The 461,373-nt window shown below is 58.9% G+C and carries 384 protein-coding genes, 1 tRNA gene, 1 other RNA gene and 11 pseudogenes (2 of these 397 only partly in view); 184 read left to right on the plus strand and 213 right to left on the minus strand.

From position 1 onward, the window contains the following. On the minus strand, positions 1 to 2,780 hold the 5' end (the start) of the coding sequence (locus ACYZT2_RS21665; protein ID WP_461967199.1) for a hemagglutinin repeat-containing protein. The gene continues 10,027 nt to the left of window position 1, outside the view; only the first 2,780 of its 12,807 coding nucleotides appear in the window; it begins with the start codon at positions 2,778 to 2,780; its stop codon lies beyond the left edge, outside the window. A 383-nt stretch (positions 2,781 to 3,163) separates the two neighbouring features. On the opposite strand from ACYZT2_RS21665, the gene ACYZT2_RS21670 reads away from it, so the two are divergent. After that, positions 3,164 to 3,442: a hypothetical protein gene (locus tag ACYZT2_RS21670; protein ID WP_461967201.1), complete on the plus strand. Its 279-nt coding sequence runs from the start codon at positions 3,164 to 3,166 to the stop codon at positions 3,440 to 3,442. A gap of 136 nt (positions 3,443 to 3,578) precedes the next feature. On the opposite strand, the gene ACYZT2_RS21675 is transcribed toward ACYZT2_RS21670, so the two are convergent. Next, a complete protein-coding gene (locus ACYZT2_RS21675) occupies positions 3,579 to 4,925 on the minus strand; it encodes a DEAD/DEAH box helicase (protein WP_008153197.1) in 1,347 nt (448 codons plus the stop codon). Positions 4,926 to 5,116: 191 nt separating this feature from the next. Between ACYZT2_RS21675 and ACYZT2_RS21680 the strand changes: the two genes are divergently transcribed. Further along, the gene (locus ACYZT2_RS21680) at positions 5,117 to 6,415 is read left to right on the plus strand and encodes a mechanosensitive ion channel family protein (RefSeq protein ID WP_461967203.1); all 1,299 of its coding nucleotides are present in this window, start codon (positions 5,117 to 5,119) and stop codon (positions 6,413 to 6,415) included. 63 nt (positions 6,416 to 6,478) lie between these two features. On the opposite strand, the gene ACYZT2_RS21685 is transcribed toward ACYZT2_RS21680, so the two are convergent. The 3 genes from ACYZT2_RS21685 to ACYZT2_RS21695 form a co-directional block, all read right to left on the minus strand. Continuing rightward, positions 6,479 to 7,384 (minus strand): carboxylate/amino acid/amine transporter, encoded by a 906-nt coding sequence (locus ACYZT2_RS21685; RefSeq protein ID WP_461967205.1) that lies wholly within the window; start codon positions 7,382 to 7,384, stop codon positions 6,479 to 6,481. Between the two features lie 347 nt (positions 7,385 to 7,731). Beyond that, positions 7,732 to 8,331, minus strand: coding sequence for an FMN-dependent NADH-azoreductase (locus ACYZT2_RS21690; RefSeq protein WP_461967207.1), 600 nt, complete (start codon positions 8,329 to 8,331; stop codon positions 7,732 to 7,734). Positions 8,332 to 8,601: 270 nt separating this feature from the next. Continuing rightward, positions 8,602 to 8,931 (minus strand): 3-phosphoglycerate kinase, encoded by a 330-nt coding sequence (locus ACYZT2_RS21695; protein WP_461967209.1) that lies wholly within the window; start codon positions 8,929 to 8,931, stop codon positions 8,602 to 8,604. 49 nt (positions 8,932 to 8,980) lie between these two features. Here ACYZT2_RS21695 and ACYZT2_RS21700 point away from each other — a divergent pair, with 49 nt between their 5' ends. The 4 genes from ACYZT2_RS21700 (at position 8,981) to ACYZT2_RS21715 (ending at position 13,209) form a co-directional block, all read left to right on the plus strand. Continuing rightward, complete coding sequence (locus ACYZT2_RS21700) at positions 8,981 to 9,904, plus strand: LysR family transcriptional regulator (protein ID WP_461967211.1); 924 nt, start codon at positions 8,981 to 8,983, stop codon at positions 9,902 to 9,904. A 14-nt stretch (positions 9,905 to 9,918) separates the two neighbouring features. Next, positions 9,919 to 10,722: an alpha/beta fold hydrolase gene (locus ACYZT2_RS21705; protein ID WP_461967213.1), complete on the plus strand. Its 804-nt coding sequence runs from the start codon at positions 9,919 to 9,921 to the stop codon at positions 10,720 to 10,722. A 3-nt stretch (positions 10,723 to 10,725) separates the two neighbouring features. After that, positions 10,726 to 11,283 carry a peptidylprolyl isomerase gene (locus ACYZT2_RS21710; protein WP_461967215.1) on the plus strand — a complete coding sequence of 186 codons (558 nt, stop codon included), beginning with the start codon at positions 10,726 to 10,728 and terminating at the stop codon, positions 11,281 to 11,283. Positions 11,284 to 11,376: 93 nt separating this feature from the next. Continuing rightward, positions 11,377 to 13,209, plus strand: coding sequence for an ABC transporter ATP-binding protein (locus ACYZT2_RS21715; protein WP_461967217.1), 1,833 nt, complete (start codon positions 11,377 to 11,379; stop codon positions 13,207 to 13,209). 186 nt (positions 13,210 to 13,395) lie between these two features. On the opposite strand, the gene ACYZT2_RS21720 is transcribed toward ACYZT2_RS21715, so the two are convergent. The 3 genes and pseudogenes from ACYZT2_RS21720 to ACYZT2_RS21730 all read right to left on the minus strand — a co-directional run bounded on the left by ACYZT2_RS21720 (position 13,396) and on the right by ACYZT2_RS21730 (position 15,298). Further along, positions 13,396 to 13,884, minus strand: a complete 489-nt coding sequence (locus ACYZT2_RS21720; RefSeq protein WP_461967219.1) for a GNAT family N-acetyltransferase — start codon at positions 13,882 to 13,884, stop codon at positions 13,396 to 13,398. Positions 13,885 to 14,209: 325 nt separating this feature from the next. Further along, entirely contained in the window at positions 14,210 to 14,695 is a 486-nt protein-coding gene (locus ACYZT2_RS21725; RefSeq protein WP_461967221.1) for a GyrI-like domain-containing protein, read from the minus strand. Positions 14,696 to 14,763: 68 nt separating this feature from the next. Continuing rightward, positions 14,764 to 15,298, minus strand: a pseudogene (locus tag ACYZT2_RS21730) (LysE family transporter). Positions 15,299 to 15,435: 137 nt separating this feature from the next. Here ACYZT2_RS21730 and alaC point away from each other — a divergent pair. After that, entirely contained in the window at positions 15,436 to 16,647 is a 1,212-nt protein-coding gene (gene alaC / locus ACYZT2_RS21735) for an alanine transaminase (RefSeq protein ID WP_461967223.1), read from the plus strand. A gap of 125 nt (positions 16,648 to 16,772) precedes the next feature. Here the strand turns inward: alaC and ACYZT2_RS21740 are convergent, their stop codons facing one another. Both ACYZT2_RS21740 and ACYZT2_RS21745 read right to left on the minus strand, forming a co-directional pair. Continuing rightward, positions 16,773 to 18,125, minus strand: a complete 1,353-nt coding sequence (locus ACYZT2_RS21740; RefSeq protein WP_461967225.1) for a GntP family permease — start codon at positions 18,123 to 18,125, stop codon at positions 16,773 to 16,775. Between the two features lie 83 nt (positions 18,126 to 18,208). Beyond that, positions 18,209 to 18,742: a gluconokinase gene (locus ACYZT2_RS21745; RefSeq protein ID WP_461967227.1), complete on the minus strand. Its 534-nt coding sequence runs from the start codon at positions 18,740 to 18,742 to the stop codon at positions 18,209 to 18,211. Positions 18,743 to 18,958: 216 nt separating this feature from the next. Here ACYZT2_RS21745 and gntR point away from each other — a divergent pair, with 216 nt between their 5' ends. The 3 genes from gntR (at position 18,959) to ACYZT2_RS21760 (ending at position 21,476) form a co-directional block, all read left to right on the plus strand. Beyond that, positions 18,959 to 19,990: an HTH-type transcriptional regulator GntR gene (gene gntR / locus ACYZT2_RS21750; RefSeq protein ID WP_429378350.1), complete on the plus strand. Its 1,032-nt coding sequence runs from the start codon at positions 18,959 to 18,961 to the stop codon at positions 19,988 to 19,990. 66 nt (positions 19,991 to 20,056) lie between these two features. Beyond that, complete coding sequence (locus ACYZT2_RS21755; protein ID WP_461967230.1) at positions 20,057 to 20,689, plus strand: glutathione S-transferase family protein; 633 nt, start codon at positions 20,057 to 20,059, stop codon at positions 20,687 to 20,689. 43 nt (positions 20,690 to 20,732) lie between these two features. Continuing rightward, positions 20,733 to 21,476: an NAD-dependent epimerase/dehydratase family protein gene (locus ACYZT2_RS21760; protein WP_461967232.1), complete on the plus strand. Its 744-nt coding sequence runs from the start codon at positions 20,733 to 20,735 to the stop codon at positions 21,474 to 21,476. A 215-nt stretch (positions 21,477 to 21,691) separates the two neighbouring features. Here the strand turns inward: ACYZT2_RS21760 and ACYZT2_RS21765 are convergent, their stop codons facing one another. After that, on the minus strand, positions 21,692 to 22,579 hold the full coding sequence (locus ACYZT2_RS21765) for a LysR family transcriptional regulator (RefSeq protein ID WP_461967234.1): 888 nt from the start codon (positions 22,577 to 22,579) through the stop codon (positions 21,692 to 21,694). A gap of 99 nt (positions 22,580 to 22,678) precedes the next feature. Between ACYZT2_RS21765 and gstA the strand changes: the two genes are divergently transcribed. Continuing rightward, positions 22,679 to 23,281, plus strand: coding sequence for a glutathione transferase GstA (gene gstA / locus ACYZT2_RS21770; protein WP_461967236.1), 603 nt, complete (start codon positions 22,679 to 22,681; stop codon positions 23,279 to 23,281). Positions 23,282 to 23,423: 142 nt separating this feature from the next. Here the strand turns inward: gstA and ACYZT2_RS21775 are convergent, their stop codons facing one another. The 4 genes from ACYZT2_RS21775 to ACYZT2_RS21790 form a co-directional block, all read right to left on the minus strand. Beyond that, positions 23,424 to 24,437 (minus strand): ABC transporter substrate-binding protein, encoded by a 1,014-nt coding sequence (locus tag ACYZT2_RS21775; protein WP_461967238.1) that lies wholly within the window; start codon positions 24,435 to 24,437, stop codon positions 23,424 to 23,426. After that, on the minus strand, positions 24,434 to 24,997 hold the full coding sequence (locus ACYZT2_RS21780; protein WP_461967240.1) for a sigma-70 family RNA polymerase sigma factor: 564 nt from the start codon (positions 24,995 to 24,997) through the stop codon (positions 24,434 to 24,436). Before ACYZT2_RS21780 ends, ACYZT2_RS21775 begins: the two co-directional genes overlap by 4 nt. Before the next feature lie 199 nt (positions 24,998 to 25,196). Continuing rightward, positions 25,197 to 25,988 carry a phosphate/phosphite/phosphonate ABC transporter substrate-binding protein gene (locus tag ACYZT2_RS21785; protein WP_461967242.1) on the minus strand — a complete coding sequence of 264 codons (792 nt, stop codon included), beginning with the start codon at positions 25,986 to 25,988 and terminating at the stop codon, positions 25,197 to 25,199. A 138-nt stretch (positions 25,989 to 26,126) separates the two neighbouring features. Continuing rightward, the gene (locus ACYZT2_RS21790) at positions 26,127 to 27,068 is read right to left on the minus strand and encodes a fatty acid desaturase (protein WP_461967244.1); all 942 of its coding nucleotides are present in this window, start codon (positions 27,066 to 27,068) and stop codon (positions 26,127 to 26,129) included. A gap of 418 nt (positions 27,069 to 27,486) precedes the next feature. On the opposite strand from ACYZT2_RS21790, the gene ACYZT2_RS21795 reads away from it, so the two are divergent. After that, complete coding sequence (locus ACYZT2_RS21795) at positions 27,487 to 27,903, plus strand: GNAT family N-acetyltransferase (RefSeq protein WP_461967246.1); 417 nt, start codon at positions 27,487 to 27,489, stop codon at positions 27,901 to 27,903. Between the two features lie 137 nt (positions 27,904 to 28,040). Here ACYZT2_RS21795 and def read toward each other — a convergent pair whose 3' ends face one another. The 3 genes from def to ACYZT2_RS21810 all read right to left on the minus strand — a co-directional run bounded on the left by def (position 28,041) and on the right by ACYZT2_RS21810 (position 29,901). Then, entirely contained in the window at positions 28,041 to 28,580 is a 540-nt protein-coding gene (def, locus tag ACYZT2_RS21800; protein ID WP_461967248.1) for a peptide deformylase, read from the minus strand. After that, positions 28,577 to 29,536, minus strand: coding sequence for a YihY/virulence factor BrkB family protein (locus ACYZT2_RS21805; RefSeq protein WP_461967250.1), 960 nt, complete (start codon positions 29,534 to 29,536; stop codon positions 28,577 to 28,579). The genes def and ACYZT2_RS21805 overlap by 4 nt, the downstream gene beginning before the upstream one ends. A gap of 173 nt (positions 29,537 to 29,709) precedes the next feature. Continuing rightward, positions 29,710 to 29,901, minus strand: coding sequence for a CsbD family protein (locus ACYZT2_RS21810; protein WP_461967252.1), 192 nt, complete (start codon positions 29,899 to 29,901; stop codon positions 29,710 to 29,712). A gap of 190 nt (positions 29,902 to 30,091) precedes the next feature. Here ACYZT2_RS21810 and ACYZT2_RS21815 point away from each other — a divergent pair, with 190 nt between their 5' ends. Next, complete coding sequence (locus ACYZT2_RS21815; RefSeq protein WP_461967254.1) at positions 30,092 to 30,469, plus strand: hypothetical protein; 378 nt, start codon at positions 30,092 to 30,094, stop codon at positions 30,467 to 30,469. A 163-nt stretch (positions 30,470 to 30,632) separates the two neighbouring features. On the opposite strand, the gene fadD1 is transcribed toward ACYZT2_RS21815, so the two are convergent. Both fadD1 and fadD2 read right to left on the minus strand, forming a co-directional pair. Continuing rightward, a complete protein-coding gene (gene fadD1, locus ACYZT2_RS21820) occupies positions 30,633 to 32,333 on the minus strand; it encodes a long-chain-fatty-acid--CoA ligase FadD1 (RefSeq protein ID WP_461967256.1) in 1,701 nt (566 codons plus the stop codon). Between the two features lie 352 nt (positions 32,334 to 32,685). After that, the gene (gene fadD2 / locus ACYZT2_RS21825; RefSeq protein WP_461967258.1) at positions 32,686 to 34,374 is read right to left on the minus strand and encodes a long-chain-fatty-acid--CoA ligase FadD2; all 1,689 of its coding nucleotides are present in this window, start codon (positions 34,372 to 34,374) and stop codon (positions 32,686 to 32,688) included. Positions 34,375 to 34,642: 268 nt separating this feature from the next. On the opposite strand from fadD2, the gene ACYZT2_RS21830 reads away from it, so the two are divergent. Both ACYZT2_RS21830 and ACYZT2_RS21835 read left to right on the plus strand, forming a co-directional pair. After that, the gene (locus ACYZT2_RS21830) at positions 34,643 to 35,587 is read left to right on the plus strand and encodes a lysophospholipase (RefSeq protein WP_461967260.1); all 945 of its coding nucleotides are present in this window, start codon (positions 34,643 to 34,645) and stop codon (positions 35,585 to 35,587) included. A gap of 43 nt (positions 35,588 to 35,630) precedes the next feature. After that, entirely contained in the window at positions 35,631 to 36,101 is a 471-nt protein-coding gene (locus tag ACYZT2_RS21835) for a MaoC family dehydratase (RefSeq protein WP_007934748.1), read from the plus strand. Between the two features lie 75 nt (positions 36,102 to 36,176). Here the strand turns inward: ACYZT2_RS21835 and ACYZT2_RS21840 are convergent, their stop codons facing one another. From ACYZT2_RS21840 to ACYZT2_RS21855, 4 genes are all read right to left on the minus strand, one after another. Further along, positions 36,177 to 37,037, minus strand: a complete 861-nt coding sequence (locus ACYZT2_RS21840; protein WP_461967262.1) for an efflux RND transporter periplasmic adaptor subunit — start codon at positions 37,035 to 37,037, stop codon at positions 36,177 to 36,179. Between the two features lie 11 nt (positions 37,038 to 37,048). After that, positions 37,049 to 37,255 (minus strand): DUF1656 domain-containing protein, encoded by a 207-nt coding sequence (locus tag ACYZT2_RS21845; RefSeq protein WP_253550795.1) that lies wholly within the window; start codon positions 37,253 to 37,255, stop codon positions 37,049 to 37,051. Beyond that, entirely contained in the window at positions 37,242 to 39,230 is a 1,989-nt protein-coding gene (locus ACYZT2_RS21850; RefSeq protein WP_461967265.1) for an FUSC family protein, read from the minus strand. Before ACYZT2_RS21850 ends, ACYZT2_RS21845 begins: the two co-directional genes overlap by 14 nt. Positions 39,231 to 39,387: 157 nt before the next feature. Then, positions 39,388 to 39,855: a ferritin-like domain-containing protein gene (locus tag ACYZT2_RS21855; protein WP_461967267.1), complete on the minus strand. Its 468-nt coding sequence runs from the start codon at positions 39,853 to 39,855 to the stop codon at positions 39,388 to 39,390. A 202-nt stretch (positions 39,856 to 40,057) separates the two neighbouring features. Between ACYZT2_RS21855 and ACYZT2_RS21860 the strand changes: the two genes are divergently transcribed. Then, entirely contained in the window at positions 40,058 to 40,294 is a 237-nt protein-coding gene (locus ACYZT2_RS21860; RefSeq protein ID WP_007949456.1) for a DUF3820 family protein, read from the plus strand. Positions 40,295 to 40,319: 25 nt separating this feature from the next. Beyond that, entirely contained in the window at positions 40,320 to 41,117 is a 798-nt protein-coding gene (locus ACYZT2_RS21865) for an aminotransferase class V-fold PLP-dependent enzyme (protein WP_461967269.1), read from the plus strand. 5 nt (positions 41,118 to 41,122) lie between these two features. Here ACYZT2_RS21865 and ACYZT2_RS21870 read toward each other — a convergent pair whose 3' ends face one another. The 4 genes from ACYZT2_RS21870 to zwf form a co-directional block, all read right to left on the minus strand. Further along, complete coding sequence (locus ACYZT2_RS21870) at positions 41,123 to 41,848, minus strand: intradiol ring-cleavage dioxygenase (RefSeq protein ID WP_461967271.1); 726 nt, start codon at positions 41,846 to 41,848, stop codon at positions 41,123 to 41,125. 348 nt (positions 41,849 to 42,196) lie between these two features. Next, positions 42,197 to 42,862 carry a bifunctional 4-hydroxy-2-oxoglutarate aldolase/2-dehydro-3-deoxy-phosphogluconate aldolase gene (locus ACYZT2_RS21875; RefSeq protein WP_123357909.1) on the minus strand — a complete coding sequence of 222 codons (666 nt, stop codon included), beginning with the start codon at positions 42,860 to 42,862 and terminating at the stop codon, positions 42,197 to 42,199. 17 nt (positions 42,863 to 42,879) lie between these two features. Next, on the minus strand, positions 42,880 to 43,593 hold the full coding sequence (pgl, locus tag ACYZT2_RS21880; protein ID WP_461967273.1) for a 6-phosphogluconolactonase: 714 nt from the start codon (positions 43,591 to 43,593) through the stop codon (positions 42,880 to 42,882). After that, on the minus strand, positions 43,580 to 45,049 hold the full coding sequence (gene zwf, locus ACYZT2_RS21885; protein ID WP_461967275.1) for a glucose-6-phosphate dehydrogenase: 1,470 nt from the start codon (positions 45,047 to 45,049) through the stop codon (positions 43,580 to 43,582). The genes pgl and zwf overlap by 14 nt, the downstream gene beginning before the upstream one ends. Positions 45,050 to 45,277: 228 nt before the next feature. On the opposite strand from zwf, the gene ACYZT2_RS21890 reads away from it, so the two are divergent. After that, on the plus strand, positions 45,278 to 46,138 hold the full coding sequence (locus ACYZT2_RS21890; protein WP_177318169.1) for a MurR/RpiR family transcriptional regulator: 861 nt from the start codon (positions 45,278 to 45,280) through the stop codon (positions 46,136 to 46,138). An 87-nt stretch (positions 46,139 to 46,225) separates the two neighbouring features. On the opposite strand, the gene ACYZT2_RS21895 is transcribed toward ACYZT2_RS21890, so the two are convergent. The 11 genes from ACYZT2_RS21895 to edd form a co-directional block, all read right to left on the minus strand. Beyond that, positions 46,226 to 47,080 (minus strand): D-hexose-6-phosphate mutarotase, encoded by an 855-nt coding sequence (locus ACYZT2_RS21895; RefSeq protein ID WP_461967277.1) that lies wholly within the window; start codon positions 47,078 to 47,080, stop codon positions 46,226 to 46,228. A 116-nt stretch (positions 47,081 to 47,196) separates the two neighbouring features. Continuing rightward, complete coding sequence (locus ACYZT2_RS21900; RefSeq protein WP_461967279.1) at positions 47,197 to 48,543, minus strand: carbohydrate porin; 1,347 nt, start codon at positions 48,541 to 48,543, stop codon at positions 47,197 to 47,199. A gap of 198 nt (positions 48,544 to 48,741) precedes the next feature. Then, positions 48,742 to 49,902, minus strand: coding sequence for an ABC transporter ATP-binding protein (locus ACYZT2_RS21905; protein ID WP_123719264.1), 1,161 nt, complete (start codon positions 49,900 to 49,902; stop codon positions 48,742 to 48,744). A gap of 3 nt (positions 49,903 to 49,905) precedes the next feature. Beyond that, positions 49,906 to 50,751, minus strand: a complete 846-nt coding sequence (locus ACYZT2_RS21910; RefSeq protein ID WP_030131859.1) for a carbohydrate ABC transporter permease — start codon at positions 50,749 to 50,751, stop codon at positions 49,906 to 49,908. Next, positions 50,744 to 51,652: a carbohydrate ABC transporter permease gene (locus ACYZT2_RS21915; protein ID WP_007902369.1), complete on the minus strand. Its 909-nt coding sequence runs from the start codon at positions 51,650 to 51,652 to the stop codon at positions 50,744 to 50,746. The genes ACYZT2_RS21910 and ACYZT2_RS21915 overlap by 8 nt, the downstream gene beginning before the upstream one ends. A 166-nt stretch (positions 51,653 to 51,818) precedes the next feature. Next, on the minus strand, positions 51,819 to 53,126 hold the full coding sequence (locus ACYZT2_RS21920) for an ABC transporter substrate-binding protein (protein ID WP_429378317.1): 1,308 nt from the start codon (positions 53,124 to 53,126) through the stop codon (positions 51,819 to 51,821). Between the two features lie 117 nt (positions 53,127 to 53,243). After that, positions 53,244 to 54,503 carry a D-mannose isomerase gene (locus tag ACYZT2_RS21925; RefSeq protein ID WP_461967285.1) on the minus strand — a complete coding sequence of 420 codons (1,260 nt, stop codon included), beginning with the start codon at positions 54,501 to 54,503 and terminating at the stop codon, positions 53,244 to 53,246. 225 nt (positions 54,504 to 54,728) lie between these two features. Continuing rightward, positions 54,729 to 56,198 (minus strand): ATP-binding protein, encoded by a 1,470-nt coding sequence (locus ACYZT2_RS21930; protein ID WP_461967287.1) that lies wholly within the window; start codon positions 56,196 to 56,198, stop codon positions 54,729 to 54,731. After that, entirely contained in the window at positions 56,188 to 56,919 is a 732-nt protein-coding gene (locus ACYZT2_RS21935) for a response regulator (protein WP_008006907.1), read from the minus strand. The genes ACYZT2_RS21930 and ACYZT2_RS21935 overlap by 11 nt, the downstream gene beginning before the upstream one ends. Before the next feature lie 189 nt (positions 56,920 to 57,108). Continuing rightward, complete coding sequence (locus ACYZT2_RS21940) at positions 57,109 to 58,068, minus strand: glucokinase (RefSeq protein WP_461967290.1); 960 nt, start codon at positions 58,066 to 58,068, stop codon at positions 57,109 to 57,111. After that, complete coding sequence (edd, locus tag ACYZT2_RS21945; RefSeq protein ID WP_461967292.1) at positions 58,065 to 59,891, minus strand: phosphogluconate dehydratase; 1,827 nt, start codon at positions 59,889 to 59,891, stop codon at positions 58,065 to 58,067. Before edd ends, ACYZT2_RS21940 begins: the two co-directional genes overlap by 4 nt. A gap of 219 nt (positions 59,892 to 60,110) precedes the next feature. Between edd and gap the strand changes: the two genes are divergently transcribed. The 5 genes and pseudogenes from gap to ACYZT2_RS21970 all read left to right on the plus strand — a co-directional run bounded on the left by gap (position 60,111) and on the right by ACYZT2_RS21970 (position 65,709). Beyond that, a complete protein-coding gene (gene gap / locus ACYZT2_RS21950) occupies positions 60,111 to 61,112 on the plus strand; it encodes a type I glyceraldehyde-3-phosphate dehydrogenase (RefSeq protein ID WP_008013978.1) in 1,002 nt (333 codons plus the stop codon). Positions 61,113 to 61,293: 181 nt separating this feature from the next. Next, the gene (locus ACYZT2_RS21955; protein WP_461967294.1) at positions 61,294 to 61,758 is read left to right on the plus strand and encodes a methylglyoxal synthase; all 465 of its coding nucleotides are present in this window, start codon (positions 61,294 to 61,296) and stop codon (positions 61,756 to 61,758) included. 571 nt (positions 61,759 to 62,329) lie between these two features. After that, positions 62,330 to 63,289, plus strand: a pseudogene (locus ACYZT2_RS21960) (methyl-accepting chemotaxis protein); the annotation flags it as partial. Positions 63,290 to 63,664: 375 nt separating this feature from the next. Beyond that, positions 63,665 to 64,195 (plus strand): annotated as a pseudogene (locus ACYZT2_RS21965) (methyl-accepting chemotaxis protein); the annotation flags it as partial. 164 nt (positions 64,196 to 64,359) lie between these two features. Then, the gene (locus ACYZT2_RS21970; protein ID WP_461967296.1) at positions 64,360 to 65,709 is read left to right on the plus strand and encodes a CoA transferase; all 1,350 of its coding nucleotides are present in this window, start codon (positions 64,360 to 64,362) and stop codon (positions 65,707 to 65,709) included. A 132-nt stretch (positions 65,710 to 65,841) separates the two neighbouring features. On the opposite strand, the pseudogene ACYZT2_RS21975 reads toward ACYZT2_RS21970, so the two are convergent. After that, positions 65,842 to 66,063: pseudogene (locus tag ACYZT2_RS21975) on the minus strand (DNA-3-methyladenine glycosylase 2 family protein); the annotation flags it as partial. A gap of 351 nt (positions 66,064 to 66,414) precedes the next feature. Here ACYZT2_RS21975 and arcD point away from each other — a divergent pair. The 12 genes from arcD to ACYZT2_RS22035 all read left to right on the plus strand — a co-directional run bounded on the left by arcD (position 66,415) and on the right by ACYZT2_RS22035 (position 81,055). After that, positions 66,415 to 67,842 (plus strand): arginine-ornithine antiporter, encoded by a 1,428-nt coding sequence (gene arcD, locus ACYZT2_RS21980; protein ID WP_461967299.1) that lies wholly within the window; start codon positions 66,415 to 66,417, stop codon positions 67,840 to 67,842. 35 nt (positions 67,843 to 67,877) lie between these two features. Continuing rightward, on the plus strand, positions 67,878 to 69,134 hold the full coding sequence (gene arcA, locus ACYZT2_RS21985) for an arginine deiminase (protein WP_461967301.1): 1,257 nt from the start codon (positions 67,878 to 67,880) through the stop codon (positions 69,132 to 69,134). Positions 69,135 to 69,203: 69 nt separating this feature from the next. Next, positions 69,204 to 70,214, plus strand: coding sequence for an ornithine carbamoyltransferase (locus ACYZT2_RS21990; RefSeq protein WP_461967303.1), 1,011 nt, complete (start codon positions 69,204 to 69,206; stop codon positions 70,212 to 70,214). Between the two features lie 159 nt (positions 70,215 to 70,373). After that, complete coding sequence (gene arcC / locus ACYZT2_RS21995) at positions 70,374 to 71,303, plus strand: carbamate kinase (RefSeq protein WP_461967305.1); 930 nt, start codon at positions 70,374 to 70,376, stop codon at positions 71,301 to 71,303. A 12-nt stretch (positions 71,304 to 71,315) separates the two neighbouring features. Next, on the plus strand, positions 71,316 to 71,678 hold the full coding sequence (locus tag ACYZT2_RS22000; RefSeq protein ID WP_461967307.1) for a DUF5064 family protein: 363 nt from the start codon (positions 71,316 to 71,318) through the stop codon (positions 71,676 to 71,678). A 232-nt stretch (positions 71,679 to 71,910) separates the two neighbouring features. Continuing rightward, a complete protein-coding gene (locus tag ACYZT2_RS22005; RefSeq protein WP_461967309.1) occupies positions 71,911 to 73,419 on the plus strand; it encodes a sigma-54-dependent transcriptional regulator in 1,509 nt (502 codons plus the stop codon). A 463-nt stretch (positions 73,420 to 73,882) separates the two neighbouring features. Further along, on the plus strand, positions 73,883 to 74,266 hold the full coding sequence (gene gcvH, locus ACYZT2_RS22010; protein WP_461967311.1) for a glycine cleavage system protein GcvH: 384 nt from the start codon (positions 73,883 to 73,885) through the stop codon (positions 74,264 to 74,266). Positions 74,267 to 74,278: 12 nt separating this feature from the next. Beyond that, positions 74,279 to 77,131 carry an aminomethyl-transferring glycine dehydrogenase gene (gcvP, locus tag ACYZT2_RS22015; RefSeq protein WP_461967313.1) on the plus strand — a complete coding sequence of 951 codons (2,853 nt, stop codon included), beginning with the start codon at positions 74,279 to 74,281 and terminating at the stop codon, positions 77,129 to 77,131. Between the two features lie 202 nt (positions 77,132 to 77,333). Continuing rightward, entirely contained in the window at positions 77,334 to 78,710 is a 1,377-nt protein-coding gene (locus ACYZT2_RS22020) for an L-serine ammonia-lyase (protein ID WP_461967315.1), read from the plus strand. Positions 78,711 to 78,743: 33 nt separating this feature from the next. Then, positions 78,744 to 79,868: a glycine cleavage system aminomethyltransferase GcvT gene (gcvT, locus tag ACYZT2_RS22025; RefSeq protein ID WP_461967317.1), complete on the plus strand. Its 1,125-nt coding sequence runs from the start codon at positions 78,744 to 78,746 to the stop codon at positions 79,866 to 79,868. A gap of 390 nt (positions 79,869 to 80,258) precedes the next feature. Next, complete coding sequence (locus tag ACYZT2_RS22030) at positions 80,259 to 80,471, plus strand: cold-shock protein (RefSeq protein WP_003175786.1); 213 nt, start codon at positions 80,259 to 80,261, stop codon at positions 80,469 to 80,471. A 95-nt stretch (positions 80,472 to 80,566) separates the two neighbouring features. Then, entirely contained in the window at positions 80,567 to 81,055 is a 489-nt protein-coding gene (locus ACYZT2_RS22035; RefSeq protein WP_007903319.1) for an RDD family protein, read from the plus strand. 134 nt (positions 81,056 to 81,189) lie between these two features. Here the strand turns inward: ACYZT2_RS22035 and nadA are convergent, their stop codons facing one another. The 18 genes from nadA to ACYZT2_RS22125 form a co-directional block, all read right to left on the minus strand. Continuing rightward, the gene (nadA, locus tag ACYZT2_RS22040) at positions 81,190 to 82,248 is read right to left on the minus strand and encodes a quinolinate synthase NadA (protein ID WP_461967321.1); all 1,059 of its coding nucleotides are present in this window, start codon (positions 82,246 to 82,248) and stop codon (positions 81,190 to 81,192) included. 251 nt (positions 82,249 to 82,499) lie between these two features. Beyond that, positions 82,500 to 82,575 (minus strand) — tRNA-Lys (locus ACYZT2_RS22045). Positions 82,576 to 82,638: 63 nt separating this feature from the next. Beyond that, a complete protein-coding gene (gene queC, locus ACYZT2_RS22050; protein ID WP_461967323.1) occupies positions 82,639 to 83,331 on the minus strand; it encodes a 7-cyano-7-deazaguanine synthase QueC in 693 nt (230 codons plus the stop codon). 1 nt (position 83,332) lies between these two features. After that, positions 83,333 to 83,980: a 7-carboxy-7-deazaguanine synthase QueE gene (gene queE / locus ACYZT2_RS22055; protein WP_007903309.1), complete on the minus strand. Its 648-nt coding sequence runs from the start codon at positions 83,978 to 83,980 to the stop codon at positions 83,333 to 83,335. Between the two features lie 179 nt (positions 83,981 to 84,159). Beyond that, entirely contained in the window at positions 84,160 to 85,011 is an 852-nt protein-coding gene (ybgF, locus tag ACYZT2_RS22060) for a tol-pal system protein YbgF (protein WP_461967325.1), read from the minus strand. 6 nt (positions 85,012 to 85,017) lie between these two features. Further along, positions 85,018 to 85,515 carry a peptidoglycan-associated lipoprotein Pal gene (gene pal, locus ACYZT2_RS22065; RefSeq protein ID WP_095632173.1) on the minus strand — a complete coding sequence of 166 codons (498 nt, stop codon included), beginning with the start codon at positions 85,513 to 85,515 and terminating at the stop codon, positions 85,018 to 85,020. A 52-nt stretch (positions 85,516 to 85,567) separates the two neighbouring features. Next, positions 85,568 to 86,869, minus strand: a complete 1,302-nt coding sequence (tolB, locus tag ACYZT2_RS22070) for a Tol-Pal system beta propeller repeat protein TolB (protein WP_461967328.1) — start codon at positions 86,867 to 86,869, stop codon at positions 85,568 to 85,570. Next, a complete protein-coding gene (gene tolA, locus ACYZT2_RS22075; protein WP_461967330.1) occupies positions 86,866 to 87,945 on the minus strand; it encodes a cell envelope integrity protein TolA in 1,080 nt (359 codons plus the stop codon). Before tolA ends, tolB begins: the two co-directional genes overlap by 4 nt. Continuing rightward, the gene (tolR, locus tag ACYZT2_RS22080; protein WP_461973213.1) at positions 87,945 to 88,397 is read right to left on the minus strand and encodes a protein TolR; all 453 of its coding nucleotides are present in this window, start codon (positions 88,395 to 88,397) and stop codon (positions 87,945 to 87,947) included. Before tolR ends, tolA begins: the two co-directional genes overlap by 1 nt. A 23-nt stretch (positions 88,398 to 88,420) precedes the next feature. Continuing rightward, a complete protein-coding gene (gene tolQ / locus ACYZT2_RS22085; RefSeq protein ID WP_253550912.1) occupies positions 88,421 to 89,116 on the minus strand; it encodes a protein TolQ in 696 nt (231 codons plus the stop codon). Continuing rightward, positions 89,106 to 89,573 (minus strand): tol-pal system-associated acyl-CoA thioesterase, encoded by a 468-nt coding sequence (gene ybgC / locus ACYZT2_RS22090; RefSeq protein ID WP_007933231.1) that lies wholly within the window; start codon positions 89,571 to 89,573, stop codon positions 89,106 to 89,108. Before ybgC ends, tolQ begins: the two co-directional genes overlap by 11 nt. A gap of 127 nt (positions 89,574 to 89,700) precedes the next feature. Continuing rightward, a complete protein-coding gene (ruvB, locus tag ACYZT2_RS22095) occupies positions 89,701 to 90,762 on the minus strand; it encodes a Holliday junction branch migration DNA helicase RuvB (RefSeq protein ID WP_461967333.1) in 1,062 nt (353 codons plus the stop codon). Then, the gene (gene ruvA, locus ACYZT2_RS22100) at positions 90,763 to 91,380 is read right to left on the minus strand and encodes a Holliday junction branch migration protein RuvA (protein WP_007897033.1); all 618 of its coding nucleotides are present in this window, start codon (positions 91,378 to 91,380) and stop codon (positions 90,763 to 90,765) included. It abuts the gene before it with no gap. Between the two features lie 115 nt (positions 91,381 to 91,495). Next, positions 91,496 to 92,020 carry a crossover junction endodeoxyribonuclease RuvC gene (gene ruvC, locus ACYZT2_RS22105; RefSeq protein ID WP_461967335.1) on the minus strand — a complete coding sequence of 175 codons (525 nt, stop codon included), beginning with the start codon at positions 92,018 to 92,020 and terminating at the stop codon, positions 91,496 to 91,498. A 156-nt stretch (positions 92,021 to 92,176) separates the two neighbouring features. After that, positions 92,177 to 92,923 carry a YebC/PmpR family DNA-binding transcriptional regulator gene (locus ACYZT2_RS22110; RefSeq protein ID WP_253550918.1) on the minus strand — a complete coding sequence of 249 codons (747 nt, stop codon included), beginning with the start codon at positions 92,921 to 92,923 and terminating at the stop codon, positions 92,177 to 92,179. A 125-nt stretch (positions 92,924 to 93,048) separates the two neighbouring features. After that, the gene (gene aspS / locus ACYZT2_RS22115; RefSeq protein ID WP_461967338.1) at positions 93,049 to 94,824 is read right to left on the minus strand and encodes an aspartate--tRNA ligase; all 1,776 of its coding nucleotides are present in this window, start codon (positions 94,822 to 94,824) and stop codon (positions 93,049 to 93,051) included. 121 nt (positions 94,825 to 94,945) lie between these two features. Further along, positions 94,946 to 95,167 carry an FmdB family zinc ribbon protein gene (locus ACYZT2_RS22120; RefSeq protein WP_010457489.1) on the minus strand — a complete coding sequence of 74 codons (222 nt, stop codon included), beginning with the start codon at positions 95,165 to 95,167 and terminating at the stop codon, positions 94,946 to 94,948. A 137-nt stretch (positions 95,168 to 95,304) separates the two neighbouring features. Beyond that, on the minus strand, positions 95,305 to 95,643 hold the full coding sequence (locus tag ACYZT2_RS22125; protein WP_305446615.1) for a ribbon-helix-helix domain-containing protein: 339 nt from the start codon (positions 95,641 to 95,643) through the stop codon (positions 95,305 to 95,307). 463 nt (positions 95,644 to 96,106) lie between these two features. Here ACYZT2_RS22125 and ACYZT2_RS22130 point away from each other — a divergent pair, with 463 nt between their 5' ends. Beyond that, positions 96,107 to 96,709: a cold-shock protein gene (locus tag ACYZT2_RS22130; protein WP_048395645.1), complete on the plus strand. Its 603-nt coding sequence runs from the start codon at positions 96,107 to 96,109 to the stop codon at positions 96,707 to 96,709. A 55-nt stretch (positions 96,710 to 96,764) separates the two neighbouring features. Here the strand turns inward: ACYZT2_RS22130 and ACYZT2_RS22135 are convergent, their stop codons facing one another. Next, on the minus strand, positions 96,765 to 96,971 hold the full coding sequence (locus ACYZT2_RS22135) for a SlyX family protein (protein ID WP_253550924.1): 207 nt from the start codon (positions 96,969 to 96,971) through the stop codon (positions 96,765 to 96,767). 3 nt (positions 96,972 to 96,974) lie between these two features. Beyond that, complete coding sequence (locus tag ACYZT2_RS22140) at positions 96,975 to 97,400, minus strand: HIT family protein (protein ID WP_461973215.1); 426 nt, start codon at positions 97,398 to 97,400, stop codon at positions 96,975 to 96,977. A 368-nt stretch (positions 97,401 to 97,768) separates the two neighbouring features. Here ACYZT2_RS22140 and ACYZT2_RS22145 point away from each other — a divergent pair, with 368 nt between their 5' ends. Together ACYZT2_RS22145 and ACYZT2_RS22150 are read left to right on the plus strand one after the other, a co-directional pair. Then, complete coding sequence (locus ACYZT2_RS22145) at positions 97,769 to 98,113, plus strand: hypothetical protein (RefSeq protein WP_461967341.1); 345 nt, start codon at positions 97,769 to 97,771, stop codon at positions 98,111 to 98,113. 184 nt (positions 98,114 to 98,297) lie between these two features. Then, a complete protein-coding gene (locus tag ACYZT2_RS22150) occupies positions 98,298 to 99,653 on the plus strand; it encodes an OprD family porin (RefSeq protein WP_461967343.1) in 1,356 nt (451 codons plus the stop codon). 146 nt (positions 99,654 to 99,799) lie between these two features. On the opposite strand, the gene ACYZT2_RS22155 is transcribed toward ACYZT2_RS22150, so the two are convergent. Continuing rightward, positions 99,800 to 100,642, minus strand: a complete 843-nt coding sequence (locus ACYZT2_RS22155; protein ID WP_253550932.1) for a mechanosensitive ion channel family protein — start codon at positions 100,640 to 100,642, stop codon at positions 99,800 to 99,802. A gap of 201 nt (positions 100,643 to 100,843) precedes the next feature. After that, positions 100,844 to 101,329, minus strand: coding sequence for a YajQ family cyclic di-GMP-binding protein (locus ACYZT2_RS22160; protein WP_007906601.1), 486 nt, complete (start codon positions 101,327 to 101,329; stop codon positions 100,844 to 100,846). Between the two features lie 140 nt (positions 101,330 to 101,469). On the opposite strand from ACYZT2_RS22160, the gene ACYZT2_RS22165 reads away from it, so the two are divergent. From ACYZT2_RS22165 to ACYZT2_RS22175, 3 genes are read left to right on the plus strand one after another with little or no spacing between them, the layout of a single operon-like run. Further along, positions 101,470 to 102,387 carry a putative 2-dehydropantoate 2-reductase gene (locus ACYZT2_RS22165; protein WP_461967345.1) on the plus strand — a complete coding sequence of 306 codons (918 nt, stop codon included), beginning with the start codon at positions 101,470 to 101,472 and terminating at the stop codon, positions 102,385 to 102,387. A 45-nt stretch (positions 102,388 to 102,432) separates the two neighbouring features. Continuing rightward, positions 102,433 to 104,469 (plus strand): sensor histidine kinase, encoded by a 2,037-nt coding sequence (locus tag ACYZT2_RS22170; RefSeq protein WP_461967347.1) that lies wholly within the window; start codon positions 102,433 to 102,435, stop codon positions 104,467 to 104,469. A gap of 2 nt (positions 104,470 to 104,471) precedes the next feature. Beyond that, complete coding sequence (locus ACYZT2_RS22175) at positions 104,472 to 105,053, plus strand: cob(I)yrinic acid a,c-diamide adenosyltransferase (RefSeq protein WP_461967349.1); 582 nt, start codon at positions 104,472 to 104,474, stop codon at positions 105,051 to 105,053. A gap of 118 nt (positions 105,054 to 105,171) precedes the next feature. Here the strand turns inward: ACYZT2_RS22175 and ACYZT2_RS22180 are convergent, their stop codons facing one another. From ACYZT2_RS22180 to secA, 3 genes are all read right to left on the minus strand, one after another. Then, positions 105,172 to 106,116: a Nudix family hydrolase gene (locus tag ACYZT2_RS22180; protein ID WP_461967351.1), complete on the minus strand. Its 945-nt coding sequence runs from the start codon at positions 106,114 to 106,116 to the stop codon at positions 105,172 to 105,174. A 192-nt stretch (positions 106,117 to 106,308) separates the two neighbouring features. Further along, positions 106,309 to 107,526, minus strand: coding sequence for a bifunctional glutamate N-acetyltransferase/amino-acid acetyltransferase ArgJ (gene argJ / locus ACYZT2_RS22185; protein ID WP_461967353.1), 1,218 nt, complete (start codon positions 107,524 to 107,526; stop codon positions 106,309 to 106,311). Between the two features lie 135 nt (positions 107,527 to 107,661). Next, positions 107,662 to 110,397 (minus strand): preprotein translocase subunit SecA, encoded by a 2,736-nt coding sequence (secA, locus tag ACYZT2_RS22190; protein ID WP_461967355.1) that lies wholly within the window; start codon positions 110,395 to 110,397, stop codon positions 107,662 to 107,664. Between the two features lie 307 nt (positions 110,398 to 110,704). Between secA and ACYZT2_RS22195 the strand changes: the two genes are divergently transcribed. Continuing rightward, positions 110,705 to 111,160, plus strand: a complete 456-nt coding sequence (locus tag ACYZT2_RS22195) for a DUF721 domain-containing protein (RefSeq protein WP_315867047.1) — start codon at positions 110,705 to 110,707, stop codon at positions 111,158 to 111,160. 118 nt (positions 111,161 to 111,278) lie between these two features. Here the strand turns inward: ACYZT2_RS22195 and ACYZT2_RS22200 are convergent, their stop codons facing one another. Continuing rightward, positions 111,279 to 112,766 carry a helicase HerA-like domain-containing protein gene (locus ACYZT2_RS22200; protein ID WP_461973217.1) on the minus strand — a complete coding sequence of 496 codons (1,488 nt, stop codon included), beginning with the start codon at positions 112,764 to 112,766 and terminating at the stop codon, positions 111,279 to 111,281. Positions 112,767 to 112,949: 183 nt separating this feature from the next. On the opposite strand from ACYZT2_RS22200, the pseudogene ACYZT2_RS22205 reads away from it, so the two are divergent. The 5 genes and pseudogenes from ACYZT2_RS22205 to ACYZT2_RS22225 all read left to right on the plus strand — a co-directional run. Beyond that, positions 112,950 to 113,981: pseudogene (locus tag ACYZT2_RS22205) on the plus strand (HAMP domain-containing protein); the annotation flags it as partial. A gap of 93 nt (positions 113,982 to 114,074) precedes the next feature. Beyond that, the gene (locus ACYZT2_RS22210) at positions 114,075 to 114,839 is read left to right on the plus strand and encodes a methyl-accepting chemotaxis protein (RefSeq protein ID WP_437180779.1); all 765 of its coding nucleotides are present in this window, start codon (positions 114,075 to 114,077) and stop codon (positions 114,837 to 114,839) included. Between the two features lie 212 nt (positions 114,840 to 115,051). Further along, positions 115,052 to 116,173: a glycosyltransferase family 4 protein gene (locus ACYZT2_RS22215; protein WP_461967358.1), complete on the plus strand. Its 1,122-nt coding sequence runs from the start codon at positions 115,052 to 115,054 to the stop codon at positions 116,171 to 116,173. Next, positions 116,166 to 116,942 carry a DUF2334 domain-containing protein gene (locus ACYZT2_RS22220; RefSeq protein WP_461967360.1) on the plus strand — a complete coding sequence of 259 codons (777 nt, stop codon included), beginning with the start codon at positions 116,166 to 116,168 and terminating at the stop codon, positions 116,940 to 116,942. Before ACYZT2_RS22215 ends, ACYZT2_RS22220 begins: the two co-directional genes overlap by 8 nt. Further along, the gene (locus tag ACYZT2_RS22225; RefSeq protein ID WP_461967362.1) at positions 116,939 to 117,934 is read left to right on the plus strand and encodes a lysylphosphatidylglycerol synthase transmembrane domain-containing protein; all 996 of its coding nucleotides are present in this window, start codon (positions 116,939 to 116,941) and stop codon (positions 117,932 to 117,934) included. Before ACYZT2_RS22220 ends, ACYZT2_RS22225 begins: the two co-directional genes overlap by 4 nt. Before the next feature lie 80 nt (positions 117,935 to 118,014). Here ACYZT2_RS22225 and ACYZT2_RS22230 read toward each other — a convergent pair whose 3' ends face one another. Both ACYZT2_RS22230 and purU read right to left on the minus strand, forming a co-directional pair. Continuing rightward, positions 118,015 to 118,191, minus strand: coding sequence for a hypothetical protein (locus ACYZT2_RS22230; RefSeq protein ID WP_461967364.1), 177 nt, complete (start codon positions 118,189 to 118,191; stop codon positions 118,015 to 118,017). Positions 118,192 to 118,272: 81 nt separating this feature from the next. Then, positions 118,273 to 119,121, minus strand: coding sequence for a formyltetrahydrofolate deformylase (gene purU, locus ACYZT2_RS22235; protein ID WP_007903852.1), 849 nt, complete (start codon positions 119,119 to 119,121; stop codon positions 118,273 to 118,275). 326 nt (positions 119,122 to 119,447) lie between these two features. On the opposite strand from purU, the gene mvaT reads away from it, so the two are divergent. Then, positions 119,448 to 119,825: a histone-like nucleoid-structuring protein MvaT gene (gene mvaT / locus ACYZT2_RS22240; protein WP_253550961.1), complete on the plus strand. Its 378-nt coding sequence runs from the start codon at positions 119,448 to 119,450 to the stop codon at positions 119,823 to 119,825. A gap of 97 nt (positions 119,826 to 119,922) precedes the next feature. Here mvaT and sbcB read toward each other — a convergent pair whose 3' ends face one another. Then, positions 119,923 to 121,353 (minus strand): exodeoxyribonuclease I, encoded by a 1,431-nt coding sequence (sbcB, locus tag ACYZT2_RS22245; protein WP_461967367.1) that lies wholly within the window; start codon positions 121,351 to 121,353, stop codon positions 119,923 to 119,925. 170 nt (positions 121,354 to 121,523) lie between these two features. Here sbcB and ACYZT2_RS22250 point away from each other — a divergent pair, with 170 nt between their 5' ends. The 6 genes from ACYZT2_RS22250 to ACYZT2_RS22275 all read left to right on the plus strand — a co-directional run bounded on the left by ACYZT2_RS22250 (position 121,524) and on the right by ACYZT2_RS22275 (position 128,359). Beyond that, positions 121,524 to 122,249, plus strand: a complete 726-nt coding sequence (locus ACYZT2_RS22250; protein WP_461967369.1) for an RDD family protein — start codon at positions 121,524 to 121,526, stop codon at positions 122,247 to 122,249. Beyond that, positions 122,246 to 123,223 carry a stage II sporulation protein M gene (locus tag ACYZT2_RS22255; RefSeq protein ID WP_461967371.1) on the plus strand — a complete coding sequence of 326 codons (978 nt, stop codon included), beginning with the start codon at positions 122,246 to 122,248 and terminating at the stop codon, positions 123,221 to 123,223. The genes ACYZT2_RS22250 and ACYZT2_RS22255 overlap by 4 nt, the downstream gene beginning before the upstream one ends. Continuing rightward, entirely contained in the window at positions 123,210 to 124,754 is a 1,545-nt protein-coding gene (locus ACYZT2_RS22260) for a DUF4129 domain-containing protein (RefSeq protein ID WP_461967373.1), read from the plus strand. Before ACYZT2_RS22255 ends, ACYZT2_RS22260 begins: the two co-directional genes overlap by 14 nt. Next, entirely contained in the window at positions 124,751 to 125,914 is a 1,164-nt protein-coding gene (locus ACYZT2_RS22265; RefSeq protein ID WP_461967375.1) for a DUF4350 domain-containing protein, read from the plus strand. The genes ACYZT2_RS22260 and ACYZT2_RS22265 overlap by 4 nt, the downstream gene beginning before the upstream one ends. Next, complete coding sequence (locus ACYZT2_RS22270; RefSeq protein ID WP_461967377.1) at positions 125,911 to 126,912, plus strand: AAA family ATPase; 1,002 nt, start codon at positions 125,911 to 125,913, stop codon at positions 126,910 to 126,912. The genes ACYZT2_RS22265 and ACYZT2_RS22270 overlap by 4 nt, the downstream gene beginning before the upstream one ends. 115 nt (positions 126,913 to 127,027) lie before the next feature. Further along, entirely contained in the window at positions 127,028 to 128,359 is a 1,332-nt protein-coding gene (locus ACYZT2_RS22275; RefSeq protein WP_461967379.1) for a DUF58 domain-containing protein, read from the plus strand. A gap of 8 nt (positions 128,360 to 128,367) precedes the next feature. On the opposite strand, the gene ACYZT2_RS22280 is transcribed toward ACYZT2_RS22275, so the two are convergent. From ACYZT2_RS22280 to ACYZT2_RS22295, 4 genes are all read right to left on the minus strand, one after another. Beyond that, on the minus strand, positions 128,368 to 132,432 hold the full coding sequence (locus tag ACYZT2_RS22280) for a hypothetical protein (protein WP_461967381.1): 4,065 nt from the start codon (positions 132,430 to 132,432) through the stop codon (positions 128,368 to 128,370). Continuing rightward, a complete protein-coding gene (locus ACYZT2_RS22285) occupies positions 132,425 to 136,525 on the minus strand; it encodes a Tc toxin subunit A-related protein (RefSeq protein ID WP_461967383.1) in 4,101 nt (1,366 codons plus the stop codon). Before ACYZT2_RS22285 ends, ACYZT2_RS22280 begins: the two co-directional genes overlap by 8 nt. Before the next feature lie 66 nt (positions 136,526 to 136,591). Then, positions 136,592 to 140,239 carry a Tc toxin subunit A gene (locus tag ACYZT2_RS22290; RefSeq protein WP_461967385.1) on the minus strand — a complete coding sequence of 1,216 codons (3,648 nt, stop codon included), beginning with the start codon at positions 140,237 to 140,239 and terminating at the stop codon, positions 136,592 to 136,594. 150 nt (positions 140,240 to 140,389) lie between these two features. Continuing rightward, positions 140,390 to 143,539 carry a hypothetical protein gene (locus ACYZT2_RS22295; protein ID WP_461967387.1) on the minus strand — a complete coding sequence of 1,050 codons (3,150 nt, stop codon included), beginning with the start codon at positions 143,537 to 143,539 and terminating at the stop codon, positions 140,390 to 140,392. 464 nt (positions 143,540 to 144,003) lie between these two features. Between ACYZT2_RS22295 and ACYZT2_RS22300 the strand changes: the two genes are divergently transcribed. Continuing rightward, entirely contained in the window at positions 144,004 to 144,375 is a 372-nt protein-coding gene (locus ACYZT2_RS22300) for a DUF6124 family protein (protein WP_461967389.1), read from the plus strand. Positions 144,376 to 144,523: 148 nt separating this feature from the next. On the opposite strand, the gene ACYZT2_RS22305 is transcribed toward ACYZT2_RS22300, so the two are convergent. Beyond that, positions 144,524 to 144,883 carry a PilZ domain-containing protein gene (locus tag ACYZT2_RS22305; protein WP_461967391.1) on the minus strand — a complete coding sequence of 120 codons (360 nt, stop codon included), beginning with the start codon at positions 144,881 to 144,883 and terminating at the stop codon, positions 144,524 to 144,526. A 231-nt stretch (positions 144,884 to 145,114) separates the two neighbouring features. Continuing rightward, complete coding sequence (locus tag ACYZT2_RS22310; protein WP_461967393.1) at positions 145,115 to 145,489, minus strand: tetratricopeptide repeat protein; 375 nt, start codon at positions 145,487 to 145,489, stop codon at positions 145,115 to 145,117. Between the two features lie 171 nt (positions 145,490 to 145,660). Between ACYZT2_RS22310 and pyk the strand changes: the two genes are divergently transcribed. Continuing rightward, positions 145,661 to 147,112, plus strand: a complete 1,452-nt coding sequence (gene pyk / locus ACYZT2_RS22315) for a pyruvate kinase (RefSeq protein WP_461967395.1) — start codon at positions 145,661 to 145,663, stop codon at positions 147,110 to 147,112. A 207-nt stretch (positions 147,113 to 147,319) separates the two neighbouring features. Here pyk and ACYZT2_RS22320 read toward each other — a convergent pair. The 3 genes and pseudogenes from ACYZT2_RS22320 to ACYZT2_RS22330 all read right to left on the minus strand — a co-directional run. After that, positions 147,320 to 147,526, minus strand: a pseudogene (locus ACYZT2_RS22320) (enoyl-CoA hydratase); the annotation flags it as partial. 27 nt (positions 147,527 to 147,553) lie between these two features. Then, on the minus strand, positions 147,554 to 148,489 hold the full coding sequence (locus ACYZT2_RS22325; protein ID WP_461967397.1) for an iron-sulfur-binding ferredoxin reductase: 936 nt from the start codon (positions 148,487 to 148,489) through the stop codon (positions 147,554 to 147,556). After that, positions 148,482 to 149,588 (minus strand): GGDEF domain-containing protein, encoded by a 1,107-nt coding sequence (locus tag ACYZT2_RS22330; protein WP_461967399.1) that lies wholly within the window; start codon positions 149,586 to 149,588, stop codon positions 148,482 to 148,484. The genes ACYZT2_RS22325 and ACYZT2_RS22330 overlap by 8 nt, the downstream gene beginning before the upstream one ends. Before the next feature lie 459 nt (positions 149,589 to 150,047). Here ACYZT2_RS22330 and ACYZT2_RS22335 point away from each other — a divergent pair, with 459 nt between their 5' ends. The 7 genes from ACYZT2_RS22335 (at position 150,048) to ACYZT2_RS22365 (ending at position 164,739) form a co-directional block, all read left to right on the plus strand. Next, positions 150,048 to 151,571, plus strand: a complete 1,524-nt coding sequence (locus ACYZT2_RS22335) for a fumarate hydratase (RefSeq protein ID WP_461967401.1) — start codon at positions 150,048 to 150,050, stop codon at positions 151,569 to 151,571. A 218-nt stretch (positions 151,572 to 151,789) separates the two neighbouring features. Next, the gene (locus ACYZT2_RS22340; protein WP_461967403.1) at positions 151,790 to 156,295 is read left to right on the plus strand and encodes a SpvB/TcaC N-terminal domain-containing protein; all 4,506 of its coding nucleotides are present in this window, start codon (positions 151,790 to 151,792) and stop codon (positions 156,293 to 156,295) included. Beyond that, positions 156,292 to 159,033 (plus strand): RHS repeat-associated core domain-containing protein, encoded by a 2,742-nt coding sequence (locus tag ACYZT2_RS22345; RefSeq protein WP_461967405.1) that lies wholly within the window; start codon positions 156,292 to 156,294, stop codon positions 159,031 to 159,033. Before ACYZT2_RS22340 ends, ACYZT2_RS22345 begins: the two co-directional genes overlap by 4 nt. A 77-nt stretch (positions 159,034 to 159,110) precedes the next feature. Next, a complete protein-coding gene (locus tag ACYZT2_RS22350; RefSeq protein WP_461967407.1) occupies positions 159,111 to 160,871 on the plus strand; it encodes a sensor histidine kinase in 1,761 nt (586 codons plus the stop codon). Next, positions 160,871 to 162,205 carry a sigma-54-dependent transcriptional regulator gene (locus ACYZT2_RS22355; protein ID WP_052967295.1) on the plus strand — a complete coding sequence of 445 codons (1,335 nt, stop codon included), beginning with the start codon at positions 160,871 to 160,873 and terminating at the stop codon, positions 162,203 to 162,205. Before ACYZT2_RS22350 ends, ACYZT2_RS22355 begins: the two co-directional genes overlap by 1 nt. Before the next feature lie 300 nt (positions 162,206 to 162,505). Continuing rightward, positions 162,506 to 163,825 (plus strand): MFS transporter, encoded by a 1,320-nt coding sequence (locus tag ACYZT2_RS22360; protein WP_461967410.1) that lies wholly within the window; start codon positions 162,506 to 162,508, stop codon positions 163,823 to 163,825. Positions 163,826 to 164,109: 284 nt separating this feature from the next. Continuing rightward, complete coding sequence (locus ACYZT2_RS22365; protein ID WP_461967412.1) at positions 164,110 to 164,739, plus strand: flavin reductase family protein; 630 nt, start codon at positions 164,110 to 164,112, stop codon at positions 164,737 to 164,739. On the opposite strand, the gene ACYZT2_RS22370 is transcribed toward ACYZT2_RS22365, so the two are convergent. Continuing rightward, on the minus strand, positions 164,740 to 164,970 hold the full coding sequence (locus ACYZT2_RS22370; RefSeq protein ID WP_052967297.1) for a hypothetical protein: 231 nt from the start codon (positions 164,968 to 164,970) through the stop codon (positions 164,740 to 164,742). Between the two features lie 41 nt (positions 164,971 to 165,011). Next, a complete protein-coding gene (locus ACYZT2_RS22375) occupies positions 165,012 to 165,365 on the minus strand; it encodes a putative quinol monooxygenase (protein WP_461967414.1) in 354 nt (117 codons plus the stop codon). 395 nt (positions 165,366 to 165,760) lie between these two features. Here ACYZT2_RS22375 and ACYZT2_RS22380 point away from each other — a divergent pair, with 395 nt between their 5' ends. Beyond that, entirely contained in the window at positions 165,761 to 166,690 is a 930-nt protein-coding gene (locus ACYZT2_RS22380) for an AraC family transcriptional regulator (protein WP_461967416.1), read from the plus strand. 112 nt (positions 166,691 to 166,802) lie between these two features. On the opposite strand, the gene ACYZT2_RS22385 is transcribed toward ACYZT2_RS22380, so the two are convergent. From ACYZT2_RS22385 to ACYZT2_RS22410, 6 genes are all read right to left on the minus strand, one after another. Then, the gene (locus ACYZT2_RS22385; RefSeq protein ID WP_461967418.1) at positions 166,803 to 167,858 is read right to left on the minus strand and encodes an ABC transporter ATP-binding protein; all 1,056 of its coding nucleotides are present in this window, start codon (positions 167,856 to 167,858) and stop codon (positions 166,803 to 166,805) included. A gap of 13 nt (positions 167,859 to 167,871) precedes the next feature. Continuing rightward, on the minus strand, positions 167,872 to 168,720 hold the full coding sequence (locus ACYZT2_RS22390) for an ABC transporter permease (protein ID WP_461967420.1): 849 nt from the start codon (positions 168,718 to 168,720) through the stop codon (positions 167,872 to 167,874). Continuing rightward, on the minus strand, positions 168,717 to 169,625 hold the full coding sequence (locus tag ACYZT2_RS22395) for an ABC transporter permease (RefSeq protein ID WP_030128156.1): 909 nt from the start codon (positions 169,623 to 169,625) through the stop codon (positions 168,717 to 168,719). Before ACYZT2_RS22395 ends, ACYZT2_RS22390 begins: the two co-directional genes overlap by 4 nt. A gap of 195 nt (positions 169,626 to 169,820) precedes the next feature. Then, positions 169,821 to 170,924, minus strand: a complete 1,104-nt coding sequence (locus ACYZT2_RS22400; RefSeq protein WP_461967423.1) for an ABC transporter substrate-binding protein — start codon at positions 170,922 to 170,924, stop codon at positions 169,821 to 169,823. A gap of 218 nt (positions 170,925 to 171,142) precedes the next feature. Beyond that, entirely contained in the window at positions 171,143 to 172,603 is a 1,461-nt protein-coding gene (locus ACYZT2_RS22405; RefSeq protein ID WP_461967425.1) for an aldehyde dehydrogenase family protein, read from the minus strand. Continuing rightward, positions 172,600 to 174,237, minus strand: a complete 1,638-nt coding sequence (locus tag ACYZT2_RS22410) for a 5-guanidino-2-oxopentanoate decarboxylase (RefSeq protein WP_461967427.1) — start codon at positions 174,235 to 174,237, stop codon at positions 172,600 to 172,602. The genes ACYZT2_RS22405 and ACYZT2_RS22410 overlap by 4 nt, the downstream gene beginning before the upstream one ends. A 159-nt stretch (positions 174,238 to 174,396) precedes the next feature. On the opposite strand from ACYZT2_RS22410, the gene ACYZT2_RS22415 reads away from it, so the two are divergent. Next, positions 174,397 to 175,278, plus strand: a complete 882-nt coding sequence (locus tag ACYZT2_RS22415; protein WP_461967429.1) for a LysR substrate-binding domain-containing protein — start codon at positions 174,397 to 174,399, stop codon at positions 175,276 to 175,278. Between the two features lie 125 nt (positions 175,279 to 175,403). On the opposite strand, the gene ACYZT2_RS22420 is transcribed toward ACYZT2_RS22415, so the two are convergent. Then, a complete protein-coding gene (locus tag ACYZT2_RS22420; RefSeq protein ID WP_461967431.1) occupies positions 175,404 to 176,018 on the minus strand; it encodes an NAD(P)-dependent oxidoreductase in 615 nt (204 codons plus the stop codon). Positions 176,019 to 176,202: 184 nt separating this feature from the next. Next, positions 176,203 to 177,084, minus strand: coding sequence for an MBL fold metallo-hydrolase (locus ACYZT2_RS22425; RefSeq protein WP_461967433.1), 882 nt, complete (start codon positions 177,082 to 177,084; stop codon positions 176,203 to 176,205). Between the two features lie 114 nt (positions 177,085 to 177,198). Here ACYZT2_RS22425 and ACYZT2_RS22430 point away from each other — a divergent pair, with 114 nt between their 5' ends. From ACYZT2_RS22430 to ACYZT2_RS22450, 5 genes are all read left to right on the plus strand, one after another. Continuing rightward, entirely contained in the window at positions 177,199 to 178,104 is a 906-nt protein-coding gene (locus ACYZT2_RS22430; RefSeq protein WP_461967435.1) for a LysR family transcriptional regulator, read from the plus strand. A 350-nt stretch (positions 178,105 to 178,454) separates the two neighbouring features. Then, entirely contained in the window at positions 178,455 to 179,225 is a 771-nt protein-coding gene (locus tag ACYZT2_RS22435) for an NHL repeat-containing protein (protein ID WP_461967437.1), read from the plus strand. Between the two features lie 32 nt (positions 179,226 to 179,257). Then, positions 179,258 to 180,810 (plus strand): IS3 family transposase gene (locus tag ACYZT2_RS22440; protein ID WP_461966318.1). Its coding sequence is split into 2 segments (ribosomal slippage): positions 179,258 to 179,720 and positions 179,720 to 180,810, totalling 1,554 coding nucleotides; the frame shifts between segments, so codons are not numbered across the junction. A 25-nt stretch (positions 180,811 to 180,835) separates the two neighbouring features. Beyond that, positions 180,836 to 181,423 (plus strand): NHL repeat-containing protein, encoded by a 588-nt coding sequence (locus ACYZT2_RS22445; protein WP_461967439.1) that lies wholly within the window; start codon positions 180,836 to 180,838, stop codon positions 181,421 to 181,423. A gap of 238 nt (positions 181,424 to 181,661) precedes the next feature. Further along, positions 181,662 to 181,838: a hypothetical protein gene (locus ACYZT2_RS22450; protein WP_448093858.1), complete on the plus strand. Its 177-nt coding sequence runs from the start codon at positions 181,662 to 181,664 to the stop codon at positions 181,836 to 181,838. Between the two features lie 9 nt (positions 181,839 to 181,847). Here the strand turns inward: ACYZT2_RS22450 and ACYZT2_RS22455 are convergent, their stop codons facing one another. Continuing rightward, positions 181,848 to 182,759, minus strand: coding sequence for a helix-turn-helix domain-containing protein (locus ACYZT2_RS22455; RefSeq protein ID WP_461967442.1), 912 nt, complete (start codon positions 182,757 to 182,759; stop codon positions 181,848 to 181,850). A gap of 179 nt (positions 182,760 to 182,938) precedes the next feature. On the opposite strand from ACYZT2_RS22455, the gene pobA reads away from it, so the two are divergent. Together pobA and ACYZT2_RS22465 are read left to right on the plus strand one after the other, a co-directional pair. Then, positions 182,939 to 184,141, plus strand: a complete 1,203-nt coding sequence (gene pobA, locus ACYZT2_RS22460) for a 4-hydroxybenzoate 3-monooxygenase (RefSeq protein WP_461967444.1) — start codon at positions 182,939 to 182,941, stop codon at positions 184,139 to 184,141. Positions 184,142 to 184,220: 79 nt separating this feature from the next. Continuing rightward, on the plus strand, positions 184,221 to 185,738 hold the full coding sequence (locus tag ACYZT2_RS22465) for an MDR family MFS transporter (protein WP_461967446.1): 1,518 nt from the start codon (positions 184,221 to 184,223) through the stop codon (positions 185,736 to 185,738). A 370-nt stretch (positions 185,739 to 186,108) separates the two neighbouring features. Here the strand turns inward: ACYZT2_RS22465 and ACYZT2_RS22470 are convergent, their stop codons facing one another. The 3 genes from ACYZT2_RS22470 to ACYZT2_RS22480 all read right to left on the minus strand — a co-directional run bounded on the left by ACYZT2_RS22470 (position 186,109) and on the right by ACYZT2_RS22480 (position 189,077). Then, positions 186,109 to 186,978: an ATPase gene (locus tag ACYZT2_RS22470; protein WP_461967448.1), complete on the minus strand. Its 870-nt coding sequence runs from the start codon at positions 186,976 to 186,978 to the stop codon at positions 186,109 to 186,111. Between the two features lie 116 nt (positions 186,979 to 187,094). Next, the gene (locus ACYZT2_RS22475; protein WP_460144845.1) at positions 187,095 to 188,087 is read right to left on the minus strand and encodes an NAD-dependent epimerase/dehydratase family protein; all 993 of its coding nucleotides are present in this window, start codon (positions 188,085 to 188,087) and stop codon (positions 187,095 to 187,097) included. Between the two features lie 96 nt (positions 188,088 to 188,183). Further along, complete coding sequence (locus ACYZT2_RS22480) at positions 188,184 to 189,077, minus strand: LysR family transcriptional regulator ArgP (RefSeq protein ID WP_305446693.1); 894 nt, start codon at positions 189,075 to 189,077, stop codon at positions 188,184 to 188,186. A gap of 96 nt (positions 189,078 to 189,173) precedes the next feature. On the opposite strand from ACYZT2_RS22480, the gene ACYZT2_RS22485 reads away from it, so the two are divergent. The 3 genes from ACYZT2_RS22485 (at position 189,174) to ACYZT2_RS22495 (ending at position 190,956) form a co-directional block, all read left to right on the plus strand. After that, on the plus strand, positions 189,174 to 189,575 hold the full coding sequence (locus ACYZT2_RS22485; protein WP_461967451.1) for an ACT domain-containing protein: 402 nt from the start codon (positions 189,174 to 189,176) through the stop codon (positions 189,573 to 189,575). Between the two features lie 5 nt (positions 189,576 to 189,580). Next, positions 189,581 to 190,183 (plus strand): LysE/ArgO family amino acid transporter, encoded by a 603-nt coding sequence (locus ACYZT2_RS22490; RefSeq protein WP_461967453.1) that lies wholly within the window; start codon positions 189,581 to 189,583, stop codon positions 190,181 to 190,183. Between the two features lie 176 nt (positions 190,184 to 190,359). Further along, the gene (locus tag ACYZT2_RS22495) at positions 190,360 to 190,956 is read left to right on the plus strand and encodes a superoxide dismutase (RefSeq protein WP_007898423.1); all 597 of its coding nucleotides are present in this window, start codon (positions 190,360 to 190,362) and stop codon (positions 190,954 to 190,956) included. Between the two features lie 195 nt (positions 190,957 to 191,151). Here ACYZT2_RS22495 and ACYZT2_RS22500 read toward each other — a convergent pair whose 3' ends face one another. Beyond that, positions 191,152 to 191,520, minus strand: a complete 369-nt coding sequence (locus tag ACYZT2_RS22500; RefSeq protein WP_461967455.1) for a DUF6124 family protein — start codon at positions 191,518 to 191,520, stop codon at positions 191,152 to 191,154. Between the two features lie 628 nt (positions 191,521 to 192,148). Here ACYZT2_RS22500 and ACYZT2_RS22505 point away from each other — a divergent pair. From ACYZT2_RS22505 to ACYZT2_RS22535, 7 genes are all read left to right on the plus strand, one after another. Continuing rightward, a complete protein-coding gene (locus ACYZT2_RS22505; RefSeq protein WP_461967457.1) occupies positions 192,149 to 194,197 on the plus strand; it encodes a putative bifunctional diguanylate cyclase/phosphodiesterase in 2,049 nt (682 codons plus the stop codon). Positions 194,198 to 194,416: 219 nt separating this feature from the next. Then, entirely contained in the window at positions 194,417 to 195,751 is a 1,335-nt protein-coding gene (locus ACYZT2_RS22510) for an imelysin family protein (RefSeq protein ID WP_461967459.1), read from the plus strand. A gap of 290 nt (positions 195,752 to 196,041) precedes the next feature. Further along, positions 196,042 to 197,469, plus strand: coding sequence for a di-heme oxidoreductase family protein (locus ACYZT2_RS22515; protein ID WP_461967461.1), 1,428 nt, complete (start codon positions 196,042 to 196,044; stop codon positions 197,467 to 197,469). A gap of 27 nt (positions 197,470 to 197,496) precedes the next feature. Beyond that, positions 197,497 to 198,561 (plus strand): imelysin family protein, encoded by a 1,065-nt coding sequence (locus ACYZT2_RS22520; protein ID WP_461967463.1) that lies wholly within the window; start codon positions 197,497 to 197,499, stop codon positions 198,559 to 198,561. 14 nt (positions 198,562 to 198,575) lie between these two features. Further along, on the plus strand, positions 198,576 to 199,676 hold the full coding sequence (locus ACYZT2_RS22525; protein WP_461967465.1) for a DUF1513 domain-containing protein: 1,101 nt from the start codon (positions 198,576 to 198,578) through the stop codon (positions 199,674 to 199,676). 225 nt (positions 199,677 to 199,901) lie between these two features. After that, complete coding sequence (locus ACYZT2_RS22530) at positions 199,902 to 201,050, plus strand: efflux RND transporter periplasmic adaptor subunit (RefSeq protein ID WP_461967467.1); 1,149 nt, start codon at positions 199,902 to 199,904, stop codon at positions 201,048 to 201,050. 13 nt (positions 201,051 to 201,063) lie between these two features. Further along, entirely contained in the window at positions 201,064 to 204,090 is a 3,027-nt protein-coding gene (locus tag ACYZT2_RS22535; RefSeq protein WP_461967469.1) for a multidrug efflux RND transporter permease subunit, read from the plus strand. A gap of 161 nt (positions 204,091 to 204,251) precedes the next feature. Here ACYZT2_RS22535 and ACYZT2_RS22540 read toward each other — a convergent pair whose 3' ends face one another. The 5 genes from ACYZT2_RS22540 to colR form a co-directional block, all read right to left on the minus strand. Continuing rightward, positions 204,252 to 204,479: a hypothetical protein gene (locus tag ACYZT2_RS22540; protein WP_461967471.1), complete on the minus strand. Its 228-nt coding sequence runs from the start codon at positions 204,477 to 204,479 to the stop codon at positions 204,252 to 204,254. Between the two features lie 2 nt (positions 204,480 to 204,481). After that, positions 204,482 to 205,198, minus strand: a complete 717-nt coding sequence (locus ACYZT2_RS22545; RefSeq protein WP_461967473.1) for a lipopolysaccharide kinase InaA family protein — start codon at positions 205,196 to 205,198, stop codon at positions 204,482 to 204,484. A gap of 4 nt (positions 205,199 to 205,202) precedes the next feature. Further along, positions 205,203 to 205,871 (minus strand): class I SAM-dependent methyltransferase, encoded by a 669-nt coding sequence (locus ACYZT2_RS22550; protein ID WP_461967475.1) that lies wholly within the window; start codon positions 205,869 to 205,871, stop codon positions 205,203 to 205,205. Between the two features lie 156 nt (positions 205,872 to 206,027). Next, positions 206,028 to 207,302: a sensor histidine kinase gene (locus tag ACYZT2_RS22555; RefSeq protein ID WP_461967477.1), complete on the minus strand. Its 1,275-nt coding sequence runs from the start codon at positions 207,300 to 207,302 to the stop codon at positions 206,028 to 206,030. Continuing rightward, on the minus strand, positions 207,292 to 207,975 hold the full coding sequence (gene colR / locus ACYZT2_RS22560; RefSeq protein ID WP_008069526.1) for a two-component system response regulator ColR: 684 nt from the start codon (positions 207,973 to 207,975) through the stop codon (positions 207,292 to 207,294). The genes ACYZT2_RS22555 and colR overlap by 11 nt, the downstream gene beginning before the upstream one ends. A 218-nt stretch (positions 207,976 to 208,193) precedes the next feature. On the opposite strand from colR, the gene ACYZT2_RS22565 reads away from it, so the two are divergent. Continuing rightward, positions 208,194 to 208,979 carry a phosphatase PAP2 family protein gene (locus ACYZT2_RS22565; RefSeq protein ID WP_461967479.1) on the plus strand — a complete coding sequence of 262 codons (786 nt, stop codon included), beginning with the start codon at positions 208,194 to 208,196 and terminating at the stop codon, positions 208,977 to 208,979. Positions 208,980 to 209,123: 144 nt separating this feature from the next. Here the strand turns inward: ACYZT2_RS22565 and groL are convergent, their stop codons facing one another. The 4 genes from groL to ACYZT2_RS22585 form a co-directional block, all read right to left on the minus strand. Further along, positions 209,124 to 210,767, minus strand: a complete 1,644-nt coding sequence (gene groL, locus ACYZT2_RS22570) for a chaperonin GroEL (RefSeq protein ID WP_162439429.1) — start codon at positions 210,765 to 210,767, stop codon at positions 209,124 to 209,126. A 49-nt stretch (positions 210,768 to 210,816) separates the two neighbouring features. Next, positions 210,817 to 211,110: a co-chaperone GroES gene (locus ACYZT2_RS22575; RefSeq protein ID WP_007948593.1), complete on the minus strand. Its 294-nt coding sequence runs from the start codon at positions 211,108 to 211,110 to the stop codon at positions 210,817 to 210,819. A 247-nt stretch (positions 211,111 to 211,357) separates the two neighbouring features. Then, a complete protein-coding gene (locus ACYZT2_RS22580) occupies positions 211,358 to 211,834 on the minus strand; it encodes an FxsA family protein (RefSeq protein WP_461967481.1) in 477 nt (158 codons plus the stop codon). A 66-nt stretch (positions 211,835 to 211,900) separates the two neighbouring features. Then, the gene (locus ACYZT2_RS22585; RefSeq protein ID WP_461967483.1) at positions 211,901 to 212,632 is read right to left on the minus strand and encodes a HugZ family pyridoxamine 5'-phosphate oxidase; all 732 of its coding nucleotides are present in this window, start codon (positions 212,630 to 212,632) and stop codon (positions 211,901 to 211,903) included. Between the two features lie 166 nt (positions 212,633 to 212,798). Between ACYZT2_RS22585 and ACYZT2_RS22590 the strand changes: the two genes are divergently transcribed. After that, on the plus strand, positions 212,799 to 213,557 hold the full coding sequence (locus ACYZT2_RS22590; protein WP_461967485.1) for an SDR family oxidoreductase: 759 nt from the start codon (positions 212,799 to 212,801) through the stop codon (positions 213,555 to 213,557). Between the two features lie 130 nt (positions 213,558 to 213,687). Here ACYZT2_RS22590 and apbC read toward each other — a convergent pair whose 3' ends face one another. Continuing rightward, positions 213,688 to 214,782 (minus strand): iron-sulfur cluster carrier protein ApbC, encoded by a 1,095-nt coding sequence (gene apbC / locus ACYZT2_RS22595; protein ID WP_461967487.1) that lies wholly within the window; start codon positions 214,780 to 214,782, stop codon positions 213,688 to 213,690. Between the two features lie 264 nt (positions 214,783 to 215,046). On the opposite strand from apbC, the gene metG reads away from it, so the two are divergent. From metG to ACYZT2_RS22635, 8 genes are all read left to right on the plus strand, one after another. Continuing rightward, positions 215,047 to 217,098, plus strand: a complete 2,052-nt coding sequence (metG, locus tag ACYZT2_RS22600; RefSeq protein WP_461967489.1) for a methionine--tRNA ligase — start codon at positions 215,047 to 215,049, stop codon at positions 217,096 to 217,098. A gap of 129 nt (positions 217,099 to 217,227) precedes the next feature. Next, a complete protein-coding gene (locus ACYZT2_RS22605) occupies positions 217,228 to 217,797 on the plus strand; it encodes an Rnf-Nqr domain containing protein (protein ID WP_461967491.1) in 570 nt (189 codons plus the stop codon). Next, complete coding sequence (gene rsxB / locus ACYZT2_RS22610) at positions 217,794 to 218,801, plus strand: electron transport complex subunit RsxB (protein WP_461967493.1); 1,008 nt, start codon at positions 217,794 to 217,796, stop codon at positions 218,799 to 218,801. Before ACYZT2_RS22605 ends, rsxB begins: the two co-directional genes overlap by 4 nt. Further along, positions 218,788 to 219,780 carry an RnfABCDGE type electron transport complex subunit D gene (locus tag ACYZT2_RS22615; protein ID WP_461967495.1) on the plus strand — a complete coding sequence of 331 codons (993 nt, stop codon included), beginning with the start codon at positions 218,788 to 218,790 and terminating at the stop codon, positions 219,778 to 219,780. Before rsxB ends, ACYZT2_RS22615 begins: the two co-directional genes overlap by 14 nt. Next, positions 219,777 to 220,388: an RnfABCDGE type electron transport complex subunit G gene (locus tag ACYZT2_RS22620; protein WP_461967497.1), complete on the plus strand. Its 612-nt coding sequence runs from the start codon at positions 219,777 to 219,779 to the stop codon at positions 220,386 to 220,388. The genes ACYZT2_RS22615 and ACYZT2_RS22620 overlap by 4 nt, the downstream gene beginning before the upstream one ends. After that, complete coding sequence (locus ACYZT2_RS22625; protein WP_461967499.1) at positions 220,381 to 220,971, plus strand: Rnf-Nqr domain containing protein; 591 nt, start codon at positions 220,381 to 220,383, stop codon at positions 220,969 to 220,971. The genes ACYZT2_RS22620 and ACYZT2_RS22625 overlap by 8 nt, the downstream gene beginning before the upstream one ends. A 25-nt stretch (positions 220,972 to 220,996) precedes the next feature. Beyond that, positions 220,997 to 221,635: an endonuclease III gene (gene nth / locus ACYZT2_RS22630; protein WP_253553524.1), complete on the plus strand. Its 639-nt coding sequence runs from the start codon at positions 220,997 to 220,999 to the stop codon at positions 221,633 to 221,635. A gap of 107 nt (positions 221,636 to 221,742) precedes the next feature. Then, on the plus strand, positions 221,743 to 221,922 hold the full coding sequence (locus ACYZT2_RS22635; protein ID WP_461967501.1) for a PA3496 family putative envelope integrity protein: 180 nt from the start codon (positions 221,743 to 221,745) through the stop codon (positions 221,920 to 221,922). A 91-nt stretch (positions 221,923 to 222,013) separates the two neighbouring features. Here the strand turns inward: ACYZT2_RS22635 and ACYZT2_RS22640 are convergent, their stop codons facing one another. Beyond that, positions 222,014 to 222,640 carry a response regulator transcription factor gene (locus ACYZT2_RS22640; protein ID WP_253553530.1) on the minus strand — a complete coding sequence of 209 codons (627 nt, stop codon included), beginning with the start codon at positions 222,638 to 222,640 and terminating at the stop codon, positions 222,014 to 222,016. 549 nt (positions 222,641 to 223,189) lie between these two features. Between ACYZT2_RS22640 and ACYZT2_RS22645 the strand changes: the two genes are divergently transcribed. Continuing rightward, the gene (locus ACYZT2_RS22645; protein WP_461967503.1) at positions 223,190 to 223,771 is read left to right on the plus strand and encodes a hypothetical protein; all 582 of its coding nucleotides are present in this window, start codon (positions 223,190 to 223,192) and stop codon (positions 223,769 to 223,771) included. Between the two features lie 175 nt (positions 223,772 to 223,946). On the opposite strand, the gene ACYZT2_RS22650 is transcribed toward ACYZT2_RS22645, so the two are convergent. After that, a complete protein-coding gene (locus ACYZT2_RS22650) occupies positions 223,947 to 225,164 on the minus strand; it encodes an argininosuccinate synthase (protein ID WP_027922848.1) in 1,218 nt (405 codons plus the stop codon). A 129-nt stretch (positions 225,165 to 225,293) separates the two neighbouring features. After that, entirely contained in the window at positions 225,294 to 226,202 is a 909-nt protein-coding gene (locus ACYZT2_RS22655; RefSeq protein WP_461967506.1) for a flagellar protein MotY, read from the minus strand. A 157-nt stretch (positions 226,203 to 226,359) separates the two neighbouring features. On the opposite strand from ACYZT2_RS22655, the gene pyrC reads away from it, so the two are divergent. Continuing rightward, complete coding sequence (gene pyrC, locus ACYZT2_RS22660) at positions 226,360 to 227,406, plus strand: dihydroorotase (RefSeq protein ID WP_461967508.1); 1,047 nt, start codon at positions 226,360 to 226,362, stop codon at positions 227,404 to 227,406. Beyond that, positions 227,403 to 228,080 carry a ribonuclease T gene (gene rnt / locus ACYZT2_RS22665; RefSeq protein WP_007898509.1) on the plus strand — a complete coding sequence of 226 codons (678 nt, stop codon included), beginning with the start codon at positions 227,403 to 227,405 and terminating at the stop codon, positions 228,078 to 228,080. The genes pyrC and rnt overlap by 4 nt, the downstream gene beginning before the upstream one ends. A 119-nt stretch (positions 228,081 to 228,199) precedes the next feature. On the opposite strand, the gene ACYZT2_RS22670 is transcribed toward rnt, so the two are convergent. Next, the gene (locus tag ACYZT2_RS22670; protein WP_038981872.1) at positions 228,200 to 228,802 is read right to left on the minus strand and encodes a peroxiredoxin; all 603 of its coding nucleotides are present in this window, start codon (positions 228,800 to 228,802) and stop codon (positions 228,200 to 228,202) included. Between the two features lie 316 nt (positions 228,803 to 229,118). Between ACYZT2_RS22670 and ACYZT2_RS22675 the strand changes: the two genes are divergently transcribed. Next, on the plus strand, positions 229,119 to 229,337 hold the full coding sequence (locus ACYZT2_RS22675; RefSeq protein ID WP_007898511.1) for a bacterioferritin-associated ferredoxin: 219 nt from the start codon (positions 229,119 to 229,121) through the stop codon (positions 229,335 to 229,337). A gap of 199 nt (positions 229,338 to 229,536) precedes the next feature. Continuing rightward, entirely contained in the window at positions 229,537 to 230,010 is a 474-nt protein-coding gene (bfr, locus tag ACYZT2_RS22680) for a bacterioferritin (protein WP_019651359.1), read from the plus strand. Between the two features lie 238 nt (positions 230,011 to 230,248). Here the strand turns inward: bfr and grxD are convergent, their stop codons facing one another. From grxD to ACYZT2_RS22695, 3 genes are all read right to left on the minus strand, one after another. Then, on the minus strand, positions 230,249 to 230,590 hold the full coding sequence (gene grxD, locus ACYZT2_RS22685; RefSeq protein ID WP_046047090.1) for a Grx4 family monothiol glutaredoxin: 342 nt from the start codon (positions 230,588 to 230,590) through the stop codon (positions 230,249 to 230,251). 97 nt (positions 230,591 to 230,687) lie between these two features. Continuing rightward, positions 230,688 to 232,796: a molybdopterin oxidoreductase family protein gene (locus ACYZT2_RS22690; RefSeq protein WP_461967512.1), complete on the minus strand. Its 2,109-nt coding sequence runs from the start codon at positions 232,794 to 232,796 to the stop codon at positions 230,688 to 230,690. 134 nt (positions 232,797 to 232,930) lie between these two features. Beyond that, entirely contained in the window at positions 232,931 to 233,209 is a 279-nt protein-coding gene (locus ACYZT2_RS22695) for a hypothetical protein (protein WP_007938924.1), read from the minus strand. A gap of 406 nt (positions 233,210 to 233,615) precedes the next feature. On the opposite strand from ACYZT2_RS22695, the gene argF reads away from it, so the two are divergent. Both argF and ACYZT2_RS22705 read left to right on the plus strand, forming a co-directional pair. Then, the gene (gene argF / locus ACYZT2_RS22700) at positions 233,616 to 234,536 is read left to right on the plus strand and encodes an ornithine carbamoyltransferase (protein WP_461967515.1); all 921 of its coding nucleotides are present in this window, start codon (positions 233,616 to 233,618) and stop codon (positions 234,534 to 234,536) included. Next, positions 234,533 to 235,642, plus strand: a complete 1,110-nt coding sequence (locus ACYZT2_RS22705; protein ID WP_460144822.1) for an ABC transporter ATP-binding protein — start codon at positions 234,533 to 234,535, stop codon at positions 235,640 to 235,642. The genes argF and ACYZT2_RS22705 overlap by 4 nt, the downstream gene beginning before the upstream one ends. A 195-nt stretch (positions 235,643 to 235,837) precedes the next feature. On the opposite strand, the gene ybaK is transcribed toward ACYZT2_RS22705, so the two are convergent. Next, on the minus strand, positions 235,838 to 236,308 hold the full coding sequence (ybaK, locus tag ACYZT2_RS22710; protein ID WP_461967518.1) for a Cys-tRNA(Pro) deacylase: 471 nt from the start codon (positions 236,306 to 236,308) through the stop codon (positions 235,838 to 235,840). A gap of 370 nt (positions 236,309 to 236,678) precedes the next feature. Here ybaK and ACYZT2_RS22715 point away from each other — a divergent pair, with 370 nt between their 5' ends. The 4 genes from ACYZT2_RS22715 to glpD all read left to right on the plus strand — a co-directional run bounded on the left by ACYZT2_RS22715 (position 236,679) and on the right by glpD (position 241,832). Further along, the gene (locus ACYZT2_RS22715; protein WP_461973220.1) at positions 236,679 to 237,530 is read left to right on the plus strand and encodes an MIP/aquaporin family protein; all 852 of its coding nucleotides are present in this window, start codon (positions 236,679 to 236,681) and stop codon (positions 237,528 to 237,530) included. Positions 237,531 to 237,604: 74 nt separating this feature from the next. Then, positions 237,605 to 239,110 carry a glycerol kinase GlpK gene (gene glpK, locus ACYZT2_RS22720; RefSeq protein WP_305503092.1) on the plus strand — a complete coding sequence of 502 codons (1,506 nt, stop codon included), beginning with the start codon at positions 237,605 to 237,607 and terminating at the stop codon, positions 239,108 to 239,110. Positions 239,111 to 239,205: 95 nt separating this feature from the next. Then, a complete protein-coding gene (locus ACYZT2_RS22725) occupies positions 239,206 to 239,961 on the plus strand; it encodes a DeoR/GlpR family transcriptional regulator (RefSeq protein ID WP_461967521.1) in 756 nt (251 codons plus the stop codon). A 332-nt stretch (positions 239,962 to 240,293) separates the two neighbouring features. After that, complete coding sequence (gene glpD / locus ACYZT2_RS22730) at positions 240,294 to 241,832, plus strand: glycerol-3-phosphate dehydrogenase (RefSeq protein ID WP_461967523.1); 1,539 nt, start codon at positions 240,294 to 240,296, stop codon at positions 241,830 to 241,832. 61 nt (positions 241,833 to 241,893) lie between these two features. Here the strand turns inward: glpD and ACYZT2_RS22735 are convergent, their stop codons facing one another. Then, complete coding sequence (locus ACYZT2_RS22735; RefSeq protein WP_461973222.1) at positions 241,894 to 242,781, minus strand: LysR family transcriptional regulator; 888 nt, start codon at positions 242,779 to 242,781, stop codon at positions 241,894 to 241,896. A gap of 105 nt (positions 242,782 to 242,886) precedes the next feature. On the opposite strand from ACYZT2_RS22735, the gene ACYZT2_RS22740 reads away from it, so the two are divergent. The 15 genes from ACYZT2_RS22740 to ACYZT2_RS22810 all read left to right on the plus strand — a co-directional run bounded on the left by ACYZT2_RS22740 (position 242,887) and on the right by ACYZT2_RS22810 (position 259,136). Further along, complete coding sequence (locus ACYZT2_RS22740; protein WP_461967525.1) at positions 242,887 to 244,254, plus strand: MFS transporter; 1,368 nt, start codon at positions 242,887 to 242,889, stop codon at positions 244,252 to 244,254. After that, positions 244,235 to 244,645 carry a DUF4440 domain-containing protein gene (locus ACYZT2_RS22745; protein WP_461967527.1) on the plus strand — a complete coding sequence of 137 codons (411 nt, stop codon included), beginning with the start codon at positions 244,235 to 244,237 and terminating at the stop codon, positions 244,643 to 244,645. Before ACYZT2_RS22740 ends, ACYZT2_RS22745 begins: the two co-directional genes overlap by 20 nt. 7 nt (positions 244,646 to 244,652) lie before the next feature. Beyond that, positions 244,653 to 245,600: a flavin reductase family protein gene (locus ACYZT2_RS22750; RefSeq protein WP_461967529.1), complete on the plus strand. Its 948-nt coding sequence runs from the start codon at positions 244,653 to 244,655 to the stop codon at positions 245,598 to 245,600. 40 nt (positions 245,601 to 245,640) lie between these two features. Beyond that, positions 245,641 to 246,906 (plus strand): aromatic ring-hydroxylating dioxygenase subunit alpha, encoded by a 1,266-nt coding sequence (locus tag ACYZT2_RS22755; RefSeq protein ID WP_461967531.1) that lies wholly within the window; start codon positions 245,641 to 245,643, stop codon positions 246,904 to 246,906. After that, positions 246,896 to 247,381: an aromatic-ring-hydroxylating dioxygenase subunit beta gene (locus ACYZT2_RS22760; protein WP_461967533.1), complete on the plus strand. Its 486-nt coding sequence runs from the start codon at positions 246,896 to 246,898 to the stop codon at positions 247,379 to 247,381. Before ACYZT2_RS22755 ends, ACYZT2_RS22760 begins: the two co-directional genes overlap by 11 nt. Positions 247,382 to 247,398: 17 nt before the next feature. After that, positions 247,399 to 249,108: an NAD(P)/FAD-dependent oxidoreductase gene (locus ACYZT2_RS22765; protein ID WP_461967535.1), complete on the plus strand. Its 1,710-nt coding sequence runs from the start codon at positions 247,399 to 247,401 to the stop codon at positions 249,106 to 249,108. A gap of 45 nt (positions 249,109 to 249,153) precedes the next feature. Then, positions 249,154 to 250,491 carry an amidase family protein gene (locus tag ACYZT2_RS22770; protein WP_461967537.1) on the plus strand — a complete coding sequence of 446 codons (1,338 nt, stop codon included), beginning with the start codon at positions 249,154 to 249,156 and terminating at the stop codon, positions 250,489 to 250,491. 118 nt (positions 250,492 to 250,609) lie between these two features. Further along, positions 250,610 to 251,887, plus strand: coding sequence for a tryptophan permease (mtr, locus tag ACYZT2_RS22775; RefSeq protein ID WP_461967539.1), 1,278 nt, complete (start codon positions 250,610 to 250,612; stop codon positions 251,885 to 251,887). 266 nt (positions 251,888 to 252,153) lie between these two features. Continuing rightward, positions 252,154 to 253,068 (plus strand): glutamate/aspartate ABC transporter substrate-binding protein, encoded by a 915-nt coding sequence (locus ACYZT2_RS22780; protein WP_461967541.1) that lies wholly within the window; start codon positions 252,154 to 252,156, stop codon positions 253,066 to 253,068. Between the two features lie 194 nt (positions 253,069 to 253,262). Continuing rightward, on the plus strand, positions 253,263 to 254,009 hold the full coding sequence (locus ACYZT2_RS22785; RefSeq protein ID WP_461967543.1) for an amino acid ABC transporter permease: 747 nt from the start codon (positions 253,263 to 253,265) through the stop codon (positions 254,007 to 254,009). Continuing rightward, positions 254,009 to 254,680, plus strand: a complete 672-nt coding sequence (locus ACYZT2_RS22790; RefSeq protein WP_461973224.1) for an amino acid ABC transporter permease — start codon at positions 254,009 to 254,011, stop codon at positions 254,678 to 254,680. The genes ACYZT2_RS22785 and ACYZT2_RS22790 overlap by 1 nt, the downstream gene beginning before the upstream one ends. Next, positions 254,677 to 255,411 carry an amino acid ABC transporter ATP-binding protein gene (locus tag ACYZT2_RS22795; RefSeq protein ID WP_461967545.1) on the plus strand — a complete coding sequence of 245 codons (735 nt, stop codon included), beginning with the start codon at positions 254,677 to 254,679 and terminating at the stop codon, positions 255,409 to 255,411. The genes ACYZT2_RS22790 and ACYZT2_RS22795 overlap by 4 nt, the downstream gene beginning before the upstream one ends. A 160-nt stretch (positions 255,412 to 255,571) precedes the next feature. Further along, on the plus strand, positions 255,572 to 257,473 hold the full coding sequence (gene aauS, locus ACYZT2_RS22800) for a two-component sensor histidine kinase AauS (RefSeq protein ID WP_461967547.1): 1,902 nt from the start codon (positions 255,572 to 255,574) through the stop codon (positions 257,471 to 257,473). Between the two features lie 44 nt (positions 257,474 to 257,517). Continuing rightward, complete coding sequence (gene aauR / locus ACYZT2_RS22805) at positions 257,518 to 258,798, plus strand: two-component response regulator AauR (protein WP_461973225.1); 1,281 nt, start codon at positions 257,518 to 257,520, stop codon at positions 258,796 to 258,798. A gap of 8 nt (positions 258,799 to 258,806) precedes the next feature. After that, positions 258,807 to 259,136 carry a GlpM family protein gene (locus tag ACYZT2_RS22810; protein WP_461973227.1) on the plus strand — a complete coding sequence of 110 codons (330 nt, stop codon included), beginning with the start codon at positions 258,807 to 258,809 and terminating at the stop codon, positions 259,134 to 259,136. Positions 259,137 to 259,267: 131 nt separating this feature from the next. Here ACYZT2_RS22810 and ACYZT2_RS22815 read toward each other — a convergent pair whose 3' ends face one another. Continuing rightward, a complete protein-coding gene (locus tag ACYZT2_RS22815; protein ID WP_461967549.1) occupies positions 259,268 to 259,936 on the minus strand; it encodes a DsbA family oxidoreductase in 669 nt (222 codons plus the stop codon). Positions 259,937 to 260,473: 537 nt separating this feature from the next. Between ACYZT2_RS22815 and ACYZT2_RS22820 the strand changes: the two genes are divergently transcribed. Next, complete coding sequence (locus tag ACYZT2_RS22820) at positions 260,474 to 260,830, plus strand: DUF6124 family protein (RefSeq protein ID WP_461967551.1); 357 nt, start codon at positions 260,474 to 260,476, stop codon at positions 260,828 to 260,830. A gap of 129 nt (positions 260,831 to 260,959) precedes the next feature. On the opposite strand, the gene ACYZT2_RS22825 is transcribed toward ACYZT2_RS22820, so the two are convergent. Further along, positions 260,960 to 261,994, minus strand: a complete 1,035-nt coding sequence (locus ACYZT2_RS22825) for an alpha/beta fold hydrolase (protein WP_461967553.1) — start codon at positions 261,992 to 261,994, stop codon at positions 260,960 to 260,962. Positions 261,995 to 262,259: 265 nt separating this feature from the next. Here ACYZT2_RS22825 and ACYZT2_RS22830 point away from each other — a divergent pair, with 265 nt between their 5' ends. Then, on the plus strand, positions 262,260 to 267,833 hold the full coding sequence (locus ACYZT2_RS22830; RefSeq protein ID WP_461967555.1) for a dermonecrotic toxin domain-containing protein: 5,574 nt from the start codon (positions 262,260 to 262,262) through the stop codon (positions 267,831 to 267,833). Between the two features lie 258 nt (positions 267,834 to 268,091). Next, complete coding sequence (locus ACYZT2_RS22835; RefSeq protein ID WP_461967557.1) at positions 268,092 to 268,604, plus strand: hypothetical protein; 513 nt, start codon at positions 268,092 to 268,094, stop codon at positions 268,602 to 268,604. 67 nt (positions 268,605 to 268,671) lie between these two features. Here ACYZT2_RS22835 and metE read toward each other — a convergent pair whose 3' ends face one another. Further along, positions 268,672 to 270,984: a 5-methyltetrahydropteroyltriglutamate--homocysteine S-methyltransferase gene (gene metE / locus ACYZT2_RS22840; protein WP_461967559.1), complete on the minus strand. Its 2,313-nt coding sequence runs from the start codon at positions 270,982 to 270,984 to the stop codon at positions 268,672 to 268,674. Positions 270,985 to 271,104: 120 nt separating this feature from the next. On the opposite strand from metE, the gene metR reads away from it, so the two are divergent. Beyond that, the gene (gene metR, locus ACYZT2_RS22845; RefSeq protein WP_461967561.1) at positions 271,105 to 272,022 is read left to right on the plus strand and encodes a transcriptional regulator MetR; all 918 of its coding nucleotides are present in this window, start codon (positions 271,105 to 271,107) and stop codon (positions 272,020 to 272,022) included. A 433-nt stretch (positions 272,023 to 272,455) separates the two neighbouring features. Here metR and ACYZT2_RS22850 read toward each other — a convergent pair whose 3' ends face one another. The 4 genes from ACYZT2_RS22850 to ACYZT2_RS22865 all read right to left on the minus strand — a co-directional run bounded on the left by ACYZT2_RS22850 (position 272,456) and on the right by ACYZT2_RS22865 (position 275,617). Then, complete coding sequence (locus tag ACYZT2_RS22850; protein ID WP_461967563.1) at positions 272,456 to 272,953, minus strand: GNAT family N-acetyltransferase; 498 nt, start codon at positions 272,951 to 272,953, stop codon at positions 272,456 to 272,458. 2 nt (positions 272,954 to 272,955) lie between these two features. Further along, complete coding sequence (locus ACYZT2_RS22855; RefSeq protein ID WP_461967565.1) at positions 272,956 to 273,594, minus strand: LysE family translocator; 639 nt, start codon at positions 273,592 to 273,594, stop codon at positions 272,956 to 272,958. Between the two features lie 36 nt (positions 273,595 to 273,630). Further along, positions 273,631 to 274,065 (minus strand): NUDIX hydrolase, encoded by a 435-nt coding sequence (locus tag ACYZT2_RS22860; protein ID WP_461967567.1) that lies wholly within the window; start codon positions 274,063 to 274,065, stop codon positions 273,631 to 273,633. Positions 274,066 to 274,264: 199 nt separating this feature from the next. Further along, entirely contained in the window at positions 274,265 to 275,617 is a 1,353-nt protein-coding gene (locus ACYZT2_RS22865; RefSeq protein ID WP_461967569.1) for an HD domain-containing phosphohydrolase, read from the minus strand. 256 nt (positions 275,618 to 275,873) lie between these two features. Here ACYZT2_RS22865 and ACYZT2_RS22870 point away from each other — a divergent pair, with 256 nt between their 5' ends. The 6 genes from ACYZT2_RS22870 to ACYZT2_RS22895 all read left to right on the plus strand — a co-directional run bounded on the left by ACYZT2_RS22870 (position 275,874) and on the right by ACYZT2_RS22895 (position 286,116). Continuing rightward, positions 275,874 to 278,180, plus strand: a complete 2,307-nt coding sequence (locus tag ACYZT2_RS22870; protein WP_461967571.1) for an EAL domain-containing protein — start codon at positions 275,874 to 275,876, stop codon at positions 278,178 to 278,180. Beyond that, positions 278,177 to 280,051, plus strand: coding sequence for a putative bifunctional diguanylate cyclase/phosphodiesterase (locus tag ACYZT2_RS22875; protein ID WP_461967573.1), 1,875 nt, complete (start codon positions 278,177 to 278,179; stop codon positions 280,049 to 280,051). Before ACYZT2_RS22870 ends, ACYZT2_RS22875 begins: the two co-directional genes overlap by 4 nt. Before the next feature lie 46 nt (positions 280,052 to 280,097). Beyond that, entirely contained in the window at positions 280,098 to 281,057 is a 960-nt protein-coding gene (locus ACYZT2_RS22880) for a cytochrome-c peroxidase (protein WP_461967575.1), read from the plus strand. Next, positions 281,054 to 282,865, plus strand: a complete 1,812-nt coding sequence (locus tag ACYZT2_RS22885; RefSeq protein ID WP_461967577.1) for a DAHL domain-containing protein — start codon at positions 281,054 to 281,056, stop codon at positions 282,863 to 282,865. The genes ACYZT2_RS22880 and ACYZT2_RS22885 overlap by 4 nt, the downstream gene beginning before the upstream one ends. Continuing rightward, positions 282,862 to 284,268, plus strand: a complete 1,407-nt coding sequence (locus ACYZT2_RS22890) for an ATP-binding protein (protein ID WP_461967579.1) — start codon at positions 282,862 to 282,864, stop codon at positions 284,266 to 284,268. The genes ACYZT2_RS22885 and ACYZT2_RS22890 overlap by 4 nt, the downstream gene beginning before the upstream one ends. Positions 284,269 to 284,496: 228 nt before the next feature. Further along, positions 284,497 to 286,116 (plus strand): FMN-binding glutamate synthase family protein, encoded by a 1,620-nt coding sequence (locus ACYZT2_RS22895; protein WP_461967581.1) that lies wholly within the window; start codon positions 284,497 to 284,499, stop codon positions 286,114 to 286,116. Here ACYZT2_RS22895 and ACYZT2_RS22900 read toward each other — a convergent pair. Genes ACYZT2_RS22900 through ACYZT2_RS22910 form a run of 3 tightly spaced genes read right to left on the minus strand, consistent with a single transcriptional unit; the run spans position 286,094 to position 290,158 of the window. After that, the gene (locus tag ACYZT2_RS22900; protein WP_461967583.1) at positions 286,094 to 287,674 is read right to left on the minus strand and encodes a glycosyltransferase family 39 protein; all 1,581 of its coding nucleotides are present in this window, start codon (positions 287,672 to 287,674) and stop codon (positions 286,094 to 286,096) included. The two genes, ACYZT2_RS22895 and ACYZT2_RS22900, sit on opposite strands and share 23 nt — an antisense overlap. 32 nt (positions 287,675 to 287,706) lie before the next feature. Further along, positions 287,707 to 289,215, minus strand: a complete 1,509-nt coding sequence (locus ACYZT2_RS22905) for a glucosyltransferase domain-containing protein (RefSeq protein WP_461967585.1) — start codon at positions 289,213 to 289,215, stop codon at positions 287,707 to 287,709. A 1-nt stretch (position 289,216) separates the two neighbouring features. After that, positions 289,217 to 290,158 (minus strand): glycosyltransferase family 2 protein, encoded by a 942-nt coding sequence (locus ACYZT2_RS22910; RefSeq protein WP_461967587.1) that lies wholly within the window; start codon positions 290,156 to 290,158, stop codon positions 289,217 to 289,219. A 473-nt stretch (positions 290,159 to 290,631) separates the two neighbouring features. Between ACYZT2_RS22910 and ACYZT2_RS22915 the strand changes: the two genes are divergently transcribed. Continuing rightward, on the plus strand, positions 290,632 to 291,756 hold the full coding sequence (locus tag ACYZT2_RS22915; RefSeq protein WP_461967589.1) for an OpgC family protein: 1,125 nt from the start codon (positions 290,632 to 290,634) through the stop codon (positions 291,754 to 291,756). Positions 291,757 to 291,886: 130 nt separating this feature from the next. Beyond that, positions 291,887 to 292,147: pseudogene (locus ACYZT2_RS22920) on the plus strand (SDR family oxidoreductase); the annotation flags it as partial. Positions 292,148 to 292,318: 171 nt separating this feature from the next. On the opposite strand, the gene ACYZT2_RS22925 reads toward ACYZT2_RS22920, so the two are convergent. Beyond that, complete coding sequence (locus tag ACYZT2_RS22925; protein ID WP_461967591.1) at positions 292,319 to 293,425, minus strand: sensor histidine kinase; 1,107 nt, start codon at positions 293,423 to 293,425, stop codon at positions 292,319 to 292,321. Positions 293,426 to 294,246: 821 nt separating this feature from the next. After that, positions 294,247 to 295,668 carry an amino acid permease gene (locus ACYZT2_RS22930; RefSeq protein ID WP_461967593.1) on the minus strand — a complete coding sequence of 474 codons (1,422 nt, stop codon included), beginning with the start codon at positions 295,666 to 295,668 and terminating at the stop codon, positions 294,247 to 294,249. A gap of 668 nt (positions 295,669 to 296,336) precedes the next feature. Between ACYZT2_RS22930 and ACYZT2_RS22935 the strand changes: the two genes are divergently transcribed. Further along, positions 296,337 to 299,444, plus strand: a complete 3,108-nt coding sequence (locus ACYZT2_RS22935) for a transglycosylase domain-containing protein (RefSeq protein ID WP_461967595.1) — start codon at positions 296,337 to 296,339, stop codon at positions 299,442 to 299,444. A 154-nt stretch (positions 299,445 to 299,598) separates the two neighbouring features. Next, entirely contained in the window at positions 299,599 to 304,731 is a 5,133-nt protein-coding gene (locus ACYZT2_RS22940; RefSeq protein WP_461967597.1) for a dermonecrotic toxin domain-containing protein, read from the plus strand. Positions 304,732 to 304,823: 92 nt separating this feature from the next. On the opposite strand, the pseudogene ACYZT2_RS22945 reads toward ACYZT2_RS22940, so the two are convergent. The 6 genes and pseudogenes from ACYZT2_RS22945 to ACYZT2_RS22970 all read right to left on the minus strand — a co-directional run bounded on the left by ACYZT2_RS22945 (position 304,824) and on the right by ACYZT2_RS22970 (position 311,739). Beyond that, positions 304,824 to 306,054, minus strand: a pseudogene (locus ACYZT2_RS22945) (hypothetical protein). Between the two features lie 35 nt (positions 306,055 to 306,089). Continuing rightward, positions 306,090 to 306,593, minus strand: coding sequence for a fimbrial assembly protein (locus ACYZT2_RS22950; RefSeq protein WP_461967599.1), 504 nt, complete (start codon positions 306,591 to 306,593; stop codon positions 306,090 to 306,092). Between the two features lie 32 nt (positions 306,594 to 306,625). Further along, positions 306,626 to 307,369, minus strand: a complete 744-nt coding sequence (locus tag ACYZT2_RS22955; RefSeq protein WP_461973229.1) for a molecular chaperone — start codon at positions 307,367 to 307,369, stop codon at positions 306,626 to 306,628. Between the two features lie 44 nt (positions 307,370 to 307,413). Further along, positions 307,414 to 308,622 carry a hypothetical protein gene (locus ACYZT2_RS22960; protein WP_461967601.1) on the minus strand — a complete coding sequence of 403 codons (1,209 nt, stop codon included), beginning with the start codon at positions 308,620 to 308,622 and terminating at the stop codon, positions 307,414 to 307,416. 4 nt (positions 308,623 to 308,626) lie between these two features. Next, on the minus strand, positions 308,627 to 311,149 hold the full coding sequence (locus ACYZT2_RS22965) for a CS1-pili formation C-terminal domain-containing protein (RefSeq protein ID WP_461967603.1): 2,523 nt from the start codon (positions 311,147 to 311,149) through the stop codon (positions 308,627 to 308,629). Positions 311,150 to 311,253: 104 nt separating this feature from the next. Then, positions 311,254 to 311,739, minus strand: a complete 486-nt coding sequence (locus ACYZT2_RS22970) for a CS1 type fimbrial major subunit (RefSeq protein WP_461967605.1) — start codon at positions 311,737 to 311,739, stop codon at positions 311,254 to 311,256. A gap of 499 nt (positions 311,740 to 312,238) precedes the next feature. Between ACYZT2_RS22970 and ACYZT2_RS22975 the strand changes: the two genes are divergently transcribed. Both ACYZT2_RS22975 and ACYZT2_RS22980 read left to right on the plus strand, forming a co-directional pair. Beyond that, complete coding sequence (locus ACYZT2_RS22975; protein ID WP_461967607.1) at positions 312,239 to 312,814, plus strand: PadR family transcriptional regulator; 576 nt, start codon at positions 312,239 to 312,241, stop codon at positions 312,812 to 312,814. Further along, entirely contained in the window at positions 312,811 to 313,602 is a 792-nt protein-coding gene (locus ACYZT2_RS22980) for a siderophore-interacting protein (RefSeq protein ID WP_461967609.1), read from the plus strand. The genes ACYZT2_RS22975 and ACYZT2_RS22980 overlap by 4 nt, the downstream gene beginning before the upstream one ends. A gap of 101 nt (positions 313,603 to 313,703) precedes the next feature. Here ACYZT2_RS22980 and ACYZT2_RS22985 read toward each other — a convergent pair whose 3' ends face one another. Further along, positions 313,704 to 314,363 carry a Pr6Pr family membrane protein gene (locus tag ACYZT2_RS22985; RefSeq protein ID WP_461967611.1) on the minus strand — a complete coding sequence of 220 codons (660 nt, stop codon included), beginning with the start codon at positions 314,361 to 314,363 and terminating at the stop codon, positions 313,704 to 313,706. Between the two features lie 2 nt (positions 314,364 to 314,365). Next, complete coding sequence (locus ACYZT2_RS22990; protein WP_007941719.1) at positions 314,366 to 314,596, minus strand: VF530 family protein; 231 nt, start codon at positions 314,594 to 314,596, stop codon at positions 314,366 to 314,368. A 350-nt stretch (positions 314,597 to 314,946) separates the two neighbouring features. On the opposite strand from ACYZT2_RS22990, the gene ACYZT2_RS22995 reads away from it, so the two are divergent. The 11 genes from ACYZT2_RS22995 (at position 314,947) to cmoB (ending at position 330,759) form a co-directional block, all read left to right on the plus strand. Further along, complete coding sequence (locus ACYZT2_RS22995) at positions 314,947 to 316,329, plus strand: carbohydrate porin (RefSeq protein ID WP_461967613.1); 1,383 nt, start codon at positions 314,947 to 314,949, stop codon at positions 316,327 to 316,329. Between the two features lie 247 nt (positions 316,330 to 316,576). Further along, positions 316,577 to 318,985, plus strand: coding sequence for a glucose/quinate/shikimate family membrane-bound PQQ-dependent dehydrogenase (locus ACYZT2_RS23000; protein ID WP_461967615.1), 2,409 nt, complete (start codon positions 316,577 to 316,579; stop codon positions 318,983 to 318,985). A 480-nt stretch (positions 318,986 to 319,465) separates the two neighbouring features. Then, positions 319,466 to 319,843, plus strand: coding sequence for a DUF6124 family protein (locus ACYZT2_RS23005; protein WP_461967617.1), 378 nt, complete (start codon positions 319,466 to 319,468; stop codon positions 319,841 to 319,843). 257 nt (positions 319,844 to 320,100) lie between these two features. After that, the gene (gene tssI / locus ACYZT2_RS23010; protein ID WP_461967619.1) at positions 320,101 to 323,568 is read left to right on the plus strand and encodes a type VI secretion system tip protein TssI/VgrG; all 3,468 of its coding nucleotides are present in this window, start codon (positions 320,101 to 320,103) and stop codon (positions 323,566 to 323,568) included. Beyond that, positions 323,561 to 324,214: a DUF2931 family protein gene (locus tag ACYZT2_RS23015; RefSeq protein ID WP_461967621.1), complete on the plus strand. Its 654-nt coding sequence runs from the start codon at positions 323,561 to 323,563 to the stop codon at positions 324,212 to 324,214. Before tssI ends, ACYZT2_RS23015 begins: the two co-directional genes overlap by 8 nt. 373 nt (positions 324,215 to 324,587) lie before the next feature. Continuing rightward, on the plus strand, positions 324,588 to 327,005 hold the full coding sequence (lon, locus tag ACYZT2_RS23020; protein WP_461967623.1) for an endopeptidase La: 2,418 nt from the start codon (positions 324,588 to 324,590) through the stop codon (positions 327,003 to 327,005). A gap of 204 nt (positions 327,006 to 327,209) precedes the next feature. Further along, a complete protein-coding gene (locus tag ACYZT2_RS23025) occupies positions 327,210 to 327,602 on the plus strand; it encodes a protease inhibitor I42 family protein (RefSeq protein ID WP_461967625.1) in 393 nt (130 codons plus the stop codon). A 2-nt stretch (positions 327,603 to 327,604) separates the two neighbouring features. Next, positions 327,605 to 328,252, plus strand: coding sequence for a lysoplasmalogenase (locus ACYZT2_RS23030; RefSeq protein ID WP_461967627.1), 648 nt, complete (start codon positions 327,605 to 327,607; stop codon positions 328,250 to 328,252). 130 nt (positions 328,253 to 328,382) lie between these two features. Next, positions 328,383 to 328,868, plus strand: a complete 486-nt coding sequence (locus tag ACYZT2_RS23035; protein WP_461967629.1) for a hypothetical protein — start codon at positions 328,383 to 328,385, stop codon at positions 328,866 to 328,868. A 158-nt stretch (positions 328,869 to 329,026) separates the two neighbouring features. Further along, positions 329,027 to 329,806 carry a carboxy-S-adenosyl-L-methionine synthase CmoA gene (gene cmoA / locus ACYZT2_RS23040; protein WP_177409423.1) on the plus strand — a complete coding sequence of 260 codons (780 nt, stop codon included), beginning with the start codon at positions 329,027 to 329,029 and terminating at the stop codon, positions 329,804 to 329,806. Then, positions 329,803 to 330,759: a tRNA 5-methoxyuridine(34)/uridine 5-oxyacetic acid(34) synthase CmoB gene (gene cmoB, locus ACYZT2_RS23045; protein WP_461967631.1), complete on the plus strand. Its 957-nt coding sequence runs from the start codon at positions 329,803 to 329,805 to the stop codon at positions 330,757 to 330,759. Before cmoA ends, cmoB begins: the two co-directional genes overlap by 4 nt. Positions 330,760 to 330,891: 132 nt before the next feature. Here cmoB and tadA read toward each other — a convergent pair whose 3' ends face one another. Together tadA and ACYZT2_RS23055 are read right to left on the minus strand one after the other, a co-directional pair. Beyond that, entirely contained in the window at positions 330,892 to 331,389 is a 498-nt protein-coding gene (gene tadA, locus ACYZT2_RS23050; protein WP_253549767.1) for a tRNA adenosine(34) deaminase TadA, read from the minus strand. Beyond that, positions 331,389 to 332,765, minus strand: coding sequence for a multicopper oxidase family protein (locus ACYZT2_RS23055; protein WP_305425370.1), 1,377 nt, complete (start codon positions 332,763 to 332,765; stop codon positions 331,389 to 331,391). The genes tadA and ACYZT2_RS23055 overlap by 1 nt, the downstream gene beginning before the upstream one ends. A gap of 431 nt (positions 332,766 to 333,196) precedes the next feature. Here ACYZT2_RS23055 and ACYZT2_RS23060 point away from each other — a divergent pair, with 431 nt between their 5' ends. The 5 genes from ACYZT2_RS23060 to ACYZT2_RS23080 all read left to right on the plus strand — a co-directional run bounded on the left by ACYZT2_RS23060 (position 333,197) and on the right by ACYZT2_RS23080 (position 340,203). Next, a complete protein-coding gene (locus ACYZT2_RS23060; RefSeq protein ID WP_461967634.1) occupies positions 333,197 to 337,852 on the plus strand; it encodes an RHS repeat-associated core domain-containing protein in 4,656 nt (1,551 codons plus the stop codon). Beyond that, positions 337,849 to 338,166: a hypothetical protein gene (locus tag ACYZT2_RS23065; RefSeq protein WP_461967636.1), complete on the plus strand. Its 318-nt coding sequence runs from the start codon at positions 337,849 to 337,851 to the stop codon at positions 338,164 to 338,166. Before ACYZT2_RS23060 ends, ACYZT2_RS23065 begins: the two co-directional genes overlap by 4 nt. A 40-nt stretch (positions 338,167 to 338,206) precedes the next feature. Then, positions 338,207 to 338,590 (plus strand): hypothetical protein, encoded by a 384-nt coding sequence (locus ACYZT2_RS23070; protein WP_461967638.1) that lies wholly within the window; start codon positions 338,207 to 338,209, stop codon positions 338,588 to 338,590. Positions 338,591 to 339,002: 412 nt separating this feature from the next. Next, positions 339,003 to 339,401, plus strand: coding sequence for a hypothetical protein (locus ACYZT2_RS23075; RefSeq protein WP_461967640.1), 399 nt, complete (start codon positions 339,003 to 339,005; stop codon positions 339,399 to 339,401). A 478-nt stretch (positions 339,402 to 339,879) separates the two neighbouring features. Continuing rightward, positions 339,880 to 340,203, plus strand: coding sequence for a hypothetical protein (locus ACYZT2_RS23080; protein ID WP_461967642.1), 324 nt, complete (start codon positions 339,880 to 339,882; stop codon positions 340,201 to 340,203). Between the two features lie 183 nt (positions 340,204 to 340,386). On the opposite strand, the gene ACYZT2_RS23085 is transcribed toward ACYZT2_RS23080, so the two are convergent. The 5 genes from ACYZT2_RS23085 to treP form a co-directional block, all read right to left on the minus strand. After that, entirely contained in the window at positions 340,387 to 340,677 is a 291-nt protein-coding gene (locus tag ACYZT2_RS23085; protein WP_461967644.1) for a PTS transporter subunit EIIB, read from the minus strand. A gap of 2 nt (positions 340,678 to 340,679) precedes the next feature. Further along, entirely contained in the window at positions 340,680 to 343,214 is a 2,535-nt protein-coding gene (ptsP, locus tag ACYZT2_RS23090; RefSeq protein WP_461967646.1) for a phosphoenolpyruvate--protein phosphotransferase, read from the minus strand. Positions 343,215 to 343,276: 62 nt separating this feature from the next. Continuing rightward, positions 343,277 to 344,500, minus strand: a complete 1,224-nt coding sequence (locus tag ACYZT2_RS23095) for a carbohydrate porin (RefSeq protein WP_461967648.1) — start codon at positions 344,498 to 344,500, stop codon at positions 343,277 to 343,279. A 107-nt stretch (positions 344,501 to 344,607) separates the two neighbouring features. Beyond that, a complete protein-coding gene (treC, locus tag ACYZT2_RS23100; protein WP_461967650.1) occupies positions 344,608 to 346,257 on the minus strand; it encodes an alpha,alpha-phosphotrehalase in 1,650 nt (549 codons plus the stop codon). 116 nt (positions 346,258 to 346,373) lie between these two features. Beyond that, positions 346,374 to 347,816, minus strand: a complete 1,443-nt coding sequence (gene treP, locus ACYZT2_RS23105) for a PTS system trehalose-specific EIIBC component (protein ID WP_461967652.1) — start codon at positions 347,814 to 347,816, stop codon at positions 346,374 to 346,376. Between the two features lie 237 nt (positions 347,817 to 348,053). Here treP and treR point away from each other — a divergent pair, with 237 nt between their 5' ends. Continuing rightward, complete coding sequence (gene treR / locus ACYZT2_RS23110) at positions 348,054 to 348,758, plus strand: trehalose operon repressor (protein ID WP_461967654.1); 705 nt, start codon at positions 348,054 to 348,056, stop codon at positions 348,756 to 348,758. Between the two features lie 96 nt (positions 348,759 to 348,854). Here the strand turns inward: treR and ACYZT2_RS23115 are convergent, their stop codons facing one another. The 5 genes from ACYZT2_RS23115 to ACYZT2_RS23135 form a co-directional block, all read right to left on the minus strand. Then, a complete protein-coding gene (locus tag ACYZT2_RS23115) occupies positions 348,855 to 351,581 on the minus strand; it encodes an AAA domain-containing protein (RefSeq protein WP_461967656.1) in 2,727 nt (908 codons plus the stop codon). A 200-nt stretch (positions 351,582 to 351,781) separates the two neighbouring features. Then, positions 351,782 to 353,359 (minus strand): glutamine-hydrolyzing GMP synthase, encoded by a 1,578-nt coding sequence (gene guaA / locus ACYZT2_RS23120; protein WP_461967658.1) that lies wholly within the window; start codon positions 353,357 to 353,359, stop codon positions 351,782 to 351,784. Between the two features lie 93 nt (positions 353,360 to 353,452). Then, positions 353,453 to 354,922 (minus strand): IMP dehydrogenase, encoded by a 1,470-nt coding sequence (guaB, locus tag ACYZT2_RS23125; RefSeq protein ID WP_123358100.1) that lies wholly within the window; start codon positions 354,920 to 354,922, stop codon positions 353,453 to 353,455. A 210-nt stretch (positions 354,923 to 355,132) separates the two neighbouring features. Continuing rightward, on the minus strand, positions 355,133 to 355,681 hold the full coding sequence (locus ACYZT2_RS23130; protein ID WP_461967661.1) for a sugar ABC transporter ATPase: 549 nt from the start codon (positions 355,679 to 355,681) through the stop codon (positions 355,133 to 355,135). A 177-nt stretch (positions 355,682 to 355,858) separates the two neighbouring features. After that, positions 355,859 to 356,626 carry a sulfite exporter TauE/SafE family protein gene (locus ACYZT2_RS23135; protein ID WP_461967663.1) on the minus strand — a complete coding sequence of 256 codons (768 nt, stop codon included), beginning with the start codon at positions 356,624 to 356,626 and terminating at the stop codon, positions 355,859 to 355,861. Between the two features lie 100 nt (positions 356,627 to 356,726). Here ACYZT2_RS23135 and ACYZT2_RS23140 point away from each other — a divergent pair, with 100 nt between their 5' ends. The 4 genes from ACYZT2_RS23140 to leuA all read left to right on the plus strand — a co-directional run bounded on the left by ACYZT2_RS23140 (position 356,727) and on the right by leuA (position 362,115). Next, positions 356,727 to 357,674 carry a LysR family transcriptional regulator gene (locus tag ACYZT2_RS23140; RefSeq protein ID WP_461967665.1) on the plus strand — a complete coding sequence of 316 codons (948 nt, stop codon included), beginning with the start codon at positions 356,727 to 356,729 and terminating at the stop codon, positions 357,672 to 357,674. An 89-nt stretch (positions 357,675 to 357,763) separates the two neighbouring features. Then, the gene (gene xseA / locus ACYZT2_RS23145) at positions 357,764 to 359,143 is read left to right on the plus strand and encodes an exodeoxyribonuclease VII large subunit (RefSeq protein WP_461967667.1); all 1,380 of its coding nucleotides are present in this window, start codon (positions 357,764 to 357,766) and stop codon (positions 359,141 to 359,143) included. Between the two features lie 3 nt (positions 359,144 to 359,146). Continuing rightward, complete coding sequence (locus tag ACYZT2_RS23150; RefSeq protein ID WP_461967669.1) at positions 359,147 to 359,968, plus strand: peptidoglycan DD-metalloendopeptidase family protein; 822 nt, start codon at positions 359,147 to 359,149, stop codon at positions 359,966 to 359,968. 467 nt (positions 359,969 to 360,435) lie between these two features. After that, positions 360,436 to 362,115 (plus strand): 2-isopropylmalate synthase, encoded by a 1,680-nt coding sequence (leuA, locus tag ACYZT2_RS23155; protein WP_461967671.1) that lies wholly within the window; start codon positions 360,436 to 360,438, stop codon positions 362,113 to 362,115. Positions 362,116 to 362,320: 205 nt separating this feature from the next. On the opposite strand, the gene ACYZT2_RS23160 is transcribed toward leuA, so the two are convergent. The 21 genes from ACYZT2_RS23160 to trmJ all read right to left on the minus strand — a co-directional run bounded on the left by ACYZT2_RS23160 (position 362,321) and on the right by trmJ (position 381,322). Beyond that, on the minus strand, positions 362,321 to 363,112 hold the full coding sequence (locus ACYZT2_RS23160; RefSeq protein ID WP_461967673.1) for an amidohydrolase: 792 nt from the start codon (positions 363,110 to 363,112) through the stop codon (positions 362,321 to 362,323). Beyond that, positions 363,100 to 364,248: a pyridoxal phosphate-dependent aminotransferase gene (locus tag ACYZT2_RS23165; protein WP_461967675.1), complete on the minus strand. Its 1,149-nt coding sequence runs from the start codon at positions 364,246 to 364,248 to the stop codon at positions 363,100 to 363,102. Before ACYZT2_RS23165 ends, ACYZT2_RS23160 begins: the two co-directional genes overlap by 13 nt. A gap of 223 nt (positions 364,249 to 364,471) precedes the next feature. Then, positions 364,472 to 365,941 (minus strand): ribosome biogenesis GTPase Der, encoded by a 1,470-nt coding sequence (der, locus tag ACYZT2_RS23170; protein WP_461967677.1) that lies wholly within the window; start codon positions 365,939 to 365,941, stop codon positions 364,472 to 364,474. Between the two features lie 212 nt (positions 365,942 to 366,153). Beyond that, a complete protein-coding gene (gene bamB, locus ACYZT2_RS23175; protein WP_038981745.1) occupies positions 366,154 to 367,305 on the minus strand; it encodes an outer membrane protein assembly factor BamB in 1,152 nt (383 codons plus the stop codon). Continuing rightward, positions 367,298 to 367,939: a tetratricopeptide repeat protein gene (locus ACYZT2_RS23180; RefSeq protein ID WP_253549704.1), complete on the minus strand. Its 642-nt coding sequence runs from the start codon at positions 367,937 to 367,939 to the stop codon at positions 367,298 to 367,300. The genes bamB and ACYZT2_RS23180 overlap by 8 nt, the downstream gene beginning before the upstream one ends. A gap of 40 nt (positions 367,940 to 367,979) precedes the next feature. Beyond that, the gene (gene hisS / locus ACYZT2_RS23185; protein ID WP_460144759.1) at positions 367,980 to 369,269 is read right to left on the minus strand and encodes a histidine--tRNA ligase; all 1,290 of its coding nucleotides are present in this window, start codon (positions 369,267 to 369,269) and stop codon (positions 367,980 to 367,982) included. A gap of 37 nt (positions 369,270 to 369,306) precedes the next feature. Beyond that, the gene (gene ispG, locus ACYZT2_RS23190) at positions 369,307 to 370,416 is read right to left on the minus strand and encodes a flavodoxin-dependent (E)-4-hydroxy-3-methylbut-2-enyl-diphosphate synthase (RefSeq protein WP_461967680.1); all 1,110 of its coding nucleotides are present in this window, start codon (positions 370,414 to 370,416) and stop codon (positions 369,307 to 369,309) included. A 3-nt stretch (positions 370,417 to 370,419) separates the two neighbouring features. Then, positions 370,420 to 371,469 (minus strand): RodZ domain-containing protein, encoded by a 1,050-nt coding sequence (locus tag ACYZT2_RS23195; protein ID WP_461967682.1) that lies wholly within the window; start codon positions 371,467 to 371,469, stop codon positions 370,420 to 370,422. Continuing rightward, positions 371,469 to 372,227, minus strand: coding sequence for a type IV pilus biogenesis/stability protein PilW (gene pilW, locus ACYZT2_RS23200; protein WP_007903601.1), 759 nt, complete (start codon positions 372,225 to 372,227; stop codon positions 371,469 to 371,471). Before pilW ends, ACYZT2_RS23195 begins: the two co-directional genes overlap by 1 nt. Positions 372,228 to 372,239: 12 nt before the next feature. After that, entirely contained in the window at positions 372,240 to 373,388 is a 1,149-nt protein-coding gene (gene rlmN / locus ACYZT2_RS23205; RefSeq protein WP_123368319.1) for a dual-specificity RNA methyltransferase RlmN, read from the minus strand. A 28-nt stretch (positions 373,389 to 373,416) separates the two neighbouring features. Then, positions 373,417 to 373,842 carry a nucleoside-diphosphate kinase gene (ndk, locus tag ACYZT2_RS23210; RefSeq protein WP_007916882.1) on the minus strand — a complete coding sequence of 142 codons (426 nt, stop codon included), beginning with the start codon at positions 373,840 to 373,842 and terminating at the stop codon, positions 373,417 to 373,419. Between the two features lie 92 nt (positions 373,843 to 373,934). After that, a complete protein-coding gene (gene iscX, locus ACYZT2_RS23215) occupies positions 373,935 to 374,135 on the minus strand; it encodes a Fe-S cluster assembly protein IscX (RefSeq protein ID WP_461967685.1) in 201 nt (66 codons plus the stop codon). A 14-nt stretch (positions 374,136 to 374,149) separates the two neighbouring features. Beyond that, the gene (gene fdx, locus ACYZT2_RS23220; RefSeq protein WP_008014719.1) at positions 374,150 to 374,491 is read right to left on the minus strand and encodes an ISC system 2Fe-2S type ferredoxin; all 342 of its coding nucleotides are present in this window, start codon (positions 374,489 to 374,491) and stop codon (positions 374,150 to 374,152) included. Then, positions 374,491 to 376,356 carry a Fe-S protein assembly chaperone HscA gene (hscA, locus tag ACYZT2_RS23225; RefSeq protein ID WP_461967688.1) on the minus strand — a complete coding sequence of 622 codons (1,866 nt, stop codon included), beginning with the start codon at positions 376,354 to 376,356 and terminating at the stop codon, positions 374,491 to 374,493. Before hscA ends, fdx begins: the two co-directional genes overlap by 1 nt. 51 nt (positions 376,357 to 376,407) lie before the next feature. Then, positions 376,408 to 376,929 carry a co-chaperone HscB gene (hscB, locus tag ACYZT2_RS23230; RefSeq protein ID WP_461967690.1) on the minus strand — a complete coding sequence of 174 codons (522 nt, stop codon included), beginning with the start codon at positions 376,927 to 376,929 and terminating at the stop codon, positions 376,408 to 376,410. A gap of 8 nt (positions 376,930 to 376,937) precedes the next feature. After that, a complete protein-coding gene (gene iscA, locus ACYZT2_RS23235) occupies positions 376,938 to 377,261 on the minus strand; it encodes an iron-sulfur cluster assembly protein IscA (RefSeq protein ID WP_093426158.1) in 324 nt (107 codons plus the stop codon). A gap of 34 nt (positions 377,262 to 377,295) precedes the next feature. Next, positions 377,296 to 377,682: a Fe-S cluster assembly scaffold IscU gene (iscU, locus tag ACYZT2_RS23240; protein ID WP_003443374.1), complete on the minus strand. Its 387-nt coding sequence runs from the start codon at positions 377,680 to 377,682 to the stop codon at positions 377,296 to 377,298. Between the two features lie 85 nt (positions 377,683 to 377,767). Further along, entirely contained in the window at positions 377,768 to 378,982 is a 1,215-nt protein-coding gene (locus ACYZT2_RS23245) for an IscS subfamily cysteine desulfurase (RefSeq protein WP_461967692.1), read from the minus strand. A 50-nt stretch (positions 378,983 to 379,032) separates the two neighbouring features. Further along, the gene (gene iscR, locus ACYZT2_RS23250; protein WP_007903581.1) at positions 379,033 to 379,524 is read right to left on the minus strand and encodes a Fe-S cluster assembly transcriptional regulator IscR; all 492 of its coding nucleotides are present in this window, start codon (positions 379,522 to 379,524) and stop codon (positions 379,033 to 379,035) included. Positions 379,525 to 379,772: 248 nt separating this feature from the next. After that, positions 379,773 to 380,549, minus strand: a complete 777-nt coding sequence (cysE, locus tag ACYZT2_RS23255; RefSeq protein ID WP_461967694.1) for a serine O-acetyltransferase — start codon at positions 380,547 to 380,549, stop codon at positions 379,773 to 379,775. A gap of 2 nt (positions 380,550 to 380,551) precedes the next feature. Next, positions 380,552 to 381,322 carry a tRNA (cytosine(32)/uridine(32)-2'-O)-methyltransferase TrmJ gene (trmJ, locus tag ACYZT2_RS23260; protein WP_461967696.1) on the minus strand — a complete coding sequence of 257 codons (771 nt, stop codon included), beginning with the start codon at positions 381,320 to 381,322 and terminating at the stop codon, positions 380,552 to 380,554. Between the two features lie 306 nt (positions 381,323 to 381,628). On the opposite strand from trmJ, the gene suhB reads away from it, so the two are divergent. Then, positions 381,629 to 382,447, plus strand: coding sequence for a type III secretion system regulator SuhB (gene suhB, locus ACYZT2_RS23265; protein ID WP_052967503.1), 819 nt, complete (start codon positions 381,629 to 381,631; stop codon positions 382,445 to 382,447). 369 nt (positions 382,448 to 382,816) lie between these two features. On the opposite strand, the gene rplS is transcribed toward suhB, so the two are convergent. The 5 genes from rplS to ffh all read right to left on the minus strand — a co-directional run bounded on the left by rplS (position 382,817) and on the right by ffh (position 386,388). Next, positions 382,817 to 383,167 carry a 50S ribosomal protein L19 gene (gene rplS / locus ACYZT2_RS23270; protein ID WP_003175895.1) on the minus strand — a complete coding sequence of 117 codons (351 nt, stop codon included), beginning with the start codon at positions 383,165 to 383,167 and terminating at the stop codon, positions 382,817 to 382,819. Positions 383,168 to 383,212: 45 nt separating this feature from the next. Then, a complete protein-coding gene (gene trmD, locus ACYZT2_RS23275; protein WP_461967699.1) occupies positions 383,213 to 383,986 on the minus strand; it encodes a tRNA (guanosine(37)-N1)-methyltransferase TrmD in 774 nt (257 codons plus the stop codon). Then, positions 383,968 to 384,504, minus strand: a complete 537-nt coding sequence (gene rimM / locus ACYZT2_RS23280) for a ribosome maturation factor RimM (RefSeq protein WP_253549674.1) — start codon at positions 384,502 to 384,504, stop codon at positions 383,968 to 383,970. Before rimM ends, trmD begins: the two co-directional genes overlap by 19 nt. A gap of 5 nt (positions 384,505 to 384,509) precedes the next feature. After that, complete coding sequence (rpsP, locus tag ACYZT2_RS23285; protein WP_003198088.1) at positions 384,510 to 384,761, minus strand: 30S ribosomal protein S16; 252 nt, start codon at positions 384,759 to 384,761, stop codon at positions 384,510 to 384,512. Between the two features lie 250 nt (positions 384,762 to 385,011). Further along, positions 385,012 to 386,388 (minus strand): signal recognition particle protein, encoded by a 1,377-nt coding sequence (gene ffh / locus ACYZT2_RS23290; protein WP_008014733.1) that lies wholly within the window; start codon positions 386,386 to 386,388, stop codon positions 385,012 to 385,014. 210 nt (positions 386,389 to 386,598) lie between these two features. Here ffh and ACYZT2_RS23295 point away from each other — a divergent pair, with 210 nt between their 5' ends. From ACYZT2_RS23295 to ACYZT2_RS23305, 3 genes are all read left to right on the plus strand, one after another. Next, entirely contained in the window at positions 386,599 to 387,411 is an 813-nt protein-coding gene (locus ACYZT2_RS23295; protein ID WP_461967705.1) for a cytochrome C assembly family protein, read from the plus strand. Between the two features lie 12 nt (positions 387,412 to 387,423). Continuing rightward, a complete protein-coding gene (locus ACYZT2_RS23300; RefSeq protein WP_461967707.1) occupies positions 387,424 to 388,662 on the plus strand; it encodes a transporter associated domain-containing protein in 1,239 nt (412 codons plus the stop codon). A gap of 343 nt (positions 388,663 to 389,005) precedes the next feature. Then, positions 389,006 to 390,322, plus strand: coding sequence for an MFS transporter (locus ACYZT2_RS23305; protein ID WP_461967709.1), 1,317 nt, complete (start codon positions 389,006 to 389,008; stop codon positions 390,320 to 390,322). Between the two features lie 115 nt (positions 390,323 to 390,437). On the opposite strand, the gene purT is transcribed toward ACYZT2_RS23305, so the two are convergent. From purT to ACYZT2_RS23330, 5 genes are all read right to left on the minus strand, one after another. Continuing rightward, entirely contained in the window at positions 390,438 to 391,619 is a 1,182-nt protein-coding gene (purT, locus tag ACYZT2_RS23310; RefSeq protein WP_461967711.1) for a formate-dependent phosphoribosylglycinamide formyltransferase, read from the minus strand. Between the two features lie 89 nt (positions 391,620 to 391,708). After that, entirely contained in the window at positions 391,709 to 392,176 is a 468-nt protein-coding gene (locus ACYZT2_RS23315) for a preQ0 transporter (RefSeq protein ID WP_461967713.1), read from the minus strand. Between the two features lie 135 nt (positions 392,177 to 392,311). Continuing rightward, positions 392,312 to 392,527, minus strand: coding sequence for a DUF1289 domain-containing protein (locus ACYZT2_RS23320; protein WP_461967715.1), 216 nt, complete (start codon positions 392,525 to 392,527; stop codon positions 392,312 to 392,314). Next, complete coding sequence (locus ACYZT2_RS23325; RefSeq protein ID WP_007954617.1) at positions 392,524 to 393,048, minus strand: gamma carbonic anhydrase family protein; 525 nt, start codon at positions 393,046 to 393,048, stop codon at positions 392,524 to 392,526. Before ACYZT2_RS23325 ends, ACYZT2_RS23320 begins: the two co-directional genes overlap by 4 nt. Positions 393,049 to 393,111: 63 nt before the next feature. Further along, positions 393,112 to 393,711, minus strand: a complete 600-nt coding sequence (locus tag ACYZT2_RS23330; protein ID WP_038981702.1) for a CoA pyrophosphatase — start codon at positions 393,709 to 393,711, stop codon at positions 393,112 to 393,114. A 146-nt stretch (positions 393,712 to 393,857) separates the two neighbouring features. On the opposite strand from ACYZT2_RS23330, the gene ACYZT2_RS23335 reads away from it, so the two are divergent. From ACYZT2_RS23335 to ACYZT2_RS23385, 11 genes and pseudogenes are all read left to right on the plus strand, one after another. Beyond that, entirely contained in the window at positions 393,858 to 394,409 is a 552-nt protein-coding gene (locus ACYZT2_RS23335) for an NUDIX hydrolase (protein WP_253549617.1), read from the plus strand. Between the two features lie 65 nt (positions 394,410 to 394,474). Further along, positions 394,475 to 394,978 (plus strand): L,D-transpeptidase family protein, encoded by a 504-nt coding sequence (locus ACYZT2_RS23340; protein ID WP_461967718.1) that lies wholly within the window; start codon positions 394,475 to 394,477, stop codon positions 394,976 to 394,978. 294 nt (positions 394,979 to 395,272) lie between these two features. Further along, positions 395,273 to 396,004, plus strand: coding sequence for a GntR family transcriptional regulator (locus tag ACYZT2_RS23345; RefSeq protein WP_008014749.1), 732 nt, complete (start codon positions 395,273 to 395,275; stop codon positions 396,002 to 396,004). Between the two features lie 84 nt (positions 396,005 to 396,088). After that, the gene (gene nagA, locus ACYZT2_RS23350) at positions 396,089 to 397,195 is read left to right on the plus strand and encodes an N-acetylglucosamine-6-phosphate deacetylase (RefSeq protein ID WP_461967721.1); all 1,107 of its coding nucleotides are present in this window, start codon (positions 396,089 to 396,091) and stop codon (positions 397,193 to 397,195) included. Beyond that, a complete protein-coding gene (locus ACYZT2_RS23355) occupies positions 397,176 to 398,198 on the plus strand; it encodes an SIS domain-containing protein (RefSeq protein WP_461967723.1) in 1,023 nt (340 codons plus the stop codon). Before nagA ends, ACYZT2_RS23355 begins: the two co-directional genes overlap by 20 nt. Before the next feature lie 173 nt (positions 398,199 to 398,371). Further along, positions 398,372 to 400,888 carry a phosphoenolpyruvate--protein phosphotransferase gene (ptsP, locus tag ACYZT2_RS23360; protein ID WP_461967725.1) on the plus strand — a complete coding sequence of 839 codons (2,517 nt, stop codon included), beginning with the start codon at positions 398,372 to 398,374 and terminating at the stop codon, positions 400,886 to 400,888. A 66-nt stretch (positions 400,889 to 400,954) separates the two neighbouring features. Further along, complete coding sequence (nagE, locus tag ACYZT2_RS23365) at positions 400,955 to 402,670, plus strand: N-acetylglucosamine-specific PTS transporter subunit IIBC (RefSeq protein ID WP_461967727.1); 1,716 nt, start codon at positions 400,955 to 400,957, stop codon at positions 402,668 to 402,670. Between the two features lie 168 nt (positions 402,671 to 402,838). Beyond that, positions 402,839 to 403,447: pseudogene (locus tag ACYZT2_RS23370) on the plus strand (efflux RND transporter permease subunit); the annotation flags it as partial. Between the two features lie 4 nt (positions 403,448 to 403,451). Then, positions 403,452 to 403,652, plus strand: a pseudogene (locus ACYZT2_RS23375) (winged helix-turn-helix domain-containing protein); the annotation flags it as partial. Between the two features lie 12 nt (positions 403,653 to 403,664). Then, positions 403,665 to 403,853, plus strand: a pseudogene (locus ACYZT2_RS23380) (ATP-binding protein); the annotation flags it as partial. 350 nt (positions 403,854 to 404,203) lie between these two features. After that, positions 404,204 to 405,700, plus strand: coding sequence for a sensor domain-containing diguanylate cyclase (locus ACYZT2_RS23385; RefSeq protein ID WP_461967729.1), 1,497 nt, complete (start codon positions 404,204 to 404,206; stop codon positions 405,698 to 405,700). Between the two features lie 142 nt (positions 405,701 to 405,842). Here the strand turns inward: ACYZT2_RS23385 and lpxC are convergent, their stop codons facing one another. The 18 genes from lpxC to rsmI form a co-directional block, all read right to left on the minus strand. Further along, the gene (gene lpxC / locus ACYZT2_RS23390) at positions 405,843 to 406,754 is read right to left on the minus strand and encodes a UDP-3-O-acyl-N-acetylglucosamine deacetylase (RefSeq protein WP_007939852.1); all 912 of its coding nucleotides are present in this window, start codon (positions 406,752 to 406,754) and stop codon (positions 405,843 to 405,845) included. Positions 406,755 to 406,866: 112 nt separating this feature from the next. Continuing rightward, positions 406,867 to 408,060: a cell division protein FtsZ gene (gene ftsZ, locus ACYZT2_RS23395; protein WP_007904318.1), complete on the minus strand. Its 1,194-nt coding sequence runs from the start codon at positions 408,058 to 408,060 to the stop codon at positions 406,867 to 406,869. 67 nt (positions 408,061 to 408,127) lie between these two features. Then, complete coding sequence (ftsA, locus tag ACYZT2_RS23400) at positions 408,128 to 409,387, minus strand: cell division protein FtsA (protein ID WP_007904319.1); 1,260 nt, start codon at positions 409,385 to 409,387, stop codon at positions 408,128 to 408,130. A 15-nt stretch (positions 409,388 to 409,402) separates the two neighbouring features. After that, positions 409,403 to 410,269 (minus strand): cell division protein FtsQ/DivIB, encoded by an 867-nt coding sequence (locus ACYZT2_RS23405; protein WP_461967733.1) that lies wholly within the window; start codon positions 410,267 to 410,269, stop codon positions 409,403 to 409,405. Between the two features lie 4 nt (positions 410,270 to 410,273). Further along, positions 410,274 to 411,233: a D-alanine--D-alanine ligase gene (locus ACYZT2_RS23410; RefSeq protein WP_461967735.1), complete on the minus strand. Its 960-nt coding sequence runs from the start codon at positions 411,231 to 411,233 to the stop codon at positions 410,274 to 410,276. After that, positions 411,230 to 412,690, minus strand: a complete 1,461-nt coding sequence (murC, locus tag ACYZT2_RS23415) for a UDP-N-acetylmuramate--L-alanine ligase (RefSeq protein WP_461967737.1) — start codon at positions 412,688 to 412,690, stop codon at positions 411,230 to 411,232. Before murC ends, ACYZT2_RS23410 begins: the two co-directional genes overlap by 4 nt. Then, on the minus strand, positions 412,683 to 413,753 hold the full coding sequence (murG, locus tag ACYZT2_RS23420; RefSeq protein ID WP_461967739.1) for an undecaprenyldiphospho-muramoylpentapeptide beta-N-acetylglucosaminyltransferase: 1,071 nt from the start codon (positions 413,751 to 413,753) through the stop codon (positions 412,683 to 412,685). The genes murC and murG overlap by 8 nt, the downstream gene beginning before the upstream one ends. Then, a complete protein-coding gene (gene ftsW / locus ACYZT2_RS23425) occupies positions 413,743 to 414,960 on the minus strand; it encodes a putative lipid II flippase FtsW (RefSeq protein WP_253552665.1) in 1,218 nt (405 codons plus the stop codon). Before ftsW ends, murG begins: the two co-directional genes overlap by 11 nt. After that, positions 414,957 to 416,303, minus strand: a complete 1,347-nt coding sequence (gene murD / locus ACYZT2_RS23430; protein ID WP_461967741.1) for a UDP-N-acetylmuramoyl-L-alanine--D-glutamate ligase — start codon at positions 416,301 to 416,303, stop codon at positions 414,957 to 414,959. The genes ftsW and murD overlap by 4 nt, the downstream gene beginning before the upstream one ends. Positions 416,304 to 416,308: 5 nt before the next feature. Further along, the gene (mraY, locus tag ACYZT2_RS23435; RefSeq protein ID WP_283189080.1) at positions 416,309 to 417,391 is read right to left on the minus strand and encodes a phospho-N-acetylmuramoyl-pentapeptide-transferase; all 1,083 of its coding nucleotides are present in this window, start codon (positions 417,389 to 417,391) and stop codon (positions 416,309 to 416,311) included. Continuing rightward, complete coding sequence (locus tag ACYZT2_RS23440) at positions 417,391 to 418,758, minus strand: UDP-N-acetylmuramoyl-tripeptide--D-alanyl-D-alanine ligase (protein WP_461967743.1); 1,368 nt, start codon at positions 418,756 to 418,758, stop codon at positions 417,391 to 417,393. The genes mraY and ACYZT2_RS23440 overlap by 1 nt, the downstream gene beginning before the upstream one ends. Next, positions 418,751 to 420,214 (minus strand): UDP-N-acetylmuramoyl-L-alanyl-D-glutamate--2,6-diaminopimelate ligase, encoded by a 1,464-nt coding sequence (locus ACYZT2_RS23445; RefSeq protein WP_461967745.1) that lies wholly within the window; start codon positions 420,212 to 420,214, stop codon positions 418,751 to 418,753. The genes ACYZT2_RS23440 and ACYZT2_RS23445 overlap by 8 nt, the downstream gene beginning before the upstream one ends. Beyond that, complete coding sequence (locus ACYZT2_RS23450; RefSeq protein ID WP_461973231.1) at positions 420,214 to 421,953, minus strand: peptidoglycan D,D-transpeptidase FtsI family protein; 1,740 nt, start codon at positions 421,951 to 421,953, stop codon at positions 420,214 to 420,216. Before ACYZT2_RS23450 ends, ACYZT2_RS23445 begins: the two co-directional genes overlap by 1 nt. Then, entirely contained in the window at positions 421,953 to 422,246 is a 294-nt protein-coding gene (gene ftsL, locus ACYZT2_RS23455; RefSeq protein ID WP_038981628.1) for a cell division protein FtsL, read from the minus strand. Before ftsL ends, ACYZT2_RS23450 begins: the two co-directional genes overlap by 1 nt. Beyond that, positions 422,243 to 423,190 carry a 16S rRNA (cytosine(1402)-N(4))-methyltransferase RsmH gene (gene rsmH, locus ACYZT2_RS23460; RefSeq protein ID WP_370694677.1) on the minus strand — a complete coding sequence of 316 codons (948 nt, stop codon included), beginning with the start codon at positions 423,188 to 423,190 and terminating at the stop codon, positions 422,243 to 422,245. The genes ftsL and rsmH overlap by 4 nt, the downstream gene beginning before the upstream one ends. Continuing rightward, positions 423,187 to 423,642, minus strand: a complete 456-nt coding sequence (mraZ, locus tag ACYZT2_RS23465) for a division/cell wall cluster transcriptional repressor MraZ (protein WP_003205355.1) — start codon at positions 423,640 to 423,642, stop codon at positions 423,187 to 423,189. Before mraZ ends, rsmH begins: the two co-directional genes overlap by 4 nt. A 353-nt stretch (positions 423,643 to 423,995) precedes the next feature. Next, positions 423,996 to 424,349: RNase P RNA component class A (rnpB, locus tag ACYZT2_RS23470), an RNA gene on the minus strand. A gap of 74 nt (positions 424,350 to 424,423) precedes the next feature. Continuing rightward, complete coding sequence (rsmI, locus tag ACYZT2_RS23475) at positions 424,424 to 425,329, minus strand: 16S rRNA (cytidine(1402)-2'-O)-methyltransferase (RefSeq protein ID WP_162130595.1); 906 nt, start codon at positions 425,327 to 425,329, stop codon at positions 424,424 to 424,426. 176 nt (positions 425,330 to 425,505) lie between these two features. On the opposite strand from rsmI, the gene ACYZT2_RS23480 reads away from it, so the two are divergent. The 4 genes from ACYZT2_RS23480 (at position 425,506) to ACYZT2_RS23495 (ending at position 428,952) form a co-directional block, all read left to right on the plus strand. After that, on the plus strand, positions 425,506 to 427,317 hold the full coding sequence (locus ACYZT2_RS23480; protein WP_461967753.1) for a penicillin-binding protein activator: 1,812 nt from the start codon (positions 425,506 to 425,508) through the stop codon (positions 427,315 to 427,317). Further along, entirely contained in the window at positions 427,317 to 427,679 is a 363-nt protein-coding gene (locus ACYZT2_RS23485; protein ID WP_007904371.1) for a YraN family protein, read from the plus strand. The genes ACYZT2_RS23480 and ACYZT2_RS23485 overlap by 1 nt, the downstream gene beginning before the upstream one ends. A 104-nt stretch (positions 427,680 to 427,783) precedes the next feature. Next, the gene (locus ACYZT2_RS23490; RefSeq protein ID WP_007904374.1) at positions 427,784 to 428,377 is read left to right on the plus strand and encodes a phosphoheptose isomerase; all 594 of its coding nucleotides are present in this window, start codon (positions 427,784 to 427,786) and stop codon (positions 428,375 to 428,377) included. Further along, positions 428,374 to 428,952 carry a BON domain-containing protein gene (locus ACYZT2_RS23495; RefSeq protein WP_429429536.1) on the plus strand — a complete coding sequence of 193 codons (579 nt, stop codon included), beginning with the start codon at positions 428,374 to 428,376 and terminating at the stop codon, positions 428,950 to 428,952. The genes ACYZT2_RS23490 and ACYZT2_RS23495 overlap by 4 nt, the downstream gene beginning before the upstream one ends. Before the next feature lie 93 nt (positions 428,953 to 429,045). Here the strand turns inward: ACYZT2_RS23495 and ACYZT2_RS23500 are convergent, their stop codons facing one another. Next, the gene (locus ACYZT2_RS23500; RefSeq protein WP_461967762.1) at positions 429,046 to 429,357 is read right to left on the minus strand and encodes an NGG1p interacting factor NIF3; all 312 of its coding nucleotides are present in this window, start codon (positions 429,355 to 429,357) and stop codon (positions 429,046 to 429,048) included. A 20-nt stretch (positions 429,358 to 429,377) separates the two neighbouring features. Beyond that, positions 429,378 to 433,274 carry a phosphoribosylformylglycinamidine synthase gene (purL, locus tag ACYZT2_RS23505; RefSeq protein WP_461967764.1) on the minus strand — a complete coding sequence of 1,299 codons (3,897 nt, stop codon included), beginning with the start codon at positions 433,272 to 433,274 and terminating at the stop codon, positions 429,378 to 429,380. A 274-nt stretch (positions 433,275 to 433,548) separates the two neighbouring features. On the opposite strand from purL, the gene mltF reads away from it, so the two are divergent. Beyond that, positions 433,549 to 435,009, plus strand: a complete 1,461-nt coding sequence (gene mltF / locus ACYZT2_RS23510; protein ID WP_461967766.1) for a membrane-bound lytic murein transglycosylase MltF — start codon at positions 433,549 to 433,551, stop codon at positions 435,007 to 435,009. An 84-nt stretch (positions 435,010 to 435,093) separates the two neighbouring features. Here the strand turns inward: mltF and pdxJ are convergent, their stop codons facing one another. The 8 genes from pdxJ to lptF form a co-directional block, all read right to left on the minus strand. Continuing rightward, a complete protein-coding gene (pdxJ, locus tag ACYZT2_RS23515) occupies positions 435,094 to 435,840 on the minus strand; it encodes a pyridoxine 5'-phosphate synthase (RefSeq protein WP_461967768.1) in 747 nt (248 codons plus the stop codon). Between the two features lie 97 nt (positions 435,841 to 435,937). Next, positions 435,938 to 436,627 carry a DNA repair protein RecO gene (gene recO / locus ACYZT2_RS23520; RefSeq protein ID WP_461967770.1) on the minus strand — a complete coding sequence of 230 codons (690 nt, stop codon included), beginning with the start codon at positions 436,625 to 436,627 and terminating at the stop codon, positions 435,938 to 435,940. Between the two features lie 162 nt (positions 436,628 to 436,789). Beyond that, positions 436,790 to 437,692, minus strand: coding sequence for a GTPase Era (gene era, locus ACYZT2_RS23525; protein WP_008073130.1), 903 nt, complete (start codon positions 437,690 to 437,692; stop codon positions 436,790 to 436,792). Beyond that, positions 437,685 to 438,374, minus strand: coding sequence for a ribonuclease III (rnc, locus tag ACYZT2_RS23530; protein ID WP_461967772.1), 690 nt, complete (start codon positions 438,372 to 438,374; stop codon positions 437,685 to 437,687). Before rnc ends, era begins: the two co-directional genes overlap by 8 nt. A gap of 184 nt (positions 438,375 to 438,558) precedes the next feature. Next, on the minus strand, positions 438,559 to 439,413 hold the full coding sequence (gene lepB, locus ACYZT2_RS23535; RefSeq protein WP_461967774.1) for a signal peptidase I: 855 nt from the start codon (positions 439,411 to 439,413) through the stop codon (positions 438,559 to 438,561). A gap of 5 nt (positions 439,414 to 439,418) precedes the next feature. Next, positions 439,419 to 441,218 (minus strand): translation elongation factor 4, encoded by a 1,800-nt coding sequence (gene lepA / locus ACYZT2_RS23540; RefSeq protein WP_461967776.1) that lies wholly within the window; start codon positions 441,216 to 441,218, stop codon positions 439,419 to 439,421. A gap of 171 nt (positions 441,219 to 441,389) precedes the next feature. After that, positions 441,390 to 442,451 carry an LPS export ABC transporter permease LptG gene (gene lptG, locus ACYZT2_RS23545; RefSeq protein WP_461967778.1) on the minus strand — a complete coding sequence of 354 codons (1,062 nt, stop codon included), beginning with the start codon at positions 442,449 to 442,451 and terminating at the stop codon, positions 441,390 to 441,392. After that, positions 442,444 to 443,562 (minus strand): LPS export ABC transporter permease LptF, encoded by a 1,119-nt coding sequence (gene lptF / locus ACYZT2_RS23550; protein WP_461967780.1) that lies wholly within the window; start codon positions 443,560 to 443,562, stop codon positions 442,444 to 442,446. The genes lptG and lptF overlap by 8 nt, the downstream gene beginning before the upstream one ends. 297 nt (positions 443,563 to 443,859) lie before the next feature. Between lptF and ACYZT2_RS23555 the strand changes: the two genes are divergently transcribed. From ACYZT2_RS23555 to rlmF, 5 genes are all read left to right on the plus strand, one after another. Next, on the plus strand, positions 443,860 to 445,350 hold the full coding sequence (locus tag ACYZT2_RS23555) for a leucyl aminopeptidase (RefSeq protein WP_461967782.1): 1,491 nt from the start codon (positions 443,860 to 443,862) through the stop codon (positions 445,348 to 445,350). A 60-nt stretch (positions 445,351 to 445,410) separates the two neighbouring features. Then, positions 445,411 to 445,839: a DNA polymerase III subunit chi gene (locus ACYZT2_RS23560; RefSeq protein ID WP_461967784.1), complete on the plus strand. Its 429-nt coding sequence runs from the start codon at positions 445,411 to 445,413 to the stop codon at positions 445,837 to 445,839. Positions 445,840 to 445,847: 8 nt separating this feature from the next. Further along, positions 445,848 to 446,237, plus strand: a complete 390-nt coding sequence (locus ACYZT2_RS23565) for a DNA polymerase III subunit chi (protein WP_461967786.1) — start codon at positions 445,848 to 445,850, stop codon at positions 446,235 to 446,237. Positions 446,238 to 446,453: 216 nt separating this feature from the next. Then, positions 446,454 to 449,300 carry a valine--tRNA ligase gene (locus ACYZT2_RS23570; protein WP_461967788.1) on the plus strand — a complete coding sequence of 949 codons (2,847 nt, stop codon included), beginning with the start codon at positions 446,454 to 446,456 and terminating at the stop codon, positions 449,298 to 449,300. Between the two features lie 269 nt (positions 449,301 to 449,569). After that, complete coding sequence (rlmF, locus tag ACYZT2_RS23575; protein ID WP_461967790.1) at positions 449,570 to 450,592, plus strand: 23S rRNA (adenine(1618)-N(6))-methyltransferase RlmF; 1,023 nt, start codon at positions 449,570 to 449,572, stop codon at positions 450,590 to 450,592. 216 nt (positions 450,593 to 450,808) lie between these two features. Here rlmF and ACYZT2_RS23580 read toward each other — a convergent pair whose 3' ends face one another. Continuing rightward, positions 450,809 to 451,090: an HU family DNA-binding protein gene (locus ACYZT2_RS23580; protein ID WP_007905514.1), complete on the minus strand. Its 282-nt coding sequence runs from the start codon at positions 451,088 to 451,090 to the stop codon at positions 450,809 to 450,811. Positions 451,091 to 451,486: 396 nt separating this feature from the next. On the opposite strand from ACYZT2_RS23580, the gene yejK reads away from it, so the two are divergent. Both yejK and ACYZT2_RS23590 read left to right on the plus strand, forming a co-directional pair. Next, positions 451,487 to 452,491: a nucleoid-associated protein YejK gene (yejK, locus tag ACYZT2_RS23585; RefSeq protein ID WP_007905511.1), complete on the plus strand. Its 1,005-nt coding sequence runs from the start codon at positions 451,487 to 451,489 to the stop codon at positions 452,489 to 452,491. Beyond that, entirely contained in the window at positions 452,491 to 452,841 is a 351-nt protein-coding gene (locus ACYZT2_RS23590) for a glutaredoxin family protein (RefSeq protein WP_461967792.1), read from the plus strand. Before yejK ends, ACYZT2_RS23590 begins: the two co-directional genes overlap by 1 nt. A gap of 122 nt (positions 452,842 to 452,963) precedes the next feature. Here the strand turns inward: ACYZT2_RS23590 and ACYZT2_RS23595 are convergent, their stop codons facing one another. The 5 genes from ACYZT2_RS23595 to ACYZT2_RS23615 all read right to left on the minus strand — a co-directional run bounded on the left by ACYZT2_RS23595 (position 452,964) and on the right by ACYZT2_RS23615 (position 456,897). Then, positions 452,964 to 453,899 carry a glutathione S-transferase family protein gene (locus ACYZT2_RS23595; RefSeq protein ID WP_461967794.1) on the minus strand — a complete coding sequence of 312 codons (936 nt, stop codon included), beginning with the start codon at positions 453,897 to 453,899 and terminating at the stop codon, positions 452,964 to 452,966. Positions 453,900 to 453,987: 88 nt separating this feature from the next. Then, a complete protein-coding gene (locus tag ACYZT2_RS23600; RefSeq protein WP_461967796.1) occupies positions 453,988 to 454,308 on the minus strand; it encodes a GIY-YIG nuclease family protein in 321 nt (106 codons plus the stop codon). A 39-nt stretch (positions 454,309 to 454,347) separates the two neighbouring features. Beyond that, positions 454,348 to 454,818 (minus strand): nuclear transport factor 2 family protein, encoded by a 471-nt coding sequence (locus tag ACYZT2_RS23605; RefSeq protein WP_461967798.1) that lies wholly within the window; start codon positions 454,816 to 454,818, stop codon positions 454,348 to 454,350. Between the two features lie 113 nt (positions 454,819 to 454,931). Continuing rightward, the gene (locus ACYZT2_RS23610; protein ID WP_461967800.1) at positions 454,932 to 456,248 is read right to left on the minus strand and encodes a CynX/NimT family MFS transporter; all 1,317 of its coding nucleotides are present in this window, start codon (positions 456,246 to 456,248) and stop codon (positions 454,932 to 454,934) included. Continuing rightward, a complete protein-coding gene (locus tag ACYZT2_RS23615; RefSeq protein WP_461967802.1) occupies positions 456,238 to 456,897 on the minus strand; it encodes a FadR/GntR family transcriptional regulator in 660 nt (219 codons plus the stop codon). The genes ACYZT2_RS23610 and ACYZT2_RS23615 overlap by 11 nt, the downstream gene beginning before the upstream one ends. 164 nt (positions 456,898 to 457,061) lie before the next feature. On the opposite strand from ACYZT2_RS23615, the gene ACYZT2_RS23620 reads away from it, so the two are divergent. Continuing rightward, positions 457,062 to 457,373, plus strand: coding sequence for a type II toxin-antitoxin system MqsR family toxin (locus ACYZT2_RS23620; protein WP_461967804.1), 312 nt, complete (start codon positions 457,062 to 457,064; stop codon positions 457,371 to 457,373). Next, complete coding sequence (locus ACYZT2_RS23625) at positions 457,370 to 457,858, plus strand: type II toxin-antitoxin system MqsA family antitoxin (RefSeq protein WP_461967806.1); 489 nt, start codon at positions 457,370 to 457,372, stop codon at positions 457,856 to 457,858. Before ACYZT2_RS23620 ends, ACYZT2_RS23625 begins: the two co-directional genes overlap by 4 nt. A gap of 58 nt (positions 457,859 to 457,916) precedes the next feature. Here the strand turns inward: ACYZT2_RS23625 and ACYZT2_RS23630 are convergent, their stop codons facing one another. The 4 genes from ACYZT2_RS23630 to ACYZT2_RS23645 form a co-directional block, all read right to left on the minus strand. Next, positions 457,917 to 458,681, minus strand: coding sequence for an amino acid ABC transporter ATP-binding protein (locus ACYZT2_RS23630; protein WP_045062117.1), 765 nt, complete (start codon positions 458,679 to 458,681; stop codon positions 457,917 to 457,919). A gap of 11 nt (positions 458,682 to 458,692) precedes the next feature. Beyond that, on the minus strand, positions 458,693 to 459,790 hold the full coding sequence (locus ACYZT2_RS23635) for an amino acid ABC transporter permease (RefSeq protein ID WP_461967809.1): 1,098 nt from the start codon (positions 459,788 to 459,790) through the stop codon (positions 458,693 to 458,695). Between the two features lie 10 nt (positions 459,791 to 459,800). Then, complete coding sequence (locus ACYZT2_RS23640; RefSeq protein WP_461967811.1) at positions 459,801 to 460,982, minus strand: amino acid ABC transporter permease; 1,182 nt, start codon at positions 460,980 to 460,982, stop codon at positions 459,801 to 459,803. Between the two features lie 65 nt (positions 460,983 to 461,047). Next, a protein-coding gene (locus ACYZT2_RS23645; protein WP_461967813.1) for an amino acid ABC transporter substrate-binding protein crosses the window boundary here: on the minus strand, positions 461,048 to 461,373 show its final stretch. It continues 703 nt past the right edge of the window; the window shows 326 of its 1,029 coding nt (coding positions 704-1,029); its start codon lies beyond the right edge, outside the window; the stop codon is at positions 461,048 to 461,050.

Raw genomic sequence — 461,373 nt, forward strand, 5'->3', positions numbered from 1 at the left:
ACCGAGACGTTCAACTGTTGCTGACTGCCAATCTGGCCGGCGCTGTTATCCAAATGTTTGGCGGTGAGATCGAGCGTACCGTCAGTCGCCAGACTGCCGCCTTTGCTGTTGTTGAATTCGCCAGTGGTGACGGTGGATGCAGCCTTGGCGCTGATGACGCCCTTATCACCGTTGTCGAGGCTGCCGCTGACCAGCGTCAGGCCTTTTTGCGAGGCGATCAAACCGCCCTGGTTTTGCAGCGCAGCCGTCGTGGTGAGTTCCATGGCCTCGAGGCTGGACAGTTTGCCCAGTCGGTTGTCCAGAATGCCGGCGTTTAGCGTCAGCGTCCCTTCGCTGCTGATCAGGCCTTGCTGGTTGTCCATTACGTTGTCGAAGGTCAACACCAGGCTGTTCTGGCTGACAATTTTGCCGGCGACGTTGTTGAGCCCGATGCCGTTGAGCGTGCTCGCGCCTTTGCTGAAGATCAGACCTGCGGTCTGGTTGATGATCTGATCGACCTTCAGTGCCAGGGTCATGTCGGACAGCACTTTGCCGCCGTCGCTATTGTTCAGGCTCTTGCCGTTGACATGCATGTCGGTCTGACTGGACAACGAACCGCCGCGGTTGTCGACCTGATCGACGTTGACCGTCAGTGACTTGAGGGACGCGACGAGGCCGCCTTTCTGGTTGTCCAGGGTTTTGCCGGTGAGCTTCAGATTACCTTCGGCTACCAGTTCACCGCCCTGCTGACTGAGGGCGTCGATGTTCGCCTCGACATCGCCCTTGCCGGAGATCCGGCCGGCATCGTTAGCGACCTCCTTGGCCTTGAGGCTGATCAGGCCGCTGGCCGTCAGCAGACCACCGTTGCGGTTGTCCACCTTGTTGCCGTCAAAGGTCAGTGCAGCCTTGCTTTCGAGGCGTCCTTTGGCGCTGTTATCCAGCTCGGTGACCAGCAGCTTCAACGTCTGATCGGCACGAATCACGCCGTTGCGGTTGTCTGCGTTGTTGCTGCTGACCGTCAGTGTGTTGATCCCGGAAATCTTGCCTTCACGGTTGTCCAGGCGCGTGGCTTGCACATCCATCGCGCCGTTGGCCTGGATCAGCCCTTTGCTCTGGTTGTTTAGCAGACCACTGACGCGGGTCGTCAGTTGGCCTTCGCTGTTCAGTTTTCCTTGCTGACTGTTGTCGAGGTTTTGCGCACGGACTGTCAGAGCTTGTTTCGCCCCCAGGGTGCCGCCGATGTTATTGATGCCGCCACTGGCGGTGATGTCCAGCAGGCGACCGGCTGTCACAAGGCCGGCAACGTTATCCAGTGAGGTCAGGGTCAGGACAACGTCGGCGAGGCTGCTCAGTTCGCCGCTGGTGTTGTTCAGCCGGCCGATGTTGCCGGTGAGATGGCCGGTGCTGTTGATCACCCCCTTGGTGTTGAAAACCTGATTGGCCGTCACGCTCAGCGCGCCACTACTCAACACCCGACCGTTGTTCTGGTTATCCAACGTCCCGGCGGTGATGTTGGCGGTTTGTGCGGCGCTCAGCGTGCCGTTCTGGTTGCTCAGGGTCTGGCTGGTATTGACCGTCAGATTACGGCTGGCCACCACGCTCTTGCCGGTGTTGTTGAGGTTCTGCGCGCTGAGGCTCACATCCCCCGTGGCGTTGCGGCTGGTGTCGGCGTTGACCCCGGCTTCGATGATGCCGTTGTTGGTCAGCACTCCGCCGGCGCTCAGGGTGATGCTGTCCCGGGCGGCAAAGGTTTGCTGATTGGTCAGGTTGCCCTGGGTCTGCACGTTCAGCGCCGTGCCGGCGTAGACCGGGCCGCGCGCATCGAGGCTGACGGCTTTGATGTTGACTGCGCCGTTCGTGGCCGATGTCTGCGCCAGGCTGAGATGCCCATTGGCATCGAGCTGGATGTCGCCACCGCTGGCGATCAGTTTGCCATCGAGTTTCACCCCGACGCCGGCCTCGGTGCCCACCAGTTTGATCGCCCCGGCGTACATGCCGCCCAACGCCGAGGAATCGATGGCCAACCCTGGTTTGCCGCTGCCGTCATCGGCGCGGGCAGTGGCGTTGAGGCTGTCGGCGTTGACGTCGTTACGGCCGGCGACGATGGTCAGGTTCCTGGCCTGAATCTCGGCGTTGATCTTCGCGCTGCGGGTGATGATTTCGAAGCGGTCGACGTTGTTGGCATTCAGCCCGGCGCCGTCGATGGAAACGCTGCCCTGATCGACCTGAAAACGATCCAGACGACCGTTGTCCAGCACCGGTTTGCCGGTGGTCAACGTCACGCGTGGGGTGTTGATAAATCCACAACCGTTACAGCTGATGCCATAAGGGTTGGCCACGATCACCCGCGCCGACTGCCCCGCCACTTCGGTGTAACCGCGCAACTGGCTGGGGCTGCCGCCGACCACTTCGTTGAGGATGGTTTGTGCGGAGACTCGGTTGGTGAGGTTCGGGTTGCCGACGATGATGCCGCCCAGCTGCGTCGCGCCGGTCTGGTTGGCGACGTTGTTGAGGATCACGCCCTGAGTGCCGACGTTGTAATCGTGAAACTGGTTATGCGACAGGCCGCTGCCGTTGGGCGTGGCGATCTGGACGATCGGCACACCGTTGCCTGCCTGCCCGAGACTGGTGCCCGGCGAGGCCACCACAATCCCGTCGGCCTGCGCCCACATCGGCTGCCAGAACATGACGTTGGCCAACAGGAACGCCAAACCACGCTTGGGCATGCCCCAGAAGTGCTCGCGATTTTTGACCGCAGCAGAGGGCTGGCCAGCGAGGAAGGCGTAGTGGCGAACGTCCATGTCAAAAGGTCTCGTTTCGATCGGCAACAATGGAAGGGGCAATTCACAGACACGGCCGTCCCGACACGGCAAACGCTGGGGGCGTTTGCAGAGCGAATACGTCATAAGGGGGGTAAGTGCGCGCTTGGGTCAGAAGGTCCAAAGCGTGGCGTAAACGACCATTGCATCAGCGTGCAATTGGTCTGTTCGGTCCCTCGAAACGGCGAAGTGATATCAATGTGATGGCGCGATGTTAAGTTGCCATCATTCTGGCGTCAATAAGCCGTTCAGGATGTTTTTCGGCAAACGCTCTAGCTCGCGGGTTTGGGTCCACAGCCTGAACTTTCCGGGTGGAAAAACCCTCCACTCAATAACGCCGTGACATTGATCAATGAGGCCCACTCATGAAAACCACCCTGCTGAAACTGACCCTCGCCGCCACTCTCGCCTGTGCCCTCCCCGTTTGGGCCTGCCCGCCCGACGAAGCCACCGCCAAGCGCGAACAATTGGCCAGGGAAGTCGCCAAGATCACTGAGCAGAACCCGGCCAAGGCCAAGGAGATCAATGATGAGTTGCAGAAGATGGACCTGGAGACGGCCAGCAAGGATTTGCCGGACAAGTGCCAGTTGATTGATCAGCGTCTCAAGGAGTTGCAGTCGGCGGAGAAGAAAGCCGAGGGTTAAACGGCAAGATCAAAAGATCGCAGCCTTCGGCAGCTCCTACACGGGTTTGCGCGTGCAGCTGTAGGAGCTGCTGCGATTTTCAGACGTAAAAAAACCCGGACACTGTCCGGGTTTTTTATGGGAGCGCTACCGCGCTTTATTCAGCAGCCGGTGCTTCCGGCTTGCGGCGCTTGAGCGGGGCCATGCCGTCCTTGCTGACCAGCGATAGGGCGTCGGTCTTCGGGCGGTTGGCGATCTTGCGCTTGGTCGGAGCCTTGGCACCGGTTTTCTTCTTGTCGCCTTTGGCGTCGACTTTTTTCTTCTTCACGCCAACGGCTTTGCCCGAGGCCTTGACCTTTTTCGGTCCGCCGTAGGTGCCTTTGACTTCCTTGATGGTGCGGCGCTCGAAGCTCTGCTTGAGGTAGCGCTCGACGCTCGACATCAGGTTCCAGTCGCCATGGCAGATCAGCGAGATGGCCAGGCCATCATTGCCGGCGCGACCGGTGCGACCGATGCGGTGAACGTATTCGTCGCCGCTGCGCGGCATGTCGAAGTTGATCACCAGGTCCAGGCCTTCCACGTCCAGGCCACGGGCAGCGACGTCGGTGGCAACCAGGATTTTCACGCCGCCCTGCTTCAGGCGATCGATGGCCAGCTTGCGATCCTTCTGGTCTTTGTCACCGTGCAGCACGAACGCTTTGTATTCCTGCGCTACCAGGCGGCCGTAAATACGGTCGGCCATGGCCCGGGTGTTGGTGAACACGATGGCCTTCTGATAGGTCTCGTTGGCCAGCAGCCAGTTCACGATCTGTTCTTTGTGCTGATTGTGGTCGGCGGTGATGATCTGTTGACGAGTGGTGGCGTTCAGATCGCTGACGTTGTTCAGCTGCAAGTGTTCAGGGTTGTTCAGCACCTTGGCGACCATCTCGCGCAGGCCCGAACCGCCGGTGGTGGCGGAGAACAGCATGGTCTGCTGACGGTTGGTGCACTCTTCCACCAGACGCTGCACGTCTTCGGCAAAGCCCATGTCGAGCATGCGGTCGGCTTCGTCGAGCACCAGCACTTCGACTTCTTTGAGGTCGAGGTTGCCGGCGTTCAATTGCTCGATCATCCGGCCCGGCGTACCGATCAGGATGTCCGGCACCTTGCGCAGCATGGCGGCCTGGACCTTGAAGTCTTCACCGCCGGTGATCAGGCCGGACTTGATGAAGGTGAACTGAGCGAAGCGCTCGACTTCCTTGATGGTCTGCTGGGCCAGCTCGCGGGTCGGCAGCAGGATCAGGGTCTTGATGCTGACGCGGACTTTGGCCGGGCCGATCAAGCGGTTGAGGATCGGCAAAACGAATGCAGCGGTTTTGCCGCTACCGGTTTGCGCTGTCACCCGCAGGTCACGCCCCTGGAGCGCGAGCGGGATAGCCGCTGCTTGCACAGGCGTTGGCTCGACAAATTTAAGCTCGGCCACGGCTTTGAGCAGGCGTTCGTGCAGGGCGAATTGGGAAAACACGGGTGCTACCTCGAAGATATACAAAAAAACAGCTGCATAGGGTAACGGTTTCGAGCGCGAAGGCCGAGTTTCTTTATACAAACGGCTGCAAACAGTGGTTTTTTTGTTGCCTGTTTTGTCTCAAAACGTCATCCGGAACGTCTTAAATGCTCTAATCGCCCCGTCGCGTCCAACAGAAGAACCGTTTTTCCATGGATATCAAACAGCTCTGGCTCAACGCCCAAGACCTCTGGGGTGCCCTCGATCAGCACCCGCTCCTGCATTCCACGCTCGCGCTGATGTTGCTGCTGGTAGTGGCACTGGTGCTCGGACGAGTGGCGCGTTACCTAATTCTTCACACGACCAAAATGCTCGGTCGCCAGCCGTCGTTGCACTGGCTCACCGATTTTCGCCACAACAAGGTGTTTCATCGCCTGGCGCAGATGACGCCCTCGCTGGTGATCCAGTTCGGCCTGCACCTGGTGCCGGAGTTGGGCAAGACCAGTCTGAACTTCCTCGGCAACGTAGCGCTGGCGTTCACCATTCTGTTCCTGGTGCTAGCCGTCAGCGCATTGCTCAATGCCCTGCTGGACATCTACGCCCGCACCGAACACGCCCGCACCCGTTCGATCAAAGGCTACGTGCAACTGGCGAAAATGGTGTTGTTCGTGTTTGGCGCGATCATCATCGTCGCCACGTTGATCGACCGTTCGCCGCTGTTGCTGCTCTCGGGTCTGGGCGCCATGTCGGCGGTGATTCTGTTGGTCTACAAAGACACCCTGCTGTCGTTCGTCGCCAGTGTGCAACTGACCAGCAACGACATGCTGCGGGTCGGTGACTGGATCGAGATGCCACAAGTGGGTGCCGACGGTGACGTGGTGGACATCACCTTGCACACGGTCAAGGTGCAGAATTTCGACAAAACGATTGTGTCGATCCCGACCTGGCGCCTGATGTCCGAGTCGTTCAAGAACTGGCGCGGCATGCAACAGTCCGGTGGGCGCCGGATAAAGCGCAGCCTGTTCATCGACGCCAGCGGCGTACGGTTTATTCGCGATGATGAAGAGCTGAAACTGTCCCAGGTGCATCTGCTGACCGACTACATGAGCCGCAAGAAAGCCGAGCTCAAGGCCTGGAACGAAGCTCAGGGCAACGTCGCGGCGATGTCGGCCAACCGCCGGCGGATGACCAACATCGGCACCTTCCGCGCCTATGCGCTGGCGTATCTGAAGAGTCACCCGGAGATTCAGCCGAACATGACCTGCATGGTTCGCCAGATGCAGACCACCGCTCAGGGCATCCCGCTGGAAATCTACTGCTTCACCCGCACCACCGTGTGGGCCGATTACGAGCGGATTCAGGGGGATATTTTCGATTACCTGCTGGCGGTATTGCCGGAGTTTGGCTTGAGCCTTTATCAGCAGCCGAGCGGTGGGGATCTGCGGTCGGGATTGCTCCCGGCGGTGTTGGGCGCGAGCCACATTCCCGAGCCCGAAAAACACGTCATGTAACACCGCCTCCCCCTGTAGGAGCGAGGCTTGCCCGCGAAAGCGGTGTGTCAGGCAACATTGATGTCAGCTGATACACCGCCTTCGCGGGCAAGCCTCGCTCCTACGAAGAGCGGATTGCGGTCGGCCTGAACCCAACCGACTAATCCACACCGCCATCAGAATCACCATCCCGCCAAACAACAACCGTCCCAGTTCTTCATGCTGATTCCAGATCAGCAAGTTGATCAGCAACCCCACTGGCACATGCAGGTTGTTCATCACCGCCAGCGTCCCGCCGTTCACCAGGCACGCGCCCTTGTTCCACCAGTACAAACCCAGCGCGGTCGAGACCAGGCCGAGGAACAGCAGCACGCCCCATTGCAGCGGCGCTTCAGGCAGGAAGTTCTGTTTGCCGAACAGCAGAAACGCCGGCAACGCCACCGCCAACGCGCCCAGGTAGAAGTAGCCGAAGCGCCGGTAATGCGGCAGATCGCTCGGATGACGGGCCACCAGATGTTTGTAGAGCACCTGCCCGGCGGCGTAGGTGAAGTTGGCCAGTTGCAGCAATAGAAAGCCCATGAAGAAGTCCGGGTTGATCCGGTCAAAGCGAATCACTGCCGCGCCCGCCACTGCCACCAGTGCAGCAATCAAGGCCCACGGATTGAAGCGCCGGTTCAGCGCGTCTTCGATCAGGGTCACATGCAGCGGCGTGAGGATGGTGAACAGCAACACCTCCGGCACCGTCAGTACCCGGAAGCTCAAATACAAACAAACGTAAGTCACGCCGAACTGCAAGGCGCCGATCAACAACATGCCACGCATGAACGCCGGCTCGACCTGACGCCAGCGCGTCAGCGGAATGAACACCAGCCCCGCCAGCAACACCCGCACCAGCACCGCGAAGTAACTGTCGACATGCCCGGCCAGGTATTCGCCGATCAAGCTGAAGGAAAACGCCTGGATCAGCGTGACAAAAAGTAGATAGCCCATGCTCGCCTCATTTCGAATGGCGGCGACGATAGCGTTTTTTGCCCGTCATCGCGAATCGCCAGGCAACACACAACCCCCTGTGGGAGCGAGCCTGCTCGCGATGACGGCGTTACATTCAACATTGATGTTGGCTGACACACCGCTATCGCGAGCAGCCTCGCTCCCACAGGGGGTTGTGTGCTCATTCACTAAATCGCAGGCAAAAAAAAGCCCGATCTCGCTAATGCGTTCAATCGGGCTAGAGCACTCAGGAGCAACAAGTGCAAAGGGAGGTTCGATGCGCGTACAGGCTTGAAGGGTTGCGCCAGGTCACTAGACCCTCCAGCGATTATCTGGCGATTAACGTGTCAGGCGACCTGGGAAAGCTTGGCGTTGGCCTGGTTCAAGCCTTTCTCCTGGAAGCCGCCGCCCAGGTTCATGCCTTCGGCGTGAATAAACGTTACGTCGTGGATGCCGACGAAAGCCATGACCTGACGCAGGTACGGTTCCTGGTGATCCGAGGTGGCTCCGGCATGGATACCACCGCGAGCGGTCAGCACATAAGCACGCTTGCCGTTGAGCAAACCTTGCGGGCCGGTTTCGGTGTACTTGAACGTCACGCCGGCACGCAGCACGTGGTCGAGCCAGGCTTTGAGGGTGCTCGGAATGGCGAAGTTGTACATCGGCGCGGCCATTACCAGTACGTCGGCGGCCAGCAGTTCATCGGTCAGCAGGTTGGAGCGTTCCAGCGAGGCTTGTTCGATGTCATTGCGTTGTTCGGCAGGTTTCATCCAGCCGCCCAGCAAGTTGATGTCCAGGTGCGGCACCGGGGTGGTGGCCAGGTCACGGACGGTGATCTGGTCGGCCGGGTGTGCGGCTTTCCATTGGCTGATGAAGGTCTGGGTCAGCTGGCGGGAAACCGAGTCTTGCTGACGGGCGCTGCTTTCGATGATCAGAACGCGGGACATGGGATGTAGCCTCCATCTGAGAATGCTGTAGGTCGATGGAGTGAAGGTTAAACAGAGTCATATCGATGAAAAAGCGCAAATAACTGCTATAAAGCATCGATAAATTCGTTTATAAGCGGAGCATGTCCTGTGGGAGCTAGTGTGGTGAGGGGGCTTGCCCCCGTTTGAGTGCATAACACTCACAAGATCTTTGGTATCAGAGTTTGGGGCTGCTTCGCCGCCCAACGGGGGCAAGCCCCCTCGCCACAGTGCTCCCACAGCCGCTCGAGGTCATTTCGGGGTGCAGGTCAATTTGATACGCATCTTGATGATGGTCCGGGTGAACTTGGCGGTGGCGTTTTTGTGCTTGCCGGCGGGCACTTCGATTGTGCGGTTACGCGGCGCTTCCGGACCATTGTTGAAAACCACCTTGCAGATCGCATCGGTGCTGCCGTAGTTGTTCACCTGAATGGAGGCGATATCGGCATCTGTATCAAAGGCGTTGTAGTCGATGCTCAAGCCGTTCAATTGCTTTTGAACGTCGATCGGATAAGCAAACGCAGTCAGCGGCAGCATTGCCAACACCGCACAACCCGCTATCACACAACAAAGTTTTTTCATTCAGCAGCCTCCAATAAGGACTGCCAGCTTAGGACAAGAGGAGCTCAACATGAAAGCGCCCCGCGTGACCCTTGATCAATGGCGAACATTGCAGGCCGTGGTCGATCACGGCGGTTTCGCCCAGGCCGCCGAAGTGCTGCACCGCTCGCAATCGTCGGTCAGCTACACCGTAGCGCGCATGCAGGACCAGCTCGGTGTGCCGCTGTTACGCATCGACGGCCGCAAAGCGGTGCTTACCGAGGCTGGCGGCGTGCTGCTGCGCCGTTCCCGGCAACTGGTGAAACAGGCCAGTCAACTGGAAGACCTGGCCCATCACATGGAGCAAGGCTGGGAAGCGGAAGTGCGGTTGGTGGTCGACGCTGCCTACCCCAGCGCCCGCCTCGTTCGCGCACTGACTGCGTTCATGCCACAAAGCCGTGGCTGCAGGGTGCGTCTGCGCGAAGAAGTGTTGTCGGGTGTCGAAGAAGTGCTGCTCGAAGGCGTGGCGGATCTGGCCATCACCGGATTCAGTATTCCCGGGTATCTGGGCGCGGAATTGAGCGATGTCGAGTTCATCGCGGTCGCCCACCCCGAGCATCCCTTGCATCGCCTGAGCCGCGAACTGAACTTCCAGGACCTGGAAAGCCAGATGCAAGTGGTGATCCGCGACTCCGGCCGTCAGCAACCGCGAGACGTCGGCTGGCTCGGCGCCGAACAACGCTGGACCGTCGGCAGCCTGGCCACCGCCGCGACTTTCGTCAGCAGCGGCCTGGGCTTCGCCTGGCTGCCCCGGCACATGATCGAGCGCGAACTCAAGGAAGGTACGCTCAAAGTGCTACCGTTGGATCAGGGTGGCAGCCGCAACCCGAGCTTCTATCTGTATTCGAACAAGGACAAACCCTTGGGCCCGGCCACGCAGATTCTCATCGAACTGCTGCGCACCTTCGATACTGCGCCGCTGGATGCGCCCTTCGCCGCCCCTGAGCAAGCCTGACACGGAGTGTACCCATGGCTTATTTCGAACATGAAGGTTGCAACCTGCACTATGAGGAATATGGCCAAGGCACGCCGTTGCTGCTGGTTCACGGGTTGGGTTCCAGCACCCTGGACTGGGAAATGCAGATCCCCGCGCTCGCAGCCCATCATCGGGTGATCGTGGCGGATGTGCGCGGCCACGGGCGCTCCGACAAACCCCGAGAGCGCTACAGCATCGCCGGATTCAGCGCCGACCTGATAGAGCTGATCGAACATTTGAAACTCGGCCCTGTTCACTACGTGGGCTTGTCCATGGGCGGGATGATCGGTTTTCAATTGGCCGTCGATCAGCCACAACTGCTCAAGAGTCTGTGCATCGTCAACAGTGCCCCCGAGGTCAAACTGCGCAGCCGTAACGATTACTGGCAGTGGTTCAAGCGCTGGAGCCTGATGCGCGCGCTGAGCATGGGCACCATCGGCAAGGCCTTGGGCGCCAAACTGTTTCCCAAGCCCGAACAAGCTTCGCTACGACAAAAAATGGCGGCGCGCTGGGCAAAAAACGACAAACGTGCTTATCTCGCCAGCTTCGATGCCATCGTTGGCTGGGGGGTTCAGGAACGACTTTCCAAGGTCTCCTGTCCAACCCTCATCGTCAGCGCCGACCGTGACTACTCCCCGGTCGCGTTGAAAGAAACCTATGTAAAACTGCTGCCCGATGCGCGGCTGGTGGTGATCGCCGACTCGCGCCACGCCACCCCGCTGGATCAACCCGAACGTTTCAACCAAACGCTGCTCGAATTTCTCACCGCAGTCGACACCACCACTCAGGATCACTGACTTATGCTGAAAAAAATCGCCCTCGTCGCCGGCTCCGTTCTGTTTGCCGCCAACCTGATGGCCGCCACGCCCGCCAAGGCGCCGCACGTGCTGCTGGAAACCACCAACGGCCAGATCGAAATCGAACTGGACCCGGTCAAGGCGCCGATCAGTACCAAGAACTTCCTTGAGTACGTCGACAGCGGCTTCTACAACAACACGATTTTTCACCGTGTGATTCCTGGGTTCATGGTCCAGGGCGGCGGTTTTACTCAACAGATGCAGCAAAAAGAAACCAAGGCGCCGATCAAGAACGAATCCAAAAACGGCCTGCATAACGTGCGTGGCACGCTTTCCATGGCCCGCACCTCAGTGCCGGACTCAGCCACCAGCCAGTTCTTCATCAACGTCAAAGACAACGATTTCCTGGACCAGGGCGACGGCTATGCCGTGTTCGGTAAGGTCGTTAAAGGCATGGACATCGTCGATGTCATCGTCAACTCCCAGACCACCACCAAAAGCGGCATGAAAGACGTGCCTGCCGATCCCGTGTTCATCAAGTCGGCCAAGCGCATCGACTGAGACTAAGCTGAACAGGGAGTTTTGAGCGGCCGTCGGTTCTTCCGGCGCCGCTCATATCGTTTAAAGGAGAGCCCGTGCGCGGGCGAAGAACTGATGCTTTATCGCCGTTTTGAAAAACTGATCGACATTTTCCGCGATGCACCGACGGCGGCTCCGCCGGATCGGGTTCTCCCCTTCTACACCTACTACTTGAAGCAGGTCTGGCCGAGTTTCGCCGTCCTGCTGATCGTCGGCCTGTTCGGCGCGCTGATCGAAGTGGCGCTGTTCAGCTACCTGAGCCGCATCATCGACCTCGCGCAAGGCACGCCCAACGTCAATTTTTTCAAGGAACACGGCATCGAACTGGCCTGGATGGCGGTGGTTGCGCTGGTCCTGCGCCCCATATTCGTCGGCCTGCATGACTTGCTGGTGCACCAGACCTTGAGCCCCAGCCTGACCAGCCTGATCCGCTGGCAAAACCACAGTTACGTGCTCAAACAGAGCCTCAATTTCTTCCAGAACGACTTCGCCGGGCGCATCGCCCAACGCATCATGCAGACCGGCAACTCGTTGCGCGATTCGGCTGTGCAAGCGGTGGACGCGTTATGGCATGTGCTGATCTACGCGATCAGTTCGCTGGTGCTGTTCGCCGAAGCCGACTGGCGCCTGATGATCCCGCTGCTGACCTGGATCGCCGCCTTCATCGGCGCCCTCTACTACTTCGTGCCACGGGTCAAGGAACGCTCGGTGGTGTCGTCCGATGCGCGCTCCAAACTCATGGGGCGGATCGTCGATGGCTACACCAACATCACCACCCTGAAGCTGTTCGCCCACACCAACTTCGAGCAGCAATACGCCCGCGAAGCGATCAAGGAGCAAACCGAAAAAGCCCAACTGGCCGGCCGTGTGGTGACCAGCATGGACGTGGCCATCACCAGCATGAACGGCCTGCTGATCGTCAGTACCACTGGCCTCGCGCTGTGGCTGTGGACGCAGTCGCTGATCTCAGTGGGTGCAATTGCCTTGGCCACAGGCTTGGTGATCCGCATCGTCAACATGTCTGGCTGGATCATGTGGGTGGTCACTGGCATTTTCGAAAACATCGGCATGGTTCAGGACGGTTTGCAGACCATTTCCCAGCCAGTCAGCATCACCGACCGCGAGCAGGCCAAGCCTTTGAATGTGGCGCGTGGCGAGGTGCGTTTCGATCACGTCGATTTTCACTACGGCAAGAAAAGCGGGATCATCGGCGACCTCAACCTGACCATCAAACCCGGCGAGAAAATCGGCCTGATCGGCCCGTCCGGTGCCGGCAAATCGACGTTGGTCAATCTGCTGCTGCGTCTCTATGACGTGCAGGGCGGGCGGATTCTCATCGATGGCCAGAACATCGCCGAAGTCGGCCAGGAAAGCCTGCGCGAACGCATCGGCATGATCACCCAGGACACCTCGCTGCTGCACCGTTCGATCCGCGACAATTTGCTGTACGGCAAACCCGACGCCACCGACGCCGAACTCTGGGAAGCAGTGCACAAGGCCCGTGCCGACGGATTCATCCCGCTGCTATCGGACTCTGAAGGCCGCACCGGTTTCGATGCTCACGTCGGTGAACGCGGGGTGAAACTCTCCGGTGGCCAGCGTCAGCGGATCGCCATCGCTCGTGTGCTGCTCAAGGACGCGCCGATCCTGATCATGGACGAAGCCACCTCGGCACTGGACTCGGAAGTCGAAGCGGCGATTCAGGAGAGCCTCGAAACTCTGATGCAGGGCAAGACCGTGATCGCCATCGCCCACCGCCTCTCGACCATCGCGCGGATGGATCGGTTGGTGGTGCTGGAAAACGGCAAGATCGCCGAAACCGGCAGCCACGCCGAACTGCTGGCCCATGGCGGTTTGTATGCGCGGTTGTGGCAGCACCAGACTGGTGGGTTTGTCGGAATCGATTGAGGCTTGTGATCAACGCCGAACCTGTGGGGCTTGCACCAATGCCGATCAGTTAAGGACTTGAACACCGCAGTTCCTGTGGGAGCGAGCCTGCTCGCGATAGCGGCGGGTCAGCCAACATTGATGTTGAATGTACCGCCGTCATCGCGAGCAGGCTCGCTCCCACACTGGATCTACGCCGTCCTCTGGTCAGAGCGTCAATAACATCTCATGCCATGCCATCCCGCCATGGTCCGACGCCGAAGGCTTGATGTAGGCAAAACCAAACCCGGCATAGAGTGGAATGTGCCGCTCTTTGCACATCAGATGGATGCTGGCCTTGTTCAGTGCGCGCATGCGCTGGATAAACTCACCGAGCAAGCGTTTCGCCAAGCCCTGCCCTTGGTAGTCCGGATGCACCACCACCGACATGATCACTACGTACGGGCCGGCCGGGTCGTGGCCGATCAGTTCCTTGAACGCCTCGTCCGACATTTCCACCTCAAACGCCGCGCCGGAATTGATGAAGCCGGCGACAACGCCATCCACCTCAGCAACGATGAAGCCCTCGTGCCAGGTGGCGATGCGGGTGGCGATTTTCTCGCGGGTGGCGGCTTCATCGCCTTCGTAGGCAACGGTTTCGATGGCGTAACAGCGGTCCAGGTCAGCGGGAATGACGTGGCGGATGACGGTGTTCATGGCAGCTCGGAATCGGCGTGGGAAGGCTGGGAATCATAAATTAATAAGGTGTTCATATCGATCACGACGGGCGTCGTAAAGCCTTCGTATAGTCGCTGTCATTGCGCATCGCCCGGGGGTATTTGTGTTCCCTGTCTCTAGTCACCATTAGGGGAACACACCATGAGCAGCGTTCAGATCGGTCTTCTTGTGCTGTTGGGCATCAGCACTTTCGGCTTCGTCACCTTATCGATCGACCTGTTGCGGGCGCGACGGATGAACAAGGGCAAATAGCATCAGTGCCGTATCGAGAGGCGGCCAGTTGAGCCGCCTCTCGATGGCGTAATCAGGCTTTGAGCGGCAGCCAGATTTCCAGCACGCCGGTATTGAGCTTCGGGTTGAAGTCGTCGCTGTAGCGTTCGAACTCTGGAGCGTCCGCCGCTTCATGGCCGGACTTCGGCAACCAGGTTTTCCAGATGTATTGAAAGGTCTGGGGCAAGGCATCCAGAGAGCCCTTGTGCTCGAAGACTGCATACTTCTGAGGCTGAACTTCGATCCAGCGGTACTTATCGGGCAGGTCGTCGAGCTTGCTGATTTCGACACCGGCGATGTATTCGAAACCACCCTTGCCATCCGGATTACAGCAGATGCCGTAGGTTACTTCGCTTTTCTGGCCGGGAATTTTTCCAATCTCGGGAATGAATTTCTCCCACAAGTCGGGGATCGCTTTGGTGGTATCCGCAGTAAATCGTCCACCAAGCCCCGCTATGAGCATGAAGTGCCCGTTTTCAAAGCGTGGCTCGGCCGTTTCGACGCCTGTTTGCTCATCCATGACTCAACTCCTGGTACTGAAAAGGTGGGTTCGGCTGGGAGTATAGAAGCCAAACCTGATTCGCCCAATTACAGTGCGTGCAACTGTTCGATGGCGCTTGGACCGATAAACTCGTTATAACCCGACAGGATCACGTAGGCCGCGAAATAGCAGAAGATCGCGGCCGATGCCATGTAGGAATAACGCAGCAGTTTGTCACCGAGCAATTTGCCGCCGTGGCTCGCAGCGAAGCACAGACCGACACACCAAAGCACCCCGGCGCACAAGAAACCACCGAGAAACAGCGCCGAGCTGAGCGCATCACCGCCACCGGAACGGGCGATCAGCGTGCCGCCCACCGCGGCGAACCAGAGAATGGCGCTGGGTGATGACATGGCGAGAAAAATCCCGCGAAAGAACTCCTTGCGGTGGGAGTTGTGGCCGACTTCAGCGGTCTGTGCCAACAGCGCTTCATGGTGGATCGCCGAATAAATCATCTTTGCCGCGAAGTACAGCAGCAGCGCCGACCCGCCGATCCACAACACCCGTGATCATCGCGATATTGGCCACGCCGATGTCCAGGCACAGCGAAAGGCTCAACAAGAAGCCACTGGTAAATTCCATCGACCATATCCTTGGGAAAATTTATTGATGCGCAGGCTAGACAGTTTGCCACGACTGCCCTTACATTCCGCCACAGGCCACCGCAGTGGCCAGCGTCGCTCGGACGGTTCCGGGCGCTTACGTTATCCGAGGCAACAATGGCCGAACAAGGTTCGCCGCGCCGCTTTGCGCGCATAGATCGACTCCCCCCTTACGTTTTCAACATCACTGCCGAGCTGAAGATGGCCGCCCGTCGTCGTGGCGAAGACATCATCGACTTGAGCATGGGCAACCCCGACGGCGCCACGCCGCCGCACATCGTCGAAAAACTCGTCACCGTTGCCCAGCGTGAAGACACCCACGGCTATTCCACGTCCAAAGGGATTCCGCGCCTGCGCCGGGCGATTTCCAACTGGTACAAGGATCGCTACGAAGTTGACATCGACCCGGAAACCGAAGCCATCGTCACCATCGGTTCGAAGGAAGGTCTGGCGCATTTGATGCTGGCCACCCTCGATCAGGGTGACACCGTGCTGGTGCCGAACCCCAGCTACCCGATTCACATCTACGGTGCCGTGATTGCTGGCGCCCAGGTGCGGTCGGTGCCGCTGATCCCTGGCGTGGATTTCTTCGCCGAGCTGGAACGGGCGATTCGCGGCTCGATCCCGAAACCGAAAATGATGATCCTCGGTTTCCCGTCCAACCCCACCGCCCAGTGTGTGGAGCTGGACTTCTTCGAGCGGGTGATTGCCCTCGCCAAACAGTACGACGTTTTGGTGGTGCACGACCTGGCCTACGCCGACATTGTCTACGACGGCTGGAAAGCCCCGTCGATCATGCAAGTACCCGGCGCCAAGGACATCGCGGTGGAGTTTTTCACCCTGTCCAAGAGCTACAACATGGCAGGCTGGCGCATCGGTTTCATGGTCGGCAACCCGGAGCTGGTCAACGCTTTGGCGCGGATCAAGAGCTACCACGACTACGGCACGTTTACTCCGCTGCAAGTCGCTGCCATCGCGGCACTGGAAGGCGATCAGCAATGCGTCAAAGACATTGCCGATCAGTATCGGCAGCGGCGCAACGTGCTGGTCAAAGGCCTGCATGAACTGGGCTGGATGGTCGAAAACCCGAAAGCCTCGATGTATGTCTGGGCCAAGATTCCCGAGGCTTATGCACACATGGGCTCGCTGGAATTCGCCAAGAAACTGCTGGCTGAGGCCAAGGTTTGCGTCTCGCCGGGTGTGGGATTTGGCGAGTATGGGGATGATCATGTGCGCTTCGCGCTGATCGAAAACCAGGACCGGATTCGTCAGGCCGTGCGCGGGATTCGCGGGATGTTCCGGGCGGATGGGCTTGTCAGCAAATCCTGAGACCTGACACATAACACTGTGGGAGCGAGCCTGCTCGCGATAGCGGACTTACATTCAACATCTTCGCTGAATGTTAAGCCCTCATCGCGAGCAGGCTCGCTCCCACATTTGGTTTTGCGGTGTGCTTAGACGAACAACGACAACAGCAGGATGAAGCCCAGGCCCACCACGGACAGGATGGTTTCCATCGCGGTCCAGGTCTTGAAGGTTTCCGCCACGGTCATGTTGAAGTACTGCTTCACCAGCCAGAAACCGGCGTCGTTGACGTGGGACAGGATCAACGAACCGGCACCGGTGGCCAACACCAGCAGCTCACGGTTCACACCCGGAATCATCCCCACCACCGGCACCACGATGCCCGCGCCAGTAATGGTCGCCACGGTCGCCGAACCGGTCGCGATACGAATTACCGCCGCCACCAGCCAGGCCAGCAAAATCGGCGAGATTTGTGCAGCCACCGCCATGTTGCCGATGACATTACCAACGCCGCTGGTCACCAGCATCTGCTTGAAGCCACCACCGGCACCGATGATCAGGATGATGGCGGCGGTTGGCGCAAGGCTGGCATCCAACCATTTGAGCATCTGGTTGGAGCTAATGCCCTGCTTGTAACCGAAGGTGTACAGCGACAGCAGCAACGCCAGCAACAGTGCCGAGATCGGATGACCGATCAGGTCCATGAAAGTGCGAAAGAAGTTGCCGTCCGGCAGCGCCACATCGGCAAAAGTCTTGAGCAGCATCAGGAACACCGGCGACAGCACGGTGATCAAGGTGATGGCGAAGCTCGGGAGATCGGCAGAATCGTTATCACGCGCCAGTTGATCGACCAGTTCCTGGTTAGGATGACCCGGAATGTACTTGGCAATGAACGTGCCGTAGATCGGGCCGGCGATGATGGCCGTCGGCAGGGCAACGATCAGGCCGTAGAGAATGGTTTTACCAATGTCGGCACCGAACACGCCGATCGCCAGCAACGGACCCGGATGCGGCGGAACCAGGCCGTGCACGGCGGACAGACCGGCCAGCAACGGGATACCGATCTTGATGATCGACACGCCAGTACGCCGGGCAACGATGAACACCAGCGGGATCAACAGCACAAAGCCGATTTCGAAGAACAGCGGGATGCCGACCAGGAAGGCCGCGAACATCATGGCCCACTGCACCTTGTCCTTGCCGAACGCGCGAATCAGGGTCTGGGCGATCTGGTCCGCCCCGCCCGACTCGGCCATCATTTTGCCGAGCATCGTGCCCAGCGCCAGGATGATCCCGACGAAACCGAGCACCCCGCCGAAGCCGTCCTGGAACGCCTTGATGATGGTGCCGATCGGCATGCCGGAGGTCAGCCCGAGAAAAGCTGCGGCAATGATCAGGGCGATGAAGGGGTGAAACTTGAACTTGGTGATCAGGACGATAAGTCCGATCACCGTGACCACTGCATCGAGCAGCAGAAAGGTCTCGTGGGACATGCCAAACATAAGGGGGTGTCTCCTGTTTGTTGTTGTTATAAAAAGCGGTTATTCAAAAGCCGTCAGGACAGCGCTATCTTTCGCAGCAAAACTCAACTGGCGAGTTTCAAGCCATGATCGAGCCACCAACGGTGGGCCAGAGCGGCCAATTCATCGACACTGTGACTTGAAGCATCCAGAGCCAGGGTCAGGGGCTCACCAACGGGCGATTCAAGTGTGGCGAACTGGCTGTCGATCAAGGTCGACGGCATGAAGTGGCCCGGCCGATGAGACACACGATCAGCGGCGACTTCGGGGGTCAGCTCAAGGAAAACGAAGCCCAGGCCCGGCAAGGCACAGCGCAAGCGTTCGCGGTAACTGTGTTTGAGGGCCGAGCAAGTCAGCACCGGGCGCTCGCCCTTGGCATCGACGCGGCGCAGTTCATCGCACAGGCTGTCGAGCCAGCCGGCACGGTCTTCATCGTTCAGCGGGATACCCGCGCTCATCTTTTCGATATTGGCGGCAGGGTGGAAAGTGTCGCCTTCAATGGCGGTCGCGCCGCTAAGCTGGCACAGGGACTGGCTGACGCAGGTCTTGCCGCAACCGGCAACGCCCATGATGACCAGGGCGGTGATGGGATGATTCATGTAACACCTCAGCACGCAGACAGCGCTACCTTTGCTACGTAAGACTCAAGTGCAAAAGCAGAAGTTGCCGACGCCTTCTTGTCATTTTTGTGGGTTGCAGCATGTTCGTTCTCGAAGCCAAAAAAGCGAGGATCAGGCAAACCTCGTTCACGCATTTGCAGCTGCATCGAGACAGCGCTACCTTAGTGCCTTGAATTTTGTTTGGCAAGCCGTCCGATGAATACCCCTAAAAACGATAAAAATACTCGCACCACTGGCCGCCCTACCCTCAACGAAGTCGCGCGCCTGGCGGGTGTCAGCCCGATTACCGCGTCCCGCGCCCTGCGCGGCGTCAGCACGGTGGCCACCGAATTGGTGGAAAAAGTCCAGAAGGCCGCCCTCGACCTGAACTACGTGGTCAACCCCGCCGCCCGCGCATTAGCCTCGGCCCAGAGCCATTCCGTGGTGGTTTTGGTGCCGTCATTGTCCAACCTGCTGTTCATCGACACGCTGGAAGCCATTCATCAGGTTTTACGACCAAAGGGCTTCGAAGTGCTGATCGGCAACTTCCATTACTCGCGTGATGAAGAAGAAAACCTGCTGCGCAATTACATGGCTTATCAGCCTCGCGGCTTGTTGCTGACCGGTTTCGACCGCACCGAAAGTTCGCGGCGGATGATCGAGGCCAGCAACATTCCCTGCGTGTACATGATGGAACTGGACAGCGCGGCGGGGCTCAATTGTGTCGGCTTTTCGCAAGTCGCCGCCGGCGAAACCGCTGCCGAGCATTTGCTCTCCCGCGGTCGCAAACGCCTGGCCTATATCGGCGCACAACTGGATCAACGCACGCTGCTACGCGGCGAAGGCTTCCGTCGCGCGCTGCAAAAGGCCGGTTTGTATGATCCGGCCCTGGAAGTGCTGACACCGCGAGCCTCCTCGGTGGGTCTGGGCGGCGAACTGTTCCTGCAACTGCTCGCTGCCCATCCAGACGTCGATGCGATCTTCTTCGGCAACGACGACCTGGCCCAGGGCGCGTTGCTCGAGGCGTTGCGCAATGGCATCAAGATCCCCGAGCGCGTGGCGATCCTCGGCTTCAATGACTTGCCGGCGTCTGAGCACATGGTCCCGCGCCTGAGCAGTATCAGCACCCCACGAGAAGCCATTGGCCGTCGCTCCGCGGAGCTGATGCTGACCTTGCTGGCCGGCAATTCAGTGACCAAACCGGTGCAGGATATGGGGTTTGAATTGAAGGTGCGCGAGAGCACCTGACGCACGACCATTCCCACGCTCCGCGTGCTAGATTCCGATACCTGGAACAGCAAACGGAGAAGCTCAATGGGACATACGCTGAAGATTTTGGGTCGGGCCTCGTCAATCAACGTCAGAAAAGTCCTGTGGACCTGCGACGAACTGGGCGTTTCCTACGAACGCGAAGACTGGGGCAGCGGCTTCGCATCGACCCAGAGCCCGGAGTTTCTCCAGCTCAACCCTAACGCACAAGTGCCGGTTCTCATCGATGAAGCCGGCGTGCTGTGGGAGTCCAATACCATTTGCCGGTACCTGGCCGGCAAACACCAAAACACTGACCTGTTGCCCATTGAACCGGCGGCCCGCGCTCGCGTAGAGCAATGGATGGATTGGCAAGCCACCGAACTCAACCCGTCGTGGGGCTACGCATTTTTTGCGCTGGTCCGGCAACTGCCGAACTTCCAGGACTCGCAACGGATTGCTGATGGCGTTCGCGGCTGGAACGCGAAAATGGGCATCCTCGAACAGCAACTCGCGGCGACCGGTGCGTATGTCGCCGGGTCACACTTCACACTGGCCGATATCCTCATCGGGCTCTCGGTCAACCGCTGGCGGATGACACCGATGGAGCGCCCGGACTACCCCGCCGTCGACGCCTATTGCCAACGACTGGCACTGCGGCCGGGGTTCATGGAACACGCCTGCAACGGCGTGCCATAACGCCAAACCCGCCCCCTCTACCCTTCCATAAAAAGAGAAAGCCATGAATGGACTCAACGTACTGCTGACCGGCGCCTGCGGCAGAATTGGCAGAACCTTTTTCGAAGCTTCGCAGGACCGCTACACCTTCGTGCTGACAGATCGCATCAAGCCCGACTTCAATGTCGATGCACCGCATCGCTTTGTACGCCTGGACCTGTCCGACCTCACCGCCATAAGCGAAGTGCTGCAAGGCATCGACGTCATCGTGCATCTGGCCGGCATCCCTCACGCCACCGCCTCTTTCGATGAGTTACTGCCCAACAATATTCTGGCCACCACTTACCTGTTCGAAGCCGCCGTGGCGGCGGGTTGTAAGCGGTTGGTGTTCGCCAGCAGCGCGCAGACCATCGAGGGCTATCCGGTGGACCGGCAGATCACACCGGGCATGCAGGTGATGCCGGCCAATCTGTATGGCGTCAGCAAGTGTTATGGCGAAGCGTTGTGTGCGTTCTACGCTGCCAAACACAACCTCTCGACCATCGCCATACGCATCGGCGCTTTCGAGTTTGCGGACCATCACGAATTGACCAACGCTCGCGACCTGAGCGCATGGCTCAGCCCTCGTGATGCAGTGCAGTTGCTGCAACTCTCGGTAGAGGTCAAAGGTGTGCAACACCTGATCGCCCACGGTATTTCCAATAACCGTTTCAAACGCCTGGACCTCAGTGAAACTACCCGGGTGTTGGGTTATAGGCCAGTGGATGATGCGTTTCAGGAGTTCGACATTCCCATTGGGCTTCCTTGACGGTGCGTCTCCAGAATCCGGGCAACGTGGTTCTTGCGCTGTAACCCGAGGGTGGGCGGTCGACCTCTGCCGCTCGGCGGCGTTCCGACGACAGAGGTGTATCAGACGACATCGATGTTGATTGTGCCGCCGTCTTCGCGAGCAAGCCCGCTCCCACATAGATTGCTCTGAACTGACTGGCATTACCCGTCAAAGGGCCTCTTTCGGTTCCCTGGCTAGCCAGCCGAAAACTGATGATCTGCGAGCATTCCCAACAACGCCCGCACCGCCGCTGAAGGTTCTTTGTTCGGCGCGATCACCAAGGCAAATTCGCGATCGATACGCGGCATCACAGGCACTACGCGCAAGCCTTGACGATTACTCGGCAAGGTCATTTCCGGCACCAGGGTCACGCCGATGTTTTCCCTCACGAGGGTGAATGCACTGCTCCACTCTCGCACCTCGGCCCGCACATCGAGCAGCTGCAACCCCGCATCGGTGGCCAGGCTGCGGGCATTGGTCGAACAACCGCCCGTGGCCAGCACAAAGGGTTGCTCCGCCAGTTCCGCCAGTGAGACGCCCTCTTCATTCGAGCGTCGCGCCAAGGGATGGCCACCGGGCAAAACCGCCACCCAGGCATCACGCCCCAAACGACCGGCATTGCGCGCGGGCGCCGGGTTCAACACCACGCCGACATCCACCAGTCCGTCACTGAGCAACGTTTCCACTTCATCGTCGCTGACTTCCAGCGCCACCACTTGAATGCCGGGGTACAGCCGATTGAACTGGCGCAGCAGCGGCGGCAGAAAGGTCGCCAGCACCAACGGGAAACTGGTCAGGCGAATCGTCCCGCGCTGGATATCTTTAGTGGCGTCGACGGTACTGCGAATGTTCTCCAGAGCACCGAGCATGGTTCGCGCCTGTTCGATCACAGACAAGCCGATGGCGGTCGGCAAGGTCTGACGGTTTTCCCGGCTGAACAGCTGAACGCCCAGGGTTTCTTCGATCAGTGCCAGCGCCTGACTGGCACCGGACTGGGTCATTCCGATCCGCTCGGCGGCCCGGGTGATGTTGCCGGTATCGGCCACCGCCACCACCATTCGCCAGTGCATCAGGTTCATCATGGCAGTAGCTTTCCTAATGGCAGTTTTCTGAAAAATTAATTTTACCGAGCGTGCCGCGCACTATGACACTGGCGCAAATCCGCAACCAGAGCCCTGCCCATGAAGTTGTATTACGCCCCGCAAGCCTGCTCATTGGCGCCGCACATTGTGCTGCGCGAACTGGATTTGCCGTTCGAGTTGGTCCGCGTCGACAACAGCACCAAGCAAACCGTCACCGGCGAAAACTTCCTGGCCATTAACCCAAAAGGCTACGTTGCGGCATTGCAGCTGGATAACGCTGAGGTGCTGACCGAAGGCCCGGCGATTCTGCAATACCTGGCAGACCTACGGCCCGAGGCGAACCTGGCACCGGCGAATGGGACGTTCGAGCGGGTGCGTTTGCAGGAATGGCTGAATTTCGTTTCTACCGAGATTCATGGCGGGCTGGGTTGGCTGTTCAATTCGCAGTTTCCGGATGATGTGAAAGCGCTCATCAAAGAGAAGCTGTTCAAGCGTTTTGTCGTGTTGAGTCAGACGTTGGAGAGGCAGGATTATCTGATGGCTGGCGGATTCAGTATTGCTGATGCGTATCTGTTTACGGTGTTGCGCTGGACGCAGGTGTTTGGCATCGATTTGAATCAATGGCCGGCGTTGGTGCGGTTTCAGGCCAGGGTTGATTCGCGGCCGGCCGTGAAGGCGGCGTTGGCTGCGGAATTGGTGTAAGGCGTTAGATCAATCGCGAGCAGGCTCGCTCCCACAGGCAATTTATGTCGGCCCACCCATATGTGACCGACATTTACCCAATGTGGGAGCGAGCCTGCTCGCGATAGCGGTGGTTCATGCAGCATAGAAACACCAGGCGAATTTACAAACTCGCACTCACCTTCGTGGCCACCTCCCCCGGCACCCAGGCCTTCCACATCTGCGGTTGATCCCGCAAAAATGCTTCAGCGACCTGCCGCGGTGGCTGGCGTTTTTCGCTCATCTGCCCGATGGTCTGGTTCAGCAGATCGATCGGCAAATCGACCTTTTCGAAGAACGCCACCAAGTCCGGGTACTGCGCCTTGAACGGTGCCGACACACCGATGGCCAGGCTGGCCGGCATCGAACGTGTGCCCTTGGGGTTCGGGTTGTTGGCATCGGCCAGTGTCTTCCAGGCTTCAGCATCGAACGGCGGTTCCTCGAGTTTCACCAGTTTGAAGCGACCCAATAATGGCGTCGGCGACCAGTAGTAAAACAGCACCGGTTTGCCACGGCGGATCGATGAAGCGACCTCGGCATCCAGCGCCGCGCCGGAACCGGTGCGGAAGTTGACGTAGCTGGCGGTCAGGTCATAGGCCTTGAGTTTCTGGCTGTTGACGATCTCCGACGTCCAGCCAGTCGGGCTGTTGAGGAAGCGTCCGCGGCTTGGGTCTTCCGGGTCGCGGAACACGTCCTTGTAGCGCGCCAGGTCGGCGACGGATTTCAGCTCCGGCGCCAGCGGTTTAATGCCGCGTTCCGGGTCTCCCTTGATCACGTATTCCGGCACCCACCAACCTTCGGTGGCGCCTTTGACCGTGTCGCCCAAACCAAACACTTTGCCCTCCGATGCTGCCTTGACCCAGGCCGGACTGCGCCCGGCCCACTCTTCGCCAATCACTTGAATATCGTTCTTCGCCAATGCTGCTTCGAGGCTGACGGTGCTGCCCGGCAAGGTATCAGTCGGGTAGCCGTAACCTTTCTCGACAATCAAGCGCAGGATTTCGGTGATCAGGCTGCCGCTTTCCCAGGTGATGTCACCGAAGTGGATGGGCGTGGTTTTTTCTGCGGCTGGAGCGTGTCCAGCCACAAGGCTCAGGACCAGCAGCGAACTGCCGAGCAGGGTTTTGATCGATCTCATGCGGACCTCTGGTTCAGTGGGAATCGGCTCAGGGGTGTTCGGTTCAAGGGTTCGTTGGCGCTGTGCTGGGCGCACAGTGCCCGGGAGCGGGTCATGTAGACGCTGACCGAGCGCTGGGAAATGCCCAGTTCGGCGGCGATTTGTGGGTAGGTCAGGCCGTCGATTCGCGACAGCAGGAAGGTCGCCCTGACCTTGCCCGGCAGGCGCTCGAGGGTTTGATCAAGGCGTGTCAGGGCCTGGGAAAACTGCGCCAGATCTTCAGGCGATGGTCCGCCGAGCGGGTCAATCGGCGGTAGTTGATTGAGGTGCTGGCGTTCCAGATCACGACGGCGCCACAGCTGATAAATCAACCGATGGGCAATGGTGGTGAGCAAGGCGCGAGGTTCGCGAATTGGCGTCAGGCCTGGCGATTCGAGCAACTGCACGAAGGTTTCGGCGGCGATGTCTTCGACGCTGGGGCTGGCCCCCAAATATCGGCGCAGGCGTGCGCACAGCCAGGCGTAGTGGGCGCGGAACAATCCGCCCACGTCGTTGCGATGGGAATGGTCGGCGCCGGACATAGAGGCTCCATGGGTTAGGGCTCGCTGAATGTCCGGTGATCCGGTGGCGCGATCCTAGCAAGGAGCTTTATTCATTAATAATACTTAAAACGAATTTTTATATTCTATTTAGGAATTTAAAATCGCTTTCGCGGGCAAGCCTCGCCCTACAAGGTTCGCGTCTCGTAAGAGCGAGGCTTGCCCGCGAACAATCCTTCAGTCAACGCAATCGCCCATACCCCAGCGCTTCGGCCTCCTGCTGATAATCGAGAATGACTTGATAGTCGCTTTCGGTGGCTGGCAGCACTTCTTGCAGGCCCAAAGTCTCAGCGACGTCGGGTAGCTCCTTCAACGCCTGATTCATCACCCGTCGAAGCTGTTCAGCCTGCTCATCGGTGGTGTCTGCGGCCGCGATGTAGGGCAGCGTCGGACTGAACGCCGTGCGCGCCAACACGCGCAGGCCTTCGACCTCTGCCTGGGCATATTGCGCGAGATAAGCGAAGGTCACGCTGTCGATGGCGGCCAGGTCCGCCCGGTCATCACGCAGCCAACGCAGACTTTCGCGGTGGCTACCGCTGATGGCGACGGCAGCAAAAAATTCCCCATCGCGCTGCAACGGTGCCAATCGGTGGCGCAACAGGTTCATGCCACTGTTGGAGTCTTCGCCGTTGATCACACCGCGACTGCCCCGAAAGGCCGACAAGGTCCTTCGAGGATCATCGGCGCGAGTCAATAACAGGCTGCAATGGTTACCGCCGTTGCTGTCTGGAAGTTCGTAACGAGGACGACCAATGACCCGGACGCGACCACGCAAGGCCGTCATCAAGGGATAGCCGCAGGTCTGGGTCAGCAGCAGGTGCGGGGACAGCCATAGGTCCATCAGCGATAGCCCTTCGGCATCGAGGCGAGTGCTGCCGAGCCGTTCGACGATCTGCGCCAGCCAACGCTCGTTGGCTTGGCGGAGCGGCTCGGGAGCGACGTACATCAGTAATTCCGCGAGGTGTTGTGTCATCGAAAATTTCTTCACCCTTTAAAGTCAAAAGATCGCAGCCTTCGGCAGCTCCTACAGAGGAATGCGATCTATGTAGGAGCTGCCGAAGGCTGCGATCTTGGCAATATTTGCCATACCAACATTCGCGACTTACGCCAGTTAGTGAAACGGATGCCGTGGACTGTCAATCGCCCTCACCCCATGCTGACGCATCAACTGAGCATAACCCTGCACCACAAACCCGTCACTGCGCGCCAGCCATTGCTCGCGGCGCGCTCGATAGACCCGTGGCAGGTCGTACCAGGGCAGGCCCGGCAAATCGTGATGCACCAAATGCAGATTGAGGTTCAGGAACAGCCAACGCCACGGCCATGCCGCTTCATTGATGACGGTGCGTTGCTCGGGTGCGGCGCGCGGACGGTGTTCATAGTAAGAGCGAATCATCGCGATCGACAGCGCCGGCACGCTGATCAACAGCAGGTAATGCCAGACCGGCAACACGCTGTAGCGCGCGATGAACGTCAGCATCAGCAGCGTCAGCGCACCGTGGGTCAGCCACATCAACCAGGCGTGGCGCTCACCCGTTTTTAGCCGTTGCAGCTCTTCACGGGCCAGCGCCAGCAAGGCCAGTGGTGCACCGAGGATGAAGCGACCCAGTACAGTTTTGTTCAGCCAGTGCAGGCCTTGTTCGAACAGCGAACTGCGCTGCCACTGTTCAGCGCTCAGGTAACGGCTTTCCGGATCGAGACCGGGGAGGGTCAGGTCTTCGTCGCGGTGATGCCGCAAATGACTGTCGCGGTACAGGGTGTAGGGATACCAGACCGCGAACGGCGCATAACCGAGGACTTTGTTCAGCGTTTGCCAACGGGTGGGATGGCCGTGCAGCAATTCGTGCTGCACCGACAACCACAACACCAGCAGTGGAATCAGCGACAACGTGCTCCACCACAAACCCAGCCGGTCACTGCCCAGGACAATGCTGAACCAGCCGACGTACACGCCGATCAACAGCAGCCAGGTCGGCCACTCGGTGCGAGCGGTGAAGCGTTGGCGCAGGGTTTCGATTTCTTCACGGTGGGCAGCATCGAAGTAATGGGGCATGGCTTTGCTCAGATCGGGAACCAGTCCCCCTCTGTGCAATGGCGCAGGGATTTCTTGCAGATTATCTGGTTATTTCAACACCCTCCTGTAGGAGATGCCGAAGGCTGCGATCTTTTGACTTTGATCTTTTGGGGACCGCTGAAAATCAAGATCAAAAGATCGCAGCCTTCGGCAGCTCCTACGGGGGCCGGTGTGATCTACATCTCAATGGCCGAACACGCCCACCTTCTTGGCCTTCTTGTCCGCACGTTTTTCATCGGCGGTTTTAGCCGGTTTCTTCTTTGCCGCTTTCTTTGAATCCATGCCTTTGGCCATGATACATACTCCACTCATACGGGACGTGAGATCAGGTATACACCTATCGCGGCGCCCGCGTTCTTTTATAATCACCCGCTTTGCGCACTGACAGTCCAGGCCCATGCCCAACACCCAGTACACCTTGCTCGACGAGCCCTTATGGCCGTTGATGAACAAGTTTTACCGCGCCCACCAATCGTCGATGAAAGCGGTCCGCGACGCTCGGCTGTGGGTCGCAAAACGCGATGAGATCATTGCGGCGTTAAGTTTGCGGCCAGTGGCCGGCGGGCATTGGCTGACCGGGCTGTTCGTCGACCCACGCTGTCGCGAACAAGGGATCGCCGCGACGTTGATCGCCCACGCCATCAAGCATCTCGAAGAACCGGTCTGGTTGTTCTGCCATCCGGATTTGCGCGGCTTTTATGAACGCCGCGGTTTTACGTTCGACCCGCCCCTGCCCTACGCCATGGCTGAGCGGTTGAGCCGTTATGCGCGTAGCAAACCGATGATTGCCATGGGGTTGGAACCGAAGCAGTAGAGACCTGTGAAGATCGAATGTGGGAGCGAGCCTGCTCGCGATAGCGGTGTGACAGTCACCATCAATATTGACTGTCAGGGTCTCATCGCGAGCAGGCTCGCTCCCACATTGGTTTTGCGGTGGATTCAGGGGCGGTATCAGTCGTCTGCCGCTGGGTCCAGATCCGGGAACATCACCTCGGTAAACCCGAACTTGCTGAAATCACTGATTCGCGACGGGTATAACCGGCCGATCAGGTGATCGCATTCATGCTGCACCACCCGCGCATGAAATCCCGAGGCAACGCGCACGATCGGCTCGCCCTTGGGATCGAAACCTTCATAACGAATCTGCTGATAACGATCCACCGCACCACGCAGGCCCGGCACCGACAGGCAGCCTTCGAAACCTTCTTCGAGGGTCGGGCTCAATGGCGTGATCAACGGATTGATCAGAATGGTCTGCGGCACCGCCTCGGCGTCCGGATAGCGTTCGCTGTGTTCGACACCAAAGATCACCAGTTGCAGGTCGACACCGATCTGCGGTGCGGCCAGGCCAACTCCGCCGACGCTTTCCATGGTCTGGAACATGTCGTCGATCAGTTGCCACAACTCAGGGCTGTCGAACATTTCTGCCGGCACCGGTGGGGCAATGCGCAGCAGGCGCTCATCGCCCATTTTCAGAATTTCACGGATCATTTTATGGCTTCGTCAGTGGTCGGCTTTGAGTGGTCGCGCCCCAGTCCCGAAACGTGCTGTTTTTCTTCATGGCCGGGGCCATGCTCGCCAGGGACCTTCTCGCCAGGGTCTTTGCCTTCGCGCGACATGTGCTCGATCACCGCGTTCATTTCTGCACCGAGCAACATCACCGCAGCGGAAATATAGAAGTACAGCAGTAACACGATGATCGCGCCGATACTGCCATACATGGCGTTGTAGTTGGCGAAGGTTTTAACGTAAAAAGCAAAGCCCAGCGAAGCGATGATCCAGACCACCACGGACAACACCGCCCCCGGAGTGATGAAGCGAAACTCTTGTTTGACGTCAGGCATGACGTAGTAAATCAGCGCCACCGCCATCATCAGCAAAATCACGATCACCGGCCAGCGGACGATGGTCCAGACGGTCACGATAAAATCTTCGAGGCCCACTTGCGAGGCAATCCACCCCATCACCTGAGGCCCGAGCACCATTAGCGCTGCGGCGATCAGCAACATGCCGGCGATGCCGATGGTGTAGAAAATCGACAGCGGAAAACGTTTCCAGGCCGGACGGCTTTCGACCACGTCATACGCGGCGTTCATCGCGCTCATCATCAACCGCACACCGGCAGACGCGGTCCACAGGGCAATCACGATACCTACCGAGAGCAATCCCCCCGTGGACTGCTGAAGCTGGTCGATCACCGGGTTCACCTGCTCCAGCGCCTGCGGCGGCAGAACCAGTTCCGATTGCAGGCGCAACCAGGAGAAGAAGTCCGGCAAATGCAGAAAACCGATCAGGGCGATCAGGAACAGGATGAAAGGGAACAGCGAGAACAGCATTTGATAGGCCAGCGCCGAGGCATAGGTCGACATCTCGTCGTCGACGAACTCGGTGACCGTACGCATCATCACCCGATGCAAGGGCAAACCTTTCATGGTTGGAAAAAACATTAGCGTCTCCTTCGCCGCAAAAAGGTTGAAGTCATGGCGACTCAGGGGCCGTTTTCTACAACAAAGTAGCCTACTTGACGACTTTGAAACAATCTCAGGTTATATCTCGCCTATCCAACACAAAAACGGCCATCCGGGGGATGGCCGTCCTCTTGCACTCGTCAAAGGCTGAATCAAGCCTTGTCGACGCCTTTTTTAATGGCGTCCTTGGCTTTGCCGATATTTTGCTGGGCTTCGCCTTTCTTCTCCTGCACCACGCCTTCAGCGCGCATCTTGTCATTACCGGTGGCCTTGCCGACGCCTTGCTTGACGTTGCCGGCGGCTTCGTTGGCCATGCCTTTTACTTTATCGCCAGTGCTGCTCATGGTGTTTCTCCTGTGAACATTTCAACGGGGAAAGTAGTTACACAAGGATTGACCGGGGGCCTTTGCGCGGAGTTTCATTTATTTATTAACCGGACATTTCGCAGGTTAGGCTTTATGTTTGCAGCCTTTGCCCCGAGAATGCGCAACGATTCAGGCCATGGCGCTGAAGATCCAACCCCGTAGGAACGTTATGAAACTCGATAAAAAGCAGGCCATTGCCCGCAGAAACCAGGAACTCGGCGGTGCTGTGCTTGGCGTCAACAACTGCCATTTCACCGAATTGAACCGCAACCGCAACATTTTCTGGTTCGATATTCCGGTCGCACGCCTGGCCGTTGGTCAGTACGAGTGGGTTCACCTGCTGATGCACACCCCGGATACCGACGAACTGCTGCACTTGAAAGTGCCGACGGTGTTCCTGCGCGAGAAACTCGAAGGCCTGGTGGTGCGCAACCAGGGCAAGCGCAAGGCAGCATTGAGCCTGGAACTGAGCGCCGACAAGGACTCCTACCTGCAGGACATGCGCCCGGCGGGTACCAACGTTGATTTCACGCAGTTCCGGCAATAACCCAAAAGCATCGCGAGCAGGCTCGCTCCCACATTCAACCGAGTTCCTTCAGAAAGAAAGCGATCAAATGTGGGAGCGAGCCTGCTCGCGAAGGCGGCCTGACAGGCGCTGAAAAGATCCTGGCCAGAAACAAAAGCCCCGCATCTGCGGGGCTTTTGTTTGACTAGGCGCTGACTTTCTTCACGCCCAGTTTCTTCAGCTCTTCGTCGCGCAGTTCGCGGCGCAGGATCTTGCCGACGTTGGTGGTCGGCAGTGCGTCGCGGAACTCCACGGCTTTTGGCACTTTGTAGCCGGTGACGTTGGCGCGCATGTGCTCCATCACCTGATCCTTGGTCAGGGTCACACCCGGTTTGGCGACGATGAAAATCTTGATCGCCTCCCCCGACTTCTCGTCCGGTACACCGATGGCCGCGCATTGCAGCACGCCCGGCAGGGTCGCGAGCACGTCTTCCAGTTCGTTGGGGTACACGTTGAAACCGGAGACCAGGATCATGTCTTTCTTGCGATCGACAATACGCATGTAACCGTCAGGCTGGATCAGCGCAATGTCACCGGTCTTCAACCAGCCTTCGCTGTCGAGGATTTCATCGGTGGCGTCCTGACGCTGCCAGTAGCCCTTCATGACTTGCGGACCTTTCACACACAGTTCACCGATGGCGCCCAACGGCTGTTCAACGCCGGCATCGTCGATGATTTTGCACAAGGTCGATGGCACCGGAATACCGATGGTGCCGATCTGGATGTTCTGGTTCGGGTTCACCGTCGCCACTGGGCTGGTTTCGGTCATGCCGTAACCTTCACAGATCGGGCAACCGGTGACCGCTTTCCAGCGCTCGGCGGCGGCCAGTTGCAAGGCCATGCCGCCGGACAGGGTGATTTTCAGATTCGAGAAATCCAGCTTGCGGAACGCTTCGTTGCTGCACAACGCGACGAACAGCGTGTTCAGGCCGACGAAACCGCTGAACTTCCACTTCGACAGTTCCTTGACCATCGCCGTCAGGTCGCGCGGGTTGCTGATCAGAATGTTGTGGTTGCCGATCAGCATCATCGCCATGCAATGAAAGGTGAACGCATAGATGTGGTACAGCGGCAGCGGGGTGATCAGGATCTCACAACCTTCGTTGAGGTTGGAGCCCATCAGCGCCTTGCACTGCAGCATGTTCGCCACCAGGTTGCGGTGGGTCAACATCGCGCCCTTGGCCACGCCGGTGGTGCCGCCGGTGTATTGCAGCACGGCAACGTCGCTGCTCGCCGGGTTGGCTTCAGCCACTGGCTGGCCATGACCCTTGCTCAGCACGTCATTGAATTTGATGGCCTTGGGCAAGTGATACGCCGGGACCATCTTCTTCACGTACTTGATGACGCTGTTGACCAGCAGGCGTTTGAGCGGCGGCAGCAGGTCGGCCACTTCAGTGACGATCACGTGCTTGACGCCAGTCTTCGGCACCACGAGCTCGGCCAGATGCGCCATGTTGGCCAGGCAGACCAGGGCTTTGGCGCCGGAGTCGTTGAATTGGTGTTCCATTTCCCGTGCGGTGTACAGCGGGTTGGTATTGACCACGATCAGCCCGGCGCGGATGGCACCGAAAACGGCGACCGGGTACTGCAACACGTTGGGGAGTTGCACGGCGATTCGATCGCCTGGCTGCAAATCGGTATGCTGTTGCAGGTAAGCGGCAAAGGCACCGGACAATTCATACAGTTCACCGTAGGTGATTGTCTTGCCCAGGTTGCTGAATGCCGGTTTGTCAGCGAAGCGTTGGCAGGATTGCTTCAACACTGCCTGAATATTCGGATACTCGTCTGGATTGATCTCGGCAGCAATTCCAGCTGGGTACTTATCCTTCCAAAAGTCTTCGATCATGGAAGCCCACTCCTCAGCAACGCGAATTCAAATACCGCATTTGATGCGATTATTATTGGTGTTTGATTATTGGTGAGTCTGGCTTTTTTCAAGGCCGAGAAGTCACAAAGCGCGCCGAGAGTAGCAGCTTTGCCAAGGGGCTACTAGAGCCAAAATCAGCCTCTACGGTCACGTTTATGACTCTTGAATATTCAATAGTCACTTTTAGAGCAAAAATTCTATAGAGCCTCGAAAGCCCCTGAAACCGGGGCTTTATCCAAAAAAAATCGCGAGCAGGCTCGCTCCCACAGATCACTGACAACCTTGTGGGAGCGAGCCTGCTCGCGATCGCGCGAAGCGCGGCTTTCAACGGTTACGCGATATCCCGCAACTCCCGTCGCAGAATCTTGCCCACCGGCGTCATCGGCAACGACTCACGCAAGACGATGTGCTTGGGTACTTTGTATGCAGTGAAGTTTTCCTTGCAGTAAGCCTTCAGCTCTTCAAGGCTGACCCCGGATTCACGGGCCACCACAAACAACTTCACCGCCTCCCCCGAACGCTCGTCCGGCACGCCGATCACCGCGCAGTTGGCGACTTTCGGGTGGGCCATCACCACGTCTTCGATCTCGTTGGGGTACACGTTGAAACCCGAGACGATGATCATGTCTTTCTTGCGATCGACGATACGCACGAAACCGTCCGGGTCGATCACCGCGATGTCACCCGACTTGAACCAACCGTCGGCGTCCAGCACTTCGGCGGTGGCTTCGGGGTTCTGCCAGTAGCCCTTCATGATCTGCGGGCCCTTGATGCACAGTTCGCCGCGCTCGCCCAACGGCAGCTCGACGCCCTCATCGTTGATGATCTTAAGCATCGTGCCCGGCACTGGCAGGCCGACCGTGCCGATGCGCGACTTGTCGCCGTAGGGGTTGGTGCAAGCCACCGGCGAGGTTTCGGTCAGGCCGTAACCCTCGGTGATCCGGCAACCGGTGAGCTGTTCCCAGCGCTCGGCCGTGGCCTTGACCAGCGCGGTGCCGCCGGAGTTGGTGAGTTTGAGGCTGGAGAAATCCAGGGTCTTGAAGTCGGGATGGTCCATCAGCGCAACGAACAACGTGTTGAGCCCCAGCAGCGCCGAAAACCGCCAGTTCTTCAGCTCCTTGATGAAGGCGCCAATGTCCCGTGGATTGGTGATCAGCACGTTGTGGTTGCCGGTCACCATCATGCACATGCAGTTCGCCGTGAAGGCATAGATGTGGTACAGCGGCAGCGGCGCGATCATCACTTCCTGGCCTTCGCGCAGCAGCGGCTGACCGTCAGCGCCGAATTGCCCCAGACACGCGCGCGCCTGCTGCATGTTCGCCACCAGGTTGCCGTGGGTCAGCATCGCGCCCTTGGCCAACCCGGTAGTGCCGCCGGTGTATTGCAACACGGCGATGTCGTCGAGGCCGACGTTCAGCGGTTTGATGCCCAAACCTCGGCCCAGACGCAACGCACTCTTGAAGGAAATGGCCTGTGGCAATGAATAGTCCGGGACCATTTTCTTGACCTTGGCGACCATGGTATTGACCAGCCAGCCCTTGGCCGTGGGCATCAGGTCGCCCATCTTCGCTTCGATCAGGTACTGGATGTCGGTGTCGGGCAGCACTTCCTGGACCTTCTGTCCGAACACGTTCAGGTAGACCAGCGCCCGGGCACCGGAGTCCTTGAACTGGTGACGCATCTCCCGCGCGGTGTACAACGGGTTGGTATTGACCACGATCAGCCCGGCGCGCAAGGCGCCGAACACGGCAATCGGGTAATGCAGGATGTTGGGCATCTGCACCGCGATGCGATCTCCCGGCACCAGGTCGGTGTGGGCTTGCAGGTAACCGGCGAACGCAGCGCTGTAGCGTTCCAGTTCCGCGTAGGTCAGGGTCACGCCCATGTTGCTGAATGCCGGGCGGTCGGCAAATTTCTTGCAGGAACGCTCGAACACCTCGATCACCGACTTATAGGCCCCAAGGTCAATATCCAGGGGCACGCCGGCCGGGCGTTTGTCATTCCAGAAATCAGGTTGCATTGTTTTTGTCCTCTTTACCTGAGCCTATCCGGGGCCGCTTTTCTGTCCTTTCTCTCTTTTCTCAAAAAGCGGAAAGCGAAAAACGGTGCTTCCCGGACACTAGCAGCTATGGTGAAACAGGCAAATATGCGCACGGTCGTCATTGATCGCGTGAATCTTGCTGCCCCGGCGTGGCCTGATCAGACGGTAGGCGCTGGATGCGCTATACAATGCAGCGGGGCTGTTTCCCACCCAGCAGTCTCATACAGCCCAACGCAAAGGAATCGCCATGATCCACGACACTTTCTGGCTGACCGCGAGTGACCGCAGCCGCCTTTTCGTCAACCAGTGGTTGCCGGCCGCGCCGCTCAAGGCGGTGATCCTGCTGGCCCACGGCATGGCGGAACACAGCGGTCGCTACGCCCGTCTGGCGCAAGCCTGCTGTGATCAGGATTATGGCGTTTATGCGCCGGACCTGCGTGGACATGGCAAAACTGCCGAAAACGGTACGTTGGGCCATTTCGCCGATGACGATGGCTGGTGCAAAGTCGTCGGCGACCTGGCCAGCCTCAACCAACAGATCGGCCAACAGCATCCCGGCGTGCCGATTGTGTTGCTCGGCCACAGCATGGGCAGTTACATCGCCCAGGCTTATTTGCTGCACCACAGCGCCAGCCTGCACGGGGCGATTCTCAGCGGCTCTAACTTCCAGCCTATAGCGCTCTATCGCGCAGCGCGACAGATTGCTCGCCTCGAACGCCTGCGCCAAGGCCCCAAGGGGCGCAGTGCGCTGATCGAGTGGCTGTCGTTCGGTTCATTCAACAAGAAATTCAAACCGGCGCGCACGCCATTCGACTGGCTGAGCCGCGACCCGGCCGAAGTCGACAAATACGCCAATGACCCGCTCTGCGGCTTTCGTTGCACCAATCAACTGTGGGTCGATTTGCTCAGCGGCTTGCAGCAAATCAGCAAAGCGTCCAATCTCGCCCAGATCGATCCGGGCCTGCCGCTGCTGGTGATTGGCGGCGAATGTGATCCGGTGAGCGAAGGCAAGCGTCTGAAAGATCTGGCCCTCGCCCTGCGCGACGCTGGCTGCCAGAGCCTGCAGCTGACCATTTACCCGCAGGCCCGGCATGAACTGTTTAACGAGAGCAACCGCGACGAAGTGACGGCCGACGTGCTGAACTGGATCGCCCAAGCCTTGAGCAATCGCCGGCCCCCCAGAGCCGAATAGTTTTTTTGTGGATTTTTTTAATTCGTCACAGGAATCGAGACAGATGACCCAGGTTACCAACACCCCTTATGAAGCCCTCGAAATCGGCCAGACCGCCAGCTACAGCAAGACCGTCGAAGAGCGCGACATTCAGTTGTTCGCCGCGATGTCCGGCGATCACAATCCGGTGCACCTGGACGCCGAATTCGCCGCCGCCAGCATGTTCAAGGAGCGTATCGCCCACGGCATGTTCAGCGGCGCGTTGATCAGCGCGGCGGTGGCTTGCGAGTTGCCTGGGCCGGGGACTATTTATATCGGTCAGACGATGAGCTTTCAGAAGCCGGTGAAAATTGGCGACACGCTGACTGTGCGCCTGGAGATTCTCGAGAAACTGCCGAAGTTTCGTGTGCGTATCGCCACTCGAGTATTCAACCAGCGCGATGAGTTGGTGGTGGATGGCGAGGCGGAAATTCTGGCACCGCGCAAGCAACAGACCGTGACATTGCCTACCCTGCCGGCGATCAGCATCGGTTGATATTCCTAAAAGATCGCAGCCTTCGGCAGCTCCTACCCGCCTGTGGGCGCTGCCGAAGGCTGCGATCTTTTGATCTTATCGCCCCTCCTGCACCTGCACACTCGCCGTCATCCCCGCGCTCAAACTGATCCCTTCAGGCAACTTGTCGAGCTTGATCCGCACCGGAATCCGCTGCGCCAGGCGCACCCAGTTAAACGTCGGTTCCACCTCGGCCAGCAACTGCCCATCGGGCGTGGTATTGCGGTCGGTAATCCCGCGGCTGATGCTCTCGACGTGCCCCTGCAACGCCTCCCCCGCGCTCATCAGCCAGACCTTGACCGGATCGCCGACGCGAATTCGCGGCAGTTTGGTTTCCTCAAAGTACGCCTGCACGTAAAAGGTCGAATCGTCGATTAACGCCATCACCGGTTGCCCGGCATTCACGTAATTACCCTGGGCCAAACGCAAGTTGGTGACGTGGCCGCTGCGCGGCGCATGCACTTCGCTGCGGGTCAGGTTGAGTTGCGCGACTTTGGCTTCAGCCTGAGCTTCGCGCAGTTCGCCCCGGGCGATGCTGGCATTGATTTGCGCGTTCTCGCGCAATTCGGCGCTGATCGCCTGTGGCCCGAGACTGGCGCGGCGGCTGGCTTCGTGTTCACGCAAACTGAGTTGCTGCTGACGGGTCTGCACCACCGCTTGCGCCTTATCCAGCGCGGCTTCGAAACGATCGCGGTCGATGCTCAGCAACACATCGCCAGCCTTGACCTGTTGGTTATCGAAAGCCTTGAGCTCACGCACCCAGCCAGAAACGTCCGGGGCGATGACCACCACGTCGGCGCGGATCCGAGCGTCGCGAGTCCAGGGCGTCAACATGTAGTACTGCCACAGATGGAAACCGGCAAAAATCGCCAGCGCCGTCAGGCTCAGGGTTATCGCGACACGTACGGGTGTACGCATATTCAACTCCTTTATAAAGGCCCGAGGACGACGGTGATCAGGGTCAATACACAGACGTACAAGGCGCAATCAAACAATGCTTCGTGCCAGATCCAGCGACCGACGGGGGTCAGGCGCAATACCATGCGCAACGCTCCGGTGACCAGCAACGCCAGCAACACATCAATCAGAAACGGACTGAGCAGCACGCCGCCCATCGACCACTCACGCAAGCCCATGGCTTTGCTCCTGTTGGTGACACCAGGCACGCCAGCTGCTTTGCAATTGCAGCACCGCGCCTTGGGCGAGTTTCACCGCATCGCTGGGCGGCAACGCGTACAAGGTTTTCAATAACGCCTCACTCGGTTGCGCCAGCGCCTCGGCGCGATTGCCGGCCGGGCCTTGCTCGAGGACTTTTTCCAGTTGTTCGAGATAACGTCGCTGGGGCTCTTTGACCGGTACCTGCGCCACCGCCAGGCTCAAGCGTAAATGCAGCAGTTCGTCGCCGATGTCCAGGCCGAGCAAGCCATCATCCCAGCGGCTGCGCGCCGGCTCCGGCAACTCGGGATAATGCCGCGCCAATTGCAGCAAACGGTCGGCCATACGCCCACCGAACCAGCTTTCGGCGCCGCGCAGATTGCGTCGGGTCAGGCGCACCAGATCGGCGAGGGTCGCCGCCAGCAACCGTCGGCCATGCCATGTCGGGTTGCGCAAGATCAGCAACTGAAACGCCAGCACGGCGGCGCCGACACCGATCAGCATGGCCTGAGCGCTGTTGAAGAAATTCGCGACATCGAACTTCATCATGTTCAGCGGCGATACCAACACAATAAAGTGCAGACAAAACGAAGTAGCCGTCGCGCCGATCTGCGGTTTGGCCATGCCCAGCGCCCCGAGAAACAGCGGCACACCCATGCCCATGCACAGCAGCGCAAACCCGCTCCATTGCGGCAGCAGAATCTGCCCGACAATAAACGCCGACGGAATCGCCAGTAGTATGCCGCGCAGAAAACTCATGCCGATTTGCGCCCCATTCTCGCGGCTGGCAAACAGACTGCACACCACACACGTCAGCACCAGAGCGCCCGACGCCGCCGGCCATGCCGTCGCCAGCCAGAAACCCGATACCACCAGAAACGCCAGCGCACTGCGCGCGCCAAAGACCAGCGCCAATGACAGGTCGCGATGCGGCGTCAGGGTTCTCGGCGGATCGACCGTTTCACGCCCCTCCTGCACCGCTTTCAACGCGGCACAGGCTGCCATGGCGGTATCGAGCAACAAGGTGAAACGGGCCAGGCAGTAACTTTGCGCGCAACTGATGTGTGCATCGTGAGAGGCGTCGAGCAACCTCGGGCGCAAGGCTTGCAACTGGGCGGTATCACAAGCGCCAAGCGCTTCTTGAACCTCGGTCATCCATGGCATCAGTTGCTCGGCTTCCTGCTGCTCCAACTGATTCCATTGGCGGCGCACCGAACGGGCGATGCGCAACAGCATCAACAGCTTCTGGCTCAAACCGCTGATGGCGCGCGCTCGTTGCCGACCGAGACTGCCTTCAAACCAGGCATGTTCGCGCTGGGCATCGACCGCGACGATTTTCCCGAGGATTTCCAGCAAGCCTTTACGCGCCTGACCGTCGCCAGCCAGGGTCGCACGCGCGGCATTCATGCCGCTTTGCCAGGCTGCCCGGGCTTGATCCGCCAGTTGCCGTTCGACCCGCAACGGCCAGAGCAACGCACTGGCGGCAGTAGCACAGAGAATGCCCAGGCAGATTTCCGTACAGCGAGCCACGGCTTGATCGAACACCGTCAGCGGATGAGTAATGGCTGGCAATGCGATGATCGCCACCGTGTAACCGGCCAACACAAAGGAATAGGACCAGGCACTGCGCAGCAAGGTCGAGCTCGCCGTACACAGCCCGAGCCAAAACGCCAATGCCAGCAAAAACAGCCAGGGCGTCTGGGCGAACAGGCCCATGAACACCACCGACATGATCGTCCCAACCAGCGTACCCAGCAGCCGTGCCAAACCCTTCTGCACCACCATCCCGGACAGCGGTTGGGCGACGATAAACGCCGTCATCAACGCCCACGACGGTTGCTCCAGCCCCCAGCGCAACGCCAGCCACAGCGCCAGGCCGCCGCCGATCAAAGTCTTGATCGCGAACTGCAAGGCGCGGCGGTCAGGCGCGAACAAGGCCTGCAAAGTAATGGGCACGTAAGGCACTCTTGAAAGGACGGTTTAACGATAGCCGGGTTGGGCGAAATGATTTGAAGAACAAATTATTAGCTAGCTATCTATATCCCGTCCAGCGTTAAATCCCGAATACAAAAAAACGCCAGACTGGCTGGCGTTTTTGACGGATAACGAACGCTTATGAGCGTGCGCGAGCCTGGTTACGCAGGGCTTTCACCTGATCGTGGTTGCGTTGCACGCCGTGATACTGGCGTTCAACGATGTCACGAATGCTCACCAGGTTGTTCTTGTTGATTTTTTCCAGTGCATCCTTGTAAGCCTTCAGCGCATGGTCTTCACCGCGTTCGGCTTCGTTCAGCACCGCCTCTTCGTCCTTGCCGGTGAACATCGCCTTCACGTCGACCCAGCGACGGTGCATATCGCCACTGACACTGGTGGAGGTTTCCGGATCACCGCCCAGGGAACGCACAGTGGCCTGCAGCTCGGCAGCGGCAGCCGCGCAGTCGGCGGAGCGCTGAATGAACAGGTTTTTGAGTTCTGGATTTTTTATGTCTTCAGCGCAAGTCTTGAACCCTTCCTGACCGTCTTTACTGGTTTCAATCAGGTCGTTGAGTACAGAGATCGCTTCTTTGTTGATGTCGGTCATTTTTCAATTCCTTGCGGTTGATGAAAGATGCAATAAGTAGTTGCACCCTGCATGCCAGCTTTGAATTGACGACTTTTACTTATATTTCAATCGGTTAGATTTTAAGGCGAAATCTGTATCCGCTTTTTTTGCATGATCTGTCATTTGGCCTGCATGCAGAATGCCTGTATTTTCCAGACTGTTTGAATCAAGACGACTGATGATGAATCCCGAAAAGCTCGAACTGCTGATTACCCGCGAAATGCCCTTCGGCAAATACAAGGGCCGCATCATCGCTGACCTGCCCGGCCAGTACCTGAACTGGTTCGCTCGCGAAGGTTTCCCCCACGGTGAACTGGGTGGTTTGCTGGCCTTGATGCAGGAAATCGACCACAACGGCTTGTCGGAGCTGCTCGAACCGCTGCGCGCCAAACACGGCAAACCCGCCCCTCGCCACTGACCCGCCCTACCTCACCGAGTAGCTCATGCCCGATAACACCCGCCGTTCCCGCGATGAAGCCTTTTGGCTGACCTTTGCCGACCGCTATGCTGTCGAACCCGGCCCCCTTAACCTGGAGAACGGTTACTTCGGGCGCATGTCACGCACCGTGGTCGAGGAGTATCAGCGCAACATCGAGCTCATCAACCGCGGCAACTCGGTGCATGCGCGCCAGCGCTTCGAACAGGGCGAAAGCGTCGACATTCGTGCGCAACTGGCCGAGTTGATCGGCGCACCGGCCGAAGCCGTCGCCCTCACCCGCAACGCCTCGGATGGCCTGCAATCGCTGATCCGCAACTACAACCGCCTGGAACCGGGCGATCAGGTGCTGATAGGCGATCTGGAGTACGACACGGTCAAGGGCGAGATGCATTTCCCGGTCACCGACATTCGCGCCCGCACGCCCTACAGCACGCCCAATATTCCGGCCCTGCTAACCCTGCCGCTGGTGCTTGAAGAACATCATTCCATGGGCGGTTCCGTCGCCAAGGGCATGCGGCTCAATTACCTGCGCAACCGCTGGGTCAATGCCGTTCGGGGGTTACCGGGGATCGAAGTCATGACCCCGGATGACCCGCGCCTGTATTGCGGCATCACCTCGATGCGTTTTACCTGGCATGCCGATCAGCAGGCAATGGTCGAGCGCCTGCTCAACGACTACAACCTGTTTACCGTGGCGCGCAGCGGTGCGGCGTGTGGCCCGTGCATCCGCATTACGCCGGGGCTCACCACCACCGCCGCCGATATGGATCTGCTAGCCCGGGCGCTAACTGAATTGCGCTGACGTCGTCACACGGTGTATTTGTCGAAGTCTTCGGGCTTGATTTGCGATGACAGCGCAAACGTGTCGACACCGATGGTCATGTGCCCGAAAAAGCCGTCTTCGTTCGAGTCTCGACCGATGGTGTGAACATTCAGGGTCGAGGCTTCACCACCCATGGTTTCATAGAAAAAATCTTGATTGTTGGTCAGCGGTGACACGGCTCGACCTCTGTACTCACGGGCGTTAAGCACCGACCTTGATGCGGCCTCGGGAAAATAAAGCTGCCCGACCCAGGCGACATGCCGCTCTTCCAGATAGTTGTTGCCAGCAGTGATGCGGACAGCGACGTGGATGTGCAGGGCGCGTCCGGCGTAATACCCCGGATAAATGGTGGTAAACCGCACGATGCCTTTTTTGTCGGTGAACTGCCCGCCACGCAGGTAAGTGTCGTCATCGGTACGCGGGATCGAGCCGATATCACCGACGTCAACCTCCTTGTCCGGGTCGACCTTGCTCCAGCCCGAATATGCCCCGCGCGCGTTGCAATGCCAGATATCGACTACCGCCCCCGTGACCGGTTGACCGGTCATCGCATCGACGATCGTCAGCCGCAGCACCAGGGGGACGCCATCCATGTCTTCGCTGATGTTTCGTCTGATCAGTTTCGGGTTTCGAAAATACGGGCCGGCGATCTGTTCGGGTGACAGTTGGTAAACCGCTGGAGGGGATGTAATTGCAGTGTGGTCGTCCATGACGTTCTCTCTTCCATAAGATGAACGCAGGTTAACGCTGGACGAGCGGCGAGATGCGGTAACTATGTATCGCATGATGTCGATCTGTAGCAGCTGCCGAGCCTGCGAGGCTGCGTTCGGCTGCGTAGCAGTCGTTAAAACCAGAGATTGCGGTAGGGTCAGGCAGACCGCGTCAGCCGGATTCACGACTGCTACGCAGCCGAACGCAGCCTCGCAGGCTCGGCAGCTGCTACAAAGAGCGTTTCGACGGTCACAGGAATTTTCATCAGGCAAAAAAAAACGGTGCACCGACCAAGTGCACCGTAAAGCCGTAGAACACACAACGAAGTGTTTGGTAAATCCGGTTAATCAGTCCAGCAGGGCCAACGCCTCGGCGGTGCACTCCTGGATGCGGGCCCAGTCGCCGTTCTTGATCCACTCTGGGTCAAGCATCCAGCTACCACCCACGCACATCACGTTTTTCAACGCCATGTAGCTCTTGATGTTGGCCGGGCTGACGCCACCGGTCGGGCAGAATTTTACTTCGCCGAACGGGCCGCCCAGGGCCTTGATGGCCGCGACGCCGCCGCTGACTTCCGCCGGGAACAGCTTGAAGCGGCGATAACCCAGGCTATAGCCTTCCATGATGCCGGAAGCGTTGCTGATGCCCGGCAACAGCGGGATCGGGCTGCCGACACTGGCTTCAAGCAGGTCACGGGTGATACCCGGCGTGACGATGAATTGCGAACCGGCCGCTTCGGCAGCGGCCAGCATGCTGCGATCCAGCACGGTACCGGCACCGGTCACCAGTTCCGGACGCTTCTCTCGCAGGATCTGGATCGCCTTGAGGCCGAACTGCGAACGCAGGGTCACTTCCAGCGCCGTCAGGCCACCGGCCGCCAGGGCGTCGGCCAACGGCAACACGTCCTGTTCACGCGCGATGGTGATCACCGGCAGAATCCGCGCCTTGGCGCAGAGGCTGTCGATCAGGGCAACTTTGTCCGCCATGGAAACGGTCGGGGATGTGTTTGTCATAGCGGCTGATCCTTGGTTCATGGGCACCAGTAAATCTCTAACGTAGGTTGCAGAAACGCCCGAATCGGCATGGCGGCGACATCGTCACCGGCCAGTGCGGCATTCAGGGTGGTCAGCTTGGACTGACCGGAAATCGATAGAACGGTATTTTTGGCAGATGCCAGCAGCGCGCGACTCATGGTCAGGCGTTGATGGGGCACGGTCGGCGCCAGCATCGGCCAGCAGCGACGGGCGCCGTCGACTTTCAAGGCGTCGGCCAGGTTCGGGCTGTTGGGGAACAGCGACGCGGTATGACCGTCGTCGCCCATGCCCAGCACCAGCACATCGATCGGCGGCAATTCGGCGAGCAAGCGATCAGCCTGCTCGGCGGCCTGTTCCAGGTTGGCGGTGGCACGGTAGAGGCTCAGGAACTGAGCCTTGGCCGCCGGGCCTTGCAACAGGTAACGCTTGAGCAGACCGGCATTGCTGTCGGCATGTTCCACCGGCACCCAGCGCTCGTCAGCCAGGCTGACCACCACGTTCGACCAGTCCAGCGCCTGCTTGGCCAGGTGCTGGAAAAACGCCACCGGGCTGCGTCCACCAGACACCACCAGCGTCGCGGCGCCTTGTGCGTCAATCGCGTCGCTCAGTTGCTTGGCCACCGTCAATGCCAGGCCTTCGGCCAGCAGCACCGGGCTTTTGAACTCATGGGCGCTGACGCCCTGAGGCAGTTTCAATTCAGATATCGCCATACCACGACCTCCCGTCCCGCGTAATCAGTGCAATGGAGCTCATCGGCCCCCACGACCCGGCCGCGTACGGCTTGGGCGCATCACCGGATTTTTTCCACCCGGCGATCAACTGGTCACACCACTTCCACGCGGCTTCGATTTCATCTTTACGGACAAACAAATTCTGATTGCCGCGCATCACTTCCAGCAACAACCGCTCGTAGGCGTCGGGAATCCGCGCGCTGCGATAGGTATCGGAAAAATTCAGCTGCAACGGACCGCTGCGCAGCTGCATGCCCTTGTCCAGGCCTTGTTCTTTAGTCATCACGCGCAAGGAAATGCCTTCGTCCGGTTGCAGGCGAATGATCAGTTTGTTGCTGATCTGCAGGCGCTGCTCGGGGGCGAAAATGTAGTGCGACGGTTCCTTGAAGTGGATGACGATCTGCGACAGCTTCTGCGGCATGCGCTTGCCGGTCCGCAGGTAAAACGGCACGCCGGCCCAGCGCCAGTTACGAATATCGGCACGCAGGGCGACGAAGGTTTCGGTGTCGCTCTGGGTGTTGGAGTTAGGCTCCTCCAGATACCCGGGCACCGATTTGCCTTCGCTGTGGCCGGCGATGTACTGGCCGCGCACCACTTGAGTGGTCAGGCCTTCCGGGCTGATCGGCGCCAGCGCCTTGAGGACTTTGACTTTCTCGTCGCGGATGCTGTCGGCGGACAGGTCAGCCGGCGGGTCCATGGCGATCAGACAGAGCAATTGCAGCAGGTGATTCTGGATCATGTCCCGCAGTTGCCCGGCCTTGTCGAAATAGCCCCAACGGCCTTCGATCCCGACCTTCTCGGCCACGGTGATTTCCACGTGGGAGATGTAATTCTGGTTCCACTGGGTTTCGAACAGGCTGTTGGCGAAACGCAGGGCGATCAGGTTTTGTACGGTCTCTTTGCCCAGGTAGTGGTCGATGCGGTAAGTGCGGTTCTCCGGGAAGAACTGCGCCACGGCGTCGTTGACCTTGCGTGAGGATTCCAGGTCCGAACCGATGGGTTTTTCCAGCACCACTCGGGTGTTTTCGGTCAGGCCAACCTTCGACAGGTTCTCGCAAATAGCGCCATAAACCGCCGCCGGGGTGGCGAAGTAGGCAATCACCCGCTGGGCGCTGCCAGCCTGCTCGGCCAGGGCGACATAATCGTCAGTCTTGAGGAAGTCGACGTGCAGGTAGCTCAAACGGGCCAGGAAGCGCTCGACCACCGCTTCATCCAGCTCTTTGGCACCCACGTAACGGCGTAGCTCAGTGGCGATGAATGCCAGGTGCTGCTGCTCGCTGCCGGGCTCACGGGCCAGCGCGATAATGCGCGTATCCTCATGAAGCAGGCCGGCGCCATCGAGTTGATAAAGGGCAGGAAACAGCTTGCGCAGGGCCAGATCGCCGAGAGCGCCGAACAAGGCAAAGGTGCAAGGTTCAACCGTAATCGAAGGCATGATGTTTGTTCTTTTATCAAGTTAAGCTACAAATACCTTTTTTCAAGGCATCACTCAAGGGAAAATGTAGTAATAACCACAACATTTTCGCAAAATACAGATTCCGAGTGGTGGTCGGTCGGAGCCATCAGTAGGATAGGCCACCGTTATGGGCCGTATCAAAGGCCCAATTTGCATTAGCCGAACGCTTATTTGCGCTGCTGACCTAAGGAACATGAAATGGACCGCGTGCGAAATCTACTGGAACAGATCCAGAATCGCCTTGAAGACCTGAACAAGGCTGAACGCAAAGTCGCCGAAGTGATCTTGCTCAACCCGCAGCAGGCCACCCGGTTCAGCATCGCCGCCCTCGCCCAGGCCTCAAAGGTCAGCGAGCCGACGGTCAACCGTTTTTGCCGCTCGTTCGGCGTCAGCGGTTATCCAGAACTCAAACTTCAGTTGGCCCAGAGCCTGGCCAGTGGCGCGGCGTATGTCAGCCGGGCGGTTGAAGCCGATGACAATCCGGAAGCCTATACGAAAAAGATTTTCGGCAGCGCCATCGCGTCTTTGGACAGTGCGTTGCAGGCGCTTGACCCGAACCTGATCAGCCGTGCCGTCGACCTGTTGATCCAGGCCCGGCAGATCCATTTCTTCGGCCTCGGTGCCTCGGCCCCGGTGGCGCTGGATGCGCAGCACAAGTTCTTCCGCTTCAACCTGGCGGTGACCGCCCATGCCGACGTGCTGATGCAACGCATGATTGCCTCGGTGGCCCACACCGGTGAGTTGTTCGTGATCATTTCCTACACCGGCCGCACCCGCGAACTGGTGGAAGTGGCGCGCATCGCCCGGGAAAACGGCGCTTCGGTGCTGGGCCTGACGGCTGAGGGTTCGCCGCTGGCCAAGGCGAGCACCTTGAGCCTGAACATCCCGTTGCCGGAAGACACCGACATCTATATGCCGATGACGTCGCGGATCATTCAGCTGACCGTGCTCGATGTGCTCGCCACCGGCATGACCCTGCGCCGGGGCGTGGATTTCCAGCCGCATCTGCGCAAGATCAAGGAAAGCCTGAATGCCAGTCGGTATCCGATTGGGGATGAGTTTAATTAACCCACCTTAAAAGATCGCAGCCTCGCTGCGCCTTGTAGGAGCTGTCGAGCGAAGCGAGGCTGCGATCTTTTGATCTTTCGATCTTTTTCACGCCCCAACCCGCGCCTGCAAACTCAAATGCGCCCGCTCCCCCGGTGCCAGGCACAGGCTGTCGGTCCCGCCGCTGGCCGCTTCCACACAGACAAACTCTAAAACCTCGTTCCAGCTCACGCCCAGCAACGGCCGCGAGCCGGGATGCCAGACCACCGTGTCTGCATGGTCACCGGTGTCGATGCACAACTCGCGCTGCCAGGCGTGATCCTTGAGCTGCAATTCGCCGTCATGCTGGAACACGCGCTGACAACCGCCGTCGACCCGCAACTCGCCTTCCTGCTGACAAACCTGGCGGCTCAACTGGTCGTAACCTTGCGCGCCGTCGAGCCCAGACAGCGCTACCTCACCCACGTCACCAATACGCCAATAGGCGTGCAACGCCTGGCTCAACTGGCACGGCATGTCGTCCTGATGCTCGGTGCTCAGGTGCAAATCCATGCGTTCGCCCAAGTGTGCGTGCAGGTCCACTTGCCAGTCGCACAGCTGCAACTGCCAATGCAGGTGCACGCCATCGTCATCACCGCTGCTGTCGAGCAGTTTCCAGTCGAGCAAACGCGCCCAGCCATGGGACGGCCAGGCGTTTTCGCTCGGATGACGGCCGTACCACGGCCAGCACACCGGCACACCGCCGCGAATCGCACCGACATGCGGCCACTTCGCCGCGCACCACAACCAGGGTTTCTGACCCTTGGGCTGGAAGTGCAGCAACTGCGCGCCCTGCCGACTGAACACCGCCTGACACAGCGGATGGTCGATCACCAGCACATCGCGCATCTGATAGCGCTCCCACGCAAACACCGGACGTTCGCGCAAGGATTTGAAGAAGCGTTGTAGCGGATGCTCAAGCATGTGCCACGGTCCTGAAAATCATCTGTCACCCGAGGGTGTGCTGCCCCCAAAAAAAAGCGGACAGCCATGGCCGTCCGCAAAAATGCGCACATAGAGAGGAGCTTATCGCAACAGCGTTAGAACACCGACTGAATTTTCAGACCGGCCACCAGAGCATTGTCGACTTCATCCACACCGCCCGGGTGAGTGATGTATTGCAGGTTGGGACGTACGGTCAGCCAGTTGGTAACGTGGAAGCCGTAGTTGATCTCGTAGTTGTACTCGGTGGAACGCAACGGCGAGAACAGCGGATCGTTGTAGTCGCTGACACCATTGGCGGCGTTGACCAACTCGGCGTTTTTCTTCACGTCTTCGTTGACATGGATACGGGCAAAACCGATCCCGACGTCATCTTTTGGACGTGCGTCGAATGGGCCCTTGTACACAAACATCAGCGACTGGTAGTTGTCGACGATGTTGGTGTCCTTGTCGTGGAAGGTGGCGTTGGCCGCGATGTTCAGACCGCGCGAAGCGTCACCGTTGTGGGTGGTGAGTTGTTGCTGCGCCACGAACCAGTAGCCGGACTTGCTGCTGTGGCTGCGATAGGCGTTGCCGCTGGTTGCCGCATCATCGCCGTTTTCGTCTTCACGAACGTCATCGGCCTTGGCCGTACTCTTGTAGTAACCCACACGGTATTCGCCCGGCAGGTTGTTGACCTTCGGTGACCAGACCAGTTCGACCGGCAATACGGTGCCCTTGGTACCACTGCCGCTGAGCTTGAAGCCGTTACCGTGCTCCAGTTGCGACGGATTTTGGTTGTACGCGCCGATCTGCGCATAGAACTCAGGCGTGATGTTGTACTTCACGCGAACCGCTGCCTGCATGACCGGCCAGTTATACCAGATGTTGGTCGCCCAGTTACCCACTTGAGAACCGCAGAACGCCAGGTTCTGGAATTCGCATGGGAAGGTGTTGAAGTCTTCGCCTTCGCCGAAGTAACCGGCCTTGACGTCCAGTTTATTGTCGAGGAATTGGTGCTTGATCCACAATTGGGTCAGACGGACCATGTGGCCACGGCCGTAGACTTCCTGTGAGGAACTCAAGGTGCCGGCACGCGGGTCGCCGATACGGTCATTGGAGATGTTCTCACCGTTACGGTTGGTGAGCTGGATCTTGGCCTGGGTGTTATCCCAGCCCCACAGCTTTTCCAGGTCCAGCGCCACGCCCAAGCCAAACTGGTCGGCGTAACGCGCCGTCTTGTCGTCGTTATAGCCGCCATGCAGGTTGGCGCCCACTTCACCGACGTAGTCGGCCTTGATGTCGATACCTTGTTCGATCAGCCTGGTCCGCTCCCCGCCCCAATCCCCGGTCATCCACTGCGAGTCGGCACTGAACGCGTCAGCCGCGTGTGCGCTACCGGCCAGCATCATTGCCGCAATCGCTGACAACTGGCAGATAAGCTGAGCGTTGTTCTTCTTCTTCATCCCTACATCCTCGTCTTTATTGTTATTAACTGTTTTTATCTAACGCGGTTTACATCAAGTGCGGCGCACGACAGTCCGGGCGCCACGGATTCCCCCCTGTGGGAGCGAGCCTGCTCGCGATCGCGGTCTATCAGTCGACATCGATGTTGAATGTCAGTCCGCTATCGCGAGCAGGCTCGCTCCCACATTTTTTGATCTTTATCTGCCTTTGAATTGGGCTACGTTGGCGCTGTGAGCTTCAGCTTTCGGCAGGCCGGCCACCCCCAGGCGTTCACCGGTCTTGGCATCGAACAACAGCACTTTCGATGGATCGAATTGCAGGGTCAGGGTCTCGCCCACGGCCGGTGCGACGTCCGGTGCCAGGCGGCAGCAGACTTTGGTGTCGTTGAGATTGACGAACACCAGCGTGTCGGGACCGGTCGGTTCGGTGACTTGCACTTCGGCACGAATGGTCGGCAAACCATTCGGCTCGCCGTTCGCCAGCACGATCTGCTCCGGGCGCATACCGAGGATCACTTCGCGGTCTTCGAGCCCGGCGTCCTGCATGCCCAATGGCAATTCGCAACGCGCCTGACCGCTGTCGAGCAGCGCCACCAGACGACCTTCCTTACGCTGCAAACGCAGAGGGATGAAGTTCATCGGCGGCGAACCGATGAAGCTCGCCACGAACAGGTTGGCCGGGTTGTTGTAGATGTCTTTGGGCGTACCGAACTGCTGAATGATCCCGTCCTTCATCACCGCCACTTTGTCGCCCAGAGTCATGGCTTCGATCTGGTCGTGAGTCACGTAGACCGTGGTGGTTTTCAGGCGCTGGTGCATCAGTTTCATTTCGGTGCGCATCTCGACCCGCAGCTTGGCGTCGAGGTTGGACAACGGTTCGTCGAACAGGTAAATCTTCGGCCGCCGCGCCAGCGCCCGGCCCATGGCCACGCGCTGTTGCTGACCACCCGAGAGCTGGCCGGGTTTGCGGCTGAGCAGGTGTTCGATTTGCAGCAGCTTGGCGACGCGAGCGACTTCTTCGTCGATTTCGGCGGTGGGCATTTTGCGAATCTTCAGGCCGAACGCGATGTTGTCGCGCACGCTCATGGTCGGGTACAGCGCGTAAGACTGGAACACCATGGCGATGTCGCGATCTTTCGGGCTCATGCCGCTGATGTCGGCGTCGTCCACCAGGATCGCACCGCCGCTGATGTTTTCAAGCCCCGCGATGCAGTTCATCAAGGTAGATTTGCCACAGCCCGATGGGCCGACCAGGATCAGGAACTCACCGTCATCGATCTTCAGTTCGATGTTTTTCAGGGTGTCCGGCAAACCGGCACCGTAGGTCTTGTTGACGTTGCGTAATTCGAGAGTTGCCATGTTCTACCCCTTGACCGCGCCGGACGTCAGCCCACGCAGGAAATACTTGCCAGCGAATATGTAGACCAGCAGTGTCGGCAGCCCGGCGATCATCGCGGCGGCCATATCAACGTTGTATTCCTTGGCCCCGGTGCTGGTGTTGACCAGGTTGTTCAGGGCCACGGTAATCGGCTGGGCATCGCCACTGGCGAAGACCACGCCGAACAGGAAGTCATTCCAGATTTGCGTGAACTGCCAGATCAGGCAGACCATCACGATCGGGATCGACATCGGCAGCAGGATCTTCCAGAAAATCGTGAAGAAGCCCGCGCCATCCAGCCGCGCCGCCTTGACCAGCGCATCCGGAATGCTCACGTAGTAGTTGCGGAAGAACAGCGTGGTGAACGCCAGGCCGTAGACCACATGCACCAGCACCAGGCCGGTGGTGGTGTTGGCCAGGCCGATCTTGCCGAGGGTGAACGAGGCTGGCAGCAGCACGGTCTGGAACGGCAGGAAGCAGCCGAACAACAACAGGCCGAAGAACAGTTGCGAACCACGGAAGCGCCACATCGACAGCACGTAGCCGTTCATTGCACCGATGAAAGTCGAGATCAGGACCGCCGGCACGGTGATTTTCACCGAGTTCCAGAAGTAGCTGCCGACACTGTCCCAGGCCTTGATCCAGCCGATGCCATCAATCACTTGCGGCCAGCTCAACAGGTTGCCGGTGCGGATATCTTCCGGGGATTTAAAACTGGTCAGCAGCATCACCACCAGCGGGACCAAATAGATCGCCGCGGCCAGCAACAGGGTTGCGTAAATGGCGATGCGGCTGAAGCTTATCGCCGGTTTTCCGAGTTGATTACTCATGGCGTTTGCCTCGCAATTCGGAGTACAGGTACGGCACCAGAATCGCCAGGATCGCGCCGAGCATCATCATGGCGCTCGCCGAACCAATGCCCATCTGGCCACGGCTGAACGTGAAGGAGTACATGAACATCGCCGGCAGGTCGGACGAGTAGCCCGGGCCACCCGCCGTCATCGCCGCCACCAGGTCGAAGCTCTTGATCGCGATGTGCGCCAGGATCATGAAGGCGCTGAAGAACACCGGGCGCAGGCTCGGCAATACGATCTTCAAATAAATGGTCGGTAGGCTCGCCCCGTCGACTTGCGCCGCGCGGATGATCGATTGATCAACGCCACGCAGACCCGCCAGGAACATCGCCATCACAAACCCGGAGGCTTGCCACACGGCGGCGATCACCAGGCAATACACCACGCGATCCTGATCCACCAGCCAGTCGAGACGGAAGCCTTCCCAGCCCCAGTCGCGCAGCATTTTGTCCAGACCCAAGCCTGGGTTGAGCAACCATTTCCATGCGGTACCGGTGACGATCATCGAGAGCGCCATCGGGTACAGGTAAACGGTGCGGATGAAGCCTTCCTTGCGAATGCGCTGATCCAGCAACACCGCGAGGAACACACCCAGCACAAGGCTGATGCCGATGAACATGCCGCCGAACACCGCAAGGTTCTTGCTCGCGACCCACCAGCGATCGTTGTCCATCAGGCGGATGTATTGCTGCAAACCGACCCACTTGTAGCTCGGCATGAAGCTGGAATTGGTGAAGGACAGAACAAATGTCCAGATGATGTAACCGTAAAAACCAACCAGGACGATCAGCATGCTTGGCGCCAAAACCAGTTTGGGGAGCCAGCGCTGCAGTGCGTCGAACGGTGAGGCTTTGCTGAAAACCGCCACAGAGCTCATCGGGATAATCCAGGTGAAGAAGTGAGAATCACAGAGCGATCCTTTGTAGGAGCGAGGCTTGCCCGCGAAGGCGGTGTAACGGGTGACAAATGTGTTGAATGTCAGACTGCTTTCGCGGGCAAGCCTCGCTCCTACAAGGGGAACGCTCTCAGATATGTGCCGCAGATTACTGGGCAGCTTTGACAGCCGATGCCAGTTGCGCGCTGGCCTTGGCCGGATCAGCGTTCTTGTCGTTCATGAAGTTGGTCACCACATCAAAGATCGCGCCCTGCACGGCCAGGGACGTGGCCATGTTGTGCGCCATGCTCGGTTGCAGGCCGCCCGTCTTCTCGTCAGCCAGAAAATCCTTGGCCGCCGCTTGAGCGCAAGAATCGAAGCCCAGCGCGCTCATGTCGTTAAGCATGTCGGTACGCACCGGGATCGAGCCTTTGTTGATGCTGAAGACTTTCTGGAAGTCTTTGCCCAGAGCGACTTTGGCCAGGTCTTGCTGGGCGGCGATGTCGCCTTTGCGATCGGCTTTGAGCTTGAACACAGCCATCGAGTCGATGTTGTAGGTGAAGGCTTTTTCGGTGCCCGGGAATGGCACGCACTGGTAGTCCTTGCCCGCGACTTTCTTCGCGGCGGTCCATTCGCTCTTGGCCCAGTCGCCCATCATCTGCATGCCGGCCTTGCCGTTGATGACGTCGGCGGCAGCGATGTTCCAGTCACGACCGGCACGGTTCGGGTCCATGTAGCCGGTGATTTTTTTCAGCTCGGTGAAGGCCTTGGCCATCTCCGGCCCGGAAAGGGTTTTCTGATCCAGGTCGACCAGGGCTTTCTTGTAACCGTCTGCGCCCATGACCGAGAGCACCACGTCTTCAAACACGGTGCTGTCCTGCCAAGGCTGGCCACCGTGAGCGAGCGCGATGAAGCCGGCGGCTTTGAGCTTGTCGCCAGCGGCATAGAATTCTTCGAGGGTGGTCGGCGCTTTTTCGATCCCGGCTTTCTTGAAGACTTCCGGGTTGATCCACAGCCAGTTGACGCGGTGGATGTTCACCGGTACGGCGACGTAATCGCCTTCGTATTTCACGGTGTCGGAGACTTTCTTGATCAGCAGGTTATCCCAGCCTTCGGACTTGGAAACCTCTTTGAGGGTGTCGGTGCTGAGCAGGCCAGTGCTGCCCCACTCCTGGATGTCCGGCCCCTTGATCTGGGCAACGCCCGGCGGGTTACCGGCCACGGCGCGGCTTTTGAGTACGGTCATGGCCGTGGAGCCGCCACCGCCGGCGACTGCGCCGTCTTTCCAGGTGAAGCCGTCTTTTTCGACTTGGGCCTTGAGCACATCGACGGCCGCTTTTTCACCACCAGACGTCCACCAGTGAACGACTTCCACCGAACCTTTGGCATCGGCGGCAAGGGCACTGACGGGGAATGCAGCAACGGGAAGCAACGAAGCGAGAGAAATGACAGTAGCGAGGCGAGAAATCGCATTCATCTAGTAGTACCTTTCTTGTTGTTATGCATGCAAGTCTGGTGCTTGCGCTACATAGGATTCTAAACAGGGGATGCCCCTTCGCAGGTAACGAAGGGACGCGCGAATGTCACCACATGGTTACACGGGAGCGCTCCGGGACAATTGCGCCAGCGCAGTGGCCATGCTCGGCGCCAGCGGCAGGCGCGGGATCAAAACGGCTTGCCAGGCGTGATACAGATCGGGTTTGCCGGCCCAGATATCGGCGCTCGGACGGTTCAGCGGATCGAGTTCATGGTGCCAACTGCCATCGCAACGGTCGATGAAATGACTGTCACAGAATTCCCAGAACAGTCGGTACCAGTGCTCGTATTGCTCATCACCGGTGCGTTTGAGCAGCGCACTGGCGGCGGCGCCGGCTTCGGCGTGCGTCCAGTGCAGGCGATGGCGAACCACCGCGCGATTGTCCCAGTCGAGGGTGTAGACAATGCCCGGCGCACCGTCGACGTCCCAGCCGTGACGGCAATTGTTCTCGAAGAGTTTTTGCGCATCGGTGGCGAGCCAGCCCGGCGTGAGTATCCCGGCCTGCACCCGCGCCGCTTCAAGATGCAGCAACAGCCGCGCCCATTCGAAACCATGGCCCGGCGTGGTGCCGTAAGGGCGGAAACCGTCGGCCGGGTTGTCGTGGTTGTAGTCGCGTAGCGGCTGCCAGTCGCGGTCGAAATGCTCGACCACCAGGTAATCGTTGGCCGCGGCGTGATCGTGAATGACGCGCTCGACGATGCGCTGGGCGCGAATCAGCCAGCGGTTATCCTCGGTCACATCGGCCAGGGCGAGGAAGGCTTCGGTGGCGTGCATGTTGCTGTTGGCGCCGCGATAGGCTTCTTCGCAACTGAAGTCGCGGTTGAAGGATTCGCGCATGGCGCCCTCCTCCTCACTCCAGAAATGCGTGTCGATGATATGGATCGCATCGTCAAGCAAGGCTTGTGCGCCGGGACGCTGAGCGACCACAGCAGAACTCGCGGCCAACGCCACGAAAGCATGCAGGTAAGCGGCTTTGCCGGTATTGCCATCGCGGTGTTCGGGCGTGGCGAACCAGCCTCCGTGTTCAGCATCGCGCAGTGGCCCACTGAGGGCTTGGATGCCGTGATCCACCAGCTCGGCGAAACCCGGCAGGCCCTGGATGTGGGCCAGGGCGAAACTGTGGGTCATGCGCGCGGTGTTCATGGTTTCGGCTTGTGCGTTGGCCGGCAGGCGACCCTTTTCATCGAGATTGCCGAAACCTTCGGCAAGCTTTGAAGCCTTGGCAAATGCCAGCAGACGCAGGCCTTCGGCGGCGAGCCATTGCTGATGGGCAGGCGCGTTCAGCCAACTGCTGAAGGCAGGTTGGAAGGTGTCCATGGGAGTACCTTTTTTGTTGTTATGACTGGGGGCAGTCTAAACAACGGGCGGTGGCGGGCAGGTAACGAAGGGGGCGAGTTATGTCACTGGTTTGTGACATTTACCTTGGGAGATGTGTTGAGTCTTCTGACGCCATCGCGAGCAGGCTCGCTCCCACAGTGGATTTGTGTACGACTCAGACCCCCTGTGGGAGCGAGCCTGCTCGCGATGAACGACGCGGTCCCGCTAATCAATACTGCGCGGCAACTGCAATGTCACCCGCAACCCGCCTTCACGCAGGTTTTGCAGGCTGACTTCACCGCCATGGCTATGGGCAATATTGCGTGCAATCCCCAGCCCCAAACCATAACCCTGCTGCTGCCCGGCCAAGCGGAAGTGCGGCTCGAACACCTGCTCCAACCGCTGCTCCGGCACGCCTGGCCCTTCATCGTCGACATGCAGGACAAACGCGCTTTCGTCGTCATCGATGTGCAGATGCGCGTTCTGCCCATACTTCAAGGCGTTGTCGATCAGGTTGCCGATGCAACGCTTGAGCGCCAATGGCTTACCGGGATACGGCGCCAGCGCCCGGCCATATTGAGTCACGCGACCATTGCCGTTGGGCGCCAGATACGGTTCCACCAGGCAGTCGAGCACATGATTGAGGTCCACCGGCTCGATGTTTTCGTGGATGTCGGTGTCTTTCACGCATTGCAATGCGCCCTTGACCAACAACTCCAGCTCATCCAGATCGCGACCGAATTTGGCTTGCAGCTTTTCGTCTTCAAGCAATTCCACCCGCAATCGCAACCGGGTAATCGGCGTGCGCAAGTCATGGGAGATCGCGCTGAACAATTGGCTGCGTTCGGTCAGGTAACGGCTGATACGTTCGCGCATCGCATTGAAGGCGCGGCCCACTTCCACCACTTCACTGCCGCCGCCCTCGGCCACCGGTTCGACTTCGGCACCCAGAGACATGTCCCGAGCCGCCCGCGCCAATTGCTTGAGCGGCCGGCTCTGCCAGTGCACCAGCAGGCCGATGAACAGCAGCAAAAAACCGCTGGTGAGCACGATAAACCAGACCTGCTGCGCCGGCAGGCCTTGTTCTTCAAGACTGGTGTAGGGCTCGGGCAACAGGGAGGCGATGTACAGCCATTCTCCCGGCGCCATCTGGATTTGCGTGACCAGCACCGGCGGGTTCACCGGTTCCAGGGTCAAGGCGTAATGCGCCCAGGAGCGCGGCAATTCATCGAGCTTCAAGCCGCCGTTGAAAATCCGCAGGTCTTCGGGGCTGACGAACGTCACCGAGATGTCGATGTCCTGGCCCAGCGACTGGCGCAACACTTCGTCCACCGCTTTGAGCACCGCTTCCTTGCGCGGGGTGATCGGCAGCACTTCCATGCCCAGCGGTTTATCGTTGAGCGTCACCACGAATCGGGTGCCACCCATGCTGCGCAATTGATCGAGTACCAGCGGTCGAAATGCCACCGGTAACGAGCGGAAATAACTGACGCTGGCCGTCATCGAATGAGCCAGGCTGCGAGCGCTGGTGACCAGGCCTTCAAGCTGCGTGGCGCGCAATTGCGAGACCCAGATCACGCTCGACAGCGCCTGGGCGAACAACACCGCCAGCAGGGTCAGCAACAACATGCGCCCGAGCAGCGAGCGCGGCACCGGCACCCGCCCGGCGAGCTTGCGCAGGAACTCAGTGACCATTACTGGCAACCACGTTGGCTGCCAGTTGGTAGCCACTGCCTCGCACGGTACGGATCAGCCGTGGCGGTTTTTCGGTGTCGCGCAGGCGCTGGCGCAAACGGCTGACCGCCATGTCGACGATGCGATCCAGCGGCATCAGGTCACGGCCACGGGTGGCGTTGCCGATAGTGTCGCGGTCGAGGATTTCCTGGGGGTGATCGAGGAACAGTTTCAGCAGCGCGAAATCGGCGCCCGAGAGAATCACTTCCTCGCCGTCGATGTGGAACAGTCGATGGCTGACCATGTCCAGCCGCCAATCATCGAAGGCCAGCACTTCGCTGCCAGAACGCTCCTGACCGAACTGCGCGCGGCGCAACAAGGCTTTGATGCGCGCCTGCAATTCACGCGGGCTGAAGGGTTTGCCGAGGTAATCGTCGGCGCCCAATTCCAGGCCGATGACGCGGTCGGCCTCGTCGGAACTGGCGGTGAGCATGATGATCGGCACATGGGCCTGACGCGGGTGCTGGCGGATCCAGCGGCAGAGGCTGAAACCGTCTTCGTCCGGTAGCATCACGTCGAGAATCACCAGATCGCTCGGTGCCTCGTTCAAGGCCTGACGAAACCCTGCACCATCAGGCGTGGTGCGGACCTGGAAACCGGCGCGGGTCAGGTAGGTGTCCAGCAACTCGCGTATCTCTTGATCGTCATCGACCAACAAAATCGACTTGTTGACTGAGCTCACGGGGCGGCGTCCTTATTGTTTGAATTGGGTGGATTATGCCTTAAGCACGAAATCTACAAACACCGCAGAAGCAACTGTGGAAAAACCACTGTGGGAGCGAGCCTGCTCGCGATAGCAGTTTTACATTCAACACATTGGTTGACTGACAGACCGCCATCGCGAGCAGGCTCGCTCCCACAGGGTCGCATTTCAGGCGGGGTTGGATTGGTCGAGTGCCACACCCGCGCCAACCAGGCCGGAATACGGCGCCGTCACCAGCCACACCGGAATGCCTTTGAAGTAATCACTCATGCAGCCTTTGTCGGCGAAGCAACGGGCGAAACCGCTTTTGATGAAGAAATCGGCAAACCGTGGAATCACCCCGCCCACGATGTACACGCCACCGCGTCCGCCCGTGGTCAGCACGTTGTTGCCGGCCACACGCCCCAGCCAGCAGCAGAACTGCTCAAGTACTTCCAGGGCAATCGGATCGCCGGCCAGACCGGCAGCGGTAATCGACTCGGGGGAATTCAGCACGGGTTCATGACCGTCCACCGCACAAATCGCCCGATAAACCCGAGGCAAGCCGCTGCCGCTCAAGGCTGTTTCAGCGCTGACATGGCCGATCTCATTGAAGATGTGTTGCCACAGTTGGGTTTCTCGCGGGCTGCTCAGCGGCAAATCGACGTGACCGCCCTCCCCAGGCAGCGGGGCAAAACGGCCCTCGCCCAGATCGAGCAACGTGCCCACGCCCAGACCAGTGCCCGGGCCGATCACCACCGCCGGCCGCAACGGTTCCGGCGTGCCTTCGCAGACCACCCGAAACTCGCCCGGTTGCAAACGGGTCATGCCCAGGGCCATCGCCGAAAAATCGTTGACCAGCAGCAGTTGATCCACCTGCAAAGTCTTGCAGAAACCCTTGCGACTGAGCCGCCAGTGATTGTTGGTGAACTTGAATTCATCGCCGCTCACGGGGCCTGCCACCGACAGGCACACCGAACCGATCGAACCCGACGCCAGACCGAGCCCGCTCAGGTAGACCGCAATGGCCTCCTCCGGGCTGGCGTGGTCTGCCGTCGCCAGCACCTGGACCGATTCCAGTTGCTGGTTTTTCCACAACGCGAAACGTGCGTTGGTGCCACCGATGTCACCGACCAGAGCCAGTTTCAATTAAGCGTCTCCAGGGCAGAAGTAAAGGCGCTGGCGCCTTGCTCTGCGGAGCTGAAGGCCATGCGCATGAAACCAAACAGTTCGCGACCGCTGCCAATGTTGTTGCCCAACAGACCCTTGGCAGGTTCGCGCGCTGCGAATTCTTCGGCGTCCACCTTAAGCTCCAGAGTGCCTTTGACGCCATCGACGCGGATGATATCGCCCTCTTGCACTCGCGCCAAAGCGCCGCCCACATAAGCTTCCGGGCTGACGTGGATCGCCGCCGGAATTTTCCCCGACGCGCCGGACATGCGTCCGTCAGTTACCAACGCGACTTTGAAACCGCGATCCTGCAGCACGCCGAGGAATGGCGTCATCTTGTGCAGTTCCGGCATGCCATTGGAGCGCGGGCCCTGGAAGCGCATCACGGCGACAAAATCCTTCTCCAGCAGACCGGCCTTGAATGCATCGGCCAAATCCTGCTGATCCTGGAATACCATGGCCGGTGCTTCGACGACCTGATTTTCCAGCGCGACCGCCGAGACCTTCATCACGCCACGGCCGAGGTTGCCTTCCATCACCCGCAAGCCACCCTCTGGCGAGAATGCGCGAGCGACCGGACGCAGGATGGTTTCGTCGAGGCTTTCGATCGGGCCTTCGCGCCAGACCAGTTCGCCGTTATCGAGGAACGGTTCCTTGGTGTAGCGGCTCAGGCCGTGGCCAAGCACGGTGTTGACGTTTTCATGAAGCAGGCCGGCTTCCAGCAGTTCGCGGATCAGGAACGACATGCCGCCTGCTGCCTGGAAGTGGTTGATGTCGGCTTTGCCGTTCGGGTACACGTGGCTCAGGGTCGGCACCACCTCGGAGAGGTCGGCCATGTCCTGCCAGGTCAACTGAATGCCCGCAGCCATGGCGATGGCCGGCATGTGCAGGGTGTGGTTGGTCGAACCGCCCGTGGCGTGCAGGGCCACGATGGAGTTGACCAGCGAACGCTCGTCGACGATTTCGCCGATCGGCATGAAGTCGCCGTTCTGCTTGGTCAGGCGGGTGACCTGGTGCGCCGCTTCGCGGGTCAGCGCATCGCGCAACGGCGTGTTCGGGTTGACGAAAGAGGCGCCCGGCAAGTGCAGGCCCATGACTTCCATCAGCAACTGGTTGGTGTTGGCGGTGCCGTAGAAAGTGCAGGTGCCAGGGCTGTGATAGGACTTCATCTCCGATTCCAGCAGCTCTTCGCGCGTCGCCTTGCCTTCGGCGTAGCGCTGACGCACATCGGCTTTCTGCTTGTTGGAAATGCCCGACACCATCGGCCCGCCCGGCACGAAAATCGTCGGCAGATGACCGAACCGCAACGCGCCCATCATCAGGCCCGGCACGATCTTGTCGCAGATGCCGAGCATCAGCGCGCCGTCGAACATGTTGTGGGACAGCGCCACAGCGGTGGACAGCGCGATCACTTCGCGGCTCGGCAGGCTCAGTTCCATGCCCGGCTCGCCCTGGGTCACGCCATCGCACATCGCGGGGGTGCCGCCGGCGAACTGGCCGACGGAGCCGATTTCGCGCAAGGCTTTTTTGATCTGTTCCGGGAAGACTTCGTACGGCTGGTGCGCCGAGAGCATGTCGTTATATGACGAAACTATGGCGATGTTGGCGGAGTTCATCATCCGCAGGCTGTGCTTGTCGTCGCTGCCACACCCGGCCACGCCATGGGCGAAGTTGGCGCATTGCAGCTTGCCGCGCATCGGGCCGTCGCTGGCGGCGCCGCGGATCAATGCAAGGTAAGCCTCACGCGTGGTGCGGCTGCGGGCGATAAGCCGTTCGGTGACCTCAAGGACGCGGGGATGCATGTGTAGAACTCCAGGCTAACGGATGTGGCGACCTGATTGTCTATGCTGATCAAGCACCGCTGTGATTGGGATGACAGACGGTTTTTTTGATCATTCGGACCAGTTGATTCAGGTCACTAGTTGTAGATAAAACAAAATATTGCCACTAAAAAGGCTTGTTTTCTATTTTTTTGCGAATAATCTTGTAATTCCAACAACAAAACGACGGCGGCGCTGTAAATGACTCTTCGAATCGCAATCAATGGTTTTGGCCGTATCGGCCGTAATGTCCTGCGCGCACTGTATACCCAAGGTTATCGTCAGGATCTGCAGATCGTAGCGATCAACGATCTGGGCGACAGCTCGATGAATGCTCACCTGCTCAAGTACGACACCGTCCACGGTACATTCGATGCCGATGTCCAGCACGATCAGGAAAGCCTGACCGTCAACGGCGACCGTATTTCGGTCAGCGCCATTCGCAACCCGGCCGAACTGCCTTGGGCTGCGGAAAAGGTAGACGTCGTGTTCGAATGCACCGGTCTGTTCACCGACCGTGCCAAAGCCGCCGCACATATTACGGCCGGCGCGCGCAAAGTGATTATCTCGGCCCCGGCCAAAGGCGCCGACGCCACCGTGGTTTATGGGGTTAACCACGACATTCTGCGCCAATCGCACCAGATCATTTCCAACGCCTCGTGCACCACCAACTGCCTGGCCCCGGTGGCCCAGGTGCTGCACCGCGAGCTGGGCATCGAAAGCGGTCTGATGACCACCATTCATGCCTACACCAACGATCAGAACCTGACCGACGTCTATCACACCGACCCATACCGCGCCCGTTCCGCCACCCAGAACATGATCCCGAGCAAGACCGGCGCCGCTGAAGCGGTGGGCCTGGTGCTGCCGGAACTGGCGGGCAAGCTGACCGGCATGGCGGTGCGTGTTCCAGTGATCAACGTGTCGCTGGTGGACCTGACCGTGCAGCTCAAGCGTGAAGCGTCGGCCGATGAAGTCAACGCGATGCTCAAACAAGCCAGCCAGCACTCGAAGATTCTCGGTTACAACACCCTGCCGCTGGTTTCCAGCGACTTCAACCACAACCCGCTGTCCTCGATCTTCGACGCCAACCACACCAAGTCCAGCGGCAAGCTGCTCAAAGTGCTGGCCTGGTACGACAACGAATGGGGCTTCTCCAACCGCATGCTCGATAACTGCCTGGCGCTCTGCAACGCAGAATAAACAGCTGTGTCGACGCGGCCCCTGTAGGAGCTGCCGAAGGCTGCGATCTTTTGATCCTGATTTTTTGTCGGCCTCACAGCCGCCAAGGTCAAAAGATCGCAGCCTTCGGCAGCTCCTACCGGTATGTGAAACGCCGAAAAATGCGTCGTCGCAGGCGCATTCTCGTCTGGAGAAGCAAGCGATGATCGGTATCAGCTTTACGCAAAAAACCCTGGCAGCGCGCAAGCGTATCGCCCTGGTTGCCCACGACCACTGCAAAGTATTTTTGCTGGATTGGGCCGAGCGGCAGAAAGACAAACTCGCGCAACATGAACTGGTCGCCACCGGCACGACGGGGTTGTTGTTGCAACAACGTCTCGACCTGCCGGTGGAAAGCATGATCAGCGGTCCGCTGGGCGGCGATCAGCAACTGGGCGCGCAAATCGCCGAGCAGCGGGTCGATCTGCTGGTGTTTTTCTGGGACCCGTTCGAACCGCAACCCCACGACCCGGACATCAAGGCGCTGCTGCGGGTCGCGGCGGTGTGGAACATCCCGGTGGCCTGCAACGAGTGCAGCGCCGATTACCTGCTCAGCAGCCCGTTGATGGATCAGGCTCACGAGCACCGCATCCCGGATTACGCGACCTATCTGCTGGGGCGCGGGTAAAGCGTCACAAATCAGCACTTGACCCTTCGGGCGGATGACAAGCATTACATTTGCTCGAAATGGATCAGGTTCTGCCGTGAGTCAACTGCTGATCGCGACCGGAATCGTTGCCGAAAATCTCCTGAATTCTTGTCCTTTTCAGGGCATTTTCCTGCGCAAACGTTTACCTGCTGCCGTTCGTCGGCTTGCATTCATGCAACCCGTGCCCACGCCGATGCGCATTGGCGCTGAATGGATTTGGCGACTCGGGTCGACTTCGGCTCACAGCCAACATCTCATCCATTCACGAGATCGCTCTATGTTCGACTCTCTCTCCATCCGCCTGAAAATCGTTTTGCTGTCCGGTCTGTGCCTGCTTGGCGTGGTCGCTTTGATCGTCGGCATGAACATCTACCAGACCAACCGGAACGATGAACTGGTCAGCGCCTCCAGCAGCAAAATGCTCACTGCCAGCGTGCAAAACCTGCTCCAGGCCAAGGCCGCCGAGCAAGCGGTGCGGGTACAGAAGACGTTTGGCGAAAGCCTGCTGGTGGTGACCGCCCTGGCCGATCAGATCAAGGACATGCGGGCCATGGCCAGCAAACGCTCCCTTGAGGCCGGTGCCCTGCGTGAAGAGTTGAACCAGAGCCTGAAAACCGCCTTCGAGCGCAACAGCAAGGTGCTGGGGATCTGGCTGGCGTTCGAGCCCAACGGGCTTGACGGCAAGGACAGTGAGTTCGCCAATGATGCGGCTCGCCAGTCCAACGAAGCCGGGCGTTTCGCCAGTTACTGGAGCCGTGCCGGCGGTGCCGGGATGAACACGATCATGGTCGAAGACGACATGACCAAAACCACCCTGAGCCTCAGCGGTACGCCTTACAACAGCTGGTACACCTGCCCCCGCGACAGCAAACGCACCTGCCTGCTGGATCCGTATGCCGATACCGTCGGCGGCAAAGAAATGCTGATGACCACCATTTCCGTACCGCTGCTGGTGGACGGAAAATCCATCGGCGTGGTCGGTGTGGACATCGCGCTCGACGCCCTGCAAGCCGCCGCGGTCGATTCCCAACGTGACCTGTTCAACAGCGCCGGGCACATGCTGATCGTCTCCGGCAGCGGCGTACTGGCCGGCTACAGTGTCGACGCGAGCAAGGTCGGCGAAAGCATCGGCGAAACCCTGGGCGCAGACGGCAAGGACATCCTGCAACTGCTCAGCGCCGGCACGCCAAAAATCCTCGAACAGGGCGACCTGATCCGTGCGGTTTATCCGGTCAGCCCGATCAGCGATTCCAAAGCCTGGGGTGTGGTGATCGACCTGCCGAAACACGTGCTGCTGGCCGATTCGGTGAAGCTGCAAACGGTGCTCGACGATGCCCAGCAAAGTGGCACGATCAAAGCGATGCTGGTGGCTGTCGCTGCCGGCCTGTTCGGTCTGTTGCTGATCTGGCTCACCGCGTCCGGCGTGACCCGGCCGATCAACAGCGTGGCCGAAATGCTCAAGGCGATTGCCAGTGGCGACGGTGACCTGACCCAACGCCTGCACTACAGCAAGAACGATGAACTGGGCGAACTGGTCAGCTGGTTCAACCGCTTTCTCGACAAGCTGCAACCGACCATCGCGCAGATCAAGCAAAGCATCACCGATGCCCGTGGCACCGCCGACCAGTCCTCGGAAATTGCCCGTCAGACCAGCGAAGGCATGCAAGTGCAGTTCCGCGAAATCGACCAGGTCGCCACCGCTTCCAACGAAATGAGCGCCACCGCTCACGACGTCGCCAACAGTGCGTCGAACGCGGCCAATGCCGCCAAAGGTGCCGACCAGTCGGCTCGCGATGGCATGTCGATCATCGAGCGCAGCACCCGTGACATCAATCAGCTGGCCGAAGAAGTCAGCAAGGCCGTGACCGAAGTCGAAGCGCTGGCGGTCAACAGCGAGCAGATCGGTTCGGTACTGGAAGTCATCCGCAGCATCGCCGAGCAGACCAACCTGCTGGCGCTCAACGCGGCAATTGAAGCGGCGCGTGCTGGTGAGAGCGGTCGCGGTTTTGCGGTGGTGGCCGATGAAGTGCGCAACCTGGCCAAACGGACTCAGGATTCGGTGGAAGAAATCCGCATCGTCATCGAACGCATCCAGACCGGCACCCGCGGCGTGGTCGCCACCATGCATTCGAGCCAGACCCAGGCCCACAGCAACGCCGGGCAGATCCAGCAAGCGGTTCAGGCGTTGAGCAAAATCAGTGACGCGGTCACGGTGATCAGCGACATGAACCTGCAAATCGCCAGCGCCGCCGAACAGCAAAGCGCCGTGGCCGAAGAGGTCAATCGCAATGTCTCGGCCATCCGCACCGTCACCGAAACCCTCACCGGCCAAGCCACCGAATCGGCACAGATCAGCAGCCAGCTCAACTCCCTGACGACGCACCAGATGAAATTGATGGACCAGTTCCGGGTGTAGCTGTTTGCTCCTGTAGGAGCGAGGCTTGCCCGCGAAAAGCGCTACGGTTTTTCAGACAGACCGCGTTATCGTTCTTCGCGGGCAAGCCTCGCTCCTACAGGGGATTTCATCCGGCTTGGAAGATTTTTGATCTATGCTCGGGCTCTCGCTTCGGAGGGCCTTCGATGACTGATTTACTCACGTCCATTCAAGCCGCACTCGGCTTGCCGCACACACCAATTCCATTCACCTCGAGTGGCGCCCTGCCCTCGGCGTTTGCCGTCACCGACCTTGCCTGCGCCAGCATTGCCGCTGCCGGTCAGGCCGTCAGTGAATTGCTGCAACAACACACCGGCCGTTTGCCTACTCTTGAAGTCGACCGCCGTCTGGCGTCGTTCTGGTTCGCGACGTCGATCCGTCCCGTGGGCTGGAGCGTTCCACCGTTGTGGGACCCGGTTGCTGGTGACTATGCGACCAAGGACGGCTGGATCCGCCTGCACACCAACGCGCCTCATCATCGTGCCGCCGCTGAAAGCGTGCTCGGCGCCTGTGCCGACCGCGTCGCGATGGCGAGCAAGGTTGCGCAATGGGCGAAAAGCGATCTGGAACAGGTCGTAGTTGATGCCGGTGGTTGCGCGGCCGAAATGCGCAGTTTGGCGCAATGGCAAGCGCATCCCCAAGGTTTGGCGGTGAACGCCGAGCCGTTGATTCAGTTCAGCGCCGACGACAGCCAAAATCCCAAACCGTGGAGGGGTTCGGTGGCGCAACCGCTGGCCGGGATCAAGGTGCTGGACCTCACGCGCGTGCTCGCGGGGCCCATCGCCAGCCGTTTTCTCGCCGGCCTCGGCGCCGATGTTTTGCGCATCGACCCACCAACCTGGAACGAACCGGGTGTGGTGCCGGAAGTCACTTTGGGCAAACGCTGTGCGCGTCTGGATCTGCACGACAAGACTGATCGCGCGATGTTCGAAAGCCTGCTCAAGGACGCCGATATCTTGCTCCACGGCTACCGCGCCGATGCACTGGAAAGGTTGGGGTACGGTGTCGCCGCGCGGCAAAAACTGGCGCCGGGTATGATTGATGTGTGCCTCAACGCCTACGGTTGGAGCGGCCCCTGGCAGAACCGTCGAGGGTTCGACAGTTTGGTACAGATGAGCAGCGGGATTGCTGAAGCGGGGATGCAATGGAAGAAAGCGAACCAGCCGACGCCGCTGCCGGTGCAGGCCCTTGATCACGCCACCGGGTATTTGATGGCGGCCAGTGCGATCAAGCTATTGGCTGAGCGATTGAGTAGCGGGGGTTGTGGATCGGCGCGCTTGTCGCTGGCACGGACGGCGAAGTTGTTGATTGAAAATGACGCGGGGACAAATGAGCCGTTGCGGGCAGAGGATGACAACGATCAAGGGATGCTGGTTGAGCAGACACCCTGGGGGCCGGCCCATCGGCTGCAAGTGCCGCTGAAAATCACCGGAACACCGCTGCAGTGGGCGCTGCCAGCCGGGGAGTTGGGTTCCCATCGCGCACAATGGTGGTGACCATCAGATAGCTTTCGCGAGCAGGCTCGCTCCCACAGGTGATCTCATTTCTCCAATACGGCTCGGTGAACTGTGGGAGCGAGCCTGCTCGCGATAGGGCCGAAAAACTCAACACAATTGCTGGATCTGTATTCAGTCCGGTCGGCTCAACGATGTCCAAAGCACCTGCGCCGCATACCCTCGATAAGGCCGCCAAGCCTCCGCCCTCACCCACAACTCCCGAGCCGTCACCGCCCCACCCTCCAGCGCCCCCAGCGAATTGATCAACCCCACATCCCCACTCGGAAACGCATCCATTTCCCGCAACTGCCGCAAGGCAATGTATTGCGCCGTCCAGTCACCAATTCCGTGCAACTCAAATTTCTGTTTTTTTTATTTATAACTGATCACGCTATAGCACCGTCCGTAAATAGCGGTTTTGTCGGTAGATCCTAATAAATCAATATCACTGAAAAACCCAATGACCAATACTTTTCAAAACAAAAAAACAAACTAGCGTCTAAACTTCAACTGATACGCCTTATTTCTTTCAATTTTATCCGAGGCCTCTGCACAGGGCTTTCCGGGCATTAGCCTTATGCCTGCCAAAGACCCATAAGTCTTTAATTAACAATGGAATGTGACTATGCATTGATCCAAGTCAGATGATTGAACAGCGAACGAAACTACCCTGTTTTCTCTCTTCTCCTGCACTGGAGTCATGCAATGTCTGAATCCCCCGGAAAACTGAAACTCGGCGCCCTGGTTGCATTGGTTGTCGGTTCAATGATTGGTGGCGGGATCTTCTCTTTGCCGCAGAACATGGCCGCCAGTGCCGACGTCGGTGCCGTTCTTATCGGTTGGGCAATTACCGCGGTGGGAATGTTGACCCTGGCCTTCGTGTTCCAGACCCTCGCTAATCGAAAACCTGATCTGGACGGCGGTGTCTACGCCTACGCCAAGGCCGGTTTCGGCGACTACATGGGTTTCTCGTCCGCCTGGGGTTACTGGATCAGTGCTTGGCTGGGCAACGTGGGTTACTTCGTACTTTTGTTCAGCACCCTCGGCTACTTCTTCCCCATCTTTGGAGAGGGGAATACTGTCGCGGCCGTGATCGGTGCGTCGGTGCTGCTCTGGGGTGTGCATTTCCTGGTATTGCGCGGAATCAAGGAAGCGGCGTTCATCAACCTGGTGACCACCGTCGCCAAGGTCGTACCGTTGCTGCTGTTCGTGTTGATCGCTGTGTTCGCGTTCAAACTGGACATTTTCACCGCCGACATCTGGGGCGTGAAAACCCCTGACCTGGGCAGCGTGATGAACCAGGTGCGCAACATGATGCTGGTCACCGTCTGGGTGTTCATCGGTATCGAAGGCGCGAGCATCTTCTCGGCCCGTGCGGAAAAACGCAGCGACGTGGGTAAAGCCACCGTCATCGGTTTCATCACCGTGCTGCTGTTCCTGGTGCTCGTGAACGTGCTGTCGCTGGGGATCATGACCCAGCCGGAATTGGCAAAACTGCAGAATCCGTCGATGGCCGCGGTGCTGGAACACGTGGTCGGGCATTGGGGCGCGGTGCTGATCAGCGTCGGCCTGATCATCTCGTTGCTCGGTGCGCTGCTGTCGTGGGTGTTGCTGTGTGCGGAGATCATGTTCGCTGCAGCCAAAGACCACACCATGCCGGCCTTCCTGCGCAAGGAAAACGCCAACCATGTACCGGTCAACGCGCTGTGGCTGACCAACGCCATGGTCCAGTTGTTCCTGATCATCACGCTGTTCTCGGCCAGCACTTATCTGTCGCTGATCTACCTCGCCACTTCGATGATTCTGGTGCCGTATCTGTGGTCGGCGGCTTATGCACTGCTGCTGGCGGTGCGCGGCGAGAGTTATGAAAACGCTATAGCCGAGCGCAGGAAAGACCTGTTCATCGGCGCCGTTGCGTTGATCTACGCGGTCTGGTTGATCTATGCCGGTGGCGTCAAATACCTGCTGCTCTCCGCCCTGCTCTATGCGCCCGGCGCGATCCTGTTCGCCAAAGCCAAGCTTGAAGTCAACAAACCGGTTTTCACCAACGTCGAGAAACTGATTTTCGCAGCGGTTGTCGTGGGCGCCCTGGTGGCGGCTTACGGGCTGTATGACGGCTTCCTGACTCTGTAGCACCCGACCCATTTGTCATCTGGAGGATCACTGTAATGACCACCGAAAAAGTTAAGTACGGCGTCCATTCCGAAGCCGGCAAACTGCGCAAAGTCATGGTTTGCTCCCCCGGCCTGGCCCACCAGCGGCTGACCCCGAACAACTGCGATGAACTGCTTTTCGACGATGTGCTGTGGGTTGCTCAAGCCAAGCGTGACCATTTCGACTTCGTCACCAAAATGCGCGAGCGCAACGTCGACGTGCTGGAAATGCACAACCTGCTGACCGACATCGTTGCGATTCCTGAAGCCCTCGACTGGATCCTGGAGCGCAAGATCACCGCCAATTCGGTGGGTTTGGGTCTGGTCAATGAAACCGCTTCCTGGCTGCGTAGCCTGGAGCCGAGAAAGATTGCCGAATTCCTGATTGGCGGCGTCTCCGCCGATGACCTGCCGGACAGCTTCGGCGGCAAGACCATTCAGATGTTCCGCGAGTTTCTCGGTCACTCCAGCTTCATTCTGCCGCCGCTGCCCAACACCCAGTTCACCCGCGACACCACCTGCTGGATCTACGGCGGCGTGACGTTGAACCCGATGTACTGGCCGGCACGGCGTCAGGAAACGTTGCTGACCACCGCTATCTACAAGTTTCACCCGCAATTCACCAATGCCGACTTCCAGATCTGGTACGGCGATCCGGATCAGGACCATGGCAACGCCACGCTTGAGGGCGGCGACGTGATGCCGATCGGCAACGGTGTGGTGTTGATCGGCATGGGCGAGCGCTCGTCCCGCCAGGCCATTGGTCAATTGGCGGTCAGCCTGTTCAAGAACAAAGCGGTCGAACGGGTGATCGTCGCCGGCCTGCCGAAGTCCCGCGCAGCGATGCACCTGGACACCGTGTTCAGCTTCTGCGACCGCGACCTTGTAACCATTTTCCCGGAAGTGGTGAACCAGATCGTCGCCTTCAGCGTGCGCCCTGATGAAAGCAAACCGGGCGGCGTCGACATTCGCCGCGAAGAAACCAGCTTCCTCGACACCGTGGCCAAGGCCCTCAACCTGCCGGCGTTGCGCGTGGTGGAAACCGGCGGCAATAGCTTCGCGGCCGAACGCGAGCAATGGGATGACGGCAACAACGTGGTGGCGATGGAACCCGGCGTGGTGATCGGTTACGACCGCAACACCTACACCAACACCCTGCTGCGCAAGGCCGGTGTGGAGGTCATCACCATCAGCGCCGGTGAACTCGGTCGCGGGCGTGGCGGCGGCCATTGCATGACCTGCCCGATCATTCGTGACCCTATCGACTATTAACTTTCAAACCCTGGCCGCCGCTTATCCAGCGCGGCCCGGGGGATAACCGATACCAAAGGAGATCCAATCATGGCTTTTAATATGCGCAACCGCAGCCTGCTGAGTTTGATGCACCACACCACTCGCGAGCTGAATTACCTGCTGGACCTGTCCCGCGACCTCAAACGCGCCAAATACACCGGCACCGAGCGTCCACACCTGCAAGGCAAGAACATCGCGCTGATCTTCGAAAAAACCTCGACCCGCACCCGTTGCGCCTTCGAAGTCGCGGCCCATGACCAAGGCGCGCACGTCACTTATATTGACCCGGTGTCGTCGCAAATCGGCCACAAGGAAAGCATGAAGGACACCGCCCGTGTGCTGGGGCGGATGTTCGATGCCATCGAATACCGTGGCTTCGAACAGGAAATCGTCGAAGAGCTGGCGAAGTTCGCCGGCGTGCCGGTGTTCAACGGCCTGACCGCTGAATTCCACCCGACGCAAATGATCGCCGACACCCTGACCATGCGTGAACACAGCGACAAACCGCTGCACGACATCAGCTACGCCTACCTCGGCGATGCCCGCTACAACATGGGCAATTCACTGTTGATGATCGGCGCAAAACTCGGCATGGACGTGCGCATCGCCGCACCGAAAGCGCTGTGGCCACATCAGGACTTCATCGATCAGTGCAAAGGCTTCGCCGAGGAAAGCGGCGCGCGCATCACCATCACCGAAGACCCGAAAGAAGCGGTCAAGGGCGTGGACTTCATCCATACCGACATCTGGGTGTCGATGGGCGAGCCGGTTGAGGCGTGGGACGAGCGCATCGAACAACTGCTGCCCTACCAGGTCAACGCCGACATGATGAAGGCCTCGGGCAACCCGCGCGTGAAATTCATGCACTGCCTGCCGGCGTTCCACAACAGCGAAACCAAGGTCGGCAAAGACATCGCCGCGCGCTATCCGCACCTGGCCAACGGCGTCGAAGTGACTGAAGAAGTCTTCGAGTCGCCGGCCAACATCGCCTTCGAGCAAGCGGAAAACCGCATGCACACCATCAAGGCGATCCTGGTGTCGGCGCTGGCGGATATCTAACGGCTCCCTCGGTTTGCTCTTTGTGGGAGCGAGCCTGCTCGCGATGACGGACTGACATTCACCATGGATGTTGACTGATACACCGCTATCGCGAGCAGGCTCACTCCCACAGGAGACCGAGTTACCTGCAACCTCCTCTCTGTTTAGAAGGACTGCATTATGCGTATCGTCGTTGCTCTGGGCGGTAACGCCCTGCTCCGCCGGGGTGAACCCATGACCGCGGACAACCAGCGCGCCAACATCCGGATCGCCACCGAGCAGATCGCCAAAGTTTATCCCGGCAACCAACTGGTGATCGCTCACGGCAATGGCCCGCAGGTCGGCCTGTTGTCGCTGCAAGCCGCGGCCTACACCCAGGTTTCCGCTTACCCGCTGGACGTGCTGGGTGCCGAAACCGAAGGCATGATCGGCTACATCATCGAACAGGAACTGGGCAACTTGCTCGATTTCGAAGTCCCGTTCGCCACCCTGTTGACCCAGGTCGAAGTCGATGCCAATGACCCGGCGTTCCAGAACCCCAGCAAACCCATCGGCCCGGTCTACACCAAGGCCGAAGCGGAAAAACTCGCTGCCGAAAAAGGCTGGGCGATTGCTCCGGATGGCGACAAATTCCGTCGCGTGGTGGCCAGCCCGAGACCGAAACGCATCTTCGAAATCCGCCCGATCAAATGGCTGCTGGAAAAAGGCAGCATCGTGATTTGTGCGGGCGGTGGCGGCATCCCGACGATGTACGGCGCCAGCGGCAAACTGCAAGGCGTAGAAGCCGTGATCGACAAGGACCTGTGCTCGGCCATGCTGGCCGAACAGCTTGAAAGCGATCTATTGGTGATCGCCACCGACGTCAGCGCGGCGTTCATCGACTTCGGCACACCCACCCAGAAAGCCATCGCCCAAGCCCACCCGGATGACATGGAAAAACTCGGCTTCGCGGCCGGTTCCATGGGACCAAAGGTCCAGGCAGCCTGCGAGTTCGCCCGCCATACTGGAAAAACCGCGGTGATCGGCTCACTCTCGGACATCGAAGCGATCGTCCAGGGCAAGGCCGGCACGCGTATCAGTACGGCGAAATCTGGCATTACTTATTTATAAGGAGAAACGTCAATGGCAACGTTCGAGCCAGGCCACCTGCACATCGAGCGCCACGCGCTGACCAAGGATGATGTCAGCTACAACGTGCATCTCGACTATGAGGTCACGCAGGATCCCAAGAAAGGCAAAGGGGTGCTGTTCACCATGCACGGCAGCATGCAGGGAAAGGACATGACGGAGACCTTCTTTCTGCCCAAGGAGGAGGCTTACAACTTCGCCAACAACGTGACGAAAATCGCCGAGAAGTACGGAATCCCGAAGACACACAGCCAGATCGGCTCGATTCACAAGCATTACGATTTAATGTTTGAAGACATCCGGAAGCAGTTGGATATGAAATCCGGCGACCCGGTAAACCTCGAGAACTTCGAATAGCCCTATTCCCCCTGGATGAACGCTGTACCTGTGGGAGCGAGCCTGCTCGCGATGACGGTCTGACCATCAACATGGACGGTGATTACATGGACGGTGATTGATAGACCGCATTCGCGAGCAGGCTCGCTCCCACATGGGTTGTTTGGTGACGTGAAGTCCTGCGCAGGATTTCACCATTGGCCCGCCCCAAGGCATACTTGCCACCCTCCGCACTCCAGAACCCAACCGCCCCATGCGCATCCACGTCAGTTTCATCGACCGCGTCGGAATCACCCAGGAAGTCCTGGCCCTGCTCGGTGGGCGCAATCTCAATCTGGATGCGGTGGAAATGGTCCCGCCCAACGTCTACATCGACGCCCCGACCTTGAGCCCGGCCGTGCTCGAAGAGCTGCGCGACGCGCTGTTCAGTGTGCATGGCGTGCAAGCGGTGACGGTGGTCGACATCCTTCCCGGCCAGCGCCGTCACTTGCAGCTCGATGCGTTGCTCGCGGCGATGACCGACCCGGTGCTGGCTCTGGACAGTGCTGGCAAGGTGCTTCTGGCCAACCCGGCGCTGATTGCCCTGTACGGCCGCGAACCGGCGGGTGAAAGCATCAGCGAGCTGTTTGCCGACCCGGCGCTGCTCGACGCGTTACTGGAAAACGGCTTCCGCCTGCCGCTGCGCGAGATCACCGTCAACGGTCAGACCCTTCTGCTGGACGCCACGCCGATCACCGACGCCGGCGCGCTGCTGACCCTGTATCAACCGAACCGCATCGGTGAACGCCTCTCGGCGCTGCACCACGACCATGCCGAAGGTTTCGATGCCCTGCTCGGCGAATCCCCGGCGATTCGTACGCTCAAGGCTCGCGCTCAACGCGTCGCGGCCCTCGATGCACCGTTGCTGATCCAGGGCGAAACCGGCACCGGCAAAGAACTGGTGGCCCGCGCCTGCCACGCGATCAGCGCCCGCCACAGTTCGCCGTTCCTGGCCTTGAACTGCGCGGCATTGCCGGAAAACCTCGCCGAAAGCGAGCTGTTCGGCTATGCCCCCGGCGCCTTCACCGGCGCGCAACGGGGCGGCAAACCGGGGCTGATGGAACTGGCCAACCAGGGCACGGTGTTTCTCGACGAGATCGGTGAAATGTCGCCGTACTTGCAGGCGAAATTACTGCGTTTTCTCAACGACGGCAGCTTCCGCAGGGTCGGTGGCGATCGCGAAGTGAAGGTCAATGTGCGGATCCTCAGCGCGACCCATCGCGATCTGGAAAAAATGGTCAGCGAAGGCGCCTTCCGCGAAGACCTGTTCTATCGCCTCAACGTGCTGAATGTCGAAGTCCCGCCCCTGCGCGAGCGCGGCCAGGACATTCTGCTGCTGGCGCGCTACTTCATGCAGCAGGCCTGTGCGCAGATCCAGCGCCCGGTCTGTCGCCTGGCGCCGGGCACTTATCCGGCGCTGCTGGGCAACCGCTGGCCGGGCAATGTGCGGCAATTGCAGAACGTGATCTTCCGCGCCGCAGCGATTTGCGAAAGCAGCCTGGTGGACATCGGCGACCTCGACATCGCCGGCACCTCCGTGGCGCGCCAGAGCGACAGCGAGGTCGACAGCCTTGAACAGGCCATGGAAGAGTTCGAGAAAACCCTGCTGGAAAAGCTCTACGTCAGCTACCCCTCGACCCGCCAACTGGCCAGCCGCCTGCAAACCTCCCACACCGCGATTGCCCATCGGTTGCGTAAGTACGGCATACCCAACAAGCCGTAATGCTGGAAATACGAATCTCGTTACCGACACAAAACCACTGTGGGAGCGAGCCTGCTCGCGAAGGCGGACTGACATTCACTATGGATGTCGACTGATACACCCTCTTCGCGAGCAGGCTCGCTCCCACAGGTTTATGCGCGGTCTGAAAATCTCCTCAAAACGACCTCCATCTGTACTGAAAGCGCTACAGTGGAACGATATCGCTACACTCTCTCCTGATCACCGCTGTGCAAGGCTTTGATCCACCTCAGCTTTTTTCTCCCGTCCGCGCTGTAGCGATTTCGCTACAGCCAGCCTTTCTCAGCCCCCCATAAAAACCAATAACTCATTGATTTATAAAGAATAAATAACATTGGCCGCGATTTTGCTTAGCTTCTATAAAAAAGCAGCCCTCATAAATCAGGGCATTGCCCGAGCATTCAATCGCGTCCACCAGACGAGTCTGGCCCCCTTAGGAGTTTCCATGAGCGAGTTGCGTTTTACTGAAGATCACGAATGGCTGCGCACCGAAGCTGACGGCACGGTCACAGTCGGCATCACCGCTTTCGCGCAGAACGCACTGGGCGACGTGGTTTTCGTACAACTGCCTGAGCTGCAGTCCTACGACAAAGGCGCAGAAGCCGCCACCGTAGAATCGGTAAAAGCCGCCAGCGGCGTGTACATGCCACTCGACGGCGAAGTGCAGGAAGTGAACCCGGCGCTGGACAGCAGCCCTGAACTGGTCAACGAAGATCCGCTGGGCGAAGGCTGGTTCTTCCGCTTCCAGCCAACCGACGCCTCGGCTGTCGGCCAACTGCTGGATCAGGACGCTTACGACCGTCTGATCAAAGCCAACGCCGAAGCCTGAGGAGCGCCCTACATGACTCAAGTAAACCTAAGCACCGCCAACGAATTCATCGCGCGCCACATCGGCCCGCGTGCCGGCGATGAGCAAGCCATGCTCAACAGCCTGGGCTTTGATTCGCTGGAAGCCCTGAGCGCCAGCGTCATCCCGGACAGCATCAAGGGCACCAGCGTCCTCGGTCTGGAAGACGGCCTGAGCGAAGCGGATGCCTTGGCGCTGATCAAATCCATCGCCGGCAAAAACCAACTGTTCAAGACCTACATCGGCCAGGGTTACTACGGCACTCACACGCCGTCGCCGATCCTGCGCAACCTGCTGGAAAACCCGGCCTGGTACACCGCTTACACCCCGTACCAACCAGAAATTTCCCAAGGCCGTCTCGAAGCGCTGCTGAACTTCCAGACCCTGATCAGCGACCTGACCGGCCTGCCGATCGCCAACGCCTCCCTGCTCGATGAAGCCACCGCCGCTGCCGAAGCCATGACCTTCTGCAAACGCCTGAGCAAGAACAAAGGCAGCCACGCGTTCTTCGCCTCGGTTCATTGCCACCCGCAGACCCTCGACGTGCTGCGCACCCGTGCCGAGCCGTTGGGCATTGACGTAGTGGTCGGCGACGAGCGTGAACTGACTGACGTGACGCCGTTCTTCGGCGCCCTGCTGCAATACCCGGCCAGCAACGGTGACGTGTTCGACTACCGCGAACTGACCGAGCGCTTCCACGCTGCTAATGCGCTGGTCGCGGTCGCGGCTGATCTGCTGGCCCTGACCGTGCTGACCCCGCCGGGCGAGTTCGGCGCCGACGTGGCCATCGGCAGCGCGCAACGCTTCGGCGTGCCGCTGGGGTTCGGTGGTCCGCACGCGGCCTACTTCTCCACCAAGGACGCGTTCAAGCGTGACATGCCGGGCCGTCTGGTCGGCGTGTCCGTGGACCGTTTCGGCAAGCCGGCCCTGCGCCTGGCCATGCAGACCCGCGAGCAACATATCCGCCGCGAGAAAGCCACCAGCAACATCTGCACCGCCCAGGTTCTGCTGGCCAACATCGCCAGCATGTACGCCGTGTACCACGGCCCGAAAGGCCTGACGCAGATCGCCCAGCGCATTCATCACCTGACCGCGATCCTCGCCAAAGGCTTGAGCGCACTCGGTCTGAACGTCGAGCAAACCAGCTTCTTCGACACGCTGACGGTCAAGACCGGCGCGCAAACGGCGGCGTTGCACGACAAGGCGCGTGCCCAGCAGATCAACCTGCGCGTGGTCGATGGCGAGCGCCTGGGTCTGTCCCTGGACGAAACCACTTCGCAAGCCGATGTGGAAACCCTGTGGGCCCTGCTGGCCGACGGCAAAACCCTGCCAGACTTCGCCGCATTGGCCGCAAGCGTTGCAAGCACGATCCCGGCCGCGTTGGTTCGCCAATCGCCGATCCTCAGCCACCCAGTGTTCAACCGCTATCACTCGGAAACCGAGCTGATGCGCTACCTGCGCAAGCTCGCCGACAAGGACCTGGCCCTGGATCGCACCATGATCCCGCTGGGTTCCTGCACCATGAAACTCAACGCCGCCAGCGAAATGATCCCGGTCACCTGGGCCGAATTCGGTGCCCTGCACCCGTTCGCCCCGGCCGAGCAAAGCGCCGGTTATCAGCAACTGACCGATGAACTGGAAGCGATGCTCTGCGCCGCGACTGGTTACGACTCGATCTCCCTGCAACCGAACGCTGGTTCGCAAGGCGAATACGCCGGCCTGCTGGCGATTCGTGCGTACCACCAGAGCCGTGGCGAAGACCGTCGCGACATCTGCCTGATCCCGTCGTCTGCCCACGGCACCAACCCGGCTACCGCCAATATGGCTGGCATGCGTGTAGTCGTGACCGCCTGCGATGCTCGCGGCAACGTCGACATCGAAGACCTGCGCGCCAAGGCCATCGAGCACCGCGAACACCTCGCTGCGCTGATGATTACCTACCCGTCGACCCATGGCGTGTTCGAAGAAGGCATCCGCGAAATCTGCGGCATCATTCACGACAACGGCGGCCAGGTGTACATCGACGGCGCCAACATGAACGCCATGGTCGGCCTCTGCGCACCGGGCAAGTTCGGCGGCGACGTGTCCCACCTGAACCTGCACAAAACCTTCTGCATTCCACACGGCGGTGGCGGACCGGGCGTCGGCCCGATTGGCGTCAAGTCGCACCTGACCCCATTCCTGCCGGGCCACGCCCAGATGGAACGCAAGGAAGGCGCAGTCTGCGCGGCACCGTTCGGCAGCGCGAGCATTCTGCCGATCACTTGGATGTACATTCGAATGATGGGTGGCGCGGGTCTCAAGCGTGCTTCGCAACTGGCGATCCTGAATGCCAACTACATTTCCCGTCGCCTCGAAGAGCATTACCCAGTGTTGTACACCGGCAGCAATGGTCTGGTGGCGCACGAATGCATCCTCGACCTGCGTCCGTTGAAAGACAGCAGCGGCATCAGTGTCGATGACGTCGCCAAGCGCCTGATCGACTTCGGCTTCCACGCCCCGACCATGTCGTTCCCGGTGGCCGGCACGTTGATGATCGAGCCGACCGAAAGCGAATCCAAGGAAGAACTGGACCGCTTCTGCGACGCCATGATCCGCATCCGCGAAGAAATCCGCGCAGTGGAAAACGGCACGCTGGACAAGGACGACAACCCGCTGAAAAACGCACCGCACACCGCCGCGGAACTCGTCGGCGAGTGGACTCACCCGTACAGCCGTGAGCAAGCGGTATATCCGGTTGCGTCGCTGATCGAAGGCAAGTACTGGCCACCGGTCGGTCGCGTCGACAACGTCTTCGGCGATCGCAACCTGGTCTGCGCCTGCCCGTCGATCGAAAGCTACGCTTGATCTATAGGGGGCGGGTTCGCTCGCCCCCCTTTTCAAGAACACCACAAAACCCTGTGGGAGCTGGCTTGCCTGCGATGGCGGTGGATCAGGCAACTGAGATGCTGACTGACCCACCGCCATCGCAGGCAAGCCAGCTCCCACAGGATCGTATTTAGTCAAAAGATTTCCGCCAATTCCTATAACAAGAAACCGGAGAACAACCATGTCGTTAAGCGTGTTCGACCTGTTCAAGATTGGCATCGGTCCCTCCAGCTCCCACACCGTCGGCCCGATGCGTGCTGCTGCGCGTTTCGCCGAAGGTCTGCGCCGTGAAGGGCTGCTGGCGGCAACCACCCGCGTCAAAGTCGAGCTCTACGGCTCGCTCGGCGCCACCGGCAAAGGCCACGGCAGCGACAAGGCTGTGTTGCTGGGCCTGGAAGGCGAACACCCGGACACCTTAGACACCGAAACCGTCGCCGCTCGCCTGCAAGAGATTCGCGGCAGCGGTCGCTTGAACCTGCTCGGCGAACACAGCATTGCGTTCAACGAGAAAGAACACCTGGCGATGATTCGCAAACCGTTGGCCTATCACCCCAACGGCATGATCTTTCGCGCGTTCGATGCTGCTGGCCTGCAGATCCGCAGCCGCGAGTACTACTCGGTCGGTGGCGGATTCGTCGTCGATGAAGACGCCGCCGGTGCCGACCGCATCGTCGAAGACGCCACGCCGCTGACCTTTCCGTTCAAAAGCGCCAAGGACCTGCTCGGTCATTGCAGCACCTACGGCCTGTCGATCAGTCAGGTGATGCTGACCAACGAAAGTGCCTGGCGTCCGGAAGCAGAAACCCGTGCCGGTTTGCTGAAGATCTGGCAAGTGATGCAAGACTGCGTCGCCGCCGGTTGCCGCAACGAAGGCATCCTGCCCGGCGGACTGAAGGTCAAACGTCGGGCCGCGGCGCTGCATCGGCAATTGTGCAACAACCCGGAATCCTCGCTGCGCGATCCGCTGTCGGTGCTGGACTGGGTCAACCTGTACGCCTTGGCGGTCAACGAAGAAAACGCCAACGGCGGACGCGTGGTCACGGCGCCCACCAACGGTGCAGCCGGGATCATTCCGGCGGTGCTGCATTACTACATGCGCTTCATCCCCGGCGCCAACGAAGACGGCGTGGTGCGCTTTCTACTGACGGCCGCTGCGATCGGCATTCTGTATAAGGAAAACGCCTCGATCTCCGGCGCCGAAGTCGGCTGTCAGGGCGAAGTCGGCGTCGCCTGCTCGATGGCCGCCGGAGCTTTGTGTGAAGTGCTGGGCGGTACGGTGCAGCAGGTGGAAAACGCGGCCGAAATCGGCATGGAACACAACCTCGGCCTCACCTGCGACCCGATTGGCGGGCTGGTGCAAGTGCCTTGCATCGAGCGCAACGCCATGGGTTCGGTCAAGGCCATCAATGCGGTGCGCATGGCCCTGCGCGGCGACGGTCAGCACTTCGTCTCCCTCGACAAAGTCATCCGTACCATGCGCCAGACCGGCGCCGACATGAAAAGCAAATACAAGGAAACCGCCCGTGGCGGTTTGGCGGTCAACATTATCGAGTGCTGATGCAAGCATCCGCACTATTTTCAGGAGCTGGATATGTCCACCGAACAACTGTTGAAAACCCCGTTGCACGCACTGCACCTCGAACTCGGCGCCCGCATGGTGCCGTTTGCCGGCTACGACATGCCGGTGCAATACCCGTTGGGCGTGATGAAAGAACACCAGCACACCCGTGAGCAGGCCGGACTGTTCGATGTCTCGCACATGGGCCAGATCCGCCTGACCGGCGCCAACGCGGCCAAAGCCCTGGAAACCCTGGTACCGGTGGACATCATCGACTTGCCAGTGGGCATGCAGCGTTACGCGATGTTCACCAACGAGACCGGCGGCATCCTCGACGATCTGATGGTCGCCAACCTCGGTAACGACGAACTGTTCCTGGTGGTCAACGCGGCCTGCAAGGATCAGGACCTGGCGCACCTGCGCAAGCATATTGGCGACCAGTGCACCATCGAGCCGCTATTCGAAGAGCGCGCGTTGCTGGCTCTGCAAGGTCCGGCCGCCGTCACCGTGCTCGCACGCCTGGCGCCTGAAGTGGCGAAGATGACCTTTATGCAATACGCTCGCGTGAAGCTGGTGGGCGTCGATTGTTTTGTCAGCCGTTCGGGCTACACCGGTGAAGACGGTTTCGAAATCTCCGTACCAGCGGCCAACGCCGAAGCCCTGGCTCGCGCCCTGCTGGCCGAACCGGAAGTAGCGGCTATCGGCCTCGGCGCTCGCGACTCCCTGCGCCTGGAAGCCGGCCTGTGCCTCTATGGCCACGACATGAACACCGAAACCACCCCAATCGAAGCGAGCCTGTTGTGGGCCATCTCCAAGCCTCGTCGTGCCGATGGCGCGCGGTCCGGTGGCTTCCCCGGCGCTGAAACCGTGTTCGCCCAGCAGCAAGCCGGTGTCAGCCGCAAACGCGTTGGGCTGCTGCCACAGGAACGTACGCCAGTGCGTGAAGGTGCGGAAATCGTCAACGAAGCCGGCGAAATCATCGGCAGCGTGTGCAGCGGCGGTTTCGGTCCGACCCTTGGCGGTCCTTTGGCCATGGGTTACCTCGACAGCGCTTACATCGGTCTGGATACGCCAGTCTGGGCAATTGTTCGTGGGAAAAAGGTGCCTTTGCTTGTAAGCAAAATGCCATTTGTTCCACAACGCTACTATCGCGGTTGATTGACTGTTTCTATAAGTAACGCGGTTGCGTTAACAGTGCACTAATCTGTAACGCAGCCGCCATAAAACAGTGCGAACGTTTCGTTTATGAACGTTACTTATAACGATCGAAAACAACTGAACAACGCTATCGAAAAAGCCTGCGCTAGTGCCCCTCAGATTGTCACCAACCCGAGGAAATCCGGGCCTTCGCAGGGCTTGTTTTTTCTCCCGTAGTTGGCGTAGAGTTTGTTCACTGTGTTTGCATGGGTCGCTTGGAATCGTGACCTGGGCAGTAGCCTACAAAGTTAGCTACATCCCGTTCGACGTCTTCTTACTCTCCTGCAACCAGCCCCAGTACTCTTTCATCAGAAGGAGACTGTCATTCATTTGCGTCAAAGGAAATAAGAAATGTCCCAACGTCAGAGCGGTACCGTCAAGTGGTTTAACGACGAGAAAGGTTTTGGTTTTATCACTCCAGAAAGCGGTCCGGATCTGTTCGTACATTTCCGCGCTATTCAGGGCAACGGCTTCAAGAGCCTGAAAGAAGGCCAGAAAGTGACTTTCGTTGCTGTGCAAGGCCAGAAAGGCATGCAGGCTGACGAAGTACAAGCAGAAGCCTGATCTTCTGTAACGAAAAAGCCCCTGATACTGATATCAGGGGCTTTTTTGTGCGCGTAAATCCGTAAAATGGCTTCTTTTTCCGTTCAGAGGCTGCCATGTCGAAACACCTGCTCTACCCACAGGGCGACTTCCCCGCCGTCGGCCTGGGGCGTCGCCTGGCAGCGATGTTCTACGACTTTCTGTTATGCACCGCCCTGCTGATCGTCACCAGCGGCATTTACAAGATGATCCAGATGGCGATCATCGGCGAAGGCCAAATGCGCGCCTTGACTGAAGCTGGCGCGCTGGACGGTGATCCGCTGCTATCGACGGTGTTGTTATTCGTGCTGTTCGGCTTCTTCGCCAAGTTCTGGACCTGGTCGGGGCAGACGCTAGGCATGCAGGTCTGGGGCATCCGCGTGCAAAACGCCGATGGCTCATCCATCAGCCTGTGGCAGGCGCTGTTGCGCTTTGTGGTGTCGATCGCGTCCTGGCTATGCCTCGGGCTGGGGTTCTTCTGGTCGCTGTTCGACAAGCAGAAGCGCAGCTGGCATGACATCTATTCCAATACCCAGCTCGTACGCATTCCGAAGAAGACCAAGTAATTGCACAGAGTACAAATCATTGTGGGAGCGAGCCTGCTCGCGATGGCGGCGTATCAGTCAACATGGATATGACGGACAGAACGCTATCGCGAGCAGGCTCGCTCCCACAGTTTTTGCGGCTTAACTGACAACTCTCAAGCGTTACCGGCCAACTTCATCCGCGCCGCCTGCGTGAAATCAAGCATCCGCTTCAACGGCCGCACTGCCTGCGGAATCAACGCCGGATCAACGAAGATCTCGTTGGTCCCTTCACGCAAGCTCTTCAGCGTGCGCTCAAGGGTGTTCATCGCCATCCACGGGCAATGCGCGCAACTGCGGCAGGCTGCGCCGTTACCGGCCGTTGGCGCTTCGATAAAGACCTTGTCCGGGCACATCTGCTGCATCTTGTAGAAGATGCCGCGGTCGGTCGCGACGATCAGGGTCTTGTTTGGCAGACTTTGCGCAGCAGCGATCAGCTGACTGGTGGAACCCACCGCGTCGGCCAAGTCGATGACTGCGGTCGGCGACTCCGGGTGCACCAGAATGGCCGCATCCGGGTACAACGCTTTCATGTCTTCGAGTTGCTTGGCCTTGAACTCTTCGTGGACGATGCAGGCACCGTCCCACAGCAGCATGTCGGCACCGGTCTTGCGCTGGATGTAAGTGCCCAAGTGCTTGTCCGGGGCCCAGATGATGGTTTCGCCGTTATCCATCAAGCTTTCGACGATTTCCAGCGCACAGCTGGAAGTCACCACCCAGTCCGCCCGCGCCTTGACCGCCGCCGAGGTGTTGGCATACACCACCACCGTGCGCTCCGGATGCTGATCGCAGAACGCCGAGAACTCGTCCACCGGGCAACCCAGGTCCAGCGAGCAAGTCGCTTCCAGGGTCGGCATCAGCACGCGCTTTTCAGGGTTGAGGATTTTCGCGGTTTCGCCCATGAACTTTACGCCGGCGACCACCACGGTCTTGGCCGGGTGAGCATTGCCAAAGCGGGCCATCTCCAGGGAGTCGGAGACGCAGCCACCGGTTTCTTCGGCCAGGGCCTGAATGACCGGATCGCAATAGAAGTGAGCAACCAGCACCGCGTCCTGAGCCCTGAGCTCGGCAGCGATGGCAGTACGGTAATAAGCCTCTTCCTCGGCGGTCAGCGGTTTGGGCTGCTTGGCGTCGAGATGGGCTTGAACCAGAAGGCGTTCGGAAATCTGCGTCATGTTCGCAAGACCTGCAGGCGCTTTCGCGCGAAAGTCGAGTATACACCCGGCTCCGGACCCTTCAGGGTACCGCCGGGAGAGTGAGTATTCATCAGGCGTGGACAGCGTTGAAGCTGCGCAAGGCTACAGAATATCCCTTGGATGCAAAAGATGATTCTGACCTGCGTCACCCGGACTGAGCCGAGCTCAAATCGCGGGCAAAAAAAAACCCGGAAATCCTCACTTACGTGGGCCTTCCAGATTTTTTAAAATGGTGGGTCGTGTGGGATTCGAACCTACGACCAATTGGTTAAAAGCCAACTGCTCTACCAACTGAGCTAACGACCCGCTGTGTGGTGGCGCGTATAATACTGATTTTTAAGGACTATTCAACACCTAATTTGAAATAAATCAAAAATAAGGTGTTGGGTCAGTCACACCGGCTGCTGCGAAGCCTTCTGCACGCAGACGGCAGCTGTCGCATTTACCGCAGGCGCGGCCACTATCGTCCGCCTGATAGCAGGAAACGGTCAGCCCGTAATCGACGCCCAGCTTCACGCCAGCCTGAACGATCTGCGCCTTGCTCAGGTTCTGCAGTGGCGCCTGGATACGGAAGCCCTGCCCTTCTACTCCGGCCTTGGTCGCCAGGTTGGCCATGCGCTCGAAGGCTTCGATGAACTCGGGACGGCAATCCGGGTAACCGGAGTAATCCACCGCGTTAACGCCGATAAAGATGTCACGCGCGCCCAACACTTCGGCCCAGCCCAGCGCCAGGGACAGAAACACGGTGTTGCGCGCCGGTACGTAAGTCACCGGGATACCTTCACCCGGCGTTTCCGGCACATCGATACTAGTGTCGGTCAACGCCGAGCCGCCGATACCGTTCAGGTTCAGGCCGATCACCTTGTGCTCGACCACACCCAAGTCTTGGGCGACACGTGCGGCGGCGTGCAATTCGGCGTGAGACCGCTGACCGTAATCGAAGCTCATGGTGTAGCAGCTGTAGCCTTCAGCACGGGCCATGGCCACGACGGTTGCCGAGTCGAGGCCGCCGGACAGCAAGATGACCGCACGTTTTTCTGTAGTGTTCGTTTGTTCAGTCATTTCAGCGCCCCGGCTCGTCATTCCAAAGATATTTATGCAGCTGCAATTGCAGACGCACAGGCAGATTGTCCGCCACCACCCAGTCCGCCAGATCACGCGCGCTCAGGTCATGGTGGCTCGGCGAGAACAGGACTTCGCCGGCACGCTGATCCAGACCGTATTGAATCAGCTTGGACACGGCCCAGTCGTAGTCTTCCCGCGAACAGATGACAAACTTCACCTGATCGTTAGGCGTGAGCAGCTCGATGTTCTCGTAGCGGTTGCGGTGTGCTTCTTTCGAACCCGGGGTTTTCAGGTCGACGACGCGACTGACCCGTGGATCGACCGCCGAGATATCCAGCGCGCCACTGGTTTCCAGCGACACTTCATAGCCGGCGTCACACAACTGCTTGAGCAAGGGAATGGCATTCGGTTGCGCCAGGGGTTCGCCGCCCGTGACACAAACATAACGCGGGCGAAAACCGGCCACTTGCTCGAGGATGTCATCGAGCGTGCGAATGGTGCCGCCAGTGAACGCGTAGGCGCTGTCGCAGTATTGGCAACGCAATGGGCAACCGGTCAAGCGCACAAATACAGTGGGCAGCCCGGCAGTCCGCGTTTCACCCTGCAACGAGTAGAAAACTTCGGTAATTCTCAATGTGTCTTGCATAGTCGCCACGGGCGTAACAGCTAAACAGGCTGTCCGCCTCCGTCAGGCACTTCAAGGAACCTCGCCAACGCGCAGATCCCAAAAAGCGTGTTTCGTAAAAAGGGCATGAATTCTAACGAAAAAACCCGCGATAGGCGCGGGTTTCTTCAAAACGGAGCTATTTCTACAAGCTTACAGGCTTACATGCGCTGCAAATCCCGTTGCGCCAGCTGAGCGGCGGAAGTGCCCGGATATTGGGACACAACCTGCTGCAGAATGCCTTTGACCCTGTCGGTATGACCGAGGCGGCGTTCTACATCAGCGAGCTTGTACAGCGAATCAGGCACTTTGGGGTGCTTGGGGTACAGCTGCGAAACCTTGGCAAAAGCCTGACCTGCACCTTGCAGATCGCCCTTGGCCAGGTTCACTTCCCCCAACCAGTACTGGGCGTTGCCCGCGTATTGGCTGTTCGGGTATTTGCGCAGGAATGCGGCGAAAGCCTGGCTGGCCTTGTCGAAATCCTTGGCTTTGATCAGGTCGAAGGCTGCATCGTAATACAGTTTTTCCTTCGCCGGATCAGCCGGTTCGCCACCTGCGGCAGGCGCTTGTGTGGAAGTGGCAGCGGCTGCCGCTCCCGCACCTGCGCCGGCTGCTGCACCGGGGGCATTCAAACTGCCACCGGCGGAAGAATTATCAGGAGTCGCGGCTGGTGCAACGCCGGTCCCTATGCGCCGATCAAGATCCTGATATCGCTCCAGGTTCTCTTGCTTCATGCGCGCTACATCATTTTGCAGTTCTTCGATCACACCCTGTTGGCGCGAGATCTGATCCTGCATTTGTTGCAGTTGGTTAAACAGCTGGCCCTGTGCCGAGACAGGGGTCGAAACCCCTCCCCCGGCATAGGCGCCGTTCGTACCGTAACCCGCAGGCGGATAACTACTCCCGCTATTGTTATAGCCGGAGTTGTCCTCGACTACAGGAACCGCAGCCCACACCGCAAGCGGCGCGAGGCTGAGAGCCAAAACAGTTACAGCACGACGGCACGTTCGCATGACGAATTACTTACGCAGTTCGACGCGACGGTTTTGAGCCCAGGACTGCTCGTCGTTGCCGGTAGCAACTGGACGCTCTTCGCCGTAGGAAACCAGTTCCGCCTGAGCTGGGGAAACACCTTGCAGTACCAGGTAGCGCTGAACGGCTTTCGCACGACGCTCGCCCAGTGCCATGTTGTACTCACGAGTACCACGTTCGTCGGTGTTGCCTTCCAGAACAACGCGAGCGCCGTTTGCTTTCAGGTCTTTGGCGTGAACGTCCAGAGCGCGCATGGCTTCTGGCTTCAGGTCCGAGCTGTCGTATTCGAAGTAGAAGGTGGTGATTGCGCGCAGAGCAGCTTCTTCGCTCAGGGAGCCGTCAACAGCACCAGTGTTAGCGCCGTAACCAGCGTTTGGATCAACAGCGCCTTCACCGGCGTTGTCGCCGCCTTTGGACGAGCAACCTACAGCTACAGCCATGGCCAGAGCCAGCGCAGCAAATTTACCAAACTTCAGCATTTCCATCGTGAAACTCCTAATGAACCCCAGTGTGTTAAGTACAACGTGTAGCGCCGCGTCAGTTCAGGTAAGGGGACCAGGACGGTTCTCTGACTTCGCCTTGTGCGGTAGGAAGCGGGAGCCTCACGCGCCCATTAATGGACACGAGCATCAAGACTCCCCGGCCCTGCTGGCGGGTGGCGTAGATTACCATGGTGCCGTTGGGCGCAACAGTAGGCGACTCGTCCAGAGTGCTATCAGTGAGGATCTTTACACTACCGCGCTGCAAATCCTGGGCCGCCACCTTGAAATTGGTGAAGCCTTCCTGACGATGGATCATCACCAGGGTCTTTTCATCGGCCGACAGTTTAGGGTTGGCGTTGTAGTTACCAATAAAGGTCACACGTTCCGCACCACCACCGCTTGCGCTGGTTTTGTAGATCTGCGGCTTGCCGCCACGGTCGGAGGTGAAGTAGATGGTCGAACCATCTTTACCCCAGAACGGTTCGGTGTTGATGCCTTGACCGTTGGTGACGCGACTGATCTGACGCGAACCCAGGTTCATCACATAAATGTCCGGGTTGCCATCTTTTGACAGTACGAACGCCAAGCGCTGACCATCCGGAGACCATGCTGGCGCACCATTCAGGCCTTCGAAGTTGGTGATCTGCTCACGGCGACCGGTGTCGATGTTCTGCATGAAAATGCGCGGGCGTCTCTGCTCGAACGAAACATAGGCAATGCGCTTGCCATCCGGTGCAAAACGCGGCGACAGGATCGGCTCGCGCGATTGCAGCAGCGTCACGGCACGGGCACCGTCATAGTCCGAACGTTGCAGCGTGTAGCGAGTGTTCTTCTCGGAGAACCGCTCGGCCGTCACGTACAGCAGACGAGTCGAGAACGCGCCTTTGATACCGGTGAGTTTTTCGAACGACTGGTCGGCGATGTAGTGCGACATGTCGCGCAATTGATCGACGCTGCCCGACACGCTGCCGGTCAGCACTTGCTGCTCGGTGGCGACGTTGAACAGTGCGTATTGAACCTGCAGGCGACCGCCCGCTGGAACAATGCTGCCGACCATAACGTACTGGGCACCCAGCGCCTTGAAGTCACGGAAGATGATTTCGCTGGCCTGGCTTGGCTGGCTGATCATGTTCTGTTTCGGAAGCGGCGAGTAGTAACCCGAGTTGCGCAGGTCGTTACCGATGATTTCGGCCATGTCGTCCGGCAGCACGCTGCCGCCCTGGTTGCCGAACGGAACGACTGCGATCGGGGTGGCCCGATCACTGCCGCTGGTGACCAGAATGTTTTTTTCATCAGCTGCCGCTATCCCTGCCAGGCAGCAGATAACGACAAGCATTCCTCGAAGAAGGTTTCTCACAAGGCTAGATCCTCAGGTGTGAATGTCATCTTGAATGAACGATAGGGAGCGAAATCGCTCGGTTTCATTCCCTGCATTTCTGTCAAACGTCCAATGTTCTTGACCGCTGCTACAGCAGAAGCGTCAAACGGACCATCGCCGCTGGACTTGGCCACGCCAACCGAAGTCAACGTACCATCGGGCAACATGCCGATTTGCAACACGACCGTCATGCCTTTGCGTGCCGAAGGTGGACGAGCCCAGCCTTCCGCTGCACGAGCACGAATCAGATCATCGAAACTGCCGGCGACTTCGTCACCCTGCTCATCGGCCAAGGCCTGCTGACGCTCTGGCGTATCGGAAAGCAAATCTGCCAGGGCCTGGGCCTTTTTGTCTTCGGCGGATTTACGTGCCGCTTCCTGCGATTTTTTCTTCGCGGCATCGGCGGCAGCTTTCTTCTTCGCGTCTTCGGCGACTTTCTTCTTCGCCTCTTCAGCTTCAGATTTCTTCTTGGCGTCTTCGGCGGCTTTCTTCTTCGCGTCTTCGACGATCTTTTTCTTCGCTTCTTCAGCGGCCGCTTTCCTGGCCTCTTCTTCAGCAGCTTTCTTGGCTTCTTCTTCAGATTTCTTCTTGGCTATATCAGCCAATTGTTTCTCTTCGGCCTTTTTGGCTTCGGCGGTCTTCTTCGCTTCATCGGCTTTCTTGGCTTCATCAGCCTTTTTTGCCTCTTCCGCTTTCTTCGTCTCGTCGGCCTTCTTGGATTCTTCGGCCTTTTGAGCCGCATCTTCCTTCTTTTGTTCCGCGGCCTTGATCGCTTCCTGTTCGATCTTCTTCTGTTCCATCTGTTCGACTTCGGTCTGACGCGCGGCGGATTTCTTCGCCTCACCCGCAATCTTCTGATTGGTCTGGGTGGTCGCCTGACTTTTCGATTTCAGCTGGTACAAGGTCGCCTGGACAATCGGCTTGGCCGGCGGCAGCTCCGGTGTGAAGGCGAAACTGACAAACAGCATGCCAAAAACCAGCACGTGCAAGACAAGCGCCCAGACACTAGGCCAGAAGTAGCTTTCCGAGGCGGACGGCTCTCGCATTTGCTGCATCAGGGTGCCTCGGTAATCAAGCCAACATTACCGACCCCGGCTTTCTGCAACCCGCCCATGGCGCCCATGACGGAACCGTAATCGACGGTCTTGTCGCCGCGGATGAATACCTGGGTACGCTTGCCGCCTTCAGTACCGGCGCGAACGATCTTGGTCACAGCGTCGGTCATTTGCGCCAAGGTCATGGCCTTGTCCTGCTGCTTTTCGGTGTCGACTTCGCTGCCAAGGTTCCAGTAGTAGGTCTTGTCAGACTTGATCGAAATGGTCAGGACCTGAGTGTTGTTGTCCTGCGGCAAGGCTTCGCTGGAAACCTTGGGCAGATCAACTTTCACGCCCTGATTGAGCATCGGCGCGGTCACCATGAAGATGACCAGCAGTACCAGCATCACGTCGATGTAAGGCACCACGTTCATCTCGGCAACCGGCTTGCGCTTTTTGCGAGCTCGAGCGATTAAAGCCATTGGAAATTACCTGCTTATTCTTCGCTGGTGTGCACTTTGCGGTGCAGGATCGCCTGGAATTCATCGGCGAAGGTGTAGTAACGGCCCAGCAGGGTTTCGCTGCGAGCAGCAAAACGGTTGTACGCAATAACGGCCGGGATGGCGGCGAACAGACCGATCGCGGTAGCGATCAGTGCTTCAGCAATGCCCGGGGCCACGGTGGCCAGGGTCGCTTGCTGGGCAGTTGCCAGACCACGGAAGGAGTTCATGATGCCCCAGACCGTACCGAACAGACCGATGTACGGGCTGACGGAACCGACGGTGGCGAGGAATGGCAGGCTCTGCTCGAGCTTTTCTTCTTCGCGGGAAATGGCCACGCGCATGGCACGGGCCACGCCTTCCATGACCGCTTCCGGATCAACGCCTGACTGCTGACGCAGACGGGAGAATTCCTTGAAGCCGGCACGGAAGATCTGCTCGACGCCCGAATCCGGATCAGGGTTGCTGCCGGCCTGACGGTAGAGTTTGGACAGGTCGATACCCGACCAGAAGCGCTCTTCAAAGCTCTCCAGGGCACGTCGACCGGCGCGCAGCAAGTTGCTGCGCTGAAAGATCATGATCCATGAGGTCACCGATGCGGCTACCAGGATCAGCATTACCAGTTGCACCACGATACTGGCATTGCTGATCAGGCTCCACATGGAGGAATGGTCGACGACGTTAGCTTCCACGCTTTATCTCCTGCTTTGAGTGTGTACCCGCGCCGCTCACGTCGGCAAAGGCCGCACGTAGAGCTTCGGGAATGGCCCGGGGTTTCAAACTGTTGGTGCGCACACAGGCCACCAGAAACTGCCCTTCGCAGAGCAGCACATTATCCGTAGCCCGCCTGACCTGCTGTTTGAAGCGCAGGCTGACCCGGTTCAATTCGATTACTTCAGCGCTTACCAGCAGTTCGTCGTCCAGTCGCGCCGGCGCGTGGTAACGCGCTTCGCTGGAATGCACGACAAACAACAGGTCCTCCCCTGCCAGCGCCGACTGGGCAAAGCCCAGCTCCCGGAGCCGCTCGGTTCGAGCCCGTTCCATAAACTTGAGGTAATTGACGTAATACACGATGCCGCCCGCATCGGTGTCCTCGTAATAAACGCGACAACGATGTGCGAACGGCTCAAGCCCGTTTTGCGCGCGCATACTCTAGTGCTTACTCCTCAGGTTGCCAATCCGGCCAGGCAACTGTTTTTCATTGATTCGCGGCTTTCTGGCGAAAGTACCGTCCTGGGACAGCACAAACCCCGAATAAATCAGCGCGCAAAGGTGATTAATCGTCCACGGCATCGCGGAACTCGTCTACCACGGGCATTTCGCCTAATCGTGACGGGATGTTTAAACCGAAGTGCAGGTACGCATGCCGAGTGACCACCCGCCCCCGCGGGGTGCGCATGATGTAGCCCTGCTGGATCAGGTACGGCTCCAGCACATCTTCAATGGTGTGACGCTCTTCACTGATGGCGGCCGCCAGGTTATCGACCCCCACCGGTCCACCGTCGAACTTCTCGATCATGGTCAGCAGCAGGCGTCGATCCTGATGGTCGAAGCCACGCTCGTCGACATCCAGCAGGTTCAGCGCCAGGTCGGCGATCGGTTTGGTGATATGGCCTTTGGCACGAACCTCGGCGAAATCCCGTACCCGGCGCAGCAAGCGGTTGGCGATCCGCGGCGTGCCACGGGCACGGCGGGCAATTTCGAAGGCGCCTTCCGGGTCCAGCGGCAAGCCGAGAATATTCGCCGAACGGCTGACAATCGTCGACAGGTCAGCAGTGTTGTAGAACTCAAGACGCTGGACGATCCCGAAACGGTCGCGCAACGGGTTGGTCAGCATGCCGGCACGAGTGGTTGCGCCTACCAGGGTGAATGGCGGCAGATCGAGTTTGATCGAGCGCGCGGCCGGCCCTTCGCCGATCATGATGTCGAGCTGGAAATCCTCCATGGCCGGGTACAGCACTTCTTCGACGATCGGCGACAACCGATGGATTTCGTCGATGAACAGCACATCATGGGGCTCAAGGTTAGTCAGCAACGCCGCAAGATCACCCGGACGCTCAAGGACCGGGCCCGAGGTGCTTTTGATCGACACGCCCATTTCCTGGGCAATGATGTTGGCCAGGGTGGTTTTACCCAGGCCCGGCGGGCCGAAAATCAGCGTGTGATCCAGAGATTCATTGCGCCCACGCGCGGCCTGGATGAACAACTCCATTTGCTCGCGAACAGTTGGCTGGCCAATGTACTCGGCCAGGCTGACGGGACGAATCGCCCGGTCCTGGACTTCCTCGCGGTCACGGGGACCACCCGTGGCAGCGATCAGACGATCAGCTTCAATCACTTAGATCATTCCCTTCAGGGCACGACGAATCATGTCTTCACTGCTCAAACCTTTCTCCTTGATCGCGGAAATCGCCTTGCTGGCCTCCTGCGGCTTGTAGCCCAGGGAAATCAGCGCGCTGACCGCGTCATTTTCGGCGGTGGCGACCGGAGCTGGCGCATCTGGCCCACCCGGCTGGTTTGGCACCAACGCGAACATCGCCGGCACGGTTTCCCAGGCCTTGAAGCGATCCTTGAGCTCCACCAGCAAACGCTCGGCCGTCTTCTTGCCCACACCCGGCACCTTGGTCAGCGCCGACGTGTCCTGGGATTGCACGCAACGAACCAGCTCGTCGACCTCCAGGCTCGACATCAAGGCCAGCGCCAGTTTCGGCCCCACACCATTGAGACGGATCAGCTCGCGAAAAAAATCTCGCTCGCGCTTGCCGAAGAAGCCATAGAGTAACTGCGCGTCTTCGCGCACGACCAAATGGGTGTGCAAGGTCAGCGGTTCACCGACCGACGGCAAGCGATAAAGCGTGGTCATGGGCACTTCCAGCTCATACCCCAGACCGTTTACATCCAGAATCAGGTGCGGCGGCTGTTTCTCAGCCAAAGTGCCGCGCAAGCGTCCAATCACGTTTCAGATCCTTGAGCCTTGGCCAGATCAGTGCTGGCGACTGACAGAACAAGGGTTTTGCGCCGACAACACAGGCGCAAAACCCTCATTCCATAAAAAATGATTGCTGATGCTATCAGAGACGCAGGCGCCCGCCACGACTGCGTGCTGTACCCAGACCATGAGGCAACAGGCTGGAACGGGTGTGAGCGTGGCAAATCGCGATGGCCAGGGCATCCGAAGCATCGATTTGCGGCTTGCTGGTCAGCTTCAGCATGTGCATGACCATCATTTGCACCTGCTCCTTGTTCGCCGCGCCGGTGCCGGTCACTGCCTGTTTGACTTGGGTCGCGGTGTATTCGGCGATTTCCAGGCTTTCCTCGGCACCGGCCACGATGGCTGCGCCGCGAGCCTGGCCGAGTTTGAGGGCGGAATCGGCATTGCGGGCCATGAAGACTTTTTCGATGCCCATGGTCACCGGGCTGTAGGTCTGGATCACTTCACGCACGCCGCGATAGACGATTTGCAGGCGTTCATGCAGCTCGCCGGAGCCCGTGCGAATGCAGCCCGACGCCACGTACACGCAGCCACGCCCGGTATCACGTACCACGCCATAACCGGTGATACGCGAACCGGGGTCGATACCAAGAATTAAAGTCATAACGCCTGCAGCTTCAGTAAAAGCACGATATTCATTACAGCGAAAAAACTGTGGGAGCGAGCCTGCTCGCGAAAACGGTTTCATATTCAGCAACAATGTTGCCTGAAATTCCGCATTCGCGAGCAGGCTCGCTCCCACATTGAATCTTAGTCGCCCTTAACCGAGCTGTGCGGCCACCGACTCCGGAATGTCGGCGTTGGAATAAACGTTCTGCACGTCATCCAGGTCTTCGAGCATGTCGATCAGCTTCAGAACCTTCTCGGCGCCTTCCAGGTCCAGTTCGGCGCTGGTGGTCGGCAGCATGACGATTTCCGCGTCATCGCCCTTGAAGCCGGCGGCCTCCAAAGCGTTGCGCACGGAATAGAAGCCGGCGAACGAGGTGAACACGTCGATGGAGCCGTCTTCGTGGGTCACCACGTCATCGGCGTCGGCTTCCATGGCCGCTTCCATCAATGCATCTTCATCAACGCCTGGCGCAAAGGAAATCTGCCCCTTGCGCTCGAACAGATAAGCCACTGAACCGTCGGTGCCAAGGTTGCCGCCGCATTTGCTGAATGCATGGCGAACCGCCGCTGCGGTGCGATTGCGGTTGTCGGTCATGCATTCGACCATCACCGCCACACCGCCCGGGCCGTAACCTTCGTAGGTCAGTTCGACCATGTCATCGGTATCGGCAGCACCGGCGCCGCGAGCAACTGCGCGGTCGATGATGTCGCGGCTCATGTTCGCACCCAACGCTTTATCCAGTGCCAGACGCAGGCGCGGGTTGGAGCCTGGATCAGCGCCGCCCTGACGAGCAGCAACCGTCAGTTCACGAATCCACTTGGTGAAAATCTTGCCCTTCTTGGCATCCTGACGTTCTTTGCGGTGCTTGATGTTCGCCCACTTGGAATGACCCGCCATAACTCGCTCCGAATTATCTTTGAAACATTGCCCGCCACGCCATGATGCGCCAGCCAGCAAAAAAAAATCTCGACCTTATCTATAAAAGAAGGGGCACATCCGCAGATGCGCCCCTCAGGTCAGTCTTACTCTGCCTTCGGCGTTTCGCGCAGACGAATATGCAGTTCGCGCAATGCCTTGGCATCCACCAGCCCCGGTGCCTGAGTCATGACGCAGGCAGCACTCTGGGTTTTCGGGAAGGCGATCACTTCACGGATCGACTGGGCGCCGGTCATCAGCATCACCAGACGGTCCAGACCGAAGGCCAAGCCACCGTGCGGCGGCGCGCCGTATTTCAGGGCGTCGAGCAGGAAGCCGAATTTCTCTTCCTGTTCTGCTTCGCTGATACCCAACAGACGGAACACCGACTGTTGCATTTCCTTACGGTGGATACGGATCGAACCGCCACCCAGTTCGGTGCCGTTCAGGACCATGTCGTAGGCACGGGACAGCGCGGTTGCCGGGTTGGCTTCCAGTTCTTCCGGCGAGCACTTCGGTGCGGTAAACGGGTGGTGCAACGCGGTTAGGCTGCCGTCGTCGTTCTCTTCGAACATCGGGAAGTCGACGACCCACAGCGGGGCCCATTCGCAGGTCAGCAGGTTCAGATCATGACCGACCTTGATCCGCAGCGCGCCCAAGGCTTCGCTGACGATCTTGGCTTTGTCGGCGCCGAAGAACACGATGTCGCCATCGACTGCACCGACGCGATCGAGGATCACGTTGAGGTTGGCCTCAGGGATGTTTTTCACGATCGGCGACTGCAGACCTTCAACACCGGCAGCGCGCTCGTTAACTTTGATGTACGCCAAGCCCTTGGCACCATAGATGCCGACGAACTTGGTGTAATCGTCGATCTGCTTGCGCGGCATGCTCGCCCCGCCTGGAACGCGCAAGGCGGCGATACGGCATTTCGGGTCATTGGCCGGGCCGCTGAACACCTTGAAGTCGACTTCCTTGAGCTGGTCGGCAACGTCTACCAGTTCCAGCGGGTTACGCAGGTCCGGCTTGTCGGAACCGTAACGACGCATGGCCTCGTCCCAGGTCATGTGCGGGAAATCACCGAATTCCAGACCCAGCACTTCCTTGAACAGGTTGCGGATCATGCCTTCGGTGAGGCCGATGATGTCTTTTTCATCGAGGAAGCTGGTTTCGATGTCGATCTGGGTGAATTCAGGTTGACGGTCGGCACGCAGGTCTTCATCGCGGAAGCACTTGGCGATCTGATAGTAACGATCGAAGCCGGCGACCATCAGCAGTTGCTTGAACAGCTGCGGCGATTGCGGCAAGGCGAAGAAGGAACCGGCGTGGGTACGGCTCGGCACCAGATAGTCGCGCGCGCCTTCCGGGGTCGCACGGGTCAGGATCGGCGTCTCGACGTCGAGGAAGCCGTTCTCGTCCAGGTAACGACGGATGCTGGTGGTCATGCGCGAACGCAGACGCAGCTTTTCGAGCATTTCCGGGCGACGCAGGTCGATGAAGCGATAACGCAGGCGGGTTTCTTCGCCGACGTCGGAAAACTCGTTCAGCGGGAACGGCGGGGTTTCCGCTTCGTTCAACACTTCCAGCTCATAGCCCAGCACTTCGATCATGCCCGACGCCATGTTGGCGTTGCCGGCACCGGCCGGACGCAGGCGCACCTTACCGGTGACCTTGACCACGTATTCGCTGCGCACACGATCGGCGGCGGCGAAGGTTTCAGCGCGGTCCGGGTCGAACACCACCTGGGCCAGACCGTCACGATCACGGATATCGAGGAAAATCACCCCACCGTGGTCACGGCGACGGTGAACCCATCCGCAAAGGGTAATTTCCTGGCCTTCCAGGCTTTCGTTCAGTTGGCCGCAATAATGGCTGCGCATCATGGTAGTGGTTTCGCTTCTCGTAATTCGAAATTCGGTTGGAGGTCTTGCCGCCCCCCGCACTTGAATAAGGTGCCGGATGATGCAAGAGCTCGCGCGTGTCATTCAGCCCGGGCGCTAGACCCTAGTCAGCTTTGTCGCCACCGGCCAGATTTTTCTTGGAACCGGTCTTGAAGTCGGTTTCGTACCAGCCGGTGCCGCTGAGGCGGAAGCCCGGCATGGACAGCATCTTTTTAAGCTCTGGCGCCTGGCAGGCAGGGCAGTCGACCAGCGGTGCTGCGCTGATCTTTTGAATGGCTTCCAACTGATGACCACAGGAAGCACATTGATAGTCGTACATCGGCATGGGGGTTGTCTCGGCGATCAGATTGCTACCGCGCATGCTGGGCTTTGCGGCAAAGGGCGGGATTATATCCATTAAATGCAGCCTGTGCAGCCGTAAGACTGCACAGACCGACACTCGACCCGATCAACCGCCAACCGCTAGGCCATGACGAGGCAACTTCCCTCCTTCAGGCTGTGCACGACGCAGACAACCCGCACCAGCCCGGTGAAGTTTTTCACCCCGCCATGGCGCAAATGCACTTCGCGGTCCACATGGGACAACAGCGCACTGATCGAGCAGCAATTGACCTTGGCCATATCACTCAAAATATCCCAATAAACCTGCTCCAGTCGCAAACAGGTCGCAAAGCCATTCAAACGCACTGACCGGGATAATGGCTGGGCCAGGCCCATATCGAATTCGCTGACAAATGAATCAATCCTTACTTCCTTGAGTGGACCGACCCTCCCCTCGCTTCGTCTCTCTTGATAAACCATACCGTTGACACTCCTTTGCCATCCTTGCTGCTTATAAGAGTCATATTCCGTTTCCTTATAAAAGCGCAGGCGTACAGGGATATCCAGATGACTTTATGACCATCGACGTAGGATAAGCCAACAACAAAGGGGAGATCATGGAGCACGTCCTAGGCCGGACGATTTCCTACGAAAACTGACGCAACATCACTCAATGAAAGGCAAAAGATCCGAGGAACACAGCGCGCAAACAACACTCAGCAAGCGTTATCTGCTCAGCGGCCAGAAGCAGCACCGCCGGACTGCCTGATTTGAGTAGCTGCGGGCTTTGCTGTTAAATAGGCAGTGTGTCGCTACCGCCTATTTTTCCGGGGGCTGCGCATAGGCTGATAGCGGGTACGTGTCCAACGCCTCTTATTGTTCTGAAGCGAACCGTGCTCCATCAGCTCTTCCTTGTGATCCGTCTTAACGTGAGTTAATCAAAATGTTGAAAATCGTCCACCTGCTAATGGGCGCAGCAGCCCTGCTGCTGTCCTTCATCCCTAGCCTGCGATCCGAAGCAGTACCTTACCTGCAACAACCCGATGCGCTGTACCTGGCCTTTTTCGGCCTGCTCAACCTCACCCTTGCACCTGTTATCCCTTACTGGAACAAAGGCCCGCGTCATCAACTGCAAAACCTGGTCAGCGCCTTGCTGGTTCTGGCTGTCGTGCTGCAAACCCTGACGCTGATCGCCCCGATGCCTGTCATCGCCGGTCAACCTGCCGTTCTGTTCAGTCTGGTCGTTGCCCTGATCGCCATTCTTTTGCACCTGGCCGTCAGCTTCTACAAATCTTCACCGGCCGCCGCCTCGCCAAGCTATGACATGAGCAACCGCGATACTGGCACCGTCAAATGGTTCAACACCTCCAAAGGCTTCGGCTTTATTTCCCGTGATTCCGGCGATGATATTTTCGTGCACTTCCGGGCAATTCGCGGCGAAGGCCACCGTGTTCTGGTCGAAGGCCAGCGCGTGGAGTTCTCTGTCATGAACCGTGACAAAGGCCTGCAAGCCGAAGATGTGATCGCCGCCCTGCCGCGTCGCTGATTCCAAGGCTAAAAAAAACCGCGAATAATCGTTCGCGGTTTTTTTTGCCTGCATTTCAGTAATGCGGCGGTGGCGCTTCTTCTTCGAAAGACTCGAACTGACCGACCATTTCCTCCTGCCGCTTGAGCAGCGCCATCATTTGCAGTTGCAAGCGCTCAACCGCGTGCTGCTGCGCCGCCAGCACATCATTCAATGTCTGGATGGTGTCATCCTGAAACGCCAACTGGCTTTCCAGATCGGTAACGCGTTCTTCCAGGCTCATGACTCAACCCTCCAGAAACGTGAAGTCATCGGTCAACACCAGACGCAACCGTTCGCGAATCGTCGCGATCTGCTCTGGACTGTAGGGTTTGGCTTGCTGATTGCCCCAGACCGGGGCTGGCCAGGCGGCGTCCTCACGCTTGCGCACAATCACATGCATGTGCAACTGACTGACGACATTACCCAAGGCCGCGACGTTCAACTTGTCCGCATCGAACGAGTCCTTGAGCATTTCCGCCAGCGCGGTCGTTTCCTGCCACAGCTGCTGTTGATCTGCGACATCTAACTGAAATATCTCACTGATATCCTCGCGGCGGGGCACGAGGATGAACCACGGGTAATTCGAATCATTGGACAACAGCAACCGACAGAGCGGGAAATCGCCGATAGGCAATGTGTCTTGTTGAAGTCGTGGATCTAAAGCGAACACAGCGCGCACTCCCCTCTGGTGATCTTTTTTCAGCTTAGCGCCCATGCCAAAAGACGGCGCGCCAAGCGACAGGACGGCAGCATACCTGCGAACGCCACGCGCTTCACGACGAACTGCCACCTCCATCGTTTCCGAGCGCCCCGACATGAGCCATTTTGAGCCGGGGCGCACCACGACAGAACCAGCAGCCACATAAAAAATGCCGAAATGACCGAAAAACAACGCGCCGTCCGGATCCACCACACAGCGGCGTTGTGTGAATTCAGTACAGCAATTGAAATTTTTTGCACCAAAACCGCACAACGCGTCTACGCTCAGTGCGTCAGCATCCGCCAACTACTCACTGGCGGGGTGAACCGGTAACGTTTTTGGTTGTCTCCCCGCAGATTCGACGGGATAACCACGATGCAAAGCATGGCGTCAAGCCCAAGAAAAAAGAGCTTGAACCCCCCGGTTTTATGAGGTTTTTTCAGCAGCAGGCACGCCTTCGAAAAAAAACAGCAACAGAATTCCGATTTGTGCACGCTTGTTGCATTCACACCCGTATCGTCTATAAGCGCTCCGCTGGAAGTGGAAGCCTTAAGGCCAATAAAAACAGTGGCAGGGTTGCCCGAATGGAGATTCAAGTGCAGGACCAGGGACTCTTTTTTACCGATGCTCAAGTCATGGAAAACAACGTTGAAGTTGTCAGTCCGATTGCGTCGGGATTGTGAATTTGCGACATCTACCCCGCCATTTGCGACAGGGTCGTAAAGAAGCTGAAAGGTTAGATCCGCAAGTATCGCCAACATGGTCGGCGTGATATAAGTTTGCGCCGACACAAAAAGAAAGAGCCGCCCGGATAATAAAACAGGCGGGACGGCAGTACTCTTCTAAAAACCAAAGGAGCAAATCACGATGCGCGTGATGAAGTGGAGCATGATCGCACTGGCAGTTGCAGCAGCAGCCAGTACTCAAATGGCTACGGCCGCACCTTTCGTAAGTGACCAGGCTGAAGCCAAAGGTTTTGTTGAAGACGCCAAGTTCGACTTGCTGCTTCGCAACTATTACTTCAACCGTGATAACAAAGATCGCAACCGCGACCAAAAAGACTGGACCCAGGGCATTTGGGGCAACTTCAGCTCCGGTTACACCCAAGGTACCGTTGGCGTTGGCATTGATGCGTTCGGTTACCTGGCCGTCAAACTGGATGGCGGCGATGGCACTTCCGGCACGGGTAACATGAGCCGTAGCGACACCCGCAAGGCCAACGGTTATGCCCGTGAAGTCAACGACAGCCAGGGCAAAGCCGGCGGAGCCATTAAATTCCGCGTTTCCAAAACCGAGTTGAAATTCGGTGACATGCAGCCAAGCACTGCTCCAGTGTTCGCTGTTGGCGGCTCCCGGACCCTTCCGCAAACTGCCCGCGGCTTCCAACTGCAGAGCAGCGAAGTCAAAGACCTTGACCTTGAAGCCGGTCACTTTTACTCGGCGTCCAGTCAAGACAAAAACGCACTTGACGGCGATCTGTGGTCACAATATGCCGACAATATTAAAGCCAACTCCATCGACTACTTTGGTGGTAAGTACGGCATCACTGACAACCTGTCCGCATCGCTGTATGGCGCAAAACTGGAAGACGTTTGGAACCAGTACTACGCCAACCTGAACTACACCATCCCGATGGGTGGCGATCAGTCGCTCAACCTGGACGGTAACATCTACAACACCAAAGATACCGGTGACGCCAAAGCTGGCGAGATCAGCAATACCACGTTCTCCCTGGCAGCCGCTTTCTCGTTCCTGAGAGCGCACACGATCACCGTCGCCTTCCAGAAGGTCAACGGTGACACTCCGTTCGACTACATCGGGGTAGGCAAGAACAACCGCGGCGGCGACTCGATCTTTCTCGCCAACTCCATCCAGTACTCTGACTTCAACGCTCCTAACGAGAAGTCCGCCCAGGTTCGTTACGACCTGAAGATGGCTGAGTACGGCGTACCTGGTTTGAGCTTCATGACCCGTTACGCTAAAGGCTGGGATATCGACGGCACCAAAATGGACGCCGACGGCCCATACGCTGCCTATGGTTATGGCGAAGATGGCAAGCACCACGAAACCAACCTCGAAGCCAAATACGTAGTTCAGGCAGGCCCGGCTAAAGATCTTTCCTTCCGCATTCGTCAGGCGTGGCACCGCGCCAATACCGACCAGGCTGAAGGCGATATCAACGAGTTCCGTCTGATCGTCGACTACCCGATTTCGGTTCTGTAATTGCCGAAAGCCAGTTCGCGGTAATCAAAAAAAGGCCCATCTTCGGATGGGCCTTTTTTATTGCCTACAACACTGCGTTTAACAGATCGGGCCTCTTGCAGAACTTGCCTGACCGAAAGGTCAGACATTAGCTGAAAGACCAATCATTACACCGTTGCCGATTCCTGAACCACTCGAATAACCCGCTGCGGAAACGGAATATCAATACCCGCTGCCTTCAAACGATCTCGGGCGTGCTCGTTAAACATGAACAGCACATTCCAGTAATCAGCGGTCTTGACCCACACTCGCAGCGAAACAGTGATCGAGCTTTCGCCCAGCATTGAAATGACCGCTTCCGGTGCCGGATCAGTCAACACCCGCTCATCCCTGGCCAATTCCATTAACACTTCACGGGCCTTTTGCAGATCCGCGTGGTGATCCACACCGATATCAAACACTACTTTGCGTGTCGTTTGACGATTGGTGTTGGTGATGATGCCGTTCGACAGATTACCGTTAGGCACAATGATGGTTTTGTTATCGCCAGTACGCAGTACGGTGTGGAAGATCTGAATGCTGTCGACAGTACCGGCAACACCTTGAGCTTCGATCCAGTCACCGATACGGAACGGGCGGAACAACAGAATCAGCACGCCACCGGCGAAGTTCGCCAGGCTGCCCTGCAACGCCAGACCGATTGCCAGGCCGGCTGCACCGATGGCGGCGACGAACGAGGTGGTTTCCACACCGATCATCGACGCCACGCTGACGATCAGCAGAACCTTGAGGATGATGTTCGCCAGGCTGCTGATGAAACCCTGCAGCGCCAGATCGGCGTTACGCAACGCCAGCAGGCCACCGAGTTTTTGCGTGACCTTGTTGATCAGCCACCAACCGATGGCCAGGGTAATCACCGCCAGTAGCACGCGGCTGCCGTATTCCATGATCATCGGAACCCAAGCTTGGGATGCCTTGACCAGGTTGTCCACTTCAGCATTCAAATCCATCTTCTTTCTCCTGATTTCCGGCTACCCGGCACGCAAAAAATGAGCGGCAGAAAGACCCGCCGGGTTAAACACAATCGAGGTGGGAGCGGCGGTGCGACGATTCGACTTGCTCGCGAAAGCGGTGTGTCATTCAACAGTGATGTCGACTGATACGCCCAATTCGCGAGCAAACTCGCTCCCACAAGGTTCCCGCCTGAAAAGTCAGTCGCGGAAGTTATTGAACTGCAGCGGCATGTCGAACGTCTTGGCGCGCAGGGCGGCAATCGCTTCCTGCAAATCGTCACGCTTTTTGCCGGTGATGCGCACTTGCTCGCCCTGAATGGCGGCCTGGACCTTGAGCTTGGCGTCTTTGACGTGAGCGACGATTTTCTTCGCCAACTCTTTGTCGATGCCTTCCTTGAGGACCGCTTCCTGCTTCATCAACTTGCCCGACGCGTAGGCGTCCTTGACCTCAAGGCACTGCACGTCGATCTTGCGCTTGACCAAGGCCAGCTTGAGGATCTCGATCATCGCTTCGAGCTGGAAATCGGCTTCCGCGGTCAGGTTGACGGTCAGGTCCTTTTCCTTGAACTCGAAGGTGCCTTTGCCTTTCAGGTCATAACGACGATCGAGTTCCTTGACGGCGTTCTCGACCGCGTTGGTGACTTCGTGTTTGTCCAGTTCGGATACCACGTCGAACGACGGCATGTAATCTCTCCAATAAAAAGGCACGCTCGATAACGATGGAGCGCGCTTGGCTTGCGGTTAAAATCGGGCTCATTATAACGGGTCTTTTCCAACCGATACTGCGAGCCTCACATGCCAGCGTCAAACCGAGCAAAAAGCTGATGTCCACCCCTTGGCATATTCTGGGTGCCGGCAGCCTCGGCACCCTTTGGGCCACACGTCTGGCACGGGCGGATGTGCCGGTCAGGCTGATCGTGCGCGACGCGACACGCTTGCAGGCCTATCAGGCGGCGGGCGGGCTGACGCTGGTCGAACACGGCGAAGCGCAGCTGTATCCGGTGCCCGCCGAGACACCTGACAGCGGCGTCCCTATCAGCCGTCTGCTGGTGGCCTGCAAAGCCTATGACGCCGAAAACGCCGTGGCCCGGCTCGCCCATCGCCTGACACCCGACGCCGAGCTGATCCTGTTGCAGAATGGTCTCGGCAGTCAGGACGCGGTTGCCGCGCAGGTGCCTCAGGCGCGCTGCATCTTAGCCTCCAGCACCGAAGGCGCGTTTCGCGATGGCGACTGGCGTGTTGTGTTCGCCGGCCACGGCTACACCTGGCTGGGGGATGTCGGCCATCCGGTAGCGCCGATCTGGCTGGAGGACTTGAGCGCCGCCGGTATTCCCCATGAGTGGAGCACGGACATCTTCACAAGGCTGTGGCGAAAACTGGCGCTCAATTGTGCGATCAACCCACTGACCGTGCTGCACGACTGCCGCAACGGCGGTTTGCAGCAACATCATTGCGAAGTCGCCACTTTGTGCACCGAACTCACCGATCTGCTGGAGCGTTGCGGCCAGCCGGCAGCGGCGCAAAATCTTCAGGAGGAAGTCGAACGGGTGATCCAGGCCACCGCGGCCAACTTCTCCTCGATGTACCAGGACGTCGCAAATCGGCGGCGCACCGAAATCAGCTACCTGTTGGGCCATGCCTGCAAAGTCGCGTCGCGGCATCAGTTGAACCTGCCCCACCTCAGTCAATTGCAGCAGCGCTTGATCACTCATCTGCACAGCCTTGGATTGCCCAGCGACTGAGCAGCGGCTACGCTGGCCACTTGTTCCTTTTCAGCGATGAACCTGATGCCATTGCGCCAGCGCCTTGAAAACCTCCCAGTCGGCCAGAAATTGCTGGCCGCCCTGCTGGTGCTGTTGACCACCGTTTTGCTGGTCGCCAACCTGACCTTTATCAGCGCCGCCTATTACATCTCCCAGGAAAGCATGGCCCCCCAGGCCTTGCAGACCATCGGCCGACTGGTGTCCAACCCGAGCCTGATCTCCGACGCCTTGAAGTCGCCACAAACCGCCGAACGCCTGCTTAACGAACTCAACAGCTATACACCGCTGCGCGCGGCAGCGCTCTATGACGGTAAAGGTGTGCGTCTGGCGCAGTTGCAGCAGGGCGACACGTTGAGCCTGCCGGAGCATTACCGGCACCTCGAAGCCTGGCAAGCCACGGAGTTTCGCAGCAATCAAGTGATTACCCTGCCTCGTCCCGGCGTTGCGCCGGGGCACTTGCTGCTGGTGGCCAGCAGCGAATTGCCGATGGCGTTCTACACCGGGACCCTGACCGCCAGCCTGGGGATTCTGATCTTCAGCGTGCTGTTGTGGCTGGTGATCGCCCGGCAGATCAAACGCCTGATTACCCGGCCGATCCATCAGCTCGAAGAGTTGTCCCGGCAAGTGACCCGGGAAGAGAACTACGCTCTGCGCGCCTCTCGCGGCAACCACGACGAAATCGGCAGCCTCGCCGAAGCGTTCAACACCATGCTCTCGCGCATCGAGGCCCGGGAGCAGCAACTCAAGCGCGCTCGCGACGACTCCCAGGCCGCTTACGATCAGGCCCAGGGGCTGGCCGAAGAAACCCGTCACACCAACCGTAAGTTGGAGCTGGAAGTTCAGGTGCGCAGCAAGATCGAAAAGAAACTCACCGGGTTCCAGAACTACCTCAACAGCATCATCGACTCCATGCCGTCGGCACTGATCGCCCTCGACGAGCAGCTCTACGTGACCCAGTGGAATCAGGAAGCCAGCGCCCTATCCGGCACGCGCCTCGCCGAAGCCTTGAACCAGCCGATCTTCCTCGCCTTCGAACCGCTCAAGCCGTTCCTGCCGCAGCTCAGGCAAACCGTCGAGCAGCACACGGTGGCGAAAATCGAGCGTGTTACCTGGCTCAAGGACGACGAGCCACGGCATTACGCCCTGACGTTCTACCCGTTGATGGGCGGTGCCGGGCGCGGCGTGGTGATCCGGATCGACGACATCACTCAGCGTCTGTCCCTGGAAGAAATGATGGTGCAGTCGGAAAAAATGCTCTCGGTCGGTGGCCTCGCGGCCGGCATGGCCCATGAGATCAATAATCCGTTGGGCGCAATCCTGCACAACGTGCAGAACATTCGTCGGCGCCTGTCACCCGATCTGCCGAAAAACCTCGAACAGGCCGAGCAACTGGGCATTGAGCTGGAAACGGTCAACCAGTATTTGAAAGCTCGCGAAGTGCCGCAGTTACTCGATGGCATTCAACAGGCCGGCGCCCGGGCGGCAAAAATCGTGACGCACATGCTCAGCTTCAGCCGCCGCAGTACCCGGCAAATGGCTCCCTGCGATTTGCCGGCGTTGATTGATCAAGCGGTGGAAATTGCCGGCAACGACTTCGACCTCGCTATCGGCTTCGACTTCAAGGGCCAAGCGATCATTCGGCAGTTCGATCCGGCATTGGGCCCGGTGCCCGGCACCGCCAACGAACTGGAACAGGTACTGCTCAATCTGCTGAAAAACGCCGCGCAAGCCATTCACCAGCGCACAGATGATCGCGAACCGGGGCGGATCATTCTGCGTACAAAACTGAACCCGCCATGGGCAGAAATCCAGGTCGAGGATAACGGCATCGGCATGAGCGAGAGCGTGCGCAAACGCACGTTCGAGCCGTTCTTCACCACCAAGGAAATCGGTCAGGGCACCGGCCTTGGGCTCTCGGTCTCGTACTTCATCATCACCAATAACCACAAAGGCCAGATGGAAGTGCAATCGACGCCGGGCCAAGGCACCTGTTTCACCTTGCGCCTGCCGTTGTCGGGCACTGCGGTGGTCTCTCAAGAACTCAATCAGCTGTCGAGGTAACCATGGGCTTTCGTTTGTCGAAGATTTACACCCGCACTGGCGACAAAGGCGAAACCGGTCTCGGCGATGGCCGCCGGGTGCCCAAGGACCATCCGCGCATCGAGGCCATTGGCGAAGTCGATACGCTGAACAGCCAGGTGGGTGTGTTGTTGGCCGGGTTAACGGCGCACAGTGATACGTATCCGGGGCTGAACGAAGTGATCGAGGTATTGGCGCCCTGCCAGCATCGGTTGTTCGACTTGGGCGGCGAACTGGCGATGCCGGTGTATCAGGCACTGAACACGGCAGAAATCGAGCGCCTGGAAGCGGCGATTGATGTGTGGAATGAAGAGTTGGGGCCGCTGGAGAATTTCATCCTGCCCGGCGGTTCGGCACTGATCGCCCAGGCTCATGTATGCCGCTGCCTGGCACGCAGTGCCGAGCGTCGGTGTCAGCAGTTGAATGCGATCGAGCCGTTGGCCGGGGTTGGGCTGGCGTATATCAATCGGTTGTCGGATTTGTTGTTTGTGGCGGCGAGGCTGATTGCCAAGCGTCAGGGGATTGCCGAGATTTTGTGGCAAGCGGCGGCGAAACCCCAAGTTTAGTCGGCGCGTCCGAAGACGCCATCGCGAGCAGGCTCGCTCCCACATTGGATTTGTGTGCACCTCGATCCACTGTGGGAGCGAGCCTGCTCGCGATGAGGCCAGTGGCTACACCGCAGAATCAGGCTTCAGGCCAAAACGCCCGAATCCCCGCCACACCCTGCGCCCCTGCTTCCCAAGCTTTTTGCCGCTCTGCCGGGCCAACCCCACCAAGCAAAAACACCGGCTTGCTGAAGCCCTCGATCAAGGTCGAAGCCTGCTCCCAGCCCAGTGGCAGCGCATCCGGATGAGTCTGCGTCGGCTGCACCGGAGACAGGGTCACGAAGTCCACGCCCATCTGCTCGGCCAGCGCCAGTTCCTCAGCATTGTGGCAAGACGCCGCCAACCAGCGCGACGCCGGTAGCGGACGCCCCGCTGCCGCGTACTTGCGCAACTGCGCCGAAGTAATGTGCCAACCGGCGGACGGGAAGTCCCCCAGCCATTCAAACGGCCCCTTGATCATCAACTGCGCCTTGCCGGCACACAGCCCCGCCGCGTCCACCGCCAAATCGCGGTATTGCGGGTCGTAGCCGTTAGGCGCGCGCAATTGAATCAGCTTGATGCCGCCAGCAATGGCTTTCTGGATACCGCGCAGCAAGGCCGGGGTTTCCAGGCCCTCCGGGGTGATCAGGTAGTCGCCGGGCAAACGGGCAGCGGCGACGATCGGCTGGTTGGCGACCGGAAATTCGTAATCCACCAATTCCCGCGCGGTCACCCAGGCCAAGGGCTGACCTTCGGCGCCATGGGGTTCACCGGTAAATGCCGAGACTTCCCAGACATCCAGCAACACCTGCTTGTCCGGGTAGTCGTGGCGGACTTTGATCATCGGTCGCGCGGTATTGACCACGATGCCCAACTCTTCGTGAAGCTCGCGAGCCAAGGCTGTCTCGACGGATTCGTCTTCCTCGACCTTTCCACCGGGGAACTCCCACAAACCGCCCTGATGCTGGGTGTCGGCACGGCGGGCAATAAGGATCTTGCCGCTGCCATCGCGGATAACCGCGGCTGCTACATGGACTCGTTTCACCGCTCTATTTCCTCCATGTTCGGGACCTTTTGATAAGGGGCACACGCCAGACTTTTTAGCGTCTGGTCGTCCGTCATCGCGAGCAGGCTCGCTCCCACACTTGATCCTGCCGAACACAAATATTGTATTCACTGGAGATCTACTGTGGGAGCGAGCCTGCTCGCGATTGCAGCGACTCGGTCTAACGAGTGATCAAGTACGGTACTCAGCGTTGATCTTCACGTATTCGTGGGACAGGTCAGTGGTCCAGATGGTTTCGCTGCAATCGCCGCGACCCAGCTCGATGCGGATGGTGATTTCTTCCTGCTGCATCACCGCCGCGCCCTGGGCTTCGGTGTAAGTGGCAGAGCGAGCACCACGGCTGGCGATGCACACGTCACCGAGGAATACGTCGATCTTGCTCACGTCCAGGTTCGGTACGCCGGCACGGCCCACGGCGGCCAGAATACGGCCCCAGTTCGGGTCGGAGGCGAACAGCGCGGTCTTGATCAGCGGCGAGTGGGCCACGGTGTAACCGACGTCCAGGCATTCCTGGTGATTGCCACCGCCGTTGACTTCCACGGTGACGAACTTGGTCGCGCCTTCGCCGTCACGCACGATGGCCTGGGCCACGTCCATGCAGACTTCGAACACCGCTTGTTTCAGCGAAGCGAACAGCGGGCCGCTGGCCTCGGTGATTTCGGGCAGTGCTGCCTGACCGGTGGCGATCAGCATGCAGCAGTCGTTGGTCGAGGTGTCGCCGTCGATGGTGATGCGGTTGAACGACTTGTTGGCGCCGTCCAGCAGCAGGTTTTGCAGTACATCGCGCGAGACTTTGGCGTCGGTGGCGATGTAGCCAAGCATGGTCGCCATGTTCGGGCGGATCATGCCCGCGCCTTTGCTGATGCCGGTGACGGTGATGGTCACGCCGTCATGCTGGAACTGGCGGCTGGCACCCTTGGGCAGGGTGTCGGTGGTCATGATGCCGGTGGCGGCCGCTTCCCAGTTATTCACCGACAGATCGTCGAGGGCGGCTTGCAGTGCGCCTTCGATTTTTTCGACCGGCAGCGGCTCACCGATCACACCGGTGGAGTACGGCAGCACCAGGCTTGCATCGACACCGGTCAACTCAGCCAGTTTGGCGCAGGTGCGCTCGGCAGCTGCCAGGCCTGGTTCGCCGGTACCGGCGTTGGCATTGCCGGTGTTGGTCAGCAGGTAACGTACCGGGCCTTGCACGCGTTGCTTGGCCAGGATCACGGGAGCGGCGCAAAAGGCGTTCAGGGTGAACACGCCCGCCACTGTGGAACCTTCGGCACAGCGCATGACCACGACATCCTTGCGCCCCGGGCGCTTGATGCCGGCCGAGGCGATACCGAGTTCAAAACCGGCAACCGGGTGCAACGTTGGCAAAGGACCAAGACCAACAGCCATGAATGCGCTCCTTAAAAAGTAGTGTCTGCACCGTCATTACCCCGTTCTTTTAACGTGGCGCGGTGGTTTAAATGGCAAAACGCCGCGACGGCATAAGCCGGTCGCGGCGCGGGTATTTCAGCGTATGAAACGGGTTTACTGGATCTGCCCGTGGCAATGCTTGTACTTCTTGCCCGAACCGCAGTAGCACAGCTCGTTACGGCCCAGCTTCTGCTCGTTGCGCACCGGCGCGGTGGCGAGGGCTACATCGACCTCTTCACCCAACACTTCCGGATGCTCCAGGCCAGGTGCTTCGTCGTGCTGGAACTGCATGCGCGCAGCCAGCGCTTCGGCTTCCTGACGCAGGCGAGCTTCTTCTTCGATCGGGTCTTCGCGGCGAACCTGAACGTGCGACAGCACGCGGATCGAATCGCGCTTGATCGAATCCAGCAACTCGGAGAACAAGGTGAAGGACTCGCGCTTGTATTCCTGCTTCGGGTTCTTCTGCGCATAACCACGCAAGTGGATGCCGTGACGCAGGTGATCCATGGTCGACAGGTGGTCTTTCCACAGGTCGTCCAGTACGCGCAGAACGATTTGCTTCTCGAAGGTGCGCAGTGCTTCGGCACCGGCCTGGTCTTCTTTCTCGTTGTAGGCTGCGATCAGCTCGTTCATCAGCTTCTCGCGCAGGGTCTCTTCGTAGAGGTGATCGTCTTCGTCCAGCCATTGCTGGATCGGCAGCGCCACACCGAAGTCGCTCTGCAACGCCGCTTCCAGACCGGCCACGTCCCACTGCTCTGGCAGCGATTGCGGTGGAATGTGTGCGCTGACGGTTGCGTTGAGCACGTCCTGACGGAAATCGGCGATGGTTTCGCCAATGTTGTCAGCGGCCAACAAACTGTTACGCATGTGATAGATCACTTTACGTTGTTCGTTGTTGACGTCGTCGAACTCGAGCAGTTGTTTACGAATGTCGAAGTTACGGCCTTCAACCTTGCGCTGAGCCTTCTCGATGGCGTTGGTCACCATGCGGTGCTCGATCGCTTCCCCGGACTGCATGCCCAGCGCCTTCATGAAGTTCTTCACCCGGTCAGAGGCGAAGATGCGCATCAGGCTGTCTTCCAGCGACAGGTAGAAACGGCTGGAACCGGCGTCGCCCTGACGACCGGCGCGACCACGCAACTGGTTGTCGATACGGCGCGATTCGTGACGCTCGGAAGCGATCACCTGCAAACCGCCCGACTCCAGCACTTGCTGATGACGTTTCTGCCAGTCGGCCTTGATCTGGGCAATCTGCTCAGGGGTCGGGTTTTCCAGCGAAGCGACTTCCACTTCCCAGTTACCGCCCAACAGGATGTCAGTACCACGACCGGCCATGTTGGTGGCGATGGTCAGTGCGCCAGGGCGACCGGCCTGTGCAATGATTTCGGCTTCTTTTTCGTGGAACTTGGCGTTCAGAACCTTGTGTTCGATGCCTTCCTTCACGAGCAGATTGGACATGTGCTCGGACGTTTCGATGGTGGCGGTACCCACCAGCACCGGACGGCCCTGAGTCATGCATTCCTTGATGTCGTTGATGATCGCCGCGTATTTCTCTTCGGCGGTCAGGAACACCAGGTCGTTGTAGTCTTTACGCGCCAAAGGTTTGTTCGGCGGAATCACCATGACCTGCAGGCCATAGATCTGGTGGAATTCGAACGCTTCGGTGTCCGCGGTACCGGTCATGCCGGACAGCTTGTTGTACAGACGGAAGTAGTTCTGGAACGTGGTCGATGCCAGGGTCTGGCTCTCGGCCTGAATGTTCAGGTGTTCCTTGGCTTCGATGGCCTGGTGCAAGCCTTCGGACAAACGGCGACCCGGCATGGTACGGCCGGTGTGTTCGTCGACCAGCACGACCTGACCGTCCTGCACGATGTATTCAACGTTGCGATTGAACAGTTTGTGCGCGCGCAGGCCGGCATAAACATGGGTCAGCAGACCGAGGTTATGCGCCGAATACAGGCTCTCGCCTTCAGCCAGCAGGCCGACGCTGGTCAGCATGTCTTCGATGAACTGGTGACCGGCTTCGTTGAGTTCGACCTGACGGGTTTTCTCGTCGACGGTGTAGTGGCCAGCCTTGGTGACTTCGCCTTCGACTTCTTCGACGTGCAATTCCAGCTGCGGGATCAGTTTGTTGATCTCGATGTACAGCTTGGAGCTGTCCTCGGCCTGACCGGAGATGATCAGCGGGGTACGCGCTTCGTCGATGAGGATGGAGTCGACTTCGTCGATCACGGCAAAATTGAGTTCGCGCTGGAATTTTTCTTCCATGCTGAACGCCATGTTGTCGCGCAGGTAATCGAAACCGAATTCGTTGTTGGTGCCGTAAGTGATGTCGGCGGCGTAAGCGGCGCGCTTCTCTTCCGGCGGCTGGAATGGGGTGACCACGCCGACCGACATGCCGAGGAATTCGTAGAGCGGACGCATCCAGTTGGCGTCGCGGCGGGCCAGGTAGTCGTTCACCGTCACAACGTGCACGCCCTTGCCGGACAGCGCGTTGAGGTAAACGCCCAGTGTTGCCACCAGGGTCTTGCCTTCACCGGTACGCATTTCCGCGATCATGCCTTCATGCAAGGTCATGCCGCCGATCAGCTGGACATCGAAGTGGCGCATACCCATGACGCGCTTGCCGGCTTCGCGGGCGACCGCAAAGGCTTCGGGCAGCAGCTTGTCGAGGGTTTCCCCTTTGGCGAGGCGGGCCTTGAACTCGTCGGTCTTGGCACGCAATTGATCGTCCGAAAGGGCCACCATTTGCTCTTCGAAGGCATTGACGAGCTGCACCGTCTTGAGCATGCGTTTGACTTCACGCTCGTTCTTGCTTCCAAAAAGTTTCTTTAACAAAGGCGCAAACATATCGGCAGGATCTTCCACACTAAAGGGATGGAGGGCGGCCCCGTGAGTCGCCCGTGCAGCCCTCATGGCCGCATGCGAACGAGTATTCTACCCGGAAACGATGGTGAGGAAAGTGGCGTTATTCCACGATGCATGCACTGCGCTGTGACGGGGCTCACTTAAAATAAGGGCATTTTGCTGAACTTCAACCCATCGAGGGCACAAGTTACTTGTTGATTTAATGGGTAAAGCGCTCGCAAAGCAATGGGTCGGGGGCAGCGGGTGCTTTCTGTTACCATGGCCGCTCTGTTACTTCAGGTGTCTGATCATGGCATTTCGCCCTCTCACGGCCAGAGCACCCGCCGTTCTGCTTCGCGAAGCCAAACCGCTAAAAGCCATTTTTGGCCACGCTCAACGCCTGGGTCATTTACAACGTCTGGTGGAAAGTCAGTTGCAGCCAGCTGCCCGCGAGCATTGCCATGTGGCGTCGTGGCGTGAAGGCAGCTTATTGCTGATTGTCACCGACGGCCACTGGGCCACCCGCCTGCGTTATCAACAAAAGCGTCTGCAACGGCAGTTACAGCTGTTCGACGAGTTCGCCAGCCTGACGCGGATTCTGTTCAAGGTTCAACCGCCTACCGTTCAGCAAGGGGCTGCGGGGCATACGATAAATTTGTCGACTGATGCGGCGGCGACCATACAGGCGACGGCTGACGGCATTACCGACCCGAACCTGCGGGCGGCCCTCGAACGCCTGGCGGCGCACGCCAAACCAAAGGCATGACATAGAACCCATGTGGGAGCGAGCCTGCTCGCGATAGCGGTGTATCAGTCGACATATGTGTTGAATTTCAGGCCGCAATCGCGAGCAGGCTCGCTCCCACATTTTGATTGCCCACTTGTCAGCGGCGTTTGCTGCCACCGAGCAATGAGCCCATCAACCCGCGTACCAATTGCCGGCCCAATTGATTGGCCGCCTGTCGCATCGCTGATTTCAACGCCTGGCCTGCCGCCGTGCCGAGGAATTCCCCGGCCTGTTCGGTGAAACTTGGCTCTTCAGGTGCAGGTTTGCCCGGCACTACTTCAGGATTCGGTGCCAGCCCTTTACGCCCCATCAGCACTTCATAAGCCGATTCACGATCGACCGGTTTGTCGTAACGCCCCTTGAACGGCGAACCGGCGATCAGCACGGTGCGTTCGGTCTCGGTCAGCGGCCCGATCCGCGATTGCGGCGGTGCAACCAGAACACGCTGGACCATCCCCGGCGTGCCCTTGTCTTGCAGGGTGCCGACCAGCGCCTCGCCGATCCCCAACTCCGTCAACACCGACAAGGCTTCAAATGCCGGATTCGGCCGGAAACCGTCGGCCACCGCGCGCAGGGATTTCTGTTCTTTGGCGGTAAATGCACGCAAACCATGCTGAATGCGCAGGCCCAGTTGAGCCAACACATCATCCGGCAAGTCGCCCGGCGATTGGGTGACGAAATACACGCCCACGCCTTTCGAGCGGATCAGTCGCACCACTTGTTCCAGACGTTCCTGCAACGCCTTGGGCGTGCCGGCGAACAACAAGTGCGCTTCGTCGAAAAACAGCGCCAGCAGCGGTTTCTCGGCGTCACCGCGTTCCGGCAACTGCTCGAACAGTTCGGCCAGCAGCCAGAGCAGGAACGTTGCATAGACCTTCGGCGCTTCGTGCACCAGACGACTGGCATCGAGCAAATGAATGCGCCCGCGACCATCCACGGCCGGTTGCAACATGTCTTCCAGTTGCAGCGCCGGTTCGCCGAACAACGCTTCGGCGCCTTGCTGTTCCAGCGTCGCCAAGCGGCGCAACAGCGCCTGGCTGGAACCGGTGGTCATCAACGCGGCGTCATCCCCAAGCAATTCGGGGCTGTCACGCAGGTGGTTGAGCAGTGCCTTCAAATCCTTCAAATCCAGCAGCAACAACCCTTCGCGATCGGCCACCTTGAACGCGGCGTAAAGTGCCGACTGCTGACTGTCGGTCAGTTCCAGCAGGCTGCCGAGCAGCAACGGGCCCATTTCGCTCAAGGTGGTGCGCAGTGGATGACCGGACTGACCGTTAATGTCCCACAGGGTCACCGGATACGCCTGAGGCTTATGGTTCAGCCAAGGCATCCCGGCGATCCGCTCCGCGACCTTGCCTTGAGGGTTGCCGGCAGCGCCCAGGCCGCACAGGTCGCCTTTGATGTCCGCGGCGAACACCGCAACGCCGGCATCGCTGAAGGCTTCGGCCAGGCGCTGCAAGGTGACGGTTTTGCCGGTCCCGGTAGCGCCCGCTACCAAGCCGTGACGGTTGGCGAGGCGCATGGCCTGGGCGATGGACTGGCCCGCGAGGTCGGCGCCGATAACGAGTTGCGATGAGTCAGGCATTTTGTCACCCATGGTTAATCTTTGATCCTTCATGGCCGATAACAAGCCAGAGACCAGACTGAAAATAGCGTCGGTAATTCCCTAAGGAGAGGTGGAAATATCAGCTTACTTTCAACACTGCCCATTTTGCGCGCCTTTATAAAAGCACGCCCTGGACATTAAGACTTTAGCGGACCCCAAGCCATGAATAAAAATCTGCGCTTCAGCCATAAAATACTGCTTGCCGCCGCCCTCATCGTTATAGCTGCCTTTGCCTCGTTTACGCTGTACAACGACTATTTGCAGCGCAACGCCATTCGCAAAGACCTGGACAACTATCTCAATGAGATGGGAGACGTTACTGCCAACAACATTCAAAGCTGGCTGGCTGGCCGAATCCTGCTGATCGATAACCTCGCCCAGAACATCGCTATCAACCCCGAACAGGCCACCGTCGCCAGTCTGCTTGAGCAGAAAGCGCTGACATCGACGTTCATGGCGTCCTACCTGGGCGATGCCACTGGCAGCTTCACGATTCGCCCCGACGCGAAAATGCCCGCCGGTTTCGACCCACGGGTGCGCCCTTGGTACAAAGGCGCCGAAAGCAGCAGCACCGCAACCCTGACCGAACCCTACATCGACGCAGCCACCGGCCAGACCATCATCTCTATCGCCACAGCCTCGAAACAGGCCGGTAAAAGCGTGGGTGTGGTGGGCGGCGATCTAAGCCTGCAAACCCTGATCGACACCCTCAGCGCCCGCGACTTTGGCGGCATGGGATACGCCTTTCTGGTCAGTGCCGATGGCAAGATTCTGGTCCACCCGGACAAAGCCCTGGTCATGAAGTCCCTGAGCGAGGCGTACCCGAAAAACACTCCGCGCATCAGCAGCAACTTCACAGAAGTGGACGTCGACGGCAAAACCCGCATCGTCACCTTCACCCCGATCAAAGGCCTGCCATCGGTGAACTGGTACATCGGTCTGTCGGTGGATAAAGACAAAGCCTTCTCGATGCTCACCGAGTTCCGCGCCTCGGCGGTCGTCGCCACTCTAATTGCCGTGGCGATCATCATCGCCCTGCTTGGCATGCTGATCCGCATCCTGATCCAGCCGCTGCACGTCATGACCCGCGCCATGGAAGACATCGCCGACGGTGAAGGCGACCTGACCAAGCGCCTGACCATCCAGAATCAGGACGAATTCGGTATCCTCGGCACGGCGTTCAACCGTTTCGTGGAGCGGATTCATACGTCGATCCGCGAAGTGTCCTCGGCCACCGGCCAAGTCAATGAAGTGGCCCTGCGTGTGGTAGCCGCCTCGAACTCCTCGATGTTCAATTCTGACCAGCAAGCCTCGCGCACCAGCAGCGTGGCCGCGGCGATCAACCAGCTCGGTGCCGCCGCCCAGGAAATCGCCCGTAACGCCGCGCAAGCGTCGAATCAGGCCAGCGACGCGCGCAGCCTGGCCGAAGACGGCCAGCAAGTGGTGGATCGCAGCATTGCCGCGATGAATCAGCTGTCGAGCATGCTCAGCGCCTCGAGTACCAACATCGAATCGCTGAACAGCAAAACCGTGAACATCGGGCAGATTCTCGAAGTGATCACCAGCATCTCCCAGCAAACCAACCTGCTGGCGCTCAACGCCGCCATTGAAGCGGCGCGGGCCGGTGAAGCCGGGCGCGGTTTTGCCGTGGTGGCCGATGAGGTGCGCAACCTGGCGCACCGCACGCAAGAGTCGGCGCAACAGGTGCAAACCATGATCGAGGAACTGCAAGTCGGCGCCCGCGAATCGGTCAGCACCATGAGCGAAAGCCAGCGCCACAGCCAGGACAGCGTGGAAATCGCCAACCTGGCGGGCGAACGCTTGAACAGCGTGACGCTGCGCATCGGCGAAATCGACGGCATGAACCAGTCGGTGGCCACCGCGACCGAGGAACAGACGGCGGTGGTTGAGTCGATCAACGTGGACATCACCGAGATCAACACGTTGAACCAGGAAGGCGTGGAAAACCTGCAATCGACGTTGCGCGCGTGCTCGGACCTTGAGCAACAGGCTTCGCGATTGAAGCAATTGGTGGGCAGTTTCCGGATTTAGCGTCTGATAGACCCCAATCGCGAGCAGGCTCGCTCCCACACTGGATCTATTGTGAACACATTATTTGTGAACAACGCAGATCAAATGTGGGAGCGAGCCTGCTCGCGATAACGATCTGCAAAGCCCCCCACTGCCACCCTCCGCCGCACAACCCCAATCGAACATCTATCCTTCATATAGGTCAACCAAGGGAGAACAAACGGACCGGAGGAATGTTCATCGTGCATATCGCTGACATAACCATGTTCTACGCCCCTGCCAGCGGTGGCGTGCGCACTTATCTGGATGCCAAACACCGTCGTCTGGGCATTAAACCGGGCATTCGCCACAGTCTGTTGATTCCCGGGGCTCATTTCAGTGAACAGGACGGTGTCTACACGGTTCCGGCCCCTGCCCTTCCGTTTGGCAAGGGTTATCGCTTCCCCCTCCGTCTCGCGCCCTGGCGCAACGTCCTGCAAGATCTGCAGCCCGATCTGATCGAAGTCGGCGATCCTTACCTGACTGCCTGGGCTGCGTTGGACGCCAAGCGGCAACTCGATGTGCCGGTGATCGGTTTTTATCATTCAGACCTGCCGCTGCTGGTCAGCAATCGCATGGGCAACTGGGTTACACCCAATGTCGAAGCTTATGTCAGCAAGCTCTATGGCAACTTCGACCGGGTTCTGGCCCCGAGTCAAATCATGGCCGATAAACTGATCGGGTTGGGCGTGAAAAACGTTTTCGTACAACCGCTGGGCGTCGACCTGCAAACGTTCAACCCCGGTGCACGGGATCCCGGTTTGCGGGCCGAATTGGGCATCGATGAAAATACGCATCTGTTGATCTTCGCCGGCCGTGGGTCCAAGGAAAAAAACCTGCCGGTGCTGCTCAAATGCATGAAACGCCTGGGCCGTCGCTATCACCTGTTACTGGTGGGCTCGTCGATGCCGACCCTGGTACCGCGCAATGTCACCGTCCTCAATGAGTTCTACCCGGCGGCGCAAGTCGCGCGCTTGATGGCCAGTGCCGATGCGCTGGTACATGCCGGTGATCAGGAAACCTTTGGCCTGGTGGTCCTCGAAGCCATGGCCAGTGGCATTCCGGTGGTGGCCGTGGCGGCCGGGGCTTTTCAGGAGATTGTCACCGATCAATGCGGCCTGCTTTGCACGCCGAACAATCCAGCGGCGATGGCCAACGCTGTGCGCGAACTGTTCAGCCAGGGCAGCGCCGCGCTGGGCAAACAAGCCCGCAGCCATGTCGAGCAGCATTACGCCTGGGACATCGTGGTCGACAACCTGCTGGGCCACTATCACGCCGTAATCGGTACTCAATGGCCCCTAATCGCCAATGGTTGAGCCCATGAACGCGCCCAGCCTGTTACTGGTATTACACGACGTTGCGCCGCAAACCTGGCCCGATTACCAAGCCTTCGTCGAAGCCGTCGACGCGTTGGGAGAGGTGCCGATCACCTGGCTGGTGGTGCCGAATTTCCACAAACATAACGACCTGGCCGCGTATCCGGCGTTTCGACGTTTGCTGGCCCGCCGCGTCGCTCGCGGCGACGAACTGGCACTGCACGGTTACTTTCATTGCGATGAAGGACCAATCCCCCTCACTCCCCGAGACTGGTTCATGCGCCGGATCTACACCCATGAAGGCGAGTTCTACGACCTGCCTCTGGAAGCCGCCCTCTCCCGCCTGCGTGCCGGAATCGAGGTGTTCCACCGTTACAACTGGCCACTGGAAGGTTTCGTCGCGCCGGCCTGGCTGATGAGTGAAGGCACCCGCCAGGCGTTGCGCCAGTTACCTCTGAGCTACACCAGCGACTCGCAGCATCTGTATCGATTGCCGGATTTCACCGCGATCGATGCTCCGTGCCTGGTCTGGAGCGCGCGCAGCGCCTGGCGTCGCGGCCTGTCGAAAATCGTCAGCGATCAGCGCGAACGACGCTGGCAGCAAGCGCCGGTGATCCGTCTCGGCCTGCACCCGGTGGACATGCGCCATGAGTTCTCGCGTCACTACTGGCTGCAAACCCTCAAGCGCTTGCTCGACGAGGGTCGTGTGCCGATGACCAAGGCCAACTGGCTGGCACAGCAACGCGACGCCGTCGGTCGCGCCGCATGAGCCGCGGGATTCTGCTGGTCGTTGCCCTGCTCGCTGCGGTGCTCATCCCGTCGTTGCTGGGTGGCGGCGAGACATGGTCGCGGTTGCAAAGCTTTCCGCTGAAATGGTTGCTGATCATGTTCGGCATGATCCTGCTGTGCTGGATGCTCAACACCCAGCGCTTGCGCCTGCTGCTGGGGGATCAGCGCGACAAGATCAGTCGCTTCAAAAGCCTTGGGGTGGTGATGTCCGCCGAATTCGCCTACTGCGCCACCCCCGGCGGCAGTGGCGGACCGCTGACCATCATGGCGCTGCTGGCACGCCACGGCGTACGACCGGCCAGGGGCAGCGCCGTGTTCGCCATGGATCAGTTGAGCGATCTGCTGTTTTTTCTCTGCGCGCTGAGTGGGATTCTGATTTATGCACTGTTCCAGCACCTCAGCCAGCGCATGGAATGGCTGCTGACCGTCAGTGCCATCTCGATGTTCGGCGGGCTGTTCAGCTGCGTATTGGCGGCTCGCTACCACCGCTCGCTGATTCGTCTGAGTGGTCGGTTGCTCGCTCGCCTCAATGTCAAAGGCACCACCCGAATGCGCTGGGCGCGAAAGCTCCTGCACTTCCTGGCGGCGTTCACTGACACGCTGAAGCTGCCCTTTCAGACATTGATTACGGTGTTTGCACTGACCTGCCTGCATTGGCTCTTGCGCTATAGCGTGCTGTATCTGGCATTACGTGGGCTGGGCGTGGATTTGCAGTGGGCCTGGTGTTTTCTGATCCAGATGCTGTCGCTGAGTGCGGGGCAGTTCAGCCTGTTGCCGGGCGGTGCCGGGGCGGCGGAACTGACATCGGCGGCGCTGCTGGCGCCCATGGTCGGGAAATCCACCGCGGCGGCGGCGATTCTGATCTGGCGGACAGTGACCTATTACTTCTATCTGGTGGTCGGTGGCCCGGTGTTTTTGCTGATGCTTGGGCGGCCATTGCTCAGGAAGTTGATGAAGTTCAAGCAGGCTTAAAAGAAAGATCGCAGCCTTCGGCAGCTCCTACAGGGTGTACGCCAAGCCCTTGTAGGAGCTGCCGAAGGCTGTGATCTTTTTCAGGAGTCCCCGGACTCATCCTTGGAATCGTCTTGTAACTGCTCCCACAACTCGGCGGCGCCGGGAAACTCCGTGCCGTCTTCGGCCCTCAGGTCATCCGGGTCATAGCGACTCAAACAGCCCTCACCCAATGTGGCGGGCGCCTTGGAAGTGGCTTTGTCCAATGGATTGGCCATGGTTATGTTCTCAATGCAGAAACGGCGAAGGGCCTGAAGCGATTGAACGCCCAGGCCCTTCGAGTTTCAACCGTATGGCTATCAGAACACCACGGTTTTGTTGCCATGCACCAGCACCCGGTCTTCCAGGTGATAACGCAGACCACGGGCCAGCACCATTTTCTCGACGTCACGGCCGAAGCGCACCATGTCTTCAATGCTGTCGCTGTGACTCACGCGCACCACGTCTTGCTCGATGATCGGACCGGCGTCCAGCTCTTCGGTGACGTAGTGGCAAGTGGCGCCGATCAACTTCACACCGCGCATCGAAGCCTGGTGATACGGCTTGGCACCGACGAATGACGGCAAGAAGCTGTGGTGAATATTGATGACTTTATGGGCATATTCGCTGCACAACTCAGGCGGCAGAATCTGCATGTAACGGGCAAGTACCACCACTTCGGCTTCGTGCTGTTTGACCAGGCGCGAGACTTCGGCGAAGGCCGGCTCCTTGTTCTGTGGGTTGACCGGGACATGGTAGTAAGGAATACCGTGCCACTCGACCATGCTGCGCAAATCATCATGGTTGGAAATCACGCAGGCGATTTCACAGTCCAGTTCGTCGCTGTGCCAGCGGTGCAGCAAGTCGGCCAGGCAGTGGGATTCGCGGCTGGCCATCAACACCACGCGTTTTTTCTGCTCGGTGTCGGTGATGCGCCAGTCCATCGAGAACTCTTCGGCAATCGGTGCAAACGCTTCGCGAAAGGCTTCGATACCGAAAGGCAGCGAATCGGCACGAATTTCGTGACGCATGAAGAACCAGCCACTGAGATTATCCGAGTGATGGCTCGCTTCAGTGATCCAGCCATTATGTGACGCCAGAAAGTTACTGACTTTAGCAACGATGCCGACGCGGTCCGGGCAAGCAATCACCAGCCGAAAAGTGCGCATGAGGGGGAAACTCCAGAACTTCGCAAAGGCCGCCATTCTAGCGATTGCGCAGCAAAACTGCAGTATTGATGACGTATGGCCTTGCCCGCAGGTGCGGTACAGGTTCTGCAAGCACCACGCTGCCCCACGCGATGGTGTTCTTGTGGGCAATCTTCAAGAGGTCAACTGTGAATATTTGTGACGCTATTTAACTGTCACTCCACTGTGTGTCCTATTCCGCAACTAATTTAAATAAAACTCCGGTTAAATGTTTACTTGATGAAACACCCTGACTATTATTGTCGCACTGTCACCCTGCATCCAGCGCCCAACATAAGGTAGTCCTCATGTCCTTGATCAACGAATATCGCGCCACCGAAGAAGCTATCAAAGAGCTGCAAGCCCGTTTGAAGAACCTGTCCCAAGACGACAAACTGCAAACCGAGCTGGAATTCGAAGGCAAACTGCGCACCCTGATGGGCGAATACTCCAAATCCCTGCGCGACATCATCGCGCTGTTGGATCCAGAGTCCAAAACCAAGGCTCCACGTGGCGGCGCAGTAAAAACTACCGGCACCAAGCGCGCTCGCAAAGTTAAACAATACAAAAACCCGCACAACGGCGAAGTCATCGAAACCAAAGGTGGCAACCACAAGACTCTGAAAGAGTGGAAAGCCAAGTGGGGCGGTGACGTGGTTGAAAGCTGGGTTACCCTGCTGGGCTAAGCCCCAAGCGTATCGCAGACTGATTCGCGACCAAAAGAACGCCAGCAAATGCTGGCGTTTTTTATGCCTGGAATTCAAGCGCAGATTATTTTCGTTTTCATAGATTCAAACGTTTGCGTAATGCCTGGACATGATTCTGCCATTCATCCAGAACCTCTCGCTGAAACGATGTAGCTCTAGTTTTCAATTGGGCGGCAGCCTCCAGAAAACTATCCAGCGTATTTGGCGCGCCCCACTCGGGTGCACACAAACGTTTCTGACAGAATATTCGCCAGCGTTCTTGCTCTTCCAGGCTCAACGTATCGGGAAAGTTGCGTGCGCGATAACGAAACAATAACTCAGGCAAACGTTCATCATCGAAAGGCCACTGTTCTTGTGCTAATTGCGCAGGGTCTGCGGCTCTGACTTGCTCACATAGACGCCGGTCCCGATCGCCGATAAAACCGTCGTATAACTGTTGCTCGGGGTCCAGGCTCGGTGAGAAATCGTCGCTGGCGTAAATGTTTGCCACTTTATCTCGCCAAACTTGTTGTGCGTCACTTAGCCGCAGCGCCCGTTCCTGATAGAGCCCCATATCCAGCCCCAAACGTTGCTGATCTACAGGACGAAGTACCGATAAGGGCGCCACTACCGGGCACTTGTTTATGTGTATGAGCTTGAGCGGCACCGGCAGCTCGCCTTCGGCCAAGTCATCGCGGCGGGTATAAAGCCGCTGACGCAAGGTTTCGGCATCCAGATCGAGCAGCCCCTGAGGGTCCAGATGCAGGTCACAGACAATCAGCGCGTTGCGATTACGTGGATGCCAGGCCAACGGCAGCACCACCCCCACATAGTTGCGGGCCGCCGAAAAGCGCCCGGAAATATGCACCATCGGCTGCAACAGCCGAATTTGATCCATCACCTTTTGTTTGCTGCGCAGTTGAAACAGCCAGTCATACAACTTCGGCTGTTTCTCCCGAATCAGGCGCGCCAAGGCGATGGTGGCGCGAACATCCGACAGCGCCTCGTGTGCATGCCCGTGATCGATGCCATTGGCGGCGGTCAGACGTTCGAGCTTGAGCGTGACTCGCCCTTCGTCGTCCTTGGGCCAGACGAGGCCATCAGGACGCAAGGCATAAGCCGCGCGCACCACATCGATCAAGTCCCAGCGGCTGTTGCCGCCCTGCCACTCCCGTGCGTAGGGGTCGAAAAAGTTTCGATACAGGCTGTAACGGGTCATCTCGTCATCAAAACGCAGCGTGTTGTACCCGGCCCCACAGGTGCCGGGCGCCGCCAGCTGGGCATGCACCCGGGTCATGAAATCGGCTTCGCTCAAACCTCGTTCAGCCAGACAGCCAGGCGTAATACCGGTGATCGCGCACGCCGCCGGATGCGGCAGAATGTCGTCACTGGGCTGGCAATAAAGGTTGACCGGTTCGTCTATTTCATTGAGATCGAAGTCGGTGCGAATCCCCGCCACTTGCAGCGGACGGTCGCAACGGGGGTTGATGCCAGTGGTTTCATAGTCGTACCAGAAGATCGAGGTCACGGGTTGTTCCTGAACTGAAGACCGGCGAAGTCTAGGCGCACAGATGCTGCCTCGACCAGCAATCTTGTCATTCAATCATCTGTGACCACGCACCGTGCAATACATAGTTATGTCGTTTTCCCCCGAGAGGCTGCTAGCATCCGACGGACCAGGCCACATCAAGGTTGCCCATGCTCGAGACCACAGCACTGCCAGGGAAAGCGACGCTGGCCCCGCCACTGGATACACGGCATCACGTCGAAACGCCCGAAGGCATCGACTTGCCGCTGCGCCCGGCCGGGTTGATGGTACGTGCGCTGGCGTTCGCCATTGACCTGGGTCTGCGCGGTTTGATCCTGGGCCTGCTGTTTATGGTGTTGGCGTTTCTTGGAAAACTCGGTGCCGGGCTGGGTTCGATTCTGCTGTTCGTGGTGAGCTGGTGGTACATGGTGCTGTTCGAGGTGCTCAATCAGGGCCGCTCGCCGGGTAAGCAGTGGATGGGGTTGCGCGTGGTACATGACGATGGCACACCGATTGGCTGGTCCGCGTCCTTGCTGCGCAACCTGCTGCGATTTGTCGACATGTTGCCGTTTGGCTACTTTCTCGGGGCGATCAGTTGCCTGCAACATCCCACCTTCAAACGCCTCGGTGACCTGGCCGCCGGTACGCTGGTGATCTACCGCGAACAACCGCTCACCCGACCGCAGTCGCCTGATGTCCCGCCGCAGCGCGCAGCCTTCGCGCTGACGCTGACCGAGCAACGCGCCATCCTCGGGTTTGCCGAACGTCAAGGCGAGCTCTCCGAGGCGCGGGCCAACGAGCTCGCCGCGATACTCGCGCAACCGTTGCAGGTATCGAAGCCTCAGGCGAAGGCCGAACTCAACGGCATCGCTCGCGGACTGTTGGGCCCCACATGAAGCAAAGCCTGTTCGAAAGTCGCCACAGCGCCGAATGGGAGCAGTTTGCACTCATGCTTGAACGGCTGGAACGAGGCAAGGACGCCTCTGGAGTCGCCAGTTTCCCCAGCGATTATCGACGGCTCTGCCAACACTTGGCGCTGGCTCAGGAACGCGGCTACAGCAGTTTCCTGATCGATTCACTGCAGCAACAGGTCCTGCGCGGGCATCAGCAGCTTTATCGGCATCGCAGTCGACTGGGTGCCAACGCGTTGAGTTTCATCCTTGCCGATTTCCCGAGACTGGTGCGCGAACAGTGGCGCTTCGTTTTTGCCGCCAGCCTGATGTTTTTTGGCAGCCTGATCGGCTTCGCGTTGCTGGTGTATCTGTTCCCGGAGCTGGTCTACAACCTGATCCCGGCCGAGCAGGTCAGTGAGATGCAAAGCATGTACGACCCCGTCGCTGGCCACTTGGGACGTTCGGCCGAACGGGCAGCCAGTGAAAACTGGGTAATGTTCGGTTACTACATCATGCACAACATTGGCATCGCTTTTCAGACCTTCGCCAGTGGTTTGCTGTTTGGCTTGGGCAGCGCATTTTTCCTGTTCTTCAACGGGTTGATGATCGGCGCGGTGGCCGGACACCTGACGCACATTGGCTATGGGCAAACGTTCTGGTCGTTCGTGATCGGCCATGGCGCCTTCGAACTGAGTGCCATTGCCCTGGCCGGTGCCGCAGGCCTGCGACTGGGCTGGGCCTTGATCGCGCCGGGGCGTTTACCCCGCGCCGAGGCCCTGCGACTGGCGGCGCGCAAAAGCGTGTTGCTGATTTGCGGGGTCATGCTGTTTCTGGTGATTGCGGCGTTTATCGAAGCCTACTGGTCTTCGCGGACCGGCGTCACGCCGCTGACCAAATACCTGGTCGGCGCGGCGCTCTGGTGCCTGGTGGCGACTTATCTGTTGTTCGCCGGACGGACCCGCCATGCGCCTGAGTGATGCCAGTGTGGTGATCCGCCCGCGCACGACTTGGGAAGCCATGGATCTTGGGGTGCTGCTGAGCCAGCGCCATCGACGCTTGCTGATGACCAGTTGGGCGATCGTGACCTTGCCGATCTTCGCCCTGCTCACCTTGCTGCTGTGGGATTCACCCTCCCTCGCCGTGTTCCTGTTCTGGTGGCTCAAACCGGCGTTCGATCGGCTGCCGTTGTACATCCTGTCCAAAGCCATGTTCGGCGAAACGCCCACACTGCAACAGGCCCTGCGCCAATGGCCGCGCCTGCTCATGCCGCAATTGCTGGCCAGCCTGACCTGGCGCCGCCTGAGCCTGAGCCGCAGTTTTCTGATGCCGGTGGTGCAACTCGAAGGTCTGGCGGGCGAAGAACGCCAACAACGTTTGCGCGTGTTGCTGCAGCGCAACGCGGGCGCCGCCCAGTGGCTGACGATCATCGGCGTGCATCTGGAAACTGCGCTGTGGATCGGTTTGATGGTGCTGTTCTATATGTTCTTGCCGCAACAGGTCGAACTCGACTGGAGCTGGCAGACCTTGATTACCGCCGCCACACAAGACTGGCGCTGGCTGGAACACCTGACCAATACCTTTTACGTTCTGGTGCTGATTGTCTGGGAACCGATCTATGTGGCCTGCGGATTCAGCCTCTATCTGAACCGGCGCACGCGGCTGGAAGCCTGGGACATCGAGCTGGTGTTCCGTCGGTTGCGCCAACGCTTGACCAGCACGGTCGTCACGCTGCTGCTGGCCGCGATCCTGCTCGTGCCGACGGCGCCAAACGTCTGGGCCGCCGAACCGGTTATCTCACCGGACTCTGCGCGTCTGCTGGAGCAACCACTGACCAGCCAGGCATCCCGCGACAGCATCAAATTCATCCTCGATCGGCCCCCCTTCAAGAATAAGGAAACGATCACGCGCTATCGTTTTGGCGAAGACAAACCCGCCTCCGAGACGGCCGACGATAGTCAAACGCCCGTCTGGCTGAAGGCGCTGTTCAGCTTGCTGGACAGCCAACGCTTTGGCGTATTGGCCAGCCTGATCGAAGTGTTGCTGTGGGGCACGGTGATCGGCGCCATTGGGCTGTTGATCTGGCGTTACCGCGATTGGCTGCAGGCGTTCGTCAGCCGTCGACCCACGTTAAATCGCAAAGTTGCGCGATCATTACCGCAACAGGCGTTCGGCCTGGACCTCAACCGCGAAACCCTGCCTGCCGACATCGCGGCCAGCGCCGAAAGCCTCTGGCAGACCCATCCCCGTGAAGCCCTCGGGTTGCTCTATCGCGCCCTGCTCAGCCACTTGCTGCACGACTTCAACATGGCGCTCAAACCCGCCGACACCGAAGGCGAAGTTCTGCAGCGCGTCGAACAACTGCACCAACCTGCCTTGCTGGCCTTCAGTAAAAGCCTGACCTGGCATTGGCAGAACATGGCCTACGGGCATCGATTGCCCCCGGCGCATTTGCAACAGGAACTCTGTGACGGTTGGCGCGCGTTGTTCGGCCCGGGAGCGGTCCGTTGAACCGGCGTTTGTGGCTTTCGGTCGGTGCGTTCATCGCCCTGCTGGTGGGCGTGCTGAGTGTTTATCTGTACCTGAAAGCCACACCCTATCCAGCAGAAATCGATCACGGCCCATCCCCCGAAGCCCAGGCTAACCCCTACCTGGCGGCCGAGCATTTTCTGCGCAAACAGGGCCTGACCGTCAGCCATGCCAACAGCCTCGACATCCTGCCGACCCTCGAGCCTCATCAGCGCAGTTTGTTGTTGCTCGGCGATCGATCGAACATGTCGCCGCGACAAGTGGATCAAGTGTTGAACTGGACCCGGGCCGGTGGACGTCTTTTATTCGTCGCCCAAGCCCTGTGGGATGAGAAGACCGGTCAGAGCAATGACCTGCTGCTCGATCGTGTGCAGTTGCACCAGTCCCTGAGCAAAGACCTCAAGGAACCGCCGCCCGATCCTGTCGACGACCCCTACCCGAAACTGACCAAGCTCTACCTGGAAAACGAAGAGGCGCCGGCCTACGTCAGCTTTGATACCGCATTCCATCTCGACGACCCGAAAAACATCGCCCAGGCCTGGGCCAACAGCGGCAAGGCCACGCACATGATGCAACTGACTCACGGGCTGGGTTCGATCACCGTGGTCACCGACGCCGACCTCTGGAAAACCCCGGCCATCGATCAATACGACAACGCCTGGCTGCTGTGGTACCTGACGGCCGACACCGACGTGACCCTGCTGTTCAATACCGATCACGACAGCTTGCTGACCTTGCTGTGGCGTTACTTTCCACAAGCCTTGATGGCCCTGATCGCCTTGATCGTTTTCGGGTTCTGGCACGTTGGCGTGCGTAACGGCCCGTTGCTGGAACCGGCCACGAGAGCCCGCCGCCAGCTTCAGGAACACCTGCGTGCCAGCGCCGATTTCATGCTCCGTCACAACGGTCAGCACAGCCTGTTACAAGCCTTGCAACAAGACATCCTGCGGCGTGTCCGTCACCGTCATCCCGGCTTTGAACAACTCGGCGTTGCCGAACAATGGCTGGTGCTCGCACGCCTGACTGGCCAACCCACACGCGCCATCAGCCAGGCCATGAGCCCGCGACCGAAGCAGCGGCTGTCCAGCGCTGAATTCAGCCGTCAGGTCGCCCACCTGCAAACCTTGAGGAACGCCTTATGAGTGAACAGATCGAGCCCGGCACCCAGACCCACGCCGCCCAGCAGCGCCAGCGCGCCAGCCAGTTGGCCCAAGCGGTAAGGACGGAACTGCAAAAAGCCGTGATCGGCCAGAACATCGTGATCGACGATGTGCTCACCGCCCTGATCGCCGGCGGCCATGTGCTGCTCGAAGGCGTGCCGGGGTTGGGCAAGACGTTGTTGGTGCGCGCCCTCGCTCGCTGCTTCGGCGGTGAATTCGCACGCATCCAGTTCACCCCGGACCTGATGCCCAGCGACGTCACCGGGCACGCGGTGTACGACTTGCAAACCGAGCAATTCAAACTGCGCAAAGGCCCGTTGTTTACCAATCTGCTGCTTGCGGACGAGATCAACCGCGCCCCGGCGAAAACCCAGGCGGCACTGCTCGAAGCGATGCAGGAACGCCAAGTGACACTCGAAGGTCGCGCTCTGCCGATCGCGCAACCGTTCATGGTCTTGGCCACACAAAACCCGATCGAACAGGAAGGCACGTATCCGCTGCCGGAAGCCGAACTCGACCGCTTCATGCTCAAGGTGCGCATGGACTATCCCGATGCCGATCAGGAGTTGGACATGGTGCGCCAAGTCAGTCGTTCGACTCGCGCCGACATGCTCGATGTACAACCGTTGCGCACCGTGTTGCAGGCCAAGGATGTGCAGGTCTTGCAGCGTATCGCCAGTGACTTGCCGCTGGACGACCAGGTGCTCGATTACGCCGTGCGTCTGGCGCGCAGCACTCGCACCTGGCCGGGGCTGACCCTTGGCGCCGGGCCGCGTGCCTCGATTGCCCTGGTGCGTTGCGCCCGTGCCCGCGCCTTGCTGCGTGGCGGCGAGTTCGTGATTCCCGATGACATCAAGGGTTGCGCACTGGCCGTTCTGCGCCATCGCGTACGCATCGCCCCGGAGCTGGACATCGAAGGGCTGGAAGTCGATCAGGTGCTCAAGCAACTGCTCGATCAAGTCCCGGCGCCGCGCCTGTGAAAATCCCGAAACATGCAAAAGATCGCAGCCTTCGGCAGCTCCTACCCCGAACGCGATCCCCTGTAGGAACTGCCGAAGGCTGCGATCTTTTCAGCAGGCAACACGGTGTCACGACATGAAACCGTCCCGAGTGCTGCTGATCTGGCTCGTTGCTCTGCTGCTCTTCGGCATTGTTCTGGGCACATTACAGGCGCTGGAGATCGACATCCCGCCCAGTCTGCTTTCGATCAACTGGGGTTTGCTGCTGGCCTTGTTGGCGTTGGCGGTGCTCGATGCGCTGCGTCTCAGACGACTGCCCTCGCCACGCATCAATCGGCACATGCCCGGCAGCCTCGCCCTCGGGCGTTGGAGTGAAGTGCGCCTGGAAGTTGAACATGATTTCGCCGAGCCATTGAACATCGAGATTTTCGACCACGTTCCCGACGGCTTGAACTTTGAAAACCTGCCGTTGACCCTCCAATTGCAACCCGGTCGTACCAGCCGCATCGGTTATCGATTGCGCCCGCTCAAACGCGGTCATTTCAGCTTCGCACACTGCGAAGTCAACCTGCCCAGTCCGTTGAGATTATGGTCTGGCAAACGCCTGCTGAATGTCGCCGATCAAACCCGCGTCTACCCCGACTTCGCCCGTCTCTACGGCGGTGAACTGCTGGCGGTGGACAACTGGCTCAGTCAACTCGGCGTACGCCAACGGCAACGTCGCGGTCAGGGCCTGGAGTTCCATCAACTGCGCGAGTTCCGTGAAGGCGACAGCTTGCGCCAGATCGACTGGAAAGCCACGGCTCGCCAACGCACGCCGATTGCCCGCGAGTATCAGGACGAGCGCGATCAGCAGATCATCTTCATGCTCGACTGCGGCCGGCGCATGCGCAGCCAGGACGATGAACTGTCGCACTTCGACCACGCGCTCAATGCCTGTCTGTTGCTCAGTTACGTGGCGTTGCGCCAGGGCGATGCGGTGGGCTTGAGTACTTTTGCCTGTGAACAGCCGCGCCATCTCACGCCGGTCAAAGGCACCGGGCAACTGAACGTGCTGCTCAACGCGGTTTATGACCTCGACAGCAGCCAGCGCCCCGCCGATTTTCAGGCCGCCGCCAATCAAGTACTGACTCGACAGAAACGCCGGGCGCTGGTGGTGCTGGTGACCAACCTGCGCGATGAGGACGACGATGAACTGCTGAACGCGGTCAAACGCCTGAGCGCACAACACCGGGTGTTGGTCGCCAGTCTGCGCGAAGAAGCACTGGATACGTTGCGCCAGGCCCCGGTGCAAACCCTGCCCGAAGCGCTGGCTTACTGTGGCACGGTGAATTATCTGAATGAGCGGGCAGAACTCCATGAGCGTTTGAGCGCTCATGGCGTTCCGGTGGTGGATGCTCGGCCCACAGAGCTGGGGGTCGAACTGGTAACGCAATATCTCAGTTGGAAAAGGAGCGCCGCGTTTTAACGTGTCGGTCAACTCACGACCGTGACCTGTACGGCGCCACCGTCCGAAGTACCGTCAGGATTGTTGACTTGAACGGCAAGGGACACGATGTCCGATATGTCCATCACACTCCAATAGGCCACGTATTGCCCCTTGTTATCTGTACTGGCTTCAATGAATGACGCTCCATTATTGGAGACCAGGATTTTTCTGGTGGGCATCGGCTCTCGGGACTCCTTGTCCACGATCAACGCAGTCATGATTACGACGCTCTGCACGGGCGCCGGATTTGGCGACGCGACAACGGACGCCACTGCCGCTGGACGTTCATTGACGGTCAACCACAGCGTTTTCACATCCCAGCCTGCCAAACCGCCCTTTACCGACGCCCATAACGAAGCCTCACCTGATGCCCCCAAGGTAAAGCGAACCGTTGCCCTGCCATCGTCGCCCGTCAGTGTTGCCGGCAATGATGTGTTGTCGTATTCCCACATCACTTCGACATTGGCCAAAGGCTCCCCGGTGCTAGCTGAAACCACCAACGCCTGCGCTGTAATCTCTTGCCCCGGATAACCGCTCGGATCATTGCTGACCAGCTCTTTTATCTCCCGAGGCTCATTCAGGAAAAACGGCATTGAAATCGATTCCGAATAACGCTCATCCCCCACCGTGGCCGTCAGTTGCGCCGGCCCGGGTGTCGTCGGTACAAATCGGATCCGTGCCTCGCCGTAGTAATTGGTGGTCGTTGTCACCTCACCAAGATCCGGACTGCGCCAGGTCACAGTCACCCCGACCATCGGCTTGCCGCTGATAACCGACACCACGGTGATCTGCTCCGACACCTCTGTGCCCCAGAACAGTGTCTGGTTGACCCGCTGGCGCTCCGCGATTTTCACCACCTGTTCGCCCCGCCCCAGCGACATCGCATTCACGGGGGACAAACTGGCCAACCGAGCGGACGAAAAGCGCAACGCAAAACTTCCATCCTTGAGGTCGCCCGCCTTGAACTCATAGGTCAGTCCGGATTCTGAAAACAACCTGGGCTCACCAAGCCTTGGCTCCTCAAAGCGTATGCCCAGTGCCGCCGGCCCGGTCCCCGTCATTCCCAGTGTCAGGTTCTGATCGAGCAAGGCACTGCCCTCCAGCGCTCTCACGTGCAATTGATGTTGACCATTGCGCCGCGGGAAAAACGTTTGTTTACCCAAGGGCTGTTCCGGTTGAAGGTCGAAACCGACCATCAGCTCTTCCCAGGGATCGCTTGCCAGTGATGTAACCGTCATCGGACGACGATCTACATAGTCGTCAAAGCGACTGAGCACGGACGCCGTTATCGAGTGCTCAGCGGCAACGCCCGGCTTGAAGTCGAAGCCGCTCCAGCCATCCGCCGTGGTGTTGATGTCTCGCTTTCCGGCGTCGATGGTCCAGCTCACAGGCGCCTGATCCACGGGGCCATTGGTGTGTTGCGAATAAACCTGCACCCACATCCATGCAGGCTCCTGGCCAATGACCGGATCCACCGCCGATTCACGCCACGCCTCGATCCTGACTTTGTTATGTGCCAGCTCCATCGGCTTGGCGACCGCCTCGAATTGCAACTGAGGCAAGGCCAGGGTCAGGGCAAACTCGCCCGGCACCTCGCTGTCCTTAAAGCACAGCGTCCAGATCGCACCGCCGTCGCTCAATGTTTGCGGACGATCCAGAAGGGGGTCAACCGTCGCCCTTAACGAATCGGCCGGTGTGCCCGACCAGGTCAACAACGCCTCAAGCCCCACCAGCGGACTCAGCGCATGGGGCAAAACGTTGAAACGGTGAATAGCCTTCAGACATGGGTAAAGCTTGCGTTCATCCAGCGTCGACGCTACCTGATCGAGCATCAACGCCAATTCTTCTGTCAGATCCTCGGAGATCAGGCGTCCCGACAACTCGCGAACGCTTTGCAGATTTTCAAGGCGCAGTTCCAGCTCAAACAGACTGCTGCGACTGTCCTTGTCTGAGACAAGTTGCCACCGCACCCCTTCCACTGTCAGTCGCTTGGGCATTGTCAGATCTGCCGGCTTCAAGCCGATTTCAGGATCATCCCCGCGCCAGTGCAAACTGATATTGCGGTCAATCCATTCAGCGGTATCAGGTACGACCTTCAGGGTGTGGGTCTTACCATGTCGACAAAGTACGCCAAGCGTATTGCGTTGTACTTCGACGTCGTCGAGCCAGATTCTGACCTGACTTTTCCACGGGCTCTCGCCAATGGCCGTGACGGTGAAGGGCTGCTCAACCGATACCGCGTCCATGTGCGCCTTGAGGCGAGCCGTGATGGGCTTTTCCCCATCAGTTTTCGGCGTATACAGCAAACTGGCCCAGCCGCCCGCCCCGGTCACACCGTGTACCGGGTCCCCGTCGGGAATCAGCCATTCGACCAACGCATTACTGACCGGATCACCGTTGCCGCTGTCCCGCTCATGCACCGCCTGTACCCGCAGCAGCACACTCTCTGCCTCTTCCACGATCGGGAATTTGTTGGCCTCACGCACTCCCCCCACCCTGATCCGATTGCGCGCCAGCGACATGGGTTTGGGCGGCGATGGCAACAACAACTTCGAGCAGACCAACAACAGTCTGAACTTACCATCGAGCTTATCCTCACTGGTCAGCGTCCAGATCATATCCTGCCCTGTGACGGGCATCGGGCGCTCTAATACCGGGTTGACAGCCACACCGAGCTGCTCATGACCATCGCCACTCCAGTGCAGCGACAGATCAGTTCCCTTCAAAGGACTGTCGGCGGGCAAGCGCACAATGACGGGATGGTCGGTGCCGCGATTGGGATAGCCGGTCACATCCCAGAGGGTTACTTGCTCCTCGACAACGCAACGCAAATCCTTCCAGGGATCGGTCGCCAGCACCTTCACTGGAAATTCGCGAGTCACCTCGCCACTGGCGTAATAAGGGCTGTCGACCGACGCCTTGATGACAAAATCGCCCGCTTGCGAAGGCTTGAAATCGAAGTAGACCCAGCCTTGCTCATTCGTGGTGTCGATGCCCAGTACACCCTGCCCGGCACTCGTCCACGTGACTGTCCGGCCATCAAGCGCCTGGCTGGTGTAAAACGAAATGACTTGCACGCCCAGCCGGACACTTTGCTCATGTTCAAGTACCGGGTAATAAGCCGCTTCCTGCACGTTGCGAATATCCAGGCGATGATGTCCCAACGACACGTCAATCGCATAAGGTTCAGCGTTGTACTGGTTGACCAGATTGATCGAGAAATCGTAGCTTTTCTCTTCACCGATAGCAGGGCAGTCGAGCGACCACGGTATGAGCAACGGCTGATCGACTCCCCAGTCAGGGTCCGCCTTGACCGCCTCCATCGGGTTGCCGTGATTGATCAATGCGATTTTTGTATCCGCCCAGGCGCTGCCGTCCACCGGTGCAAAAGACAGCCTGTGGGGAATGTAGAGGGGGTTGCCCGGATTATTGCCAAGGGACGCCCCCAGGCACAGATACAATGTCTGGCCTGGTACCAGGAGCTCTTGATCCAGAAGCAACGACTGTAGTTCTAATCGCTCCAGCTTCAGTTGAAGGTTGATTCGAGTGATACAGATTGTCGAGCGGTTGTCTGAAGGATTGGTCGGGATACCGCTGACCACGAAGCTCAACTCGTCGCCACTGTCGAATGCCAGTTCGTCCAGCGATGCCTGATAGGCAATCGGTTTGAACTCCAACGGCTGCCCCGCCCCCAGGCGGGCTTGAGCCTGCTCAAGGCCGCGATCTGCCCCCGCCGTGAGCTCGATGCTCATCACCTCATCGCTTCCCTTGAGGATGCGCAACCAGCCTGAATCGCCCGACCATGACACCCCGGGCCGCAGTTCGCAAAGAAACGTCAATTCGTAACTGGCGTTGGCAGCGGGGGTTTTAGGGGCTGTAACCACCTGTGTAGCCGAGGCCCCTACACCGACTTCCATAAAACGAATGAACTCGCCTTGATAAAACTCCCCCGTTACACCCACGGCCCCCTTACGGCTCCACTCCTTGAGCCGGTCGTTGAAATCACCATTGCGCACCAGGCTTTCATTCGCTCGGATAACTGGCTCATTCATGATCGCCTGCTCCTTTGACCTGTGTGTTCAGCCTGGCGTTTTCAGCCTCGGTGACCATGTCTTCGACTTTTTGGGTGAACGTCGGCTCACCGGCCTTGGCGGAGTAGCGGATGCGCACAATGATGTTGGTCACCGACTTGAGCATGGCTGCTTGTGGTTGTTTTCCCGGCCACGGAAAACTCAATTTCCACTGGGAAATCGTGCCAGTGTTTTCAAATGGATTGAGCAATCCTTCATCGGGCTTCATGTTTGTCAGGCCATTGTCGGAAAGCCCGACCGACAAAGCGATTTGTTGAGCGCTGCGCAGGTTGATCACCACATCCGAAGGTGCTACCCCGCCCGGATTGTGCAAGTACTGCACAGACTGCGTGGTTGACCGGGTTGCCGTCATACTGCTGATCTGCAGCAAAGTCGCCCGCACATCCTCGTAGGGACCGGTCAGGACAGGCAGATCGACCTCCACAGAACTGATCTGCCGGCAGAAATGGCCCGGATGATCCCGATCGAACAGCAATTGGGTCAGCTTGAACTCCAGTGCCCCCGTGTCCTGCAATTGCTGCAATGCATCCGCCCAGTTCGCCAGGCCCACCTGAGGGTCGACTTTGTCTTCGAACAACTGTCGCAGGGAGATGGTTTTTACCAACTCCAGGCGCCGCTCGTGGCGTTGCAGGTATTCGCGTTCCAGACGCAGCAGATGCCCGCGCAACTGCTCACCGGCGGTCATACCATGACGGTGATCAAGCCAGACCTGGGGCAAGGGGATTTGCGCATCGTAATCGCCGGTTTCGGCGGCCAGCGAAGCCTGGGCGCTGAGGCACAGACTGATGACGGCATCGTAGGCCTGATAGTGCAGCGCCTTGAGCTGGCCGAGCATCCAGCCGAACAACTCGGCATTGCTCGCGCGTTTTTTCAAGTAGTTGTACACCGTCAATGCCTGCCGGTTGGCCCTGAGGGTCTGCTCAAGATTGGTTCGTGCCGCGGTGACCGCGTGGCTCTGCGCCTCGATCTGCGCATTGATGGTGCTCACCTCCGCCAATGCCTGATCGCGTTGCAGCGCCCATTCGCCACGTCGACGACGGTAACCTTCGGTGGTGGCCTGCCTGTCGGCATCGATTTGCAGCAGTGAAGAATAAACCTCCAGACCGAACGCAGCTGCATCCAACGCATGTTCGGGTTTGAAGCCACCATTGGCCACGCCAAATATTTTCGGCAACGCCGCGATGACTCCCCCGGCGGTCTTGATGACTTTGGCTTGCAAGGCAGCGGTTTTCGACTGATTCAGGCTCGACATGACCTGATACTCGATCGCCGACACGTTTTCGTTGTAACGCGCTGCATAAGCATTGGCCCGTTCCTGCGCCATTGCCTGGCTTTGCTGCAGCGCTGTCACATTCGCCTCCAATTGGGCGATGGACTGTTCCTGCACCGTTTCGGCGTAGCTACCCAATTCCAGCAAATGGTTTTGCTGCAATTCTTCCTGCTCGGCGCGATCACGCCGTTCCAGCAGATTGAGCACCTGACTGCCATAATCCTGCAGCGCCTGTACCGCACGCAACGCGACTTCGAACGTCACGCGCCAGCGGAACGCATTGACCACCAGCCGCCCACCCATCGGTCGCGGCCCGGCCACGCCTCCGGCCGCCAGATCGCGCAGCAATTGATTCGGGTCCGTCATCGGGCTGAACAGCGGGATATCCAGGGGTTTGCCATTGAGGGTGAGATTGTTGCGCAGGTTATGCAGCCGTTGTTCAGGCGCTGCAAACAGGTCGAGCAGCGACTGATTGATCGGAATTTCAAAAGGCTCGCACGCCAACAGCCCGAGCATCGGTGGGGTGTCGGAAGCGGTCGGGTAATCCGCCAGGCTGAAATCCAGCGTCCTTTCAAGCTCTTCGAGTCTGGGTCGCGAGGCGCTCTTGGCCAAAAGGCTTGCAACGGTATCGGTCTGCCAACGAGTCGCCGTGTCGGCGGTGGGCGCCTTGCCCATCAGAAACCCGGCCTGGACGTAGCAAAGTTTGGCGGCCACCAGACTGTCACGGGTCAATTGCCGGTAATACCAATCACCCCACGCCATCAGGTTTTTTACGTAGTCGGTGAACATCAGTATCTGGAAATGCGCGGGTGCCGCGTAGCCAATGGCATCTGGATCCGTGGGGTTTTGAGTTTCACAACCTGGATCACCCGGCGCCTTGACGATATCCAAAGGCCGGCAACGCCAGTACGCCGGTTTTGGGTTTTCAATGGTTGGCTCTGTTTCAGGATCGGCCGATGCCTGTGGATCGAACACGTAATGCAGCCAGTTTTGCGCCTCACTGAAGCGCTCTTCGTCGCGCAAGCGCGTGGCCATCAAATGCGGCAAATGAAAAAACAGCTCCCAGAAAAACAGACCATTGGCACCATTGAAAGCGCCATTGGGCTCAACGAACACCACACCCATCGGCGGCGGCTCCGGAATAAACTGGGTGTCCCAGTCCAGCACGGCGTCCACGGAAATATTCGAGCGTTGCACCAGTTCCGGGCCAAACAATGAATTGAGCCGGACGAATTTCAACGCCAGTCCGGATTGATTGAATGAGAGAAACTGCGCCGCATCGGCGGTGTTTTTGTGCAGAGTCGGTGGGACGAAGTCCAGGAGGTCGACAATCGTCAGGTCAAACTGCTTGGTACCCGCCGCAGAAGAGGACGAGCCGAGTGAAAAAGTGGCCGGGTTCGGCCATGTGCCTTCGCCTCGACTGGATGTCCACGACTGAGTGAGCCAGTCACCCGCTTGGGCCAGGTCTTGTGTTACCGGGCCAGGATCCGTGCCTGAAGCAGTCAAAAGCTCCAGCGTCATTTTCACCGTACCGCCGGCAAGTCCGGTGGGCCTGCAAAAACCCTGCACCGTCAGCACATCAAGGTCACCCACCCGCAAAGCCGCGACATGCAGATCCAGGTGCGGCGTAAGGGAACCTTCCGTCGTCACACGGGGAACAACCGTCACCTGACTGCTCAGTGGGTGCTGCACTGTTTCGTTACTGACAAATCGATCTTCAAGCGCCAGATCAAGCCAGGCCCCACCATCACCGGTGACGGGGCGCATCAGCACATCGTAAACCGCATGCACCCTCAGACGTGCAGGTGCAGGAGTTGCAGGCGAATAATCGCCCGTCAGTAAAATTCCCAACTTGCCCTTGGGATCCAGATAGTCGGTGCGCACACTCGCAACCAATCGGGTACCCGGCAAAAGAATGCGATCATGTTCCGAACTGTGTACACACAGCGGTGCCGACCACTGCCCGTTCTGCGTCATGAACGCCAGGTTGATATCCAGCTTGTTCGGGATGAATTCGCCCGCTGTTTTACCAACGATTTTATCGCGCCATTCGGCCCAGACCAGACATAGCCGGCCATTCCAGAACACCGGGCGAATGTCCAGCACCTGATTGGCGGTCGGGATTTCCACGGCTTGCCATTCACTCCAGGCCGCCGGGTTGACAGCGACACTCGTTGTACCCAGTTCAATCTCGGCCTTGCGCCAGAAGTATTGGAACGGCTGCACCCGCTGCCGCCCGACAAAGTAATAATCAGCTCTGGCAGGTGTTATGCCGTCCATAAAACAACTGATCACGTCCAGATCGCAGGTTTGCTCGAATGACTGCAGGTAGTCCTGCAGCGCCGCCTGCACGGAGTCGTTGTTCAAGCGTGCCTGGTTAAGGTTGTTTTCCAGGTTTTTGAACAGACTGGTCTTGCGCAGACGCACAAAGGGATTGATGAAGTTTTCCGGGTAGCACGAAATCAACTGCACCGCGGCCCAGTCGGGGTAGTTGTTGTAGAGCGCCCATTCGAGTAGATGACGCTTGTCGAACTGGTGCGTTTGAAAGCCTGGTTCAAGCTTGCGATACACCGCATGGATGTATTGCTGCGCACAACTTGTCGCTTCGGCTACCCAGGAACTCTGTACCTGGTAGGTGTCCAGCGGATCCATGCGCAGCAGTTCGAATAGATCTGCCGGTGTTTTCAGAAACGGGTATTTCGTATTGGCAACCTGACCGATGCAGTACTCGAGCAGTGCCGAGCGACGCATTTCCAGCAGCCCGCCAATATTACTCAGTGCCATGATCTTGCTCCTTGGGGTATGACCCGGGGACAAACGTTCGACAAGCAATACCGCTCGCCCCGGTAGCTACTCACGGGCAAATTTGATGGGGTCGACAAAAACTCTTTCGCCCTCGCCAGACTGAGTGCGAACACCGAAAAGGAAGGTGCCGCCCGTCTTGCTGGACACAAAGACCCGCGTGAGCCCCTGCTGATCGGTGAACCCTTGCGCTGGCCGGATAGTGGCGTCATCGAGTTTTGCGGGGGGGACGGTCTCCCAATGCCACTCCACAAGCGAGTTTTGTCCACGGTTCCCATAGCGGTCCTCCAGCACTGCGTAGAGTTCGACTTCCTGCCCTTTCGGCACTTCCCCCAAGGGCGTTGGTGACAGTTCTGCAAGCGGGAAAGACAGCGAAGCGAAATCGGCGTCGATCTGGACAGCAGGGGCGTACTGCGGCTCAAACAAGTCCAGCCATAACAGTGGCGTGTCGCGGCCCATGACCTTGCCGGGGGTAAACGTGGCCAGAAGCGTTCCGTCTATCTCGGTCGCGCCTGTTTCAATCGTGCCCAGAGTGGCGCGCCAATAAACGTTGACACCACTAAGCGCCGCTCCTTCGGTGTTATTGAGGGTCACTTTATAGGTGACTTTTTCCCCTGGCTTGTTGGCCACGACGGTGCTGTCACCCTCCACTACGCACGTGATCGTGACCAGCCCCTGGAGGTCGCCCGGCACATGCACCATTGGCGCCCGCACACGGGATGCGTCCAGCTGGGCACGTTCGGCGGCTTCGGTATAGGCTGGTTTATCGAAGGTTTCGGGCAGATTGCCGATCAGGAAAATCGTCAACGCATCCATACCGCTCTCGGTGGACAGCACCCGGACGCGCATCAACAGATCGAGTTGACTGAGATTTTTCAGCACTTTGAGGTCGGTGGGGTCGATGCGACTGACACACTCGCGCACTTCCTGCACGCTCCAGCCAAAAAAATCGGCCAGCTTGATGGCGGCGGCCTGTTGCGCCAGCCACCTTGCATCACCCGTGACATCCGGCAACGCGTTGACTTGACGCAGGTAGTCCAACAGTTTCTGCGCCGGCTGTTCACCCAAGGCGAAGGCGCGGGTGAGTGTCGTCAGGTAATAAAGTGTGCGCATCGTCAACGCATACTTGTCGTCCTGACTGAGCCAGGCCTTGTAGCCGTAATCCAGATAGTCCTGCAACAGCGTGGCACTCAACCCCAGCGTCGACACCACCTCACTGCGCCGTCTCACTTCAGCCAACAGATCGAGCAGCGCATTGGCATTGCGGTTATGTCCCCGGCCTGGCGTCTCGGAACCCGTACCGGTTCGTTCAAGCACTTGCTGCAGCAATTGATGAACCGTGGCGTTTGCCCAGTTCAGAATCGGTATTGCCTGCTCCACGCCGACTCCGGCATACACCGCCAGCGTTTCTTTCAACAGCGACGCCTGAGCATCGCGTACCTGCAAAAACACACTGACCATGTTGTCGATGATGTTCTGGCGCAATGACGGCTCGATCACACCCAAGGCACTGTCGACCGCCCAGGTGATTTTCGCGCGGACAACGGCGAGGTACTGCTCGCCTGTTCCCTCATGGGGCAATACCAGACCATAGGTGTCGACTATCGGATCCAGGTTATCGGCGGATGTCGCCAGGAACTCGAGCCAGTCGGCAGCCCCGGCAGACGGCACGCCCGCCATCAAAAAAACGCTATTGGACAACAATGCGGTCGGCAGCAAATTGCGAATCTGCTCGAAAAACTGCAGATCCTGTTCGGACGGTTCCTGCGCCGGTAGCGCATCGACCGCGTGCTGCAGCGCCCACAACACCGGCAGATTGTTTTGCGCACACCACTGCACACAACTTTGCATGGCTTCGATCAGTTCCAGCACATCCGGTAAACCGTCCGGCACGTTGTGAATAGCAGGAATGCCTGCGAAGCGATCAACCCAGTCATCCCCGCCCAGCACCGACAGCATCAACACACCTTCGACCGGTGTGATGTCCAACAGCCGGGGTAGTCTCACCAAGCGGTAAAAACTTGAGATGATCGCCGGACTGCGGGTTAGTGCGTCAGTAAGACCATGAGCCCTGGCCACCGTCATTGCCAGAAAGTAATAAGTCTGCGGATCGATCGCCAAGCCGCTGCACAGCTGGCTGATCGTCAAATCAACCTCGCCCGGCGTCGGTGTCACCGCAAACGTACCGTTGTCGAGCCTCAAGGGCTCGCGATAATCCGTTTGAAAATTGAAGACCTGATCGAACTTTGAGAGCGTTTCGCCGCGACCGTAAACCGACAGCTCACCGATAAACACCGCAAAGTCCGCGGCGGTGCATTCGTAGCGCTCGCGCAACGTCTGAAATAGCCCAAGTGCATGCACGGCGCCGCTCGTTATATCCATCTCGTACGGAACGAATTTCGGCGAATTGCCGAGCGCTGTTGCCCTGATGGCGGCCACCAACACTGCATCCACCTGGTCGAACGGCAATCCGGTCCAGTTGGCCAGGCGCACCATCTGGTTTATCCGGTCATAGCGTTTGAAACCGATGAGGTCGTCGGTGCTTGCCGTCAATCGATGGCGAGGCTCTGATGCAGGATCGATACGCACCGCTGGTGCAGTATTGTTGTTGATGTAGATCGACCCCGAATGTTCGCTTTCCGGATGCTCGGGTTTCTTTTCCGGATAGGTCACATTGGCTGAGCGCACCGGGGCAAAGTCGCCAACCGACAGCAAGGCTTCGATCTGCCGGCTGTCCAGCTTCGTGCGCTCACCAAAAAAAACCACCTGGTTAAGATTTTGATACTTATCGAGATTATTGGTACCGAAGTGGCGGGCAAAAAAATCTTCACGCTCCTCAAAGTCCGCACGCGCCTCTGTCAGCAACAGGCGCTGATAAGGGCCAAGCCGCGAAGCATGGGCAAAACCCCGGCCGGTATTGGCACCTCGAGCATTGGCTTGCAGAAAATAGGGGTAAGCCAGGTCAACCCGGTGCTCGAAATCCCCCACCGACAGGCCATGAGACTGGGCGATGCCATCAATCGTGACCCAATGCTGGTAATACGGCAGGCCATTGGGGTAGCGGGCCTGGATCAACGCGTCTTCAATCGACTCAGCTGTTTCGGCCTGCGTGTTCGCCGCAATGAACCCCTCTAGTACCGTGACGATGATGTCTACCGACGATACCGTCTGATAGACCGCGTTGAAGTCGACATCCAGCGACAGCAAATCCGTACGGCGCTGATGCAACTGATATTTTTCTTCCTGGTTCTCATGCTCGATACGGTCACGAATCCAGCGCAACAACTCGATCAGGTACGCCACCGGCGACGTGATGGACTCCAGAGCATCTGACGGGCAGAGGGCCGCAAAATCGGTACCGATCAGACCGTGATAATTTGGACCATCAACGATCGATAACAAACCGCTCGAGCTGCGTGTGGCTGCGAGCTTGTTGCCTGTCAGCGTCTGCTCGATAAACTGGCGACGCAGATACGTGGCCATGCTGTTGGCCCCGCGTAAAAATCGTTGCGCGTCATCCGGGCCAAGCCGCTGCTCCCGGACCAGGCCTTGAACCCCCTTCTCCACCAATGGAAAAATCGACCCACCTTTTTCCAGGTAAGTCTGGAGGTTCTTCAATCCGATGTTTTGTACTTGTTGTTCCTCGCTGAACAACTGATCGACCAGTTGCAGGGCGGGACGGCGCGAATCAACCATGATCAGGTTCCTTTAGGCGACAACTGGCCCGCACAACCTGACGTCCTTCGTCAGGCTGCGCATTCAGTGAGTACGATTTAGCGCTTCGGCAGCGGGGACGTCGACTGTCAGATCTGACAGTTCTGATGACCGTTCGTCGGAAGCGTGCTCTCAGGTTTTTTCCGAAGGCAGGCGTGCGGGCTCTACTTCAAAACGCGCGCTGTCGGCCCAATCGGAAATCGTCGCGTCATCCGCACCGTCGGTGAGGGTTTGCCTGAATCGGTACCAGTTACCCGCTTCGGGCAGTGCCTGCGTCGACTCACCGCGCCACTGTCCATTGGTCACGGGCAACTGCGGCACCCACTGCACATCCGGGTTGTACCAGCTCACGGCGGCCCCAACGCCCTGACGGCCTCGGCCGGCAAACTGAACCGGATAACTGACCCACTGGCCCGCAGCGGGCTCGTCAAGGGTGGGCAAAAAAGTACCCAACACGACTGGGTGTTGTGTCTCAAACGATTCGAACTCTCCCAATGACGCTACCGCCTCCAACCGGTAACGCCCCCCAGCGAGTAAACCGGCATCGAGCATCACCGACCAGGTGCGATCTTCCTGCACGATTGCGCTTGCCGGCTCTGAGCGCGTGGCACCGACCAGCGTCACCGTGACGGTATCGCCCGGCACACCAAAACCGGACACCACCACCTGCCGCCCGATGGCATCGCCCTCAACCGGGGTTTCGATGAAGGGAGCGGCCGGGACCACGTCATATTGCAACGGCTCGCTGTCTTTCGACTCTTGCAGCTTGCCGTTTTCATCCATGAACGTTTGCCGGGCCCAAATGGTTTTGCTGCCCACCGGCAATGTCACTTCGGCTTGCCAATTGCCGTCCGGGTCCACAATGACATTCGTGAGCAGTGGTTCGGCAAGGCCCTCCAGACAGACCTCGACAAGCCCGTCCTTCATCCCCGTCCCCTTGAGCATTGCGGTACGTGGCAACTTGCCGTTTTTCGATGGTTGGATAATTTGGGGGGGCAGCAGCACCACCTCGAACGTGCGCTGTTCGCTATAAGCCGATGGCCGCCCCTTCAATGTCTGCCGTGCATCGAGGGTGTAGAGCCTGAAATCCTGAAGGCTCAGGTCAATCGACCAGTCGCCGTCCTGGCTCAATACTTTCGGATCCCCCAACGGACGATCGAAACGTTTATCACGCAACTGCAGAGTGGCCCCGGCCATACCCTGCGTGCCCTCGACCTTCACAACGCTGCCGACTTTCGAGCCGTTTATTGGCTGGGTGATCACTGGTGCGAGCATCGGCGCCGAAACCGTGAAGTTTCTGCGTTCAGGTTCTGATGTCTGGGGAGCCACTGTCTGGGTCACGATGATGGTGTAGGGTTCGCCCTCGGTGAATTCGTCAAGTCGCTGGAAGCTCCAGGTCTCACCGTCGACTAAGCCTGGATAGGTCTTGTTTTCGTCATCGCTGAATCGGATGGTCACCGAGGCGTTTGCCCAGCAGGTGCCGCGAAACAAGGGCGAAAGCCCCTCTTTGGGCGGTTCCTCCACCGTTGGTTTGCGTGGAAGTATCGTGACTTTGAGAACGAGCCAGTCTGATTCGTGTTCCTTGAAAACCTGCCTGATACGGACTTGCCGTTCGAACGAGGGTCCCCATTGTTCAAACGCCTGGGTTGACCATTGGCCACCGGCAACAGGTTTCTCGGGCGCAACCAGGTCATCGCTATGGGGTTTGCGAACCTCTACCCTTGCTCCGTTAAAACCTTTGCCACTGAAGGTCGGCCGATAGTCCGGGGTGTATTTCAGGTCACTGACATCAGGAAACACATTGTTGACTGTAAATTCATAAGGCAGCGAATCGATCCAGCCGCCGGCGTTGTCTCTGATCCTCTGAACGGCCCTTAATTTGTAGGTGCCAAATTCCCAGCCCGTGGCGGTGGTTTGCCAAGTGCCGTTGCTCTGCACCTCGACATTTTGAGGCGCAGCCGGCGGTGGTTGGACTGGACTTGCGACGATGGTGAACTGGATTTCGGTTTTGAGTTTCTCGTCGAAATGGCCGGTGCCGGAAAATGTGATCGTTTCATTGGCTTGCGTGTATGTGACCGTCGGTTTGCCCGTGCGTACCCGTATGCCGAAGGGTTGGCTGTTTGTCGATGTCAACCCCAAATAGGTGTGTGTGCCAACAATCGAATGCGGGCCAGGGGTCAGCGTAAAAGGTGCAGACCATGCGCCCGTGGCGGCATTGACTGAAGTGCTGATTTGAGCCTGGGTGTTTTCCGAACGCACAGCAACAGCGCTGGAGATGCCAGCAGCGACAGTGCCTGTGAACGTCGACGTCATATCCACCGTTTGCATTGATCCCGGAGACGTTATTCGGGGCCAGTCAATGACGTAAAAATTGCGGTGGACGGATGGCTCAGATGTTGCGCCCTCGTATCTTTGACGGGCGACCAGCGAATAATTTTTCCCGAACGCAAACGTGTGGGTGCTGGTACCACCCCATGTCCCATCAATTTCGATCTTTGCGTCCGCCAATACCTTGGTCGACGTGTCTTTGATGTAAACATCCACTCTCGTCATCGCATGGTGTAGACCACCTGTGCCCGCAATTTGCGGCGTTTGTGTACTGATAACTTGGGGCAACGGCGTGAGCGTTACAGGCTTGAGTACAGTGAGTGACGCTGTACCCGCGTAGCGCCCCTGCGTATTTCCATACTCCTCGCGGATGATGAAACCCTGCAAACCCTGGGGGACGTTACCAAGAAGCGTGACAGTCCAATGCCCGTAGCCGTCAGTGATGGTCGTTGTGCTCAGCACAGTGCCTGAATTGGGACGTACAAGCGTGATTTTGCTGCCTTTGCCGGCGAGGCCTGGCACTGTGGTCGTTACAGTACGATTGCTAGCGATGCGAGCAGCCTTTCTGACCAGTAATGTCCGCGGTGTCCACCTTGACCATTGATCGATGTAATCCCATCTTCCATCAACTCTGACTTGCAGATCACTCTCAGGGAGGTTTTCGACCCGAATACTGTGCCAGACGCCACCCAACCATGCACTTGCAGTGATACGCCGGTAGTAATTATCGGGTCCATGAAAATCCAGATGAACATTGTGGTAATGGCCATCGTTCACCGGGATGCGAAACTTGAAATCCATCGTGGTATCCACTAACAGTGGACCTCTGCCGGCCTCATACTCCAGGTCCGCGACTAACATACCCGGCTCATCGGGATTCAGGAAAGGGTGTTGGTCCTCCGGAAACTGGCCATCTTCTGGAGGGTTGGAGCCTGGGTTCTTTTGCTCGGACATGATTGAGCTTCCTTCTACATACCGTCGGCGCGTGGGTGCTTCATTTAAGAACCGTAAAACACGAACTGACACCTGTAAGATCTGACAGTCCCGACAAGCGGTAACTTTTCCCACGCCGCAATATGCTGACGTCCTTCAGTCGTGAACACGCGGCTACAGCGGCTTGCGCCGTTGCCTACACATCACTCAGAATCCGCCGGCTTGTGCGCTTTGGTATTGCCCCGTAACTTGATCCGCGTCGCTGCCAATCAGCGGCCGGGTTTAGTCGCCCGGAGGTGATATGAATGTGCATAAGGCGTCATCCAGTCGGGTAATCCCTATCCCCGCACTTGATGGTGGCTGTGCGCAGGGCGCCCTCGGGCGCGCCGGTTTTTCATATCTCCTCCCGGTCGACTAACCTGCGTACAGCCGCCACCCCCTCGTTTAGTCGCGAGCCGGTGGTAGCTCCAACAAGGAGATTTACCATGTTCAAAGCCACACCCAACCCCCCCGAAACCGACCCGGTTTCTCCCTACGCCACCCTCGATTCAAAAAAGCTCCACGCCGCCGCCGAAAAGGCCCTCGACCATTACCTCAAACCCGACATCGAATCGCTGCGCTCATCCCAGGACCGTGCCATGAAAATGTTCACCGTGGTACCTGATGCAAACCCCGAAGCCCTGATCATCCAGACCTATGAAACCTTTTCCTCGGTAAGCATTTTGCTGCTGGATCTGGCGGACAGCCTGGAAGACAAACAGCGGCATCTGGCGATGGCGATTTATCAGATGAGTGAGATGGGGTTGATGCTGGCGGAGCGGTCGCTGGATATCGAGCGGGCGATTAAGCCGGCCTGACCTTTAGACGTCGGGCGTCTGTACTGACGCCATCGCGAGCAGGCTCGCTCCCACAGTGATAGGCGCTGATCACAACTTTTGTGTTCAACGCAAATCTCCTGTGGGAGCGAGCCTGCTCGCGATGGCAATAGTGAAAGCGCCGCAGCCTTCAGGCAGAAGCCGGCAACGGCTGAAAGCTGAAGTACTGCTGTAACGCCGTTAACAATTGCCCATACTCCGGCGGTGCCCGTTGCAGGCTGAACCCGGCGTCATAGTGGTGGGGGGTTGCGTCTTCGTGGCACCACAGGCAGCAGGCGCTGAGGTCGATAACCTGCTGACAATGGCCGTCCATGGGGATTTTCAGGCGCAGATCAAAATCGGCGCCCACCATCATCGGCAACTGGCTGATCAACATCAGCCCGTCCTGGGACAGATTGCCCAGAAAGCCAATGGGCTTGTCGGTGACGCTGTTGAACACTTTGAGAAAATACGGCAGTTGATGCCGCTCGATCCGGCGGTCAGTGAACATGCTGATTTCGCTACGCAAGGCCCTTAAGCAGGGCCGCACTAATGCTTCGGAACGGGCCTGCTCTATGACTTGATAGGCATAAGCCGCGCTCTCCCCGATCCTGGTGCGACAGTCCATTCATCCGCTGTCGCTTACTGCTGCCGATCACAGGTGTTACCTCGATTAGAAGCAAGGCTCTAAATCGATTTATTCGACTATAGCTCACCGCCGCCGGTCAGCCAGCCGCTTCAATCAGAACCGGGTCGGGCGCACGGCCGCCGCGCTGCGGGTCGGGTAGTGCCCCAGGCTCTGCAAGGTTTCCAGACGGGCACGGGCGCGGTAGGCGTATTCGCTTTGCGGGTAGGACGCGATGATGAATTCGTATGTCTGGGCCGCATCGATAAACAGCTTTTGTCGTTCCAGGCACTGGCCGCGCATCATCGACACTTCCGGCCACACATACGGCCGCGCGCGACTGGCGCGCTCGACCTTGGACAGTTCGAGCATCACTTGCTCGCAGTTGCCACGGTCATAGGCGCTGTAGGCATTATTCAAATGATGGTTCATCGACCAACGGGTGCAGCCCACAACACTGAGGGCAAGAACGGCAATGAGCACGAATCGCATGGGGGATCTCCTGTCTTGCGCTCTGTATCGACCCGTGGCCAGAAATCTTCAGGAGCATTTGCACCAAGCTGTACCGTTCAATAAAGAAAACAATAAGTAGTGCAAACGAACAATGACTACACCTACGGACCATAGTAGCCTCTGCTAGCGCTTGAACTCAGGAGTCTTTGCATGTCCGTCCGTCGTACCAAAATCGTCGCTACCCTTGGCCCGGCCAGTAACTCGCCGGAAGTTCTCGAACAGCTGATTCTGGCTGGCCTGGACGTCGCCCGTCTGAATTTCTCCCACGGCACCCCCGACGAGCACAAGGCTCGCGCGAAGCTGGTGCGTGACCTCGCTGCCAAGCACGGCCGCTTCGTTGCCCTGCTGGGTGACCTGCAAGGCCCGAAAATCCGTATTGCCAAATTCGCCAACAAGAAGATCGAGCTGAAGATCGGTGATCAATTCACCTTCTCTACCAGCCATCCGTTGACCGAAGGCAACCAGCAAGTGGTCGGCATCGACTACCCCGACCTGGTGAAAGACTGCGGCGTGGGCGACGAGCTGCTGCTCGACGACGGTCGCGTGGTCATGCGCGTCGATACCGCCACCGCCACCGAACTGCACTGCACCGTGACCATCGGCGGCCCGCTGTCGGACCACAAAGGCATCAACCGTCGCGGTGGCGGCCTGACCGCACCGGCCCTGACCGAGAAAGACAAGGCCGACATCAAGCTCGCTGCGGAAATGGAAGTCGACTACCTCGCGGTGTCCTTCCCGCGTGACGCCGCCGACATGGAATACGCTCGTCAACTGCGCGACGAAGCCGGCGGTACTGCCTGGCTGGTGGCGAAGATCGAACGCGCCGAAGCCGTGGCCGACGACGAAACCCTCGACGGCCTGATCAAAGCCTCCGACGCGGTGATGGTGGCCCGTGGTGACTTGGGTGTGGAAATCGGCGACGCCGAGCTGGTGGGCATTCAGAAGAAAATCATTCTGCACGCACGCCGCCACAACAAGGCGGTGATTGTCGCGACCCAGATGATGGAGTCGATGATCCAGAACCCGATGCCGACCCGCGCCGAAGTGTCCGACGTCGCCAACGCCGTGCTCGACTACACCGACGCCGTAATGCTCTCGGCTGAATCCGCTGCGGGCCTGTATCCGCTGGAAGCCGTGCAAGCCATGGCGCGCATCTGCATCGGCGCTGAAAAGCACCCGACCAGCAAGTCCTCCAGTCACCGCATCGGCAAAACGTTCGAACGTTGCGACGAGAGCATCGCACTGGCAACGATGTACACCGCCAACCACTTCCCGGGTGTGAAAGCGATCATCGCATTGACCGAAAGTGGCTACACGCCGTTGATCATGTCGCGCATCCGTTCTTCGGTGCCGATCTACGCGTTCTCTCCGCACCGCGAAACCCAGGCCCGCGCGTCGATGTTCCGTGGCGTCTACACCGTACCGTTTGACCCGGCATCGCTGCCGCCTGAGCAAGTCAGCCAGGCCGCGATCGACGAGTTGCTCAAACGCGGTGTTGTGGAGAAAGGCGACTGGGTCATCCTGACCAAGGGCGACAGCTACCACACCACCGGCGGCACCAACGGGATGAAAATCCTGCACGTTGGCGACAAGATGGTCTGAGTACCGCAGCGCTGTAAAACAAAAGCCCCGCCATGTGAATGGCGGGGCTTTTTGGTTTTTGATCCTGAAAAATTGTTGTCTTGGCTGACGCCTTCGCGGGCAAGCCTCGCTCCTACAGGATGGCGGGTGTCCACAAAATCGAATTTCAACACAAAACCTGTAGGAGCGAGGCTTGCCCGCGAAGAGGCCCGCCCTGTCACCGCAAATTCAATGCCTGTTGAGAAACCCTGACAACGCCGCCATCGCTTCCGGCGAACGCAGCCGCTGGGTGAACAATGCGCCCTCTTCTTCTATTACCTTGCGCAACTGTTCCCGATCCGGGGCTTTCATCAATTGCTTGCTGATGCGCACCGCCTCCGCTGGCAACGATTCAAATCGCAACGCCATCTCCCGCGCCTTGGCCAACACCGCTTCAAGCTCGCTCGCCACAAAAATCAGCGCTCAACCGCGGGGTAGAAACACATCCGCCAGCAGTTGATTGCGCGGCAAACCGGCCAGGTACAGGCGCCTGGCAAAGGCGTCGACACTGTCGGGGGCCCCGCAGACTAAGGCCAGGGTTTGCCGCGAAACAAGGCGCAGTTGCGCCAAAGCCGCGGGCAACTCGGCCGCGGTCCAGAGCTCGACGTTTAGGTTTTCACGGCCATCGGCCATGGCTTGCAGGGGTTTGGCCAGATAATGCTCCTCTGCGTCATGGGCCAGGTGAATGACACGGATGGCGCCTTGGTGGTCCTGACGCAACGCTTCACGCAAAATACCGAACAATGGCCCCAGACCGGTGCCGGCCGCCAACAACCACAGCGGTCGGGTATGCCAGTCCGGGTCGTAATGCAGTGCCCCGCCGCGCAACTCGCCGAGGCGAATCGGATCGCCGATTTTCAAGCAACGCGCCGCATCACTGAATTCCCCCGGCTGACGGCAATCGAGATGGAACTCCAGAAAACGGTCTTCTTCCGGCAGACTGGCCAGGGAATACGGCCGCGCAATCTGACCCGCCCACAACACCAGGTGCTGCCCCGCCTGATAGCGCAACGGTCGCTCACTGGTCAGACGCAAACGCAAAACGCTGGGGCTCAGCCAATCGCTGGCGGCTACCTGCGCAGCAAGCCCATCACGCAACGGGTCAAAGGTTTCGATTTGCAGGTCATCGACCACCTGGCACTGACAGGCCAACCGCCAACCCTGCTGACGCTGCTCATTGCTCAAGGCATCGGGACGGCTGTCGCTGGGCAAGCCCTCGACACATTTGACCAGGCACGCATGGCAACTGCCGGCGCGACAGCTGTAGGGCACCGACACGCCGTTCTGATTCAAGGCATCGAGCAGGTTGCTCCCCGCCGCCACGGTCCATTGGCGTTCGCCGACCCGTAATTCAGGCATCGACATTCTCCCAGGCCGCCGCGCAACGGTTACGGCCGTCACGCTTGGCGCGATAGAGCGCCTGATCGGCGCGGTGCAAGGCGTCGTCCAGGTCATCGCCCAATTGCAGCAGGGTCATGCCCGCCGACAGGCTGAGGTTGCGCACATTCAGGCCGACCAACTCGACATCCATAAAGGCAATACGCAACCGCTCGCAACATGCCGTCAGGCGCTCGGCGTCGCAATCGGGCACCAGCACCACGAACTCTTCGCCGCCGTAGCGGGCCAGAATATCGCCATCGCGCAGGCAGGCGGTGGCCACTGCGGCAAACGCTTGCAGCACCTGATCGCCGGCGGCATGGCCGTGAACATCGTTAATGCGTTTGAAGTGGTCGAGGTCGATCAACGCCAGGCCATGCACCACGTCGGCTTCCATGGCATTCAACTCGCGGGAGGCCAGGCGCAGGAAGTGCCGGCGGTTGAACAGCCCGGTGAGTTCGTCGGTCGCCACCAGGCCTTCGAGCTGGCGCATCATGCCGCGCAGGGTGTCTTGGTGCGCCTGCAAGGCGAACCGCCGCTGACGTATACGCTGGCGCGACATCTGCACGTAACGGGCGTAAAGCACCAGCCACGCGAGCACCACAAACAGCACACACACCTGCAACAGCGCCAACGTCGGGTCGGGCAGCTGAAAGTGGTAGCCCTCCCACAAGGTGAGGGCGCTGAAACTGAAAAACACCAGAAACGCGCAACGGGCGAAAGCCGTGCGCGAAAGATGAAACAACCCGAACAACAGAATCAACAGGTAAAACACCAGAAACGCGCCGCGCGCCTCGTCCAGATGGGCGATCAGCCAGGTTTGCCAACCCAGCCCCAGCAGTATTTGCGCTTCGGTCAGGCTCGGGTCGGAAAACCGCAGGTTGCAGCCGCTGGAGAATACCGCGAACAACACCGCCTGGCTGAGCACCACCAACGCGCTGCCGATCGCCATGCCGCTGACGGATTCCTGGTAGTGACCGGTGAAAAACGCCAGCCACAGCAGCAGCAAAGCCAGGGCGTAGGTGCCAGCTGCGAGGGCAAAGCGTTTGAGCAAAAGCCGCTGGATGGCGTTATGGGTCAATCGTTGATTCACCGTGGGAAAGGAGGCTGATCGAGTGTCCTACTCTACAGGCCGGATGCCACTTTAGTGGCGAGTCTGATAAATGACCATTCAATTTTCGGGGCAGAAAACTGGCGTCAGAACGATGACTGACTTGCCTCTGTAGGAGCTGCCGAAGGCTGCGATCTTTTGATCTTGCTCTTCGGCACTTCAAAAAGAGCAAAGTCAAAAGATCGCAGCCTTCGGCAGCTCCTACGGGTTCGCGTCGTGCGATAACTGGCGATCAGAACCTCCCGACCTATGCGACCAACGTTTGACTGTTGGCGGGTGTGTACCGAACCGAGGCGCGCTATACTGCCGCGCCTTTTTAGCGTCGCGCCAGCATGCCCGGCGTGCCTTGAAAGGTGCTTGCAACCGACCGATGCACCCAAGCTGCAAGCACCTTATTGAATGTTCCCGTCTTTTAGAGGAGCGCGACTCATGACCGTGATCAAGCAAGACGACCTGATTCAGAGCGTTGCCGACGCCCTGCAATTCATTTCCTACTACCACCCCGTGGATTTCATCCAGGCGATGCACGAGGCCTACCTGCGTGAAGAATCGCCGGCAGCCCGCGATTCCATGGCGCAGATCCTGATCAACTCGCGCATGTGCGCCACCGGCCACCGCCCGATCTGCCAGGACACCGGTATCGTTACCGTGTTCGTGCGCGTGGGCATGGACGTTCGTTGGGATGGCGCCACCATGGGCTTGGACGACATGATCAACGAAGGCGTGCGCCGGGCTTACAACCTGCCGGAAAACGTCCTGCGTGCCTCGATCCTCGCCGACCCGGCGGGCGCTCGCAAAAACACCAAGGACAACACCCCGGCCGTGATTCACTACTCCATCGTTCCCGGTAACACCGTGGAAGTGGACGTGGCGGCCAAGGGTGGCGGTTCCGAGAACAAGTCGAAAATGGCCATGCTCAACCCGTCCGACTCGATCGTCGACTGGGTACTGAAGACCGTTCCGACCATGGGCGCCGGCTGGTGCCCACCGGGCATGCTGGGTATTGGCATCGGCGGCACCGCCGAGAAAGCCGCCGTCATGGCCAAGGAAGTGTTGATGGAATCCATCGACATTCACGAGCTGAAGAAGCGCGGCCCGTCCAACCGTATCGAAGAGATGCGCCTGGAGCTGTTCGAGAAGGTCAACCAACTGGGCATCGGCGCCCAGGGCCTGGGTGGCCTGACCACCGTGCTCGACGTGAAGATCATGGATTACCCGACCCACGCCGCTTCGTTGCCGGTGTGCATGATCCCGAACTGCGCCGCCACCCGTCACGCGCACTTCGTGCTCGACGGTTCCGGCCCGGCCTCGCTGGAAGCGCCACCGCTGGACGCCTACCCGGAAATCGTCTGGGAAGCCGGCCCGTCGGCCCGTCGCGTCAACCTTGATACCCTGACCCCGGAAGACGTGCAGAGCTGGAAGCCGGGCGAAACCGTCCTGCTCAACGGCAAAATGCTCACCGGTCGCGACGCGGCGCACAAGCGCATGGTCGAGATGCTGAACAAGGGTGAAACCCTGCCGGTGGACCTGAAAGGTCGCTTCATCTACTACGTCGGCCCGGTTGATCCGGTCGGTGACGAAGTGGTTGGCCCTGCCGGTCCTACCACTGCCACGCGGATGGACAAGTTCACCCGTCAGATCCTCGAGCAAACCGGCCTGTTGGGCATGATCGGCAAATCCGAGCGCGGCCCGACCGCCATCGAAGCGATCAAAGACCACAAAGCCGTTTACCTGATGGCTGTCGGCGGCGCGGCTTACCTGGTGGCACAAGCCATCAAGAAATCCCGCGTGGTGGCTTTCGCCGAACTGGGCATGGAAGCGATCTACGAGTTCGACGTCAAAGACATGCCTGTGACCGTTGCGGTCGATAGCAAGGGCGAGTCGGTACACATCACCGGTCCTGCGATCTGGCAGCAAAAGATCAGTGAAAGCCTGGCGGTGGAAGTGCAGTAAGCACCTCCCTCACTGCTGAAAAGGCCGGGCCGTCTCCCCAGACGACCCGGCCTTTTTTTGGATAACGATTTAGTCCTTCGATCTAAGCAGCCACTTCGACCAATCCATTCGGTCTAGAAAAAACGGTTCTACCTGTCAGATCTGACAGGTTACGTTTCGCCTCTATCTTGATAGCGTTGATCCACCCACGTCCTACCGCGTGCGCACTGGATGAAACCATGGCAGATCAAGACCTCAGCATCACGACGCCGTCCATCGCGAAAAGCTCATCGATCGCCACGATCGGCAAGAGTTGGGGCGCCGTGGGCCCGACGGGAGCTTCGGGGTTCGAGCTGCCGATACCGAATTCCTCAGGGCGGGGTTGGGATCCGCAACTGTCACTGACTTACAGCAGTCAGACCGGGAACGGGGTGTTCGGCATTGGCTGGAATCTGGGGCTCGGCCAGATCAGCCGCCGCACCAACAAGGGCGTGCCGCGTTATACCGACCATGACGAGATCATCGGCCACGATGGCGAAGTCTGGATGCCCGAGCTCGACGACGAGGGCGAGATCGAATCCCGCACCGAAAGCAGCTACAACAGAGTGGGCGTCGGCGAGCACACGGTGGTGCGTTACTGGCCACGAGTCGAAAGCGACTTTGCCCTGCGCGAACGCTGGCAACCCCAAGGTGATGTTCCGCCATTCTGGCTGGTGCATGGCAGTGACGGCTCGTTGCATGTCTATGGCAAAACCGCGGCTTCGCGCCGCTCGGATCCCGACAATCCGTTACGCGTCGGCTCCTGGCGGCTTTGCGAAAGCATGAACGCTCACGGCGAGCACATCTGCTTCGATTACAAAATCGATGACCAGGATCCCGACCCCATCCATGACTACCGCGCCCAGCGTTACCTGCACCGGGTGTTCTACGGCAACTTCACGGCCAGCCAGAAACTATACGCCTGGACAGTGGAAAACCCCGCTGAGCTGGACTGGCATTTTCATTTGCTGTTCGACTATGGCGAACGCAGCACGTCGCTGACAGAAAAACCCGTGTATGAAGGCGACACACTGCAACCCTGGTTGACTCGCCCGGACCCGTTTTCGACCTACGGGCAGGGCTTTGAGCTAGGTACACGCCGGCTCTGCCGGCAGGTGTTGATGTTTCACTGTTTTCCTGACGAGCCGGGCACCGCGCCGGTGCTGGTTCGGCGTCTGTTGCTGGAATATGCGAAGAGCACACCAGAATGGACTTACAGCCAGATAACGGCGGCACACTATCAGGCCTACGACGCCAGCGGCGCCGTGGAAAACACCCCGCCTGTGGAGTTCGACTATTCGCCCTTCGAGATCAATAAAACCCCTGCCCGTTTACTCGAATCAGACACCCAACCGGGTGTTGAAGACGGTGGCTTTTACCAGTGTGTCGACCTCTACGGTGAAGGCCTGCCGGGATTTCTCTGCCGCTATGACCAATGCTGGTACTACCGCGAACCGCTGCGCGCAGTCTCGGGAACCGACGATATCGGTTACGGGCCATGGACGGCGCTGGACAAGGTCCCGGTGGCCGATCGCAGCCGTCCGGTACAACAACTGCTCACTGACCTGACCGGTGATGGACGCCTTGATTGGATCACTGCCCAGCCGGGTATCAGCGGTTTCCGCACGCTGAATGAGCAGCGTGATTTCGCTGACTTCATACCGTTCAACGCGTTCCCGCTGGAGTTTTTCAACACGCTGTCGACGCTGGGCGACCTGAGTGGTGACGGCCTCAGCTCTGTAGCATTGATTGGCCCGAACTCGGTGCGCCTGTACGCCAACCGACGTGAACAAGGCTTCGCGGCGGCCCAAGAGGTTCCCCATGAGACCGGCGATGACCGGTTGCCATTGTTCAGCAACTCGCCCAGTGAACTGGTGCTGCTGGGTAATCTGCTGGGCAGCGACATGCCCGAGCTGTGCCGCATCCGCCATGATGAAATCAAATGCTGGCCCAACCTGGGCCACGGCAGGTTTGGCGAAGGTCGCAAGATCAGTGACCTGCCCTTCACCTACGAGCAATTCGATTCGTCGCGGGTACGCCTCGCCGACCTGGACGGCTCTGGCGCGCCGGCACTGATCTATCTGAAATCCGAGGCGTTCGAGATCTATCTGAACCGGGGCGGCAATGGCCTGGAGCAGCTACCGGTGACTGTGCCCTGGCCCGAAGGCGTGCGTTATGACCGCTTGAGTCAGGTGAGCTTCGCCGATCTTCAAGGTTTGGGTTGTGCCAGCCTGATCCTGACCGTGCCGCACATCCAGCCGCAGCATTGGCGCTACGATTTCGTCGCGGCAAAACCCTATTTGTTGACGGCCAGCAACAACAACATGGGTTGCAGCACCAGCGTGGTCTATCGCAGCTCCGCGCAGGAATGGCTGGATGAAAAGCAGCGGATGCTCAAGCTCAAGCGCCTGCCGGTGTCGTACTTGCCGTTCCCGGTGGCAGTGATCAAAAAACAGCAGCAACTGGATGAAGTCACCGGTAACTGTCTGACCCAGGCTTTTACCTGGCGTGAAGGTGTTTACGACAGCAAAGAGCGCGAGTTCCGCGGTTTCGGTCTGTTGCAGCAAACTGACAGCGAGAGCGCCACCGGCGATGACGACGTCGGCTTCAGCGAACCGGTGCGGGTCTACACCTGGTTTCATACCGGGCAATCGATGGATCGACCACGTGACGCTTATTTCAATGAGGATGCGCACGCTGTTGCACTGGGCAAGACGTTGTTCAGCCGTTATCACGCCGCAGACGAAATCGACGAACCCATCGAGCCACACGACGCCGACAGCCAGTACCAGATTTCCCGGGCGCTGGTCGGTTCGGTCACCCGCATAGAAACCTATGCCGATGCAGAGGTAGACGAACCGGGCATTGCCACACCTTATGCGGTGGAGGAACTGCGCTATCTTGTGCGCGAAGTTCGGCCCCAAGGCCAATACGCGGCAGCTGTGTTGCTACCGTTTGTGCTGGAAAAAATCAGCTATCAGTACGACCGGTTCATCGACGATCCGCTGTGCCGTCACAACGTCAACCTGCGCTGGAGCGATTACGGTCTGCCGACCCACGCCCTGGCGGTGAGCTACGCACGCAGGCTTACCGCCTCGGACACGCCGCCGTTTACCGATCCCGATGAGCAGCAGTGGTGGCGCGACGCCCATGACGAGGCTCAGCAGTCGTACTACCTGAGCGAAACCCGTTCGAAGTTCATTGACCTGGACAAGGATCCCCAGCACTGGCGGCTGGGCTTGCCGTTTCAACAGCGCGGCAACGCGCTGGTCTTGTCCAAAGGGACGCTGCCAACCGGCCTCTCCCCGAATCAGGTGTCTTTTGACCAACTGAGGGCGCATCAGGATTCAGCGCACTGGAATGCCCAGCGCGTATTAACGACGCAGTCCGTGCAGCGTTACCTCAAGACCGCAGATCAGTCGCTGATGCCCGATTGCAAGGCCGAATTCGAAGCCCTGGCCGGCCCACTCGAAGTGGCGCAACTGGACAAGACCGCGCTGGACGCTTACAGCATCCTGCCGCCGCCCTTCGACATCCGGGCCGAACTGGCGAAAATCGGTTACACGCCGATGCCTTTGCTATTCGAAAAGCTGCCCCAGGCCGACGACAAAGAAAATCTGTGGTCGTCCCGCTACGGGTTCGCCAAGTACGACAATCTCAACGGTTTTTACAAAGTGCTGGAGCACCACGAGACGCCCAGCCACGGCGTGACGAAAGCCGAATACGACACCTACCGTCTGGCGATCAAAAGTGTCGAACTGCCAGATGGCTGTACGACCCGGATCGAATACGACTATCACGCGCTGCAACCGGTACGCATCATCGATGCCAACGACAATATTCAGGAAGCCATTTACGAACCGTCCGGGCAGCCCTTGACCATCAGTTTTTACGGCACCGAAAACGGTAGCGCCGCAGGCTTCAGACCGCTGAGCGAATTCGTCCGTCCGGTGGATCATCGTCCGGATCCGGCCATCGAGAACCCGGTGGATGCCATTCAAAAAGCCGCCAGTACCTTGCGCAAAGATCTGTTCAGCTGGATGGGGCAGCTGCCGCCGGCGGTCAGCCCCGAATTGCTCGCCGAATGGATCGCCAACGGTGATGTCCTGCCCTGCGGACATATTTGCGCCAGCGCCCGTCAACGCTTGCAGCAAGGCACCGCGATGACCGTATCGGAACAAGCGTTGAGCGAACTCATCGCGACGGTTCGCCGCGAGCCGGTGCACAGCGTCATCCTCAGTACCGACCGTTACCCCGACGATCCGGTTCCGGCACAGATCCAGATCGTCAAAGCCTGTGTGGACGGCTTTGGCCGGGCACTGCAAACCCAGCAATTGGTCGAACCCGGCATGGCGTACGCGGTGGATGAAGATTGCTCGCTCATTATCGTGGGTGGCCAGTTCGTTGAGGTGTTCGCCGATCCGCGCTGGCGCATCAGCGAGCGCATCGAATACAACAACAAGGGCCTGGCGGTGCGCCAGTTCCGGCCGTTCTTTGCCAATACCCATTGCTATGTCAACGACCAGTCACTGCGCGATCTCGGCTTCTTCGATCAACTGTTCTATGACCCGATGGGCCGTGCGATCAAACTGATCAACGCCAAAAAGGACTTCTCCCGCGAGACCTATCACCCTTGGTACCACATCAGCGAAGACTTCAACGACACCGCTGAACCGTCGCCGGAACCACGTGCGGCGCGCTCATGACAACCGCGATCCATCGGCGCACGCCCTCGCTCACGGTGAGTGACGGCCGCGGCCTGCCGATCCGCCAGATCGCTTATCTGCGCACGGTCGTCGGTGATGACACGGCTACCGCCCTGGTGACCCGCCAGCGCCACGATGCGGCCGGACGCCTGGTGGCGCAATGGGATCCGCGCTTGTCCAGCCCCAACCTCACCACGGTTTACGGGTTGGGCGGCGCAGTGCTGAAGTCCGACAGCACCGACGCCGGCTGGCGCCTGAGCCTGCCGGGGCTGGCCGGTCAGCCGCTGGAGCGTTGGGACGAGCGCGGCAATCATTGGCGCACGACCTTCGATGATCAGTTGCGCGTGGCGGCGGTCGAGGAAAACGCTGAGGCCGATGTCGACACGTTCACCTACGCCGATGCTTCGGCCGATGCCGGGCACAACCTGCGCGGTCGATTGCTGGAACAGAAAGACCGCTCAGGCACGCTGCGCACGGACAGCTATGCCCTGCCCGGCCAGCCGCTGCAGGAAACCCGCATTTTTCACGATGACGAAGTATTCACCAGCCGCCGCACGTTCAGTCCGCTGGGCACGGTGCTGGAGCAGACCGATGCCGGCGGCCATCGGCAGCAATCGCGCTACGGCCTCGCCGGGCAACTCAGGCAGGTGCAACTGCTGGTCAATGGTCAAACCGATTGGCAATCGGTCTTGCTCGATACGCAATACAACGCCGCCAACCAGATCATCCAACAGCAGGCCGGCAATCAGGTGTTGAGCCGCTGGGCTTACGATCCGGCCGATGGCCGCCTGCACACCCAATCCAGCCAGAAAGACGCCGGGCCCGTGCTGCAAAGTTACGAGTATTTCTACGACCGTGTCGGCAACATCACCCGCATCGAGGATCACGCCTTCCAGCCGGTTCATTTCGCCAACCAGCTCATCGACGGCCACCGCGATTTCACCTATGACTCGCTGTACCGGCTGACCAGTGCCACCGGTTACGACGACGCCCCGCCGTCGGACATTCCCGGCCTGCCACAGCCGACCGATCCGAAAAACCGCCTCAACTACACCCAGACTTACCAGTACGACCCCGGTGGCAACCTGATCGAGCTGTGCCATGTGCGGGCCGGCGCCAGCTATACCCGTCAGATGCGCATTGATCCGCACAGCAACCGCGGGGTGCGCTGGAAACCGGGTGATCCCGCCCCGGTGTTCGACACCCTGTTCGACCGCCACGGCAACCAGCAGACCGTGCAGCCGGGGCAAGACCTGCACTGGAACCCGCGCGACGAGCTGGAAGGCGTGACCCTGATCCCCCGCGACGACGGCCGTCACGACGCCGAACATTACGGCTACAGCCAGGGTGTGCGGGTGTTCAAGCGCCACGAGACATTCACCCCCAGCACCCGGCATTTCCACCAGGTGCGCTACTTGCCGGGGCTTGAGATCCGTACTAAAGACAACGGCGAGGAACTGCACGTCATCAGCCTCGGCGTCGGCAACGCGCGCTGCCTGCATTGGGCGCAGAAAAACCCTCGGGACACCGACGCGCATCAACTGCGCTACAGCCTCAATGATCATTTAGGTTCCTGCGTGATGGAGCTGGATCAGCAAGCGCAACTGATCAGCCACGAAGGCTATTACCCGTTCGGCGCCACCGCGTGGATGGCCGCCCGCTCGGCGATTGATGTCAGTTACACGTTCATCCGCTATTCGGGCAAGGAAATGGACGTCAGCGGTTTGTACTACTACGGGGCGCGGTATTACGCGCCGTGGTTGCAGCGCTGGCTCAGCGCCGATCCGGCGGGAGATGTGGACGGGCTGAATCTGTACGGGTTTGTGCGCAACAACCCCATGACTTATGTCGACCCGACAGGCAGTGTCTCAAAGGAAGCCCAACCGGAGAGCGGAGGAGCTCTGGCCTTTATAGCCGGAAATACTCCCAGAGAGCGAATGCTGAATAAAATAGCCTTCCATTCCGAGCTCCTTTCAGCCGTTGATCTGGCTGTCAGGGATATCACAACGCAAATACTCAATCATCGATCTGAGAAAAACAGCAGAATATCAACCGCGAAACGAACCGGTTTTTTCCTTGCGGAAAAAGGCGCATCTAATGGGGTTGGCATAGGATTAAGCGCAGCCGGGGCAGCATTGGGAATCCCCGCTGGCCCGCTAGGAATGCTGATCGGCGGGGCTCTTGGTTTCGTGGTCGGAAAAGCCGTGAGCAGAACGACGAAAGCGATCGGCACAAAAACCGGTTTGAGCACTTCCATTAGCCTGCAACCGGATCGACTGAAAGCGTCCAAGCTGGTAAAGCAAATACAGGTTAAACGAGATCCCCTGTCTGACGCGAAAGGCATCGCTGATTACAATCCGTCTACTTCCGAAGGACGCAAAAAGATCAAACAGGGCGGCATCTTCGTTGGCAAGGAGGCGGCGCTGGCCGGGGCAGGCAAGATCCCCTACGTCGGACCGGCAATCAAGGCGATTCCAGACACCATTGATATCTTGAAGGAAGTAAATAAAATCGGAAATGATCTTACCGAAGATGAGGTGACCGCACTGGATGCCGACATTACCGGCACGATAAATATGCTGCAGCGTGGCTCGGAACGTTTAATCGAAATGGTCAAGACCACCAGTCATTCTGAAACCGTGGAACGTATTGAACGCAAAACCGCAAAGCGAATTAATCTGCTGCGAGACTTGCGAACAGTCCTTCATTCCAATTCGTCCACTTTCACTGCTGTGTAAAAAGGGGGTGACACAGCTCTTGGCCCGAACAGCGGGCATGGTAATGTGCCTGCCCGTCCCTCATTTCTGCGCCCAGCATGCTGCCGACTTCCCGTACCCTGCGTCTGTCGTTGTATACCCTGCTGATCATCGCCGGCGCGGTGTTCGCCGCAACGCTTGCGATTCGCCACGCCGAACGTCAGGCGCTGGAGGAAGACGCCGCCCGGGCCAACCAGCAACTGGCGCTGTACGCCAATTCACTGCACACCCTGATCGAACGTTACCGCGCCCTGCCCGTCGTATTGGCGCTGGACCCGGAATTGCGCGCCGCGCTAAACGGTGAAGTGAGCCCCGAAGAGCAGCTTGCGTTGAACCGCAAACTGGAAAAAATCAACGGCGCCGCGCAGTCCTCGACCCTGGAATTGCTCGACCGCACCGGCCTGGCCGTGGCCGCCAGCAACTGGCGCCTGCCCAGCAGTTACGTCGGCCACAACTATGGCTTTCGCCCCTACTTCAGCCAGACCCGAACCCAAGGCACGGGACGCTTTTATGCGGTGGGTGTGACCAGCGGCATTCCCGGCTACTTTCTGTCCAGCGCGGTGACCAGCGACAGTGGTGAGTTCCTCGGCGCCATGGTGGTGAAACTCGAATTTCCGGAACTGGAACGCGAATGGCGTCAGGGTACTGACACGTTGCTGGTCAGCGATGCACGCGGGATTATCTTTATCGCCAACCAACCGGGCTGGCGCTATCGCCTATTGAAACCGCTGAGCGACAACGATCACGCCGAACTCAAAGCCACGCGCCAATACGACAAACAACCGCTGACACCGCTTGACTATCAACCGGTGCGACGCTTTGACGACAACAGTGCGCTGACCCGGGTCGTTGGCCCCGACGGGACGGCGGATTATCTCTGGGAATCGCTGCCGCTGGCCGCCGAAGGCTGGACGCTACACCTGTTGCGTCGTCCGCAGGTGGCGTTTGAAGACCTGCGTAACGCCGGGCTCGCCGCCGCCGGGGTGTGGCTGGCAGTGGTGTTTTTGCTGCTGTTCCTCAATCAGCGCTGGCGTCTGGCAAAATTACGCCAGCGCAGCCGTGAAGAACTCGAGCGACTGGTGGAAGAACGCACCCGCGATTTGCGCACCGCGCAGGACGGTCTGGTGCAATCGGCCAAACTCGCCGCCCTCGGCCAGATGTCTGCCGCGCTGGCCCATGAAATCAACCAGCCGCTGACCGCCCAGCGCATGCAGTTAGCGACCTTGCGCCTGCTGCTCGATCACGGTCGGGTCGAAGACGCCTACAAGGCGCTCAAACCGGTGGACGACATGCTCACGCGCATGGCCGCCCTCACCGGCCACCTGAAAACCTTCGCCCGCAAAAGCCCCAGCGGTCTGCGCGAACGGTTGGACCTGGCGGCGGTGGTCGATCAATCCTTGCAGTTGCTCGATGCGCGCCTGCGTGACGAGCACATCAGCACCGTGCTACATCTGACTCGCCCGGCCTGGGTGCGTGGCGATGCGATTCGTCTGGAACAGGTGCTGATTAACTTGCTGCGCAATGCCCTGGATGCAATGCACGACAAACCCTGCAAGCGTCTGGAAATCCGCCTCGAAGCCGATGAACAATTGTGGCGCCTGACCGTCGCCGATAACGGTGGCGGCATTGCCGAAGAAAATCTGGGCAAGGTGTTCGATCCGTTCTTCACCACTAAACCGGTGGGTGATGGCCTGGGCCTCGGGCTGGCCGTCTCCTTCGCTATCGCTCACGAAGCGGGCGGACGCCTGAGTGTCGAAAATGGTGAAAACGGCGCGGTGTTCACCCTGACATTGCCCATTGATCTGGAGATGCCTGACTGATGCTCAATTCGGTGATGGTGGTCGATGACGAAAGCAGCATCCGCAGCGCCGTCGAACAGTGGCTGAGCCTGTCCGGGTTCGAAGTGCAGCTGTTCAGTCGCGCCGATGAGTGCCTCGCGCAGCTGCCGAAGCATTTCCCCGGGGTGATTCTCAGCGACGTGCGCATGCCCGGCATGACGGGGCTGGAGCTGCTGGCCGAAGTTCAGCGCCGTGATGCCGACTTGCCGGTGATCCTGCTGACCGGTCACGGCGATGTGCCGATGGCTGTCGAAGCGATGCGCGATGGCGCTTATGATTTCCTCGAAAAACCGTTTAGCCCGGAAACCCTGTTGAGCAGCCTGCGCCGCGCTCTGGACAAGCGTCGGCTGGTGCTGGAAAACCGTGCCCTGCACGAGCAGGCGGACAATCGCGCGAAACTCGATGCCACCCTGCTGGGGGTTTCCCGTGGTTTGCAGACGTTGCGTCGGCAGGTGCTGGACCTGGCGACGTTGCCGGTCAATGTGCTGATCCGGGGCGAAACCGGTAGCGGCAAGGAATTGGTTGCCCGTTGCCTGCACGACTTCGGTCCCCGTGCCGACAAGCCCTTTGTGGCGCTGAACTGCGCGGCGATTCCCGAGCAATTGTTCGAGGCCGAACTGTTCGGCCATGAGAGCGGCGCGTTCACGGGCGCCCAGGGCAAACGCATCGGCAAGCTCGAATACGCCGACGGCGGCACGTTGTTTCTCGATGAAATCGAAAGCATGCCGCTGGCCCAGCAGGTGAAATTGCTGCGGGTGTTGCAGGAACAGAAACTTGAGCGATTGGGTTCCAACCAGAGCATCCACGTGGACTTGCGGATCATCGCCGCGACCAAACCCGACTTGCTGGATGAAGCCCGGGCCGGACGTTTTCGCGAAGATTTGGCCTATCGATTGAACGTTGCCGAATTGCGTCTGCCGCCGTTGCGTGACCGGCGTGAAGACATTCCACTGTTGTTCGAATTCTTCGCCCAGAGTGCCGCCGAGCGTTTGGGTCGCACCTTTGCGCCCTTGAGCGGGCCGCAACTGAGCCATCTGCTGAGCCACGACTGGCCGGGTAATGTGCGGGAACTGGCGAACGTCGCCGAGCGACAAGTGCTGGGCCTGGGCGAGCCGGAACCGGCGGGGATCGACCCCGGCCAGTCACTGGCGGCGCAGCAGGAAGCCTTCGAAGCGCATTGCTTGCGCGCGGCGTTGACCCGGCATAAAGGTGATGTGAAAGCGGTGCTTGAAGAGTTACAACTGCCGCGCCGTACCTTTAATGAAAAGATGCAGCGGCATGGGTTGAGCCGGGAGATGTTTTTGCAGGACAGCTGATTTTTGGCGTGCCTGAACTGGCCTCATCGCGAGCAGGCTCGCTCCCACAATGGTCCTGCATACACCAATCTACTGTGGGAGCGAGCCTGCTCGCGATGAGGCCGGCACAGGCAAAGAACCCCCATAACTCTATAAGCGGTTTTCCGCTCGCGCCCGTTCCTGAATAAGCGGATTTCCGCTCAATAAATCCCGCTACCCCCTCTAAACCGGCCCTCCTCTCCTTGGCACAGCTCCTGCTATAGCCCTGGCAGGCTGCGTTTTAACGCGCTCCACAAAAACAATTAAACGAAGGATCCTTCAATGGATAACTCCAACGCCCTGCCCCTTGGGTCGGCTGCCCTGCCGGCCAAAGAAAGAACCACCGCTAGCCGGATCAAATCGATCTTCAGCGGCTCTGTCGGCAACATGGTCGAGTGGTACGACTGGTACGTCTACGCCGCCTTCTCTCTGTACTTCGCCAAAGCCTTTTTCCCCAAAGGCGACACCACCGCACAACTGCTCAACACCGCCGCGATCTTCGCCGTGGGCTTTTTGATGCGCCCGATCGGTGGCTGGCTGATGGGTCTCTACGCCGACAAGGCCGGTCGCAAACGTGCGCTGATGGCTTCGGTGTACTTGATGTGCTTCGGCTCGCTGCTGATCGCCCTGAGCCCGGGTTATGAAACCATCGGCATCGGCGCGCCGATCCTGCTGGTGTTCGCCCGCCTGCTGCAAGGTTTGTCGGTCGGGGGCGAGTACGGCACCTCGGCGACTTACCTCAGTGAGATGGCCACCAAGGAACGTCGCGGCTTCTACTCCAGCTTTCAGTACGTGACCCTGATCTCTGGCCAGCTCATCGCCCTGGCAGTGTTGATCGTGCTGCAACAGACCCTGACCACCGAAGAGCTGTACGCCTGGGGCTGGCGCATTCCGTTCGCCATCGGCGCGCTGTGTGCCGTGGTCGCGCTCTACCTGCGTCGTGGCATGGAAGAAACCGAGTCATTCACCAAGAAAGAGAAAGCCAAGGAAAGCGCGATGCGCACCTTGATGCGCCATCCGAAGGAACTGATGACCGTGGTCGGCCTGACCATGGGCGGCACACTGGCGTTCTACACCTACACCACGTACATGCAGAAATACCTGGTGAACACCGTCGGCATGAGCATTTCCGACTCCACCACGATTTCCGCGGCCACGCTGTTCCTGTTCATGTGCCTGCAACCGATCATCGGCGGGTTGTCGGATAAAGTCGGTCGTCGGCCAATCCTGATCGCCTTCGGTATTCTCGGGACACTGTTCACCGTGCCGATCCTGACCACCCTGCACACCGTCCAGACTTGGTGGGGCGCGTTCTTCCTGATCATGGCGGCGCTGATCATCGTCAGCGGCTACACCTCGATCAACGCGGTGGTCAAAGCCGAACTGTTCCCGACCGAGATCCGCGCCCTGGGTGTTGGTTTGCCGTACGCACTGACCGTGTCGATTTTCGGCGGTACCGCTGAATACATCGCGCTGTGGTTCAAGAGCATTGGCATGGAAACCGGTTACTACTGGTATGTCACGGCGTGCATCGCGGTGTCGTTGCTGGTGTACATCACCATGAAAGACACCCGCAAGCATTCGCGGATCGAGACGGACTGAGTCCACTCATACAAAAAAGGGGCAGATCCGGCAACGGTCTGCCCCTTTTCATTTGGCGCCAGCCCCCGTAGAAGCGATCGGCTGCGAGCACAAATAGCGGAATCAACACAAAACCCTGTGGGAGCGAGCCTGCTCGCGATGGCGGTGTAACAGTCGAAATCTTTATCGAATGTTAAGCAGTCATCGCGAGCAGGCTCGCTCCCACATTGATCGAAGATCGACTGGAGTTATGTCGCAGGCCCTTGCACCATGGCCCTCTCCCGAAATCCCCAGGAATTCACTGTATGCCCGACGACATCCATTTCTACGAACCCGCCAACGGCCACGGCCTGCCGCATGACCCGTTCAACGCCATCGTCGGCCCGCGCCCTATCGGCTGGATTTCCTCCCAGGACGCCAACGGTCGCTTGAACCTGGCGCCCTACAGTTTTTTCAACGCCTTCAACTACATTCCGCCGATCATTGGTTTTTCCAGCGTCGGGCGCAAAGACAGTCTGAATAACATCGAGCAGACCGGCGAATTCGCCTGGAACCTGGCGACCCGCCCACTGGCCGAGCAGATGAATCAGAGCTGCGCCATGGTCGGGCCGCAGGTCAATGAGTTCGAACTGTCCGGGCTGACCACCGCGGCGTCGAAAATCATTCAGGTGCCACGGGTTGCCGAAAGCCCGGTGTCCTTTGAGTGCAAGGTCACGCAGATCATTCAGTTGCAGCGCGCAAACAAGGAAGTGGTGCCGAGCTGGCTGATTCTCGGCGAAGTGGTCGCCGTGCATATCGCCAAATGGCTGTTGAAGGAAGGGGTGTACGACACCGCCGCGGCAGAACCGATTCTGCGCGGCGGCGGGCCGGCGGATTACTTTCAGCTGGGGCCTGAGGCATTGTTCAAGATGTTCCGCCCGGGGGCAGTCAAGTAATTACCAGAGCAGGTCGGTGTCTTCTTTAACGTCTTTGAGGCGGGTCAGCTCTTTGGCCGCGGCCTCGTCGGCTTCATGAGCGGTCTTGAAGGTCTGGCTTTCCAGCACTTTGTGAAAACGCGGGGCACCGGAACCGCCGAGGGCTTTGACGGCAATCGCGGCGTGGTAACCGCCCTCGCCCGGTACTACTGCTGAAACGGCTTCGAAATGTTCAAAGGCTTTGCGTGCCATGTCGCGGATCCTGGCTAATGGAGAATGGCGCCATTAAACCCTCAACCGACGAGTTTGTGTACCGCTACCTGGGACTGGCCAAGGGCCTGGGCCGCCGAGACATCCTTGAAGGTATGGAAATCCAGGCTGTTGACCACCAGTTCCTGCACCAGCTCGGCAAAAATCTGCATCGCCGGGCTGCCGAAGTAAGCGGTCATGGCCTGTTGGTTGGCCCAGAAACCAGACACCAGCCACAACTCCGGATCACATTGCGAGTGCTGCAGGGCGAAGCTCAGGCAACCCGGCGCGTTGCGCGATGGCTCGATCAGGGCGCTCAGGCGCGCACCGAGTTCTGCCGATCGCCCGGCGCGGGCGCGGACGAAGGCCATATGACTGACGGGGATCTGCGTAGACATGTTCAACCCTCCCAGGTCATCCAGTGGCAGCCGGGACGGGCTGCGACAGGATCCAAGATTAGGCGGCGTGTCGCAGTTATCGTTAGTCGATTCCTGCCGACGCATTGCACAATCCTGCGAGACTGCACACTGGACCTGTAACAACCTGTAAAACAGCGTCACACGGTTGTCATACGCGTTTTGTGTAGGAGCTGCCGAAGGCTGCGATCTTTTGATTTTGCCTTGAAGATCAACAGATCGCAGCCTTCGGCAGCTCCTACAAGGTTGAGTGGCGACAGGCAGTGAAAACACCCCCGGCAGAATCAGGCAAGCATTTCGCAGAATGTGTCTACCGCTGTCGCTTGCACAAACTTATGCTCTGCTCCATTCCACCTCCCTTGCCGAGGATGCCGTGCATGACGTCATTCGATCGTTTTCAAGCCGAACCCACCGCTGACATGGAAAAGCAGCGCGCGGAACTGGCGGCGATCATCCGCCGCAACACCATCGACGATGGCAGCTACGAGACCGCCATCGGCTCGCTGTTCATGTCGCGCCACACCAAATCCCACGACTTCGCCCCAGTGCTCGCGCAACCGGCGCTGTGCATCATGGCGCAAGGTCGCAAAGAGGTACGGTTGGCCGATGAGTTCTTCAATTACGACCCGCTGAATTATCTGGTGGTGTCGGTTTCGATGCCGCTGAGCGGGCGCGTGGTCAATGTTTCGCCGCAAGAGCCGATCCTCGCCGTGCGCCTGGATATCGATCCCACAGAAATCACCGCGCTGATCGCTGACGCGGGTCCCATGGGCGTGCCAACCCGGCCGACCGGGCGGGGTTTGTATGTCGAGCAGATCGACAGCTCCATGCTCGATGCCGTGTTGCGTCTGGCGCGTTTGCTGGACACACCGAAAGACATCACCATGCTTGCGCCGCTGATTCGCCGGGAGATTCTGTATCGGCTGTTACGCAGCCAGCAGGGTCATCGGCTGTATGAGATTGCTATCGCCAACAGCCAGAGCCATCGCATCAGCCAGGCGATCAAATGGCTCAACGGCAATTATGAGCAACCGCTGCGCATTGATGATCTGGCGCGGGAAGTGAACCTGAGCGTGTCGACATTGCATCACCGTTTCAAGGCGATGACGGCGATGAGCCCGCTGCAGTATCAGAAGCAGTTGCGCCTGCAAGAGGCGCGGCGCTTGATGCTGGCTGAAGGGCTGGAGGCATCGGCGGCGGGTTATCGGGTCGGGTATGAAAGCCCTTCGCAATTCAGCCGGGAGTACAGCCGATTGTTCGGGGCGCCGCCGCTCCGGGATTTGGCGCGGTTGCGGTTGAGTGTTTAGCCAAGTTTGATGTTGATTGTTCCGGCCTCATCGCGAGCAGGCTCGCTCCCACATTGGATCGGTGTACACCGGACCCTGTGGGAGCGAGCCTGCTCGCGATGGGGCCAGTAAGTCAGGCGCTTAGTACTCGGCAAGCCTCAGCCGGCAATGTCACCGACACCGGATTGCCAATGCTCAACCCAATCCCCTGACACGGCGTGCTCAACGCGGTAAACGACACCCCGGAACATTCGACGGTGGTTTCAATCGTCGCACCGATATCCCGCACAAACGTCACCTTCCCGAGCAAGCGATTCCCCGCCGTCGCCAGAGGTTGCGACAGTTGCAGGTCTTCCGGGCGGATCAGCATTTTTACCTTCTCCCCCACCACAATGCTGCTGCAGATCGGCACTTGCAGCGCATCGCCACCGGGCAAGCTGACCTTGCCGTTGCCCAGCGCCGTGGCCGGGAAAATGTTGCCCGAACCAATAAAGTCCGCAACGAACTCATTGGCCGGATGCCGATAGATTTCAATCGGCGTACCGACCTGCTGCACCCGATGCTCACCCAGCACCACCACGATGTCTGCCATGGTCATGGCTTCGCGCTGGTCGTGAGTGACCATGATGGTGGTGATGTTCAAACGCTGTTGCAACTGACGGATTTCCACCTGCATCGACTCACGCAACTTGGCGTCCAGCGCCGACAGCGGTTCATCGAGCAGAAGGATTTTCGGCCGCGCGGCAATCGCCCGGGCAATCGCCACGCGCTGACGCTGACCACCGGAGAGTTTCGCCACCGGGCGATCAATCATTTCCTGCAGCTGAATCAGCTCCAGCAACTCCACCACCCGCGCCTGTTGATCAGCCTTGCTGACCCCGCGCAGTTTCAGCGGATAGGCAATGTTCTCCCCCACCGTCATGTGCGGAAACAGCGCCAGCGATTGAAACACCATGCCGAAATTGCGTTGGTGCGCCGGCGTCTGGCCGATGTCTTCACCGTCCAGGCGAATCTCGCCACCGGTCAGGGTTTCAAGCCCGGCGATCATCCGCAACAAGGTGGTTTTGCCGCAGCCCGAAGGGCCGAGAAAACACACCAGTTTGCCCTCGGGCAAATGCAGGTTCACATCCTTTACCGCGCAGGCCGAGCCGTAATGTTTCTCGACGTTTTCCAGAATCAGACCAGTCATGTTGCACCTCAAATCAAAAGGAAACGCCACCTTCGCCGACCAGCTTCTCCAACGCCCAGATCAGGACGAAGTCGATCAGCACAATCAGCACGGCAAACGAGAAAACGGTAGGGTCGAGCGAAGACACGGTGCGGCTGTACATCCAGATCGGCACGGTCATGACGTCGATGGTGTAGAGGAAATAGGTCACGGTGAATTCGTTGAACGAGACGATGAACGCCAGCAGCATGCCCGCCAGAATCCCCGACTTCATCAGCGGCACCACCACATCGACAATCGCCCGAGTCGGTGAAGCGCCGAGCATTTGCGCGGCCTCTTCGACTTCGCTGCCGATGGAGAGCATCGCCGCGGTGCAGTTTTTCACCACGAACGGCAGCGCCAGAATCACATGGGCAATCACCAACCGCGAGGTAGTGATGTGGAACGGCAGGCTGTCGAACACCAGCAGCAAGGCCAGGCCCAATACCACCATCGGAAATACCAGCGGCAGCGACATCAATTGCAACGCCACGGCCTTGCCGCGGAACTCGCAACGGGTCAGGGCATAGGCTGCCGGCACCGCGATAATCGTGGCGAAAATCATGGTCAGGCAGGCCACCATCAGGCTGGTGGTCATGGCTTTGCCGAGGCTCAGCACATCGCTGGAGTCTGGCGACACGAAGGTGTCCCAGGCGGCTTTGTACCATTGCAGGCTATAGCTGCTGGGCGGGAAGTCGAGGTTCGACGCACCGCTGAACGACATGACGATCATGGTCAAAATCGGCAGCACTGCCAGCAGCAAAATGAAGCCCGACAGGATGCCGGCGAACTTTCCGGTATCGCCTGGCAGCAGCGAGTGGCGCTTCTTGGTCAGGGAACTCATTGCGAAGCCTCCAGCATGCGCCGACGACGGCCAGTGATGTATTCGGACAAGGTCATGATCGCCAGGGTGGTAACGATCAGCACCACACCGGCAGCCGACGCGGCGGGCCAGTTCATCAGCGGAGCGATCTGGTCATGCACCATCACCGCCAGCATCGGCACGCGCCGACCACCGAGTAGCAGCGGCACCACGAAGCTGCTGGCGTTGTAGGCAAACACCAACGTCGCGCCGGTGATGATCCCCGGCAAACTCATCGGCAACACCACCTGGCGAAACACCTGCAAGCGACTGGCGCCGAGGGTGGCAGCGGCTTCTTCGTAAGTACGGGCAACGCCGCGCATGGCGCTGGCAATCGGCAGCACGGCCAACGGGAACGCGGTTTGCACCAGCCCCATCAATACGCCGTTCTGGTTGTAGAGCAGCATGATCGGCCGCTTGATCAGGCCCAGGCCCATCAGTGCCTGATTGAGCATGCCGCCGGGGCCGAGAATCACCAGCCAGCCGTAGCTTTGCAGCAGCAGGTTGACCAGCAAGGGCAGCAGCACCGCCGCGAGGAAGATCCGCCGCACAAACGGTGAGGTCAGCCGCGACATGGTGTAGGCGACAGGGATTGCCAGCAGCACCGCAATCACCGCGCTGATCAGCGCCAGGCGCAAGGTCAGCAGCAACGATTTGAGGTAATACGGTTCCAGCAATTGGGCGTAACTGGCCAGGCTGAACCCGGTCCACTCCGCGCCTTTGGTGCCGACGCTCATGCGCAGCACCAAGAGGCTCGCGGCAATCAGCACGCCGAGAAACAGCATCGACGGCGAGAGGAAAAGCCAGGCACGCGCCGTCGGTGAGACACCCCGATTGATGCGCACGGGTGCGGCGCTTACCGGATGGGTCAGAGGTTGGTGTTCCATAGCAAGGGTCTCGTCAATGGAAAGTAGCTGAGCGAGCACAGGCCTCGAAATCACATTGGCCCCTTGTGGGAGCGAGCCTGCTCGCGATAGCGATTTGTCAGTCGACATCAATGCTGAATGTCAGTCCGCAATCGCGAGCAGGCTCGCTCCCACAGGGGATCTACAGAGTTTTCAGAACCTGCGTTCGCCACTCGATCAGGAAGAAAAGATTTCCGTGTAACGACGAATCCATTGGTCATGCACGGTGGCCAGGAAGGCGTTGTCGTGCATGATCGCCTTCTCGGCAATCTGCTCCGGCGTGAGGATGTACGGGCTCTTGCGTGCTTCGGCGGAGATGATCGCCTTGGCGTTGACCGGGCCGTTGTAGATGTCTTCGGCCATCTTGCCCTGCACCAGCGGGTCCAGAGAGTGGTTGATGAAGGCGTAGGCCAGGTCGGTATCGCCCGGACGATTCTTCGGCATCACCGACAACATCAGGTCGGTGTAGAAGCCTTCCTTCATGCCGAACGTGGCGCCCAGGCCGTAGGCCGGATCGCGAATTTGTTTCGGGAAAAACGCCGGCGCGTACAAGCCGCCCATGTCCAGGGAGCCGGTGCGGAACAGCTCGGCGATCTGGTTCGGGTTTTCGCCCAAGGTCACGACGCGATCTTTCAGCTCGGCGAGCTTCTTGAAGCCTGGCTCGATGTTGTGTTCGTCACCGCCGGCCAGTTTGGCGGCGATGATGATCAGGTCCATGGCCTCGGTCCAGTTCGGCGGCGGCAGGAAGATGTTCGGCGACAGCTCTGCGTCCCACAGCGCGGCGTAGCTGTCCGGCGCTTCTTTGATGGTGCGGGTGCTGTAGACCAGGCTGTTGCACCACAACAGGTAACCGATGCCGTGACCGTTGGCGCCAGTGCGGTATTGCTCCGGTACGTCGATCAGGTTAGGGATGCGGTTGAGATCGGGTTTTTCCAGCAGGTTGGCGGCGGCCAGACCTTCGGCGCCGACGCCGGCCAGAGTGATGATGTCGTACTGCGGACGATCACCGCCGGCCTTGAGTTTGGCGACCATTTCCGAGGTGCTGCCGGTACGGTCGGCGATGACCTTGCAGCCGTACTTGGCTTCAAAGGTTGCCGCGATGTTGCGCAGTGCGGCCAGACCCGTGTCATCGGACCAGGTCAGCAGGCGCAGGGTCTTGCCCTGGAAGCGTGTGTCGCTGGCATTGGCCTTGACGAAGGGCAAACTCATGGCCGCCGCGGCTACGGACGCCACGCCCACGGTTTTAATGAATTGACGTCTGTTTAAATCATGCTCGCCCATGAAGGACTCCCTTTGTTTTTGTAAGTATGAGGTTGGTCGCAACCCTTGCATCCGCGCGGTCAGATCCGCTGCAAGCCCCCGGTTTCAAAGGGCTTGAGTTGAGCCGACCGCTTCATCCTGAGGTCGTGCAAAACACCTGACTATCGATAAAAACTCATTGAAGCCATGACGCTGGCGCATGCCTCATCGAGAGGCATGCGCTCACCTTTTTCGTGCTGTCAGAGGGCCCGAATCACGTGTTTGATTTCCTGGAAAGCCTGCAAGCCCCACGGCCCCAATTCGCGGCCGATACTGCTCTGCTTGTAGCCACCCCAAGCGGTCTGCGGGAAGATCACTTGCGGCGCGTTGATCCATACAAGCCCCGCCTGCAAAGCGTTGGCGACCCGATCCGCGGCCTCGCTGTTGCGAGTGACCACGCTGGCCACCAGGCCGAACTGGCTGTCGTTGGCCAGGGCAATTGCCTCGGCTTCAGAGGTAAAACTGCGCACGCAGATCACCGGGCCGAAAATCTCTTCGCACCACAGCGCACTGTCGAGGGGCACGTCAATGAAAATGGTCGGCTGCAAAAAATAGCCGCGTGCCAGGTCCGCCGGACGATTACCGCCGCAGATCAACTTCGCGCCAGCGCTCAAACCGCGATCGATGTGACCCAGCACACGTTGGTATTGCGCCTGATTGACCAGTGCGCCCATTTCCACGTTCGGGTCGAACGGGTCGGCCACGCGAATGGCTTCGGCGCGGGCCTTCAATCGCGCTACAAATTTTTCCGCCAGCTCATCGGCAACCAGCACGCGGCTGGTGGCGGAACACATCTGCCCGGCGTTGAAGAAACCTCCGCCACAGGCCACTTCCACGGCCAGCTCGATGTCGGCATCTGCGAGTACCAGCAGCGAAGATTTTCCGCCCAGTTCGAGGCTCACGCCTTTCACGGTTTCCGCCGCCCGCTGCATCACCTGCACGCCCACCGCATTGCTGCCGGTGAAGGAAATCTTGGCGATGCGTGGGTCAGCCGACAGCGGTGCGCCGACGGCCAGGCCAGTACCGCAGACCAGATTGAACACGCCCTTTGGCAAACCGGCCTCAGCGATGATCGCTGCCAGTTCCAGCTCCGGCAGCGGCGTCACTTCAGACGGTTTGAGCACCACGCAGCAACCGGCGGCCAGGGCCGGGGCGAGTTTCCAGGCGGTGGTGACCATCGGGAAATTCCACGGCACGATCAGCCCCACCACACCGCATGGCTCGCGGCGCAAACGGGCGCTGAAATCGTCGCTCGGCAACGCCACGGCGCTATCCTGTTTCGCGTCCAGGCCTTCGGCCAGATCGGCGTAATACTCGAACGTGGCGATTACATCGTCGACATCGATGGCCGCTTCGAACAGCGGTTTACCGTTGTTGCTCGACTGCAATTTCATCAACTGTTCGCGACCGGCCTGCACGCCAGCGGCGATTCTGCGCAAGATCGCCCCGCGCTCGCCGCCGGTGGTTTTCGACCACGCTTTGAACGCATGGGTCGCCGCCGTGACGGCCTGATCGACAGCGTGTTCATCGCCACCGTTGACGGTTGTCAGCAGCGCTTCCGTCGCCGGGTTGATCACGCGCAAATGTTCGTTGCCAGCCGACCATTTGCCGTCGATGTACAGGCCATCAAGCGTGGTCGGGAACGTCGCAGAAAAACTCATTTCGACACCGCCTTCATCCACTGGGTCTGATCGATTTCAATCAGGGTCGGGCCCTGGCGATCGGTGGCGAGGCGCAATGCACTGCGCAGTTCTTCGACACCGCTGACCGCCTCGGCCGCACAGCCCAGCGCCTTGGCCACACCAATGAAGTCCGGGGTGTAGATGTCCACGCCAATCGGCTCGATGGCGCGGTTGACCATGTATTTCTTGATCTCTTCGTAGCCCTGGTTATTCCACAGCAGCACGATCACCGGGGTGCGTGCTTCCACCGCACTGGCCAGTTCCGGCAGGGTGAATTGCAGACCGCCGTCGCCGATCAGGCACACCACCGGAGGCCGTGCGCCGCCTTCGACATTGCCACCGAGCCAGGCGCCAATCGCTGCCGGCAAGGCGTAACCGAGGGTGCCGTAACCGGTAGACGAGTTGAACCAGCGGCGCGGGCGTTCCGGGTTGAACGTGAGATTGCCGGTGTACACCGGTTGGGTCGAATCGCCGACGAACACCGCGTTCGGCAATTCGTGCAAAACGGTCTCCAGGAAGCGGGTCTGGGCCAGCGTCGGGGCATCCCAGGACGCGGCCAATTCATCGCGCAAACGCGCGGCACGCACCTGGCCCCAATCGTTGCGACGCTCGGCCAGCGACTTGTGGGACAGCGCACTCAGCAAGGCCTGAGCGGCGTTGCGCGAGTCGGCGACCAACGCGACTTTCGGCGGGTAATTACGCACGGTCTGGTCGGGGTCGATGTCTACGCGCAGCAATACACCAGGAATTTCGAAGCCGCCGGCGAAGGTGACGTCGTAATCGGTTTCGGCCAGTTCGGTGCCGATGGCCAGCACCACGTCGGCCTCGGCGACCAGCGCGCGAGTGGCTACCAGGCTTTGGGTCGAGCCGATCAGCAGCGGGTGACTGGATTCGAGCATGCCTTTGGCATTGATGGTCAGGGCTACTGGCGCATCCAGCAGTTCCGCCAGCTCGGTCAATTCAGCCGCGGCATCGATGGCGCCGCCACCGGCGAGAATCAACGGGCGCCTGGCACCGGCCAACAAGTCGGTCATGCGGCTGATCGCGCTTGGCGAAGCACCGGCGCGGTCGATGTTCACCGGCACGCTGGCGAGCAAGTCATCGGCCTCTTCGACCAATACGTCCAACGGGATTTCGATGTGCACCGGACGCGGACGGCCTGCCTGGAACAGCGCGAAGGCGCGGGCCAACACGCCCGGCAATTCAGCCGCCGACATCAAGGTGTGGGAGAACGCTGCGACACCACCGACCAGTGCGCTTTGATTCGGCAGCTCATGCAGCTTGCCGCGACCACCGCCCAATTGGCTGCGCGATTGCACGCTGGAGATCACCAGCATCGGGATCGAGTCGGCGTAAGCCTGGCCCATGGCGGTGGTGATGTTGGTCATGCCAGGGCCGGTGATGATGAAGCACACACCCGGTTTGCCGCTGGTGCGCGCATAACCGTCGGCCATGAAACCGGCGCCCTGTTCGTGACGCGGAGTGACGTGGTTGATGCTCGAACGGGCCAGCCCGCGATACAGCTCCACGGTGTGAACCCCGGGAATGCCGAACACCTGCTCGACCCCGTAACCTTCGAGTAACTTGACCAATACTTCGCCGCACGTCGCCATGTCTTTGCCCTTTTTGTTCGTTTGAGACGCCGGGCCTGCGCAGTGTTTATGATGGGTTGGCAGGTCCAGGGATGGCCTCATTGGAACGGGCGACACGTAGCCGCAACAATGGATAAAAAGTCATACTAGCCATGTCCTCACGTCATACCTTGGATCCCAATGAAACGATTGCCTCCCCTGCCGGCGCTGCACACTTTTCTGATCACCGCGCAGTGCTGCAACTTCACCCGGGCCGCCGAACAGCTGCACATCACCCAAGGCGCGGTGAGCCGGCAGATCGCCGGGCTGGAAGATCATCTGGGTTATGAGCTGTTCATTCGCCAGGCGCGGGGCTTGAACCTGACCGCCGCAGGACGGGAGTGGTTGCCACGGGTGCAGCAGATTTTCGGCCTGATCGACGAGGCCGTGGAGCAGATCGGCGAGAAGCGCGAAACCCTGCAACTGAAAGCCCCGACCTGCGTGATGCGCTGGCTGTTGCCGCGCCTGTTGCAGTGGCAGAAGGAGCGCCCGGATGTGCCGGTGGAATTGACCACCACGGTGAAACACGGCGTGGACTTTCATCGCGAGCAGTTCGATGCGGCGGTGATGTATGGCCCAACGCCGGACAGTTCACTGGCTTCCCAACATCTGTTTGATGAGCAACTGACGCCCGTGTGTTCCCGACCGATGCTTGAAGGGCCCATGGCTTTGCAGACACCGGCCGATCTGCAACAGCACTTGTTGCTGCACCCCACCCGCGATGAACGGGACTGGAACGCCTGGTTGAAAGCCGCGGATATTCGGCTGAGCAATGTCGGCAAGGGGCAGCATTTCGAAACCCTGGATTTGGCGATGTCGATGGCGTCTCAGGGGACAGGTGTAGCGATTGGCGATTGGTCGTTGATCGGCGATGACCTGAGTGCCGGGCGGCTGGTCATGCCCTTTGACTTGAAGGTGAAAACCGGGTTGGCGTATTACCTGGTGTTCCCCGAAAAACCGGAACCTTCGCCGAAACTGCGCGAATTGATGGGGTGGTTGGTGGAGCAGGCTCAAAGCCGCTGATCCCCCTGTAGGAGCTGCCGAAGGCTGCGATCTTTTGATCTTTAACGCCTTCAAAGTCGCCGAAAATCGAAGATCAAAAGATCGCAGCCTTCGGCAGCTCCTACAAGTTTGCGGTGTGGCGGGGATCAATACCCGACAGTAAACCGCTGACGTGAATACTTCGGTGCTTCCACTTCATCAAGCAGCGCAATCGCGAAGTCAGCAAAGGTAATCCAGCTGCGGCCCTCTGCACTCACCAGCAAGTCATCCTTGCCGACCCGAAACAAGCTGGTGCGCTCACCTTCGACAAACTCTGCCGACGGCGACAGGAAGGTCCAGTCCAGCTCCTTTTCCTGATGCAAGGTATTCAGGAACGCGGCACCGGCGCTGGCCTCGGCCTTGTATTCCTCAGGGAAGCCTTCGCTGTTGATCACCCGAGAGCCGTCCGGCAGCAACAGCGAACCGGCACCGCCGACCACCAGCAGACGCTTGACCCCGGCCTTCTTCACCGGCTCGATGATCGCGCTGGCCGGGATGGTGGCGAAATGTGCAGCGCTGATCACCGCATCATGCCCGGCCACGGCAGCTTGCAATGCAGCAGCGTCGAGCACGTCCACGTTTTTGCTCACGACCCCGGCACGCGGGGCGATTTTCGAGGTGTCGCGGGCGATGGCCGTGACGCTGTGACCGCGACGCAGGGCTTCTTCCAACAGTTGGCCACCGGCACGACCGGTGGCACCGATGATTGCGATATTGCTCATGACGTTTCTCCAGTTGGTTTGGGTGAATCTGTACAGGTGTGACAGACGCAGAACCAAGGAGCGAGGCTTGCCCGCGAAGAACGATAACGCGGTGTACTTGATGCACCGCGTTATCGTTCTTCGCGGGCAAGCCTCGCTCCTACAGGTTCTGCGTCGTCCCCCCTCGCCACAAAATCTCAGCGGATCACCACTTCATCTCGCCCTTGGCGACTTTGGCGCTCAGCTCGAGCGAGCTTTCTTCACCCAGGGACGGGTAGCGTTTTTTCATTGCGGCGATCAGTTCGACAGCGTCTTTCGCCTTGGCGGTTTCTTCGTCGAACGCCTTGATGTAATCGGCGGTGAACTGCACCGCCGCCAGCGAGCGAGCGCTGTCACCGAGGTAGTGACCCGGCACGATAGTGTTCGGCTTCAGCGTTTCGATCGCATGCAGGGTCGTCAGCCAATCGGCATGGGACTGCGGAGTCTGGGTGTCAGCCATCCACACGTGAATGTTTTCGGCGACAACCACGCCACCGACCACAGCCTTGATCGACGGGATCCATACAAAGCTGCGATCTGGCTGCTTGCCGTCCAGGCCGATCACCTGCAATTTCTGCCCTTCCAGCATCAGGCTATCGCCCTTGAGCACCTGCGGCACGATGGTTTTGTTCGGCACGTCAGCGCCCATTTTCGGGCCCCAGAATGCCAGTTTGCCGTCGACGGTTTTTTTGATGTGATCAACAGTCGGTTGCGAAGCCAACACTTTGGCTTTCGGAAATGCTTTGGTCACAGTGTCGAGACCGAAGTAGTAATCCGGGTCACCGTGACTGATGTAGATAGTGGTCAGTTGCTTGCCGCTGGCGCGGATTTTTTCCACCACTTGTTCGGCTTGGGCTTTGCCGAATTGCGCGTCCACCAGAATCGCTTCTTTCTCGCCACTGACCAGCACCGAGGTCACCGGGAAGATCGCGTTGGTTCCAGGGTTGTAGACGTCCAGCGTCAGGGTGGACGCCGCAGCGGCATGGGCCGCGAAGCCGAGCGTGGCGGTTGCCAGAAGAATGCGTTTGATTGAAGTGAAGCCGATCATCTGTTGCTCCGTTGTCCAAATGCCGTGTTTGGCGATGGGACAGAGCTTAGTTGCCTGGTTCGATACAAAAAATGCGATGCTTGAACATAGTTTGTTTCTGAAAGCGGGCAAATCATGGATCGTCTACAAGCAATGCGGGTGTTCGTCACGGTGGTGGACCTGGGCAGCCAATCGGCTGCAGCCGATCACCTGGACCTGTCACGGCCGGTGGTTTCACGTTATCTGGCGGAGTTGGAGGATTGGGTCGGCGCGCGCCTGATGCACCGCACCACACGCAAATTGAGCCTGACCGCGGCCGGTGCGGAAATTCTGCCTCGCTGTCGGCAGATGCTCGATTTGTCCACCGACATGCAGGCCGCCGTCAGCGAACCGGACGACGCACCGCGAGGCCTGCTGCGGATCAGCGTCAGCACCTCGTTTGGCCAGGCGCAACTGGCGGACGCCATGGCGGCTTACGTCAAGCGTTACCCCGGCGTCAGCATCGATATGCAAATGCTCGACCGCACAGTGAACCTGGTGGATGAACGCATCGACCTGGCCATCCGCACCAGCAACGACCTGGACCCGAACCTGATCGCCCGACGGCTGACAGTCTGCCGTTCAGTGATCTGCGCTTCCCCCGCTTACCTGCGCGAGCATCCGACACCGCAACGCGTCGAGGACCTGAGCCTGCACAACTGCCTGACCCACTCCTACTTCGGCAAAAGCCTCTGGCATTTCGAACAGGATGGCGAGCCTGTCTCGGTGCCGGTGCAGGGCAACATCAGCGCCAACGAAGCCAGCACGCTGTTGCGCGCGGCCATGGCCGGTGCCGGCGTGGCGATGCTGCCCAGCTATCAGGCGGGTGTGCATATTCACAGCGGCGAACTGATCCGCCTGCTGCCCCAGGCCGAACCGCGGCAGATGAACATCTACGCGGTGTATGCCTCACGCAAGCACATGCCGGCGGCGTTGCGCAGCATGCTGGATTTTTTGGTGTTGAGGTTTCCGCAAGAACCGGCGTGGGATATCGGCCTGTAGATACGGTCATCCTGTAGGAGGGGCCATCACGTCAGCAACTCTGTTGGCAGACCGTCCGATTTCTGGCAAGCCAGTTCCTACAGGGCTCATCAGTACCCTGAATTGGTAACTCACCGGCCCTGACCTATGCAAAAGGTAATACCTAAGGGTATTGGTTCAGAGGTCTGCGCCATGAACATCAAAACAAGAAGGTACCTCGCCATTTTCATCAACTTCGCGGTCACGCCGTTGGTCAATACTGACAGATCTGACAGTAGGCACCCCTCCTTCTTTCCTGTTTGATCTCAATACATCTGATTGGCGTCGGGTGTTCATTTCAATGTAACTGCTCGCCGAAAAAGGAAAGGGATATGAAATCTACAGCACTCGATCCGTCGTTTGGTGCCAAGGGGCTGACTGATCTGGTTTTTCCGCAAGCTATCAGCAGCCAAGTCAAAGATATCGTGGTAACACCAGACCATCACATACTCTTGGCCAGTCGGTTGATACTTGAGGTAGGGGAGCACCTGTCCCATCCTGCCTACGGTCTCTGCCTTCTGAACGAACATGGCACTGTTGACCACGCATTTGGCCATGAAGGCTATCTGAGGGGATATTTCTTACCCGCTGAACCTGCTTCAGTTTTGGGCATGGAGGTTCTCAATGACGGAAAGTTTTTGCTTTATGGTATTTCCGACACTTGGTCAGACACATCTGATCGTATGAAGTCGTGCCTGGCCCGCTTTTTACCCAATGGAGCGGTCGACAGCAGTTTTGGAAACTCCGGAACGGTGACGATTCCTCCATTTGGACATACCGCCCAGCCAGTCTTCGCCTCTGCGGAACCCTTCTCCGGCCAAGGCACCTCTGGACAGATCGCAGTATTGTCGGACAACAATATTCTTGTTCTTCTTGGTTACCCTTTTACACCCGAAGGAGAGCGCTGGATTCTACGGTTGATGCCTGACGGAAAAATCGACCCTGATTTCAATAATGGCTTGGGACGTTTGGTCATCGAAAACGCTCCGTGGTCGTCATCAATACAAGTCGGAGGATTTGTTATACAGCCCGATCAAAAGATCGTGGTGTATGGAACTACCCCCCGGTGTCAGGATAGTTGTCGCCTCTCCGGTTTTTCCTGAAAAAGCATATCGGGGGCGGAAAGAGACTGTTCGTGCCGTACTATTCATCTGAACGCAAAGCCGCATTACTCAAGATGCTGCTTCCCCCGCTGAACCTATCGATGGCCGAGGTTTCCCGCCGCGAAGGAGTCAGCGAAATGTCTTTGTCCAACTGGCGCAAGAAGGTCAGTTCTGAAGGAAGCACAGTGCCTGAAGACAAGTCACTCCCGCAGACCTGGTCTGCTGAAGCCCGGTTCGCTGTAGTCCTCGAAACCGCCGGTCTGTCGCAGCTCGAACTGGGTGAGTATTGCCGACGAAAAGGTCTGTACCCCGAACACGTCAGCGCTTGGCGTCAAGCCTGTATCACGGGGCAGCAGGGCGTTCAGAACCAACAAAAGGTTGACCGCGAACAGTCTCGAAAGGACAAGAAACGTATCCAGGAACTTGAGCGAGAACTACGCCGCAAAGACAAGGCGCTGGCTGAAACCGCCGCGTTGTTGGTGCTGCGAAAAAAGCTCAACGACTACTGGGGGATCGACAACGAGGACAGCTAACCTCTTTGCCGCAACGGCAGTTACTGGTGGCCTGGTTGATCGAAGCGATCATGGCCGGGGCCCGAAAAAACAGGGCGTGTCAGGAAATCGGGCTCTCGCTCAGGACCTTGCAGCGCTGGACCGAGACTGAAGATGTTCAAGCCGATGCCCGCACGACTACCGTGCGGCCTACGCCGCGTAATGCCTTGAGCGAGATCGAACGGCAAGCCATCGTGACGCTGTGCAATAGCCCGGCATACGCCCATCTGCCGCCGAGTCAGATCGTTCCGCGTCTGGCTGACGAGGCGCGTTATCTGGCGTCGGAGTCCACGTTTTATCGCGTCCTGCGTGCGGCAGGCCAGCAGCAGCACCGTGGCCGTAGCCAGCGGCCCAGACGGCACGCGGCTCCGACGACGCATGCCGCCAACGCGCCCAACCAGGTGTGGTCCTGGGACATCACGTATATGGCGTCGCCGATACGCGGCAAGTATTACTACCTGTATTTGATCGAAGACATTTATAGCCGCAAGGCGGTGGGGTGGGAGGTTTACGAAGAAGAAAGCGGCGAAAAGGCGGCGGCCCTGCTGCAGCACAGCGTGATCAGCGAGCAGTGTTTACGCGAGCCGCTGGTACTGCACTCGGACAACGGAGCGCCGATGAAATCGGTGACGCTGTTGAGCAAGATGTACGACCTGGGCATCACGCCGTCCCGCGGTCGCCCGCGTGTGAGCAATGATAATCCCTACTCGGAGTCGCTGTTTAGAACGCTGAAATATTGCCCGCAATGGCCAGTGAATGGTTTTGCCAGTTTGGACGCCGCACGGGCCTGGGTGAGGGATTTCATGCGTTGGTACAACAACGAGCACCGGCATAGCCGCATCCGCTTCGTCACACCGGCTGAGCGGCATCGAGGACTGGACCATCAGATCCTGGCGCAGCGCCATGAGCTGTACAAACGAGCCAAGGAGAAAACCCCGGAGCGCTGGTCAGGTCGGACGCGTAACTGGGAACCGATCGGCACGGTGATGCTGAACCCGGATCGGGAGCAGCAGGCCGAGAAAAGAGCGGCATAGTAGGACGGTTGACGCGACAAGTACCTTGAAAAACGCCGCTACCGTCGACCAAGGCAGGGCTAATGCAGTTTTGGTCCGCTATCAGCAGGACGGCTCACTTGACCCCACCTTTGGAGCAGAGGGGTACTCTCACCCCTTGGAAGGAACCTCCCTCCTCGGCCTGGCAGTTCAGCCCGACGGACATCTGATCGCCGCAGGCCGCCGTCACAATGCCATCGAACCAGTGAGTGGCACGTTGATGAAATTCACAGCAGACGGCCAACCTGACTTCAGCTTTAATGGCGGACAACCCATTATTGATCGACTGATAACAGATCCCTATTTCTGGCTGAACTGTAAGATATTGAAGAATGGCGACGTAATGGTGGCGGGCACAGCACTGGCGACAGCCAACGAGAAAAGTAAACTGATGGTCGCCCGCTACCTCAAGTCAGGACAACTGGATTCAAGGTTCGGCAACGAGGGCGGTTGGGAGACGACGCCCTTACCGGATAAATCTTTTCCATTCGCGTGTGCTGACATGCAAGGTGATACCCGCTTGATATGTGCCGGGAAAACGACGCTGGAGAATCTGACGTTCAGTCACTCTTCTGTAGTGGCTTTTCTCGTATAGGTCGAACGCCCCGCTGACTGAACCAATCAATATATTCCTGCCTTACCGTGGGCTTGCTCGCGGTGGGTCAATCACCCGATGCGCTGGATGGATAACCGCATTCGCGAGCAAACCCGCACAGGGGCCCATCAATGTTCTGAATACCGTGTTACATGCGTAACCCGTGTTGCTGGCAACTCACCGGCCCTGACCTATGCTCAAAGCAGTACCGAAAGGTATTCGTTCAGAGGTCAACGCCATGAACATCAAAACAAAAAGATACCTCGCCATTTTTGTCACTTGCGCGGCGACGCTGGCGCTGTATGGCACAGCCGCCTGGCGTGTCGAGCAGTTGCGCCAAGTGCCCCGTGAATACGCGAGCTGCAACTTCGAACGCTGCATTCCCCACAATGCGACCCTCAACGCCCTCCGATGACGAAGGGGTTCAGGCCTCGTTGTCCTGATCGCCATGGTCCTGATCGGCCTTCAAGCGGTCGCGAAAGGCCTTGGGCGAAATCCCCACGCGACGCCTGAACAGGCGTGTGAAGTTGGTCGGATCGGAAAACCCCAACACGTCGGACATTTCATAAATGGTCATGCTGGTGTAGGTCAGCAAGCGCTTGGCCTCCAGCAATTGACGCTCATGCATGATCTGCAACGCCGGTTGCCCCGCCAGTTCACGGCATGTGCCGTTGAGGTGGGACACGGAAATCCCCAGCCGATGAGCCAGGTCCTCGACCTTGACGTGCTGGCGATAGGTTTCTTCCACCAGCTGAATAAAGCCGTTGAGGTATTCCCGAGCCCGTTGCGGACGCTGAGTGGCGGTTTGGCGCTGAATCACCTGACGGCTGATCCACACCATAATCACGCTGACCAGCGAATGCATGAGCATTTCCCGCGCCGGTTGATGACCGGTGTATTCGCTTTGCAGCGCTGAAAACAGGCTGTTGAGGTACTCGCTGTTCTTGCCCGCCGGGTAGCTTTCGGCTTGTGCCAGAGCATTCACCGAATGGCCCAGTTGTGCTTGCAGATGGGCGATCAGCGGCGCGGCAAGGGTGACGACAAAACCTTCGACGTCCTCGGAAAACCGATAACCATGCACCGATAACGGCGGCAAAATCAGGATCGCCGGCTCGGTCAATTGTGAGTGTTTGCCTTCGATCTCAAGCTCTGCCTGACCTTTGAAGACGAAGAGTAACTGACACAAATCGGCGTGGCGATGGGGTTTGATTTCCCATTGATGTTCGCGGCTGCGTTTGGAAATGGTTTCACAGTGCAACAAGTCAGGGGTCGGCCAGTCCAGGCTTTCACCGTAGAGTTTGAACACCGGAATCGATGGCAGGTCAGGCTTGTTCATCACTTCAATCCAGGCCTCGAGGGTAACGGGGCGATAATCGCACCGATTGGCAGAATGTACAGGTATCGGCTCAGTTTTCCCCTTCAATTGACAGACTCGCAAGTGAAAAATGCAAGTACTCGATCCATAAAAATCATTCACCGGCCTTGGTCGTGTGGAGCTTGCGAGTCATAAAAACAATGAAAACGCTAAAAACACTGAAAACCCAAGTCGCGATCATCGGTGGCGGCCCCTCTGGTTTGCTACTCGGCCAATTGCTGCATAACGCCGGCATCGACACCCTGATCCTCGAACGCCAGACCCCGGATTATGTGCTCGGACGCATCCGCGCCGGTGTCCTCGAACAAGGCATGGTAGAGCTGTTGCGTCAGGCCGAAGTGGGTCAGCGCATGGATGTTGAAGGACTGGTCCATGCAGGCTTCGAACTGGCCCTCGACGGGCGCCGGGTACACATCGATTTGCAGGCGCTGACTGGCGGCAAAACCGTGATGATCTATGGCCAGACCGAGGTCACCCGCGACCTGATGGCCGCCCGTCGGGACGCCGGCGCACAGACGATTTATGAAGCCGGCAATGTCGTCCCCCACGGCATGAAAACCGCTGAACCCTTTGTCACCTTCGACAAGGACGGCGAAACGTATCGACTCGATTGTGACTACATCGCTGGTTGCGACGGTTTTCATGGCGTGGCGCGACAGTCGATTCCTGTGGACTGCCTGAAAGTGTTCGAGCGGATTTACCCATTCGGCTGGCTGGGGATTCTCGCCGACACGCCGCCGGTGCACGAAGAGTTGGTCTACGCGCGGCATGAGCGGGGTTTTGCGCTGTGCAGCATGCGCTCACCGACACGTACCCGTTACTACCTCCAGGTTCCGGCACAGGACAAGGTCGAAGACTGGTCCGATCAGCGTTTCTGGGATGAGCTCAAATCCCGTTTGCCAGCCACCCTCGCCGACGCGCTGGTGACCGGCCCGTCGATTGAAAAAAGCATCGCGCCGCTGCGCAGTTTCGTGGTCGAGCCAATGCAGTACGGGCGGATGTTTCTGGTCGGCGACGCCGCGCACATCGTTCCGCCCACCGGCGCCAAGGGCCTGAACCTGGCGGCCAGCGATGTCAGTACGTTGTTCAATATTCTGCTGAAGGTTTACCGCGAAGGCCGTGTGGATTTTCTGGAGAAGTATTCCGAGGTCTGCTTGCGGCGGGTGTGGAAAGCCGAACGGTTTTCCTGGTGGATGACTTCGATGTTGCATCGCTTCGACGAGCACGACGCGTTCAGCCAGCGCATCAGCGAATCGGAACTGGCCTATTTCGTGGACTCCGAGGCGGGTCGAAAAACCATTGCCGAAAATTACGTCGGCCTTCCATATGAGGCTATCGAATAGCCTGCTATCGACCTACACTGGCGAGCATCCCGCTCGCCTTGCCTGCTGCGGGTCCAAATACTGCCCGCAGGTTTTACCCGTGACCGATCTCAACCAGCCTGAAATGCCCAAACCGGCCATTCGCAGCGTGCTGATCGCCCTGATGCTGGCGATCTTTCTGGGTGCGCTGGATCAGACCATCGTCGCCGTGTCGATGCCGGCCATCTCCGCGCAGTTCAAGGATGTCAGCCTGCTGGCCTGGGTGATTTCCGGCTACATGGTGGCGATGACCGTGGCGGTGCCGATCTACGGCAAACTCGGCGATCTGTATGGCCGCCGCAAGTTGATGCTGTTCGGCATGGGGGTGTTCACCCTGGCATCGTTGTTCTGCGGCATGGCGCAAAGCATGGAGCAACTGGTGCTGGCGCGGATCCTTCAGGGCATCGGCGCCGGCGGGATGATTTCGGTGAGCCAGGCGATCATCGGCGACATCGTTCCACCCCGCGAACGCGGTCGCTATCAGGGTTACTTCAGCAGCATGTACGCGGTGGCCAGTGTGGCCGGCCCGGTTCTCGGTGGCTACATGACCGAATACCTGTCCTGGCGCTGGGTGTTTTTGATCAACCTTCCACTGGGCCTGGGTGCCTGGCTGGTGGCCCACCGCACGCTGGTGGGGCTGCCAGTGCCGCAGCGCAAGCCGATCATCGACTACTTCGGCACGTTGCTGATGATCATCGGCCTGACGGCGTTGCTGCTGGGTATTACTCAGGTTGGCCAGGGACATTTGTTACGCAGCACCGAAGTGTCGGGTTTGCTCGGTTGTGCGGTGGTGGTGCTGGCGGTATTCGTCTGGCATGAACGGCGGGCGCGGGAACCGTTGCTGCCGATGCACTTGTTTGCCAACCGCAGTGCGATTCTTTGCTGGTGCACGATTTTCTTCACCAGTTTCCAGGCGATTTCCCTGATTGTGCTGATGCCGCTGCGCTTCCAGAGCGTCACCGGCGCCGGGGCCGATAGCGCCGCGCTGCACCTGTTGCCGCTGGCCATGGGCTTGCCGATAGGCGCGTACTTTGCTGGACGCCAGACCTCAGTGAGCGGTCGTTACAAACCGATGATCCTGACCGGCGCCCTGCTCATGCCGTTCTCGATTCTCGGCATGGCGTTGAGTGCGCCTCAGGCGTTTGTGCTGAGCAGCCTGTTCATGTTGCTCAGCGGCATCGCCAGCGGTATGCAGTTCCCGACATCGTTGGTGGGTACGCAAAACTCGGTGGAACCACGGGACATCGGCGTCGCCACCAGCACCACCAATCTGTTCCGCTCTCTGGGCGGTGCAGTGGGCGTGGCGTTGATGTCGGCGCTGCTGCTGGCGTTGTTACAGGATTCGAGTTTCGCTCACCTGGCCGGCTCGTCGCTGATTGCCGAGGGCCATTCGGGGAATGTCTTGCTCGATGGTTTGAACGCCGCGCCGGGTGATGCGCAAAACGCACTGCGCGCCGAGCTGCTGCTGACCTTCCGGCATTTGTTGATGGTCAGTGCCGCGGTGTCGCTGCTGGGGCTGGCGGCGGCGATTGCCATGCCGAACCGGGTGTTGCGTGGGCGGGAGCACACGGTTCGGTAGAAAGACCGAGTCGCCTGCAATCGCGAGCAGGCTCGCTCCCACATTGGATCTCGGCCGTATGCAACATCTGTGACCAATGGAGATTTACTGTGGGAGCGAGCCTACTCGCGATAGCGGTCTTTCAGTCCCCTCGCCACAGCAAACCCTAGCCAAAAAAAACCACTCCACAGGCCGAATGCCAGTCAGTTAAGCAATTTCAGCCGCGACGCACTCTTTTTGTAATTGGATGGACTCGCCCAAGCCGAGGCGTCAATGCGCCACGGAGGCAGTCTAAACAGCCAACGACAGCGAGGGCGAGTCCATCCAATTACAGATCGTATTACGGCTTAACTGACTGGCATTACTCCACAGGCCCCATCACTGCATCGGACTACTGAGGCCGGGTGCGCAGTTGCTGTTGCAGATTCTGAATCTGCGCCTGCAGGGTGTTGATGTTGCGGGTGACCTGACCGCGGAAGGCGTCGAACTCGGCGGTGTTGGTGCCACCTGGTGTGGCGGCCGGGCGGTTGTCCTGTTGGCTTTTGAGCACAATCATGTCTTGCTCCAGGCGCTCGATGGCGGCGCTTGGATTGCCTTGTTTCTTCAGCGCGACGATGTCAGCGCCCAGGCTTTTGAGTTGGGCGTCGAATTGGCTGGTATCGTCCGACGCGTTCTTCAACGCGGCCAGTTCGCCGCTCAAGGCTTTGACCTGAGCCTGCAACTGAGCATTGGCGGTTTGTTGTTCGGTGGCTTGCGCGGTCATTTGCGCCAGGCGTTTGTCCAGATCGGAGGTCTGGCCCAGTACGCCTTGCTGCTGTTTACTCTGGTCCTGAAGCTTGCTTTCCAGCTGTTTGCTCTGCTCCTGGAGTTTGCCTTCCAACTGTTTGATTTGCAGCTTCAACGCTTCACTGCCAGTGCTGACGTTGGACTGACTGGCCACGACCTTGCCGGAAATATCCTGCAAGCGCCCCGCCGCTTCCTCACTGATGCGCGCGAAACTTTCCTGGGTCGCCACCAGCTGCTGTTCCATCAGCGAGATCTGCTGAAAGCTCCACCAGGCAAGGCCGGCGAAGGCAAAGAACAACGCGCCGACCAATGCCCACAGAGGGCCGGTGCTCGGGCCATTGACCTTGACCACCGGTGTGGTGCGCGAATGCACGGAAGTGCGAGCGGTGGTCGGAAAATCATCGTCATCGAGGCTGCTGGCGCGCAGGCTCGGGACATCGTCGAAGTCGTCGTTGGCATCGTTACGCATGGGCATTAGGGTCAACCTTTGTAAAACGCGGTGATGGCTTGATGCGGCGAAGTATAACCCCCGCTGCCGCACCGGTTGACCCTGAACCCCGAACTCGGTTCAGTAAGGGTCGCCCTTGTGTGTCAGCGAATGTCCTGAGCCTTCCACCAGCCGCAGAATTCATCGAGGGCGGTCCAGAGACTGACTTTCGGATCGTAGTCCAGATAATGCCGTGCGCGGCTGATGTCCAGGGTGAAGTTTTTGTTCATGACCTGCATGCCCAACCGCGATAGCGTCGGCTCGGGACGACCGGGCCACAGCTTGCACACACCCTCGTTGAGCGCGGCAAGGCTGTAGGCCAAACCGTAGGAACGGTAACGGGTAACCTGTGGGACATCCATTTGGCGCATCACGTAATTGACCACATCCCACAACGGAACCGGCGCTCCGTTGCTGATGTTGTAGGCTTTGCCCAAGGCCGAACCGCTGGCCAGCAAGCTGCTGAGCAACGCTTCATTGAGGTTTTGCACGCTGGTGAAATCGACCTTGTTCAGGCCATTGCCGATAATCGCCAACCGCCCTTTGCGCTGCATCTTCAGCAGTCTCGGGAAAATGCTCATATCGCCTGCGCCCGTCACGAAACGCGGGCGCAGGGCCAGGGTTTCGAGGCCGAATTCCTGCGCACCGAAGACTTTTTGCTCGGCCAGGTATTTGGTCGCGGCGTAGGGATGTTTGAAGCGCTTGGGCACCTGCTCTTCGGTCAACCCCAGATGATCACGGCCATCGAAGTAGATCGACGGCGACGACAAGTGCACCAGACGCCGAACCCGCTGTTTCAGACAGGCTTCGACCACGTTCTCGGTGACTTCGACGTTGCCTTGATAAAAGTCCTGATACCGCCCCCACAAACCCACTGCACCGGCGCAATGGACCACGGCTTCGACGTCTGAACACAGGTCGCGCGCCAGTTGCGGGTCACTCAAGTCGCCCTGAATGAACTCGGCGCCACGGCGCACCAGATGCTCGACGCTCTCGGCCCGGCGACCGTTGACCCGCACGTCCAGGCCCTGCTCCAGGGCAAAACGCGCAAAGCGTCCGCCAATGAAGCCGCTTGCGCCGGTGACCAGAATCTTCATGAATTGCTCCGAATATTTCGTTTTGCGTTTTGCGCTTTGCGCTTTGCATATTGTGTAGGGTGTAGGGCGTAGGGCGTGAGGTCTTGACGCTGCCCGTCAGTCCAACGGCACCAGCCATTGCTTCGACGAGCGCACCAATTGATCAGTGAGTAACCCCAACAGCTGACCGCCATTGCGCCAATGATGCCAGTACAGCGGCACATCGATCGGCTTATCTGGCAAAAGCTCCTGCAATTGACCGCGCTCAAGTTGCTCGCGCACCTGTAATTCAGGCACCAGGCCCCAGCCAAGCCCTGCTTCCGTGAGGCGAAGAAAGCCTTCGGACGATGGGCATAAATGGTGTTCGAAACCGCCGTCCACACCGAGGGACGCAAGGTAGCGATGCTGTAGGAAATCGTCCGGGCCAAACACCAGGGCCGGGGTTTTGGCCAACTGATCGGCGCGCACACCTTCGGGAAAATGCCGGGCAATGAACGCCGGGCTCGCCATCGCACGGTAACGCATCGCCCCCAACAGAACGCTGCGCGCACCGGCCACTGGCCGTTCACTGGCGCAGACACACCCCGCCACTTCGCCTGCGCGCATGCGTTTGAGGCCGACGGTCTGGTCTTCTACCACCAAGTCGAGCAACAGATGTTGTTCCGCGCAAAAGTCCCCCACCGCCTCGGCCCACCAAGTCGCAAGACTGTCGGCATTCAAAGCGATACGCAGGCGTTCCGGCAGGCCTTCTTCATCCAGCGCCGGCACCAGGGTTTGCAGATCGCGCTCAAGCAATCGCACCTGCTGCACATGGTTGAGCAATCGCCGGCCAATCTCCGTCGGCGCCGGGGGTGTGACCCGCACCAGCACCGGTTGGCCGACCCGTGCCTCGAGCAGTTTGATCCGTTGGGAGATGGCCGATTGGGACAAACCCAACACCTGCGCGGCGCGTTCGAATCCGGCCTGCTCGATTACGGCGGCGAGCGCGGACAGTAATTTGTAGTCGAACATCAGTTTTCCTAATGGGCGATCAGCACTATTGGTTTTTCTTATACAGCCTTCAACCGGAGAATGGCCAGCAAGAACTCTTGAACAAGGATCACCAACATGGCTGGCGAAACGTCATTGGCAACCCTGCTGCGCAGCATGAGCCCGCAACTCAACGACGGCGAATACGTGTTCTGCACGTTGCGCGACGGCAAGCTGCCCGCCGGCCTTGAGATTGTCGGCAGTTTTCGCGAACGGGAAGGCCTGACGGTGATTCTGGAACGTTCCCACGCTGAAAAGGCCGGTTTCAGCTTCGACTACGTCGCCGCCTGGATCACCTTGAACGTGCACTCGGCCCTTGAAGCCGTCGGCCTGACCGCCGCGTTCGCCACGGCGTTGGGCCTGGCCGGCATCAGTTGCAACGTGATCGCCGGGTATTACCACGACCATTTGTTCGTCGGCCAGGCCGATGCCGAACGCGCCCTGCAGGTACTGCGGGATCTGGCGTCCAACGCGGAGTAATACGTATGTGGCAAAGCTATGTGAACGGCCTGTTGGTGGCCGCGGGGCTGATCATGGCGATCGGCACCCAGAATGCGTTTGTGCTGGCTCAGAGCCTTCGGCGTGAACATCACCTGCCAGTGGCGGCGCTTTGCGTGACCTGCGATGCGTTACTGGTGGCCGCCGGAGTGTTCGGCCTGGCGACGGTGTTGGCGCAAAACCCGACCCTGCTGGCCTTCGCCCGGTGGGGTGGCGCAGTGTTTTTGCTGTGGTACGGCAGTCTGGCGTTGCGTCGGGCGTGCTCGAAACAAAGCCTGCAACAGGGTGAAAATCAGACCGTACGTTCGCTGCGGGCGGTGCTGCTCAGTGCGTTGGCGGTGACGCTGCTCAACCCGCACGTTTATCTGGACACCGTGTTGCTGATCGGCTCCCTCGGCGCACAACAAACAGAGCCCGGTGCTTATGTGGTGGGCGCGGCCAGTGCTTCATTGCTGTGGTTTTTCACCTTGGCGCTGGGCGCGGCATGGCTGGCGCCGTGGCTGGCACGGCCGAGCACCTGGCGAATTCTCGACCTGTTGGTCGCCGTCATGATGTTCACCGTAGCGTTCCAGTTAATCATCGCTTCATGATTTATTCCAAAAGGCTCTGGAACCTCTATTCCACACAGTTGTTGCGTGGTTATGCCGCACCCCCGGTGCTATGATCCGATCCCTGCGCCGCAAAGAGTACAAACTCCCCGGCGCATGTCTGGCCGCCCGTGATCGGCCTTGCGCTCACCGCAACTGACCTGATTAGGAGAATCATCATGGCTTTCGAATTGCCGCCGCTGCCTTACGCACACGATGCCCTGCAGCCGCACATTTCAGAGGAAACTCTGCAATACCACCACGACAAGCACCACAACACCTACGTCGTGAACCTGAACAACCTGGTGCCAGGCACCGAGTTCGAAGGCAAGACCCTGGAAGAAATCGTCAAGACTTCCTCGGGCGGTATCTTCAACAACGCCGCTCAGGTCTGGAACCACACTTTCTACTGGAACTGCCTGGCGCCAAACGCCGGCGGTCAACCAACCGGCGCGCTGGCTGATGCCATCAACGCAGCGTTCGGTTCGTTCGACAAGTTCAAGGAAGAGTTCAGCAAAACCTCCATCGGCACCTTCGGTTCCGGTTGGGGCTGGCTGGTGAAAAAGGCTGACGGTTCCCTGGCCCTGGCCAGCACCATCGGCGCCGGCAACCCGCTGACCAGCGGCGACACCCCGCTGCTGACCTGCGACGTCTGGGAACACGCTTACTACATCGACTACCGCAACCTTCGTCCGAAGTACGTCGAAGCGTTCTGGAACCTGGTCAACTGGAAGTTCGTGGCTGAGCAGTTCGAAGGCAAAACCTTCACCGCTTAAGCTTCGCGCCAGTCAAAAAACCCGGCTTTTATGCCGGGTTTTTTATGGGCTGGGGAAATGGGTAGATCCTACAGCCGCCTTCGCGGGCAAGCCTCGCTCCTACAGCATTGAGTCGATTGCACCATTTCGACTCGACTCAATGCTGTAGGAGCGAGGCTTGCCCGCGAAGAACGATAACGCGGTCTATCTGAAAAACTATGCCGGATCGAAGTTATCCAGCGCCCGATTCACCGCCAATTCCGCCACCATGATGATCTGCTGAATCGCCATCGCTATATGGCGTTGCGGGCCGATCAGATTGTTGGCGAAATCGCTGGCCAGCACACTCGCTGAGGCCAACGATTCACAGGCATGGGCCAGCAGGCTTTCGGTGTCGGCATCGGGGGCGACCATGAACATGGTACTGGGGCGACGGGGCTTTTCGGTGTAGGGCGCCGGGGGATCGAGGTAGTAATCGAGGGCGCGTTTTATCGCTTCCCGGTCTTTGAGTAATTCTTCGGTGCGCAAGGCTTCGGCGTTGGGGGTGGTGGTGTTGAAGGGTGGGTCGGGAATTAACTTATCCATACAAACTCCTGCTGAAATGGGTGCCACCACTCGCCGGATCTCAAGCGGCGAAGAGGTGGCAGCTATGTGCAGAGTGAGATCACCGGTAGCAGGCACCCGGCCAGACCGAAGTCTGCCCGCACACAGCCGCCATAACGCATTTACAGGCAGCGGATAAGCTGGCGCCAATTATGGTGGTATTGGCGCTAGATGCATACTAGTTGCCGGGGATCTCACGCCCGGTCGCTGAATTTGCAGCGACAGCCAAAGGTTAGGGAATCCGCTTCCCACCCGGCAACCTGAAAAATGCGTGGGAAAGATCTGCATTCTGACAAGTCGGTTAAACAACCCATGCCAGACGCCGGTCTCTGTAGAAGGGAACATTCCCACAACACGAGTGGCATTCGCCCTCTTGCCCCCACATCACAGCCGTCTAACATCGACCACAACGAAAAATTGTCCCGTTCCCCTCAAGTTGAGGGCCTCAACAACCGACACAGTGCTAATAGGGCAAATACTTTAAACAACAGCATATCCGCCAAGCTACCGGCAAAATCCCCTGGGTTGGATTGTCCCTTTGACTGACATCACGGGATTGCCAATACTCATGGCAACTTGACGCTACCCGCACGGAACAAGGAATAACTCTTTGAAGCTGGAACTCAAGAACAGCTTGTCGGTGAAGTTGCTCCGGGTCGTGCTGCTGTCGGCATTAATCGTCGGCGTGGTCTTGAGCTGCGCGCAGATCGTTTTCGATGCCTATAAAACACGTCAGGCCGTGGCCAGCGATGCTCAGCGCATTCTCGATATGTTCCGCGATCCTTCCACCCAGGCCGTCTACAGCCTGGACCGGGAAATGGGCATGCAGGTGATCGAAGGCCTGTTCCAGGACGACGCCGTGCGCATGGCCTCCATTGGCCACCCCCACGAAGCCATGCTCGCGCAAAAAACCCGCGAGCTGCAGCATTCCAGCAGTCGCTGGCTGACCGACCTGATCCTCGGCAAGGAGCGCACCTTCACCACCCAACTGGTGGGCCGTGGCCCCTACAGCGAGTACTACGGCGACCTGAGCATTACCCTCGACACCGCCACCTACGGCAAGGGGTTCATTGTCAGCTCGGAGATCATCTTCATCTCTGGCGTATTGCGCGCCTTGGCCATGGCCTTGGTGTTGTATCTGGTCTATCACTGGCTGCTGACCAAACCGCTGTCGCGGATTATCGAACACTTGACCGAAATCAACCCGGACCGACCCAGCGCCCACAAGATTCCGCAGCTCAAGGGTCATGAAAAAAACGAGTTGGGCGTGTGGATCAACACCGCCAACCAGTTGCTCGAATCCATCGAGCGCAACACCCACCTGCGCCACGAAGCGGAAAACAGCCTGCTGCGCATGGCCCAGTACGACTTCCTCACCGGTCTGCCGAACCGCCAGCAACTGCAGCAACAACTGGACAAAATCCTCGTCGACGCGGGCAAATTGCAGCGTCGGGTCGCGGTGCTGTGTGTCGGGCTCGATGACTTCAAAGGTATCAACGAACAGTTCAGTTATCAGACCGGCGACCAGTTGCTGCTGGCCTTGGCCGATCGTCTGCGGGCTCATAGCGGCCGCCTCGGCGCCCTCGCCCGTTTGGGTGGCGACCAGTTCGCACTGGTCCAGGCCGACATCGAACAACCTTATGAAGCGGCCGAACTGGCCCAAAGCATTCTTGATGACCTGGAAGCGGCGTTCGCCCTCGATCATCAGGAAATTCGCCTGCGCGCCACCATTGGCATCACCCTGTTCCCCGAGGACGGTGACAGCACCGAGAAGTTACTGCAAAAAGCCGAGCAGACCATGACCCTGGCCAAGACTCGCTCGCGCAACCGCTATCAGTTCTATATCGCCAGCGTCGACACGGAAATGCGTCGGCGCCGCGAGTTGGAAAAAGACCTGCGCGATGCCTTGATCCGCGATCAGTTCTACCTCGTTTATCAGCCGCAGATCAGCTACCGCGATCATCGCGTGGTGGGCGTCGAGGCGTTGATCCGCTGGCAACATCCCGAACACGGGCTGGTGCCGCCGGACCTGTTCATTCCACTGGCCGAGCAGAACGGCACCATCATCGCCATCGGCGAATGGGTGCTGGATCAGGCCTGCAAACAATTGCGCGAATGGCACGATCAGGGGTTCGACCTGCGCATGGCGGTGAACCTGTCAACCGTGCAACTGCACCACGCCGAGTTGCCACGGGTGGTCAACAACCTGCTACAGATGTATCGCCTGCCTCCGCGCAGCCTGGAGCTGGAAGTCACCGAAACCGGCCTGATGGAAGACATCAGCACCGCCGCCCAGCATCTGCTGAGCCTGCGTCGCTCCGGTGCGCTGATCGCCATCGACGATTTCGGCACCGGTTATTCATCACTGAGTTATCTGAAAAGCCTGCCGCTGGACAAGATCAAGATCGACAAGAGCTTCGTTCAGGACCTGCTCGATGACGACGACGATGCGACCATCGTTCGCGCCATCATTCAGCTGGGCAAGAGCCTGGGCATGCAGGTGATTGCCGAAGGCGTGGAAACCGCCGAGCAAGAGGCCTACATCATCTCCGAAGGCTGCCACGAAGGTCAGGGCTATCACTACAGCAAACCGCTGCCGGCACGGGAATTGAGCGCTTATCTAAAGCAAGCCCAGCGCAGTAATGCAGTTATTTTGTAGAAGATCAAAAGATCGCAGCCTCGTTTCACTCGACAGCTCCTACAGTAGGAGCTGTCGAGTGAAACGAGGCTGCGATCTCTTGATCTACAACACAACTCCCGCCTGAATAAGAAATATTTACAAGCACAACCCTTTACACATAATGCGAAAGATTTGCATTATGTCGCAGTTTTGCGCGCCCCTCGCGCGTCCATCAATCACCGAAGCAGGATGTTCGCCATGATTCGTATGCCTCTGGCCACCGCCAGTCTGCTGGCCATCGCTATTTCCCTCGCCGGTTGCGGCGAAGGCAAAGACAAGGCTGGCGCTCCACAAGCGCCGACCCCGGCCGCCAGCACCGCTGCGCCTGCTGCTACCGGTAAAATTGATGAAGCCGCCGCCAAGGCTGTGGTCGCGCATTACGCCGACATCGTCTTCGCCGTTTACAGCGATGCCGAATCCACCGCGAAAAACCTGCAAACAGCCGTCGACGCGTTCCTGGCCAAGCCAAACGCCGACACCCTGAAAGCCGCCAAGGCTGCCTGGGTCGCGGCCCGCGTGCCTTACCTGCAGAGCGAAGTGTTCCGCTTCGGCAACACCATCATCGACGATTGGGAAGGTCAGGTGAACGCCTGGCCACTGGACGAAGGCCTGATCGACTACGTCGACAAATCCTACGAACACGCACTGGGTAACCCGGGCGCCACCGCCAACATCATCGCCAACACTAAAGTTCAGGTCGGCGAAGACAAGGTCGACGTGAAAGACATCACCCCGGAAAAACTCGCCAGTCTGAACGAGCTGGGCGGTTCCGAGGCCAACGTCGCCACTGGCTACCACGCCATCGAATTCCTGCTCTGGGGCCAAGACCTGAACGGCACCGGCCCTGGCGCCGGCAACCGTCCTGCTTCCGACTTCCTGGAAGGCAAAGGCGCTACCGGCGGTCACAACGATCGTCGTCGTGCTTACCTGAAATCCGTGACCCAACTGCTGGTTAACGACCTGCAAGAAATGGTCGGTAACTGGAAGCCGAACGTGGCCGACAACTACCGCGCCACCCTGGAAGCGGAACCGGCTGAAACCGGTCTACGCAAAATGCTGTTCGGCATGGGCAGCCTGTCGCTGGGCGAACTGGCGGGCGAGCGCATGAAGGTTTCCCTGGAAGCCAACTCCCCGGAAGACGAACACGACTGCTTCAGCGACAACACCCACAACTCGCAGTTCTACGATGCCAAAGGCGTGCGTAACGTGTACCTGGGCGAATACACCCGTGTAGACGGCAGCAAAATGACCGGTGCGAGCCTGTCGTCTCTGGTCGCCAAAGCCGACCCGGCGGCCGACACCGCGCTGAAAGCCGACCTGGCTGCGACCGAAGCCAAAATGCAGGTCATCGTCGATCACGCCAACAAGGGTGAGCACTACGACCAACTGATCGCCGCCGGCAACACTGCTGGCAACCAGATCGTGCGCGATGCCATCGCCTCGCTGGTCAAGCAGACCGGTTCGATCGAAGCGGCCGCCGGCAAACTGGGCATCAGCGACCTGAACCCGGACAACGCTGATCACGAGTTCTGATCAACGCTGGCTGAGTGAATAGAAAGGCGACCTTTGGGTCGCCTTTTTTGTCCCTGCCTGAATGAAATACCTGTGGGAGCGAGCCTGCTCGCGATAGGGGCATCACAGCCAACATTGATGTTGAATGTGAAACCGCTATCGCGAGCAGGCTCGCTCCCACAGGTATCGCGCTTAGCCTGTTAGCCGCGATAAACCCGCGCCAAATCAACCAAACGATAATTCCTCTTATTCAAACTCCCCTGCCCTGTTAGACTTTGCGCCCTTGTTTTGCTCGTCTTGCAGGATGTCCGATGCCTTCGCTGCCTCTTCGCTTGTCTGCACTGTTGCTGGCTCTGGGCCTGAGTGCCTGCGATGACGCCCCGCGTTTCACCCAGGCCGAACCCGGTGAAGCCCGGTCCGGCGGCAGTGCGACGGTGCGCAAGACCGATCAGAACGCATTCTCCCTGCCCTCCGCCAATCTGCCTCCGTCACGGCGCGTCGATTTCAGTGTCGGCAACAGTTTCTTTCGCAACCCTTGGGTGATCGCACCGTCGACCACCACCGCCCGCGATGGCCTCGGGCCGTTGTTCAATACCAACGCCTGCCAGAATTGCCACATCAAGGACGGGCGCGGTCATCCGCCCACGCCCGGTGCACAGAACGCAGTATCGATGCTGGTGCGTCTGTCGATTCCCGATGCGCCGGCCTACGCCAAGGTCATCGAACAACTGGGCGTGGTGCCAGAGCCGGTCTACGGCGGGCAGTTCCAGGACATGTCGGTGCCCGGCGTCGTCCCGGAAGGCAAGGTGCGCGTCGATTACACGCCGGTCCCGGTACGCTTCAAGGACGGCAGCGAAATCGAGTTGCGTAAGCCGACCCTGCAGATCACTCAACTCGGCTACGGCCCGATGCACCCCGACACGCGTTTCTCGGCGCGCATCGCACCGCCGATGATTGGCCTGGGCTTGCTTGAAGCGATCCCCGACGAGGCCATTCTGGCCAACGCCGAGGCCCAAACTCGGGAGAAGAATGGCATCGCCGGACGACCGAACCGGGTCTGGGACGACGCGCAGCAGAAAACCGTCCTCGGGCGATTTGGCTGGAAGGCCGGGCAACCGAACCTCAATCAACAAAACGTTCACGCCTTCTCTGGTGATATGGGCCTCACGACCAGCCTGAAACCCACCGATGACTGCACCGACGCGCAAACCGCTTGCAAGCAGGCGCCCAATGGCAATGGCCCGGATGGCGAGCCGGAAGTCAGCGACAACATTCTGCGTCTGGTGCTGTTCTATAGCCGTAACCTCGCGGTACCGGCTCGTCGTGATGTCGGCGCGCCTGAGGTGCTGGCCGGCAAGAATCTGTTTTTCCAGGCGGGATGCCAGTCCTGTCATACCCCTCAATACACCACCGCCGCCAACGCCGCGGAACCTGAATTGGCCAATCAAGTGATTCGCCCTTACAGCGACCTGCTGCTGCATGACATGGGCGACGGCCTGGCCGACAACCGCAGCGAATTCCAGGCCAGCGGCCGCGACTGGCGCACCCCGCCGTTGTGGGGCATCGGCCTGACGCAGGCGGTCAGCGGCCACACCCAGTTTTTGCATGACGGCCGCGCCCGTAACGTGCTCGAAGCCGTGCTCTGGCATGGCGGCGAGGCAACGGCGGCGCAGCAACAGGTTTTGTCTTTCAATGCCGAGCAGCGCGCGGCGTTGCTGGCGTTTTTGAATTCCCTTTAATACGTTTTCCTTCAGCGGGAGCCCGACATGTTCCGTCCCAAATTGTTGTTCACCAGCCTTGCCGCCCTCGCCCTGGGCGCCTGTTCGCCCCAGGATCCGCAAGCGGTCACGTCGGCAGCCATCGCCAAACAAGTGATCCTGCCGACCTACAGCCGCTGGGTCGAAGCCGACCGTCAATTGGCGGTCAGCGCCCTGGCGTTCTGCCAAGGCAAGGAAACCCTGGACACCGCCCGCGCCGACTTCCTGCACGCGCAGAAAGCCTGGGCCGAGTTGCAGCCGCTGCTGATCGGGCCATTAGCCGAGGGCAACCGTTCCTGGCAGGTGCAGTTCTGGCCGGACAAGAAGAACCTCGTGGGCCGTCAGGTCGAGCAACTGGTGACCGCACAACCGCAGATCGATGCCGCCGCCCTGATCAAGTCCAGCGTTGTGGTGCAAGGCCTCTCGGCCTATGAATACATCCTGTTCGACAGCAAGATCGACATGGCCGACAGTGCGCAGAAAGCCAAATACTGCCCGCTGCTGACCGCCATTGGCGAACGTCAGAAGCAACTGGCCGAAGAGATCCTGTCGAGCTGGAACACCAACGACGGCATGCTCGCGCAGATGAGCAAATTCCCGAACCAGCGCTACGCCGACTCCCACGAAGCGATCGCCGATCTGTTGCGCGTGCAAGTGACGGCGCTGGACTCCCTGAAGAAAAAACTCGGCACGCCGATGGGCCGTCAGAGCAAGGGCACGCCACAGCCATTCCAGGCTGATGCCTGGCGCAGCCAATCGTCGCTGCAAGGCCTGCAAGCAAGCCTGAGCGCGGCGCAAACCGTTTGGGTCGGTGTCGACAACAAAGGCCTGCGTGGTCTGTTGCCGAGCGAGCAGAAACCCTTGGCCGACAAGATCGACGCAGCCTATGCATCGTCCCTGAAACTGTTCGCCAGCAACCAGCGCTCGCTGACCGACATGCTCACCGACGATGCCGGACGCCAGCAGCTCAACGCTATCTATGACAGCCTCAACGTTGTCCATCGTCTGCACGAAGGCGAACTGGCCAAGGCGCTGGGTATCCAACTGGGCTTTAACGCCAACGACGGTGACTGATGAGGGCAAGTGCCATGCTGCGACGCCAGGCTCTGACGTTAGGGAGTTTGCTGCTGGGTGCGGTGACACTGGGCGGCTGGACGCTGTTCAAGCAAAAGGACAAAAGCCCGCTGCTGCTCTCGGCGCGGGACGACGGTGACGGCAAGCACTACGCCGTCGGTTATCGGCTGGATGGCACCCGGGTGTTTGCCACCCACGTCGGCCAGCGTTGCCACGACATCATCAACCACCCGACGCTGCCGATAGCGCTGTTCGTCGCCCGTCGTCCGGGCACCGAAAGCTACCTGATCGACCTGCGCGACGGCACGTTGCTGCAAACCGTGGTGTCGCAACCGAACCGGCACTTCTACGGTCACGCGGTGATTCACCAGAGCGGCGACTGGTTGTACGCCACCGAGAACGACACGTCCGATCCGGGCCGTGGCCTGCTCGGTGTGTATAAGTTCGAAGGTGAGCGGCTGGTGCATAGCGGCGAGCTTTCCACCCACGGTGTCGGCCCGCATCAGGTGTCGTGGATGCCCGATGGCGAGACGCTGATTGTGGCCAATGGCGGCATTCGCACCGAGGCCGAAAGCCGGGTCGAGATGAACCTCAACGCGATGGAGCCGAGCCTGGTTTTAATGCAGCGCGATGGCACTTTGTTGAGCAAGGAAACACTGGCCCAGCAGATGAACAGCGTGCGGCACTTGGGCGTCGCCAGCGATGGCACCATCGTTTCCGGCCAGCAGTTCATGGGCGCTGCCCACGAGTCATCGCAGCTGCTGGCGATCAAGCGCCCCGGCCAACCGTTCGTGGCGTTCCCCGTGCCCGAGCATCAGTTGCAGGCCATGGGGCATTACACCGCCAGCGTCGCCGTACACAGCGAACTGCGTCTGGTCGCCCTGACCGCGCCGCGGGGCAACCGCTTTTTTATCTGGGACCTGGACAGCGGTGAAGTACGTCTGGACGCGCCACTTCCCGACTGCGCCGGCGTCGGCGCCGTGGCCGATGGTTTTGTCGTGACCTCCGGTCAAGGACGATGCCGGTACTACGATTGCCGCCAGACAACCCTGGTTGCAAAACCTCTGGAGTTGCCTGCGGGGCTCTGGGACAACCATCTTCATCTGATGGCGTAAACACCTGGAAGATCGCAACCTTGTAGCAGCTGCCGAAGGCTGCGTTCGGCTGCGAAGCAGTCGTGAAATCAGGCTCCGCAGTGTGTCAGGAGCACCAAGGCGTCAGGATTTGCATCTGCTGCGCAGCCGAACGCAGCCTTCGGCAGCTGCTACAGATGGAATCCCCTTCGCAGTGGGAGTAATGTTCCCGCCTGTCTCATCTGATTTCTCCAAGGAAACGGAAATATGCTGCGCCGCCGCATGCTGATCATGTTGGGTGTTGTTCTGCTAATCGTGTTGGTCCTGGCCGGTTACAAAGCCTTCTCTATTTACACAATGATTCAAGGCTTTTCCGCACCGAAACCGCCGATAAGTGTCGCCGTGGCCACCGCCACCGAACGTCCGTGGCAAAGCCGTTTGCCAACGGTCGGCACCCTCACGGCGCTGCAAGGGGTCGACCTGAGCCTGGAGATCGCTGGCACCGTCAAAGAGGTGCAGTTCGAATCCGGGCAGAAGGTCAAGGCTGGTCAGCCGATTCTGCAACTCGACACCGCCGTTGAAACGGCCCTGCTGGCAACCGCCCAAGCCGACCTGGGACTGGCGCAACTGGATTACGGTCGCGGCAGCCAATTGGTGGGCAGCCAGGCTATTTCCAAAGGCGAGTTCGACCGCCTCTCGGCGGTGTTGCAAAAGAGCCGGGCCACGGTCAATCAGCTCAAGGCGGCGCTGGAGAGAAAACGCATTCTCGCCCCGTTCAGCGGCACCATCGGCATTCGTCAGGTAGACGTTGGCGACTACGTGGCCAGCGGCACGATGATCGCCACCCTGCAAGACATCAGCAGCCTCTACGTCGACTTCTTTGTGCCCGAACAATCGGTGCCGAAAATCGCCCTCGGCCAGCCGGTGCAGATCATCGTCTCGGCCTACCCGACACAGAGTTTCCCCGGGACCATCAGTGCGATCAACCCGAAGGTCGAGAGCAGCACCCGCAACGTGCAGGTGCGTGCAACCCTGGCCAACCCCGACGGCAAACTGCTGCCGGGAATGTTCGCCAGCCTGCAGGTGATGTTGCCTGATCCGCAACCGCACATCGTGGTGCCGGAAAGCGCGATTACCTACACCCTTTATGGCAACTCGCTGTACGTTGTGGCGCAGAAAAAGGCCGAAGACGGCAGCCTCGAAAAAGACGACAAGGGCGAGCCGATCCTCATTGCCGAACGGCGCTTCATCGAAACCGGCGAGCGCCGCGATGGAATGGTCATGATTACCAAAGGCGTGCAAAACGGCGAAAAAGTGGTCACGGGGGGCCAGATCAAACTGGACCACGGCGCGCACATTGCCATCAGCGACGACAAGACCCTAGCCGAGAAGAGCAGTCAGCCGCGCGCTGACTGATCAAGGAATCCCCATGGCTTTTACCGACCCGTTCATCCGCCGCCCGGTGCTCGCCACCGTGGTCAGCCTGTTGATTGTGCTGCTGGGCTTCCAGGCCTGGAGCAAGTTGCCGCTGCGCCAATACCCGCAAATGGAAAACGCCCTGATCACGGTGACCACCGCTTACCCCGGGGCCAACGCCGAAACCATCCAGGGTTACATCACCCAACCGATGCAGCAGAGCCTGGCCAGCGCCGAAGGCATCGACTACATGACCTCGGTCAGTCGCCAGAATTTCTCGGTGATCTCGATCTACGCGCGCATCGGCGCCAACAGCGACCGCTTGTTCACCGAGCTGCTGGCCAAGGCCAACGAGGTCAAGAACCAGCTGCCCCAGGACGCCGAAGACCCGGTGCTGAGCAAGGAAGCCGCCGATGCTTCGGCGCTGATGTACATCAGTTTCTTCAGCGACGAGCTGAGCAATCCGCAGATCACCGATTACCTGTCACGGGTCATCCAGCCGAAACTGGCGACCTTGCCGGGCATGGCCGAAGCCGAGATTCTTGGCAATCAGGTGTTCGCCATGCGCCTGTGGCTGGACCCGGTGAAACTTGCCGGTTTCGGCCTGAGCGCCAGCGACGTGACCAATGCCGTGCGCCAGTACAACTTCCTCTCCGCCGCTGGCGAAGTAAAAGGCGAGTATGTAGTCACCAGCATCAACGCCAACACTGAACTCAAATCCGCCGAGGCCTTTGGCGCGGTCCCGCTCAAGGTCGAGGGCGACAGTCGCGTGCTGCTACGGGACGTGGCGCGGGTCGAAATGGGCGCGGAGAACTACAACACCATCAGCTCTTTCGGCGGCACCCCCTCGGTGTACATCGGCATCAAGGCCACACCCGGCGCCAACCCGCTGGACGTGATCAGGGAAGTGCGCAAGATCATGCCGGAGCTGGAAGCCCAGTTGCCGCCGAACCTGAAAGGTGAAATCGCCTACGACGCCACGCTGTTCATTCAAGCCTCTATCGACGAAGTGGTGATAACCCTGTTCGAAGCGGTGCTGATCGTGATTGTGGTGGTGTTCCTGTTCCTCGGCGCCCTGCGCTCGGTGGTGATCCCGGTGGTCACCATTCCGCTGTCGATGATCGGCGTGATGTTCTTCATGCAGATGATGGGCTACTCGATCAACCTGCTGACCTTGCTGGCGATGGTATTGGCCATCGGTCTGGTGGTGGACGACGCCATCGTGGTGGTGGAGAACATCCATCGGCATATCGAAGAAGGCAAAACGCCGCTGGATGCGGCCATCGAAGGTGCCCGGGAAATTGCCATGCCGGTGGTGTCGATGACCATCACCCTGGCGGCGGTCTATGCGCCGATCGGCTTCCTGACCGGTCTGACGGGGGCGCTGTTCAAGGAGTTCGCCCTGACCCTGGCCGGGGCGGTGGTGATCTCCGGCGTCGTTGCCCTGACGCTGTCGCCGATGATGTGCGCCCTGCTGCTGCGCCATGATGAAAACCCTACCGGCCTGGCCCATCGCCTGGACGTGATCTTCGAAGGCCTCAAGCGCCGCTACCAGAGTGTGCTTCATGGCACCCTCAACACTCGGCCGGTGGTGCTGGTGTTCGCGTTGATCGTGTTGTGCCTGATTCCGGTGCTGCTCAAGTTCACCAAGTCGGAACTGGCGCCGGACGAAGACCAAGGCATCATCTTCATGATGGCCAATGCCCCGCAACCAGCCAACCTCGACTACCTGAACACCTACACCGACGAGTTCATCACGATTTTCAAGGAATTCCCGGAGTACTACTCCTCGTTCCAGATCAACGGATTCAATGGTGTGCAATCGGGGATCGGCGGCTTCCTGCTCAAACCCTGGAACGAACGCGACCGGACGCAGATGGAGATCCTGCCCGAGGTCCAGGCAAAACTGGAGCGCATCCCCGGGTTGCAAATCTTCGGTTTCAACCTGCCTTCCTTGCCGGGCACCGGTGAAGGCTTGCCGTTTCAATTCGTGATCAACTCGGCCAACACCTACGAGTCATTGTTGGAAGTGATGGATCGGGTGAAAAAAAGAGCGATGGAATCCGGCAAATTCGCCTTCGTCGACGTCGACCTCGCCTTCGACAAACCCGAAGTCGTGGTGGATATCGACCGCGCCAAGGCTGCACAGATGGGTGTGTCTATGCAGGACCTGGGCGGCACCCTCGCAACCTTGCTGGGTGAAGCGGAAATCAACCGTTTCACCATCGAAGGCCGCAGCTACAAAGTCATTGCGCAGGTGGAACGGTCCTTCCGGGATAACCCCGAGTGGCTGAACCACTATTACGTCAAAAACACCAAGGGCGAATTGCTGCCCCTGTCGACCCTGATCACCGTGACCGACCGGGCTCGGCCGCGCCAGTTGAACCAGTTCCAGCAACTCAACTCGGCGATTCTTTCCGGGGTCCCTCTGGTCAGCATGGGTGAAGCCATCGACACCGTGCGCCAGATCGCTCGGGAAGAAGCGCCGGCGGGTTATGCCGTCGACTATGCCGGTGCGTCACGGCAATACGTTCAGGAAGGCAGCGCGCTGTGGGTCACTTTCGCCCTGGCATTGGCGATTATCTTTCTGGTACTGGCGGCTCAATTCGAAAGCTTCCGCGACCCACTGGTGATTCTGGTGACTGTGCCGCTGTCGATCTGTGGCGCGTTGATCCCGTTGTTCCTTGGCTGGTCGAGTATGAACATCTACACCCAGGTGGGATTGGTGACGTTGATCGGTCTGATCAGCAAACACGGAATCCTGATCGTCGAGTTCGCCAACCAGTTGCGCAAGGAGAAGGGGCTATCGCCTCGCGAAGCGGTGGAGGAAGCGGCGGCCATTCGCCTGCGTCCGGTATTGATGACCACAGCGGCAATGGTGTTCGGCATGGTGCCGTTGATCATCGCCACGGGCGCGGGGGCGGTCAGCCGGTTCGATATCGGCACGGTGATCGCGACGGGGATGTCGATCGGGACGCTGTTCACCTTGTTCGTATTGCCGTGCATTTACACGTTGCTGGCCAAGCCTGATAAGACATAAGAAGGGCTCTGTAGGAGCGAGGCTTGCCCGCGAAGGCGGAGTGTCAGTGGACATCATTGGTGACTGGCGCACCGCCTTCGCGGGCAAGCCTCGCTCCTACAAGTAGGCGCACACAAAAAGGCCTCGCATTTGCGAGGCCTTTTATTTGGGCTTCAATTTGTTCAACTTTGTGGCCTCAGTCCCTGAGAAAGTCCGAACATGAACAGTAACAAGTCATGATCGGGTTGAGTGGCCACGGGTGCTTTGGTAACCCGGGGCAACGGACAATGCGCGTCACCGTGCACGGAGCTGAGGACTTGCGTACGGGGCTGCTCCCACGTTGCCACCGCCAATGAAGTAACTGCCAAGGCTCCGGCTAAAAACAAACCTCGTGCAATTTCGAGTTTCATTGTTATAAGCCTTTGATAGCGCTGCCAAACGCCGTCTTATAAAAATAGACGAGTTTTTTCCAGTCCGTATCGCTGAACGACGAGTGGCGGCGCAATTGCTTCAGGTCATGGGCCGCTGCACGACGGGTGGTAAATCGCTGCCGACATTTCTCCAGATCGATCAATGCCACCTCGACCTTTGCGGACTCGCCTTCGCCGGTGACTCGCACGAATACATGCTTGATGTAGAGGCAGCTGTGCTGCCAACGGCCCTTGTGCATACGGGCCAGGTTGTCGGCCAGATCCTTCAACACGCGGTCATGCACCTTCTCACCGTAACGCTCGCGACCACCACCCGCGTACCAGTGTTTGATTTCCTCAAAGCCATCCAGGGATTTGGTAACCAGCAATGCCCGCCATTCATTATTCTGGGGATCGCGCTGTGCTCCGCAAAAAACGATTTCCGGAACACCAACGTCGAGCAGGCGCAAACCGATGAGCGCATCACGCTCGCGCAACACCGTCGGCCGGCCGAACGGGTGCAATACGCTGCGATAGATATGCCCGGTTTGACGCTTGGTGTAGAGCAGCTGTCCATCACTGCCCATAACGCGCTGCACGCCACTTTCGCCACCGCGACGGACGTTGGGTTCTTCTACCCATTCACCGCGCAGGTTCCAGAAGTAGTCGAAGCGGTCCTGAGAAGCCACTTCCGTTGGTGCTGCACATTGCACTGCCATCTTGTTACCTCTTGCGTAATACGTATACCCGCCACATGGCATAGAACGGTAGAAAATCCAGTTGTTCCTGGATCCGAAAACCCGCCTGCTCGAATTCCTTTTCAACCGTGGCGGCCGGTAACACAAATCGATTCTGGTAACCCTCCTGCCCACGCGTCTGCTCCAGGCGTTTGCGTTTCCATGCCTTGAAATTGCCGTCTACCCACAACGAAACAATCACGCTGTCACGGGTGACGCGCTCGAATTCGCGCAGGATGGTCAGTCGATGCTCGGCTTCACCGATGTGATGGAGCAAGCGCATGCAGAAAATGCTGTCGACGGCGTTATCGGGCAAGGCAATGTCGAATGCAGAAGTGTGCAAGGGTTGTACCCTTTTTACCACGTCGGCGGGTTGCGCCTGCATGGCGATCTTCAACATGGATTCCGAGTTGTCGGCCCCGATGATGACACGGTTGTTTTTTTCCGCCAGTAATGGCCAGAAACGCCCCGCGCCACATGGCAGATCGAGAACCAGCCCCGGCTCACCGACCAGCGTCAGAGCCTTGCGTGCCAGTTGCTCGTCACGCCAATGGGACAGTTTGCGACTGAGGCCATCCTGATGCTTGAGCAGATACTCTCGTGCGTGTTGATCGTCGTACTTTTCGGAAAAATCGAGTTTGATCGGGCCAGCCATTACGGCAATCTCCTGAACTTCGGATGGCTACCACCTTAGGGCGCGCCGTGTCAGCGTCAGGTCATGCGTAAGTGAAAAATTTGTTATGTAAACCCGGAACTATTTCAGGGTTTTACCAGAGCCGAATTCAGGTTCAAAAGATCGGCCCGTTCATCGCTATTCCTGATTCAACTCCACCTGAAAACGGCAACCATTGGGCTCCATGTTCGTCAGGCTGACGCTCCAGCCCTGGTTCTCGCAAATCCGCTGCACCAGCGACAGTCCCAGCCCCAGGCCCTCGCCGCGCTTTTCGTTGCCGCGCACGAAAGGCTCGAACATCGCCTCGCGTTTTTCCTCGGGAATGCCTACACCACTGTCCTCGACCACGAACCCTGTATCCGTCAGGGCGAGGCGGATGTAGCCGCGCTCGGTGTAATGCAGCGCATTACGCAACAAGTTGCCCATCACCGCATGCAACAGGGTCGCGTTATAGCGGGTGTCCGGCGGATTGCCCGGCTCAAAATTCAGCGTCAGGCCCTTGGCTTCGATCGGCTCGCGCCATTGGCAAAGCAACCCGTCGGCTACCTGGCTCAGGGTCTGCTGGGGGGCCATGCTGGCGTCTTCATGTTGAGCGCGAGCCAGCATGAGGAAGGTTTGCACCAGCTCGCGCATCTCGGCACACGCACGGGCGATTCGCTCGACCTGAGCACGGCCGCGCTGATCGATACCGGGGTTTTCCAGCAACAGCTCACAGGAACTGGCCAACACCATCAATGGCGTGCGCAGCTCGTGGCTGACGTCACTGGTGAACAATCGCTCACGGGTCAACGCCTGACGCAAGCGCCCCAAGGTAGCGTCGAAGGCCACGGCCAGTTCGCCCACTTCGTCGGCGGCATAGTCCGGCGCAAGTGGCGGCGCCAGGCCCAGCAGCTGATCGCGATGACGCACCTGACGAGCCAGGCGCACCACCGGCGCCATGACCTTGCGCGCCAGCACCCAGCCCAGAAATACCGCCAGTGCCAGGCTCAGGACGAACCCCACCAGCACCACGGCAAACAGCACCCGCTCACGCTCTTCGAAATCGCTCTGGTCCTGCATCAATACGTAACGCCGACCGTCAACGATTTCGACCATCGCGTGATATGACAGCTGCTCGCGAAAGACTTCATGAAAGCCCGAGTCCAGGTGCCGCAAATCCTTGGGCAATTCGAAGTCGCCCGGCCCGCCGCTGAAATAGAACAGCTGGTCCGGCTCGGGGCGGTGGCTCCAGTCCGACACGCTGTCCATCAGCAACAAGCGTTGCAAATCGCCGCCCAGACCTGCCGAGATCAGTTTTTCTTCCACCAGGTGCACGGTCGCCACAATGCCCATGGCGAAGGCTCCCGCCACCAGCGCGCTCATCAACGCAAAGGCGATGATGATCCGTTGGGCAAGGCTCTGCTTAAACTCCATCACGACCCTCGGCCAAGCGATAACCGACGCCATGCACCGTGTGCAGCAAGGGCTTGTCGAACGGCTTGTCGATCACCTGACGCAGTTGGTGGACGTGGCTGCGCAGACTGTCGCTGTCCGGGCAGTCATCGCCCCACAGGGCCTCTTCGAGAACTTCGCGGCGTAACACATGGGGGCTTTTCTGCATCAACACGGCCAGTAACTTCAGGCCCACCGGGTTGAGTTTCAGCAGGCGACCTTCGCGCGTTACTTCCAGAGTATCGAGGTCGTAGCTCAGATCACCGACTTGCAAGGCGCGGCGACCGCCACCCTGGGCACGGCGCATGACCGCCTCGATCCTCGCGGCCAGTTCGGACAGGGCAAAGGGTTTGATCAGGTAGTCATCAGCACCGGATTTGAAGCCCTGCAAACGGTCATCCAGTTGATCGCGGGCGGTGAGCATGATCACTGGCGTGTCGCGGCGGGCATCCTCGCGCAGGCGTTTGCACAGGGTGTAGCCGTCGATGCCGGGCAGCATGATGTCGAGCACGATCAAGTCGTAATGTTCGGTGGCCGCCAGGTGCAGGCCCGACAGACCGTCCTGCGCGCAATCCACGGTGTAACCCTTGAGCCCAAGATAATCGGCCAGATTGGCCAGGATATCGCGGTTGTCTTCAACCAATAAAATTCGCATCGGCACCTCCTCCGTACACAGTAACGGCTGTCTTGGCGCGCAGCTTAAGGCCAAGTGTGGCTCAGGGATAGGGTGGCGTGCAGGGGTAAATCCGACAAAAAAAGCCTGAGACAGCGTTAACAACTTTTTCACCATCGATTCACAGGCTGACGACAGCGGCGTGTTCAGACTCCCCGCGGTTGCGCTCTTCAAAACATTTCACTCACCAAGGAGTTGCCATGGCTTCGACCGCTGCCCGCCCCGCTTCCAGGCCACTGAATGCATGGCTATGCCTGGGAGTGCCCGCCATTGCGGCGATCACCCTGCTACTGCTCGAACTGACGTCCCTGGACATGGACCTTGCCAAGCGGTTCTATGACCCGGTGGCAGGCGAGTTCATCGGACGGCACAGTTACTTCCTGGAAAACATCCTGCATGACCGGGCCAAGCAAGTGGTCATCGCCTTTTCGGTGTTCGCCATCCTGGGCTTCATCGGCTCCTTTTTCCTGGAAAGGCTCAAACCATTCAAGCGTGAGCTGGGTTGCCTGGTGTTGTCTCTGGCACTGGCAACATCCTTTGTCACCCCGGTCAAAGCGGTAACGGCGGTGCAATGCCCATGGAGCCTGGAGCAGTTCGGCGGACACGAAACCTACAGCGAACTGCTCAGCCCTCGCCCGCACACCGACAAGCCGGGCCGTTGCTGGCCGGGTGGTCATGCGGCGACTGGCTTCACGTTGTTTGCGCTGTTCTTCGTCCTGCGCGACCGTCGTCCGCGTCTGGCACGCAAGGCGTTTGTCTTCGCCTTCGCGTTGGGCTCGGTGTTTTCCATCAGCCGGATGATGCAGGGGGCGCACTTCTTTTCGCACAACGTGTGGACGGCGATTTTCTGCTGGCTGATTTGTCTGGGGGCGTATTACTACATTCTTTATCGACCGGCCTCCAAGGCAGATCGCGTGACAGAGGCAGGATCAGCGTCTGAACACAGATCCAATGTGGGAGCGAGCCTGCTCGCGATGGCGGACTGACATTCAACAACAGTGTCGACTGTAATGGCCTCATCGCGAGCAGGCTCGCTCCCACAATGGATCGAGATAACTTCAATTCCAGGCAATAAAAAACCCCGCCTGCTTAACCGCAGGCGGGGTTTTTATGTACGGGGTAAGGCTGGCTTACATCATGCCGCCCATGCCGCCCATACCGCCCATGTCTGGCATGCCGCCGCCAGCTGGACCGTCTTCCTTGATCTCGGCGATCATGGCTTCGGTCGTGATCATCAGGCTGGCGATGGACGCCGCTGCCTGCAGAGCTGAACGAGTCACTTTGGCTGGGTCGAGGATACCCATTTCGATCATGTCGCCGTATTCACCGGTAGCAGCGTTGTAACCGTAGTTACCCGAACCCTGCTTGACCTTGTCGACAACTACGCTTGGCTCGTCGCCGGAGTTGGCAACGATCTGGCGCAGTGGCGCTTCAACAGCGCGACGCAGCAACTGGATACCAACGTCCTGATCAGCGTTGTCGCCTTTCAGTTCGGAGATTGCCTGCAGAGCGCGAACCAGTGCCACGCCGCCGCCAGGTACCACGCCTTCTTCAACGGCTGCACGGGTAGCGTGCAGGGCGTCTTCAACGCGGGCTTTCTTCTCTTTCATTTCAACTTCGGAGCCAGCGCCAACCTTGATCACTGCAACGCCGCCGGACAGTTTGGCCAGACGCTCTTGCAGTTTTTCACGGTCGTAGTCGGACGAAGTATCAGCCACTTGCTGACGGATCTGCAGAACGCGAGCCTGGATGTCAGCCTCAACGCCGGCACCGTCGATCACGGTGGTGTTTTCTTTGGACAGGATCACGCGCTTGGCATTACCCAGGTGTTCCAGGGTAGTGCTTTCCAGGCTCAGACCGATCTCTTCGGAGATAACGGTACCGCCAGTCAGAACGGCGATGTCCTGCAGCATGGCTTTGCGACGGTCGCCGAAGCCTGGAGCCTTGACGGCTGCGACTTTAACGATGCCACGCATGTTGTTCACGACCAGAGTCGCCAGGGCTTCGCCTTCAACATCTTCAGCCACGATCAGCAGTGGACGGCCGGCTTTGGCAACGGCTTCCAGTACTGGCAGCATTTCGCGGATGTTGGAGATCTTTTTGTCGACCAGCAGGATCAGCGGACCGTCGAGTTCGGCGGTCATGGTTTCCGGCTTGTTGACGAAGTACGGGGACAGGTAGCCACGGTCGAACTGCATGCCTTCAACAACCGACAGTTCGTTTTCCAGGCCCGAGCCTTCTTCAACGGTGATCACGCCTTCTTTACCGACTTTTTCCATGGCTTCGGCAATGATGTCGCCGATGGAGCTGTCGGAGTTGGCCGAGATGGTGCCGACCTGAGCGATGGCCTTGGTGTCAGCGCAAGGCTTGGACAGGGCTTTCAGCTCTTTGACGATTGCGATGGTCGCTTTGTCGATACCGCGTTTCAGGTCCATCGGGTTCATGCCGGCAGCGACGGCTTTCAGGCCTTCGTTGACGATCGACTGAGCCAGAACGGTAGCGGTGGTGGTGCCGTCGCCTGCGTCATCGTTGGCACGGGAGGCAACGTCTTTGACCAGCTGCGCGCCCATGTTTTCGAAGCGATCTTTCAGCTCGATTTCTTTGGCAACGGACACGCCGTCCTTGGTGATGGTCGGAGCGCCGAAGCTCTTCTCGATGATCACGTTACGGCCTTTCGGGCCCAGGGTCGCTTTTACTGCGTCAGCCAGGACGTTGACACCGGCGAGCATTTTCTTGCGGGCGGAATCGCCGAATTTAACTTCTTTAGCAGCCATGATCGATATTCCTTAAATACTTTGTAGTAACGGGAAAATGAGCGGGGAATCAGCCTTCGACAACAGCGAGGATTTCGCTTTCGCCAATTACCAGCAGGTCTTCGCCATCGACTTTCACTGTGTTGCTGCCGGAGTACGGGCCGAACACAACCTTGTCACCCACTTTCACGGACAGCGCACGTACTTCACCGTTGTCCAGGACTTTGCCCGGGCCTACAGCGAGGACTTCGCCCTGGTTTGGCTTTTCAGCAGCCGAACCTGGCAGGACGATACCGCCAGCGGTTTTCTTTTCTTCTTCGCTGCGACGGACGACGACGCGGTCATGCAGAGGACGAAGCTTCATTGTCGATCTCTCCTAATTGTGGTTTTCATCGGCCGGTGTATTCCCGGCGGGTTAAACAAATCCGGCGGAGCCGGGTGCGGTTCGTCGAGCGAACCGCGGAAGTCTGTCTGGCGCAATTGCCAGAAACCTTGCGGTGACCGTTACATAAGGGCGCACAAGCTTATTTCAAGGGCGGGGAGCGAAAAATTTTTACCTCAATGCCCTGAAAACGAACACGGCACCCGAGGGTGCCGTGTCGATGGACGTGTTACTTGGAGTCGCGGTGTTCGAACTCGCCTTCGATCACGTGGGGCTCGCGGCCCAGTGGCTGCTGCGGAGCGGGACCGCCCCGTGGCTGAAGGTCATCGGCGAACGCACGCTGACGCATCGCTTGTTCCTCGGCGCGCAGACGCATTTTGTTCGCCAGCAGTCGACGAGAGATCGGCAACAACATGATCAGACCCAGCACGTCGGTGATGAAGCCCGGCAGGATCAACAGACCACCCGCCAGGGCCAGCATCAGGCCTTCGAGCATGGTTTGAGCCGGCAGCTCGCCGCGGTTCAGGCTTTCACGGGCGCGCAGCGCAGTAGCCAGACCGGCGATACGCAGCACGAACACGCCGAGCATCGAGCCGAGAATGATCAGCAGCAGGGCCGGGAAAAACCCGATCGCCCCGCTGACCTTGACGAATACGAACAGCTCCAACACCGGGAACAGTACAAAGAGCAATAAAAAAGGGCGCATCAAATGGTTCCTCAACGCAAGAATGCCTTGCCAGTCTTCCTTAGATGACGTCGCCGTTTCGTGAATTCAAGCGTCGGCCACGGCATTTTTCGGCCAATGCTCGGCGTGAGCCAGGAAAACCAAGGCTTCCCGGACTTGTGTCGGCGTATTACAGGGCGTTTGAAACGGCAACCAGTAGAGCCCCTGACCAATGCGCAAGTGCATGCCTTCGGTGTCAATGCCGGCCAATTGCGCCGGAGCCGTTTTCGGCAGCCCCGCCAGTTCGACGTAGTGGGCAATGGCTTTGGCGTGATCGGCATTCATGTGCTCGACCATGCTCACTTCGGCCTTGCCGGCGAACGGGTTGGCGAGGGTCAACTGATCGATCCAGTGGATCGCACCGAAACCGCCGATGTAGCGGTGACGTACCTCGTTGAGTACCCAGAAATCGAAATCATGGGCCTTGTGATAGTTCTGCGAATCGGGGAAATAGCGGTAGTAACGCTCGGCGGCCGTCTCGATGGCAGCAGGGTCTTGAAGCTTTTCTGCCTCGGCGAGGTAAGTCAGGCGACCAACGGCTTGTACGTCTTCGGCCTCACGCTCACCCACCAGCAGCGAGCATTTCGGATCTTTCTGCAGATTGTGAGTGTGCTGAGCGATGCGGCTGATAAGGATCAGCGGCCGGCCCTGTTCATCCAGACAGTACGGAACCACGGAGCCAAACGGGAAACCGGGCATCGCTTTGGAGTGCGTCGAGAGCACTCCACGGTATTCCTTGAGAAGCAATTCTCGGGCATGCTTAGCCACTTCAACGCTCAATTTATGACTCCTTATGTAGAATCCGTCAAAAAAACGGGCAGGCGCCTGGGTAAAAGTTCCAGCACGCCATAGGGGCAGTTCTCATGTGCAGCCAGGCCACATCAGGCTCAGATCGAGAGGCCCTCTAGAAGGAAAAACCACTGCGATCTGCTATGGGGCTATGCGAATGCAACTCACTGACAAAGTAATCATTATCACCGGCGGTTGCCAGGGTTTAGGCCGTTCCATGGCTGAGTATCTTGCAGGCAAAGGCGCGAAGCTGGCGCTGGTGGACCTGAATCAGGAAAAACTCGACGCCACGGTCGCGGCGTGCAAAGCCAAGGGTGTAGAGGCCCGCGCCTATCTGTGCAACGTCGCCGATGAAGAGCAAGTGACCCACATGGCCGCCCAGGTGGCCGACGACTTCGGCGCGATCCATGGCCTGATCAACAACGCCGGCATTCTGCGCGATGGCCTGCTGTTGAAGGTCAAGGACGGCGAAATGACCAAGATGAGCCTGGCCCAATGGCAGGCAGTCATCGACGTCAATCTGACCGGTGTGTTCCTGTGCACCCGTGAAGTCGCGGCTAAAATGGTCGAGCTGAAAAACAGCGGCGCGATCATCAATATCTCGTCGATCTCGCGCGCCGGCAACGTTGGCCAGACCAACTACTCCGCCGCCAAGGCCGGTGTCGCTGCGGCGACCGTGACCTGGGCCAAGGAACTGGCACGTTACGGTATTCGCGTGGCGGGCATTGCGCCGGGCTTCATCGAGACCGAGATGACCCTGAGCATGAAGCCGGAAGCGCTAGAGAAAATGACCTCCGGGATTCCGCTCAAGCGTATGGGTAAACCTGAAGAAATCGCCCAGTCGGCGGCCTACATTTTCGAGAACGACTACTACACCGGTCGGATTCTGGAACTGGATGGCGGGTTGCGGATTTAAGGCCTACACAAAACAAATGTGGGAGCGAGCCTGCTCGCGATGAGGGCATAACATTCACCATTGATGGTGACTGTTACACCGCTATCGCGAGCAGGCTCGCTCCCACATTGGATCGCATTTCTTCAGCGAATTAGTCATCGCTGACGGTAATGTTCGGCATCGCCGGCGTTACCGCTTCCTGCAACACAATCCGCGCACCGACATGGCGGGCCAGTTCCTGGTAAACCATCGCAATCTGACTGTCCGGCTCGGCGATCACCGTTGGCTTGCCGCCATCGGCCTGTTCGCGAATCAGCATCGACAGTGGCAATGAAGCCAACAGTTCGACACCGTACTGATTGGCCAGCTTCACACCGCCTCCCTCACCGAACAGATGCTCGGCATGCCCGCAGTTGGAGCAGATGTGCACGGCCATGTTTTCGACCACGCCCAGCACCGGGATGTTGACCTTGCGGAACATCTCCACGCCCTTGCGCGCGTCCAGCAATGCCAGATCTTGCGGGGTGGTCACGATTACCGCACCGGCTACCGGGACTTTCTGCGCCAGGGTCAACTGGATATCGCCGGTGCCTGGCGGCATGTCGATGACCAGATAATCCAGATCGCCCCAGGCCGTTTGCGTGACCAGTTGCAACAAGGCACCGGAAACCATCGGCCCGCGCCAGACCATCGGCGTGTTGTCGTCGGTCAGGAAGGCCATGGACATCACTTCGACGCCATGGGATTCAATCGGAATAAACCACTTCTGATCCTTGACCTTTGGTCGGGTGCCTTCAGGGATGCCAAACATAATGCCTTGGCTCGGGCCGTAGATATCCGCGTCGAGAATCCCGACTTTGGCGCCTTCACGGGCCAGCGCCAGGGCCAGGTTGGCCGCCGTGGTGGACTTGCCCACACCGCCCTTGCCGGACGCCACGGCCACGACGTTCTTCACGTTGGCCAACCCCGGAATCTGTGCCTGGGCCTTGTGCGCGGCGATCACACTGGTGATCTCGACACGCGCGGTAACGACGCCATCCAGGCCTTCAATGGCCAGTTGCAGCAACTGCGCCCAGCCGCTCTTGAACAGACCGGCGGCATAACCCAGCTCCAGCTGGACATTGACGCGATCACCCTGGATGTCGATGCTGCGCACGCATCCGGCGCTGACCGGGTCCTGGTTCAGATAAGGGTCGGTGTATTGGCGAAGGACGGCTTCCACCGCTGCGCGATTGACGGCGCTCATGGGCAACTCCGATAGCAAGACTGGAAAATCAGGCGGGTATCGTACCTGTTCTGATCGTTCGGCGGGATGCCATCAAAAGATCGCAGCCTTCGGCAGCTCCTACAGGGCCTGCGTATGACATCGCTTTTGTAGGAGCTGCCGAAGGCTGCGATCTTTTGGCGGCACCACCCATTCGATCATCGGAGGAAACAACCTCACGGGGTGAAATATATTTCCCAGCGCTTTATAGTGGCCGACCTCCGTTTCATCAAGTAGCCGAGCCCCATGTCCGAGCCACGCAAGATCCTCGTCACCAGCGCCCTGCCCTATGCCAATGGTTCGATCCACCTCGGCCATATGCTGGAATACATCCAGACCGATATGTGGGTGCGCTTCCAGAAGCATCGCGGTAATCAATGCATTTATGTCTGCGCCGACGACGCCCACGGTTCGGCCATCATGCTGCGCGCGGAAAAGGAAGGCATCACCCCGGAACAACTGATCGCCAATGTCCAGGCTGAACACAGCGCCGACTTTGCCGAGTTCCTGGTGGACTTCGACAACTTCCACTCCACTCACGCCGAAGAAAACCGTGAGCTGTCGAGCCAGATCTACCTGAAGCTGCGCGACGCCGGGCACATCGCCACCCGCTCGATCACTCAGTACTTCGACCCGGAAAAGAAAATGTTCCTGGCCGACCGTTTCATCAAGGGCACTTGCCCGAAATGCGGCACCGAAGACCAGTACGGCGACAACTGCGAAAAATGCGGTGCGACCTACGCGCCGACCGATTTGAAAGATCCGAAGTCGGCCATCTCTGGCGCCACGCCGGTGCTCAAGGATTCCCAGCACTTCTTCTTCAAACTGCCGGACTTCCAGGAAATGCTGCAAGCCTGGACCCGCAGCGGCACTCTACAAGACGCCGTGGCGAACAAGATCGCTGAATGGTTGGATGCGGGCCTGCAACAGTGGGACATCTCCCGCGACGCGCCGTACTTCGGATTTGAAATCCCGGATGAGCCGGGCAAGTACTTCTATGTGTGGCTAGACGCGCCGATTGGCTACATGGCCAGCTTCAAGAACCTCTGCGACCGCACGCCGGAACTGGACTTCGACGCGTTCTGGGCCAAGGATTCCACCGCCGAGCTGTACCATTTCATCGGCAAGGACATCGTCAACTTCCACGCCCTGTTCTGGCCAGCGATGCTCGAAGGTGCTGGCTACCGCAAACCGACCGGCATCAACGTGCATGGCTACCTGACCGTCAACGGCCAGAAGATGTCCAAGTCACGTGGCACCTTCATCAAGGCCCGGACCTACCTGGATCACCTGTCGCCGGAATACCTGCGCTACTACTACGCCGCCAAGCTGAGCCGTGGCGTCGACGACCTGGACCTGAACCTCGAAGACTTCGTGCAGAAGGTCAACTCCGACCTGGTCGGCAAAGTCGTCAACATCGCCAGCCGTTGCGCCGGTTTCATCCATAAAGGCAACGCCGGTGTACTGGTAGCAGGCAACGCCGCGCCGGAACTGACCGATGCCTTCCTGGCCGCAGCGCCAAGCATTGCCGAAGCCTATGAAGCTCGCGACTTTGCCCGTGCCATGCGCGAAATCATGGGCCTGGCCGACCGCGCCAACGCCTGGATCGCCGACAAGGCGCCGTGGTCGCTGAATAAACAGGAAGGCAAGCAGGATGAAGTCCAGGCCATTTGCGCCTTGGGCATCAACCTGTTCCGCCAACTGGTGATCTTCCTCAAACCGGTGCTGCCGTTGCTGGCCGCCGATGCCGAAGCGTTCCTGAATGTCGCCCCGCTGACCTGGAACGATCACGCCACCTTGCTCAGCAACCATCAGCTGAACGAGTTCAAACCGTTGATGACCCGCATCGACCCGGTAAAAGTACAAGCCATGACCGACGCCTCGAAAGAAGACCTGACCGCCAGCGCCACCGACACCGGCGAAACTGCACCCGCCGGCAACGGTGAACTGGCCAAGGATCCGCTGTCGCCAGAGATCGAGTTCGACGCCTTTGCCGCCGTAGACCTGCGCGTTGCGCTGATCGTCAAGGCCGAAGCCGTGGAAGGTGCCGACAAGCTGCTGCGCCTGACCCTGGACATTGGTGACGAGCAACGCAACGTGTTCTCCGGGATCAAGAGCGCTTACCCGGACCCGTCCAAGCTCAATGGTCGCCTGACCATGATGATCGCCAACCTCAAGCCCCGCAAAATGAAATTCGGGATCTCCGAAGGCATGGTGATGGCAGCCGGCCCTGGCGGTGAAGAAATCTACCTGCTGAGCCCCGACAGCGGCGCCAAGCCGGGTCAGCGCATCAAGTAAAGATCTGCAGTAAACCGATCCCACAGTCGTGCCCGGCGCGACTGTGGGATTTTCATATCTGGCCCACCCTCCTTCCTTGCCGGATAATGCCTAACCTTGTTAGACAGGCCTCCTTTTGCCGGCACGATCATGACCGAACTGCTTTTTACGCTTATCAGCGCTGCCCTGATCAACAACCTCGTGTTGCACTGGCCGCTGGGCGTCGATCCGGTGCTGGGCAGCGAGCGGCCGCAGGTCCACGCGCTGGGCATCGCGACGACGTGCCTGATGCTGATCGTCAGCACATTCGGCTATGCGCTCTATCACTGGCTACTGGTGCCGTTGGGGCTGACGTCGCTGCGTCTGTTCGTGTTCCTGCCGTTGAGCGTTCTGCTGATCGGCCCGCTGCTGAAGCTGCTTTCACGGTTATTGGCGAAGCTTTCATTCGATGGCCTCTGGCCCCTGCTGCTGGGGAATGCCGGCGTGCTTGGGCTGACATTGCTCAACGCTCAAGACGACAAGGGAATTTTCCACGCCATAGCCCTGAGCCTTGGCGCCGGGCTGGGTTTCTGGCTGGTACTGAGTCTGTTCAGCGACTTGCGCCAGCGCACACTCGACAACGATATCCCCCTGCCCTTTCGTGGCCTGCCGATCGAATTGATCGGCGCCGGATTGATCGCGGTGGTTTTTCTCGGATTCAGCGGGCTGATCAAAACATGAGTCTGATTCAACGCATCGACGCCCTCTTGCCGCAGACCCAATGCGGCAAGTGTGGCCATCCCGGATGCAAACCCTACGCCGAAGGCATCGCCAGCGGCGAGCCGATCAACAAGTGCCCACCGGGTGGCAGCGAAACCATCGCAGCCTTGGCCGACCTGCTGAAAGTGCCGGTGCTGGAACTGGACGTCAGTCGCGGTTCGGCACCGGCGCAGATCGCTTACATCCGCGAAGCCGAATGCATCGGCTGCACCAAGTGCATTCAGGCCTGCCCGGTCGACGCCATCGTCGGCGCGGCAAAATTCATGCACACGGTCATCGTCGACGAATGCACTGGTTGCGACCTCTGCGTGGCGCCCTGCCCGGTGGATTGCATCGAGATGCATCCGCTACCGCTGGCCACGGTGCTGCCGATTGTCGGCGGGCTGGCGTTCAGCCTGGAGGAACAACAGTCCCGGGCCGCCAAGCGCAATCACGCGCGACGCCGTTTCGAACAGCGCAATGCCCGCTTGCATCGCGAAGAGGAACAGAAACTCGCCGAACGAAAGGCCCGTGCCCAACGCGCCGTGCAGCACAGCGAAGTGACGCTCGACCCGGTTCAGGCCGCACTCGAGCGCGTCCGCGCACAGAAAGCCGACAATGCCGATGCGGCACTGAAAAAGGCCAAGGTCGATCTGGCGATGAGTCGGGCGCAGTTGAACAAATCGCTCAAGGCCTTCGGGCATCCGCCAACCTTCGAACAGCAGTCGCAACTGATCGTGCTGCAACAGCAGTTCGAAGTCGCCGAACAGGCGCTGGCGCAACTGGAGAGCAGCGCACCGCCGGCCTCTGCGCCACCCACCCCGGCAAAAGATACCGAGCTGAAACGGGCGAAGATCCAGTTGGCCATGCGCCGCGCCGAACTAAAGAAAGCTCAAACAAGCGAGGCGCCGGCCGAACAGATCGAAGCGTTGCAACATGCGCTCAGCGAAGCCGAGCGTCAGGTGGATGCCTATGTCACCCCTTGAGTCGGTGGACGAACGCCTTCAGCAAGCCATGAAGCTGGTATTGCTGGCCACCGTGCCGGGGATGCTGATGTTGTTCTGGCTGTACGGCTGGGGCGTATTGATCAACTTGATTCTGGCGGCTGCCACCGCGCTGGCCGTTGAGGCGACGGTGTTGCAGTTGCGCAAGCAGCCGGTAAAACCGACGCTGAGCGATGGCAGTGCGCTGGTCAGTGCGACGCTATTGGCGCTGGCCTTGCCGCCTTATTGTCCGTGGTGGCTGACGGTCAGCGCTGTGGCGTTCGGACTGTTTTTCGGCAAGCACTTGTATGGCGGCGTCGGCAAGAATCCGTTCAATCCGGCGATGCTCGGTTTCGCGCTGGTCCTGGTGACATTTCCGCAGCAAATGACTCACTGGCCGTCGTCCCATGGCATGGATTTGTTCGGTGGGCTGCAACAGGTGTTCGGCTTCAGCTTCGGTCAGACACCAGACGCGTGGGCCCAGGCCACGGCGCTGGACAGTCTGCGAATCAACAAAAGCCTGACCATGGAAGAACTGTTCGCCGGCAATCCGGCATTCGGCCGTTTTGGCGGCCGAGGCATGGAATGGGTCAACCTGGCGTTTCTGGCGGGCGGTGCGTTTCTGCTGCAGCGGCGGGTATTCAGTTGGCATGCACCGGTCGGCATGCTCGCCAGCCTGTTCATCATCAGCCTGTTGTGCTGGAACGGCACAGGCTCCGACTCTCATGGCTCGCCACTGTTTCATCTGCTCACCGGCGCGAGCATGCTCGGTGCCTTCTTCATCGTGACGGAACCGGTATCCGGTGCGAAAAGCCCCAACGCCCGATTACTCTTCGGCGCAGGCGTGGGGTTACTGACTTACCTGATTCGAACGTGGGGCGGGTATCCGGACGGCGTGGCCTTTGCGGTTTTGCTGATGAACCTCTGTGTACCGGCGCTGGAACGGTTTGCCGCGTCCAGGCAGGAGCAAATTGCCCCATGAACCGAGCGACAAGCGTTGTGACTCTGGTAGTGCTGGCAGGCCTGGGGTTGGGCGCGACTTACCTCGTGCAGCACACCAGCGCCGCGCGCATTGCCGCCGAACAACGCCTGATCGACAGTCGCCAGTTACTGAAGCTACTACCGCCCGACAGCTACGACAACCAGCCACTGGAACACTCTCTCAGCTTAGAAAGCACTCGCCTGGCCAATAGCACACTGTTGGGTGGCTACCTGGCGTCCAAGGCTGGTCAGCCAAGCGCTGTGTTGCTGCGCAGCCAGACACTGGGCTACGCCGGCTCCATTGAGTTGCTGATCGCCATCGACCCCCAAGGTAAGTTAATGGGGGTCAAAACCCTCAAGCAATCGGAAACCCCTGGGTTGGGCGGCAAGCTTGCCGATTGGCCCAATGCCTGGCTTCAGGTGTTTACCGGCAAGTCTCTAACCGACCCCGATGACAATGGCTGGGCGTTGAAGAAGGACCAAGGGCAATTCGATCAGATCGCGGGCGCGACCATCACTTCAAGAGCGGTGATCAATGCCACCCATGATGCGTTGCGCTACTTCGATGAACACCGGCAACCGCTGATCGGGAGCAGCGCTCATGAATAAGTCATCGACCCTGCAGAACTCGCTGATGCTTACGCCGTTGATCGGCGTCACTGATTCATTGGTAACGGCCCTGGGCCTGTGGCTGATGTTCTCCCTGGTGCTCAGCGCTTATGGTGTGAGCATGGGCGTCTTGCGCTCGCGACTGATTCCGGCAACACATTTGCTTGCCTGCCTCTTGTTGGCTGCCACGCTGACCAGTTGCGCGGAACTCGCCACGCAAGCCTGGTCGCTCCAATGGCACCAGCATCTGGGTGTCTACGCAGGATTGATCGCCTTGCAATGCGTCGTGCTGGAGCACAACGGTTATTTCCACAGCACATGGCGTGATCGACTGCGTCTGTGTGGCCTGTTCGGCGCCTTGATGGTGGGCCTGGGCCTGCTGCGCGAGCTTATCGGCAACGGGACACTCGGTAGCCATCTGTCCTGGATGGCAGGTGCCACGCAACCGGACTGGCAAGGCTGGACGCTGATCGCCGACGGCGGCCTGCACCTGGCCACGCTGGCCCCTGGCGGGTTTATTCTGCTGGGACTGCTGATCGCCGCACATCAGGCCTGGACCCGCCGCCCGGCGGCCTCACATTGACCGCTTTCGAGGAAACGCATCGCCCATGAATGCCGCAAAACGTCTTGAGATTTTCCGCAGGTTTCACGAAGACAACCCTGAACCGAAGACCGAACTGGCCTATTCCTCGGCGTTCGAATTGCTGATCGCCGTGATCCTCTCGGCGCAGTCGACCGATGTCGGCGTCAACAAGGCCACCGCCAAACTGTTCCCGGTGGCCAATACACCCGCGGCGATTCATGCCTTGGGCGTCGAAGGGCTGTCGGAGTACATCAAGACCATCGGCTTGTTCAACAGCAAAGCGAAAAACGTGATTGAAACCTGTCGCTTGCTGGTGGAGCGTCATGGGGGTGAAGTACCGCAGACCCGTGAGGCCCTGGAGGCATTGCCAGGCGTCGGTCGCAAGACCGCCAACGTGGTGCTCAATACCGCCTTTCGTCAGCTGACCATGGCCGTGGACACTCACATTTTCCGGGTCAGCAACCGTACCGGCATTGCTCCCGGCAAGAATGTGGTCGAGGTGGAGCAGAAACTGATGAAGTTCGTGCCGAAGGAATATTTGCTCGACGCCCATCACTGGCTGATTCTTCATGGGCGTTACGTTTGCCTGGCCCGCAAGCCGCGTTGTGGCAGCTGCCGGATCGAGGATTTGTGCGAATACAAGCAAAAGACTTCGGACGATTGAGGCTCTATTAGTTTTTTTGATGAATCGATTGAAAAAATCTTTTTTACCCGCCGGGAAATTGTCGATATAAGGAGCGCCAAAGGCAGCCTTAGCCTGGAGTTAACCTTATGAGTACTGGCAAAGAGCAATTGGACGTAGAAGACGACTTCACTCCCGTTGAGGCCGATGACGCTGAGCCGGTAGTGGAAGTGGCAAAGACCAACCTGAGCAAACGCCGCACCATCGACAATCTGCTGGAGGAGCGCCGACTGCAGAGGCAATTGGCCGATTACGATTTTGATTTGTAAGACTTAAAAGCCTCCCGAAACGGAGGCTTTTTACTAAGTGCCGCCCCCTGATAAACGCCCGTTCATCTCGCCTCGTCAAACGCAGGCAGCTTCATACCAGGCCATTGCGCTGGGCCAATTCGATCAGGTCGACCAGTGAGCGAGCATTGAGCTTTAATAGAAGACGGGTCTTGTAAGTACTGACTGTTTTATTGCTGAGGAACATTCCATCGGCTATCTCCTTGTTTGTCTTTCCTCGGGCCAACTGTTGCAGGACCATCATCTCTCGCCCGGACAAACGATCCACCATATCGGCTTCACTGGCGTTCCCCAGACTGGAACGCACGGTATGCAGAGCCTGATTAGGAAAGTAGCTGTAACCCGATAGCACGGCTTTTATTGCGCTGAGCAACTCAGTGAGATCCTGTTGTTTGCAAACATATCCGGCGGCACCCGATTGCATGCAACGCATGGAAAAATGCCCTGGCGCCTGGGAGGTCAATATGAGTACCTTTATAGGCATCGCCGTTGATGTCAGACGCGCGATGACTTCCAACCCATCCAGTTTCGGTATTCCAATATCCAGAATGACAATATCCGGCATAAGATCACGGGCAAGTTGTAATGCGTCCACACCATTATCCGTTTCTGCTATGACTTCGTAGCCATGACGTTCCATTAGCATACGTACCGCAAGACGAATGACGGGGTGATCATCCACGATCAGCACTTTATTCATGGGCAAGTCCAATTTTCGCTGTTCGAATTTTTAGAGCCCGCACCATAGCCTAGTCGTTTCATCCATGGCATGCCGCGCCCCCCGGCCACTCGCAGCGAGAGACATAGCCTACAAACAACACGGATTATTCCTACAAAAAATCATTGCCACACGAAGAGGCAGGGATTTTATTGACCTACTATTGCTCAGAGCTTCGACAGTTTTTTTGTATCGACTTACAACCAAAAAAACGACAAAAATAGGGTTCGACGCCATTAATCCAATATGCGCCGACTATTGAGCTCCCCTTTAGAGTAACGGGTATTTTCCAGTACCCTCTTGCGCAACCTGGCTCAAACAATCAAAAAGCTCACACACCGTAACACTTGACCAATGATATAGCGCCATCAAAACAAATAAAACAGCCATACCCGAACCCGCAGCGATACAGCTACTATAACAACTCACCCCCCAATAAAAATAGTTCAACATAACAGTAGAACAACCTGATATTAGTTATTAGAACCCATAAACCAATCGAGAAAAGACAATATTTAATGAGCAGACAATATGATAAAACTCAAAAAAAGAATCACCAACCCCATGACAATTATTGCAATATTTGCAGCACTGTCTGAAACATCGGCCGCCGTATCCCTCCCTTTTCTCGACAATGAGGAGAGAGAACTCTATATCTGGTTCCTGATCAGTTTTCCCTTTTATTTGCTTTTTCTTTTCTTCGCCACACTCAACTTCAACTATCGATCGCTTTACGCGCCCTCCGATTTTGTGAAGGGAAAGCATTTCATAAAAGCCATGGACAACGTTCATCATTCGGGAAGTAGCACATCCAGCGTGGCGCCTGAAAGCTCGACCCAGCACCATGTAAACCTACCCGCCCCCCTAAAGGATCTGCACATCGTTGATGCACGGTGGATACACAAAAAAATGGCGTTCAGCGCTTTGATGGAGAGCATTCAGCACCCCGCGGACAATCCCGCACAAGTGATCGTATTTCTCACGTGTACCGATTCGGATAAATTGCTGAAGGCAAACACGCTCAAACATTGGAAACAAATAAAGAAACGCAACAGCGCAACGTTCTGTATTTCTTACAATTTTAGTTCACAGTGCATAACGATTATGGGCTAGGTATGGAACGGTCGCACACCAGAAAGACAGCCCTTGAAGCAAGATCAAGGACAGAAAGCAGAAGGAACGATTAGCAGAAACAAGAAGAAAGCGAAACGCAATATGCAGCGTCCCCTTTTCAAATTTGTGGCCTTGTCATGGACAAGGCCACAAATCCATTACCGACTCAAAGGTCTCAGAAAAGCTTCCGGCCTTTGTTCGCCGCGATACGCATGCGCAAGGCGTTGAGCTTGATGAAGCCCGCCGCATCGGCCTGGTTATAGGCGCCGCCATCTTCCTCGAAGGTCGCGATGTTGGCGTCGAACAACGACTCGTCGGACTTGCGCCCGGTGACGATCACGTTGCCCTTGTACAGCTTCAGGCGCACTACGCCGTTCACGTGAGCCTGGGAAGCGTCGATCATCTGTTGCAGCATCAGACGCTCAGGGCTCCACCAGTAACCGGTGTAGATCAAGCTGGCGTATTTAGGCATCAGCTCGTCTTTGAGGTGAGCCACTTCGCGGTCCAGAGTGATCGATTCGATCGCACGGTGAGCGCGCAGCATGATGGTGCCGCCCGGGGTCTCGTAGCAGCCGCGGGACTTCATGCCGACGTAGCGGTTTTCGACGATGTCCAGACGGCCGATTCCGTGTTCGCCACCGATACGGTTCAAGGTCGCCAGCACGGTGGCCGGGGTCATTTCGACGCCGTCCAGTGCGACGATGTCGCCGTTGCGGTAGGTCAGTTCCAGGTACTGCGGTTTGTCAGGAGCGTTCTCCGGAGAGACGGTCCATTTCCACATGTCTTCTTCGTGCTCGGTCCAGGTGTCTTCCAGCACGCCGCCTTCATAGGAGATGTGCAGCAGATTGGCATCCATCGAGTACGGGGATTTTTTCTTGCCGTGGCGCTCGATCGGGATGTTGTGCTTTTCAGCATAATCCATCAGCTTTTCACGGGAGAGCAGGTCCCATTCGCGCCACGGAGCGATCACTTTCACGCCTGGCTTCAAGGCGTAGGCGCCCAGTTCGAAACGAACTTGGTCGTTGCCCTTGCCGGTCGCACCGTGGGAAATGGCGTCAGCGCCGGTTTCGTTGGCGATTTCGATCAAGCGCTTGGCGATCAACGGACGAGCGATGGAAGTACCCAGCAGGTACTCGCCTTCGTAAACGGTGTTGGCGCGGAACATCGGGAACACGAAATCGCGCACGAACTCTTCGCGCAGATCGTCGATGTAGATTTCTTTTACGCCCATGGCCTGAGCCTTGGCGCGGGCCGGTTCGACCTCTTCGCCCTGACCCAGGTCAGCGGTGAAGGTCACTACTTCACAGTTATAAGTATCCTGCAGCCACTTGAGGATCACCGAAGTGTCCAGGCCGCCGGAATACGCCAGAACGACCTTGTTTACGTCCGCCATGCCATCACTCCACGGGGTTCTACGGAAAGCCGTCAAGTCTACCGCTCATGCAGGATAATTTACAGAGGCGCGACAGCTTATGACGACGAAGCGACAGATTATGTCGAGCGAGCGACGATTTCAGCCGGTTCAGGAGGCCTTCGCGCTGCCCGCGGAAGCGGTGGCTTGAGGCGCCGGTTGCTCGGTCGGCGCAACCCGTTCAAGACGTACAGCAACCCGGCGGTTCTTCGCCCGATTGGCGGCATTTTTGTTCGGCGCCAGAGGATAGCGCTCACCATGAAAACGCAGGATGATCTGCGATTCCTGGATGCCGTTGGCCTTGAAGAAGTCCATCACGGCCAGCGCTCTGCGTCGTGACAGTTCGCGGTTGGTCAGGCGGTTGCCGCTGTTGTCGGAATGGCCGTCGAGTTCAATGTGATTGACCGTCGGATCGGCTTTCATGAATTCCAGCATAACCTGCAAATGGGCCTTGGCTTGGGCGTCGAGATCGATACCCTCCCCCGGAAAGCCGATTTCGGATTGCTTCACCTGCTCGAAATTCTGCGGCAGCAACTTCGCCACGCAGCCCTGATAGTCGCTGTAGGCCTTGCTGAATTCGACCGGCAGCAGACGGACTTCAGATACCCGACCGTCGCCCGATGAGTGTCGAACGACCGGGCTGCGACCATCCATCAAACCGCTGATCAGGCGCCCGGCCTGAACTTGCGAGCTGTTGAACAGCACGTTGCCACTGCCGATTCTCACGGAGCCCAAGTTGATATCGCCACGCCCCGGCTGCCATGGCGTAGCGGCCGCCAGCAAGGTCGCGGAACCGCCACCGATCATCGAGTTGTAGGCCTTCAAGCGAAAGGTCGCTTGCTCGCCGGCACGACGCACGAACTCCCCCGAGCCGAAATCAGTGATGGGTTGAGTCAGGCGACATTCGAATTTGTCACCTTCGACCGTCCACTCGATGCTCTCCAGACGGGTCTGGAAAGTGAGCGCCATCGCGGGAAGGCTGGCAAACACACTGAGCAAGGCTAAATAACGCTGGCGCACGGGAGGCTCCACTGGCTTGTGCAACAAAAAGACCGACACACATATTTACGGCATACCTGTTGGATATCGGAAGCTTGCCGTAAAACTTGATAGCGAGTGCCTGGAAGAGTCTTTTCCGGTAGCATTCCCCTGAGTTTGACCCGCCTGGAATCCCCTCATGTCCGACCGCCTGACCCTGCTGCGTCCCGACGACTGGCATATTCATCTTCGCGATGGTGCTGTGTTGCCCAATACCGTCGCGGATGTCGCGCGCACCTTTGGTCGCGCCATCATCATGCCCAACCTGGTACCGCCGGTGCGCAACGCTGCTGAAGCCAATGGCTATCGCCAGCGGATTCTTGCCGCGCGTCCGGCCGGTAGCCGTTTCGAACCGCTGATGGTTCTGTACCTGACCGACCGCACCCAGCCCGAAGAAATTCGTGAAGCCAAGGCCAGCGGTTTCGTTCACGCCGCCAAGCTGTACCCGGCCGGCGCGACCACCAACTCGGACTGTGGCGTCACCAGCATCGACAAGATTTTCCCCGCACTCGAGGCCATGGCCGAAGTCGGGATGCCCTTGTTGGTTCACGGTGAAGTCACCCGTGGCGATGTCGACGTTTTCGATCGCGAAAAAATCTTCATCGACGAGCACATGCGTCGAGTGGTCGAGCGTTTCCCGACCCTCAAAGTGGTGTTCGAACACATCACCACTGCCGACGCCGTGCAGTTCGTCAACGAGGCTTCGGCCAATGTCGGCGCAACCATCACCGCGCACCACCTGCTGTACAACCGCAACCACATGCTGGTGGGCGGGATTCGGCCGCACTTCTATTGCCTGCCGATCCTCAAGCGCAATACCCACCAGGAAGCCCTGCTCGACGCCGCCACCAGTGGCAGCGACAAGTTCTTCCTCGGCACCGATTCGGCACCCCATGCCCAGCACGCCAAAGAAGCGGCTTGCGGCTGTGCCGGTTGCTACACCGCTTATGCCGCGATCGAGATGTATGCCGAAGCCTTCGAACAGCGCAACGCGCTGGACAAGCTCGAAGCCTTCGCCAGCCTCAACGGCCCGCGTTTCTACGGCCTGCCGGTGAACAGCGATCGCATCACCCTGGTCCGCGATGAGTGGACCGCCCCAACCAGCCTGCCGTTTGGCGAGCTGACCGTAATCCCGCTGCGCGCCGGTGAAAAACTGCGCTGGCGCCTGCTGGAGGAACACGCGTGAGTGAAGACCATTTCGACGACGAACAGGACGGTAATGGCGGCGGAGGCGGTTCCCGCCATCCAATGGCAGCCAGATTCCGTGGTTACCTTCCGGTCGTTGTCGACGTAGAAACCGGTGGCTTCAACTCGGCCACCGATGCCCTGCTGGAAATCGCCGCCACCGTGATCGGTATGGATGAAAAAGGCTTTGTGTACCCTGAGCACACCTACTTCTTCCGGGTCGAACCGTTCGAAGGCGCGAACATCGAAGCGGCGGCCCTGGAGTTCACCGGGATCAAGCTCGATCACCCGCTACGCATGGCCGTGAGTGAAGAAGCGGCCCTGACCGATATCTTCCGCGGTGTGCGCAAGGCTCTGAAGGCCAACGGCTGCAAACGGGCGATTCTGGTCGGGCACAACAGCAGCTTCGACCTGGGCTTCCTCAACGCCGCTGTCGCGCGCCTGGACATGAAACGCAACCCGTTTCACCCGTTCTCCAGTTTCGATACGGCGACCCTCGCCGGTCTGGCCTACGGTCAAACCGTATTGGCCAAGGCCTGCCAGGCAGCGGATATCGACTTCGATGGTCGCGAGGCCCACTCGGCCCGCTATGACACCGAGAAGACGGCTGACCTGTTCTGCGGCATCGTCAATCGCTGGAAACAAATGGGCGGCTGGGAAGACTACAACGACTGATCCATCACTAATCTGTGGCGAGGGAGCTTGCTCCCTTGCCACAAGTGAACAGCATGGGTTTATCCCGCCCATAAAAAAACCGGCCTCATCAGCCGGTTTTTTTATGCCTCGAACGTGCCTTACAGCGCAGCAGCGTGCTCGGTCAGGTAAGCCGCAACACCTTCGGTGGAAGCGGTCATGCCTTTGTCGCCTTTTTTCCAGTTGGCAGGGCAAACTTCGCCGTGCGCTTCATGGAACTGCAGAGCGTCGACCAGACGGATCAGCTCTTCCATGTTACGGCCCAGCGGCAGGTCGTTGATGATCTGCGAGCGGACAACGCCTTTGTCGTCGATCAGGAACGCGCCACGGAAAGCCACGCCGTCAGCGGACTGAACGTCGTAGGCCTTCATGATTTCCTGCTTGATGTCGGCAGCCATGGTGTAACGAACCTGGCCGATGCCGCCATTGTTCACCGGGGTGTTGCGCCATGCGTTGTGGGTGAAGTGCGAGTCGATCGACACCGCGACCACTTCAACATTGCGTTCCGCGAAGTCACCCATACGGTTGTCCAGAGCGATCAGCTCGGACGGGCAAACGAAGGTGAAGTCCAGTGGGTAGAAGAACACCAGGCCGTATTTGCCTTTGATGGCCGAGGACAGGGTGAAGCTGTCTACGATTTCGCCATTGCCGAGTACGGCCGGTACGGTGAAGTCAGGGGCTTGTTTGCCTACAAGTACGCTCATTGGATATCTCCTGGTGTGATAACGTTTGAAGAACAGGGTTCGTACCAGCCTGCCACCCTCAGGCGACAGCCCTGTGACACGACCCCGCTTCGCAAAAGGCTGACAATCATACACCGCGTTTTTGGCCTGTCCTCAACGGTTTTTTCTAGAAGGTAAAAGGCTGCTGCTATATTTTCTTCATGGCAGGTGCGAAAAGAAACCGTTCGTCAGTCACACGCCTTTATGACGAAAAGCTTTCAGAAACCACTTTGACAATCATTCTCGTTAACATTAAGATCCATCGCAATTGAGTCACAACCAGCGACGGTTTTCACTTATGTATGTCTGCCTCTGCACTGGCGTCACCGACGGTCAAATCCGCGATGCAATCTATGAAGGTTGCTGCAGTTATCGGGAAGTACGTCAGGCCACCGGCGTTGCCAGCCAATGCGGTAAATGCGCCTGCCTTGCCAAGGAAGTGGTCCGTGAAACCCTGGGCAAACTGCAATCGGCCCAGGCGGCGATCCCCTACCCCGCAGAATTTACCGCCGCATAATTACCGTATTTCAAAGAACCGGACTTGATGTCCGGTTTTTTTATGTCTGGAAATCAACCGCTTAGGCGCTAGACGCGGAACACAAACATTCTTATTCCGATTAATTTTCACTTAAGTTTCAATAACTTAGGTTTGACACTCTTAATAACGCGGCTCAAACTCTGCCTTATAGACAGCCAATACAGGGCAGGACCCCATCATGAAAGGCGACATTACAGTCATCCAGCATCTCAACAAGATCCTTGCCAATGAGCTGGTCGCGATCAATCAATACTTTCTGCACGCGCGCATGTATGAAGATTGGGGTCTGAACAAGCTCGGCAAGCACGAGTACCACGAATCCATCGACGAGATGAAGCACGCTGACAAGCTGATCAAGCGCATCCTGTTCCTTGAAGGTCTGCCGAACGTCCAGGACCTGGGCAAACTGCACATCGGCGAACACACCAAGGAAATGCTCGAGTGCGATTTGAAGATCGAACGCGACGGCCATGCCGATCTGAAAGTCGCTATCGCTCACTGCGAAACTGTCGGCGACTTCGGTAGCCGTGAACTGCTCGAAGACATTCTTGAATCCGAAGAAGAACATATCGACTGGCTGGAAACCCAACTGGGCCTGATCGATAAAGTCGGTCTTGAGAACTATCTGCAGTCGCAGATGGGCGAAGAATAAATGCTACGCCGCTAATCGCGATGCAATAAAAAGCCCCGCTCTCTTTTAATGAGGCGGGGCTTTTTTATGTGCGCTGTCTCATCCTGAAACGGGTGTAAACCTATTTCAGGATGAGACACACTCTTGTAGGAGCGAGCGGGCGGCGATCCGACTTGCCCGCGAAGAACGATGACGCGGTTTATCAGTAACACCAGGTCATCGTTCTTCGCGGGCAAGCCTCGCTCCTACAGGTACCGAATCAGGCTTCGGTCTTGCCAGCTGCGGCTTTCTCGACAGCGGCTTTGATCGTCGCTTGCAACGAACCGTCAGCAGACATTTCAGTCATGATGTCGCTACCGCCGACCAGCTCACCACCGACCCACAGTTGCGGGAAGGTTGGCCAGTTGGCGTACTTTGGCAGGTTGGCGCGGATTTCCGGGTTCTGCAGGATGTCCACATAGGCAAACTTTTCGCCACAGGCCATTACAGCCTGAGCGGCTTTCGCGGAGAACCCACACTGTGGGGCATTCGGCGAGCCTTTCATGTAAAGCAGAATGGTGTTGTTGGCAATCTGCTCTTTAATCGTTTCGATGATATCCATGGAGCACCTCGGCTGAACTTTCCGACTCAGTGGTCGGCACGGTGGCGCATTGTAACGGAAACCCGAGCGCCATGCTCGGCCTCCCCGACAGACATGTTCACGCCGCCGCCACGGTCACCGGTACGCCGTTCAACGCCGCATTACCCGACAACTCATCGAGCTGACATTCGTCAGTCAGGTCATTGGCGCTGGAGCCGGGTTGACCGCTGGCAATCGTCATCTGCACACCCGGTCGGGCATGACCCCAACCGTGAGGAAGGCTGACCACACCTTTCATCATATCCAGGCTGGCGACCACTTCAACCTCGATCACACCGACCCGCGAACTGACGCGCACTCGCTGCCCATCGCTAATCCCACGGCTAGCCAAATCGTCCGGGTGCATCAGCAGTTGATGGCGCGGCTTGCCCTTCACCAGACGGTGATAGTTATGCATCCATGAATTGTTGCTGCGCACGTGGCGGCGGCCGATCAGCAGCAGCTCATCGGCCGCCGGTGCTTGCAGTGCCGCGAAGCGCGCCAAGTCGGCGAGAATCTCGACAGGCGCTGCCTGGATTCGCTGATTGGCGGTTTTCAGGCGTGGCGCCAGGTTGGGTTTGAGCGCGCCGAGATCGATACCGTGAGGATGATCGAACAAGGTCGCCAGCGACAGTTTATGTTCCGAAGCGTCGCCATACAGGCCCATCCGCAGCCCTCGATCGATCATCTGCGCCGGCGCGATTGTCGGCTTCAGCTCCTTGCCGGTCTTCGCCGCAAAGGCTTTGGCCAGCCCCACGAAGATTTCCCAGTCATGCAACGCGCCTTCGGGCTTGGCGAGGATCGCCCGGTTGAAGCGGGTGACGTTGCGCACCGCGAACATGTTGAACGTGGTGTCGTAATGATCGTTTTCCAGCGCAGAAGTCGACGGCAAGATCAGGTCGGCATAACGCGTGGTTTCATTGATGTACAGGTCGACGCTGACCATGAACTCCAACCCGTCCAGCGCCTGCTCGAGTTGTCGACCATTGGGCGTGGACAGCACCGGATTACCCGCCACGGTGATCAGCGCGCGAACCTGCCCTTCTCCTTCGGTGAGCATCTCTTCGGCCAGCGCCGATACCGGCAGTTCTCCAGCGTATTCCGGACGCCCGGACACGCGGCTCTGCCACCGGTTGAAATGCCCGCCCGAGGTCGATGCCACCAGATCCACCGCAGGCTCGGTGCATAACGCACCGCCCAACCGATCGAGGTTGCCGGTGACCAGATTGATCAGTTGCACCAGCCAATGGCACAGCGTGCCGAAAGCCTGGGTCGAAACACCCATGCGGCCATAGCAGACCGCTGTCGACGCAGCCGCGAAGTCGCGCGCCAGTCTGCGGATCTGCTCGGCGGGTACCGCGCACAGCGGACTCATGGCCTCGGCGGTGAAACCTGCGATTGCCTCACGCACTTCATCCAGGCCGTCGACCGGTAAATGACTGTCGCGGGTCAAGCCTTCTGCAAACAAGGTATTGAGCAGCCCGAACAACAGCGCCGCATCGCCACCGGGGCGCACGAACAGATGCTGATCGGCAATCGCCGCCGTTTCGCTGCGACGCGGATCGACCACCACCACTTTGCCGCCCCGGGCCTGAATCGCCTTGAGGCGCGTCTCCACATCCGGCACGGTCATGATGCTGCCGTTGGAGGCCAGCGGATTGCCGCCCAGGATCAGCATGAAATCAGTGTGATCAATGTCCGGGATCGGCAACAACAAGCCGTGGCCGTACATCAAATGACTGGTCAGGTGATGGGGCAACTGATCGACCGACGTCGCGGAAAACCGGTTACGGGTTTTCAGCAGGCCGAGGAAGTAATTGCTATGGGTCATCAACCCGTAGTTGTGCACGCTGGGGTTGCCCTGATAGACCGCCACCGCGCTTTGCCCGTGACGTTCCTGAATCGCCGCCAGGCGTTCGGCCACAAGGGTGAAAGCGTCTTCCCACGCGATAGGCTGCCATTCGCTGCCTACTCGCTGCATCGGCTGACGCAGGCGATCCGGATCGTTCTGAATGTCTTGCAGGGCAACCGCTTTGGGGCAGATATGCCCGCGGCTGAAGGTGTCTTGGGGGTCACCCTTGATCGAGGTGATCTGTACGTCGCGGCCTTCGACCTCGGTGGTTTCGATGGTCAGGCCGCAGATGGCTTCACACAGGTGGCACGCACGGTGATGGAGAGTCTTGGTCATGGCCAGTCTCTGTTTTGTTCTGGGCGGGCAATATCGGCCGCGGGAACAAAACTATGGCGCGCGATCCGCCCCTTTGCCAGCGACGTTCGTCTTGTGAATCGGCGACCATCAGGCCAGCCGATGACAGCACGAGATCAGTTCGGCGGCGCCTGCAACTGGATCTCCTCGATGGTTTCGATCTGCTCATGGGCAACATGCACACCGGTGAGCTCGCCGATCAGTCGCCAATGCTCGTCGAGCCCGGCACTGATGGTGGCCATGCGGTCGATCATGCGCCGGCCGGCCGCCTTCGTGACTTCGTCTTCACTACGCATCAGCTCGAAAGACATCGAGGTCATGGAAGCGGTGAGGTGAGTCAGGGAGCGGGCCGTAAGGCCGAGTAGTTCCATCAACAGTTGTTCTTTCGATTCCATTCCTGAGGCTTCCTGCGTCGCTCGTGACCCTAGTTATAACCCAGCACTTTGCTTTAGCAAATGTTTCGGACAAGACACATTGCCCGCCAAAGGCCCGAATGACAGGTCAAAAACCGACCGCCAGCGTGTCGCCGCGCCCTGTTTGATTGCCAAGCCCGGCGAGGCCAGTGTACAAATGGTTAGCTGCTGTCAGGAAACAGGCTTCAAAAGCGCTACTGCGGTCACCCCGTAGCCCCCCAGAAATCCCCTAAACACTGTAGCCTATTGGCATAACGCGACATTTAATGTCAGTATCGCGCCCTCCCCTATTTCGTCGCCCCGTGCGGCTTACGCCGCAGGTCTCGCCCGTTTTTCAGTTAAACAAGGCTTTGAGTATCTGCGGTCTGTTGCAAAAAGGTAGTCAATGATGAGCGCAAGGCACTTTCTCTCCCTGATGGATTGCACGCCCGAAGAGCTGGTCAGCGTGATCCGTCGAGGCGTTGAGCTCAAGGACCTGCGTAACCGCGGCGTACTGTTCGAGCCTTTGAAGAACCGCGTCCTGGGGATGATTTTCGAGAAGTCCTCGACCCGCACCCGTATCTCGTTTGAAGCCGGCATGATCCAGCTCGGTGGCCAGGCGATCTTCCTGTCGCCTCGCGATACGCAACTGGGTCGCGGCGAGCCGATCGGCGACTGCGCCATCGTCATGTCGAGCATGCTCGATGCGGTGATGATCCGTACCTTTGCCCACAGCACCCTGACCGAATTCGCCGCCAATTCCCGCGTACCGGTGATCAACGGCCTGTCCGATGACCTGCACCCGTGCCAGTTGCTGGCCGACATGCAAACCTTCCTCGAACACCGCGGCTCGATTCAAGGCAAGACCGTGGCCTGGATCGGCGATGGCAATAACATGTGCAACAGCTATATAGAAGCGGCGATCCAGTTCGACTTCCAGTTGCGCATCGCCTGCCCGGAAGGTTATGAACCCAACCCTGAGTTCGTAGCTAAAGCCGGCGATCGGGTGACCATCGTCCGTGATCCGCAGGAAGCCGTGCGTGGCGCACACCTAGTGAGCACCGACGTCTGGACCTCCATGGGTCAGGAAGAGGAAACCGCCAAGCGCCTGAAGTCGTTCGCACCGTTCCAGGTCAATCGTGCCCTGCTCGACCTGGCCGCGCCGGACGTGCTGTTCATGCATTGCCTGCCGGCCCACCGTGGCGAGGAAATCAGCCTCGACCTGCTCGACGACTCGCGCTCGGTGGCCTGGGATCAAGCCGAAAATCGTCTTCACGCACAAAAGGCTTTGCTCGAATTCCTCGTCCCGCCTTCGTACCACCACGCATGAGCCAGCCATTACTGCTGAACCTGCGCAACCTGGCCTGCGGTTATCAAAACCAGCGGGTCGTGCAGAACCTCAACCTGCATTTGAATGCCGGCGATATCGGTTGCCTGCTGGGGTCTTCGGGCTGCGGCAAAACCACCACCCTGCGGGCGATTGCCGGTTTTGAACCGGTGCACGAAGGTGAAATCCAGTTGGCGGGCGAGACCATCTCCAGCGCTGGCTTCACCCTCGCCCCGGAGAAGCGCCGGATCGGCATGGTGTTCCAGGATTACGCACTGTTTCCGCATTTGAGCGTGGCCGAGAACATCGCTTTCGGGATCCGCAAGCACCCGCAGAAGGATCGCATCACCGAAGAGCTGCTCGAACTGGTCAACCTGAAAAACCTCGGCAAGCGCTTCCCCCATGAGCTGTCCGGCGGCCAGCAGCAACGTGTGGCATTGGCCCGCGCTCTGGCGCCGGAACCGCAACTGCTGTTGCTCGACGAACCGTTCTCCAACCTCGACGGCGAATTGCGACGCAAGCTCAGTCATGAAGTACGCGCCATTCTTAAGGCTCGCGGCACCAGTGCGATTCTGGTGACCCACGATCAGGAAGAAGCCTTCGCGGTCAGCGACCACGTGGGCGTTTTCAAGGAAGGTCGTCTGGAGCAGTGGGACACGCCTTACAACCTCTATCACGAACCCCTGACGCCATTCGTGGCCAGTTTCATCGGCCAGGGTTACTTCATTCGCGGTCAGTTGAGCAGCCCGGAATCGGTACAGACGGAATTGGGTGAATTGCGCGGTAACCGTGCCTACACCTGGCCAATCGGTTGTGCCGTGGACGTATTGTTGCGTCCGGACGATATCGTCTATGCGCCGGACAGCCCACTGAGGGCGCAGATTGTTGGCAAGAGCTTCCAGGGGGCATCGACTCTGTACCGCCTGCAGTTGCCGACGGGTGCACAGCTGGAGTCGATTTTCCCGAGTCATGCCGATCATCTGGTCGGTGCTGAAGTAGGCATTCGAGTGGCGGCGGAACACCTGGTGCTGTTCCAGGCCTCCGGCAGCACGGCGGCGCAGATTCCGGTGATCGAATCCGGTGTTCGGCGGTACAGCACCGCCAGCTGACACCAAAATCTGTGTAGGAGCCAGGCTTGCCCGCGAAGGCGTCATGTCAGTCAACGATAAAGTCAACTGACACTATGCCTTCGCGGGCAAGCCTCGCTCCTACACAAGATCATCCGCGCAATAAACCGCTCGCCTCCCCTTCCAGCTGGCAGAACAACTCCCCCGCCTCGCGCCGAACACTGATGAGTCTTCTGCTCAGGCGCGACCGATTTCGGCGAACGTCGCCTGAGTGTGTTCGGCCAATACAGCGGGCGCCAGTTCAACTTCCAGACCGCGTCGTCCGGCGCTGACGAAGATGTTGGAAAAAGGCTGAGCCGACTGATCGATAAAAGTGCGCAGGCGCTTCTTCTGCCCGAGCGGGCTGATGCCGCCCAACAAATACCCCGTCGAACGCTGTGCAGCCGCGGGGTCGGCCATTTCGACTTTTTTCACCCCAGCGGCCTGCGCCAACGCCTTCAAGTCAAGACTTCCGACGACCGGCACCACCGCCACCAACAATTCCCCCTTTTCGCTGGCCGCCAGCAATGTCTTGAACACCTGTGCCGGGTCGAGACCCAGTTTCTCCGCGGCCTCCAGACCATAGGACGCTGCCTTCGGATCATGTTCGTAACTGTGCACGCGATGTTCGGCACGAACTTTTTTCAACAAATCCAATGCGGGCGTCATGGCAGCTCCAGACTTGACGGCAGAAGAAAAATACTGCGCAGGATTCTAGGTCATTGATCGATAAAAGGCTCTATTACAACGCTATTTCAACAGCCCGGCCGGGCTTCTGTGCCGTTCGTCCACGGTCGGTCGGCTTGGTGAACGATGCGGTCATTCACGTGACTAATAGTTCAAATGTGACCGACAGTTCACTTTCGACCTTTGACAGCAGCGTTTCTTGTCTATATTTTTTCGAATCTGAATACTGTACGAATGTCTCACCGCAGCACCCAGCAGTAAGCCGAGCACAGGATGGGGATCCTGCCTAGGTGAAAATTGCGCTTTGACGTTGATCAATAAGCGCCAGACAACAACAAAAACGAGGTTTTCAATGACAACTGCTTTACAAAAACCGTCGCTCTCGAGCCAATGTATGGCCGAGTTTCTGGGTACTGCACTGCTCATCTTTTTCGGTACCGGCTGCGTTGCCGCGCTCAAGGTGGCGGGTGCCAGCTTCGGGCTGTGGGAAATCAGCATCATCTGGGGGGTCGGCGTCAGCATGGCGATTTACCTCACCGCCGGCGTTTCCGGCGCGCACCTCAATCCCGCCGTGAGTATCGCGCTAAGCATTTTCGCTGACTTCGAAAAGCGCAAACTGCCTTTTTATATCTTCTCCCAGGTGGCCGGCGCCTTTTGCGGGGCCTTGTTGGTTTACACGCTGTACAGCAACCTTTTCTTCGACTTCGAACAAACTCACCAAATGGTTCGTGGCACCCAGGTCAGCCTTGAATTGGCTTCGGTGTTCTCCACATTCCCGAACCCTGCCCTGTCCACAAGCCAGGCTTTTTTGGTTGAAGTGATCATCACCGCCATCCTGATGGGCGTGATCATGTCGCTGACCGACGACAACAACGGCCTGCCCAAAGGGCCGCTGGCGCCGTTGCTGATCGGCCTGCTGATTGCCGTGATTGGTAGCTCGATGGGTCCGTTGACCGGTTTCGCGATGAACCCGGCCCGCGACTTCGGTCCTAAACTAATGACTTTTTTCGCCGGCTGGGGTGAAATTTCCTTCACTGGCGGGCGCGATATCCCGTACTTCCTGATCCCGATTTTTGCACCGATTGTCGGTGCCTGCCTCGGTGCTGCAGCTTATCGCGGGCTGATTGCCCGTCATCTGCCCAGCGCCATACCTGCTACAAAGGATGCAGCACCGGCCATTGATGGCAAACCAAGAACGTCTTGAAACCGTTGTGCGCGATCCTGCCCATGTGGTCCCGCGCCTGACCTCACTTCCTAATTTCGTCCAAGGCAATCGACATGACCGACATTCAGAATAAGAACTACATCATTGCCCTCGATCAGGGTACGACCAGCTCCCGCGCGATCATTTTCGACCGTGACGCGAACGTGGTCTGCACCGCCCAACGCGAATTCGCACAGCATTACCCGCAAGCCGGCTGGGTCGAACATGACCCGATGGAAATCTTCGCCACCCAAAGCGCCGTGATGGTCGAGGCCCTGGCGCAAGCCGGCCTGCATCACGATCAGGTCGCGGCCATCGGCATCACCAACCAGCGCGAAACCACCGTGGTCTGGGACAAGACCACCGGCCGCCCGATCTACAACGCGATCGTCTGGCAGTGCCGCCGCAGCACCGAAATCTGCCAACAGCTCAAGCGCGATGGCCACGAGCAATACATCAGCGACACCACTGGCTTGGTCACCGACCCGTACTTCTCTGGCACCAAGCTCAAGTGGATCCTCGACAACGTCGAAGGCAGCCGTGAGCGTGCGCGCAAGGGTGAACTGCTGTTCGGCACCATCGACAGCTGGCTGATCTGGAAATTTACCGGCGGCAAGGTGCACGTAACCGACTACACCAACGCCTCGCGCACCATGCTCTTCAACATCCACACGCTGGAGTGGGACGCGAAGATGCTGGAAGTCCTCGACATCCCGCGCGAGATGCTCCCGGAAGTTAAATCCTCGTCCGAAATCTACGGCCACACCAAAAGTGGCATCGCCATTGGCGGTATCGCCGGCGACCAGCAGGCGGCCCTCTTCGGCCAGATGTGCGTCGAGCCCGGCCAGGCAAAAAACACCTACGGTACCGGTTGCTTCCTGCTGATGAACACCGGCGACAAAGCGGTGAAATCCAAACACGGCATGCTCACCACCATCGCTTGCGGCCCGCGCGGCGAAGTGGCCTACGCCCTGGAAGGTGCGGTGTTCAACGGTGGCTCCACCGTGCAGTGGCTGCGAGACGAGTTGAAAATCATCAACGACGCCCACGACACCGAATACTTCGCCAACAAGGTCAAGGACAGTAACGGCGTGTACCTGGTGCCGGCCTTCACCGGCCTGGGCGCTCCGTACTGGGACCCATATGCCCGCGGAGCACTGTTCGGCCTGACTCGCGGCGTACGCGTGGATCACATTATTCGTGCCGCGCTGGAGTCGATTGCCTACCAGACCCGTGACGTTCTGGACGCCATGCAGCAGGATTCCGGCGAACGCCTCAAGGCCCTGCGCGTGGACGGCGGCGCAGTCGCGAACAACTTCCTGATGCAATTCCAGGCCGACATCCTCGGCACTCAGGTCGAGCGCCCGCAAATGCGCGAAACCACAGCGTTGGGCGCGGCTTACCTGGCGGGTCTGGCGTGTGGCTTCTGGGGCAGCCTGGACGAGTTGCGCGGCAAGGCAGTGATCGAGCGCGAGTTCGAACCGACGCTGGACGAAACCGCGAAGGAAAAACTCTACGCTGGCTGGAAAAAAGCTGTCAGCCGCACCCGTGATTGGGAACCGCACGAGGGTGCTGAATAAGCCAAGCTGAAGGCTCGTATCAGTATGTAACTGGTAGGGAGCAGATTCCTGCGGCATCATGGGCGAATTTTGCACGGCAGCCCAAAGGAAGCCCCATGAATCTGCCTCCCCGTCAGCAGCAAATCCTCGAACTGGTCCGCGACCGCGGCTATGTCAGCATCGAGGAAATGGCTCAGCTGTTCGTCGTTACACCGCAAACCATCCGCCGCGATATCAATCAACTGGCGGAAGTCAATCTGTTGCGTCGCTACCACGGCGGCGCAGCCTATGATTCCAGCGTCGAAAACACCGCCTACGCCATGCGCGCCGATCAGATGCGCGATGAAAAGCAGCGTATCGGCGAAGCCATTGCCGCTCAGATACCCGATCACGCCTCGCTGTTCATCAACATCGGCACCACCACCGAATCCATCGCTCGAGCGCTGCTCAACCACAACCATCTGAAGATCATCACCAACAACCTGCATGTGGCCTCGATGCTCAGTGCCAAGGACGATTTCGACGTGCTGCTGACCGGTGGCAACGTGCGGCGTGACGGTGGCGTGGTCGGTCAGGCGAGTGTCGACTTCATTAACCAGTTCAAGGTCGACTTCGCCCTGGTCGGTATCAGCGGCATTGATGAAGACGGCAGTTTGCTGGACTTCGATTATCAGGAAGTACGGGTATCCCAGGCGATCATCGCCAATGCCCGACAGGTAATCCTGGCGGCGGACTCCAGCAAATTCGGGCGCAATGCCATGATTCGTCTGGGACCGATCAGCCTGATCGATTGCCTGGTTACTGATCAGCAGCCTTCGCCGGCTTTGGCGCAATTGTTGAGCCAGCACAAGATTCGGTTGGAAGTGGTTTAACAACCTGTAGGAGCCAGGCTTGCCGGCGAAGGCGCCCTTGAGTACGCCTTCGCCGGCAAGCCTGGCTCCTACAAGGATTACGCAAAACCTGTGGGAGCGGCGGAGCGGCGGTGCGACGATTCGACTTGCCCGCGATGACGGCCGCACTCGCAATTCATCTCTCGCGCTCCGCCGCGCGTCTAAATGTTCGTAAATTTTCCTTTAATCGCCCTTCGATCAGTATTTTCAATCGAAGTTGACTGGCTGCGCGCGTCTTTATGGGCTAATATTTTCGCAAATGAACATCAATGTTCGAATTCCAATATAGAAAATCAAAAGCCCGAGGCCAGCCGATGCCCACTTCTACCTTGCCTACGCCCCCTCTCGCCGAGGTTTACGATATCGCCGTCATCGGTGGTGGGATCAATGGCGTGGGGATCGCAGCGGATGCCGCCGGTCGCGGTCTTTCGGTATTCCTTTGCGAAAAGGATGACTTGGCCAGCCACACCTCCTCCGCCAGCAGCAAGCTGATCCACGGTGGCCTGCGCTATCTCGAACATTACGAATTTCGACTGGTGCGCGAAGCCCTCGCCGAGCGCGAAGTGCTGCTGGCCAAGGCGCCGCACATCGTCAAACAGATGCGCTTCGTGCTACCGCACCGCCCGCACCTGCGTCCGGCCTGGATGATTCGCGCCGGCCTGTTCCTTTATGATCACCTGGGCAAACGGGAAAAGCTCGAAGGCTCGAAAAGCCTGAAGTTCGGCCCGGACAGCGCCCTGAAAAGCGAAATCACCAAAGGCTTCGAATATTCCGATTGCTGGGTCGATGACGCACGCCTGGTCGTGCTCAATGCCATGGCCGCCCGCGAGAAAGGCGCTCACGTCCACACCCAAACCCGTTGCGTCAGTGCTCGTCGCACCAAGGGCCTTTGGCACCTGCACCTGGAACGCGCCGATGGCAGCCTGTTTTCGATCCGCGCCAAAGCGCTGGTGAATGCGGCCGGCCCGTGGGTCGCCAAGTTCATCCGTGACGACCTGAAGATGGAATCGCCGTACGGCATCCGTTTGATCCAGGGCAGCCACCTGATCGTGCCGAAACTGTATGAAGGCGAACACGCGCACATTCTGCAGAACGAAGATCAGCGCATCGTGTTCACCATTCCGTACCTGAACCACTTCACCCTGATCGGCACCACCGACCGCGAGTACACCGGCGACCCGGCGAAAGTGGCGATCACTGAAGGCGAAACCGATTACCTGCTCAAAGTGGTCAACGCCCACTTCAAGAAGCAAGTCAGCCGTGACGATATCCTGCACAGCTATTCAGGCGTGCGTCCGCTGTGCAACGACGAATCCGACAATCCGTCGGCCGTCACCCGCGATTACACATTGGCGTTGTCGGGCAATGGCGAAGAAGCACCGCTGCTGTCGGTGTTCGGCGGCAAACTGACGACTTATCGCAAGCTCGCCGAGTCGGCGCTGGCGCAACTGGCCCCGTACTTCACGCACATCAAGCCAAGCTGGACCGCCAGCGCCACCCTGCCCGGCGGCGAAGACATGACCACGCCGCAAGCCTTGAGTTCGCGGATCCGCGACAAGTTCGACTGGGTGCCCACCGAGATCGCCCGACGCTGGGCCACCACTTACGGCAGCCGCACCTGGCGCATGCTCGAGGGCGTGGAAAGCCTTAGTGATCTGGGCGAACACATCGGCGGCGGTCTCTACACCCGCGAAGTCGATTACCTGTGCAGCGAAGAATGGGCGACCACCGCCCACGACATTCTGTGGCGCCGCAGCAAGCTCGGGCTGTTCACCACCCCGGCGGAACAACAAAAGCTCAAGGATTACCTGAACAAGGTCGAACAGAACCGCAGCAAGATCGAAGCGGCCTGATCGGAAACCCGGTTAAAACGAAGCCCCTGAATCGTGAGATTCCGGGGCTTTTGTTTGCTGCTTACTGCCCCAGATGCATCAACAGGAAATCAATGAACGCCCTCGATTTGTGGGGTAAATGCGGGCTGTTGGGGAACACTACATTGACTGACTGCGAGGGCAACGAATAGTCGGGCAACAAACGAACCAGCCGCTCGCAGGCGATGTCGTCCTTGACCACCCAAGCGGGCAGCACCGAGACGCCCAGGGACGACAACGTCATGGAGCGGATGGCCGTGGAAGAATTGGATTCGAACTGATTGATCCCGTTGATCTCGACATTACCCGATTGCGGGTGGCGCAGCGTCCACTGCGTGGGTGCCTGCAGGTTGCTATTGGCAATCCATGGCACCGAATTCAGGTCCTGAGGCTTTCGCACCGGGTGACGCGCGAGGAACGTCTCGGTAGCAACCAGAACAATTTCATAATCCGCCAGTTTACGGCTCTTGAATGCCGAGTCCGCCAAGTTGCCTAAACGGATAACCAAATCTAACTTTTCCGCCACCAGATCATTGAGTGACGAATTAAAGTTATAACAGAGTTTTACCTCTGGGTAGCGCTCTATAAATTGTGGAATCAACGGAAGAATATACGCCTCACCGTATTCACTGGTGGAGCTGAATCGCAGTTTCCCGGAAACCCGATTATGCCCTTTTAATACATTATCAAATGCATTATCGATGTCCGCGACAATACCTTTGAATTCCTCATAAAAATCCTGACCTATTTCGGTAAGGGAAATATTTCGGGTGTTACGAATCAACAACGTCGCTGACAGCACGTCTTCCAGTGCCTTGACATGCAAGCTGGCCATGGCTTTGCTGATGCTCAGGTAATTGGCGGCCTTGGTATAAGAACCGAAATCGACCACGGCCAGAAATGTCTGGACCCGATTAAGATGAGTGTGCATAGCGATATGGCTCATTGTTAAATCCCATCAAACATTGTTTCAAGGATAGTCGTATCGACAGTTCAAGTCCACCGCCCCTATGCTTTACGGCTAAGGGGAAACAACATGACCTATCGCTACAAAGTTGCACTAATATTTCTGATCGGCTTTTTTATAGACTGCGTTAACATCTTTATGTCGGCGGTTGCATTACCGAGTATATCGGCGACGTTGCACGTGAGTACCTCAGATGTGGCCTGGGTAGCTAACGCTTATATTCTTGGGCTGACGCTGGTTATCCCGGTCAGCACTTGGCTGGCCGGTCGTTTTGGCAGCCGGGAAATCCTCACCGCCTCGATGATCGTATTCACGGCCTCAGTGTGGATGTGTGGGCTGGCCAACAGTTTTAATGAGTTGGTGATTTGGCGCTTCATCCAGGGGATTGGCGGCGGTCTGTTAATTCCTGTCGGCCAGGCATTGACGTTCAACCTGTTCAAAGGAGCGCAGCGCGCCAAAATATCCACATTGGTCATGGCCGTTGCCCTGATAGCGCCTGCCATTTCACCGACGGTCGGCGGCATCATCGTTGACAGCAGTTCCTGGCGCTGGGTGTTTTACAGCAACATCCCGTTCTCGCTGATCGCGGCATTGCTGTCCTGGTTCTGGATCGACGAAGCGCGGCCGACGAGTTTGCCCAGACCGGACATCAAGGGCTTGCTGCTGGTTAGCGTGGCACTCTGCAGCCTGCTGATGGGTATGTCGCTGTACGGCGGCGACGCTCCGGCATGGGTGGTCGCCCTCTTCGTCTTGGCCGGCATTACTTGCGTCGTGCTGTACGGGCTGCATTACCGCACGTGCAAAAACCCGATCATTGAACTGAGCCTGCTCAAAAGCAAAAAACTCAGCACCTCCATCTTTATCTACTACGCGATTCCCGGTGTGTTCACGGGGGTCAACTTGATGAGCATCTTCTTCCTGCAAAACACCCTGCACTTCAGCGCCCGACTGACAGGGATGTTCATGATCCTGTACGCCATCGGCGCGTTCATCGCGATGCTGATCTGTGGCCGGATCTATAACCGTATGGGCGCAAAGCGGCTATTTGCCCTCGGCATGCTGTTGCACAGCGCCGGCATCGCCACCTTGTTACTGGTGAACGATCCCTCAGACCTTTTGGTGATTATCATCGCCTACAGCTTGATGGGGATCGGCGGAGGCATCGGTGCCAACACCGCACAAACCACGTCATTGATGGACTTTGAGGGGGCAGACACCCACAAGGCCAGTGTCATCTGGAACATCAACCGACAGATGTCATTCAGCATCGGCGCCGCCCTCTTCCTGATGGTTTTCAACCTGCTCTTGAAGCACTTCGATACTACCCAGGCCTACCACGTGACCTTCGCCATTGCCGCGCTGGTGGGCCTGTTCCCACTCGTTCAACTGAGTCAGTTGAACACTCAAAAGGATTGTCATGCACAGCAGAATAGTTGAACAGGCGCACCACAGCATTCATCACGTACATGCGTTGATCCACACCCTCTTCACCGACTCAAACGGTCAGGGACAGGCCGCTTTCGAGCCGCTGATGTCGGCATTCGCCGAGCACTTCACCATGGTCACCACCTCGGCCGCCATCGTCAGCCGGACGATGGTCGAACAGATGTTCAAAGGTGCAGTCGGCGCCAAGCCGGGTCTCGAGATGGTCATCAGCGACCTGCAGACGGTATGGCAAGAAGGCGACAGCGTCGCGATCCGCTACAAGGAAACCCATCGCCTCAACCAGAGCGAAAGCTCACGGATTTCGGTGGCGATCATTGGCGTCCATCAACACAACGCCCAATGGATCTACCTGCATGAAACGCCGCTAAGCCAGGAAAGCTGATTCTCGTATGAACTACACGATCACTGATTGCCGAATGCTCTCGGCCTCTATCAAAGAAATCACCGTCCGCCCGCAAACGCCGGGGTTGGCAGTGTTGGAAGCGGGCGCACATTTCAAATGGTTCATCCCCGAACTGAATGAATGGCGACACTACTCGGCGGTACAGCTAGCAGACCGCGTGGCGCCGCAAGGTAGCGTCGTCTTTGCCATCCGGCTCACTGCCGACTCGGTCAGCAGTCGCTATATTCGTGCGCTGGCAGTCAATGACACTGTGCAGCTCCATGGGCCGTTCAATACGTTCACATACCCGACCACAGAAGGCGTCGGCAGGGACATAGCGATTGCCGGCGGTATCGGCATTACACCGCTGACCGGGATCCTGCATCACCTGGCGTCATTGAATCGAAGCGCACACCTGCACTACTTCGCCAAGAGCGACGATGACGCTGCCTATGCCTTGCCCATGAAGGAACTGTTGCAGGAGCGCCTGCACTTTCACTTTTCCCGTCAGCCCGATGGGCGCCTCTCTATCAGTCAGGTGCTGGCAGACCTGACGCCACAGGACCGGCTCTACGTCTGCGGTCCGCAATCGATGCTCAACGATGTGTTCTGTCATGCCCAGGCCAATGGCCTGGCGCGCGAGCGCATTCATTTTGAAATCTTCAATGTGGCCCGGGAAGACGATGCGTCGGCCTTTGTGATTGACGCCGTCGAGTCGGGTATCAGCGTCAATGTCAATAAAGATCAGTCCTTGCTGGAGGCCCTCGAGGCTGCCGGTCTGGACCCACTCTATGACTGTCGACGCGGTGAGTGTGGCGTCTGCGCGCTAGAAGTCCTTGAGGGCGAAGTCGACCATCGCGATTTCATCATGAGCGAAAAAGAAGCTGCCTGTAGCGCAAGGATTTACCCCTGCGTCTCGCGGGCCAAAAGCCAACGCCTGAAACTGGCGATCTAACGAGGAGAACCGTTTGGACAATTACTTCAACGGAAGAGAAGTGCACAAATCGCTCTTCCTCGATCAGCAGCTCTTCGAACAAGAACAACAAAGCGTCTTCGCCGCCAGTTGGTGCTATGTGGGGCACGAGAGTTTGATTGCGCAGACGGGTGACTTTTTCACCACCGACATTGCCCAACAACCCTTGGCGATGGTTCGGCAAAAAAATGGCGAGATTATTGTTCTGCACAACCGCTGCCCGCACAAAGGCGTGAAAGTGCTGGCCGAGCCTCGGGGCAACGTTGGCCGGTTCATCCGCTGCCCTTACCACGCGTGGACATTCAAGACCGATGGCCAGCTGTTGAGTATTCCGGTGAAGAAGGAATACGACGATTGCGACCTCAGTGCCTGCTCCGCCCACAAAGGCATGCAGGCCGTTGCAGCGGTGGAGAATTATCACGGCTTTGTGTTTGTCCGCCTCCAGACAGAAGGCATCGACTTCAAAGCGTTTTTCGGCGAGTCATTATCGACGCTGGACAACATGGTGCTCCGCTCGCCCTTGGGCCAGTTGCGCGTCGTTGGCCAGCCGCTCCTGCACCGCCATCGCTGCAACTGGAAAATGGTCGTCGATAACCAGACCGATACCTGTCACCCGATGATTGCCCATGAGTCCTCGGCGGGCGAGGCGATCCGCTTGTGGAAGGAAACCAGCGACCAGTCCAGTCCTTCGCCCATGGCGGTCGAACTGTTTTCACCGTTCATGGCGTCCTACGAGTTTTTCGCCAACATGGGCATTCGTGTCTGGCCCAACGGCCACGGGCATACCGGCGTCAGCAACTCAATCCATAAAGCCTATGCCGATATTCCGGGTTATTGGGACCTGATGGTCCAGAGCTATGGCGAACGCCAGGCCACCGAGATTCTCGAAGACACCCGACACAACACCGTCTATTTCCCGAACCTGATGGTCAAGGGTCCCATCCAGACGTTGCGGGTTATCAAGCCGATCAGCGCCCAAGAAACGGTCGTCGAGTCGTGGATCTTCGAGTTGCTGGGTGCCCCCATCCAGGTGCTGGAAAGAACCGTTCAATACAACAACCTGATCAATTCCCCCTGCTCGATGGTTGCCCACGACGATGTGGAAATGTACGAGCGGGCAACGGAGGGGTTGCGCAGTGACGCCAATGAATGGGTCAACGTGGCGCGACTCTTTGAGCCGAACGAATCCTATGAGCAAACCCAGGTGGTTTCGGGCACCAGTGAAATGGCGATGCGCAATTTTTATAACAGCTGGCAGCACTTAATGCGGGATACCAATGCAACTTGATCAAAATAATAAACACGCCATCGAACAGTTGATCGCCACCGAAATCCAGCTGTTAGACCAACAAGACTTCAGTGCCTGGCAACAACTACTGACCCCCGAATACACCTACTGGATACCGTTGCGACGGGAGCAGACCAGCCCCCTTCATGAGTCCTCGTTGCTGTATGAAGACCGATTCCTGACCACGTTGCGAATCAACCGATTGGCCAACGCGCGCAATTACTCGCAACAGCCCAAGAGTCGCAGTTTGCATATCGCTCAGCGTTCGCTGATCCATATGGAGGACGACGAATTGAGCGCATTAAGCAGCACCAACATGCTCTATTGCGAAGCCCGCGGTAACAGCGAATGGCATTACCCGGTCACCGTCGAGCATCAACTGATTAACGTCGAAGGCACCTGGAAAATCAAAGGCAAAAAAGTACTGCTGCTCAATCCCTCCCGAGCGATTGAAAGCCTGCAGTTAATTATTTGATTTATCGAGAATCACACGTGAACGCTATAAATACCGACTTCGACAACGCCACCTTCCCCTGCTCTTTTCCGTATGTCGATCTGTTGTATGACTACGGCCAGTTTTTGCGCAATGCCAAAGATGCGATTGGTTACTTGCCACCTGAAGCGGCCAACAAACATATTGGCATTGTCGGTGCCGGGCTGAGCGGACTGGTCGCAGCCTACGAATTACTCCGAGCCGGCGCCCAACGGATCACACTGTTCGAGGCCGCCGAGGAACATTTGGGCGGTCGCTTGCTGACCCAGCGCTTTGACGATGACCACCCGCAATTCATCGCCGAAATGGGGGCGATGCGCTTTCCTCCCAGCGAGGTCGGGTTGTTTCACTACCTGAACCGGTTCGGCATCGAAACCACTGAAGCGTTTCCTGACCCCGGTGTCGTGGACACCGAAATCCACTACCGCGGGGAGGCTTATCATTGGGCGGCCATGCAACCGCCACCGGCCATTTTCAGCACGGTCCATCGGGGTTGGAATGCCTTTTTGAAAGAGGGCGTGACCTTCGATGACGGCACGTGCCTGGCGCCCCCCTTGTTACTGACTGAGTTACTGAAGCAACACAATTACCCTGAAGTGCAGCCGGAATGGCAGCGCTATCTGGATTGCTTCGGCGACAGCTCGTTCTATTCGGCCATGGTGCGGATCTTCACCGGCAGCAACCCGCCCGGCGGACAACAGTGGCGCAAACCCGAAGACTTCCATCTATTCGGTTCGCTGGGGATCGGCTCGGGTGGTTTCCAATCGGTTTACCGCGCCTCCTTTGCCGAGATTCTGCGGCTAGTGGTCAATGGCCTGGAAGTCAATCAACGCCTGGTGCCAATGGGCATCTCGTCGCTGTCGGAGTTGATTGTCGATACATCATTCAACGGCATGCCACTGCGCGACCGAATCTGCCGCACCCGCATCGAGTCCATCAACAAAGGCGATAACGGTGAAATCCTGCTGGCTGGCAGCAATGGCGAAACCTATGCCTGCGACCGGGTTATTACCACGACCACCACCCGGGCGCTGCAAGTGAACATGAAGCTCACACAGAACCAGGCATTCGTGAATCGTGATGTGGCCCGGGCGATCAACGAAACCCACATGGTCGGGTCGTCCAAACTGTTCATATTGACCAAAGACAAGTTCTGGTTGAAATACGGTCTGCCACAGAACATCCAGACGGATACCTTGGTGAAAGGCGTGTATTGCCTGGATTACGCGCCACAGGATCCTGATTCCTGGGGCGTGGTATTGATCAGTTACACGTGGGAAGACGACTCCCACAAGATGGTTTCAATGACCGATAAAGTTCAACGCTGCTTGCGTCTTGTTGATGAACTGGCCATGAGCGCACCGGAGTTTGCCGGCCACCTTATACCGCTCAATGGTAACTACCAGCGATACGTCCTGGAGTATGACTGGCTGACCGACAAGCATTCACTGGGGGCCTTCAAACTCAACTTTCCAGGTGACGATATTTACTCGGAGCGCTTGTTCTATCAGTTCAAAACGGCCCTCGACCCACAACAGGACACGGGGTTGTACCTCGCCGGGTGCGGCTGCTCTTTCACCGGTGGCTGGGCAGAAGGCGCCATTCAAACAGCACTTAATGGTGCCTGTGCGGTGATCAGCAGTTTGGGAGGCGACTTGATTGCCGACAATCCACTGGACGGCCTGCACGCTCAATACCGCTATTGCTGATGCCTTTCATCTCCAGTCTCTATCCCTATAGCCGAGACCCGTTTTATGTACAGCCAGCTTTCAATTGAAGAACTCGTCAGCGGATTTCGCAGCGGTCGTCACTGCCTGGACACCTGGCACCAATCCCTGCGTGACAAACAGTTTGATAAACGACACCTCAACAGCTTCATCACTTTCGCTCCGGCGGCGTTCGCGGGCGCCCCTGGTGCAGATCGAGATGCGGGCCTGTATGGCATTCCCGTTTCCTTCAAGGACAACATCAATGCCAGCGGCATGCCGACCACCGCGGGAACACCGGGGTTGGCCGCTTATTACCCGGCCTCCGATGCCGGGATTGTGCGGCGTTTCAAGAAGCTGGGGGCCAGAGTTGTTGGTAAGAACAACATGCATGAGCTTTCGTTCGGGGTGACTTCGGCCAACCGCACCCACGGCAGCGTGGTTAACCCGGTCGACGAATGCTACAGCGCAGGCGGCAGTAGCGGCGGTTGTGCGGCCGCCGTCGCCGCCGGTCTTGTGCCCTGCGCCGTGGGAACCGACACCGGCGGCTCGGTGCGAATACCCGCGGCGTTCTGCGGGATCGTCGGGTTTCGCCCCACCACGGGTTGTTACCCGCTAGACGGCATCGTGCCCGTTTCCCAGACCAAGGACACCCCGGGGCTACTGACTCGCACATTGCAAGACTGTCAGTTCGTCCACCATCATCTGACCGGGACCAGCCCCGCCGCCCTGAACGACAACCGACCGTTGCGGGTGGGCATACCGGAAAAATTTCTCTGGGCCGACCTCGACGATAAAGTCCGACGCGACTGCCTCGCGGCTATCGAGGTACTGGCAGATCGGGGCGTAGAACTCGTTCCGGTCGATGACCTGTTGATCGGAGAAATCAATGAGAGCATTCAATTTCCATTGCCGATTTATGAGTTCTTTATCGACTTCCCACGCTTCTTGATGAAAGAAGGCTGGGGCGACAAATTCTTGAGCATCCTGGCGCAAATCCAGGACCCTGGCATAAAGAAAATACTGACGGCACAACTCGAGAGCCCGGCGATTTCCTACAAGGACTATGTACAAGCATTGATGAGCAAACTGCATCTGGACTGTGAATACCGCCGTCTTTTCAATGCCCATCAACTGGATGTGATTGCGTACCCCACCGTCAGCTGCACGGCACCGCTGCTGACGGATTGCGAGGCACAAAGCAACTTCGAAACGTTCGTGCGCAACACCGACCCGGCCAGCAACCTGGCAGCCCCCAGTGTCACCGTTCCGGTAGCGGAAAAACACTCGCTGCCGGTGGGTCTCTCGTTCGACGCGTTGCCCGGGCAGGACAGCCTTCTGCTGGCGAGAGCCCGTCAGTTATCAAGCTTGCTGGCCCTGCGCTAACGCGCTGTCAGCGCCATTCATCAGCAACGCTGAATGGCGCTAATCCTTTCACACGTGAGGCCTGCAACACAGCCCGCGGAAAGAACAGCCCTCTAATAATTCAAATGCAGGCCATGCCATGCGCAGCACTTCTACGTCCTCTATCACCTCACCCGCTCCCCCCGTCGCACTTGAACGGTCGCCCTCGGTAATCGGCGGCGCCATGATGATCGGCGGAACCATTGTCGGCGCCGGCATGTTTTCGCTGCCGGTCGTCATGTCCGGCCTGTGGTTTTATGGCTCCGTCGCGGTTCTGTTGTTTGCCTGGTTCTGTACCTTGCATTCCGGGTTGATGATTCTTGAGGCCAACCTCAACTATCGTCCGGGAGCCAGTTTTTCAACGATCACTAAAGATCTGCTGGGTCGTCGCTGGAATCTGTTGAACGGCTTGAGCATCGTCTTTGTCCTGTACACGCTAACCTACGCGTACATCTCGGCCAGCGGTTCGGTCATTCATCACAGCGTCCAGTCACTGGGCGTGAATCTGTCGGCACGTGCCGGGGGCTTGTATTTCACCCTGACGGTTGCGCTCATCGTGTGGCTGAGTACGGCAGCGGTGAGCCGGGTCACCACGGTGATTTTCGGCGCAAAAATCCTCGCGTTTTTCCTGACCTTCGGCGGGCTGCTCGATCATGTGCAACCGGCGACGCTGTTCAATCGAAACGCCACTGATAGCCACTACCTTCCTTACCTGCTGATGACCCTGCCCTTCTGCCTGACTTCCTTCGGCTTTCACGGCAACGTTCCCAGCCTGATGAAACACTTTGGCCAAGATCCGCAGCGCATCCGCGCCTGCCTGGTCAGCGGCACGCTCATCGCGCTTGGGCTCTATTTCATCTGGATGGTTTGCAGCATGGGGAATATTCCCCGGGACGATTTCAAGGACATCGCTCAACGTGGAGGCAATATCGACGTACTGATCAGCGCGTTGGGTGAAACGCTCAACAGCTCGAAAATCGACGTATTTCTCACACTTTTCTCAAACTTCGCCGTTGCCTGCTCCTTTCTCGGCGTTACCCTGGGGCTCTTCGATTATCTGGCCGATGTGCTGGGTTTTGACGACAGCCCGCCAGGTCGCTTGAAAACCGCATCCACAACCTTTCTACCCCCCATGCTCTGCGGGTTGTTGTGGCCCGAAGGGTTTATCCATGCCATCGGTTTCGCCGGTCTGGCCGCAACCCTCTGGGCCGTCATTACCCCGGCATTGCTGGCCAGAGCATCACGCAAACGCTTTGGCAGCCCGCGGTATCGGGTCTGGGGAGGCCAACCCATGATTGCCTTGGTGTTGCTCTTCGGCGCGATCAGTGCAGTCGCTCACGTACTGTTTTCCTTGGGTCTACTGCCGGTGTGGCGTTAGTGGCCGCCAATCATTCGGTTTTCCGAACGCGACTTGCCAGTCGATTCGGTAAACCGGATCGCCCAATAGAAAATTCAACGCCATAAATATTTAATAACCTTATAAATCAACAACTTGATCTATATCGCCTGGCCTGGCACGAGTCATGCTCTACACTCTTCGACGAATGCCTGTTGCGCCAACACTTCAGGAGCCGTCAGGCATTCGAAGCACAACAAAGGCCGATGAACTGGCTCCATAAAAAAAACAATGTCGAGGAAAATTTGATGCGCATCGTTCCCCATATCCTGGGCGCAGCCATTGCTGCCGCTCTGATTAGCACTCCAGTTTTCGCTGCCGAACTCACCGGCACACTGAAGAAGATCAAAGAGTCCGGCACCATCACCCTCGGGCATCGTGACGCTTCCATTCCGTTTTCCTATATCGCGGACGCTTCCGGCAAACCGGTTGGCTACTCCCACGATATCCAGCTGAAAATCGTTGAAGCGATCAAGAAAGATCTGGACATGCCCAACCTCCAGGTCAAATACAACCTGGTGACTTCGCAAACCCGTATCCCGCTGGTGCAGAACGGCACCGTGGACGTCGAGTGCGGCTCCACCACCAACAACGTCGAACGTCAGCAGCAAGTTGACTTCTCCGTCGGCATCTTCGAAATCGGTACTCGTCTGCTGTCCAAGAAAGACTCCAAGTACAAGGATTTCGATGACCTGAAAGGCAAGAACGTCGTGACCACCGCCGGCACCACGTCCGAGCGCATCCTCAAGTCGATGAACGCCGACAAGCAAATGGGCATGAACGTGATTTCCGCCAAAGACCATGGCGAATCCTTCCAGATGCTGGAAACCGGCCGCGCGGTTGCTTTCATGATGGACGACGCCTTGCTCGCCGGTGAAGCAGCCAAAGCCAAGAAGGCGGACGACTGGGCTGTGACCGGGACTGCGCAGTCCAATGAAATTTACGGTTGCATGGTTCGCAAGGGCGACGCACCGTTCAAGAAAGCTGTCGACGACGCCATCATCGCGGCCTACAAGTCGGGCGAGATCAACAAGATCTACGAAAAATGGTTCATGCAGCCAATCCCGCCAAAAGGCCTGAACCTGAACTTCCCGATGAGCGAAGAGCTCAAGGCATTGATCGCCAATCCGACCGACAAAGCGGCTGACGAAAAGAAGTCCTGATTTCTGACTAACCTTATCCCCTGAGAGGGCCTGCGCCCTTTCAGGGATTTGTCACTCCCTGCTGGCATTTCTGGAAACACTCGAACCGGTGGCTGTCGAGCCGCTCGTGTGTGCCTGAACTTCAAGGTTCGGGCGGGAACGGAGTTTCCCCAGGCGGGCATCTGTACATCGAACGAATCCGAGGGGAGACCCTAATGAATTACAACTGGGACTGGGGCGTGTTCTTCAAGTCCACCGGCGTGGGCAGCGAGATTTATTTCGACTGGTACCTCTCCGGTTTGGGCTGGACCATCGCCATCGCCATCGCGGCCTGGATCATTGCCCTGCTGCTGGGCTCGATTCTGGGCGTCATGCGCACGGTGCCGAATCGCATCGTATCGGGCATCGCGACCTGCTACGTCGAACTCTTCCGTAACGTGCCGCTGCTGGTTCAGCTGTTCATCTGGTACTTCCTGGTGCCCGACCTGCTGCCTGCGGACATCCAGGAGTGGTACAAGCAGGATCTCAACCCGACCACCTCGGCCTTCCTCAGCGTCGTCGTGTGCCTGGGTCTGTTCACCACTGCTCGGGTTTGCGAACAAGTGCGCACCGGTATCCAGGCGCTGCCCCGCGGCCAGGAATCCGCTGCCCGCGCCATGGGTTTCAAGCTGCCGCAGATCTACTGGAACGTGCTGCTGCCCCAGGCTTACCGCATCATCATTCCGCCGCTTACCTCGGAATTCCTGAACGTATTCAAGAACTCCTCCGTGGCATCGCTGATCGGCCTGATGGAGTTGCTCGCGCAGACCAAACAGACCGCCGAGTTCTCCGCCAACCTGTTCGAAGCTTTCACCCTGGCAACGCTGATCTACTTCACGCTGAACATGGGCCTGATGCTGCTGATGCGCATGGTCGAGAAGAAAGTGGCCGTACCGGGCCTGATCTCCGTAGGGGGTAAATGATGGAATTCGATTTCTCGGGCATCATCCCGTCCCTGCCGGGTTTGTGGAACGGCATGGTCATGACCCTGCAACTGATGGCGCTGGGCGTCGTCGGCGGGATCATCCTTGGCACGATCCTGGCACTGATGCGCCTGTCCCACAGCAAACTGCTGTCGAACATCGCCGGCGCCTACGTTAACTACTTCCGTTCGATTCCATTGCTGCTGGTCATCACCTGGTTCTACCTGGCGGTGCCGTTCGTACTACGCTGGATCACCGGCGAAGACACTCCGATCGGCGCTTTCGCCTCGTGCATCGTGGCGTTCATGATGTTCGAAGCGGCGTACTTCTGCGAAATCGTCCGGGCCGGCGTGCAGTCGATTCCCAAGGGCCAGATGGCGGCTGCCCAGGCCATGGGCATGACTTACAGCCAGATGATGCGTTTGATCATCCTGCCGCAAGCGTTCCGCAAGATGACCCCGCTGCTGCTGCAACAGAGCATTATCCTGTTCCAGGACACCTCGCTGGTTTACGCGGTGGGTCTGGTGGACTTCCTCAATGCCTCGCGCGCCAGTGGCGACATCATCGGCCGCTCCAATGAGTTCCTGATCTTCGCCGGTTTCACATACTTCATCATCAGCTTTGCCGCCTCGCAGCTGGTCAAGCGTCTGCAAAAAAGGTTTGCCGTATGATCTCTATCAAGAATGTCAACAAGTGGTATGGCGACTTCCAGGTACTGACTGACTGCAGCACCGAGGTCAAAAAAGGCGAAGTGATCGTGGTGTGCGGGCCGTCCGGTTCCGGCAAATCCACCTTGATCAAATGCGTCAACGCGCTGGAACCGTTCCAGAAAGGCGACGTGATCGTCGATGGCACGTCCATCGCCGACCCGAAGACCAACCTGCCGAAACTGCGTTCGCGCGTGGGCATGGTGTTCCAGCATTTCGAACTGTTCCCGCACCTGAGCATCATGGATAACCTGACCATCGCGCAAATCAAGGTGCTGGGCCGCAGCAAGGAAGAAGCCAGCCAAAAAGCCCTGCAACTGCTTGAGCGAGTGGGCCTCACCGCCCACGCCAAAAAGCACCCGGGCCAACTCTCCGGCGGTCAGCAACAGCGTGTGGCGATTGCCCGTGCGCTGGCGATGGATCCGATCGTCATGCTGTTCGACGAACCGACCTCGGCGCTGGACCCGGAAATGGTCAACGAAGTACTCGACGTGATGGTGCAACTGGCCCACGAAGGCATGACCATGATGTGCGTGACCCACGAAATGGGCTTCGCCCGTAAAGTGGCGGACCGGGTGATTTTCATGGACCAGGGCAAGATCATCGAAGATTGCAAGAAAGAAGAGTTCTTCGGCGACATCAACGCCCGTGCCGAGCGTACACAGCACTTCCTCGCGAAAATTTTGCAGCACTAAAGCTACACGACCGCCCCTGTAGGAGCTGCCGAAGGCTGCGATCTTTTGATTTTGATCCTCGGCATTCTGGAAAAGATCAAGATCAAAAGATCGCAGCCTTCGGCAGCTCCTACAGGGGATCCTCAGGGCTTGTAGTTGTGGTTGACCCAAGGCATCTGTGATGAAATGCGACTCCACTCTCTATCGCGCCGCGCCGCCATCACTCGCCGTGAAACCCCGTTTGATTCGCCACCTGTTCCTGCCGCCGCTGATCATCGCACTGATGATCGGATTGGGTTACATCGGCTTCTGGGTCAGTGAACACTACGGCATTCGCAGCCTCAGCGAGAATGGCCAGCGTCAGCTGGAACTGCACGCCCGCGCCGTCGAGAGCGAGATCAGCAAGTACACCTACCTGCCCAGCCTGCTGGAACTCGAATCCAGTGTTTCCAAACTGCTGGCCGACACGTCGCCGGAACACCGGCAGACGGTCAACGAATACCTTGAAGGCCTGAACCGGCGCAGCCGCAGTCGGGCCATTTATGTGATGGACACCACCGGTCGCGTACTGGCTACCAGCAACTGGCGCGATGTCGACAGTTATCTGGGTGAAGACCTGTCCTTCCGCGCCTATTTCCAGAATGCCGTGCGCGGTCAGCCAGGGCGTTTCTATGGCATCGGCAGCACCAGTGGCGAACCCGGCTATTACCTGGCTCATGGCCTGGAAGAGCACGGCAAGATCATCGGCGTCGCCGTGGTCAAGGTCCGCCTCGAAGCCATGGAAGAACGCTGGCAACGTGCGCGTCTGGAAGCCTTCGTCAGCGACGAGAACGGCATCATCATTCTCTCCAGCGATCCGGCGCGGCGGCTTAAATCGGTTGTGCCATTGAGCGAGGAAACCAAGGAAAAACTGGCCCGTAGTCTGCAGTACTACTGGTTTCCACTGAACGAACTGCAACCGCTGGCGCGGGAGAAACTCGCCGAAGGTGAGGAAAAACTGACCTTCCCCGCCAACAGCGAATTGATGTCCGATGAAGAGAACATCAGCTACCTCTCGCAAACCCGTCCGCTGAGCGACACTCCATGGAACTTCACCCTGCTCACCCCCCTGCAGGATTTGCGGCGTGAAGCGATCAATCAGGGGATTCTGGTGGCGGTGGCGTTTGCCCTGGTGGCGTTTCTGCTGATCGCCTGGAACGAGCGGCGCAAGGTGATCGCCACCCGCCTCGCGGCGCGCGAAGCCCTACAAGAAGCCAACAATCAACTGGAGCGTCGGATTACCGAACGCACCACCGACCTGCGCGCCAGCAACGAACGGCTCAAGGGCCAGATCCGTGAACGCCGACAGGCCGAAGAGACGTTGCGCCGCGCCCAGGATGAACTGGTCCAGGCTGGCAAACTGGCCGCCATCGGTCAGATGTCCACCAGCATCGCCCACGAATTGAACCAGCCGCTGGCAGCCTTGCGGACCTTGTCCGGCAATACCGTGCGCTTTCTGGAACGCGGTCAGCTGGATGTGGCCAGCACCAACCTCAAGACCATCAATGAACTGATCGACCGCATGGGCCGGATCACCGCCAGCCTGCGTTCCTTCGCCCGGCGCGGTGATGACAAGGGCCAGGCCAGCCTAGGCAAGGCCGTGGACGCCGCCCTGCAATTGCTGGGCAGCCGGATGGAAAGCGCGCATCTGCAATTGCATCGCGACTTTGCTGACGTGCAGGTGCAGATGGACCAGACCCGTCTGGAGCAGATTCTGGTCAACCTGATCGGCAATGCGCTCGATGCCATGCAGTCGCAGCCTCAACCGGCGTTGTGGCTCGAAGGCGAGGAATTCGACGGCAAATATCGTCTGCGGGTACGCGACAACGGCCACGGCATCGACGCCAAAGCGCGCAAGCATCTGTTCGAACCGTTCTTCACCACCAAACCCGGCGAACAAGGCCTGGGCCTCGGCCTGACTCTGTCGGCAAGCCTGGCCGCCGCCACCGGCGGGCATCTGGGTGTCGAACACCCGGCCAGCGGTGGCACCACCTTCGTCCTCAGTTTACCGTTGGTAAGCCCCACTCCCGCCGAGCCAATATGAACAACGACCTTAGTGTGCTGATCGTCGAAGACGACCCCCATGTCCTGCTCGGCTGCCAACAGGCGCTGACCCTGGAAGACATTCCCTGCGTGGGTGTCGGCAGCGCTGAAGAAGCGCTGGAGCGAGTCGGCGATAACTTCGCCGGCATCGTCATCAGCGACATCCGCCTGCCGGGCATCGATGGCCTGGAATTGCTGACCCGGCTCAAGGCCCGCGATCGCAGCCTGCCGGTGGTGCTGATTACCGGCCACGGCGACATCTCGATGGCCGTCGGCGCAATGCAAAAAGGCGCCTACGACTTCATGGAGAAACCCTTCTCCCCCGAACGCCTGGTAGACGTCGCCCGTCGCGCGCTGGAGCAACGCAGCCTGGCGCGGGAAGTGTCGTCGTTACGTCGACAACTGTTCGAGCGGGATTCCCTCGAAGGCCGGATCATCGGGCGCTCGCCGGCCATGCAGAACTTGCGGGAGCTGATCGCCAACGTCGCCGATACCTCGGCCAACGTGCTGATCGAAGGGGAGACCGGCACCGGTAAAGAACTGGTTGCACGCTGCCTGCACGACTTCAGCCGTCGGCACACCAAACAGTTCGTCGCGCTGAACTGCGGTGGCCTGCCAGAGAATCTGTTCGAAAGTGAAATATTCGGCCACGAGGCCAACGCCTTCACCGGTGCCGGCAAGCGGCGGATCGGCAAGATCGAACACGCCGATGGCGGCACGCTGTTCCTCGATGAAGTGGAAAGCATGCCGCTGCCGTTACAGATCAAATTGCTGCGGGTGTTGCAGGAACGCACCCTTGAACGCCTCGGCTCGAACCAGAGCGTGGCGGTGGATTGCCGAGTGATCGCCGCGACCAAGTCCGATCTGGATCAATCGAGCAAGGCCGGCGAGTTTCGCAGCGACCTGTATTACCGCCTGAACGTGGTGACCCTGGAACTGCCGCCGCTGCGCGAACGCCGCGAAGACATCCTGCAATTGTTCGAACACTTTTTGCAGCAGTCGTCCCTGCGCTTCGACCGCGCGGTGCCGGAACTGGACAACCAGACCCTGTCGAACCTGATGAGCCACGACTGGCCAGGCAACGTGCGCGAATTGCGCAACGTCGCCGAGCGTTTCGCATTGGGCCTGCCGGCCTTCAAAAAATCCGGCACCAATGGCAACAATCAGGGCCTGGCCTTCGCCGAAGCGGTGGAAGCCTTCGAACGTAACCTGCTCAGCGACGCCTTGCAGCGTAGCGGTGGCAACCTGACCCAGGCCAGCCAGGAACTGGGGATGGCCAAGACCACGCTGTTCGACAAAGTGAAGAAATACGGGCTGAGTCACTGATGGACCTGATTTTCAAAGCAACTCTGGGCGCGGCGGTGGTGGTGATTCTGGCCATGCTGGCCAAGACCAAAAACTATTACATTGCAGGCCTGGTGCCGCTGTTTCCGACCTTTGCGCTGATCGCTCATTACATCGTCGGCAAGGGGCGCTCGCTGGATGATCTGAAGACCACCATCGTATTTGGCATGTGGTCGATCATTCCGTACTTCGTCTACCTGGCGACCTTGTATGTGATGGTCGACCGGATGCGGCTGGGGGCTTCGTTGGCGGTGGCGGCAGTGGCGTGGTTGTTGGCGGCGATGGTGCTGGTGACTGTCTGGGTTCGCCTTCACGGCTAAATTCAAAAGATCGCACGACTCCTGTAGGAGCTGCCGAAGGCTGCGATCTTTTGATCTTGACCTTCAGCGGTCTAGAAAAAATCAAGATCAAAAGATCGCAGCCTGCGGCAGCTCCTACGCAGATCGAGCCATTAGCCGTTAACCGTGCCGCCCTTGGCCTCACTCATGATCTGGCGAATCGCACCGACAAACGTCTCCACCGGCTGCCCGCCACTCACGGCGTACTGCCCGTTGAACACCACCGTCGGCACGGAACTCACGCCGCGCGATAACCACAACTGTTCTTCCTCGCGTACCTCTTTGGCAAATTCATCGGACGCCAGGATCGCCTCGGCCCGCTGCCGATTCAGCCCCACGCTTTCCGCGAGCTGCGCCAATTGCGCGTGATCGGAAGGATTGCCGCCCTCGGTAAAATACGCCTTGAACAGTGCGTCTTTCAGGTTGAACTGCAACCCTTCCTGCCCCGCCCAGTGCAGCAAGCGGTGAGCATCGAAAGTGTTGTAGATACGGCTGTTGCCGTCCGTGCGAAAGGCAAACCCGACCTCGGCGCCACGCGCGCGGATCATTTCGCGGTTCTTCTGCGATTGCTCAGGCGTCGAGCCGTACTTTTCGCTGATGTGTTCGGTGATGTTCTGGCCTTCGGGGCCCATCTTCGGGTTCAGCTCGAACGGCTGGAAACGGATCTCGGCCTGCACCTCGTCACCCAGAAAATCCAAGGCGCGGGTCAGGCTATACAGACCCACGACGCACCAGGGGCAGGATACGTCGCTGACGAAATCGATTTTCAGGGGAGTACTCATCACACACCTCGCAGGCTTGGGTCGCGCCGGAAAGTTTGAACGATACACCCGAGGGGCCAAAGCGCGCAGCAGATCCCTTGTGGGAGCGGGCTTGCTCGCGAAGGCGTCGTGTCAGTCGATATCTGCTTTGACTGAGGCACCGCCTTCGCGAGCAAGCCCGCTCCCACAGGGGATTTCGGGTGTTTGGGAGGGCGTGTTTAGTTCTGTTTAGCGTTACTTCCTGAAAGCTACAGCGCCTTGCGTCATCGCCTACAACCACGTCAGAATCCGCCGGCTTGTGCGCCTGGAGGTCCGTCGGTAACTTGGTTCGTGTCACTGATTCCCAGTGATCGGGTTTAGTAGCCCGGCATTTCTTTCCGGTCGCATAAGTGTCATCCAGTCAGGCATTCGCCTGCACTTGATGGTGGCTGTGCGCATGGTGCCCTCGGGCGCGCCGGTTTTGACTGGTGGCCGGTCTACTAACTTGCGCACAGCTGCCTCCCCATTCCGTTTAGTAGCGAGATGAGTTGCAGCTCTACTAACAGGAGTACCAGTTCAATGTTCAAAATCACTCCAAATCCACCGGAAACCGACGACGTTTCCCCGTACGAAACCCCAGACTCAAAAAAACTCAACGAAGCCGCCGACCGCGCCCTCGATTACTACCTCAAACCGGTCATTCCCAAAGACACCCCACGCAAACCCAGCACCCTTTACTTCGTCGCCCCCGACGCCGATAACGAAACCCTGCTGGTCAACGCCTGCGAATCACTGGCGGCGGCGAGCGTGATGTTGAGTGATTTCGCGGGGCTGCTGAACGGTCCGCAGCGCAACACCGTACTCGGCATCCAGAACTCCGTCATGTTGGGTGAACTGGCGGTGAACCGGATGCTTGATAACTTCGTTCCAACGTAAAACCTGAACCTGTCGGAGAACCTAAAACCTGTGGGAGCGAGCCTGCTCGCGATAGCGGTCTGTCTGCTACATCAATGCTGACTGGTCCGCCATCGCGAGCAGGCTCGCTCCCACAGTTTGGATTGGGGGTTACAGGAGATTGGGGGCAGTCACCGGATCGATCTGCGCCCAATGCGAAGTATCCTCGCGATGGGCCTGCAAGTACGGCAACACTGCCGCCAACAACGGCGCCTTGAACGCCTCTTGAAAACGATGGGCCAACCCCGGGATCAGCTTCAACTGACTGCCGCGAATGTGTGCCGCCAGGTGCACGCCATGCATCACCGGCAACAATGGATCGGCAGTGCCGTGAACCACCAGCGTCGGCACCCGCAATTGATTGAGCAGCGCCACCCGGCTCCGTTCGGCGAGGATGGCCATGATCTGACGCTTCACGCCCTCCGGGTTAAACGCCCGGTCATAGGATTGCGCCGCCTGTTGCAACAACGCCTGCCGGTCATCGCTCACCGCCGGGCTGCCCAGCGCCGCCAGCAAATCGGCCTGTTGCTCCAGCGCCACTTCGCGATTCGGTGCGCCGCGTCGCGCGAGTAACTGCAGCAGCGCCGCACTCGGCGCCGGCAAACCTTCGGCACCCGAGCTGGTCATCAGCAACGTCAGGCTCTCGACCCGCTGCGGTGCCATGGCCGCCATATGCTGGGCGATCATCCCGCCCATGCTCGCACCCAGTACGTGGAATTGCTCGACGTGCAACGCATCCATCAGCCCAAAGGCATCGTCGGCCATGTCGGTCAGGGTGTATGGCGCCGATACTGGCAAACCGAGTTTGTAGCGCAGCACTTCAAAGGTCAGGTTGGCCTCGACCGGCGTCTGCCGCCAAGTCGAGAGGCCCACATCGCGATTGTCATAGCGAATCACCCGAAAACCCTGCTGACACAGCGCAACCACCACCTCGTCCGGCCAGTGAATCAACTGCCCGCCCAGGCCCATCACCAGCAACAACGCAGGGTCCGAGGCACGGCCAATGCTCTGGTACGCCAGGTTCACCTGAACCAGATCGACCCGCTCGGTCGGAACATTGACATCGCAACGAGACGCCGCAAGAGACGGAAAATTGAACAACACAGCGGCCAGAAAGACCACTGTGGATAAAAATCGTGCACGCATGAAAAACACCGAAACGCAGAACTCCAGTAGAGCGCGAGTCTGATGAAGTTTGTTCGAGCGCGCTGCCACAGTTACATGACAGTTTGATGAAGAGTGCTGAACGGTCGTTACTCCCTCTGTCTCAGTCCTGCACAAAATTTGATTGATCGCCGTACCGTCGTTGGGGAAAGCGATAACTATGTACCGCCACCGCCCTCTGAATTCTTTTTTAAATGGCTCTTTCAAAGAGTGGACCCACCGCTCCTCCACACAGAGCCAGATTGCCATGAGCGATAGATTTCTCCCCGAGCTTCTTGACTCCACATCGGTGGTGATACCCGCCTCATCACCCCTGCCGAACAATCCCGATGAAAGTCTGTTCCTGAATGCCTCGGCACGCTGGCGCGTCAGCAACCAAGGCATGCGTGAGCTATTTGCCCAGACGCCGGGCATGCGAGACACGCTGGACCAACTGCTGAAACAGAAGTTGGATCTGGACGGGCAACAAGCCGGTTTGCTGTTCTACGCCACGGACGAGCACCCGGAACGTTTTGTCAGCTTCACCGATGCCTGCGCCTTCGTCCTGCAACACCCGATGCTGGAGACGACGCTTGATCAGCGCTGTCGAATGACCGGCCTGAAACCGCCCCATTACCTGTCGGCCCTGACGCCGCTGCAGATGCTCGAACGACTCAAGACCCTCAACCCGGAACAGGCCTACAGCGATCGCTGGCGAGTCTTTTGGGATCAGCGTGCCCCCGGCACTCCGGTATCGCGACGTGACCGGGCAATACAGCTTTACGGTAACCATTTCGAGGCAGCCGCCCAAGTGGCATTTGCCCAGCGAACCGTGACGGCTGAACAACTCAAAGCACTGCTGTTGATCATTGATCCGCCACTCGGGGCGCTGAATCTGAACAGACTACCCATCCACACTGAGCAAGTGGCCCTGGTACCGAGCAACGACAGTAAAGTCAAACTCTCAGGCGCGTGGGTCATCAGTGCGGGAGACCCGGCAAGCGTCAGCCAATTGCTGTATCTGCCCTGCCGGCCCAGCGCGATCCAGGCCTTCAATCAACGCAGCGACATGGAACACTGGCTGTCTCGACAAGCCCTCGTCCCGACGGGCTTGCCCATCGATAACATCCGCTTTGAATACATCGCCAGAACCGATCCTCTGGTCGTGGGCATCAGCGATCTGTTTGCAGATCGGCAGCAAGCCGCGATCATCGGTTTACGCAATGGAACTCGTGGCAAACCCGGGCTGGCGGAGCATGGGGCGCAATCCCTGTTCCTGGCCGATCAGGTTGATCGACAGCGCAGCAACGAAATCGTTTTCGCCTCCCCCCCCATGCTTGAGAAACGGATCTCGACCGCCGATGAAGATACCGAGGCAGATGAACAACCCTTATTCGGCAGCCTGTATGCCGATATCCCCTGGGCCCAGCGCCAGGCTGCACTGAACACACAGCGCGAAGCACTCGAAACCTTGTTGGGAGAGGACAGTGAAACCGACCGCCAAAAACACTTCAATGACTCGCTCAAGGCACTTGAAACCGCCGAGCAAGCCGCCGATACAGCCGCCCGCGCCCTGCTTTACCGGACGCGAGTCCTCGACCTGACGACTTTCAACCGCGAATTCAACGCGCTCTATCAGGCGCACAAGGACGGTCTGCGCGCCGAGGCCGAGCTTCAATTGGCTCTGAACCAACTCGACAGCGATGAGTTCAGCCTGCTCAAGGCGGTGCTGGACACACCCGCCGCGGCTGATCGCGACGCGGCCATCGTCGCCGCCAGCCTCTCGTTGTCGATGACCGAACAAAATGGCGGCACTGCCACCGTCCAGACCGAAGCGCTTAACGGTCCGTTTGTCATCACACGATCGGCCGCACTGCTAGACCCAAGCGCATCACACAGCCTTTTGCTCTATTGGCCAGGCAGCGGCGCAGGATTGCAACGCTTCGCCAATCGTCGGGAGCTGGAGCGGCAGCTGTTCAAAATTCAGGACCAGGATCCAGTCCTGTCGTTGCAGCTAAAAAAAATCGATACCGACCCTCTGCTCCACAGCCTGAACGAACAGACCACAGACTTTGAAGAAAAGGCAGGCCTCATACGTCAGCGAGCCCCGCATGCCGATGAACTGGAAACCCTGCGCAAACGAACCCTGACCGCCTTGCAGGTTCCGGTGCACGCCGCCAGAAGCCTGGTCTTCTCACATCGGCTGGAGCAAGACCGTAGCGCCAAGCTGGCCTCCAGCCTGCCCGACTGGCTCGGCACAACGACCGAGGATGACCGTACCGCGCTCAAGGGCTTGATCGAGGCGTATATCCGGGCGATGAAACGCAGCCATGAACTCATGACAATCGCCCTGGAACCGCGTGACGACTTCACCCGCAAACACTTGCATGCCCGCCTGCGCAAGGACTTCTCGATCAAGGGCAGTTTCGAGGTGCAGCTCGATTTGCCCGATTCGGTGAAATGGGAGAAGCGGTTCAAGCCTGCTCCCGGATACTCTGGCTATGAACTCGTGCTCGTTCCCAGTGCCACGCGCAGCAAAATGCCCCTTGAGGAGTTGGCCCAACTCAACATCGATAACACCCCGTCGATGAACCTGGAGCCACTTTCACTGCGATTGAGCCGCATGCAGGTGGAGGTCACGACGGCGGATGCAACCGAACGCCAGACTCTGACAAGCGGCATCACCCTTGATTATCTGAAACGTACCCTGCCAGAACTGGATCTGCCCAAGGCCTACGAACAGTTGATCCGCGACACCTACATCGGGGCGACCACCGAGTCGGTCTTTGTCAGGGAGCATCGTCGTGAAAGCCTGATAGAACCCTGGGCTCTGATGCTGAAAATGCAGGGTGAATTCGCGCGTCTGCAAAACCAGATCGACCAAAACGACCTGCAAATCCTGAAGATCGCCATCGACGCCAATACCTCCCAAGCGTGGAATGCCCATGGCAAGCGAATCGTATTGCTGCCGGCCTACTTGAGCCTGGGTGGTACGGACACGCCCAATGAAGGCCCTGTCACGTTGTCGGGCGTGACCTTCATCGAAGAACAGGTCAGCGGGGTAACACTGCTTTATCTGCCTGACAGCCCTGATGACCACTTTCTACGCCGTTACGACAGCCTGGAAACCGCGCGCAAGGCCTTGGTCAAGCTGTGTCAGCAAGACAAATGGATCAGCTATGTGGCCGGCCGGGCCTTGCATGGCAACGTGCGAGCCCATGAAAGCCGCATCAATCAAGCCATCCAGAAATACTTCGACGCATTCATCGGTGTCGGCACGCGCTGGCCGGCGACCACCTCGTTAGCCTCCCATCTGCTCGATGCGCACATGGGCCGCCTGATCGAAGCCCATCGCGGTACATCCCGCTCCAACGACGCCCTGTACATGGAGCGCCATGCACTAAAAGGTCCGCGAGCCTTCACCTACATAAAAATGGCTTTGGGCATGCTGCCCTTCATTGGCAGCGCGTTCGCCCTTTACGATGCCTGGACCAGCGCGAATCTGGCGGTGGAAGCCTTTTTGCGCGGCGACGTGGGTGATGGGCTGGCGGAGATCGAATCGATGTTGTTGTCATTGATCGACGCGGCCATGGACCTGCTCCCCGGTGAAGCTGCATTCTCGGTGATTTCCAAAGGAGCTCGCTCACTGACCCGTGCTCGCCAGCTCCGCGCGCTGGCCAGAGGTGCAACAACATGGCAGGCATCCTCCAAGCGTCAGGCCCGGCATTTGGCCGCACGCTTCGCCGGTTACGAGTATGAACAACCGATTTCCCTGTCCGGGCTGCAACCGGCCACCCAAGGCCTCTACCGCAATATTTATCGCCATGCCGACGGTAACTTTATCGTCCGCCAAGGGCGCATCTTTCAGGTCGAGCGAAGCAACGACTCACGCAACTGGCGTTTGCGCGGTACTCGCGGAGCCACCTATAAACAGTCCATTGCCCTGGATGAAGCGGGCCATTGGGACACCTGGTTTGGCGTCCACGGGACGACCTTCGAAGGCGGGGGTGTGGGTGGTGGACAAGTGCTCGGGCATTTAGCCGATGCGTTCGATCCCGTCTGGCCGCAGGCCATTCGTCAACGGTTGCCGCGCTGGTGGGGCGATCGGGCTTTTCGCCGTCATCATCAGTTGGCCGAAGCGGCCGATGACCTTGCTCTACAACTCGAGACCCGGGGCGTAAAGAGCGATAGCGCGATCAACCAATATGGCGCCGCCACGGCTGAGAATCGCCCGGCGCTGATGCCTGCTGCCGAAGCCGCGTGTGTCGGCGATATCGAATTGGCAGCCCGGCGTTACCAAACATTGGTTGATTTGCAGCCACTGACCCATGGCAACAAACAACGTGCGTTGATCGAGATGCAAAGCAAGACAGCCTGGTTGTTGACTGACCGGTACAGGCGTCGCGCGCATCACGCGTCACATAGTGTCGTCCCCTTGACGCAACGGATTGACGACCTGACCCGGGAACTGGACAACTTGCCAGACAATACGCTCGCCCAACGTATGAGCATTCTGGAAAAAATCCGCACATTGCGTGTGGAGTACGTGCGCAAACTGGATCAGATGGAAGCGCTCAAGGGCGATGTCAATCTATGGTACGAACGCATTCGCATGAGATCAGACAAGGAACAAATGACGGCCCTTGTCGACGAACTGAACACCAAACACAGTGAAGCCAATTTGCTTTATCTGAGAACCAGCCAACGGCTGGAAATCGTCAAACGCTATGGCAGAACCAGCGATGTATCCTGGTTCTACCTGTTAGGACAGACACGGGATCTTCGCGCCAAAATCGATCGCGCCTTGTACATGCAATACACCCTGCCAACCGTCAGCGCGACCCGGGCCCAACGCAATCAGATCCTCCAGGAGTGCCTCACGCTGTACACGCAATTTCGTCGCGAGATGAACATCTGGACCTCCAGTTACCCGCAACACTTCCACCTGGATGTGGTTGAACCGCTGATGTCGGGGATCGAAAAGATTGCCGAAAAGGCCCGCAAGGGCATCATCGAACCACCTGCCCCAACGACATCTGCCGGGCAGACCAGACAAAAAGTCTTCACCTCCGAAGACGATCAATTGCTGATCGGGGTTGAACGCTGGGAACCGACGACCCAGAAGCGCCAATACGTCTTGACGGGCCAGGGCGGATACGAGGAAATCTGGGAGCAAGCCAGCAACGGTAAATTCCGCCTTTTGAACCCCCCAGACGCGCAACCGGCACCGCCGCCAATGAATCTCTCAGCGTTAGTGGCCGATGCGCAAATGCGCCTGGATGCCCAACCGACCTACCAGGCCAAGGTTCAATCCTATGCCGCGCAGGACATGCTCCCGGTCGACCTGGAACATATGATGGTCAGCGAGGCTGTGGAGCTGAGCCGCCGCGCCGATCGCATCGAGAACATGGCAGCGCAGAACCCGATCATTCAACGACTGCGCGACAAGGCCCGCGCACTCAAGACCACTGGACGGGAAATGCGGACCCGGCAGTCGCTGACCAGCAAAAAACCCACAGATGGAATGCTCAAGGATCTGATCGACCAGAACGCGGTGGAAATCCGTAGAACCAAGCCGATCAAAAACCTCGGTAAACGAAAGGACGGCCGCACCGACTATATGCAGGAATACGAAATCTGGGACCTGACACTCGAACCAGCGGAGTTGCTGTGGTACGCCCACTTTCATTACCCCAGCGTCAAACCGGCATTACGGCAATTCGAGAAGGCCCACTTGAAACTCCCTGAACACCGCTTTCTGACTCACGCTGACAATGCCGACCTTCCTTACGCGGATATCGGCAAGCAGTCGATCGTCCTCGTTCACTTCGAGAACCTTTAAATCAAATCAAGCCAACTGCAATTGCCCGCCGCCATCATGTTCACCAATGCCGCCTCAGTCTCCGGCCCACAGCTACGTGACAGTTTGATGAATTATGCCGAGTGGTCTTTGCAGTTTGCTCGATAAGGCTCGATTAATACCGTTTGTCGTAACTGTCAGATCTGACAGTAGCGGCGCCGTGTGCTTTGGGCGCCCCATGACCTCTCCATTCAAGGCTCAATCGAAGAGCCTGTTCATTGACGCGTTAGGGAGACTGACATGAGCAAAAACCTGATTGAAAACGGCGGGTTCGATACCGGCGACTTCCGAAACTGGACGGTGCAGGACTTTGGCACACAGGCAAAGGTTGTCCAGTACAACCGCAGCTCTCAGGCGAAAATGCAGCCTGGCAAGGATACCGGGCAACTGCTCTTTACCCGTTTCGACGCCAAGTCAGGCCGCTTCGCCGTGACCATTGATGCATCTGCACCGGGTGCCGAATACGATGAAGATCCACCACAATGGGAAACCCATCCAGTCCTGGTTTTCCTCTTCTCGGGTTTCTCGGCAGAGGGCAGCCACATTCAAACCGACATCGGTACCTGGTGGCTGAAACGCAGTCAGAAGCGTTTTGAGTATGTGGGCAATATGCTTCCCGAGGTTGCGAACGTAGAGGTGCGGTTTTCTTTCCCCTCCGATCCGCTGGTAGTCAAAGGCCCGCTCTACATCGACAACGTAAGCTACACCCTCAATCCACCAGAGCAGCTTAAGACCTTGCGCTGGAGTCGCTGACACGAAGAAACCGGTTGAGCTGGAAGACTCAACCGGTTTCTTGTATGTCCAGTTCGAACTTCAGTGTTTATGCCAATTGACTGCGCAACTGCCGAGCCGCTGCCACCATGTTCACCAACGCGGCTTCGGTCTCCGGCCATGCGCGAGTCTTCAACCCGCAATCTGGATTGACCCACAGCCGCCCGGCCGGAATCCGCTTCACCGCTTTGCTCATCAGCTTCACCATCTCGGCCGTGTCCGGCACCCGTGGTGAGTGGATATCATAGACGCCCGGGCCGATGTCGTTCGGGTAGTCGAACGCTTCGAAGGCTTCCAGCAGCTCCATGTCTGAACGCGAGGTTTCGATGGTGATCACATCGGCGTCCATGGCGGCGATGGACTGGATCACATCATTGAATTCGCTGTAGCACATATGGGTGTGGATCTGGGTTTCGTCCCGCACACCCGATGCACTCAGGCGGAAGGCCTCCACCGCCCAGTCGAGGTATTCCTGCCATTGCGCCCGACGTAGCGGCAGCCCTTCGCGGAATGCGGCTTCGTCGATCTGCACGATCTTGATGCCGGCGTTTTCCAGGTCCACCACTTCATCACGCAAGGCCAGGGCCAGTTGCTGCGCCTGAATTTTGCGCGAGACGTCTTCGCGCGGGAACGACCACATCAGCATGGTCACGGGGCCGGTGAGCATGCCTTTCATGACCTTGTCGGTCAGGCTCTGGGCATAGGTGATCCAGTCGACCGTCATCGGCTTCGGACGGCTCAAGTCGCCATAAATGATCGCCGGTTTGACGCAGCGCGAACCGTAGCTCTGAACCCAGCCAAACCGGGTGAACAGGTAGCCGTCCAGTTGCTCGGCGAAGTACTCGACCATGTCGTTGCGTTCGGCTTCACCGTGCACCAGCACGTCCAGGCCCAGGCGTTCCTGGATTTGCACGGCGTGGCGGATTTCGCTGTGCATGGCATCGGTGTAATCGTTGGCCGACAGCTTGCCTTGCTTGAAGGCCTGGCGCGCCAGACGGATCGAGCCCGTCTGCGGGAACGAGCCGATGGTGGTGGTTGGGAACGCCGGCAGTTTCAGCCGTGCCTGTTGTTGTTCGATGCGTTTGGCAAACGGCGAATGACGTTGGCTGTCCGCCGCGCCGATGGCATTGATTCGGGCCTGAACATCCGCTTTGTGGATACGCGGAGATTGCGCGCGACTGGCCGCAATGGCGCGGCTTTCAGCCAGTGCGGCTTGCACTTTGGGCGATTGCGGATCGTTGAGGGCATCACGCAGCACGGCGATTTCACCGCACTTCTGCACGGCAAACGCCAGCCAGCTTTTCAGTTCCGGATCGAGTTTGTCTTCTCGGTCCAGGTCCACCGGGCTGTGCAGCAGCGAGCAGGAACTGCTGACCCACAAGTTATCGCCAAAGCGCTCCTGGGCCGGTTGCAGTTGCGAGAGGACTTGCTCCAGTTCGCAGCGCCAGACGTTGCGACCATTGACCAGACCCACCGAGAGAATCTTGTAGGTGGGCAGGCGATCCAGCACTTGGCCAAGTTGATCCGGCGCGCGCACCGCGTCGATGTGCAGACCTTGCACTGGCAGGCTGACCGCCAGGCCAAGGTTGTCTTCCAGGCCACTGAAGTAAGTCGCCACGAGCTTTTTCAGCGGCGAATATTGGAGGATGTGATAAGCGCGTTCGAAGGCGTTTTTCCAGGCCTGTGGCAGGTCGAGGGTCAGGATTGGTTCGTCGATCTGCACCCACTCCACGCCTTGGGCAGCGAGGCGACCGAGGATTTCGCCGTAGATCGGCAGCAGGCGCTCCAGCAGGTCGAGTTTGTCGAAGCCATCACCCTTCGCCTTGCCCAGCCACAGATAAGTGAGCGGGCCGATGATCACCGGTTTGACGTTGTGGCCCAGCGCCTTGGCTTCGTCGACTTCATCGAACAGCTGTTCCCAGCTCAGTTTGAACTGTTGATCAGCGCTGAATTCCGGGACCAGGTAGTGGTAGTTGGTATCGAACCACTTGGTCAGCTCCTGAGCGTACTGCGCCTTGCCATGTTCACTGCCGCAGCAGGCCGCGCTAGCGCCACGGGCCATGGCGAACAGGGTGTCGAGTGTCGGCAGGCCACGGGAATCCTTGGCACTGTCGAAGCGCTCGGGGATGACACCTAAGGTCAGAGAATGAGTCAGTACCTGGTCGTACCAGGCGAAATCGCCCACCGGCAGCAGGTCGATGCCGGCGTCTTTCTGCAATTGCCAGTGGGTGACGCGCAGTTGGCGGCCGACGCTTTTCAATGCGTCCTGATCGAGGTCGCCCTTCCAATAGGATTCGAGGGCTTTTTTCAGTTCGCGGTCTGCGCCGATGCGCGGGAAACCAAGTGTATGGGCCAAGGCCATGGTAAGAGTTCTCTCTATAAAGGACGCTATAAAACATGGTGCTATTGTCGACAGCCCATCCAACATGAGACAAACTCAACCTTTTCGTGTTGATCACAAGTTTTACTCATGGAGCCCCCGGTGCTTGAAATCCGTCACCTGAAAACCCTGCACGCCTTGCGCGAAGCCGACAGCCTGGTGGATGCGGCCGACCGCCTGCACCTGACCCAGTCGGCGCTGTCCCACCAGTTCAAGGAGCTGGAAGAGCGTATGGGCATGCAGCTGTTCGTGCGCAAGACCAAACCGGTGCGTTTCACCAGTGCCGGCTTGCGCCTGCTGCAACTGGCCGACGCCACCCTGCCATTGCTGCGCGGCGCCGAGCGTGACATTGCGCGACTGGCCGGCGGCACTGCGGGGCGTTTGCACATGGCGATCGAGTGTCATAGCTGCTTTCAGTGGCTAATGCCGACCATCGACCAGTTCCGCGATGCCTGGCCGGAAGTCGAGCTGGACCTGGCCTCGGGGTTCTCCTTCGCCCCGCTGCCGGCGCTGGCCCGAGGCGATCTGGACCTGGTGGTGACCTCCGATCCGCTGGAACTGGTCGGGATCACTTACGTGCCGTTGTTCACCTACGAAGCCATGCTCGCGGTGGCGAATCAGCATCGCTTGGCGAGCAAGCCGTACATCATGCCCGAGGATCTGCTCACGGAAACCTTGATCACCTACCCGGTGGAGCGTGATCGGCTGGACATCTTCACCCGCTTCCTGGAACCGGCCGACATCGAACCGGCCCAGGTGCGCACCTCGGAACTGACGGTGATGATGATGCAACTGGTAGCCAGCGGTCGCGGCGTCTGCGGCATGCCCCATTGGGCACTGCATGAATACAGCTCACGGGGCTATGTGAAGGCCAAGCGGCTTGGCGAGAAAGGTTTGTTCGCGACGCTGTATGCCGGGATTCGCGCCGACATGCTGGATGCGCCCTACATGCGCGACTTTTTGCTGACGGCCAAGGACACGTCGTTTTCGACGCTGGATGGGGTGAGTGCCGTCCGATAGAGTGACCCATCTCCTGTAGGAGCGAGGCTTGCCCGCGAAAGCGGTGTGTCAGCCCATAGCGATGTTGAATGTGAAATCGTCTTCGCGGGCAAGCCTCGCTCCTACAGGGGATCGGGGTGGTTTCAGATCTCACGTCACATATGGATCTTCCACATTTGATCTGCGGCGTTCGCAAAAAATGGGGTCAGAGCAGATCCCCTGTGGGAGCGAGCCTGCTCGCGATGAGGCCCGCCCATCCGGCACAAAACACGCAATGCCATCGCGAGCAAGCTCACTCCACATTTGATCTTCAGTGAACACAGTTTTGTGTACGACAGAGGTTAAGTGTAGGAGCGAGGCTTGCCCGCGAAAGCGGTGTATTAGCCGACATCAATGCTCGATGTGAAACCGTCTTCGCGGGCAAGCCTCGCTCCTACAAGGGATCGGGGTGGTTTCAGAGCTCGCGCCACATATGGATCTTATCGAAGTAGTCTTCGCCGACTCGCACCGCCAATGGTTCCAGGCCGAACTGCACGAAGCCACAACGCTGATACAGCTTGAATGCGGCTTCATTGCCAGCGGTGACGGTCAGCTGGATCAGCCTCAGGCCTTGATGAGTCTGCGCTTCAGCCAACGCTGCCTGAACCAGTTGATAACCGAGCCCGCGTTGGCGAACCTCACCCGAAACATACATGCCAAACAATGTCGCCTTGTGCCGGGCCTTTTCCCGAGACTCGAAGGCCAGACCGACGATGCCCGCCAGCTTGCCTTCCTCGAACCCCCCAAGCACCCGGTCCAGCTTGCTGGTCAGGCGCGATTCCCACCAACTCAGCGGCATCACCGCGCGCTCGCGCACGCTGGAAGTGAACGCCTGGGGATGCAAGTCATAGGCCTCAAGCATTAGCGCCCGGTAATCCAGGGCATGGCTGGCATCAAGCCGTTCAATCCACATCTTCAGGCCGCTCGTCGCTGCTCCAGCATCAAGCGCACCGCCAGCCCGGACAGCACGAGGCCCATGAAGTAACGCTGCATCGCCAGCCAGTTCGGGTTGTTGACGAACCAGGAGGCGATGCCCGCGGCAAACAACGCGATCAGCAGATTGACGCTGAAACTCACACTGATCTGGGTCAGGCCAAGGATGATGCTCTGGCTGAACACCGAACCGTGCTCCGGGGTAATGAACTGCGGAAACACCGACAGGTAAAACACCGCAATCTTCGGGTTCAGGGCGCTAGTGAGAAAGCCCATGGTGATCAACTTGCGCGACGAATCTGCCGGCAGCTGCTGCGCCTCGAATGGCGAGCGCGCACCGGGCTTGACCGCCTGCCAGGCCAGCCACAGCAAGTACAGCGCGCCGGCCCACTTCAACACTTCGTAAGCCATCGGCACTGCCACGAACACCGCGGTCAAACCCGCGGCAGCGGCGAACAGGTGCACTAAAAACCCCGCGACCACGCCGAGCAACGAAGTCACTCCGGCCTTGCGCCCCTGGCAAATGGAACGAGAGATCAGGTAGATCATGTTCGGCCCGGGCGTGACTACCATCAGCAGCGCCGCGGCAGCGAAAATCAGCAAGTCTTGAAGCGGGATCATGGGCATCCTGTCCTTGAAATCAGAGAGCCTGGACGATCAGGCAGTTTCGATCAGTGAAGCTCGATAAAACGGCAAGATCAGGTCCCGTGTCAATGGCGCCAGCGTGACATCGCCGTCGGTGGCCGGATCGATCCAGCGCACCTCTTCGATCTCTGCTGCCGGGGAAACGCGCGAATCGATGGTCAGCTGAAAGAGTTCGGCCTGTACGACAAAACCCGGCTCATTGGCGGCCGGTGCCGAGAATTGCCCCAGGTAGGCGGCGTACGCGGGATCGATGACCAGCCCGAGTTCCTCTTCCAGTTCACGGGCGAGAGCATGGACCGGTTGCTCGTGGGCCTCGATCTTGCCCCCCGGTTGCATGAACGCCTGGGTGCCACGCTTACGCACCAGCAGGGTGCGACCGTCGGGGCCGATCAGCAGGGCAGCGGCGATGCGGATGAGGCGGGGCGAAGCGGCGGATGAAAGCGTCATGGGTCGGGATTGGCCTTGGGTAAAAGGCGCAAGGATCACATGAGTGTCGGTTCTTCGTCACGTCGAAAAAATCTCCGCGGCTCCCCTGTGGGAGCGAGCCTGCTCGCGATGCGGAGTGTCAGTCACATCTATGCTGGATGTGCCGTCGCCATCGCGAGCAGGCTCGCTCCCACATTGGGTCAATGCTGAGCCTGAAGACTTAATTCGTCTCGAGAATCGCCACTTCCTCCGGCACTTTCACAAAAATGCTGTACTTGGCACCTTCCATCGCCTCGAAAGCGATCAACTTCTCCACCAGCGGCCCATTCAGCACCTTGCCGGCATTGAGCAGCAGCATGCCGTTGTCGGCATTGAGATTGCGCGCCAGGATCATGCCCGCCACCAGATCCCGGGTGATCAGCACCTTGACCGTCGCATCGGCCAGCGTCACGTCGGTCAGATACGTGGCGCAGACCTGAATGAAATCCTCCACCAGTTCCGGGTCGTAGAGGCGACCGGCGTATTGGCGGATATATACCAGGGCTTCATCGCTGTTCATCTGCCGTTCGAGGATCAGCCCGCGCTGCAACTCGATGAAATCCACCGCCAGTTTCAACAACCGCGAACCGAATGGAATCGCCTCGCCCTTGAGCCGATCAGGGAAACCGCTGCCGTCCCAACGCTCCTGATGATGCAGGATCAGCCGGGCGGCGTCCTTCATTGGGTCGAGCGTCATCAGCAGCGACTCACTCTGCTTCGGATAACCCCGATAGCGCTCGCGGTCATTGTGATGCAGCAGGTCCGAGGGCGTGCTCATCATGCTGTCGGTCCAGCTCAACTTGCCGATGTTGTAGAGCGCCGCCGCCATGGTCAGGTCACGACTGGTGCCTTCGTCCAGGCCATGAAGTTTGCAGTACACCCGCACTAGCTCGATGATCTGGCGGTTGGTCTGTTTGGCGGGCGGCAGGCGCAAGTTGGCCAGCAACGAAAACACTTCGGTGCCAGTGACATAGCTGCGTTTGAGCTCTTCGTAGGCCAGGTCCAGCATGTCGGCGGTCTGTTGCAACTCGCTGGTGCGGGCCGCGACGTGTTTTTCGAGGGTGGCGTTGAGCTGCTTCAGTTTCTCGTTCTGATCCCACGCCTCCTGTACCAGACGCAAGCGTTCACGCTCGGAATGCTGATAGGCGAGCGATTGTCGCAAGGTCAGCAGCATTTCCTCATCGTGCCAGGGTTTGCTGATGTAACGATGAATCTGCCCTTCATTAATGGCTTTGATAATGGCCGACGGATCGGCATAACCGGTCAGCATGATCCGGGTGGTGTCGGGATAGCGCTGGTGGACGTGAGCCAGCAGCGTGGCGCCGTCCATATTGGGCATGCGTGCGTCACTCATCACCAGATCGATCGGCTGCTGCGCCATGATCTCCAGCGCCTGGGCACCGCTGGTGGCCAGCAACACCTCGTAGGGTTGGCCGCGCAGCAGGCGGCGCAGACTGTTGAGAATCGACTCCTCATCATCGACCAGTAGTAATTTGGGTTTATCGGTCACAGTCGTGGGGAGTTGCTCTTCCATGGCATTACCTCAAGAAAACGTGTGTCTTTAAGTCGCGCGCGGGGCGAACGTCCTGACGTTCCCGAGCCTGACCTACAGGCTAGATGATTTTCAGACAGACCCCGAAAATGATTCGTTTCAGACAACCGGGCGAATTTCTGGCCGGGCGACTATGCTCAGATCACTCGGATCCAGAACGATTCTCGCTCCATCCAGTGATCAGGGAAGGGATACCCTCTATGAGCTCATTGCACCAACCTGCTGTCGGTACAGGCGCATGTCAGTGAACACGCTGCTTGCGCGAGTTAACCGTCGCATTCTCATCGTCGATGACACGGCGTCGATCCATGAGGATTTTGCCAAGATTCTCAGCCCGCCATCGATCGAAGACGATAGCCTGATCAGCGCCGAAAACGCCCTGTTCGGTACCCCGGCGTCGGTATCGTTGCAAAGTTTCGTCATCGATTCCGCCTTTCAGGGCCGCGAAGCGCTGGACAAGGTCGAGAGCGCACTGGCGAATGACTCGCCCTATGCGATGGCTTTTATCGACATGCGCATGCCGCCGGGCTGGGACGGTCTGGAAACCATCGAACGCTTGTGGCAAGTCGACCCCAAGCTGCAGGTGGCGCTCTGCACCGCGTATTCCGACTACTCCTGGGAAGACATCGCCGAGCGTCTGGAACTGGGCGATCGCCTGCTTATCCTGAAAAAGCCCTTCGATGCCATCGAGATCCGCCAGATGGCCAGCGCATTGACCGCCAAATGGCAAATGACCGAAGACGCGGCGCTGAAGATGTCCTTGCTGGAGCACGCGGTCGAGGAGCGTACCCGGGAACTGTCCGACGCCAACATCATTGTGCAGAACAGCCCGACCATTCTGTATCGGCTGCGGGGCGAACCGTCGTTTCCGTTGATGTACATCTCCCACAACATCACCAAATACGGCCACATCGCGGCGGCCCTGGTGGCGTCGTCCAACTGGGCGCAGGAGTTGGTTCATCCTGACGATCAATCAAAAGTCGAAACAGCCATGGCCAGGGTACTGGACCGCCATGCGTTAGGTGCTTCCATCGAGTTTCGGCTGCGCACCGGTGACGGTGACTGGCGCTGGGTCGAAAACCGCTACATTCCGGTGCGTGACGATGAAGGCCGTTTGCTGGAAGTCGAAGGCATCATCATCGACATCACCGAACGCAAACTGGCCGAGGAAAAAATCGCCCTGCTGGCCCGCACCGACGGGCTGACCGGGCTGGCCAACCGCGCGACGCTGATCGAGCGGCTGCACCAGGCATTTGCTGCTGCCCGGCGCGGGGCCACCCCTTTCGCGATGTTTTACCTGGACCTGGATCACTTCAAACGGATCAACGACACCTTGGGCCATCCGGTGGGCGACCTGCTGTTGCAAGAGGTCGCCGGGCGCATAAAAAACTGCGTGCGCGAAAACGATGTGGTCGCCCGACTGGGGGGCGACGAGTTCGCGATACTGCAACTGGACGTCGGCGACCCGACCCAATCAGCGGCCCTGGCCGCCAAGGTCCGCGATGCATTGGTGCTGCCCTACTCCCTGGCCGGCAATGACGTACGGGTCTCGGTCAGCATCGGCATCAGCAGCTACGCGCCGGTCAGCCTCAGTGCCGACAGCCTGTTGACCCAGGCCGACATGGCGCTGTATCGCTCCAAGGAAAAAGGCCGCAACCAGTATCACTTCCATTCCGAGGAGATCAATCAGGAAGTGGTCGAGCGCATGACCATCGCCAACGACTTGAAAACGGCCATCGAACACGACGAACTCGAACTGCGTTATTGGCCGGAAGTGGACCTGAGCAGTGGCAAGATCCTCGGCATGGAAGCGCAGGTCACCTGGAATCACCCCCTGCGCGGTTTGCTGGAAGCGCAGGCGTTTCTGCCCGCGGCGGAAAAGACCGGCACCATCATCGCCCTCGGTCACTGGGTGCTGGAGCGCGCCTGTCGGCAAATGCGTCAATGGCGTGACGAAGGCATGGCGCCACCGGTGGTGGCGATAAAACTGTCCCTGGCTCAGCTCAAAAGCGGTCCCGAGTTGATCTATGACGTGTTGCGCACCACCGCGCGTTGGGAACTGTGCCCGTGGGATCTGCGCTTCGACGTTACCGAAGCGACCCTGGCCCAGACCAAGTGGACACACAACGACGTACTGCCGCGCCTGCGTGAGCTGGGGGTGAAAATCGCCATCGATGACTTCGGCACCGAATACTCCTCGTTCGATTACCTCAAGACTTACCAGGTCAATCACCTGAAGCTCGCCCAGACCTTCATCGACATGGCCGCACGCGACCCGGCCAGTGCGACTACCTTGCGGGCCATCATCAATTTCGCCCGCGACGTAGGGATCGGCATTATCGCCGAGGGCGTAGAAACCCAGGAGCAGCGCAGTTCGCTGATGGCCACCGGCTCACCGATGAACGCCCAGGGTCACTATTTCAGCCAAGCGGTCAGCAGCCAACAGGCCGCCGAGTTGCTGAAGGCCGGGAGCATCGTACACGCCAACCACGGAACTGGAGCGATGCCAGATGACTCGCGGCGTGCCACGGAGGACAAGGAATGAAATCTCCGTCCGTCCAGGCCAACCGGCGCATTCTGATCATCGACGACACACCTTCGATCCATCAGGATTTCCGCAAGATTCTCGGCCCGGATACCGACGACGAACAAACCCTCGCCGGCACTGAAGCAGCGCTGTTCGGCAGCCCGCAGTCGGCACGGCTGGTGTTCCAGCTCGACTCCGCCTATCAGGGCCAGGAAGCGCTCGAACTGGTCACGCGCGCCCAGGCACAAGGTCGCCCTTACGCCATGGCGTTCACCGATATGCGCATGCCCCCGGGGTGGGATGGCCTGGAAACCATCGAACGGCTCTGGAAGGCTGATCCTCACCTGCAAATCGCGCTGTGCACGGCCTTCTCCGATTACACCTGGGAAGCCATGGCCGAACGACTGGAGTTCGGCGATCAGTTGCTGGTGCTGAAAAAACCCTTCGACAGCCTGGAAATCCGCCAGATGGCCAGCGCCCTGACCTGGAAATGGCAGATGGCGCAGGATGCGGCCATGAAAGTGCAGACCCTGGAGCAAACCATCGAGGCCCGGGTCCATGAGCTGCTCAAGGTGTCGCACTTGTTGCAGTACGACGTATTGACCGAATTGCCCAACAGCACCTTGCTGGGCGACCGGCTGAACCAGTCACTGGCCCTGTCACGACGCCACGACAAACAACTGGCCGTAATGTTTCTGGGGCTTGATCGCTTCAAGCGCATCAACAATGCCTTGGGTCACCCGACCGGTGACGAGATGCTCAAACGTGTCGGGCACAACCTGGTGGCCTGCGTGCGCGCATCCGATTCGGTGTTTCGTTATGGCTCCGATGAGTTTGTGGTGATCCTGGCTGATATCCACCACCCCCAGCAGACCAAGGGCATCGCCGAAAAGCTCTTGAACGCCATACGCGCCCCTCAACACATCGCCGGCCATGACCTGAGCGTGACGGCCAGCCTGGGCATCAGCATCTACCCCGAGGACGGTTTCGATGCGATCGCGCTGATCAAAAAAGCCGAAACCGCGATGCGCAACGTCAAGGAAAGCGGCCCGAACGATTTCAGCTTTTTCATCGATGAGATGAACCAGCGCGCCCGGGAACAGCAGAGCATCGAGTCGGGTATTCGTCTGGCGCTGGAACGCAACGAATTTGTCCTGCACTACCAGCCCAAACTTGACCTGGGCAGCGGCAAGGTGGTCGGCGCCGAGGCGTTGATCCGCTGGCAAAAACCGGGGCAAGGCTGGGTTTATCCCACAGACTTCATCGGTGTGGCCGAAGACAGTGGCCTGATCGTACCGTTGAGCAAATGGGTGCTCGCCCAGGCCTGTCGACAAGCCTGCGCCTGGCAAGCGAAAGGCCTGCCGGAGCTCTGCATGTCGGTGAATGTGTCAGCCATCGATTTCCGTCAGCGGGACTTTGTCAAAGGTATCGAACAGATACTCAAGCAAACCGGTATGGACCCCACCTTGCTGGAGCTGGAAATTACCGAAGGCGTATTGATGCAGAACGTCGATGCCACGATGCTCGCGCTGAATCGGCTGAAGGCATTGGGCGTACGGCTGGCCATCGATGACTTCGGCACCGGCTATTCCAGCCTGAGTTACCTGCAACGGTTTCCCATCGATGTGTTGAAAATCGACCAGTCATTCATTCGTGGCCTGAGCCGTGACAGCAATGACGCGGCCCTGGTCAGCGCCATCATCAGCCTGGGCAAGAGCCTCAAACTGACCGTCATTGCCGAAGGGGTGGAAACCCTTGAGCAACTGAATTTTCTCAAGGCCCTGCAGTGTGAGGAAGGCCAGGGTTATTACTTCAGCAAAGCCGTAGAGCCGGGTGCCTTCGTGCAATACCTGACGTCGGTGCAGTCCGCTCCATCCACCACCAAATAAACGATGTGCAACGACACCCAGGCCCCCTGCGCCAAGGAATCATAAGATGTCGAGCCCCTTCTACTACCTGCTTCTAGCACCTCTGCTCGGATATTGCCTGATAGCCAGCGGCGAACCGCTGGACGAACCGCTCAAACCCTTGCCCGCGGTACCCCAGCAAAATCCCTTGCAAGTCGAACTCGGTCGCCGGTTGTTCAACGAGCCACGCCTGTCGGTCAACAACACCCTGTCGTGCGCCAGTTGCCATCGCCTGGAAATCGGAGGCGCCGACACCCAGGCGTTTTCCATCGGCTTCAACGGCGCCCCTTTGACGATCAACACCCCCAGCGTCTTCAACTCAAGTCTGAATTTCCGCCAATTCTGGAACGGTCGGGCCGACACGCTGGAAGCCCAAGTTCACGAAGTGGTGAAGAGCCCCAGCGAAATGGGCAGTCATTGGGAGCATGTCGTTCAGACACTGACCGCCGACCCGGCTTACAAAAGCGCTTTCACCCAGGCCTACCCTGACGGCGTGACCATGAACAATGTGCAAAAAGCCCTGGCCACCTATGAGCGCACGCTGATCAGCGCCAACTCGCGTTTCGACCAATACCTGCTGGGCAATACCGAGATTCTGACGATCGAGGAGAAGTACGGTTACCAGCGCTTCAAGGACTACGGCTGCATCGCCTGCCATCAAGGGGTGAACATCGGCGGCAACATGTTCCAGAAGTTCGGAGTCATGGGCGATTACTTCGAAGTCCGAGGCAACCCCACCGAAGCCGATCTGGGCCGCTATCTGGTCACCAAGGCCGAAGAAGACCGCAACGTGTTCAAGGTTCCGAGCCTGCGTAACGTCGCCGTGACCGCGCCGTACTTTCACGACGGCTCGGCCAAGACCCTCGAAGACGCGGTAGACGTGATGTTCAAGTTCCAGCTCGGTCGCGTGCCCTCTGACAAGGACAAGACCTTGATCATCAAATTCCTCAATACCCTGACCGGTGAGTGGGGAGGTAAACCTTTATGAAAACATACCACCGTCGCAACCTCTTGTTGCTCAGTGGCGTGGCCTTGTTGCTGGCCTCGACACTGCTGTTTCTGTACCTCAAATCAAGCTCCGACCAGACCTCGACGTACGCCGAGTCCCGGGACCTGATCGGCCGGATCAAACAGTTCAACGCGCAATGGGAAACCGAGATTCTCAAGGCGCGGATTGCCATCAGCCACAATTACGATCCCCTGGTTGCACCGCTGAACGAGATGACACAGTTGTGGGAGCAGTTCGAGACCATGGGGTCAAATCACGGCCGCAACGACTCGCCGATCTGGCGTGCCAGCCATGATGCTTATCACGCCGCCATTCAGGAAAAAACCCGGCTGGTGGAGCAGTTCAAATCCCACAACGCGGTGCTGCGCAACTCACTGGCGTTTTTGCCCACCGCCGAAGACGACATCCAGGAACCGCTTACCCGGCTGCTCGACGAAGACAAACTGCAACTCCAGAACATTGCCACCGACACCTACGACTTGCTGCTCAGCAGCCTGGAGTTCGCCCAGGTCACCTCCGATGACAAAGCAGCCGATATCCTGGTCGGGCTGAACAAACTGCGGGTGAACAAGGAGCGATTACCGGAGCAGTTTCATAGCCCGATCGATGTTTTGAGCAATCACATCGCGCTGATGCTGCGCGAACAACCCGTGGTCAATCGGCTGCTGGAAAACATCGAAGCCGTTCCTGTGGCCGCACGGCTGGACGACATCACCAGTCTGCTGAACCAGGATCAGCAGCAAACCGATGCAATCGACCGGCGCTACCACTTCTACATGCTGGTGTTTTCGACGCTGCTGGTGATGGTGCTGGTGTATCTGGCAATTCGCCTGATGCGCAGCTTCGGGGAGATCAATCGGGTCAACAAGAAACTGCAAACTGCCAATGACGTTCTCGAACAACGGGTCGAAGAGCGCACCCGCGAACTCAAGGATACCCAGAGTGAATTGCTCGACACCGCACGACAGGCCGGCATGGCTGAAATCGCCACCAACGTGCTGCACAACGTCGGCAACGTGCTCAACAGCGTGAACATTTCGGCCGACCTGGTCACCCGCAAGCTGCGTGGCAGCAAGGCCCAGGGACTGGGCAAGGCGATGGAGCTGATCAATGCGCATCAAGACGACTTGGGCGCCTTCCTGACCCAGGACGAGAAGGGAAAACTGCTGCCCGGTTACCTGAATCAACTGGTGGAGGCCATCGCCCTCGAACAGCAAGGCATGACTGACGAACTCGCGCAACTGAGCAAAAGCGTCGACCACATCAAGGACATCGTCGCCACCCAGCAATCCTACGCGGGGGCCAACAGCCTGATGGAGCCGCTGCGCATCAGCGAATTGCTGGAAGACGCCCTGCGGATGAACGCCGGCGCCCTGACCCGGCATCACGTCACGGTGGTCAAGGAGTACGGCGATGTACCGCAAATCATGGGCGACAAACACCGATTGTTGCTGATCCTGATCAACCTGATCAGCAACGCCAAATACGCCATGACCGACCTCAGCAACCGCCCGCGACAAATGATCCTTGGGGTGAAAGTCGTCGAAGACACGATTCTGCAAATCAGCGTCAAGGATGACGGCGAAGGCATCGAGCCGGAGAACATGACGCGGATCTTTGCCCACGGCTTCACCACCCGCAAGGAAGGTCATGGCTTCGGCCTGCACAGCTGTGCGCTGGCCGCGATCGAGATGAACGGCCATCTCACCGCCCACAGCGACGGGCCGGGCAAAGGGGCACTGTTCACGTTGCAGATCCCGTTGAAACCCGTCATGGAGGAAGCATGAGCGATCTTTCGAACCGACGCATTCTGCTGATCGACGACACGCCATCCATCCACGAAGACTTTCGCAAGATCCTCACCCCTACATCAGCGCAGCATGCAGAGCTGGACGAAATGGAGGCCGCGCTGTTCGGCAGCGAAGTGAAATCCACCCACCAGCTGTTCGAGCTGGATTCGGCCTATGGCGGTCAGGAGGGTTTGGGCAAACTCATCCAGGCATTACAGGAAAACCGTCCCTACGCGGTGGCCTTCGTCGACATGCGCATGCCTGAGGGCTGGGACGGCGCGCAGACCATCGAACACCTGTGGCGGGAGGACCCGCAGCTGCAAGTGGTGGTGTGTACCGCCTACTCCGACTACTCCTGGGATGAACTGCTGGAACGCTTGCACGCCCACGACCGCCTGCTGATCCTGAAAAAACCGTTCGACAACATTGAAGTCCAGCAGATGGCCAACACCCTGCTCACCAAATGGGAAATGACCGAGCGGGCGTCCATTCAGATGAGCCATCTGGAGCTTCTGGTGGATCAGCGCACGGCCCAGTTCAAACAGGCCAGCGAGGCGTTGCAGCGGGAAATCGACGAGCGCAAACAACTGGAAAGCCAACTGGTGCAGTCGGAAAAACTCGCTTCGCTGGGGCAACTGGCGGCGGGCGTCGCCCATGAAATCAATAACCCCATCGGCTTCATTTCCTCCAACCTCGGCGCCCTCGATGGCTACTTCAAGCAACTGCAGGACATGCTCGATGCCTATCGGGAGGCGGAAAACGCCATCGGCTCAAGCGAGGTCATCGACCGTCTCGGTCAATTACGTGAACGGGTGGAACTGGACTTTCTGCGTGAAGACATTCCGCTGCTGATCAAGGAGTCCAAGGAAGGCATCGGCCGCGTCGGGCAGATCGTCAAAGACCTGAAGGACTTCTCCCGCGTGGACTCCAATCAGGAATGGCAGTGGACCAATCTGCAACAAGGCATCGAGTCGACCCTGAACATCGTCGCCAATGAACTCAAGTACAAGGCCGATGTGGTGAAGGAGTTTCAACAGCTGCCCGACATTGAATGCCTGCCGTCGCAAATCAATCAGGTGATCATGAACCTGATCGTCAACGCCTCTCAGGCGATGGGACCGGAACGGGGCACCCTCACGCTACGCACCGGCCTTGAAGGTGAAACGGTGTCGATCGAGATCGCGGACACGGGAATAGGCATCGAACCGGACAATCTGCAGAAAATATTCGACCCGTTCTACACCACCAAACCGGTGGGCCAGGGGACGGGACTCGGGTTGTCCCTGTCCTATGGCATCGTGAAAAAACATCAGGGCGATATTTCGGTGCGTAGCGAAGTCGGGGTAGGCAGCACCTTTCGGGTCGAGTTGCCGGTGCGGCAATCGAAAGCGGCTGTCTGACCAGGCGAACAAGGGATCAAATCTCAATCCGGGCTGTTTTCGTTTTTTCTCCAGGCGCAGAATGCCTGACGCAGCGCTTTTCTGTAGGAGCAGAGCTTGCTCGCGAAGAGGCCATCACATTCAACATTGATGTTGGCTGACACACCGCTTTCGCGAGCAAGCTCTGCTCCTACAGGGATGAGTGTACTCAATGCTGCAAACAACCGAGTCCGAACCCAAGGAAACCGTATGAGCCTGTCCCTCCTGAGCCGTTACGCCTTCTTTGCCGTGTGTGTGATATTCACCCTCGCCAGCCTGCCCTTTCTGCAACACGACTGGCTCTGGCCGATCACCATGGTCACCGGTGCTCTGAGCCTGCTGGGTCTGTTCGACCTGCTGCAAAGCCCACACGCGGTGCGCCGCAATTATCCGATTCTGGGCAATATTCGTTATCTGGTGGAGGGCATCCGCCCGGAAATCCGCCAGTACCTGCTCGAATCCGACAGCGACGCCCTGCCCTTCTCCCGGGCCCAGCGTTCGCTGGTCTATTCACGAGCCAAGAATGAAAGCGCCGACAAACCCTTCGGCACCTTGATCGACGTCTATCAGTCGGGCTTCGAATTCATCGGCCACTCGATGCGCCCGGCGCCATTGAGCGACCCGAGCAGTTTCCGCGTGACGGTCGGCGGCCCGCAGTGCACCCAGCCGTATTCGGCGTCGGTGTTCAACATCTCGGCCATGAGCTTCGGCTCCCTCAGCGCCAACGCCATTCGCGCATTGAACCAGGGCGCCAAACTCGGCAACTTCGCCCATGACACTGGCGAAGGCAGCATCAGCGCCTATCACCGGGAGAACGGCGGCGACCTGACCTGGGAACTGGGCAGTGGCTACTTCGGCTGTCGCACCGCCGATGGCCGCTTCGACCCGGAACGCTTCGCCGCCCAGGCTTCGAACCCGCAAGTGCGGATGATTGAAATCAAGATGAGCCAAGGCGCCAAACCCGGCCACGGCGGCATTCTGCCCAAGCACAAGGTGACGCAGGAAATCGCCGAAACCCGCGGCATCCCGATGGGCGAAGACTGCATCTCGCCGTCGCGCCACAGCGCGTTTTCCACGCCGATCGAACTGATGCACTTCATTGCGCAGCTGCGTGAACTGTCCGGCGGCAAACCGGTGGGCTTCAAGTTTTGCCTGGGCCACCCGTGGGAATTCATGGGCATCGCCAAGGCTATGCTGGAAACCGGCATCCTCCCGGACTTCATCGTCGTCGACGGCAAGGAAGGCGGCACCGGCGCCGCGCCTGTGGAGTTCACCGACCACATTGGCGTGCCGATGCGCGAAGGTCTGCTGTTCGTGCACAACACACTGGTGGGCCTGAACCTGCGCGACAAAATAAAACTCGGCGCCAGCGGCAAGATCGTCAGCGCCTTCGACATCGCCAGCGTCCTGGCCATCGGCGCCGACTGGGCCAACTCCGCGCGCGGCTTCATGTTCGCCATCGGCTGCATTCAGTCGCAAAGCTGCCACACCAACAAATGCCCGACCGGCGTCGCTACTCAAGACACCCTGCGCCAGCGCGCCCTGGTGGTTCCGGACAAAGCGCAGCGTGTGTTCAACTTCCACCGCAACACGCTCAAAGCCCTGGCCGAAATGCTCGCCGCCGCGGGCCTCGATCATCCTTCGCAATTGTCAGCCAAGCATCTGGTGCGACGCATGTCGGCGACCGAGATCAAACTGTTCTCGCAGTTGCATGTGTTCCTGAAACCGGGGGAATTGTTGACCGGTGAAGTGAATGGCGAGTTTTACTCGCGGATGTGGCAGATGGCGCGGGCGGATAGTTTTGAGCCTAATGAAGCGGTTGCTGCATAGACCCTGTTTGCGCGCCAACCTCAGGGGTTGGCGCTTCCCCTCGGATAAATAAACGAGCTTCGCTGTCCCCTTCCTTTAGCGTCTGCACCTGTTTCCAGTGTTTGGGAAACAATGCGTCATGTTCAGGACGAGCGTAGCCCGTTACCCACCAGATCCGCCTGGCATTGAGTTTCAGGGCCGAAAAATCGCTGAAGAGAATCGAGTGCAGGGGACGGGGGATGAGTGCCCAACCACCGTATTCTGCGGTTCCCCAAAGGGCGCCTGTCGGTGTTTTGACCACGTATAACCTCGGCTGAATGCCTGTCGCGTTGTAGTAGGTGAACGGCAAATACCAATACAGGTTATCCACCACAATCTCGTCACCCGGACGGACTTCGCGACCAAGCCCTGCGACCACGGCGTCCAGCCTTGCGTCCTTGCGAATGCTTGTTCCGTTCATCTCATCCGTTTGTGCATAGACCGCCGAAAGCCCGTGTACTTCCGCCAATAAAACCCATGCCATGGCGACAGCGGCGAGAACGGCGTGGCGTTGGCTCCATGCGTCCAGCGCGAGCGCAACGATAAGGGGCAACGCGGCGGCCGCGAACACCAGGTACCTGGCGTTGAATACCGGCACGATCAGCGACACCAGAAAAACGGTCAGCACCGGCAAAAAGAAATAGCCCACCAGCAAAACCCTGAAAGGTCGCTCATCGCGTGCCTTGAGTAGCACCGCTGCGGCGCAAACAACGATCAACACCAAGGGCAGCACACGCCATAAGGATGAGTAACTGGCCGAGTCCCCCATCATCACCAGTTGCCAAACGAAGGTCAGCGCTGTTTGCCACGTGAGTGGCGGTATCCACTCGAGCCCATCCCTTCGCAACAATTGATCGATGAAATGAGGAATCCAGGGCAGGTACAACACGACGATTGCGCTGTTGGCCACGACCCACGCACGAAACGGTATTGCCGTGGATCGACCGCCGTCTCGCGATCGCCACCCACAAAGCCAATGCACCAAAACGCACAGCGCTGCGAAGTAATGCGTGTAGAAAGCAGCCGCCATCAGCAGCACGTAAAAAACCGGATAACGCTTTTGATCCGGTGTCTTGATCCAGCACACCAGCGCCACGGTCGCGCCCATCAGCCAAAAGCCGAGCAAGGTGTACATTCGTACTTCCTGGCTATAACGCACCGACATCGGCAGCAACGCCAACAACAATGCGGCTATCCATGTCGCCCTTCGCGTCGTCACCAGACTCATCAATTTGATACACAGCAACAGCGTGCCGACATCCGCCAGTGCACTCAGGGATCGCGCCGCCAAGACACCGTTGCCGAACAACACCATCCAGAAATGCAGCATGAGATAGTAAAGCGGCGGATGAACATCCCGCGCTGTTGTAGCCCAGATAAACGCAGGCGAACCCTCAGCCAGCAGCAGGCTGTAGGCCTCGTCGTACCAGATGACCGGCACAGTGATGGAGTGAAACCTTGCGAACAACGCGATCGCTACCACGATCACCAGACCTGCCCTGTCGGCCACCCGGGATGAAAAACTGTTGGGAAGAATCATCGATGCGCTCACCGGCTGATCATCCTCATGGCTCACCACTGAAGCGTGGTGATGGGGGTCGGCTCTTTCATGACGATAAAACCGTAATCGCCCAGCAGATAGATGCGATAGAACTTGCTCTCCACCAGTGGTGGATAATTCTGGTAACCGACCAGGGTCGCGTTGCGCCGCTCCCTTTCCGCGACCACATTGGTGATGCCTGCCTTGGGCAGGTTTTCAGCCAGCATGAAAAAGTCGATGTTCAGCAGATAACGCAAGACCGGCATCTGCTTGAACGAGCCCGCGGCCGCCAGCAGCCAGTGATCGGAGTCACTCACCGCCATGTAAATGCGCTTCGCCTCGCGCAGTTGCCGATGGGACGAGATGTCGTGCCCTAGGGAAAACAACGCGCTGGATGCAAACGTGTTCTGTATCGTCAGTACGCGGCCATAGGCGTAGGACAACGAAAGCATGCCCAGCAGAGGCACCACCAACAGCATCGGCAGCCGTTCATGGATGGGCGCCAGCGCCAGATGGCTCAAATAGAACAACAGCAACAACAGCACCGCAAAACCCATCAAGGTTCTGGCGCCTTCATTGAAGTCGCGGAAAAACAGCGCAACTCCCGACACCAGCGAGATCACGACCGGCACTGTCAGTACACACACCAGGCCCATCACGATTTTTCTCAGCCCGGTGTCGTGGCGTTCCATCACGTTCCAGGCCAGCCGTGCGCTACCCACAAGAGCACACAACAGCAGCACGGCGAATACCCAGGTGAATCCACCGTGAAACAGCAGCGCGACTTTTTCCAGCACCCGGCCGATGTTGATTTCAAGTTGCAGCAAAGGCTCCGCCGCCCAGTTCAGCAACAAGGCACGATCGTGATTCATGTAGGGGTAAGCCGTGACGCTGTAGATCAACCCGCCGAGCCCTGCCTGGGCGATTTTCCAGCCGATCAATTCGTACCACTGCCGCCAGGCCCACTTGTCATTCGCGCCCCTGAGCAGTTCCAGGCAACACAGGCCCAGAAACACATTCAGGCTCACCTGATAGAACCCCAGCGCCAGCGCAATCAGGAAGGCCGGCACCAGCCATTGCAGAATGCCTGAGGGATGCCGAAAAGTGATCGCATAGATCACCGCCACCAGGCTCAAGACGTTGGCCGGTCCGTCGTATTGATAAGACAGGTTCTGCAAAAAAAACGGGTTGTACCAGAGCGGCAACAGCACCAGGCAGCAGGACATCGTCGGCTGCGGGTAATAATGGAACGTCAGGCTGGTCAACGCAAAAGCCATGGCCAGCGTGGCAATCAACAGCGGCAACGGAAAGACGTTCGGTGCGCCGTCGCTGAACGTCAGCAGGTTGTAGAACAGCTCGGTGAACAACCGCCCCTGTCCCGCCCAGGCAGTACCCGCCGACAGCGAGCGCCAGTTGTCATCGATGTAGGAATAGTCCGCGAGGATCAGCGGAAAGACATAAACCAGCGTCGCGATCAAAAAAAACAGCCAGACCCGACGTCGCCCGAGTTCTTTGCTGAAAAAGTCGCCTAGTCTGCCCATGCTAAAGCCCGATCCGGTCTTTGCCGCCGATGACGTCTTTGACCACATAACGGGGCCGGTGCTTGGCTTCGATGTAGATGCGGCCGACATACTCGCCGAGGATGCCGATACCGATCAGCTGTACGCCCCCGAGAAACAGAATGGCCGTCATCAGTGAGGGGTAACCGGGGACACTGTTATCGAAGAAAATCTTGTCCAGCACCATGTACACCGCGTACAGCACCGCGAAGATCGAAATGCCGCCACCGATGTAAGTCCACAATCGCAACGGCACCGTGCTGAACGAGGTAATGCCTTCCAGCGCCAGGTTCCACAGTTTCCAGCCGTTGAACTTGCTGCGTCCTGCCACTCGCCGGGCCCGCTCGTATTCCACCACCGCCGTGGTGAAGCCGGCCCAGGATAGAACGCCTTTCATGAACAACTGGTGCTCGGGAAGCGCGCGAATCACATTGACCACCTTGCGGTCCATGAGCCGGAAATCCCCGACGTTCTCTTCGATCCGGGTGTAGGAAATTCTGTTCAGCAGGTGATAGAAGAGCGAGGCGCTGTGGCGTTTCAAATAACTGTCACTGTCACGATTTCGGCGTTTGGCGAGCACCACATCGGCGCCTTTTTGCCACTCGGCAATCAACTGCGGGACGACGCTGATCGGATCCTGCAGGTCCACGTCCATGGGGATCACCGCATCGCCGGTGGCGTATTCCAGCCCGGCAAACAACGCCGGTTCTTTGCCGAAGTTGCGCGAGAAGTTGATCAGCAATACTTGTTCATCGACCTCTGCCAGCGCCTTGGCCTGCTCAGCCGTCCGGTCGGTACTGCCGTCGTTGATGAACACGATCTCGACCTCACACGGGTCAAGTTTCAATTCACGGCGCACCGCCTGATGGAACAGATTGATCGCCTGCTCTTCGTTGAATACCGGAACAATCAGCGAAACTTTCACGTTTCACACTCCTGAAAAACGAAGTGTAGATGTTCGACCGGCCGCCATCAGGGGGCGTTCTGGTGCGCGAGCTGCCCGGCAGACCGACGGACACGCCATCGCGATTCGTTCGCTATAGACCACTGAGACATTCGGTAATATCCGGTCTTTTGCAATTACCGGCGAATCACGCCACCCTGCGCACCGCTGTAGGAGCGAGGCTTGCCGCAATGCCAGTCAATTAAGCGCAATCCATGTGGGAGCGGGCTTGCTCGCGAAGACGGCGGCACAGTCGATATTGATGTCGCCTGACACACCGCTTTCGCGAGCAAGCCCGCTCCCACAGGTTCCGTGTCTTAACTGACCGGCATTGAGGCTTGCCCGCGAAGGCGGACTGATATTCAACATATCGGCTGATCCATCGCTTTCGCGGGCAAGTCGGATCGCCGCACCGCTCGCTCCTCCTCAACAACCCCGTTCAAGAGCCCGCTGTCATGACGTTTGAACGCGATCACCGAATCGACTTTTTTCGCGGCCTGGCCCTGATCTTCATCTTCTGGGATCACGTGCCGCAAAACCCGCTCGCGCAGTTCACGGTGCGCAACTTCGGTTTCAGCGATGCAGCGGAGATTTTCGTATTCCTGGCCGGGTACGCGGCCGTGTTGGCCTACGGTAAAATCGCCCGGCGCGACGGCTTCATGGTCGCCACGGTGAAAATCCTGCGACGCGCCTGGGTGCTTTATGTGGTGCATATCTTTTTGCTGGCGCTGTTGATGGGCATTGTGTTTTTCGCCAACAGCTACGTGGAAACCCGCGATCTGGTGCAGGAAATGGGCTTGCAGTACTTCCTCAGCAATCCGCAGCAGGCGTTGATGGATGAGCTGTTGCTGCGTTTCAAGCCGAACCTGATGGACCCGTTGCCGCTGTATATTTTTTTGCTGCTCGGCCTGCCGCTGGTGCTACCGATGCTGCTGCGCAAGGCTGAATACGTGGTGGGGTTGTCGGTGGGGTTGTATCTGCTGGCGCCATGGCTTCAGTGGAACCTGGCGGGCACCGACGGTGGCGTGTGGTTTTTCAATCCGATGGCTTGGCAGCTGTTGTTTATTCTCGGCGGCGCTGCGGCGATTCGAGGGCAAAGGCCTCGGGTGGCGCAGCCTCGAGCGCTGACTCGGCAGCCGGTTTTCATTGCAGCGCTGACCTATCTGATGGTGACCGGGCTGATCGCAGTGTCGTGGAAATGGCCGAGCGTGCATGACGCCTTCATGCCCCAACGGCTCGGCGAATGGCTCTACCCGATCAGCAAGACCAACCTCTCGCCGGCACGCCTGCTGCACTTCCTCGCCCTCGCTTACGTCACCGCCAGGTTGCTGCCAGACACGGGCTGGACGCAACACTGGCTGGCGCAACAAAGCTGTCGCATGGGCCGTTACTCGCTGGAGGTGTTTTGCTTTGGCGTGTTGCTGGCGCCGCTGGCAGACATGCTCAACGCCTTGGGCGGGAACACACTGGCAATGCAGATTTTCAGTGCGCTGCTGGGAGTCGGGTTGATGGCGTTGCTGGGGGCCTGGCTGGATTTCAATAAACGGTTGAATCGCTCGATTGTGGTGTCGGCAGCTTAGGATCAAAAGATCGCAGCCTTCGGCAGCTCCAGTTTCTTGGCCGAGGGAATGGCTGCGGACCTGACCGATGAGAAGCAAGTACAGGAATTGGTTGAGTGGGCCTCTAGTCTTTGGGGACGAATCGATATCTGGAATGAGCATGGGACTGGCTCTAGAAGTCGCCAGAAAGGGCATCACAATCAATAGTGTGGCGCCGGGTTGGATCGCCACAGGTTCAAGTGGCAAAGAAGAAATAGAGGCTTCACGGTACACACCTGTAGGACGTGCCGGGCGACCGGAGGAAGTGGCTAGCGCCGTAAACTTTCTAGCCTCCCCAGAAGCTAGCTACATCACCGGCGAAGTCATAGTCGTAGATGGTGGAAACTCCCTGGTTGAGCGCAAGACGCCTTGATATTGAGAGAACTGAAAGACTCTCTAATCTGGTGAAATACATGGGCGTTTTCACTCAAAGCTGAGATCGTGGGTGCTCCTTCCTCGACCACTAGCAGCGTCTACTGGCTCGGCATTCAACGCTTTGGGGACGCTAGGCGCCCGCTCAGCATTCAAATTTGTCGATCAGGAACTAGCCCGACGGGATGGCGCGACTCAATATAGGTGAAAAAATCATCTGAAACGCGGTGCCGTTGAAGTGTGCATCGGGCCCATGACTTAGCGTACCGCCTAAGTTTTTTACAAGCGTAGTGATTACCTTCATTCCCAGCCCCGACATTTTATCTACATCAAAGTCAGCTGGAAGTCCCCTACCGTTGTCGCTCACCGTTAAGCAGTATTGATGCTGAAAGGGTGCTAAGTGCACGTGGACCTTGGAGGCTCCATATTTCAAAGCGTTAGTCACCAATTCGTTAACAATCAGGCCGATTCGACTGATTTGTTCGCTCGCTAGAGTTAACGGGACGGCCTCGACCGAGATTGCTGCCTGATCCCCATTGCTTAGGATTATTGATAAGCCAGCGCACAGTCGATCCAGGTAGTCAGCGCAATCGAGTGTGGTGACAGCCTTGCCGACATGCATATGTTGATGGACATTGGCTACGGCAAATATCTTGGCTGCCGCTCTAGAAATCTCATTAGCCGCTTCAGAGCTGCCCAACTGAGCACTTTGAATGCTCAGCATCGACACAATCAACTGCAGGCTATTCATCACGCGATGGTCAATTTCCTCAGCCATTAGGAGGGAATGGTTCAGCGCAGCTTCCTTCTCAGCTATGGATCTTATGGCGGAGAGTCGCAGCTCGAGCTGATCCATTACAACGCTGGCAAGGTCCGTCAACGTGTCTATCTGTTCTTGGGTGGCCGTGCGTGGCTTCCTGTCCAACACACAAAGCGTTCCCAGATTGAAGCCGTCGTGCGTATGCAGCGGCACACCCAAGTAAAACTGAAGCCCCGATTCGCCTACGACGAGGGGATTGGCAAGCGTTCGAGGATCGTGCCTAGCATCCGTTACTAACCAAGGCCCACTCTGTAAGATCGCGGAGGCACAAAGCCCGGAATTGCGGGGAATTTGATTTGCGTCGAGCCCGTGATGGGATTTGAACCAGATTCGATCTGTATCGACGATGCTCACGATTGCAATCGGAGTATCGAGAAGGCGCGCTGCTATTGCGGTCACACGGTCAAATGCGCCATCCGGAGGGGTATCAAGGATGGCATATCTGCGAACGATGTCCATGCGAAGTGATTCGATTGGAATTGGTTTATCAGAACTTACGGAGTGAGGCACAGTGTTCATAGGTATTAACACTCATAAGGCCTTAGGGCCACTGGTTGCGATCATGGCTCCCCGAAGGAACCTCTACACCAGCACTTCGAAGCGTTGTAGCACTCCCACTCGTTCGTGGCATGATTGATAGAAGCGCGTTGCATGGTATCAGGATAGCGTGAGACGCATTATGAGCGCACCCCGATCGCTTCGCTCAATGGGCTGAGGTGGTGTGGCGTTGAACAATGTTGCGGCCGAAGTCAGGGTTGCCTGGCGACGGTTGCGGGGTGCTCATGCGTTTCTCGGTCTCCTGGCACTCGCTATCCAGAAAAATTTAATTGCAGATTTCACCGCGACAATGCAGATCAACGGGGGCCCTCATACATTTCGCTCGCCATGAATCCAATGGCAGCTGCTGGCCGTTCTCTGCCGGTGTCACTACCGCGTGTGCTGGTCAAGTCGAATGCAAATGGCTGGTCATCACGAATGCTTGACTGGTCAGTGACAATGCAAATGGATGGTCAAGTCTATGCAATTACGCACTGGGTGGCTGCCATTCAGTGAGAGTGAGGTTTGGGCTGAAGCCGGGTACGAATCGAGAATGAGAACAGCGCCGACGTTGCCGCCAGCGCTCGGGAGTTGCGATGCATTACGATGTATTTATACATCGTAATGCCTTGATGCTCAGAAGCTGTATTAACCAGGCCGTCTAACTGCTTGCTGAAGCATTATGTATTGTCAGGGTATAAGTCTTTTTAGACCGGGGCTTTTGCATTTCTGGCGTTACAGACTCAAGAAGCCGAACGCACCGCACCTTGCGACACATTGGTCGGTTGCAGCTTGAACACGTAGAACAACACCGTCAGCAGCACCAGGAAAGCAGGCCCGACATACAGCGCCACGCGAGTGTCCGGGAAGTACGCCATCAGGCCGACTACCAGCACCAAAAAGGCCAGTGCCAGGTAAGAACTGACCGGGTACAGCCACATGCGGTATTTCAGACCGGCCCGTTCGCTGGCGCTCAGGCCTTTGCGGAACTTGAGCTGGGCCAGCAAGATCATCGCCCAGGTCCAGATCGCCCCGAAGGTGGCAATCGCGGTGACCCAGACAAAGACCTTCTCAGGCACCAGATAGTTAAGCAACACGCCCAGCAGCAAGGCACCGATCGACAGCAGCAGCGCACGACGGGGCACGCCGTTGTTCGAGGTCGTGGCGAAACCGGCCGGGGCCTGGCCGTTCTGCGCCAGGCTGTAGAGCATGCGCCCGGTGCTGAAGATGCCGCCGTTGCAGGACGACAGCGCAGCGGTGATCACCACGAAGTTGATGATGCCGGCGGCGGTCTTGATGCCCAGACGCTCGAAGGTCATCACAAACGGGCTGCCCTGGGTGCCGATTTCGTTCCATGGGTAGATCGACAGAATCACGAACAAGGCGCCGACATAAAACAGCAGGATCCGCCAGAACACCGAGCCGATCGCATTGGGGATGGTCTTCTGCGGGTTCTTGGCTTCACCGGCAGTCAGGCCGATCATCTCGACGCCGAGGTAGGCGAACATCACCATTTGCAGAGACATCAACACGCCTTGCACGCCGTTGGGCATGAAGCCGCCGTGGGCCCAGAGATTGGAAATCCCCAACGCCACGCCGTCATTGCCGAAACCGAAAGCGATGATGCCAATGCCGCCGAGCACCATCGCAATGATGGTGACGATCTTGATCAGGGCGAACCAGAATTCGAACTCACCGAAGGCTTTCACCGCGATCAAGTTGATCGAGCCCATGCTGACCAACGCCGCCAGTGCCCAGATCCAGCGCGGCACGTCGGGGAACCAGACGCCCATGTACACCGCCACCGCGGTAATTTCCGCGACGCAGGTCACCAGCCACAGGAACCAGTAGTTCCAGCCGGTCAGAAAGCCTGCCAATGGGCCGAGGTAGTCTTGTGCATAACGGCTGAACGAGCCGGCGACCGGGTTGTGCACGGCCATCTCGCCGAGGGCGCGCATGATCACCAGGATCGCCAGACCGCCAATGATGTAGGAGAGCATGATGGCCGGGCCGGCCATTTCGATGGCCTTGGCCGAACCCAGGAACAGGCCGACGCCGATACAGGCACCGAGCGCCATCAAGCGAATATGCCGTTCGCCGAGTTCGCGTTTAAGCGGGCCGCCCTGAGCGGTCTCGCCGTGGGGCAGGTGATTGCCGACTGGCATAGGTACAACCTCGTCTTGTTATTGGATATGACCACCGAGTGTCAAAGCGCCGACCGATAAGCCAGCGCTTCTGCGAAACCGGGCCTGCTTCATGGGCAGACACGTCTTGAGGACAAAACCTGCAAGATCCAGTGGGGCGTGCAGTATAAAAAGCTTCCAGCAGGGTTTTTCACTCTATAAACCACAACATTCAGCCAACTCTCGGCGAAAGCGGGATTTACGTAGGGGTATTACCTGACTTATGTAGGATTATTCGCCCCTGAAACGGCGCCGAGTATTGCACAGCAATGGTGCGTCGTCATGGTCCTACTTAGGCAGAACTTACCTCTTTGATGCGTCTAGCTTGGCCATTACAGACAACATACCCCATGTGATGAGGGGCTATTGTGGCGAGGGAGCTTGCTCCCTCTCGGCTGCGCAGCAGCCGCAAACCCAACACACCGGTTTACCTGGCAGATCACGGTTGCAGGAATAGGGCCGCTTCGCAGCCCAGCGGGAGCAAGCTCCCTCGCCACAGATCACCGGTCACAGGTCACAGGTCAGAAGTCACAAGTCACAAGGAATAGTGCGTACTCGACATTTGGTTATTCACAATTTTTTCATCAACCCCAGCCACCGTCTAAGCTTCAAGCAAGTCCGATCAATCTGCGTGAATGGATCAATCGACTATGGGCGCTTTGTGGCAAACCGATTCGAGTAAAACTGTGGTTCCGACTGAACGAGTGGATGAAGCGCCTTTACCTGAGAAACCCCGTCGCTCCCGGCACGGCTGGGGGGCTTTCTGGTTGCTGCTGCTGATTATTGTGATTGTCCTGGGCCTTGCCGCAGCCAAGGAAATGCGCACCGCCAAGTTTCAGGCCCGGGAAATCAGTCGATATGCCGCCTCGCTGAAGTACGAGCTGCAGCCTGGCCCCAGCGACGCCATACGCTACCCCGGCGCAGGCCCGTTCGATCAGCGTTTGGGTTATAGCGCCATGGATGAGTTTCTGCCGCGCCTGCTCAAGCGCAATTACGTGGTAGCGGCACAAACCCGCTTTTCCCCGGCGCTGATGAAGTACAGCGACCACTTTTTCGTGCCCTATGCAGAGAAAATCCAGGCCGGGCTCTCGATCACCGATTGCCGCGCGGCCCCGCTGTACCAGTTCAAATATCCACAACAACTCTATTCAAGCTTTGCGGCGATCCCTGCGGTAGTGGTCAGCAGTTTGCTCTTCATCGAAAACCGCTTTTTGCTCGACCCCCGTCAGCCCCTCGCCAACCCCGCCGTGGACTGGCCACGGTTCGGCATGGCGGCGTGGTCCCAGGTGGCCAAGCTATTGCGCCTGCCCGGTCAGTCGGCGGGCGGCAGTACGCTGGCGACGCAACTTGAGAAATATCGACACTCGCCCGATGGCTTGACGGTGTCGGGCGCGGAAAAGATCCGGCAAATGATTTCCGCCAGCGTGCGGGCCTATCAGGCGGGCCCGGAGACCCTCCAGGCGCGGCAAAATGTGATTCGCGATTACCTCAACAGTGTTCCGCTGTCGGCGGTACCGGGCCACGGTGAAGTGCATGGCATGGCCGAAGGTTTGCGCGTCTGGTACGGCGCCGATTTCAACCAGGCCAACGAACGGCTGGCCAGCACCGACACGGATCCGAAAAGTCTGTCGGAAAAAGGCCTGGCCCTGCGTGAAATGCTGTCACTGATGATCGCTCAACGGCGCCCTTCCCATTACTTGACCAAGGGTCGTGATGAATTGGCCAGTCTCACCGACAGCCATATTCGCCTGTTGGCTCAGAACGGCGTGATCGATGCGCCACTCGCGGCAGCAGCATTGGCCAGTAAAGTGACTTACCGCGACTGGGCCACGCAGCCCACCATTCAGCCCATCGAAACCAACAAGGGCATCAGTGTGGCGCGCAGCCGTCTGGGCGGGTTGCTCAACCGTCCGCTGTATGACCTCGACCGCCTCGACCTGTCCGCCACCAGCACCTTGCAAGGGGAGCTGCAAACCCAGGCCACCGCCTACCTCAAGCACCTGGCCGACCCGGTCTATGCCGCGGAAATCGGCCTGATTGGCGAACGCCTGCTCACACCCACCAGCACCACGCAGGTGCGCTACAGCTTCACTCTGTTTGAACTCACGCCGGACGGCTCACGGGTGCGGGTGCAGACCGACAGCACCGACCAGCCGTTCGACATCAATGAAGGCAGCAAGCTGGAACTGGGCTCCACCGCAAAAATGCGCGTGCTCACCACTTACCTGCAAATCATCGCCGAGTTGCACGAAAAGTACGCAGAGATGAGCGTCCCTGAACTGAAAAAAGTCGAGGTCCCGGACCAGGACCGTCTGAGCCGCTGGGCCGTCGATTACCTGATGCAGAACAAAGACCGCAACCTGCCGAACATGCTGAATGCGGCGCTGGATCGAAAATACTCCGCCAGCCCTGGCGAGGCTTTTTTCACAGGGGGCGGGTTGCACACGTTCGTTAACTTTCGCAAGGAAGACAATGGCCGCCTGCCGACCCTGCGCGACGCCCTGCGTGAGTCGATCAACCTGCCGTTCATTCGCCTGATGCGCGACCTGGTGCGCTACAGCACCTATTCCGGCCCTAACAGCAGCGCCGAATTGCTCAAGGACGATCGCGACCCTCGGCGTCAGGAATACCTGGCCTCATTCGCCGACAGGGAAGGCACCTCGTTCCTGCTGAAGTTCTGGAAGAAGTATCGCAACAAGGATACCCAGGCGCGGCTCGAGACCTTTCTCGACGGCATGCGCCCGACGCCGATTCGCATGTCCGCCGTGCATCGTTATCTATTCCCCCAGGCCGACCAGGAAAGCTTCAACACCTTCGTACGCTCGCACCTCAAAGGCGCCAAGCTTAAAGAAAAACTGACCGATGAACGCCTCGAACGCCTTTACCTCAGCTACGGCCCGGGCAGCTACGATCTGCCGGACCAGGGCTTCATCGCCAAGGTTCACCCGCTCGATCTATGGCTGATCGGCTATCTATTGAACAACCCGGACGCCAAGTTCAGCCAGATCGTCAAGGCCAGCCAGTTCGAACGCCAGGAGGTCTACAGTTGGTTGTTCAAAAGCCGCCACAAGGGAGCCCGTGACAGCCGGATCCGCACCATGCTGGAGATCGAAGCGTTTCTGGACATTCACCAGCGCTGGCAGAAAGTCGGTTATCCGTTCGATCACCTGGTGCCGTCACTGGCCACCGCCATTGGCAGTTCCGGCGACCGTCCGGCAGCCTTGGCGGAACTGATCGGCACCATCCTCAACGACGGTGTGCGCCTGCCGACACTGCGTATCGACAGCCTGCACTTTGCGGCCAATACACCGTACGAAACCAAACTGATCAATGACCCGGACGTCGGCAAACGGGTGATGCCGTCCGAAGTCGCCACGGCCATGCGTGAAGCCTTGTCGCAAGTGGTGGATGCCGGCACGGCCAAACGTATCTCTGGCAGTTTCACCCTGCCGGATGGCAGACCGTTGGCCATGGGCGGTAAAACCGGCACCGGTGATAACCGCATTGAAGCCGTCGGTTCGGGTGGGCGGATTCTCAGCTCGAAATCGATCAACCGCACCGCGACCTTCGTGTTCTACATCGGCGATCGTCACTTCGGCACGATGACAGCATTCGTGCCCGGACGATCGGCCGAAACGTTCAAATTCACATCGGCATTGCCGGTGCAGGCGCTCAAGGGCATGGCACCGATTCTGACGCCGTACCTGCAACCGGGTAGCCATATCGCGTGTCAGCCAGTTCCGATATCGCGACTGTGATTTTTGCGCAGCAGGTGGTATTTAATTATTTTTCAGATTCGAATATTCAACGGTTTAGCGGCAAGAAGCGCTGTTTGAGTACAGATATTCAGACTTTTTTTTTGAGCCCCTACCGATAGGCTGATCATTCTTAAAACAATCAAGGATGATTGACATGCCTGACTCCCCCACATCGGCCCAAAACACCCATAAAGGCCGGCACTACGCGTTCATCAAGAACAACATCAACGACCCTTTCAAAACCGCCACCCTCAGCAGAGGCCGAGCGCTGACGGCGGCCGGCTTGAAGATAGAGCCGTGGTACGCCACGGCGCCCGCCACCCTTCACGACAAGCTCAAAGCCGCCAACCTCAAGGCATGGGGCACACAGAACAAGGTCGATCAACTGTTCGAAAAATTGCAGGACGTCCACTCGTTTGCCGCGCCCCTGCTCCAGGCGAAGCTCAAGGAACGATACGGAATCGAGAATGACGTCAAGACGACTTACCTGCGCCTGTACATGCCCAAGGACCAGCCCTGGTACGTGATTGACCTCTCTGGCGGCGTCACTGCCCGAACCGTCTCCCTGCTGGATGCCGCACTGCACAACTTCGCGAAGACCGAGACTGTCGATGCCGACTCGCAGTTCATCACTAAACCTGACAAACGCGGGCACTTTGATGTATTACCGATCAAACACAAAATGACTATCAGGCAGTTCCAGGCGCTTTGCCGGGAACTGGATATTGGCGCGCTTTACAAAAAACATCTTGAAAGCTATTTGCTTCCCGGCGAATCAGTAGCCGAAGCCGTCATGAAGTACAAAGTGACCGAAAGTCAGAAAGACGCACTCACCGTTGCCGCGCAACTGGCGTTGACGACCGGGGATATCCAGTACGATGCCTACAAGCTGATGCTGGATCTGGCACAGGACAAACCTCGACTGCTGCTCAATGGGAAACAGATGCTGTGCTGCGACCTGTCCATGATGGACACCCGTCTGACCGGCATTGTGCTGTTGATTCACGCCGTGCGCGATAGCCGTGGTATTCGACGGCTCATTGCATACGTCCCCCACGACCCTGATCACCCGCTCAAGGAGTACGAATCCACAGAGGCTTTCACCGATGAGCTGGTGCGCCAATTGCGCGAAGACAAAATCAGCACATCATCGCAGCAGAGTTATCGACAATTCTTCAGCCAGTTCGTCGATCAACAGCAGCGCGGGCACTTCTTCGCCGACCTGGAGCAACGGCTCTTTACTGTCATATGGCATGCGAATGAGGATCCGACAGACCAGCGTCCGGCGTGGCGCAAGGAACCCGTGCTTCGACCCCGACTGCAAATCGAGCATGTGCCGCTGCCTGGGGATTACTGGAGGCATGCCTACCAGCAAAAACTCAACAAGATCCTCAACGACGCCCGTGAAATCGCAGTTGCCACCGCCGACACGGACAGCAAAGCGCGCTGGGCCTGGTGGGACAACTTCAAGAAAATCGTCTCCGACATTTTCAATGTCGCCCTGTTGATCGTCACACCGTTCGTGCCCGGGCTGGGCGAGCTGATGATGGCTTACACCGCTTATCAATTGACCACCGAAGTCGTCGAAGGACTGGTCGATCTCGCCGAAGGTCAATGGCAAGCCGTGGCCGACCATGTGATCGGCGTGGTGACCAGCGTTATACAACTGGCGGCGTTCGGTGCCGGCGCTGAAATAGGCAGCGCCTTCAAGCTCAAACTGTCACCGCTGGTCGAGGGCATGAAACCGGTGAAATTGCCCGATGGCAAACCGGCGTTGTGGCACCCCGACGTTGCCCCTTATGAACAGAAAAACCTGCAACTGAATGCCGCGTCGCAACCTGACAGGCATGGCCTGCATCAACATGGCCACGAGAGCATCCTGCCGCTGGACGGCAAGCTCTATAGCGTCGAAAAAGCCTCGACCCACCCGCAAGTCAAAACCCACCGGATCAAACATCCCGAGCGGCAGAACGCTTACAAACCGATCCTCGAACACAACGAGCATGGCGCCTGGCTGCACGAGGCGGAAAATCCTGCGGACTGGGAGCATGAAACCCTGATGCAGCGCCTGGGCCACACTGCCGAGCGCTTCTCACCCACCGAGCTGGAGCATATTCGCACCAGCAGCGGCACCGAGCACGATGAACTGCGCCGCATGCATACCGATAACAGTCCGCCGCCACCGTTGTTGGCCGACACAATCAAACGCTTCGCCGCGTACGATGATGCGCACATCGCCAGTGCCAACATCCGCGCAGGCCTGCCCATTGATCCGCAGTCGGACTGGTTCGAACCGATCGCCACTGGCTTGCCAGGCTGGCCGCGCGAGCGGGCAATCAAGGTGACGTATGAACATTTCGATGGCTACTGGCGACAGTACGGCAACCCCGCCGCGACCGACGCCAACACCCTGACCATTTGCCAGGCAGACCTCAACGCCGGTCGGCTGCCTGAGAGGCTGGCAGGGTTTCTCGACGACGCCGATCTGCAAGTGCTGCTGGGACGAGAAGTACCCTCGGCGCAACGCCCACAAGCGTTGCGCAATCTGCTTGCCGATGCCGTGGACGCGCGGCAGGCAGAGGTATCGAAGCGCCTGTATCAAGCGGCCGAACGATCAGACAAGACTGACATCCGGGTGCTCCGCCAGACCTTCCCCGAGATGCCGCTGCCCCTGGCCGAAAAGCTTATAACCCAGGCCAGCCCCGACGAACTGCAACGAATCGTCGACGAAAACCGCCTACCGCTGCGCCTCAAGGTCCAGGCCCGGGAACTTGATTTCGAAGCGACTGCGGCCCGTGCCTACGACGGCTTTTATCACGACGATCTGATAACCGCCGCTACCGAACGGCTTGCACTCAACACGTTGAAACTCAACAGCGACGCCTTCGGCGATCTGCGTTTGGAGGTTCGCGACGGTACTTATGACGGACCGTTGCGCCACAGCGTAGGGCCGGATGACGCGTTGACGGTCCGTCGTCTGATCAGGGACGAACATGGCCGCTACGAGGTGCTCGATGCACACAACCGCCAACTGCACGCAACCGATGATTTCTACGAATCGATCCTGCACGCCTTGCCCGCCGAAAAGCTCTCGAACGTGGGTTACCAGCACGGTCAGGGCCGCCTGCTCAAGCTGTGGATCATGGAAAAGTCCGCGGCACCTGCCGAGCGCCGCACTGTCCTGGCAGAACCACCGATTCGCCCGGTAGCGACGATCGAAACCCAAACGCTGGTGCGCGGCTGGCCGTGGTTCAGCGGGGAAAAGACACCGGAGCAGAGGGTCAGGCAGTTGTACCCTCGAATGACTGAATGGCAGGCGAAAAGGCTCATTGAAAACTTGCGCAAGGACGGTGATCCCGTCGATGCCATCAAGCGGTTGGAAAGCGAACGCAGCCAATTGCACAACGAACTGCAAGCATGGCGAGACAGCTACCCGACTGAACTGGACGCTTCTGGAGAACTGCACCTCGTTGAGTCGACGGATTACCTGCTCAATGGCGGTAGGCATATAGAGGAGCGGTTGGTCGCCTGCTTCGAGCGTAAAAACGACAACTCCGCGCAACACGGCCTTTCTGCCGAACAAGGCTATGCGCTGGATCTTTCCACTGACCACTCAAACCTGAAACTTGATCGCTGGTGGAAGGATCTGAGCGAGCGACCCGGCATCAAAAAACACCTTGATCAGATCACCGCGCTGAAACTCGACAACTTGCAACTTTCGGCAGATGCCGACGGTGTGCTGGGCAGCTTTCCCCACCTGCGCCAACTGCATGCAGCTCGGTGCAATCTGACCGAGGTACCGTCCGCCATTGCGCAAATGCATCAGCTCCAGGATCTGGATCTGTCCAACAACAGCATTAGTATGACGGCCAGTACAACCGACAGGCTAAGCGGCGCGATTCTGCTGCGAACGCTGAATCTGAATAACAATCCGTTGGAGCGGCAACCCGATGTCGGGCGGATGTACCGGTTGAAGGAACTCAGCCTGGCCAATACCCGCATACGGGACTTTCCCGATGGGCTGTTCAAGGTCGCGAATGTGAACAAGCATCGTCCCCGGGGGTTTGTGCTGGATATGCAATCAAACCCCATCGATACCTTGCCCGAAGTCACGCCGGGATCCGATCAGGCGTTCATTCTCAGCCGTGCGCGTTTCGACACGACGAAGCTGCCCCTCACCGACAAGATCCGCTACGGCACCTATCGCCAATCCGCAGGGCTGGACTTCGAGCAGGCCTATTTCCGCGCGGTGAGTGACGAGATCAGGCACTGGCTATGGATTACCGACGAGCCTTTCAGCGTCAACCCCTCCGCAGCTTTCAAGAAGTACCGCGAAGAATCCTGGCTGGACGTGATGGCCGAACCCGGTTCCGACGGTTTGTTCGCGGTCATCCGCCGGCAGCGAGCAAGCGATGATTACCTGCACGCAGAATCACGCTCGCGACTGAGCAAGCGCGTCTGGGAATTGATCGATGCCGCCGCGCTGGACTCCAATCTGCGTGAGGAATTGTTCAAACAAGCGCGGGAACCGGAAAATTGCAGGGATGGCGGAGCTTATCTTTTCAACTCCATGGGTATGAAAGTGTTGGTCTCCAAGGCTTACGCCGAGCCGACCTCGGCCAAGACGCTGGACGACAATCTGGCAAGACTGGCCCGTAGCGCCGCTCGTCTGGATCTGGTCGGTGATATCGCTCGGGAAGAGATCAGTCGCCAAGAACAGAGGCACCGGATCAATCCACTGGAACATTCCGCGCCCGATGATCTGGAAGTTCATATGGCCTACCAGACCGGCCTGGCCGAAAGACTGGGTCTGCCCTGGCAGTCAGAAGGCATGCATTACCAGACGCGTTCAGGCGTGACCCAGACGATGATCGACGACGCCTACCAATCGATTCTCCTGCGCGAAAGCGGCGACGGTCTGGTCGACGGAATGATCGAACCTGTCGGCAATGATTTCTGGGACCGTCACTTGCGTAAAACCCACCCGACGCAATACGAAACCAATGATCGACTGTTCGAAGAAAAACCGAGCCTGCTCGATGAGTTGCGCGACGCGCAGGCAGACTGGGCCAACATCGCCGATCCGGCGCAGATGAACCCACTGGCGCGAAGGATTGAAAAACTGGCCGACCAATTGGGCTTTCCCCAAGCTGAGTTTTTCAGCGGCGAACCCATGAGTCTGGCGCGCTACGACCGGTTGCTGAATGCGATCGGTCATCAGCGCAACAACCTGTCCAGACGCTTGACCCGCGAAGCGTTGATCAACATCGGCCATTCATCGGCCTAGCCCATTTCTGAATCCCGGATCACCGTGACGTTGCCCGAAAAACGTCGGGCAACGCCGGGGACGAGCATGTCCTCTGCGCTCACCCCCGAAGGTCAGACTTCCGAATCCCAGATCACCGTAATATTGCCCACGTAGGGTCTTTCTCCAGCACGCTCTATCAACCAGGCGGTATCCGTCTCATCCGTTTCGAAATGCAGTGTTCCCTGCCTGCGATCAACATAAACGCCGGGCTGAAACAGCTTTGAATCATCACGATTCAATGGCATTCGCCGGACCGGTTGCCCTGCGCTGTCGGTCAACCCATCAGGCAGACTGACGCTGACATATACGGTCGCTCCAAAGCTCGGCGACGGGCTAACAATGGCGCAGGACGAATTCCAGCCCATGCTGTGTTCACATTCGAGTTTCATGGTGAATTTCGACGAGGCAGAAATATGGAATATCTGATCGCGATAAAGCCGCACAGGCTTGCGCCCACTGTCCAGCCAGCGCTGCCACCCGCCTTGGGGTTCCAGGACGATTTTGTTGCCCCCAGGCGGGATATCCACTTTCAGTGGTGTGTTGCACATCCAGGACGAAATCAAGAGCGAGGTTGCTGTCGTTCGGTTGCATCACTGAACCCATATCGATATCGGCGCCAGGTCCAAGCGTGTAAGCCATCGAACCGGTATAACGGCCAGAAGACATGGTCAATGGATTGGGGGTACGCAGCTCGTAGGCAAAATCGAGGGTATCGAAGTACATCGACGGAATAAAGGCAGGGAAAGCCACCCCCTTGCCACAGAATCCTTCTTTGACGGTTTTCCAGAAAAAACGGAAGTGCTCGGCACCGTATGCGCCGACGCCACTGTACTGACAAGGCACAGGAATCCCCTGCACCCAATTGCCAGTGTCCCAAAGCCTGTTATGGCCTTCGATGGCGGTGCTGCCTCCTGCCAGTTGAGTCGCCGGATGGCTCAGCACATACCGGGAGCCCATGCCGCTGATGCGCACTTCCACGGATTCCGTCTGTTGGGTGTCGGGGTTGGTTACAGTCAGCCGCCGCCAGTTGGCGGGCGCCTTTATCCCGACCGAATCAGAAGTCGATACGTAACGGCTGGAGGTAAAACGTATGGGCAACTGGATACTGAACATCCCACTTGCGGCACATTCGCCTGGATACAGTTGGCAATAACCACTGTTCGGCGTCTGGTTGACGAATGCATTCTTGTTTGGCTTGGAGGAGTCCGGCTGGAACAAGGCGCGGATTTCCTGATTGATCGCCTGTGCCTGAGGGATGCTCAACGCCACAAAAAAAACCAGCCATCGTAACGACGTTGCCATGCGTCGAGCGGCCCGATAGTACATATTCACAGCTCTCATCCTGCTGTCGGGGCCTGGGCGCTGAACATCAGCAGCACATTGCCGTTGTAATCCCCGGCACGAAAACCGCCGGGTGGTTTGATCGGCTCAATTTTCAACACCACGCGGCTGCCGTTGGCGGCCTCTTCCTTCGAAACCACTTGGCGCGGAGTGATGTGCGAGCTCAATTCCACATTGTTGAACGTGACTCGCAGTTCGATCACCTCGCCTGGCCGACCGTTCTCCAGGTAAGGCTCGAGCAGCAAGCGGGCCTCGATGGCGCTGCTGTCATGGCGTACATCGAAATTCTTTTGCAAGCTGCCCAAGGTTGCCGTGGGGTAGTCCCAGTTCAGCCGCTGGGGCCGGTGAATCCAGTCCGGCTCGGCGGGAATGACATAGAACGGGCGGCTGGGAATGGTCAGAGAAACCTCGAAGGTATGCTCTTCGCGGGCAGCCCACGCGTTGGCGCCGCTCATGCCCGCAGCAGCCATCAGTGCGACGGTGATGCATTGCTTGATCATGTTGGTTATCCGGTGCGTCAATGGAAAAGCGCCTAGCGGCTGGCGACTTTCATGGTTTTCTTGTCGGCTCCCTCGATCAGGAAAAAGCGGTATTCGCGGCCCGTTTCCTTGTCGAAAGCGAAGGTCTTGCCCGCCAGCACATGGTGCTTGGTGGTCGCGCCGCAGTCGGAATCCTTGGTCAGCGAACAGCTTTTGAATTCGTCGACAATGATCACCGTGTTGCCGTTGTTGATCAGTTCATAGCGGCTGGCAGTTTCATTGACTGCGGTGTCGAAACGCGCGTCCTTGGGCCGCACGAAAAAGATCGTGCCGAATCCGGTCATTACGTTGACCCCGGCGGTCAGCGATTTTTTGTATTCGTCGCGCTCTTCGCTGCTGACGACAAAATCGTCTTCCTGCTCCGGCACCACAGGCACGAAACGCACGCGGAAATAACGCTCGCGATCACGCGCGCCCATGTACAGCAAACGCGTACCCTGCATGCCCTGGGCCGGGACGATCAGCCGTGCCGGGCTGGCCATCAGGCCGTTGCGCGAAGCACCGTCGGCGGCGTTCTCGACCGGAATTTCTTTGGGCAAACCATCAGCGTCATAGACGATCTCCAGCACATTGACCTTGACGAACGCCGTTGCGTCGCCGCTGTTGAACACACGTTTGAGATAGGTGCTTTTATCGGCATCCAGATAGTCGTAAACGGTGCCGACATTGATCTGCGGCCCGGCCTGGGCCGTCAGGCAAAACACGCTGAGCACGCCCAGCAGAAAACCACGGTTCATCGTCTTCAACTCCATGAATATTGAAAAGGTGCTCATCGCAGCGGTCATGCTTCCGAGTCCCAGATAATCGTGACGTTGCCGCGCAACCGATCGGTCTTGCCGGGCCTGAGCAGAAAGTTGATGGCGAACGGGGTCATATCAAAATGCATTGCGCCGGCCTTGCGGTCGACATACAGGCCGGGCTGGAAAGGCCCGACCCAGGTATTGAAGCGCAATGGCAGCCGGCTGACGTTTGCGCCACCGCCATGGGTGATGCCTGCCGGCAAGCTCATGGAGACCTGTACTTCGGTGCTATCTCCCTTCGGGCTGCCCAATCTGCAAATGCTTCCGCCAGGGGAATTGCACAGCAGCATCACTTTGAAGCGCGACGAAGCCGAGATGAAGAAGGGTTGATCGCGGAAGATTTTCGTCGGCTTGCGACCGCTTTCGATCCACGGCGCCCACCCACCTTCGGGTTCCAGTGTGACGTTGTTGCCGCCCGGTGGCAGATCGACTTTCAAGGTGTGCTGCACGTCGAGGACGAAATCAAGCGAGAGGTGGGAGTCGTTCGGTTGAAAACTGGCGCCCAGATCGAAATCGCCGCCGGGGCCCATGGTGTACGAGAGCGACCCTGTATACAGACCGCTCGACATGTTCAACGGGTTGGGGGTTTTGAGCTCGTAGGCAAAGTCGACGGTCTCAAAATACATTGAGGGGATAGTGAACGCGGCGGTCTTGGTGCACGACGCTTGCACCGGCGTATGCCAGAAAAAACGATAGGTGGTCGGGCTGTACCCCGCCAGGCCGCTACCCTCGCAAGGCGCCGGGGCATAAAGCCAACCGGTGCCGGACGTCCAGAGAATGTCATGGCCTGTGGGGGCAGCTACGCCGGTCAGTTTTTCCACGGAATCGCTCAGGACAAATCTGGAGCCGATACCGGTAATACGCACCTCGACGACTTCTGATTCCTGAGTATCTTGATTGACGACTGTCAACGGTTTCCAATCGGCGGGAGCACGCACCGAGATATCGTCACCAGGCAGGAGCTCGCCACTTGAACTGTAACGGACGGGCAGTTCTATGCTGAACATATTGTTGCTGGCGCATTTCGCGGGAAAGTTCACGCAATAGCCGCTATTGGGTGTCTGGTTGACGAACAGGTTCTTGCCGGGTTGCGAAGGATCAGGTTGAAATAACGCTCGGATTTCCTGATTCGCGGCCTGCGCCACAGACATGCTCAGCGCCAATGCACAGCCAACTGTGATTATTTTCATCGGTTCAACCCGCCTTCTGTTCAGTGGATGAGACATCAGCCAAGGTGTCCGGCGTACAACGCAGATCACCGATCATCAGCACGTTGTTTTCACTGCGATGGTTGTCGGCGTTCAGGCGGAACTGACACAACAATTGACTGCCCTGACGCACTTCCAGCGTCGGCGAACCGGCATTCATTTCCATCGAGAAGAACCCATCGACTTCGGTCACCCCGCGACTGGCGTGGTTGATCACGTGATGGCCCTTAAGTGGCCGCCCTTGTTCATCCACCAGGCGGCCGAGCACGGTCAGGGTTTTCATCACGCGGACCTTGCGGTACTCCACACCGCCCTTGTTCAGGTGATAACGGGTACGTGCCGGCTCGATGGTGGCGGCCGGAACGTGGTTGCCCTCGAAGTCGAAACTCACCGAGCTGTTCTGATACGCGGTGATCGGGATGAAGTTGCGGCCGGGCTTCAATGCCGCACCGCCACCGCTGTAATCGTCGGCGCGCAAGGCGATGTCATCGATGTCCGATTCGACATCGACGATCAGCCCCGCGCCGCGCACTTCGCTCTGGCTGGTCATGAGCATCTTCTCGCCGCCGACCACCACCGTGCTGTCAATGTTCAGGCCGCCGGTGAAATTGCCGTTGTAGGACGAACGCTGAACAAAGCCGTCGCCATTCACCGCATCGGTGCGGAAATTCGCCAGGCTGGACATGCCCAGGCCATAGGTGTCGGTGAGCGCGGTCACCGATACGCTTTGCAGCGCATGGTCTTTCAGATCCTTGCGCCAGCCGAGCGATGCGTTGTTGTCACGCGCACCGTCCCGGGCCGTGCGCGAGCCGATGCTGCCGGTAATGTGCTGGCCGGGTGAACCGAGCGCGAGGTTGACGCTCAGGTCGACCCCGCGATTGCGCGCGTCGCCGCTGCTGTAACTGCCCGGCCGATCGAAGACCGACAAGCGCCAACTGGCATCGCTGCCCAGCAACACCGTGCGCTGAGTCCAGCCCATGTCGACGCCGAAACCTTCGACATTGCCTTCACTGTGCGACACCCGCGCATTGACCGAGCTTTTGCTGCTGACGCGATGATTGAGCGCCAGCGACGAGTTGCTGGTCTGGCCGATAAAGACATTGCGCGGGCGAACCCGCGTACCGTCCGGCAAGGTGTCGTAGGTGTTGGTGGTATCGAGCCAGCTGCGGTTGTGGCTGACCACCACACTGCCGGCCCCATAGTTATAGAGGCTTTGCAGGTCCAGACCGGTGCCGTAATCCTCGGTCTTGTAGACGTTGGCGTACATCGTGATGTGATTGGCCAGTGTCCAGTCGATGGACGTGCCGTATTGCAGTTTTTCGCGGATCTGGCGCGCCGACAGCCCGAGAATCACCCGCGGATGCATCAGGTAACTGACCGACGCGCCGGCCGTGGGACTGCCGCTGGACTGCGTGTCCCAGTTGCTCAGCAGCTTGCTTTCTTCCCCGGCGAACAGGTTGTAGCGCCAGCGTTCATCGAGGTTGCGCCAGTTGTTGGGTTTGTAGACCAGTTCCTGGGTGGTGGAAGTGATCTGGCCGTCTTCGATCAGGCGCACTTCCACTTCATAAATACCGCCGGGTAATGGACGGGTGTCGAGAGTCTGCAAACCGGCCGGCACCGATTGCGTATTGATCAGCAAACCGTCGCGCCAGATCTCCACCGAGCCTTGGCGATTGGCCGTGACATAAATCGGGTAGACGCTGGGCATCGGGCTATTGATCGCCAGACTGTCGGAGCTGCCATACATGACGCCGACGGCGGTGTCGGGGCTGGTGCCGAACGTGCGCGGCTGGCGCGTCAGCCCTTCGGAATTGGGGGTGAAATAACCCAGACGAAAAAAACTGCGTTGCAGTTCGCGCTGGGTGTGCAGTTCGTGAACCGCGTGATAGAGCTTGTCATCCGGACCGCCGAGCCGCGCCACTTGCAAGTTCAGCGTCTGGCTCCAGTTGCCCAGGCTTGAACTGGCTTCGAGCCCGAAGCGCCCGCCCAGATCCTGATCCTGACCGCCATTGAGATTGAGCTGATTGCGCACCATCAGGCCGCTGCTGCCGCCGTCGGGTTGTTCGTAATAACGTTTGGCCGCGACGTCACGCTCAGCGTTTTCGGTGAGGATCGAAACCAGCGAGTTTTCCAGGTTGTAATGCACCGCCAGCACCTGATCGGGACAGGAGCTGCTGCACGCCCCCAACGGCACGCCGGGCTTGAGATAACTTGCCCACTTTTCGCGCTCGGCAGGGCCGAAACGGTTTTCGCTGGTGTCGGTGAATTCGAGCAGGGTGATGCGATCATCGCGGGACAGCACCACCATGGCCTCGCCCAGCGGCTGCTGGTCGAGTTCAACCCTTACAGCCAGAGGGACATCAAAGAAATGCTCCTCGAAGTCCGCCGGCAAACCTTTGGCTTGCGCCAACAAACTGCGTGGCGTAGTGCCGGTGGAGTTGGAAGCCACGGCTGCGCTGGCACAAAACAACAGCGCAAGCGCAGCCGCGATGGGTGTCATCGGGAACATGAACTCGTACTCTGATTTACAAAAGATGGAAGTCCGACGGGACAAGCACTGCGGCGTGCCCCGTCGGTAAGCGCCCTCTGTGAAAGAGAGTGCCTGGTACCGGATCAGTTGACCGGTGGCACGGCGTCAAAGATCATCGCCACGGAACCGTTGTAATCACCCGGCTGGAAGTTGCTGCCCTTGGCGGTGATTTTCAGCGGCGCGCGGTAGTTGACGTCGGACTCGGCTTCACCGACGACCATTTGCGGGGTCAGGGTCAGTTCCTTGTTGTTAAGCATGACTTGCAGGTCGATCGAGGTACTACCGGCGATCAGTTTCGGCTGGCTTTCGAGGCTGGCGTGTACCGAGCCGTTGTTGTTGCGCACGTCGAAGAAACCATTGACTTCAGCCATCTTGCCAGTGGTTGGCTGATAGCTCATGTCCTGGTCCTTGTTGACCAGATCCGGATCGGTCGGCACGACATAGAAACCGTTGGTCGGCACGTGAGCGACGAGGCTGATCGAGTGCGACGCTTCACCGGCGGCGAATGCACCGGTGGAACCCATAGCCAGAAGAGCCAGTGGAGCAGCGATTGCGAGTTTCTTGAACATCGTTCTGTACCTGTTTTCTTGATAAGGGGATGAGCATTGAAAGTTCAAGGCAACCACGGCCTGAATTGAGCAAGGTCAACTTGAACGTCGAATGCCGGGGCATCATCGACTGTTAACTCTGGAAAGTAAGCAGGTAACTTCCGACAACCACGTAGTTAAACAACCTCATGACCCGCCAGAAAAAAGAACGAAAAACAGATAATAAAAACAGTGACTGTAAGCTATACCCTACACACAGTTTAAGTTGAAAAACCATGCAGCAACTTTACCCTGTATATACGGCAACTTGCGCACAATTAGAATAGATACTCTACAGCAATTAGAGCGAACACTTTAACCCCGAAGTTATTCCAACCGGCAACCCGGCGCCAAATTTGCTATTGCGTTCGCTTGACGCCTGCCGCTCGTCAGCTCAGCGCGAATTGGGCGGGAAAAAAGTCTTGCGCGACTCTAAAGATATATCTTAAGTTGTATCTAAACACGACGAGAGAAGACAGAAATGAGAGACCATCATTCCCCCCACCGCGAGCATGGCGATGGCCGCGACGGCTTCGACAAGCGCCCCGGTCGCGAACGCGGTGGCCGTGGCCCGCGGGTGTTCGCCCCCGGTGACCTGAAATTGCTGCTGCTGGCGCTGATCGCCGAGCAGCCGTGCCATGGCTATGACTTGATCCGCCAGATCGAAAGCATGTTCGACGGCGCCTACACCCCCAGCCCTGGCGTGATCTACCCGACCCTGACCTTCCTTGAAGAAAGCGAAATGATCCTGGGCGACGTCCAGGGCGGAAAAAAACGCTACAGCATCACCGACGCCGGACGTCTGTCTTTAAGTGAACAAGCGATTGCCCTGGACGGCGTGCGGATGCGCATCGACGTCAGCAAGCGCTCATTGCGCGGCCATGACCGCCCGGCCGAAATTCACGAAGCGGTGCACAACCTGCGCCATGCCTTGCAAATGCACCATGGTCGCTGGAGCCCGGAAGAAATCCTGCGTGTACGCGATCTGCTCAACAACACGGCCAAAGCCATCGTCGACGGCCCCGCCGTTCAACCTGTCTCGGAGAAAGCCGAATGACCGACGTTATCGTGCCATCCCAATCCATTCACCGTGTCAGCCACGAGATCAAGCGCCGTCGTCTGGAAGTACTGCGAGTGGTCGACGTGACCCCGCGTATGCGCAGGATTACCCTGGGTGGCCCAGAGCTGGCTGGCTTCGTCAGCCTCGGAACGGACGACCACGTCAAACTGCTGTTCCCCCAAAACGCTGCGGAACAAGCGGCGCTGGAAACCCTGGTACTCGGTGCCGGCAAGGACAACGGACCAATGCCCGCGATGCGCGACTACACACCTCGCCGTTACGACCTGGACACGCTGGAGCTGGACATCGACTTCGTGCTGCACGGCGATGGCCCTGCCTCGACTTGGGCCGAGCAGGCCAAACCCGGCCAGTTCCTCCACATCGGCGGACCTCGGGGCTCGATGATCGTGCCGGACATCTTCGACAGCTATTTGCTGATCGGTGACGAAACCGCCCTGCCCGCCATCGCCCGCCGCCTCGAAGGCCTGGCCGCCAATCGGCGTGCATTGGTGATCGTGGAAGTGGAAAACGGCGCCGAACAACAACGTTTGGAAAGCAGCGCGCAGGTCGATGTGATTTGGGTACTGCGTGAAGGTGGCAGGAATAACCTGCTGACCACCGTGCAACAGATCGAGGTGCCCGACGGCAATCTGTACGCGTGGGTGGCGACCGAGTCCAAAGTGTCGCGGCAGATCCGCCGGGTATTGCTCGATGAGCATGGCTTGAATGAGCAGTTCGTCAAAGCCGTTGGCTATTGGCGGCTGGATGACAGCAACGAGGAGTGACAGCCTTCAGGCCATCGCGAGCAGGCTCGCTCCCACATTGGATCTGCATAAGCCAGCTCTTTGTGGGAGCGAGCCTGCTCGCGATGGCAATGGTACAAACACTAAAAATTCCGACCCTTGTCACGCCCCGCAAGCAAACGATCCAATCCGATCAGCCCAAGTGAAAGCAGCACAAACCCCACCAACAATCCCCCCGCATTGATGAACACCTGTGGATAACCCAGCTTGTCCACATCGATGAACGGATACGGATAAACCGCCAGCAGATGCCCGCGCCATAACGCATAGCCGAAGTACACCAGTGGATAGGTCACCCACACCGCAATGTGCCGCAGCCGCAACGTACCTTTGGGCACACAGAACCACCAATAAACCAGAAACAGCAGCGGCATGACGTCATGCATCAGCTCATCGGCCAACCATTGCCAGCCTTCGGGATGCCACAAGTGACGCAACAACAGGCTGTACGCCACACCGACCATAGCGATGCTCACTGCAATTCCACTGCTCACCCACGGCTGCAAAAACCAGCGCCGCGCCGCCGACTCCCGGGACGTCAGCTCACAGGTCAGCACCACCGCCACCAGCGTGTTGGTCAGCACGGTAAAAAAACTGAAAAAACTCATCAGCCCGCCCAGCAGACTGGCCCCGACACTCCAGCGTAAGTAGAGAATCAGGTACAGCTGAATGCTTAAACCCGCCCAACCCAGCATCGCCGCGACGGCAACACAACGACGTCTCGCGGCCGAGGGTATGCCCATGCTCAGACCGGTCGCTTGGTGCGCATCAACTTCACGTACAGGCGTTCGACCTTCTCCCGCGCCCACGGGGTTTTACGCAGGAAAGTCAGGCTCGACTTGATGCTCGGATCACTCTTGAAGCAGCGGATATCGATGCGCTCGGCCAGCCCCGACCATTCATAGTGTTCAACCAGGGCGTTGAGGATCTGTTCCAGCGTCACGCCGTGCAGCGGGTTGGTGTTCTGTTCGGTCATGCCGGGCCTTCGAGCGAAGTGGGAATTGGAAGCCGCGCACCTTAGCCGAGGGCTTCGTTGGGGGGAAGCTATCTGTGTGTTGTCAGTTAAATGTAGGTGAGCTTGAAAAGATCGCAGCCTTCGGCAGCGCCCACAGGCGCGTAGGAGCTGCCGAAGGCTGCGATCTTTTGATTTTGCTTTGTTCAATGGACTATTACCAAATCCGAAATGATCCATGTCAGTAAAAGCTCTTTCTCTATGTGTAACAGATCATTATCCTTGCGCCCGTCCAGCTGAAACGCTTCTGCTGCCCGCTTCACTCCTGCTTCTTCCAGTTCACACTCTAAAAAAAGACCAAGAATTTCTTCTCTATGCCTGATTTTCACACTTCGCGAGACAGCGCTGTCTTACTCCCTGTGGCCAATCGAAAAGCCCTCAACCTCATTGGCGGATTCACCGCATTGGGCCTCGCCACCTGCGCCCAGGCTGCACCGGCCTTCGATAGCGATTCGCCGTGGATGCTGGGCGACTGGAACGGCACTCGTACCGAACTTTCGGAAAAGGGCTACGACTTCAAGGTCGATTACACCGGTGAAATGGGCAGCAACCTGCACGGCGGCTACGACCATGACCGCACCGCTCGCTATAGCGACCAGTTCGGCTTTGGCACCCATCTGGATTTGCAGAAGATTCTCGGCTGGGACGATGCTGAATTTCAGCTGACGATCACCGAGCGCAACGGCAACAACATCAGCAACGACCGGATCAACGATCCGCGAGTCGGCGGTTTCACCTCGGCTCAGGAAGTCTGGGGCCGTGGCCAGACCTGGCGCCTGACGCAGATGTGGTATCAGCAGAAATTCTTCGATCAGAAACTCGACATCAAGCTCGGCCGTTTCGGCGAAGGCGAAGACTTCAACAGCTTCCCCTGCGACTTCCAGAACCTGGCGTTCTGCGGCTCCCAGGTCGGCAACTGGGTCGGCGACATCTGGTACAACTGGCCGGTCAGCCAGTGGGCAATGCGCGTCAAATATCACCTGACGCCGGAGCTCTACGCGCAAGTCGGGGCTTACGAGCAAAACCCGTCCAACCTTGATCGCGACAACGGCTTCAAGCTCAGCGGCAGCGGCACTCAGGGCGCGATCCTGCCGGCGGAACTGGTCTGGACGCCGAAATTCAATGGCCTGCCGGGTGAATACCGTGCCGGTTACTACTACAGCAATGCCAAGGCCACTGACGTCTACAAGGACAGCAACGGCCAGCCAGCAGCCCTGAGTGGCGAGGCTTACCGCAGCACATCGAGCAAGCACGGCGTGTGGCTCGGTATTCAGCAGCAGCTGACCAGCCGCGCCAGTGACAACTCTCGCGGCCTGAGCGTGTTCGCCAACGGCACGATGCACGACAAGAAGACCAACGCCATCGACAACTATGTCCAGGCCGGCGTTGTCTACAAAGGCTTGTTCGATGCCCGCGCCAGAGACGACATCGGTTTTGCCCTGGCCCGTGTCCATGTCAACCCGGCCTATCGCAAGAACGCCGAGGCCTCCAATCAGGCTCGCGCCGTCTTCGCCTACGACGACCCGTCGTTCCTGCCACCGCAAGACACCGAATACAGCGCCGAACTCTATTACGGCGTGCACGTCACGAACTGGCTGACCGTGCGCCCGAACCTGCAATACATCCGCCACCCCGGTGGCGTGGACAAGGTCGATGACGCGCTGATTGGCGGGATCAAGATCACCTCGTCCTTCTAAGAATCACCACAAATCCTTGTAGGAGCGAGCGGTGCGGCGATCCGACTTGCCCGCGAAGGCGATCTATTAATCAGCATCTTTTGTTGAATGTTAATCCGTCTTCGCGGGCAAGTCGGATCGCCGCACCGCTCGCTCCTACAAGGGAATGCGGCGTCCAAACACTTTTTACATGAACCCTGCCCGCACAAGATCGTCATCTACAGTGAACTTGCGCGGGACTACTTAAAACGTCACGGAGAACCACACTATGAGCGCTGATGGTGCTTTGAGTCGAAGCCGTCTGCTGCCGAGCCTGCTCGGTATCCTGCTTCTGCTAATGGGCCTGGCCTTGCTGGCCGGGGGGATCAAGCTGAGCATGCTCGGCGGCTCGCTGTATTACCTGCTGGCCGGTATCGGCCTGATGCTGACCGGGGGGCTGCTGCTGGCCGACCGTTATGCAGCGGTGAGCCTGTACGCAGTGGTGCTGTTCGCCAGTACGGTCTGGGCACTGTGGGAAGTCGGCCTGGACTGGTGGCAACTGGTGCCACGTCTGGCGCTGCTCTTTGCCCTCGGTATCGTCATGCTGCTGCCATGGTTTCGTCGCCCATTGCGTACCGGCGAATCCAACCCGATCGGCACCGGTGTACTGAGCGCTGCCGTGATCATCGCCGGTATCGCCGCGCTGGCCAGCCTGTTCACCAACCCCGGTGAAATCAAAGGCGAACTGGATCGTGACGCCGTGCCTGGCATGACCAACACCGCCCCGGCCATGCCCGATGGCGACTGGAACTCCTACGGCCGCAGCGCCCATGGCGATCGCTACTCGCCACTGGCGCAGATTACGCCGCAGAACGTCAGCAAACTGGTTCCCGCCTGGACCTACCGCACGGGCGACCTGCCTGGCCCGAACGACCCGGGCGAAACCACCGCCGAAAACACCCCGCTCAAAGCCAACGGCATGCTTTATGTCTGCACGCCGCACAGCCAGGTGATCGCGCTGGACCCGGACACCGGCAAGGAGCTCTGGCGTTTCGATCCGAAGCTCTCCACGCAGAACGCGGCGAACTTCAAGGGTTGGGCGCACATGACCTGCCGTGGCGTGACCTATCACGATGACGCCGCCTACGCGTCCGAGCAGAGCCCGACCGGCATGGCGAACGCGCCAGTGACCAGCGTCTGCCCGCGCCGGATCTTCCTGCCGACCGCCGACACCCGTCTGATCGCCCTGAACGCCGACACCGGCAAAATGTGCGAAGACTTCGGCAACGGTGGCCAGGTTGACCTGACGACCAACATCGGTGAATTCACCGCCGGCGGTTACTACTCCACTTCGCCACCAGCGGTCACCAAAGACCTGGTGGTGATTGGCGGCCACGTGACCGACAACGTTTCCATCGACGAGCCAAGCGGTGTGATCCGCGCGTTCGACGTGCACACCGGCAAACTGGTGTGGAATTGGGACAGCGGCAACCCGGATGACACCACGCCGATTGCCGAAGGCAAGGTCTACACCCGCAACTCGCCGAACATGTGGTCCATCTTCAGCGTCGACGAAAAACTCGGCATGATCTACCTGCCGATGGGCAACCAGACCCCGGATCAGTTCGGTGGCGCGCGTACCCCTGAATCGGAACTGCACGCCGCCGGCCTGACCGCGCTGGACATCGCCACTGGCAAAGTGCGCTGGCACTTCCAGTTCACCCACCATGACCTGTGGGACATGGACGTCGGTGGCCAGCCAACCCTGATGGACCTGAAAACCGCAGACGGTGTGAAACCGGCGGTGCTCGCGTCCACCAAGCAAGGCAGCATCTACGTGCTGGACCGCAGCAATGGTCAGCCGATCGTGCCGATCAAGGAAATTCCGGTGCCGCAAGGCGCAGTGGAAGGCGACCACACCTCGCCGACCCAACCGATGTCCGACCTGAACTTCGTGCCGCCGACCCTCAAGGAACGCGACATGTGGGGCGTGACCCCGTTCGATCAGATGCTGTGCCGGATCGACTTCAAATCCCTGCGTTACGACGGCATGTTCACCCCGCCGTCGCTGCAAGGCTCGATCGTTTATCCCGGTAACTTCGGTGTGTTCGACTGGGGCGGCATGTCGGTTGACCCGGTGCGTCAGATTGCTTTCGTGAACCCGAGCTACATGGCGTTCAAATCGAAACTGATCCCGGCCGCCGAAATCGCCAAACAAGGCCCTCGCGTCAGCGAAACCGAAGGCGTGCAGCCCAACAAAGGCGCGCCATACGGCGTGATCCTCGAAGCCCTGCTGTCGCCAATGGGCCTACCGTGCCAAGCACCGGCCTGGGGCTACGTGGCGGCAGTCGATTTGACCACCAACAAAACCATCTGGATGCACAAGAACGGCACCGTACGCGACAGCTCGCCGGTTCCGATCCCTCTGAGCATGGGCGTGCCGAGCCTGGGCGGGGCCTTCACCACTGCCAGTGGCGTGGCCTTCCTGAGCGGCACTCTCGACCAGTACCTGCGCGCCTACGACGTGAAAAACGGCAAGCAACTGTGGGAAGGCCGCCTGCCAGCAGGCGCACAAACCACACCGATGACCTACACCGGCAAAGACGGCAAGCAATACGTGCTCGTCGTTGCGGGCGGTCACGGATCGCTGGGCACCAAACAGGGTGACTATGTGATTGCGTACAAGCTGTCGGAATAAGCGGTAGCGGCAGTTAAAGGAAAGGCGACTTCTGTGAGGGGGTCGCCTTTTTTGTGCTCGATTGTTTCAGGTCACCCATCCCCTGTAGGAGCTGCCGAAGGCTGCGATCTTTTGATCTTGTGTTCTTGAAGACGCCGGAAGATCAAAAGATCGCAGCCTTCGGCAGCTCCTACAGACGTGGTGATTTTTTGAGAACTTTCCGACAAGTTTTGACGGTTGTCGCTCGGACGCGGCGTGGATAGGCTTTGGGGGTCGCTGCATATCAGCGACCGGGCGTCGCGGCCTGAATTAGCTTACTTGGTGCATAATCACCGGCCCAATCGACGTTCCTGTCGTTTGGTCTCATGGTGGCTGTGCGCGGGATACCTTCGGGTATGCCGAGTTTCCAAGTAGCTCGGTCCGCGAACCTGCGTACAGCTGCCACCCTCCATCGCGTCGCGGCGATCAGTGGCAGCTCCATTACTTACTTGGAGCTTCATCATGTTCAAAGAAACACCGAATCCCCCTGAAACCGAGAACGTTTCGCCCTACGAATCCAACGATTCAAAGAAACTCCACGACGCCGCCAACCGCGCACTCGATCACTACCTCAACCCCTCCGCCCTCAAATCACCCGTGGCCCGCAAGCCGAGCACGATGTACATGGTCGCGCCGGATATCAAAGACGAAGACCTGTTGGCCCACACCTGTGAATCGTTGGCCCAGGCCAGTGTGATGGCTAGTGATTTTGCGGGGTATCTGGAAGGGCCGCACCGGCACATGGCGATGGCGATTCAACAGATCGTCATGCTGGCCGAGCTGGCGGTGAATCGGATGCTGGATAACGTGGGCGTACCAAAACCTGCGCCACACAGCTGATCCACTGTAGGAGCGAACTGTGGCGAGCCCCCTCGCCACAGCCTGGCTCCTATAATTGAACCGCGTGCATCTACGAGGGATTGGTCGACTATCAGGCCGTCTTCGCGGGCTGCCCACCCGTGCGGTTCGCTCCTTCAAAAGCGGAACGCGCGACTGAACATCCTGCCTTTTTACTACAGCAATTTTTGCATTGAGATAATGGATATATTCCAGCACCATTCAGAATCCAGATCGTTTCAAAGGACGGAACTCAAGGCATGCTGGACGCAAACGCAACCCATATCTCCCTCACGCTCGAAGGCGTTTCCGTCGACCTGCAGGTGCTCAGCTTCGTCGGCCGCGAAGCCCTCAACCAGCCCTTCTGTTTCGACATCGAACTGGTCAGCGCCCGCCCCGACCTGAAACTCGAAGCGCTGTTGCACAAGCCCGGTTGTCTGACCTTCGGCGCCACCGGCCAGGGCAAGATCCATGGTCTGGTTTACCGCATCGAGCAAGGCGATTCCGGCAAAAGTCTGACCCGCTACAGCATCAGCCTGGTCCCGCAACTCGCCTACCTGCGACACAACCATGACCAGCAGATTTTCCAACAGTTAAGCGTGCCGAAGATCATCGCCCAGGTGCTTGAGGCTCGGGGCATTCTGGCCGACGCCTACAGCTTCCAGCTCGGCGCGATTTACCCCGAGCGAGCGTACTGCGTGCAGTACGACGAATCCGACCTGCACTTCATCCAGCGTCTGTGCGAAGAGGAAGGCATCCACTTCCACTTCCAGCACTCGACCAGCGGCCACAAGCTGGTGTTCGGGGATGACCAGACGGTGTTTCGCAAACTGGCACCCGTGAGCTACCAGCAAGACTCCGGCATGGCCGCCGAGAAACCGGTGATCAAGCGCTTCAACCTGCGCCTGGAAACCCGCACCACCCGCGTCAGCCGCCGCGACTACGACTTCGAAAAACCACGTCTGCTGCCTGAAGGCGCGGCCAAAAGCGCATTCGCCCCGGACCTCGAAGACTACGACTACCCCGGTCGCTTCACCGACCGCGCGCGCGGCAAGCAACTGGCGACCCGCGCCCTGGAACGCCATCGCAGCGACTACCAACTGGCCGAAGGCAAAGGCGACGAGCCGACTCTGGTCAGCGGCCACTTCATGGCCCTCAGCGAACACCCGCGCGCTGAATGGAACGACCTCTGGCTGCTGCTGGAAGTCATCCACGAAGGCAAACAGCCGCAAGTGCTCGGCGAAAACATCACCAGCGACGTCACCGCCAACAAAGACGATTTCCACCAGGGCTACCGCAACCGCTTCCTCGCCACGCCGTGGGACGCGCATTACCGCCCGGCCCTCGAACACCCGAAACCCAAGGCCCTGGGCAGCCAGACCGCCATCGTCACCGGCCCGCCGGGGGAAGAAATCCACTGCGACGAATACGGCCGGGTCAAGGTGCAGTTTTTCTGGGACCGCGAAGGTCAGTCCGATGACAAAACCAGCTGCTGGCTGCGAGTCGCCACCGGCTGGGCCGGCAACGCCTACGGCGGCATCGCCATCCCGCGAGTCGGCATGGAAGTGCTCGTCACCTTCCTCGAAGGCGACCCCGACCAACCGCTGATCACCGGTTGCCTGTACCACAAGGAACACGTCGTCCCCTACGACCTGCCGGCGAACAAAACCCGCAGCACCTTCAAAACCCTGAGCTCGCCCGGCGGCAAGGGCTACAACGAGTTTCGCATCGAAGACAAGAAAGGTGCGGAGCAGATCTACCTGCACGCCCAGCGCGATTGGGATGAAAACATCGAGCACGACCAGAAGATTCGGGTCGGCAATGAGCGGCATGACACGGTCGAAGCCAATGCGTTCAGCGAGTTCAAGGTCGAAGAGCACCGGGTGACGCATCTCGATCGCAAGACCGAAGCGCGGGCGGATGATCACCTTACCGTTGGCGTGACTCAGCATGTGAAGGTGGGGACGGCGCAGTTTGTCGAGGTGGGTCAGGAGATCCACTACCACGCCGGGGAGAAGGTGGTGGTTGAGGGTGGCATGGAACTGACGGCCAAGGCGGGTGGCAGCTTTATCAAAGTTGATGCGGGCGGCGTGACCATCAGCGGTGCGGAGGTCAAGACCAACTCGGGCGGTTCTCCCGGCGCTGGTACGGGCATTCAGATTCTCACTCCGATTATCCCAGGTGCCGCCGCAGCCGCTATCGCGGGACAATTACTCAGTGCACCTCCCGTAGGGAAACTGAACACCCCTCCTCTGGAGGAAGAAGAGCTTGAGGAAGAGGAGGAAGAGGTCGAGCTGGAAGACATTACCTTGCGGGTCGGGGTGTTCTTCGATGGGACGGGCAACAACCGCAACAACAGCGAGCGTGTCTTTGGCTGCTTTGCGCCAGACGTGAACCTGGAGGAAGCAGCTGAAGATATTCGTCAGTTCTGTGCGGCTCACGGTTATGACGGAAAGGGAAGTAGCCCGGACAACAGTTACGGCAATGATGTCAGCAATGTCGCCCGTTTGTATGACCTTTATGATAGCCAAGTGGACGAAACATTGCCCATCGATGCCAAGACGGCCAGCCTGCGAGTTTATGTGGATGGCATCGGCACCAGCAGTACCGCAGATGATTCCACTTTTTCGCAAGGCACCGGTATAGGCGTGCAGGGAGTCCGGGCACGGGTTGAAGAGACTCCAAAGCTAATTGTTGAGCAGATCCGACCCTTTCAAGAGAACAATCCCAATAAGCGCGTAACGAAAATCGAGTTCGATATTTTCGGCTTCAGCCGTGGCTCCGCAGCGGCAAGGGATTTTGCCAACGAGGTGTTGAAGGGTAACCAAAGTATCCTCGCCAAAGCGTTGCCTATAGGTGCCCCGGTATTATCGGACAGCTTTGCCTGGAAGCCGCATACCGATGTGTCCATAAATTTCATTGGCGTTTACGACACCGTCGCGGCCATTGCCAATCCACTGGTGGGGGACTGGACTGGTAATAACGCTTACAACCCAGGGATCAATATCCATCTGGCGCCAGACGCGGCTAAGAAAGTCGTCCAGTTGGTCGCTCGAAATGAACGCCGTTATAACTTTGCCCTCAACAGTCTTGGATCGGCCGATATTGTCCTGCCTGGCGTGCATTCGGACCTGGGCGGCGGCTATTTACCCAAGGCGATGGAGCGCATCCTGATCAGCAAACCGCGTAAAAGCCCGGTCGAAGAAAGGACCTCTTTCGCTGAAGCCAACAGTTACAAGGTTGCCCAGCAGGACTTGAGACGGCTTCAAGATCAACTGGCCCAATATAACCTTTCGTTGGAGATCCGGACTTGGGAGGTGCCGTTTCGTAGCGCTGACAGAGACAATCGAAAAAACATGAAAAATGTTTACGCAGCCGTCAGCAGCCAACGCGAAGTCCGCAGTGACTTGTCCTTGATCTACTTTCGGATCATGCGCGAACTGGCTGTGGAAAACGGAGTACCGTTTGGCGAGATTGATGAAGGCGAGCCGCGACTAGCGCTGCCTGCGGAACTCGTTCCCATCTCCAAAAAATTGATGGCCTACGCTCAGGGAAAAAGCAAAACAACAGGGCTGACTCCGCAGGAGGAGGAACTGCTGTTCCAACGTTACGTTCATATCTCCGATAATTGGAACGCCGCTAAAAGTCGAAATAATAGCGATCTGAATATCGTCTTCATTAATCGACCAGACGAAAACTCTGTGCGCATGGTGCACCCGAATGAGTAATTTTATACGTGTCGTGATTGCCGCTTTTCTACTCAGTGGCTGCACTGTTGCCAGCAGCCAGTCAATGCCTTACAAATCCTGGTACCTAGGGTTCTCGGCCCCCGCTTACATGGAAGTTTGGATCGAAACTGCCGATGTCGTCGATATTCAAGACCACATATACCCACGTGCGATGAGTGGAGTTGCCTCCATGTTAAAACCTCCCAACAATTCCGGCGATCCGCGAGGCTGGCCGAAAAGAGCTAGCATCGGTAGCGGTAAGCATGTAACTGGGGCGGACTTACCGAAGCAGATCTATGTCCGCTGGCAATCGCTGGCCGAACCGCAAACCTATCTGATGGTGATTAAAATCCCCGAGGCTACTCGGGAGATCATGCGCAAGGGGGAGAAGGTTTTCTGCGCTGCTGATGGGAAATGGATCACCGGTTATCGGCAGTCAATCGGTATAAGGCTGGTCCCTGGAGGAATCGCCAGAGTCTGGGTTGGCGGTCCCTGCATGACATCCATTGAAGTGACGACGGTAAAAGCAGTGATTGATCCACGTGGCCCGTATGAAGGTAAGTCTGGCGGTCACCACCGGCCTCTTTCAGCCGTTTCCAAAGCCTATGTCGAGAAGTTCGGTGTGCCGTACGACTCTTGGAAGTAGGTCAGAGCTGGCCCTTTAAGTATCCTGAATGCGACGGGCCAGCGCGCTACACATCCTCCAATTGAAAATGTGCCTCAGCAGGTATTTGGGCGACCAAAAATGCCTGGGTTTACCGCACGAGTGGACGACCGCTTAATCACATGAACTGTGCAAAATGAATGCAAAAAGTTAAAAATATTAAGCTCTATTAGCTAGGGGTCCAGAAGCATCACTTCGACATGATACCCATCCGGCGATAGCTCGGTCGGCCATCAAGTTGCCAAACCCAAGCACCTGTCAAAACCCTGAACACACACGCTGAAATATCCAGGCCCATTGAAACCACCCCCCACCTGCCCCATCTAAGACCCATACCCTATTGCGCAGGTGCCCCATGACCGACCAGCAAGAATTCCCTGAAGACACGAGCGAATACGCCGAAACAGACAACGTCGAACACACCTCCTCCGGCAAAGGCCTCGCCCTGCCTGGCCAGAACCTGCCGGACAAGGTCTACATCATCCCGATCCACAACCGGCCCTTCTTCCCGGCGCAAGTACTGCCGGTGATCGTCAACGAAGAGCCGTGGGCTGAAACCCTCGAACTGGTGAGCCAATCCGACCACCATTCCCTGGCCCTGTTCTTCATGGACACACCCCAGGAAGATCCGCGCCATTTCGACACCAAAGCCCTGCCGGAATACGGCACCCTGGTCAAAGTCCACCACGCCAGTCGCGAAAACGGCAAACTGCAATTTGTCGCCCAGGGCCTGACCCGGGTGCGCATCAAAACCTGGCTCAAACACCATCGCCCGCCGTATCTGGTCGAAGTCGAATACCCGCACCAGCCCACCGAGCCAACCGACGAGGTCAAGGCCTACGGCATGGCGCTGATTAATGCGATCAAGGAACTGCTGCCGCTCAACCCGCTGTACAGCGAAGAACTGAAAAACTACCTCAACCGCTTCAGCCCCAACGACCCGTCGCCGCTGACCGACTTTGCCGCCGCCCTGACCTCGGCCACGGGCAGCGAGCTGCAAGAAGTGCTCGACTGCGTGCCGATGCTCAAGCGCATGGAAAAAGTCCTGCCGATGCTGCGCAAGGAAGTCGAAGTCGCGCGCCTGCAGAAAGAAATCTCCGCCGAAGTTAACCGCAAGATCGGCGAGCATCAGCGTGAGTTCTTCCTCAAGGAACAGCTCAAGGTCATCCAGCAAGAGCTGGGCCTGACCAAGGATGACCGCAGCGCCGACATCGAGCAGTTCGAGCAACGTCTGACGGGCAAGGTGTTACCGCCTCAGGCGCAGAAACGCATTGAAGAGGAAATGAACAAGCTGTCGATCCTCGAGACCGGCTCACCGGAATACGCGGTGACCCGTAACTACCTCGACTGGGCGACCTCGGTGCCTTGGGGCGTGTATGGCGAGGACAAACTCGACCTCAAACACGCGCGCAAGGTGCTGGACAAACACCACGCCGGCCTCGACGACATCAAGGACCGCATCCTCGAATTTCTCGCGGTCGGAGCCTATAAGGGCGAGATCAGCGGCTCCATTGTCTTGCTGGTAGGCCCGCCGGGCGTGGGCAAGACCAGCGTCGGCAAGTCCATCGCCGAATCCCTCGGCCGGCCGTTCTATCGCTTCAGCGTCGGCGGCATGCGCGACGAAGCCGAGATCAAGGGCCACCGCCGCACTTACATCGGCGCGCAACCGGGCAAACTGGTCCACGCGTTGAAAGACGTCGAAGTGATGAACCCGGTGATCATGCTCGACGAGATCGACAAAATGGGCCAGAGCTACCAGGGCGATCCTGCCTCGGCGCTGCTGGAAACCCTCGATCCGGAACAGAACGTCGAATTCCTCGATCACTATCTGGATTTACGCCTGGACCTGTCGAAAGTGCTGTTCGTCTGCACCGCCAACACCCTGGATTCGATTCCCGGCCCATTGCTGGACCGGATGGAAGTGATTCGCCTGTCGGGCTACATCACCGAAGAGAAAGTCGTGATCGCCAAGCGTCACCTGTGGCCGAAACAGCTTGCGAAAGCTGGCGTGTCCAAGGGTAGCCTGAGCATCAGCGACAACGCATTGAAAGCCTTGATCGACGGCTATGCCCGCGAAGCCGGGGTGCGGCAGCTGGAAAAAAACCTCGGCAAACTGGTGCGCAAAGCCGTGATGAAGCTGCTCGACGAGCCGAAAGCGGTGATCAAGCTGGGCCCGAAAGACCTGGAAGCCTCACTCGGCCGGCCGGTGTTCCGTAATGAGCAAGTACTGTCCGGCATCGGCGTGATCACCGGGCTGGCGTGGACCAGCATGGGCGGCGCGACCCTGCCGATCGAAGCCACGCGCATTCACACCCTCAACCGTGGCTTCAAACTCACCGGGCAACTGGGAGAAGTGATGAAAGAATCGGCGGAAATTGCCTACAGCTACGTCAGCTCCAATCTGAAGCAATTTGGCGGCGATCCGACGTTCTTCGACGAAGCCTTCGTTCACCTGCACGTACCGGAAGGCGCCACGCCGAAAGACGGCCCCAGCGCCGGCGTGACCATGGCCAGCGCCCTGCTGTCCCTGGCCCGCAACCAGTCGCCGAAAAAGGGCGTGGCCATGACCGGTGAACTGACGCTGACCGGGCATGTACTGCCGATTGGCGGTGTGCGTGAGAAAGTCATCGCGGCGCGTCGGCAGAAGATTTTCGAGTTGATCCTGCCCGAGCCTAATCGCGGCAGTTTTGAAGAACTGCCGGAATATCTGAAGGAAGGACTTACCGTGCACTTTGCCAAGCGCTTTGCGGATGTGGCGAAGATTCTCTTCTGAAGATCATGTAGCGTAAAAAAACCGTCATCGCGAGCAGGCTCGCTCCCACAGGTTTATCGCAATCCTTGTGGGAGCGAGCCTGCTCGCGATGACGTCGGCATTCATAACGCCAAACTCTTGGTTACCGAGGATGTACCCCGTCACACTTTGTCTCATCTTCAGTTATGCTCGCCGTTCGTCGTGAATGCCGGAGCTGCTGATCTTATGTCCCCCACCCGCCTGTTGATCCCCCTCGCCCTCGCCCTACTGAGCGCTTGCGCCACGCAATCGAAACAGAACGTGACCGTGGAAAAACAAAGCGAATGCCCGGTGCATCTGAACAACGGGCAAAACCTGATTCTGACTCTGCCAAGCAACCCGACCACGGGTTACCGCTGGGCGATCCAGGATTCTGCCGGTGGCGTGTTGCGTGGGCTCAGCCCCGAAGTTTACAGCAACCCGAAAGACGCCGGGGTCGTCGGCAATGCCGGCCTTTCGACCTGGCGCTTCCAGGCTTTTGCCACCGGCACTGGCCGTTTGCGTCTGACCTATTCACAGCCGTGGGCACCCGAAGTACCGGCAGTGAAAACCTTCGACTGCGCCATTGCGGTTAACTGATCGTGGGTTGGCTGATTCTGGCGCTGATGGGCGCGGTGACCTTTCTTTATGGCCTGAGCGTGCATGCGACGCTGCTCTGCCTGCTGGTCAAACCGATGCCGGTGCTGGCCCTGCTCGGCTGGTTGCACGATGCACCGCCCAGCGACTATCGACGCTGGATCAGTCTGGGGTTGATTTTCTCCTTGGTCGGCGATGTGCTGCTGGCATGGCCGGGGGATTTGTTTGTGTTCGGCCTTGGGACGTTTTTGGTCGCGCATTTGGCGTATCTGAAGGCTTATTTGAGCGATTGTCGGCGTATGGCACTGTTGCCATTGATGATTGCCCTGAGTGTCGGCGCGGTGCTGCTGGGGATTTTGATTGCCAATGGCTTGGGATCGCTGCTGATCCCGGTGATCATCTACGGGCTGGCCATCAGCGCGATGCTCTGGCGTGCCTTGGCCCGACTCGGCACCGATGTCCCCAAGCGATCAGCGCTACTGGCGGCGGCTGGTGCCGTGGCGTTCGTGTTCTCCGACAGCGTGATCGGTATCAACCGTTTCGCCTCGCCGTTCAATGCTGCGCCTTACATCATCATCCTCAGCTACTGGCTGGGACAATGGGGTATTGCAGCCTCGGCATTTAATAAAAACAAACTTAGCCAGATTTCATAACCATAAAATCAACAAGTCATTTCGAAACGTTATAAAAACCTGTCAGATCTGACAGTAGCCGAGATTTTCTTTCCTACCTTACTATCCAAGTGGCGTTATCCAACCACGAATGTAACCAAGGAAGAAAGTCATGGGTTTTTTCAAAAGTAAAAATTCGGTGAATGCACTAGAGCCCTTTGTCACTGTCAACTGCGATATTGAAGCCACGGTTTCAAACCGCGTAAAGTTTCATACTCAAAATATCGAGTTCGACAAAGACAATAACAGCGACTCGATTGCACTTCTCGGTCGAGCCTATGAAAACGGCTTTAACAACTCCAAAAAAGGGTTGATGTTTATTTTTTCAAGTAATATTCAGTCCGGCAGCTATTCACCCACAGATTCAAACTTCCCGTTTGAGTCATTATATTATTATGAATCTGGAGACAACGGCGATTTTGTAACCTTCTATAACTACAAAGCCGAAAGCGGTACTATTAACGTCGAAGTAGTCGAGAACAACTCCCAGGCGTTGCGCTACATCATCAACTTCGACTTCAAAGGCAAAGACAATAGGACCGAAGAACTGCGCATCAATGGCAAAGCCGAATTCAACGTTTTTACGCGCCCTTCATGATCTCGCTCTAAACAATGAATGACCAAGTCTTGCTTCTGGACTTGGTCATTCATCTGTCTTTCCAAATGCTCTCTGCAGCCAAGACCCTATCTGCCCCTTTCGCAAATTCCCCACGCTTTATCAGACAACCCGCGCATCCCCCCGTCAATTTGGCTAAAATGCCGGCCTTTTCCACCTACGCCGCTGGAACCGCCGTGAGCAAAGAATCCGATCGCCTTTTCGCCCAGCCTTTGACCCAGGTGCCTGACTTCGCCTTTAACGAGGACGTGGTGCGGGTGTTCCCGGACATGATCAAGCGCTCGGTACCGGGTTATCCGACCATCGTGGAAAACCTCGGCGTGCTCGCCGCGCAGTTCGCCCAGCCCAACAGCGTGCTCTACGACCTGGGCTCGTCCCTCGGCGCGGTGACCCAGGCTTTGCGCCGTCATGTGCGCACCGACGGCTGCCGGGTGATCGCTGTGGATAACTCCGCAGCGATGGTCGAGCGTTGCCGCGAATACCTCAACGGCCAGGATTCGATGTTCCAGGAGTTGCTGCCGGTGGAAGTGATCGAGGGCGATATCCTTGCCCTCGAATTTCAGCCGGCCTCGGTGGTGGCGCTGAACTTTACCCTGCAATTCATCGCCCCGGACCAGCGCACCGCGCTGCTCTCGCGCATCCGCCAATCGCTGTTGCCTGGTGGCGCGCTAATCCTCTCAGAGAAGCTGCGCTTCAACGACCCCGAAGAACACGCGCTGCTCACCGACCTGCACGTGGCCTTCAAACGCGCCAACGGCTACAGCGAACTGGAAATCGCCCAGAAGCGCAGCGCCATCGAAAATGTCATGAAGCCCGACAGCCTCGAAGAACACCGCGAGCGCCTGTTGGCCGCCGGGTTCTCGAAAGTCGTGCCGTGGTTCCAGTGTCTTAACTTTGCCTCGTTGATTGCCTTGCCATGATTGATCTGTCCCCCCTCGCCCGCCGTCTGGCCGGTACACCGCTGGCCGAATGGGCCAACACCCTGCAGCGTCAACTCGACCAGAAAATGGAAAAAGGTCACGGCGATCTGGAGCGCTGGCAGAGTGCGCTGGACGCGTTGCCGAAGATTCAGCCAAGCGAAGTCGACTTGTTGAATGGCTTGAAACTGGATACTGATTGCGACGACGAAACCCGAGCGCAAATGCATACCGCGCTGATGGGTTTGTCGCCCTGGCGCAAAGGGCCGTTCGACCTGTTCGGCGTGCATGTCGACACTGAATGGCGTTCGGACTGGAAGTGGTCCCGGGTGGCGAAGCACCTGGACCTGAAAGGCAAACGCATCCTCGATGTCGGCTGCGGCAACGGTTATTACATGTGGCGCATGCTCGGCGCCGGGGCCGACAGTGTGATCGGCGTCGACCCTAACTGGCTGTTCTTCTGCCAGTTCCAGGCCGTGCAGCGGTACCTGTCCGAGCCCAATGCCTGGCACTTGCCGTTTCCCTTTGAGGATCTGCCTCCCAATCTGGAAGGCTTCGACACCGTGTTTTCCATGGGCGTGTTCTATCACCGCCGCTCGCCGATCGAGCATTTGCTGGCGCTGAAGGATTGCCTGGTCAAGGGCGGTGAACTGGTGCTGGAGACGCTGGTGATCGAAGGCGATCAGCAGCAGGTGTTGGTGCCCGAAGACCGTTACGCGCAGATGCGTAACGTGTGGTTCCTGCCATCGGTGCCCGCGCTGGAATTGTGGCTGCGCCGCGCAGGCTTCAGCGATGTGCGTTGCGTGGATGTGAGCGTGACCACGGTCGAGGAACAGCGCGGGACGGAGTGGATGAAGTATCAGTCGTTGAGCGACTTCCTTGACCCGCAAGATCACAGCAAAACGGTTGAAGGGCTGCCGGCGCCGATGCGCGCGGTCATCGTCGCCCGCAAATAAAACACCGATATCCCAAACAAGGGAGATCACTTGTGGGAGCGAGCCTGCTCGCGATGAGGGCCTTTCAACCAACGAAGATGTTGGATGTTAGTCCGATATCGCGAGCAGGCTCGCTCCCACAGGTATCGGTGTTTACTCTGAAGGTTTTGCTCGGCGGGCCTTGAAAAACTCGCTCAACACCGCGCTGCATTCCTCTGCCAACACCCCACCCTCATACAACACCCGGTGATTCAAAAAGCCCTGGGTAAAGAACTGTCCCTGGCTCTGCACAATCCCGGCCTTGGGCTCCAGCGCGCCGTACACCACCCGCGCAATCCGCGAATGCACGATCAGCCCGGCGCACATGCTGCACGGTTCCAGCGTCACGTAGAGCGTGCTGCCCGGCAGGCGATAGTTGCTGGCAGCTTGGGCCGCCGCGCGGATCGCGACCATCTCGGCGTGGGCGCTGGGGTCGTTGCCGCTGATCGGGCAATTGAAACCGCGCCCGATGATTTCACCGTCCTGCACCAGCACCGCGCCCACCGGCACTTCACCCAGCGCCGCGCCTTGAGCGGCCAAGGCCAGGGCTTCGCGCATGAAATCACGATCACGGCTGCGGTCGATAATCGCTGCGGGGCGAATCTGACGCATCACGCCACCTCGATGGCGGCCATCAGGCCGGTTTCCATGTGATCGATCACATGGCAGTGGAACATCCAGACCCCAGGGTTATCCGCCACCAGCGCCACTTGCGCACGCTCGTTCTTGCCCAACAGGTACGTGTCGGTGAAGTACGGGATGACCTTGTGCCGGTTCGAGGCAATGACCTTGAAGCTCATGCCGTGCAGGTGGATCGGGTGTTGATACTGAGTCATGTTCTTCAATTCGAAAATATAGCTTTTGCCCTTTTCGAGCTTGGCAATCGGTCGGTCGGCGCAGGTCTTGTCGGTGATGTCCCAGGCCTTGCCGTTGATCTGCCACAGGCTTGGCGGCTTGCCGTTTTCGACATTGACCGAGACCGAGCCTACCCATTCAAAATTGAAGTTGAGTTTCTGGGCATTGGCCAGGTCCGGCTCGGCCACCGGGTTGGCGGGCAGCGCCGGCGGCCACTCGGTTGGCGCATCGGTATTGGCCACTGAGCGGAAGGTGCCCAGGCGTACCGGGCCATTGCGCAGGGACAACTCTTCACCGGCCGGCGGTGCCTTGATCGCCAGGCAAATGCGCATGCCAGGACCCAGCCAATATTCCTTGCCCAATGGGCGCGGTTCAATCGGGTTGCCATCCAATGCGTAGATCTGCGCTTCGACGCCAGGAATGTTGAGGCGGTACGTCAGCGTATTGTCGAGGTTGAGCAACCGTACGCGAGTGATCTGCCCGGCGGGCAAGTCGATCACCGCTTGTGAGACGCCGTTGATGGTCGACAAGCCCCCCGCCGTGCCGCCACGGGCCGCTTCGCGAGGAATGCTGAACGCTACGAAAGCGCCCTCTTCATCGACGTGCCAGCTCTTGAGGCTCAAGGTCTTTTCGTATTTGAAACCGGTAGGCTCGCGCTCTTCGATAATCAACGGGCCGACAAGCCCGCGACCGAGTTCTTCGCTGCTGTTCACGTGCGGGTGATACCAATAGCTGCCGGCGTCGGGTACGCGGAATTTGTAGTCGAAGTACTCGCCCGGCAGCACCGGCAATTGCGAGACGTAGGGCACGCCGTCCATTTCCAGCGGCAGACGGATGCCGTGCCAGTGAATGGTGGTCGCCACCGGCAGATGGTTGATGAAGCGCACCCGCAGCCATTCGCCCTGACGCACGCGCAATTCAGTGCCCGGCGCCGATGGGCCGAACGCCCAGGCAGGAGTCTTGTGCCCGGCCACCAGTTCGACGTCCAACGGTGCGGCGATCAGCTCATAGTCGTGGCCGGCGTCCGCGTCGGCCATTTTGCCCAGCCAGTAACGCGACGCGCCACCGGCCCCCACGCCAACCACCACAAGACCGGCCAGACCACCGAGTATTTGTCGACGGGTAAAGGACATGAACTCAACTACCTCACGTATCAGCCACAGGCGCGGGGCCTGCAAAAGGCGAATACGATACACCTGCGGTTGAGAAACAGTAAGGGCAGCACGGCGGATGGTCACAGGCCGTGGCAAGGCCCTTTAAAAGATCGCAGCCTTCAGCCGCTCCTACATTTGTTCGGCGTACACCCTGTAGGGGCTGCCGAAGGCTGCGATCTTTTCGACCTCGCGCGATGTATCAGATGCAATGCGACTGCAGAATTTTGGGCCGTTTCGCTGAACGTTATTGAGTCGCTGTTAATCAGCGAATCGCCCTACATCCATTTCCACCTTTCCCGACTTCTTTCCTGATCGATCCCCCGCACAGTCCCCGCGCCTAATTTTCTGCGCGAGGGATTGCTCATGTTCGACTCCTTTTCTCCAGCAACCCCGTACTTTTCGGTGCGTTGATGGAGCACGTTACCCGCATCGAGGAGGAACTCGACAGCTTCCCGCACACCCTCTCGCTCTATCGCGAACAGCTCGATCACTGGCTCAGCCAGGCCGCCGACAAGGCCAGCCACGTGGCGGATCTGCCGTCGCTGATGGGCATGGAACGGATCATCAAATTCGCAAGCTCCAGCACCGTTGTCAGCAGCGGCGATGACGAGTTTATCTCCACCGTCGTGCAGTGCCCAAAGGGTGGAAAGCTCGAAATCGAGAGCAAGTTCGAATCGGTTTATGACATTCCGGTGGGGAGTATTCAGGTCGATGTGATTGCCATGGATGGGGGTAAGCCGACGCCGGTCACGCTCGATGAAAACGGCAAGGGAACGTTCCGAGGGGAAGAGGGCAAGTTCTACCGCGTTCATGTTCAGGGTGAAGTTGCACCCTCGAAAATCGATGACCTTTTGGATTCCTACAAAGGCCTTGCCAACGAACTGGAGGGCTGGCTGCGCAAGGAATGGGAAGGATTTAAACCGCAATGGTCGCAATCGACTTTTGCGGCCGCCGGTAACGGCATGCTGGCGGGCAGTTGGGCGGCGGTCATCGGTGTTTGGGACAGCCTCAGCCTGCTCTCGGACATTCTTCAGGATCCCCGCAAGTTCGCTGAACGGCTGGGCAGCGGCGCCGATGAGTTGGCCAGGCTCGCGGAGACGGCGCCGGAGGTCATGGCAAAAGTCCAGCTGCTGGCGAGTGACGAAGCGGCGCTCTGTTTACTGCTGCGTACAGCGAGTCTCTGGCTGGAAATGCTCCCACCCAGCGAGATCGCCGGCCACTCGGCAGAGGTGACCAGCCACGTCATTGTTTCGGTGCTGATCGATATTCTGATTGCTTTGGCGCTGGCCTGGACGGGTGTCGGTATACCCGCCGCCAAGGCCTATCTCACCTTTCGCGGGATTAAGTACGGGGCATTGTTGGCCAGTCTCGCGATGCGTTTCGTCGAGGCCACTTTCAATATCCTCAACACCTTCATGAAGTACGTCGACCAGTACAAAGCCGTCGCCGCACGCGGTGTGGCAGCGGGCCTGAAACAAGGTCGGATGCAACTGCGCTGGGATGCCAAACGCAACACCACGCTAAAGCAAAACGAACACCACGACAACGTCCCGGATCAGGCGAAAAACCCCAACGGCGACAGCGCCGACTCGGCCGATAAAACCGCCACCAACAAATGCCCGGTGTCGATGGTCACCGGCGAAGAACTGCTGACCCTCACCGACGGTTCGCTGGACGGAATCCTGCCGTTCAACTTCACCCGGCTCTACCGCACCAGCGCCGCCGAGATCGACTGTGGCCTCGGTTTTGGCTGGAGCCATTCGCTCGCCCATCGACTGGAAATCGATGGCGACACCGTCATCTGGATCGACCACGAAAACCGGCGCACCACGTTCCCTATCCCGTCCGCTGAACGCCCGGCGATCCACAACAGCCTGTCGCGGGCGGCGATTTATCTGGGCGATGATCCCGAGGAACTGATCCTCGTCCAGGCCGGCAACGACGCACGTTTCTACCACTTTCACAACGGCCGGCTGACGGCGATCAGCGACGCGTACGACAACCGCCTGAGCATCAGCCGCGACCGCCAGGAGCGCATCCAGCGCCTCGACAACGGTGCCGGCCGTGCCTTGCTGTTGCGCTACGACCGCGCCCACCTGATCGCTGTCGACTATCAGGTGTTTGTCCCGGCGCAGACCCTCGACGAGGCCTGGCACACCGAACAGACGCTGGTCAGTTACCGCTACGACGAATGCGATCAACTGATCGAAGCCAGCAATGCCGCTGGCGAGAGCGAGCGTTACGACTACGACGACCGGCACGTGATCCTGCAGCGGCAACTGGCCGGTGGCGCGAGTTTCTTCTGGGCGTGGGAACGGACCGGCAAGGCGGCACGCTGCGTCCGGCACTGGGCGTCGTTTGCGCAGATGGATGCGTGCTATGTCTGGGACGACCAGGGCAGCGTCACGGTTCATAACGTCGATGGCAGCCAAGAGGTTTACCTTCATGACGACCGCGCGCGGCTGGTACGCAAGGTCGAGCTGAACGGTGGCGAACAGCTCAAGGCCTACGACGATCAGGGGCGACTGATTGCCGAGCAGGATCCGCTGGGCGCCGTCACCGAATACCGCTACGACGAAGTCGGGCGACTGGTGGCGCTGATTCCGCCGGAAGACGAGCCAACGGCCTACGAGTATCGCAACGGTTTCCTGCATGCGCGCTATCGCGGCAAAGCGGTGTGGACCTATCGGCGCAATGCTCAGGGGGATGTCACTGAAGCGACCGATCCCGACGGCCAGGTCACCCACTATCACTACGACGAAAAAGGTCAGCTGCTGTCGATCCGCTACCCGGACACCAGCCGCCATGTGTTCGTCTGGAATGCCTTGGGGCAGTTGCTCGAAGAGACCTTGCCGGACGGTGGGCAGCGGCGCTTTTCCTACGATGCACTGGGCCGGCAGACGACCCGTCAGGACGAACACGGTGCCGTCACCCAGTACCAGTGGGATGCCATCGGCCGACTGCTCCAGACGATTTTGCCTACCGGCGCCAGCCGCGCCTTCAGCTACAACGCCTACGGCAAGATCACCGCCGAACGCGATGAACTGGGCCGCGTCACCCGCTACGAATACGCCGACGACCTGCACCTGGTCAGCCGCATCAACCCCGACGGCACCCAGCTCCAGTACCGCTACGACAACGCGCAGCTGCTGCTGACGGAAATCGAAAACGAATCCGGTGAAAAATATCAGCTGGACTACACGCCCAATGGATTGATCCGACAGGAAACCGGTTTCGACGGCCGCCGCACCGCTTATAGCTACGACCTCAACGGACACCTGCTGGAGAAAATCGAATTCGGCGATGACGGCTCGCAGCTAGTAACGGCTTATGCGCGGGACTCAGCCGGACGGTTGCTGACCAAGACCCTGCCCGACGGCATCCAGGTCGTGTACCGATACGACTCGTTGGGCCGACTGACCAGCGTCGACGATGGCCACGATCATCCGCTGGAATTCGAGTACGACCAGCAGGACCGGCTGATCACCGAGCACCAAGGCTGGGGCACCTTGCGTTATGGCTACGACGCCTGCGGCCAACTCAAGCGTCTGCGCCTGCCGGACGGCAGCAAACTCGATTACCACCACGCCAAGGGCGGCGCGCTGACGGCCATTGACCTCAACGGCGCGCGGCTCACCACTCACCAGTTTGCCTTCGGCCGCGAACAAAACCGTCAGCAGGGTCTGCTGCTCAGCGAATACGCCTACGACGACCAAGGCCGTTTGAAGGCCCACGCCGTCAGCCAACAACAAAAAAACCTGTACCGCCGCGACTATGCCTACAGCCTCAACGGCAATCTCGATTACATCGCCGACACCCGCCACGGCCAACGCAGCTACCAGTACGACCCCCTAAACCGCCTGAACCGCGTTCGGCACACCCGCGACGACCCACCGGAAACCTTCGCCCACGACCCGGCCGGCAACCTGCTAATGCAGGACCGCCCCGGCGCCGCGAAGGTGCGGGGTAATCGCCTGCTAATGCAGGGCGACCGCCACTACGACTACGACGCCTTCGGTAATCTGATCCGCGAACGCCGCGGCACCGCGCAAAAACTCGTCACCGAATACCGCTACGACTGCCAGCACCGCCTGGTCGGCGTCACCACCCCGGACGGTCGCACCGCCAGCTACCGCTACGACGCCTTCGGCCGGCGCACCGCCAAAACCGTTGATGGCAAAACTACCGAGTTCTTCTGGCAGGGCGACCACCTCGTCGCTGAAAGCAGTAAGGAGCATTACCGCAGCTACGTCTACGAACCGGGCAGCTTCCGTCCATTGGCGATGCTCGACGGCAAGGGTCCGCGCAAGGCGTGCCCGTTTTATTACCAACTCGATCACCTCGGCACGCCGCAGGAACTGACGGATTTCGGTGGCGAGATTGTCTGGTCGGCGAAGTACAACGCCTACGGCAAAGTCACGCACCTGGCGTTCGGCGGCGGCGAGCAACTTGAGCAACCGCTACGATTTCAAGGGCAGTACTTCGACGCCGAGAGCGGTCTGCACTACAACCGGCATCGCTACTACAATCCGGATATTGGTCGGTACCTGACGCCGGATCCGATCAAGTTGGCGGGTGGGCTGAACCAGTACCAGTACACGCCGAATCCGACGGGCTGGGTTGATCCGTTGGGGTTGAGCGGAAATTGTCCGCCGCCGAATAAGCCTGGGTGTGAGGCGCCGGATGATACGACTGGCGTTAAGGTGGATGCGGGTGAGCCGGCGCTGCCGAAGGCTTACACTCAATTTCCAGAAGATCCAAACGAGCTTACGGAAGTGTTAGGCGTCCAGCCCAAAATTTCACAGACTCAACATGGAAGTCAAAGAATGACGTGGCGACCTAACGCGGACACTATTATTAGATTTGAAAGTCATCCCGGAGATGCTGGGCCATTTAATGCGAGGCATCATGGTGAACACTATCATTTGGAACTCAAACCTAATAATTTAAGTTGGAGTCAGGCGGATAGAAATAGGGAGGTTATCAAAGTCAGACCTGACGGCTATCAACTCGGTCACGGAACTGGCTTTGTTGCCGGTGAGAAACATCCAGGTATTTCAAAATGAACGAATTTTCAGTTTCAGACGGCACCATTGAAAAAATGACGTGTGAACACGAGCGCATTTTTATAGAATTTCTAGATTGGCAGGAACAACGCTGGATCATTATCTTTGAAAATGTTTTAGGTGTGAAGTGTGCTGGGGCAATAGGCGCAGAGATATCAGAGATGTTTGTGGTGGGTGTGACATCGTTGTCGCAGGAGTTACTTTTGATTGATTCTTCGGAAGTCGGGCTAAGCTACTGCTTCACTTGTGCTCGCGAGTGCAACATTGTTTTGACAGTTGTGGCTAGCGGATACACTGTTGATAGATGTAATTAAAATAAATAAATCTGTCCCGCTTTTGATGGAAAAAATAATTATGAAAACAACCATAGATCTCGTGACTCTTGTTGCTGAAGAAGTTCTAGTTAGGTTTTCAACCAGTGCCGGGTCCGCAACCGCAGTTTGGCGTGCTGCTCCACCGAAAGTTGGTGAGCAGTATGATGTCGAATTAGAAGTCGATGATGAGTTTGTTTGGGGAGAGAATGCTTGTTCCTCGCTCAATAATGCTCACTCTATTGGGGTGATGGATGGCATCGTAACTATGACGGGGACTTTAATCTCAAATGATATGGAGGGCGGCGCAGTTGTTGATGTGAATGGATCAATAATACTTATTGAATTGATTGGATGTGCGGAAGCTGACTCGGTGTTCGTGGATTTAAAGGTTAAGAATATAAATGTTTTTCCGACAGGTATTTGAAGAGATTCAGCAGTTTTCAATTATTGTCGCGAAAAATAGTTGGGGGATGAACAGCCACAAACAAATCCGTCCCCTTTTTGAGTAAAACGGGAAGAGTTCCAGTACCACGAAGAGGAAATTTAAGCTCCCAGCTCGCAAACTGGAGAGTTCATTTTAATGCGTTGAACAAAGCTATGACGAGGGAAAGGCTCGGGCTGGACCCATATACAGGTTGGGATCACAATAATGACCCGATTGTAAGGATGGAGTTACCTGGTGCAGGTCGCGGTTATCGACCGAACAAAAAAGACAATCAAAATCCCACGTTGAATGATGATTTAAATTGGCTTGAGGTTAAGTTTGATAAGGATAAGGTAGCTTGGCCGTATACGGGTTTTCCCTCGGAGAGAAAGTGATACTGAAAGATCCTTTTATGAATGAAAATTTTGAATCGAACCTGATGTGGTTTATTGGGGTGTTTAATGTCTATGATCGTGAGGAGACTCGTGGGGAAGAACTCGCAGCCTTTGATCCTGATAACCAGGTGGATAGAGATGCCCTGATCATTAGGTATAGTTTGCAATTGGGCTGCTTGTCTTATCGGCATAAGTTTTTGCTGTTTGAGTTCCTGGCCGAAAAGCTAAGAGATTGCAACTATGACTTTCAAATTTTGTTCAACATAGACGATATATATGACTCAAGTTGGCCGCGAGCTGAATGGTATGCGCTGAAAGACCCACGTGGTTTTTTTGAAGATATATATAGATTGGCAAGCGAAGAGTGGAAAAACGATCTTCATAAGGCCAGCCTTGAAGATCAATCGACTTGGTAAGGCCTGTTATCTCCGAGGCAAATAGATTTTATGACCGCTTCGCGCTCAATCGCGGGCAAGCCTCGCTCCCACAGGATTGAGGTCGTACCCATATTTGGCGGTCCGCCTCGATTCCGTAGGAGCGGGGCTTGCCCGCGAAGGCGGTCTTACGATCGGTGAAATTTCTGGGCAAGGTTGTCGGAAGTTTCCTTCAAGTCGTAGCGGTTTCCATGAACTGGTGCGAAGTGAAATCCATGGATAGTCTTTGGTTGTCACTGCAAATGCAGTGGCAGGGTGTAGGAGCCCTCTCTCATGGTGCAACAGCTTTGTCGTTTGATTGCGGCGCTTAATTCGTGTCCGTAAGATCGTTCGCGGCGGCTGTGCGCGGGACACGCTTCGGCGTGGCCGAGGTTCATGAGTGCTCGGTACTCCTACTCCTGCGCATGGCTGCCACCCAAACCTGTAGGAGGGTGCGTTGGCAGCCTCATGGAAATTACAAATGACGACGCTAACGCCAGATCCACCCTACGAAAAACCAATTCCCCACCCAAAAAGCCGTTTCATGGCGCTCACCAGCAACTGCACCGACATGCCCACCCTGTTCGTCGATACACACGCGCCGCTCGATATCTTGACCGACGCCGCCAGCTATCGAATTCGCGCAGTCACTCAGGTGCTTGAGAATCTGTCGATGCGCGGTTCAGTCGAGTGTGATTCGATGATTCTCAGTGACTTTGCCTTGCTCTGCGCCATTCCGTTACGGGATGGGTGTGATGTGCTGGATGTGATTGGGCGGCGGTTGCAGGCTCGGCCTTCGGAGTAGCGTCGAACGGCTTTTTGTGGCGAGGGGGCTTGCTCCCTCGCCACAAAGGCAAGATCAAAAGATCGCAGCCTTCGGCAGCTCCTACGGGGGGCTTCTTATGCTTCTGCGTCGGGAGAGGGGCCGCTTCGCGACCCAACGGGGCGATGCGGCGGTCCGACAAGCCCCCTCACTACAAAGGTCCGGTTATGGCTGAAGACCAGTGATTAGATGAACAACCCCACCCTCCAGCATCATCACTCCCGGCACCCCAGCCACCGTCAACGCCTGCCGATCCATTCGCGTCATATCCCGCAATTCCACCCGCACCCGGGTCAGCGCCACTGGCTGTTGCGACTTGAGGTTATCCACACCGCCAAGCGCGGCCACGACATTCGCGGCCAAACCGAAAACAGGCTGAGCCTCCACTTTCGGCTCATCCACCACCAGGTCCGGCGTCAACGCTTTCCAGAATGCCCGCTGCATTTTCTCGAACATGCTCAGTTCTCCAGAATCAATGAAGTATCTACCGTCGCCTCGTGGTGCAGCCGCAATGCCTCGCGTACCTGCTCAGCACTTTCCAGCCCCAGCGCTTGCTGGGCGATGGCTTGGCAATCCAGCAGATCCACTTCGCGAACTGCCGCTTTGATCGCTGGAATCAACGGCACGCTCACCGACAGTTCATCCACGCCAAGCCCCAGCAACAGCGGCACCGCCAGTTTTTCCGAAGCCATGGCGCCGCACACCCCGACCCATTTGCCATGGGCATGAGCGGCTTTCACTGTAGTGGCGATCAGGCGCAGCACCGAGGGATGAAAACTGTCGGCCTGACTGGCCAGCCGTGGGTGATCGCGATCCATGGCCAAGGTGTATTGGGTCAGGTCGTTGGTGCCGATGGAGAAGAAATCCACCTCGGGCGCAAACAGGTCTGCCATCAGTGCCGCTGCTGGTACTTCGATCATGATTCCCAGTTTTGGCAGTTCAGTGAGACCCAATGCCAGCGCCTCTTCTTCAAGTAGCTGACGGGCCAGCCGCAACTCCGACAACTGCGTAACCATGGGCAGCATGATGTGCAGGCGAGCCAGCCCGGCGCTGCTCAGAATCGCCTTGAACTGATCGCGCAACAGCTGCGGACGCTCCAGGCACAAACGAATCCCGCGCATGCCCAAAAACGGATTGGTTTCGCGCTCCATAGGCACGTAGGCCAGCGGTTTGTCACCGCCGACATCCAGGGTGCGCACCACCAGATTGCGCGCCGGGCCCAAGGCGCGGGCGATGGCGCTGTAGGTGGAGGCCTGCTCGTCATGGCTTGGCGCGTGGTTGCGATCCAGATAAAGAAACTCCGAACGCAACAGACCGACGCCCTCGCCGCCCAGCGTCATGGCCTGCTCGGCCTCGGCCAGCGAAGCGATATTGGCGGTGATTTCAAGGTGATGCCCATCGCGGGTACAGGCGGCCAGTCCTGCATGTTCCAGCTCGTATTGTTGGCGCTTCTTTTGTCGCTGACGATTGGCTTGCAACTGCTCCATGGCGGCCAGCTCGGGATCCAGCTGCAACTCGCCCTTGTCGGCATCGAGCAAAACCCGGGTGCCATTGATCAGTGTCAGCACCTGAACCGGCAACCCGCAGATCGCCGGCAAACCGAAGGCCCGCGCGAGAATCGCCACGTGGCTGGTGGCGCCACCGCCGACCGTCGCGAACCCCAGCACCTTGTGCGTGTCCAGGCCAGCCGTCTGGGAGGGCGTCAGTTGCTCGGCAATCAGGATCGCCCCGTCCGGCAACTCCATCGCACGATCCTCTACGCCGAGAATCAGCTTGAGTACCCGTTGACCGACGTCGGCCAAATCCGCCGCCCGTTCGGCCAGCAAGGCATTGCCCAGGCTTTTGAACAAGGTTGCCGTCGACTCGGTGGCCGCACGCCAGGCGAAACCGGCGCTTTTGCCTGCATCGATCAGTGCCAGGGCCTGATCCAGCAGGCCTGGGTCTTCGAGCAGTTCCTGATGAGCCTTGAAGATATCTGCCTGGGCATCTCCCGTGGCCTTGTCTCGCAACTGCTGCAAAGCCAGAACCGCAGCCGCCAATGCCCGGGACAGGTGTTCGCGCTCAACCTGAGGACTAACGCCCGACTCGCTCACCTCGAGGGTTTGCTCGGCAATCTGCACCACTTGGCCAAACGCCGACCCCGGCGAGGCGCAGACTCCGCGCAGCACCGTTAGCGATGAGACCTCGGCAACAACCGTCTCGACCTCTGCCATCACTGTCACGGCTTCCCCGCAACCGGCGGCCAGCAACTCGGCCAGCGTCTTGATCGCCACTTCGGCATCCGCGCCCGCCGCGCTCACCTGCAGGATGTCACCTTGGGCGGTCTGCAAAGCCATGATCGCCACCAGGGATTTGGCGTTCGCGCTGTGCTGCTGCTTATGCAGACAAATACTCGCCGAAAAGCCTTTCGCCGCTTGGGCAAACACTGCCGCAGGGCGAGCGTGCAAACCGTTGGCATTGGGCAACGTCACCGGTTTTGAGAACAGTGCTTCGCCCTCCTCCGGCAGCGGCTCATCAGCCGCCACTTCGGATGGATTCAGACTCAGCAGCGGCTGACCGCTTTCCACCACGCCCGTTTCGGGCGTCAGCCAGGTGAACGGCTCGCCGCTGACCACCAGCATCAAGGTCAACAAACTGCGGGCGTTCAAGGCGATGTAATCGGCATCGAACTCGATCAGCGCCTGCCCCACTACTACCCGCTGACCTTCCTCCACCAACCGGGTGAAACCCTTGCCGGCCAGGTTCACGGTATCGAGGCCGATGTGCATCAGCACCTGCACGCCATTGTCGTCGGTGATGCTGACGGCATGCCCACTGACCTGCACATTGCTGACCACCCCGGCCAGCGGTGCGCACAAGATTTGCGAAGTCGGATCGATGCACAGACCGTCGCCGATCACGCGACTGGAAAACACCTGATCGGGCACCTGGTCCAGCGGCATCAGCACGCCGGACAAGGGTGCCAGCAGTTGCAATTGTTGGGGTGTGGCCATGACGTCACCTGCTGTTTTGTTCTTTGAAGTGCCGATGGAGCGCGAGGCTCCGACAGCATCGCTTATTTCCACCAATACTCGACCTGCAATCCGACGTTCGAACCGTGTCGCGCCGTGCCGAAGGCGCCGGTGTCAGACAACGCCGAACCCGCCGCCAGTTCATTGGCCGCCCGTTTGGCTGCCTCGTTCCAGCTGGCATAGGTGTAATACAGACGCACCTCGGGGCGCGCCCAGAATTCCGGGCCCTTGGGCGACCACGTCGGGGCGAAGGTGAACTTGCTCAACTTGCGCGTCCCGCCCGTGGCTTCAACCTGATCGTGGCCCAGTTCGGTCACCAGTTTGAACTGCTCGGTGATCGCATAGGCCGGGCGAATCCCGAGGGAAATCCAGTTCTGGTCGGCGCCGTCCGGGCGAATGTCTTTCTGGTAGACCGCTTCGACCTGCCCGCCGAAACGCGGCGTCACTTGCCAGTCGAAGAACTCCACCACCCGATAGCTTTTGCTGCTGTCATCCAGCCTCACGTTACCGGTATAGCCCAACCCGGTGCCGGGGCCTTCGCCGTACTGAAAGGCCAGTTTGTTCTTGCCGCCCAGAAAGCCCTTCTGCACATGCTGGGTGGTGATTGCCCAACCGCGATGAGCGTCGCGGCTGTCAGGCTTGTCGATGTAGCTCAAGCCGAACTCCACCTCACCGCCAGGGTTGGTGTTAAAGCCAGCGACGTTGAAATCGTGACGGTTGATGTAGTTCTTCTGGTACAGGTTGTCCTTGCGCGAGAAGGCGTAGCTGTATTTCAGATCACCGATCAGCACATCTTCGATACCGCCACCGGTGGCGCTCTGGTTCCAGTAGTAGAAGTCGGAAATGTGGATATCGTTCCGTTTGTAGTAACGCCGACCGGCCCACAGCGAACCGCCGTTGAGGCTGGGCATGTTCGACCATTGCGCATACAACTGCGGCAGGCGCACCGAGCCGTTATCGCCGTTGAATGTCAGGTCCTTGTCGTACTGGTTATACAGCGATGCCATACCGTCGACGCTGAGCACCGAACCATCGTCCAGCGTGAACAGATCCTGACGCAATTCAAGTTCAGCGTACTGCTCGCATTCGTTACCCAAGCGGTATTTGGTCTGCGCTCCCGGCAGCTGGAAACACTGCTGTTTACCGCTGTTAACCGAGGTGCCTACGCCGCTGCGCAAATAACCGGCGAATTCCAGCGCCTGGGCCGACAGTGGTAATGCCAGGCACACACCCGCCGCTACAAGGCTGCGATTTATTGTTGTTTTCAAGAACCACCTCATTATTTTTATTGTGTGATGCAGCAAAATCGGCGCGCAAAACTCCCCCGCGCAGCGTTCTGCGTGTTTTTTAAAACGGTGTTTTTATTGGTTAAGCGTTAGCGATCGCTCAGGCGCAGAACGAACGACTCATAAGGCCGAAGAAAGACCTGCCGGTTTCGTGGCGGACAGTCCCGGTAGTTGCTGATCACCAGACTTTGAGTCATCGCTTCGCTGATCACGTCACCCGGCAGTTCGACTTCGCACGGCGTGCCATAGAAGTTGTTCAGCACCAGCAATCGCTCGCCATTGCCTTCACGCACGTACGCCCAGATTCGCGTGTGCTCAGGCAATAATTGCCGGTACACACCGTCGGACATCAGCGTTTCACTGTGGCGCAGGGCAATCAATTGACGGTAGTGATGCAGTACGGAATCCGGATCGTCGAGTTGGTAAGCGACGTTGATCCGGGCCGCGTTGGCCGGCACGCCGATCCAGGGTTCGACCGCACTGAAACCTGCGTTCGGGTCGGCGTTCCAGTGCATCGGCGTGCGACCGTTGTCCCGGGACTTCTGCATGATCGCCGCCATGTTGTCGGCGTCGCTGCTACCTGCTTCGCGCTTGAGCCGGAAGATGTTCAGGGTTTCGACATCGCGGTACTGATCGATATGATCGAAGCCCGGATTGGTCATCCCCAGCTCTTCACCTTGATACACGAACGGCGTGCCCTGCAGGAAATGCAGCGCCGTGCCGAGCATCTTCGCCGACACCACCCGATGCTCGCCGTCATGACCAAAACGCGAGACCACCCGTGGTTGATCGTGGTTACACCAGAACAGCGCGTTCCAGCCGCCGCCGGCCTGCATCCCGGTCTGCCAGTCGGAGAGAATGCGCTTGAGTGCGAGGAAGTCGAAATCGGCGCGAATCCACTTTTGCAGGTTCGGGTAATCCACCTTCAAGTGATGAAAGTTGAAGGTCATCGACAGTTCTTTTGACTCTGGCCGCGAATAGCGGATGCAGTGTTCCAGGCTGGTGGACGACATCTCGCCGACGTTGATCAGGTCATGACCTTCGAATACTTCACGGTGCATCTGCTGCAAGTATTCATGGACGTTCGGGCCGTCGGTGTAAAAGCGCCGACCGTCGGTGTTGTCCTCGGGGAAATCCGCCGGTTTGGAAATCAGGTTGATCACGTCCAGACGGAAACCACCCACGCCTTTGTCGCGCCAGAAACGCATCATCTTGAAGACTTCGGCGCGCACCTGGGGGTTGTCCCAGTTCAGGTCGGCCTGCGTGTGGTCGAACAAGTGCAGGTAGTACTGACCGGTCTGGGCTTCGTACTCCCAGGCCGAACCGCCGAACTTGGATTCCCAGTTGTTCGGCTGATCGCGCCAGATGTAGAAATCGCGGTAAGGGTTGTCGAGGCTGCTGCGGGCCTGCTGGAACCAGGTGTGCTCGATCGAAGTGTGATTGACCACGATGTCGAGCATCAATTTGATCCCGCGCTTGCCCGCCTCGGCAATCAGCAACTCGCAGTCGGCCATGGTCCCGTAGCTCGGGTCAATGGCGTAGTAGTCGCTGATGTCGTAACCGTTGTCACGCTGGGGCGAACGCAGGAACGGCGTGATCCACAGGCAATCGACACCCAGCCAGTGCAGGTAGTCGAGCTTGGCCACGACGCCGAGCAAATCCCCCGTGGGGTTGCCGGCGTGGCTGTGAAAACTCTTCGGGTAGATCTGATAGATCACCGAACGTTGCCAGTCTTGCATGGCGGGATTCCTTCAATAAGTTTTGTACTGGGCCAAGGGCCCCTTCGCGAGCAGGCTCGCTCCCACAGTTGATCGCATTCCAATGTGGGAGCGAGCCTGCTCGCGATAGCGATCTGTCAGGCAACCCGATACCCGGGCCGGACAATCCTCATGCTCAACCCGCAAGTCAGAACAAACGGCACGACCAAGGCAATCACCATCCCGACCACGAACATCGGGATGAACTGTGGAATGATCGAGATAAAACCGGGCAACCCGCCGACGCCGATTGCCGACGCCTGGACCTTGTTCATTGACAGGAAGATGCAGCCCAAGGCCGAGCCGATCAGGGCCGCATAGAACGGAAATTTGTAGCGCAGATTGACCCCGAACATCGCCGGTTCGGTGATACCGAAGTAGGCAGAAATCGCCGAGGTCGAGGCCATGCTTTTGTCCCGCACGCTGCGGGTCATGTAGAACACCGCCAGTGCCGCGCTGCCCTGCGCAAGATTCGACATGACGATCATCGGCCAGATGAAGGTGCCACCCTGGGTGGAGATCAGTTGCAGGTCGACCGCGAGAAACATGTGGTGCATGCCGGTGATCACCAGCGGTGCGTAGAGCAGGCCGAAAATAGCGCCGCCGACCATGGGCGCCAGGTCGAACAGGGTGACCACGCCTTCGGTGATGAGAATCCCTAAATGGCGAGTCACCGGGCCAATCACTGCCAGCGCCAGCACACCGGTGACGACGATGGTGGTGATCGGCACCACCAGCAATTGCACCGCGTTAGGCACTCGCGCCCGCAGCCATTTTTCGATGACGCTCATTACATAGGCCGCCAGCAGTATCGGCAGGATTTGCCCCTGATAACCGACTTTCTCGATCTGAAACACGCCGAGAATGTCGAAGTACGGCAGGCTCTGCCCCTCCAGCCCCGCCACCGCTTTGCCGTAGTTCCAGGCATTGAGCAGATCCGGGTGTACCAGCATCAGGCCGAGCACGATGCCGAGGATTTCGCTGCCGCCAAAGCGCTTGGCCGCCGACCAGCCCACCAGCGCCGGGAGGAACACGAACGAGGTGTTGGCCATCAGGTTGATCAGACTCCAGAGCCCGTCAAGCTTCGGGTAGGCATCCAGCAGGGTCTTGCCCTCGATGAACATGCCTTTGGCGCCGATCAGGTTGTTGATGCCCATCAACAGGCCGGCAATGATCAGTGCCGGGAGGATCGGCATGAACACGTCGGAAAACACCCGAACCAATCGCTGCATCGGATTGATCTTGTCGGCGCTTTTTTGTTTAACGTCGGCGATGGTCGAGGCGGCGAGACCGGTTTGCCGACGCAGCTCGGCGTAGACCTTCTCCACTTCGCCGGGGCCGATGACCACCTGGAACAGGCCGCCGGTAAAGAACGAACCTTTGACCAGATCGATCTGGTTCAGCGTGGCGCTGTTGACCAGTTTCGGGTCCTTGAGGGCCAGGCGCAGGCGTGTGACGCAATGCGCGGCCTGCTCGAGGTTGTCGCTGCCACCGAGGCTGTGCAGCAGCTCGGAGGCGATATTCGGATAGTCGTGGCTCATGATTGTCCTTGCGCTGTTGTTTTTTGTTATTGGCAGCACGCCGAAGCGAAAAGTACTCGTCTGTACGAGTTAAAGCAACAACTCGTACAGACGAGTTTGATTTTGTTTAGCCTGAACCCGACAGGCGGCGACATTTCCTACCTCCGAAGTCAAAGAAACCCAAAGCCGCATGGACAAACTCCTACCCTGCCCTTAAGGTTCAAAACCTTTAGCACAGCGCGGCACAGAGCTCTCCCCATGAGTAAATACAACCAGATCTACAGCGATCTGCTTGCCAGCATCACGACCGAACGTCTGGAACGCGGCGCCCGACTGCCCTCCGAAACCGAATTGATGGACAGCTATCAGGCCAGCCGGGGCACCGTGCGCAAAGCCATCGAGCAATTGCAGGAGCGCGGTTTCGCCCAGAAAGTCCACGGCAAAGGCACCTTCGTCCTGTCGACCAACCCGATCGAATTTCAGCTCGGCGGCATCGTCAGCTTCCAGGAAACTTACCCACGACTGGGTAATGACGTCAGCACCGAGGTGGTCGAATTCACACAAATCCCTCTTGAAGGCGCTCTGCTCGAACACATCAAGGCTGAAGCCGGCAGCCTGATCACGCGGATCAAGCGCGTGCGCCGGATCGACGGAAAACGGGTGATCCTCGATATCAACCATTTCGTCAGCGACGTGATTCCCGGCCTGTCACGCCACATTGCCGAACACTCGATTTACGCCTTCATCGAACAAACTTTGCACCTGCAAATCGCCTACGCGCAACGCACCATCGAGGCGGTGCCCTGCAGCAAACATGACCGGCAACATTTGGACCTCGACAACCAGAGCCATGTAATCGTGGTGAGTAACCAGACGTTTTTGCAGGATGGCCGGCAGTTCGAGTACACCGAATCGCGGCATACCCTGGACAAGTTCTACTTTTCGGATGTGGCACGGCGCTGAAACGCGAAAGGCCCCGTGAACTCGTGTTCACGGGGCCTTTTGGGTGTTACGGACGATCAGCTAAAGCCGGGATCGCTCCCACTCCATTGCAAATATTTAAACCGGCGAAAGTTCGCGATTTTCATCATGAACGCTACTGGTCCATTGAGACAAAAATGCCGCCAGCTTTTCTTCAATATGGCTCTCGATGGTTCGCAAACGAAGTAAGGGGATATCGCATTTTTGCAGGATGCTGTTTTTCAGGGCGTCTCGCTCGACCTGTTCAGTCTCACCATGAGAGCCCCCATCGACTTCGATTACGCCCAGCGGTTTTTTCCCTACTTTGTAATAGAGCACGAAATCGCAGCTGGCCTTGTTTTTCATGAAAGTCAGTTCCCGTGCCGTCAATAATTCATTGGCGAGCGAGGCTAGCTGTATCAACTCAATCTGAGTGTGAAACATCATCGATCGGCAGGCATCCTGAGCAAGCGCTTCACGAAGTAGCTGCGCCACTATCTGTTCGGATTTGAACGATGAATCATTCGGCCGAAGTCTTGCATTAAGACGTTCGAGCGATTGGTCGTATTCTTTGTAGAGCAGGTCGAAGGCTGATATCACAGGTGCGCGGTGGAGTTGCTCTTGTTCCGCATAGTATTCGATGTACCGCACCAGCGCGGCGATATGTCCGTTGTTCGCGGTGAAGACTTCGTCGCCCGTGACCAGGGTGAACCGATTTTTTGCTCTGGATACCGCCACATTGACCATGCGAGGGTCATCCACGAACGCCAGGAATTTCGGCGTTGTGCTCTTTTTGTCCAGCACGGTGGAAAAGACGATCTCGTCGCACTCGCGGCCCTGGAACTTGTGAACGGTGTCTTTGACGAAATCATCAGGCAAAAGCGTGCCCGAAAGCGTGGCCTGGTTCCTGAACGGAGCAATGAAACCTCTGCCGTCCTCGCCCTCCCATGCACTTTCGCCCTCTCCTTCCAGCACTGCCAGAAGCGAGTCCAGCTCCCGTAGATTGGTTTTGCGTCGTGTGTGGTTTCCCTTGGAGGTGACCAGCAATAACAACGGCTTTTCCCCGCGGTCCTGGGTCATCGGAACCAGTTGATTGTCGTAAAACTGCTGATTGCAGAACTGAATGATCTGCGGGTGACAGCGATAGTGCTCTTTCAATAGCGTCATCGGGATCGAATCATTGAACACACTGACGCACGAATCGAGCAGGCTGTACTTCTCGCAATCGTAGTGGTCCATGGGCGCCGCCATGCCCAGCTCTGCCGGGATGTGCGCCAGCTGTTTTCTGTCGCCGACGATGATCAGGTTCTTCGCACAGCCCAGCGCCAATATTCCTGGAACAATGTCCTGTTGCGAGGCCTCGTCGATGATGACGTAGTCGAGCATAGCCCCGCCTTCAAGCGAGTTGATGATCGAATGCGTACTGCTGGAAATGATCGGATAGCGCTTCAGGAACTCATCAAATTTGCGTTTATAAGTCTTGGCGTCAAAGGGTTCCGGGTCCGGTACATGCTGATGCAAGTGCTGCTTCAGATACTTCATCGAAGCGCTCGTCAACTCATCCAGCAGCGTCTCGTATTTGCCGAGGCGCAACGCTTCCTGAAGGGTGGCCAATGCCGTTTTTCTTTGCAGCAATGCCTTGTCATAGTAGTGAAGCTGCAGGCTATAGAAGATCGATTTTCGCTTTGCCCAGTCATCGAATGGCTTCATCCGCAGAATCTTGAAATTGAACAGCAGCTCGATTCTGTCCTTGATCCTGACGCGGTCGCCTGCAAGATGTGTCAGGTAAGCCATCAGATCCGCTGCCTTTTGCGGGGAGAGCTTGTACTTGTCCAGGGCGACGGGTGCCTGCACGCCGTTATCCTGCTGCCATTGCAGAAGATAGCGCCGCTCCACCTCCAGCTCATGGATTTCAATCTGCAACAGGGCTACCGAGTTCCGGGTCTGAAGCAATTGCTTCAACTGCTGCAAGACGACCTGGATGCGTTCCATCGAAGGCGTGGCTTCGGGAACCGTAAGAGGTCGAGGGCAAGGATTGGCGAAGAATGCCTCCCGGTTTTCTTTGCTACCCAGCTCGGCTACAAGATAATTCAACCCGGACTTGCCCAGTTTTTCACAGACATTCGCGACGGCCGCGTTGTTGTTGGACACCACCGCCACGTTTTTTCCACGCAACAGAATATTGGCGATGATATTCAGAATGGTCTGTGTCTTACCGGTACCGGGAGGCCCTTCGATCAGACTGATCTGCGAGGTGAAGGCCTGCTCGACGGCTTGAAGCTGGCTTTCATTAATGCCAAAAGGAAAGATGAAGTCGCCCGTTTGTGCCTGCCGTCCATTCTGCCCGGTGCAGTAGGCGTGCAACGCCGTGTCCGCGCATGACGGTATTGCGCTCAGCTGGCGCAGCACATTTTCGGCGATGACCTTATCCACCGGTTTCACGGCCTTTTCAACCCGGCCGTTGGCCACGGAAAGGAAATAGTGGAAGGTCGGCTCGTCCTTCATCTTCGTCGGCTCGACAAGCTCGATAGCATCCATCTTGAACACGTAACTTGCCGTGCTTCCGGAATACTGAATGACGGCATATTTCTCGCCATAGATCACAGCGCTCTCGATGCCGCTTACCAGCGAGCTGCCTTTTTTTCGCAGAAGCTGGCCTTTCACCTCTCGGGTAGGAACGACCTTGCAGTCCCCCAGCGGGCTAGGAAAACTCTTGCCGGAGGGAAAGTGGCAAGTCAGCGAGAATCCACCGCTCCCGTCACGCTTTATTGTCCAGTCGCTGATCTGACGGGTCTTGTCTATACCGCGCACGCTAATGGAAACCATATATCCCTTACGCAGGCTCGTTCAAAGCCTGTACACATCCATGTTGTCGGAGTCCGAATCTATTGATCCGGCGAATTTGACACTATTCTGACATCACTCTTTGTCCGGGCACCAGCTTCCAGTCGGTACGTCGAACAGGCTTATGTAAACGTTTCCTGTAGATGCGACAAGGGCGCTTCTCAGCGCCCTTGTCGTTCAACTCATTCCCACTCAATCGTCGCCGGCGGCTTGCTCGACACGTCGTAAGTGACGCGGGAGATGCCTTCGATTTCATTGATGATGCGGCCGCTGACGGTTTCCAGCAGTTCGTAAGGCAGGTGAGCCCAACGCGCAGTCATGAAGTCGATGGTTTCCACGGCACGCAGGGCAACGACCCAGGCGTAACGACGGCCATCGCCGACAACGCCAACCGATTTCACCGGCTGGAACACCACGAACGCCTGGCTGACCTTGTGGTACCAGTCGGCTTTGCGCAGTTCTTCGATGAAGATATGGTCGGCGCGACGCAGCAGGTCGGCGTATTCCCTCTTCACTTCACCGAGAATCCGCACGCCCAGACCCGGGCCCGGGAACGGGTGACGGTAGACCATGTCGTACGGCAGGCCGAGTTCCAGACCCAGACGACGGACTTCGTCCTTGAACAGCTCACGCAGGGGTTCAACCAGCTTGAGGTTCATTTCTTCCGGCAAGCCACCCACGTTGTGGTGCGACTTGATCACATGGGCCTTGCCGCTTTTCGCGCCAGCCGACTCGATCACGTCCGGGTAGATAGTGCCTTGGGCCAGGTACTTGATGTTGTCGAGCTTGCAGGATTCGGCATCGAATACGTCGATGAAGGTGCGACCGATGATCTTGCGCTTCTTCTCGGGATCCGACTCGCCTGCCAGGTTATCGAGGAACTGGTCGGCAGCGTTGGCGCGAATCACTTTGACGCCCATGTTCTCGGCGAACATGGCCATCACTTGCTCGCCTTCGTGCAGGCGCAGCAGGCCGTTGTCGACGAAGACGCAGGTCAGTTGGTCGCCGATGGCTTTGTGCAGCAATGCGGCAACTACCGAGGAGTCGACACCGCCGGAAAGACCCAGCAGTACGTTGTCGGTGCCGACCTGGGCACGGACCTGGGCAATGGCGTCTTCCGCAATCTTCGAAGGTGTCCACAGCGCTTCGCAGCCGCAGATGTCGAGGATGAAGCGCGAGAGGATGCGACCGCCCTGCTTGGTGTGGGTCACTTCCGGGTGGAACTGCACGCCGTAGTAGCCGCGAGCATCGTTGAACATGCCGGCAATCGGGCAGCTCGGGGTGCTGGCCAGGATGTGGAAGTCTTCCGGCAGCTTGGTGACCTTGTCACCGTGGCTCATCCACACGTCGAGGCCGAACAGGCCATCGGCGTCGATGTGGTCTTCGATGCCGTCCAACAGGTGGCTCTTGCCGACCACGTCAACGCGGGCATAACCGAACTCACGCAGCTCGGAACCTTCGACCTTGCCACCCAGCTGTTCAGCCATGGTCTGCATGCCGTAGCAGATACCGAAGACCGGTACGCCCAGGTCAAACACCGCTTGCGGGCAGCGCGGGCTGTCGGCTACGTGCACGGACTCGGGGCCGCCTGCGAGAATGACGCCTTTGGGAGCGAATTCGCGAATCGCTTCGTCGTCCATGTCGAACGGATGCAGTTCGCAGTACACGCCGATTTCACGCACGCGGCGGGCAATCAGCTGGGTGTACTGGGAACCGAAGTCGAGGATCAGGATGCGGTGGGCGTGAATGTCGAGGGCCATGTGGTCAGTCTCGTCTATGCAGTTCGGTGAAGAGAATCAAAAACAACTCGGGGCTGAAAACAGCCCCGGTTACTTGACTTATTGCTGGAAGCCTCAACCTACGCGGTAGTTTGGCGCTTCTTTGGTGATTTGCACGTCGTGAACGTGGGACTCGGCCATGCCAGCGCCGGTGATCCGCACGAACTCAGGCTTGGTGCGCATTTCTTCGATATCGGCGCTACCGGTGTAGCCCATGGAAGAACGCAGGCCGCCCATCAGTTGATGGATGATGGCGCTCAGGGTGCCCTTGTACGGAACACGCCCTTCGATCCCTTCAGGTACAAGCTTCTCGGCGCCTGCCGAGGAGTCCTGGAAGTAACGGTCGGAGGAACCTTGAGCCTGGGACATGGCGCCCAGCGAACCCATGCCGCGGTAAGCCTTGTACGAACGACCCTGGAACAGTTCGATCTCGCCCGGTGCTTCTTCAGTACCGGCAAACATCGAGCCCATCATCACGCAGGAAGCACCGGCAACGATGGCCTTGGACAGGTCACCGGAGAAACGGATGCCGCCGTCGGCGATCAACGGAACGCCTGTGCCTTCAAGGGCAGCGGCGACGTTGGCGATGGCACTGATTTGCGGGACGCCGACACCGGCGACAATACGGGTGGTGCAGATCGAGCCAGGACCGATACCGACCTTGACTGCGTCAGCGCCAGCTTCGGCCAGGGCCTTGGCGGCAGCGCCGGTGGCGATGTTGCCGCCGATGACCTGCACTTCAGGGAAGTTCTGTTTGACCCAGCGAACGCGGTCGATCACGCCTTTGGAGTGACCGTGAGCAGTGTCGACCACTACCACGTCAACACCCGCGTGGACCAGAGCAGCTACGCGGTCACCGGTGTCTTTACCGGTACCGACTGCAGCGCCAACACGCAGACGACCTTGATCGTCCTTGCTGGCCAGCGGGTAAGCCTTGGCTTTTTCGATGTCGTTGACGGTCATCATGCCTTTGAGGGCGAATTTGTCGTCGACGATCAGTACACGTTCGATGCGGTGCTTGTGCAACAACTCACGGACGTCGTTCTTGTCGGCGCCTTCCTTGACCGTGACCAGACGCTCTTTAGGCGTCATCACTTCACGGACGCTGGCGTCCATGCGGTTTTCGAAACGCACGTCACGGGAAGTGACGATGCCGACCAGGTCGCCATCGTGCAGTACCGGAACGCCGGAGATGTTGTGCAGGCGGGTGAGTTCGAACAGTTCACGAACCGTGGCGTCAGCCTCGATGGTGATCGGATCCTTGACCACGCCGGCCTCATAACGCTTGACCTTGCGCACTTCGGCAGCTTGCTGCTCGATGGTCATGTTCTTGTGGATAATGCCGATGCCACCTTCCTGAGCCATGGCAATTGCCAGACGGGCTTCAGTAACGGTGTCCATGGCGGCAGAAACCAAAGGAATATTCAGCTCGATGCCACGGGTAAGGCGGGTCTTGAGACTGACTTCGTTAGGAAGAACCTCGGAATAACCGGGCACTAAAAGAATGTCGTCGAAGGTCAGAGCTTCTTGGCTGATACGCAGCATCGCGGGGGCTCCCGAGCGGGAAAATGGAAGCGCGCCATTATAGTCAGACACCCCCTCGGGTTCAATGTAAAACTCTGTCTATTATCGACGCAGTGATCGACGGAGGTTTTGGCACACAAATCCCGTAGGAGCGAGGCTTGCCCGCGAAGGCGTCCTCACTGGCGCTAAAAGCTTCGCGGGCAAGCCTCGCTCCTACGGGTTCGGGTTCAGTTACAGTTCGACCTTGACCCAACTCACAGGTTGATCCAGCCAATCGGCAAATTCGTCGATGAAGTTCTGCTTGAACCCGGCCTCGACCCAGTTGTTGAAGATGAAACCCAGGTTGGAGAAGCCGCATTCCTGCAAGAACAGAAACCCGTTGATGTCGTCTTCATGCCCGCATTCAGGACACGTGAAGTTATCGGTGCGCCCCGGCATCCACTCTTCCAGGCTTTCGAACAGCGCTTCGCCGATTTCCTTGCGGCACTCGGCGCAGCCGGCTTCTTCGAGAAACCCCTTGGCCGGTGTATAGATGCAGCGCTTGGTGATGATTTCCAGACCATTGACCGGCTCGCCGAATGGCAGCGCGTCAGGGTACAGGACCACGGCGCGGGCACCGTCGGCGATGGCATGGGCCATGCGATTGCCGGTGCGGCCACAGGTGGTCAGCTCTTCTTTAATGATGTTCTTGCGCACCAGCCAACGCACGACCGCCCGGGACCGGGGTTCGTGTACCGGCAGGGTGGAGATTTTCGGGACGATGATGCTTTGGGAATTCATGGTGCAAGCCTACAAATGCTGAATGATCCACCCTTGTGGGAGCGAGCCGGCTCCGGGCGGCGTTCCGACGATGAGGCCATTGCAGCCAACATTGTTGTTGCCTGACCCACCGCCATCGCGAGCAGGCTCGCTCCCACAGGATTTGCGGCCGGCAGCTTAATCCCTGACGAAATCCGGTCAAGTACTCAAATAACGCCCGATCAAGGCAATCCCGCTGGCCAGCACCAGCCAGGTCACCAGCCGCACGAATGCCTCGCGGGACAATTTCAGGGTCAACCGCCGGCCGATCCACAACCCCAGCGCCATCGCTGGCAACAAACACAGCGCCAATACCAATAAGGGTAGCTCGGCATACACACCGGCGATGGCAAACAGACTCAAACGCACCACAGTGCTGCAACTGATCAGCGCACTCTGGGTCGCCCGGGCCGCGTCCTTGGGCAATCGGCTGTTCAAATAGATCGCATATAAAAAGCCGCCACTGCCAAACAGCGCCCCGAACATCCCGCCCACCGTGCCCATCGGCACCGCCCACCCTGCGGACAATTGCGCCGGACGGGTTTTAATCCACAGGCTATGAATTGCATAGGCGCTGATAAACAGCCCCATCAACAGCAGCAACACATCGGATTTCAGGTTCAGCAGAAATATCACCCCCAACGTGCAGCCCACCGCCATGCACGGCAGCAGTCGCAGCAATTCGGGCCTCGTCACATCCCGTCGCGAGGGCAACAGATTGCCGAACGCCGCGACGAAATCCAACAACACCAGCAGCGGCACGATTTTCGACAGCGGCATGAACAGGATCAGAATCGGCCCGGCCACCAGCGCGGTGCCAAAACCGGCGATGCCGAACACGATGTAGGCCAGCGCAACGCCCAACCCGATCACCAGCCAACCTACCGCACCCCACGGCCATTGGTTTAACAGCTCCAGCACATTCATCGACACGGCTTCCTTTTATTCCTGTGATGACTTTAGCCAGCGCCGAGCGTTGCGACTAATATCTTCAACGTCGACAAGCCATCTCAAAAAGGCATACCTCGTGCTTTCAACCCGCCAATTGCGTTACTTCGTGGAAATCGCCGAGAGCGGCAGCTTCAGCGCTGCGGCCGAACGACTGTTTATTGCTCAATCAGCGTTGAGCCGGCAAATCAAGGACATGGAAACCCAGCTGCAAACACCGCTGTTCGAACGCACCGCGCGCCAACCCCGTTTGACGGCGGCGGGTGAAGCCTTTTTGCCGAGGGCGAGAAACCTGCTGAACGAACTGACCAAGGCCAGCGAGATGGCCACTCAGGTGGGCACCGGTCAACTCGGCGTGTTGCGCCTGAGTCATTCCAGCACCGTGCCCATGAGCGGCCGGCTGCTACGAGGCATCAGCGTCTATCTGGATCGGCACGCCGGTGTGTCGATGGACATCGTCAAGCTGTCCTCCGAGGCGCAACTGGAGGAATTGGCTGAAGGGCGTCTCGATGTGGGCCTGTTGCGCCTGCCGGTGCTGCGTCAGCGTGAAGGGGTGCAGATTGTTCCGCTGTACAGCGAGCGCCTGTTGCTGGCGGTGCCGCCAAATCATCGGCTGGCTGTGGATAAGTCCGCACAAGGCATCGATCTGGCGCAGTTGAGGAGTGAAGCGTTTATTTCCATCCCTCATCCACAGCGTGGCGGCCTGAGCTATTTATCGGCCGAGTTGTGCATGCGCCAGGGGTTCTTTCCCCGGGCGGCTCGGGTGGTGTCGCGTAAAACCACGCAACTGCAATTGATCCAGGCCGGGTTCGGCATCGCGCTGTTACCGGAATCGATGCAAGACATCGCGCCGCCGGATATCCACTTTCTGCCCTTGGCCGACCCTGACTGCCACAGCACCGTCGCCCTCGCCTATCGGCAGCATCCCACTGCGCTGGTTCAACACTTCATCAAAACCTGCACAGATCATTGTGGGAGCGAGCTTGCTCGCGATAGCGGTTCAACATTCAACATCAATGTCGACTGACACACTGCTATCGCGAGCAGGCTCGCTCCCACAGGGGATTTTCGCCGGATCATGGAGATTGATCGCCGAATGCCTTTAAACTGCGCCCCATGATTAAAGATCCCTTTGCAAGACTCGGCCTGGACCGGGAAGTCCTGACTGTCAGCCAGCTCAACGGCCGCGCGCGGGTGTTGCTCGAAGACGTGTTCAGCAACATCTGGGTCGAAGGCGAAATCTCCAACCTCGCCCGCCCGGCGTCCGGCCATGTGTATTTCACCCTCAAGGACAGCGGCGCCCAAGTGCGTTGCGCGCTGTTTCGGCAGAACGCCGCGCGGGTTCGGCAGGCGCTGAAGGACGGCTTGGCCGTCAAGGTTCGCGGCAAGGTTTCGCTGTTTGAAGGCCGTGGCGATTACCAGCTGATTCTCGACACCGTGGAACCGGCTGGTGACGGCGCCTTGCGCCTGGCGTTCGAAGCGCTGAAGGAAAAGCTCAGCGCCGAAGGACTGTTCAGTGCCGAGCGCAAAGTGCCGCTGCCGGCTCATCCACAACGCATCGGCATCATCAGCTCGCCCACCGGCGCGGTGATCCGCGACATCATCAGTGTGTTCCGCCGCCGCGCGCCGCAGATCCGACTGACGCTGATTCCCACCGCCGTGCAAGGCCGCGAAGCCACCGCGCAGATTGTCCGTGCGCTGAAACTGGCGGACGCCCGCGGTTTCGACGCGTTGATCCTGGCCCGTGGCGGCGGCTCGCTGGAAGACCTCTGGTGTTTCAACGAAGAAGCCGTGGCGCGCGCCGTGGATGCCTGCGTGACACCGATTGTCAGCGCCGTCGGCCATGAAACCGATGTGTCGATCAGTGACTTCGTCGCCGACGTCCGCGCCCCGACACCGTCCGCCGCGGCTGAACTGCTCGCGCCGGATTCCAGCGATCTGGTGCGTCGAGTCGAAAGCCTGCATCGACGCCTGGTGATGCGCATCCGCGACCGCTTGCTGCGCGACCGACTGCGTCTGGAAGGCATGGCCCGGCGCCTGCGCCATCCTGGGGAACGTCTGCGTCAGCAAGCACAACGTCTGGATGACCTGGACATGCGCATGCGCCGCGCGTTCGAACGCAGCCTCAATACCCGTCGCGAACGCTTGATCCGTCTGGAAACCCGCCTCGCCGGCCAACATCCGGGGCGGCAATTGGCGATGCTTCGCCAGCGCCTCGACAGCCTCGCCGAGCGCCTGCCCCGGGCCATGCGGGAAGGTCTTAAATCCCGTCGGCTGCAACTGCAAAGTCAAATGCAGACGCTGCATGTGGTCAGCCCGTTGGCGACTCTCGCGCGTGGCTACAGCATTCTGCTGGACGAGCGCGGCAACGCGATTCGTAGCGCCGCGCAGACCCATACCGGCCAGCGCCTGAAAGCCAAACTGGGTGAAGGCGAGCTGCAAGTGCGCGTCGAAGACAATCACCTGACGCCTGTCACCCTTTCTCTACTGGATTGATCCATGCCGCGTTCTTTTGCTCCTCTGCTGTTGCTGTGCCTGACCTTCAACGCCCACGCCGACAGTTACATCACCCGCCTGTTGAACAAACCGGTGCCGGGTGGCGTGGCGGTGGTGGATCTGGGCAGCTCCGCCCAGGCCCCCAAAGCCAGCTATCAAGGCAAACCGGTATTGGTGGTCAAGGAACAGAACAACTGGCTGGCCATCGTCGGCGTGCCGCTGACTGTCAAACCGGGCAGCCAGTCGCTTAGCAGTGGCGGTCGTAACCTGAACTTTACCGTCGGCGGCAAGAAATACCCCGAACAGCACATCACTCTGAAAAACACCCAACAGGTCAATCCGAACCCGGAGAACCTCAAGCGTATCGAGGGTGAGCTGGCGGAGCAAATCCAGGCCTACCGCAGCTTCAGCCCGAACACCCCGAGCAATCTGCTGCTGGACAAACCGGTCAACGGGCCGCTGTCGAGCAAGTTCGGCGTGCGCCGCTTTTTCAATGGCGAAGAACGCAATCCCCACGCGGGCCTCGACTTCGCGGTGCCTGCCGGCACCCCGATCAAAACCCCGGCTGCCGGCAAGGTGATCCTGATCGGTAACTACTTCTTCAACGGCAATACGGTGTTCGTCGACCACGGCCAGGGCTTCATCAGCATGTTCTGCCACATGTCGAAGATCGACGTGAAGGTTGGGCAGCAATTGGCGCGTGGTGGTGTGGTCGGCAAAGTCGGCTCCACGGGGCGCGCGACCGGGCCGCATATGCACTGGAATATCAGCCTGAATGATGCGCGGGTGGATCCGGCGATTTTCATTGGGGCGTTTCAGCCATAAATAGTTGTTGAGGCTACCGGCCTCTTCGCGGGCAAGTCGGGTCGCCGCATCGCTCGCTCCTACGGATTTTTGGTGATCGCAGCATGTGACACGACGCAAATCCGTAGGAGCGAGGCTTGCCCGCGAAGGCGATATCACAGGGCCCCTTCAATTGCGCATCACTCAAACCTCGCGCAAACATCAATACAATCTCCGACCCACCCCGCAATAAAATCTCAATAAACTCGACTTTTCGAGTATTCCTCTCAATTTTTTTCGACTGCTTGCCATCCTTCACCCCCGCGGTTAGGGTTGAAGGCATGAAAACCTCTCACACCCTCATTCAGCTTCGCCAGCACCGTAGCCTGTGCCTCGTCAGCGCACGACTGCCAGGCTGAAACGCGGTGCCTCGTCTGACGCTTTATCCCCAGAACATTTGATCCACCGGCAGGCCGCCTTTTTTCGGCCCACACAATAAGGATTTCCCGATGAGCATGCTCAAAGACCCGTCTTCGAAATACCGCGCGTTCCCGACCATCGATATCCCGGACCGCACCTGGCCATCGAAGACCATCACCGCAGCGCCGATCTGGTGCAGCTCGGACCTTCGTGACGGCAACCAGTCGCTGATCGAGCCGATGGACGCGGTCAAGAAGCTGCGTTTCTGGAAAACCCTGGTGCAAGTCGGCGTGAAAGAAATCGAAGCCTCGTTCCCGGCCGCTTCGCAAACCGACTTCGACTTCGTGCGTACCCTGATCGAAGACGGCCACATCCCGGACGACACCACCATTCAGGTGCTGACCCAGGGCCGTGAAGACTTGATCGCACGCACCTTCGAATCCCTGCGCGGTGCCAAGAAAGCCATCGTTCACCTGTACAACGCGACCTCCCCTTCCTTCCGCCGCATTGTCTTCAATCAGGACAAGGACGGGATCAAGGCCATCGCCGTGAACGCCGCCATGCTGTTCGTCAAATACGCCGCCCAGCAGCCGGAAACCGAGTGGACCTTCGAGTACTCGCCAGAAACCTTCAGCGCCACCGAACTGGAATTCGCCAAGGAAGTCTGTGACGCCGTGATCGAAGTGTGGAACCCGACGCCTGAGCACAAGGTGATCCTCAACCTGCCTGCCACCGTCGAATGCGCCACCCCGAACATCTATGCCGACCAGATTGAATGGTTCGGCCGCCACATCAACCGTCGTGACAGCGTGATCATCAGCCTGCATACCCACAACGACCGTGGCACTGGCGTGGCCGCCACCGAACTGGGCCTGATGGCCGGCGCCGACCGTGTCGAAGGCTGCCTGTTCGGCAACGGCGAGCGGACCGGTAACGTCGATCTGGTGACCGTGGCATTGAACCTCTACACCCAGGGCATCCACCCTGAACTGGACTTTTCCGATATCGACGGCGTGCGCAAAGTCGTCGAAGAATGCAACCAGATCCAGGTGCACCCACGCCACCCGTATGTCGGCGACCTGGTTCACACCGCGTTCTCCGGTTCCCACCAGGATGCGATCCGCAAGGGCTTCTCCCAGCAGAAGCCGGACGCCCTGTGGGAAGTGCCGTACTTGCCGATCGACCCGGCCGACATCGGCCGCAGCTACGAGGCGGTGATTCGCGTCAACAGCCAGTCGGGCAAGGGCGGTATCGCTTACCTGCTGGAACAGGAATACGGCATCAACTTGCCGCGCCGCATGCAGATCGAGTTCAGCCAGGTCGTGCAGCGTGAAACCGATCGCCTGGGCCTGGAGATGACGGCCCAACAGATCCACGCGCTGCTGCACAGCGAGTACTTGCAGGCCAACACCCCGTACGCGCTGGTCAGCCATCGCTTGCAGGAAGAAAACGGTCACAGCGCCGTCGAAGTGGAAGTCTCGGGCAAAGGTCAGGGTGAAACCAACCTGCACTGGCGTGGCAAAGGCAACGGTGCCCTGGAAGCGCTGGTGGCCGGTCTGCCGATTCCGGTGGAAATCATGGACTACAACGAACACGCTATCGGCGCGGGCACCAATGCCAAGGCTGCGGCCTACATTGAACTGCGGGTGAATGGTGAGCGTGCGGTGCATGGCGTCGGCATCGATGAAAACATTACCACCGCCAGCTTCAAGGCCCTGTTCAGCGCGCTTAACCGCTCGCTGAGCCAGCCGGAAGCGAAAGCGGCGTAAGCCTACGCTGAAACATGAAAGGCCCCGAGGTGCGAACCTCGGGGCCTTTTTGTTTGCCTGTATTTTTTGTGTCGCCTGTCATGGCCTCATCGCGAGCAGGCTCGCTCCCACATTGGGTTTTGGATGAACACAAAATTGGGGGTTCACACGATCTACTGTGGGAGCGAGCCTGCTCGCGATGACGGCAGGTCAGGCAACGACAATTTCAGGTGAACTCGAAGGTATCGGCATCCAGGTTCGCCGGAAAGCGTGTTCGATAAGCCGCCAGTTCCGCCGCGTCCAGAACGACCTTGAAGACCCCATCGGCATCGCCTGCGCTGAGCAACGTCTCACCCTGAAAATCCAGTACCTGACTGTCACCGGTATACGCAAAGCCTTTGCCATCGGTACCGATGCGGTTCACTGCCGCCACATAGCAGAGGTTTTCGATCCCCCGGGCCGGTAGCAAACGGTTCCAGTGCTGGCGCCGAGCGCCCGGCCAATTGGCGGTGTATAGCAATAAGTCGGTGTCTTGAGGGTCGCGGCTCCAGACCGGGAAACGCAAGTCGTAGCAAATCAGCGGCCGCACTCGCCAGCCCTTCAGTTCGAACTGCACCTGACGCTCGCCCGGGGTGAAATGGTTGTGCTCCCCCGCCATGCGGAACAGGTGACGCTTGTCGTAGTGCCACACCTCCCCGTCCGGTCGCGCCCACAACAGACGATTGCGATGACTGCCGTCAGGCACCTGGACGATGATGCTGCCAGTGATTACCGCGCCCAGTTTCGCCGCCTGAACCCGCAGCCATTTACTGGTGGGGCCATTTTCCGGCTCGGCGAGGGTTTCCGATTCCATGGAGAAACCGGTGGTGAACATCTCTGGCAGGATGATCAAGTCCACGCCGCGAGCCTGTTCCAGCAAGGGCTCGAAATGCTCCAGATTGGCCTGGCGATCATGCCAGGCCAGGGTGGTCTGGATCAGCGCGACATTCAGATTGGGCAGAGCACTCAGATCACGCATAGTTTCGCCGCTGCTTCACGCAGGGTCTCCTCGCGTTTGGCAAAGCACAGACGCACCAGGCGCTGGCCTTTGGGTGGAGTCTGGTAGAACACCGAGATCGGGATGCTCGCAACGCCATGTTCGCGGGTCATCCACAGCGCCATCTCGACGTCATTCAGGTCCGGGCGAATCTGCGAGTAATCGACCAGTTGGAAATAAGTACCGGCCACGCGGGTGAAACTGAAGCGTGATGGCGTCAGCAGATCGCAGAACAGATCGCGCTTGGCCTGATAGAAGTCCGGCAATTCTTCGACGTGTTCCGGGTGCTCGGCCATGTAATCGGCCAACGCGTATTGCAACGGCGTCACGCCGCAGAAACTGACGTACTGGTGAACCTTGCGCAGCTCGGCGCTCAGGGCTGGCGGCGCCACTACGTAACCGGTTTTCCAACCGGTGACGTGATAGGTCTTGCCGAATGAACTGACCACAAATGCGCGCTGATAGAGTTCTTTGTGGGCCAATACGCTGACGTGAGGTACGCCATCGAATACCAGGTGTTCGTAAACCTCATCGCTGATCACATAGATATCGCGGTCGCGAATCAACGCCGCCAGTTGATCCAGCTCGGCCCGGCTGATCAGTGCGCCGCTGGGGTTGTGCGGGGTGTTAAGAATGATCATCCGCGTACGCGGGCTCAGCGCATCGGCAAGCTTCTGGAAGTCGATGCTGAAATCGTTGAGGCCCAGCTGCACATGCACGCAACGGCCACCGGCCAGTTCCACCGAAGGTTCATAACTGTCGTAGGCCGGATCGAACACGATCACTTCGTCGCCGCAGTGGATCACCGCCTGAATGGCGCAGAAGATCGCCTGAGTTGCGCCGGGGGTGACCGTCACTTCGCTGTCGGCATCGACATGGGCGCCGTAGCTGCGAGCGATCTTCGCCGCAATCTGCTGGCGCAACACTGGCAGGCCAGTCATCGGCGAATATTGGTTGTGGCCACTGGCGATATGCCGACCAACTGCATCGCGCAAGGCCTGCGGGCCGTCGAAATCGGGAAACCCTTGAGACAGATTGATCGCCCCGATTTGCGCCGCGAGCTGAGACATCTGCGTGAAGATAGTGATGCCGACATTCGGCAGCTTACTGGTGATCATCGGTGATTCCCTGCGCTACACCCGGCTCTACGACGGCACGGGAGAGCTCGAGAATAGCCCAAACGGCGTCCATAAAAAAAGGGCGCCAAAAGCGCCCTTTTTTTATCCCGGTCCCGTAGGAGCGAGGCTCGCCCGCGAATGCCTCACCGCGGTACTTCAGCCAGACCGCGTTATCGTTCTTCGCGGGCAAGCCTCGCTCCTACAGAAGCCAGGCAACCTCAAATCAGCGCTTGTCGCGGCGCTTTTTGTCGGCCTTTTTGTGGTGCGACATCATGCGGCGCTTCTTGTTGACCTGACGGTCGGTGAGCGAATTCTTGTTGCCTTCGTACGGGTTCTCGCCGCCCTTGAACTCGATGCGGATCGGCGTACCGACCAGCTTGAGCACACGACGGTAAGTGTTTTCCAGATAGCGCACGTAAGACTTCGGCACTTTCTCGATCTGGTTACCGTGAATCACGATGATCGGCGGGTTAGCACCACCCAAGTGGGCATAACGCAGCTTGATCCGACGGTTGTTGACCATCGGTGGCGCGTGCTCACCAACCGCATCTTCCAGAATCGTTGTCAGGCGGTTGGTTGGCCAGCGGGTGACCGCAGACTTGAACGAGTTCTGTACGGAGGCGTAGAGGTTGCCCACGCCCGTGCCGTGCAGGGCCGAGATGAAGTGAATGTCGGCGTAGTCAACGAAGAACAGTCGACGTTGCAGCTCGACCTTCACGAAGTCGCGCTCGCTCGGCGTCATGCCGTCCCACTTGTTGATCGCGATCACCAGCGCACGACCCGACTCAATGGCAAAGCCCAGCAGGTTGAGGTCGTGGTCCACCACGCCTTCGCGGGCGTCCATCACGAAGATCACCACGTTGGCGTCTTTGATCGCTTGCAGGGTTTTGACCACGGAGAACTTTTCGACTTCTTCGTGGATCTTGCCGCGCTTGCGCACACCAGCGGTGTCGATCAGCGTGTACTTCTCGTCGTTACGTTCGAACGGGATGTAGATGCTGTCGCGGGTGGTGCCGGGCTGGTCATAAACGATAACCCGGTCTTCACCGAGCATGCGGTTGACCAGGGTCGACTTGCCAACGTTCGGACGGCCGATGATGGCGATCTTGATACCGTCTTTTTCGCTTGGGCCAGGAATGCGCTTGGCTTCCTCGCCTTCGGCAACGATCTCTTCCTCGCCTTCTTCCAGCTCGTCATCGTCTTTCGGGAAGTCGCTCAGGGCGATTTCCAGCATCTGGGTGATGCCACGACCATGAGCACCGGCGATCGGGATCGCGTGGCCCATGCCCAACGGGGCGAATTCGGCGCGGGCCATTTCAGGGTCGATGTTGTCGACCTTGTTGGCAACCACGTAAGAACGCTTGTTACGCTTGCGCAAGTGCTCGGCGATCATCTGGTCGGCCGCGGTGAAACCGGCCTTGGCATCTACCAGGAATAGAACGACATCCGCTTCTTCAATGGCCAGCAGCGACTGCTCGGCCATTTTTTCGTCCATACCGTGCTCGTCACCGGAGATACCGCCGGTGTCGACCAGAATGTAGGAACGCCCTTGCCACTTGGCCTCACCGTACTGGCGATCACGGGTCAGACCGGACAAGTCGCCGACGATGGCGTCGCGAGTCCTGGTCAGGCGGTTGAACAAGGTGGACTTGCCGACGTTCGGTCGGCCCACCAGGGCGATTACGGGAACCATGCGGCTCTCCACTTCGTTATTTCAGAAAATACAAAAGCCGCTGCGAGGCAGCGGCTGGTGCTCGGGGCAGCACTGTGGGAGCGAGCCTGCTCGCGAAAAAACGCAACAGCACCGCGTTCTTCCAGACATCACGCATTATCGTTGACGTCCATCGCGAGCAGGCTCGCTCCCACAGGTGAAGCCGCTTGGGGGTTAAACCCCAAGCATAGTCTTTACTTAATGGTCAGGGCTTCCAGTTTGCCACTGTTGCCATACAGATAAATCGTGTCACCCACCACCAGCGGACGGGCACGCAGGCCGTCACTGTCGATGCGCTCGCGGCCGACGAAACGACCGTCCACCTGACTCAGCAGGTGCAAGTAACCTTCCATATCACCGACTGCAACATAGCTGGAGAACACTTCCGGAGCCGACAGTTGACGGCGGGCCAGCGAATCGTTGCTCCACAACGCAGTGGTAGAACGTTCGTCGACGCCTTCAACGGTGCCTGCGGACAGGCTCACGTAGACGCTGCCAAAACCCTGGGCAACGCCGGCATAGCTGGAAGCATCCCGCTGCCAGAGTTGACGACCGCTTTCCAGGTCCAGTGCCGCGACACGACCCTGGTAGCTGGCGACATACAGTGTACCGCCGGACAGCAGCAAGCCACCGTCGATATCGACCACACGCTCAAGCTCCGAACGACCTTGTGGAATCGCTACGCGCTGTTCCCATACCGGCACGCCGTTGGAAACATCCAGAGCGACCACTTTACCAGTCGACAGGCCAGCCACCGCGAGGCGGTTGGTGACGATAGGTGCACTGGTGCCGCGCAGGGTCAGAACCGCTGGCGTGCTGTCATACAACCAGCGCTGATTGCCGGTAGCGGCATCCAGACCAATCAGACGGTCATCCTGGGTCTGAACCACAACAACGTCACCGTTGGTGGCCGGCGGCGCGAGTACTTCACTGGTCACGCGAGCGCGCCATTTCTCTTCACCGCTGCTGGCGTCCAGGGCAACGATTTCGCCCTTGAGCGTACCGATCATGACCAGACCGTAACCCACGCCAACGGCGCCGGAGACAGGCAGTTCGAGATCTTTCTTCCATTTGACGTCGCCATTGCTGCGATCCATCGCCATCACCACACCGGTGACGTCGCCGGCATAAATGGTATCGCCATCGATCGCCGGAACCAGCATGTTGTAGGTTTCGCCCTGACCGTCACCGATCGAACGACTCCACTGCTTTTGCAGAACCACTTCTTCTTTGAAGTCGGTCAACTCGGCCGGTGGCAATTCTTTTTTGCTGTTGCTGCTGCAACCCGCGGCCAATATGGCCAGAGCCAGCAATGCTGCATGTTTCCAACGGATCACGTCACGCATCCCCTTTGGCCAGGTCGTCCAGCTTGATTTGTAGGCCACCGACCGCCGCTTCATCCGACAGTGCTGCCTTGGCTTTTTGATACGCCGTGTTCGCTTCGTCGGTACGACCCAACTGCACCAGCAGGTCGCCTTTGAGTTCTTCGCGAGTGGCCAGGAAGGCTTTGTCGGCATCGCCTTCGAGCAGTTTCAGGGCTTCATCGACCTTGTTCTGCGCGGCCAGTACCTGCGCCAGGCGCTGACGGGCAATCTCGCCGAGTGCCGGATTCGCCGGTTTGTCGACAATGGCTTTCAGCTCGCTGGCTGCGTCGTCCAGCTTGGCGCTGTCGACCGCGACTTTCGCCACGAACAGGCTGCCGTATTGCGCGTAAGCGGTGCCGCCGAACTCGCTATTGAGCTTGCCAGCCAGATCCGAAACTCGTGCAGCATCAGGCTTGCCGTCAGGCGTCAGCGTGGTTTCGAGCAATTGCTGATAGAGAATCGAGGCGCCTTGCGACTGATTGCTCTGATACTTCTGGAAGGCCTGCCAGCCGAACACGATGACCAGCGCCAACAGGCCGCCAGTGACCAGGGGCTTGCCGTTGCGTGTCCACCAGTCCTTCAACTCCGCCAGATGTTCGTCTTCGGTACTCGACACCCCAATACTCCTTAATCGCTAAATCGGCTGTTTGACAGCTTCAACCCTGCACGACGCAGGTGGCCAGGTGTGCAGCAAGCGCATCCCAGGCAATGCTTTGTTGTTCGCCCTGGCCACGCAGGGGTTTGAAACCTACCACTTGCTGGGCCATTTCGTCGTCACCGAGGATCAATGCGTACAGCGCACCGCTCTTGTCGGCTTTCTTGAACTGGCTTTTGAAGCTGCCGGCGCCGGCATTGACTTGCAGGCGCAGGTTGGGCAATTGATCACGAACACGCTCGCTCAGGGCCAGACCAGCCAGCTCGGCGGCTTCACCGAAGGCGCAGAGGTAGACATCGACCTGACGGGAGATTTCTTCGGGAATCTGCTCCAGGGTTTCAAGCAGCAGCACCAGACGCTCGATGCCCATGGCGAAACCGACGCCGGTGGTCGGCTTGCCGCCCATCTGCTCCACCAGACCGTCGTAACGACCACCGGCACACACGGTGCCCTGGGCGCCCAACTTGTCGGTGACCCATTCGAAAACGGTCTTGCTGTAGTAATCCAGCCCGCGAACCAGCTTCGGGTTGATCACATAAGGAATGCCGGCGGCGTCCAGACGAGCCTTGAGGCCCTCGAAGTGCACGCGGGATTCTTCGTCGAGGTAGTCGGCCATCTTTGGCGCGTCGGCCAACGCCGCTTGAGTGTCGGGGTTCTTGGTATCCAGAACCCGCAGCGGGTTGGTCTTCAGACGGCGCTGGCTGTCTTCGTCCAGTTGATCCAGGCGAGCGGACAGGTATTCGACCAGTGCTTCACGATAACGACCACGGGACTCGCTGGTGCCCAGGCTGTTGAGTTCGAGCTTGACCGCATCGCGGATACCCAGCTCGCCCCACAGGCGCCAGGTCAGCACGATCAGCTCGGCGTCGATGTCCGGACCGTCGAGGTTGAAGACTTCGCAACCGATCTGGTGGAACTGGCGATAACGACCTTTCTGTGGACGTTCGTGACGGAACATCGGGCCGATGTACCAGAGTTTCTGCACCTGGCCGCCGCCGGTAATGCCGTGTTCGAGCACCGCACGCACGCAGGCCGCTGTGCCTTCAGGGCGCAGGGTCAGGGAATCGCCGTTGCGGTCGTCGAAGGTGTACATCTCTTTTTCGACGATGTCGGTCACTTCACCGATGGAGCGTTTGAACAACTCGGTGAACTCGACGATCGGCATGCGAATCTGCTTGTAACCGTAGTTATCCAGCAGACGCGAGACGGTGCCCTCAAAATGACGCCACAGGGGAGTCTGTTCGGGCAGGATGTCGTTCATGCCACGAATGGCTTGCAGAGACTTGCTCACTATAAATCCTTAAATTCGTTCGGCGCTTTAGTCAGGCTCAGCCACGCGCGATAACGGCAGCGTCAGCTTCGACCTTTTCGGCCGCTTTCTGGCGGATCAAGCGTTCAAGCTCATCCACCAGATTGTCATTCGTCAGTTTCTGCGCCGGCTTGCCGTCGATGTAAATCAGGTTTGGCGTGCCGCCGGTCAAGCCGATATGGGCTTCCTTGGCTTCGCCCGGCCCGTTGACCACGCAACCAATCACCGCGACATCCAGCGGCACCAGCAGATCTTCGAGGCGCCCTTCCAGCTCGTTCATGGTTTTGACCACATCGAAGTTCTGCCGCGAGCAGCTCGGGCAGGCGATGAAGTTGATGCCACGGGAACGCAGGTGCAGGGATTTGAGAATGTCGTAGCCGACTTTCACTTCCTCGACCGGGTCGGCCGCCAACGAGATGCGAATAGTATCGCCAATCCCTTCGGCGAGCAGCATACCGAGGCCCACGGCGGATTTCACCGTGCCTGAGCGCAAACCACCGGCTTCAGTGATGCCCAAGTGCAGCGGCTGGACGATTTCCTTGGCCAGCAAGCGGTAGGCGGCGACGGCCATGAACACGTCGGAGGCTTTCACGCTGACCTTGAAGTCCTGGAAATTCAGGCGTTCGAGGTGTTCAACGTGACGCAAGGCGGACTCGACCAGTGCAGCGGGAGTCGGCTCGCCATATTTCTTTTGCAGGTCTTTTTCCAGGGAACCGGCGTTCACACCGATGCGAATCGGAATCCCGCGATCACGGGCAGCATCGACCACCGCACGCACGCGGTCTTCACGACCGATGTTGCCCGGGTTGATCCGCAGGCAATCGACGCCCAGTTCGGCTACGCGCAAAGCGATCTTGTAGTCGAAGTGGATGTCGGCCACCAACGGCACTTTGACCAGCTGCTTGATCTTGCCGAAGGCTTCGGCGGCGTCCATGTCCGGCACGGAAACCCGCACGATATCGACGCCAGCGACTTCCAGACGATTGATCTGGGCCACGGTGGCGGCCACGTCATTGGTGTCGCTGTTGGTCATGCTCTGCACAGCGATAGGCGCATCGCCGCCCACGGGCACGTTACCGACCCAGATCTTGCGGGATTCGCGACGTTTGATTGGAGATTCGCCGTGCATGACTTATTGACCCAACTTCAGGCGAGCAGTCTCGCCACTGGTGAACGGAGCGACATCAACCACTTGCCCGTTGTAGCTGACCTGCGCGCCACGGGCGAAGCCCAGACGCACGGAAAAAGGCGGTTTGCCGCTGACAGTAACATTTTCGCCTTTACGCTTGAGACCACTCAACAGCACCTTACCCGTGCCATCGGTCACTTGCGTCCAGCAATCGGCGGTGAATTGCAATTGAACCTGGCCTTGGCCAGCCACCGGAGTTGCCGGAGCTGGTGCCGGGGCGGTCGGGGCAATCGGGGCAATCGGAGCCGTGATAACCGGTGCCGGTACAGCGGGAACAGCCGGGGCAGGCGTCGCTGGCGTCGTCGGTGTCGCGACAACCGGAGCAGTGCTGTGGGCAGCAGCCGCAGGCGTTACTGCTGGAGCCGCTGGCACTGGAACCGCTGCGCTCGTTTCGGCATTGACTGGCTCCTCGGCCGAAGTCTCGGCCTGAGGCAGTGCTAGAGGCGTTTCACCTTCAGCCTGACCTTGCGCAACGGCCTGGTCTTCCGGCTCGTCCAATGGATGAATCTGGGTGGTGCCATCGGCGCCTTCGACTTCGACGTGTTCCGGAGCCAGGCCGATCAGGTCCTTGGTGCGCAATGAAGTTTGATCCTGCCACCAGATAAAACCACCGCCAATCACCGCGAGCAGCAATAGCAGGCTGACAATTCGCAAAATGGTGTGAGAAACCCGAACAGGCTCTTCGATACGCCCCAGGCTGTGGACGTTGCTGCCTTGGGAGTCGGTGCCGGTGGATTGGTCGAACTGCTGGACCAGAACGGTTTGGTCCATGCCGAGCAATTTGGCATACGCGCGAATATAGCCACGAGCAAAGGTGTGCCCAGGCAGCTTGTCGAAAGCGCCGGCTTCCAGATTACTCAGGGAATTAACGGTGAGGTTGAGCTTGAGGGCCACTTCGGCCAGCGACCAGCCATTGCTTTCGCGGGCCTGGCGCAAAGTCTCACCGGGGTTAACGCGATTCGCTGCTACAACTTCGGGATGCGCCGCTTTCATCATTGCTCCGACAGGTATTGCTGATATTCCGGCGTACCGGGATAGAGTCGTTTTAATTGCAGGCCAAAACTGGCGGCCTTGTCGCGATCTTCGAACACTTTTGCCAGCCGAACGCCGAGCAATAGACTACGTGCATTTTGTTCGGTGAGCAGGCTAAAACGGTCGTAATAGTCACGCGCGGGCACATAATGCCTGTCTTCGTAAGACAACTCAGCCATTTCCAGCAATGCACGTGGTTGTTGGCGATTCAAACGCAGGGCTTTTTCCAGCTGCTGGCGAGCCAGATCACGCTGGCCAAGCTTTGAAGCGGTCATGCCCAGGTTTTCGAAAACCCGTGAACGCTCAGGATACAAGGTATCGGCGGCGGCCTGTTCGAAGCGCTCGTACGCCTCTTTGTAACGTTTCTCTTCGAAAAGAAAGCTGCCGTAGTTATTCAGGATTCGCGCATCGGCGGGACGGGAAGACAGCGCCTTGCGAAAATGCTGATCGGCCAGTTCCGGCTCCATCTCGGCCTGGAACACCAGCCCCAGCGCCGCGTTGGCGTCAGGATCCGAGCTGTCCAGGTCCAAAGCCTTCTTCAACGGGACTTTGGCACGCTCGGTCATGCCCTGCTGCAAATACCCCAAGCCCAGCTGCACGTAGGCAGCACGCGCTTCATCACGGCCCTTGCTGGTCTTCATCGGGTTGAAATCGCCCGACAGGACACAACCAGCACAGAGGCTGGCCAACAGCACAAGCAGCGCGAAGCGCAGGGACATAGAGATCCTCTCTTAATTATTGTTCGCGGCGTTTGTTGCAATATCGTTTTCGGCGCTCAACTCGCGTACGGCGATATAACGTTCGCTGCGACGGGTGCGATCCAGCACCTGCCCTACCAATTGGCCACACGCGGCGTCGATGTCTTCACCGCGGGTGGTGCGTACGGTGACGTTGAAGCCTGCATGGTGAAGCTGATCCTGGAACCGGCGAATCGCGTTGTTGCTTGGGCGCTCGTAACCGGAATGCGGGAACGGGTTGAACGGTATCAGGTTGATCTTGCACGGAATGTTCTTGAGCAACTCGATCATCTCAACGGCATGTTCAACCTTGTCGTTGATGTCCTTGAGCAAGGTGTACTCGATGGTCAGCACGCGCTTTTCGCCCAGGGACGACATGTAGCGCTGGCACGACTCGAGCAGCATCTTAAGCGGATATTTCTTGTTGATCGGCACCAATTGGTTACGCAATGCGTCGTTTGGTGCGTGCAGCGACAACGCCAGGGAAACGTCGATGTGCTTGGACAGCTCATCGATCATCGGCACCACGCCCGAAGTGGACAGGGTCACGCGGCGCTTGGAGATCCCGTAGCCCAGGTCATCCATCATCAGATGCATGGCGGCCACGACGTTATCGAAGTTCAGCAGCGGCTCACCCATGCCCATCATCACCACGTTGGTGATGGCACGGTCGGCGGTCGCCGGGATGCTGCCGAACGATTTATTGGCAATCCACACCTGACCGATCACTTCGGCGGCGGTGAGGTTGCTGTTGAAACCTTGCTTGCCGGTGGAGCAGAAACTGCAATCCAGGGCACAGCCTGCCTGGGACGAAACGCACAAAGTGCCGCGTTTGCCCTGGGGAATGTACACGGTCTCGACGCAGCTGCCGGACGCCACACGAACCACCCACTTGCGGGTGCCGTCGGTGGAGATGTCCTCGCTGACAACTTCAGGACCACGAACCTCGGCAATAGCCTTGAGCTTGTCGCGCAAGGCCTTGCTGACGTTCGTCATGGCGTCGAAATCATCGACGCCAAGGTGGTGAATCCATTTCATTACCTGACCGGCACGGAAACGCTTCTCCCCGATTGAGTCGAAGAATTTTTCCATTTCCAGCTGAGTCAGACCCAGCAGGTTGGTTTTTACAGTCGATGTAGTCATGGATTCACCTTCACTCTTAAGCCAATGCTTAGCGAGTGGTTACTTCAGTAGCTGCGAAGAAGTACGAGATTTCGCGAGCAGCAGCGGCTTCGGAGTCCGAACCGTGTACAGCGTTGGCGTCGATGGAATCAGCGAAGTCAGCGCGGATGGTACCGGCAGCAGCTTCTTTAGGGTTGGTAGCGCCCATCAGCTCACGGTTCAGAGCGATAGCGTTTTCGCCTTCCAGAACCTGAACGACAACCGGACCGGAGATCATGAAAGCAACCAGGTCGCCGAAGAAACCACGAGCGCTGTGCTCAGCGTAGAAGCCTTCAGCTTCAGCTTTGGACAGTTGCTTCAGCTTCGAAGCTACAACGCGCAGGCCAGCTTTTTCGAAACGAGTGGTGATCTCGCCGATAACGTTTTTTGCAACAGCGTCAGGCTTGATGATGGAGAAAGTACGTTGAACAGCCATGGTGTAACTCCAGAAACGGTAATTTGTGAAAAATTAAACCCGCGAATTATACGCGGGTTCTTGGGTATTGCCTAACTGCGTACGGTGCAGAATCAGTCTGCTTCTTCGATCCAGGCGGCCTGAATGGCTTCAAGCACCTTCTCGCCACCGCGGGTCGGATCATCACTGAACTCCGGCAATGCCAGCACCCATTGGTGCAGATCGACGAAGTTCACGTAACGCGGATCCACTTGCGGCCTGGATTCAGCCAGCTGGATCGCGATTTCAAGCACATCAACCCATTTCAGACTCATGTCGGTTCCTTGAATCAGTGCGGCGCTTCGGCCGCATGGTTGAGCGAGTATTTCGGAATTTCAACGGTCAGGTCTTCAGTCCCGACGATCGCCTGACAGCCTAGACGCGATTGCGCTTCCAGACCCCAGGCCCGATCAAGAAAGTCTTCCTCCAGCTCATCCGCCTCTTCCAGCGAGTCAAAACCTTCGCGGATGATGCAATGGCAGGTAGTGCAAGCGCAGACGCCGCCACAGGCGCTTTCCATCTCGATATGGTGCTCATGGGCCAGTTCGAGAATGGATATACCGGGCTCAGCCTCCACAACCATGCCTTCCGGGCAGAACTTCTCGTGTGGCAGAAAAATGACCTGCGGCATCAGTTATCCTCGATTTCATTCAGGTTGCGCCCCGCCAGAGCGGCTTTCACCGTCGAGTCCAGGCGGCGGGCAGCAAAGGCATCGGTCACTTGCGACAGACGCTTGGTCTGCTGCTCGATGGCGTAACCATCGGTGCCTTTCATCAATTCGGTCAGTTCCTGCATCTGCAATTCGATGACCATGCGCTCTTCGGCGTCGAGCAGGCGTTCGCCGTCAACTTCCAGAGCGCCCTGTACCGCCTCGATCAGGCGCTGGGCATCGACTTGCTGCTCACGCAATACGCGGGCGACTTTGTCGTCGTTGGCGTGCTGGAACGAATCTTTGAGCATTTTGGCGATTTCGCCGTCGGTCAGGCCGTAGGACGGCTTGACCTGGATGCTGGCTTCGACGCCCGAACCCAATTCGCGGGCCGAGACACTGAGCAGACCGTCGGCGTCGACCTGGAAGGTCACGCGAATCTTCGCCGCGCCAGCCACCATCGCCGGAATCCCACGCAATTCGAAGCGTGCCAGGGAGCGGCAGTCACTGATCAACTCGCGCTCGCCCTGCAATACGTGGATCGCCATGGCCGACTGGCCATCTTTATAAGTAGTGAAGTCCTGGGCGCGGGCGACAGGGATGGTGGTGTTGCGCGGAATCACCTTCTCCATCAGGCCACCCATGGTTTCCAGCCCCAGGGACAACGGAATCACGTCGAGCAACAGCAGTTCGCCGCCGTCACGCTTGTTGCCGGCCAGGGTATCGGCCTGGATCGCGGCACCGATGGCGACGACTTGATCCGGATCGATTTCGGTCAGCGGTTCGCGACCAAAGGCGTGCGCAACAGCTTCGCGGACGCGAGGTACGCGGGTCGAGCCACCGACCATGACCACAGCGTGAACATCCTCCAGCTCAATGCCGGAATCACGCACCGCGCGGCGACAGGCTTTCAGGCTGCGAGCAACCATTGGCTCGATCAGCGCATTGAAGGCTTCACGGGTCAACTCGGCCTTCCAGTCGCCATAAGCAACTTCGACGGACGAGCAGTTGGTCAGGGCTTCTTTGGCCGCACAGGCGGTTTGCAGCAGATGGCGCTGCGTACCCGGATCGAGGTCGGCCGACAGACTGGCGCCCTCAATAATCCAGCCAGCAATAGCGTGATCGAAGTCATCGCCACCCAGGGCGCTGTCGCCGCCGGTAGCCAGCACTTCGAAGACACCGCCAGTCAGGCGCAAAATCGAAATATCGAACGTACCGCCGCCCAGGTCATAAATCGCGACCAAGCCTTCGGCGTGCCGATCCAAACCGTAAGCGACCGCGGCGGCGGTTGGCTCATTGAGCAAACGCAGCACGTTCAGACCGGCCAGCTTGGCCGCATCCTTGGTGGCTTGACGCTGAGCATCATCGAAATAGGCTGGAACGGTAATCACCGCGCCAACCAATTCGCCACCCAAGGTCGCTTCAGCGCGCTGACGCAATACCTTGAGGATATCGGCGGAGACTTCGACCGGGCTTTTCGGGCCTTGCACCGTGTCGATGAACGGCATGTGCGACTCGCCGTCGACAAAACGGTACGGCAGCTGATCGCCCAATTGCTTGACGTCGGACAGACCACGACCCATCAAGCGCTTGACCGACAGCACAGTGTTCAAAGGATCGGACGCGGCAGCCAGTTTGGCCGACTCGCCGACCTCGACGCGATCGGCATGGTAGCGCACGGCAGACGGCAGGATGACCTGCCCGTCAGCGTCAGCCAGAGGTTCGGAAAGACCACTGCGCAATGCAGCGACCAGCGAATTGGTAGTGCCCAAGTCGATCCCCACAGCCAGACGACGCTGGTGCGGTTGAGGACTTTGGCCGGGTTCGGCGATCTGCAGTAGGGCCATCGTTATCAGGACTTATCTGTATATCAGGCGTGCGACCGGAGCGGCACTGGGTTAATCGTCGAGGCGCTCTTCTAACTGGCGCACTTCGTAGGTGAGCTTGTCGAGGAACTGCATGCGCCGCATCAGGCGTTCGGCCTGTTCACGTTGCGCTGCATCATCCCAACAGGCTGCGAAGCTTTCGTTCAGTTCATCCTGCGCGGTCTTCAGGCGACGCTTGAACACTGCGACACCCGCCAGATCGGCGCTGTCTTGCAGGTCTTCGAGCTCTTCACGCAACTCCATCTGTTGCAGAAGAAACTCCGGATCATGCACCGTGACCTCCAGCGGCAGCTCGCGACCGCCCATGGCGAGCAAATATCGCGCGCGTTTGGGGGGGCTTTTGAGCGTCTGATAGGCCTCGTTGAGGCTCGCGGATTGCTCGAGCGCCAGCCGCTGCTCACGCTCGGAAGCGTCGGCAAAGCGGTCCGGATGAACACCGCGCGCCAACTCACGGTAGCGCGTGGCCAGCTGATCGAGATCCAGATTGAAACTCGGTTGCAGCTCAAATAAAGCGAAATGACAAGGAGTACCCACAAGAAGCCTCAGATATTGAAGCTTTCGCCGCAGCCACATTCACCGCGCACGTTGGGATTGTTGAACTTGAAGCCTTCGTTCAACCCTTCCTTGACGAAATCGAGCTCGGTGCCGTCCAGGTAGGCGAGGCTTTTCGGGTCGATGATCACTTTCTCGCCGTGACTTTCGAACACCTGATCCTCTGCAACCACCTCGTCGACAAACTCCAGCACGTAGGCAAGGCCGGAACAGCCCGTGGTGCGAACACCCAGACGAATCCCTTCACCTTTGCCGCGCCCGTCGAGGGAGCGTCGCACGTGTTGAGCAGCCGCTTCTGTCATGCTGATAGCCATCGGTGACTCCTTACTCGTCGCCAAATCTTGAAAGTCAGATCAAGCCTTTCTTCTGCTTGTAGTCGCGAACGGCCGCTTTGATAGCGTCTTCAGCAAGTACGGAGCAGTGAATTTTCACTGGCGGCAGGGCCAGTTCTTCGGCTAGCTGAGTGTTCTTGATGGTCTCTGCTTCATCCAGAGTCTTGCCTTTCATCCACTCGGTCGCCAGAGAGCTGGAGGCGATCGCCGAACCGCAACCGTAAGTCTTGAACTTGGCGTCTTCGATGATGCCCTGTTCGTTGACCTTGATCTGCAGGCGCATCACGTCGCCGCACGCCGGAGCGCCGACCATGCCGGTGCCGACATCAGGATCTTCCGCGTCCATCTTGCCGACGTTGCGCGGGTTCTCGTAGTGGTCGATGACCTTTTCGCTGTAAGCCATGATTCTTAATCCTCACTCATCAGGAGTCGCTCTTGAAGCCCTGCCAATCGTGGATTAGCAGGGCCCGGTTGCGGCGACTTGAATATCAGTGCGCCGCCCACTCGATTTTCGAAATGTCGACGCCATCTTTGTACATGTCCCACAGCGGCGAGAGAGTGCGCAGCTTGGTAACGGCCTCGCAGACTTTCTGCGCGGCGTAGTCGATTTCTTCTTCGGTGGTGAAACGGCCGAAGGTGAAGCGAATCGAGCTGTGTGCCAGTTCGTCGTTGCGGCCCAGGGCGCGCAGTACATACGAAGGCTCAAGCGACGCCGAGGTGCAGGCCGAACCGGACGAAACCGCCAGATCCTTGAGCGCCATGATCAGCGACTCGCCTTCAACGTAGTTGAAACTCAGGTTCAGGTTATGCGGTACGCGGGCGGTCATGCTGCCATTGACGTACAGCTCTTCCAGGCCTTCGACCTGCTTGAAGAAACGGTCGCTCAGGGCTTTGATGCGTACGTTCTCGGCATCCATGTCTTCCTTGGCTACACGGAAGGCTTCGCCCATGCCAACGATCTGGTGGGTCGCCAGGGTGCCGGAACGCATGCCACGCTCGTGACCGCCGCCATGCATGGTCGCTTCGATGCGAACACGCGGCTTGCGGCTGACGTACAGCGCGCCGATGCCTTTAGGGCCGTAGGTTTTGTGGGCAGAGAACGACATCATGTCGACTTTCAGTTTCGACAGGTCGATCTCGACCTTGCCGGTGGACTGAGCAGCGTCGACGTGGAACAGAATGCCCTTGGAGCGGGTCAGCTCGCCGATGGCCGCGATGTCGTTGATGGTGCCGATTTCGTTGTTCACATGCATGACCGACACCAGGATTGTGTCGTCGCGCAGGGCCGCCTCGATCATCTCCGGGGTCACCAGACCATCTTCGCGAGGATCGAGGTAGGTCACTTCGAAACCTTCACGCTCCAGTTGGCGCATGGTGTCGAGGACAGCCTTGTGCTCAATCTTGGTGGTGATCAGGTGCTTGCCTTTGGTGGAGTAGAAATGCGCCGCACCCTTGATTGCCAGGTTGTCGGACTCGGTGGCACCGGAGGTCCAGACGATTTCACGCGGGTCGGCGTTAACCAGGTCAGCGACCTGACGGCGAGCGTTCTCGACGGACTCTTCAGCTTTCCAGCCGAACACGTGGGAACGGGACGCCGGGTTACCGAAGTTTCCGTCGACCAGCAGGCATTCACTCATCTTTTGCGCGACACGTGGATCAACCGGGGTCGTCGCAGAGTAATCAAGGTAAATCGGCAATTTCATGGACTATCTCCTAAATCAGGCTGGCTGGCGTGCCGCTAGCTCTTTGGCTGTCATTCGACGGCGGACGCTTCAATCTTGTCCAGGCGTGGCGCCTTGCTGTTGCAACGACGCTGGTCCTGACGCTGGGCTACTTCTTGCACCTCACGGCGAGTTACAAGGTCAGCCAAGCTGATACCGCTCAGAAATTCGTGAATCTGCAGGCTCAGATCGCACCACAAGTGGTGGGTCAAGCAGGTGTCGCCTTGATGGCAATCACCTTGGCCCTGGCATTTGGTTGCATCGACCGATTCGTTGACCGCATCGATCACCTGGGCGACCTGGATGCCCTGCATGTCGCGGGACAGCTGGTAACCACCGCCTGGACCGCGAACACTGGACACCAGATTGCTGCGGCGCAATTTGGCAAAAAGCTGTTCGAGGTAGGACAGGGAGATGCCTTGGCGCTCGGAGATATCGGCCAGGGACACCGGCCCGTGCTGCGCGTGCAACGCCAAGTCGAGCATGGCGGTCACGGCGTATCGGCCTTTTGTAGTCAGTCGCATGGACAATTACCACGGAGTTCGGAATGGGGCGAGTATGCAATTCCCGAGTATTTAAGTCAACTATAAGACCTAGTACTTTAGTCAGGTTTACCCGCAAAAGAGCGCGCGCATCATAGCAAAGGCTGGCGGCGTACAGCCAGCAATTGCGCGTTATCGTTCATCGCGAGCAGGCTCGCTCCCACAAGGAACCCATACACACCACAAGTCCAATGTGGGAGCGAGCCTGCTCGCGATGAAGTTGACTCGGTTTAGCCGGCCTGGCTCTGATCCTTGTCCTTCACACAGGCGAAGTCTTCTTCGCGCAGTTCAGGCAGATCTTTCGCACAGTAATTGCTACCCAGGTCCTTCAGCGCCCCGCACATCCCTTCAAGCCGACCATCTACAGCCTGCAGATGATCGAGCAACTGGTTAATGGCTCGAGCCACCGGGTCCGGCATGTCTTCGCCGACGCCATAGGCATCGAAACCAATCTTCTCGGCCATGGCCTTGCGCTTGGCGTCCTGCTCTTCATCGGGCTTGACGATGATTCGCCCCGGAATCCCTACCACCGTCGCCCCGGGCGGAACCGCCTTGGTGACCACGGCATTGGAACCCACCTTGGCTCCGGCACCCACCGTAAACGGACCGAGCACCTTGGCGCCCGCCCCGACCACTACGCCGTCTTCCAGAGTCGGATGACGCTTGCCCTTGTTCCAGCTGGTGCCGCCAAGGGTCACGCCTTGATACAGAGTGACGTCGTTGCCGATCTCGGCGGTCTCACCGATAACGATGCCCATGCCATGGTCGATAAAGAAGCGACGGCCGACCTTGGCACCCGGATGAATCTCGATCCCGGTCAACCAGCGACCGAAGTTCGACACCAGCCGCGCCAGCCATTTCCAGCCCATGCCCCACAACGCTGACGACAGGCGATGGATCCAGATGGCGTGCATGCCCGGGTAGCACGTCAGAACCTCAAAAGCATTGCGCGCCGCCGGGTCACGATGGAAAACACTTTGGATATCTTCACGCAAACGCTCGAACATCATTAATCCTTCCGCTTTAGAAGCTCGCCACGGGCCGCTTTCTGGGTTTCCGTGAGGATGCCACGCAAAATATTCATTTCCGCCCGGCTGACCGAGCTGCGTCCGTACAACCGGCGCAGACGCGCCATCAAGTGCCGTGGTTTTTCCGGGTCGAGGAATTCGATGGCCACCAGGGTTTGCTCCAGGTGTTCATAGAATCGCTCCAGCTCATCCATGGTCGCCAGCTCACCACTTTTGGTGGACGCCACTTCATCCTTCTCGACCTTGCTCGGCTGACCTGCTGCCGCCAACCAGGACATACGCACTTCATAGCTCAACACCTGCACCGCCGCCCCAAGGTTCAGCGAACTGAACTCGGGGTCTGATGGGATGTGCACGTGATAATGACATCGCTGCAGCTCTTCATTGGTCAGGCCGGAATCTTCACGCCCGAACACCAATGCGATCTCGGCACCTTGCCCAGCCTCCTCGACCACCTTCACACCGCATTCACGGGGATCGAGCAACGGCCAGGGAATACGACGATCGCGAGCACTGGTACCGAGCACCAGATTGCAGCCGACCAAGGCATCTTCCAGAGTGGCGACAACCTGAGCATTTCCAAGGATGTCACCGGCGCCGGACGCACGCGCATCGGCCTCGTGATGCGGGAACAACCGCGGCTCGACCAGCACCAGCCGCGACAGGCCCATGTTCTTCATGGCACGCGCAGCCCCGCCGATATTTCCGGGATGGCTGGTATTGACCAGGACGACACGAATGTTTTGCAGCAAGGGAGGCGCTCTCGAACACATTAATAGGGAGCAGAATCTTACAGCTCATCAGGGTGTCCCGCCTCAAAAATAGCTGTTCACTTTTGACGGCGTTCAATGTTGGCATGCTGCGTTGCCACTTCTCCCCATAGCAAGCTATGAGTCGGCGCGGCGCCTTGCCTGCCAACATTGACCACTCGTCAAAATGTGAACGTATTTCCGAGGCGGGACACACCGTTAAGCTATGAAAGCGAACACTGACCTTCACCTGTAGAAACTTTCTGATAGAATGCCCGGCTTTCTTTAACAACCTTAGGTGACACATCCATGCAGCCCATGCTGAATATCGCGCTGCGCGCCGCCCGCAGCGCCAGTGAATTGATTTTCCGCTCCATCGAGCGCCTGGATACCATCAAGGTCGACGAAAAAGACGCCAAGGATTACGTATCCGAGGTGGATCGCGCCGCCGAACAGAAAATCATCGATGCACTGCGCAAGGCTTACCCTAATCACTCGATCATGGGTGAAGAAACCGGCATGCACGCCGGTAACGGCATTGAAGGCGAAGAGTACCTGTGGATCATCGATCCGCTGGACGGCACCACCAACTTCCTGCGCGGCATTCCTCACTTCGCTGTCAGCATTGCCTGCAAATATCGCGGTCGCCTGGAGCACGCTGTTGTTCTGGACCCGGTTCGCCAGGAAGAATTCACCGCCAGCCGTGGTCGCGGCGCCCAACTGAACGGTCGTCGCCTGCGCGTCAGCGGCCGCACCAGCCTGGACGGCGCCCTGCTGGGTACCGGCTTCCCGTTCCGCGATGAGCAGATGGACAACCTCGACAACTACCTGGGCATGTTCCGCGCCCTGGTTGGCCAGACCGCCGGCATCCGCCGCGCTGGCGCAGCGAGTCTGGATCTGGCCTACGTGGCTGCCGGCCGTTTCGATGCGTTCTGGGAATCGGGCCTGTCCGAGTGGGACATGGCTGCAGGCGCCCTGCTGATCCAGGAAGCAGGCGGCTTGGTGAGCGACTTCACCGGCGGTCACGACTTCCTTGAGAAAGGCCACATCGTCGCCGGCAACACCAAGTGCTTCAAGGCAGTACTGACGGCGATCCAGCCGCACCTGCCAGCTTCGCTGAAGCGCTAAACGCAAAAGCACCTCAAGAAAGAAAACGCCCCGACTTGTTCGGGGCGTTTTTTTTGCGCAGAAAAAGACGAAAAAGACTTTTCCCACCAACACGAGACCGGGAATAGGCCGAACAACTGACGCCAATTAGCTAGTTGTGGGAGCGGGTTTGCTCGCGAAGGCGATATGCCAGGCAACATTGATGTCGACTGATACTGCCTCTTCGCGAGCAAGCCCGCTCCCACAGGGATTGCACTTAACTGACTGGCACTGGCTGCATGACCACTTTAGAAGCACCCATAACGAAAAATGCCCCGCATCTTTCGATACGAGGCATTTTCTTGAATCGCCAGCCTGAACAGGCTGGCGTTTCGGCATCGGAAGCTGGACTTAAGCCAGTTTTTCCTTGATGCGAGCTGCTTTACCGGACAGGTCACGCAGGTAGTACAGCTTGGCTTTACGTACGTCACCGCGACGCTTAACGGCCATGCTGTCGATTTGCGGGCTGTAGGTCTGGAAAGTACGCTCTACGCCAACACCGTTGGAGATTTTACGAACGGTGAAAGCACTGTTTACGCCGCGGTTACGCTTGGCGATAACGACGCCTTCGAACGCTTGCAGACGCGAACGATCGCCTTCCTTCACTTTCACCTGAACGACAATGGTGTCGCCCGGGGCAAAGGTAGGGATCTCTTTGGTCATCTGCTCTGCTTCGAGTGCAAGGATGATTTTGTTAGTCATGCTGTGCTCCTAAGGTAAATCGTCGGATCTACCATCGATACGTTGTTAACTATCGTCCCGCTCGCGGATGTATTCCTCGAGCAGCTTCTTCTCTTCTCCAGAAAGCGAGCGGCTTTCCAGAAGATCGGCGCGTCGTTCAAAGGTCCTACCAAGGGACTGCTGTAAACGCCAACGCCGGATGTGCGCGTGATTGCCACTTAGCAATACGTCGGGAACACGCTGATCCGCATACACCTCCGGTCGGGTGTAGTGCGGGCAATCCAGCAAACCATCCGTAAAGGAATCTTCCTCGGCGGAGTCCGCATGCCCTAAAGCTCCAGGCAGCAGTCGTGTAACCGCATCGATCAGGACCATCGCCGGCAGCTCGCCGCCAGACAGTACATAGTCGCCAATCGACCACTCTTCATCGACATGAGCATCAATAAAACGCTCGTCAATGCCTTCATAGCGGCCGGCAATCAGGATCAATGCATCCAGATTCGCCAACTCGCGTACCGCCGACTGAGTCAGTTGACGGCCTTGGGGGGACAGGTAAATTACCTTCGCCGCCTCCCCGGCTGCTGCCTTGGCCTGAACCAGAGCATCTTCCAGGGGCTTGATCTTCATCACCATGCCCGGACCACCGCCAAATGGGCGATCATCCACAGTGTGATGTCGATCCGTCGTGCAGTCTCGCGGATTCCAACAGGTGAGCTGCAACAGCCCCTGTTTCACCGCACGACTGGTGATGCCGTACTCGCTGATGGCGGAGAACATCTCGGGAAACAAACTGATCACTTCTACGCGCAGGTTAGCCACGTTTAGAAGTCCGCATCCCATTCCACCTTCATCTCGCCTGCGGCAAGGTCGACAGCCAACACGCATTGCTCCGTATAGGGCAACAGGCGTTCGCGATCATCCAGGCTGCCAGCGCAAGGCTTGACCACCATTACATCATTGGCGCCGGTTTCCAGAAGATGATCGATTTTCCCGAGCAATTGCCCGAGTTGATCAATAACCTTCAGACCTTCCAGCTGGTACCAGTAGTACTCGCCGTCGGTCAATTCAGGGAACAGGTTGCGCGGCACACAGATCTCATAACCAGCCAGAAGACGTGCTTCTTCACGATCATCGAGACCCTTGAGCTTTGCGACCAGGAACTTGTCGTTCCCACGTCCGCTGACTAGCTCGACCTGTTTCACATTGCCTTCGCGCTTGAGCGTCCAGGTTTTGTACTGCAACAGGTTTTCAGTCGGATCAGTAAAGGAATACACCTTCACTTCGCCGCGAACGCCATGAACAGAATAAATTTTGCCAATAACGATCAAATCATCGGCAACAACTGGCGTCGCGTTCATATAGCTCAGGCCGCAGCCTTAGCAGATTCCTTCAACAACTGAGCAACGCGCTCAGAAGGTTGTGCACCAACGCTCAGCCAGTAGGCTACGCGCTCTTGGTTCACGGACAGACGAACTTCTTGACCACGAGCAACAGGGTTGAAGAAACCAACCTGTTCCTTGTGCGAACCGTCGCGCGGGTTGCGGCTGTCGGTTACGGTCAAGTGGTAAAACGGGCGCTTTTTGGAGCCGCCAAGGGCAAGACGGATTGTTAGCATGTGAACATCGTTCCTGTAGTCGGTGCTGCAAATCTAAAGGCACAGCGGGCATAGGTGCCCGAAAGGCCGCATATTCTAAGGAATATCCGGACTTTTGCAAATGTCTTTTTCCGGCAGCCTATCGGTCGCCATCCAGATTTGCTATAGAGCCATCGTTGAAGATGGCCAGTCAGCTCCCGCCAAGTGCGGGTTTGCTGGAGATCCCACATCCCTGTGGGTCGGAGCAGGAGCTAGCTCCCGCTCGAATTCTTTACATTTTCGGCATGCCGCCGCCGGGCAGCATACCGCCCATGCCGCGCATCATTTTGGCCATTCCGCCTTTTGCGGAGAATTTCTTCATCATCTTCTGCATCTGCTTGTGCTGCTTGATCAAGCGACCGATGTCCTGCACCTGAGTGCCGGAACCCATGGCGATCCGGCGCTTGCGCGAACCGCTGATCAGCTCAGGGTCGCGGCGCTCGGCCGGGGTCATGGAGTTGATGATGGCTTCCATCTGCTTGAACTGCTTCTCTGCCGCGCCTTGGGCGTTACCCATCTGCGCCAGATTCACGCCGCCGATGTTCGGCAGTTTGTCCATGAGACCGCCGAGGCCGCCCATGTTTTTCATCTGTTGCAGCTGATCGCGGAAGTCTTCGAGATCGAAGCCCTTGCCCTTCTTCAGCTTCTTGGCCAGTTTATCGGCCTTGTCTTTATCGAGGGTCTGTTCGGCCTGCTCGATCAGGCTGAGCACGTCGCCCATGCCGAGGATGCGCGAAGCGATACGCTCAGGATGGAACGGTTCGAGCGCTTCGCTCTTCTCGCCCATACCAATGAACTTGATTGGCTTGCCGGTGATGGCACGCACCGAGAGCGCGGCACCGCCACGGGCATCGCCGTCGACCTTGGTCAGGATCACACCGGTCAGCGGCAGTGCATCGCCGAAGGCCTTGGCCGTGTTGGCGGCGTCCTGGCCGGTCATGGCATCGACCACGAACAGGGTTTCAACCGGGTTGATCGCGGCATGCAGCGCCTTGATCTCGCCCATCATCTCTTCGTCGATGTGCAGACGACCGGCGGTATCGACGATAACCACGTCGATGAATTTCAGTTTTGCTTCTTTAATAGCCGCTTGCGCAATGTCGACCGGCTTCTGGCTCAGGTCGGACGGGAAGAAAGTAACGCCAACTTCGCCCGCGAGCATTTCCAGCTGTTTGATCGCCGCCGGACGGTAAACGTCCGCGGACACGACCATGACCGACTTCTTCTTGCGCTCTTTAAGGAAGCGCGCGAGTTTGCCGGCGGTGGTGGTTTTACCCGCACCTTGCAAACCGGCCATCAACACGACAGCAGGAGGAACGGCGCTCAGGTTCAAGTCTTCGTTGGCCGCGCCCATCAGGCTTTCGAGTTCGGCCTGGACGATTTTCACGAAGGCCTGGCCCGGCGTCAGGCTGCGCGACACCTCGGTGCCAACAGCGCGTTCCTTGACCGAGTTGACGAAGTCTTTGACCACCGGCAAGGCGACGTCGGCTTCGAGCAACGCCATGCGCACTTCGCGCAGGGTGTCTTTGATGTTGTCTTCGGTCAGCTTGGCCTTGCCGGTGACATGGCGCAGCGTCTGCGAGAGACGGTCGGTTAAGTTTTCAAACATTGCGCGATCCTTTCAGGCCCTGTGTAGACCGGGATAATGGCGGCCCAGACCGGAATAAACATGTGCTCGGCGAGCCTGCGGCGTGGGCAGGTCGCGGATTATAGCGAAGACTGCGTCTGGCGGACACCTCGCCGTCAGGTTGCATGGTCTTTCGTGCTGTGGGGGTTCTATGCCAAACTCAGCGCCTTTCGGGCTTGCCTAACAGGATTTATGCTCCCCTTGTCACCCAGTTTGCTTACCACCCTCGCCGCCGCCTGCTTATATGCCGCTGCGACTCTCTATCAGGGCACTCGTCTGGCCACCGGCGCCAAGGCGAACAAGCGCCTGCTGGTCACGCTCGGTGTGCTGGCCGTGCTGGCTCACAGCGTCAGCCTGATCACCTATCTGCTGACACCGGTCGGCCTGGCCCTGGACTTTTTCAGCGCCGCCAGCCTGATCGCCGCCGCGGTTATTGCCCTGACCCTGCTGGCCTGCTCACGGATTCCGGTGGAAAACCTGCTGCTATTGCTGTTCCCGCTGGGCGCCGCCACCGTGGTGCTGGCACAGTTCGCCCCCGCCGGTACGGTGCAGATCATTGACGAAGCGCCAGGCATCCTCGCCCACATCCTCTTGTCGATCCTCGCTTACGGCATGTTCACCATCGCGGTGTTCCAGGCTTTGCTGCTGCTGGTTCAGGACCATCAGCTCAAACACAAGCATCCGTCCGGGCTGATCAAGAACTTCCCGCCGCTGCAAACCATGGAAAGCCTGTTGTTTGGTTTCCTCTGGGCCGGCTGGAGCCTGCTGTCGTTGTCGCTGATCTCCGGCTGGCTGTTCGTCGAAAACCTGTTCGCCCAGCACCTGGTGCATAAAACCTTGCTGGCGTGCCTGGCCTGGATTGTGTTCAGCGTGCTGCTTTGGGGGCGTAACCGCCTCGGCTGGCGCGGACACAAAGCCATCCGCTGGACCCTTGCCGGTTTTTGCCTGCTGATGCTGGCGTATTTCGGCAGCAAGCTGGTCCGCGAATACATTCTGCATATCTGACGGGCGGCATTAATGGACGACTTGCCCATAGGGCCGATGCTTGCGGTGCTCGCCCTGCTGATTTTATGGTCGGGGCTGTTTACCGCCATCGAAATTGCACAACAGCACTTGCTGGCCCAGCGAACGGCCTCGCGCTCGAACGACAAACCCGTGGCCAAGCTGAGTTTCCCACTCAACAGCCTGATCCTCTGCAACACCCTGTGCCGCGCGCTGGTAGTGGTCATCAGCACCTTGCTGGCGATTTTCACCTGGGCGCAAAACGGTGTATGGATTGCCTGCCTCGGCGCCAGCGCGGTGCTGCTGGTGTTCGCCGACTTCCTGCCGCGCTCCCTTGCCATGCGCTATCCGGATGCCGTTCTGAGTCTGGGCAACACACTGCTCGGCATACCCTTGAAAATCGTATACCCGGCTGCCTGGCTCCTCAATGGCATCAGCCAGCTGCTGACGCGGCCATTCGCCCGCAAAATCAACGTGGTGCAACAAAGCGAAGACGAAGCGCCAGCCGATCGGCATGACGATCACGAACACGCCGCCAGTCGCCCGCATTCGCTATCAGGTATCCACGCGCTGGATAACATCACGGTCAACGATATTCTAGTACCGCGCAGTGACGTCGACGGCATCAATCTGGACGACCCCCTCGAAGAAATCATCGAGCAACTGCGCCATAACAGGCGTACTCGCCTGCCGGTATTCCACAGCGACATCAACCAGGTCGAAGCGGTGCTCAACACCCGGCAGATCCGACATTTGCTGCCGGATTCAAGCCTGACCCTGGAAGCGCTGCTGGCAGCCAGTCACGAACCGTACTTCGTACCGGAAAGCACCCCGCTGCAGCTGCAATTGCTGAACTTCCACAAGCAGCAGCGGCGTTTGGGCATGGTGGTCGACGAGTACGGCGAAGTGCTGGGCATCGTGACCCTGGAAGACATTCTCGAAGAAATTGTCGGTGAATTCGAAAGCCAGCACAGCCTGGATAACCCGCACATCCATCCGCAGCCCGATGGGCGTTTGGTCATTGAGGGTGCGGCGTCGATTCGTGAGTTGAACAAAAGCCTTGGCTGGCATCTGCCCAGCGATGGCCCGAAAACCCTCAACGGGTTGGTGACCGAGGCGCTGGAAACGATTCCAGACAGTGCGGTTTGCCTGAAGATCGGGCGTTATCGGCTGGAGATTCTGGAAACGGAAGACAATCGCGTCACGCGCGTGTTGATCTGGCATACCAGCTCAGTGCCTGCCCTCGTCCGTTAGTTCGCCACAAGATCGCAGCCTCGCTTCGCTCGACAGCTCCTACAAGGGAACGCATTCCAACTTGTAGGAGCTGTCGAGCGAAGCGAGGCTGCGATCTTTCTCATTTTCTATGCCCTTGTTAGATCGTTAGCCGCCTTCCTATAATCAAGCCGCTTACCCAAGCCTCCGCCGAACCACGTGCTTACCCCGCACGCAGCAGGTTCCGGCCAGATCATCGACAATATCCGCACCACTGCGACGACTGTTCCTACCTTGAACAGCGACCGTATCTCAACCCACATCCCTGGGTATTCGACCATAATAATTCGCTCCACTGGGGCACATGACTGTCAGGGATTACCGCATGACGACCAGCACGACTTATACCGAAACCACGCCTGCACAACCGACCAACTCCGCCACCCGGGTGGCCACCGCGAGTTTCATCGGCACGGCTATCGAGTTCTACGACTTCTACGTCTATGCCACTGCCGCGGCGCTGGTGATCGGGCCGGTGTTTTTTCCGCAGACCTCCGGCACCGCCCAGATGCTGTCGGCGTTCCTCACCTTTGGTATCGCCTTCCTTGCGCGGCCACTGGGTTCGGCGCTGTTTGGCCACTTCGGTGACCGCATCGGGCGTAAATCGACACTGGTCGCTTCCCTGCTGCTGATGGGCGTGTGTACCACGCTGATCGGCGTCCTGCCGGGTTACGACAGCATTGGCGCCTGGGCGCCGATCCTGCTTTGCGTGCTGCGCTTCGGTCAAGGCCTGGGGCTGGGCGGCGAATGGGGCGGCGCCGCATTGCTGGCGACGGAGAACGCGCCCAAAGGCAAGCGCGCCTGGTACGGCATGTTTCCGCAACTCGGTCCATCGATCGGGTTTCTGGCGGCCAACGGCCTGTTCCTGACCCTGGCCATGAGTTTGAACGACGAGCAATTCCGTTCATGGGGCTGGCGGATTCCGTTCCTGCTCAGTGCCGCGCTGGTGATGGTCGGCCTGTATGTGCGCCTCAAGCTCCACGAAACCCCGGTGTTCGCCAATGCCATGGCTCGTCAGGAACGGGTGAAGATTCCGCTGGTCGAGCTGTTCAGCCAATACTGGGCGCCGATGCTGCTGGGTGCCGGGGCGATGGTGGTGTGTTACGCGCTGTTCTATATCTCGACGGTGTTTTCGCTGAGCTACGGTGTGTCGACACTCGGCTACACCCGCGAAACCTTCCTCGGCCTGCTGTGTTTCGCGGTGCTGTTCATGGCGGCCGCGACACCGCTGTCGGCTTGGGCGAGCGATCGTTACGGGCGCAAACCGGTGCTGATCATCGGTGGCGTGCTGGCGGTTCTGTCCGGATTTTTGATGGAACCGCTGCTCACCCAAGGCTCGACCTGGGGCGTGGCGTTGTTCCTGTGCATCGAACTGTTTCTGATGGGCGTGACGTTTGCCCCGATGGGCGCGCTGCTGCCAGAGCTGTTTCCGACCCACGTGCGCTATACCGGCGCATCGGCCGCCTACAACCTGGGCGGGATTGTCGGAGCCTCGGCGGCGCCGTTCTTTGCGCAGAAACTGGTGGCCATGGGCGGTTTGAGTTATGTGGGCGGGTATGTGTCGGGGGCGGCGGTGCTGAGTTTGATCGCGGTGCTGTGCCTGAAGGAGACGCGGCATAACGATTTGAATCGGGTTGCCTGAAGCCAAAAGCTTCGCGGGCAAGCCTCGCTCCTACAGGGATCACGTCAAACGACGGTAGTGCGTTCAACAAATGACCTGTAGGAGCGAGGCTTGCCCGCGAATGCCGCGCCTCGGTTTAGAGCTCTATAACAACAGCCTGGGAAGCACGGGTCGCTTTGGCCCGTGCAGCCTCGATCGACTCATCACGCGCCAACGCCACACCCATCCGACGCTGGCCATTCACCTCAGGCTTGCCGAACAGGCGCAACGCCGTATCCGGCTCGCTCAGCGCAGCGCCCAAATTGGCGAATGCGGTCTGAGTCGACTGCCCTTCCACCAGAATCACCGCCGAAGCCGAAGGCCCGAACTGACGGATCAATGGAATCGGCAGGCCGAGGATCGCCCGTGCGTGCAGCGCGAACTGCGACAGGTCCTGGGAAATCAGGGTCACCAGACCGGTGTCATGCGGGCGCGGCGAGACTTCGCTGAACCACACCTGATCACCTTTGATGAACAGTTCGACGCCAAACAGACCACGGCCACCCAGGGCTTCGGTCACGGCTTTGGCAACGCGCTCGGATTCAGCCAGAGCAACCGGGCTCATGGCTTGTGGCTGCCAGGATTCCTGGTAGTCGCCCTTCTCCTGACGGTGGCCAACCGGCGCACAGAACGTAGTGCCGCCAACGTGACGCACGGTCAGCAGGGTGATTTCGTAGTCGAAGTCGATGAAGCCTTCGATGATCACGCGACCTTTACCGGCGCGGCCACCTTCTTGAGCGTAATCCCAGGCCTTGCGCACGTCATCGACGCTGCGCAGCAGGCTCTGGCCCTTACCCGAGGAACTCATGACCGGTTTGACCACACAGGGGAAACCCAGATTTTCGACAGCCTTGCTGTAGTCCTCGAAGGTGTCGGCGAAGTGGTACGGCGACGTCGGCAGACCCAGCTCTTCGGCGGCCAGGCGACGGATGCCTTCGCGGTTCATGGTCAGCTGTGCGGCGCGAGCGGTCGGGATCACGGTGAAGCCTTCGGACTCCAGCTCTACCAGGGTCGCGGTGGCGATGGCTTCGATTTCCGGCACGATGAAGTGCGGCTTCTCGGCTTCGATCACTGCACGCAGGGCGGCGCCGTCGAGCATGTTGATCACATGGCTGCGATGGGCGACTTGCATGGCCGGCGCATTGGCGTAGCGATCGACGGCAATCACTTCAACGCCCAGGCGTTGCAACTCGATCACCACTTCCTTGCCCAACTCACCACAGCCACACATCAATACGCGGGTCGCGGTTGGCGACAATGGAGTTCCGATACGGGTCATCTCAGGTCCTCAAGAAGCGGATCATCGAGGGAAGCACGCTTCCCATGGGGAGAAAGCGCGGCATTTTACATGAACCTGAGGGTTTGGCTTCAGCTGGCGACAGCCTGATTACGCAAGCGCCAGGCCATGATCAGCCATACGACCGTCACACCTGCGAACTTCGAGCCCATGGCGGTGAGGATCACGGCCGGAGTGAACGCATCGATCATGCCGAAGAAGATGAAGGTGTCCAGCGGGATGCTCAGCGCCGAACTTATCCACAGGCGATCGTGCAATGGACGCTTGGTGATGCTGAACACCAGCCAGTCGATACACTCGGACACGGCGAACGCAGTGGCACTGGCCAGGGCAATGGACGGGTCGGAAGTGACGTAGGACAGCACCAACGCCACCAGCATCGCAGCGATCGCGCCGTGACCGAAACGGGTTTGCACCATGTCGCGCAGCACGAATATCAGCCCACCCCAGGCCGACCAGATGATGTCCAGGTGCGGGGCACTGGAAAAGGCGTAATTGATCAGCACGACGCTGCTGATGTAGGCGATCAGGAAGAGCATGGGGCGGGGGGATACCTGTCAATTTGGTGCACAGGGTACCGTAGGAGCTGACGAGTGCAACGAGGCTGCGATCTTTTGACGTTGTTTTTTAAAGGCAAGATCAAAAGATCGCAGCCTCGTTGCACTCGTCAGCTCCTACAGGTCGGGGGTTTTGCCCAACATCCAGATCAACCCGCTCGACTTCGCCCGCTCATGACACAACCCCAACACCTTGCGCCGCTCTGCGTTGTCCATCCGGCTCCAGCGGGTAATCTCTTCCACCGTGCGCTGACACCCGGTGCAAATATCATCCTCATCCAGCGCACAAATGCTCACGCACGGCGATGGAACCGGTCGTTCAATGGTGCTCATTCTTCCTGCTCGACCAGATCGCGGGCGTAACGCTGCGAGTTGTGCACATAGTGGGCGGCGCTGGCTTCGAGCATCTTCTTCTGCGGCTCGGTCAACTCGCGCACCACTTTGCCCGGTGAGCCCATGACCAGCGAACCGTCCGGAATTTCCTTGCCTTCACCGATCAGCGAGTTGGCGCCGATGATGCAGTTCTTGCCGATTTTCGCGCCGTTGAGGATCACCGCGTTGATGCCGATCAGGCTGTAATCGCCCACCGTGCAACCGTGGAGCATGGCGTTGTGGCCGATGGTCACGCCGGTGCCAATGGTCAGCGGGTAGCCCATGTCGGTGTGCATGACGGTGCCGTCCTGCACGTTGCTGTTCTTGCCGATCAGGATCAATTCGTTGTCGCCACGCAACACGGCGTTGAACCAGACGTTGGCGCCCTCTTCCAGTTTGACCTTGCCCACCAGCACGGCATTGGGTGCGACCCAGCTCTGCGGATGGGTTTCGACGCGGGCGTCGCCCAGGCGGTATTTCATCTTATTTTCCTCAAGGCTCAGACTGCCGCGGGTCCACGGGATCACGCCATACGCGCGATGGCTTCAGGTTTTGATAAAACTCTTGGGGGGTTGATGCAGGCTGATTTTCGCGTCATAGAGCAGGTTGATCAACTCGACGATCATGATCGCCGTCAGCCCCCAGATCTTGTACTCGCCATAACGGTAGCTCGGCACGTACCAACTGTGGCCCTGGTAGTCGATGCGGTGGGTGTGCTCTCGCGGGTCCTTGCGGAAGAACTCCAGCGGCACACTGAACACCGCGGCGATCTCGGCATCGTTGGCCTGGTATTCGACGAAATCCGGAATCACGCCGACATAGGGCGTGACCTTGATGCCGTGCAGGGAGATCAGCGGGCTCAGCGGACCGATCACTTCGACCAGCCCCGGCGGCAGGCCGATTTCTTCTTCGGCTTCGCGCAGGGCGGTAAAAATCAGGTCCGGGTCTTCGGGGTCGCGTCGACCGCCGGGGAAGGCGACTTCGCCGCCATGGGTCGAGAGCCCGCTGGCGCGAAGGGTCAGGACCAGTTCCGGTTCGTCACTGCGCGTGATAGGCACCAATACCGCGGCTTCGGGGAAACGTCGGTCGGTTTCCAGCGTACGCGGCGTGTGATTGCTTACCCGGTGCAGTAGCTCGTCCAGCATGAGTCTTCTCGATCTGTGCCTTACCCTGCATCATGCACCAATCGCACCGGCCGCCCAAGCCCCGAACAGCCCCATGTCGCGAAACGACAACTTGCCGACCGACACCGCTGCACGCCAAGATAGGCGCAGCATCCAGGAACCCAAGCATGAAATTTTGCAGCCAGTGCGGCAACCCGGTAACCCAGCGCATTCCCGAAGGCGATTCGCGCCTGCGTTTTGTCTGCGACAGCTGTCATACCATCCATTACCAGAACCCCAATATTGTCGCCGGCTGCGTGCCGACCTGGGGTTCGAAGGTGTTGCTGTGCCGTCGCGCCATCGAGCCACGGCTCGGTTACTGGACCCTGCCCGCCGGGTTCATGGAAAACGGTGAGACCATCGAACAGGCCGCCATTCGCGAGACCGCCGAAGAAGCCTGCGCCCGGGTGCGCAACCTGAGTATCTACACGCTGATCGACGTGCCGCACATCAGCCAGGTACATGTATTCTTTCGCGCCGAACTGGTGGACCTGGATTTTGCCGCGGGCCCCGAGAGCCTGGAAGTGCAACTGTTCGAGGAAGCCGACATCCCTTGGGGCGAACTGGCTTTCCGCACGGTGGGCCGTACCTTAGAATGCTTCTTCGCTGACCGGCGGACCGAGGTCTACCCCGTGCGGTCCGAATCGATCCCACCGCTCGTCCAGCCCGCCATCATTTAACGCACCTACACGTAAAAGCATCTATAAAATCAATATTCGCGACACCTTTTAGGGATATCGTTTCAATGCGCTGGTTGCTTGCCGTTTTTTGCTTGTCGTTCGTCGCTGTCAGCCAGGCTTCCTCCACGGAAACGCTGGACGGCAAAGTCATCGAAAAAGTTCTGGTTCTCAAATCTGCCCACCAATTGCAATTGATCAATGATGGCAAGCCGATCAGGACCTATCGCATTTCCCTGGGCAAACGCCCCAAGGGGCCAAAGCTGATGGAGGGTGACAAACGCACCCCCGAAGGCTTTTATTGGGTGGACTGGCGCAAGATCAGCGACCGTTTCAACCTGTCGATGCACATCTCCTACCCCAACATCAGCGACGCCGCCCGTGCCCGGCGCGAAGGCGTCGAGCCTGGCGGCATGATCATGATCCACGGCACCCCAGACACCGAAGACAACCCGGAAGATCTGTTCCATACGCTGGACTGGACCGACGGCTGCATCGCCATGCGCAACATGGACATGCGCGAGGTTTGGGGTCTGGTGCCGGATGGCACGATGATCGAGATTCGTCCGTAACGGCTACCTTCGGTCGATATCGAAAAAATAAAATCAAAAGATCGCAGCCTGCGGCAGCTCCTACCGGGTAGATACCATTCCCACCTGTAGGAGCTGCCGCAGGCTGCGATCTTTGCTTTTACAACCCCCAGCGCTAATACCACTTCAAACACCATCTCCTTCAGCCAACCCTACAAGGCAGGCTTTCGCACGCCATCAGCAAAGTACTGGCATTGACATGGTATTCAAGTGGTATTAGGTTTATTCCCACAACCGGGCGACAACAATCCTATATCCGCATCGGACCAAACCTAAATGAATGACCTCCAGGCCCTACGCCCTGACGACACCCAGCCCACGCCGTTGTACTTGCAACTGGCGCGCAATCTGGAAGCGGCGATCCATGCCGGCCAGTGGAAAGCCGAACAGGCGATGCCGTCGGAACGCAACCTCAGTGAACTGCTGGGGATCTCTCGCGTCACCGCACGCAAAGCGCTGGAAGTGCTGTTCGAGCAAGGCCTGATCCGCCGCAATCAGGGCTCCGGCACGTTCATCACGCCACGCCTGGAGCAACCGCTGTCACGCCTCTCGGGATTCAGTGAAATGCTCCGGCTCAAGGGCTTCGTCCCCGGCTCGCAATGGCTGGAACGGGAAATCACCCCGCCGACCCACGAAGAACTGATCCGCCTCGGCCTGTCGCCCAACGACAAGGTTGCGCGGCTCAAACGCTTGCGCAAAGCCGACGACACGGTGATGGCGATCGAGATGAGCACCCTGCCCGCCTCGATCATTCCCAAGCCGCAAGCGGTGGGCGATTCCCTCTACGAATACCTCGACGGCATCGGCAAACCGGTGGTCCGCGCCCTGCAACACATTCAGGCGATCAACGCCTCGGACGAATTCGCCGCCCTGGTGGGCATCGCTCCTGGCACCGCCATGCTGCTGATGACGCGGGTCGGCTACACGGAAGACAACACGCCAATCGAAGTCACCGACACCTATTGCCGCAACGACTACTACGACTTTGTCGCAGAGCTCCGTAGATAAAGAGCTCCGCAGATAAAGAGCTCCCTAGATAAAGAGCTTCGTCGATAAAGAGCTTCCTTGCTGACGAGCAAACGAGAACCGATCATGTCCGAAGACAACATCCTCACCGCCCACGGCTGGGTTCGCGGCCGGCTGATCCACGAACACGGCAAAGTCGTGTCCATCGACGGCCAGCCGTGCGATCCGGCAGACAACGACTTGCCTTACCTGCTGCCGGGTTTCATCGACCTGCACGTTCACGGCGGCGGTGGCAAAGACATCATGGAGGGCGCACCCGCCTTCGAAACCATCACCAGAACGCACGTGCGCTTCGGCACCACGTCGCTGCTGGCGACCACCATGACTGCGCCGAACGAAGAGATCTCGCGAGTACTCAAGGACATCGGCGAGTTCTGCGAGCAGCGGCCCAAAGGCAGCGCCCGGGTACTCGGCGTGCATCTGGAAGGCCCCTACATCAACCCCGGCAAACTCGGCGCTCAGCCGAATTTCGCCCACACCGCGTTGATGGCTGAAGTCGAAGAGTACTTGGCGCTGGCACCGATCCGGGTGATCACCATCGCCCCGGAAATCGCCGGCCACGACGGTTTGATCCGCGCCCTCAGCGCTCGCGGCGTGCGCATGCAAATCGGCCACACGCTGGGCAGTTACGAAGAAGGTGTCGCTGCGCTTGCGGCCGGCGCCAGCAGTTTCACCCACCTCTACAACGCCATGAGCCCGCTGCATCACCGCGAGCCGGGCATCGTCGGCGCGGCGCTGGCGCACGCCAAGTACGCCGAGCTGATTCCAGACCTGCTGCACGTGCATCCCGGCGCCATCCGCGTGGCCCTGCGCTCGATCCCGTGCCTGTATTGCGTCACCGATTCCACCGCCGCAGCCGGCATGCCCGACGGCGAATACAAACTCGGCAGCCACACCGTGACCAAATGCCTGGGCGGTGTGCGCCTGCCCGACGGCACGCTGGCCGGCAGCACCCTGACCATGGATCAGGCCCTGCGCAATCTGGTGAAGATCGGTTTGCCGATCAGCGAGGCCTCGCAACGACTTTCGCAGTTCCCCGCCGACTACCTCGGTCTACAAGAACGCGGACGCCTGCAACCTGGCGCCTGGGCCGACTGCGTGCGGCTGGATCGCTCACTCACACTGACCGCCGTCATGGTCGAAGGAGAAGACATTGACTTCAAAAATGCTTGAAGAGGCGCTGTCCTCGTTCGAGGCCGTGCAAGCCCAACTGCAGCTACTCGACCCGCAGATGATCGAGATCGCCGGACGCCTGCGTCGTCAGCCACCGCAAGTGGCGATGACTGTCGCTCGTGGCAGCTCCGACCATGCCGCGAGCTACTTTGCCTACCTGACCATGCAGCAACTGGGCATTCCAGTGGCGTCGTTGCCGATGTCGGTGGTGACCATGCAGCAAGCGCCGTTGAAGGTCAGCGGCCAGGTCGCGTTCGCCTTCTCGCAGTCGGGGCAAAGCCCGGATCTGGTGAACAGCCTGCGTCTGCTGCGCAAGCGCGGCGCCCTGAGCATCTCCATGGTCAACGCCGAGAATTCGCCTTTGGAAGCCGCCTGCGAATTCAGCCTGCCGCTGTGCGCCGGCACCGAAAGCAGCGTCGCCGCGACCAAGAGTTTTATCGCCACCCTCACCGCCAGCGCCCGCCTGATCGCCCACTGGAAAGAAGACGTGGAGTGGCTGGAAGCAGGCCTTGCCCTGCCGGAGGGTCTGCGCGAAGCGGCAAAACAGGACTGGAGCCTGGCCATCGATGCGTTGCGTGATTGTCAGCGCTTGATGGTGATCGGCCGTGGCGCCGGTTTCGCCATCGCCCAGGAAGCGGCCCTCAAATTCAAGGAAACCTCGGCGATCCAGGCCGAAGCCTTCAGCAGCGCCGAAGTCCGGCACGGCCCGATGGCGTTGATCGACGAGAACTATCCCCTGCTGATCTTCGCACCGCGCGGCGCCGAGCAGGCCGGATTGCTGAGCCTTGCGGCGGACATGCGCCAGCGCGGTGCCCGCGTGCTACTGGCCGCGCCGGATGACGTCGCCGAACGCGACCTGACCCTGAGCCGCGCCGAACACCCGGCCCTCGACCCGATTCTGGCGATCATGAGTTTCTACGTCATGGCCGCCGGTTTGGCCGTCGCCCGAGGCATGGACCCGGACCAGCCACGTCATTTGAGCAAAGTGACGCGCACGCACTAATTCGAATGGCGGGTGAGTAACCCTGTAGGAGCTGACGAGTGAAACGAGGCTGCGATAAAGAGCAAGATCAAAAGATCGCAGCCTCGTTTCACTCGTCAGCTCCTACAAGGAACACGTTAATCCGTACAGGGCGAGTTGATCCGAACCGTAGTTTTTACTGATGAGACCGAGCCATGCACAACAACAATAAAGAGCTGACCCTCAACGCCCCGCTCAGCGGCCCGGTGCTCACACTCGCCAAAGTCCCGGACCCGGTGTTCGCCAGTGGCGCGATGGGCGACGGGATCGCCATCGATCCGCTGAACGACACCCTGTACTCGCCCTGTGAAGCGGTCGTGACCCACGTCGCCCGCACTGGCCACGCCATCACCTTGCGCGCCGATAACGGTGCCGAGTTGCTGCTGCACCTGGGCCTCGATACGGTCGAGTTGCAGGGCGTCGGTTTCTCGATGCTGGTCAAGGAAGGTGCGCGCGTCAGCAATGGCCAGCCGCTGTTGCGTTATGACCTGGACCAGGTCGCGCAACAGTGCAAAAGCCTGGTCAGCCTGATGATCCTGACCAACAGTCAGGACTTTCAGGCGCGACCGATTACGCTGAAATCGGTGAAGGTTGGCGATCCGCTGCTGCACATCGTGCCGAAAGTGGCCAACGGTGTGCAGATCGACATTGAGGTCGACGGGATCGAGGTTCAGCGGCATGTTCATGTCGCCCATCGCGGCGGCCTGCACGCCCGGCCTGCCGCGCTGATCCGTCAGACCGCCCAGCAGTTCAAGAGCAAATCCTGGCTGCACTTCGCTGGCAAATCGGCGGCCTGCGACAGTTTGACCGGCCTGATGGGGCTGGCCGTCGGTGAGCAGGATGAAATCAAAGTCAGTTGCCAGGGACCGGACGCCGAGGCCGCGCTGCAAGCCCTGTTGGCGGCGTTATCCACAGCCCTGGCTGAAGACAGCCATGCCGCCGCGCCAGCACCGAGGGTCCAACGCAATCGCCCTGCCGAAGCGGGCGTATTGCATGGCGTGTGCGCAGCTCCCGGTCTGGTGGCTGGGCCGTTGTTTCGTCTGAACTCGATCAGCCTGCCGATGGATGCCGGTAATCATGATCCCGAGCAACAACGGCAAAGTCTGGACACAGCACTGATTTGGGTGCGCAGCGACATCGACGCCACGCTGGCCCAAGCAAAAAAGCACAAGAATACCGACGAAGAAGCCATCTTCGCCGCACACCTGGCGCTGCTCGAAGACCCGGCGCTGCTTGATGCCGCTTATCAATCCATCGACCACGGTACCGCTGCGACTCACGCCTGGAGCCAATCCATCGACGTGCAGTGCGAGGTGCTTCAGCAACTCGGCAGCCCGTTGCTGGCCGAACGCGCCAACGACCTGCGCGATCTCAAACAGCGCGTGCTGCGCGCCCTGCTCGGTGAAACCTGGCAGTACGACGTGCCGGCCGGCGCCATCGTCGCGGCCCATGAACTGACGCCATCCGACTTGCTGCAACTGAGCCTGCAAGGTGTGGCCGGGTTGTGCATGGCCGAGGGCGGTGCGACGTCCCATGTGGCGATTCTCGCTCGCGGAAAAGGCTTGCCGTGCATGGTTGCGCTGGGGTCGACGCTGCTGGATCACGAGCAAGGTCAAGCGGTGGTGCTGGATGCCGACGGTGGTCGCCTCGAACTGACGCCCAACGCTGCGCGCCTGGCCGAGGTGCATCAGGCGCAACTCGATCATCAGCAACGTCGCGCGCTGCAACAGTCTCAATCTCACACCCCGGCACTGACAGTTGATGGTTTGCACATCGAAGTCGCCGCCAATGTCGCTTCCAGCGCTGAAGCGGCCGATGCACTGGCCAATGGCGCCGATGGCGTCGGCCTGCTGCGCACCGAATTTCTGTTTGTGGAGCGCAACACCGCGCCGGACGAACAGGAACAACGCGTCGCCTATCAAGCCGTGCTCGATGCCATGGGTGACAAGTCGGTGATCATCCGCACCATCGACGTCGGCGGCGACAAGCAACTCGACTATTTACCGCTCCCCGTCGAAGCAAATCCAGTGCTCGGTTTGCGCGGTATTCGCCTGGCTCAGGTCCGTCCGGAACTGCTGGATCAGCAACTGCGCGCGCTGCTGCAGGTCAGCCCGTTGTCACGTTGCAGGATCCTGCTGCCGATGGTCACCGAAGTCGATGAACTGCTGCACATCCGCCAGCGTCTCGATGCGCTGTGCGGCGAACTCGGCCTGAGCCAACGCCCGGAGTTGGGGGTGATGATCGAAGTCCCGGCCGCCGCGCTGCTGGCCGAGCAACTGGCCGAACACGCGGACTTCTTGTCGATCGGCACCAACGATTTGTCCCAGTACACCCTGGCCATGGACCGCGACCACGCCGGCCTTGCCTCGCGGGTCGATGCGCTGCACCCGGCATTGCTGCGGCTGATCGCCCAGACCTGCGCCGGTGCGGCGGTGCATAACCGTTGGGTCGGCGTCTGCGGCGCCCTCGCCTCCGATCCGTTGGCCACGCCCGTGTTGATTGGCCTGGGGGTCAGCGAGTTGTCGGTGAGCCCGGTGCAGATCGGTGAAATCAAGGACCGCGTCCGCCATCTCGACGCCGGCGAATGCCGACGCATCAGCCAAGACCTGCTCAAGCTGAGCAGCGCCAGCGCGGTGCGTCACGCTTGTCACCAGCACTGGCCTCTGAGCTGAGCGACGACGACAACAGAACAACAGAACAACAGCGACTAGAACAACAAAAAGCCAGGGAGATCCGCCATGTACCAATACTTCATCGAAGGCCTGCAGCGCCTCGGTCGTGCGCTGATGCTGCCGATCGCAATCCTGCCGATTGCAGGGTTGCTGCTGCGCCTCGGCGACACCGATCTGCTGAACATCGCGATCATCCACGACGCCGGTCAGGTGATCTTCGCCAACCTGGCATTGATCTTCGCCATCGGCATCGCGGTCGGGTTCGCCAAGGACAACAACGGCACCGCAGGCCTGGCCGGGGTGATTGGCTATCTGGTGATGATCTCCACCCTCAAAGTGCTCGATGCGAGCATCAACATGGGCATGCTCGCCGGGATCGTCAGCGGCCTGATGGCCGGCGCGCTGTACAACCGCTTCAAAGACATCAAGTTGCCGGAGTACCTGGCATTCTTCGGCGGTCGGCGTTTTGTGCCGATCGTCACCGGGTTCGCCGCCGTCGGCCTGGGCGTCGTGTTTGGGTTCATCTGGCCGCCGATCCAGCACGGCATCAATGGCTTCGGCACGTTAATGATGGAGAGCGGCAGCTTCGGTGCTTTCGTCTTCGGCGTGTTCAACCGCCTGCTGATCGTCACCGGCCTGCACCACATCCTCAACAACATGGCGTGGTTCGTATTCGGCAACTTCACCGACCCGACCACCGGCGCCCTGGTGACGGGCGACCTGTCGCGCTACTTTGCCGGCGACCCGAAAGGTGGCCAGTTCATGACCGGCATGTTCCCGATGATGATCTTCGGCCTGCCCGCCGCCTGCCTGGCGATGTACCGCAACGCCTTGCCGGAACGGCGCAAAGTCATGGGCGGGATCTTCTTGTCCATGGCCCTGACCTCGTTTTTGACCGGCGTCACCGAACCGATCGAATTCGCCTTCATGTTCCTCGCGCCGATGCTGTTTTTGCTTCACGCGCTGCTGACGGGGTTGTCGATGGCCGTCACCAACCTGCTGAACATTCACCTGGGTTTTACGTTTTCAGGCGGCTTCATCGACATGGTCCTGGGCTGGGGTGAATCCACCAATGGCTGGCGGGTGGTTCCGGTGGGGCTGGCCTATGCGGTGATCTACTACGTTGTGTTTGATTTCTGTATTCGTCGGTTCAACTTGAAGACGCCGGGGCGTGAAGATGTGCCGACCGGCGACAAAGTGGTGGTCGCCGAGAATGAGCGCGCCGGGGCTTACATCAAGGCGCTGGGCGGTGTGCAGAATTTGATCACGGTCGGTGCGTGCACGACGCGGTTGCGGCTGGACATGGTTGATCGCAACAAGGCATCCGATGCGGACTTGAAAGCGTTGGGGGCGATGGCTGTTGTTCGTCCGGGTAAAGGTGGAAGTTTGCAGGTCATCGTTGGGCCGATGGCCGACAGCATTGCCGATGAAATCCGGTTGGCGATGCCGGCTTTGGGGCGCGCGGTTATTGCCTCTCCCGCTGCCGTTGTCGATGTACCTGAAACCGCCACTGTGGCGAACACAGAAGCCCAGCAATGGCTGAAGGCACTGGGCGGCGGCGACAACGTGCTGCAAATGGATTGCGTGGCCATGACCCGGATTCGCTTGCAACTGGCGGATGGCACGGCGTTGTCGGAGGGTCAGTTGAAAGCGCTTGGTTGCCAGGGAGTCAGTCAATTGGACGGTGGCGTGTGGCACCTGTTGATTGGCGACAAAGCGCCGAGTTTAAGTTGTGCGCTGCAAGCATTGGTTAATCGCAGTGAGGTGAGTGCCAGGGTTTAAATCGTTGTCGATCTGAAGTCAGTCTTCGCGGGCAAGCCTCGCTCCTACAGAGAGATGGCGACCGACACATACCCTGTAGGAGCGAGGCTTGCCCGCGAAGAGGCCCGCACGGCCAATGAAAACTCAAAGCCCACTGACCGTCACAGGTCGAGCGGGCTTTTTTTCATTGTGCCGACCGCCATCAGCGGTAATTTCCAGGGCGCGGCCCAGGCGTTCCAGAGTTCGCTGGCCAGCCAGCCGTGGCTGATTCTGGCGGCGCTGGTGGCGGTGTACATCATTCTTGGCGTTCTGTACGAGAGCTTCGTGCACCCGCTGACCATCATCTCGACCCTGCCCTCGGCGGGGCTCGGGGCGGTGATCATGCTGTGGATCTGCGGCCAGGATTTTTCGATCATGGCGCTGATCGGGCTGGTGCTGCTGATCGGCATCGTCAAGAAGAACGGCATTCTGATGATCGACTTTGCGCTGGACGCCCAGCGCAACCGTGGCTTGCCGCCGGAAGAGGCGATCTATGAGGCGTGTATGACGCGGCTCCGGCCGATCATCATGACCACCCTCGCCGCCCTGCTCGGCGCCTTGCCGCTGATGCTCGGCTACGGCACCGGCGCAGAACTGCGCCAACCATTGGGCATCGCGGTGGTCGGCGGTTTGCTGGTAAGCCAGGCGCTGACGCTGTTCACCACGCCGGTCATATACTTGTGGCTTGAGCGGCTATTCCATCGGCACTCTCTCCCACCAGCATCAGCACCGCTAACGGCGCTGGCGACCACAGACTGAGACGATGGCGCGGCGACGTGGGGAAATCCTCTCGAAACCGCCATCGCCGAAATGGTCTGGGACATCAATTTTCGACAGTGACGCCAACGTGGTCGAAGTCGCGATCAAGCGCCTGCGGGCCAAACTCGACGGGCCGTTCGAAGAGAAACTGCCGCACACGATTCGTGGCATGGGTTATGTGCTGGAGAGCCGTGGTGTCCAGTAATTCGATCGCGCTATTGCCGATGAGCATTTGCCGCGATTGTTCGAGCGCATCTACCGGGTCGATGCGTCGCGCAGCAACAGCGGCAACAACCATGGTCTGAGGCTGGCAATCGTCAAGGCGATTGCCCTGATGCATGGCGGGGATGTGTTTGTGCGCAGTGATCATGGGATGAACACCTTCGGCATCCATCTCCCGGTCTGATCACACAGAACCCTGTGGGAGCGGGCTTGCTCGCGAAAGCGGTATGTCAGGCAACATCAATATTGACTGTGCCGCCGTCTTCGCGAGCAAGCCCGCTCCCACAGGTTCCGCGGCTTAACAGACAGGCAGGCATTGGTACAAGCTCCCTCGCCACAAAAAAGCCAAACCACCCATACCGGGGAATTATCGACTACCCGCCGAATGTCTTCTAAGCTTTCATTAGCAAAAGGCCAGCATGTTTTGCTGGCCTTTTCTTTATCCGGCATCTATATAGGCGCTCCGGTTTCTGGGACTCTGCCCGATTCTTGTAAAGGAACTTTCATAACGCCTTATTTGCAGAAGTCAGAACCATGAGTGTGAGCCGTGCGAAATCTCAACATCCGGTCCGTTCGACACGATCGGAGCGGCTTCTGGTTCTCGGCAGTGTGCTGTTGGTGATTGCGATACTGAGCATCGTGGCGTTCCTGCTGATCCGCGAACGCGCCCATGCCGAATTGTCCGCCGCTCGCGCCGCCAACAATATCGTGCAATTGATCGATGCCGACGTGCTACGCAATGTCGAACTCTATGATGTGTCCCTGCTGGGTTTGATCGCAGCCTCCCAGCGAGAAGACCTCAAGAGCGTTTCTCCAGCCATTCGCCATCTGGCCTATTTCGACCGCGCTACTGCCGCGCCGTACAAGGGCAACATTTTGTTGCTCGACAACAAGGGCGACGTGATCGCCGACTCGGCCTCGGTTGCGCCCAGGCAGGGCAACTATGCCGATCGCGAATACTTTCAGTCTCACGTGAATAACCCGGACCCGGGCATGTTCATCAGTCCCCCCTTCAGAGCCAGGTCACCCGAACAGGATTGGCGTATCAGTTTCAGCCGGCGGGTAAACGGTTCCCAGGGTGAGTTCCTGGGCGTGGCCGAAGCCGCCATGCGGTTGAGTTACTTCGATCAGTTGTTCAACAGCTTGAGCATCGGTCGTGACAGCACGGTCAATCTGATCAGCAAGGACGGGACGCTTCTGGCTCAGCAACCACGCCTGGCCGAAGAGCTGATCGGCAAGAACTTCAGTCACCGCCCCAATTTCCAGCGCATCGTCAAAGAAGGCAACGGCAGCTTCACCAGCATGTCCGATCGATACCGTGACAAGCGCTTATATACCTTCTCCAAGGTCGGAAATTTGCCGTTGATCGTTGTCGTCGCATTGTCCAGTGATGAAGTCTTTGCGGCCTGGAAGCGAACCGCAGTGGTGGTCAGCTCTGCAACCATGGCCCTCTGCGTGAGCCTGCTATGGCTGACCTGGTTGCTCCGCCGAGAATTGCGTCGGCGCCACGGTGCCGAACAGGAACTGGCACAACTGGCCGCTACCGACTCCTTGACCGGGCTGGCTAACCGCCGAACCCTGGATCAGGCCCTGCGCCATGAATGGTTTCGCGCCCAACGTTCCGGTCTGCCACTGTCGTTGTTGATGATTGATGTCGATCACTTCAAGGCGTTCAACGATCGCCATGGCCACCAGGGCGGCGACGATGCCTTGCGCTTGGTGGCCAAAGTGATCAGCACCCATGTTCGACGGCCGGCGGACCTGGTCGCCCGTTACGGTGGCGAGGAGTTTTCGGTGATCCTGGCTGAAACCGACAGCGCCGGTGCGCAACAGATTGCCGACAATATCCGTGCGGCAGTGGAGCAGTTGCCATTGGTGGGGAGCGATGCGTCGCCGATAACTGTCAGTATCGGTATCAGCACCTGGACGACGGCAACCGACATCAGTCTGGAGCAGTTGCTGTTTGCGGCGGACAAGGCGCTGTATCAGGCCAAGGAAAGTGGGCGCAATCGGATGGTTTGCGCGGATTAAAAGCGAAGATCAAAAGATCGCAGCCTTCGGCAGCTCCTACGCGCCTGTGGGCGCTGCCGAAGGCTGCGATCTTTTGATCTTAAAATGGGAATAAAAAAAGGCCACCCGAAGGTAGCCTTTAAAAACTAGAGAGGTTTTTTGCTTACACGGCCGCAACAGGACGCATGTAAGAGATCGGTGCAGTGCTGGCGTCTTCGAAAGTCACGACTTCCCAAGCATCTGTCTGCTCAATCAACTTGCGCAGCAGCTGGTTGTTCAATGCATGTCCGGACTTGAAGCCCTTGAACTCACCAATCAGGCTATTGCCCAGCAGGTAGAGGTCACCAATTGCATCGAGGATCTTGTGCTTCACGAATTCGTCTTCATAGCGAAGGCCGTCTTCGTTCAGTACACCATCCGCGTCGACCACAATAGCGTTTTCAACGCTGCCGCCGAGTGCGAGGTTGTGCTTGCGCAGGTACTCGATATCACTCATGAAACCAAAGGTACGGGCGCGGCTGACTTCTTTTACGAACGAAGTGCTGGAAAAATCCACGCTTGCACTTTGTGTGCGGTCACGGAAAACCGGGTGATCGAAATCGATCTCGAAGCTCACTTTGAAACCTTCGAAAGGGACGAAAGTGGCGCGCTTGTCGCCGTCTTCCACTGTCACTTCCCGCAGGATCCGGATGAACTTCTTGGCGGCGTCCTGTTCTTCCAGGCCGGCCGATTGAATCAGGAATACGAAGGGTCCAGCGCTACCATCCATGATCGGGACTTCGGACGCGGAGAGCTCGACGTAGGCGTTATCGATGCCCAGGCCAGCCATGGCCGAGAGCAGGTGCTCCACCGTGTCCACCTTGACGTCACCGTTAACAAGCGTGGTCGACATAGTGGTTTCGCCAACGTTTTCCGCGCGGGCAGGAATCTGCACCACAGGGTCGAGGTCAGCACGACAAAACACAATGCCGGTGTCGACGGGCGCTGGCTTGAGGGTCAGATAGACCTTCTCCCCGGAGTGCAGGCCGACACCTGTGGCACGGATAATATTCTTCAGGGTGCGTTGTTTTATCATGGCATGGGCCGCTTCAGCGCAAATTGCGAACTGGTATCAACAAAGGCTGGCGATGATAGCAGACCAGACCTTTGCTGAACACCAATCACCCTAATACCCCTGATACATTTCATCAATCGGCCTGACGACGCAGGAAAGCCGGGATGTCCAGGTAGTCCAGGTCATCTTGCGGATTCATCTTCGCGGCAGTCGCAGCACCGGCCTGAGCCTGGTTGCGCATGACGGTCGGACGGTCCAGGTCACGGTAGTTCACCGCAGGCTGTTCTTGACGAACAGGGGCTTGTTGTTGTGGCTGGGAGGCCATCGAGGTGTGAACGGTATTGTCGATGACCTTCACAGGCTTCTCGATTTTAGCGCCTAAACCAGTGGCAACAACAGTCACGTGCAGCTCGTCGCGCATGTCTGGATCGATAACGGTACCGACCTTGACCATCGCGTGCTCGGAAGCGAAGGCTTCGATGATGCTACCCACGTCGGAGTACTCACCCAGGGACAGGTCAGGACCGGCGGTGATGTTCACCAGGATGCCGCGTGCGCCTTGCAGGTTCACGTCTTCGAGCAACGGGTTGCGAATGGCCGCTTCGGTGGCCTCACGTGCACGGTTCGGACCGCTGGCGCAGCCAGTGCCCATCATCGCCATGCCCATTTCACTCATCACGGTACGCACGTCGGCAAAGTCGACGTTGATCATGCCCGGACGCTTGATGATGTCGGAGATACCGCGAACGGCACCGGCCAGTACATCGTCGGCCTTGGCGAAAGCCGACAGCAGGCTGGCGTCTTTACCGAGGATGGTCAGCAGCTTCTCGTTGGGAATGGTGATCAACGAGTCGACACTTTCAGACAGCAGACGAATACCTTCGTCGGCGATCTGCATACGCTTGCGACCTTCGAACGGGAACGGACGGGTCACCACCGCAACGGTGAGGATCCCCATTTCCTTGGCCACTTCGGCAATGATTGGCGCAGCACCGGTACCGGTACCACCGCCCATGCCGGTAGTGATGAACACCATATTGGTGCCCTGCAGGACTTCGGCAATGCGCTCACGGTCTTCGAGAGCGGCCTGACGACCTACTTCAGGGTTGGCGCCAGCGCCCAGACCTTTGGTCACGCCGGTACCCAGTTGCAGGATGGTCCGCGCGCCGATGCTTTTCAGCGCTTGGGCATCAGTGTTGGCGCAGATGAATTCAACGCCTTCAATGTTGCTCTTGACCATGTGATTGACAGCGTTGCCGCCGCCACCGCCAACACCGATAACTTTAATTACCGGGCTTGCGGGGATGTTGTCTACGAGTTCGAACATTTTCCCTCTCCTTACATTCTCTAGTTTTTTCGCCTACTGCTGTTTGAAGCGGTGTTGCGGTAAAGCTTTAGAAATTGCCTTGTACCCAGCTCTTGAAGCGATCGAGCAAGGCGACTTTCGGTTCGTCATTGCTGTAGCTGTCGCGGCTGCCGATGCCCGAGAACGAAATCCCGTCGGACTGCTTCTGCAGGCCGTACATCAACAGGCCAACGCCGGTGGAATAAATCGGGTTGCGGACCACGTCGTCCAGGCCCTTGACGCCATGCGGCACGCCCAGGCGAACCGGCATGTGGAAGATCTCTTCGGCAAGTTCCACCGCGCCTTCCATCTTCGACGTACCGCCGGTCAGCACGATGCCGGCCGGGATCAGGTCTTCGTAGCCACTGCGACGCAGTTCGGCCTGGATCAGGGTGAACAGCTCGTCGTAACGCGGCTCGACCACTTCGGCCAGGGCCTGACGGGATAGCTCGCGCGGTGGACGGTCGCCGACGCTCGGCACCTTGATGGTTTCACCGGCACCGGCCAGTTTGGCCAGGGCGCAGGCGTAGCGAATCTTGATTTCTTCGGCGTACTGGGTCGGGGTGCGCAGCGCCATGGCGATGTCGTTGGTCACCTGATCGCCCGCAATCGGGATCACCGCGGTGTGACGGATCGCACCTTCGGTGAAGATCGCGATGTCGGTGGTGCCGCCGCCGATGTCCACCAGGCACACGCCCAGCTCTTTCTCGTCGTCGGTCAGGACCGAGTAGGCCGAGGCCAGCTGCTCGAGGATGATGTCGTCGATTTCCAGGCCGCAACGGCGCACGCATTTTTCAATGTTCTGTGCGGCGTTGACGGCGCAAGTGACCACGTGAACCTTGGCTTCCAGACGCACACCGGACATGCCCAGCGGTTCGCGAACGCCTTCCTGGTTATCGATCACGTAATCCTGCGGCAGGGTGTGCAGCACGCGCTGGTCAGCCGGGATCGCCACGGCCTGGGCAGCGTCGAGGACGCGCTCAAGGTCGGCGGAACTGACTTCGCGATCACGAATCGCCACGATGCCGTGGGAGTTCAGGCTGCGGATGTGATTGCCGGCCACGCCGACGAACGCCGAGTGGATCCGGCAACCGGCCATCAGCTGCGCTTCTTCGATCGCGCGCTGGATCGACTGGACGGTGGACTCGATGTTCACCACTACGCCTTTTTTCAGGCCGCGGGACGGATGAGTACCGATCCCGACGATTTCGAGCGTGCCGTCGTCCGAGACCTCGCCTACCAGCGCCACCACCTTGGAGGTGCCGATATCGAGACCGACGATCATTTTGCCGCTTTGCACGTTTGCCATGGGTCCTGCCTCTTCTTAATTCTTCGCGACAGCGGGTTGGGCTGTCGTGGGCGCTGCAGGTTCCCGCCAGCCAACAGCGAGGCCGTTGGCATAGCGCAGATCGATGCGCGCAATGTTCGTAATCTGCTCTTTGAGCGTCTTGTCATAGATGGCAATGAAGCGGCGCATCCTTTCCACCAGCTTGCCGCGTCCCAGCAGCAGTTCGATCCCCGGGCCCGCGCTGCCGGCGCCGGTGGTCAGGAACCAACTGCCTCGTTCACGCAATTCCAGGCGTGCAATCGAGAAGCCCAATGGCCTGAGCATCTGGCTCAGCACCTGGTATTGCTGCATCACTTGCTGCTGAGCCCGCTGCGGACCGAACAGCTGTGGCAAGTGTTCGTAATTCGCCAGCTCCCGCGGGGTGAACGCCTGTCCCTGGTTGTTCAGCAGCGACTCATCGCCCCAACGGGCCACCGGCAGTTGTTCTTCCAGGCGAATCACTACTTGATCCGGCCATACCCTGCGCACTTCGGCGTGGGCAATCCATGGCATCTGTTCAAGCTCGGTGCGCATGCCCGCCAGGTCGATGGTGAAGAAGCTCGACGCCACGTAGGGGGCAATCCGCTGCTGCACCGCTTGCTGGCTGATGTAACTCAAGTCGCCCTGCACCGCGATCTTGCTGATCGGCCGGTCGGCGTACGGCAGCAAACGCTGTGCGCCTTCATAAGTGCCGAACCCCAGCGCGACCAGCAGCACGGGCCAGAACAGACTTTTCAGAAAACCAAAGTTGGCTTTCGGCAGGCGCGCGGACATCGGCTCTTTGGCCACCATTCGGCTGGCACCCCGCGGCACCGGCTTGCGGCCGGGTGCGGAAGGCTGATGTCTAAGCTGTGCGCCTTGCATCGTCTTAACCTCTAGCTTCTTCAACACTGGCGGCCAGAATGGCCAGAACCAGTTGCTGGAAATCCAGGCCGGCGGCACGGGCCGCCATTGGCACCAGACTGTGATCGGTCATGCCCGGTGCGGTATTGACTTCCAGGAACCAGAACTGCCCATCGGCGTCCTGCATCACGTCTGCCCTGCCCCAACCGGCGATACCCAGCGCCTCACAGGCTTTGGCCGTGAGGTCCATGAGTTCTTTTTCTTTGTTGCTGTCCAGGCCACACGGAATCCGGTACTGGGTATCGGAAGCCACGTACTTGGCGTCGTAGTCGTAGAAGCTGTGAGTTGTGCCCAGGGCGATTGGAGGCAACACCTGGTCACGCAGGGTGGCGATGGTGAACTCCGGACCTTGAATCCATTGCTCGACCAACACTTGCGAGTCGTAGGTACTGGCCGCTTTCCACGCGTCGATCAATTCAGACGCGGAGGTCACTTTGGCCATCCCGATACTGGAACCTTCATGGGCCGGTTTGACGATCAAAGGGAAGCCCAGTTCCGTGGCTGCCGAAATACAATCCGCCTCAGAGCTCAGTACCGCGTGGCGTGGCGTCGGAATACCGAGGCTGTGCCAGACCTGCTTGGTGCGCAGTTTGTCCATGGCCAGTGCCGAGGCCAGAATGCCGCTGCCGGTGTACGGAATGCCCAGGCATTCGAGCAGGCCCTGCATGCTGCCGTCTTCACCACCACGACCATGGAGGATGATGAAAGCGCGATCGATTTTTTCGTTCAGCAGACGCTGCAGCAGGTCATCGCCCACATCAAGACCGAAGGCGTCCACGCCGGCGCTTTGCAATGCTTCGAGCACCGCGTTACCCGATTTCAGGGAGACTTCACGCTCGGCACTCTTGCCGCCGAACAGCACGGCGACACGGCCGAAGTCTTTCGGCGCGAGAGTGGAGACGAGGTTGGCGTAAGCAGCAGTCATTTCAACTTCCCCACGCTTGGCGCGGCAACCGCGCCAGCGAACAACGGACTGTTCAATAGTTTCGGTGCGAGACCGCCGATATCACCGGCGCCCTGGCACAGCAGAATGTCACCGGCACGCAGCAGCGGCTTGACGATTGGCGCGAGGTCGATGCCGCGCTCGATGTAGATCGGGTCGAGCTGACCGCGCTGGCGAATGCTGTTGCACAGCTTGCGGCTGTCAGCGCCCGGAATCGGCTCTTCGCCGGCCGGGTAGACTTCCATCAGCAGCAGCACGTTGGCGTCGGCCAGCACATTGACGAAATCGTCGTACAGGTCGCGGGTGCGGCTGTAACGGTGCGGCTGGTAAACCATCACCAGACGGCGCTCCGGCCAGCCACCGCGCACGGCTTTGATCACGGCCGCGACTTCGGTCGGGTGGTGACCGTAGTCATCCACCAGCATCACATTGCCGCCTTCAACCGGCAGTTCGCCGTACACCTGGAAGCGCCGGCCGACCCCCTGGAACCCGGACAGGCCCTGGACGATGGCTTCATCGCTGACGTCTTCGTCGGTGGCGATGCAAATGGTCGCCAGCGCGTTCAGCACGTTGTGGTTGCCCGGCATATTTACCGAAACATCCAGTGGCTCGCGGTCAGGGCGCAGAACAGTGAAGAAGGTCTGCATGCCCTGCTGACGCACATTGATCGCGCGCACGTCGGCGTCTTCGCCGAAGCCGTAAGTGACCGTCGGGCGTTTCACCTGCGGGAGGATTTCACGCACCACCGGATCGTCCAGGCACACCACCGCCAAACCGTAGAACGGCAGGTTGTGCAGGAACTCGACGAAGGTTTTCTTCAGCTTGTTGAAGTCACCGTCGTAGGTCGCCATGTGGTCGGCGTCGATGTTGGTGACCACGGCCACCAGCGGCTGCAAGTGCAGGAAGCTGGCATCGCTTTCGTCGGCTTCGGCGATCAGGTAACGACTGGTGCCGAGCTGGGCATTGGTGCCGGCGGCATTCAGACGACCACCGATAACAAATGTCGGGTCCAGGCCACCGGCGGCGAACACTGAAGCGATCAGGCTGGTGGTGGTGGTTTTGCCGTGGGTACCGGCGACGGCGATGCCGTGACGGTAGCGCATCAGCTCAGCCAGCATCTCGGCACGCGGCACCACCGGAATCCGGCGCTCCAGGGCAGTGGCGACTTCCGGATTGGAAGTGTTCACGGCGCTGGAGGTGACCAGCACATCGGCGTTCGCGGCGTTCTCGGCACGGTGACCGATATAGATGTGGGCACCGAAGGATTCCAGGCGCTCGGTCACCGGCGATGCTTTCAGGTCGGAACCGGACACTTCATAGCCCAGGTTCAGCAACACTTCGGCGATGCCGCACATGCCCACGCCGCCGATACCGACGAAGTGGATGCGACGGATGCGGCGCATTTCCGGGTGCGGCATGGCTTTCTTGTGTTCAACCATGGGCCACCTCCAGGCAGGTATCGACCACGTTACGAGTGGCATCGGGTTTGGCCAGGCGGCGAGCCGCGGTGGCCATGTCGTTGAGTCGTTGCGGTTGCATCAAGACCTCTGTCAGGCGAGCGGCAAGGTCCGCTGCGCCAGTCGTTCTTTGCGGCATCAGGAAGGCAGCGCCTTCACGGGCCAAATAATCAGCGTTGCGGGTCTGGTGATCGTCGATCGCGTGGGGCAAAGGCACCAGCATCGAAGGTAGACCGGCAGCCGCCAGTTCACTGATGGTCAGCGCGCCTGCGCGGCACACCACCAGGTCGGCCCAGCCATAGGCTTGGGCCATGTCTTTGATGAAAGGCTGCACTTGCGCCTCGACGCCAGCCGCGCGATAGCGCTCTGCAGTCACTTCATCATGGTTTTTACCGGCCTGATGAAACACGTCCGGGCGCAGGTCGGGAGCGACTTGCGACAGGGCTTCAGGCAGCAACTTGTTCAACGGCTCTGCGCCCAGGCTTCCGCCCAGGATCAGCAAACGCGCCTTGCGACCGGCCAGAGCAGGTCGCGGTGTCTCGAGGAACAGCTCGGTACGCACCGGGTTACCGGTGGTGCGACGGCTGTTCGACAGGGTAAAGGTGTCGGGGAACGCTTCACAGACTCGGGCGGCCAACGGCACCAGCAACCGATTGGCGGTACCGGCCACGGCGTTCTGCTCATGAACGATCACCGGCACGCCGGCCAGCCTGGCTGCAACGCCGCCGGGGCCGGTCACATAACCCCCGAAGCCGACCACACAGACTGGCCGCAGCTGACGAATGATCGCCCGCGCCTGCCAGATCGACTTGAGCAACATGAACGGTGCCTTGAGCAGGGACAATTTGCCCTTGCCGCGCAAACCGCTGGCGTGGATCCGATGCAATTCAAGACCGGCCGCGGGTACCAGATCGTTTTCGATCCCGCGCGGCGTCCCAAGCCAGTGCACGGTGTAACCGCGGGCCTGGAATTCGCGGGCACAGGCCAGTGCCGGGAACACGTGGCCCCCGGTGCCGCCCGCCATGATCAATACGTTAGCGCCCATGGTTCGGCTCCTCGGCGAAGTCGCTCTCATGGAACTCCATCTCTTCACTGCCCAAGTGGGTTCGACTCTCCCACTCGATGCGCAGCAACAAACCAAGACAGGCACAGCAGATCACCAACGAACTGCCGCCATAACTGAGGAATGGCAGGGTCAGACCTTTGGTTGGCAGCAGGCCGACGTTCACCCCGATGTTGATCAGGAACTGACCAATCCACAGGAACGACAAGCCGTACGCGATATAGGCGGCGAAAAACTGTTTGGCCTTCTCAGCCCAATAACCGATGTACATGCCACGAATACAGACAAAGACGAACAGCGCCAATGTGCACAACGAACCCACCGCACCCAGTTCTTCGGCCAGGACCGAGAACACGAAGTCAGTGTGGGCTTCCGGCAGGTAGAACTGTTTCTGCACGCTGTTGCCCAGGCCAACGCCCAGCCATTCGCCGCGACCGAAAGCGATCAAGGCTTGAGACAACTGATAGCCAGCACCGAACTGGTCGGCCCACGGGTCTGCAAAGTTGGTCAGACGCGCCATTCGATACGGCTGCATTTGAATCAACAACACCACCGCACCGACAGCCAGGACAACCATCAAGGAAAAACGGAACAACCCGACGCCGCCGAGGAACAGCATCGCCGCAGCAGCTCCCATCATCACGACGGTGGCACCGAAGTCCGGTTCCATCAGCAACAGGCCCGCCATCGGCAACAGAACGATGAACGGCTTGAAGAAGCCCATCCAGCTTTCGCGCACTTCTTTCTGGCGACGCACCAGATAACCGGCGAGGTAGATCACCACGAATACCTTGGCGATCTCGGAAGGTTGAACGTTGAAGAAACTGAAGCCGATCCAGCGCATCGAACCGTTCACTTCACGCCCGATCCCGGGGATGATCACCATTACCAGCAAACCGAAGGCACCAATCAGCATCAGCCAGCCCAGGCGTTGCCAGGTAGCGATCGGAATCATCATGCTGACGATGCAGGCAGCAAGGCCCAGCACCACGTAGATCAGGTGGCGAATCATGTAATACAGGGCACTGCCCGACTGCACCGCCGCCACTTCGGTGGATGCCGATGCAATCATCACCAGCCCAAGCCCCAGCAGCGCCAGGCAACCGGCGAGCATCGGGAAATCGAGGTCGATGCCGCGCCCGGTGATGATCGGCGACGGGTACGGCTTGATGATATTCAGGAGGCTCATGCCAAGCCCTCCACGGCGCGGACAAACTGGTGACCGCGATCTTCGTAGTTCTTGAACATGTCGAAACTGGCGCAGGCCGGCGACAGCAGCACCGCGTCGCCCGGTTCGGCGATGGCGCGGCATTGCGCGACGGCTTCGTCCAGCGAATTGACGCGAATCAGTTGTACGCCATCGCCGATGGCCTGGGCGATCAGCTCGCAATCCCGGCCCATCAGCACCACGGCACGGCAGTTGGCCGCGACCGGATCACGCAGGTCCTTGAACTCGGCCCCCTTGCCATCGCCACCGGCGATCAGCACGAGTTTGCCGTCAATGTCTGCACCCAGGCCTTCGATGGCCGCCAGTGCAGCGCCGACGTTGGTGGCTTTGGAATCGTTGTAGTAGCTCACGCCGTTCAGGTCGCGAACCCATTGGCAGCGATGCTCGAGGCCGGCGAAGGTGCGCAGGCTCGAGAGCATGGCGTCGAACGGCAGCCCCACGGCGTGGCCCAGCGCCAAGGCCGCCAGGGCGTTGGACTGGTTATGCGCGCCACGAATCTTCAACTCGCGCACCGGCATCAGGTTCTGGAATTCGAAGGCCAGGTATTTCTCGCCATCCTCTTCCCGGATACCAAATGCCTTGAAATCGGGTTTGCTCAAACCGAAGGTCCAGCACGGCTGACCTTCGCCCATCAGCGGACGGCTCAGGGCGTCTTGACGATTAACCACAAACTGCCTGGCGCCCCGGAAGATCCGGTGCTTGGCCAGGTGATAGGCCGGCAGACCGCTGTAGCGGTCCATGTGGTCTTCGCTGATGTTGAGCACGGTCGCCACTTCGGCGTTGAGTTGATCGGTGGTTTCGAGCTGGAAGCTCGACAACTCCATCACGTACAGCTCGACGTCGTCGCTGAGCAAATCCAGCGCCGGCGTGCCGAGGTTGCCGCCGACAGCAACACGTTTGCCGGCCGCTGCGGCCATCTCACCGACCAGCGTGGTAACGGTGCTTTTTGCGTTGGAACCGCTGATAGCGACAATCGGCGCCTTCGCGTTACGCGCGAACAGCTCGATGTCGCCGGACAACTTCACGCCACGGGCGGCGGCGGCCTGCAGGGCCGGGGTCGCCAGCGCCAGGCCCGGGCTCACGTAGAGCTCGTCGGCACGGCACAGGAACTCGACGTCCAGCTCGCCACAACGCACTTCCACGTGCGGATAGTCACGCTTGAGCGTGGCCAGTTCCGGTGGATTTTCCCGCGTATCGGCGACAGCAAACGACACGCCCCGGTTCGCCAGGAAGCGAACCAGGGACATGCCGCTCTTGCCGAGGCCGACAACGATACGGAAGTGGTCAGAAGCGATCAGAGACACTCGTTCTACCTCAGCTTCAGGGTGGCAAGACCGACCAGTACCAGAATCACGGTGATGATCCAGAAACGGACGATCACACGCGGCTCGGGCCAGCCCTTGAGTTCAAAGTGGTGGTGTATCGGTGCCATGCGGAACACACGGCGACCGGTCAGTTTAAAGGAGGCAACCTGAATGACGACCGACAGGGTCTCCATCACGAACACGCCGCCCATGATGAACAGGACGATTTCCTGACGGACGATCACCGCGATGGTGCCCAGGGCCGCGCCCAGCGCCAGTGCGCCGACGTCGCCCATGAACACTTGGGCCGGATAGGTGTTGAACCAGAGGAACCCCAAGCCCGCGCCGATCAAGGCGCCGCAGAACACGATCAACTCACCCGCGCCCGGTACGTAAGGAATCAGCAGGTATTCAGCGAATTTCACGTTACCCGACAGGTAGCAGAAGATCCCCAAGCCGCCGCCGACCATCACGGTAGGCATGATCGCCAGACCGTCGAGGCCATCGGTCAGGTTGACCGCGTTGCTCGAGCCAACGATCACGAAGTAAGTCAGGACGACGAAGCCTATGCCCAGCGGAATGCTGTGGTCCTTGAGCATCGGCAGAATCAGGGTGGTTTCCACCGGCGTCGCTGCGGTCATATAAAGGAAGATCGCCGCCCCCAGGCCGAACACCGATTGCCAGAAATACTTCCAGCGGCTCGGCAAGCCACGGGAGTTCTTCTCGATCACTTTGCGGTAATCGTCGACCCAGCCGATGGCGCCGAACAACAAGGTCACCAGCAGAACGGTCCAGACATAACGGTTGGACAGGTCAGCCCAAAGCAACGTGCTGACGCCGATGGACGATAGAATCAGCGCGCCACCCATGGTCGGGGTGCCGGATTTGGACAGGTGCGATTGTGGACCGTCGTTACGAACGGATTGACCGATCTGACGGTTCTGCAAAGTGCGGATCATCCACGGGCCAAAGCACAGCGACAAAACCAACGCGGTCAGCACACCGAGAATCCCGCGCAGGGTCAGGTACTGAAAGACCGCGAAGCCTTTGTAGAACTGTTGCAGATACTCCGCTAGCAGCAGCAGCATTAATGTTTCTCCAGGCTGGTCCCGCACAAAGCGGCGACGATGTTTTCCATCGCAGCGCTGCGCGAGCCCTTGATCAAAATGGTGGTGTTTGTGTCTTGCTCGGCGCCCAGGGCCTTGATCAGTTCAGCCTGAGTGGTGAAGTGATAGGCCTGCTCGCCGAAAGCGTTCACGGCGTGGGCCATCATTGGCCCGACAGCGTAAAGCGCGGAAACCTTGCCACGGGCGTACTCGCCCACATCGCGGTGCCCCTGCTCCGCCCAGTAGCCCAACTCGCCAATATCTCCGAGCACCAGAACGGTGCGGCCGGAAAAGCCGGCGAGTATATCAACGGCGGCGCACATAGAGGTGGGGTTTGCGTTGTACGTGTCATCGATCACGCGCATACCGTTAGTTGCCAGTTGCGCGACGGTGCGCCCCTTGACCGGTTGCACGGCGCCAAGACCGGTGGCGATGCCGAACAGCGACACGCCCAAGGCATGGGCTGCAGCGGCGGCAGCCATGGCATTGGCGACGTTATGGGTGCCGAGCAGGTTCAGCTGAACCCGTTCCACACCTTCAGGGCTGTGCAGGTTGAATGCCGGGCAACCGCGGGCATCGCGGTCCAGATCGCTGGCGTAGAAGTCGGCGCTGATGTTGCTCAGGGCAAACGTCAGCACTTTGCGACCGGCGGCTCGGGTTTTCCAGATTTCAAAAGCCTTGTCGTCGAGATTCAGCACGGCGACGCCATCGGCATCCAGCCCTTCAAGAATCTCACCCTTGGCTTCAACAATTTTTTCCGGCCCGCCGAACTCACCGACGTGGGCGGTCCCAGCGTTGTTGATGACAGCCACGTGGGGCTTGGTCATGGCGACGGTGTAAGCAATTTCACCGATGCGCGAAGCGCCAAGTTCGATCACCGCAGCGGTGTGCTCCGGCGCCAGTTCGAGCAAGGTCAGCGGAGCACCGAGATCATTATTCAGATTGCCACGGGTCGCCAACACCGGACCGCGTGTGCGCAGGATGCTCGCGAGCATTTCCTTGACCGTGGTCTTGCCGCTGGAACCGGTGATGGCCACAACCGGTTGAGTGAACGCCGCACGGTTCATCGCGCCCAATTGGCCGAGGGCCTGGCGGGTGTCCTTGACCAGCAGTTGCGGCAGCGCGCTGCCGGCAACTTCGCGCTCGACCAGGGCACCCACGGCGCCTTTGGCGGCGACGTCATTGAGGTAGTCATGGCCATCGAAACGCGGGCCGGCCAAAGCAATAAACAGTTGGCCGGGCGCGATCGCGCGGCTGTCGATGCTAACGCCGTCGAAGCTGGCGTCGCTGGCAAGCAGACGACCATTCAATGCGCTGGTCAGTTCGCTCAGTTTCAAGGCTTTAAGCATGGGCCACCTCCCACGCGGTCAGGGCGTGATCGGCCTCGACCAGATCGGAGAAAGCGTGGCGCTCGCCGTTGATTTCCTGATAGTCCTCATGACCTTTACCGGCCAGGACAATCACGTCATCCGCCGAAGCACTGCCGATCAATTGGGCAATCGCCTGGCCACGGCCGGCGACGAAGGCAACTTTATCCACAGCGGTGAAACCGGCGCGGATGTCGTCGAAAATCACAATCGGGTCTTCGGTGCGCGGGTTGTCATCGGTGACCAGTACGCCATCGGCCAGACGCTCGACCACTTCCGCCATCAGCGGACGCTTGCCGCGATCGCGATCACCGCCGCAACCGAACAGGCACAGCAACCGGCCTTTGGCATGAGGACGCAGGGCCATCAAGACTTTTTCCAGCGCATCCGGAGTGTGGGCGTAATCGACCACCACCAATGGCTGAGTACCGCCGCCCAGGCGCTGCATGCGACCGGCCGGGCCTTCGAGTTTCGGCAGCACTTTGAGGATTTCGTCCAGCGCGTATTCCAGCCCGAGCAAGGCGCCGACCGCGGCCAACACATTGCTCAGGTTGAAACGACCGAGCAAGGTGCTGCGCAAATGGTGCTCGCCTTGTGGCGTGACCAATGTGGCGCGCACACCTTCGTCGTCGAACTGCGCTTCGCGGCAATACAGGTAGGCGCTGGAATCTTCCAGGCTGTAAGTGATCAGTCGCGACTCGCCTTTATTGGCAGCCAGCTGCCGACCGAAATCGTCATCCAGATTGACGACCCGGCACTTCAGATCATTCCAGGCAAACAACTTGGCCTTGGTTTCGCCATAGGCCTGCATGGTGCCGTGGTAATCCAGATGATCGCGCGACAGGTTGGTCATCACCGCCACATCGAACGCCAACGCAGTCACGCGGCCCTGATCCAGGCCGTGGGAAGAGACTTCCATGGCCACGGCTTTGGCGCCGGCCTTTTTCAAGTCGGCGAGGGTCGCTTGCACCGCAATCGGGTTCGGCGTGGTGTGCAGACCGCTTTCCAGCGCGCCGTAGAAACCGGAGCCCAGAGTGCCGACGATGCCGCAGTGTTGACCGAGCAGGTCAAGCGCCTGGGCGACCAATTGGGTCACGCTGGTTTTACCGTTGGTGCCAGTCACGCCGATCAGATTCAAATGACGGCTCGGGTCGCCATAAAAGCGCCCGGCGATGTCCGACAGCTGCGCCGCCAGGCCTTTGACCGGAATCAACGGCACATCGGTAATCGGCAGCACAGTCGCGCCTTCGACTTCATAAGCCACGGCAGCAGCGCCGCGTTGCAAGGCGTCGGCGATGTGCGCACGCCCATCGAACTTGCCACCCGGAACCGCGAGAAACAGATCGCCTGCTCGTACTTTACGGCTGTCCAGCGCCAACTCGCGGATCAACAGATCACGGCCGGCGTGGGCGAAAATCTTGTTCAGGCTCAGCGACATCAGCCGCGCCCTCCATTAGCTTTCAGCGGAACGACCGGTGCGGCGTTCGCTTGTTGAGTGGCAGGCAGGTTATCCGGGGTGATGTTCATCAGGCGCAAGGTCCCGGACATCACTTTGCTGAACACCGGCGCCGATACCAGACCACCGAAGTAACCGGCCTTGGTCGGTTCATCGATCACCACCACGATTGCGTAACGTGGATCGCTCATCGGGCCGAAGCCGGCGAACAGCGAGCGGTAGGAATTCTCGGCGTAGCCTTTGGTGCCGACCGACGTTTTACGCGCGGTACCCGACTTGCCGCCCACGTGATACGCCGGCACCTGCGCACGGAATACACCGCGCGGGGCTTCGATCACTTGTTGCAGCATGGTTTGCATGGTTTTCGCGACGGCTTCAGGCAACACCTGCGTGGTTTGCGGTGCCTTGTCGGTTTTGATCAGGGTCAGCGGCGCGAGACGACCATTGTTGGCCAGGGCCGAGAAGGCGTGGACCAACTGGATCGCAGTCACGGAAATACCGTAGCCGTAGGACAGCGTCGCGGTTTCAGCCTTGCGCCATTCGCGGTAGTTCGGCAGGTTGCCGACGCGCTCGCCCGGGAAACCGAGACCGGTGTCCTGACCGAGGCCGACTTTCTGCGCCAGGCGGAAAATCGTTTCGCCGCCGATATCGAATGCGACCTTACTCATGCCGACGTTACTGGAATTGATCAGGATACCGGTCAGATCGAGCACCGGGCCTTCACTCTTGGATACGTCCTTGATGGTGTACTTGCCAATCTGCAAGGTGCCTGGATAAACCTCGACGGTATCGGTCGGCTTCCAGCGCCCGGTTTCAATCGCGGCGCTCATGGAAATCGCTTTCATGGTGGAACCCGGCTCGAACACGTCGATCATCGCGCGGTTACGCATCATCGCCGGCTGCAGGTTGCGACGGTTGTTCGGGTTGTAGGTCGGCTGGTTGACCATGGCGAGGATCTCGCCGGTCTTCACGTCCATGATCACCAGGCTGCCAGCCTTGGCGCCGTTCTCGATGATCGCGTTGCGCAGTTCACGGTTGGCCAGGTATTGCAGACGCAGGTCAATGGACAACGCCAAGGGCTTGCCGGCCTTGGCGTTTTTGGTGACCTGGACATCTTTGATCAGCCGGCCGCGCCGGTCCTTGATCACTTGTCGCTTGCCGGGGACGCCGGCCAGCCATTCGTCGTAGGCCAACTCGACGCCTTCGCGTCCGTGGTCATCGATGTCGGTAAAGCCGACCATGTGGGCGGTGACTTCGCCGGCCGGATAGAAACGCCGGAACTCTTCGATGCCGTAAACGCCCGGCACTTTCAGATCGAGCACAGCCTGGCCTTGCTCGGGGGTCAGCCCGCGCACCAGATAAATGAATTCTTTGTTGGCCTGGGCTTCGAGACGTTCGGCCAGGGCTTTCGGGTCCTGCCCCAGGGCAGCCGCCAGTGCCGGCCACTTCTCTTTGGCCGTTTGCATTTCCTTGGCATTGGCCCACAGGGTGGTGACCGGGGTACTCACGGCCAACGGCTCGCCGTTACGGTCGGTGATCAGACCACGGTGAGCCGGAATTGGAATATGACGAACACTGCGCGCATCGCCCTGACCTTTAAGGAAGGCACGGTCGACCACTTGCAAATCGATGATGCGCCAGGCAATCGCCGCCACCATGATGCCGAGCAAACCCAGCACCAGACGGAACCGCCATGGGAAGAGCGCGCCTTCGAGTTTCATCATGGCGCCACCATCTGCACTTCAGCGGCGCCGGGAATGCGCATCTTCAGTTGCTCGGTGGCCAGGACTTCGATTCGGCTATGGGCGGTCCAGGTGCTCTGCTCGAGAATCAACCGGCCCCACTCCGCCTGCGCCTTGTCACGCACGCTCAATTCGCCGTACAGCGAATTCAACAACTGACGGTTCCAGTGCGCGCTATAGGACACACCGATGGCCGACACAAGCACGCCGACAAACAACAGCAGCATGAAAAAGCTTCCGCCGGGAAGTGGCTTGGCGAAAAGCTTGCTCACCGCAGCTTCTCCGCGACACGCATGATGGCGCTACGGGAACGTGGGTTGGCTTTGAGTTCGGCCTCGGAGGCGGACTGCGCTTTGCCATGGATTTTGATTTTCGGTTCGAAAGCGACGTGACGGACCGGCAGGTTGCGCGGCAGGTTGTCGGCTTCGCCTTTTACCAGTTTGCGCATGAACAGTTTGACGATGCGGTCTTCCAGCGAGTGGAAGCTGATGACGACCAGACGGCCGCCCACTTCCAGGCATTCCAGCGCAGCTTCGAGGCCGGTTTCCAGATCGCCCAGTTCGTTGTTGACGTGAATACGCAGGCCCTGGAATGCACGGGTGGCCGGGTTCTTGCCCTTTTCCCATGCCGGGTTGGCGACTTTCAGCACTTCAGCCAGATCGCCAGTGCGCTCGAATGGCTTGATGTCGCGACGCTCGGCCACGGCACGCGCCATGCGACCGGAGAAACGCTCTTCGCCGTATTGCTTGAACACCCGGGCGATTTCTTCCACCGGCGCGGTGTTGACGAACTCGGCGGCGCTGATCCCGCGGGACGGGTCCATGCGCATGTCCAACGGACCGTCGTTGAGGAAACTGAAACCGCGCTCCGGGTCGTCGAGCTGCGGCGAAGACACGCCGAGGTCGAGCAGAACACCGCTGACCTTGCCGGCCAGACCGCGTTCGGCGACTTCCGAACCGAGCTCGGCAAAGCTGCGCTGCACAACGACAAAGCGGCCGTCTTCGGCCGCTAGCGTTTGCCCGGTGGCAATCGCTTGAGGATCTTTGTCGAATCCGAGCAACCGGCCATCAGGCCCGAGCTGGCTGAGGATCAACCGACTGTGTCCGCCACGTCCGAACGTACCGTCCAGATAGCAGCCATCAGGACGTACGGCGAGAGCCTCGACGGCTTCGTCAAGCAGTACGGTGATGTGGTTAAAGCCGCTATCAATAGTCACAGGATTAAATCACGCAGTTCATCAGGCATGGCGCCCGGTTGTTGAATAGCAGCCAGGTCAGCGGCAGAAACCGCATTCCAGGCATCCTCGTCCCACAATTGGAACTTGTTCAGTTGGCCTACCAACATTGCGCGCTTATCCAACTTGGCATATTCGCGAAGACGCGGCGGAACCAGAAAACGACCACTGCCATCGAGCTCGAGGTCGACGGCATTACCAATCAGTAAACGTTGCAGGCGGCGGTTCTCTTCGCGAAGAGAAGGCAGTGCGCGCAGTTTGGTTTCGATAATTTCCCACTCATCGAGGGGATAAACACACAAACACGGATCAACGGCATCGATGGTGACGATTAATTGGCCGGAACTACGCGAAACCAGCTCGTCACGGTACCGGCTCGGCATTGCGAGACGGCCCTTTGCATCGAGACTGATAGCGTTAGCTCCGCGAAACACGTCAGCGTTTCTCCAAATATTAGCGTTTTACGTTCAAAAAACCCACTTCATGCCACTTTCCGCCACTTGCGCACACTATAGGAATGCGCCCACCACACCGTCAAGGCGCGGATTAAAGGAAAAGCCTTACAGAACGGAGATTTAGGAGCGTAAAAGGAGGGTTAACGGGAATCTGACGGATGAATTCGCTCAATAACTTGAATCAGCACAGAAGGCTGCGTTCAGAAGTTAAAGTAGTTTGTTAAGAGTAAGATTTTTTCGGTATTACAAAAGCGCTTCTGCTATTGATTCAGCAGGGAGGGGAATTGCCATTACGCACTCCCTGCCAAAGATTCGGCAGAGAGGAAAAAAAGGTGGAGAGTCGATCTGTAAGCCGGGTTCTGTCTTGAACAGTCATTCGTCTACGATGGCCATCACTGGACATCTTTAGCAACCTACCCGGTCCCAGCGCGGGCCACGCCTTGGGACCCTATTTGGTCTTGCTCCAAGTGGGGTTTACCTAGCCACGAACTGTTGCCAGACGTGCGGTGCGCTCTTACCGCACCTTTTCACCCTTACCGGCGCCGAAGCGCTTAGGCGGTTATTTTCTGTGGCACTTTCCGTAGGCTCACGCCTCCCAGGCATTACCTGGCACTTCGCCCTATGGAGCCCGGACTTTCCTCCCCCCCCTAATTTTCATAGAGGGCAGCGACTGTCCGATCGACTCTCCGCCGCGAAGGTTAACGGCAGAGCGGCCGAAGAACAAGCGCTAAAAGCCTCTGGCCGGCGCTGCACGTCGGTTTTACTCGCCCTTCTGTTTATCCAGCGCGACCTGATAGAGCACATTCTTGCGCTCGCCGGTAATTTGCGCGGCCAATGCCGCCGCACGCTTGAGCGGCATCTCTTCGAGTAACAAGTTGAGAATACGCATGGCTTCACTGCTGACAGCGTCTTCGGTCTCGGGGGCAGTCCAGCCCGCCACCAGCACCACACACTCGCCACGCTGTTGATTGCTGTCCGATTCGACGAACTCGCGCAACTCGGCCAGCGGCAAGCCTTTAAGGGTTTCAAAGGTCTTGGTCAGTTCTCGCGCCAGCAACGCCGGACGTTCGGCACCGAATACCAGCTCCATGTCTTGCAGGCATTCCAGGATGCGGTGCGGTGCTTCGTAGAAAATCAGCGTGCGCGGCTCTTCTTTTACCAGTTCCAGACGAGCACGTCGGCCGACAGCCTTGGCCGGCAAAAAACCTTCGAAGATGAAACGGTCGGACGGCAACCCCGCCGCCGACAATGCCGCAATCAAGGCACACGCCCCCGGAACCGGCACCACATTGATTCCCGCGGCACGAGCCTGACGTACCAGGTGATAACCCGGATCGGAAATCAACGGTGTGCCGGCGTCGGAAATCAACGCCACATCGTCGCCCGCCAGCAAACGCGTGATAAAGCGGTTACCCTCCTCCCGCTCGTTGTGTTCATGACAGGCCGCCAGCGGCGTAGGAATACCGAAATGCTGCATCAATCGCTGGGAATGGCGAGTATCTTCGGCCGCGATCAAGGCGACCTCACGCAGGATCTTCAGCGCACGCGCACTGATATCGTCCAGGTTGCCGATGGGCGTCGCCACCACATAAAGCGAGCCAGCAGCGGAATTCAAAGCACCTGGAGCAGTCAAAGCGCACACCTCATGATCGGTAAAAGGCGACATTGTAGCGCGTAGCGGCGCTTGCGATACGCCTCACCCTCCCCGGGTTTTCCAGCCTTTTGTGCAGTGCCGCAACATTTGCACGAGCTAAATTGATCGATTCACGCCAGTAACATCGCGCCCCGGCCAGTGCTTGGGTACAATTCCACGCTAATTTGATCGAGTATCAGGAACACTACATGATCGCTTGCCTGCGGCTGTTCACTGCCCTCTGCCTCGCTGCCTTGCTGGCGGCCTGCGCCAGCTCGCCCTCTTCCAGCCTTGGCGAACTTCCACGGACCCCGGACGCCAGTATCGAGCAACTGCTCGAACAGGCCGCTCAAAGTAAAACGCCGGAAAAAGCCGCCCTTTTGCGCTTGAGCGCGGCAGACCTGGCTTATCGTCAGGGTAATGCCGGCCAGTCCGCGCAAATCTTGCAACAGGTGCCGATGGAACAACTCAAGCCAGGCCAACAAGTCTTTGCCAGTACCCTGGCGGCTGAACTGGCCATGGTCCGCAATCAGCCCAAAGCGGCGCTGACTGCCCTGAGCCATCCGAGCCTGCAACGCTTGGGCGAACTGCCCGTCGAGCAGCAGGTTCGCACCGGCACCGTTCATGCCCGGGCCCTTGAGGCTGACGGCCAGACCTTGGCCGCCGCACGGGAGCGCATCTTTATTGCGCCGATGCTTGAAGGTGAAGCAGCCAGCAAAAACCACGAAGCGATCTGGACCCTGATCGCTTCGCTGCCGACCGATCAATTGCAGCCGACCACCGACGATGACCTCGGCGGCTGGATCCGTCTGGCGCTGGCGGTGAAAACGGCCGGCACCCTGGAACAGCAGCAAGCTGCGATCGACAGCTGGCGCGAACAGAATCCAAAGCATCCGGCTGCCACCCAGCTGCCGTTGCCCCTGACCAAACTCAAGGAACTGGCCAGCCAGCCCCTGAGCAAGATCGCCCTGCTGCTGCCCCAGGACGGCCCGCTGGGTTCGGTTGGCAAAGCACTGCGCGAAGGCTTCATGGCCGCTCACTACCAGGCGCAACAAGCCGGGCAGAAACCGCCAGCCATCGAGTTCTATGACAGCTCGCGACTGACCTCCCTCGACGAGTTCTATCGCAAGGCCCAGGCCGATGGCGTGCAACTGGTCATCGGCCCACTGGAGAAGCCGCTGGTCAAACAGCTCAGCACTCGCCCGCAATTGCCGATCACTACCCTGGCGCTGAACTACAGCGAAGGCGAACAAGGTCCGGCCCAACTGTTCCAGTTTGGTCTTGCCGCTGAAGACGAAGCCCGCGAAGTGTCCCGTCGTGCGCGCGCCGATGGCCTGCACCGCGCCGCGATCATGGTGCCGAAAGGCGAATGGGGCGACCGCGTACTCAGGGCGTTCAGCCAGGATTGGCAAGCCAACGGTGGCAGCATCGTCGCCACCGAACGCGTCGACCAACCAGTGCAGCTGGCCCAGCAAATTGCCGACATGTTCCAGCTGCGCCAGAGCGAAGGCCGCGCCAAGAGCCTGCAAAGCACCGTTGGCTCGCAGGTTGCCGCACAACCTTCGCGTCGTCAGGACATCGAGTTCATCTTCCTGGCCGCAACGCCGCAACAGGCTCAACAGATCAAACCGACCCTGAACTTCCAGTACGCGGGTGACGTGCCGGTTTACGCTACCTCCCACGTATTCAGCGCCAGCGGCGACCAGAACCAGTACAACGACATGAACGGTATTCGCTTCTGCGAAACCCCATGGCTGCTGGATGCCAACGACCCGCTGCGTAAACAAGTCACTGCACAATGGCCGCAAGCCGGCGGCAGCCTGGGCCGTCTGTACGCGATGGGCGTTGACGCCTATCGTCTGGCACCGCGCCTGGGCCAACTCAAGGCCTTGCCGGACAGCCGCATCCAGGGTCAATCGGGCAGCCTGGGCATGACTCAGAATCAACGGGTCGAGCGTCAGTTGCCGTGGGCAGAGTTCACCAACGGTCAGATTCAACGCCTGCCGGACACCTCGCGCTGATGCCTGACAGGTCACGCCAGCAAAGCGGCAAAGATGCCGAGCGTCATGCGCTCGAGCATCTTCAACAACAAGGTCTGCGCCTGCTGGCGCAGAACTGGTTGTGTAAACGCGGCGAGCTTGATCTGGTCATGCTTGATGGCGATACAGTAGTATTCGTCGAAGTCCGTTATAGAAAAAACACCCAATGGGGTGGCGCGCTCGATAGCATCGATGGGCGCAAACGGCAGAAACTGATTTTTGCCGCGCAGTATTTTCTTCAGCGCGAGTCGCGTTGGGCCAATTCCCCCTGCCGCTTCGACGTGGTTGCCATCGACAGCAACCTTGATCAGTTGAACTGGTTGCAGAATGCCTTCGACAGCTGATCGCTTGCGTCCCGAACCGGACACCTTCACCCAACACTTTTGCTCTTTGCTTTGCGGGCTGCACATTCATGTGCCGAGTAGCCGCGCTAATTAAGGTCACACAGATGGACATGCAATCGCGAATTCGCCAGCTTTTTCAGGCCAGTATCGACACCAAGCAACAGGCGATGGACGTACTTGCACCGCACATCGAGCAAGCCAGCCAGGTCATGGTCAACGCCCTGCTCAACGAGGGCAAAATGCTGTCCTGCGGCAACGGCGGTTCCGCCGGTGACGCACAGCACTTCTCGTCCGAGCTGCTCAACCGCTTCGAACGCGAGCGCCCGAGCCTGCCCGCCATCGCGCTGACCACCGACAGTTCGACGATCACCTCGATCGCCAACGATTACAGCTACAACGAAATCTTCTCCAAACAGATTCGCGCCCTCGGCCAGCCGGGTGATGTTTTGCTGGCGATTTCCACCAGCGGCAACTCGGCAAACATAATTCAAGCGATCCAGGCCGCACATGATCGCGAAATGATTGTCGTAGCATTGACCGGTCGTGATGGCGGCGGCATGGCGTCACTGCTATTGCCTGAGGACGTCGAGATTCGCGTACCGGCCAACGTCACCGCACGTATTCAGGAAGTCCACCTGCTGGCGATCCATTGCCTCTGCGATTTGATCGACAGCCAACTGTTCGGGAGTGAAGAATGACCCCTAATCGCCTAGGCCTTCTGGCCTTGACCCTGTGCCTTGGCATCAGCGGCTGCACCTCGGTGGTTAACGCCAGCCGTGAAGCACCGATCGATGATGACCGTGGCACCCGCACCTTCGGCAGTAAAATCGACGACTCCCTGATCGAAACCAAGGCAGGTGTAAACATCGCCAAGGCCGATCCGGACCTGGACAACAACTCGCACATCGTCGTCACCAGCTTCAACGGCGTAGTGCTGCTCGCCGGGCAAACCCCTCGCGCCGACCTCAAGGCCAAGGCCGAACAGGTTGCCGCCGCCGTTCAGCGGGTCAAGAAGGTGCACAACGAACTGCAAGTGCTGCAACCATCCTCGCTGCTGGCGCGTCAGAACGACACCTGGCTGACCACCAAGATCAAGACCCAGATGCTCACCGACGCCTCCATCCCGGGCTCGCGCATCAAAGTTGTGACCGAAAACGGTATCGTCTACTTGCTGGGTCTGCTGACCAAGCAGGAAGCGGCCCAGGCAACCAATCTGGTGCAAGGCGTTTCCGGCGTGCAGAAGATCGTGAAGTTGTTTGAGTACATCGACTGATCGGCTTGTTGCAGATGGCGCCTATGCCAGGCGCACATAAAAAAACCCGCTGAATCACTTCAGCGGGTTTTTTCATTTCAGCGGCCAGGAAGATCAAAAATCTTCCAACCGCCATACCTCATAAGCCGGCGTCTCATAGGGATGACTCTCTTTCAGAGCCACCACCACCGCCCGAATCAACTCATCGCTGACCACAAGCTCAACCTTCCATTCCTCAACCTGCTCGACCTGCCCCGCTTCACCAATAAACGGCTGACTGCCATCCAGCGGACGAAACTGACCCAACCCGAACACCTGCCACGCGCAGTGATCATAAGCCCCGATCCGCCCGCCACCGGCGGCGAACACAGCACTCTTGACCACTTCGACATGACTGGCCGGAACAAAAAAGGCAAGCTTATACATAGCGCTTAGTTAACCCGCTCTTAGTTTACCCAGACCCGCGCATTACGGAACATACGCATCCAAGGTGCGTCTTCGTTCCAGTCTTCCGAACGCCACGAGTTCTGCACGGCGCGGAATACACGCTCCGGGTGCGGCATCATGATGGTCACGCGACCGTCACGGCTGGTCAAACCGGTGATCCCGCGCGGCGAGCCGTTCGGGTTGGCCGGGTAGTTTTCGGTGACCTTGCCGTGGTTGTCGACGAAACGCATCGCCACGCAACCCGACAGATCGGCTTCCAGCAACGCTTCTTCGCTGGCGAATTCGGCATGGCCTTCACCGTGCGCGATGGCAATCGGCATGCGCGAACCGGCCATGCCTTGCAGGAAGATCGAGTTCGACTCCTGGATCTGTACCATCGCCACGCGCGCTTCGAACTGCTCGGAACGGTTGCGCACGAAGTGCGGCCAGAACTCGCTGCCCGGGATCAGCTCGTGCAGGTTGGACATCATCTGGCAACCGTTGCACACGCCGAGGGTGAAGCTGTCGTTACGCTCGAAGAAACCCTGGAAGGCATCGCGAGCGCGGCTGTTGAACAGCGCGGACTTAGCCCAGCCTTCGCCGGCACCCAGTACGTCGCCGTAGGAGAAACCGCCGCAAGCCACCAGACCTTTGAACTCGTTCAGGTCGACACGGCCGGCCAGGATGTCGCTCATGTGCACGTCGATCGCGTTGAAACCGGCGCGGTCGAACGCGGCCGCCATTTCCACCTGACCGTTGACGCCCTGCTCACGCAAAACGGCAACCTGTGGGCGAATGCCTTTCTTGATGTAAGGCGCGGCGACGTCCTGGTTGACGTCGTAGCTGAGCTTGACGTTCAGGCCCGGGTTATCTTCTTCCAGCAGCACGTCGAACTCTTGTTCGGCGCAGTCGGCGTTATCACGCAGACGCTGGATCCGGTAGCTGGTTTCAGCCCACTGACGTTGCAGCAGACGACGCTGACCTTCGAACACGGTGTCGCCGTTGAACGTGATGCTGATCTCGCCGTTGTTCATTGGCTGACCGATCACCGACACGCAGTCACCCAGGCCCGCTGCGCTGAACTGCGCGAGGATGTCTGGAGTAGCGTCCTGGCGAACCTGGATCACGGCGCCCAGTTCTTCGTTGAACAGGATTGCAGCGATGTCGGCGGAGGTTTCTGCCAGACCGTCGAGGTTCAGGCTCAGACCACAATGGCCGGCGAAGGCCATTTCCACGGTGCTGGTCAACAGACCACCGTCGGAACGGTCGTGGTAAGCCAGCAGGTGACCGTCGGCGTTGAGGCCCTGGATCACGGCGAAGAAGGCTTTGAGGTCTTCGGCGTCGTCGACATCCGGTGCTTGCGAGCCGAGCTTGCCGTGAACCTGGGCCAGGATCGAGGCGCCCATGCGGTTCTGACCGCGACCGAGGTCGATCAGGATCAGGTCAGTGGTGCCCTTGTCCATGCGCAGTTGCGGGGTCATGGTCTGACGGATGTCAGCCACTGGCGCGAAACCGGTCACGATCAGCGACATCGGCGAAGTCACAGTCTTGTCGACACCTTCGTCGTTCCAGCGGGTGGCCATGGACATCGAGTCCTTGCCCACCGGAATGGTGATGCCGAGGTCCGGGCACAACTCCATGCCGACTGCTTTCACGGTGTCGTACAGACGCGCGTCTTCACCCGGGTGACCGGCGGCGGACATCCAGTTCGCCGACAGTTTGATGTCGGAGATTTTGGCGATGCGCGACGCCGCGATGTTGGTCAGGGTTTCGCCGATGGCCATGCGGCCCGACGCCGGAGCGTCCAGCAGAGCCAGCGGAGTACGCTCGCCCATGGCCATGGCTTCACCGGTGTAGACGTCGAAGCTGGTGGCGGTGACGGCAACGTCGGCCACCGGAACCTGCCACGGGCCGACCATTTGATCACGGGCCACGAGGCCGGTGATGGTGCGGTCGCCGATGGTGATCAGGAAGCTTTTGCTGGCCACGGCCGGGTGATGCAGAACGCGCTCGACGCAGTCGCCGATGTCGAGGGTCGACGGATCGAAATCGTCACCCAGCTCGTTTTCGCGAACGGCCGAACGGTGCATGCGCGGGGCTTTACCCAGCAGCACTTCGAGCGGCATGTCTACCGGGCTGTTGCCGAAGTGGCTGTCGGTCACGGTCAGTTGCGGTTCGGCAGTGGCTTCGCCGACCACGGCAAACGGGCAACGCTCACGTTCGCAGATCGCCTGGAAGCGTTCGAAGTCCGCTGGGCCGACTGCCAGAACGTAGCGTTCCTGGGATTCGTTACTCCAGATTTCGTGCGGGGCCATGCCCGGCTCGTCGTTTGGAATGTTGCGCAGTTCGAAGCGACCGCCACGGTTGCCGTCGTTGACCAGTTCCGGGAAGGCGTTGGACAGACCGCCCGCGCCGACGTCGTGGATGAAGCTGATCGGGTTCTTGTCACCCAACTGCCAGCAACGGTCGATGACTTCCTGGCAGCGACGTTCCATTTCCGGGTTTTCGCGCTGTACGGATGCAAAGTCCAGATCCGCCGAGCTGGTGCCGGTGGCCATGGAGGAAGCCGCGCCGCCACCCAGGCCGATGAGCATTGCCGGGCCGCCAAGAACGATCAGCTTGGAGCCAACGGTGATCTCGCCTTTCTGTACGTGTTCAGCACGGATGTTACCCATGCCGCCGGCCAGCATGATCGGCTTGTGGTAACCGCGAACTTCGTCGCCACGCGGGGTGGTGATCGATTGTTCGAAGGTACGGAAGTAGCCGGTCAGGGCCGGACGGCCGAATTCGTTGTTGAACGCGGCGCCACCCAGTGGGCCTTCGATCATGATATCCAGCGCGGTAACGATGCGCTCAGGCTTGCCGTATGGCACTTCCCACGGCTGCTCGAAACCCGGGATTTGCAGGTTGGACACGGTGAAACCGGTCAGGCCAGCCTTTGGCTTGGCGCCGCGACCGGTTGCACCTTCGTCGCGAATCTCGCCGCCAGAACCGGTGGATGCGCCCGGGAACGGGGCAATCGCGGTCGGGTGGTTGTGAGTTTCGACTTTCATCAGGATGTGCACCGGTTCCTGCACCGCGCCGTACTGGCGGGTTTCAGGGTCCGGAAAGAAACGACCGGCGACGTTGCCGACGATCACCGAAGCGTTGTCCTTATAAGCCGACAGAACGCCTTCGCTGTGCATCACGTAGGTGTTCTTGATCATGCCGAACAGGCTTTTTTCCTGGCTCTGACCGTCGATGTCCCAACTGGCGTTGAAGATCTTGTGACGGCAGTGCTCGGAGTTCGCCTGGGCGAACATCATCAATTCGATGTCGTGCGGGTTGCGCTTCAAGCCGACGAAGGCTGCGACTAGGTAGTCGATCTCGTCTTCGGCCAGGGCCAGGCCCAGCTCGGTGTTGGCATTTTCCAGCGCGGCGCGGCCGCCACCCAACACGTCGATCGCGGTCAGGGGCTTGGGTTCGGCGTGGCTGAACAGGCCGGCGGCTTGTTCAAGGTTGTCCAATACGATCTGGGTCATGCGGTCATGCAGCGCGCTTGCGATCAGCTGCGCCTGGGCATCGCTGAACTGGCCGGCGACGTAGAACGCGATGCCGCGCTCCAGGCGCTGGATCTTGGCCAGGCCGCAGTTGCGAGCGATGTCGCTGGCTTTACTGGACCACGGCGAGATAGTGCCGAAACGTGGCAACACCAGAAACAGACGACCGGTTGGCTCTTGTACTGGAACGCTTGGGCCGTACTTCAGAAGGCGCGCGAGCACCTGCTGTTCGTCGCCGGTCAGGACGCCGGTAACTTCGGCGAAGTGAGCGAATTCAGCATACAAGCCGCTGACAGCCGGAACCTTCTGGCTCAGTTGCTCAAGGAGTTTGCTGTGGCGAAAGGCAGAAAGGGCAGGAGCGCCGCGCAGGATCAACATCTTCGGGACAGCCTCGGGAAGGGGTGTGCTTTGAGGCCGTGCATTCTAGCCTAAACCGCCCGCGACATCACCCGAAACGGTACGCACGGCTGCACCCGAACGTCGGGCCGAGTATTCGGGCCCTGAACAGGCGCGCGCCGTGGGTTATTTTTTCTGTCACAAAATGCTGTCCGGGCCCATTCCTGCGGGCTCCAAGCGGGCTTTAGACCCTCTAGCAGACAAGCCCTTCGCTGTCGAGATATGGCGCTCGTGGTCCTTTGCGTATACTGCGCAGATGTTTTCCCCAACGGCTTTGCGTCCGCGGTACGCCAAATGGCTGATCGCAACCGGACTCTTCCTGGTGCTCGGTGGCTGTGTTGATAAACCCAACACGCTGGAGCGCGTAAAGGAGGATGGCGTGCTGCGGGTGGTTACCCGTAACAGTCCCGCCACCTACTTTCAGGATCGCAACGGTGAAACCGGCTTCGAATACGAGCTGGTGAAGCGCTTCGCCGACGATCTGGGGGTCGAACTCAAGATCGAAACCGCCGACAACCTCGACGACCTGTTCAATCAGGTGGGCAAGCCCAATGGCCCGGTGCTGGCTGCTGCCGGTCTGGTCAGCAGCGAACAACGTAAACAGCAGGTGCGGTTTTCCCACTCTTACCTCGAAGTCACCCCACAGATCATCTACCGCAACGGCCAGTCGCGGCCGACCGACGCAGGCGATCTGGTCGGCAAGAAGATCATGGTGCTCAAGGGCAGCACCCACGCCGAGCAATTGGCAGAGCTGAAAAAGAAATATCCCCGCATTGAATACGAAGAGTCCGACGCGGTTGAAGTCGTCGACTTGCTGCGCATGGTCGATGAAGCCCAGATCGATCTGACCCTGGTCGACTCCAACGAAGTCGCGATGAACCAGGTCTACTTCCCCAACGTGCGGGTCGCTTTCGATCTCGGTGACGCCAGCAATCAGAGCTGGGCCGTGGCCGCCGGCGAAGACAACAGCCTGCTCAACGAGATCAATACCTACCTCGACCAAGTGAAGAAAAACGGCACCCTGCAACGGCTCAAGGATCGCTATTACGGGCACGTCGACGTGCTGGGTTACATGGGCGCCTACACCTTCGCCCAGCATCTGCAACAGCGTCTGCCCAAGTACGAACAGCATTTCAAGACGTACGCCAAGAAAGAGAAAGTCGACTGGCGCTTGTTGGCCGCGGTCGGTTATCAGGAATCGCTGTGGCAAGCGGCGGTCACGTCCAAGACCGGCGTGCGCGGATTGATGATGCTGACCCAGAACACGGCGCAAGCCATGGGCGTGTCCAATCGCCTGGACCCCAAACAGAGCATCATGGGCGGCGCGAAGTACCTGGCCTACATGAAGGAGCAACTGGATGAGTCGATCCAGGAGCCGGATCGTACGTGGTTCGCGCTCGCAGCCTACAACGTTGGCAGCGGTCATCTGGATGACGCGCGCAAATTGACGGCCAAGGCAGGGTTGAACCCGGACAAGTGGCTGGACGTGAAGAAGATCCTGCCGCGCCTGTCGCAGAAACAGTGGTACAGCAAGACTCGTTACGGCTACGCCCGGGGCGGCGAACCGGTGCATTTCGTAGCGAACATCCGTCGCTATTACGACATCCTGACGTGGGTCACACAGCCGCAGCTCGAAGGCAATCAGGTCGCCGAGGGCAACCTGCATGTGCCGGGGGTCGACAAGACCAAGCCGAGCCAGGAAACCCCGCAGCTTTAAAGCAAAAGATCGCAGCCTTCGGCAGCTCCTACAGGGATTTGTGTACACCCTGTAGGAGCTGCCGAAGGCTGCGATCTTTTGATCTTAAGCCTTGGAAGCAGCCGCCAGAATCAGCGCTTTCATTTCAGAAACAGCCGACTTGAACCCGACGAACAACGCATGGGCCACCAGCGCATGGCCGATGTTCAGTTCGTTGATGCCTTTGATCGCCGCAACAGCCTCGACGTTGTGATAGTGCAGACCGTGACCGGCGTTGACGATCAGCCCTTGGGCCAGACCAAATGCCACGCCATCGGCCACGCGCTTGAGCTCTTCAGCGACTTCGGTTGGTGTCTCGGCATCCGCATAACGCCCGGTGTGCAGTTCAATGGCTGGCGCACCGACACGGCGGGACGCTTCGATCTGCCGTTCGTCTGCGTCGATGAACAGTGACACTTCACAGCCGATTTTCGCCAGGCGATCCACCGCTGCCTTGATCCGCGTCTCCTGCCCTGCCACGTCCAGACCGCCTTCGGTGGTCAGTTCCTGACGTGTTTCCGGGACCAGGCAAATGTGCGCCGGGCGGATGCGTTCGGCGAACGCCATCATTTCTTCGGTGACGCCCATTTCGAAGTTCATGCGGGTTTGCAGCACGTCCTTGAGCAGCAGCACGTCGCGCTCCTGGATGTGCCGACGGTCTTCGCGCAGGTGCACAGTGATGCCATCAGCGCCCGCCTCTTCTGCGTCCAACGCTGCCTTGACCGGATCCGGGTAACGAGTTCCGCGGGCCTGGCGCAGGGTGGCAACGTGGTCGATGTTCACGCCAAGAAGAATGCGATTGCTGGTGGTCACGGAAGCGCTCCTGAAGAAGGGAAAATTCGGTGCACAGCATACACGGGGAGACAGGGTCTGTTGACGCAAGCATCAACCGTTCCTATGGCTTGCGAAACTATGGCTTGCGAAACAACTCGCGGCTGACTAGAGGACGACCGCCCAGATGGACGGCCAATGCCTGACGCATCAAGCGCTTGGCAGCGGATAGCGCACCGGGCGCGGACCAGTCGGCATCCGCCATGGCCAGCAGTTCAGTGCCGTTGAACAGACCGGGTTGTAGCAGGTAGACCCGCTCCAGGCCTGCATCCACTTGCAAGCGATAGAGGCCGTCCGGCGCGATGGGGTCGCCGTGGATGTCGGTGCTTAACGCGAAGCCATAACCGAGGTCGTCGAGCAAACGCCATTCAAAGGAGCGCAGCAAAGGTTCCAATGGACGGCCTTCGGCCAGGGCGAGCAGGGTCGCGGCATAGTGATCGAAAACTGCGGGATGAGGGTCTTCGGCGGGCAGCAGACGGATCAGCAATTCGTTGAGGTAGAGACCGCTGAACAGCGCCTCGCCGTTGAGCCAGGTGGAAACACCGGCGCTTTCCATTCGACCGACGTTTTTCAACTCGCCCCGACCACGGAACTCGACTTCCAGCGGCACGAACGGCCGCGCCAACGTCCCGGCCTTGCCCCGTGCGCTACGTAATACTGCCCGCAGCCGACCTTGCGGCGTAAGGAAATCCACCAACGCGCTGCTTTCGCGATAGGCGCGGGAGTGGAGGACGTAGGCGGGTTGGCCAATGGGCGGGGTTGAGGACATGGAAATCGCAGATCTCAATGAAGGAACGCAGTATTACAAACAACCCAAAACCAATGTGGGAGCGGGCCTGCTCGCGATAGCGGTCTGTCAGTCAACATTAATGTTGAATACCAGGCCCTCATCGCGAGCAGGCTCGCTCCCACAGTGGATCTTTATGCAGTATTACAGGTCGCCGTAACCCAGCGAACGCAGGGCGCGCTCGTCATCGGACCAGCCACCTTTCACCTTGACCCACAGGTTAAGCATGATCTTGGAGTCGAACAGCAGCTCCATGTCCTTGCGCGCCTCGGTGCCGATGCGCTTGATGCGCTCGCCCTTGTCGCCAATGATGATTTTCTTCTGGCCGTCACGTTCGACGAGGATCAAGGCATGGATGTGCAGGGTTTTACCCTGCTGCTTGAACTCTTCGATTTCCACGGTGATCTGGTACGGCAGCTCGGCGCCCAACTGGCGCATGATTTTCTCGCGAACCAGTTCGGCGGCGAGGAAGCGGCTGCTGCGGTCAGTGATCTGATCTTCCGGGAAGAAGTGATCGTTTTCCGGCAAGTGCTCGGCGATCACTCGTTCCAGCGCATCCAGGTTGTGCCCGTGCTGGGCCGAGATCGGCATGATCTGCGCGTTCGGCAGCTGTTCCTGCAACCAGCTCAGGTGCGGCATCAGCTCGGATTTGTCTTCGATACGGTCGGTCTTGTTCAGCGCCACGATCAGCGGGCCGGTCACGTACTGAACGCGCTCGAGGACCATCTGGTCTTCGTCGGTCCACTTGGTGCGGTCAACCACGAAGATCACCACGTCGACGTCTTTCAACGCCGCCGAAGCGGTCTTGTTCATGTAACGGTTCAGGGCCTTTTCGCCGCCCTTGTGCATGCCCGGGGTGTCGACGTAGATCGCCTGAACGGCGCCTTCGGTCTTGATGCCGAGCATGTTGTGACGGGTGGTCTGCGGCTTGCGCGAGGTGATCGCCAGCTTCTGACCCAGGATATGGTTCAGCAGCGTGGACTTGCCCACGTTGGGACGGCCGACGATGGCAACATAGCCACAGCGAGTTGCGGTTGAATCAGTCATGGCCATTCTCCACGCCCAGGGCAATCAGTGCTGCGGCGGCCGCTACCTGTTCGGCAATACGACGACTCACACCCTGACCTCGGCTTTTTTCGTTCAGTAAGATGATTTCGCATTCGACGAAGAACGTCCGGCAATGCGGCTCACCCTGGATATCCACCACTTCGTAACGCGGCAGGTCACAACCACGGGACTGCAGGAATTCCTGCAGGCGGGTTTTCGGATCTTTGTTGGTGTCGACCAGCGTCAGGCCTTCGAACTCTCCGGCCAGCCAGGCCAGCACGCGCTCGCGCGCCATGTCCATGCCGGCGTCCAGGTAGATCGCACCGATCAGCGCTTCCAGGGCATCGGCCAGAATCGACTCGCGACGGAAACCGCCGCTTTTCAATTCGCCGGAGCCCAGGCGCAGGTATTCGCCCAGGTCGAAACCACGGGCCAGTACGGCCAGGGTCTCACCTTTCACCAAGCGTGCACGCAAACGCGACAATTGGCCTTCGCGGGCCAGCGGGAAGCGATCGAACAGCGCCTCGCCAGCCACGAAGTTGAGGATGGCATCACCGAGGAATTCCAGGCGTTCGTTGTTGCGCCCGGCAAAGCTGCGGTGAGTCAGGGCCAGGACCATCAGCTCCTGATCCTTGAAGGTGTAGCCGAGCTGACGCTCTAGACGGCTTAAGGAGACGCTCACGGTTTACCCACGCTGAGTTCGTGGCTGGATTCCACCGCCATCGCCGTGGTGCGGCGCAGGCTTGGGACAATTAACGCTGTGTTCAAAAATAACGTCCTGAATATCGTTGTTTTCATGCTTCTGTCGTCGATTATGCCGACTCCAGAAATGCATTCGGCGCTGTGTTCAACAGCGCCGTGTGTGATTACTTGATCAGGCCAACCCGCGAGAAATTCGGCAGGTGACTGAGTTTAGGTTCCGGCCAGCTCATCCAGACTGCGAAGGCCTTGCCGACGATATTCTTGTCGGGAACCATGCCCAGCAGATCCTTGGGAATGCTCGGATCATCCCAGTAGCGACTGTCATTCGAGTTGTCGCGGTTGTCGCCCATCATGAAGTAGTGCCCGGCAGGCACGGTCCACGAATGGTCCGGGGCTGCGCGGTAACGGCTCATTTCCTTGCGGATCAGGTGCTCGGCGATGCCGAGTTTTTCCTTGTAGAGCTCGGCGCTGCCCAACGTGCCCGGCTCGGAGCCGACCAGTTGTTCGGCGATCGACTCACCGTTGACGAACAGACGCTTGTCGGCGGTGTAACGAATCTTGTCACCCGGCAGGCCCACCACACGTTTGATGTAGTTGACGTTCGGATCGCTCGGGTAGCGGAACACCATCACATCGCCGCGCTGTGGATCACCGACTTTGATGACTTTCTTGTCGATCACCGGCAGGCGGATCCCGTAAGAAAATTTGTTCACCAGAATGAAGTCGCCGACGTCCAGGGTCGGTTTCATCGAGCCGGAAGGAATCTGGAACGGTTCCACCAGGAACGAACGCAGCACCAGCACGATGAACAACACCGGGAAGAACGACTTGCCGTATTCGACCAGCAGCGGCTCTTTGTTCAGCTTCTCGACCACCACCATGTCAGCCTGGCTGACGCTACCCTGGTAAGAGTTAATGGCAGCCCGGCGCCGTGGCGCCAGGAACAGCAAATCGAGCAACGCCAACAGGCCGCAGACGAACACGGCGATGACCAGCAACAGCGGGAAATTTAGTGACATAGGACCTAACTATCCAACCTGAGCACTGCAAGGAAGGCTTCTTGTGGAATCTCCACGTTACCGACCTGCTTCATGCGTTTTTTACCGGCCTTTTGCTTTTCCAACAGCTTGCGCTTACGGCTAACGTCACCGCCGTAGCATTTGGCCAATACGTTCTTTCTGAGTGCCTTGACGGAAGTCCGCGCAATGATCTGCCCGCCGATGGCGGCCTGGATCGCGACGTCGAACATCTGGCGCGGAATCAGTTCTTTCATCTTCTCGGTCAACTGGCGACCTTTGTAGTGCGCATTGTCGCGATGCACGATCAGCGCCAGGGCGTCGACCTTGTCACCGTTGATCAGCACATCCAGTTTCACCAGATTAGCTGATTGATAACGGTCGAAATGGTAATCCAGCGAAGCATAGCCACGACTGGTGGATTTCAGACGGTCGAAGAAGTCGAGGACCACTTCGTTCATCGGCAAATCGTAGGTCACTTGTACCTGGGTACCGAGGAACAGCATGTCGTGCTGCACGCCACGCTTTTCGATACACAGGGTAATGACGTTACCCAAGTGCTCTTGCGGCACAAGGATATTGGCCCGCACGATCGGTTCACGCATGTCTTCGATCGATGACAGGTCCGGGAGCTTGGACGGGTTATCGACGTAAATCGTTTCACCGGTTTTCAGCAGCAGCTCGAAAATTACCGTCGGCGCCGTGGTGATCAGGTCCAGGTCGTACTCGCGCTCCAGGCGCTCCTGGATGATTTCCATGTGCAGCATGCCGAGGAACCCGCAACGGAAGCCGAAGCCCAGGGCGTCGGAGCTTTCCGGGGTGTACTGCAGGGACGAGTCGTTGAGCGTGAGCTTTTGCAGGGCTTCACGGAAATCTTCGAAGTCGTCGGAGCTGACCGGGAACAGACCGGCGTACACCTGCGGCTGAATGCGCTTGAAGCCTGGCAGCACGTCAACGTCTGGCGTAGAGCTCAAGGTCAGGGTGTCACCGACCGGTGCACCGTGAATGTCTTTGATACCGGCGATGATGAAGCCCACTTCGCCGGCCTTCAGGTCAACGGTGGCGGTGTGTTTCGGGTTGAAGACACCGACGCTGTCCACCAGGTGGATCTTGCCGGTGGATTTGACCAGAATCTTGTCGCCCTTCTTTACACGACCGTGACGCACGCGTACCAGGGAAACAACGCCCAGGTAGTTGTCAAACCAGGAGTCGATGATCAACGCTTGCAGCGGATCTTCGTAGTTACCGGTCGGCGCAGGAATGGTGGAGACAAGGCGCTCAAGCACTTCGTCGACGCCCAGACCGGTCTTGGCAGAGCACTCGACCGCGTCGGTGGCATCGATGCCGATGATCTTTTCGATTTCTTCCTTGACGCGCTCCGGATCGGCCTGTGGCAGGTCGATCTTGTTCAGGACTGGCATGACTTCCAGGCCTTGTTCGATCGCCGTGTAGCAGTTGGCAACCGACTGCGCTTCAACGCCCTGACCGGCATCGACCACCAGCAACGCACCTTCACAGGCCGCCAGCGACCGGCTGACTTCATAGGTGAAGTCAACGTGGCCGGGGGTGTCAATGAAGTTCAGCTGGTACTTGATGCCATCGCGGGCGGTGTAATAAAGGGTGACGCTGTGGGCCTTGATGGTGATCCCGCGTTCACGTTCCAGGTCCATGGAGTCCAGTACCTGGGCTTCCATTTCGCGCTCGGCAAGGCCGCCGCACATCTGGATGAAGCGATCGGCCAGCGTCGACTTGCCATGGTCAATGTGGGCGATGATGGAGAAATTGCGGATATGACTCAAATCACTCACGGATCAACACTCAAAAAGGCTGCAGGCATAGCCCGCCGAAAAATAGCCGGGAATTGTACCTGATCCACGGCGCAAGCGTCACGTTCGCAGGTCAGACGGCGCGTACAAAAACGCCCCGGTCTTGCGACAGGGGCGTTTTGAGTGACAAGCCATATCGGGAATAACCCGCGATCAACCGGCCCGGCGCAACAACCAGACCCCGGCCAGCGCACAGACTCCGGCCGGCACCAGCACCGCAAACAGCGGCGAGAAACCGAATACCAGGCTCGAAGGCCCGAGTAAATCCTGGACGATGCGGAAGGTGAAGCCCACCAACACTCCGGTAAAGACCCGCTGACCGAGGGTCACCGAACGCAGCGGACCGAAGATGAAGGAAATCGCCATCAGCACCAATGCGGCGGTCACCAGCGGCTGCAACACCTTGACCCAAAATGCAAGCCAGTACCGACCGTTGCTCAGGCCCTGATCGGTCAGGTAGTGGATGTAACTCCACAGACCGGTGATCGACAGTGATTCAGGCGCCATCACCACAGTGCTCAGCAGTTGCGGGCTCAGGGCTACTTCCCAACGCTCCACCGGAGTCGTCACCACTTCGGTGTTCTTTTCATGGAACAACGTGGTCGTGACATCGCTCAGTTGCCAGTGATCCGTGTCGAATTCCGCGCGTTTGGCGAAGCTCGAAGACAGCATGTGGCGTTGATCGTCGAAGCGATAACGGGTGACGCCGTACAGCAGACCATTGGGTTGCACAGAGTTGACGTGAATGAACTCGTCGCCCTGACGGTGCCACAGACCGTGCTTGGCGCTTTGCGCATCGCCACTGCCCTGGGCCAGCGAGCGGTTGGCCTGAGCGGTGACTTCCGTGGCCGGCGCGACGTATTCACCGATCACCAAGCCCACCGCCATCAAAAGCAGCATCGGCTTCATGACAGCCCAGACGATTCGCCCGAGCGACACGCCCGCAGCGCGCATGATGGTCAGTTCGCTGTGGCTGGCCAGGCTGCCGAGGCCGATCAGGCAACCGATCAGCGCCGCCATCGGCAACATGTCGTACAGACGGCGCGGCGCAGTCAGCAGCACATAGCTCAGGACATCCGCCAGCGTGTAGGTATCGCTGACGTCGCCCATCTCATCGATGAAGGCAAACAACGTTGCCAGACCCAGAATGATCCCCAGTACCGCCAGGATCGCCATGAACACGCTGCTACCAATGTAGCGATCGAGCTTATCCACGGGCCACCTCCAGCGCACTGCGGCGACTCGCCATCTTCAAGCGCAACGGCTCCCAGTACAGCAAGCCCAGGCCGATGGCCAGGAAGATCGCATGCACCCACCACAAGCCCAACGCCGCCGGGATCTTGCCCTTCTCGAGGGCGCCGCGAGCGGCAATCAGGATAGTCAGGTAAGCCATATAAAGAAGAATCGCCGGCAGCAGCTTGAGGAAACGGCCCTGGCGCGGATTGACCCGCGACAGCGGCACCGCCATCAGGGTCACGATGAAGACCAGCAACGGCAGAGACAGACGCCATTGCAGTTCGGTGCGCGAGCGGATGTCATCATTGTCCAACAGGGAGCGGGTGGTCATCGCATCGCGGTCGGTGACTTCGTCGCTGACGTCCGGCTTGGGCAGCAATACGCCGTATTCGTCATATTTGATGGCGCGGTAGTCGGCCTGACCCGGATTACCGTCGTAGCGGTAGCCGTTGTCGAGAATCAGGTACCGATTGCCGTCGGGGCGAATTTCCTGACGCCCCCTCTCGGCCACCAGTACGGAAATCCCGCGATCCTTTTTGTCGGAATTTACATTCTTTTGCGAAATGAACACGCCGCCCAGATTGACGCGGTCATCCGACAATTGCTCGGTATAGGTCACCCGGGTACCGTCGCGCAAGGCCTGGAAGCGGCCTGGCTCGAGGGTATCGAACTCAGTCAGTGCGTCCTGTTTGTTCAGCAGCAACTGGAACTGGTTGGCACCTTGTGGCGCCAGGCTCAGGCTCAGCCAAGCCACCACCAGCGCAACCAGCGTGGCCGGAAACAGGGTGATGCGAAACAGCCGCTGCTGGCTCATGCCGGTGGCCGACAACACGGTCATTTCGCTGTCGAGGTATAGACGACCGTAGGCCAGCAGGATCCCGAGAAACAGCCCCAAAGGCAGGATCAACTGCAGGAAACCCGGCAGACGAAAGCCCATGATCAGGAACAGCGAGCCCGGATCCAGGGCACCAGCGGCCGCTTGGGCGAGGTATTTAATGAAGCGTCCGCTCATGATGATGACCAGCAGCACGGCGCTGACGGCGCTCAAGGTCAACAGGACTTCGCGGGATAGATAACGGAAGACAATCAAACCAGACACTCCAGGGTTGTCAGGCTAAGCGGCCAAACAAACAAACGTATCGGTCGGCCCGCAGGGCAGAGCCGCCGAAAAAGATGGCGCATTATCCTGTGATTGGGTGCGCCTGTCACTGCGCATGCTCAAGCAGACACCTGAACCACCGAAGTTCGTACGACCGAGGGTTGTCAGGCGCCATTAGCGAGGTTCAAACTGCGGCCTTTGTCGCTGGCACTGCTACCTGCGTCTTTCTACTTATAAGCAAGTCCTCTGCGCGTCGCGCATTTTGACCATTAATTCAGGGACCCGGACATGGAACTGGTTGTAAAGAGTGTTAGCCCGGAAACGTTGAAGACCGCCACGCTGGTGGTCGCCGTCGGTGAAGGCCGCAAGCTCGGCGTCGTTGCCAAACAACTCGATGAGTTGAGCGGTGGCGCAATCAGCGCGGTACTCAAGCGCGGTGATCTGGCTGGCAAAGTCGGCCAGAGCCTGTTGCTGCACAGCCTGCCTAACCTCAAGGCCGAGCGCGTGTTGCTGGTGGGCGTGGGCAAGGACGACGAGCTGGGCGATCGCCCATTCCGCAAAATCATCGCCGGCATCCTCAACACCCTTAAAGGCCTGGGCGGCAGCGATGCAGTACTGGCCCTGGACGAAGTCGTGGTCAAAGGCCGCGACAGCTATGGCAAGACCCGCCTGCTGGCCGAAACCCTGGTGGATGGCGAGTACACCTTCGACCAGTTCAAGAGCCAGAAAGCCGACCCACTCACCCTGAAGAAAGTCACCTTGGTGACCATCAAGGCAGCACAGGCTGAAATCGAACGCGCCGTGGCCCACGCCACCGCGATCGCCAACGGCATGGCCTTTACCCGCAACCTGGGCAACCTGCCGCCAAACATCTGCCACCCGACGTTCCTGGGCGAACAAGCCAAGAACCTGAGCAAAGAATTCAAGAGCCTGAAAGTCGAAGTCCTCGATGAAAAGAAGATCAAGGACCTGGGCATGGGCTCGTTCTACGCCGTCGGCCAGGGCAGCGCCCAGCCGCCGCGCTTGATCGTCATGCAATACAACGGCGGCAAGAAATCCGAGAAGCCGTACGCGCTGGTCGGCAAAGGCATTACCTTCGACACCGGCGGCATCAGCCTGAAACCGGGCGCCGGCATGGACGAAATGAAGTACGACATGGGCGGCGCCGCCAGTGTGTTCGGTACTCTGCGCGCCGTGCTTGAGCTGAAACTGCCGATCAATCTGGTGTGCATCCTGGCCTGCGCCGAGAACATGCCGAGCGGCAACGCTTCGCGTCCGGGAGACATCGTCACCACCATGAGTGGCCAGACCGTGGAAATTCTCAACACGGACGCCGAAGGCCGTCTGGTGCTGTGCGATGCACTGACCTATTCCGAACGCTTCAAGCCGCAAGCCGTGATCGACATCGCCACCCTGACCGGTGCTTGTGTTGTCGCACTGGGTGCTCACACGTCGGGCCTGCTGGGCAACAACGACGAGCTGATCGGCCAACTGCTGAGCGCCGGCCAATCCGCCGACGACCGCGCCTGGCAACTGCCGCTGTTCGATGAATATCAAGAGCAGTTGGACAGCCCGTTCGCCGACATCGCCAACATTGGCGGCCCGAAAGCCGGCACCATCACCGCTGCCTGCTTCCTGTCGCGCTTCACCAAGAACCTGAACTGGGCGCACCTGGACATCGCCGGCACGGCCTGGACCAGCGGCGGCAAGGACAAGGGCGCCACTGGCCGTCCGGTTCCCCTGCTGACCCAATACCTGCTGGACCGCGCCAAAGCCTGAAACCAATGACCCCGAGCGGTGCCACTTACCCGTGGCGCCGCTCAGGGCTCAGGAACCGCAATGACCAAAGTCGACTTCTATATCCTGCCCAGCGCCGATCCTTCGGCGCGGCTGGATTTCGCCTGCAAACTCACCGAAAAAGCCTGTCGCATGGGCCACCGCATTTACCTGCACTGCAGCGATGCCGCCCAACGTGATGACCTCGATGCGCGTTTGTGGGCCTTCAAGGGCGAAAGCTTCGTGCCCCACGGTCCCGCCGAAAGCGAGCCGGAGGGTTTGATTGTCCTGGGTCTTGGCGATGACTGCGGTCAGCATCAGGATCTGCTGGTCAATCTGGACCTTAAAGTCCCGGTATTTGCCAAACAGTTCGCCCGCGTGGCGGAAGTGGTTGTCGAAGATCCAACGATTCGTTCGGCTGCGCGGGAGAGTTTCCGTTTCTACCGCGAACAGGGCTATCCTCTGCAAGATCACCGTTTACAGCGACTCTGAGCATTCCGATGGACACTCCAAAACCGCAGCAAAATTCCGCGCATCTGCTGGATGACCTCGAGTCGATCCGCCAATTGCTCGGCGATGACAACCTGCAACCGCCCTTGCTGACCGATACGGTCATTGAAGGTGATCAGGAACAGATCCCCATGCTGTTCGACACCGTCGGCAATGCGCCGCAACCGGTCGAAACGACACCACCAGCCGCCTCAGCCGCGCAACCATCGCCTGCCGCCAGCAAAGGCCCCGACGCCCTGCTGCACCTGGACAGCGAACTGCGGGCCGCCGCGCTATTGATCATGCAAGACGTGATCGACGACTTCGCCCCGCACATCGAAACCGAAATCAAACGCCGTCTTGATGCGCGGATGGAACGGTTGCTCAGTCAGTACGAATAAACACCAACCCCCTGTGGGAGCGAGCCTGCTCGCGATAGCATCACCTCGGTTTCCTGATAGACCGCGGCGCCTGCATCGCGAGCAGGCTCGCTCCCACATTGGATCTATGGTGTTGCTGGTGGTCAGGTTCATCCCGCGATCAACTCGCCCTACGCCCCATGCCCCGCTATACTTGCCGGCTTTTCCTGAATAAATGCCAATAGGGTCCCGCCGCGCATGGATAAGACCTACCAGCCGCACGCCATTGAAACTTCCTGGTACAAGACCTGGGAGTCCGAGAATTACTTCGCCCCGCAAGGCGCGGGCGAGTCCTACACCATCATGATCCCGCCGCCGAACGTCACCGGCAGCCTGCACATGGGTCACGGCTTCAACAACGCGATCATGGACGCCCTGATCCGTTTCCGCCGCATGCAGGGTCGCAACACCCTGTGGCAGCCGGGCACCGACCACGCCGGTATCGCCACGCAAATGCTGGTGGAGCGTCAACTCGAAGCCCAAGGCCAGAATCGCCACGATCTGGGCCGCGAGAAATTCCTCGAGAAAGTCTGGGAATGGAAGGATCAGTCCGGCGGCAATATCAGCCGTCAGATCCGCCGCCTTGGCTCTTCCGTGGACTGGAGCCGTGAGCGTTTCACCATGGATGACGGCCTCTCGGAAGCGGTTAAAGAAGCGTTCGTGCGCCTGCACGAAGACGGCCTGATCTACCGCGGCAAGCGTCTGGTCAACTGGGACACCAAGTTGCACACGGCGATTTCCGACCTCGAAGTGGAAAACCACGACGAGAAAGGTTTCCTGTGGAACCTGAAATACCCGCTGGCCGACGGCGCCAAGACTGCTGAAGGCCAGGATTACCTGATCGTCGCGACCACTCGCCCGGAAACCATGCTCGGCGACGCCGCCGTAGCGGTTAACCCGAACGATGAACGCTACCAGGCCCTGATCGGCAAATTCGTCGAGTTGCCGCTGGTCGGCCGCCGCATCCCGATCATCGCCGACGATTACTGCGACCCTGAATTCGGCACCGGTTGCGTGAAAATCACCCCGGCCCACGATTTCAACGACTACGAAGTCGGCAAGCGCCACGACCTGCCGCTGCTGAACATCTTCGACAAAAACGCCAATGTTCTGCCCGCGGCCCAGGTGTTCAACCTGGACGGCACGCTGAACACCGAAGTCGACGGCAAGCTTCCGGCCGAATACGCCGGCCTGGACCGTTTCGAAGCGCGCAAGCAGATCGTTGCTGCATTCGACGCCGCCGGCCTGCTGGTCAGCGTCGACGATCACGCCCTGAAAGTGCCGAAAGGCGACCGCTCCGGCACCATCATCGAGCCGTGGCTGACCGACCAGTGGTACGTGTCCACCAAGCCACTGGCCGAGCCGGCCATCGCTGCGGTTGAAGACGGCCGCATTCAGTTCGTGCCCAAGCAATACGAAAACATGTACTTCTCGTGGATGCGCGACATCCAGGATTGGTGCATCAGCCGTCAGCTGTGGTGGGGCCACCGGATTCCGGCCTGGTACGACGAGTCGGGCAAGGTCTATGTCGGTCGCGACGAAGCCGAAGTACGTGCCAAGAACAACCTCGGCCCGGACGTTGCGCTGCAACAGGACAACGACGTACTCGACACCTGGTTCAGTTCGGGCCTGTGGACTTTCTCCACGCTCGGCTGGCCGGAGCAGACCGAGTTCCTGAAGAAATTCCACTCCACCGACGTTTTGGTGACCGGTTTCGACATCATTTTCTTCTGGGTTGCCCGGATGATCATGCTCACCATGCACTTGGTGAAAAACGAAGACGGCACGCCGCAGGTTCCGTTCAAGACTGTTTATGTGCACGGTCTGGTACGTGATGGCCAGGGCCAGAAGATGTCCAAGTCCAAGGGCAACGTCCTGGACCCGCTGGACATCATCGACGGCATCGAACTGGAAGAGCTGGTGCAGAAACGCACCTCCGGCTTGATGCAGCCGAAACTGGCGAAGAAGATCGAGAAGCAGACCCGCGACGAGTTCGCCGACGGCATCGCCAGCTACGGCACCGACGCCCTGCGCTTCACCTTCTGCTCGCTGGCGTCCACCGGTCGCGACATCAAGTTCGACATGGGCCGCGTCGAAGGCTATCGCAACTTCTGCAACAAGATCTGGAACGCCGCGCGCTACGTGCTGGACAAGGGCGAAGATTGCGCTCAGAACGGCGAAGCCTACGAGCTGTCCCTGGCGGATCGCTGGATCATTTCGCAGCTGCAACGCACCGAAGCCGAAGTGACTCGTCAGCTCGATCAGTTCCGTTTCGACCTGGCCGCACAAGCCTTGTATGAGTTCATCTGGAACCAGTATTGCGACTGGTACCTGGAACTGTCCAAGCCTGTGCTGTGGGACGAAAATGCACCGGCCGAACGTCAGCGCGGCACTCGTCGCACGCTGGTTCGAGTGCTGGAAGTCGCCCTGCGTCTGGCGCACCCGTTCATGCCGTTCATCACCGAAGAAATCTGGCAGCGCGTCGCGCCGCTGGCCGGTATCGAAGGCAAGACGATCATGCTGCAACCTTGGCCAGTGGCCAACGACGCACGCATCGATCAGGGCGCCGAAGACGACATCGAATGGCTCAAGGGCCTGATGCTCGGCACGCGTAACATCCGTGGCGAAATGAACATCGGTCCAGGCAAACCGCTGAACCTGTTCCTGAAAAACGTCAGTGCCGAAGATCAGCGCCGTCTCACCGAGAACGAAGCGCTGCTGAAGAAGCTGGCTCGCCTCGAATCGATTACTGTGTTGGCTGCCGGCGAAGAAGCACCGCTGTCCGCCACCGCACTGGTTGGCGAGATGGAAGTGCTGGTGCCGATGGCCGGCTTGATCGACAAAGACGCCGAACTGGCGCGTCTGGACAAGGAAATCCTGCGTCTGCAGGGTGAAGTTCAGCGCGTGGGTGGCAAGCTGTCCAACGCCGGTTTCGTCGACAAGGCCCCGGCCGAAGTCATCGACAAGGAACGCGCCAAACTGGCTGAAGCCGAACAGGCTTTGGGCAAACTGGCGGAGCAACACGCGCGGATTGCCAGTTTGTAACGGGTAAATCGCAATGGAAAAGGGAGGCCCGCAACGGCCTCCCTTTTTTGGGCCCGCCACTTTCCTTAATCCACCAAAAATCCCCTGTGGGAGCGAGCCTGCTCGCGATGACTGTGCATCAGTCAACATCTGCGTTAACTGACACGCAGCCATCGCGAGCAGGCTCGCTCCCACAAGGGGGACTGCAGTGTTTGTCACAATTGGGTTCGCAGCGGCTGGATGTGGGACAATACCCGCCACTTTTAGCCATACCCGAATCGACCACGCCCATGAACGCCCCCCGCACACCAAGACCTGCGCGCAAAAAGCCTGATTCCGCGACCCCGGCCAAAGCCGTGGAGCCCCGTGAGAAGGCCAGCCTGCATCCGCGCAACCGCCATCAGGGTCGTTACGACTTCCCGGCGCTGATCAAAACCACGCCGGAACTGGCGAAGTTCGTGATCATCAACCCGTATGGCAAGGAAAGCATCGACTTCGCCAGCCCGGACGCGGTTCGGGTGTTTAACCGGGCGTTGCTCAAGTCGTTCTACGGCATTGCCCATTGGGACATCCCGGCTGATTACCTGTGCCCACCGGTTCCGGGCCGCGCCGACTATGTGCATTTCCTGGCCGATCTGCTGGCCAGCGTCAACGACGGCGAGATCCCTCGCGGTGCGCCGGTCAAGGTGCTCGACATCGGCATGGGTGCCAACTGTGTCTATCCGTTGATCGGCTACAGCGACTACCGCTGGCACTTCCTCGGCTCGGAAATCGACCCGACGGCCGTGGCTGCCGCCAAAGCCATCGTGCAGTCCAACGGGCTGAACAAAGCCATCCAGCTGCGCCAGCAAAGCAATCCCAAGCACATTCTGCTGGGCCTGCTCGAACCCGGCGAACGCTTTGACCTGACCATGTGCAACCCGCCGTTCCACGCCTCCATGGACGAGGCCACCAAGGGCAGCGAGCGTAAATGGCGCGCCTTGGGCCGCGCCGACCCAAAACGCAAACTGCCGGTGCTGAACTTCGGCGGCCAGTCCGCCGAACTGTGGTGTGAAGGTGGCGAATCACGCTTTGTGACGCAACTGATCGCTGAGAGCGCTCACTTCCAACACAAAGTGCTTTGGTTCAGCACCCTGGTCTCGAAAGCCTCAAACCTGCCTGCGATCCAGACGGCGCTGAAAAAGGCCGGCGTACTGGAAAGCCAGGTTGTGGAAATGTCTCAGGGGCAGAAGCAAAGCCGCTTCGTCGCCTGGACGTTCCAGACCAAATCCGAACAGCAGGTCTGGCGTGAACGCTGGGTTCGCAAGGGCTGAGTAACGGTTGGTCCTGAGCTGCGGAAAATCAAATGTGGGAGCGAGCCTACTCGCGATGGCGGTGCATCAGTCGACATCATCGTTAACTGACATGCAGCTATCGCGAGCAGGCTCGCTCCCACATTGGTTTAAAGGTGTTGCAGGTCAATCGCTGAATCGCAGACACAAAAAAACCGTGCCCGGATTGCTCCGGAGCACGGTTTTTTTTGACAAATCTTACTTGTTAACAGCGTCGGTCAGGCCTTTGGCCACAACCAGCTTGATAACTTTCTTGGCAGCGATTTCGATGGCAGCGCCAGTCGAAGGGTTGCGGCCGGTGCGGGCAGGACGCTCAGTCACTTTCAGCTTGCCGATACCTGGCAGGGTGATTTCGCCGCCGTTTTCCAGCTGATCAGCAACGATTTGGCCCAGTTGGTCCAGAGCGTTACGCGCGGTGGTTTTTGGCGCGTCGATAGCTTCAGCGATGTCGGCGATCAATTGGTCTTTAGTAAGAGCCATGTAATGTTCCTTCCCTATCAAATTCATATGGATTGCAGAGTGCAGTGTCAGCCATCGAGCCCGATCTTCTGGATCTGGCACCCTCGGCCATAACCACGACGAGTCGGGGTAATAGATACCGAAATCAGGGTTTGGTTCGACCTGACAAATGCTGAATGCACGCTTAACGCAGTGACTTCGCGTAAGACCGGGCAAAACTAGCACAGAGACGGGGAAATATCCGCCTCTAGCTACCCATTTGGTCAGCTTTATTACGCTAAATCGGGAAAAAATTGCATAAGGGTCGTCGGATGCCTGCGAATTGCCCTTCGTACCACGCCAAAACCAGTGGTTGCGGTACACTGGGCGCTTTTTCGGGGGAGCACGCCCTCCTCTCTTCATTCAGCCGAGAAGCCCATGCCGATCCGTCATTGCATCGTCCACCTGATCGACAAAAAACCCGACGGCACACCCGCAGTTCTTCATGCCCGCGATAGCGAACTGGCCGAGTCCAGCGCCATCGAGTACATGCTTGCCGACCTCAACGAGAGCTACAACGCCAAACAAGGCAAGGCCTGGGGGTTCTTCCATGCCGAGTCCGGAGCGCATCCGTTCAGCGGCTGGCTGAAGGAATACCTCGACGGCGGCAAGGACTTCACAGCCTTCAGCCGAGTGGCGGTGGAACATCTGCAAAAGCTGATGGAAGAATCGAACCTCTCTGTGGGCGGCCACGTGCTGTTTGCTCATTATCAGCAGGGCATGACCGATTACCTCGCCATCGCCCTGCTGCACCACAGCGAAGGCGTGGCAGTGACCGATCAGCTGGACGTGACCCCTTCGCGACATCTGGACCTTGGCCAGTTGCACCTGGCAGCGCGGATCAACGTCTCCGAGTGGCAGAACAACAAACAGTCCAAGCAGTACATCTCGTTTATCAAAGGCAAGAACGGCAAAAAGGTTTCGGAGTACTTCCGAGACTTCATCGGCTGCCAGGAAGGCGTCGACGGCCCCGGCGAAACCCGCACCCTGCTCAAGGCTTTCAGTGACTTCGTCGAAAGCGAAGACCTGCCGGAAGAATCCGCGCGCGAGAAGACCAAGACCCTGGTGGATTACGCCAGCAGCCAGGCAAAAATGGGCGAGCCCATGGGCCTGGAAGAATTGTCCGGACTGATCGACGAAGAGCGCCCGAAAGCCTTCTACGATCACATCCGCAACAAGGACTACGGCTTGTCGCCTGAGATCCCTGCGGATAAGCGCACCCTGAACCAGTTCCGCCGCTTCACCGGCCGCGCCGAGGGCTTGTCGATCAGCTTCGAAGCCCACCTGCTGGGTTCGAAGATCGAATACGACGAAGAGGCCGGCACGCTAATTATCAAAGGCCTGCCGACCCAATTGACCGATCAGCTCAAGCGACGCAACTGATGCTCGGCGGCGTATTGAAGAAATGCCTGCTGATCCTGCTGGTGGTCGTGGTTTACCAGAACTGGGGCAAGATCGAGCGGGTGTTTCACCCCTCGCAGGTGGTGTCCGAGCAGACCCAGACCAAGGCCCACGTCGTGCTCTACACCACCGAATGGTGCGGCTACTGCAAGTTGACCCGACGCTTTCTCGACCAGAAGGGTATTGCGTACAAGGAATTCGATATCGAGAAAGATGCCCAAGCGCGTAAAGCCTACGAGGCGCTGGGCGGACGCGGGATTCCGCTGATCGATGTCAACGGGACATTGATACGCGGGTATGACCCGGACAAGGTTCTTGCGGCGTTGAGGTAATTCAAAGATCAAAAGATCGCAGCCTTCGGCAGCTCCTACAGGGTTCGCAACGATCCCATGTAGGAGCTGCCGAAGGCTGCGATCTTGGCGTTTTCCCTATCGCCAAAGAGTTTCCGAAAAGATCAACGGGCCTCGACGCGAAACCCGAACCGCGGAAAGTGCACATGCACAACGCCGGCTCGCTCGTCTTCACGACGCAAAATCAATTCCTCGCTACCCGCAAACAACAACTCTCCCGCCACCGGATCAACCCCATAATCGGTCGCGGCGATCACCACCTGTTGACCAACCTCGAACCCGTTCGGCTCATCGAACTGCTCATCCGGCAACGCGGCCGGTGTGGCGTTACGCGCGACCTCAAGCGCTTCCTCAGAAGTCATCTCGCTGAACGCGCCATGACCAAACCCCATCACACGGCCAAACCACGCCGACACGGCCGGATAAGCATCCACCAACGGTGATGTCACGTGCGTCGCTTTAAGGAACCACATCGGATGGGCCAGGGCTAAGTCGGCAATCGACGGCTCGCCAAACAGGAAGTCACCCTGTTCACGCTGAAGCTGCTGCTCCAGACGCGCCATGATCGTTGGCCACTGGTGTCGAGCCTGCTCGGCGGACAACCGTGTGGCGCTGCCACCACTGAACAAGCCGGCGCGATCGGCCAGGAACGCCTTGATCGCTTCCGGCGACAACTTGCCGAAGCGCACCGCCACCGACGCTGGCTGGAACACCAGGCTGACCGCATGCTGGAACACCACCGAATCAGCCCACGCCGCGAAGGTCGCGGTGATCATTTCCTGGCCTTCCGGGAAGAACGCCGGCAAGGCTTTTTCCTGCTCCAGACGACGAGCCATCAGCGCGGTGTCGCAATAGACATCAGCGCCAATCTGCAATACCGGCGTCTTGCGGTAGCCGCCGGTCAGCGCCGTCAGGTCGGGTTTTGGCATCACCGGCGAGATGTTCACCGAACGCCAGGACAGCCCCTTGAAGCCAAACAACAAGCGGGCCTTTTCGGCGAAAGGGGACGTCGGGTAATGATGCAGAATCAACTCGGACATGCTCGGCTCCGCCGCTCGGATAAGGAGCTCGCAGCTTAGCGCGCAATCCGCATGCAGCCTACCCATCTGCCTGATGGGCGCTTATCAGTCAGATTGATAAGCTCGCAGCCGCGCTCGCCACCAGACATTCCTTGGCGCTTTTTTTGAGTTTTTTGATCAATCGTTCCTGACGCAATGCTTCGCTTTTGTCGCGGCAGATTTCGGTGTAAACCAATGCCACGGCCGGGCTCGACAGGAAGAAGCGCGCGCCTTTGCCACTTTGGTGAGTAGCGAAGCGGCGGACGGGATCGTCGCTGATCCCGCAATAGAGCGAACCATTGGCCGCGCGAACGAGGTAGACGAACCAGGGTTTGCTGGCGGGCAGCGACGGTTTGGCGGCAATGACGGAAGATTCGCTCGAGGTGTTCATGTGACGATCAAGGCTTGTAGGAAACAAGCCGCGATCTTATCAGCGACTGGCCTGAAATGCCTTCAGCCCCTTCAAGGCCTGAGCGCGCACGGCGTTTCTCACCACTGGTGTCCAGCCCAACAACAGACCTTTGAAACCCAGCGCCTGACGCGACCAGCGCCACAGATCAAAGCTGTCGTGATGTTCGCAGATCTTGCCGTCACGAAACACGAAACGCGCCTGGATGTCGTTGACCACGGTATTGCCGGTCTGGCTGAACAGGTAGGTCGCCACCCAATGGGCCCCGCCGGTGCGTTCATCGCTGCGCACATTATCGAAGGTCAGGGAGAAGTCTTTGGCGCGGGTGGTGAGCATGCGCCACATGTCGCCGGCATCGCGCCCGCGCAGTTCGCCGAACGCCGGATCACTGAACACCACATCGTCGGTATAGCTGGCGCTCATGGCCTCGGCATCGAGCCGCTGGAAGGCTTGGTAGAACCGGGTGATCAAGGCGTTGTGGGCATCACTCATGGGCAGGCTCTCCGGGTTGCAAAGTGGCGTCGAAAGATTGTCTGCACGATAGTCAACAAACGCGCGGAACACTATCGGCATTCGTGGCCCGAATACCGACAGTGCGCAGAACGTCAGACTCTCTCGCTTTGAACCTGAACGTACAACGAACGTCCGGCACCGAGGCCGGCGATGATTGCGCCGAGGCCGATAACGCCGAAGATCCAGCCCACGGCGCTCCAGCCGCCGGTCCAGTCATGCACCACGCCGACCGCGAACGGCCCCATGGAGGCCAGGGTGTAACCGAAGCCCTGGGCCATGCTCGACAGGTTGGCCGCGACATGGGCATCGCGCGAGCGCAGCACAATCAGGGTCAACGCCAGGCTGAACGTGGCGCCCTGCCCCAGCCCCAGCAGGATCGCCCAGCCCCACAGGCCATCGATTGGTGCATAAAGGCAACCGAACAAACCGCCAAGGGTCATTGCCATGACGATCACGATCGCCAGTCGCTGATCCTTACCGCGCGTCGCCAGCCAGGGCGCTGCCAGGGAACTGATCAACTGGACAATCACCGAACCCGACAACACTAACCCAGCCTGCGTCGGCGTCAGACCGCGGCCGATCAGAATCGACGGTAGCCAGCCAAACACGATGTAAGCCAAAGACGATTGCAGGCCCATGTACAAGGTCACTTGCCAGGCCAGCGGATCACGCAGCAGCCCTCGAACCCGATAGGCAACATGGTGCGCGCCGTGTTTCTGGCCGACTTGTGGCAACCAGAAAATCGCCGCGACCAACGCTGGAACCACCCAGAAGCCGAGGCCCAAGGCCCAGCTTCTGTCGAAATGTTCGCTCAATGGCACGGTTGCCCCTGCCGCCATGGCCGCGCCAAGGCACAGGGCCATGGTGTAGACGCCGGTCATGGTACCAGCCTGTTTCGGGAAATCGCGTTTGACAATGCCGGGCAGCAGCACGCCGATCACCCCGATGCTGGCGCCGGCCAGCACGCTGCCAGCGAACAAGCCAACTTCGCCGAACGAACTGCGCAAAATGATCCCGCCGGCCAGCATCAGAAGAATCCCCAACACCACCCGCTCGGCACCAAAACGTCGCGCCAGTACCGGCGCCAACGGTGCGAACAGACCGAGGCAAAGTACCGGCAAGGTCGTCAGCAAACCGGCCTGGGCAGCCGATAACCCCAGCGTCTTCGAAATCTCGCTGAGCATCGGCGCCATGCTCGACAATGCCGGACGCAGGTTCAGCGCCACCAGAATCAGACCGAGCAACAGCAACCATGGCCGCTGAAGGACTGGGTGAGTTTGCTGAACCTGTTCGTCGTCGGCCTCGGCGTCGATCAACAGCTCTTCGAGCTCCGCCTTACGCTTGTGCTCAGTGATGCTGCTGTTGCTGGCCTGCTGGGTGGACATGGGATTCTCGGTTTCAAGGTTCATTGATCAACTGCCTCGACAGGGCTTTGGCCCGTTCCGGGTCGCGTTGCTCGACGGCATCGAGCAGTTCGACATGAAGGTCGAACACCGCTTGGCGTCGGGGTGAGATGGTCAGGGTCTGGCGCAAGTGCGCGCCGACGATGCTGGAGAAGTAGCGATACAGCTCGCTGAGTGTCGGGTTGTGCGCCGCATCCACCAGTCGACGGTGAAACACCAAGTCGCAGGCGATGTAGGTGTCGAGATCGCCGTGGTAGTGACTGCCGCTGACGCCTAGCGCTTCGCGCAATGCCACCAGGTCTTCATCGGTGCGGCGTAACGCGGCCAGACCAATGGCTTCGACTTCCAGAATGTGCCGGGTTTCCCGAGCCTGTTCCTGAGTGCAACGGGACAGGGCCTTCATGGTCTCCAGTGGATCGATCACCGCCCGCAGATAGCTGCCGTCGCCCTGGCGAATCTCGATCAACCCGGAAAACGCCAACACGCGCATGGCTTCGCGCACGGTATTGCGGCTGATGCCCAGTTCAGTCGCCAGTTCCGGCTCGGTGGGCAAACGCTGGCCGACCGTCCAGACGCCTTGATTGATGCGCAGGCGTAACTGGTCCAGGGCCTGATCGACCAGGGATCGTTTAATTAATGGAGAAATGTCTGACATGGAATTCGCCCTTTCATCCAATCATAGGATGAATTTTCTGACATGTTAGTCAGCTTCGTCCGAGAGAACAACCGCCTAGGGTTAGAGGGCAGGAAACAAAGCGGGATTTATGATTGTTAAAATTACCCTTTAAGGGTAATTTCATCTCAGAGTTGAAGTGTCTTATGGAAAAGAACACACCTCATTACGACTTGGCGGTGGTCAAGGCGGAGGTTGCCAGGATGGGGGTCCACGCTTTTACTAACCAAGCGTTGGAGACAGGCCGAAGCATGGGACTCAATTACCAGAACATGCAAAAGGTCATTTATGCATTGGAGAGAAGGATGCTCTACAAATCCATGACCACTTATTTGGATCACCGAATCTGGCAGGACGTCTACCACGCGAAACTGAATGATCAGGAGATTTACATCAAAGTGACCTACTGCCCCGGTGGTGGCGCCCCAGTGATCTCCTTTAAGGAGAAAAACCAATGAACATACGGCAATGCATGAGCTGTGGCGCCCACGACGGCATGCATCACTTCGTCGATCGCAGTCTCACCGTCAATTACAAGCAAATGTCGCGACTGGTGCCTGATCTTGCTGGCTGGGAGTGCAATGTGTGCGGTGAAATCATCTTCGATGACACCACAGACAGCGCCCAGCGATATGTCGATACAGGCGACAAACTGCTGGAAGACTGCTTTCAAATGATGGGGTCCGAGATAAAACGTATCCGTCGCAAATTACACCTCACGCAGAAAGAGGCAGTGAAGCTGCTTTCCGGCGGTGGGCACAATGCTTTTTCCCGCTATGAGCGCGGTGAACTCGCCCCGCCTCAGCCGCTGTTTACGCTGATGCGCTTGCTTGACCGTCACCCGCATCTGATGGCCGAGGTGCACGCGCTCAGCGAGGGCGCCGATTTAAAACAGCTGTTGGCGACACGTCATCCGGAACAAGAAACCGTCCTGACGCAATAACCCCAGCCAAAAATAAACCCGGAACACTGTCCGGGTTTATTTCACTGCCTGGCGTCGATCAATGCAGGATCTGGCTCAGGAACAGTTTGGTGCGCTCGTTCTGCGGGTTGTCGAAGAAGTCGTTCGGCGCGGCCTGTTCGACGATTTCGCCCTTGTCCATGAAGATCACGCGGTTGGCCACGGTGCGGGCGAAGCCCATTTCGTGGGTCACGCAGAGCATGGTCATGCCGTCTTCGGCGAGGCCAATCATGGTGTCGAGAACCTCTTTCACCATCTCCGGGTCGAGCGCCGAGGTCGGTTCGTCGAACAGCATGATTTTCGGTTTCATGCACAGGGCACGGGCAATCGCCACACGCTGTTGCTGGCCGCCGGAGAGTTGCCCCGGGAATTTATGCGCCTGTTCTGGAATGCGTACGCGTTCCAGGTAATGCATGGCGATTTCTTCGGCCTTGCGTTTCGGCATCTTGCGCACCCACATCGGCGCCAGGGTGCAGTTCTGCAGGATGGTCAGGTGCGGGAACAGGTTGAAGTGCTGGAACACCATGCCGACTTCGCGACGGACCGATTCGATCTGCTTGAGATCGTTGGTCAGTTCCACGCCATCGACCACGATCCGGCCCTGCTGGTGTTCTTCCAGGCGATTGAGGCAACGGATCGTGGTGGATTTGCCGGAACCCGACGGGCCGCACAGGACGATTCGCTCGCCCTGCTTGACGTTCAGGTTGATGTCTTTCAACACGTGGAACTGGCCGTACCACTTGTTGACGCCCTGCATCTGAATAATGCCTTCAGGGCTCACAGGCTGTTTGATCGCTTCACTCATAAACTACGCTCCTAACGCTTGTGGCCAGTGTCCAGCTTACGTTCCAAATGCATGGAGTAGCGGGACATACCAAAACAGAAAATCCAGAACACCAGGGCCGCGAACACGTAGCCTTCAGTGGCCATGCCCAACCATTTCGGGTCGGCGGCGGCTTGTTTGACGCTGTTGAGCAAGTCGAACAGGCCGATGATGATCACCAGGCTCGTGTCCTTGAACAGCGCAATGAAGGTGTTGACGATGCCAGGGATCACCATCTTCAGGGCTTGCGGCAGAATCACCAGGCCCATGCTGCGCCAGTAACCGAGGCCCATCGCTGCAGCCGCTTCGTACTGACCTTTGGGAATCGCTTGCAGACCACCGCGCACCACTTCGGCCACGTAAGCCGACTGGAACAGGATCACGCCGATCAGCGCCCGCAGCAGTTTGTCGAAGTTCATGCCTTCAGGCAGGAACAACGGCAGCATCACCGAGGACATGAACAGCACCGTGATCAACGGCACGCCGCGCCAGAATTCGATGAAGGTCACGCAGACCACGCGAATCGCCGGCATGTTCGAACGACGGCCCAAGGCCAGGACAATACCCAGCGGCAGCGCGCCGGCAATACCGACGGTGGCGATCACCAGGGTCAGCATCAGGCCGCCCCATTGGCTGGTCGCCACCTGGGTCAAGCCGAAAACGCCGCCATGCAACAGGCACCAGGCAATGATCGGGTACAGCACCAGGAAGCTCAGCCCGTACACCGCTTTACGCGGGAAGCGCGAGATGAACAGCGGTGCCACGCCGATGACCGCCAGCCACACGGTCAGGTCCACGCGCCAGCGCAGATCCACCGGGTAGTAGCCGTACATGAACTGGCCGAAGCGCTGCTGGATGAACACCCAGCAGGCGCCCTCCTTGGTGCAGTCAGCCTGGGTGGTGCCGACCCAGTTGGCATCGAGGATCGCCCAGTTCAGGATCGGCGGCACCACCAGGTAGATCAGGTAGAACGCAAACAGGGTCAGCAGAGTGTTGAGCCAGCTGGAGAACATGTTGGCGCGCATCCACGCCACGACACCGATGCTGCGGCTCGGGGGTGGCATGTCAGGTTTGAAAGTATGAGTACTCATGCGCTTTTCCTTACCGCTCGATCAGCGCAATGCGCTTGTTGTACCAGTTCATCAGCAGGGAAATGCTGATACTGATCGCCAGGTACACGCTCATGGTGATGGCAATGACTTCGATAGCCTGCCCGGTCTGGTTCAGCACCGTGCCGGCAAACAACGACACCATCTCCGGATAACCAATACCGGCCGCCAGCGAGGAGTTTTTCGCCAGGTTCAGGTATTGGCTGGTCAGCGGTGGAATGATCACGCGCAGAGCTTGCGGGATGATCACCTTGCGCAGCGTCGGACCGTTGCGCAAACCCAACGAGTGCGCCGCTTCGGTCTGGCCGTGGCTGACCGACTTGATGCCTGAACGCACGATCTCGGCGATGAACGCCGCGGTGTACACCGTCAGGGCCAGGGTCAGCGCCAGCAGTTCCGGGATCAGCACCCAGCCACCGACGAAGTTGAAGCCTTGCAGCTTGGGCATTTCCCAGTGCACGGGCGTACCGAAGACCAGCGCGCACAACGCCGGGATCACCAGAAACAGCGCCAGACCTACCCAGAATTTGTGGAACGGTACGCCGGTCGCTTCGAAGCGTTTGGTCGCCCAGCGGTTCATCAGCACGATGGCGACAATGGCTACGACGACGCTGACCACAAACGGCCAGAAACCGTCCGCCGCCAACGCTGCGGGCATATTCAGGCCGCGGCTGCTGACGAAGAAGGTGTCGCCGAAGTTGTGGCTATTGCGTGGCCCCGGCATGGTCAGGAACACCGCGAAGTACCAGAACAGGATTTGCAGCAGCGGCGGAATGTTGCGGAAGACTTCCACATAAACAGTCGCCAGCTTGGCAATGATCCAGTTCTTCGACAGCCGTGACACACCAACGATGAACCCGAGGATCGTCGCCAGGATCACGCCGATGAAGGTCACCAGCAGCGTGTTGAGCAAGCCGATGACAAACACCCGGGCGTAGCTGTCCGATTCGGTGTAGTCGATCAGGTGTTGAGCGATGCCGAAACCGGCACTGCGCTCCAGAAAGCTGAAGCCGGAGGTAATGCCCCGGTGTTGAAGGTTGGTCTGCGTGTTGTCGAACAGATACCAGCCCATCGAGACCACCGCCACAATGGTGATGATCTGAAATAGCCACGCACGCACTTTTGGATCGCTGAGGCTGAGCCTCTGCTTTGGTGCGCCGATTGAATTTTGCATGAAGTGCCCCGCAAATAATGGAACAGAACATCACCCGGTGGTTGGCCCACCGGGTGATAGAACCATCAGCGCACTGGTGGTGCGTATTGAATGCCGCCGTTGTTCCACAGGCCGTTCAGCCCGCGGTCGATGGCCAGTGGAGTGCCTTTGCCGAGGTTTCTCTCGAACACTTCACCGTAGTTACCCACTTGCTTGACGATCTGCACGACCCAGTCTTTCTTCACTTTCAAGTCTTTGCCGTATTCACCGTCAGCGCCCAGCAGACGAGCAACGTCCGGGTTCTTGGTGGCGTTGGCTTCAGCTTCAACGTTTTTCTGGGTGATACCCATTTCTTCAGCGTTGAGCATCGCGAACAGGGTCCACTTGACGATGCTGAACCACTCTTCGTCGC

This window comes from Pseudomonas sp. MDT1-85 (assembly GCF_054898065.1).

Bases quoted from the DNA above. Each gene is read 5' to 3' on its own strand.
- ACYZT2_RS21670 (WP_461967201.1), top strand. From the start codon at position 3,164: ATGAAAACCACCCTGCTGAAACTGACCCTCGCCGCCACTCTCGCCTGT.
- ACYZT2_RS21680 (WP_461967203.1), top strand. From the start codon at position 5,117: ATGGATATCAAACAGCTCTGGCTCAACGCCCAAGACCTCTGGGGTGCC.
- ACYZT2_RS21685 (WP_461967205.1), bottom strand. From the start codon at position 7,384: ATGGGCTATCTACTTTTTGTCACGCTGATCCAGGCGTTTTCCTTCAGC.
- ACYZT2_RS21690 (WP_461967207.1), bottom strand. From the start codon at position 8,331: ATGTCCCGCGTTCTGATCATCGAAAGCAGCGCCCGTCAGCAAGACTCG.
- ACYZT2_RS21695 (WP_461967209.1), bottom strand. From the start codon at position 8,931: ATGAAAAAACTTTGTTGTGTGATAGCGGGTTGTGCGGTGTTGGCAATG.
- ACYZT2_RS21700 (WP_461967211.1), top strand. From the start codon at position 8,981: ATGAAAGCGCCCCGCGTGACCCTTGATCAATGGCGAACATTGCAGGCC.
- ACYZT2_RS21705 (WP_461967213.1), top strand. From the start codon at position 9,919: ATGGCTTATTTCGAACATGAAGGTTGCAACCTGCACTATGAGGAATAT.
- ACYZT2_RS21710 (WP_461967215.1), top strand. From the start codon at position 10,726: ATGCTGAAAAAAATCGCCCTCGTCGCCGGCTCCGTTCTGTTTGCCGCC.
- ACYZT2_RS21715 (WP_461967217.1), top strand. From the start codon at position 11,377: ATGCTTTATCGCCGTTTTGAAAAACTGATCGACATTTTCCGCGATGCA.
- ACYZT2_RS21720 (WP_461967219.1), bottom strand. From the start codon at position 13,884: ATGAACACCGTCATCCGCCACGTCATTCCCGCTGACCTGGACCGCTGT.
- ACYZT2_RS21725 (WP_461967221.1), bottom strand. From the start codon at position 14,695: ATGGATGAGCAAACAGGCGTCGAAACGGCCGAGCCACGCTTTGAAAAC.
- alaC (WP_461967223.1), top strand. From the start codon at position 15,436: ATGGCCGAACAAGGTTCGCCGCGCCGCTTTGCGCGCATAGATCGACTC.
- ACYZT2_RS21740 (WP_461967225.1), bottom strand. From the start codon at position 18,125: ATGTTTGGCATGTCCCACGAGACCTTTCTGCTGCTCGATGCAGTGGTC.
- ACYZT2_RS21745 (WP_461967227.1), bottom strand. From the start codon at position 18,742: ATGAATCATCCCATCACCGCCCTGGTCATCATGGGCGTTGCCGGTTGC.
- gntR (WP_429378350.1), top strand. From the start codon at position 18,959: ATGAATACCCCTAAAAACGATAAAAATACTCGCACCACTGGCCGCCCT.
- ACYZT2_RS21755 (WP_461967230.1), top strand. From the start codon at position 20,057: ATGGGACATACGCTGAAGATTTTGGGTCGGGCCTCGTCAATCAACGTC.
- ACYZT2_RS21760 (WP_461967232.1), top strand. From the start codon at position 20,733: ATGAATGGACTCAACGTACTGCTGACCGGCGCCTGCGGCAGAATTGGC.
- ACYZT2_RS21765 (WP_461967234.1), bottom strand. From the start codon at position 22,579: ATGATGAACCTGATGCACTGGCGAATGGTGGTGGCGGTGGCCGATACC.
- gstA (WP_461967236.1), top strand. From the start codon at position 22,679: ATGAAGTTGTATTACGCCCCGCAAGCCTGCTCATTGGCGCCGCACATT.
- ACYZT2_RS21775 (WP_461967238.1), bottom strand. From the start codon at position 24,437: ATGAGATCGATCAAAACCCTGCTCGGCAGTTCGCTGCTGGTCCTGAGC.
- ACYZT2_RS21780 (WP_461967240.1), bottom strand. From the start codon at position 24,997: ATGTCCGGCGCCGACCATTCCCATCGCAACGACGTGGGCGGATTGTTC.
- ACYZT2_RS21785 (WP_461967242.1), bottom strand. From the start codon at position 25,988: ATGACACAACACCTCGCGGAATTACTGATGTACGTCGCTCCCGAGCCG.
- ACYZT2_RS21790 (WP_461967244.1), bottom strand. From the start codon at position 27,068: ATGCCCCATTACTTCGATGCTGCCCACCGTGAAGAAATCGAAACCCTG.
- ACYZT2_RS21795 (WP_461967246.1), top strand. From the start codon at position 27,487: ATGCCCAACACCCAGTACACCTTGCTCGACGAGCCCTTATGGCCGTTG.
- def (WP_461967248.1), bottom strand. From the start codon at position 28,580: ATGATCCGTGAAATTCTGAAAATGGGCGATGAGCGCCTGCTGCGCATT.
- ACYZT2_RS21805 (WP_461967250.1), bottom strand. From the start codon at position 29,536: ATGTTTTTTCCAACCATGAAAGGTTTGCCCTTGCATCGGGTGATGATG.
- ACYZT2_RS21810 (WP_461967252.1), bottom strand. From the start codon at position 29,901: ATGAGCAGCACTGGCGATAAAGTAAAAGGCATGGCCAACGAAGCCGCC.
- ACYZT2_RS21815 (WP_461967254.1), top strand. From the start codon at position 30,092: ATGAAACTCGATAAAAAGCAGGCCATTGCCCGCAGAAACCAGGAACTC.
- fadD1 (WP_461967256.1), bottom strand. From the start codon at position 32,333: ATGATCGAAGACTTTTGGAAGGATAAGTACCCAGCTGGAATTGCTGCC.
- fadD2 (WP_461967258.1), bottom strand. From the start codon at position 34,374: ATGCAACCTGATTTCTGGAATGACAAACGCCCGGCCGGCGTGCCCCTG.
- ACYZT2_RS21830 (WP_461967260.1), top strand. From the start codon at position 34,643: ATGATCCACGACACTTTCTGGCTGACCGCGAGTGACCGCAGCCGCCTT.
- ACYZT2_RS21835 (WP_007934748.1), top strand. From the start codon at position 35,631: ATGACCCAGGTTACCAACACCCCTTATGAAGCCCTCGAAATCGGCCAG.
- ACYZT2_RS21840 (WP_461967262.1), bottom strand. From the start codon at position 37,037: ATGCGTACACCCGTACGTGTCGCGATAACCCTGAGCCTGACGGCGCTG.
- ACYZT2_RS21845 (WP_253550795.1), bottom strand. From the start codon at position 37,255: ATGGGCTTGCGTGAGTGGTCGATGGGCGGCGTGCTGCTCAGTCCGTTT.
- ACYZT2_RS21855 (WP_461967267.1), bottom strand. From the start codon at position 39,855: ATGACCGACATCAACAAAGAAGCGATCTCTGTACTCAACGACCTGATT.
- ACYZT2_RS21860 (WP_007949456.1), top strand. From the start codon at position 40,058: ATGAATCCCGAAAAGCTCGAACTGCTGATTACCCGCGAAATGCCCTTC.
- ACYZT2_RS21865 (WP_461967269.1), top strand. From the start codon at position 40,320: ATGCCCGATAACACCCGCCGTTCCCGCGATGAAGCCTTTTGGCTGACC.
- ACYZT2_RS21870 (WP_461967271.1), bottom strand. From the start codon at position 41,848: ATGGACGACCACACTGCAATTACATCCCCTCCAGCGGTTTACCAACTG.
- ACYZT2_RS21875 (WP_123357909.1), bottom strand. From the start codon at position 42,862: ATGACAAACACATCCCCGACCGTTTCCATGGCGGACAAAGTTGCCCTG.
- pgl (WP_461967273.1), bottom strand. From the start codon at position 43,593: ATGGCGATATCTGAATTGAAACTGCCTCAGGGCGTCAGCGCCCATGAG.
- zwf (WP_461967275.1), bottom strand. From the start codon at position 45,049: ATGCCTTCGATTACGGTTGAACCTTGCACCTTTGCCTTGTTCGGCGCT.
- ACYZT2_RS21895 (WP_461967277.1), bottom strand. From the start codon at position 47,080: ATGCTTGAGCATCCGCTACAACGCTTCTTCAAATCCTTGCGCGAACGT.
- ACYZT2_RS21900 (WP_461967279.1), bottom strand. From the start codon at position 48,543: ATGAAGAAGAAGAACAACGCTCAGCTTATCTGCCAGTTGTCAGCGATT.
- ACYZT2_RS21905 (WP_123719264.1), bottom strand. From the start codon at position 49,902: ATGGCAACTCTCGAATTACGCAACGTCAACAAGACCTACGGTGCCGGT.
- ACYZT2_RS21910 (WP_030131859.1), bottom strand. From the start codon at position 50,751: ATGAGTAATCAACTCGGAAAACCGGCGATAAGCTTCAGCCGCATCGCC.
- ACYZT2_RS21915 (WP_007902369.1), bottom strand. From the start codon at position 51,652: ATGAGCTCTGTGGCGGTTTTCAGCAAAGCCTCACCGTTCGACGCACTG.
- ACYZT2_RS21920 (WP_429378317.1), bottom strand. From the start codon at position 53,126: ATGAATGCGATTTCTCGCCTCGCTACTGTCATTTCTCTCGCTTCGTTG.
- ACYZT2_RS21925 (WP_461967285.1), bottom strand. From the start codon at position 54,503: ATGGACACCTTCCAACCTGCCTTCAGCAGTTGGCTGAACGCGCCTGCC.
- ACYZT2_RS21930 (WP_461967287.1), bottom strand. From the start codon at position 56,198: ATGGTCACTGAGTTCCTGCGCAAGCTCGCCGGGCGGGTGCCGGTGCCG.
- edd (WP_461967292.1), bottom strand. From the start codon at position 59,891: ATGCATCCCCGCGTCCTTGAGGTCACCGAACGGCTTATCGCCCGCAGC.
- gap (WP_008013978.1), top strand. From the start codon at position 60,111: ATGACTCTTCGAATCGCAATCAATGGTTTTGGCCGTATCGGCCGTAAT.
- ACYZT2_RS21955 (WP_461967294.1), top strand. From the start codon at position 61,294: ATGATCGGTATCAGCTTTACGCAAAAAACCCTGGCAGCGCGCAAGCGT.
- ACYZT2_RS21970 (WP_461967296.1), top strand. From the start codon at position 64,360: ATGACTGATTTACTCACGTCCATTCAAGCCGCACTCGGCTTGCCGCAC.
- arcD (WP_461967299.1), top strand. From the start codon at position 66,415: ATGTCTGAATCCCCCGGAAAACTGAAACTCGGCGCCCTGGTTGCATTG.
- arcA (WP_461967301.1), top strand. From the start codon at position 67,878: ATGACCACCGAAAAAGTTAAGTACGGCGTCCATTCCGAAGCCGGCAAA.
- ACYZT2_RS21990 (WP_461967303.1), top strand. From the start codon at position 69,204: ATGGCTTTTAATATGCGCAACCGCAGCCTGCTGAGTTTGATGCACCAC.
- arcC (WP_461967305.1), top strand. From the start codon at position 70,374: ATGCGTATCGTCGTTGCTCTGGGCGGTAACGCCCTGCTCCGCCGGGGT.
- ACYZT2_RS22000 (WP_461967307.1), top strand. From the start codon at position 71,316: ATGGCAACGTTCGAGCCAGGCCACCTGCACATCGAGCGCCACGCGCTG.
- ACYZT2_RS22005 (WP_461967309.1), top strand. From the start codon at position 71,911: ATGCGCATCCACGTCAGTTTCATCGACCGCGTCGGAATCACCCAGGAA.
- gcvH (WP_461967311.1), top strand. From the start codon at position 73,883: ATGAGCGAGTTGCGTTTTACTGAAGATCACGAATGGCTGCGCACCGAA.
- gcvP (WP_461967313.1), top strand. From the start codon at position 74,279: ATGACTCAAGTAAACCTAAGCACCGCCAACGAATTCATCGCGCGCCAC.
- ACYZT2_RS22020 (WP_461967315.1), top strand. From the start codon at position 77,334: ATGTCGTTAAGCGTGTTCGACCTGTTCAAGATTGGCATCGGTCCCTCC.
- gcvT (WP_461967317.1), top strand. From the start codon at position 78,744: ATGTCCACCGAACAACTGTTGAAAACCCCGTTGCACGCACTGCACCTC.
- ACYZT2_RS22030 (WP_003175786.1), top strand. From the start codon at position 80,259: ATGTCCCAACGTCAGAGCGGTACCGTCAAGTGGTTTAACGACGAGAAA.
- ACYZT2_RS22035 (WP_007903319.1), top strand. From the start codon at position 80,567: ATGTCGAAACACCTGCTCTACCCACAGGGCGACTTCCCCGCCGTCGGC.
- nadA (WP_461967321.1), bottom strand. From the start codon at position 82,248: ATGACGCAGATTTCCGAACGCCTTCTGGTTCAAGCCCATCTCGACGCC.
- queC (WP_461967323.1), bottom strand. From the start codon at position 83,331: ATGACTGAACAAACGAACACTACAGAAAAACGTGCGGTCATCTTGCTG.
- queE (WP_007903309.1), bottom strand. From the start codon at position 83,980: ATGCAAGACACATTGAGAATTACCGAAGTTTTCTACTCGTTGCAGGGT.
- ybgF (WP_461967325.1), bottom strand. From the start codon at position 85,011: ATGCGAACGTGCCGTCGTGCTGTAACTGTTTTGGCTCTCAGCCTCGCG.
- pal (WP_095632173.1), bottom strand. From the start codon at position 85,515: ATGGAAATGCTGAAGTTTGGTAAATTTGCTGCGCTGGCTCTGGCCATG.
- tolA (WP_461967330.1), bottom strand. From the start codon at position 87,945: ATGCAGCAAATGCGAGAGCCGTCCGCCTCGGAAAGCTACTTCTGGCCT.
- ybgC (WP_007933231.1), bottom strand. From the start codon at position 89,573: ATGCGCGCGCAAAACGGGCTTGAGCCGTTCGCACATCGTTGTCGCGTT.
- ruvC (WP_461967335.1), bottom strand. From the start codon at position 92,020: ATGACTTTAATTCTTGGTATCGACCCCGGTTCGCGTATCACCGGTTAT.
- ACYZT2_RS22110 (WP_253550918.1), bottom strand. From the start codon at position 92,923: ATGGCGGGTCATTCCAAGTGGGCGAACATCAAGCACCGCAAAGAACGT.
- aspS (WP_461967338.1), bottom strand. From the start codon at position 94,824: ATGATGCGCAGCCATTATTGCGGCCAACTGAACGAAAGCCTGGAAGGC.
- ACYZT2_RS22120 (WP_010457489.1), bottom strand. From the start codon at position 95,167: ATGCCGATGTACGACTATCAATGTGCTTCCTGTGGTCATCAGTTGGAA.
- ACYZT2_RS22125 (WP_305446615.1), bottom strand. From the start codon at position 95,643: ATGGTTTATCAAGAGAGACGAAGCGAGGGGAGGGTCGGTCCACTCAAG.
- ACYZT2_RS22130 (WP_048395645.1), top strand. From the start codon at position 96,107: ATGTTGAAAATCGTCCACCTGCTAATGGGCGCAGCAGCCCTGCTGCTG.
- ACYZT2_RS22135 (WP_253550924.1), bottom strand. From the start codon at position 96,971: ATGAGCCTGGAAGAACGCGTTACCGATCTGGAAAGCCAGTTGGCGTTT.
- ACYZT2_RS22150 (WP_461967343.1), top strand. From the start codon at position 98,298: ATGCGCGTGATGAAGTGGAGCATGATCGCACTGGCAGTTGCAGCAGCA.
- ACYZT2_RS22155 (WP_253550932.1), bottom strand. From the start codon at position 100,642: ATGGATTTGAATGCTGAAGTGGACAACCTGGTCAAGGCATCCCAAGCT.
- ACYZT2_RS22160 (WP_007906601.1), bottom strand. From the start codon at position 101,329: ATGCCGTCGTTCGACGTGGTATCCGAACTGGACAAACACGAAGTCACC.
- ACYZT2_RS22165 (WP_461967345.1), top strand. From the start codon at position 101,470: ATGTCCACCCCTTGGCATATTCTGGGTGCCGGCAGCCTCGGCACCCTT.
- ACYZT2_RS22170 (WP_461967347.1), top strand. From the start codon at position 102,433: ATGCCATTGCGCCAGCGCCTTGAAAACCTCCCAGTCGGCCAGAAATTG.
- ACYZT2_RS22175 (WP_461967349.1), top strand. From the start codon at position 104,472: ATGGGCTTTCGTTTGTCGAAGATTTACACCCGCACTGGCGACAAAGGC.
- argJ (WP_461967353.1), bottom strand. From the start codon at position 107,526: ATGGCTGTTGGTCTTGGTCCTTTGCCAACGTTGCACCCGGTTGCCGGT.
- secA (WP_461967355.1), bottom strand. From the start codon at position 110,397: ATGTTTGCGCCTTTGTTAAAGAAACTTTTTGGAAGCAAGAACGAGCGT.
- ACYZT2_RS22195 (WP_315867047.1), top strand. From the start codon at position 110,705: ATGGCATTTCGCCCTCTCACGGCCAGAGCACCCGCCGTTCTGCTTCGC.
- ACYZT2_RS22200 (WP_461973217.1), bottom strand. From the start codon at position 112,766: ATGCCTGACTCATCGCAACTCGTTATCGGCGCCGACCTCGCGGGCCAG.
- ACYZT2_RS22210 (WP_437180779.1), top strand. From the start codon at position 114,075: ATGTTCAATTCTGACCAGCAAGCCTCGCGCACCAGCAGCGTGGCCGCG.
- ACYZT2_RS22215 (WP_461967358.1), top strand. From the start codon at position 115,052: ATGTTCATCGTGCATATCGCTGACATAACCATGTTCTACGCCCCTGCC.
- ACYZT2_RS22220 (WP_461967360.1), top strand. From the start codon at position 116,166: ATGGTTGAGCCCATGAACGCGCCCAGCCTGTTACTGGTATTACACGAC.
- ACYZT2_RS22225 (WP_461967362.1), top strand. From the start codon at position 116,939: ATGAGCCGCGGGATTCTGCTGGTCGTTGCCCTGCTCGCTGCGGTGCTC.
- ACYZT2_RS22230 (WP_461967364.1), bottom strand. From the start codon at position 118,191: ATGGCCAATCCATTGGACAAAGCCACTTCCAAGGCGCCCGCCACATTG.
- purU (WP_007903852.1), bottom strand. From the start codon at position 119,121: ATGCGCACTTTTCGGCTGGTGATTGCTTGCCCGGACCGCGTCGGCATC.
- mvaT (WP_253550961.1), top strand. From the start codon at position 119,448: ATGTCCTTGATCAACGAATATCGCGCCACCGAAGAAGCTATCAAAGAG.
- ACYZT2_RS22250 (WP_461967369.1), top strand. From the start codon at position 121,524: ATGCTCGAGACCACAGCACTGCCAGGGAAAGCGACGCTGGCCCCGCCA.
- ACYZT2_RS22255 (WP_461967371.1), top strand. From the start codon at position 122,246: ATGAAGCAAAGCCTGTTCGAAAGTCGCCACAGCGCCGAATGGGAGCAG.
- ACYZT2_RS22260 (WP_461967373.1), top strand. From the start codon at position 123,210: ATGCGCCTGAGTGATGCCAGTGTGGTGATCCGCCCGCGCACGACTTGG.
- ACYZT2_RS22270 (WP_461967377.1), top strand. From the start codon at position 125,911: ATGAGTGAACAGATCGAGCCCGGCACCCAGACCCACGCCGCCCAGCAG.
- ACYZT2_RS22275 (WP_461967379.1), top strand. From the start codon at position 127,028: ATGAAACCGTCCCGAGTGCTGCTGATCTGGCTCGTTGCTCTGCTGCTC.
- ACYZT2_RS22280 (WP_461967381.1), bottom strand. From the start codon at position 132,432: ATGAATGAGCCAGTTATCCGAGCGAATGAAAGCCTGGTGCGCAATGGT.
- ACYZT2_RS22285 (WP_461967383.1), bottom strand. From the start codon at position 136,525: ATGGCACTGAGTAATATTGGCGGGCTGCTGGAAATGCGTCGCTCGGCA.
- ACYZT2_RS22290 (WP_461967385.1), bottom strand. From the start codon at position 140,239: ATGGTTGATTCGCGCCGTCCCGCCCTGCAACTGGTCGATCAGTTGTTC.
- ACYZT2_RS22295 (WP_461967387.1), bottom strand. From the start codon at position 143,539: ATGTCCGAGCAAAAGAACCCAGGCTCCAACCCTCCAGAAGATGGCCAG.
- ACYZT2_RS22300 (WP_461967389.1), top strand. From the start codon at position 144,004: ATGTTCAAAGCCACACCCAACCCCCCCGAAACCGACCCGGTTTCTCCC.
- ACYZT2_RS22305 (WP_461967391.1), bottom strand. From the start codon at position 144,883: ATGTTCACTGACCGCCGGATCGAGCGGCATCAACTGCCGTATTTTCTC.
- ACYZT2_RS22310 (WP_461967393.1), bottom strand. From the start codon at position 145,489: ATGCGATTCGTGCTCATTGCCGTTCTTGCCCTCAGTGTTGTGGGCTGC.
- pyk (WP_461967395.1), top strand. From the start codon at position 145,661: ATGTCCGTCCGTCGTACCAAAATCGTCGCTACCCTTGGCCCGGCCAGT.
- ACYZT2_RS22325 (WP_461967397.1), bottom strand. From the start codon at position 148,489: ATGCCTGAATTACGGGTCGGCGAACGCCAATGGACCGTGGCGGCGGGG.
- ACYZT2_RS22335 (WP_461967401.1), top strand. From the start codon at position 150,048: ATGACCGTGATCAAGCAAGACGACCTGATTCAGAGCGTTGCCGACGCC.
- ACYZT2_RS22340 (WP_461967403.1), top strand. From the start codon at position 151,790: ATGGCAGATCAAGACCTCAGCATCACGACGCCGTCCATCGCGAAAAGC.
- ACYZT2_RS22345 (WP_461967405.1), top strand. From the start codon at position 156,292: ATGACAACCGCGATCCATCGGCGCACGCCCTCGCTCACGGTGAGTGAC.
- ACYZT2_RS22350 (WP_461967407.1), top strand. From the start codon at position 159,111: ATGCTGCCGACTTCCCGTACCCTGCGTCTGTCGTTGTATACCCTGCTG.
- ACYZT2_RS22355 (WP_052967295.1), top strand. From the start codon at position 160,871: ATGCTCAATTCGGTGATGGTGGTCGATGACGAAAGCAGCATCCGCAGC.
- ACYZT2_RS22360 (WP_461967410.1), top strand. From the start codon at position 162,506: ATGGATAACTCCAACGCCCTGCCCCTTGGGTCGGCTGCCCTGCCGGCC.
- ACYZT2_RS22365 (WP_461967412.1), top strand. From the start codon at position 164,110: ATGCCCGACGACATCCATTTCTACGAACCCGCCAACGGCCACGGCCTG.
- ACYZT2_RS22370 (WP_052967297.1), bottom strand. From the start codon at position 164,970: ATGGCACGCAAAGCCTTTGAACATTTCGAAGCCGTTTCAGCAGTAGTA.
- ACYZT2_RS22375 (WP_461967414.1), bottom strand. From the start codon at position 165,365: ATGTCTACGCAGATCCCCGTCAGTCATATGGCCTTCGTCCGCGCCCGC.
- ACYZT2_RS22380 (WP_461967416.1), top strand. From the start codon at position 165,761: ATGACGTCATTCGATCGTTTTCAAGCCGAACCCACCGCTGACATGGAA.
- ACYZT2_RS22385 (WP_461967418.1), bottom strand. From the start codon at position 167,858: ATGACTGGTCTGATTCTGGAAAACGTCGAGAAACATTACGGCTCGGCC.
- ACYZT2_RS22390 (WP_461967420.1), bottom strand. From the start codon at position 168,720: ATGAGTTCCCTGACCAAGAAGCGCCACTCGCTGCTGCCAGGCGATACC.
- ACYZT2_RS22395 (WP_030128156.1), bottom strand. From the start codon at position 169,625: ATGGAACACCAACCTCTGACCCATCCGGTAAGCGCCGCACCCGTGCGC.
- ACYZT2_RS22400 (WP_461967423.1), bottom strand. From the start codon at position 170,924: ATGGGCGAGCATGATTTAAACAGACGTCAATTCATTAAAACCGTGGGC.
- ACYZT2_RS22405 (WP_461967425.1), bottom strand. From the start codon at position 172,603: ATGAGTTTTTCTGCGACGTTCCCGACCACGCTTGATGGCCTGTACATC.
- ACYZT2_RS22410 (WP_461967427.1), bottom strand. From the start codon at position 174,237: ATGGCGACGTGCGGCGAAGTATTGGTCAAGTTACTCGAAGGTTACGGG.
- ACYZT2_RS22415 (WP_461967429.1), top strand. From the start codon at position 174,397: ATGAAACGATTGCCTCCCCTGCCGGCGCTGCACACTTTTCTGATCACC.
- ACYZT2_RS22420 (WP_461967431.1), bottom strand. From the start codon at position 176,018: ATGAGCAATATCGCAATCATCGGTGCCACCGGTCGTGCCGGTGGCCAA.
- ACYZT2_RS22425 (WP_461967433.1), bottom strand. From the start codon at position 177,084: ATGATCGGCTTCACTTCAATCAAACGCATTCTTCTGGCAACCGCCACG.
- ACYZT2_RS22430 (WP_461967435.1), top strand. From the start codon at position 177,199: ATGGATCGTCTACAAGCAATGCGGGTGTTCGTCACGGTGGTGGACCTG.
- ACYZT2_RS22435 (WP_461967437.1), top strand. From the start codon at position 178,455: ATGAAATCTACAGCACTCGATCCGTCGTTTGGTGCCAAGGGGCTGACT.
- ACYZT2_RS22450 (WP_448093858.1), top strand. From the start codon at position 181,662: ATGAACATCAAAACAAAAAGATACCTCGCCATTTTTGTCACTTGCGCG.
- ACYZT2_RS22455 (WP_461967442.1), bottom strand. From the start codon at position 182,759: ATGAACAAGCCTGACCTGCCATCGATTCCGGTGTTCAAACTCTACGGT.
- pobA (WP_461967444.1), top strand. From the start codon at position 182,939: ATGAAAACGCTAAAAACACTGAAAACCCAAGTCGCGATCATCGGTGGC.
- ACYZT2_RS22470 (WP_461967448.1), bottom strand. From the start codon at position 186,978: ATGCCCATGCGTAACGATGCCAACGACGACTTCGACGATGTCCCGAGC.
- ACYZT2_RS22475 (WP_460144845.1), bottom strand. From the start codon at position 188,087: ATGAAGATTCTGGTCACCGGCGCAAGCGGCTTCATTGGCGGACGCTTT.
- ACYZT2_RS22480 (WP_305446693.1), bottom strand. From the start codon at position 189,077: ATGTTCGACTACAAATTACTGTCCGCGCTCGCCGCCGTAATCGAGCAG.
- ACYZT2_RS22485 (WP_461967451.1), top strand. From the start codon at position 189,174: ATGGCTGGCGAAACGTCATTGGCAACCCTGCTGCGCAGCATGAGCCCG.
- ACYZT2_RS22490 (WP_461967453.1), top strand. From the start codon at position 189,581: ATGTGGCAAAGCTATGTGAACGGCCTGTTGGTGGCCGCGGGGCTGATC.
- ACYZT2_RS22495 (WP_007898423.1), top strand. From the start codon at position 190,360: ATGGCTTTCGAATTGCCGCCGCTGCCTTACGCACACGATGCCCTGCAG.
- ACYZT2_RS22500 (WP_461967455.1), bottom strand. From the start codon at position 191,520: ATGGATAAGTTAATTCCCGACCCACCCTTCAACACCACCACCCCCAAC.
- ACYZT2_RS22510 (WP_461967459.1), top strand. From the start codon at position 194,417: ATGATTCGTATGCCTCTGGCCACCGCCAGTCTGCTGGCCATCGCTATT.
- ACYZT2_RS22515 (WP_461967461.1), top strand. From the start codon at position 196,042: ATGCCTTCGCTGCCTCTTCGCTTGTCTGCACTGTTGCTGGCTCTGGGC.
- ACYZT2_RS22520 (WP_461967463.1), top strand. From the start codon at position 197,497: ATGTTCCGTCCCAAATTGTTGTTCACCAGCCTTGCCGCCCTCGCCCTG.
- ACYZT2_RS22525 (WP_461967465.1), top strand. From the start codon at position 198,576: ATGCTGCGACGCCAGGCTCTGACGTTAGGGAGTTTGCTGCTGGGTGCG.
- ACYZT2_RS22530 (WP_461967467.1), top strand. From the start codon at position 199,902: ATGCTGCGCCGCCGCATGCTGATCATGTTGGGTGTTGTTCTGCTAATC.
- ACYZT2_RS22535 (WP_461967469.1), top strand. From the start codon at position 201,064: ATGGCTTTTACCGACCCGTTCATCCGCCGCCCGGTGCTCGCCACCGTG.
- ACYZT2_RS22540 (WP_461967471.1), bottom strand. From the start codon at position 204,479: ATGAAACTCGAAATTGCACGAGGTTTGTTTTTAGCCGGAGCCTTGGCA.
- ACYZT2_RS22545 (WP_461967473.1), bottom strand. From the start codon at position 205,198: ATGGCAGTGCAATGTGCAGCACCAACGGAAGTGGCTTCTCAGGACCGC.
- ACYZT2_RS22550 (WP_461967475.1), bottom strand. From the start codon at position 205,871: ATGGCTGGCCCGATCAAACTCGATTTTTCCGAAAAGTACGACGATCAA.
- ACYZT2_RS22555 (WP_461967477.1), bottom strand. From the start codon at position 207,302: ATGGAGTTTAAGCAGAGCCTTGCCCAACGGATCATCATCGCCTTTGCG.
- colR (WP_008069526.1), bottom strand. From the start codon at position 207,975: ATGCGAATTTTATTGGTTGAAGACAACCGCGATATCCTGGCCAATCTG.
- ACYZT2_RS22565 (WP_461967479.1), top strand. From the start codon at position 208,194: ATGGCTTCGACCGCTGCCCGCCCCGCTTCCAGGCCACTGAATGCATGG.
- groL (WP_162439429.1), bottom strand. From the start codon at position 210,767: ATGGCTGCTAAAGAAGTTAAATTCGGCGATTCCGCCCGCAAGAAAATG.
- ACYZT2_RS22575 (WP_007948593.1), bottom strand. From the start codon at position 211,110: ATGAAGCTTCGTCCTCTGCATGACCGCGTCGTCGTCCGTCGCAGCGAA.
- ACYZT2_RS22580 (WP_461967481.1), bottom strand. From the start codon at position 211,834: ATGCGCCCTTTTTTATTGCTCTTTGTACTGTTCCCGGTGTTGGAGCTG.
- ACYZT2_RS22590 (WP_461967485.1), top strand. From the start codon at position 212,799: ATGCAACTCACTGACAAAGTAATCATTATCACCGGCGGTTGCCAGGGT.
- apbC (WP_461967487.1), bottom strand. From the start codon at position 214,782: ATGAGCGCCGTCAATCGCGCAGCGGTGGAAGCCGTCCTTCGCCAATAC.
- metG (WP_461967489.1), top strand. From the start codon at position 215,047: ATGTCCGAGCCACGCAAGATCCTCGTCACCAGCGCCCTGCCCTATGCC.
- ACYZT2_RS22605 (WP_461967491.1), top strand. From the start codon at position 217,228: ATGACCGAACTGCTTTTTACGCTTATCAGCGCTGCCCTGATCAACAAC.
- rsxB (WP_461967493.1), top strand. From the start codon at position 217,794: ATGAGTCTGATTCAACGCATCGACGCCCTCTTGCCGCAGACCCAATGC.
- ACYZT2_RS22615 (WP_461967495.1), top strand. From the start codon at position 218,788: ATGTCACCCCTTGAGTCGGTGGACGAACGCCTTCAGCAAGCCATGAAG.
- ACYZT2_RS22620 (WP_461967497.1), top strand. From the start codon at position 219,777: ATGAACCGAGCGACAAGCGTTGTGACTCTGGTAGTGCTGGCAGGCCTG.
- ACYZT2_RS22625 (WP_461967499.1), top strand. From the start codon at position 220,381: ATGAATAAGTCATCGACCCTGCAGAACTCGCTGATGCTTACGCCGTTG.
- nth (WP_253553524.1), top strand. From the start codon at position 220,997: ATGAATGCCGCAAAACGTCTTGAGATTTTCCGCAGGTTTCACGAAGAC.
- ACYZT2_RS22635 (WP_461967501.1), top strand. From the start codon at position 221,743: ATGAGTACTGGCAAAGAGCAATTGGACGTAGAAGACGACTTCACTCCC.
- ACYZT2_RS22640 (WP_253553530.1), bottom strand. From the start codon at position 222,640: ATGAATAAAGTGCTGATCGTGGATGATCACCCCGTCATTCGTCTTGCG.
- ACYZT2_RS22645 (WP_461967503.1), top strand. From the start codon at position 223,190: ATGATAAAACTCAAAAAAAGAATCACCAACCCCATGACAATTATTGCA.
- ACYZT2_RS22650 (WP_027922848.1), bottom strand. From the start codon at position 225,164: ATGGCGGACGTAAACAAGGTCGTTCTGGCGTATTCCGGCGGCCTGGAC.
- pyrC (WP_461967508.1), top strand. From the start codon at position 226,360: ATGTCCGACCGCCTGACCCTGCTGCGTCCCGACGACTGGCATATTCAT.
- ACYZT2_RS22670 (WP_038981872.1), bottom strand. From the start codon at position 228,802: ATGAGCGTACTTGTAGGCAAACAAGCCCCTGACTTCACCGTACCGGCC.
- ACYZT2_RS22675 (WP_007898511.1), top strand. From the start codon at position 229,119: ATGTATGTCTGCCTCTGCACTGGCGTCACCGACGGTCAAATCCGCGAT.
- bfr (WP_019651359.1), top strand. From the start codon at position 229,537: ATGAAAGGCGACATTACAGTCATCCAGCATCTCAACAAGATCCTTGCC.
- grxD (WP_046047090.1), bottom strand. From the start codon at position 230,590: ATGGATATCATCGAAACGATTAAAGAGCAGATTGCCAACAACACCATT.
- ACYZT2_RS22690 (WP_461967512.1), bottom strand. From the start codon at position 232,796: ATGACCAAGACTCTCCATCACCGTGCGTGCCACCTGTGTGAAGCCATC.
- ACYZT2_RS22695 (WP_007938924.1), bottom strand. From the start codon at position 233,209: ATGGAATCGAAAGAACAACTGTTGATGGAACTACTCGGCCTTACGGCC.
- argF (WP_461967515.1), top strand. From the start codon at position 233,616: ATGAGCGCAAGGCACTTTCTCTCCCTGATGGATTGCACGCCCGAAGAG.
- ACYZT2_RS22705 (WP_460144822.1), top strand. From the start codon at position 234,533: ATGAGCCAGCCATTACTGCTGAACCTGCGCAACCTGGCCTGCGGTTAT.
- ybaK (WP_461967518.1), bottom strand. From the start codon at position 236,308: ATGACGCCCGCATTGGATTTGTTGAAAAAAGTTCGTGCCGAACATCGC.
- ACYZT2_RS22715 (WP_461973220.1), top strand. From the start codon at position 236,679: ATGACAACTGCTTTACAAAAACCGTCGCTCTCGAGCCAATGTATGGCC.
- glpK (WP_305503092.1), top strand. From the start codon at position 237,605: ATGACCGACATTCAGAATAAGAACTACATCATTGCCCTCGATCAGGGT.
- ACYZT2_RS22725 (WP_461967521.1), top strand. From the start codon at position 239,206: ATGAATCTGCCTCCCCGTCAGCAGCAAATCCTCGAACTGGTCCGCGAC.
- glpD (WP_461967523.1), top strand. From the start codon at position 240,294: ATGCCCACTTCTACCTTGCCTACGCCCCCTCTCGCCGAGGTTTACGAT.
- ACYZT2_RS22735 (WP_461973222.1), bottom strand. From the start codon at position 242,781: ATGCACACTCATCTTAATCGGGTCCAGACATTTCTGGCCGTGGTCGAT.
- ACYZT2_RS22740 (WP_461967525.1), top strand. From the start codon at position 242,887: ATGACCTATCGCTACAAAGTTGCACTAATATTTCTGATCGGCTTTTTT.
- ACYZT2_RS22745 (WP_461967527.1), top strand. From the start codon at position 244,235: ATGCACAGCAGAATAGTTGAACAGGCGCACCACAGCATTCATCACGTA.
- ACYZT2_RS22750 (WP_461967529.1), top strand. From the start codon at position 244,653: ATGAACTACACGATCACTGATTGCCGAATGCTCTCGGCCTCTATCAAA.
- ACYZT2_RS22760 (WP_461967533.1), top strand. From the start codon at position 246,896: ATGCAACTTGATCAAAATAATAAACACGCCATCGAACAGTTGATCGCC.
- ACYZT2_RS22770 (WP_461967537.1), top strand. From the start codon at position 249,154: ATGTACAGCCAGCTTTCAATTGAAGAACTCGTCAGCGGATTTCGCAGC.
- mtr (WP_461967539.1), top strand. From the start codon at position 250,610: ATGCGCAGCACTTCTACGTCCTCTATCACCTCACCCGCTCCCCCCGTC.
- ACYZT2_RS22780 (WP_461967541.1), top strand. From the start codon at position 252,154: ATGCGCATCGTTCCCCATATCCTGGGCGCAGCCATTGCTGCCGCTCTG.
- ACYZT2_RS22785 (WP_461967543.1), top strand. From the start codon at position 253,263: ATGAATTACAACTGGGACTGGGGCGTGTTCTTCAAGTCCACCGGCGTG.
- ACYZT2_RS22790 (WP_461973224.1), top strand. From the start codon at position 254,009: ATGGAATTCGATTTCTCGGGCATCATCCCGTCCCTGCCGGGTTTGTGG.
- ACYZT2_RS22795 (WP_461967545.1), top strand. From the start codon at position 254,677: ATGATCTCTATCAAGAATGTCAACAAGTGGTATGGCGACTTCCAGGTA.
- aauS (WP_461967547.1), top strand. From the start codon at position 255,572: ATGAAATGCGACTCCACTCTCTATCGCGCCGCGCCGCCATCACTCGCC.
- ACYZT2_RS22815 (WP_461967549.1), bottom strand. From the start codon at position 259,936: ATGAGTACTCCCCTGAAAATCGATTTCGTCAGCGACGTATCCTGCCCC.
- ACYZT2_RS22820 (WP_461967551.1), top strand. From the start codon at position 260,474: ATGTTCAAAATCACTCCAAATCCACCGGAAACCGACGACGTTTCCCCG.
- ACYZT2_RS22825 (WP_461967553.1), bottom strand. From the start codon at position 261,994: ATGCGTGCACGATTTTTATCCACAGTGGTCTTTCTGGCCGCTGTGTTG.
- ACYZT2_RS22830 (WP_461967555.1), top strand. From the start codon at position 262,260: ATGAGCGATAGATTTCTCCCCGAGCTTCTTGACTCCACATCGGTGGTG.
- ACYZT2_RS22835 (WP_461967557.1), top strand. From the start codon at position 268,092: ATGAGCAAAAACCTGATTGAAAACGGCGGGTTCGATACCGGCGACTTC.
- metE (WP_461967559.1), bottom strand. From the start codon at position 270,984: ATGGCCTTGGCCCATACACTTGGTTTCCCGCGCATCGGCGCAGACCGC.
- ACYZT2_RS22850 (WP_461967563.1), bottom strand. From the start codon at position 272,953: ATGTGGATTGAACGGCTTGATGCCAGCCATGCCCTGGATTACCGGGCG.
- ACYZT2_RS22855 (WP_461967565.1), bottom strand. From the start codon at position 273,594: ATGATCCCGCTTCAAGACTTGCTGATTTTCGCTGCCGCGGCGCTGCTG.
- ACYZT2_RS22860 (WP_461967567.1), bottom strand. From the start codon at position 274,065: ATGACGCTTTCATCCGCCGCTTCGCCCCGCCTCATCCGCATCGCCGCT.
- ACYZT2_RS22865 (WP_461967569.1), bottom strand. From the start codon at position 275,617: ATGGAAGAGCAACTCCCCACGACTGTGACCGATAAACCCAAATTACTA.
- ACYZT2_RS22870 (WP_461967571.1), top strand. From the start codon at position 275,874: ATGTCAGTGAACACGCTGCTTGCGCGAGTTAACCGTCGCATTCTCATC.
- ACYZT2_RS22875 (WP_461967573.1), top strand. From the start codon at position 278,177: ATGAAATCTCCGTCCGTCCAGGCCAACCGGCGCATTCTGATCATCGAC.
- ACYZT2_RS22880 (WP_461967575.1), top strand. From the start codon at position 280,098: ATGTCGAGCCCCTTCTACTACCTGCTTCTAGCACCTCTGCTCGGATAT.
- ACYZT2_RS22885 (WP_461967577.1), top strand. From the start codon at position 281,054: ATGAAAACATACCACCGTCGCAACCTCTTGTTGCTCAGTGGCGTGGCC.
- ACYZT2_RS22890 (WP_461967579.1), top strand. From the start codon at position 282,862: ATGAGCGATCTTTCGAACCGACGCATTCTGCTGATCGACGACACGCCA.
- ACYZT2_RS22895 (WP_461967581.1), top strand. From the start codon at position 284,497: ATGAGCCTGTCCCTCCTGAGCCGTTACGCCTTCTTTGCCGTGTGTGTG.
- ACYZT2_RS22900 (WP_461967583.1), bottom strand. From the start codon at position 287,674: ATGATTCTTCCCAACAGTTTTTCATCCCGGGTGGCCGACAGGGCAGGT.
- ACYZT2_RS22905 (WP_461967585.1), bottom strand. From the start codon at position 289,215: ATGGGCAGACTAGGCGACTTTTTCAGCAAAGAACTCGGGCGACGTCGG.
- ACYZT2_RS22915 (WP_461967589.1), top strand. From the start codon at position 290,632: ATGACGTTTGAACGCGATCACCGAATCGACTTTTTTCGCGGCCTGGCC.
- ACYZT2_RS22925 (WP_461967591.1), bottom strand. From the start codon at position 293,425: ATGGACATCGTTCGCAGATATGCCATCCTTGATACCCCTCCGGATGGC.
- ACYZT2_RS22930 (WP_461967593.1), bottom strand. From the start codon at position 295,668: ATGCCAGTCGGCAATCACCTGCCCCACGGCGAGACCGCTCAGGGCGGC.
- ACYZT2_RS22935 (WP_461967595.1), top strand. From the start codon at position 296,337: ATGGGCGCTTTGTGGCAAACCGATTCGAGTAAAACTGTGGTTCCGACT.
- ACYZT2_RS22940 (WP_461967597.1), top strand. From the start codon at position 299,599: ATGCCTGACTCCCCCACATCGGCCCAAAACACCCATAAAGGCCGGCAC.
- ACYZT2_RS22950 (WP_461967599.1), bottom strand. From the start codon at position 306,593: ATGATCAAGCAATGCATCACCGTCGCACTGATGGCTGCTGCGGGCATG.
- ACYZT2_RS22955 (WP_461973229.1), bottom strand. From the start codon at position 307,369: ATGAACCGTGGTTTTCTGCTGGGCGTGCTCAGCGTGTTTTGCCTGACG.
- ACYZT2_RS22960 (WP_461967601.1), bottom strand. From the start codon at position 308,622: ATGAAAATAATCACAGTTGGCTGTGCATTGGCGCTGAGCATGTCTGTG.
- ACYZT2_RS22965 (WP_461967603.1), bottom strand. From the start codon at position 311,149: ATGTTCCCGATGACACCCATCGCGGCTGCGCTTGCGCTGTTGTTTTGT.
- ACYZT2_RS22970 (WP_461967605.1), bottom strand. From the start codon at position 311,739: ATGTTCAAGAAACTCGCAATCGCTGCTCCACTGGCTCTTCTGGCTATG.
- ACYZT2_RS22975 (WP_461967607.1), top strand. From the start codon at position 312,239: ATGAGAGACCATCATTCCCCCCACCGCGAGCATGGCGATGGCCGCGAC.
- ACYZT2_RS22980 (WP_461967609.1), top strand. From the start codon at position 312,811: ATGACCGACGTTATCGTGCCATCCCAATCCATTCACCGTGTCAGCCAC.
- ACYZT2_RS22985 (WP_461967611.1), bottom strand. From the start codon at position 314,363: ATGGGCATACCCTCGGCCGCGAGACGTCGTTGTGTTGCCGTCGCGGCG.
- ACYZT2_RS22990 (WP_007941719.1), bottom strand. From the start codon at position 314,596: ATGACCGAACAGAACACCAACCCGCTGCACGGCGTGACGCTGGAACAG.
- ACYZT2_RS22995 (WP_461967613.1), top strand. From the start codon at position 314,947: ATGCCTGATTTTCACACTTCGCGAGACAGCGCTGTCTTACTCCCTGTG.
- ACYZT2_RS23000 (WP_461967615.1), top strand. From the start codon at position 316,577: ATGAGCGCTGATGGTGCTTTGAGTCGAAGCCGTCTGCTGCCGAGCCTG.
- ACYZT2_RS23005 (WP_461967617.1), top strand. From the start codon at position 319,466: ATGTTCAAAGAAACACCGAATCCCCCTGAAACCGAGAACGTTTCGCCC.
- tssI (WP_461967619.1), top strand. From the start codon at position 320,101: ATGCTGGACGCAAACGCAACCCATATCTCCCTCACGCTCGAAGGCGTT.
- ACYZT2_RS23015 (WP_461967621.1), top strand. From the start codon at position 323,561: ATGAGTAATTTTATACGTGTCGTGATTGCCGCTTTTCTACTCAGTGGC.
- lon (WP_461967623.1), top strand. From the start codon at position 324,588: ATGACCGACCAGCAAGAATTCCCTGAAGACACGAGCGAATACGCCGAA.
- ACYZT2_RS23025 (WP_461967625.1), top strand. From the start codon at position 327,210: ATGTCCCCCACCCGCCTGTTGATCCCCCTCGCCCTCGCCCTACTGAGC.
- ACYZT2_RS23035 (WP_461967629.1), top strand. From the start codon at position 328,383: ATGGGTTTTTTCAAAAGTAAAAATTCGGTGAATGCACTAGAGCCCTTT.
- cmoA (WP_177409423.1), top strand. From the start codon at position 329,027: ATGCCGGCCTTTTCCACCTACGCCGCTGGAACCGCCGTGAGCAAAGAA.
- cmoB (WP_461967631.1), top strand. From the start codon at position 329,803: ATGATTGATCTGTCCCCCCTCGCCCGCCGTCTGGCCGGTACACCGCTG.
- tadA (WP_253549767.1), bottom strand. From the start codon at position 331,389: ATGCGTCAGATTCGCCCCGCAGCGATTATCGACCGCAGCCGTGATCGT.
- ACYZT2_RS23055 (WP_305425370.1), bottom strand. From the start codon at position 332,765: ATGTCCTTTACCCGTCGACAAATACTCGGTGGTCTGGCCGGTCTTGTG.
- ACYZT2_RS23060 (WP_461967634.1), top strand. From the start codon at position 333,197: ATGGAGCACGTTACCCGCATCGAGGAGGAACTCGACAGCTTCCCGCAC.
- ACYZT2_RS23065 (WP_461967636.1), top strand. From the start codon at position 337,849: ATGAACGAATTTTCAGTTTCAGACGGCACCATTGAAAAAATGACGTGT.
- ACYZT2_RS23070 (WP_461967638.1), top strand. From the start codon at position 338,207: ATGAAAACAACCATAGATCTCGTGACTCTTGTTGCTGAAGAAGTTCTA.
- ACYZT2_RS23075 (WP_461967640.1), top strand. From the start codon at position 339,003: ATGAATGAAAATTTTGAATCGAACCTGATGTGGTTTATTGGGGTGTTT.
- ACYZT2_RS23080 (WP_461967642.1), top strand. From the start codon at position 339,880: ATGACGACGCTAACGCCAGATCCACCCTACGAAAAACCAATTCCCCAC.
- ACYZT2_RS23085 (WP_461967644.1), bottom strand. From the start codon at position 340,677: ATGTTCGAGAAAATGCAGCGGGCATTCTGGAAAGCGTTGACGCCGGAC.
- ptsP (WP_461967646.1), bottom strand. From the start codon at position 343,214: ATGGCCACACCCCAACAATTGCAACTGCTGGCACCCTTGTCCGGCGTG.
- treC (WP_461967650.1), bottom strand. From the start codon at position 346,257: ATGCAAGACTGGCAACGTTCGGTGATCTATCAGATCTACCCGAAGAGT.
- treP (WP_461967652.1), bottom strand. From the start codon at position 347,816: ATGAGCCACGACTATCCGAATATCGCCTCCGAGCTGCTGCACAGCCTC.
- treR (WP_461967654.1), top strand. From the start codon at position 348,054: ATGAGTAAATACAACCAGATCTACAGCGATCTGCTTGCCAGCATCACG.
- ACYZT2_RS23115 (WP_461967656.1), bottom strand. From the start codon at position 351,581: ATGGTTTCCATTAGCGTGCGCGGTATAGACAAGACCCGTCAGATCAGC.
- guaA (WP_461967658.1), bottom strand. From the start codon at position 353,359: ATGGCCCTCGACATTCACGCCCACCGCATCCTGATCCTCGACTTCGGT.
- guaB (WP_123358100.1), bottom strand. From the start codon at position 354,922: ATGCTGCGTATCAGCCAAGAAGCTCTGACCTTCGACGACATTCTTTTA.
- ACYZT2_RS23130 (WP_461967661.1), bottom strand. From the start codon at position 355,681: ATGAATTCCCAAAGCATCATCGTCCCGAAAATCTCCACCCTGCCGGTA.
- ACYZT2_RS23135 (WP_461967663.1), bottom strand. From the start codon at position 356,626: ATGAATGTGCTGGAGCTGTTAAACCAATGGCCGTGGGGTGCGGTAGGT.
- xseA (WP_461967667.1), top strand. From the start codon at position 357,764: ATGATTAAAGATCCCTTTGCAAGACTCGGCCTGGACCGGGAAGTCCTG.
- ACYZT2_RS23150 (WP_461967669.1), top strand. From the start codon at position 359,147: ATGCCGCGTTCTTTTGCTCCTCTGCTGTTGCTGTGCCTGACCTTCAAC.
- leuA (WP_461967671.1), top strand. From the start codon at position 360,436: ATGAGCATGCTCAAAGACCCGTCTTCGAAATACCGCGCGTTCCCGACC.
- ACYZT2_RS23160 (WP_461967673.1), bottom strand. From the start codon at position 363,112: ATGCGTGATCTGAGTGCTCTGCCCAATCTGAATGTCGCGCTGATCCAG.
- ACYZT2_RS23165 (WP_461967675.1), bottom strand. From the start codon at position 364,248: ATGATCACCAGTAAGCTGCCGAATGTCGGCATCACTATCTTCACGCAG.
- der (WP_461967677.1), bottom strand. From the start codon at position 365,941: ATGGTTCCCGTAATCGCCCTGGTGGGCCGACCGAACGTCGGCAAGTCC.
- bamB (WP_038981745.1), bottom strand. From the start codon at position 367,305: ATGCGTGACGTGATCCGTTGGAAACATGCAGCATTGCTGGCTCTGGCC.
- ispG (WP_461967680.1), bottom strand. From the start codon at position 370,416: ATGCACGGCGAATCTCCAATCAAACGTCGCGAATCCCGCAAGATCTGG.
- ACYZT2_RS23195 (WP_461967682.1), bottom strand. From the start codon at position 371,469: ATGAAAGCGGCGCATCCCGAAGTTGTAGCAGCGAATCGCGTTAACCCC.
- pilW (WP_007903601.1), bottom strand. From the start codon at position 372,227: ATGTCCCTGCGCTTCGCGCTGCTTGTGCTGTTGGCCAGCCTCTGTGCT.
- rlmN (WP_123368319.1), bottom strand. From the start codon at position 373,388: ATGACTACATCGACTGTAAAAACCAACCTGCTGGGTCTGACTCAGCTG.
- ndk (WP_007916882.1), bottom strand. From the start codon at position 373,842: ATGGCTGTTCAACGTACTTTCTCCATCATCAAGCCTGACGCTGTTGCA.
- iscX (WP_461967685.1), bottom strand. From the start codon at position 374,135: ATGAGTCTGAAATGGGTTGATGTGCTTGAAATCGCGATCCAGCTGGCT.
- fdx (WP_008014719.1), bottom strand. From the start codon at position 374,491: ATGCCGCAGGTCATTTTTCTGCCACACGAGAAGTTCTGCCCGGAAGGC.
- hscA (WP_461967688.1), bottom strand. From the start codon at position 376,356: ATGGCCCTACTGCAGATCGCCGAACCCGGCCAAAGTCCTCAACCGCAC.
- iscA (WP_093426158.1), bottom strand. From the start codon at position 377,261: ATGGCTATCAGCATGACAGAAGCGGCTGCTCAACACGTGCGACGCTCC.
- iscU (WP_003443374.1), bottom strand. From the start codon at position 377,682: ATGGCTTACAGCGAAAAGGTCATCGACCACTACGAGAACCCGCGCAAC.
- ACYZT2_RS23245 (WP_461967692.1), bottom strand. From the start codon at position 378,982: ATGAAATTGCCGATTTACCTTGATTACTCTGCGACGACCCCGGTTGAT.
- iscR (WP_007903581.1), bottom strand. From the start codon at position 379,524: ATGCGACTGACTACAAAAGGCCGATACGCCGTGACCGCCATGCTCGAC.
- cysE (WP_461967694.1), bottom strand. From the start codon at position 380,549: ATGTTCGAGCGTTTGCGTGAAGATATCCAAAGTGTTTTCCATCGTGAC.
- suhB (WP_052967503.1), top strand. From the start codon at position 381,629: ATGCAGCCCATGCTGAATATCGCGCTGCGCGCCGCCCGCAGCGCCAGT.
- rplS (WP_003175895.1), bottom strand. From the start codon at position 383,167: ATGACTAACAAAATCATCCTTGCACTCGAAGCAGAGCAGATGACCAAA.
- trmD (WP_461967699.1), bottom strand. From the start codon at position 383,986: ATGGGATGCGGACTTCTAAACGTGGCTAACCTGCGCGTAGAAGTGATC.
- rimM (WP_253549674.1), bottom strand. From the start codon at position 384,504: ATGAACGCGACGCCAGTTGTTGCCGATGATTTGATCGTTATTGGCAAA.
- rpsP (WP_003198088.1), bottom strand. From the start codon at position 384,761: ATGCTAACAATCCGTCTTGCCCTTGGCGGCTCCAAAAAGCGCCCGTTT.
- ffh (WP_008014733.1), bottom strand. From the start codon at position 386,388: ATGTTTGAAAACTTAACCGACCGTCTCTCGCAGACGCTGCGCCATGTC.
- ACYZT2_RS23295 (WP_461967705.1), top strand. From the start codon at position 386,599: ATGCTCCCCTTGTCACCCAGTTTGCTTACCACCCTCGCCGCCGCCTGC.
- ACYZT2_RS23300 (WP_461967707.1), top strand. From the start codon at position 387,424: ATGGACGACTTGCCCATAGGGCCGATGCTTGCGGTGCTCGCCCTGCTG.
- ACYZT2_RS23305 (WP_461967709.1), top strand. From the start codon at position 389,006: ATGACGACCAGCACGACTTATACCGAAACCACGCCTGCACAACCGACC.
- purT (WP_461967711.1), bottom strand. From the start codon at position 391,619: ATGACCCGTATCGGAACTCCATTGTCGCCAACCGCGACCCGCGTATTG.
- ACYZT2_RS23315 (WP_461967713.1), bottom strand. From the start codon at position 392,176: ATGCTCTTCCTGATCGCCTACATCAGCAGCGTCGTGCTGATCAATTAC.
- ACYZT2_RS23320 (WP_461967715.1), bottom strand. From the start codon at position 392,527: ATGAGCACCATTGAACGACCGGTTCCATCGCCGTGCGTGAGCATTTGT.
- ACYZT2_RS23325 (WP_007954617.1), bottom strand. From the start codon at position 393,048: ATGAAATACCGCCTGGGCGACGCCCGCGTCGAAACCCATCCGCAGAGC.
- ACYZT2_RS23330 (WP_038981702.1), bottom strand. From the start codon at position 393,711: ATGCTGGACGAGCTACTGCACCGGGTAAGCAATCACACGCCGCGTACG.
- ACYZT2_RS23335 (WP_253549617.1), top strand. From the start codon at position 393,858: ATGAAATTTTGCAGCCAGTGCGGCAACCCGGTAACCCAGCGCATTCCC.
- ACYZT2_RS23340 (WP_461967718.1), top strand. From the start codon at position 394,475: ATGCGCTGGTTGCTTGCCGTTTTTTGCTTGTCGTTCGTCGCTGTCAGC.
- ACYZT2_RS23345 (WP_008014749.1), top strand. From the start codon at position 395,273: ATGAATGACCTCCAGGCCCTACGCCCTGACGACACCCAGCCCACGCCG.
- nagA (WP_461967721.1), top strand. From the start codon at position 396,089: ATGTCCGAAGACAACATCCTCACCGCCCACGGCTGGGTTCGCGGCCGG.
- ptsP (WP_461967725.1), top strand. From the start codon at position 398,372: ATGCACAACAACAATAAAGAGCTGACCCTCAACGCCCCGCTCAGCGGC.
- nagE (WP_461967727.1), top strand. From the start codon at position 400,955: ATGTACCAATACTTCATCGAAGGCCTGCAGCGCCTCGGTCGTGCGCTG.
- ACYZT2_RS23385 (WP_461967729.1), top strand. From the start codon at position 404,204: ATGAGTGTGAGCCGTGCGAAATCTCAACATCCGGTCCGTTCGACACGA.
- lpxC (WP_007939852.1), bottom strand. From the start codon at position 406,754: ATGATAAAACAACGCACCCTGAAGAATATTATCCGTGCCACAGGTGTC.
- ftsZ (WP_007904318.1), bottom strand. From the start codon at position 408,060: ATGTTCGAACTCGTAGACAACATCCCCGCAAGCCCGGTAATTAAAGTT.
- ftsA (WP_007904319.1), bottom strand. From the start codon at position 409,387: ATGGCAAACGTGCAAAGCGGCAAAATGATCGTCGGTCTCGATATCGGC.
- ACYZT2_RS23405 (WP_461967733.1), bottom strand. From the start codon at position 410,269: ATGCAAGGCGCACAGCTTAGACATCAGCCTTCCGCACCCGGCCGCAAG.
- ACYZT2_RS23410 (WP_461967735.1), bottom strand. From the start codon at position 411,233: ATGACTGCTGCTTACGCCAACCTCGTCTCCACTCTCGCGCCGAAAGAC.
- murC (WP_461967737.1), bottom strand. From the start codon at position 412,690: ATGGTTGAACACAAGAAAGCCATGCCGCACCCGGAAATGCGCCGCATC.
- murG (WP_461967739.1), bottom strand. From the start codon at position 413,753: ATGGGCGCTAACGTATTGATCATGGCGGGCGGCACCGGGGGCCACGTG.
- ftsW (WP_253552665.1), bottom strand. From the start codon at position 414,960: ATGAGCCTCCTGAATATCATCAAGCCGTACCCGTCGCCGATCATCACC.
- mraY (WP_283189080.1), bottom strand. From the start codon at position 417,391: ATGCTGCTGCTGCTAGCGGAGTATCTGCAACAGTTCTACAAAGGCTTC.
- ACYZT2_RS23440 (WP_461967743.1), bottom strand. From the start codon at position 418,758: ATGCTTAAAGCCTTGAAACTGAGCGAACTGACCAGCGCATTGAATGGT.
- ACYZT2_RS23445 (WP_461967745.1), bottom strand. From the start codon at position 420,214: ATGTCGCTGAGCCTGAACAAGATTTTCGCCCACGCCGGCCGTGATCTG.
- ACYZT2_RS23450 (WP_461973231.1), bottom strand. From the start codon at position 421,953: ATGAAACTCGAAGGCGCGCTCTTCCCATGGCGGTTCCGTCTGGTGCTG.
- rsmI (WP_162130595.1), bottom strand. From the start codon at position 425,329: ATGTCGCCTTTTACCGATCATGAGGTGTGCGCTTTGACTGCTCCAGGT.
- ACYZT2_RS23480 (WP_461967753.1), top strand. From the start codon at position 425,506: ATGATCGCTTGCCTGCGGCTGTTCACTGCCCTCTGCCTCGCTGCCTTG.
- ACYZT2_RS23485 (WP_007904371.1), top strand. From the start codon at position 427,317: ATGCCTGACAGGTCACGCCAGCAAAGCGGCAAAGATGCCGAGCGTCAT.
- ACYZT2_RS23490 (WP_007904374.1), top strand. From the start codon at position 427,784: ATGGACATGCAATCGCGAATTCGCCAGCTTTTTCAGGCCAGTATCGAC.
- ACYZT2_RS23495 (WP_429429536.1), top strand. From the start codon at position 428,374: ATGACCCCTAATCGCCTAGGCCTTCTGGCCTTGACCCTGTGCCTTGGC.
- ACYZT2_RS23500 (WP_461967762.1), bottom strand. From the start codon at position 429,357: ATGTATAAGCTTGCCTTTTTTGTTCCGGCCAGTCATGTCGAAGTGGTC.
- purL (WP_461967764.1), bottom strand. From the start codon at position 433,274: ATGTTGATCCTGCGCGGCGCTCCTGCCCTTTCTGCCTTTCGCCACAGC.
- mltF (WP_461967766.1), top strand. From the start codon at position 433,549: ATGTTTTCCCCAACGGCTTTGCGTCCGCGGTACGCCAAATGGCTGATC.
- recO (WP_461967770.1), bottom strand. From the start codon at position 436,627: ATGTCCTCAACCCCGCCCATTGGCCAACCCGCCTACGTCCTCCACTCC.
- era (WP_008073130.1), bottom strand. From the start codon at position 437,692: ATGACTGATTCAACCGCAACTCGCTGTGGCTATGTTGCCATCGTCGGC.
- lepB (WP_461967774.1), bottom strand. From the start codon at position 439,413: ATGTCACTAAATTTCCCGCTGTTGCTGGTCATCGCCGTGTTCGTCTGC.
- ACYZT2_RS23555 (WP_461967782.1), top strand. From the start codon at position 443,860: ATGGAACTGGTTGTAAAGAGTGTTAGCCCGGAAACGTTGAAGACCGCC.
- ACYZT2_RS23560 (WP_461967784.1), top strand. From the start codon at position 445,411: ATGACCAAAGTCGACTTCTATATCCTGCCCAGCGCCGATCCTTCGGCG.
- ACYZT2_RS23565 (WP_461967786.1), top strand. From the start codon at position 445,848: ATGGACACTCCAAAACCGCAGCAAAATTCCGCGCATCTGCTGGATGAC.
- ACYZT2_RS23570 (WP_461967788.1), top strand. From the start codon at position 446,454: ATGGATAAGACCTACCAGCCGCACGCCATTGAAACTTCCTGGTACAAG.
- rlmF (WP_461967790.1), top strand. From the start codon at position 449,570: ATGAACGCCCCCCGCACACCAAGACCTGCGCGCAAAAAGCCTGATTCC.
- ACYZT2_RS23580 (WP_007905514.1), bottom strand. From the start codon at position 451,090: ATGGCTCTTACTAAAGACCAATTGATCGCCGACATCGCTGAAGCTATC.
- yejK (WP_007905511.1), top strand. From the start codon at position 451,487: ATGCCGATCCGTCATTGCATCGTCCACCTGATCGACAAAAAACCCGAC.
- ACYZT2_RS23590 (WP_461967792.1), top strand. From the start codon at position 452,491: ATGCTCGGCGGCGTATTGAAGAAATGCCTGCTGATCCTGCTGGTGGTC.
- ACYZT2_RS23595 (WP_461967794.1), bottom strand. From the start codon at position 453,899: ATGTCCGAGTTGATTCTGCATCATTACCCGACGTCCCCTTTCGCCGAA.
- ACYZT2_RS23600 (WP_461967796.1), bottom strand. From the start codon at position 454,308: ATGAACACCTCGAGCGAATCTTCCGTCATTGCCGCCAAACCGTCGCTG.
- ACYZT2_RS23605 (WP_461967798.1), bottom strand. From the start codon at position 454,818: ATGAGTGATGCCCACAACGCCTTGATCACCCGGTTCTACCAAGCCTTC.
- ACYZT2_RS23610 (WP_461967800.1), bottom strand. From the start codon at position 456,248: ATGAACCTTGAAACCGAGAATCCCATGTCCACCCAGCAGGCCAGCAAC.
- ACYZT2_RS23615 (WP_461967802.1), bottom strand. From the start codon at position 456,897: ATGTCAGACATTTCTCCATTAATTAAACGATCCCTGGTCGATCAGGCC.
- ACYZT2_RS23620 (WP_461967804.1), top strand. From the start codon at position 457,062: ATGGAAAAGAACACACCTCATTACGACTTGGCGGTGGTCAAGGCGGAG.
- ACYZT2_RS23625 (WP_461967806.1), top strand. From the start codon at position 457,370: ATGAACATACGGCAATGCATGAGCTGTGGCGCCCACGACGGCATGCAT.
- ACYZT2_RS23630 (WP_045062117.1), bottom strand. From the start codon at position 458,681: ATGAGTGAAGCGATCAAACAGCCTGTGAGCCCTGAAGGCATTATTCAG.
- ACYZT2_RS23635 (WP_461967809.1), bottom strand. From the start codon at position 459,790: ATGAGTACTCATACTTTCAAACCTGACATGCCACCCCCGAGCCGCAGC.
- ACYZT2_RS23640 (WP_461967811.1), bottom strand. From the start codon at position 460,982: ATGCAAAATTCAATCGGCGCACCAAAGCAGAGGCTCAGCCTCAGCGAT.